This window comes from Bacillus sp. 1021 (assembly GCF_014534735.1).
Taxonomy (GTDB): domain Bacteria; phylum Bacillota; class Bacilli; order Bacillales; family Bacillaceae; genus Bacillus; species Bacillus siamensis.
On record NZ_JACVSR010000003.1, the window covers coordinates 57672 to 519044 of the forward strand.

General features: G+C 46.5%; 476 protein-coding genes, 3 tRNA genes, 1 other RNA gene, 10 pseudogenes, 2 riboswitches and 8 other annotated features (2 of these 500 running past the window's edge). Of the genes and pseudogenes, 100 read left to right on the plus strand and 390 right to left on the minus strand.

What is annotated here, in order from left to right:
* Nucleotides 1–144: the end of an alanine racemase gene (alr, locus tag ICW23_RS11870; protein WP_047475647.1), read on the plus strand. It extends 1038 nt beyond the left edge of the window; 144 of the gene's 1182 nt are visible here — the last part of the coding sequence; its start codon lies beyond the left edge, outside the window; the stop codon is at nt 142–144.
* A gap of 141 nt (nt 145–285) precedes the next feature.
* On the opposite strand, the gene spo0A is transcribed toward alr, so the two are convergent.
* The 26 genes from spo0A to ICW23_RS12000 all read right to left on the minus strand — a co-directional run bounded on the left by spo0A (nt 286) and on the right by ICW23_RS12000 (nt 22644).
* A complete protein-coding gene (gene spo0A / locus ICW23_RS11875; protein WP_003153177.1) occupies nt 286–1086 on the minus strand; it encodes a sporulation transcription factor Spo0A in 801 nt (266 codons plus the stop codon).
* A gap of 279 nt (nt 1087–1365) precedes the next feature.
* Nucleotides 1366–2646: a SpoIVB peptidase gene (gene spoIVB / locus ICW23_RS11880; RefSeq protein WP_016939008.1), complete on the minus strand. Its 1281-nt coding sequence runs from the start codon at nt 2644–2646 to the stop codon at nt 1366–1368.
* A 163-nt stretch (nt 2647–2809) separates the two neighbouring features.
* Nucleotides 2810–4540 (minus strand): DNA repair protein RecN, encoded by a 1731-nt coding sequence (recN, locus tag ICW23_RS11885; RefSeq protein WP_045926698.1) that lies wholly within the window; start codon nt 4538–4540, stop codon nt 2810–2812.
* A 31-nt stretch (nt 4541–4571) separates the two neighbouring features.
* Complete coding sequence (gene ahrC / locus ICW23_RS11890; protein WP_003153173.1) at nt 4572–5021, minus strand: transcriptional regulator AhrC/ArgR; 450 nt, start codon at nt 5019–5021, stop codon at nt 4572–4574.
* A 96-nt stretch (nt 5022–5117) separates the two neighbouring features.
* Entirely contained in the window at nt 5118–5963 is an 846-nt protein-coding gene (locus tag ICW23_RS11895; RefSeq protein ID WP_016939006.1) for a TlyA family RNA methyltransferase, read from the minus strand.
* On the minus strand, nt 5960–7861 hold the full coding sequence (gene dxs / locus ICW23_RS11900; protein ID WP_016939005.1) for a 1-deoxy-D-xylulose-5-phosphate synthase: 1902 nt from the start codon (nt 7859–7861) through the stop codon (nt 5960–5962). The genes ICW23_RS11895 and dxs overlap by 4 nt, the downstream gene beginning before the upstream one ends.
* A 142-nt stretch (nt 7862–8003) precedes the next feature.
* The gene (locus ICW23_RS11905; protein ID WP_045926700.1) at nt 8004–8894 is read right to left on the minus strand and encodes a polyprenyl synthetase family protein; all 891 of its coding nucleotides are present in this window, start codon (nt 8892–8894) and stop codon (nt 8004–8006) included.
* Nucleotides 8884–9138: an exodeoxyribonuclease VII small subunit gene (locus ICW23_RS11910; RefSeq protein ID WP_007408352.1), complete on the minus strand. Its 255-nt coding sequence runs from the start codon at nt 9136–9138 to the stop codon at nt 8884–8886. Before ICW23_RS11910 ends, ICW23_RS11905 begins: the two co-directional genes overlap by 11 nt.
* Nucleotides 9138–10481 carry an exodeoxyribonuclease VII large subunit gene (gene xseA, locus ICW23_RS11915; RefSeq protein WP_049627001.1) on the minus strand — a complete coding sequence of 448 codons (1344 nt, stop codon included), beginning with the start codon at nt 10479–10481 and terminating at the stop codon, nt 9138–9140. Before xseA ends, ICW23_RS11910 begins: the two co-directional genes overlap by 1 nt.
* Nucleotides 10482–10607: 126 nt before the next feature.
* A complete protein-coding gene (gene folD / locus ICW23_RS11920; RefSeq protein ID WP_016939002.1) occupies nt 10608–11459 on the minus strand; it encodes a bifunctional methylenetetrahydrofolate dehydrogenase/methenyltetrahydrofolate cyclohydrolase FolD in 852 nt (283 codons plus the stop codon).
* Nucleotides 11460–11470: 11 nt separating this feature from the next.
* Nucleotides 11471–11863, minus strand: coding sequence for a transcription antitermination factor NusB (gene nusB / locus ICW23_RS11925; protein ID WP_016939001.1), 393 nt, complete (start codon nt 11861–11863; stop codon nt 11471–11473).
* Between the two features lie 264 nt (nt 11864–12127).
* The gene (locus ICW23_RS11930; RefSeq protein ID WP_016938999.1) at nt 12128–12535 is read right to left on the minus strand and encodes an Asp23/Gls24 family envelope stress response protein; all 408 of its coding nucleotides are present in this window, start codon (nt 12533–12535) and stop codon (nt 12128–12130) included.
* Nucleotides 12536–12556: 21 nt separating this feature from the next.
* Complete coding sequence (accC, locus tag ICW23_RS11935; RefSeq protein WP_016938998.1) at nt 12557–13909, minus strand: acetyl-CoA carboxylase biotin carboxylase subunit; 1353 nt, start codon at nt 13907–13909, stop codon at nt 12557–12559.
* 14 nt (nt 13910–13923) lie between these two features.
* Nucleotides 13924–14403, minus strand: coding sequence for an acetyl-CoA carboxylase biotin carboxyl carrier protein (gene accB, locus ICW23_RS11940; protein WP_016938997.1), 480 nt, complete (start codon nt 14401–14403; stop codon nt 13924–13926).
* Between the two features lie 152 nt (nt 14404–14555).
* The gene (locus ICW23_RS11945; RefSeq protein WP_099744643.1) at nt 14556–15206 is read right to left on the minus strand and encodes a SpoIIIAH-like family protein; all 651 of its coding nucleotides are present in this window, start codon (nt 15204–15206) and stop codon (nt 14556–14558) included.
* Nucleotides 15207–15209: 3 nt separating this feature from the next.
* Nucleotides 15210–15902 carry a stage III sporulation protein AG gene (spoIIIAG, locus tag ICW23_RS11950; RefSeq protein WP_045926703.1) on the minus strand — a complete coding sequence of 231 codons (693 nt, stop codon included), beginning with the start codon at nt 15900–15902 and terminating at the stop codon, nt 15210–15212.
* A complete protein-coding gene (spoIIIAF, locus tag ICW23_RS11955; protein WP_099744644.1) occupies nt 15895–16515 on the minus strand; it encodes a stage III sporulation protein AF in 621 nt (206 codons plus the stop codon). The genes spoIIIAG and spoIIIAF overlap by 8 nt, the downstream gene beginning before the upstream one ends.
* A 16-nt stretch (nt 16516–16531) precedes the next feature.
* The gene (spoIIIAE, locus tag ICW23_RS11960; protein WP_064777768.1) at nt 16532–17743 is read right to left on the minus strand and encodes a stage III sporulation protein AE; all 1212 of its coding nucleotides are present in this window, start codon (nt 17741–17743) and stop codon (nt 16532–16534) included.
* A gap of 26 nt (nt 17744–17769) precedes the next feature.
* A complete protein-coding gene (gene spoIIIAD / locus ICW23_RS11965; protein ID WP_076982559.1) occupies nt 17770–18159 on the minus strand; it encodes a stage III sporulation protein AD in 390 nt (129 codons plus the stop codon).
* Between the two features lie 12 nt (nt 18160–18171).
* Nucleotides 18172–18378: a stage III sporulation protein AC gene (gene spoIIIAC, locus ICW23_RS11970; RefSeq protein ID WP_003153142.1), complete on the minus strand. Its 207-nt coding sequence runs from the start codon at nt 18376–18378 to the stop codon at nt 18172–18174.
* Nucleotides 18379–18400: 22 nt separating this feature from the next.
* The gene (gene spoIIIAB / locus ICW23_RS11975; protein ID WP_188154554.1) at nt 18401–18916 is read right to left on the minus strand and encodes a stage III sporulation protein SpoIIIAB; all 516 of its coding nucleotides are present in this window, start codon (nt 18914–18916) and stop codon (nt 18401–18403) included.
* Nucleotides 18910–19833 carry a stage III sporulation protein AA gene (gene spoIIIAA / locus ICW23_RS11980; protein WP_188154555.1) on the minus strand — a complete coding sequence of 308 codons (924 nt, stop codon included), beginning with the start codon at nt 19831–19833 and terminating at the stop codon, nt 18910–18912. Before spoIIIAA ends, spoIIIAB begins: the two co-directional genes overlap by 7 nt.
* 76 nt (nt 19834–19909) lie before the next feature.
* A complete protein-coding gene (locus ICW23_RS11985) occupies nt 19910–20191 on the minus strand; it encodes a YqhV family protein (protein ID WP_016938990.1) in 282 nt (93 codons plus the stop codon).
* A gap of 147 nt (nt 20192–20338) precedes the next feature.
* Nucleotides 20339–20896, minus strand: a complete 558-nt coding sequence (efp, locus tag ICW23_RS11990) for an elongation factor P (RefSeq protein WP_003153123.1) — start codon at nt 20894–20896, stop codon at nt 20339–20341.
* A 24-nt stretch (nt 20897–20920) separates the two neighbouring features.
* Complete coding sequence (locus ICW23_RS11995; RefSeq protein ID WP_016938989.1) at nt 20921–21982, minus strand: M24 family metallopeptidase; 1062 nt, start codon at nt 21980–21982, stop codon at nt 20921–20923.
* A 131-nt stretch (nt 21983–22113) separates the two neighbouring features.
* Nucleotides 22114–22644 (minus strand): YqhR family membrane protein, encoded by a 531-nt coding sequence (locus ICW23_RS12000; protein ID WP_016938988.1) that lies wholly within the window; start codon nt 22642–22644, stop codon nt 22114–22116.
* 221 nt (nt 22645–22865) lie between these two features.
* Here ICW23_RS12000 and ICW23_RS12005 point away from each other — a divergent pair, with 221 nt between their 5' ends.
* Together ICW23_RS12005 and ICW23_RS12010 are read left to right on the plus strand one after the other, a co-directional pair.
* Nucleotides 22866–23822 carry a DUF1385 domain-containing protein gene (locus tag ICW23_RS12005; protein WP_047475637.1) on the plus strand — a complete coding sequence of 319 codons (957 nt, stop codon included), beginning with the start codon at nt 22866–22868 and terminating at the stop codon, nt 23820–23822.
* A 36-nt stretch (nt 23823–23858) separates the two neighbouring features.
* Complete coding sequence (locus tag ICW23_RS12010; RefSeq protein ID WP_016938986.1) at nt 23859–24254, plus strand: SA1362 family protein; 396 nt, start codon at nt 23859–23861, stop codon at nt 24252–24254.
* Here the strand turns inward: ICW23_RS12010 and ICW23_RS12015 are convergent.
* The 3 genes from ICW23_RS12015 to ICW23_RS12025 all read right to left on the minus strand — a co-directional run bounded on the left by ICW23_RS12015 (nt 24251) and on the right by ICW23_RS12025 (nt 26604).
* Nucleotides 24251–25126 carry a patatin-like phospholipase family protein gene (locus tag ICW23_RS12015; protein ID WP_016938985.1) on the minus strand — a complete coding sequence of 292 codons (876 nt, stop codon included), beginning with the start codon at nt 25124–25126 and terminating at the stop codon, nt 24251–24253. The genes ICW23_RS12010 and ICW23_RS12015 overlap by 4 nt on opposite strands.
* Nucleotides 25127–25239: 113 nt before the next feature.
* Nucleotides 25240–25668 (minus strand): transcriptional regulator MntR, encoded by a 429-nt coding sequence (mntR, locus tag ICW23_RS12020; RefSeq protein WP_016938984.1) that lies wholly within the window; start codon nt 25666–25668, stop codon nt 25240–25242.
* Between the two features lie 99 nt (nt 25669–25767).
* Nucleotides 25768–26604: a lipoate--protein ligase family protein gene (locus ICW23_RS12025; protein WP_045926708.1), complete on the minus strand. Its 837-nt coding sequence runs from the start codon at nt 26602–26604 to the stop codon at nt 25768–25770.
* A gap of 193 nt (nt 26605–26797) precedes the next feature.
* Between ICW23_RS12025 and ICW23_RS12030 the strand changes: the two genes are divergently transcribed.
* Complete coding sequence (locus ICW23_RS12030) at nt 26798–27181, plus strand: rhodanese-like domain-containing protein (protein ID WP_013352854.1); 384 nt, start codon at nt 26798–26800, stop codon at nt 27179–27181.
* Nucleotides 27182–27219: 38 nt separating this feature from the next.
* Here ICW23_RS12030 and gcvPB read toward each other — a convergent pair whose 3' ends face one another.
* Genes gcvPB through gcvT form a run of 3 tightly spaced genes read right to left on the minus strand, consistent with a single transcriptional unit; the run spans nt 27220 to nt 31146 of the window.
* Nucleotides 27220–28692, minus strand: a complete 1473-nt coding sequence (gene gcvPB, locus ICW23_RS12035; protein WP_188154556.1) for an aminomethyl-transferring glycine dehydrogenase subunit GcvPB — start codon at nt 28690–28692, stop codon at nt 27220–27222.
* Nucleotides 28685–30031, minus strand: a complete 1347-nt coding sequence (gene gcvPA / locus ICW23_RS12040) for an aminomethyl-transferring glycine dehydrogenase subunit GcvPA (protein WP_188154557.1) — start codon at nt 30029–30031, stop codon at nt 28685–28687. Before gcvPA ends, gcvPB begins: the two co-directional genes overlap by 8 nt.
* Before the next feature lie 14 nt (nt 30032–30045).
* The gene (gcvT, locus tag ICW23_RS12045) at nt 30046–31146 is read right to left on the minus strand and encodes a glycine cleavage system aminomethyltransferase GcvT (RefSeq protein ID WP_016938980.1); all 1101 of its coding nucleotides are present in this window, start codon (nt 31144–31146) and stop codon (nt 30046–30048) included.
* A 178-nt stretch (nt 31147–31324) separates the two neighbouring features.
* Nucleotides 31325–31425: riboswitch (glycine riboswitch) on the minus strand.
* 145 nt (nt 31426–31570) lie between these two features.
* On the opposite strand from gcvT, the gene ICW23_RS12050 reads away from it, so the two are divergent.
* The 4 genes from ICW23_RS12050 (at nt 31571) to sinR (ending at nt 34776) form a co-directional block, all read left to right on the plus strand.
* The gene (locus ICW23_RS12050; RefSeq protein WP_045926712.1) at nt 31571–33241 is read left to right on the plus strand and encodes a DEAD/DEAH box helicase; all 1671 of its coding nucleotides are present in this window, start codon (nt 31571–31573) and stop codon (nt 33239–33241) included.
* 21 nt (nt 33242–33262) lie between these two features.
* Nucleotides 33263–34057 (plus strand): YqhG family protein, encoded by a 795-nt coding sequence (locus tag ICW23_RS12055; RefSeq protein WP_045926713.1) that lies wholly within the window; start codon nt 33263–33265, stop codon nt 34055–34057.
* Between the two features lie 176 nt (nt 34058–34233).
* Complete coding sequence (sinI, locus tag ICW23_RS12060) at nt 34234–34407, plus strand: anti-repressor SinI (RefSeq protein WP_016938977.1); 174 nt, start codon at nt 34234–34236, stop codon at nt 34405–34407.
* 33 nt (nt 34408–34440) lie between these two features.
* Nucleotides 34441–34776 carry a transcriptional regulator SinR gene (gene sinR / locus ICW23_RS12065; RefSeq protein WP_003226345.1) on the plus strand — a complete coding sequence of 112 codons (336 nt, stop codon included), beginning with the start codon at nt 34441–34443 and terminating at the stop codon, nt 34774–34776.
* Between the two features lie 47 nt (nt 34777–34823).
* Here sinR and tasA read toward each other — a convergent pair whose 3' ends face one another.
* The 3 genes from tasA to tapA all read right to left on the minus strand — a co-directional run bounded on the left by tasA (nt 34824) and on the right by tapA (nt 36900).
* Nucleotides 34824–35609, minus strand: a complete 786-nt coding sequence (gene tasA / locus ICW23_RS12070) for a biofilm matrix protein TasA (protein ID WP_045926714.1) — start codon at nt 35607–35609, stop codon at nt 34824–34826.
* Between the two features lie 63 nt (nt 35610–35672).
* A complete protein-coding gene (gene sipW, locus ICW23_RS12075; RefSeq protein WP_049627012.1) occupies nt 35673–36257 on the minus strand; it encodes a signal peptidase I SipW in 585 nt (194 codons plus the stop codon).
* Nucleotides 36229–36900, minus strand: a complete 672-nt coding sequence (gene tapA, locus ICW23_RS12080) for an amyloid fiber anchoring/assembly protein TapA (RefSeq protein WP_029575370.1) — start codon at nt 36898–36900, stop codon at nt 36229–36231. Before tapA ends, sipW begins: the two co-directional genes overlap by 29 nt.
* A gap of 258 nt (nt 36901–37158) precedes the next feature.
* On the opposite strand from tapA, the gene ICW23_RS12085 reads away from it, so the two are divergent.
* Entirely contained in the window at nt 37159–37488 is a 330-nt protein-coding gene (locus ICW23_RS12085; RefSeq protein WP_016938972.1) for a DUF3889 domain-containing protein, read from the plus strand.
* Between the two features lie 39 nt (nt 37489–37527).
* On the opposite strand, the gene ICW23_RS12090 is transcribed toward ICW23_RS12085, so the two are convergent.
* From ICW23_RS12090 to ICW23_RS12130, 9 genes are all read right to left on the minus strand, one after another.
* On the minus strand, nt 37528–37707 hold the full coding sequence (locus ICW23_RS12090; RefSeq protein ID WP_022552966.1) for a YqzE family protein: 180 nt from the start codon (nt 37705–37707) through the stop codon (nt 37528–37530).
* A gap of 56 nt (nt 37708–37763) precedes the next feature.
* Nucleotides 37764–38141 (minus strand): competence type IV pilus minor pilin ComGG, encoded by a 378-nt coding sequence (gene comGG, locus ICW23_RS12095; protein ID WP_188154558.1) that lies wholly within the window; start codon nt 38139–38141, stop codon nt 37764–37766.
* Nucleotides 38142–38639, minus strand: a complete 498-nt coding sequence (gene comGF, locus ICW23_RS12100; protein WP_316936475.1) for a competence type IV pilus minor pilin ComGF — start codon at nt 38637–38639, stop codon at nt 38142–38144. It abuts the gene before it with no gap.
* Nucleotides 38551–38865 carry a competence type IV pilus minor pilin ComGE gene (gene comGE, locus ICW23_RS12105; RefSeq protein ID WP_099744655.1) on the minus strand — a complete coding sequence of 105 codons (315 nt, stop codon included), beginning with the start codon at nt 38863–38865 and terminating at the stop codon, nt 38551–38553. Before comGE ends, comGF begins: the two co-directional genes overlap by 89 nt.
* Complete coding sequence (gene comGD, locus ICW23_RS12110; protein ID WP_045926719.1) at nt 38849–39286, minus strand: competence type IV pilus minor pilin ComGD; 438 nt, start codon at nt 39284–39286, stop codon at nt 38849–38851. The genes comGE and comGD overlap by 17 nt, the downstream gene beginning before the upstream one ends.
* The gene (gene comGC, locus ICW23_RS12115) at nt 39276–39584 is read right to left on the minus strand and encodes a competence type IV pilus major pilin ComGC (RefSeq protein ID WP_016938966.1); all 309 of its coding nucleotides are present in this window, start codon (nt 39582–39584) and stop codon (nt 39276–39278) included. Before comGC ends, comGD begins: the two co-directional genes overlap by 11 nt.
* 4 nt (nt 39585–39588) lie before the next feature.
* Nucleotides 39589–40626: a competence type IV pilus assembly protein ComGB gene (comGB, locus tag ICW23_RS12120; RefSeq protein ID WP_188154559.1), complete on the minus strand. Its 1038-nt coding sequence runs from the start codon at nt 40624–40626 to the stop codon at nt 39589–39591.
* The gene (comGA, locus tag ICW23_RS12125; RefSeq protein ID WP_188154560.1) at nt 40613–41683 is read right to left on the minus strand and encodes a competence type IV pilus ATPase ComGA; all 1071 of its coding nucleotides are present in this window, start codon (nt 41681–41683) and stop codon (nt 40613–40615) included. The genes comGB and comGA overlap by 14 nt, the downstream gene beginning before the upstream one ends.
* A 192-nt stretch (nt 41684–41875) precedes the next feature.
* Nucleotides 41876–42826, minus strand: a complete 951-nt coding sequence (locus ICW23_RS12130; RefSeq protein ID WP_047475625.1) for a magnesium transporter CorA family protein — start codon at nt 42824–42826, stop codon at nt 41876–41878.
* A 147-nt stretch (nt 42827–42973) separates the two neighbouring features.
* On the opposite strand from ICW23_RS12130, the gene ICW23_RS12135 reads away from it, so the two are divergent.
* Complete coding sequence (locus ICW23_RS12135; protein ID WP_188154561.1) at nt 42974–44275, plus strand: hemolysin family protein; 1302 nt, start codon at nt 42974–42976, stop codon at nt 44273–44275.
* A gap of 37 nt (nt 44276–44312) precedes the next feature.
* On the opposite strand, the gene ICW23_RS12140 is transcribed toward ICW23_RS12135, so the two are convergent.
* Nucleotides 44313–45143 (minus strand): STAS domain-containing protein, encoded by an 831-nt coding sequence (locus tag ICW23_RS12140; protein WP_188154562.1) that lies wholly within the window; start codon nt 45141–45143, stop codon nt 44313–44315.
* Between the two features lie 73 nt (nt 45144–45216).
* On the opposite strand from ICW23_RS12140, the gene ICW23_RS12145 reads away from it, so the two are divergent.
* Nucleotides 45217–45287: transfer RNA gene (locus ICW23_RS12145), tRNA-Gln, on the plus strand.
* A gap of 64 nt (nt 45288–45351) precedes the next feature.
* On the opposite strand, the gene ICW23_RS12150 is transcribed toward ICW23_RS12145, so the two are convergent.
* Complete coding sequence (locus ICW23_RS12150; protein ID WP_016938960.1) at nt 45352–45732, minus strand: Spx/MgsR family RNA polymerase-binding regulatory protein; 381 nt, start codon at nt 45730–45732, stop codon at nt 45352–45354.
* A gap of 236 nt (nt 45733–45968) precedes the next feature.
* Between ICW23_RS12150 and ICW23_RS12155 the strand changes: the two genes are divergently transcribed.
* Nucleotides 45969–46214 (plus strand): DUF2626 domain-containing protein, encoded by a 246-nt coding sequence (locus tag ICW23_RS12155; RefSeq protein ID WP_003153078.1) that lies wholly within the window; start codon nt 45969–45971, stop codon nt 46212–46214.
* 39 nt (nt 46215–46253) lie between these two features.
* Here ICW23_RS12155 and ICW23_RS12160 read toward each other — a convergent pair whose 3' ends face one another.
* On the minus strand, nt 46254–46892 hold the full coding sequence (locus tag ICW23_RS12160) for an MBL fold metallo-hydrolase (protein ID WP_016938959.1): 639 nt from the start codon (nt 46890–46892) through the stop codon (nt 46254–46256).
* A 154-nt stretch (nt 46893–47046) separates the two neighbouring features.
* Between ICW23_RS12160 and ICW23_RS12165 the strand changes: the two genes are divergently transcribed.
* The gene (locus ICW23_RS12165) at nt 47047–47220 is read left to right on the plus strand and encodes a DUF2759 domain-containing protein (protein ID WP_003153076.1); all 174 of its coding nucleotides are present in this window, start codon (nt 47047–47049) and stop codon (nt 47218–47220) included.
* 33 nt (nt 47221–47253) lie between these two features.
* Here ICW23_RS12165 and ICW23_RS12170 read toward each other — a convergent pair whose 3' ends face one another.
* The 5 genes from ICW23_RS12170 to ICW23_RS12190 form a co-directional block, all read right to left on the minus strand.
* Nucleotides 47254–47568, minus strand: coding sequence for an MTH1187 family thiamine-binding protein (locus ICW23_RS12170; protein WP_045926724.1), 315 nt, complete (start codon nt 47566–47568; stop codon nt 47254–47256).
* 5 nt (nt 47569–47573) lie between these two features.
* Nucleotides 47574–48611 carry a YqgU-like beta propeller domain-containing protein gene (locus ICW23_RS12175; protein WP_016938957.1) on the minus strand — a complete coding sequence of 346 codons (1038 nt, stop codon included), beginning with the start codon at nt 48609–48611 and terminating at the stop codon, nt 47574–47576.
* A 72-nt stretch (nt 48612–48683) separates the two neighbouring features.
* The gene (locus ICW23_RS12180; RefSeq protein ID WP_016938956.1) at nt 48684–49808 is read right to left on the minus strand and encodes a M14 family metallopeptidase; all 1125 of its coding nucleotides are present in this window, start codon (nt 49806–49808) and stop codon (nt 48684–48686) included.
* A gap of 81 nt (nt 49809–49889) precedes the next feature.
* On the minus strand, nt 49890–50852 hold the full coding sequence (gene glcK / locus ICW23_RS12185; protein WP_016938955.1) for a glucose kinase GlcK: 963 nt from the start codon (nt 50850–50852) through the stop codon (nt 49890–49892).
* A gap of 18 nt (nt 50853–50870) precedes the next feature.
* The gene (locus ICW23_RS12190) at nt 50871–51095 is read right to left on the minus strand and encodes a YqgQ family protein (protein WP_045926728.1); all 225 of its coding nucleotides are present in this window, start codon (nt 51093–51095) and stop codon (nt 50871–50873) included.
* A 197-nt stretch (nt 51096–51292) separates the two neighbouring features.
* On the opposite strand from ICW23_RS12190, the gene nhaC reads away from it, so the two are divergent.
* Nucleotides 51293–52657: a Na+/H+ antiporter NhaC gene (gene nhaC / locus ICW23_RS12195; RefSeq protein WP_188154563.1), complete on the plus strand. Its 1365-nt coding sequence runs from the start codon at nt 51293–51295 to the stop codon at nt 52655–52657.
* A 76-nt stretch (nt 52658–52733) separates the two neighbouring features.
* On the opposite strand, the gene ICW23_RS12200 is transcribed toward nhaC, so the two are convergent.
* The 3 genes from ICW23_RS12200 to rpmG form a co-directional block, all read right to left on the minus strand.
* On the minus strand, nt 52734–52907 hold the full coding sequence (locus ICW23_RS12200; protein WP_016938952.1) for a hypothetical protein: 174 nt from the start codon (nt 52905–52907) through the stop codon (nt 52734–52736).
* 62 nt (nt 52908–52969) lie between these two features.
* Nucleotides 52970–53524, minus strand: coding sequence for a 5-formyltetrahydrofolate cyclo-ligase (locus tag ICW23_RS12205; protein WP_016938951.1), 555 nt, complete (start codon nt 53522–53524; stop codon nt 52970–52972).
* Nucleotides 53525–53602: 78 nt separating this feature from the next.
* The gene (gene rpmG, locus ICW23_RS12210; protein WP_003153056.1) at nt 53603–53752 is read right to left on the minus strand and encodes a 50S ribosomal protein L33; all 150 of its coding nucleotides are present in this window, start codon (nt 53750–53752) and stop codon (nt 53603–53605) included.
* A gap of 347 nt (nt 53753–54099) precedes the next feature.
* On the opposite strand from rpmG, the gene ICW23_RS12215 reads away from it, so the two are divergent.
* Together ICW23_RS12215 and ICW23_RS12220 are read left to right on the plus strand one after the other, a co-directional pair.
* On the plus strand, nt 54100–54453 hold the full coding sequence (locus ICW23_RS12215) for a hypothetical protein (RefSeq protein ID WP_016938950.1): 354 nt from the start codon (nt 54100–54102) through the stop codon (nt 54451–54453).
* On the plus strand, nt 54450–54914 hold the full coding sequence (locus ICW23_RS12220; RefSeq protein ID WP_188154564.1) for an endolytic transglycosylase MltG: 465 nt from the start codon (nt 54450–54452) through the stop codon (nt 54912–54914). The genes ICW23_RS12215 and ICW23_RS12220 overlap by 4 nt, the downstream gene beginning before the upstream one ends.
* Nucleotides 54915–55009: 95 nt before the next feature.
* Here the strand turns inward: ICW23_RS12220 and pstB (ICW23_RS12225) are convergent, their stop codons facing one another.
* The 9 genes from pstB (ICW23_RS12225) to ICW23_RS12265 all read right to left on the minus strand — a co-directional run bounded on the left by pstB (ICW23_RS12225) (nt 55010) and on the right by ICW23_RS12265 (nt 64459).
* Entirely contained in the window at nt 55010–55792 is a 783-nt protein-coding gene (pstB, locus tag ICW23_RS12225; RefSeq protein WP_188154565.1) for a phosphate ABC transporter ATP-binding protein PstB, read from the minus strand.
* An 11-nt stretch (nt 55793–55803) separates the two neighbouring features.
* Nucleotides 55804–56610, minus strand: coding sequence for a phosphate ABC transporter ATP-binding protein PstB (gene pstB / locus ICW23_RS12230; protein WP_016938947.1), 807 nt, complete (start codon nt 56608–56610; stop codon nt 55804–55806).
* Nucleotides 56611–56628: 18 nt separating this feature from the next.
* Nucleotides 56629–57513, minus strand: a complete 885-nt coding sequence (pstA, locus tag ICW23_RS12235; protein ID WP_016938946.1) for a phosphate ABC transporter permease PstA — start codon at nt 57511–57513, stop codon at nt 56629–56631.
* A complete protein-coding gene (pstC, locus tag ICW23_RS12240; RefSeq protein WP_013352890.1) occupies nt 57513–58442 on the minus strand; it encodes a phosphate ABC transporter permease subunit PstC in 930 nt (309 codons plus the stop codon). The genes pstA and pstC overlap by 1 nt, the downstream gene beginning before the upstream one ends.
* A gap of 47 nt (nt 58443–58489) precedes the next feature.
* Nucleotides 58490–59392 carry a phosphate ABC transporter substrate-binding protein gene (locus ICW23_RS12245; protein WP_016938944.1) on the minus strand — a complete coding sequence of 301 codons (903 nt, stop codon included), beginning with the start codon at nt 59390–59392 and terminating at the stop codon, nt 58490–58492.
* 156 nt (nt 59393–59548) lie between these two features.
* Nucleotides 59549–61696, minus strand: coding sequence for a penicillin-binding protein 2A (pbpA, locus tag ICW23_RS12250; protein WP_016938943.1), 2148 nt, complete (start codon nt 61694–61696; stop codon nt 59549–59551).
* A gap of 101 nt (nt 61697–61797) precedes the next feature.
* Nucleotides 61798–63087 (minus strand): MFS transporter, encoded by a 1290-nt coding sequence (locus tag ICW23_RS12255; RefSeq protein ID WP_047475615.1) that lies wholly within the window; start codon nt 63085–63087, stop codon nt 61798–61800.
* A gap of 119 nt (nt 63088–63206) precedes the next feature.
* The gene (sodA, locus tag ICW23_RS12260) at nt 63207–63812 is read right to left on the minus strand and encodes a superoxide dismutase SodA (RefSeq protein ID WP_016938941.1); all 606 of its coding nucleotides are present in this window, start codon (nt 63810–63812) and stop codon (nt 63207–63209) included.
* Between the two features lie 164 nt (nt 63813–63976).
* The gene (locus ICW23_RS12265) at nt 63977–64459 is read right to left on the minus strand and encodes a DUF456 domain-containing protein (protein ID WP_045926733.1); all 483 of its coding nucleotides are present in this window, start codon (nt 64457–64459) and stop codon (nt 63977–63979) included.
* Nucleotides 64460–64616: 157 nt separating this feature from the next.
* Between ICW23_RS12265 and ICW23_RS12270 the strand changes: the two genes are divergently transcribed.
* The 3 genes from ICW23_RS12270 (at nt 64617) to ispG (ending at nt 67026) form a co-directional block, all read left to right on the plus strand.
* Entirely contained in the window at nt 64617–65381 is a 765-nt protein-coding gene (locus tag ICW23_RS12270; RefSeq protein ID WP_016938939.1) for a DUF1189 domain-containing protein, read from the plus strand.
* Between the two features lie 91 nt (nt 65382–65472).
* The gene (locus tag ICW23_RS12275) at nt 65473–65775 is read left to right on the plus strand and encodes a LysM peptidoglycan-binding domain-containing protein (RefSeq protein WP_016938938.1); all 303 of its coding nucleotides are present in this window, start codon (nt 65473–65475) and stop codon (nt 65773–65775) included.
* 132 nt (nt 65776–65907) lie between these two features.
* Complete coding sequence (ispG, locus tag ICW23_RS12280) at nt 65908–67026, plus strand: flavodoxin-dependent (E)-4-hydroxy-3-methylbut-2-enyl-diphosphate synthase (protein WP_173363136.1); 1119 nt, start codon at nt 65908–65910, stop codon at nt 67024–67026.
* Nucleotides 67027–67056: 30 nt separating this feature from the next.
* Here the strand turns inward: ispG and ICW23_RS12285 are convergent, their stop codons facing one another.
* The gene (locus tag ICW23_RS12285) at nt 67057–67434 is read right to left on the minus strand and encodes a DUF308 domain-containing protein (RefSeq protein ID WP_087920773.1); all 378 of its coding nucleotides are present in this window, start codon (nt 67432–67434) and stop codon (nt 67057–67059) included.
* Between the two features lie 133 nt (nt 67435–67567).
* Here ICW23_RS12285 and ICW23_RS12290 point away from each other — a divergent pair, with 133 nt between their 5' ends.
* Nucleotides 67568–68149 (plus strand): 5' nucleotidase, NT5C type, encoded by a 582-nt coding sequence (locus tag ICW23_RS12290; RefSeq protein WP_016938936.1) that lies wholly within the window; start codon nt 67568–67570, stop codon nt 68147–68149.
* A 29-nt stretch (nt 68150–68178) separates the two neighbouring features.
* On the opposite strand, the gene zur is transcribed toward ICW23_RS12290, so the two are convergent.
* Together zur and ICW23_RS12300 are read right to left on the minus strand one after the other, a co-directional pair.
* Nucleotides 68179–68589, minus strand: a complete 411-nt coding sequence (zur, locus tag ICW23_RS12295) for a zinc uptake transcriptional repressor Zur (RefSeq protein ID WP_007612627.1) — start codon at nt 68587–68589, stop codon at nt 68179–68181.
* Nucleotides 68590–68712: 123 nt separating this feature from the next.
* Nucleotides 68713–69594 (minus strand): YitT family protein, encoded by an 882-nt coding sequence (locus ICW23_RS12300; RefSeq protein ID WP_016938935.1) that lies wholly within the window; start codon nt 69592–69594, stop codon nt 68713–68715.
* A gap of 118 nt (nt 69595–69712) precedes the next feature.
* On the opposite strand from ICW23_RS12300, the gene ICW23_RS12305 reads away from it, so the two are divergent.
* Nucleotides 69713–69967 (plus strand): DUF2624 domain-containing protein, encoded by a 255-nt coding sequence (locus ICW23_RS12305; RefSeq protein ID WP_049627029.1) that lies wholly within the window; start codon nt 69713–69715, stop codon nt 69965–69967.
* 29 nt (nt 69968–69996) lie between these two features.
* On the opposite strand, the gene ICW23_RS12310 is transcribed toward ICW23_RS12305, so the two are convergent.
* Nucleotides 69997–70890 carry a deoxyribonuclease IV gene (locus ICW23_RS12310; RefSeq protein WP_016938933.1) on the minus strand — a complete coding sequence of 298 codons (894 nt, stop codon included), beginning with the start codon at nt 70888–70890 and terminating at the stop codon, nt 69997–69999.
* Between the two features lie 11 nt (nt 70891–70901).
* Entirely contained in the window at nt 70902–72218 is a 1317-nt protein-coding gene (locus ICW23_RS12315; RefSeq protein WP_016938932.1) for a DEAD/DEAH box helicase, read from the minus strand.
* Between the two features lie 165 nt (nt 72219–72383).
* On the opposite strand from ICW23_RS12315, the gene vrrA reads away from it, so the two are divergent.
* Complete coding sequence (vrrA, locus tag ICW23_RS12320; protein WP_049627032.1) at nt 72384–73091, plus strand: VrrA/YqfQ family protein; 708 nt, start codon at nt 72384–72386, stop codon at nt 73089–73091.
* A gap of 121 nt (nt 73092–73212) precedes the next feature.
* Complete coding sequence (locus tag ICW23_RS12325; RefSeq protein ID WP_060964738.1) at nt 73213–74157, plus strand: 4-hydroxy-3-methylbut-2-enyl diphosphate reductase; 945 nt, start codon at nt 73213–73215, stop codon at nt 74155–74157.
* Nucleotides 74158–74177: 20 nt separating this feature from the next.
* Here ICW23_RS12325 and ICW23_RS12330 read toward each other — a convergent pair whose 3' ends face one another.
* From ICW23_RS12330 to rpsU, 25 genes and pseudogenes are all read right to left on the minus strand, one after another.
* Nucleotides 74178–75299, minus strand: a complete 1122-nt coding sequence (locus ICW23_RS12330) for a Nif3-like dinuclear metal center hexameric protein (protein WP_016938929.1) — start codon at nt 75297–75299, stop codon at nt 74178–74180.
* Nucleotides 75292–75939 carry a tRNA (adenine(22)-N(1))-methyltransferase gene (locus ICW23_RS12335; protein ID WP_231937490.1) on the minus strand — a complete coding sequence of 216 codons (648 nt, stop codon included), beginning with the start codon at nt 75937–75939 and terminating at the stop codon, nt 75292–75294. Before ICW23_RS12335 ends, ICW23_RS12330 begins: the two co-directional genes overlap by 8 nt.
* A 182-nt stretch (nt 75940–76121) precedes the next feature.
* Complete coding sequence (gene cccA / locus ICW23_RS12340) at nt 76122–76484, minus strand: cytochrome c550 (RefSeq protein ID WP_016938927.1); 363 nt, start codon at nt 76482–76484, stop codon at nt 76122–76124.
* Nucleotides 76485–76832: 348 nt separating this feature from the next.
* On the minus strand, nt 76833–77954 hold the full coding sequence (gene rpoD, locus ICW23_RS12345; protein WP_016938926.1) for an RNA polymerase sigma factor RpoD: 1122 nt from the start codon (nt 77952–77954) through the stop codon (nt 76833–76835).
* Between the two features lie 192 nt (nt 77955–78146).
* Nucleotides 78147–79958, minus strand: a complete 1812-nt coding sequence (gene dnaG / locus ICW23_RS12350) for a DNA primase (RefSeq protein ID WP_188154566.1) — start codon at nt 79956–79958, stop codon at nt 78147–78149.
* Between the two features lie 21 nt (nt 79959–79979).
* Nucleotides 79980–80486 carry a YaiI/YqxD family protein gene (locus ICW23_RS12355; protein ID WP_045926739.1) on the minus strand — a complete coding sequence of 169 codons (507 nt, stop codon included), beginning with the start codon at nt 80484–80486 and terminating at the stop codon, nt 79980–79982.
* Between the two features lie 256 nt (nt 80487–80742).
* Nucleotides 80743–81555 carry a pyruvate, water dikinase regulatory protein gene (locus ICW23_RS12360; protein ID WP_016938923.1) on the minus strand — a complete coding sequence of 271 codons (813 nt, stop codon included), beginning with the start codon at nt 81553–81555 and terminating at the stop codon, nt 80743–80745.
* A gap of 25 nt (nt 81556–81580) precedes the next feature.
* Nucleotides 81581–82219 (minus strand): transcriptional regulator CcpN, encoded by a 639-nt coding sequence (ccpN, locus tag ICW23_RS12365; RefSeq protein WP_003152989.1) that lies wholly within the window; start codon nt 82217–82219, stop codon nt 81581–81583.
* Nucleotides 82220–82320: 101 nt separating this feature from the next.
* Nucleotides 82321–84360, minus strand: a complete 2040-nt coding sequence (glyS, locus tag ICW23_RS12370) for a glycine--tRNA ligase subunit beta (RefSeq protein WP_188154567.1) — start codon at nt 84358–84360, stop codon at nt 82321–82323.
* A complete protein-coding gene (gene glyQ / locus ICW23_RS12375) occupies nt 84353–85240 on the minus strand; it encodes a glycine--tRNA ligase subunit alpha (protein ID WP_016938921.1) in 888 nt (295 codons plus the stop codon). Before glyQ ends, glyS begins: the two co-directional genes overlap by 8 nt.
* A gap of 301 nt (nt 85241–85541) precedes the next feature.
* Nucleotides 85542–86309 carry a DNA repair protein RecO gene (recO, locus tag ICW23_RS12380; protein WP_016938920.1) on the minus strand — a complete coding sequence of 256 codons (768 nt, stop codon included), beginning with the start codon at nt 86307–86309 and terminating at the stop codon, nt 85542–85544.
* Nucleotides 86310–86345: 36 nt separating this feature from the next.
* Nucleotides 86346–86489, minus strand: a complete 144-nt coding sequence (locus tag ICW23_RS12385; protein ID WP_007408286.1) for a YqzL family protein — start codon at nt 86487–86489, stop codon at nt 86346–86348.
* 155 nt (nt 86490–86644) lie between these two features.
* Nucleotides 86645–87550, minus strand: coding sequence for a GTPase Era (gene era, locus ICW23_RS12390; protein WP_016938919.1), 906 nt, complete (start codon nt 87548–87550; stop codon nt 86645–86647).
* Complete coding sequence (locus tag ICW23_RS12395; RefSeq protein WP_016938918.1) at nt 87531–87941, minus strand: cytidine deaminase; 411 nt, start codon at nt 87939–87941, stop codon at nt 87531–87533. The genes era and ICW23_RS12395 overlap by 20 nt, the downstream gene beginning before the upstream one ends.
* Before the next feature lie 121 nt (nt 87942–88062).
* Nucleotides 88063–88437 carry a diacylglycerol kinase family protein gene (locus tag ICW23_RS12400; protein WP_016938917.1) on the minus strand — a complete coding sequence of 125 codons (375 nt, stop codon included), beginning with the start codon at nt 88435–88437 and terminating at the stop codon, nt 88063–88065.
* Nucleotides 88418–88891: an rRNA maturation RNase YbeY gene (ybeY, locus tag ICW23_RS12405; RefSeq protein ID WP_003152973.1), complete on the minus strand. Its 474-nt coding sequence runs from the start codon at nt 88889–88891 to the stop codon at nt 88418–88420. Before ybeY ends, ICW23_RS12400 begins: the two co-directional genes overlap by 20 nt.
* Complete coding sequence (locus ICW23_RS12410; RefSeq protein ID WP_099744668.1) at nt 88892–91024, minus strand: HD family phosphohydrolase; 2133 nt, start codon at nt 91022–91024, stop codon at nt 88892–88894.
* 80 nt (nt 91025–91104) lie between these two features.
* Complete coding sequence (locus ICW23_RS12415; RefSeq protein WP_045926742.1) at nt 91105–92064, minus strand: PhoH family protein; 960 nt, start codon at nt 92062–92064, stop codon at nt 91105–91107.
* Nucleotides 92028–93252, minus strand: a pseudogene (gene yqfD, locus ICW23_RS12420) (sporulation protein YqfD). Before yqfD ends, ICW23_RS12415 begins: the two are co-directional and overlap by 37 nt.
* A gap of 17 nt (nt 93253–93269) precedes the next feature.
* Nucleotides 93270–93551: a sporulation protein YqfC gene (yqfC, locus tag ICW23_RS12425; protein WP_003152966.1), complete on the minus strand. Its 282-nt coding sequence runs from the start codon at nt 93549–93551 to the stop codon at nt 93270–93272.
* 56 nt (nt 93552–93607) lie between these two features.
* A complete protein-coding gene (locus ICW23_RS12430; protein WP_016938913.1) occupies nt 93608–94042 on the minus strand; it encodes a hypothetical protein in 435 nt (144 codons plus the stop codon).
* A gap of 27 nt (nt 94043–94069) precedes the next feature.
* Nucleotides 94070–95062 carry a flotillin-like protein FloA gene (gene floA, locus ICW23_RS12435; RefSeq protein ID WP_016938912.1) on the minus strand — a complete coding sequence of 331 codons (993 nt, stop codon included), beginning with the start codon at nt 95060–95062 and terminating at the stop codon, nt 94070–94072.
* Between the two features lie 24 nt (nt 95063–95086).
* Nucleotides 95087–96403 carry an NfeD family protein gene (locus ICW23_RS12440; protein WP_188154569.1) on the minus strand — a complete coding sequence of 439 codons (1317 nt, stop codon included), beginning with the start codon at nt 96401–96403 and terminating at the stop codon, nt 95087–95089.
* A gap of 122 nt (nt 96404–96525) precedes the next feature.
* The gene (locus ICW23_RS12445; protein ID WP_007408278.1) at nt 96526–96972 is read right to left on the minus strand and encodes a GatB/YqeY domain-containing protein; all 447 of its coding nucleotides are present in this window, start codon (nt 96970–96972) and stop codon (nt 96526–96528) included.
* A 14-nt stretch (nt 96973–96986) separates the two neighbouring features.
* Entirely contained in the window at nt 96987–97160 is a 174-nt protein-coding gene (rpsU, locus tag ICW23_RS12450) for a 30S ribosomal protein S21 (protein ID WP_003152957.1), read from the minus strand.
* Nucleotides 97161–97331: 171 nt separating this feature from the next.
* Here rpsU and ICW23_RS12455 point away from each other — a divergent pair, with 171 nt between their 5' ends.
* The gene (locus ICW23_RS12455) at nt 97332–98258 is read left to right on the plus strand and encodes a Na/Pi symporter (RefSeq protein ID WP_188154570.1); all 927 of its coding nucleotides are present in this window, start codon (nt 97332–97334) and stop codon (nt 98256–98258) included.
* A gap of 35 nt (nt 98259–98293) precedes the next feature.
* Here the strand turns inward: ICW23_RS12455 and mtaB are convergent, their stop codons facing one another.
* From mtaB to gpr, 12 genes are all read right to left on the minus strand, one after another.
* A complete protein-coding gene (mtaB, locus tag ICW23_RS12460) occupies nt 98294–99649 on the minus strand; it encodes a tRNA (N(6)-L-threonylcarbamoyladenosine(37)-C(2))-methylthiotransferase MtaB (RefSeq protein WP_013352930.1) in 1356 nt (451 codons plus the stop codon).
* Nucleotides 99649–100419: a 16S rRNA (uracil(1498)-N(3))-methyltransferase gene (locus ICW23_RS12465; protein ID WP_188154571.1), complete on the minus strand. Its 771-nt coding sequence runs from the start codon at nt 100417–100419 to the stop codon at nt 99649–99651. The genes mtaB and ICW23_RS12465 overlap by 1 nt, the downstream gene beginning before the upstream one ends.
* 22 nt (nt 100420–100441) lie before the next feature.
* Complete coding sequence (gene prmA / locus ICW23_RS12470; protein WP_016938907.1) at nt 100442–101377, minus strand: 50S ribosomal protein L11 methyltransferase; 936 nt, start codon at nt 101375–101377, stop codon at nt 100442–100444.
* 23 nt (nt 101378–101400) lie between these two features.
* Entirely contained in the window at nt 101401–102528 is a 1128-nt protein-coding gene (dnaJ, locus tag ICW23_RS12475) for a molecular chaperone DnaJ (protein WP_016938906.1), read from the minus strand.
* A 179-nt stretch (nt 102529–102707) separates the two neighbouring features.
* Complete coding sequence (gene dnaK, locus ICW23_RS12480) at nt 102708–104546, minus strand: molecular chaperone DnaK (RefSeq protein ID WP_188154572.1); 1839 nt, start codon at nt 104544–104546, stop codon at nt 102708–102710.
* Between the two features lie 24 nt (nt 104547–104570).
* Nucleotides 104571–105146, minus strand: coding sequence for a nucleotide exchange factor GrpE (gene grpE, locus ICW23_RS12485; RefSeq protein ID WP_045926750.1), 576 nt, complete (start codon nt 105144–105146; stop codon nt 104571–104573).
* Between the two features lie 59 nt (nt 105147–105205).
* Nucleotides 105206–106237, minus strand: coding sequence for a heat-inducible transcriptional repressor HrcA (gene hrcA / locus ICW23_RS12490; RefSeq protein ID WP_188154573.1), 1032 nt, complete (start codon nt 106235–106237; stop codon nt 105206–105208).
* Nucleotides 106238–106317: 80 nt separating this feature from the next.
* Nucleotides 106318–107457, minus strand: coding sequence for a radical SAM family heme chaperone HemW (gene hemW / locus ICW23_RS12495; RefSeq protein WP_188154574.1), 1140 nt, complete (start codon nt 107455–107457; stop codon nt 106318–106320).
* Nucleotides 107458–107515: 58 nt separating this feature from the next.
* On the minus strand, nt 107516–109351 hold the full coding sequence (gene lepA / locus ICW23_RS12500; RefSeq protein WP_016938901.1) for a translation elongation factor 4: 1836 nt from the start codon (nt 109349–109351) through the stop codon (nt 107516–107518).
* A gap of 131 nt (nt 109352–109482) precedes the next feature.
* The gene (locus tag ICW23_RS12505; RefSeq protein ID WP_016938900.1) at nt 109483–109821 is read right to left on the minus strand and encodes a YqxA family protein; all 339 of its coding nucleotides are present in this window, start codon (nt 109819–109821) and stop codon (nt 109483–109485) included.
* Nucleotides 109822–109837: 16 nt separating this feature from the next.
* Complete coding sequence (gene spoIIP, locus ICW23_RS12510) at nt 109838–111031, minus strand: stage II sporulation protein P (protein ID WP_188154575.1); 1194 nt, start codon at nt 111029–111031, stop codon at nt 109838–109840.
* A 67-nt stretch (nt 111032–111098) separates the two neighbouring features.
* Entirely contained in the window at nt 111099–112205 is a 1107-nt protein-coding gene (gpr, locus tag ICW23_RS12515; protein WP_049627048.1) for a GPR endopeptidase, read from the minus strand.
* Nucleotides 112206–112407: 202 nt separating this feature from the next.
* On the opposite strand from gpr, the gene rpsT reads away from it, so the two are divergent.
* A complete protein-coding gene (gene rpsT, locus ICW23_RS12520) occupies nt 112408–112674 on the plus strand; it encodes a 30S ribosomal protein S20 (protein WP_003152876.1) in 267 nt (88 codons plus the stop codon).
* A 17-nt stretch (nt 112675–112691) separates the two neighbouring features.
* On the opposite strand, the pseudogene holA reads toward rpsT, so the two are convergent.
* Together holA and ICW23_RS12530 are read right to left on the minus strand one after the other, a co-directional pair.
* A pseudogene (gene holA, locus ICW23_RS12525) lies at nt 112692–113733 on the minus strand (DNA polymerase III subunit delta); the annotation flags it as partial.
* 39 nt (nt 113734–113772) lie between these two features.
* Nucleotides 113773–113927 (minus strand): annotated as a pseudogene (locus tag ICW23_RS12530) (hypothetical protein).
* A 40-nt stretch (nt 113928–113967) separates the two neighbouring features.
* Here ICW23_RS12530 and ICW23_RS12535 point away from each other — a divergent pair.
* Nucleotides 113968–114102 (plus strand): YqzM family protein, encoded by a 135-nt coding sequence (locus ICW23_RS12535; protein WP_003152870.1) that lies wholly within the window; start codon nt 113968–113970, stop codon nt 114100–114102.
* Nucleotides 114103–114120: 18 nt separating this feature from the next.
* Here ICW23_RS12535 and ICW23_RS12540 read toward each other — a convergent pair whose 3' ends face one another.
* The 3 genes from ICW23_RS12540 to ICW23_RS12550 form a co-directional block, all read right to left on the minus strand.
* Complete coding sequence (locus ICW23_RS12540) at nt 114121–116472, minus strand: DNA internalization-related competence protein ComEC/Rec2 (protein ID WP_188154576.1); 2352 nt, start codon at nt 116470–116472, stop codon at nt 114121–114123.
* Nucleotides 116473–117042 (minus strand): ComE operon protein 2, encoded by a 570-nt coding sequence (locus ICW23_RS12545; RefSeq protein ID WP_016938895.1) that lies wholly within the window; start codon nt 117040–117042, stop codon nt 116473–116475.
* Between the two features lie 65 nt (nt 117043–117107).
* The gene (locus tag ICW23_RS12550) at nt 117108–117722 is read right to left on the minus strand and encodes a helix-hairpin-helix domain-containing protein (protein WP_016938894.1); all 615 of its coding nucleotides are present in this window, start codon (nt 117720–117722) and stop codon (nt 117108–117110) included.
* Between the two features lie 57 nt (nt 117723–117779).
* Between ICW23_RS12550 and comER the strand changes: the two genes are divergently transcribed.
* Nucleotides 117780–118601: a late competence protein ComER gene (gene comER / locus ICW23_RS12555; RefSeq protein ID WP_016938893.1), complete on the plus strand. Its 822-nt coding sequence runs from the start codon at nt 117780–117782 to the stop codon at nt 118599–118601.
* Between the two features lie 68 nt (nt 118602–118669).
* On the opposite strand, the gene ICW23_RS12560 is transcribed toward comER, so the two are convergent.
* From ICW23_RS12560 to ICW23_RS12595, 8 genes are read right to left on the minus strand one after another with little or no spacing between them, the layout of a single operon-like run.
* A complete protein-coding gene (locus ICW23_RS12560; protein WP_016938892.1) occupies nt 118670–119407 on the minus strand; it encodes a class I SAM-dependent DNA methyltransferase in 738 nt (245 codons plus the stop codon).
* Nucleotides 119404–119760: a ribosome silencing factor gene (gene rsfS / locus ICW23_RS12565; protein ID WP_016938891.1), complete on the minus strand. Its 357-nt coding sequence runs from the start codon at nt 119758–119760 to the stop codon at nt 119404–119406. The genes ICW23_RS12560 and rsfS overlap by 4 nt, the downstream gene beginning before the upstream one ends.
* Before the next feature lie 16 nt (nt 119761–119776).
* Nucleotides 119777–120337, minus strand: coding sequence for a bis(5'-nucleosyl)-tetraphosphatase (symmetrical) YqeK (yqeK, locus tag ICW23_RS12570; protein WP_016938890.1), 561 nt, complete (start codon nt 120335–120337; stop codon nt 119777–119779).
* Nucleotides 120327–120896: a nicotinate-nucleotide adenylyltransferase gene (locus ICW23_RS12575; RefSeq protein ID WP_016938889.1), complete on the minus strand. Its 570-nt coding sequence runs from the start codon at nt 120894–120896 to the stop codon at nt 120327–120329. The genes yqeK and ICW23_RS12575 overlap by 11 nt, the downstream gene beginning before the upstream one ends.
* A 10-nt stretch (nt 120897–120906) precedes the next feature.
* The gene (gene yhbY / locus ICW23_RS12580) at nt 120907–121197 is read right to left on the minus strand and encodes a ribosome assembly RNA-binding protein YhbY (protein WP_064777737.1); all 291 of its coding nucleotides are present in this window, start codon (nt 121195–121197) and stop codon (nt 120907–120909) included.
* Entirely contained in the window at nt 121191–122033 is an 843-nt protein-coding gene (gene aroE / locus ICW23_RS12585; protein WP_188154577.1) for a shikimate dehydrogenase, read from the minus strand. The genes yhbY and aroE overlap by 7 nt, the downstream gene beginning before the upstream one ends.
* Before the next feature lie 19 nt (nt 122034–122052).
* Nucleotides 122053–123153: a ribosome biogenesis GTPase YqeH gene (gene yqeH, locus ICW23_RS12590; protein ID WP_016938887.1), complete on the minus strand. Its 1101-nt coding sequence runs from the start codon at nt 123151–123153 to the stop codon at nt 122053–122055.
* 2 nt (nt 123154–123155) lie between these two features.
* Complete coding sequence (locus tag ICW23_RS12595; protein WP_014470710.1) at nt 123156–123674, minus strand: YqeG family HAD IIIA-type phosphatase; 519 nt, start codon at nt 123672–123674, stop codon at nt 123156–123158.
* 359 nt (nt 123675–124033) lie between these two features.
* Here ICW23_RS12595 and sda point away from each other — a divergent pair, with 359 nt between their 5' ends.
* Nucleotides 124034–124174 (plus strand): sporulation histidine kinase inhibitor Sda, encoded by a 141-nt coding sequence (gene sda, locus ICW23_RS12600; protein ID WP_003152850.1) that lies wholly within the window; start codon nt 124034–124036, stop codon nt 124172–124174.
* A gap of 129 nt (nt 124175–124303) precedes the next feature.
* Here sda and ICW23_RS19105 read toward each other — a convergent pair whose 3' ends face one another.
* The 4 genes and pseudogenes from ICW23_RS19105 to ICW23_RS19275 all read right to left on the minus strand — a co-directional run.
* The gene (locus tag ICW23_RS19105) at nt 124304–124438 is read right to left on the minus strand and encodes a hypothetical protein (RefSeq protein WP_016938886.1); all 135 of its coding nucleotides are present in this window, start codon (nt 124436–124438) and stop codon (nt 124304–124306) included.
* Nucleotides 124439–124512: 74 nt separating this feature from the next.
* Nucleotides 124513–125244: an SGNH/GDSL hydrolase family protein gene (locus ICW23_RS12605; protein WP_188154578.1), complete on the minus strand. Its 732-nt coding sequence runs from the start codon at nt 125242–125244 to the stop codon at nt 124513–124515.
* A 71-nt stretch (nt 125245–125315) separates the two neighbouring features.
* Nucleotides 125316–126050: a polysaccharide deacetylase family protein gene (locus ICW23_RS12610; protein ID WP_095241585.1), complete on the minus strand. Its 735-nt coding sequence runs from the start codon at nt 126048–126050 to the stop codon at nt 125316–125318.
* Between the two features lie 110 nt (nt 126051–126160).
* Nucleotides 126161–126361: pseudogene (locus ICW23_RS19275) on the minus strand (peptidoglycan-binding domain-containing protein); the annotation flags it as partial.
* 333 nt (nt 126362–126694) lie between these two features.
* Here ICW23_RS19275 and ICW23_RS12620 point away from each other — a divergent pair.
* On the plus strand, nt 126695–127321 hold the full coding sequence (locus tag ICW23_RS12620; protein ID WP_188154579.1) for a TVP38/TMEM64 family protein: 627 nt from the start codon (nt 126695–126697) through the stop codon (nt 127319–127321).
* 15 nt (nt 127322–127336) lie between these two features.
* On the opposite strand, the gene ICW23_RS12625 is transcribed toward ICW23_RS12620, so the two are convergent.
* Both ICW23_RS12625 and ICW23_RS12630 read right to left on the minus strand, forming a co-directional pair.
* Nucleotides 127337–127807 (minus strand): GNAT family N-acetyltransferase, encoded by a 471-nt coding sequence (locus ICW23_RS12625; RefSeq protein WP_045926765.1) that lies wholly within the window; start codon nt 127805–127807, stop codon nt 127337–127339.
* Nucleotides 127773–129029 (minus strand): MFS transporter, encoded by a 1257-nt coding sequence (locus ICW23_RS12630; RefSeq protein WP_188154580.1) that lies wholly within the window; start codon nt 129027–129029, stop codon nt 127773–127775. The genes ICW23_RS12625 and ICW23_RS12630 overlap by 35 nt, the downstream gene beginning before the upstream one ends.
* Nucleotides 129030–129076: 47 nt before the next feature.
* Nucleotides 129077–129306: a binding site (T-box leader), on the minus strand.
* Nucleotides 129307–129485: 179 nt separating this feature from the next.
* Here ICW23_RS12630 and sigK point away from each other — a divergent pair.
* From sigK to gdh, 5 genes are all read left to right on the plus strand, one after another.
* Nucleotides 129486–130214: an RNA polymerase sporulation sigma factor SigK gene (sigK, locus tag ICW23_RS12635; RefSeq protein ID WP_016938880.1), complete on the plus strand. Its 729-nt coding sequence runs from the start codon at nt 129486–129488 to the stop codon at nt 130212–130214.
* Between the two features lie 534 nt (nt 130215–130748).
* Entirely contained in the window at nt 130749–131066 is a 318-nt protein-coding gene (locus tag ICW23_RS12640) for a winged helix-turn-helix transcriptional regulator (protein WP_016938879.1), read from the plus strand.
* Nucleotides 131067–131137: 71 nt separating this feature from the next.
* Nucleotides 131138–131773 carry an FMN-dependent NADH-azoreductase gene (locus ICW23_RS12645; protein WP_045926767.1) on the plus strand — a complete coding sequence of 212 codons (636 nt, stop codon included), beginning with the start codon at nt 131138–131140 and terminating at the stop codon, nt 131771–131773.
* A 515-nt stretch (nt 131774–132288) separates the two neighbouring features.
* Entirely contained in the window at nt 132289–133140 is an 852-nt protein-coding gene (locus ICW23_RS12650) for a RhaT/GlcU family sugar-proton symporter (RefSeq protein WP_049627063.1), read from the plus strand.
* 67 nt (nt 133141–133207) lie between these two features.
* Nucleotides 133208–133993 carry a glucose 1-dehydrogenase gene (gene gdh, locus ICW23_RS12655; RefSeq protein WP_016938876.1) on the plus strand — a complete coding sequence of 262 codons (786 nt, stop codon included), beginning with the start codon at nt 133208–133210 and terminating at the stop codon, nt 133991–133993.
* 372 nt (nt 133994–134365) lie between these two features.
* Here the strand turns inward: gdh and ICW23_RS12660 are convergent, their stop codons facing one another.
* Nucleotides 134366–135217, minus strand: a complete 852-nt coding sequence (locus tag ICW23_RS12660) for an aldo/keto reductase (RefSeq protein WP_095241582.1) — start codon at nt 135215–135217, stop codon at nt 134366–134368.
* 169 nt (nt 135218–135386) lie between these two features.
* On the opposite strand from ICW23_RS12660, the gene ICW23_RS12665 reads away from it, so the two are divergent.
* The gene (locus tag ICW23_RS12665; protein ID WP_099744680.1) at nt 135387–135836 is read left to right on the plus strand and encodes a MerR family transcriptional regulator; all 450 of its coding nucleotides are present in this window, start codon (nt 135387–135389) and stop codon (nt 135834–135836) included.
* A 104-nt stretch (nt 135837–135940) separates the two neighbouring features.
* Here ICW23_RS12665 and ICW23_RS12670 read toward each other — a convergent pair.
* Nucleotides 135941–136193: pseudogene (locus ICW23_RS12670) on the minus strand (phage major capsid protein); the annotation flags it as partial.
* A gap of 59 nt (nt 136194–136252) precedes the next feature.
* Nucleotides 136253–136619: pseudogene (locus ICW23_RS12675) on the minus strand (recombinase RecT); the annotation flags it as partial.
* A gap of 102 nt (nt 136620–136721) precedes the next feature.
* Between ICW23_RS12675 and ICW23_RS12680 the strand changes: the two are divergent.
* A complete protein-coding gene (locus ICW23_RS12680; protein WP_188154581.1) occupies nt 136722–137564 on the plus strand; it encodes a sialate O-acetylesterase in 843 nt (280 codons plus the stop codon).
* Nucleotides 137561–138088 carry a PadR family transcriptional regulator gene (locus ICW23_RS12685; protein ID WP_049627068.1) on the plus strand — a complete coding sequence of 176 codons (528 nt, stop codon included), beginning with the start codon at nt 137561–137563 and terminating at the stop codon, nt 138086–138088. The genes ICW23_RS12680 and ICW23_RS12685 overlap by 4 nt, the downstream gene beginning before the upstream one ends.
* A 434-nt stretch (nt 138089–138522) precedes the next feature.
* On the opposite strand, the gene ICW23_RS12690 is transcribed toward ICW23_RS12685, so the two are convergent.
* From ICW23_RS12690 to ICW23_RS12725, 9 genes and pseudogenes are all read right to left on the minus strand, one after another.
* Nucleotides 138523–139059, minus strand: coding sequence for an ATP-binding protein (locus tag ICW23_RS12690; RefSeq protein ID WP_188154582.1), 537 nt, complete (start codon nt 139057–139059; stop codon nt 138523–138525).
* 165 nt (nt 139060–139224) lie between these two features.
* Nucleotides 139225–139443: pseudogene (locus ICW23_RS18975) on the minus strand (hypothetical protein).
* A gap of 98 nt (nt 139444–139541) precedes the next feature.
* Nucleotides 139542–140918 carry a tetracycline efflux MFS transporter Tet(L) gene (gene tet(L) / locus ICW23_RS12695; RefSeq protein WP_188154583.1) on the minus strand — a complete coding sequence of 459 codons (1377 nt, stop codon included), beginning with the start codon at nt 140916–140918 and terminating at the stop codon, nt 139542–139544.
* Between the two features lie 33 nt (nt 140919–140951).
* Nucleotides 140952–141014, minus strand: a complete 63-nt coding sequence (locus tag ICW23_RS19280) for a tetracycline resistance efflux system leader peptide (protein ID WP_134816631.1) — start codon at nt 141012–141014, stop codon at nt 140952–140954.
* Nucleotides 141015–141147: 133 nt separating this feature from the next.
* A pseudogene (locus tag ICW23_RS12705) lies at nt 141148–141623 on the minus strand (GNAT family N-acetyltransferase); the annotation flags it as partial.
* Between the two features lie 156 nt (nt 141624–141779).
* Nucleotides 141780–142280, minus strand: a complete 501-nt coding sequence (locus ICW23_RS12710; RefSeq protein WP_188154584.1) for a DinB family protein — start codon at nt 142278–142280, stop codon at nt 141780–141782.
* A gap of 190 nt (nt 142281–142470) precedes the next feature.
* Nucleotides 142471–142731, minus strand: coding sequence for a DUF2651 family protein (locus ICW23_RS12715; protein ID WP_223152359.1), 261 nt, complete (start codon nt 142729–142731; stop codon nt 142471–142473).
* Between the two features lie 170 nt (nt 142732–142901).
* Nucleotides 142902–143726, minus strand: a complete 825-nt coding sequence (locus ICW23_RS12720) for a Cof-type HAD-IIB family hydrolase (protein ID WP_095241578.1) — start codon at nt 143724–143726, stop codon at nt 142902–142904.
* Nucleotides 143727–143758: 32 nt separating this feature from the next.
* Nucleotides 143759–144571 (minus strand): Cof-type HAD-IIB family hydrolase, encoded by an 813-nt coding sequence (locus ICW23_RS12725; RefSeq protein WP_188154585.1) that lies wholly within the window; start codon nt 144569–144571, stop codon nt 143759–143761.
* A gap of 220 nt (nt 144572–144791) precedes the next feature.
* Between ICW23_RS12725 and ICW23_RS12730 the strand changes: the two genes are divergently transcribed.
* A complete protein-coding gene (locus ICW23_RS12730; RefSeq protein ID WP_095241576.1) occupies nt 144792–145517 on the plus strand; it encodes a MurR/RpiR family transcriptional regulator in 726 nt (241 codons plus the stop codon).
* Nucleotides 145518–145665: 148 nt separating this feature from the next.
* On the opposite strand, the gene ICW23_RS12735 is transcribed toward ICW23_RS12730, so the two are convergent.
* Nucleotides 145666–146583: an MBL fold metallo-hydrolase gene (locus tag ICW23_RS12735; RefSeq protein ID WP_188154586.1), complete on the minus strand. Its 918-nt coding sequence runs from the start codon at nt 146581–146583 to the stop codon at nt 145666–145668.
* Between the two features lie 45 nt (nt 146584–146628).
* Entirely contained in the window at nt 146629–147111 is a 483-nt protein-coding gene (ybaK, locus tag ICW23_RS12740; RefSeq protein WP_049627077.1) for a Cys-tRNA(Pro) deacylase, read from the minus strand.
* A gap of 215 nt (nt 147112–147326) precedes the next feature.
* Here ybaK and ICW23_RS12745 point away from each other — a divergent pair, with 215 nt between their 5' ends.
* Nucleotides 147327–148535 (plus strand): MFS transporter, encoded by a 1209-nt coding sequence (locus tag ICW23_RS12745; RefSeq protein WP_016938853.1) that lies wholly within the window; start codon nt 147327–147329, stop codon nt 148533–148535.
* A gap of 149 nt (nt 148536–148684) precedes the next feature.
* On the opposite strand, the gene ICW23_RS12750 is transcribed toward ICW23_RS12745, so the two are convergent.
* From ICW23_RS12750 to ICW23_RS12780, 7 genes are all read right to left on the minus strand, one after another.
* Entirely contained in the window at nt 148685–151846 is a 3162-nt protein-coding gene (locus ICW23_RS12750) for a bifunctional cytochrome P450/NADPH--P450 reductase (RefSeq protein ID WP_188154587.1), read from the minus strand.
* A 27-nt stretch (nt 151847–151873) separates the two neighbouring features.
* Nucleotides 151874–152440 (minus strand): TetR/AcrR family transcriptional regulator, encoded by a 567-nt coding sequence (locus ICW23_RS12755; protein WP_016938851.1) that lies wholly within the window; start codon nt 152438–152440, stop codon nt 151874–151876.
* A 205-nt stretch (nt 152441–152645) separates the two neighbouring features.
* The gene (locus ICW23_RS12760; protein ID WP_016938850.1) at nt 152646–153185 is read right to left on the minus strand and encodes a class I SAM-dependent methyltransferase; all 540 of its coding nucleotides are present in this window, start codon (nt 153183–153185) and stop codon (nt 152646–152648) included.
* A gap of 171 nt (nt 153186–153356) precedes the next feature.
* Entirely contained in the window at nt 153357–153512 is a 156-nt protein-coding gene (locus tag ICW23_RS12765; RefSeq protein ID WP_162829238.1) for a hypothetical protein, read from the minus strand.
* A gap of 173 nt (nt 153513–153685) precedes the next feature.
* Complete coding sequence (locus ICW23_RS12770; protein ID WP_016938849.1) at nt 153686–153826, minus strand: YrzI family small protein; 141 nt, start codon at nt 153824–153826, stop codon at nt 153686–153688.
* 390 nt (nt 153827–154216) lie between these two features.
* Nucleotides 154217–155017 (minus strand): formate/nitrite transporter family protein, encoded by an 801-nt coding sequence (locus tag ICW23_RS12775; RefSeq protein WP_029575364.1) that lies wholly within the window; start codon nt 155015–155017, stop codon nt 154217–154219.
* A gap of 264 nt (nt 155018–155281) precedes the next feature.
* A complete protein-coding gene (locus ICW23_RS12780) occupies nt 155282–155650 on the minus strand; it encodes a Na-translocating system protein MpsC family protein (protein WP_016938847.1) in 369 nt (122 codons plus the stop codon).
* Between the two features lie 305 nt (nt 155651–155955).
* Between ICW23_RS12780 and fdhF the strand changes: the two genes are divergently transcribed.
* Both fdhF and ICW23_RS12790 read left to right on the plus strand, forming a co-directional pair.
* The gene (fdhF, locus tag ICW23_RS12785; protein WP_188154588.1) at nt 155956–158898 is read left to right on the plus strand and encodes a formate dehydrogenase subunit alpha; all 2943 of its coding nucleotides are present in this window, start codon (nt 155956–155958) and stop codon (nt 158896–158898) included.
* 17 nt (nt 158899–158915) lie between these two features.
* Nucleotides 158916–159407 carry a helical membrane plugin domain-containing protein gene (locus tag ICW23_RS12790; protein WP_016938845.1) on the plus strand — a complete coding sequence of 164 codons (492 nt, stop codon included), beginning with the start codon at nt 158916–158918 and terminating at the stop codon, nt 159405–159407.
* A gap of 38 nt (nt 159408–159445) precedes the next feature.
* Here the strand turns inward: ICW23_RS12790 and ICW23_RS12795 are convergent, their stop codons facing one another.
* The 5 genes from ICW23_RS12795 to ICW23_RS12815 all read right to left on the minus strand — a co-directional run bounded on the left by ICW23_RS12795 (nt 159446) and on the right by ICW23_RS12815 (nt 163231).
* On the minus strand, nt 159446–159676 hold the full coding sequence (locus tag ICW23_RS12795; RefSeq protein WP_188154589.1) for a YrhC family protein: 231 nt from the start codon (nt 159674–159676) through the stop codon (nt 159446–159448).
* Nucleotides 159677–159759: 83 nt separating this feature from the next.
* A complete protein-coding gene (locus tag ICW23_RS12800; RefSeq protein ID WP_188154590.1) occupies nt 159760–160902 on the minus strand; it encodes a bifunctional cystathionine gamma-lyase/homocysteine desulfhydrase in 1143 nt (380 codons plus the stop codon).
* A gap of 1 nt (nt 160903) precedes the next feature.
* Nucleotides 160904–161827, minus strand: coding sequence for an O-acetylserine dependent cystathionine beta-synthase (locus ICW23_RS12805; RefSeq protein WP_045926785.1), 924 nt, complete (start codon nt 161825–161827; stop codon nt 160904–160906).
* A 46-nt stretch (nt 161828–161873) separates the two neighbouring features.
* Nucleotides 161874–162569 (minus strand): 5'-methylthioadenosine/S-adenosylhomocysteine nucleosidase, encoded by a 696-nt coding sequence (mtnN, locus tag ICW23_RS12810; RefSeq protein WP_003152774.1) that lies wholly within the window; start codon nt 162567–162569, stop codon nt 161874–161876.
* A gap of 20 nt (nt 162570–162589) precedes the next feature.
* The gene (locus tag ICW23_RS12815; protein ID WP_016938841.1) at nt 162590–163231 is read right to left on the minus strand and encodes a class I SAM-dependent methyltransferase; all 642 of its coding nucleotides are present in this window, start codon (nt 163229–163231) and stop codon (nt 162590–162592) included.
* 183 nt (nt 163232–163414) lie between these two features.
* Between ICW23_RS12815 and ICW23_RS12820 the strand changes: the two genes are divergently transcribed.
* The gene (locus ICW23_RS12820; RefSeq protein WP_003152771.1) at nt 163415–163618 is read left to right on the plus strand and encodes a YrzA family protein; all 204 of its coding nucleotides are present in this window, start codon (nt 163415–163417) and stop codon (nt 163616–163618) included.
* 39 nt (nt 163619–163657) lie between these two features.
* On the opposite strand, the gene ICW23_RS12825 is transcribed toward ICW23_RS12820, so the two are convergent.
* From ICW23_RS12825 to ICW23_RS12885, 13 genes are all read right to left on the minus strand, one after another.
* Nucleotides 163658–164353: a YrrS family protein gene (locus tag ICW23_RS12825; RefSeq protein ID WP_047475564.1), complete on the minus strand. Its 696-nt coding sequence runs from the start codon at nt 164351–164353 to the stop codon at nt 163658–163660.
* 63 nt (nt 164354–164416) lie between these two features.
* Entirely contained in the window at nt 164417–166171 is a 1755-nt protein-coding gene (locus ICW23_RS12830; protein WP_188154591.1) for a peptidoglycan D,D-transpeptidase FtsI family protein, read from the minus strand.
* A gap of 52 nt (nt 166172–166223) precedes the next feature.
* On the minus strand, nt 166224–166697 hold the full coding sequence (gene greA / locus ICW23_RS12835; protein ID WP_014470754.1) for a transcription elongation factor GreA: 474 nt from the start codon (nt 166695–166697) through the stop codon (nt 166224–166226).
* Nucleotides 166698–166950: 253 nt separating this feature from the next.
* Nucleotides 166951–167586: a uridine kinase gene (gene udk, locus ICW23_RS12840; RefSeq protein WP_016938838.1), complete on the minus strand. Its 636-nt coding sequence runs from the start codon at nt 167584–167586 to the stop codon at nt 166951–166953.
* 5 nt (nt 167587–167591) lie between these two features.
* The gene (locus ICW23_RS12845) at nt 167592–168860 is read right to left on the minus strand and encodes a peptidase U32 family protein (protein ID WP_016938837.1); all 1269 of its coding nucleotides are present in this window, start codon (nt 168858–168860) and stop codon (nt 167592–167594) included.
* A 17-nt stretch (nt 168861–168877) separates the two neighbouring features.
* Nucleotides 168878–169807, minus strand: a complete 930-nt coding sequence (locus ICW23_RS12850; protein ID WP_188154592.1) for a peptidase U32 family protein — start codon at nt 169805–169807, stop codon at nt 168878–168880.
* A gap of 6 nt (nt 169808–169813) precedes the next feature.
* The gene (locus ICW23_RS12855; RefSeq protein WP_188154593.1) at nt 169814–170467 is read right to left on the minus strand and encodes an O-methyltransferase; all 654 of its coding nucleotides are present in this window, start codon (nt 170465–170467) and stop codon (nt 169814–169816) included.
* Nucleotides 170468–170617: 150 nt separating this feature from the next.
* A complete protein-coding gene (mltG, locus tag ICW23_RS12860) occupies nt 170618–171709 on the minus strand; it encodes an endolytic transglycosylase MltG (RefSeq protein WP_188154594.1) in 1092 nt (363 codons plus the stop codon).
* Nucleotides 171710–171819: 110 nt separating this feature from the next.
* Entirely contained in the window at nt 171820–172101 is a 282-nt protein-coding gene (locus ICW23_RS12865) for a DUF1292 domain-containing protein (RefSeq protein WP_003152751.1), read from the minus strand.
* A gap of 12 nt (nt 172102–172113) precedes the next feature.
* On the minus strand, nt 172114–172530 hold the full coding sequence (gene ruvX, locus ICW23_RS12870; protein WP_016938833.1) for a Holliday junction resolvase RuvX: 417 nt from the start codon (nt 172528–172530) through the stop codon (nt 172114–172116).
* A gap of 8 nt (nt 172531–172538) precedes the next feature.
* The gene (locus ICW23_RS12875) at nt 172539–172805 is read right to left on the minus strand and encodes an IreB family regulatory phosphoprotein (protein WP_003152749.1); all 267 of its coding nucleotides are present in this window, start codon (nt 172803–172805) and stop codon (nt 172539–172541) included.
* Between the two features lie 84 nt (nt 172806–172889).
* Nucleotides 172890–175526 carry an alanine--tRNA ligase gene (alaS, locus tag ICW23_RS12880; protein WP_188154595.1) on the minus strand — a complete coding sequence of 879 codons (2637 nt, stop codon included), beginning with the start codon at nt 175524–175526 and terminating at the stop codon, nt 172890–172892.
* A 331-nt stretch (nt 175527–175857) separates the two neighbouring features.
* Nucleotides 175858–176919, minus strand: a complete 1062-nt coding sequence (locus tag ICW23_RS12885) for an AI-2E family transporter (protein WP_045926790.1) — start codon at nt 176917–176919, stop codon at nt 175858–175860.
* A 218-nt stretch (nt 176920–177137) separates the two neighbouring features.
* On the opposite strand from ICW23_RS12885, the gene ICW23_RS12890 reads away from it, so the two are divergent.
* Genes ICW23_RS12890 through ICW23_RS12905 form a run of 4 tightly spaced genes read left to right on the plus strand, consistent with a single transcriptional unit; the run spans nt 177138 to nt 180096 of the window.
* Nucleotides 177138–177866: an amino acid ABC transporter ATP-binding protein gene (locus ICW23_RS12890; protein ID WP_188154596.1), complete on the plus strand. Its 729-nt coding sequence runs from the start codon at nt 177138–177140 to the stop codon at nt 177864–177866.
* A gap of 20 nt (nt 177867–177886) precedes the next feature.
* The gene (locus tag ICW23_RS12895; protein ID WP_099744686.1) at nt 177887–178714 is read left to right on the plus strand and encodes a transporter substrate-binding domain-containing protein; all 828 of its coding nucleotides are present in this window, start codon (nt 177887–177889) and stop codon (nt 178712–178714) included.
* A 56-nt stretch (nt 178715–178770) separates the two neighbouring features.
* Nucleotides 178771–179421: an amino acid ABC transporter permease gene (locus ICW23_RS12900; RefSeq protein ID WP_099744688.1), complete on the plus strand. Its 651-nt coding sequence runs from the start codon at nt 178771–178773 to the stop codon at nt 179419–179421.
* Nucleotides 179422–179439: 18 nt separating this feature from the next.
* The gene (locus ICW23_RS12905; protein WP_188154597.1) at nt 179440–180096 is read left to right on the plus strand and encodes an amino acid ABC transporter permease; all 657 of its coding nucleotides are present in this window, start codon (nt 179440–179442) and stop codon (nt 180094–180096) included.
* A gap of 35 nt (nt 180097–180131) precedes the next feature.
* On the opposite strand, the gene ICW23_RS12910 is transcribed toward ICW23_RS12905, so the two are convergent.
* The 8 genes from ICW23_RS12910 to cymR all read right to left on the minus strand — a co-directional run bounded on the left by ICW23_RS12910 (nt 180132) and on the right by cymR (nt 186897).
* Nucleotides 180132–180263, minus strand: a complete 132-nt coding sequence (locus ICW23_RS12910) for a YrzQ family protein (protein ID WP_003152741.1) — start codon at nt 180261–180263, stop codon at nt 180132–180134.
* A 21-nt stretch (nt 180264–180284) separates the two neighbouring features.
* Complete coding sequence (locus ICW23_RS12915) at nt 180285–180476, minus strand: hypothetical protein (protein ID WP_003152738.1); 192 nt, start codon at nt 180474–180476, stop codon at nt 180285–180287.
* Nucleotides 180477–180488: 12 nt separating this feature from the next.
* Nucleotides 180489–180947, minus strand: coding sequence for a PRC-barrel domain-containing protein (locus ICW23_RS12920; RefSeq protein WP_060964668.1), 459 nt, complete (start codon nt 180945–180947; stop codon nt 180489–180491).
* Between the two features lie 118 nt (nt 180948–181065).
* Complete coding sequence (gene recD2 / locus ICW23_RS12925) at nt 181066–183444, minus strand: SF1B family DNA helicase RecD2 (RefSeq protein ID WP_049627096.1); 2379 nt, start codon at nt 183442–183444, stop codon at nt 181066–181068.
* Between the two features lie 18 nt (nt 183445–183462).
* On the minus strand, nt 183463–184083 hold the full coding sequence (locus ICW23_RS12930) for a tetratricopeptide repeat protein (RefSeq protein ID WP_095532179.1): 621 nt from the start codon (nt 184081–184083) through the stop codon (nt 183463–183465).
* An 87-nt stretch (nt 184084–184170) separates the two neighbouring features.
* Nucleotides 184171–185286: a tRNA 2-thiouridine(34) synthase MnmA gene (mnmA, locus tag ICW23_RS12935; protein WP_016938823.1), complete on the minus strand. Its 1116-nt coding sequence runs from the start codon at nt 185284–185286 to the stop codon at nt 184171–184173.
* 35 nt (nt 185287–185321) lie between these two features.
* A complete protein-coding gene (locus ICW23_RS12940) occupies nt 185322–186461 on the minus strand; it encodes a cysteine desulfurase family protein (protein WP_016938822.1) in 1140 nt (379 codons plus the stop codon).
* A gap of 19 nt (nt 186462–186480) precedes the next feature.
* Nucleotides 186481–186897, minus strand: coding sequence for a cysteine metabolism transcriptional regulator CymR (gene cymR, locus ICW23_RS12945; RefSeq protein ID WP_003152730.1), 417 nt, complete (start codon nt 186895–186897; stop codon nt 186481–186483).
* A gap of 194 nt (nt 186898–187091) precedes the next feature.
* Between cymR and ICW23_RS12950 the strand changes: the two genes are divergently transcribed.
* Entirely contained in the window at nt 187092–188357 is a 1266-nt protein-coding gene (locus tag ICW23_RS12950) for a replication-associated recombination protein A (protein WP_188154598.1), read from the plus strand.
* A gap of 115 nt (nt 188358–188472) precedes the next feature.
* On the opposite strand, the gene ICW23_RS12955 is transcribed toward ICW23_RS12950, so the two are convergent.
* From ICW23_RS12955 to ICW23_RS12975, 5 genes are all read right to left on the minus strand, one after another.
* Nucleotides 188473–189237: a tRNA threonylcarbamoyladenosine dehydratase gene (locus ICW23_RS12955; protein WP_016938820.1), complete on the minus strand. Its 765-nt coding sequence runs from the start codon at nt 189235–189237 to the stop codon at nt 188473–188475.
* Nucleotides 189238–189308: 71 nt separating this feature from the next.
* Nucleotides 189309–189501, minus strand: a non-coding RNA gene (ssrS, locus tag ICW23_RS12960) — 6S RNA.
* A gap of 62 nt (nt 189502–189563) precedes the next feature.
* Entirely contained in the window at nt 189564–191342 is a 1779-nt protein-coding gene (aspS, locus tag ICW23_RS12965; protein ID WP_188154599.1) for an aspartate--tRNA ligase, read from the minus strand.
* A 14-nt stretch (nt 191343–191356) separates the two neighbouring features.
* Nucleotides 191357–192631 carry a histidine--tRNA ligase gene (gene hisS / locus ICW23_RS12970; RefSeq protein WP_045926800.1) on the minus strand — a complete coding sequence of 425 codons (1275 nt, stop codon included), beginning with the start codon at nt 192629–192631 and terminating at the stop codon, nt 191357–191359.
* A 63-nt stretch (nt 192632–192694) separates the two neighbouring features.
* Nucleotides 192695–192927: a binding site (T-box leader), on the minus strand.
* A gap of 60 nt (nt 192928–192987) precedes the next feature.
* On the minus strand, nt 192988–193158 hold the full coding sequence (locus tag ICW23_RS12975; protein ID WP_016938816.1) for a YrzK family protein: 171 nt from the start codon (nt 193156–193158) through the stop codon (nt 192988–192990).
* 130 nt (nt 193159–193288) lie between these two features.
* Between ICW23_RS12975 and ICW23_RS12980 the strand changes: the two genes are divergently transcribed.
* Entirely contained in the window at nt 193289–194851 is a 1563-nt protein-coding gene (locus ICW23_RS12980) for an N-acetylmuramoyl-L-alanine amidase family protein (RefSeq protein WP_188154600.1), read from the plus strand.
* A gap of 26 nt (nt 194852–194877) precedes the next feature.
* Here ICW23_RS12980 and dtd read toward each other — a convergent pair whose 3' ends face one another.
* The 8 genes from dtd to ICW23_RS13020 form a co-directional block, all read right to left on the minus strand.
* Nucleotides 194878–195321: a D-aminoacyl-tRNA deacylase gene (gene dtd / locus ICW23_RS12985; RefSeq protein WP_016938814.1), complete on the minus strand. Its 444-nt coding sequence runs from the start codon at nt 195319–195321 to the stop codon at nt 194878–194880.
* A gap of 12 nt (nt 195322–195333) precedes the next feature.
* Nucleotides 195334–197538, minus strand: coding sequence for a GTP diphosphokinase (gene relA, locus ICW23_RS12990; protein WP_016938813.1), 2205 nt, complete (start codon nt 197536–197538; stop codon nt 195334–195336).
* A 157-nt stretch (nt 197539–197695) separates the two neighbouring features.
* The gene (locus tag ICW23_RS12995; protein ID WP_003152714.1) at nt 197696–198208 is read right to left on the minus strand and encodes an adenine phosphoribosyltransferase; all 513 of its coding nucleotides are present in this window, start codon (nt 198206–198208) and stop codon (nt 197696–197698) included.
* 5 nt (nt 198209–198213) lie between these two features.
* Complete coding sequence (gene recJ / locus ICW23_RS13000) at nt 198214–200574, minus strand: single-stranded-DNA-specific exonuclease RecJ (protein ID WP_047475551.1); 2361 nt, start codon at nt 200572–200574, stop codon at nt 198214–198216.
* Nucleotides 200575–200629: 55 nt separating this feature from the next.
* Nucleotides 200630–200956, minus strand: coding sequence for a LapA family protein (locus ICW23_RS13005; protein WP_016938811.1), 327 nt, complete (start codon nt 200954–200956; stop codon nt 200630–200632).
* 63 nt (nt 200957–201019) lie between these two features.
* A complete protein-coding gene (locus ICW23_RS13010; protein ID WP_016938810.1) occupies nt 201020–201517 on the minus strand; it encodes a cation:proton antiporter regulatory subunit in 498 nt (165 codons plus the stop codon).
* Nucleotides 201518–201649: 132 nt separating this feature from the next.
* Nucleotides 201650–203869 (minus strand): protein translocase subunit SecDF, encoded by a 2220-nt coding sequence (secDF, locus tag ICW23_RS13015; RefSeq protein WP_016938809.1) that lies wholly within the window; start codon nt 203867–203869, stop codon nt 201650–201652.
* A 36-nt stretch (nt 203870–203905) separates the two neighbouring features.
* The gene (locus ICW23_RS13020) at nt 203906–204202 is read right to left on the minus strand and encodes a post-transcriptional regulator (RefSeq protein WP_016938808.1); all 297 of its coding nucleotides are present in this window, start codon (nt 204200–204202) and stop codon (nt 203906–203908) included.
* Between the two features lie 113 nt (nt 204203–204315).
* On the opposite strand from ICW23_RS13020, the gene spoVB reads away from it, so the two are divergent.
* Complete coding sequence (gene spoVB, locus ICW23_RS13025) at nt 204316–205872, plus strand: stage V sporulation protein B (protein ID WP_016938807.1); 1557 nt, start codon at nt 204316–204318, stop codon at nt 205870–205872.
* A 6-nt stretch (nt 205873–205878) separates the two neighbouring features.
* Here the strand turns inward: spoVB and ICW23_RS13030 are convergent, their stop codons facing one another.
* The gene (locus tag ICW23_RS13030; RefSeq protein WP_016938806.1) at nt 205879–206535 is read right to left on the minus strand and encodes a DUF421 domain-containing protein; all 657 of its coding nucleotides are present in this window, start codon (nt 206533–206535) and stop codon (nt 205879–205881) included.
* A gap of 166 nt (nt 206536–206701) precedes the next feature.
* Here ICW23_RS13030 and ICW23_RS13035 point away from each other — a divergent pair, with 166 nt between their 5' ends.
* Nucleotides 206702–207088, plus strand: coding sequence for a TIGR04086 family membrane protein (locus ICW23_RS13035; protein WP_016938805.1), 387 nt, complete (start codon nt 206702–206704; stop codon nt 207086–207088).
* A gap of 51 nt (nt 207089–207139) precedes the next feature.
* On the opposite strand, the gene yajC is transcribed toward ICW23_RS13035, so the two are convergent.
* The 13 genes from yajC to nadB form a co-directional block, all read right to left on the minus strand.
* On the minus strand, nt 207140–207400 hold the full coding sequence (gene yajC, locus ICW23_RS13040; RefSeq protein ID WP_012118091.1) for a preprotein translocase subunit YajC: 261 nt from the start codon (nt 207398–207400) through the stop codon (nt 207140–207142).
* 30 nt (nt 207401–207430) lie between these two features.
* Complete coding sequence (tgt, locus tag ICW23_RS13045) at nt 207431–208576, minus strand: tRNA guanosine(34) transglycosylase Tgt (protein WP_016938804.1); 1146 nt, start codon at nt 208574–208576, stop codon at nt 207431–207433.
* Nucleotides 208577–208603: 27 nt separating this feature from the next.
* Nucleotides 208604–209632: a tRNA preQ1(34) S-adenosylmethionine ribosyltransferase-isomerase QueA gene (queA, locus tag ICW23_RS13050; RefSeq protein WP_016938803.1), complete on the minus strand. Its 1029-nt coding sequence runs from the start codon at nt 209630–209632 to the stop codon at nt 208604–208606.
* A 25-nt stretch (nt 209633–209657) separates the two neighbouring features.
* Nucleotides 209658–209858 carry a DUF2905 domain-containing protein gene (locus ICW23_RS13055; protein ID WP_003152687.1) on the minus strand — a complete coding sequence of 67 codons (201 nt, stop codon included), beginning with the start codon at nt 209856–209858 and terminating at the stop codon, nt 209658–209660.
* Nucleotides 209851–210855, minus strand: a complete 1005-nt coding sequence (ruvB, locus tag ICW23_RS13060; protein ID WP_045926484.1) for a Holliday junction branch migration DNA helicase RuvB — start codon at nt 210853–210855, stop codon at nt 209851–209853. The genes ICW23_RS13055 and ruvB overlap by 8 nt, the downstream gene beginning before the upstream one ends.
* Before the next feature lie 10 nt (nt 210856–210865).
* The gene (gene ruvA, locus ICW23_RS13065; protein ID WP_003152683.1) at nt 210866–211471 is read right to left on the minus strand and encodes a Holliday junction branch migration protein RuvA; all 606 of its coding nucleotides are present in this window, start codon (nt 211469–211471) and stop codon (nt 210866–210868) included.
* Nucleotides 211472–211606: 135 nt separating this feature from the next.
* Entirely contained in the window at nt 211607–212083 is a 477-nt protein-coding gene (locus ICW23_RS13070) for an intercompartmental signaling factor BofC (protein ID WP_047475759.1), read from the minus strand.
* 165 nt (nt 212084–212248) lie between these two features.
* Complete coding sequence (locus ICW23_RS18980; RefSeq protein ID WP_223152361.1) at nt 212249–212368, minus strand: hypothetical protein; 120 nt, start codon at nt 212366–212368, stop codon at nt 212249–212251.
* Nucleotides 212369–212492: 124 nt separating this feature from the next.
* Nucleotides 212493–213086 carry a YhcN/YlaJ family sporulation lipoprotein gene (locus ICW23_RS13075; RefSeq protein WP_045926483.1) on the minus strand — a complete coding sequence of 198 codons (594 nt, stop codon included), beginning with the start codon at nt 213084–213086 and terminating at the stop codon, nt 212493–212495.
* Nucleotides 213087–213232: 146 nt separating this feature from the next.
* Nucleotides 213233–214453 carry a SafA/ExsA family spore coat assembly protein gene (gene safA, locus ICW23_RS13080; protein ID WP_188154601.1) on the minus strand — a complete coding sequence of 407 codons (1221 nt, stop codon included), beginning with the start codon at nt 214451–214453 and terminating at the stop codon, nt 213233–213235.
* Between the two features lie 126 nt (nt 214454–214579).
* On the minus strand, nt 214580–215683 hold the full coding sequence (gene nadA, locus ICW23_RS13085; RefSeq protein WP_188154602.1) for a quinolinate synthase NadA: 1104 nt from the start codon (nt 215681–215683) through the stop codon (nt 214580–214582).
* On the minus strand, nt 215683–216534 hold the full coding sequence (nadC, locus tag ICW23_RS13090; protein ID WP_188154603.1) for a carboxylating nicotinate-nucleotide diphosphorylase: 852 nt from the start codon (nt 216532–216534) through the stop codon (nt 215683–215685). Before nadC ends, nadA begins: the two co-directional genes overlap by 1 nt.
* On the minus strand, nt 216516–218081 hold the full coding sequence (nadB, locus tag ICW23_RS13095; protein ID WP_047475545.1) for an L-aspartate oxidase: 1566 nt from the start codon (nt 218079–218081) through the stop codon (nt 216516–216518). Before nadB ends, nadC begins: the two co-directional genes overlap by 19 nt.
* 104 nt (nt 218082–218185) lie before the next feature.
* Between nadB and ICW23_RS13100 the strand changes: the two genes are divergently transcribed.
* Both ICW23_RS13100 and ICW23_RS13105 read left to right on the plus strand, forming a co-directional pair.
* Nucleotides 218186–219337 carry an IscS subfamily cysteine desulfurase gene (locus ICW23_RS13100; protein ID WP_047475544.1) on the plus strand — a complete coding sequence of 384 codons (1152 nt, stop codon included), beginning with the start codon at nt 218186–218188 and terminating at the stop codon, nt 219335–219337.
* Nucleotides 219334–219876, plus strand: coding sequence for a transcription repressor NadR (locus ICW23_RS13105; RefSeq protein WP_047475543.1), 543 nt, complete (start codon nt 219334–219336; stop codon nt 219874–219876). The genes ICW23_RS13100 and ICW23_RS13105 overlap by 4 nt, the downstream gene beginning before the upstream one ends.
* 26 nt (nt 219877–219902) lie before the next feature.
* Here ICW23_RS13105 and pheA read toward each other — a convergent pair whose 3' ends face one another.
* From pheA to ICW23_RS13205, 20 genes are all read right to left on the minus strand, one after another.
* Nucleotides 219903–220760: a prephenate dehydratase gene (gene pheA / locus ICW23_RS13110; RefSeq protein WP_016938791.1), complete on the minus strand. Its 858-nt coding sequence runs from the start codon at nt 220758–220760 to the stop codon at nt 219903–219905.
* 15 nt (nt 220761–220775) lie between these two features.
* Nucleotides 220776–221219, minus strand: coding sequence for a transcriptional regulator ThrR (gene thrR, locus ICW23_RS13115; RefSeq protein ID WP_016938790.1), 444 nt, complete (start codon nt 221217–221219; stop codon nt 220776–220778).
* 53 nt (nt 221220–221272) lie between these two features.
* Entirely contained in the window at nt 221273–222559 is a 1287-nt protein-coding gene (gene obgE, locus ICW23_RS13120; protein ID WP_007408172.1) for a GTPase ObgE, read from the minus strand.
* 31 nt (nt 222560–222590) lie between these two features.
* Nucleotides 222591–223169 (minus strand): sporulation initiation phosphotransferase B, encoded by a 579-nt coding sequence (locus ICW23_RS13125; RefSeq protein ID WP_188154604.1) that lies wholly within the window; start codon nt 223167–223169, stop codon nt 222591–222593.
* Between the two features lie 317 nt (nt 223170–223486).
* Entirely contained in the window at nt 223487–223771 is a 285-nt protein-coding gene (rpmA, locus tag ICW23_RS13130; RefSeq protein WP_003152662.1) for a 50S ribosomal protein L27, read from the minus strand.
* A 12-nt stretch (nt 223772–223783) separates the two neighbouring features.
* The gene (locus tag ICW23_RS13135; RefSeq protein WP_012118103.1) at nt 223784–224125 is read right to left on the minus strand and encodes a ribosomal-processing cysteine protease Prp; all 342 of its coding nucleotides are present in this window, start codon (nt 224123–224125) and stop codon (nt 223784–223786) included.
* A 2-nt stretch (nt 224126–224127) separates the two neighbouring features.
* Nucleotides 224128–224436 carry a 50S ribosomal protein L21 gene (rplU, locus tag ICW23_RS13140; protein WP_016938787.1) on the minus strand — a complete coding sequence of 103 codons (309 nt, stop codon included), beginning with the start codon at nt 224434–224436 and terminating at the stop codon, nt 224128–224130.
* 13 nt (nt 224437–224449) lie between these two features.
* Nucleotides 224450–224523, minus strand: a sequence feature (ribosomal protein L21 leader region).
* 60 nt (nt 224524–224583) lie between these two features.
* Nucleotides 224584–225450, minus strand: a complete 867-nt coding sequence (locus ICW23_RS13145) for a M50 family metallopeptidase (protein ID WP_016938786.1) — start codon at nt 225448–225450, stop codon at nt 224584–224586.
* Nucleotides 225443–226246, minus strand: coding sequence for a M23 family metallopeptidase (locus ICW23_RS13150; protein ID WP_188154605.1), 804 nt, complete (start codon nt 226244–226246; stop codon nt 225443–225445). Before ICW23_RS13150 ends, ICW23_RS13145 begins: the two co-directional genes overlap by 8 nt.
* Before the next feature lie 128 nt (nt 226247–226374).
* Complete coding sequence (gene minD, locus ICW23_RS13155) at nt 226375–227178, minus strand: septum site-determining protein MinD (protein ID WP_016938784.1); 804 nt, start codon at nt 227176–227178, stop codon at nt 226375–226377.
* A 2-nt stretch (nt 227179–227180) separates the two neighbouring features.
* Nucleotides 227181–227861, minus strand: coding sequence for a septum site-determining protein MinC (gene minC, locus ICW23_RS13160; RefSeq protein WP_016938783.1), 681 nt, complete (start codon nt 227859–227861; stop codon nt 227181–227183).
* Nucleotides 227862–227914: 53 nt separating this feature from the next.
* Nucleotides 227915–228433, minus strand: a complete 519-nt coding sequence (gene mreD, locus ICW23_RS13165; protein WP_016938782.1) for a rod shape-determining protein MreD — start codon at nt 228431–228433, stop codon at nt 227915–227917.
* A complete protein-coding gene (gene mreC / locus ICW23_RS13170) occupies nt 228430–229293 on the minus strand; it encodes a rod shape-determining protein MreC (RefSeq protein ID WP_016938781.1) in 864 nt (287 codons plus the stop codon). The genes mreD and mreC overlap by 4 nt, the downstream gene beginning before the upstream one ends.
* Before the next feature lie 30 nt (nt 229294–229323).
* On the minus strand, nt 229324–230337 hold the full coding sequence (gene mreB / locus ICW23_RS13175) for a cell shape-determining protein MreB (protein ID WP_003152647.1): 1014 nt from the start codon (nt 230335–230337) through the stop codon (nt 229324–229326).
* Between the two features lie 91 nt (nt 230338–230428).
* Nucleotides 230429–231124 carry a RadC family protein gene (radC, locus tag ICW23_RS13180; protein WP_016938780.1) on the minus strand — a complete coding sequence of 232 codons (696 nt, stop codon included), beginning with the start codon at nt 231122–231124 and terminating at the stop codon, nt 230429–230431.
* A 31-nt stretch (nt 231125–231155) separates the two neighbouring features.
* Nucleotides 231156–231725 (minus strand): Maf family protein, encoded by a 570-nt coding sequence (locus ICW23_RS13185; RefSeq protein ID WP_016938779.1) that lies wholly within the window; start codon nt 231723–231725, stop codon nt 231156–231158.
* Between the two features lie 144 nt (nt 231726–231869).
* Nucleotides 231870–232871, minus strand: coding sequence for an SPOR domain-containing protein (locus tag ICW23_RS13190; RefSeq protein WP_188154606.1), 1002 nt, complete (start codon nt 232869–232871; stop codon nt 231870–231872).
* 126 nt (nt 232872–232997) lie between these two features.
* Nucleotides 232998–233750: a prepilin peptidase gene (locus ICW23_RS13195; protein ID WP_016938777.1), complete on the minus strand. Its 753-nt coding sequence runs from the start codon at nt 233748–233750 to the stop codon at nt 232998–233000.
* Between the two features lie 139 nt (nt 233751–233889).
* Nucleotides 233890–235182, minus strand: a complete 1293-nt coding sequence (locus ICW23_RS13200; protein WP_188154607.1) for a bifunctional folylpolyglutamate synthase/dihydrofolate synthase — start codon at nt 235180–235182, stop codon at nt 233890–233892.
* A gap of 58 nt (nt 235183–235240) precedes the next feature.
* Complete coding sequence (locus ICW23_RS13205) at nt 235241–237883, minus strand: valine--tRNA ligase (protein WP_188154608.1); 2643 nt, start codon at nt 237881–237883, stop codon at nt 235241–235243.
* A gap of 58 nt (nt 237884–237941) precedes the next feature.
* Nucleotides 237942–238163: a binding site (T-box leader), on the minus strand.
* Nucleotides 238164–238334: 171 nt separating this feature from the next.
* Here ICW23_RS13205 and ICW23_RS13210 point away from each other — a divergent pair.
* Nucleotides 238335–238526, plus strand: a complete 192-nt coding sequence (locus ICW23_RS13210) for a hypothetical protein (RefSeq protein ID WP_016938774.1) — start codon at nt 238335–238337, stop codon at nt 238524–238526.
* Between the two features lie 14 nt (nt 238527–238540).
* On the opposite strand, the gene ysxE is transcribed toward ICW23_RS13210, so the two are convergent.
* The 8 genes from ysxE to hemA form a co-directional block, all read right to left on the minus strand.
* Nucleotides 238541–239563 (minus strand): spore coat protein YsxE, encoded by a 1023-nt coding sequence (gene ysxE, locus ICW23_RS13215; protein WP_188154680.1) that lies wholly within the window; start codon nt 239561–239563, stop codon nt 238541–238543.
* A 33-nt stretch (nt 239564–239596) separates the two neighbouring features.
* A complete protein-coding gene (locus ICW23_RS13220) occupies nt 239597–241147 on the minus strand; it encodes a LysM peptidoglycan-binding domain-containing protein (protein ID WP_188154609.1) in 1551 nt (516 codons plus the stop codon).
* A gap of 132 nt (nt 241148–241279) precedes the next feature.
* Nucleotides 241280–242569 (minus strand): glutamate-1-semialdehyde 2,1-aminomutase, encoded by a 1290-nt coding sequence (hemL, locus tag ICW23_RS13225; protein WP_065522620.1) that lies wholly within the window; start codon nt 242567–242569, stop codon nt 241280–241282.
* A gap of 28 nt (nt 242570–242597) precedes the next feature.
* The gene (hemB, locus tag ICW23_RS13230; protein ID WP_029575360.1) at nt 242598–243572 is read right to left on the minus strand and encodes a porphobilinogen synthase; all 975 of its coding nucleotides are present in this window, start codon (nt 243570–243572) and stop codon (nt 242598–242600) included.
* Between the two features lie 2 nt (nt 243573–243574).
* Nucleotides 243575–244357 (minus strand): uroporphyrinogen-III synthase, encoded by a 783-nt coding sequence (locus ICW23_RS13235; RefSeq protein WP_188154610.1) that lies wholly within the window; start codon nt 244355–244357, stop codon nt 243575–243577.
* Entirely contained in the window at nt 244347–245288 is a 942-nt protein-coding gene (hemC, locus tag ICW23_RS13240; protein WP_188154611.1) for a hydroxymethylbilane synthase, read from the minus strand. Before hemC ends, ICW23_RS13235 begins: the two co-directional genes overlap by 11 nt.
* A gap of 35 nt (nt 245289–245323) precedes the next feature.
* Nucleotides 245324–246154: a cytochrome c biogenesis protein gene (locus ICW23_RS13245; protein WP_060964634.1), complete on the minus strand. Its 831-nt coding sequence runs from the start codon at nt 246152–246154 to the stop codon at nt 245324–245326.
* 7 nt (nt 246155–246161) lie between these two features.
* Nucleotides 246162–247529, minus strand: a complete 1368-nt coding sequence (hemA, locus tag ICW23_RS13250) for a glutamyl-tRNA reductase (RefSeq protein WP_016938766.1) — start codon at nt 247527–247529, stop codon at nt 246162–246164.
* A gap of 196 nt (nt 247530–247725) precedes the next feature.
* On the opposite strand from hemA, the gene ICW23_RS13255 reads away from it, so the two are divergent.
* Complete coding sequence (locus tag ICW23_RS13255; RefSeq protein WP_045926469.1) at nt 247726–248217, plus strand: hypothetical protein; 492 nt, start codon at nt 247726–247728, stop codon at nt 248215–248217.
* Nucleotides 248218–248249: 32 nt separating this feature from the next.
* On the opposite strand, the gene yihA is transcribed toward ICW23_RS13255, so the two are convergent.
* From yihA to ilvB, 13 genes are all read right to left on the minus strand, one after another.
* Nucleotides 248250–248837 (minus strand): ribosome biogenesis GTP-binding protein YihA/YsxC, encoded by a 588-nt coding sequence (yihA, locus tag ICW23_RS13260; protein WP_003152626.1) that lies wholly within the window; start codon nt 248835–248837, stop codon nt 248250–248252.
* Nucleotides 248834–251158: an endopeptidase La gene (lon, locus tag ICW23_RS13265; protein WP_016938763.1), complete on the minus strand. Its 2325-nt coding sequence runs from the start codon at nt 251156–251158 to the stop codon at nt 248834–248836. Before lon ends, yihA begins: the two co-directional genes overlap by 4 nt.
* A 198-nt stretch (nt 251159–251356) precedes the next feature.
* A complete protein-coding gene (lonB, locus tag ICW23_RS13270) occupies nt 251357–253015 on the minus strand; it encodes an ATP-dependent protease LonB (RefSeq protein ID WP_188154612.1) in 1659 nt (552 codons plus the stop codon).
* Nucleotides 253016–253162: 147 nt separating this feature from the next.
* The gene (gene clpX, locus ICW23_RS13275) at nt 253163–254425 is read right to left on the minus strand and encodes an ATP-dependent protease ATP-binding subunit ClpX (protein WP_188154613.1); all 1263 of its coding nucleotides are present in this window, start codon (nt 254423–254425) and stop codon (nt 253163–253165) included.
* A 271-nt stretch (nt 254426–254696) separates the two neighbouring features.
* Entirely contained in the window at nt 254697–255971 is a 1275-nt protein-coding gene (tig, locus tag ICW23_RS13280; protein ID WP_016938760.1) for a trigger factor, read from the minus strand.
* Between the two features lie 216 nt (nt 255972–256187).
* A complete protein-coding gene (gene ddcA, locus ICW23_RS13285) occupies nt 256188–257192 on the minus strand; it encodes a DNA damage checkpoint antagonist DdcA (RefSeq protein WP_095241533.1) in 1005 nt (334 codons plus the stop codon).
* Nucleotides 257193–257311: 119 nt separating this feature from the next.
* The gene (gene leuD / locus ICW23_RS13290) at nt 257312–257911 is read right to left on the minus strand and encodes a 3-isopropylmalate dehydratase small subunit (protein WP_016938757.1); all 600 of its coding nucleotides are present in this window, start codon (nt 257909–257911) and stop codon (nt 257312–257314) included.
* Nucleotides 257912–257926: 15 nt separating this feature from the next.
* A complete protein-coding gene (leuC, locus tag ICW23_RS13295; protein WP_045926466.1) occupies nt 257927–259345 on the minus strand; it encodes a 3-isopropylmalate dehydratase large subunit in 1419 nt (472 codons plus the stop codon).
* A gap of 49 nt (nt 259346–259394) precedes the next feature.
* The gene (gene leuB, locus ICW23_RS13300; protein ID WP_064777684.1) at nt 259395–260492 is read right to left on the minus strand and encodes a 3-isopropylmalate dehydrogenase; all 1098 of its coding nucleotides are present in this window, start codon (nt 260490–260492) and stop codon (nt 259395–259397) included.
* A gap of 20 nt (nt 260493–260512) precedes the next feature.
* On the minus strand, nt 260513–262069 hold the full coding sequence (locus tag ICW23_RS13305; RefSeq protein WP_188154614.1) for a 2-isopropylmalate synthase: 1557 nt from the start codon (nt 262067–262069) through the stop codon (nt 260513–260515).
* Complete coding sequence (gene ilvC, locus ICW23_RS13310; protein ID WP_007408142.1) at nt 262056–263084, minus strand: ketol-acid reductoisomerase; 1029 nt, start codon at nt 263082–263084, stop codon at nt 262056–262058. The genes ICW23_RS13305 and ilvC overlap by 14 nt, the downstream gene beginning before the upstream one ends.
* 22 nt (nt 263085–263106) lie before the next feature.
* Complete coding sequence (ilvN, locus tag ICW23_RS13315; RefSeq protein ID WP_016938753.1) at nt 263107–263625, minus strand: acetolactate synthase small subunit; 519 nt, start codon at nt 263623–263625, stop codon at nt 263107–263109.
* Nucleotides 263622–265346: an acetolactate synthase large subunit gene (gene ilvB / locus ICW23_RS13320; protein ID WP_029575359.1), complete on the minus strand. Its 1725-nt coding sequence runs from the start codon at nt 265344–265346 to the stop codon at nt 263622–263624. Before ilvB ends, ilvN begins: the two co-directional genes overlap by 4 nt.
* Nucleotides 265347–265465: 119 nt before the next feature.
* Nucleotides 265466–265718: a binding site (T-box leader), on the minus strand.
* A 425-nt stretch (nt 265719–266143) separates the two neighbouring features.
* Here ilvB and ICW23_RS13325 point away from each other — a divergent pair.
* Nucleotides 266144–266494, plus strand: a complete 351-nt coding sequence (locus ICW23_RS13325; protein WP_016938750.1) for a hypothetical protein — start codon at nt 266144–266146, stop codon at nt 266492–266494.
* A gap of 37 nt (nt 266495–266531) precedes the next feature.
* On the opposite strand, the gene ICW23_RS13330 is transcribed toward ICW23_RS13325, so the two are convergent.
* The 14 genes from ICW23_RS13330 to sdhC all read right to left on the minus strand — a co-directional run bounded on the left by ICW23_RS13330 (nt 266532) and on the right by sdhC (nt 275990).
* The gene (locus ICW23_RS13330; protein WP_047475517.1) at nt 266532–266717 is read right to left on the minus strand and encodes a hypothetical protein; all 186 of its coding nucleotides are present in this window, start codon (nt 266715–266717) and stop codon (nt 266532–266534) included.
* A gap of 253 nt (nt 266718–266970) precedes the next feature.
* A tRNA-Arg gene (locus tag ICW23_RS13335) sits at nt 266971–267044 on the minus strand.
* A gap of 124 nt (nt 267045–267168) precedes the next feature.
* Nucleotides 267169–267242, minus strand: a tRNA-Arg gene (locus tag ICW23_RS13340).
* A 113-nt stretch (nt 267243–267355) separates the two neighbouring features.
* Nucleotides 267356–267865, minus strand: a complete 510-nt coding sequence (locus ICW23_RS13345) for a YfcE family phosphodiesterase (RefSeq protein ID WP_047475511.1) — start codon at nt 267863–267865, stop codon at nt 267356–267358.
* A gap of 16 nt (nt 267866–267881) precedes the next feature.
* Complete coding sequence (locus tag ICW23_RS13350; RefSeq protein WP_095241532.1) at nt 267882–268478, minus strand: XTP/dITP diphosphatase; 597 nt, start codon at nt 268476–268478, stop codon at nt 267882–267884.
* A gap of 12 nt (nt 268479–268490) precedes the next feature.
* Nucleotides 268491–269228 (minus strand): ribonuclease PH, encoded by a 738-nt coding sequence (gene rph / locus ICW23_RS13355; protein WP_016938746.1) that lies wholly within the window; start codon nt 269226–269228, stop codon nt 268491–268493.
* A gap of 110 nt (nt 269229–269338) precedes the next feature.
* A complete protein-coding gene (locus ICW23_RS13360; RefSeq protein WP_049627125.1) occupies nt 269339–270424 on the minus strand; it encodes a GerMN domain-containing protein in 1086 nt (361 codons plus the stop codon).
* A 106-nt stretch (nt 270425–270530) separates the two neighbouring features.
* On the minus strand, nt 270531–271349 hold the full coding sequence (racE, locus tag ICW23_RS13365; RefSeq protein WP_095241530.1) for a glutamate racemase: 819 nt from the start codon (nt 271347–271349) through the stop codon (nt 270531–270533).
* A 7-nt stretch (nt 271350–271356) separates the two neighbouring features.
* A complete protein-coding gene (locus tag ICW23_RS13370) occupies nt 271357–271797 on the minus strand; it encodes a MarR family winged helix-turn-helix transcriptional regulator (protein WP_016938743.1) in 441 nt (146 codons plus the stop codon).
* Between the two features lie 188 nt (nt 271798–271985).
* Entirely contained in the window at nt 271986–272210 is a 225-nt protein-coding gene (gerE, locus tag ICW23_RS13375; protein ID WP_003152579.1) for a spore germination transcription factor GerE, read from the minus strand.
* Between the two features lie 120 nt (nt 272211–272330).
* Entirely contained in the window at nt 272331–272768 is a 438-nt protein-coding gene (locus tag ICW23_RS13380; protein ID WP_095241529.1) for an acyl-CoA thioesterase, read from the minus strand.
* A 58-nt stretch (nt 272769–272826) separates the two neighbouring features.
* Nucleotides 272827–273585, minus strand: a complete 759-nt coding sequence (gene sdhB, locus ICW23_RS13385) for a succinate dehydrogenase iron-sulfur subunit (protein WP_045925255.1) — start codon at nt 273583–273585, stop codon at nt 272827–272829.
* Between the two features lie 2 nt (nt 273586–273587).
* On the minus strand, nt 273588–275348 hold the full coding sequence (gene sdhA, locus ICW23_RS13390) for a succinate dehydrogenase flavoprotein subunit (RefSeq protein WP_016938664.1): 1761 nt from the start codon (nt 275346–275348) through the stop codon (nt 273588–273590).
* A 33-nt stretch (nt 275349–275381) separates the two neighbouring features.
* The gene (gene sdhC, locus ICW23_RS13395) at nt 275382–275990 is read right to left on the minus strand and encodes a succinate dehydrogenase cytochrome B558 (protein WP_003152571.1); all 609 of its coding nucleotides are present in this window, start codon (nt 275988–275990) and stop codon (nt 275382–275384) included.
* Nucleotides 275991–276286: 296 nt separating this feature from the next.
* Here sdhC and ICW23_RS13400 point away from each other — a divergent pair, with 296 nt between their 5' ends.
* Nucleotides 276287–276733, plus strand: a complete 447-nt coding sequence (locus tag ICW23_RS13400) for a YslB family protein (protein WP_016938662.1) — start codon at nt 276287–276289, stop codon at nt 276731–276733.
* 47 nt (nt 276734–276780) lie between these two features.
* Here ICW23_RS13400 and ICW23_RS13405 read toward each other — a convergent pair whose 3' ends face one another.
* The 9 genes from ICW23_RS13405 to ICW23_RS13445 all read right to left on the minus strand — a co-directional run bounded on the left by ICW23_RS13405 (nt 276781) and on the right by ICW23_RS13445 (nt 287422).
* Nucleotides 276781–278010, minus strand: a complete 1230-nt coding sequence (locus ICW23_RS13405; RefSeq protein WP_047475508.1) for an aspartate kinase — start codon at nt 278008–278010, stop codon at nt 276781–276783.
* A gap of 125 nt (nt 278011–278135) precedes the next feature.
* Nucleotides 278136–278314, minus strand: a riboswitch (Lysine riboswitch).
* A 61-nt stretch (nt 278315–278375) separates the two neighbouring features.
* A complete protein-coding gene (gene uvrC, locus ICW23_RS13410) occupies nt 278376–280148 on the minus strand; it encodes an excinuclease ABC subunit UvrC (RefSeq protein ID WP_016938660.1) in 1773 nt (590 codons plus the stop codon).
* A 147-nt stretch (nt 280149–280295) separates the two neighbouring features.
* Nucleotides 280296–280610 carry a thioredoxin gene (gene trxA, locus ICW23_RS13415; protein ID WP_003152560.1) on the minus strand — a complete coding sequence of 105 codons (315 nt, stop codon included), beginning with the start codon at nt 280608–280610 and terminating at the stop codon, nt 280296–280298.
* A 151-nt stretch (nt 280611–280761) separates the two neighbouring features.
* A complete protein-coding gene (locus ICW23_RS13420) occupies nt 280762–282252 on the minus strand; it encodes an alpha-N-arabinofuranosidase (RefSeq protein WP_188154615.1) in 1491 nt (496 codons plus the stop codon).
* 219 nt (nt 282253–282471) lie between these two features.
* A complete protein-coding gene (locus ICW23_RS13425; protein ID WP_016938658.1) occupies nt 282472–283449 on the minus strand; it encodes an electron transfer flavoprotein subunit alpha/FixB family protein in 978 nt (325 codons plus the stop codon).
* A gap of 31 nt (nt 283450–283480) precedes the next feature.
* Nucleotides 283481–284254, minus strand: a complete 774-nt coding sequence (locus ICW23_RS13430) for an electron transfer flavoprotein subunit beta/FixA family protein (RefSeq protein WP_016938657.1) — start codon at nt 284252–284254, stop codon at nt 283481–283483.
* 13 nt (nt 284255–284267) lie between these two features.
* Nucleotides 284268–285047: an enoyl-CoA hydratase gene (locus ICW23_RS13435; RefSeq protein ID WP_016938656.1), complete on the minus strand. Its 780-nt coding sequence runs from the start codon at nt 285045–285047 to the stop codon at nt 284268–284270.
* Nucleotides 285048–285060: 13 nt separating this feature from the next.
* The gene (locus tag ICW23_RS13440) at nt 285061–285645 is read right to left on the minus strand and encodes a fatty acid metabolism transcriptional regulator FadR (RefSeq protein WP_014470798.1); all 585 of its coding nucleotides are present in this window, start codon (nt 285643–285645) and stop codon (nt 285061–285063) included.
* Between the two features lie 88 nt (nt 285646–285733).
* A complete protein-coding gene (locus ICW23_RS13445) occupies nt 285734–287422 on the minus strand; it encodes an AMP-binding protein (protein ID WP_188154616.1) in 1689 nt (562 codons plus the stop codon).
* Nucleotides 287423–287526: 104 nt separating this feature from the next.
* Between ICW23_RS13445 and ICW23_RS13450 the strand changes: the two genes are divergently transcribed.
* Nucleotides 287527–288204, plus strand: coding sequence for a DUF2711 family protein (locus ICW23_RS13450; protein ID WP_188154617.1), 678 nt, complete (start codon nt 287527–287529; stop codon nt 288202–288204).
* Between the two features lie 138 nt (nt 288205–288342).
* Here the strand turns inward: ICW23_RS13450 and ICW23_RS13455 are convergent, their stop codons facing one another.
* From ICW23_RS13455 to zapA, 5 genes are all read right to left on the minus strand, one after another.
* A complete protein-coding gene (locus ICW23_RS13455; RefSeq protein WP_003152541.1) occupies nt 288343–288747 on the minus strand; it encodes a DUF350 domain-containing protein in 405 nt (134 codons plus the stop codon).
* A gap of 16 nt (nt 288748–288763) precedes the next feature.
* On the minus strand, nt 288764–291121 hold the full coding sequence (locus ICW23_RS13460) for an endonuclease MutS2 (protein WP_045925244.1): 2358 nt from the start codon (nt 291119–291121) through the stop codon (nt 288764–288766).
* A gap of 20 nt (nt 291122–291141) precedes the next feature.
* Entirely contained in the window at nt 291142–292854 is a 1713-nt protein-coding gene (gene polX / locus ICW23_RS13465) for a DNA polymerase/3'-5' exonuclease PolX (protein WP_188154618.1), read from the minus strand.
* A 105-nt stretch (nt 292855–292959) separates the two neighbouring features.
* Nucleotides 292960–293493 (minus strand): CvpA family protein, encoded by a 534-nt coding sequence (locus ICW23_RS13470; RefSeq protein ID WP_188154619.1) that lies wholly within the window; start codon nt 293491–293493, stop codon nt 292960–292962.
* A gap of 7 nt (nt 293494–293500) precedes the next feature.
* Nucleotides 293501–293758, minus strand: coding sequence for a cell division protein ZapA (zapA, locus tag ICW23_RS13475; RefSeq protein WP_016938650.1), 258 nt, complete (start codon nt 293756–293758; stop codon nt 293501–293503).
* A 133-nt stretch (nt 293759–293891) separates the two neighbouring features.
* On the opposite strand from zapA, the gene rnhC reads away from it, so the two are divergent.
* Nucleotides 293892–294833, plus strand: a complete 942-nt coding sequence (gene rnhC / locus ICW23_RS13480) for a ribonuclease HIII (protein ID WP_045925242.1) — start codon at nt 293892–293894, stop codon at nt 294831–294833.
* Between the two features lie 36 nt (nt 294834–294869).
* Here rnhC and pheT read toward each other — a convergent pair whose 3' ends face one another.
* The 3 genes from pheT to ICW23_RS13495 all read right to left on the minus strand — a co-directional run bounded on the left by pheT (nt 294870) and on the right by ICW23_RS13495 (nt 299440).
* Nucleotides 294870–297284: a phenylalanine--tRNA ligase subunit beta gene (pheT, locus tag ICW23_RS13485; protein ID WP_188154620.1), complete on the minus strand. Its 2415-nt coding sequence runs from the start codon at nt 297282–297284 to the stop codon at nt 294870–294872.
* A 13-nt stretch (nt 297285–297297) separates the two neighbouring features.
* Nucleotides 297298–298332, minus strand: coding sequence for a phenylalanine--tRNA ligase subunit alpha (gene pheS, locus ICW23_RS13490; protein ID WP_016938647.1), 1035 nt, complete (start codon nt 298330–298332; stop codon nt 297298–297300).
* A 361-nt stretch (nt 298333–298693) separates the two neighbouring features.
* Complete coding sequence (locus tag ICW23_RS13495; protein ID WP_016938646.1) at nt 298694–299440, minus strand: TrmH family RNA methyltransferase; 747 nt, start codon at nt 299438–299440, stop codon at nt 298694–298696.
* Between the two features lie 121 nt (nt 299441–299561).
* Here ICW23_RS13495 and sspI point away from each other — a divergent pair, with 121 nt between their 5' ends.
* The 4 genes from sspI (at nt 299562) to ICW23_RS13515 (ending at nt 303762) form a co-directional block, all read left to right on the plus strand.
* Complete coding sequence (sspI, locus tag ICW23_RS13500) at nt 299562–299777, plus strand: small acid-soluble spore protein SspI (protein ID WP_045925240.1); 216 nt, start codon at nt 299562–299564, stop codon at nt 299775–299777.
* A 63-nt stretch (nt 299778–299840) separates the two neighbouring features.
* Nucleotides 299841–300926, plus strand: a complete 1086-nt coding sequence (locus tag ICW23_RS13505; RefSeq protein WP_095241522.1) for a CdaR family transcriptional regulator — start codon at nt 299841–299843, stop codon at nt 300924–300926.
* Nucleotides 300927–301024: 98 nt separating this feature from the next.
* Nucleotides 301025–302437, plus strand: a complete 1413-nt coding sequence (gene glcD / locus ICW23_RS13510; RefSeq protein WP_188154621.1) for a glycolate oxidase subunit GlcD — start codon at nt 301025–301027, stop codon at nt 302435–302437.
* Nucleotides 302434–303762 carry a (Fe-S)-binding protein gene (locus tag ICW23_RS13515; protein ID WP_188154622.1) on the plus strand — a complete coding sequence of 443 codons (1329 nt, stop codon included), beginning with the start codon at nt 302434–302436 and terminating at the stop codon, nt 303760–303762. Before glcD ends, ICW23_RS13515 begins: the two co-directional genes overlap by 4 nt.
* A 71-nt stretch (nt 303763–303833) precedes the next feature.
* Here ICW23_RS13515 and cstA read toward each other — a convergent pair whose 3' ends face one another.
* From cstA to ICW23_RS13575, 12 genes are all read right to left on the minus strand, one after another.
* Entirely contained in the window at nt 303834–305630 is a 1797-nt protein-coding gene (gene cstA, locus ICW23_RS13520; RefSeq protein WP_188154623.1) for a carbon starvation protein CstA, read from the minus strand.
* A 109-nt stretch (nt 305631–305739) separates the two neighbouring features.
* Nucleotides 305740–307239, minus strand: a complete 1500-nt coding sequence (arfA, locus tag ICW23_RS13525) for an arabinosylfuranosidase ArfA (RefSeq protein WP_188154624.1) — start codon at nt 307237–307239, stop codon at nt 305740–305742.
* Nucleotides 307240–307257: 18 nt separating this feature from the next.
* A complete protein-coding gene (gene araQ, locus ICW23_RS13530) occupies nt 307258–308085 on the minus strand; it encodes an arabinooligosaccharides ABC transporter permease AraQ (protein WP_032864872.1) in 828 nt (275 codons plus the stop codon).
* An 18-nt stretch (nt 308086–308103) separates the two neighbouring features.
* Nucleotides 308104–309045 (minus strand): arabinooligosaccharides ABC transporter permease AraP, encoded by a 942-nt coding sequence (gene araP, locus ICW23_RS13535; RefSeq protein WP_099744748.1) that lies wholly within the window; start codon nt 309043–309045, stop codon nt 308104–308106.
* A 39-nt stretch (nt 309046–309084) separates the two neighbouring features.
* Nucleotides 309085–310380 (minus strand): arabinooligosaccharides ABC transporter substrate-binding protein AraN, encoded by a 1296-nt coding sequence (gene araN / locus ICW23_RS13540; protein WP_188154625.1) that lies wholly within the window; start codon nt 310378–310380, stop codon nt 309085–309087.
* Between the two features lie 4 nt (nt 310381–310384).
* Nucleotides 310385–311587, minus strand: a complete 1203-nt coding sequence (locus ICW23_RS13545; protein ID WP_188154626.1) for a sn-glycerol-1-phosphate dehydrogenase — start codon at nt 311585–311587, stop codon at nt 310385–310387.
* The gene (locus ICW23_RS13550) at nt 311584–312390 is read right to left on the minus strand and encodes a sugar-phosphatase AraL (RefSeq protein ID WP_395941086.1); all 807 of its coding nucleotides are present in this window, start codon (nt 312388–312390) and stop codon (nt 311584–311586) included. Before ICW23_RS13550 ends, ICW23_RS13545 begins: the two co-directional genes overlap by 4 nt.
* Nucleotides 312368–313057, minus strand: coding sequence for an L-ribulose-5-phosphate 4-epimerase (gene araD / locus ICW23_RS13555; protein WP_016938635.1), 690 nt, complete (start codon nt 313055–313057; stop codon nt 312368–312370). Before araD ends, ICW23_RS13550 begins: the two co-directional genes overlap by 23 nt.
* Nucleotides 313050–314735 carry a ribulokinase gene (gene araB, locus ICW23_RS13560; protein WP_188154627.1) on the minus strand — a complete coding sequence of 562 codons (1686 nt, stop codon included), beginning with the start codon at nt 314733–314735 and terminating at the stop codon, nt 313050–313052. The genes araD and araB overlap by 8 nt, the downstream gene beginning before the upstream one ends.
* 1 nt (nt 314736) lies before the next feature.
* The gene (gene araA / locus ICW23_RS13565) at nt 314737–316230 is read right to left on the minus strand and encodes an L-arabinose isomerase (protein ID WP_188154628.1); all 1494 of its coding nucleotides are present in this window, start codon (nt 316228–316230) and stop codon (nt 314737–314739) included.
* Between the two features lie 178 nt (nt 316231–316408).
* The gene (gene abnA, locus ICW23_RS13570) at nt 316409–317374 is read right to left on the minus strand and encodes an arabinan endo-1,5-alpha-L-arabinosidase AbnA (protein WP_188154629.1); all 966 of its coding nucleotides are present in this window, start codon (nt 317372–317374) and stop codon (nt 316409–316411) included.
* A 144-nt stretch (nt 317375–317518) separates the two neighbouring features.
* Nucleotides 317519–318604 carry a M42 family metallopeptidase gene (locus tag ICW23_RS13575; protein ID WP_064777656.1) on the minus strand — a complete coding sequence of 362 codons (1086 nt, stop codon included), beginning with the start codon at nt 318602–318604 and terminating at the stop codon, nt 317519–317521.
* Nucleotides 318605–318787: 183 nt separating this feature from the next.
* On the opposite strand from ICW23_RS13575, the gene ICW23_RS13580 reads away from it, so the two are divergent.
* Nucleotides 318788–319180, plus strand: a complete 393-nt coding sequence (locus tag ICW23_RS13580) for a hypothetical protein (protein WP_016938630.1) — start codon at nt 318788–318790, stop codon at nt 319178–319180.
* Nucleotides 319181–319193: 13 nt separating this feature from the next.
* Here the strand turns inward: ICW23_RS13580 and ICW23_RS13585 are convergent, their stop codons facing one another.
* From ICW23_RS13585 to ICW23_RS13620, 8 genes are all read right to left on the minus strand, one after another.
* Nucleotides 319194–319457 (minus strand): DUF1294 domain-containing protein, encoded by a 264-nt coding sequence (locus ICW23_RS13585; RefSeq protein ID WP_016938629.1) that lies wholly within the window; start codon nt 319455–319457, stop codon nt 319194–319196.
* Nucleotides 319458–319515: 58 nt separating this feature from the next.
* Nucleotides 319516–319875 (minus strand): 50S ribosomal protein L20, encoded by a 360-nt coding sequence (gene rplT / locus ICW23_RS13590; RefSeq protein WP_007613019.1) that lies wholly within the window; start codon nt 319873–319875, stop codon nt 319516–319518.
* A gap of 31 nt (nt 319876–319906) precedes the next feature.
* A complete protein-coding gene (gene rpmI / locus ICW23_RS13595) occupies nt 319907–320107 on the minus strand; it encodes a 50S ribosomal protein L35 (protein ID WP_003152493.1) in 201 nt (66 codons plus the stop codon).
* Between the two features lie 12 nt (nt 320108–320119).
* On the minus strand, nt 320120–320641 hold the full coding sequence (infC, locus tag ICW23_RS13600) for a translation initiation factor IF-3 (protein WP_071543361.1): 522 nt from the start codon (nt 320639–320641) through the stop codon (nt 320120–320122).
* A gap of 58 nt (nt 320642–320699) precedes the next feature.
* Nucleotides 320700–320830, minus strand: a sequence feature (ribosomal protein L20 leader region).
* A gap of 181 nt (nt 320831–321011) precedes the next feature.
* Entirely contained in the window at nt 321012–321695 is a 684-nt protein-coding gene (gene lrgB / locus ICW23_RS13605) for an antiholin-like protein LrgB (protein WP_016938628.1), read from the minus strand.
* A 12-nt stretch (nt 321696–321707) separates the two neighbouring features.
* Nucleotides 321708–322148 carry an antiholin-like murein hydrolase modulator LrgA gene (gene lrgA / locus ICW23_RS13610; protein WP_049627151.1) on the minus strand — a complete coding sequence of 147 codons (441 nt, stop codon included), beginning with the start codon at nt 322146–322148 and terminating at the stop codon, nt 321708–321710.
* 130 nt (nt 322149–322278) lie between these two features.
* A complete protein-coding gene (locus ICW23_RS13615; RefSeq protein ID WP_016938626.1) occupies nt 322279–323013 on the minus strand; it encodes a LytR/AlgR family response regulator transcription factor in 735 nt (244 codons plus the stop codon).
* Nucleotides 322991–324772 carry a sensor histidine kinase gene (locus ICW23_RS13620; RefSeq protein WP_016938625.1) on the minus strand — a complete coding sequence of 594 codons (1782 nt, stop codon included), beginning with the start codon at nt 324770–324772 and terminating at the stop codon, nt 322991–322993. The genes ICW23_RS13615 and ICW23_RS13620 overlap by 23 nt, the downstream gene beginning before the upstream one ends.
* A 187-nt stretch (nt 324773–324959) precedes the next feature.
* Between ICW23_RS13620 and ICW23_RS13625 the strand changes: the two genes are divergently transcribed.
* On the plus strand, nt 324960–325754 hold the full coding sequence (locus ICW23_RS13625; RefSeq protein ID WP_016938623.1) for an HAD family hydrolase: 795 nt from the start codon (nt 324960–324962) through the stop codon (nt 325752–325754).
* Nucleotides 325755–325796: 42 nt separating this feature from the next.
* On the opposite strand, the gene thrS is transcribed toward ICW23_RS13625, so the two are convergent.
* The 9 genes from thrS to ICW23_RS13670 form a co-directional block, all read right to left on the minus strand.
* A complete protein-coding gene (gene thrS / locus ICW23_RS13630) occupies nt 325797–327728 on the minus strand; it encodes a threonine--tRNA ligase (protein ID WP_029575353.1) in 1932 nt (643 codons plus the stop codon).
* Nucleotides 327729–328138: 410 nt separating this feature from the next.
* Nucleotides 328139–328969, minus strand: coding sequence for a putative sporulation protein YtxC (gene ytxC, locus ICW23_RS13635; RefSeq protein ID WP_016938621.1), 831 nt, complete (start codon nt 328967–328969; stop codon nt 328139–328141).
* A 65-nt stretch (nt 328970–329034) separates the two neighbouring features.
* Nucleotides 329035–329676, minus strand: coding sequence for a TVP38/TMEM64 family protein (locus ICW23_RS13640; RefSeq protein ID WP_029575352.1), 642 nt, complete (start codon nt 329674–329676; stop codon nt 329035–329037).
* A gap of 31 nt (nt 329677–329707) precedes the next feature.
* Nucleotides 329708–330643 carry a primosomal protein DnaI gene (gene dnaI, locus ICW23_RS13645; protein WP_016938619.1) on the minus strand — a complete coding sequence of 312 codons (936 nt, stop codon included), beginning with the start codon at nt 330641–330643 and terminating at the stop codon, nt 329708–329710.
* Between the two features lie 24 nt (nt 330644–330667).
* On the minus strand, nt 330668–332080 hold the full coding sequence (gene dnaB / locus ICW23_RS13650) for a replicative helicase loading/DNA remodeling protein DnaB (RefSeq protein ID WP_016938618.1): 1413 nt from the start codon (nt 332078–332080) through the stop codon (nt 330668–330670).
* A gap of 110 nt (nt 332081–332190) precedes the next feature.
* Complete coding sequence (nrdR, locus tag ICW23_RS13655; protein WP_003152473.1) at nt 332191–332649, minus strand: transcriptional regulator NrdR; 459 nt, start codon at nt 332647–332649, stop codon at nt 332191–332193.
* Between the two features lie 249 nt (nt 332650–332898).
* The gene (speD, locus tag ICW23_RS13660) at nt 332899–333279 is read right to left on the minus strand and encodes an adenosylmethionine decarboxylase (protein ID WP_003152471.1); all 381 of its coding nucleotides are present in this window, start codon (nt 333277–333279) and stop codon (nt 332899–332901) included.
* A 238-nt stretch (nt 333280–333517) separates the two neighbouring features.
* Nucleotides 333518–334540: a glyceraldehyde-3-phosphate dehydrogenase gene (locus ICW23_RS13665; RefSeq protein WP_045925223.1), complete on the minus strand. Its 1023-nt coding sequence runs from the start codon at nt 334538–334540 to the stop codon at nt 333518–333520.
* Between the two features lie 208 nt (nt 334541–334748).
* On the minus strand, nt 334749–335135 hold the full coding sequence (locus tag ICW23_RS13670; RefSeq protein WP_049627153.1) for a winged helix-turn-helix transcriptional regulator: 387 nt from the start codon (nt 335133–335135) through the stop codon (nt 334749–334751).
* A gap of 183 nt (nt 335136–335318) precedes the next feature.
* On the opposite strand from ICW23_RS13670, the gene ICW23_RS13675 reads away from it, so the two are divergent.
* Together ICW23_RS13675 and ICW23_RS13680 are read left to right on the plus strand one after the other, a co-directional pair.
* Entirely contained in the window at nt 335319–336518 is a 1200-nt protein-coding gene (locus ICW23_RS13675; protein ID WP_188154630.1) for an MFS transporter, read from the plus strand.
* A 58-nt stretch (nt 336519–336576) separates the two neighbouring features.
* A complete protein-coding gene (locus tag ICW23_RS13680) occupies nt 336577–337419 on the plus strand; it encodes an aldo/keto reductase (RefSeq protein WP_049627155.1) in 843 nt (280 codons plus the stop codon).
* Nucleotides 337420–337457: 38 nt separating this feature from the next.
* Here ICW23_RS13680 and coaE read toward each other — a convergent pair whose 3' ends face one another.
* The 14 genes and pseudogenes from coaE to ICW23_RS13750 all read right to left on the minus strand — a co-directional run bounded on the left by coaE (nt 337458) and on the right by ICW23_RS13750 (nt 351715).
* On the minus strand, nt 337458–338051 hold the full coding sequence (gene coaE, locus ICW23_RS13685) for a dephospho-CoA kinase (RefSeq protein ID WP_047476910.1): 594 nt from the start codon (nt 338049–338051) through the stop codon (nt 337458–337460).
* 15 nt (nt 338052–338066) lie between these two features.
* Entirely contained in the window at nt 338067–338699 is a 633-nt protein-coding gene (gene ytaF, locus ICW23_RS13690; RefSeq protein WP_016938612.1) for a sporulation membrane protein YtaF, read from the minus strand.
* Nucleotides 338700–338835: 136 nt separating this feature from the next.
* A complete protein-coding gene (mutM, locus tag ICW23_RS13695) occupies nt 338836–339666 on the minus strand; it encodes a DNA-formamidopyrimidine glycosylase (protein ID WP_016938611.1) in 831 nt (276 codons plus the stop codon).
* A 28-nt stretch (nt 339667–339694) separates the two neighbouring features.
* On the minus strand, nt 339695–342334 hold the full coding sequence (gene polA / locus ICW23_RS13700; protein WP_016938610.1) for a DNA polymerase I: 2640 nt from the start codon (nt 342332–342334) through the stop codon (nt 339695–339697).
* A 246-nt stretch (nt 342335–342580) separates the two neighbouring features.
* Nucleotides 342581–344320 (minus strand): two-component system histidine kinase PnpS, encoded by a 1740-nt coding sequence (gene pnpS / locus ICW23_RS13705; protein WP_188154631.1) that lies wholly within the window; start codon nt 344318–344320, stop codon nt 342581–342583.
* Nucleotides 344313–345032, minus strand: a complete 720-nt coding sequence (locus ICW23_RS13710; RefSeq protein WP_016938608.1) for a response regulator transcription factor — start codon at nt 345030–345032, stop codon at nt 344313–344315. The genes pnpS and ICW23_RS13710 overlap by 8 nt, the downstream gene beginning before the upstream one ends.
* Before the next feature lie 215 nt (nt 345033–345247).
* Nucleotides 345248–346186, minus strand: a complete 939-nt coding sequence (gene mdh, locus ICW23_RS13715; protein ID WP_003152455.1) for a malate dehydrogenase — start codon at nt 346184–346186, stop codon at nt 345248–345250.
* 45 nt (nt 346187–346231) lie between these two features.
* Nucleotides 346232–347503 carry an NADP-dependent isocitrate dehydrogenase gene (icd, locus tag ICW23_RS13720; RefSeq protein ID WP_016938607.1) on the minus strand — a complete coding sequence of 424 codons (1272 nt, stop codon included), beginning with the start codon at nt 347501–347503 and terminating at the stop codon, nt 346232–346234.
* 158 nt (nt 347504–347661) lie between these two features.
* On the minus strand, nt 347662–348780 hold the full coding sequence (gene citZ, locus ICW23_RS13725; protein WP_016938606.1) for a citrate synthase: 1119 nt from the start codon (nt 348778–348780) through the stop codon (nt 347662–347664).
* A 446-nt stretch (nt 348781–349226) separates the two neighbouring features.
* Entirely contained in the window at nt 349227–349367 is a 141-nt protein-coding gene (locus ICW23_RS13730) for a PhrK family phosphatase-inhibitory pheromone (RefSeq protein WP_223152392.1), read from the minus strand.
* Nucleotides 349368–349650: 283 nt separating this feature from the next.
* The gene (locus ICW23_RS13735; protein WP_188154632.1) at nt 349651–350070 is read right to left on the minus strand and encodes a hypothetical protein; all 420 of its coding nucleotides are present in this window, start codon (nt 350068–350070) and stop codon (nt 349651–349653) included.
* A 347-nt stretch (nt 350071–350417) separates the two neighbouring features.
* On the minus strand, nt 350418–350828 hold the full coding sequence (locus ICW23_RS13740) for a YjdF family protein (protein WP_188154633.1): 411 nt from the start codon (nt 350826–350828) through the stop codon (nt 350418–350420).
* Nucleotides 350829–350990: 162 nt separating this feature from the next.
* Nucleotides 350991–351127 (minus strand): annotated as a pseudogene (locus ICW23_RS13745) (peptidoglycan-binding domain-containing protein); the annotation flags it as partial.
* 123 nt (nt 351128–351250) lie between these two features.
* On the minus strand, nt 351251–351715 hold the full coding sequence (locus tag ICW23_RS13750) for a DUF441 domain-containing protein (protein WP_007408072.1): 465 nt from the start codon (nt 351713–351715) through the stop codon (nt 351251–351253).
* Between the two features lie 97 nt (nt 351716–351812).
* Between ICW23_RS13750 and ytvI the strand changes: the two genes are divergently transcribed.
* A complete protein-coding gene (ytvI, locus tag ICW23_RS13755) occupies nt 351813–352928 on the plus strand; it encodes a sporulation integral membrane protein YtvI (RefSeq protein WP_016938604.1) in 1116 nt (371 codons plus the stop codon).
* A 31-nt stretch (nt 352929–352959) separates the two neighbouring features.
* Here ytvI and ICW23_RS13760 read toward each other — a convergent pair whose 3' ends face one another.
* The 7 genes from ICW23_RS13760 to dnaE form a co-directional block, all read right to left on the minus strand.
* Nucleotides 352960–353343: an FxsA family protein gene (locus ICW23_RS13760; protein WP_016938603.1), complete on the minus strand. Its 384-nt coding sequence runs from the start codon at nt 353341–353343 to the stop codon at nt 352960–352962.
* 111 nt (nt 353344–353454) lie between these two features.
* On the minus strand, nt 353455–355212 hold the full coding sequence (gene pyk / locus ICW23_RS13765) for a pyruvate kinase (protein ID WP_016938602.1): 1758 nt from the start codon (nt 355210–355212) through the stop codon (nt 353455–353457).
* A 39-nt stretch (nt 355213–355251) separates the two neighbouring features.
* Nucleotides 355252–356211 carry a 6-phosphofructokinase gene (pfkA, locus tag ICW23_RS13770; protein ID WP_003152443.1) on the minus strand — a complete coding sequence of 320 codons (960 nt, stop codon included), beginning with the start codon at nt 356209–356211 and terminating at the stop codon, nt 355252–355254.
* 191 nt (nt 356212–356402) lie between these two features.
* Complete coding sequence (gene accA / locus ICW23_RS13775) at nt 356403–357380, minus strand: acetyl-CoA carboxylase carboxyl transferase subunit alpha (RefSeq protein WP_016938600.1); 978 nt, start codon at nt 357378–357380, stop codon at nt 356403–356405.
* Nucleotides 357365–358237 (minus strand): acetyl-CoA carboxylase, carboxyltransferase subunit beta, encoded by an 873-nt coding sequence (accD, locus tag ICW23_RS13780; RefSeq protein ID WP_016938599.1) that lies wholly within the window; start codon nt 358235–358237, stop codon nt 357365–357367. Before accD ends, accA begins: the two co-directional genes overlap by 16 nt.
* 326 nt (nt 358238–358563) lie before the next feature.
* Nucleotides 358564–359796, minus strand: coding sequence for an NADP-dependent malic enzyme (gene ystJ, locus ICW23_RS13785; protein ID WP_016938598.1), 1233 nt, complete (start codon nt 359794–359796; stop codon nt 358564–358566).
* A 139-nt stretch (nt 359797–359935) separates the two neighbouring features.
* Nucleotides 359936–363274: a DNA polymerase III subunit alpha gene (gene dnaE, locus ICW23_RS13790; protein ID WP_188154634.1), complete on the minus strand. Its 3339-nt coding sequence runs from the start codon at nt 363272–363274 to the stop codon at nt 359936–359938.
* Between the two features lie 143 nt (nt 363275–363417).
* Between dnaE and ytrH the strand changes: the two genes are divergently transcribed.
* The 3 genes from ytrH to ICW23_RS13805 all read left to right on the plus strand — a co-directional run bounded on the left by ytrH (nt 363418) and on the right by ICW23_RS13805 (nt 364556).
* Nucleotides 363418–363759 carry a sporulation membrane protein YtrH gene (gene ytrH / locus ICW23_RS13795; protein WP_016938596.1) on the plus strand — a complete coding sequence of 114 codons (342 nt, stop codon included), beginning with the start codon at nt 363418–363420 and terminating at the stop codon, nt 363757–363759.
* Complete coding sequence (ytrI, locus tag ICW23_RS13800) at nt 363756–364259, plus strand: sporulation membrane protein YtrI (protein WP_016938595.1); 504 nt, start codon at nt 363756–363758, stop codon at nt 364257–364259. Before ytrH ends, ytrI begins: the two co-directional genes overlap by 4 nt.
* 105 nt (nt 364260–364364) lie before the next feature.
* Nucleotides 364365–364556: a YtzJ family protein gene (locus ICW23_RS13805; RefSeq protein WP_095241500.1), complete on the plus strand. Its 192-nt coding sequence runs from the start codon at nt 364365–364367 to the stop codon at nt 364554–364556.
* Between the two features lie 17 nt (nt 364557–364573).
* On the opposite strand, the gene ICW23_RS13810 is transcribed toward ICW23_RS13805, so the two are convergent.
* Entirely contained in the window at nt 364574–365515 is a 942-nt protein-coding gene (locus ICW23_RS13810; protein WP_016938594.1) for a DHH family phosphoesterase, read from the minus strand.
* A gap of 115 nt (nt 365516–365630) precedes the next feature.
* Here ICW23_RS13810 and ICW23_RS13815 point away from each other — a divergent pair, with 115 nt between their 5' ends.
* The gene (locus tag ICW23_RS13815; protein WP_003152434.1) at nt 365631–365933 is read left to right on the plus strand and encodes a YtpI family protein; all 303 of its coding nucleotides are present in this window, start codon (nt 365631–365633) and stop codon (nt 365931–365933) included.
* Nucleotides 365934–365961: 28 nt separating this feature from the next.
* On the opposite strand, the gene ICW23_RS13820 is transcribed toward ICW23_RS13815, so the two are convergent.
* The 14 genes from ICW23_RS13820 to sppA form a co-directional block, all read right to left on the minus strand.
* Nucleotides 365962–367278 carry a CBS domain-containing protein gene (locus ICW23_RS13820; protein ID WP_045926836.1) on the minus strand — a complete coding sequence of 439 codons (1317 nt, stop codon included), beginning with the start codon at nt 367276–367278 and terminating at the stop codon, nt 365962–365964.
* Between the two features lie 138 nt (nt 367279–367416).
* Nucleotides 367417–368103: a metal-dependent hydrolase gene (locus ICW23_RS13825; RefSeq protein WP_016938592.1), complete on the minus strand. Its 687-nt coding sequence runs from the start codon at nt 368101–368103 to the stop codon at nt 367417–367419.
* Between the two features lie 60 nt (nt 368104–368163).
* The gene (locus tag ICW23_RS13830; protein WP_016938591.1) at nt 368164–368931 is read right to left on the minus strand and encodes an SDR family oxidoreductase; all 768 of its coding nucleotides are present in this window, start codon (nt 368929–368931) and stop codon (nt 368164–368166) included.
* A gap of 135 nt (nt 368932–369066) precedes the next feature.
* The gene (locus tag ICW23_RS19110; RefSeq protein WP_014470818.1) at nt 369067–369195 is read right to left on the minus strand and encodes a hypothetical protein; all 129 of its coding nucleotides are present in this window, start codon (nt 369193–369195) and stop codon (nt 369067–369069) included.
* A 73-nt stretch (nt 369196–369268) separates the two neighbouring features.
* Nucleotides 369269–370645 (minus strand): argininosuccinate lyase, encoded by a 1377-nt coding sequence (gene argH, locus ICW23_RS13835; RefSeq protein ID WP_188154635.1) that lies wholly within the window; start codon nt 370643–370645, stop codon nt 369269–369271.
* Nucleotides 370642–371853 carry an argininosuccinate synthase gene (locus ICW23_RS13840; RefSeq protein ID WP_016938589.1) on the minus strand — a complete coding sequence of 404 codons (1212 nt, stop codon included), beginning with the start codon at nt 371851–371853 and terminating at the stop codon, nt 370642–370644. The genes argH and ICW23_RS13840 overlap by 4 nt, the downstream gene beginning before the upstream one ends.
* A 151-nt stretch (nt 371854–372004) precedes the next feature.
* On the minus strand, nt 372005–372517 hold the full coding sequence (locus tag ICW23_RS13845; protein WP_016938588.1) for a MogA/MoaB family molybdenum cofactor biosynthesis protein: 513 nt from the start codon (nt 372515–372517) through the stop codon (nt 372005–372007).
* A gap of 101 nt (nt 372518–372618) precedes the next feature.
* The gene (locus tag ICW23_RS13850; protein ID WP_016938587.1) at nt 372619–373806 is read right to left on the minus strand and encodes an acetate kinase; all 1188 of its coding nucleotides are present in this window, start codon (nt 373804–373806) and stop codon (nt 372619–372621) included.
* Between the two features lie 312 nt (nt 373807–374118).
* Nucleotides 374119–375105 (minus strand): class I SAM-dependent methyltransferase, encoded by a 987-nt coding sequence (locus ICW23_RS13855; RefSeq protein ID WP_188154636.1) that lies wholly within the window; start codon nt 375103–375105, stop codon nt 374119–374121.
* Nucleotides 375106–375166: 61 nt separating this feature from the next.
* Nucleotides 375167–375670 carry a thiol peroxidase gene (gene tpx, locus ICW23_RS13860; RefSeq protein WP_007408050.1) on the minus strand — a complete coding sequence of 168 codons (504 nt, stop codon included), beginning with the start codon at nt 375668–375670 and terminating at the stop codon, nt 375167–375169.
* Nucleotides 375671–375784: 114 nt separating this feature from the next.
* On the minus strand, nt 375785–376225 hold the full coding sequence (gene ytfJ / locus ICW23_RS13865; RefSeq protein WP_016938584.1) for a GerW family sporulation protein: 441 nt from the start codon (nt 376223–376225) through the stop codon (nt 375785–375787).
* Between the two features lie 12 nt (nt 376226–376237).
* Nucleotides 376238–376927, minus strand: coding sequence for a DUF2953 domain-containing protein (locus ICW23_RS13870; protein ID WP_045926832.1), 690 nt, complete (start codon nt 376925–376927; stop codon nt 376238–376240).
* A gap of 76 nt (nt 376928–377003) precedes the next feature.
* Nucleotides 377004–377495, minus strand: a complete 492-nt coding sequence (locus ICW23_RS13875) for an RDD family protein (RefSeq protein WP_045926831.1) — start codon at nt 377493–377495, stop codon at nt 377004–377006.
* A 13-nt stretch (nt 377496–377508) separates the two neighbouring features.
* Nucleotides 377509–378516 carry a signal peptide peptidase SppA gene (gene sppA, locus ICW23_RS13880; protein ID WP_016938581.1) on the minus strand — a complete coding sequence of 336 codons (1008 nt, stop codon included), beginning with the start codon at nt 378514–378516 and terminating at the stop codon, nt 377509–377511.
* A gap of 182 nt (nt 378517–378698) precedes the next feature.
* Here sppA and ICW23_RS13885 point away from each other — a divergent pair, with 182 nt between their 5' ends.
* A complete protein-coding gene (locus ICW23_RS13885; protein ID WP_016938580.1) occupies nt 378699–379505 on the plus strand; it encodes an NAD kinase in 807 nt (268 codons plus the stop codon).
* Nucleotides 379506–379521: 16 nt separating this feature from the next.
* Here the strand turns inward: ICW23_RS13885 and ICW23_RS13890 are convergent, their stop codons facing one another.
* From ICW23_RS13890 to ICW23_RS13910, 5 genes are all read right to left on the minus strand, one after another.
* The gene (locus ICW23_RS13890; RefSeq protein ID WP_188154637.1) at nt 379522–381117 is read right to left on the minus strand and encodes an amidohydrolase; all 1596 of its coding nucleotides are present in this window, start codon (nt 381115–381117) and stop codon (nt 379522–379524) included.
* Nucleotides 381118–381139: 22 nt separating this feature from the next.
* A complete protein-coding gene (gene mbcS / locus ICW23_RS13895; RefSeq protein ID WP_188154638.1) occupies nt 381140–382726 on the minus strand; it encodes an acyl-CoA synthetase MbcS in 1587 nt (528 codons plus the stop codon).
* A gap of 148 nt (nt 382727–382874) precedes the next feature.
* Entirely contained in the window at nt 382875–383096 is a 222-nt protein-coding gene (locus ICW23_RS13900) for an alpha/beta-type small acid-soluble spore protein (protein WP_007408043.1), read from the minus strand.
* An 80-nt stretch (nt 383097–383176) separates the two neighbouring features.
* On the minus strand, nt 383177–384382 hold the full coding sequence (thiI, locus tag ICW23_RS13905) for a tRNA uracil 4-sulfurtransferase ThiI (protein ID WP_188154639.1): 1206 nt from the start codon (nt 384380–384382) through the stop codon (nt 383177–383179).
* Nucleotides 384383–384385: 3 nt separating this feature from the next.
* A complete protein-coding gene (locus ICW23_RS13910; protein WP_188154640.1) occupies nt 384386–385531 on the minus strand; it encodes a cysteine desulfurase family protein in 1146 nt (381 codons plus the stop codon).
* 193 nt (nt 385532–385724) lie between these two features.
* On the opposite strand from ICW23_RS13910, the gene brnQ reads away from it, so the two are divergent.
* A complete protein-coding gene (gene brnQ / locus ICW23_RS13915) occupies nt 385725–387065 on the plus strand; it encodes a branched-chain amino acid transport system II carrier protein (protein WP_016938575.1) in 1341 nt (446 codons plus the stop codon).
* A gap of 110 nt (nt 387066–387175) precedes the next feature.
* Here the strand turns inward: brnQ and ezrA are convergent, their stop codons facing one another.
* Nucleotides 387176–388867 carry a septation ring formation regulator EzrA gene (gene ezrA, locus ICW23_RS13920; protein ID WP_064777638.1) on the minus strand — a complete coding sequence of 564 codons (1692 nt, stop codon included), beginning with the start codon at nt 388865–388867 and terminating at the stop codon, nt 387176–387178.
* A gap of 195 nt (nt 388868–389062) precedes the next feature.
* On the opposite strand from ezrA, the gene hisJ reads away from it, so the two are divergent.
* On the plus strand, nt 389063–389875 hold the full coding sequence (gene hisJ, locus ICW23_RS13925) for a histidinol-phosphatase HisJ (protein WP_188154641.1): 813 nt from the start codon (nt 389063–389065) through the stop codon (nt 389873–389875).
* Here the strand turns inward: hisJ and refZ are convergent.
* The gene (gene refZ, locus ICW23_RS13930; RefSeq protein WP_016938572.1) at nt 389865–390488 is read right to left on the minus strand and encodes a forespore capture DNA-binding protein RefZ; all 624 of its coding nucleotides are present in this window, start codon (nt 390486–390488) and stop codon (nt 389865–389867) included. The two genes, hisJ and refZ, sit on opposite strands and share 11 nt — an antisense overlap.
* Nucleotides 390489–390614: 126 nt before the next feature.
* On the opposite strand from refZ, the gene ICW23_RS13935 reads away from it, so the two are divergent.
* A complete protein-coding gene (locus ICW23_RS13935; RefSeq protein ID WP_016938571.1) occupies nt 390615–391097 on the plus strand; it encodes a GAF domain-containing protein in 483 nt (160 codons plus the stop codon).
* Nucleotides 391098–391130: 33 nt separating this feature from the next.
* Here ICW23_RS13935 and ICW23_RS13940 read toward each other — a convergent pair whose 3' ends face one another.
* Nucleotides 391131–392879 (minus strand): sensor domain-containing diguanylate cyclase, encoded by a 1749-nt coding sequence (locus ICW23_RS13940; protein WP_045926823.1) that lies wholly within the window; start codon nt 392877–392879, stop codon nt 391131–391133.
* A gap of 290 nt (nt 392880–393169) precedes the next feature.
* On the opposite strand from ICW23_RS13940, the gene rpsD reads away from it, so the two are divergent.
* A complete protein-coding gene (gene rpsD, locus ICW23_RS13945) occupies nt 393170–393772 on the plus strand; it encodes a 30S ribosomal protein S4 (RefSeq protein WP_003152406.1) in 603 nt (200 codons plus the stop codon).
* Nucleotides 393773–393916: 144 nt separating this feature from the next.
* Here rpsD and ICW23_RS13950 read toward each other — a convergent pair whose 3' ends face one another.
* The 4 genes from ICW23_RS13950 to ICW23_RS13965 form a co-directional block, all read right to left on the minus strand.
* A complete protein-coding gene (locus ICW23_RS13950; protein WP_188154642.1) occupies nt 393917–394066 on the minus strand; it encodes a PhrK family phosphatase-inhibitory pheromone in 150 nt (49 codons plus the stop codon).
* 132 nt (nt 394067–394198) lie between these two features.
* Nucleotides 394199–394756: an SMI1/KNR4 family protein gene (locus ICW23_RS13955; protein ID WP_049627175.1), complete on the minus strand. Its 558-nt coding sequence runs from the start codon at nt 394754–394756 to the stop codon at nt 394199–394201.
* Nucleotides 394757–395630: 874 nt separating this feature from the next.
* Nucleotides 395631–395819, minus strand: coding sequence for a hypothetical protein (locus tag ICW23_RS13960; RefSeq protein WP_082197854.1), 189 nt, complete (start codon nt 395817–395819; stop codon nt 395631–395633).
* A gap of 216 nt (nt 395820–396035) precedes the next feature.
* Nucleotides 396036–396536, minus strand: coding sequence for a DUF4944 domain-containing protein (locus tag ICW23_RS13965; protein WP_049627178.1), 501 nt, complete (start codon nt 396534–396536; stop codon nt 396036–396038).
* Between the two features lie 85 nt (nt 396537–396621).
* On the opposite strand from ICW23_RS13965, the gene ICW23_RS13970 reads away from it, so the two are divergent.
* A complete protein-coding gene (locus ICW23_RS13970) occupies nt 396622–397671 on the plus strand; it encodes an amidase domain-containing protein (protein ID WP_049627179.1) in 1050 nt (349 codons plus the stop codon).
* Nucleotides 397672–398239: 568 nt separating this feature from the next.
* Here the strand turns inward: ICW23_RS13970 and hmpA are convergent.
* Complete coding sequence (gene hmpA / locus ICW23_RS13975) at nt 398240–399430, minus strand: NO-inducible flavohemoprotein (RefSeq protein ID WP_188154643.1); 1191 nt, start codon at nt 399428–399430, stop codon at nt 398240–398242.
* 231 nt (nt 399431–399661) lie between these two features.
* Here hmpA and ICW23_RS13980 point away from each other — a divergent pair, with 231 nt between their 5' ends.
* The 3 genes from ICW23_RS13980 to ICW23_RS19115 all read left to right on the plus strand — a co-directional run bounded on the left by ICW23_RS13980 (nt 399662) and on the right by ICW23_RS19115 (nt 400798).
* On the plus strand, nt 399662–399835 hold the full coding sequence (locus tag ICW23_RS13980; protein ID WP_176465401.1) for a hypothetical protein: 174 nt from the start codon (nt 399662–399664) through the stop codon (nt 399833–399835).
* Between the two features lie 178 nt (nt 399836–400013).
* Nucleotides 400014–400523 carry a type 1 glutamine amidotransferase domain-containing protein gene (locus ICW23_RS13985; RefSeq protein ID WP_016938563.1) on the plus strand — a complete coding sequence of 170 codons (510 nt, stop codon included), beginning with the start codon at nt 400014–400016 and terminating at the stop codon, nt 400521–400523.
* 146 nt (nt 400524–400669) lie between these two features.
* Nucleotides 400670–400798 (plus strand): hypothetical protein, encoded by a 129-nt coding sequence (locus ICW23_RS19115; protein WP_256076118.1) that lies wholly within the window; start codon nt 400670–400672, stop codon nt 400796–400798.
* 15 nt (nt 400799–400813) lie between these two features.
* On the opposite strand, the gene ICW23_RS13990 is transcribed toward ICW23_RS19115, so the two are convergent.
* The 3 genes from ICW23_RS13990 to ICW23_RS14000 form a co-directional block, all read right to left on the minus strand.
* Complete coding sequence (locus ICW23_RS13990; protein WP_045926819.1) at nt 400814–401569, minus strand: SGNH/GDSL hydrolase family protein; 756 nt, start codon at nt 401567–401569, stop codon at nt 400814–400816.
* A gap of 168 nt (nt 401570–401737) precedes the next feature.
* Complete coding sequence (locus tag ICW23_RS13995; protein WP_188154644.1) at nt 401738–402148, minus strand: CotG/ExsB N-terminal domain-containing protein; 411 nt, start codon at nt 402146–402148, stop codon at nt 401738–401740.
* 159 nt (nt 402149–402307) lie between these two features.
* On the minus strand, nt 402308–403180 hold the full coding sequence (locus ICW23_RS14000) for a cation diffusion facilitator family transporter (RefSeq protein ID WP_045926818.1): 873 nt from the start codon (nt 403178–403180) through the stop codon (nt 402308–402310).
* 219 nt (nt 403181–403399) lie between these two features.
* Here ICW23_RS14000 and ICW23_RS14005 point away from each other — a divergent pair, with 219 nt between their 5' ends.
* From ICW23_RS14005 to ICW23_RS14015, 3 genes are all read left to right on the plus strand, one after another.
* Entirely contained in the window at nt 403400–404206 is an 807-nt protein-coding gene (locus ICW23_RS14005; protein ID WP_016938558.1) for a TrmB family transcriptional regulator, read from the plus strand.
* A gap of 71 nt (nt 404207–404277) precedes the next feature.
* Complete coding sequence (locus ICW23_RS14010; RefSeq protein WP_016938557.1) at nt 404278–405009, plus strand: AzlC family ABC transporter permease; 732 nt, start codon at nt 404278–404280, stop codon at nt 405007–405009.
* Nucleotides 405006–405329 carry an AzlD domain-containing protein gene (locus tag ICW23_RS14015; protein ID WP_064777631.1) on the plus strand — a complete coding sequence of 108 codons (324 nt, stop codon included), beginning with the start codon at nt 405006–405008 and terminating at the stop codon, nt 405327–405329. Before ICW23_RS14010 ends, ICW23_RS14015 begins: the two co-directional genes overlap by 4 nt.
* A 41-nt stretch (nt 405330–405370) precedes the next feature.
* Here ICW23_RS14015 and sr7p read toward each other — a convergent pair whose 3' ends face one another.
* From sr7p to acsA, 3 genes are all read right to left on the minus strand, one after another.
* On the minus strand, nt 405371–405496 hold the full coding sequence (gene sr7p / locus ICW23_RS19120; RefSeq protein ID WP_262481964.1) for a small protein SR7P: 126 nt from the start codon (nt 405494–405496) through the stop codon (nt 405371–405373).
* Nucleotides 405497–405615: 119 nt separating this feature from the next.
* Entirely contained in the window at nt 405616–406881 is a 1266-nt protein-coding gene (gene tyrS, locus ICW23_RS14020) for a tyrosine--tRNA ligase (protein WP_016938554.1), read from the minus strand.
* Between the two features lie 50 nt (nt 406882–406931).
* Nucleotides 406932–407164 (minus strand) — a binding site (T-box leader).
* Between the two features lie 55 nt (nt 407165–407219).
* Entirely contained in the window at nt 407220–408938 is a 1719-nt protein-coding gene (gene acsA / locus ICW23_RS14025; RefSeq protein WP_016938553.1) for an acetate--CoA ligase, read from the minus strand.
* Between the two features lie 158 nt (nt 408939–409096).
* On the opposite strand from acsA, the gene ICW23_RS14030 reads away from it, so the two are divergent.
* From ICW23_RS14030 to ICW23_RS14040, 3 genes are read left to right on the plus strand one after another with little or no spacing between them, the layout of a single operon-like run.
* The gene (locus tag ICW23_RS14030; protein ID WP_188154645.1) at nt 409097–409729 is read left to right on the plus strand and encodes a GNAT family N-acetyltransferase; all 633 of its coding nucleotides are present in this window, start codon (nt 409097–409099) and stop codon (nt 409727–409729) included.
* Nucleotides 409730–409753: 24 nt separating this feature from the next.
* Complete coding sequence (locus tag ICW23_RS14035; RefSeq protein WP_188154646.1) at nt 409754–410398, plus strand: acetoin utilization AcuB family protein; 645 nt, start codon at nt 409754–409756, stop codon at nt 410396–410398.
* Entirely contained in the window at nt 410395–411561 is a 1167-nt protein-coding gene (locus tag ICW23_RS14040; RefSeq protein WP_188154647.1) for an acetoin utilization protein AcuC, read from the plus strand. Before ICW23_RS14035 ends, ICW23_RS14040 begins: the two co-directional genes overlap by 4 nt.
* 11 nt (nt 411562–411572) lie before the next feature.
* Here the strand turns inward: ICW23_RS14040 and motS are convergent, their stop codons facing one another.
* From motS to ICW23_RS14100, 12 genes are all read right to left on the minus strand, one after another.
* Nucleotides 411573–412262: a flagellar motor protein MotS gene (motS, locus tag ICW23_RS14045; RefSeq protein ID WP_188154648.1), complete on the minus strand. Its 690-nt coding sequence runs from the start codon at nt 412260–412262 to the stop codon at nt 411573–411575.
* Nucleotides 412252–413067 carry a flagellar motor protein MotP gene (motP, locus tag ICW23_RS14050; RefSeq protein ID WP_188154649.1) on the minus strand — a complete coding sequence of 272 codons (816 nt, stop codon included), beginning with the start codon at nt 413065–413067 and terminating at the stop codon, nt 412252–412254. The genes motS and motP overlap by 11 nt, the downstream gene beginning before the upstream one ends.
* Before the next feature lie 68 nt (nt 413068–413135).
* Nucleotides 413136–414140 carry a catabolite control protein A gene (gene ccpA / locus ICW23_RS14055; protein ID WP_016938547.1) on the minus strand — a complete coding sequence of 335 codons (1005 nt, stop codon included), beginning with the start codon at nt 414138–414140 and terminating at the stop codon, nt 413136–413138.
* Between the two features lie 278 nt (nt 414141–414418).
* Nucleotides 414419–415495 carry a bifunctional 3-deoxy-7-phosphoheptulonate synthase/chorismate mutase gene (locus tag ICW23_RS14060; protein ID WP_016938546.1) on the minus strand — a complete coding sequence of 359 codons (1077 nt, stop codon included), beginning with the start codon at nt 415493–415495 and terminating at the stop codon, nt 414419–414421.
* Nucleotides 415496–415732: 237 nt separating this feature from the next.
* Nucleotides 415733–416059, minus strand: coding sequence for a bacillithiol system redox-active protein YtxJ (gene ytxJ, locus ICW23_RS14065; RefSeq protein ID WP_045926809.1), 327 nt, complete (start codon nt 416057–416059; stop codon nt 415733–415735).
* A 25-nt stretch (nt 416060–416084) separates the two neighbouring features.
* Nucleotides 416085–416498 (minus strand): YtxH domain-containing protein, encoded by a 414-nt coding sequence (locus ICW23_RS14070; protein ID WP_188154650.1) that lies wholly within the window; start codon nt 416496–416498, stop codon nt 416085–416087.
* Nucleotides 416499–416530: 32 nt separating this feature from the next.
* Complete coding sequence (locus tag ICW23_RS14075) at nt 416531–416953, minus strand: DUF948 domain-containing protein (RefSeq protein ID WP_016938543.1); 423 nt, start codon at nt 416951–416953, stop codon at nt 416531–416533.
* A 157-nt stretch (nt 416954–417110) separates the two neighbouring features.
* Nucleotides 417111–418409 carry a UDP-N-acetylmuramate--L-alanine ligase gene (gene murC, locus ICW23_RS14080; protein ID WP_016938542.1) on the minus strand — a complete coding sequence of 433 codons (1299 nt, stop codon included), beginning with the start codon at nt 418407–418409 and terminating at the stop codon, nt 417111–417113.
* Nucleotides 418410–418648: 239 nt separating this feature from the next.
* Complete coding sequence (locus tag ICW23_RS14085) at nt 418649–421231, minus strand: DNA translocase FtsK (protein ID WP_188154651.1); 2583 nt, start codon at nt 421229–421231, stop codon at nt 418649–418651.
* A 167-nt stretch (nt 421232–421398) separates the two neighbouring features.
* Complete coding sequence (gene ytpR / locus ICW23_RS14090; RefSeq protein ID WP_016938540.1) at nt 421399–422004, minus strand: YtpR family tRNA-binding protein; 606 nt, start codon at nt 422002–422004, stop codon at nt 421399–421401.
* A 14-nt stretch (nt 422005–422018) separates the two neighbouring features.
* Nucleotides 422019–422828 carry a DUF1444 domain-containing protein gene (locus ICW23_RS14095; protein ID WP_188154652.1) on the minus strand — a complete coding sequence of 270 codons (810 nt, stop codon included), beginning with the start codon at nt 422826–422828 and terminating at the stop codon, nt 422019–422021.
* Nucleotides 422829–422843: 15 nt separating this feature from the next.
* Nucleotides 422844–423167 (minus strand): thioredoxin family protein, encoded by a 324-nt coding sequence (locus ICW23_RS14100; RefSeq protein ID WP_003152373.1) that lies wholly within the window; start codon nt 423165–423167, stop codon nt 422844–422846.
* A 197-nt stretch (nt 423168–423364) separates the two neighbouring features.
* Here ICW23_RS14100 and ICW23_RS14105 point away from each other — a divergent pair, with 197 nt between their 5' ends.
* Nucleotides 423365–423811, plus strand: a complete 447-nt coding sequence (locus ICW23_RS14105) for a YtoQ family protein (protein WP_016938538.1) — start codon at nt 423365–423367, stop codon at nt 423809–423811.
* A 32-nt stretch (nt 423812–423843) separates the two neighbouring features.
* Here ICW23_RS14105 and ICW23_RS14110 read toward each other — a convergent pair whose 3' ends face one another.
* A complete protein-coding gene (locus ICW23_RS14110; RefSeq protein ID WP_188154653.1) occupies nt 423844–424917 on the minus strand; it encodes a M42 family metallopeptidase in 1074 nt (357 codons plus the stop codon).
* Between the two features lie 158 nt (nt 424918–425075).
* Here ICW23_RS14110 and ICW23_RS14115 point away from each other — a divergent pair, with 158 nt between their 5' ends.
* Nucleotides 425076–425393, plus strand: coding sequence for a PepSY domain-containing protein (locus ICW23_RS14115; RefSeq protein ID WP_099744787.1), 318 nt, complete (start codon nt 425076–425078; stop codon nt 425391–425393).
* Nucleotides 425394–425448: 55 nt separating this feature from the next.
* Here the strand turns inward: ICW23_RS14115 and ICW23_RS14120 are convergent, their stop codons facing one another.
* The 3 genes from ICW23_RS14120 to trmB all read right to left on the minus strand — a co-directional run bounded on the left by ICW23_RS14120 (nt 425449) and on the right by trmB (nt 428783).
* On the minus strand, nt 425449–427146 hold the full coding sequence (locus ICW23_RS14120) for an NAD-dependent malic enzyme (protein ID WP_047476848.1): 1698 nt from the start codon (nt 427144–427146) through the stop codon (nt 425449–425451).
* 79 nt (nt 427147–427225) lie between these two features.
* Entirely contained in the window at nt 427226–428071 is an 846-nt protein-coding gene (locus ICW23_RS14125; RefSeq protein ID WP_188154654.1) for a YtnP family quorum-quenching lactonase, read from the minus strand.
* Between the two features lie 58 nt (nt 428072–428129).
* Nucleotides 428130–428783 (minus strand): tRNA (guanosine(46)-N7)-methyltransferase TrmB, encoded by a 654-nt coding sequence (gene trmB / locus ICW23_RS14130; protein WP_016938534.1) that lies wholly within the window; start codon nt 428781–428783, stop codon nt 428130–428132.
* 185 nt (nt 428784–428968) lie between these two features.
* Between trmB and ICW23_RS14135 the strand changes: the two genes are divergently transcribed.
* Nucleotides 428969–429247 (plus strand): YtzH-like family protein, encoded by a 279-nt coding sequence (locus ICW23_RS14135; RefSeq protein ID WP_003152357.1) that lies wholly within the window; start codon nt 428969–428971, stop codon nt 429245–429247.
* On the opposite strand, the gene ICW23_RS14140 is transcribed toward ICW23_RS14135, so the two are convergent.
* The 4 genes from ICW23_RS14140 to thpR all read right to left on the minus strand — a co-directional run bounded on the left by ICW23_RS14140 (nt 429248) and on the right by thpR (nt 432804).
* Nucleotides 429248–430045: a phosphotransferase family protein gene (locus tag ICW23_RS14140; RefSeq protein ID WP_029575350.1), complete on the minus strand. Its 798-nt coding sequence runs from the start codon at nt 430043–430045 to the stop codon at nt 429248–429250.
* A gap of 266 nt (nt 430046–430311) precedes the next feature.
* On the minus strand, nt 430312–431241 hold the full coding sequence (locus tag ICW23_RS14145; protein WP_099744789.1) for a YegS/Rv2252/BmrU family lipid kinase: 930 nt from the start codon (nt 431239–431241) through the stop codon (nt 430312–430314).
* Between the two features lie 52 nt (nt 431242–431293).
* Complete coding sequence (locus ICW23_RS14150; protein WP_047476842.1) at nt 431294–432226, minus strand: hypothetical protein; 933 nt, start codon at nt 432224–432226, stop codon at nt 431294–431296.
* A 26-nt stretch (nt 432227–432252) separates the two neighbouring features.
* Complete coding sequence (gene thpR, locus ICW23_RS14155; protein ID WP_188154655.1) at nt 432253–432804, minus strand: RNA 2',3'-cyclic phosphodiesterase; 552 nt, start codon at nt 432802–432804, stop codon at nt 432253–432255.
* A gap of 88 nt (nt 432805–432892) precedes the next feature.
* Here thpR and cysK point away from each other — a divergent pair, with 88 nt between their 5' ends.
* Nucleotides 432893–433864, plus strand: coding sequence for a cysteine synthase A (cysK, locus tag ICW23_RS14160; RefSeq protein WP_116746223.1), 972 nt, complete (start codon nt 432893–432895; stop codon nt 433862–433864).
* Between the two features lie 38 nt (nt 433865–433902).
* Here the strand turns inward: cysK and pepV are convergent, their stop codons facing one another.
* Nucleotides 433903–435294: a dipeptidase PepV gene (pepV, locus tag ICW23_RS14165; RefSeq protein ID WP_188154656.1), complete on the minus strand. Its 1392-nt coding sequence runs from the start codon at nt 435292–435294 to the stop codon at nt 433903–433905.
* A gap of 95 nt (nt 435295–435389) precedes the next feature.
* Between pepV and ICW23_RS14170 the strand changes: the two genes are divergently transcribed.
* Nucleotides 435390–436694, plus strand: a complete 1305-nt coding sequence (locus tag ICW23_RS14170; protein WP_188154657.1) for an NCS2 family permease — start codon at nt 435390–435392, stop codon at nt 436692–436694.
* A 33-nt stretch (nt 436695–436727) separates the two neighbouring features.
* Here ICW23_RS14170 and ICW23_RS14175 read toward each other — a convergent pair whose 3' ends face one another.
* Nucleotides 436728–437888 carry an ABC transporter permease gene (locus ICW23_RS14175; RefSeq protein WP_188154658.1) on the minus strand — a complete coding sequence of 387 codons (1161 nt, stop codon included), beginning with the start codon at nt 437886–437888 and terminating at the stop codon, nt 436728–436730.
* Nucleotides 437885–438589, minus strand: coding sequence for an ABC transporter ATP-binding protein (locus ICW23_RS14180; RefSeq protein WP_049627201.1), 705 nt, complete (start codon nt 438587–438589; stop codon nt 437885–437887). Before ICW23_RS14180 ends, ICW23_RS14175 begins: the two co-directional genes overlap by 4 nt.
* Before the next feature lie 281 nt (nt 438590–438870).
* Here ICW23_RS14180 and ICW23_RS14185 point away from each other — a divergent pair, with 281 nt between their 5' ends.
* A complete protein-coding gene (locus ICW23_RS14185) occupies nt 438871–439092 on the plus strand; it encodes a DeoR family transcriptional regulator (protein ID WP_003152337.1) in 222 nt (73 codons plus the stop codon).
* 136 nt (nt 439093–439228) lie between these two features.
* Here ICW23_RS14185 and ICW23_RS14190 read toward each other — a convergent pair whose 3' ends face one another.
* Nucleotides 439229–439948 (minus strand): pseudouridine synthase, encoded by a 720-nt coding sequence (locus ICW23_RS14190; protein ID WP_188154659.1) that lies wholly within the window; start codon nt 439946–439948, stop codon nt 439229–439231.
* A gap of 56 nt (nt 439949–440004) precedes the next feature.
* On the minus strand, nt 440005–441642 hold the full coding sequence (locus ICW23_RS14195; RefSeq protein WP_016938523.1) for a putative polysaccharide biosynthesis protein: 1638 nt from the start codon (nt 441640–441642) through the stop codon (nt 440005–440007).
* 205 nt (nt 441643–441847) lie between these two features.
* On the opposite strand from ICW23_RS14195, the gene ICW23_RS14200 reads away from it, so the two are divergent.
* Both ICW23_RS14200 and opuD read left to right on the plus strand, forming a co-directional pair.
* A complete protein-coding gene (locus ICW23_RS14200; protein ID WP_016938522.1) occupies nt 441848–443113 on the plus strand; it encodes a BaiN/RdsA family NAD(P)/FAD-dependent oxidoreductase in 1266 nt (421 codons plus the stop codon).
* Between the two features lie 167 nt (nt 443114–443280).
* Complete coding sequence (opuD, locus tag ICW23_RS14205) at nt 443281–444819, plus strand: glycine betaine transporter OpuD (RefSeq protein WP_016938521.1); 1539 nt, start codon at nt 443281–443283, stop codon at nt 444817–444819.
* Nucleotides 444820–444854: 35 nt separating this feature from the next.
* Here opuD and ICW23_RS14210 read toward each other — a convergent pair whose 3' ends face one another.
* Complete coding sequence (locus tag ICW23_RS14210) at nt 444855–445037, minus strand: sporulation protein Cse60 (RefSeq protein ID WP_013353238.1); 183 nt, start codon at nt 445035–445037, stop codon at nt 444855–444857.
* A gap of 202 nt (nt 445038–445239) precedes the next feature.
* Here ICW23_RS14210 and ICW23_RS14215 point away from each other — a divergent pair, with 202 nt between their 5' ends.
* The 5 genes from ICW23_RS14215 to melA are packed head-to-tail and all read left to right on the plus strand — an operon-like array spanning nt 445240 to nt 450634.
* Nucleotides 445240–446265: a LacI family DNA-binding transcriptional regulator gene (locus ICW23_RS14215; protein WP_188154660.1), complete on the plus strand. Its 1026-nt coding sequence runs from the start codon at nt 445240–445242 to the stop codon at nt 446263–446265.
* Between the two features lie 41 nt (nt 446266–446306).
* Nucleotides 446307–447584, plus strand: a complete 1278-nt coding sequence (locus tag ICW23_RS14220) for an ABC transporter substrate-binding protein (RefSeq protein WP_188154661.1) — start codon at nt 446307–446309, stop codon at nt 447582–447584.
* Entirely contained in the window at nt 447581–448495 is a 915-nt protein-coding gene (locus ICW23_RS14225) for a carbohydrate ABC transporter permease (protein WP_016938518.1), read from the plus strand. The genes ICW23_RS14220 and ICW23_RS14225 overlap by 4 nt, the downstream gene beginning before the upstream one ends.
* Entirely contained in the window at nt 448492–449313 is an 822-nt protein-coding gene (locus ICW23_RS14230; RefSeq protein ID WP_016938517.1) for a carbohydrate ABC transporter permease, read from the plus strand. Before ICW23_RS14225 ends, ICW23_RS14230 begins: the two co-directional genes overlap by 4 nt.
* A gap of 22 nt (nt 449314–449335) precedes the next feature.
* On the plus strand, nt 449336–450634 hold the full coding sequence (gene melA, locus ICW23_RS14235) for an alpha-galactosidase MelA (protein WP_064777617.1): 1299 nt from the start codon (nt 449336–449338) through the stop codon (nt 450632–450634).
* Between the two features lie 36 nt (nt 450635–450670).
* Here melA and ICW23_RS14240 read toward each other — a convergent pair whose 3' ends face one another.
* The 4 genes from ICW23_RS14240 to ICW23_RS14255 form a co-directional block, all read right to left on the minus strand.
* Nucleotides 450671–451159, minus strand: a complete 489-nt coding sequence (locus ICW23_RS14240; RefSeq protein ID WP_047476820.1) for a GNAT family N-acetyltransferase — start codon at nt 451157–451159, stop codon at nt 450671–450673.
* A 75-nt stretch (nt 451160–451234) separates the two neighbouring features.
* The gene (locus ICW23_RS14245) at nt 451235–451546 is read right to left on the minus strand and encodes a rhodanese-like domain-containing protein (protein ID WP_016938514.1); all 312 of its coding nucleotides are present in this window, start codon (nt 451544–451546) and stop codon (nt 451235–451237) included.
* Nucleotides 451547–451661: 115 nt separating this feature from the next.
* Complete coding sequence (leuS, locus tag ICW23_RS14250) at nt 451662–454076, minus strand: leucine--tRNA ligase (RefSeq protein WP_016938513.1); 2415 nt, start codon at nt 454074–454076, stop codon at nt 451662–451664.
* 109 nt (nt 454077–454185) lie between these two features.
* Nucleotides 454186–454399 (minus strand) — a binding site (T-box leader).
* Between the two features lie 102 nt (nt 454400–454501).
* Nucleotides 454502–454837: a DUF4257 domain-containing protein gene (locus ICW23_RS14255; protein ID WP_076982551.1), complete on the minus strand. Its 336-nt coding sequence runs from the start codon at nt 454835–454837 to the stop codon at nt 454502–454504.
* 389 nt (nt 454838–455226) lie between these two features.
* On the opposite strand from ICW23_RS14255, the gene ytvA reads away from it, so the two are divergent.
* A complete protein-coding gene (ytvA, locus tag ICW23_RS14260) occupies nt 455227–456012 on the plus strand; it encodes a YtvA family blue-light photoreceptor (protein ID WP_016938511.1) in 786 nt (261 codons plus the stop codon).
* Nucleotides 456013–456051: 39 nt separating this feature from the next.
* Here ytvA and ICW23_RS14265 read toward each other — a convergent pair whose 3' ends face one another.
* The 5 genes and pseudogenes from ICW23_RS14265 to ICW23_RS14285 all read right to left on the minus strand — a co-directional run.
* Nucleotides 456052–457236 (minus strand): MDR family MFS transporter, encoded by a 1185-nt coding sequence (locus ICW23_RS14265; protein WP_045926419.1) that lies wholly within the window; start codon nt 457234–457236, stop codon nt 456052–456054.
* Nucleotides 457237–457431: 195 nt separating this feature from the next.
* Nucleotides 457432–458151: a YwaF family protein gene (locus ICW23_RS14270; RefSeq protein WP_188154662.1), complete on the minus strand. Its 720-nt coding sequence runs from the start codon at nt 458149–458151 to the stop codon at nt 457432–457434.
* Between the two features lie 105 nt (nt 458152–458256).
* Complete coding sequence (locus tag ICW23_RS14275; protein ID WP_188154663.1) at nt 458257–460197, minus strand: ABC transporter permease; 1941 nt, start codon at nt 460195–460197, stop codon at nt 458257–458259.
* A pseudogene (locus ICW23_RS14280) lies at nt 460190–460946 on the minus strand (ABC transporter ATP-binding protein); the annotation flags it as partial. The gene ICW23_RS14275 and the pseudogene ICW23_RS14280, both read right to left, overlap by 8 nt.
* A gap of 105 nt (nt 460947–461051) precedes the next feature.
* Nucleotides 461052–461373, minus strand: the end of a protein-coding gene (locus ICW23_RS14285) for a sensor histidine kinase (protein WP_188154665.1). Its footprint extends 683 nt past the window's final position; only the last 322 of its 1005 coding nucleotides appear in the window; its start codon lies beyond the right edge, outside the window — the gene reads right to left on this strand; it ends in the stop codon at nt 461052–461054.

The window sequence follows — 461373 nt, forward strand, 5'->3', positions numbered from 1 at the left end:
GCCGAGATTTCCGTTGATGAAATTGCCGAAATGCTCGGTACGATTAACTACGAAGTCGTATCTGCGTTAAGCCGCCGCGTCCCCCGCTTTTATATCAGAGACGGCGAAATCATCAAAGTATCAGCTCCCGTGTTATATGTGTAGATGCCGTAAATCCCGCTTTTATGCAGCATTAAGATTCCTCGGGCCGGAGGGATCTTCGTCAGAAAAACTCAAAACGCCTTCTCTTCCGCATTCATGCACGGAAAAGAAGGCGTAAAACGTCATCTTGCAATAAAGCTTGCGTTACGAAGCTTTATGCTCCAATCTCAGCTTGTCAGCAACCATCGCGATGAATTCTGAGTTGGTTGGTTTTGCTTTTGTCATGCTTACGGTATACCCGAACAGCGAAGAAATGGAATCAATATTTCCCCTGCTCCAAGCGACTTCAATCGCGTGGCGGATGGCCCGTTCTACACGGCTTGCGGTCGTGTTGAATTTTTTGGCGATGTCGGGATAAAGGACTTTTGTGATGCTGCCGAGGAGTTCAATATCGTTGTACACCATGGAAATGGCTTCCCGCAAATAAAGATAGCCTTTAATATGGGCAGGCACACCGATCTCATGGATAATGCTTGTAATGCTGGCATCGAGATTTTTCCGTTTCGGCTCCGGCTGGCTGCGAATGATGCTGCTTTGTGCAGACGGCGCACGGTGTGTGACGCTGCTGACATTTCCGCTTACCTGGCGGATATGGCCGACAAGGTTTTCCATATCAAACGGCTTCAGGATGAAATAGGACGCTCCTAAATCGACGGCTTTTTTCGTAACGTCTTCCTGACCGAATGCCGTCAGCATGATAACGTTCGGCTGTTTCTCAAGCTCTGATTCACGGAGCCGCTCCAAAACCGCCAGTCCGTCCAGATGCGGCATAATAATATCTAAAACGAGCACATCGGGATTTTTATCTTTAAACAAAGAAAGACATTCCTGCCCGTTATAAGCAACGCCGATTACTTCCATATCATCCTGTCCCTCTATATATTCACTCAACAGGCTTACAAGCTCTCGATTATCATCAGCAACACAAACTTTAATTTTCTCCACGTTTCTTCCTCCCCCAATGTATTAACAGGACACAACCTATTTGACTGCTACATGTTACATTCGACAAAACCACTACTTCCCCTTTTAAAAAATCCATATTTACCAATAATAGTGGAATATCTTTGTTTTTCTAGCATTTTCTAGGTTTTTCGACTAAAAATTAAGTTTGACAAATCAGGAAACGTGAATTTGTCGAAAAATCTTCATGTCTTATTTTACATGAATCCTGGAAAGAAGTGAAGAACGCGCACATAAAAAAACTGCCGGATGATCCGGCAGTCAGCTTGCTTTGTCTTTTCCATAAACATCAACACCCGCTTCAGAAAGCATCCATTCGATATGAACGCCGTAGCCGCTTGTCGGATCATTGACAAACACGTGGGTTACGGCCCCGACGACCTTCCCGTTTTGGATGATCGGGCTTCCGCTCATTCCCTGAACGATTCCGCCGGTTTTTTTCAGCAGTTTCGGATCGGTCACTTTTAACACCATTCCTTTAGTTGCCGGGAATTTTTGCGGAGTAGTGCTGACGATTTCAATATCAAATTTCTCTACTTTATCGTTTTCAATAACCGTCAGCATTTGCGCCGGTCCTTTTTTCACTTCATTTGACAAAGCAATCGGAAGCGCTTTGTCTGAGATGTTGTTTTTAATCGGCTGATGCAGTTTCCCGAAAATGCCGAACGGACTGTTGCGGTTAATATCGCCGATCGTTTTCCGTTCTGACGAAAACCTTGCCAGTTTTTCGCCGGGATTGCCGCCTTTTCCTTTTTCAATTGATGTTACAGTTGAACGGACGATTTCGCCGTCTTCCACAACAATCGGTTTTTTCGTATCCATATCAGAAATGACGTGGCCCAATGCGCCGTATTTTTTTGTTTTCGGTTCAAAAAATGTCATCGTGCCGATGCCGGCTGCCGAATCACGGATATAAAGTCCGATTCGATATTTTCCCTCAGCTTCGTCCTTTGTCGGAATCAGCTTTGTCTTGATTTTTTGCTTATCGCGTTTCACCAATAAATCCAAAGATTCCCCGGTCTTACCCGCTTTTTGAATAAACGGGGCGATGTCGCTCATTTTTTCAATTTTATGTCCGTTCATTTTAATAATGATGTCGCCAGATTCAATTCCCGCTTGTTCTCCCGGAGACTTTTTCCCATCCTTTGTCATCACCTGGTGAAAGCCGACGACCAAAACACCGACTGAATGCAGTTTTACACCGATGGACTGTCCGCCCGGAATGACCTTCAATTCAGGAAGGACACGCACTTTCGTTTTTTTAATGGGAAACCCGGCAAGATCATATACTACTTCTGACCGGCCTTGTTTTTGCCCTGTTATGCTTGCATGACCGTGCTCTTCTTTCAGCGTAAAGGCTTCTGATAATTCGCCCTTTTCAGCGCTTATTGATGCATTGACCGGAACGGCTTGTGTCTGGTTTTCAAAGACGCTCATTTCTGACGGTATCAGTAAATATTCTTTAAATGGCTTAAAAAAGCCTACACTTAGTAAAGAAACAAGGAGAATTACACCTATTGCTTTCCTCATGTTATCGTGCATTCATTCCTTCACTCTCCTCGCTCCTATCCCACACCACTTTCTTTTTCTGCTACCTCTATACTTTTGCCTTCCTGCGCTTGATTTATAACCGGCATACGAAGAAAAACATTGGATACACTGTTAGAGAAATGGAACAAAAAAATAAGCTGCCTGTATCAGCAGCTTATCCTGTCGTTTTTACCTGTCCGGCCTGTTTTAAAAGCTCTTGCGCATGCCGTTTTGTCAGGTCGGTCACTTCAACACCCGCAATCATACGGCCGATTTCCGCTACCTTATCCTGCTTTGAAAGCGGCGTGACATGCGTTGTCGTCCGTCCGTCTTTGAATTCTTTTGCGATCAAAAGGTGCGTATCCGCCATAGCGGCAACCTGCGGCAGGTGTGTAATGCAGAGCACCTGTGAACCGGTCGATACTTTATGGATTTTTTCCGCGATGGCTTGGGCAACCCGCCCGCTTACGCCAGTGTCCACTTCATCAAAGATGATGGAGGTGACATCCTGCTGGGAAGAAAAAATACTCTTCAGCGCCAGCATCACCCTTGAAAGTTCGCCGCCGGATGCGACCTTTGACAGCGGTTTTAACGGCTCACCTGTGTTCGTTGAAATTAAAAATTTCACAAGGTCAATTCCCTTTTGGGTAAGCTGCACGGGCTGGCCGTTGACAACCGGCGCTTCACTGGCAGACGGATCGGTTTTCACGAGGAATTCCGTATCAAACGTTGATTTGCCCATATACAGGCTCTTTAATTCCTGATGAATTGCTTCCGCCAGTTTTTTCGCCCAGGCTTTTCTGATTTTTGATAAATTGGCGGCTTCTACGGCCACATCTTTGCCGACGGACTCCAGTTCCTTCTTCAGCGCTTCAAGGTGGCTGTCGCGGTTTTCGATTTGATCAATTTCCTCTTCTATTTTGGAGCCGTATTCCAGAATGTCTTCGACCGTCGCTCCGTATTTACGCTTCAGCTGTTTAATCTCGTTTAAACGGGTTTCAATAAAATTCAGCCGTTCCGGGTCATACTCCAGATCATCTAGCAGATTGCGCATTTGAAAGGTTGCATCCTCCAGCAGATAATAGGAACTTGACACACTTTCTGACAGCTTTTGCAGCGGTTCATTGATATCCGAAATGTCTTCAAGCTGGGCAGAGGCCATTCCTACCCAGTCAAGCCCCCCCTGTTCGCTGCGAAGCGCATTATAGGCGTTTTGCAATGATTCATAAATTTTTTCAAAGTTGGATATCTGCTTCCGCTCTTCTTGAAGAAGTTCGTCTTCATTCAATTCAAGCTTCGCTGATTCGATTTCTTCAAGCTGAAATTGGATCAGATCTAACCGATGCGCCATTTCCTGTTCGCTTTCCGACAGCTTCTTCACTTTTTTGAGCAGCTTCATATAACGGTCGTAGCCTTCTTGGTATGCCTGAAGCGCTGATTCGGCCTCAGCGCCCGCAAATTTATCCAAAAGCTCTAAATGTTTGTCATCTTCCATTAAAAGCTGGTTGTCATGCTGCCCGTGAATATCTAATAAAAGTCTGCCGATCTCCCTCAAAGCCGCAATCGTTACTAATTTTCCGTTGACACGGCAGACGCTTTTTCCCCCGGCATTAATGTCTCTTCTCATGACAATCATGTCGTCAGATGCGTCTATTCCCTGCTCTCGGCACACCTCAAAAACGGGATGGCCGCTGTCCAAAAGAAACAGTCCTTCAAGCTCGGCCTTTGTTTCACCGTAACGGACAAATTCAGACGACCCGCGGCCGCCGACTAACAGGGAAACGGCGTCTATAATAATTGACTTGCCGGCCCCTGTTTCTCCCGTCAGGACGGTGAGCCCCCGTTCAAACGAAATCGTCAGTTCCTCTATAATGGCAAAGTTTTTTATTGATAGTTCAGCTAACAAACAGCATTCCACCTTTTATCTGATAATTACGCTACAGCAGCTCCAAAAGACGGCTTTGAACGCCCTCCGTATCTTCAGGCGTCCTGCAGATGATTAAAATTGTGTCATCTCCGCAGATCGTGCCCATGATTTCTTCCCATTCGAGATTATCCATCAAAGCGCCGATTGCCTGCGCATTCCCCGGCATCGTTTTTAATACGATCATGTGGCTTGCTGAGTCAATTTTTACGAACGCATCCATTAATGAACGCTTCAGTTTTGACAGCGGGTTGAACCGCTGATCCGCCGGCAGGCTGTATTTGTAGGAACCGTTATTGGTCGGCACCTTTACGAGATGCAGTTCTTTAATGTCCCTGGAAACAGTCGCCTGGGTTACCTTATACCCTTCTTCTCTCAGCATGTCAACTAAGTCATCCTGCGTTTCAATCTCATGGCTTGTAATAAGCTCTCTGATTTTTATATGCCTTTGGCCTTTTGTCATGTAAGCACCTCTGTTTTCAAGCTGTTCTTGTCATTATGTTAACCGCTTCTTGATAAAAAGTACATGATGGCAGAAAAAAGGAATAATAGCCCCCTATTATTCCGGTACATCTGTCTTTTTGGCTTTTAATGTTTCATGTGCTTCGCGGACGGTACGGAGAATATCTTCTTCCGGCAGTTCAGCGCCGTTTCCGTCTTCTCCCTCCCACTTCAAATGAAGCAGAAACTCGATATTGCCGTCTCCCCCTGTAATCGGTGAGAAGGACAGTCCTTTCACTGTATATCCTTCAGAAGCGGCAAACTGATTCATACGGCGGAGAACGTCAGCATGAACGCCGGGATCTCTGACAATGCCTTTTTTTCCGACTGATTCACGTCCGGCTTCAAATTGCGGCTTCACCAGTGCGATACAATCGCTTCCCGGCACAAGCAGCGTTTTTAAAACCGGCAGAATAAGACGGAGTGAGATGAAAGAAACATCGATCGTCGCGAATTCCGGCAGACCCTCTGTGAAATCGGAAGGCTCGGAATAGCGGAAATTCGTCCGTTCCATGACGACGACCCTCTCGTCCTGTCTCAGCTTCCAAGCGAGCTGATTATAGCCGACATCTACTGCATAGGACCGTTCGGCGCCGTTTTGGAGGGCGCAATCTGTAAATCCTCCAGTAGACGAGCCGATATCAATCATTGTTTTGCCTTTTACTGAGACGGGAAACACCTCAAGAGCTTTCTCAAGCTTTAATCCGCCTCTGCTGACGTATTTAAGAGGGTTTCCTTTTACCGTTAACGGAAGATCCCGGGCGATTTTTTCACCCGGTTTGTCCAATCGGTTTTCATTTGAGTATACGATGCCCGCCATAATGGCGCGTTTCGCTTTTTCCCGCGTTTCCGCAAGGCCTTTTTCTACAAGAAGTACATCTAATCGTTCTTTTTTTGCTGTCATGATCCAATTCCTTTATGTGTCTTCGGCGGCATCAGCAGTTTAATCCGGTTCATAACCTCAGCCTTTGTGAGACCGATTTCTTCAAGCAGGGCGGTTACGCTTCCGTGCTCAATGAACCGGTCAGGAATGCCCATTCTGTCAATCGGCGTATGATACATGCCGAGGTCATGAGCGAATTCAAGAATCGTGCTTCCGAATCCGCCTTCAAGCACGGCTTCTTCAATCGTTAAAATCGGCAGACCTTCATTAAGAATCGCCTTCATCATTTGTTTATCAATCGGTTTTATGAAACGCGCATTGACGACACGCACGGACAGGCCTTCTTTTTGCAGTTCTTCAGCCGCTTCGAGCGCCATTTCAATGGTCGTTCCGAACGTTAAAATCACCGCGTCTTTTCCGGGACGGAGCACTTCCCATGTTCCGATCGGAATGGTTTTCAGCTCTTTATCCATCTTTACACCGAGCCCGTTTCCGCGCGGGAAGCGCATCGCGATCGGACCTTCCTCATAAGCAAGAGCTGTATTGACCATATGGCGGCCTTCATTTTCATCCTTCGGCATCATTAAAACGAGGTTCGGTATATGACGCAAAAAGGCAATGTCAAAGACGCCTTGATGGGTCTCCCCGTCAGCGCCGACCAAACCCGCGCGGTCAATACCGATAAATACATTCGCGTTTTGACGGCAGATGTCATGGACGACCTGATCATACGCCCGCTGCAGAAAGGTCGAATAGATCGCGAGAAACGGCTTCATGCCTTGAAGCGCCATTCCCGCGGCCATCGTCGCCGCATGCTGTTCTGCGATTCCGACATCAAACATGCGCTCTGGAAATTCTTTCGCAAACCCTTCCAGCTTAGAACCGACCGGCATGGCCGGTGTAATCGCGACAATTCTGTCATCCTCGCGCGCCAGCTCCTGCACGGTCCCGCTGACGAGTCCGCTCCATGAAGGCGCCGCGGCTTTCGGCTTGACGAAATCACCCGTATTGATTTTGTACGGACCCGTTCCGTGCCATGTCCCGATTGTGTCGGTCTCTGCCGGTTTATAGCCTTTGCCCTTTTTTGTGATGACATGTAAAAGGACAGGACCTTTTGTTTTTTTGGCGTATTGCAGGTTTTCAAACAGCTCGTGGTAGGAATGACCGTCTACCGGGCCTAAATACGTAAAACCCAGCTCTTCAAAAAACATGCCTGACACAAGCATATATTTTAAGCTGTCTTTTATCCGCTCAGCCGTGGCGGCCAATTTTCCGCCGACGGCCGGGATGCGCTTAAATAAATATTCAAGCTCGTCTTTTACCCATTGATACTTGCCGGCCGTGCGAAGCCGGCCGAGCATAGAATGAATCGCCCCGACATTCGGCGCAATGCTCATCTCATTATCATTCAGGATGACGATCATATCTTTTTTCTCATCACCGATATGGTTCAGTGCTTCAAGCGCCATTCCTCCGGTTAAAGCGCCATCCCCGATAATCGGGATGATATATTCTTTCGTCCCTTTAATATCGCGGGCGGCAGCCATTCCCATCGCGCCTGAGAGCGATGTTGAGCTGTGGCCTGTTTCCCATACGTCATGTTCGCTTTCGCTGCGTTTCGGGAAACCGCAAAGCCCTTTATATTGGCGCAAGGTTTCAAACTCCTTGCCGCGTCCGGTTAACAGTTTATGAACATAGGACTGATGTCCGACATCCCATAAAAATTTATCTTTCGGACTGTCAAATTCTTTGTGAAGCGCAATCGTCAGCTCGACAACCCCAAGGTTCGGCCCGATATGGCCGCCTGAGGCAGACAGCGATGTGATGAGAAAATTGCGGATTTCCTCACCCAGCTCTTCCAGCTGTTCAATTGACATCTTTTTAAGAAATGACGGGTCCTGTATTGATAAAAGATCCAAAGCGGATCAACTCACTTTCAGCATGAATTTCTGCAAATTAAACAGTGTCTTTTTGAAAAAAGAAAAAGACTCTCTTTTTATTTTCATCGAAACTGCTTACATTTTACCATAGGAGCGGCAGCCCCTTCAAATCAGGATCGTTTTAATGATCTCTCGCCGCTATTAAATCGCAGAGGTCATGCAGCAGTTCTTTCTGAAGAGATAGGCCGCTGATGATCCGTTTCGCCTCGCTGATATGATACGAAAGCTTCTCTTTCGCACCTTCAAGCGTTAAAAGCGACGGATACGTTGACTTTTCATTCGTCGTGTCTGAACCGACCGGTTTGCCGATCTTCTCCTCATGCCCTTCAATATCAAGGATGTCGTCTCTGATTTGAAATCCGATGCCGATATGGCTGCTGAACAGACGCAGCTTTTCGATTTCATCCTCCGGCGCATCTGCCAAAATGGCGCCTGCCGTCACGGAAAAGCCGAGGAGCTTGGCCGTTTTCCGCTCATGGATGGATTCCAGCTCCTCAAGCGTTACCTGCTTTTGTTCCGCTTCCATGTCGGCAGCCTGCCCGCCGACCATTCCTTCCGTTCCTGCCGCTTTGATCAGCTCCTCGACGAGGCGGAGCCGTTTTTCCGCTGAAACCGCGTCAGACACGTGAGATGTGATTAATTTAAAGCTTTCTGTCAGAAGCCCGTCTCCGGCCAATACGGCTGCCGCTTCTCCGAAGACTTTATGGTTTGTCGGCTTTCCCCGGCGCAAATCATCATCGTCCATGCAAGGCAGATCATCATGAATTAAGGAATACGTATGAATCATTTCAACAGCGCATCCGACCGGAATCCCGTCTTTTTCATCTTTTCCGTAAGCATTCAAAACGGCTAAGACAACGAGGGGGCGCAGCCTCTTTCCGCCCGCTTCCAAAGAATACAGCATAGATTTTTTGAGGGTTTCCGGCATGGCGAGCCGTTCTGTATACAAGGATAGATTCCGCTCAATCAGTTGTTTGCGCGATGCTAAAAATGCGTCCAGTTTATTTGTCACCTTCGTCTTCCTCCTGAACGCTGAAAGGTGCAAGTTCTCCGTTATCTTTTAAAATAAAGTCCATTTGTTTTTCGACATGCTGAAGCTTTTCATGGCACATTTTTGAAAGGGCCATTCCTTCCTGAAAATAATTAATCGCCTGCTCCAGCGGCACGTCTCCTTCTTCAAGCTTTGCGACAATGCCTTCAAGGCCTTTCATCGCCTCTTCAAATGTCAGCTCTTCACTTTTTTTGGTTTCTGTCATTATCGTTCGCCTCTCTTTTGCAATACTTCACATGTCAAAACGCCGTCTGTCATCTTTACTTCAAGCGTATCATGTTGTTCCACTTGATCAACGCTTTTGATCAGCTCTTTGTCTTTATAGGCCAGACTGTATCCTCTCTCCATAACTTGAAGGGGACTTAATGCATTCAGTTTACCAAGAACCGTCTGAAACTGCGAATGAAGCTGCTTCAGCTGGACATTCATGCTCCGCGTCAGCTGATTTGAGCGCTCTTCGTACCGTTTTTTCGCCTGTTTCAGCTGGGTTTCAGGGTGAAGCGCCGTTAATCTGTACGTATTCCGCTCCAGCTGCCTTTCTTTCCGCTCCGTAAGCCCTGTGAGCTGTGCTTGGAATTGCTGATACAAAAGATCAAACTGCTGTTCTTTTTGGGTATACAATCGTTTCGGAAAACGGAATGCGTAAGATGACTGGAGCGATTGAACCCGTTCTTTTTTCTTGCCGATATGCTGCTGCATCGCTCTTGTCAGGCGGACTTCCGCCGTTTTTGTCCGTTCCATTAAGTCCGTCGTGTGAGGAACGGCGATTTCTGCCGCTCCTGTAGGCGTTGCAGCCCGGATATCCGCGACGAAATCACTGATTGTAAAGTCTGTTTCATGCCCGACGGCCGATATAACCGGAATGGCGGAAGCAAAAATCGCCCGGGCGACGATTTCTTCGTTAAACGCCCACAATTCTTCGATCGAGCCCCCTCCCCTTCCGACGATCAGAACGTCACACATCTTTTGCGAATTGGCTTCTTCAATGCGCTTCACAATCGATCTGCTGGCGTTTTCACCCTGAACGAGCGCGGGAAGCACAATGACTTTCACCAGGGGATATCTTCTTTTGAGTGTGGTAATGACGTCTCTGACGGCCGCTCCCGTCGGTGAGGTGACAACCCCGATCGTGGCTGGAAAAGCGGGGATGGCCTGCTTATGCCGGTCATCAAACAACCCTTCGCCGGCAAGTTTTTTCTTTAATTCTTCATAGGCTAAGTAAAGCGCCCCAACACCGTCCGGCTGCATTTCTTTCGCGTACAGCTGATAGCTTCCGCTCGGTTCATAGACGGAGATGCCGCCTCTTACGATGACCTTCATTCCGTCCTCAGGCTTAAACGCAAGCCTTGAACTTTGCCTTTGAAACATGACGGCCTGCATGCGGGCATGCTCATCTTTTAAAGTAAAATAGATGTGGCCTCTTGTATGGATTTTAACGTTGGACAGCTCACCTTTAATCCAAATGTCTTCAAGATGAGGGTCTACATCGAATTTTCGTTTAATATATTTGGTCAGTGCGGAAACCGTGACATATGCCGCTTCACTCACATCCTGCACTCCTTTCATAAAGGCTTTTTGCCCTGAACTAAGAAAAAAACCCGCTCTGGCTGAAAGGAGCCTTAAGAAGCGGGTATCGTGCTCATTGTCACACTTTTTGTGACTGCCTCCGGTTATCTATGATAACGTACGTCTGGCAGATTTAACAGTATTATGCGCAAGCATCGTGATGGTCATCGGACCTACTCCGCCCGGGACCGGCGTAATGAAAGATGCTTTTTCTTTCGCTTCATCAAACTGAACATCTCCGCAGAGTTTTCCGCTTTCGAGGCGGTTGACACCGACATCAATGACAATGGCGCCCTCTTTGATTTGATCAGCTGTGATGAAGTTCGCTTTACCGACCGCAACCACAAGAATATCTGCTTTTTTCGTATGCTCAGACATATTTTTTGTACGGGAATGGCAATATGTGACGGTCGCATTTTCGTTCAGCAGCAGCTGGCCGACCGGTTTACCGACAATATTGCTTCGTCCGACTACAACAACTTCTTTGCCGGAAAGATCTACGTTCGTCTTTTTCAATAACTCGACAATTCCGTGCGGTGTGCAAGGAAGAAATGTATCTTCTCCAAGCAGCATTTTCCCGACGTTGAGAGGGTGGAAACCATCAACATCCTTATCAGGGGAGATCCGCTCGATGACGGCTTTTTCAGAAATATGATCCGGGAGCGGCAGCTGGACGAGAATGCCGTGAAATTCCGGATTTTGATTGTACTCGTCAATCACTGTTAAAAGCTCCGCTTCGGTTAAGCTTGAGTCAAAGCGGTCAAGCTTAAACTTCATTCCCATTGTTTCAGCGGCTTTTTTCTTGCCTGTCACATATGAAACAGAGGCGGGATCGTCACCGATTAAAATGACCGCCAAGCCCGGCACTACGCCTTGTGCTTTCAGCTCTTCTACTTCTTTTGCCAATTGTTCGCGTTTTTCTTTAGCCGTTTCTTTTCCGTCGATGATTGTTGCAGTCATTTTCTTTCCTCCTATGATTCAATATCAGTTTTGATGTTAGAAAGAACCCCGTTTACGAATTTTGCAGCTTTATCGTCGCCGAACCGTTTTGCCAGCTCGATGGCTTCGTTTAATGACACGTTAGCAGGAATGTCGTCAGTATAAACCATTTCATACACCGCCAGACGGAGGATCGCGCGGTCTACATTTGCAATCCGGTCAAGCTTCCAATTGACGAGATGGCCGGAAATCATTTCATCAAGCTGCACCTGATGTTCAAGCACTCCGTACACCAGCTGTTCAAAGAAGTCATCTGTTTTTCCGCCATCAAGCGCGTGCTCGATGGCCTCGTTCGGTGCAATATCGCTGACATCAATCTGAAAAAGTGCCTGCAAAGCTTTTTCTCTAGCTGTTCTTCTTTTCATTTTCTTTCTCCTTCAGATCCTCTTTATCCGCTTGTCGTTAAGCCTAAAGAGATCATAACATATTTTTTTCCCAATCGCATGTCGAAATTTAGGTTTTTTCACCCTAATACCGAATGTTTTTACAAACCCTTCGAATTTCATTCGGATTTCACAGCATGAAGAAACTCGGCTGCCGTTTGTAAGCCGGCTTTCTTCATGCCTGAAAAGAAGGGAAACGTATAAAAAACCAAAGGGCTGCCCATCCCCTTGGTTTTTATACGCTCATTACATTTCTTCGTCGATTTCGACTTCTTGGGCTTTCGTGTCAAATTGAATGCCGACGATATGAATATTGATTTCATTGATGGTCAGAGACGTCATATTTAATAAGGTTTGGCGGATATTCTCCTGAACGCTTGCCGCCACTTTCGGGATCGAAATCCCGAATTGAACGACGCAATAGACGTCAATGGTAATCCCGTCATCGGCTAAATCGACCTTTACGCCTTTGCCGTGATTGATTTTGCCGAAGCGTTCTACGACGCCCGTGGCGAAATTGCCGCGCATTTCAGCTATTCCTTCAACCTCGGAAGCGGCGATGCCGGCAATGACTTCAATGACTTCAGGAGCAATTTCAACTTTGCCTAAATGACCCTCATCATGATCCATTTTAAGCACACTGTTGTCTTCCATTCAATTCACCTCCCGCAAAAATTATGAGCCCATTACATCATATGTTTCTAAAAACTTTGTATTAAACTCTCCGCTGACAAATGTTTCATGTTCAAGCAGTTTCAGATGGAACGGAATCGTTGTTTCAATACCTTCAATCACAAATTCGCTCAGCGCGCGTTTCATCCGTGCGACCGCCTCATCACGCGTTGTTCCGTATGTGATGACTTTGGCAATCATGCTGTCATAGTACGGCGGGATCGAATAGCCCGGATATGCGGCTGAATCCACGCGCACGCCGAGTCCGCCCGGCGGCAGGTACATGTTAATCTTACCAGGTGAAGGCATGAAGTTTTTCGCAGGATTTTCAGCGTTGATGCGGCATTCAATCGCCCAGCCGTTAAATTCAACGTCTTCCTGTCTGAGCGAGAGCTCCTGTCCGGATGCCACTTTGATCTGTTCTTTGATCAGATCCGTTCCCGTCACCATTTCTGTGACAGGGTGCTCTACTTGAATACGCGTGTTCATCTCCATGAAGTAATAGCGCTGTTCTCTGTAGTCATAAATGAACTCTACTGTACCGGCTCCCGTGTAACCGACGGCCTTCGCTGCTTTTACCGCTGCTTCACCCATCTGCTCTCTGATTTCAGAATCAAGCGCAGGTGACGGCGACTCTTCAAGAAGTTTTTGCAGACGTCTTTGGATAGAACAGTCACGCTCTCCAAGATGGATCGTGTTTCCGTAATTATCGGCAAGCACCTGAATTTCAACATGGCGGAAATCTTCTATGTACTTCTCGATGTACACACCCGGATTTCCGAATGCCGTAGCGGCCTCCTGCTGGGTGATTTCGATGCCTTTAATCATCTCTTCTTCTGTGCGTGCGACCCGGATGCCTTTTCCGCCTCCGCCCGCAGTGGCTTTTATAATCACAGGATACCCAATTTCACCCGCAAGCGAAACCGCTTCTTCGGTATTTTTTATGATTCCTTTTGAACCGGGCACAATCGGCACGCCCGCCTGCTGCATCGTGTCACGTGCGATATCTTTTGTCCCCATCTTCGAAATGGCGTCAGCCGAAGGGCCGACAAACGTCACGTTTAATTCCTCGCACAGCTCGGCAAAATCGGCGTTTTCAGCTAAGAATCCGTATCCCGGATGAATCGCATCCGTACCGGTCAGCTTTGCGACGCTGACGATGTTCGTTACATTTAAATAGCTGTCTTTTGATGTTTTCGGCCCGATACAAAAAGCCTCATCGGCCATTTGAACATGCAGGGCCTCTTTATCTGCCTCAGAATAAACGGCTACAGTTTCAATGCCAAGCTCTTTGCAGGCCCGGATGATTCTGACGGCAATTTCTCCTCGGTTGGCGATCAATAGCTTTTTAATCATAATAGCAGGTCTCCTTACTCAGCTTTTACAAGAAATAGAGGTTGTCCGTATTCGACCAGCTGGCCGTTTTCAACTAACACTTCAACGATTTCTCCTTTTACTTCCGCTTCAATCTCGTTAAAGAGTTTCATTGCTTCTACGATACAAACCACTGTATTTTCGTTCACTTTTGAACCTTGGTTTACGTAAGGGCCGGCTTCCGGCGATGAAGAAGCATAAAACGTTCCGACCATCGGAGACGTAATTTTGTGCAGGTTTTCATCTTGTTTCGGCGCTTCCTGAACAGGATCGGCTTCGCGCGCTTCCGGTTTTGCAGCCTGCGGAGCAGGTGCGTAAGCGGCGGGAACAGCTGGAGCTTGTCCCGTTATATTCACTGCCGGCGCTTCATTTTTTTTCAGCTTCAGACTTACGCCTTCCATCTCGTAAACAAATTCGTCAATGGAAGATTCATCGATTCTTTTTATCAGTTCATGAATTTCGTTGATTTTTAACATCAGTTCCACTCCTATGTATAAAAAATAGAAATTTATGGGTTGCTACTAAAAGTACATACTATGTTTATCTTACAGGAGCGGTTGTGTAAATTCAACACTGATCTAAAATGACAGCAAAAAAGCCCGCAGCGGGTGCGGGCGGTTCAGGCATCTTATTTTGTCGGTTCAAACGTTACGGCGACGTCTTTCATATTCTTGATTTCTTTTTCCACCAGGTCAATGATGGCGGAAGCTTTTGCGTTTGAATGTTTGTCAGACATGACCGTAATGTTGATTTTGTCACCTTCAGCATCCACGAGCGCATCTTTGTAGCCTTGCGTTTTAATGAGCGTTTCCAGCTGTTTTTCTGTCCCTTCCGCATTGCTCAGCGCCGTCATTTTATCGTAGGCTTCGCTTTTTTCTTTTGCTGTCGCATCATCACTTGAGACGATGCTGTTTAACTGTTCTCTTTCTTTGCTTCTCGCGTCTTCAAGTTCCATACGGTATGCGGTAAATAAATTTTCATCAGCTGTTTCTGTGGCGACCGATCCGTCTTTTTCCGATGCTTCGGCTGACGTTTCTTTATCCTCTTTTGTGCCTTTAGAATCTTTCGTTCCTTTTGTTCCGTCTTCTTTTTCTGTGCCGCTTTCGCTCTTTTCTTCCGTTTTAGGAGCCGGCGTTTTTTCTGTGGCGATTTCCCCGCTGCTTTTTTCGGTTTTCATCTGCACGGCATTTTTGCTTTCCGGCGACATAATATAATAAACACTTAATACCACGACGAGACTGAGCATTGTTAAAAGCCAAACCGTTTGTTTTTTCAGCATGATTTATGAATCCTCCTTGATTTTTTTAGGGGCAACCGCTACACGGTAGCTCGGAACATCAAGCACCCTAGTGACGGCATCAATGATGGTTTTTTTTATTTGAACGTTGTCCACTCCTTGAGCGACAACGAGTACACCGCGGATATCGGGTTTTTTCGTCTGGACGACGACCGGGGTTTCCTGATCCCCGTTTCGAATCATGACAATTTGTTCTTCAGAGGTTTGATCGGTTACGCTTCTTTTGCCGCCTTCTTTATCGGTTTCTTCAGTGGTGGTGTCTTTTTTCGTTTTATTTTTCTCAAACACTTTTAAAGATGTGGCGTCTACGTTTACGACTATTGATACATCCTCCACGCCGATAATTGTTTCAAGGATCTCTTTCAGCTGGTTTTCATAGTCTCTCTCGTAATCATCAATCGTGTTTTTGGCGCTGCTGTCTTTTGATGCTTTAAAAACGGGTGCGCTTTTTTGCCCGCTCTTATCGTCCGTACGGCCGGACATCACGGTCTGCGCCGTTTCGCCCTTCCCGGTTTTTTCCGGTGAAGAGAACATCTGGCTGACCAGCATAAAAGATACGCCGAGCACAAACACGAACAGAAAGTAATGATATTTTGTCAGTTTTGGTTTTTCTCCGTCTTTCGCCTGTCCGATCATCAGCTGTTTTTTGAGTATGGTCCATAGTCCGTTTTTATTCATGGCCGTTTTTCTCCCCGCCTTCCATATAAACCGTAATTTTCTCACTGCCGATTTCCCATATATCCGCAAGTTTTTCTTTGATGTTTGCAGCCTCCTTTTTGCCGGATGCGCCTTCGGGTTCGTATTTGCGGTCTGTGCGGATGTCGATCGGTGCGACGGTTTGCACGGTTTTTTCAGAAGATGGGGCCATATACACGCTGATCGTTTTTACATCTTCTTCTGAACGAACCTGTTCTTCCGCTGTAAGGCGGATGTTGTCTATTTTGTATTCGTCATGACTGAACATCTCCTCCGCTTTCTTTTTTAGTTGGACAGCCATTTCTTCTAAAACATATGCGCGGTTTGATGCTTGTATTTCTTTTTTTTCTGATTTGATTTGATTTTTTATGTCCGCGGATTGAGATTGCTCTTGTTTTGTCAAATAATCGAAGATGATCTCCGGGTCTGTTTTGAAAAGTTTGAATATCGGGTTGAGCATGACAATGATTAACAGCAGGCTGACAACCATCTTTGCGTATTTTTGCATACTGGAGCTGGGCAGCAGCATGTCGATGACGATGGCAAATAAGATAAACAAAATAATGCTTGTCAGCCATTCTGTTAAAAAGCTCATATCCAATGGGCCTCCTTTATTTCATCATCATGGTGAGATTGCCTGCTGTAATAATGACTGTGATGCTGAGGAAAAACATGAGAGAGACAATGGCGAGCGCCGCGAAAATATAGAGCACGCTTCTGCTGATGACGCCGAGACACGTAATGACGGGCCCGCCTCCGAGCGGCTGCAGAATGGCAGCCGCGAGCTTATAAATAAAAGCGAGAGAAAGCACTTTGATTGCTGGAAATGCGGAGATGCAGATCAAAATTCCGACACCGAGGATTCCCACAGTGTTTTTTAATAAGAGTGAGGCGCTGATGACCGTATCGGTCGCATCCGTAAACATCCGGCCGAGCACGGGAATAAAATTGCCCGTTATAAATTTTGCAGTCCTGAGGGTGATCCCGTCTGTCACGGCAGCCGAAGCCCCCTGGACGGAGATGACACCGAGAAACACGGTGAGGAATACGGCAAGCGCGCCGATCGCGATATTTCTGAGGAGATTGGCAAGCTGTGTGACTTTATATTGATCTGTCATCGTGCTGACGATGCTTAAAATCGCTGACAGGAAAATAAGCGGCATGACGATATTTTGAATGAGCAGGCCGCTCGTATTCATCAGAAATAAAATAACGGGGTGAAAAAAGGCAGCGGAAACGGCTCCCCCGGAAGATGCCAAAAGCGCGAGCAAAAGCGGGATCAGTGCGAGAATGAAGCTTGTCATCGTCTGAATCGCTTCACTGGCATAATTGACGGCAACATGAAAGCTGTTTAAAGCGAGAATAATCAGTACCATATAAACAATCGCGTAAGCCACTTTGCTGACGGTGCTCTGCTGGAACGCATTTTGCAGAAGCTGCAGAATGACGCAAAAAATGGTGAGAAGGATCAAAGTTCCCAGAAGTTTTCCGTTTGCGAGCACTTCATGAAACAGATAGGAAAATAAGGCCTTCAGCCACGCCTCAGGCGAGAACGTTTTTTCTCCGTTAATAAAGTCGATGATGCTTCCCTTTTGGCTTTCCGGCAGAAGGCCGCCGTATTCTGTCATAATGTCGTCCCAGAACTTTCCGATGCCTTCTGTTTTCAGCGCTTCGGCCTGCTTTTTCGCCACTTCATCAGCCGTTTCTTGGTGAACTGCGGTTTCCTGCGCCGCACCGTCTGTTCCGGCAGCTTGTACACATTCAGTCTGAAAAATTAAGAGGAGGATGAACAAAAAAGCCCCCGCCCACCGAAAGCGCTTCATTTTTTGCGCCCCCTTTCCCTTTATGATTAAGAAGGAATAAGTCCGAGAATCGTTTCAATAATAACGGTCAGTATCGGCACGGCCATCACGAGGATCAAAATCTTCCCGGCCAGCTCTATTTTCGAAGCAATCGCTCCCTGGCCAGCATCTTTTGTCAGCTGTGCTCCGAATTCAGCGATGTAGGCGATGCCGATAATTTTTAAAATGGTTTCCACATAGACCATATTGACATTTGCATTGACGGCTATTTTTTCTATCATTCTGATAATGTCGTAAATCTGGTCGACGAGATAAAGAAAGATCACGCAGCCGCTGAAGACGACAATCATAAACGCGAAAGTCGGTTTCTGTTCTTTTACGATCAGGGAGAGAAACGTGGCAATCAGGCCTAAACCTACAATTTGAACAATCTCAATCTGTAAGCCCCCCTATCCTTGGAATAGAAACACAGCTTTGATCTTTTTGAACAGGTCATCGACAATCGTCGCCACCATAAATAAAATATAGATAAAGCCAAGCAGCGTCACCCATTGGGCGTATTCTTTTTTTCCCATTTGATCAAGTATGGTGTGCAGAAACGCAACCACGATACCGACTCCGGCGATTTGAAAAATGACATTTACGTCGACTCCCATTTTATGTTTGCTCCCCTCATGTTTACATCAATAGAAGAATGAGTAACAGTCCGGCTAAAAACCCTAAACTTTTCACCATTTTTTCATTTTTCGCCTGCGCCCGTCCGGCATCCGCTTCCGCCGCTTCCAAATGTGTAAGCGCAAGCTTGATATGTTTCTGCTGTGAAACGCGGTCATGGAGCCCGAGCGTCTCTCCGAATTGCCTCAGCACATCGTATTCGCTTTTTTTCATCGCCATGGAGGGCCAGTTATGTTTCAAGCTCTGTTCCCAGGCTGTTTTGGCGGAATCGCTTCCCTGCTCAAGCCTCCTGCTAAAAGCTTGAAACAATGACGATACAGGCTTGGAAAGCTGTGCGGCGATTTGTCCCGAAGCAATGTGCAGCGGCGTATGCCCGAACATAATTTCCGCTTCAAGCGATTGCAGCGCCGCGCGCAGCTGACGGATCTGTCTCGGCCTTTCAATATAGATTTTGGCGATCTCAAATCCCGTCCATGTCGTCGCCGTCAGAATGAACACGGCACCCAAAAGCTTCAGCATGTCATCACGCTTTCAGCATGCGGAACCGGTTCCCCGTCCTTTCCGTACATCCTGCTGATCGTTCCCGGACCGCGGCGTCGTGACAGCTCAACATACCGGTCAAACACTTTTTCCTCCCAAAGCATTTTCAGCGACGGCCTCTTGATCAAGTCTTTCATATTCCATCCGTGCGCGGATACGATAACGGTTACGCCGGCATGGAGCGCCTCCATCAGCGCTTTTGAGTCTTCCATTCTCCCGATCTCATCTGCGATCATGACATCGGGACTCATAGAGCGGATCATCATCATCAGCCCTTCCGCTTTCGGACAGGCGTCAAGAACATCCACTCTGCGGCCGAAACTGTGCTGGGGAATGCCCCGCAGGCAGCCGGCAATTTCCGACCGTTCATCTACGATAGCGGTCTTTTTCGCCGGAATGTGTTTCGATCCGGTGCTTGAAAGCCGGGCCAAATCACGAAGCAAGGTCGTTTTCCCCGTTTGCGGAGGGCCGATGATCAGCGTATTCAGCCAGTTTTCTTTCCATAAGAAAGGGATGAGCGGTTCTGCGATGCCAAGCTTCTCCCGGGCGATTCGAATATTAAAGGAAGTAATATCCCGGAGTCCTTTGACGGCTCCGTTTTCGACGATGACTCTTCCGGCGAGCCCCACACGGTGGCCTCCTCTGATTGTGATATATCCTTTTTTCAGCTCTTCTTCCAGCGTGTACATACTGTAATTGCTGAGCCGGCTGAGGATCAGCTGTGCGTCGCCGGCCGTACAGATATATGACAAAAACAAAGGTTGTCCTTTTCGGATCAGTTCAACCGGCCTGCCGACGCGGATTCTGATTTCCTCTGCATCCCGCCACGCTTCTTCAGACACGGCGGAGATCGCATGTCTCAATAATTCAGGGAGAACCTCTGTAATTTCATTCAATAGAGTCTCCTCCTTTTTTACCGATTGGCTTCTTTAAAATGTATGATCCGGGACAGACTTTATGACACCCGGACCCCTATTTGTGAACACCGGCTAGAATCAGCACAACCCCCGCGAAAATCAAAATCAATTTTGCATATGAAAGCTGTCCGGCAATCTGATAAATACCGATCGTCATCGTAATGATAAAAATCAGCGGGCCGACGATTGCCAAAATACTATTTACCACAACCGCTTTTCTGATGTCGTTTGTAACAAGCATGATAATGGCCGCCGATAATTCAATGAGAGAGGACAAAACTCGTAAACCGGCCATCGTTAAAACAGTAGAATTGATTGAACCAAACAAAAATTTCATTGCAATCCCCCAACTTCAAGCATTTTGTTACACTATATGCTCTAGCTGACGGAAGTAGTCTCACTATTTTCATATAGAAGAAAGATTCTGTTTCAGAACGCAAAAAAAGCCTGCCCCGTAAAAGGAGCAGACTTCGTATGTCTTTGACTATGCTCTTGACACGTAAGAGCCGTCTGATGTATTTACAACAAGCGTATCGCCTTCGTTCACGAAGAACGGTACGTTTACGACAAGACCTGTTTCCGTTTTGGCAGGTTTTGTGCCGCCTGACGCCGTGTCGCCTTTAATTCCCGGTTCTGTTTCAACTACTTTCAGTTCAACCGTGTTCGGCAGTTCAATACCGAGCGTTTCAGATTGATACATCATGATGTGCACAGACATATTTTCCAAAAGATATTTTAATTCTTCTTCGATTTGGTTTTCGTTCAATTCAAGCTGTTCATATGAGCTTGTATCCATGAACACGTGCTGATCTCCGTTGGCATAAAGATACTGCATCGTTTTTGTTTCGATTTGCGCTTTCGCCACTTTTTCACCAGCACGGAATGTTTTCTCCTGAATAGCGCCCGTGCGCAGATTGCGCAGTTTAGAACGGACAAATGCCGCGCCTTTTCCCGGCTTTACGTGCTGGAAGTCAACGACGCGCCAAATGCCGCCGTCTACTTCAATCGTTAATCCTGTACGAAAATCGTTAACTGAAATCATGTTTGATGTCCTCCTATATTCCAATCACAAAATAATTAATTCTTTAGGGGAATGCGTAATTGTCCGGTTGCCGTCCTCTGTGATGATGATATCATCTTCGATTCTTGCGCCCCCAACTTCCGGTATGTATATGCCCGGCTCAACCGTTACCGCCATGCCCGGCTCAAGAACGGCCGATGACCTGAAAGACAGCCCCGGTGATTCATGGACCTCCATTCCGAATCCGTGTCCTGTTGAATGGCCGAAATACTGTCCGTAGCCTTTCGCGGTGATGTGATCCCTCGTCAGGGCATCCGCTTCTTTTCCCGTCATGCCGGGTTTAATATGCAAAACGCCAAGCGCCTGGGCATCGTATACGACCTGATAAATTTCTTTCAGTTTATCACTAGGCTCTCCGACCGCGACGGTGCGTGTGATATCAGAACAATAGCCTTTATAATACGCGCCGAAATCGAGCGTGACCAAGTCTCCCTTTTCAATCAATTTGCCGCTTGCCACTCCGTGCGGAAGGCTGGATCTCACTCCCGAGGCGACGATCATATCAAAGGAAGAACCGTCTGCTCCCTGACGTCTCATATAAAATTCAAGCTCATTCGCAACTGAAATCTCTGAGATGCCCGGTTTGATAAACGTCAGAATATGTTCAAACGCATCATCCGCAATCTTCGCAGCTTCCTCTAATATCTTAATCTCTTCACTTGACTTAATCAAGCGCAACTTTTCAACGGAATCCGCGACGGGAACCATCTCCGCTTCCTGCAGCACCGCTTGGTAGGATGCATATGTTCCGTACGTCATGCTGTTTTGTTCAAAGCCGAGTTTTTTAATGCCGTACTCAAGAATCGTATCCGCAGCGGTTTGGATTAAGCTTCCGCCGTGCTCGATAATATCAAAGCCCTTCACTTGCGCCTTCGCCTGCTCGGTGTAACGGAAATCCGTGATAAATGCCGCGCGTTCTTTCGATATGACCGCAAGACCTGACGAACCCGTAAATCCCGTCATATACTGCAGATTGGCGGAGCTTGTCACCAACATTCCGTCTATATCCAGCTGACCGAACAGATTTCGCAATTTCTCAAGTTTCATTCCTTTTCTCCTCCTCGCCGATTCTTGACTGCCGCCTGACACCGCGGGAGCATCCCCATCCGGTTTTCAGCATAAAAAATGTTCACTTCTCGTGAACATTTTACCATACCGGACAGGGATTATACACTTATTCACTTGTTGCCGAGCGCCCTTGCAAGCTTGTCTGACGTAAGCTCATTGTAGTTGAAAGAAATCGAGTAGCCGACAAACAAACCATACAGAATGTAAAGGCAAATCGTCGTCACGATTGTATCTGATTTCAATTCAGTGACAGATTTCACGTCTTCGAAAATCGGATTGAATAAGAAAAAAACCGCACACCATAAAATGACACCGTATACCATCCCCGGCCACATCGTTTTAAAACGCTTCAGACAGACGAAATATATAAATGCCCCGGCAATCGAAATGAATCCGATGACAACGATGCTGACCATCGTGCCGAGCCATTGTTTTTTCCATTCTCCGATCATAAACGGCTGAAGAATCATGTTGGGACTGATCTCTGAAAAATGAAAGATATATCCGAGATAGCCGATCAAACTCCAAAATACACCGCCGGCAAATCCGATACCGCAAATTCTGCCGGTAAATGAAACAGGCTGCTGATCATCACCCTGCTTCTTTTTTTCTTCCTGTTCTGAATGTTTTTCGCTGGTCATCATGGCACCTCCAGTCATAGAATGCCCCAAAATTGAAAAGTCATAAAAAGTTCCGCCATATTTTCATTTAATGAGTAAATTCTAAGGAAACCGGGTATACTGCTTGTAGAAAAAGCATTGATTTTCCGGCTGTCAAACTAGAGGTTTACCGCTGTTTCCTGTACAATAGAGTGAAAGGAAATGGTTAGTAAATCCTAAGAAAACAGGCAGGTTGATAAACAATGTCCAAACACAAAACGCCGCCCGCATACGGCGGTCAGGCTGTCGTTGAAGGGGTAATGTTCGGCGGCAGAAAAAATTATGTTACCGCCATCCGCAGGAATGACGGAAGCATTGATTTTTTCAAGCTTCCGAGAGTGCCGAACCCCAAGCTTTCGGTTTTAAAAAAGATTCCTTTTTTGCGGGGAATCGTCGCAATTATCGAGGCAAGCGCCAACGGCACAAAGCATTTAAACTTCTCCAGCGAACGTTACGGGCTTGACCCCCAAGATGACGCCAAGCTGGAACAGGAAGATAAGAAGGGTTCGGGATTATCGATGTTTTTCAGCCTGGCGGTGATCGGCGTTCTATCGTTTTTGTTCAGCAAATTCGTTTTTACGCTCGTCCCGGTCTTTTTAGCTGAGCTTGTAAGGCCCGTTTTTTCCTCAGACGCAGCGCAGATCGGCATCGAAAGCCTGTTTAAGCTTATCCTGCTTCTCGGCTACATTTATTTTTTATCAATGACGCCGTTAATTAAAAGAGTGTTTCAATATCATGGAGCCGAACATAAGGTCATAAACTGTTATGAACAGAATTTACCAATTACGATAGAAAATGTTCAGAAACAGTCGCGGCTGCATTACCGATGCGGTTCAAGCTTTATCTTATTTACGATCATTGTCGGCATGTTTGTCTATTTACTCGTTCCGACAGATCCGCTTTGGGTGCGGATTTTAGACAGGATTGCGCTTATACCGGCCGTCCTCGGCATCTCCTTTGAAGTGCTCCAGCTGACGAACAGGGTTCGGAATATCCCCGTTTTGAAGGTGCTCGGTTATCCCGGCCTGTGGCTGCAGCTTTTAACGACAAAGGAACCGGAAGATGACCAAGTCGAGGTTGCCATAGAAAGCTTTAACGAGCTTCTCAGACTGGAAGACATTTCAGAACAGAGCGAAAAGCCGTCTCACAACGCAATCTGAACCGTTACCTGTTATTATTTTCGGAGGTGGGCAGTTATGAATCATCGTGTACAACCTTTTTTTGCTGTATTAATAGCGCTTGGCGCATTCGGTTTCATTTATGCGGCGGTCACAAACCCCGGACAGATGATCTCAAGAGCGATCACCGTCATTATCGCAGGCATCATTATTTATTTTATCGTGAGATCGGTCCTGAACCGCCGCGCCGGACGTGACGGAACCGCTTTCAGAAAAGCGGCCAAACAATCGCGGCTCCGAATGAAGGAGCAAAAAGCGAAGCACCGCGCCGGCCACAGAGGGCGGGTCAGCCATTTGCGGAGCGTGCCGAGCAGCAGCAGACCGAAGCCGATGATTCTGAAGAAAAAAAGCCAGACCCAGCTTACCGTCATAGAAGGTAAAAAGAATAAAAAGAAAAACAGAGCGCTTTTTTAATAGCTCCATTGCTTCAAAAATTGCTCTGTTTTGCTTTTTCCTAGCTCAATGAGAGCTAGTTTTTTTTGCGGTGTGAGGTGAAACTCCGTCGCCATCACATGTTCCACCGGAATAAAAATAATATTTTGTTCGTACTTTGTCGCGATATGTCTGGCATCATGAGCGTCTTTCATCGTTTCAAACAAAGCGCCGAACAGCTCGAAAGCGTTCCGGATTGATTTCTTCGGACGCTCTTTTTCATTAGGGGAAAGTGAAATTCCGATGACCGGCCGTTTGCGCTCTTTTGAAAACAGCCAAATCGGAAAATTGCTTAACACGCCGCCGTCAACAACTGTTGAAATGCCTTTTTCGGTCTTTAATTTAATCGGTTCAAAAAAATAAGGGATGCTGCAGCTCATTCTGACAGCTCTGGCAACCGGGAACACCTCCGGATTTAATCCGTAGCGGGGAAGGTCGTCGGGAAGCACGATCATCGTTCCGTTCGTCAGATCTGAAGCGATCAGACGGAGCGATCCTTTTTTCATATCGCCGAACGCGATGATGCCCTTCGCTTTTAATTTATCCGCAATCCACTTTTCCAGCACATCGCCTCTGTATAATCCGAGGCGCCAATATATCGACACCCACTGCAGGATTTTCAGCGGGAGGAATGAGCATCTCTGATCAAGCAATTGCCTTCCGTCGACATCATCGATGATCGCATGAACCTCTCTGCTCGTGTAGCCCGCAGCGATCAATGCGGCAATAATCGCGCCGGCGCTTGTTCCGGCGAGCCTTTCAAAGCGAAAGCCCTTTTCTTCCAACGCTTCATAAGCGCCGGCAAGCGCCACCCCTTTTATTCCCCCGCCCGAAAATACGCCGTCAATCTGCATAGCGCGCCCTCTCCCTTCCATCCAAGGTGTATTATTATTTTAAGAAACGGCTTGGGGAAATAGACCAAAGAATGAAGACATTAAAAAAAGGGCGCCCTATTTGGGCCGCCCTTTTATTCACCGGGAGTTTCGGTTTTTTTCTGTACGGATTTCAATTCTTTTTTCCGGCTGTCGTCATCTTCAAAATACTGGACGAGATCGCCGATGCGGTCAATGCTGTTCCAGCTCAGATGATGTTCGATTCCTTCTACATCATTGTAAATCTTCTCTTCATCAACACCAATGATTCGTAAAAACTGCTCAAGCAATTCGTGTCTGTATACGAGCCGTTTGCCGATCTTTTTGCCTTTTGACGTCAATACGAGCCCGCGATATTTTTCATAAATCAAATACTCGTCTTTATCTAGTTTTTGAACCATTTTCGTTACAGAGGAGGGATGGACTGCCAAAGCTTCCGCGATATCAGAAACCCGCGCATATCCTTTTTCTTCTATCAGCATATAAATCTGTTCAATATAATCTTCCATACTTGGTGTTGTCATCGTACCCCTCCCAAAAAGCACCTTAACTTAATAAACCATTACAAGTTTACACTAACGGTTATGAAAAAACAAGGATGCTTCCGGCCTGTCAAGCCTTAATCAGCGCTTATAATTCCATTCGTCAGACGCGTATTTCGTCTCGGCCAGCTCATTGACAAACGCAAGCTCTTCAGGAGTGAGCGTGTAAGGTTCAAGATGAATGTTCAGGCCTTCCTCAAAACCGGCTTTAAAAGCGGTTCTGGCTTCATCCATCGTTACCGGTTTTTGGGCTAAGGCGTTGATGGCTACCGCTTTGTTTTTGAAATTCCGCTGCATGCGCTCACGGACTCTGTCGCTCGGATATAAAAACAGATCAAACAGCTTGTCCTCATCAATGTCAAGCAGGATGGAGCCGTGCTGAAGAATAACGCCTTTTTGGCGTGTCTGGGCGCTTCCCGCAACTTTGCGTCCTTCGACGACCAGCTCATACCACGAAGGCGCATCAAAGCAAACGGACGAGCGCGGATTTTTCAGGCTTTCTTTTTCTTTCTCCGTGCGCGGAATCGCAAAGCAGGCATCAAGCCCAAGGTTTCTGAATCCCTGCAGAATGCCTTCTGAAATGACCCGGTACGCCTCTGTCACCGTGGCCGGCATTTCCGGGTGATCCTCTGAAACGATGACGCTGTATGTCAATTCTTTATCATGCAGAACACCCCGTCCGCCTGTCGGTCTTCTGACAAACCCGAGACCGTGTTTATGTACTGCGTCAAAGTTAATTTCCTTCTTAATATTTTGAAAATATCCGACAGACAATGTTGCCGGATTCCACCCGTAAAAACGGATCACCGGGGGAATTTTCTTTTGGCTGTGCCAATATAAAAGCGCTTCATCCAGCGCCATGTTAAATGCCGGGCTTTCGTTCCCTGAGTCAATAAACCGCCATGTTTCTTTTTCCATACACTGAACCCTTCTTTATCATTTTAATAAAATCAGTTTATCAAACTGCCGTAAAAATGAAAAATATTTCGTTTCATTAAGGATGACAATCGCTCCATGCTTTACTATAATAGTATTTGTCCCAAAACGTCCGGTAAGCCTTGTTTTCAGGAAGCAGGGTTTTGATTTTATAAGCTAAAGGAGTAGAATCGCATTGTCTAATATGATTGCTTTAATTATTGTTGCGGCGTTTATCGTTTATATGATCGTGTCGTATTTTTACCAACAACGTTTAATGAAAACACTTACGGAAGAGGAATTCCGCGCGGGCTACAGAAAAGCGCAGCTGATTGACGTCCGTGAACCGAATGAATTTGAAGGCGGCCATATTCTCGGCGCGCGCAACATTCCGCTTTCACAGCTGAAACAGCGCAAAAGCGAAATCCGTCCTGATAAACCCGTTTATCTGTACTGCCAAAACAATGTCCGCAGCGGCCGCGCGGCACAGACGCTCCGCAAACACGGCTGCAAGGATATTTACAACCTGAAAGGCGGATTTAAAAAATGGGGCGGAAAAATTAAAGCAAAGAACCAATAATGAAAAAGAGCTTTCCGTTTATACGGAAGCTCTTTTTTTTATACCCCGTCAGATGTATGTTCGTATTTTAAAACCGGCTTTCTTGCGGCCTTGGTTTCATCCATTCTTTTGACTACCGTGGTATGCGGCGCCTCCTGAACGATTTCAGGCGATTCCTCTGCTTCCCGCGCAATTTGAATCATCGCATCTATAAACGCATCAAGCGTTTCCTTGGATTCCGTTTCCGTCGGTTCGATCATGATGCTTTCTTCAACATTCAGCGGGAAATACACAGTCGGCGGGTGATAACCGAAATCTAAAAGCCGTTTGGCGATATCAAGCGTTCTTACGCCGAGCTTTTTCTGCCTTCTTCCCGATAACACAAATTCATGCTTGCAATGACGATCATACGGGAGATCATAATAAGGCGCGAGTCTTCTCATCATATAATTTGCATTTAAAACCGCGTTTTCGGTCACAGCTTTTAAGCCGTCAGGCCCCATGGAGCGGATATACGTGTAGGCTCTGACATTAATGCCGAAGTTGCCGTAATAAGGCTTTACGCGCCCGATCGATTGCGGGCGGTCATCGTCAAAAGTCAAACGGCCCTCTTTTTTCGTGAGAACGGGTTTCGGCAGATACGGAATGAATTCTTTTTTTACTCCGACCGGTCCCGAACCCGGTCCTCCCCCGCCGTGCGGCCCGGTAAATGTTTTATGCAGATTAAGGTGAACGACGTCAAATCCCATATCTCCCGGTCTTGCTTTACTTAAAACGGCATTTAAATTCGCTCCGTCATAGTAAAGTTTTCCGCCGGCCTGATGGACGATTTCAGCCATTTCCGTAATGTTTTCCTCAAATAATCCGAGGGTGTTCGGATTCGTCAGCATCAGCGCCGCTGTTTCTTCATTTACCGCTCTTTTCAGATCTTCAATGTCAACCAGTCCGTGTTCATTCGACTTGACGGTAATTGTTTCAAAACCGGCGACCGTAGCGGATGCCGGATTCGTGCCGTGAGCTGAATCAGGGACAATGACCTTCGTCCGTCCGAAGTCCCCGCGCGCTTCATGATAGGCGCGGATCATCATCAGGCCGGTCCATTCGCCGTGAGCGCCCGCGGCAGGCTGCAGCGTCACCTCGTCCATGCCGGTAATTTCCTCCAAATGTCCGCTTAAATCGTATAAAAGCTCAAGCGCCCCCTGAACCGTGTCCTCGTCCTGAAGCGGGTGAATGGCGGAAAAGCCAGGGAACCGGGCAATTTTTTCATTTAATTTCGGATTGTATTTCATCGTACAGGAGCCGAGAGGATAAAAACCTGAATCAACTCCGTGGTTTCTTCTGGAAAGAGCGGTATAATGCCGCATTATATCAAGCTCTGATACTTCCGGCAGCTTTGCGTCTTCATCGCGGATGTAGTCACCGGGAAGAAGGCTTTCAAGCTCTGTTTCCGGCACATCAAGCTCCGGAAGGCTGTAACCGATACGCCCTTCGCGGGACATTTCAAAAATAAGCGCCTGATCTTGATTATTCATGTTGATCCCCCAATCCCGCAATAAGCGAATCGATCTCTTCTTTTGTTCTCAGCTCTGTGACGGCAATGAGCATATGCTGATTCAATTCCGGATACGCAAGGCCTAAGTCATATCCGCCGATGATGCCGTCATTGAGGAGCCGCCGGTTTGCTTCCTTGACGGGGAGGTTCAGCCTGACGGCAAATTCATTAAACATCGGGCCGTCGAATGCTACGTGCAAGCCGGCTTTTTTCGCTTGGCGTCTCGCGTAATCGGCTTTCAGTATATTTTGGCGGGCCATGTCTTTGACGCCGTTTTTTCCGAGCGCCGTCATCGCGACTGAAGCTGCTAACGCATTCAGCGCCTGGTTTGAGCAGATGTTAGAGGTGGCTTTGTCTCTTCTGATATGCTGCTCGCGCGCCTGAAGGGTGAGAACAAAACCTCTCCGCCCGTTTTCATCCTCCGTTTGGCCGACAAGCCGGCCCGGCACCTTTCTCATCAGTTTTTTCGTTACTGCAAAATAGCCGCAGTGCGGGCCGCCGAACGCCGCAGGTATGCCGAAAGGCTGCGCGTCCCCGACGACGATATCAGCTCCGTATGCTCCGGGCGGAGTCAAAATACCGAGGGCGAGCGGGTTAGAAGAAACAATCAGCTGGCTGTTCCCTTTATGTGCGAGCGGCTCAATGTCCTTTAACGGCTCAATTTGTCCGAAGAAGTTCGGATACTGAACGATCACGGCGGCCGTCTCATCACAAACGGCATGTTCCAATGCTTCAAGATCTGTGACGCCGTTTTTCGCGGGCACCTCTACAACCTCAATATATTGGCCCTTTGCGTATGTTTTCAGAACATCCCGTGATTCCGGATGAACGGCTGCGGAAATGACGATTTTTTTCTTTTTCGTATGTCCCGATGCAAGCATCGCCGCTTCTGCCAGCGCCGTTCCCCCGTCGTACATGGAGGAGTTTGCAATATCCATACCTGTTAACTCGCAAATCATCGTTTGAAATTCAAAAATCGCCTGCAGCTCTCCTTGTGAAATTTCAGGCTGGTAAGGCGTATATGCCGTGTAGAACTCTGACCGGGAAATCACATGATCGACGATAACCGGCTGATAGTGATCGTACACTCCCGCCCCCAGAAAAGATGCATATGTAACAGCGTCCTTATTTTTCGCCGCAAGCTTTGTCAGCTCTCTCGTCAGCTCTGTTTCTGATTTTGCTTTTTTAATTTGGTAGTCTTTTTGAAACCTCACATCTTCCGGAATATCGGCAAACAGTTCATCAATTGAATCTGCGCCGATGGCTTTCAGCATTTCTTTTTTATCCTGTTCTGTCGCGGGCAAATATCGATGCTTCATATGACTCTCCTTTTTCAGCTCTGTTTTGGGCGTTTATAAAACGGCGTGCGGACAATCTTTGCTTTTACCGTTTTTTTGCGGATTTCCACTTCGACTTCCGTTCCAATTCCACTGAATTCCGTTTTGATTAAGGCAAGGCCGATATTTTTCTTTAACGTCGGGGATTGTGTGCCTGTCGTGACTTCCCCGATCAGGGCACCGTCTTTTTTCACGGCGTATCCGTGTCTCGGAATCCCCTTTTCAATCATCTCAAGCCCGACCAGCTTACGCGGAGCTCCTTTTTCTTTCTGTTCACTCAATACAGACTTCCCAAAAAAATCAGAATCTTTCTTGTGTTTTACGGCAAATCCGATCCCGGCTTCAATCGGTGTAATGTCTTTCGTCAATTCCTGACCGTATAAAGCGAGCTTCGCTTCAAATCTCAGCGTATCACGCGCGCCGAGGCCGCACGGAACGATTCCTTCATTCTCTCCCGCTGTAAGAATCTCCTTAAATAGATGCACCGCATCTTCATTTCGGCAATAGAGTTCAAACCCGTCTTCACCGGTATAGCCTGTTCTTGAAAGCAGAACTTGGCGGCCGGCAACGTCCGCTCCATCAATAAACGTAAACGGTTTTAAGGAAGACAAATCACGTTCAGTCAGCTTCGCAAGAACCGCCTGAGCATTCGGCCCCTGAACGGCTAGCAGTGAAATCCCGTCAGACTGATTCATCAGCGTGACATCCCCTTCCGCGTGTTCTGTCAGCCAAGCGATGTCTTTTTCAATATTGGACGCGTTAATCACAAGCAGATAGCAGCTCTCGCTTTTCTGATAGATCAGCAAATCATCGACCGTACCGCCGTCAGGATAACACATGGCGGTATAGAGGGCGCTTCCCGGATTTAAATCGGCAACGTCATTTGTCATCATTTTTTGCAGAAAAGACAGGGCGTCTTTACCGGAGACTTCGACTTCTCCCATATGGGATACATCAAACAGACCCGCCTTTGTGCGGACGGCTTCATGCTCCTCTTTAATAGAAGAAAATTGAACCGGCAGCTCCCATCCTCCAAAATCAATCGTTTTTCCGCCGTATTCTTTATACACGTCATAAAGCGGTGTTCGTTTCAGCATCATCTTCCCCCTTCAGTCATTGGCGCATTGTAAAGACATATAAAAAAGGACAGAGAAACACCTCATGAAAATGAAGGTTTCTCTGTCCCGGCACCTGAAAGTTTACTTTATGAAAACATCATAAAGACGTCCCCTTTGGTGGTCTGCTGCTTCAAATCGCAGACACTCTCCAGAGTTGCGTCGAGCAAGAGTTCTTTTGCCTGAGAGATTCACTCCGCAGTTTGCTCCTTCGGCGCCCGGATGCACATTTTTCGTCCGAGTCTCTCCCCTTGCTGTCATTCGCTCATATTTACCAATTGTTATGGACATACTAAAGCAATATCTTTTAGTGAAATGATTACTTATATCCTACCACCCTCACTTACGTCCGGCAACAAAAATGATGATAAATCAGTTTTTTAAAAGAAAGGCGGTTTTGTTACATATGACAGCAGAGATCATATTTGATGCAAACTGGCCGGGAGAGTTTTCTGAGCGGCTGAAAACCGACGGCCCCTGGTCAAATTGGGAGATGTACAAACTGTCGGCTGAAGTCCAGCAGACCCTTGCCATTCCTGAATTCGAAGGGTTAAGGGCTCCTTTATACCTGCCTGATTTCACTCCGCTTCCCCATCAGCTTGAAGTCGCGCAGAAAGTCGTTGAAAAAATGAACGGCAAAGCGATTTTGGCTGATGAAGTGGGGCTCGGAAAAACGGTCGAAGCGGGACTGATTTTAAAAGAATACATGATTCGCGGGCTGGCCAAAAAAATCCTGATTCTTGTGCCGGCATCACTCGTGTCCCAGTGGGTGAAAGAGCTTCAGGAGAAGTTTTTAATACCCGCTGTTGAACAGAAAAAAAGCTATGTGTGGGAACAGTGCGATATCGTCGTTTCTTCTATTGATACGGCCAAGCGTTCGCCTCACAAGGAGATTGTGCTTTCGATTCCGTATGATCTCGTCATTATTGACGAAGCGCATAAGCTCAAAAACAGCAAAACGAAAAATTATGAATTTGCGAGAAGTCTTGTGAAGAAATACTGCCTGCTTCTGACGGCGACTCCGATTCAAAACCGGATCGAAGAAATTTTCAATTTAGTGTCACTGTTAAAACCCGGCCACTTAGGAAATGAAAGCGGATTTCAAGAAACGTTCAATCAAAAGGACGGGATTGACGCTCATGAGCATTTGAAAGAGCTCGTCAATAAAGTGATGATCCGCAACACACGGAGCGACACAGGGCTTACATGGACGAAGCGACACGTGGAAACAGTGCCGATCACCTTTTCACCGACGGAACAGGCGCTCTACGATGACATTAACGCACTGAAAAACGGCACAGAAAAGCCCGCAAGCGCATTTTCCATTATGACGCTGCAACGGGAGTGCTGTTCAAGCAGGGAAGCCGTGTATATGACGCTTAAAAAAATGCTTGATCAAAAAGACAAACAAGCGCCCGCTTTCGATGAACAGACGATCGCCAATTTAATGGACCGCATCAATCAAGTCACGCAAAACTCAAAAGCGATTCAAGTTGTTGACTTAATTAAAAAGATTAATGACAAGGTCATTATTTTTACTGAGTATCGGGCGACACAGATTTATCTACAATGGTTCCTCCAGCAGAACGGCATAAGCTCCGTTCCGTTCAGAGGCGGATTTAAGCGCGGGAAAAAAGACTGGATGAAGGATCTCTTCCGCGGCAAAGTGCAGGTCCTGATCGCTACAGAAGCCGGAGGGGAAGGGATCAACCTGCAATTTTGCAACCATATTATCAACTATGACCTTCCGTGGAACCCGATGCGGCTTGAACAAAGAATCGGAAGGATTCACAGACTCGGTCAGGAAAGAGATGTCCACATCTACAATATGGCGACAAAACATACGGTGGAAGAGCATATCTTAAAACTCTTGTATGACAAAATTCATTTATTTGAAAATGTCGTCGGAGAACTAGATGACATTTTAACAAAAATCAAAGTGAGCAATTTTGAAGATCATTTACATGATATTTTATGCCACTCGCTGACAGAGGAAGAAATGCGGATCAAAATGGACAACCTTACCTCTTTCTTATCGTATGGTACGGAAAAACCCGCCAGAAAAAAAGGCTCTTAATCTAAAAGGAGGAAGCGCGACATGAGACAGCAGGAAGTTCACCAATTTTTACTGCGCTTTTTTGAAGCGAACCACTGCCCGATTACTGAACACGGGCCGGGTTTTATGACGGTTCAGTTGACGGTCGAGATGGACAAACAAATTATGAACCGCCCGTTTTATTGGCATTGGCGTGAAAAAACGGGCGGCGAACCGAACCCGATGAAGATTACGTTCATCACTGATAAAGAAACGGCTCCGGAGGATATGGACGGCGAGTTTATTTACTTTGGAGCCCCGCGCCTCTTTCAAATCTTTCAAGCAGTTAAACAAAATGGGAGATTTACAAGAATATATGAGAAAATTGTATCAGCCGGAGCCAGAGTGCCGCTTCAGCCCTGGCTTGGATTAAATGTAGTGATTTCATACCAATCCGACATGAAAAAAGACAGACTTTTGTCTTTAGGCCTGCATCTTGTTTCTGGAACAATCGTTGAGGGATTTCAGCAGAAGCTTGCACCTCTGCCGATGACATCACAAATATCAGACTATTGCTTTACCATATCGCCGATGATTAAGCCGGAAAGCGGAATTAAAAGGATGGAGCATTACTTAAAAGACGCTGCCGCCAAAGAGCCGTCAGACTGGGCCGACAGCGCGATCGCCAGATGGAAAAAGGACCTCAGGCTGCTCGATCAGTTTTATGAGCAGACAGAAGAAAAACCTGAGGAATACCATTTGGAAAAACAAGCGCTGAAAGCCTTATATCAGCCGAAAATTCATATTCAGATTGAAAACGGCGGTTTATTTTTCCTGCAAAGTAATTTTTCTGGATAAGCGTTATCCATTCGACACCTTTCCCGTTTTTTCTGGAAATTCTATATTATAATAAAAGTATATAGAAAAAATTTCTGGCGTTTCGCATGCGATGAATCACTTCCAGACATGTAAAGATAAGGTCATGGGCGGATTGGCTGAAATACATAAACAAGTATTTTAGGAGGAGAAAATGCATGAAAAATGCAAAAATGGAATTTTCGCAATTAGATAAGGAATGGGTTGAGCTGATATTAGAAGCTCAAAAAGCAAATATCAGCCTGGAAGAAATACGCAAATACCTGCATTCGCATAAAAAGTCTTCTCAACATATCCAGGCCGCCAGAAGTCATACCGTAAATCCTTTCTGAATGTGCTATAATATCACAAGGAAGGTGATGACATTGATTGGCCAGCGTATTAAACAATACCGAAAAGAAAAAGGCTACTCACTATCAGAACTAGCTGAAAAAGCTGGGGTAGCGAAGTCTTATTTAAGCTCAATAGAACGAAATTTACAGACGAACCCCTCCATTCAATTTCTAGAAAAAGTCTCCGCTGTTCTGGACGTCTCGGTTCATACTTTACTTGATGAAAAACATGAAACCGAATACGATGGTCAATTAGATAGTGAATGGGAGAAATTAGTTCGTGATGCGATGACATCCGGGGTATCAAAAAAACAATTTCGTGAATTTTTAGATTATCAAAAATGGAGAAAATCGCAAAAAGAGGAGTAGTGCCGCCATATGTGCACAACTCCTCTTTTATCTGCCCGACGTTCGGATTAGTTTTTATCCTCACTGTGAGCCTTTTCGTTTTCCTTCACGTAACCGTCTTTATCCGTATGATCTTTTGTAATGGTCAAGCCGTTCCATTGCGTCGCTTCAAAAGAGAATTGAAGAGAAATCGCATTGCCTTGGAATTTGTTTTGGACACTCAGTCCGTCCGCACCTTTTGCAGTATCATTTTTAAATTGGATTTCCATCCGCACCTGATCATAATCAACAGGCGTTTTCGGAACTCCGTCATACTCAGGCGCTGTCTTGCCGTTAATGGTTGCCACATTGACTTTTCCGCTTGTACTCAAGAATTTCGGATCAATGTGTTTGCTGATCGCTTCGGCAGCTGCTTTATCCTGTTTTGTTGACATTAAGTATAAGTCTTTCAGGCTGGCTGCCTTCAAAATGATATTTTTAGGATAGCCGTTGCCGCCTTCTTTGCCGACTGTCAGAACCGTAATTTCAAACTGGCTGAGGAAATCTTCCGCAGATTCGTTTCCTTTTTTCGCTCCTTTGAAGTCAGTAAAATTCAAAGCCATCAGCACTTCTTTAATGGCAAGCGAACCATTATTTCTGAATTCAAAATCTTTCGTCAATTTATCACCTGGTTTTAGGTTTGACAAATTGACATTGGCTGATTGTTCTTTAGCTGATAAATCAAGCGTTCCTGACGCAAATGTGGCGTCCGTCGACTTCACATCATTAAATGCGGCCCATGTGCCTCCTCCCACTAATGCTAAACCGAGTGCGGCTGAGGCAACGCCCAAGCTTAATTTCTTTTTCATACCCATGTTTGTATTCCCCCTATTTTTTCTTTTTTGTTATCAAATCCTGTCGCCAGGTTGCAACCGTATTCATGTGGACATCGTCCCGTTTTTCGCATGTTCTTCCAACGCTTTCGTCTTCCGCTCGATATCGCGGAGAGCGCTGACAATAACTGTGATTGAGTAAATCAAAAGCATGACGCCGGGAACGATTAGCAGAATCGCCGTTCCGATCGGCTGGCTTGCCAAATGTATGACATATCCCGCATACGGAAGCTGATATCCCGTATACTGAGCCACCACGTTTTCAGCTTGAACAGGAGCGGCATCCGGAGCGGCATTATGGTCTCCTTTTGTCTCAAACATCAGGTGCCCGCCCTTTTTTGTGATCCCGATAATTCTGTGTGTTACGGCTGATCCGTCATTTTGTGTAAAAGTGATGACATCGCCTTTTTTTAAATCATTCACGTCAGAAATTTTCTTTACCGCTATGAGCGAACCCGTCTTAAATTCCGGGTCCATTGAACCCGACAGCACGGATTTCAGCGTATAGCCGAAGATGGCCGGCTCACCGCCGGAAGCCCGGGTCGAGATCACCGTTAAAGTCAGCACAATAATCAAACTGAAAATGACGGCATACAAAATATTACTGATCAGTTTCAGCGTTCTTTTCATGTTCTTCCCCGCTTTCTTTTACCGGCTCAGCCGGTTGTTTTTCTGTTTTCTTCTGATCGGAAGCCGTCGCCTTTTCCTGGCATTTGACAAGCTTCATCGGTTTTGACCACTCATACTTTTCATCATTCGCAGGATACCCTTCAGGCTTGTAAACCTTGAATGCGTATATGCCTGGCTGCAGGGCCCGCTTTGACTCAATTTTATAAATCGTTTTGCTTTTTTTATCAGTAATAAGCCCTTTATCCACAACATTTCCGTTTTGCAGAGGCTGTTGCTGAGAGGCGATTTTATGGAGTTCCCATTTCCAGTCAGAAACAGTCCGCTCTTTTCCCCTATTCTCCAGCTCGGCATAGAGTCGAAGCGGCGCACACACGGCGCCCGACGTATCAGTTTGATTTGTTATATGTAAATCACTTTGATCCCAGCGTTCGTCATAACGGCAATTGTCATCTGAATATCGAAAATCTCCGCACGTTTGAACCGGAAGACTGAAGCTTTTCACATCATTAAAGGAGGAACTCGTGTCACCCGTAAACTGAGCACATATCGTCACGGACAGGCAGAAAATGAACGTAAGCCGCAAAAACAGCATTATCCTCCATCTCCCCTTACCCCTTTTCTCCATTCGCCACAATCGGAACATGCCTTACCCCCTGTAAAACTGTTAATAAATATAACAATCGTTCTTTTTAAAGAACTGCACAAACAAAGTATAATCAAGGTTTATCGTCTTGAAAAATGTCAAAAACGGTCAAATTGTTCGTTTTTAAGAATATAATCTTTTAAAAACATCGTTTTGCTCCAAATTACACACCTTTTTGGAATTTTTTCTAATAAAATGTGAGAAAATAATGAAGTGTTCAGAACAAATTGGAAATCATATACAGCGAAAGGACGAAGAATGATGATCAAACAAAGTCTGATTTGCCTTTCTCTTCTTGTTTTCGGGGTTTCAGGAATGGATCAGGCGGAAGCGGCGCCTTACTATGCTGTTCACCATAAATCAAAATGGGAAAAAATCGCGGAAAAAGAAGCTAAAAAAAGATATCCGCTCGCTCAAACGTTATTTATTCAAAAGGTGTGGGACCGTAAAAGAACAGATGAAGCGGTAAAACAATACCACCTGACATTGCGGGAAGGCGCTAAAGAATTTGGTGTGTTTGTTACGATTTCTTTTAATCCCTACAGCCAAAAAGTAAATAAAATTGCCGTCATTGAGGAATACCAATAAAGGCCCTCCTGTATCAGGAGGACCTTCGTGTGTTACACTTTATTTTTTCCGCTGCATCCACAGCTTAAAACTATACGGCAATATTCCGAACCAGTGCTGGGAAGCCGGCACTTTCTTTTCTTTCCGCACTTCTTTTCGCTCTTTCCGTTCCTGTTTCGGCGTATCGAAATATTTAACGAATTGCTCAGTCATATATTTTACATAATCGTTTGTTTTCACGGCTCTCACCTCATATTGCTGTCTTTACTATGAAGTGTTGTCCCGCCGCCTCTTTTTTATACTTCTGTCCATTGAATCAGCTGTTTCTTCTTCTGATTGAACAAAAGGTGAACCTCCCGTCTCGTCCCCGACGCTGTTTCCGCCTGAATTGTAACCTGAACCGCTTCCGGGTTATCGCTTTCGGTGATCTGAAAGGAAACGGTTCCGTACGGAAAACGATGTGTACCGGTTCGGTCCTTTTGTCCCTGTATCACATGACGGCTTGACAGCAGCGCGCCGTTTTGAAGCAGGTTCTCACCGATCCAGTACTCCCCGGCCTCTTTTGCAAAGGTTTTTCGGGTGATGAAATCAGATGAAGTATAGCTGATGACAAGTAAAACCGCGGCAGAAACAAACAGAACCGCTGGATATATAAACCCGTCAGATTTGTACATTTAATCACCTTTTAAAGAGCTGTAAATCGGAATGGCCGCCTGGTTCTTTTTACCTGTAACGTTTGAGATCTCTAATAAAAGCAGGCCGTTTTTCACACCAGCCGTTAAAGATGCCGCATGATGCAGGATCGGCACGTGGCCTTTTCCGTTTACTCTTTTCCTTATCATCGTATGGTAGATTTCAAAACGCACTTCTTCGCCTCCTGTTTTCCGGCAGCTTAATGCCCGTCCGCCGTCCGCCGGCTTTACAGTCTCGGCCTGTTTACATTCATTCATGATCTGCTGAACGGCAATATGATATTCCCGGCTGTCTATTCCGCCGTTATCGTTTTGGCCTGATAAAAACAAATGTAAAACCGGGCTCAGGGTGCTTGATAAGAAGAGACAGACTGCCAAGGAAAACAAAACATTAAGAAGCGTAAAGCCAGTCTGTTTTGAGAATGCTGAGACACATTTCTTTTTCGCCGCGGACAGCCGCACAGACTTTGTAATAATCACCTTCCTCCTTCCACGTCACACCGGGAGACGGCTGCTTTTTTCCGGACATCATATAAGCGCTGATACATTCCTGGAGAAGCTGGCGCGCTTTTTGACGTTCCTCTGTTTTCAGATTATCCGTCAGCATGTCCGTCCAGACCGGAACGATAGAAATCATAAGAAACAGCCAAATGGCCATTGCTGATAGTGTTTCAATAGTAGAGAACCCTTTATTTCCGTTCTGCATGGACATTTCCGCTCCCTAGGTAAACTGTTATTTCATAAGTGACCCCTGCGTGCTTCAATTGAATCTTTCCGCCGGAATTCGGATGGCCTTTTTCATTAAATTCAAGGCTCTCCGGCAAGGTCATAAGTGTAATATGAAGCGAATCAAATGAACGCTCGACAGCCTTTCCGGCTGACTGGAACTTGTATTTATGCTCTTTTGGGAGAAAAATGATTTTTGTTCTTTTATGCTCTGCGACAGCCGTTTCCTGTACAAGCTGAATATCTTTTTGGAGCTGTTCCGTTTTTTGCCGAACGGCCAGATGGGTATAAACCGGCGGAAGCGCCGTGAACAAGACCGTCAGCAGAACGGACGCCAGGCTTAACACAATCAGGCTTTCAAGAAGGGTGAATCCGCTTTCTGTCAGCCTGTTATTGTTCAACTGTAACTTCCCCGCCGCTAATTAAAATCTGTTTTCCATTCGGACAGGCTGTATTCTTTTTAATATATCCCTCTGACTGTAGGTCTTTCATATCCGGCATTTTTCCTTCATGGTCGATTTCGTACGCCGTCACTTGGGCTTTCACCATATTCTGCAGTCCTTCACAGCCTTTATGCTGTATGCTTTGATTATGTTTTGTAACGTTAGGAATCGTTATTAAAAGCAGAATTGAAACGATAAATAACACGATCAGCATTTCAATTAAAGTAAATCCATCTTGGTTTTTCAGACGAAGCACTCCCTTACATTTGGTTCATCATCTGGTACATCGGCATCAGCATTGACATATAGACAATCAGAATCATACCGGCCACAACGCCGTAAATGACAGGCTGGAGAATGCCTGTATACTTCTCCGCGTTTTGTTCAAGGCGCTCCATCATAAACTGACTGTACGTATAAAGCTCGCGATGAAGCCTGCCGTTTGCCTGTCCGTGGCTGACTGCAGCCGCTAGATCTTTTTCATAACACGGATGCCCGGAAAGAGCGGATTCTATTGTCTCACCTGCTTTCAAACGTGTAATGAGCATATCCGCTTCTTCACGATAAAAAGGCAGAAAAGATTGTTCCTTAAAAGCCGTTAAGCTGTCATAGATAGAAAGACCGGATTTCAGAAGACTGCTGAGCTGTAAAGAGAAAAAATAGCTGTTAAAAAGAACGGCTACTTTTCCTATTAAGGGGATTTTCACAACAATAAGCATTTTGTCTTGCGGGGATTTTTTCTTACATAAAAACCAAACGAACAAAAACAAGCTGAGAGCGGCTGACAGCACCAGTGCGCAAGCTTCGTGAAAATGCTGAAAAAACGAAAAAATGAAACTGACGCAACCGGAAGTATTCATATTCATTGATTGATAAATCCCTGAAAATTGCGGGATGATCATACTTTGCAGAATATAAAACATGACAAAGACGGAGCAGATTAAAAACATCGGATACCGGAGCATTTTTTTGACTTGATTCGTCTGCATGAGCTTTCTCTGTAACAATTCGCCGCTTTGTTTCATCGCCCCGGGCAATTCTCCGTGTTTTTCCGCGAAATAGCAGATAGAGACGGCTTCTTTATGAAAAGACAATGCCTCAAGCACTTCGTAAAACGCATCGCCTTCCCTCAGCCGGCGGATTCCGTCCGTCAGCTCTGCAAGCTGGCGTTTATGAAGCTGGAGTTTCAGCAGTCTGAGCCCTTCGATCAGACTGTACCCTTTTTCGGTCATTTCGCCGAGCCTTTTCAAAAAAGCCGCTTGATCCTTCAACGGCCAGGTTCTTTTAATCCGCTTCATGATACACCCACCGATCGTAGTTGTCAGTCGTGACATAGCCGAGCGCGATTCCTTTTCGGATCAGCCTGCGGAGCGTCTGATATTGAAAATTGGCGTGCTCTCCTTTTGCTTCCTGAAAGCATTGGGTGAGATTTTTCCCGTAAAGCAGTTCATAGATTCCCGCACGGCGCGTCTCCCTGTACAGCCAGCAGTACACGGAGCAGTTTTCCGCTTTGCAAAACGGACACGTTAAATCAACCAGACGCTGAGCGGCAATGGCAATAACGGTTTGTTCAATTTCCGTCATGTTCACCCCAAACTCCAGAAGCCTGTATATAGCGCCCTTAGCATCTCTTGTATGCAGGCTTGAAAGAACGAGGTGCCCCGTCATAGCCGCGCGGACTGCGATTTCAGCCGTCTCGGCATCCCTGATTTCCCCTAAGATGATCATATCGGGGTCATGTCTTAAAATCGCTTTTAAACCGGCGGAATATGTGACTCCGGCTTTTTCATTCACCTGAACTTGTAAAACATCTTCATCTCTCGTTTCTACGGGATCTTCAAGCGTGACAATCCGCCGGTTAAAATGACGTTTTGCATAATTGACAAGCGAGTAGAGAGTGGTCGTTTTTCCAGATCCGGTCGGACCGGTAAAAAGAATCAGGCCGTGGGAATGCTTCAGAAAGGACAATAGTGCGGCGCCTGCCCCCGGAAATAAGGACAGTTTATCCAGAGGGGGAATCTGCCGCTTAGGCAAAAGCCTGATGACAAGACTTTCATCATTCATTGTCGGTAAGGTTGACATCCTTAAATGAACGGTTTCGGATGGAAGCGGCAGAGACAATGATCCGTTTTGCGGCTTTCGTCTTTCTCCTATATCCATCGCCGATAAAAACTTAAAATGAGAAATAAGCCTTACGCATTCCTCTTTTTTTAAAACTCTTTTTTTCACAAGAGCATGACCAATGCGAAAATGAATGAAAGCATCCCTTTCACGCGGCACAATGTGTATATCTGAAGCTCTTGCCGTATAGGCCTCGTTTATAATGTTCCTGCTGTATGTTTCAATATTCTCCATAAGACTTCCCTCCTTCCGACACGTATTGTAAATCAAATAGACAAGAGCCGGCAAAAGAGAAATAATGCTTTTTACACAGTGTAAAACGTAAAAAAATCAAAAATCAGCTGTATGATATTGATTTACTGAATGAAATCCGGCACCATTCAGTCATTTTCGGCCGCCAAAAAAGCAGGCATGTGCCTGCTCTCCTTAGCGTTTCTTCTCTTTCCGCAAATATTTCTTTTGATTCTCCCGCAGAATATCCCCTGTCCAGCCCTTCTGCCGCAGATAAATGTAAATCAGCAGGGTGGATACGATAATAAGCACGATGGAACAAATATACGAATATTTCCAATGAAGCTCCGGCATATTATCAAAGTTCATCCCCCAGAGAGCGCCAAGTGCCGTCATCGGTGTAAAGAGAGTTGTAAAGATCGTCAATGCTTTTACAATTTCATTTCCTCTTTGAGAGGTGATGACTTCCTCGGCATGCAGCAGATTGCTCAGCTCCTGATCGAACTCATTGATATATGTAATCCCTCTCTCCATCTTTTGATGAGCCCTGAGGTAATCTTTCTGCCTGTCATTTTTCGGAAGAAACGCTTCTTTTAAAGCCATTTCCACTTTTTTAGCCCCCAGTGTAAGGCCTTTCCAAATGAACAGCTCATGGCGCAGCTTATGCACGTTTTCCAAGATTCCTTTGCTGTTGTCATCATGAATCTGCCATTTGAGCGTCCGCTGCTTGACTTCAAATTCATCCAGTCCGATCAGATAGGAATTCATCAGCTCTCCCAGCAGAACAAAAAAGCCTTCAATCGGATTTTCACAGGTTTGAATCTGCTGTGTGGCATGCTTTTCTTTTACACCGCGCAGCAGCGAAAAATCAAAATTAATCGTAAAAAAGAAGTCTCTCGTAATATAAAAGTGAAATACGGTATGGTTTTTTTCATCATCTAATCCTTGATGATAGATTAAAGATCCGAAAACCGCTTCATTATTTTGATCATTTGTATCTGCACGCAGAAAGTTTATATGATTTTCATGTTCAAACCACTTTTCGCATTGCGGCCAGTGATTGTGGTGGATCATTTTTTTTGCTTCCGCTTTTTCATGCGGACCGAGCTGGTACCAAAACCAGTCCGTCCCCGAATGTATCTTCATCTCTTGTCAGCCTCCAGTTTCGCTTTCTTGTTTTTAATTACCGTAAATGAAGCAGGCTAAACCAGGTTTGATGTTTGAGCAGCTTTCCAGAGTGGTATTATTCCGAAAAAAGGGAGGTGCAAGCCTTCCTTCGCGGAAGGCGTTACATTGTATATCATCAAACTGACTGCCATCGTATTATTTATTTTATTAACGGCGTGTTTTGTCGCCATAGAGTTTTCAATCGTTAAAGCAAGGCGCTCCCGCATCAATCAGCTCATTCAGGATGGTGTGAAAGGGGCAAAAGCAGCCAAGCATGTCATTACACACCTTGATGAATATTTATCGGCATGCCAATTGGGCATCACCGTCACCGCTTTGGGAATCGGCTGGCTTGGTGAACCGACAGTCAAAGCAATGCTTCAGCCGTTATTTTTAAAAACCGGAGTTCACGAAGCGGTTGCCCAAGTACTGTCATTGATCATCGCCTTTCTGCTGGTTACATATGTGAATGTCGTCATCGGCGAACTCGCCCCGAAAAGTTTTGCTATCCAAAAAGCCGAGCGGATTACACTTTTGTCTGCCAGACCAATCATTTTGTTTTATAAGTTAATGTTTCCGTTCATCTGGCTGCTTAACCATTCCGCCCGCCTGATTACAGCCCTGTTCGGCTTGAAGCCGGCTTCAGAACATGAAATGGCTTATACGGAAGAAGAATTGCGGGTGCTGCTTGCCGAAAGCTACCGAAGCGGCATGATTAAAAAAAGCGAGCTGCATTACGTAAATAACATTTTCACATTTGATAAGCGCACTGCGAAAGAAATCATGGTGCCCCGGAATGAAATGGTGAGCCTGCCGTTAGACAGCGGATCAGGACATATGCTCCGCGACATTATCAAAACAAATAAATATACCCGGTATCCTGTCGTAAAGGGAGATAAAGATCATGTTGTCGGCATCATCAATATAAAAGAAGTTTTATTCAGATTCCTGTCTGAAGGGGCATCGTTTACTAAACACGAGCTCAGCCCTTACATTCAGCCGGCCATCCACGTGATTGAGACGATCCCGATTTATCAATTGTTCGTTAAAATGCAGCGGGAACACGCCCATATGGCCATTCTCATTGATGAGTACGGCGGAACCGCGGGATTAGTAACCGTGGAAGACATCATTGAAGAGATCGTCGGCGAGATCCGGGACGAATTTGATACGGATGAGACACCTTCCGTTCAAAAGCTTGGAGACAGCCGTTATCTTCTGAACGCCAAATTGCTGATCAGTGACGTCAATGACGTACTCGGAACTGAGATTACGGCCGATCAAGTCGATACACTCGGGGGCTGGTTCCTTACTCAGCATATTGATGCAAAACCCGGAAGCACCATTGATTTTGAAGGGTACACATTTACAGTAAAAGAAATCGACAGCCATCATATCATTACGATTGAAGCTGACAAAGCTGAATAGCTGAGGGGGGAATCCCTCTCGGCCATTCAGCTTTATATCATCTTAATGATTCTTTTACGACAAAACCGTTTTTTGCCAGCGCCTTCGCCAGACTCTGCTCTGTTTTCACCTGAGAAAAGTCGATGCCGAGCTTCACGACGGTTTGCGCGATTTCCGGCCGAATGCCTGAGATTGTCGTTTCTATGCCAAGAAGTTTTGTGCTGTCAATCACTTTAAAAATTTGATAAGCGACCATCGTATCCACAATCGGCACACCTGATATATCTAGAAATAAATAAGAAAGCCGGAGCGAAGAACATTGGTCAAGCACCGATTCCAAAATCATTTTTGCCCGGTAAGTGTCAATTTCGCCGACAAGCGGCAAAATTCCAATACCGTCGGCAATCGGCATAATCGGCGCACTTAGTTCGTTAATCATTTCTTTTTGGGCGTTTAATTGCGTTATCGTCACTTTATGATATTCCTCTGTAAATACTTCAATCATATGGTCAATTGCTTGGTTCAGCTTCTCTCCCCATGTAAATACCGCATTTGTATCAGGCTTTTCAGACATCGTTTCACTGCATGTCTGTATGCGGTTCCAGACCAATCTCCGGAACTCCTTAAAGCTTGCGACGCTTTCATAGACCGGGACTTCATGCACGGCCCTGTCTCTTGCGAACTGCAGCGCCCACTTTGTCAGCTCCTCTTCTTCGCCGTCTTTCCCCGATAAAATGCCGGCAACGATTTCAATTAACAGGCGGTGCTGCGTTTCCGCTTTCCGCTCATCTGAAGGCCGCCCCGGTTCGTGGATGAGCAGCCATTCACGTATGATTTCGCCTGATTCTTCCATTAATACTTGAGATAATACTTCATTTAAATGTTTCACGGGTTTCCTCCATTCAAATCTGACTTGTATGTATAAACCGGCGCCGGATGCACATACTGTAATTAGCATTCGATGGGCTATAGCCAAGCGGTAAGGCAATGGACTTTGACTCCGTGATCGTTGGTTCGAATCCAGCTAGCCCAGTCCTGGAACCGCAAAAAACGAAGATTAGCTGATAATGTTTGATCAGCGGATCTTCGTTTTTTTCTTATGATACAGATTGATGTACCGTTTTTTTCTTCGTCAGCTTCATCAATTCTCCTGGATTATATCCGACAACAAGCTTTTTGCGATCGATCAGGATCGGACGCCGCAGCAGCTTCGGCTTTTCAATCAAAAGCTTCAGCACTTCATTTACAGTCATTTCTTCAATGTTCAGGTTGAGGTTTTTAAATGTTTGGCTCCTCGTCGCTAATATTTCATCAATTCCTTCGGTTGTTAAGGATAAGATTTGCTTCAATTCATCAATTGACGGTGTCTCCCTGAATAGGTGGCGCTCTTGAAAGTCAATATTGTGGGCTTTTAACCAATGTTTCGTTTTTCGGCATGATGTGCAGCTCGGGTATGAATAAAAAATAAGATCTTTCATTTTTAAAAATTCCTCCCTCGGATTATCCGTCTCTTTGTTAACATAAGTACCCTGAACTTTTTTTCGCTAAACGTATTTCAAAAAGATTTTTCGGATCTTTTTTAGAGAACGGCATAAGATATAAAACACAGGGAAAGACATAAATTCCACAATAAATATAATCATGAAAATGTTTACATTTTAACTGCCGATCTATTATAATAAACTTCAGATAGACTCTCGGGAGGGGATAAGGAATGAATCGCATGTTCCGGGTGTTAGGATTTTGGACGGGGATTTTTGCAGTCATGTTTTTTTTAGGCGGCATGAAAGACGCATCTCTTTTGTTTTTTGGACAGACGATCTTTTTTGTATTTCTTTCTTATTTGAATCTGACTGAGCGGATGTATATTTATATTTTCGGAGCGTACTTAACCGTATTTTTCGCCGGATTTACATATTACTCTATTTTTATTATGACACCGGGCGGCGGAACCCACTGACTGAAAAAGACAGACCGATTACGGTCTGTCTTTTTTCGTTTACAATGAAAATCCATTAATAAACGGATTTCGCTCCTGCTCTGTCTGGATGTCCGTTTCCGCGCCATGACCGCTTAACACAAGTGTATGTCCGGGAAGCGTGAGCAGTTTTTGATGGATGGAATCAAGCAATACGTCCTGATTTCCTCCATGTAAATCCGTCCGGCCGATGCCTCCCTGAAAGAGCACATCGCCTGAAATCACCAAATCAGCGTCCTTCACATAATAAGAAACGCTTCCAGGTGAATGTCCCGGCGTAAACAGCGTCTCCAAATGGAAAGGGCCGATGTCCAATATGCCGTCGCCTTCAATCAGCCGATCGGCGGGCCGTGCCGTGACAGCGATGCCGCGCAATATGCCTGATCCGTTTAAGGAAGAGTCCTCCAGCCACTTTTCTTCATTTTTGTGAAGATATACGGGAACATCCCATCTGTCTCTTACCTCGTCAAGCGCGCCGATATGGTCAAAATGGGCGTGCGTCAGCAAGATCGCAAGCGGCTTCAAATTGTTTTCTTTTATGTAATTGTTGAGTTTGTCCGCTTCCCCGCCCGGATCGAAAATTAGACAAGATTGATCCTCGCTGACGAGAAAATAGGCGTTTGCCTGAATCGGACCGGCCGGCATTCGTCTCCATTTCACTTTTATCACCTCTTTATGTATATGCCCTTATTATGAAGGTTTTCTGCCGAAGATTCAATGAATGCGGCTGGGAAAACACTATCGACAAACAAAATGAAAACGGTTAAAATAAAATGGAAAGATTTTCAGGTTCCAATGACAAAGGGGGAGCATGATGTTACTTGTTGTAATCTTCGGCCTTGTCGCATTATTAGCTGTGTTAGGAGTCCTGCGGGCTGTCAGACAGAGAAATATCCTGGGATTTTTGTTAGCCGCCGCCACACTGGGCGTGTTCGGCTGGTTTACCGTAATGACCGTTGTTACAAGCGGATATCCGACTGCACATTAAAAGCCTGTATCCATTAGGATACAGGCTTATTTTTTATTGCTGCAAATGTTTGCTGACACTTTTGATTTTGCTCTCCAGCGTCGTTTCTTTATCACGCCTGTCATCAATGCGGATATTGGTCGCCACTCTGTGCAGCCCTTTTTGGAACGGGGCTTCGTGGATCTCCTGAATGACCGCGAACAAGTCGCTCAGCTCCCCTTCAATCAAAGTGTTCATCGGTGTGAGCTGAAATTTGATTTTGCCGGCTGCTTTGTAGCCTTCCAAAATCTTTTGCACGTCCGCTACATACTCACTGACGCTCGGTGTTTTTGTTCCGATCGGAATAATTGTCACATCTGCGATTGCCATTTGATTCAAACTCCTTTTTCATTTGTTATGATTGGTTCTGTCAGTCCTGTTTTCAGTGAAATCAGACGATCATACGTAAAGCCGTATAAAGCGTATTCCCCGTTCGGAGAGATCTGAATCGGTTCCATTTCCGTATTGTTAAGCACCGTCCGCTCCCGTTTGTCCCCCAAGTCAAAGCTGATCAGCCTGTATAACCGGCCCTCCGGCTTAAACGTGTAAAACCGCTTGTGGGTCTGATCGTAATCATATTCCATCGGCGCAAAGCTCTCATACTTTTTTTGAAGAGGAAAGCGGTGTGTCACAGATGCCGGCTTTTGGAAAAGGAACTCGCCGTTGCCGTCCGGTTTATCCGTTTGTCTGACGGCAAGCATCATACCCGGGCGGGAATCTGCCCAGATGACATGTTGTAGCACTCTTTTTTCTTTTGCCGTCTCCAGATCATAAGAATATAAAGGGCCCTCTTCCTCCGTTTTTCCTTGCTTAATATATTGAAATTCATCGGAGGACGTCCAATGGACAAAAGGGGCCTGAACGGGACTCATTTTTAAAATGCCGCGTTTCATATCGGCCGTATAGGCTGTGAAGTCCCATGTTTCAGAAAAAACGGTAATCATCATTTGGTACGGGTCATATGGATTCCAAGCCGTCTCCAGCTCATAAGAGTTAAAGGCTTTGTGATAAAGTCTTTTCCCCTGCTTGTTCATGAGCACAAGCTCAGTCTGTCCGCTGTTTGTCACCTGAACGAGAATCAGCTTTTTTTTCAGGCTGATCTTTACATTGACAATATGGCCCTTTGTTTCGCAGAGCGGTTCGGATTTTCCGCTGAAAAGGTCATATTTCATCAGCTGATTATGTGCTGTATACAGAATGGTCCTGTTATCCAGCCATCCTTCCGTTTTCTCCGCTTCATTTTTACTGAGCGGAACGATTTTTTGTTCTGCTGCTTTTGCTGAGACGTCTGTGTCAGGCTGCTGATGAGATGGTTCACAGGCCGCTAAACACAGAACGAACGCGGACAGCAGAACACAACACAAGTATCTCACCAGCCTTCCCCCCATTCTTTTCTATTGTCCCATATTTGTTAATATAAACAAATGAGAAATTTCACAGATGTCTCAAAAAACAAGCGCCCTCCACAATATTCCTTCCGTCGCTTGATAAATATCCGAAAACTGATGAAAAGGCAAAGGATTTTTCCCCTTCCCGAGCTCAACGGTATAGCCCTCTTTTCCGTATTGCTGTATAAACCAATCCCTGAAACCGGCATGGCTGTCAATGGTTTTTACACCTTGATAGCGGTTTCCGCTTATCGCTTCGAACTCCCGGATGACCTCACATGATTGCTCCGGTTCACATCCTTCGTACCCCCAATAAATCTCTTCTCCCTGTGTATGAAGCGCGATCAGCCTGTCAGGCGGCTGCTCCGTTATCAGCCGGTGCATCGCCTGCGCCTCCGGTTCAGTGAGCGGCGCCGTGCCCGGAAAATCACGGTACGAGGGAGCCTTCGGTTTGCGCCTCTGTTCAATCTCCCAATTCGATGGGAAATGTTTATTTAAATCAACGCCGTTTATATTCGCCTTCCATTCGCGGAAATCCGGGCGGTGCTCATTTAATTCATTGAGAAATTCATTTTTTTCTGATAAATCTTCACATCCGTAAAGTACGAGATCCACACCGTCAGGATTTACGAGCGGAACGAATGATAAGGATGTCCGGCTGAATATATCAATAGCGGAAAGTCCGAAAACCGTTTTATTTTCGCATAATGCCGCGCAATATTCTTTGCACCATTTAATCGCAACCGACGTGGTAATCCATTCATTGGCATGAAAAGAGGCGTTTACATGCACGTTTCTCTCGGCCGTATCCGCGCCTATTCTCAGCTCATAGAGCGGTTTTCCCAAAACGGAACTGCCGATTTTACGGCACGTGACAAACGGAAAGACATCCGTTATTTTCTCAATTTCTTCATAAACCGATTGAGAGCCGTACACCTTTTCTTCCTTCACCCATTGATCAGCGGAAAGAATGCTTTCACAGTGCCGGATGTATTGCGAAAGCCCGCTAAGCGTTTCTATCGGACATTCTGGCTGACTGCTCACGAGGAAGCCGGGACAAAATAATTCATCGCTTTCCGCCGTTTTATTGGCGTCTTCCAACAGTTTTTTATCAATTGAAAGCACCTGTGCAACATCTTTCATATGCCGTTTTATTTCAGGTTTGACACGAATTCCCGCCATGTTCATCCCCCTTTTTTAAAACTATATGACAGGGGAGATAAAAAAAGAAAGCCGCCCGCTATATGGGCAGGCAGACTTTCTCTAGCAGTTTTGATATTTAAGCCATTCATTTTTGGCAATCCATGCTCCGCCGATGACTCCGGCGTCATTTCCCAGTGCCGCAATCGAAATATCGGCTGCTTCCGCAGAACGCGGGAACGCGGTGATTTTGAAGGTCTCTTCCACTTTTGACCGCAGTATTTCGCCTGCTTTAGACACGCCTCCGCCGAGCACGATTTTCGTCGGGTTCATGGCGCTTGCCAGATTTCCGAGCACGAGGCCTAAATGTTTTGCGACATAATCAACGACTTCAAGCGCTGTCTTATCCTGCTGTTTTGCCGCATCGAACACGTCACGTGCCGTCAGATCACGCACTTGCAATAGCGAAGAGTCGGAAACCGACGCAAGTTTTTCTTTTGCGATGCGGACGATGCCGGTTGCGGACGCAATCGTTTCGATACAGCCGGATTTTCCGCAGTTGCACGGAGCTCCCCCTTCCGGAATGCTGCAAATATGACCGATTTCTCCGCCGGCCCCGTTTTTACCGTGAACGATTTCGCCGTTGACGATGATGCCTCCGCCGACACCGGTTCCGAGCGTCACCAAAATGACATCTTTGGCTCCGTCACCTGCGCCTTTCCACATTTCTCCGAGCGCCGCGATATTGGCATCGTTTTCAATAACGGCCGGAATACCCGTTTCCGCCTCGAGATGGTCTTTCAAAGGATAGTTTTTCCACCCCATATTAGTCGTCTCATAAACCATCCCCGTCGCTATTTCCACGGGTCCGGGCGCTCCCATGCCGATCCATTTCAAGATTCGTTTCGGCTTGTTCAATTCTTCCAGCTTCTGGTCAAGCGCTTTTGCAATCGTGACCGTTATAGTGTTTCCTGTCTTATCGGTCGGAACCTCCCATTTATGCTGGATTTCACCGTACATATTGATAAAGGCCAGCTTGATAGTTGTTCCGCCAAGATCAATCCCCGCAAACCATGTCTCTTCCATAATGATCTCCTTTTCTTATTAAATCCTGCTGTTGTCTCTTCTTTTGATCCTCTCAGATTCCTGCTGTAGAACTCCGGAGGCCTTCAGCCATATGTCTCTTTCAATCACGTTTGACAAGTACATTTCCTTTAATTCATCTTTCATAAAGTCAATTTCAGCTTGTCTGTCACCGAAATACACGATATGTCCGAATGACTTAAACAGCTGCTGTACGTCATAAAATGAATTCATCTTCTTCACCATTTCTTTTCTTCTCAGTATAAGCGTATTTCATCTCTAAAGCAGGCGTCAAGTAAAAAACAATTGGATAAAATTCACTTGTGTCTTTTTGGTAAAATCCATATTCATAATTGTAAAAAAACACTCATTTATGCGTTTTTCTGTTACAATACTTTCGTGCCCAAAAGCACAAAAGGATTAAAGTTTGATGGGGTGTTGTTTTGAAACAAGAAAAAAGGCTGACGTTCATTTCAGCCATCGGTTTATTTGTTTTAATGTTAGCAGTCATTATTTCCTGCCTGTTTTTCTTTCATACGGAGCCGCATATGCCGCTGTTTTTTTGTGTCATTATTCTGTCTCTGGCAGGTTTGCGGCTCGGTTTCTCGTGGGGCAGTCTTGAAAAAGGAATTGTCAGCGGATTGAAAAACGGTGTACAGCCGATTATCGTGCTGGCTTTGATCGGTGTGCTGATCGGTGCTTGGATGTACAGCGGGGCCATTCCCGCCGTCACCGTTTACGCTTTATCGATTATACAGCCGAGTCAGCTGCTATTGACCGCATTATTTTCATGCATGATCATCAGCACACTTGTCGGCTCAAGTCTGACAACTGTCAGTACAATCGGCGTCGCGCTGTTAGGGGTGGCAAGCGCGGCGGGAGTTCCGCTCGAATGGACGGCGGGAGCAGTCATTTGCGGGGCCTGTTTCGGTGATAAAATGTCACCGATGTCCGACACGACGAATTTTGCCGCCGGTATCGGCGAAATTCCGATTTTTAAGCATATCCGCCATATGATGGGCACGACCGTTCCGGCACTTTTGATCACAATCGTTCTTTTTTATATTCTCGGTTCATCCGTTTCAATAAATGCCGCTTCAACACAAAATATTGAGGCAGTCATTTCCGGAATTAAAGAGGCCGTGCACGTTACGCCTTGGTCGCTTCTTTCACCTCTTTTGGTAATCATTTTGGCGGTCAGACGGGTTTCCGTTATTCCGGTGCTTACCGCCGGTATTATTTCCGCAGGGCTTCTGACTGCCGTTTTTATTCCTGACAGCAGCATTCAAGGATTTATATCCGCCCTGCAAAGCGGCACGGCTTTTAAAACCGGCGACCAGGCTGTAGCCAGCATTATCAACAGAGGCGGACTCCAATCCATGATGGGGTCAGTCTCTCTGATCATGATCGCCTTTGCGCTCGGCGGCCTGATGGAAAAAACAGGCCTGATCGCAGCGCTGCTTCAAGGATTGATAAAAGGCGTGCATACGAAAGGACGTCTTGTCATGGCGACCGTCTTCTCAAGCATTGGCGTAAACCTTGCGACAGGCGAGCAATACTTGTCGATCTTAATTCCGGGTCAGTCTTATAAACCTTTATATGACAAGCTCAGCATTAAGCGGCTTCACCTTGCACGATCGATTGAGGACGGCGGAACATTGATCAATCCGCTGATTCCTTGGGGAGTAAGCGGCGCTTTCATGGCAAGCGCATTAGGGGTTTCTGTCATCGATTACCTGCCGTTTACCTTTTTCCTGTACATTTCACCGATCATTTCAATCCTTCTCGGTTTCCTGAAAAAAAACTGATATTACGAGAAAAACCTGCCGTCATTACAGGCAGGTTTTTTCATGCAAAAAATCCCGCTGAAAAAACGGGATTTGTTTAAAAGGCCTGCTGAATGAACTTATTTCTGATAAACGGTATTTTTAAAAAGAGATGAATAAACGACCGTCTGATCCCCGGCTGGCTGAGCACGGTGTTCATCAGACGGTAGCGGTTTTGGTAAACGGCAAAAACAGAGACGGCGCATAATGAGTAGATCAACAATTTTTTCATTTTATCCCTCCTGCCCCTATCGTTTGTCAAACAGCGAGAATTATTCGGATGCAAGAAGTTTTTTATGCGATGGTTTCAGATTCAGTCACGATCATATCGACCGGAATATCGTGGGGCATGCGGGGAATGCGGTCTGTCAGCTGGCAGTCGAAGAGAAGCGACACGGTACGGCCTTCATAACCGGTCAGAAACCGATCATAATATCCGCCGCCGTATCCGATTCTGAAGCCTTCCCGGTCAAAAGCCACACCCGGCACAATAACAAGATCAATGTCTTTTTGAGCCGCTTTTTCAGTCAGGCTTTCGATCGGTTCACTGAGACCGGCATATACGGTTTCCAGCTGATCATCAGCAGAAAATGTACGGAATTCCATCGCTCCCGTCTGGGGGAAGCATTTCGGGATACAGACTTGTTTTCCCTCTTTCCAAGCCTGTTCAATAATCGGCCGTGTCGGAATTTCCAAGCGTTTCGAGATGGTGACGGCAATCATGCGGGCTTGTTTCCATTCTTTTAAAGAAAACAGCGTTTTGTACATGCTGCGGCTTTTTGCCTCCCATTCACTTTCTGTTATGCCGGAAAGCTTTGCTTTTATATCGGTTCTGATTTGTGCTTTCACGTTTCTCAAACCTCCCTGAAAGACAAAAAAGCCAGAACTTTATTGAAAGCTCCAGCTTTTTTCGCCGTTTAAAACAGCTTATTTTGTTTCACGGTGTAACGTAGATTTTTTATCACGTGGGCAATATTTTTTAAATTCAACGCGGTCCGGATTGTTGCGTTTGTTCTTTTTAGAAATATAGTTACGCTCACCACATTCAGTGCAAGCCAAAGTAATATTAACGCGCATTATTTTCCCTCCAAACTAAATATCATTTACTTATTCAGACTTATACATAATACCACTATAATGCACGGAATGCTAGAGCTGATTTACATGAAATGTTGTTTAAGTGCAGAAAACATCAGTTTATGTTTCTGATCCTCTGATTGACCTTGCACAAGACGCATACAAAAAATGACGAAACAGGACAAAAAAGGGCTTTCATATGCGAAATCTATAGAGAAATATCCGTTTGCCCCCCGAATAAAAAAGATTTTCCGACAAAATTCTGTTTTTTTCTCTATTTCCTTTAGAATGGCGGCGTTTTATGGTATAAAAAAGAAGGGCAAATTAATAATAGAAGGTGATGAAACGTGGAAATTGCTATTATTGCGTTGTTTATCGTCAGTATAGCGCTTATTGCATTCTCATATTCTCAAAGAGATCCGATGAAAGACGTGGAACAGGAGCTTGAAACGCTTCAGCTTTCCGCCATGCAGGAAATTTACAAGTTAAAGAAGAAAATGACGGTGCTTGAAGAAGAATTGCTGGAAACCAACCTCGTCATCCGCAAAACCAAAAGCAGCGGCATTAACCAAAAAATCGCCAAACAAATCATTTCAAAATATAACAACGGGATGTCTGCCGAAGCCATCGCAAAAGCGGAACACGTGTCTGTCGAGGACGTCAATACCATTATTAAAGATAATGAGAAGGTGCTCGTATGACAAAACGGGGCATTCAGGCTTTTGCAGCAGGCATGATGTTAGCGACGGCCGTCCTCGCCGCTGTCTTCTATTTGACTGACCATGACCAGGCAGCTGCCGTTAAAACTGAAAAAACAGCATTGACAGAAAAAGAAGTAAACAGCTACCTCGACTCTCAGCAAAAAGTCTCCGTCAAACGGGATGACTATCAAAAACTGCTTGACGCTAAGGAAAAATCGTTAAACAACGATCAAAACACGGACGCCAAAAAGAAAAAGGTCACATACAAACTTACGATCAAAGACGGAATGAGCACTGCTGATGTGTCATCCATCCTTGAAAAAGAAGGAATTATTCCTTCAGCGAAGGACTTTAATGATTACGTCATCGACGCAGGCTACCACAAAGAAATCCGCGCCGGCCATTTCAAAGTCGATTCAGATATGAGCTTCAAAAAAATCGTCAAAACATTAACCCGCTAAAAAAGCTTGCAGGCATCGTCCATTCATGGATACGGCCGGCAGGCTTTTTTAATAGGCAATTTAAAACGGGCCCGGTCAATGGCCGGGCCGTTTTTTCATCCGAATTTTCCGGTGATATAATCATGTGTTTTTTGATGATCCGGCTTGGAAAAGATTTTGCCCGTATCGCCGCGCTCTACAAGTTCACCCATATAGAAAAACGCGGTTTGATCAGAAACTCTCGCAGCCTGCTGCATGTTGTGCGTCACAATGACAATGGTATACTTCTCTTTTAAGGCCAGAATCAGCTCTTCTATTTTCCGGGTGGACACGGGATCAAGAGCAGACGTCGGTTCATCCATCAATAGGACATCCGGTTTTGTGGCGAGCGCCCTTGCGATGCACAGCCGCTGCTGCTGTCCGCCTGACAGGGAAAGCGCCTGCTGATGGAGACGATCCTTCACTTCATCCCAGAGCGCTGCTGCCTTTAATGATTCTTCGGCGATTTCATGCAGTTTCTTTTTATTTTTTTCGCCATGTATTCTCGGTCCGTACACGACATTTTCAAATATGGACTGCGGAAACGGATTGCCTTTTTGAAACACCATACCGATCTGCTTTCTTAATTCTGCCGCATCCGTCTTTTCCTTCAGCAGATTGCGCCCGTTATAAATCATATCGCCTGTCACTTTGACATTCGGAGCCATTTGCAGCATTAAGTTTAATGTTTTAATAAACGTGGATTTCCCGCAGCCGGACGGACCGATGATGGCAGTTACCTTCCGCTCCTCAAACCCGATCGTAATATTTTTCAAGGCCTGATGAGCTCCATACCATACGTTCATGCCTTGAATATCAAATAGATTCTGTGTGTGCACCGCTTCTTTTACAACGCTCACGGTCCTTCCCCCTATCCGAACTTTCCGTTAATATAGTCATCCGTCTTTTTCTCTTTAGGACTAGTAAAAATCTGTTCTGTCTGTCCGTACTCCACCACTTCTCCGTTTAAAAAGAAAGCCGTGCGGTCAGACACCCTCAGCGCCTGCTGCATGTTATGCGTAACGATAACAATCGAATAATCTTTTTTCAGTTCTGTCAAAAGCGTCTCGATTCTGGCGTTTGAGATGGGATCCAGAGCTGAGGCCGGTTCATCTAAAAGAAGTACGGCAGGTTTCATCGCAAGCGTCCGGGCGATGCAAAGGCGCTGCTGCTGGCCGCCTGATAATGAAAGAGCCGATGAATGAAGACGGTCTTTGACTTCATCCCAAAGCGCAGCTTTCGTTAAGCTTTCCTCTACCGCTTCGTCCAAAACGGCTTTTCTTCGTTCACCCGCATACTTCAGCGCATGTGTGATGTTATTGTAAATGGATTTGGGGAACGGATTCGGTTTTTGAAACACCATACCGATCTCCCGTCTGAGAGACACGACATTAATCTCTTCCCCCAAAATATTCAGTCCTTCATAAAGGATTTCCCCCTCGCTTCTTGCAGAAGGGATGGCATCGTTCATTCTGTTGATCTGCCTCAGAAATGTTGATTTCCCGCAGCCGGACGGGCCGATCAGAGCCGTCACCGCATGTTTTTCAATATCCATATTCACACGCTTAACCGCTTGTTTGTCTCCGTAGTAAATGGACAAATGATTCACTTCCAAAATCGACGACTCCGGCGAGCGCTCTGTCTGTTCCGCTTGTTCCCTGACGATGTGATCAATCATGTTTTCGCCTCTTTCCGATTAATTTGCCGTAAGCTTTTTATAAATGGCAGATCCGAGCCATCTTGCACAAAGATTAAACAAGAGCACTGAAATCACCAGCACTGCCGAGCCGCCGTTTGCTATTGCTTCTGCATCGGGAATGATCCCCTGGGTATTGACGCTCCATATATGAACCGCCAGCGTCTCAGCCGGCCTGAAAATATTTAATGGAGATGCTTCAGAAAACGGGTTTAAATCGGTAAAATTCAGCCGCGGCGTTGTCAGCCCCGCTGTAAATAACAATGCCGCCGCTTCTCCGAACACTCTTCCTGATGCCAAAATGGCTCCGGTTAAAATCGAAGGAATCGCGCTCGGAATCAGCACCGTTTTGACGGTATGCCATCTCGATACGCCTAAAGCGAGAGAAGCTTCTTTCAGTTCTTTAGGAACTGCAGTGAGCGCGCCTTCTGTCACCCGGACCATTACGGGAAGGTTAAAGACCGTTAAGGCGAGTGCGCCCCCGATAATCGTGTATCCCCACCCCGTCAGGTTCACAAACATCAGCATGCCGAACATCCCGATGACAATCGACGGAAGCGACGACAGAACTTCAATACATGTTCTGATAAAATCAGTGATTTTATTTTGCGGCGCATATTCAGCCATAAAGACGCCGCCCCCCACACCAAGCGGTATCGTGATCAGCATGGTGATGAACAGAATGTAAAAGGAGTTAAAAAGCTGATCCCGTATCCCGCCGCCTGATGCGATAGCACTTGATTTTGACGTAAGAAAATGCAATGTGATTTCTGAGACGCCATGAATCAGAATATACAAAAACAATCCTGCTAAAATCGCCGCAATCACAGCGGCGCATAAACCGAATACACCGGTGGCCAATTTATCCGTTATTTTCCGGTTCATTATACTTTCCTCCTAGATGACAAGTAGCGTATGAGCAGTATAAACAGAAACGACATGATAAGAAGAACAAGACCCATCGACCACAGCGTATTATTTTCGATACTTCCGTATGTGGTATGGCCCATGTTTAACGTGATAATCGTCGTTAATGTCCCCGCTGTATCAAGCAGGCTTTCCGGGAGAAGCTTTGTATTTCCGATAACCATCTGTACGGCGAGAGCTTCTCCGAATGCTCTTGCCATTCCAAGCACGACAGCGGTCAGCAATGTCGGAAACGCCGCCGGGATAAGCACCTTCCTGATTGTCTGCCATCTCGTCGCACCGAGCGCATATGAACCGTCACGAAGGTGTTTCGGTAATGACGCAAGCGCATCAGCGGAAATCGACGTAATAGTCGGCAGAATCATCACCGAAAGTACGATCGTTCCCGCCAGAAGACTGTGACCCGTTCCACTTGATTTAAAAGATCCGATAAACGGAACCAATACTGTAAGACCTATGAATCCATAAACGACGGACGGAATGCCGACAAGCAGCTCGATTACCGGCTGCAGCACTTTTTTTCCCCAAGTCGGCGCAATTTCCGTCATAAACACGGCACCCGCAATCCCGAGAGGCGCTGCGATCAGAGCGGAAAGAACCGTGACTGCGAATGATCCGAAAATAAAAGGCAGCGCGCCGAACTCAGGCTTTGCCTGGGTTGGATTCCAATTCAGACTTGTTAAGAATTCAATCGGGCTTACACCATTTACAAAAAAAGATTGCAGCCCCTTTATGCCGAGAAAGATGGTGATTGCCGCTGATGCCGCAATGATAATCGCCGCACATACAGACACAATCACTCTTCCGCGGACTTCATCCAATTGCCTGTTTTGTTTTGAGCTTATTAAGCGTTCGCTTACAGACTCTTTTTCTCTGTGATTTATCATTTGTTTACACTCCTATAAAGAAGAAGGACGGGGAGCCCGCCCTCCCCTCAGCTTTGCTTGCCTTTTGCGTCACGTGTGACTTTCATATCAGAGATCGGAATGTAGCCCTGATCTTTTACGATACTTTTCTGTACTTCATCGCTGTTCAAATAGTCAAGAAATGTTTTGGTAAGGCCAGATGCTTCACCTTTCGTATAAGAGTGCTCGTAAGCCCAAATCGGATATTCCCCTGTTACAACATTTTTCTCTTCGGGTTTGATGCCGCCGATTGATAAAGGCGTTACTTTGTCATCGTTTATATAAGAGAAAGCCAGATAACCGATTGCTCCCGGTGTTTCCGCAATGATTTTTTTGACTGTATTGGAGGAATCCTCTGTGATGCCCTCTGCAGGTTCCGCTCCGTCAAGCGCGTATTTGACGAACGTAGCGCGTGTGCCTGATGAATCAGGACGGTTGACGAGTGTAATCTTTTGATCTTTGCCGCCAAGCTCTTTCCAGTTTTTGATTTTGCCTGTAAAGACGTCTGCCAGCTGTTTTTTGGTTATATCCTTTACGCCCGCACCCGGGTTGACCGCAGCCGCCATCGCAACTACCGCTACACGGTGATCATTCAGGGCTTTCGCATCAATGCCTTCCTTTTCTTCAGCAAAGACGTCTGAGTTGCCGATTTGCACTGCGCCTTCAGACACTTGTGAAAGACCTGTTCCTGAACCTCCCGCTTGCACCTGCACATCAGCATCCGGATGTTTTTCCATAAACTTTTCCGCCGCTGCCAGTACTAACGGCTGCATGGCTGATGAACCAGAAATGGTTAAAGAACCTGATGCTTTTTTATCCTCACTTGCAGATTGGCCGTCCGTCTTGCCGCTTTCCTTTGCATTTCCGCATGCTGCAGCGACGATCATAACAGCAGCCATCAGAAGCATAAGCATCCATTTGTTTTTTTTCATTTCCTGAATTCCCCCTGCGTTTAATGTGTAATTTGTCCTACACGTATAGAGTAAAGGGTTCGTGTAAAATGCGTATAAATCGAATGTTAAGGTTTTGTAAATCCGGATGTTTTTTTGTATAAAAAAAACGCCCACAGACTGTGAGCGTTTCTTCTATCAGTTATTTGTATTGCCGTTAGCAGCGTCTTCCTGAATTTTATCTTCGTTTTTCTGCTTCGTATTATTATCTTCTTGTTTCTTTTTCAGCTCGAAGTATTTGTCCAAAGCTGCTCTTCCTATTTCATTCGTAATCGAATATCGATCGCTGTAATCAATATAGGCCCAAGGAACGACTACAGAAATAGCCACTTCCGGATTATCAGCAGGTGCATAAGCGACAAGAGTCGTATTATACGTTCCTTCACCCGTCTCTGATTTATCCGGACCGTCATAGAAAGATTGCGCCGTACCCGTTTTACCGGCAGGACGGTATTTCGCCGTCGCAAAATCAGTTGCGGCTGTCCCTTTTGTCATGACGCGTCTGAAGCCTGCCTGCACTTCTTTAATGTCAGCATTATTCATATCAATCTTGTTCAGTACTTGAGGCTGAACAGACTCTACAACGGCTCCGATTCCTTTTTTCGAATCAGGCTGTCTGACCTCTTTTACAAGCTGAGGTTTCAAACGATAGCCTCCATTGGCGATTGTTGATACATACTGTGCCATTTGCAGCGGTGTGAACGTATCATACTGTCCGATGGCAAAGTCTAACAGAAGACCGGAAATCCGCTGTGTCCCTTGATACCCGGTCGCTTCATTCGGGAGATCAATTCCCGTCTTCACTCCTAGACCGAACTGACTGAAGTAGTATCTGAAAGTATCAAATGCCTTCATATCAAGCGGCAGGGACTGGCCTTTTTTGTATTCCCCTTTACCGACGGCGATCGCCGTTTTAAACATGAACACGTTTGATGACTCCTGAAGCGCTTTTTGGATATCAACAGGACCTAAATTCGTCCATGATTTTTTCGGGTTTTTACTACCTTTGAAATACAAAGGCTCATCCTGAAAAACGGTGTTCAAATTAATCGCGCCCGTCTGGAGTCCCGTCAATACCGTCGCTCCTTTGACCGCCGATCCCATTGCATAGGAGGACGTCATTGCGCCAAGGGCGTAATCATTAATTTTGTACTTTCCATGGTCATTCGTAATCTGTTTGCCGGCCATCGTCAGCACTTCGCCGTTTTTCGGGTTCATCATGACGACAAAGGCCCGATCAAGAAGCTTCGTGCTCGGTCTCGCTTTGGCCGCTCTTAAATTTTTCTCAATGATTTTTTCAACGGACTTCTGCAGGTCCATATCAATGGATAACACAAGGTCTTTGCCTGCCTGTCCTTTTGAAATCACTTTGCTGCCCGTGACATTTCCGGATGAGTCAGTTAAGTTCTGCACTTTCTCTTTTTGCCCCTGCAGCAGGCTTTCATATTGATATTCTAAATAGCTTTTTCCGACCCTGTCATTCCGGCTGTATCCAAGTGACAGATAGTGATCCAGCAGGTTGGACGGAAGACCTTCGTTCGAACTGGATACACTGCCGAGCAATGTCCGGATCAGACTTTTGTAAGGATAAGACCGCTCCCAGTCAGACGTCACGTCAACCCCCGGCAGCTCATCTAAATGTTCGCTGACGACGGCCATTTCTTTTGCTGACACTCCTTCATTTTTGATGTATTGAGGCGTCAGTGAGTAGCCTGAATCCATCTGCCTTTTGATCGCGAGGATCTGCATATCTTTTGAAGTGAGTTCATTCAGCTGTTTGTCCGTAATGCGTTTCAGCTGGAGCTGGTATAAATCATCATCAGACAGTTTTTTGTCTTCAGCTTTTTGCTTTTCTTTGGCCGTAATCAGTTTTTTCGCTTCATCAGGCCTCGTTAACATCCAATAGTCTTTTTTATCGCGTTCAGTCACCTTTTTGGTGCTTACCTTAATCATACCCGACAGTTTTTTTGCGATTTTTAAACGCTGTGCCTGGGTGGTTGAGGCTGAACGTGTATATGTAATCGCATTTAATGCTTTATTCGTTACGATGGGATTAAGGTTCCGGTCGTATATTTTCCCTCTCGGAACAGCTGTGCTGACATCAGACTCTTCTTGCTTATTGGCGGCGTTTTTATAGTCATCACCCTGAACGATCTGCTTGATGCCAAGCTCGACGATAATCCACGTGAAAATAAGAAACGCGGCCAAAAACAAAAAATTAAGCCGGATCGGCAATGATTTTTTCTTTTCTTTGCTTACTGCTATTTTCTTTTTATTTCTCCTCATGACATCACCTTTTCTTATTTACAGAAAGAAATGACACCTTTTGTTCAGGTGCCATTTTTCATTCTAAAGGTTTTTTCGATATTTTTCTACAGATAACCCTTTTATCTTTCTCCTTTTATAAAATTCGGTTCACCCGCCTGTTTTTGTCGGTCCTCTTCCACTGTTTCATCAGAAGTTTCCGTATCCAGTTTAACGTCTTTGATAAAGTAATAAATCAGCGGATGACCGGCTCCGAGCAGCACGAGCGCCGCCGGTATTCCCACTTTTTCCTTCAGCAATGTTACGATCAAAAGGAAGCACAGGATGGAAACGATCCGGCCTGCATTTAAAAACAATTCCCTGAGCACGATGTACTCAATTCTGGCCTTCCTGGCAAGCCGCGCCCGGCCTATTACATCATATGTAAGCGAGACATACGGCACGAGCAGAACAGGATAGCCGATCGCAATAAACACTCCGTATATAAGAAGCGTCGTAAAGCTCATATGAAAAATAATGAGAAACAGGGCGCCGTACACAATCAATCCGCCGATAAGAATCGCCTTTTTACGCGATCTTTTTTTGATGAGCCTTGATGCAAAATAGTAAGCAAAAAAAGAAACAGCGGAATTGACAAGACCGAATGTCCCGAGCGCCAGCTCACTGTTTGTCGCAATGAACACAAATACGCTGATTAAAAAAACAAAAATCCCTTCTCTCAAGCCTTGAAAAAAGTGCGCGTTTGTAATCCGGCGCCAATTCAGATTCGTGTGACGCTCATCATAAACTTTTTTCAGCATAAACCGGCCTTTCGACTCTCTCCGCTTGAGAAAAAAGCTCATGACCACGGCAAGGGCAAATAAGCCGAGCGACAGGCTGAAAATGACTGTATAACCCGTATTGTTTTGAAGTCTTGAGATGACAAACCCGGCCACAATCGGACCGATCATCCCTGCCGACGAAGATAAAATGCCTAAAAATCCGTTGAAAAAATCTCTCGTTTCAGGTTCCGTAATTTCGAAAGTCAGCACATTAAAGGCCAGCCAGTAAAAACCGTATCCCACTCCGAGCACGGCACCGATCAAAATGAGGCGGGAAGCCGCATTTTCCCCGGCAAGGAGCACACTTAAATAAAAAGCCGCCAAAAAGATAACACCGAACCTGAGAATAAACACCCTGTCAATTTTTTTAGCCAGCCGGCCCGCCAGAAGAAAGGTAATCGGCTGCATCGTCACGACCGATAAATTGTATATGGCCAAATCAATGAATTTCCCTGACTGTTTCCATAAATACACATTGACAAATGTATTTGACAGCGCGATGCCTAATGAGTAAAGGCCGCCAATCGTCAATAACAGCAGCAGACCTTTATTTACTTCAATGTCGCCGATAATTTTTTTTATTTTGCTCATCATTGACTCCCCTTTACTACACATTAGTCTGTCTCACTCAAACTGAGATATGTAAAAAGGAATCAAAGTCAATAAAAAAACAAGGCCTCCCTCGGGAGACCTTGTTTGATCAGAACGATTTATTTTGCTTCGCTGTAAAGACGGGCAACTTCATCCCAATTTACAACATTCCAGAAAGCTGAAATGTAATCAGGACGGCGGTTTTGGTAGTTCAGGTAGTAAGCGTGCTCCCAAACATCAAGACCGAGGATAGGCGTTTTACCCTCTGAAAGCGGTGAATCTTGGTTTGGCGTGCTTGTAATTTCAAGTTTGCCGTTGTTTACAACAAGCCAAGCCCAGCCGGAACCGAAACGGCCGGCAGCCGCTGCAGCGAATTTTTCTTTAAATTGATCGAAGCTTCCGAACGTGCTTTTGATCTCTTCAGCAAGCTCACCAGTCGGTTCGCCTCCGCCGTTTGGAGATAAAAGAGTCCAGAATAAAGAGTGGTTTGCATGTCCGCCGCCATTGTTGCGGACAGCTGTGCGGATATCCTCCGGCACTGCGTTTAAATCTGCGACAAGCTCTTCTACAGATTTCTCTGCAAGAGCTGATCCTTCGATCGCTTTGTTCAGGTTTGTAACGTATGTGTTATGGTGCTTCGTGTGGTGAATCGTCATTGTTTCCTTATCGATATGCGGTTCTAAAGCATCATAAGCGTAAGGCAGTTCTGGAAGTTTGTAAGCCATAATTTTTTCCTCCTTTAAATATATGTACTGAAATGCCGCTTTTAGCGAACTTTTCTAATCTCAATGTAACAAAAGAAAGCATGGTAATCAATGAAAAAGCTCACAATCCGACGATTCCAGCAGACATATTACACTTTATCCGTTCACGGCCGAAATTAAACCTTCTAAAGCACCGTCCATAAGAAGTATCCAATCATAAAGAGCTGAATGACTCCTTTGGCCGCGACGCTTGTTAAAAAGCCGATTAACGAGCCCAGTCCCACTTTTGCCGCAGACTTGATATCCTTTTGATGAACAAATATCTCAGCGCAGACAGCACCGATAAACGGGCCTAATATAATGCCTGCCACGGGAATAACGAAGGGCCCGATCAATAATCCGATCGTGCTCCCCCAGATCGCCGCCCTGCTTCCTCCGTACCTTTTGATGCCAAGTAAGTTTGACACATAGTCAGCTGCGAATAAAACGGCCGCAAATACCGCCTCAATGAGCCAAAAGAGGTAAGAATAAGGACTGAAAGAAAACAGAAATCCGTAGAGGAGAAAACCGGCCACGATAAATATAACGCTTGGGATCACCGGATAGACAAGACCGATGAAAGCAATGACGAAGACCGCAATAATAATCAGCCAATACAAAACACTCATGATTTAAACACCCTCCTTTGTTTTACGGAGCATTACTGCTTCCGTTTTGTCTTAATATGTATGATTCCTTACCGCCGCTTTAAATACTCTCACTTGTGTTCATCTCCGGTGAACGATACAATAAGCAACATATACCAGTTTAGGCTAGGAAGTGAAGATGTTGAACATATTTACGGCTTTATTGAAAAGTACATACTCTCCGGCAGATATTGCAAAAACACGGTTTCAGGGGATAGGAAAAGCGATCCTTTATGTATTTTTGCTGTCTGTCCTTTTTACGCTGCCGAGCGCTTATTACCTTTGCTCAGGCACCGTAAACTCAATGAACGGTTTCAAAACCGTGTTAGAAAAAGATTTCCCTGATTTCAAAATTTCAAACGGTGAATTGCAGACGAAAGCTTCCGCCTCTAAGGAAACGGAAGCGAACGGTTTTGTCATCGTGTTTGATCCCACTGATGCGTACGGCGCTAAACAAATAGCGGCGAAACAAAATGCGATCGGCATTTTGAAGAATAAAATGGTGCTTGCAGTAGACGGACAGGCGACAGAAATGAATTATTCATTAATGCCTGCTGATATCACTAAAAGTGAAATCATATCAGCTTTAAACCAAAATAAAACGATGATCGTCACCGTCCTTTCCGTTTTGCTGTTCATTATGACGGCGGCCGGCAAATTCATTGAAGTCTCATTTCTCGCCGTCATCGGCCTGATTATAAAAAATGCGCAAAGAAAGACATTGAATTATCAGCAGCTTTGGAAGCTTTCAGCTTATTCCATTACGCTCTCCACCATATTCTTTACGATTATGCGCGCGCTTGTCATTACGGTGCCGAGCGAATTTTTAGTGAATTGGTTTGTAAACTTTATCATCCTTTTCCTCGTCTTAAAAGAGATACCGCCAAGAAAGACTGCTGTGTAACAAAGACCGCCCCGGCGGTCTTCTTTTTTTGTCATGAACAAAATGGGACAAGCATACAATGAAGTAAACATGTATGCGGGAGGCGGTTGGAATGAAGCGGCTTACTTTTGTATTCGGCAGTTTATTTGTGATATTTATTATCTTTTATGATCTTAAAATCGGCACGATCCCTTCTCAAGGCCTTCCTGCATACGCTGCGGCGGCTCAGCCTGCAAATCAGGAAACATCATACAGAACGGTTACGGTCAAAAAAGGTGATACGGTAATGTCGATCGTCGGCGCACATAAAGCGCCGGATGATATTGTACAAGATTTTGAAGCGCTGAATCCGAATGTGAAAGCAAACGCCATTCAGGCGGGCACCGCTTATAAATTCCCCGTCTACCGTAATTAAACGTTAATTTCTTGTCAGTTCGGCAAATACACTGTTACAATATAATATGTAAATAGAAGTTGCCTGACATGTAAAAGGCTCAGCCTGCAGAAGCGGTAACTACAATTAAGGAGCGATTGACAAGTGAGTGAAATCACACATCGTACAAAAACGCGTCCCGTCAAAGTGGGACCTTTAACAATAGGCGGAAATAACGAAGTCGTCATCCAAAGTATGACGACGACCAAAACACACGACGTAGAAGCAACAGTGGCGGAAATCAACCGTTTAGCCGAAGCCGGCTGCCAAATTGTCCGGGTGGCATGCCCTGACGAACGCGCGGCGAACGCAATTGCCGACATCAAAAAACGAATTTCCATCCCTCTCGTTGTCGATATTCATTTTGATTACAAGCTCGCATTAAAAGCAATTGAGGGCGGCGCCGACAAAATCAGAATCAACCCCGGTAATATCGGCCGCCGTGAAAAAGTGGAAGCGGTCGTAAAAGCGGCTAAAGAAAAAGGAATTCCAATTCGGATCGGCGTAAACGCGGGATCATTGGAAAAACGAATTCTTGAAAAGTACGGCTATCCGACTGCTGACGGCATGGTTGAGAGTGCGCTTCATCATATAAAAATTCTGGAAGACCTTGATTTTCATGACATCATCGTCAGCATGAAAGCGTCTGACGTCAATCTCGCCATAGAAGCATATGAAAAAGCGTCAAAAGCATTTGATTATCCGCTCCACCTTGGAATTACAGAATCAGGCACGCTGTTTGCAGGAACGGTAAAAAGCGCGGCCGGACTCGGAGCGATATTAAGCAAAGGAATCGGAAACACGCTCCGGATCTCCCTGAGCGCCGACCCTGTTGAAGAAGTAAAAGTAGCCAGAGAGCTGCTGAAATCATTCGGTCTCGCTTCAAACGCAGCTACGCTTATTTCTTGCCCGACATGCGGACGGATCGAAATTGATCTCATCAGCATCGCAAATGAAGTCGAAGAATACATTTCTAAAGTCAAAGCGCCGATTAAAGTAGCCGTTCTCGGGTGCGCCGTTAACGGACCGGGCGAAGCAAGAGAAGCCGATATCGGTATTGCCGGCGCCCGCGGCGAAGGACTTCTTTTCCGCAAAGGCCAAATCGTCCGCAAAGTCCCTGAAGAAACAATGGTCGAAGAGCTGAAAAAAGAAATCGACAAGCTGGCAGAAGAACACTACGCAAAGCTTGAAGCAGAAAAAGCAAAAGCAGAACAAGAAACACAAAAAGCTTGACGGATAATCCGCCAAGCTTTTTTTTGCGTGTTAGAAAAACGGTGTAATGAAGATGCCCAGCACAAGGGAAACAATACCGATTCCCATCGCCCAGCCGCCTAGAGCGCCCGCTCCTCTTCTTCTGGCGATATAGCCGACGATAATGCCGCATGCCCCTAATAAAACTGGGAGCACGAACAGGGAGATGATAGAAATAGCCAATGCTGCATACCCTATACCCCGGCCTTCGCTTACTCCGTCCCGGTTATCATCGCGGTCTGCTGCCCGGTCAGAAGCACGATATGGCTCTGAAATTTCGGCCGCTGTCTCTTCTGAATAAACATCACGCGTGATATCCGTTCCTTCCGATCCATGATCCACATAGTAGTCGTTGCCTTTTCGATTTTCGTAATCGTATGCCACCTTCAATTCCCCCTTTTTCTTTTATGAAAGGAGCTTTTTTAGTTTCCGCGTTTTTCACGGAATCATGTTTGCTAAACTTTGCTGGTATTGTCAATTGTTTATGTTACACTTGAAGGGATGAAAATATAGGAGTGTGGACATGTTACGGTTAGGTATAGATATTGACGGCACGGTTACGGCACAGGATACATTTGTCCCTTATTTAAACCGCTCATTTCATCTTTCCATTACCTTGGATGATATGACTGATTATGATCTGACCAAGCTTTTGAACATTACAGCTGAGGAATTTTGGGAATGGATGAATGTTCATGAAGCAGCCATATATAAAGAAGCGCAGCTCGCGGAATTTGCGAAGCAGGCGCTGGACGGACTGAAAGAAGAGCATCGCCTCATTTACATTACGGCAAGACGCAGCCACTTAGAAGATGTCACGCTGGACTGGTTTGCAAACCGGGACGTTCATTACGATCACATTGAGCTTGTCGGGAGTCATCACAAAGTGGAGGCCGTCAAAAAACACGGCATTGACCTGTTTTTCGAAGATCACCACGGCAACGCGACAATGATCGCAAAAGAAGCAGGCATTCCGGTTATCCTTTTTGATTCCCCTTATAACCAGCTCCCCACCGATTCCAATATTATCAGGGTGCAGAATTGGCTTGAAGCCGTCGCCTGGATCAATAAAAACAAACACAGCCTTCAGCATGTCAGAAGCTGAAAAAACCTCCTGCTTATACAGGAGGTTTTTTATCGGCACGCCGGACAGGTGCCGTAAATTTCAAATTTATGACCGCTGATGTCATACCCTTCCAAATCATCGTGAAGCTTATCCATCGGACAGGACTCAATTTCCTTCGTTTTCCCGCAGGTTAAACAGATAAAATGGTGGTGGTGATGGGTATAAGAGCATGTAAAACGGAACAGTTTTTCCCCGGACAGCTCCGTCGTTTCTAAAATACCGAGTTCTTCATATAACGAAAGATTTCTGTATATGGTATCAAAGCTCAAACCCGGATAGTCGTCGTTTAATGCGGCAAGCACGTTTTTGGCCGTCAGATATTTATCAGAATCAGCAAAAAGCTGCAGCATGTCTTCTCGCTTACTCGTATATTTATACCCTTTTTCTTTCAGCAGGTTCAACGCTTCTTGGACGTTCATGAGGACCTCCCCTTTACAACACGGTATCGCTCCAAAAAGAAAATGGCAGCTGACTGAACAGCAGGCCATTTTCTTATGCTGTATAAAATTATACCTATAAAATGACGAAAAGTAAACGAAAGCCTAGTGAATCGCGGTTTTGAACTTACCGCCCCTCGTTTCATGGGTATTCATGATCGTAATAAATGCGTTTTTATCAATTTCAAACACAATGGATTTCAATTTAGTCACTTCAAGCCTTGTCACGACCGCGTAAATGACTTCTTTGGTTTCATCCGTATATCCGCCTTTTCCCTGAAGCTTGGTGGTTCCCCTTCCAAGCCGGTGCAAGATCGCGTCTGAAATTTCCGCATACTGGTCTGCCACGATAATGACCGCTTTTGTTTCATCGAGACCCTGAATGACGGCGTCAATCGTTTTCATGGCAATATAATAAGTCATGAAAGAATACATTGCCTGCTCCGGACCGAACACAAAACCGGCCCAAATAAAAATAAACACATTGATGAGCATAACGAATTCTCCGACTGAAAAGGGCAGCTTTTTTGTGAGAAGGATACCGAGTATTTCAGTACCGTCCATCGAGCCTCCGTTTCGGATGACAAGGCCTACCCCGAAACCGAGCAAAAGCCCGCCGAATACCGTCGCCAAAATAGGCTGGGTCGTAAAGGCCTCCACATGGTGCAAGGAGGATTCAATCAGCGCTAAACCGACGATTCCGATAACCGTAGAGATGAGAAATGTTTTTCCGATATATTTATATCCGAAAATCATAAATGGAATGTTGAGTAACACAACGAATAAGGCGAAATTGAGGAGGGGATTGGACATAAAGAGGTGGTCTAAAATTAATGAAACACCGATAATGCCTCCGTCGATAAAATTATTAGGGACCAGAAACAATTCAATACTTACGGCGGCTGAACCCGCCCCGATCAGAATCATGATGACCCTGAAGATAAAGTGTAAAAATGATTCTTTTTTGTGCTGTTTATTTGGGGTCATAAAATCTCCTTTCCTGTAATAACTATTTTAAACAGTAAGCAACTTCATTTTACCATTAAAAGCTGTAACATTTTAATAATTTGCTCAATACATTATGTCTAAAGAGGTGAAAGTATCGATGATTTTAATACAAAGAATCATTTTGCAGCGGCTCAATCAAGCCACTGCGGACGACCTGCTGAAATATTCAAAGCAATACGGAATCAGCATTACGAGAAGTCAAGCGGCTGAGGTAGCGGCTCTGATGCACGGAAAAAACATCAATATTTTTGATGAACAGGAGCGGCTTCGCCTGCTGAAAAAAGTGGAAACGATTACTTCAAAAGAAACGGCTCGGAAAGTTAACGAACTTTTCAATCAATTTTCAGGGTAAAAAAAGGAGGGGCAATTCCCCCTCCTTTTTTATTGAGCTGATATTTTTTCAAGAAGCTCCTTGTCAAACTGCTTTTCTTTCAGCATTTCGATTTCAAAACGGTACGGCGGCTTCTTATTTTTCTTGTCTTCGCCTACATACGGTGTTTCGAGGATTTTCGGAATATCGGCAAGCTGCTCGTGATGAACAATGTACTGCAGAGCGTCAAAACCGATCTCTCCGAACCCGATGTTTTCATGACGGTCTTTACGGGCTCCCCTGATATTTTTGCTGTCATTCACATGAAGGACTTTTATCCGGTCGATGCCGACGATTTTATCAAACTCATTAAGAACGCCGTCAAAATCATTGGCAACATCATATCCTGCATCATGGGTGTGACAAGTGTCAAAGCAGACGGAAAGATGTTCATTATGTGTGACGCCCGCAATGATCTCGGCAAGCTCTTCAAAACTTCTTCCGCATTCTGACCCCTTGCCCGCCATTGTCTCCAGCGCAATCTGGACGCTTTGGCCCGGATCAATCACTTCGTTTAATCCTTCAATGATCTTTTTGATGCCCGTTTCAGCACCGGCTCCGACATGCGCTCCTGGATGAAGCACGATCTGTTTCGCGCCGATCGCTGCCGTTCTTTCAATTTCAGAACGCAGAAAATCAACGCCCAGCTCAAACGTTGCCGGGTTTGTCGTATTTCCGATGTTAATGATGTACGGCGCATGCACGACAATGTCACCGATGCCGTTTTCCTTCATATGGGCGCGGCCCGCTTCAATATTCAAGTCTTCAATTTTTTTGCGGCGCGTATTTTGGGGAGCGCCCGTATATATCATAAATGTGTTCGCCCCGTATGAAACGGCTTCCTTGCTTGCGGCAAGGAGCATATGTTTTCCGCTCATTGAGACGTGTGAACCTATTTTCAGCAACCCGATTCCCCCTACTTTCCTCTGTTAGATTGGTTTCTTCTCTGCTTCTTTCTGATTTTTTCCATTTCGTAGCTCATTTTCTTTTTATAGCCCGGCTTTACTTTTTTCGGCTTTTTCACAAGACGTTTCGCCATTTGGTCAGCCTCATTTGCCGTCTTTTTGCGATTTTTACGGCGGTGGCGGTCATCGCCTTTCTTCCATTCCCCGTTTACAAGCTCCGCATAGTCAAACACAATGCCCATCTTTTCGAGTCTTGCGAGCGCATCTTCGTCAGAAAGCTCGTATATAGTCAGTGCTTGGCCTGATGAACCGGCGCGTGCGGTTCTTCCGACGCGGTGAACATAAAAATCCAGATCGTCCGGAAGCTCGTAGTTGATGACATGGCTTACGCCTTTAATGTCAATTCCTCTTGCCGCAAGATCTGTCGCAATGACATAAGTGAATTCCAGATCATTAATCTGCTTCATTACCTTTTTGCGTTCACGCGGTGTTAATCCCCCGTGCAGAAGGCCGACTCTCATGCCTTTTTCGGTCAGGTATTTCGCAATATGGTCAGCCGTGTTTTTCGTATTGGCAAACACGATGCCCAGATAAGGATTCAGATTCGACATCATATCAAAAAGCAGTTTGTCTTTATCACGCTGTTTAGAAGGAACCAAAACATGTTCAATCTTTTCGGCTGTGATCCTTTTCGGCTCAACATGAGCGTATTTCGGATTTTCCATATACTTTTTCAAAAACGGCTTCAGCTTTTCCGGAATCGTAGCTGAGAAAACAAGCATCTGCAGTTGTTCCGGCATACGGGATCCGATGTAATCAACGTCTTCTAAAAAGCCCATATCAAGCATCAGATCAGCTTCGTCAATGACGAGAGACTGCGCTTTATAGACGTTCAATGCCTGCGCTTTAATCAGATCCGCAATCCGGCCCGGCGTTCCGACGACGAGATGTGGCTGTGTTTTCAGCTTATCAATTGATTTTTGCTTGTCCGTTCCGCCGATAAAGCATTTTGTCCGGATCGGCCCGTCCTCGGCACCCTGTGTGATTTTGAGCGCTTCCTGATAAATCTGATTGGCAAGCTCTCTCGTCGGCGCCGTGATAACAGCCTGCACCGTATCAGAATCCGAATCAATCCGATTCAGAATAGGCAATAAATAGGCGTGGGTTTTTCCCGTCCCCGTCTGGGACTGCCCGATCACGCTTTCGTTTTTCAATACAGCAGGTATCAGCCGCTTTTGAATATCTGTCGGTTCATAAAAACCAAGGCGGTGAACTGCATCTATAATAAACGGTTTTAAGTTGTATCCATCAAATTTAGTTTCTTTCATTTTTCCCAGCTCCTTAAAGCGGCACATTCTGTGTCCATCATCACATTATAACCGATTTTACTTAAAAACACCATGTCTTGGGGGAAGCCTGTTTTCTGGACAGAAAAGCAAATGCCCCCTCCGATGCATATTGTAATAGCAGAGAGACAGAAAGGAGGTACAAGTATGTTTCCACAGCAGCCGATGAGAAATATGGCGCAGCAGGGCCGGCCGTTGATGAACCCGCGGATGATGATGAGAGGCAGACCGTCATTGCCGGGCCGGCAGATGATGCAGCAGGGCCGGCAGTTTTTCCCTCAGCAGCAGATGGCCGGAGCAGGTTTGAGAAACGCAGGCACAGGCGGAGGAGGCTTAAAAGGAATGCTTTCCCGTTTTTTACCCGGATCAGGAGGAAGCGCTGCCGGGTCCGCACCGGCAGCGGCCAGCGGAGGAGCAGGCGCAGGCCTGCAGGGATTGCAGGGAATTCAGAGTCTGGCAAGTCCGGCATCACTGTCGAGCATGCTCGGCAACGTTCAGAAGGTGCTCGGCGTGGCGCAGCAGGTTACGCCGATGATCCAGCAGTACGGCCCTTTAGTACGGAATCTGCCCGCCATGATGAAGCTTTACAGTCAATTAAGCAGCAGCGATGATGAGAATGAAGATAGTGAATCCGGCGAGACAAAAGAAACAGCCGAACAGGACAAAAAGGATGAAGATGAAAAAACGGACGAAACTGAAGGTGAAAACAAATCAGATGCCTCATCTAAAACATCAAAGAAGACATCTGAAAAAGCATCCGCTTCACAAGAAAAAGACGAAACTGAAGCAACATCAGCGGAACAGCCGCGTCCAAAAAGAACATCGGGCAGATCAAAGCCGAAATTATATATTTAACATTCTTTGATATCTCACGAAAGATTAGCTATAATGAGATCAGAAGAATGCAAGATTTGAGCCGTTTAACTACGGCTTTTTATATTGCCTCTACACTCACTTTTGATAGGAGGACATCTAATTGGACGTTATCAAAATCTCGCCGCGCGGCTATTGTTACGGCGTTGTTGATGCCATGGTCATAGCCAAAAACGCGGCACTCGATAAAAGTTTGCCAAGACCTATATATATACTCGGAATGATCGTTCATAATAAGCATGTCACAGATGCGTTTGAAGAAGACGGAATTTACACGCTTGACGGCACTAACCGTCTGGAGATTTTAAAGCAGGTGGAAAAAGGAACCGTTATTTTCACCGCACACGGAGTATCTCCGGAAGTAAGAAAAGCCGCTGAGGAAAAAGGACTTGTTGCGATTGACGCCACATGCCCGGACGTCACGAAAACACATGACTTAATCCGAAAAGTAAAAGCAGAAGGCTACCACGTCATTTATATCGGCAAAAAAGGCCACCCCGAACCAGAAGGAGCCGTCGGCGTCGCCCCTGAAATCGTTCATCTCGTTGAAACAGAGGAAGACGTGAGAAACCTCGATATTCAGGCTGAGAAATTAATCGTTACAAACCAAACGACCATGTCCCAGTGGGACGTCCATGATATTATGGAATCAGTCCAAGAAAAGTACCCGCACGTGGAATATCATCAGGAAATCTGCCTGGCTACACAGGTTCGTCAAGAAGCTGTCTCAGAGCAGGCAAAGAAAGCGGACTTAACCATTGTTGTCGGCGATCCGAAAAGCAATAACTCCAACAGGCTGGCTCAAGTGTCAGAAGAAATCGCCGGAACAAAAGCCTACCGCATCGGAGACATCAGTGAATTGAAGCTCGAATGGCTCAAAGACGTCAATACCGTCGCCGTTACCGCGGGCGCTTCAACACCGACACCGATTACAAAGGAAGTCATCCGGTTTTTAGAGCAGTTTGACCATAACGATGAATCCACATGGCAGCTTGAGCACAATGTGCCGCTCAAAAAAATCCTTCCGAAAGTAAAAATAAAAAACTGAGGCCCCGGGCCTCAGTTTTTTTATAGGAAGGTAAATGGATTTGTGTCTGTTTCGGAAGCGAAAATACGCACGTCGTAATTTTTCTCCCCGGCCATTGCCGTAAGCTTCTCAGCAGTTCCTTTTCTCATGATCTTTTCAGCATAATGCCCCGGGTCCACGACGTTTAACCCCATCATCATCGCATCATGCGCTACATGGAAATAAAGGTCGCCTGTCACGTAAACATCTGCACCCTTCCTCTTAGCCTGGTAAATATATTTATTTCCGTCACCGCCAAGCACTGCGACTTTTTTCACCTTGCTGGTTCGCTCTCCGACCATCCGGACTCCGTTAACGTCAAATTTTTCTTTCACAAACAGCGCAAACTCTTCAAGCGTCATGTCTTGCTGAAGTTTTCCAATGCGGCCGAGTCCTTTTTCAAGCGGGGACTGCTCCACCGGATAAATATCATACGCCACCTCTTCATACGGATGGCTTTTTTTCAGCGCTTTTATGATGGTTTTCTCCATACTGGCCGGATAAACGGTCTCAAGTCTCACTTCATGGACGAGTTCCAGCTCTCCCGTCTGTCCGATAAACGGGTCTGCCCCCTCCAGCGGTTTAAAGCTGCCGATTCCCTCAGAAGAGAATGCGCAATGGCTGTAATTGCCGATATGTCCCGCTCCGGCATTGCCGAGTGCGGTTCTTACAGCTTCTTCATAGTCTTTCGGCACATACACGGCAAGCTTTTTCAGCGGGTCCGAATATGTCGGAACGAGCACTTCTGTGTCTGTCAGGCCGAGAGCTTCCGCAAGCAGATCGTTAACACCGCCGTCCGCCACATCAAGATTCGTATGAGCCGCATATACGGCAATATCATGCTTTATACATTTCTCAATCAGTCTTCCGCCAGGCTGATCAGTGGTGATCTGTTTAAGCGGCCGAAAAATCGGCGGATGGTGAGCGATAATTAAGTCAACCTTTTTTTCAATGGCTTCATCCACCGTCTGTTCCAAAACATCCAGCGTGACCATGACGTTTTTCACCGGCTTATTCAATGTGCCGATCTGCAGGCCGATTTTGTCTCCTTCCACCGCAAAAGCCTTCGGTGAAAATTGTTCAAACAGCTGGATGATTTCCTGTCCGTTCACATGTTTAGGCATGTCCGATTACCTCCTTCAGCAGTAAGATCCGCTCTTTCAGTTCAACTAATTTTTCCTGGTTTTCATTCTTTGCGCTGCGGCTGATCTGTTCATAAATTTGTTCAGTATGCTTAAGTTCCTGGGTCCATTTCCGAAGAAACACTTCACTCTTTTCTTTTAACAAAAACGGACCGGCAAGCATTCCGGCAGCCATCGTGGTGTCCCGGTACGGCGCATCACGGTCGCCGGTTTCCGCGACGAGTATTTCATAACACTTTCCGTCTTCTTCGAGAATCACTTCGTCAATCAGTTCATAGCCTTCCTGATAAAGCCACTCTCTTATATGAACGGCATGAATATTCGGCTGCAGAATCAGCCGTTCACGCCCCGTCAGTTTTGTTTTTCCGGACTCCAAAATATGAGCGATCAGCGCTCCGCCCATGCCGGCGATTGTGATGGCGTCCGCTTCCCCCTTTTCAAGGACGCTCAGCCCGTCACCTTTCCTTACGGAGATAAGAGCGCTTAAGTCCAGTTTTTCCACCTGCTGTTTGGCGGATAGAAACGGCCCGTCTGTAATTTCACCGGCGATTGCGCGGCTTGCCAGATGATTCAAAACGGCATAGCAGGGGAGATACGCATGGTCTGACCCGATATCAGCCACCAGGGCACCCGGAGGGATATATTCCGCTACAGACTGCAATCTTTTAGATAACTTCATTTCATTCACAATATCACAACTTTTCTCAGGTTCTTTTTCCTTTACTATCATATAAAAAAACCGCCCGGAATCCAAGCGGCGGATAGAGTTTTTCATATGTCTTTTATATAGGGACAGGTAAAGCTTTATTTAATCTCAGAAACCCATTTTGCCATGTCATCCAGCTTTTCGGCCGGGACAAGGCCGGCTGGCATCCCGTTGCCGCCTTTTTCAATTCTCGTTTTAATCGCAGCGACATCTTTTCTTTTGCCGACGCCTTTTAAGCTCGGACCTGAGACACCTTCATAGTTTTCCCCGTGACAGGTGATGCAGTTCGCTTTATAAATCTCTTCAGGTGAAGCGTTTGCAGTTTCCTTTTCGGCATTTTTGCTTTCACCGCCGCTTGCGATCTGATGTGCATCTCCATTTCCTTTTACTGACAGAAAGAAAGTCAGCCCTATTCCCAGAACTGCGATGAGCAAAAAAGGAATCAGCGGATTCCACTTCATATCTCCATCCCCCTTTTTCATTCTCCCCCTATGTAAACACTTCTAATTCTAACTTATTTTTACAAAATGTAAATGGTCTCATTAAGCAAATTCATTGATTTCACAATTTATACATAAACAAAAATAACTGTTTTGTTTACCCAAAATTGTCTTTATTCTATTGTATAATGAATTGTATACGCTTACAATAAGGAATATAAATTAACTTATCCCGCTTTCCCTCTATTCAGGACATGCCGCATTTTTTCCGAACCCATTTGCAAAACACATGCTTATCCAGTAAAATAAAGGTATATTATCCATATATCTTATACGTAAAAAAGAACGGATCAACAGACCCGTTCCATTCTATTCGAGAAAATCCTTCAGACGTTTGCTTCTGCTTGGATGTCTCAATTTACGAAGCGCTTTTGCTTCAATTTGGCGAATACGCTCTCTCGTTACTCCAAACACTTTGCCGACTTCTTCAAGCGTTCTTGTGCGTCCGTCATCCAGACCGAAACGGAGACGCAGCACGTTTTCTTCACGATCCGTCAACGTATCCAGCACATCTTCCAGCTGTTCTTTCAAAAGCTCATATGCCGCATGATCCGACGGAGACGTCGCTTCCTGGTCTTCAATGAAATCACCGAGATGTGAATCATCTTCTTCACCGATCGGCGTTTCTAAAGAAACAGGCTCTTGGGCAATTTTTAATATTTCACGAACTTTTTCAGGCGTAAGATCCATGTCTTCAGCAATCTCTTCCGGTGACGGCTCTCTGCCCAGATCCTGGAGAAGCTGACGCTGCACACGGATTAATTTGTTGATCGTTTCCACCATGTGAACCGGGATACGGATCGTTCTCGCCTGGTCAGCGATGGCGCGTGTAATCGCCTGTCTGATCCACCAAGTCGCATACGTACTGAATTTATATCCTTTACGGTAGTCAAACTTTTCGACGGCTTTCATGAGACCCATGTTTCCTTCTTGAATCAAGTCTAAGAAAAGCATGCCGCGGCCGACATACCGTTTAGCAATGCTGACAACTAAACGAAGGTTTGCTTCAGCCAATCTGCGTTTAGATTCTTCGTCACCTTCTTCAATTTTTTGAGCATAGGTGATTTCTTCTTTAGCAGAAAGAAGATTTACCCGTCCGATTTCCTTAAGGTACATGCGGACTGGATCATTGATCTTTACGCCAGGCGGTACGCTGAGGTCATTAAGGTCAAATTCTTCTTCGGCTTTGGCAAGCTGTTGAATATTAGGATCTTCCGTTTCTTCATTTTCACTAATTAATTCAACACCTTGTTCTCCTAAAAATTCATAATACTCATCCATTTGGTCTGATTCAATTTCAAAGCTGGACATGCGTTCAGCAATTTCTTCATATGTTAAAACGCCACGTTTTTTTCCGGTTTCAGTAAGCTGGTCTTTTACCTGATCCAGTGTAAGTTCTGTTTCTGTCTCGTGGGTTTGTTTATCAGCCATTATGGATCCCTCCTTCCAAAGCTTGCAACGAATTCTAAAAGCGGTATGTTTCTTATCCGTCCCGGGAGCCTTCTCTCTTTTTCAGCATGCAGGGCAGCGGATAATAAGTGACAATTCATGATGAGGTTAAGCGATCTATTTGCTCCTCCGCAAGGAATCATTGCCAAGAGAACGCAAGCCTCTTTTTTGATGTTATTTTAATGATCGGTTCAATGCGACAATTTCTTGAGCCAGAGACGCAGCTTTCACAAAGTCTTTCTGCCTCTCTGCATCCGCTCGTTCTGCTTCTTTTTCCTTTATCATTGACCATTTTCGGTGATCCAACACTTTTTTTACGTAATCGGATAACTCGGCCTCTGAGAGCTCCTCGTTTATTTGGAGCATCCCTATATCTGAAAGCAGCTGGCTGATTTCATCATCCTGCATTCTCGCCATAAGATGCTGCGGCGTCATTTCAGCGCCCTCTTCATAAACAGCGTACAGATATGCTGCCAGCGCACGATGTCCGTCAATGTTAAATTCAAAGCCGACACGCTCAATCACTTTCTTTATGACGTTTCGGTCTCTCAGCATATGAGCGAGAAGAAGTCTTTCCGCATTCTCATAGGCGGGACGGAGACGGCGCCGTTTCGCTTTTGTCGTCACCCGGGCCCGTCTTGGCTGTGGTTCGGCGTTTTTGCCGCCAGGGGCGTTTTGGGCGGCATAGATGGAAAGCTGTTCAGTCAAAGATTCTACCGAAAGAGAAAATTCGGAGGCGAGCTGCTTCACATACATTTCCTGCTCAAGCGACCCCGAAAGAGCGCTGATTTCTTTCAGCACTTCTTTCATGTAAGCGAGCCGGTCTCCTTCGTCAGATAAGTTTTTCCCTTTGCGGAAATATTGCATTTTAAAAGCCATGACCGTAACGCTTGCATCAATGATATCTGTCTTGAACTTTTCTCCGCCCCGGGTTCTGACATAGTCATCAGGATCAAGACCGTCAGGCATCATGCTTACTCTTACCTTACAATCAGCTTTCTGAAGCAGGTCGGCCGCTTTCAGCGTAGCTTCGTACCCGGCTTTATCCGAATCGTAGCAGAGAATGACCTCCTGAACATTTCTTCTCAGGATTTTCACATGCTCTTCGGTGAGCGACGTCCCCATTGTGGCGATACTTTCTTTTACGCCTGAGCTGACGGCGGAAATGACATCCGCAAAGCCTTCAAACAGAACGGCTCTCTCCTCTTTCCTGATCGGCAGGCGGGCCTTATGGAAGTTGTACAGCAGCTTAGATTTATGAAACAGCGGCGTTTCCGGACTGTTCATATATTTCGGCTGCTGGCTTCCGAGCGCCCTTCCTGAAAAAGCCGCCACGGCTCCGTGATGATCATGAATGGGAAACATGATTCTGTTTCTGAAACGGTCAAAATATCCGCTACCGTCTTCCCTTCTGATCAGCAGACCCGCTTTCTCCATCAGTTCTTCCTCAAAACCGCGCTTTTTCAAGAATTTCGTCATGAAATCCCAGGAATCCAGCGCGTAGCCGATTTCAAACTCATCTATGAGCTCTTTCGTAAAACCCCTTGATAAAAGGTAATCTAACGCTTCCTGGCCTTCCTTTGTATTCATTAGCAAATGATGGTAAAATTTCTTCAGAAGCTCGTGAGCTTCCGCCATCTTCTGGTCTCCGGAAGATTCCGGCCTGGATGCAGAGTGAATCGTTATATCATCAGGGAAATCAATCTGATATTTATCAGCAAGGTGAGAAACAGCTTCCGTAAATGAATAGCCTTCCATCTGCCGTAAGAAAGAGAAAACGTTCCCGCCCGCTCCGCATCCGAAGCAATGAAAGATCTGCTTATCACTGGAGACGGAAAACGAGGGCGTGTTTTCACCGTGAAACGGACAGAGCCCAAAGTAGTTGCGGCCTTGCTTTTTCAATTGGACATAATCACCTATGACTTCAACAATGTCTGCTGACTGCTGCACCTGATTAACTACTTCATCTGGTATGCGGTTTCCCATCTTATAACACTCCGTCGTACATTATTCGATGTTTTGATTTGAAATCCCTTCATCATTCGACAGGATTTTTTTAAGCAGGGTAACAAATCGATTCCGATCTTCTTTATTTAATTTTTTAGGTCCTTTGGAATAGATGCCGCTTCTTCTCATTTTGCCCGACATATGACGGCTCATCAGAGCGAAGTCAATCGTGTCTTCAGTATAAGAACGGCCCCTTTCCGATAAGACGGCGATATTTCTGTTCAGCAGAAGAGATGCTAAACCGATATCCTGCGTGACTACGACGTCTCCCGATCTCACATGGTTTGCGATGTATAAATCTGCCGCTTCTTTATGAGGATCAACGTATATCCAGTTCTCGTCTTTGCTTCTGGAAAGCTGGTAGTGTTCAAATGATGCGACGAAAATAACACGAACGCTGAATTGCGATGCAATGAGCAAGATTTCCTCTTTTACGGGGCATGCGTCTGCATCGACAAAAATCGTCTTTTCTTTTTCATTTAGAAGACTAATTCTCCATCCCTCCATCAATCTCCTGCATAAAAACAAGCGAAATCGCATATGCTCCATGACTGCGGATCTATTTTGAGTCTTTGTCGAAAAATTTCCGGGAGTTATTCTTGACATCTTACCCGTAATAGTTTATTCGTATCACACTAAGCTTAAACCTAAAAATAAACATTTTATCACAATTTTTTATTATAATACAAACTTCGCGAAGATGCCATCCTTTTTGTTTATTCCCTATTTGCATACCCAAAAACCCAGGATAAAGCGTCCTGAGTTATCGGCCCTTTGTTTTCAGATGATGAATGATGTTCGCTGTTTCCTCGACCGCTTTGTTCGAAACGTCAACGACTTGGCAGCCGATCCGATCCACGATTTTCTCAAAATACTCCAGCTCTTCTTTAATTCTGTTGATGTTAGCGTAAATGGCTTTGTCATTTAAGCCGAGAGATTTTAACCGTTCTTTTCGAATATGGTTCAGTTTATCAGGGCTGATTTTTAACCCGATGCATTTTTTCGGATCAACGCTGAACAGTTCTTCCGGCGGATCGACTTCAGGTACGATCGGCACGTTGGCCACTTTCAGGCGCTTATGGGCAAGATATTGGGATAATGGGGTTTTAGACGTTCTTGATACGCCAAGCAGGATGATATCGGCTTTTAAAATGCCTCTTGGGTCCCTGCCGTCGTCATATTTAACGGCAAACTCGATCGCCTCGACCTTTTTGAAATAATCTTCATCAAGCTGGCGGACGCGGCCCGGTTCATATTTCGCCGTCAGACCGTAGGCTGTTTCCATTTTGTCGATGAGCGGACCGATAATATCGTAGTACATCACATTCGCTTTTTCCGCTTGTTCAACTAAGTATTTGCGCATTTCAGGAACAACGAGCGTAAAACAGATAATGCCGCCGTCCGCTTTGGCGAGAGACACGACTTCATTAATGGTGCCGATATCTTCCACATAAGGTATTCTTCTGATATGCGTATCATCGGCTGAGCCGTTAAACTGGCTGAGCGAGGCTTTTACAACGAGTTCGGCGGTTTCTCCGACTGAGTCTGATACTACATAAATGATGCGATTGTCCATGTTATCCCCCCGTTAGTTTTCAAGCTTATATGATTTCATTCTCTGATAAACTGACAAGTATCTTGGTCATATTCGTTTTGGTAAAGCGGCCGATGACCTCAAAGCCTTTATCCGTATCTTTAATAACGGGCAGGGCATCGATCTGTTTCTCAATCAAATATTTGGCGATGTCCATCACATAATCGTCACGCCGGCAGACGGCGATATTCGGCATTCTGGTCATAATAATATGAACCGGTATTGAGGCAAGTTCCTGCTGGCCGATGCTCGCCCGCAGCAAATCTTTGCGTGACAGCACACCGACTAAGACAGCATCACGATCTACGACAAATAACGTGCCGACATCTTCTAAAAACATGGTGCAGATGGCATCATACACCGAGACGTTTTCATTGATGACGACAGGGATCGATTGAAAATCTTTCACTTGCAGCTTTTTCAGTTTATCCGCAAGCAGCTGATTTCCCGTTTTTCCGGTATAAAAATAACCGACCCGCGGACGGGCCTCTAAGAAGCCTGACATGGTGAGTATGGCCAAGTCCGGCCGTAGCGTGGCTCTTGTTAAATTGAGCTGTTCTGCAATATGCTCTCCGGTAATCGGGCCGTTTTCCTTTACAATTTGTAAAATTTGTTCTTGCCGTTTATTTAATTCGATCGTACTCACCACCTTTATGGAAGGGTTTCTTTATCTATGTTTTTCATTCTGTGATGTTTATGTAAAAGGGGAAAAGACGATTGCCGATCACACAGCAACCGTCTTTTTCTTTATTTTACAATAAGATGATTCATATTAGCAAAAGACTTGATCACATCTGCAAGTGCAGTCATTTGCGCTAAACGGTTGGTTTTTAATGCTTCATTGTCCGCATTGACCATCGTGTAATTAAAGTAATCTTCGATCGGCTCCTTTAATCCGCTGAGCGCGGCCAGCGCCTGTTCATAGTTTTTAGAGGCAAAGCTTTCCGCGACGCTGTCTTTTGTTTTTTGATAAGCGTCAAACAGCTTTTTCTCCTGTTCATTTTCAAACAGATCCGGCTTGATATCACGGCTCTCGCCTTTTTTACTGATGGAGATGACCCGGCCCAGTGATTCAGCCGTTTCTTTAAATCCAGGTGTGCCGAGGTGTTTCTCAAGCACTTTTGCTTTAGAAACAGCTGCATACGGCTCAAGCTCCGTGCTGTCCAGAACGGCTTCAATCACGTCATGACGGATGTCTTCAGCGTTTAAGACGTATTTCAGACGCTGTGTAAAGAAATCAAGGAGCTCATTTTCTTTTTCCGTTTCTGTCAATGACAGCAGTTCTTTAAAAGAGATGCCCCAGTTGCGGTCGATCAGAATGGAAACGATGCCGCTTGCCTGACGGCGCAATCCGTACGGATCCTGAGAACCTGTCGGGATCACGTCAATGCTGAAGAAGGAAGCAATCGTGTCCAATTTATCGGCTAATGCCACAACCGCACCGGTAAAGGTTGAAGGCACCTCTCCCCCGGCCGCTCTCGGCATGTAGTGCTCATTTACCGCGGCAGCGACGGCTTCATCTTCACCGAGCATGCGCGCATATTTTTCTCCCATGACGCCTTGAAGCTCAGGGAACTCATAGATCATATGTGTAACAAGGTCAAATTTAGAAATCTCTGCGGCGCGCTTCACATGTTTCTGCGTTTGTTCATCAGCCTTCAGACGGACGGCTAGTTTACCCGCAATGGTGACCACTCTTCTTACTTTATCCCCAAGGGAACCGAGCTCTTCATGGAAAACGATATTTTCCAGTTTCTTCACATTTTCATCAATGTTCAGCTTTTGGTCTTCCTTGTAGAAGAACGCAGCATCTGAAAGTCTTGCTCTCAGCACTTTCTCGTTTCCGCGGGCAACATTTTCAAGGGCATGGCTGTTCCCGTTTCTTACCGTAATAAAATGAGGCAGCAGATTCCCGTTTTCATCTTTTACCGGGAAGTAGCGCTGATGCTCTTTCATGGTTGTCACAAGCACTTCTTCAGGTAAAGAAAGAAACTCGGGTTCAAAAGAGCCGTATAGCGCTGTCGGATATTCCACCAGATGATTGACTTCGTTCAGCAGATCTTCATCTATCGGAATATTCCATTTCTTTTCGTTTGCAAGCGCGTCCAGCTGCACCTGAATCATTTGTTTGCGCACTTTCGGGTCGGCAATGACGTGCTGTTCTTTCAGCAGCTCTTCGTATGATGACGGTGCATCAACAGATACTTCTCGGCCGAGAAAACGATGTCCCTGTGTGTTCCGGCCCGTCTCTACGTTCGTGATGTCAAATGGAATGACGTCTTTTCCGAAGAGAGCGGCAATCCATTTGATCGGACGGATATAACGCAGATCCTGTGTGCCCCAGCGCATGTTTTTCGGGAAATGCATTCCGGTAATCAAGTTTTCCAGCTGCGGTAAAAGTGTTTTCGTCTCTTGTCCCGCCTGGAATTTTTGGACGAAAACATATTCCGTGCCATTTACATCTTTAATATACAGGTCATCCACTCCGGCGCCTTGGCCTTTGGAAAAACCGATAGCGGCTTTTGTCCAGTTTCCGTCAGCATCCAGAGCGATTTTTTTCGCCGGTCCTTTTGCTTCTTCCTGAATATCAGCCTGTTTTTCTGCTACGTCTTTTATATATACTGCCAGACGTCTCGGTGTATTAAAAAGTTTCACTTCACCGTGGGCAATATTTTTTTCAGCCAGCCAGCCGGTCAGTTTGTCACCGAGCTGCACCATGCTGTCATGTAAAAAACGCGCCGGCATTTCCTCGAGTCCGATCTCTAAAAGCAAATCTTGTTTACTCATGGGAAGAGCCCTCCTCTTTAAGCATTGGGAACCCTAATTTTTCCCGTTCTTCATAATACGTTTTTGCTACTTTTCTCGCTAAGTTGCGGACCCGTCCGATATAACCCGTCCGCTCTGTCACTGAGATTGCGCCTTTTGCGTCAAGCAGGTTAAATGTGTGAGAGCATTTCAGCACATAATCATAGGCCGGATGCACAAGGCCGTTATCCATTTGTCTGATCGCTTCTTTTTCGTAAGTGCTGAACAAATGGAAAAGCATATCCACATCTGATGTTTCAAATGTATAAACGGAATGTTCATATTCAGCCATCATAAACAAATCTTTCACTGTGAATCCTGATGTCCATTCCAGATCAAAGACGTTTTCTTTATCCTGAATATAAGACGCAAGACGCTCAATGCCGTACGTAATCTCAACAGACACCGGTTTACATTCAATTCCGCCCACCTGCTGGAAGTACGTAAACTGGGTGATTTCCATACCGTCAAGCCATACTTCCCAGCCAAGGCCTGCACAGCCTAAAGACGGGTTTTCCCAGTTGTCTTCTACGAAACGAATATCATGCTCGAGCGGATCAATACCGAGCGCGCGCAATGAATCTAGGTAAAGCTCCTGGATGTTATCAGGCGACGGCTTGATAATGACTTGGAATTGGTGATGCTGATAAAGTCTGTTCGGGTTTTCTCCGTACCGTCCGTCCGCAGGCCGTCTGGAAGGCTCAACGTAAGCCACTTTCCACGGCTCGGGTCCGATGCTTCGTAAAAATGTATACGGGCTCATTGTGCCTGCGCCTTTCTCCACATCATACGACTGCATGAGCACACAGCCTTCATTAGACCAGTGCTTCTGCAAGGTTAAAATCATATCTTGAATGTTCATTTCAAGCACCTCCACTTTCTCCATTCTTTTACAAGTGCGGCGGCAATCAAAAAACTCCCGTCTCTATGCTTGCCAGCCGCAAACATAGGGACGAGAGTTCTCCCGCGGTTCCACCCTAGTTGCTGAGGATGTGAATCGCTCAGCCTCTTTTTAAAGAGTTGCTCAAGAATGCCTTTCGTTGCGCGCTCATCCCTAGCTTACACTGTCCTAAGGTCGCTTATATGAGTTGGACGCAAGTACTTCTTTCTGTCACTGCAACATATTTTATAATAAATCATCATATAAAAAGATGGGCAGAATGTCAACTTTTGTTTTCATCCAAAAGGTTCTTCATGCTTTCCATCTGATCTAAAAACCGCTTTGACTTTAAATAAAGCCCTGAATATTCCTCGTAATACAGATCAATGACCCGTTTTATTTCATTTTTGGTTTCGTGCTTTAACGAGACGCTGCCGAGCCTTCCGATATCAAAGTAATAAAAAAGCCTTAGCAGCCTTGCCGTTTGCGGCGAAATCGGAACTTTGTACGGATCCTTTTCAAAGCAGCGGTGGCAGATAAAACCGTTATCTCTTATGGAAAAATGAAACGTCCCGTCCCGGCTTTTACAGTGGACACAATGATTCAGCTCCGGATACAGCCCCATGACGCCAAGCATTTTCATCTGAACGATAAAGGTGATCACGTCCGGGTCAGTCCCCTCATTCAGCCTCTTAAAGGATTCGAGAATCAATTCGAATAAATAGGGGTTCGGTTTCTTCTCTTCCGTTCCTTTGTCAGTGAGTTCAGCGATAAAAGCGGCATATGCCGTCAAAAACAAGTCTTCTCTGATCGTTCTCATGCTGAGAATCATTTCACCCTGCTGGAGCGTGCCGAGTCCGGATGTTCTTTGCATTAAAAATGACCCGTACAAAAAAGGCTGGCTGACTGCTGACAGCCGGCTGGCTGACTTCCTGGCACCCCTTGCCATGACGCCGATTTTGCCGTGTTCCCTCGTCAGCAATGTCACGATTTTATTCGTCTCTCCGTAGTCATTCGTACGAAGCACGATTCCTTCACATTTTGTCAGCATTTCCGCACCTTCCAACAACGGGAGGGGCCAAGAGGTTTACAAAATTGGAAAATCAATACGGGCTAGCTCATCTTCCGGTTCTTCGGGTCTTTCCAGGTTCTCTTTTTCCAGTTCTTTAAAAAGAAGGTACGTATCAACACTTCCTGTTTGAGAAAATACGTTCCAGGTAAAATTCAACACAAAAAACCCACCTTTCATCATTAAACTAGCTTGCCAATCCAAATTCTTACCCTTATCTTGACCTGATGTCCTCCTTTTCATGTTAAACAAATTTTGCTAACGAATCCCTGTTTCTGTGAGGTAATCCCACACATCAGGCATGCGCCTCAGATGACTTAATATTCATCCTCTTTGAAGCCGAAATCACGCAGCTGAGACATTTTATTCCGCCAGTCCTTCTGCACTTTCACCCATAATTCGAGGTAAACGCGTGAACCCAGCAGCGCTTCAATATCAGCCCGCGCTCTTTTGCCGACTTCTTTCAGAAGCGCTCCTTTTTTCCCGATGACGATTCCTTTTTGAGAATCCCGCTCGACCACGATGGTGGCGGCGACATGGACGGAGCCGTTCTCCTGCCCTTTAATGGACTCGATAGCGACAGCGATGCTGTGCGGCACTTCTTCCCTTGTAAGATGGAGCACCTTTTCCCTGATCAGTTCAGAAATAATAAACCGCTCAGGATGGTCAGTCACCTGATCGCTCGGATAGAACTGAGGCCCTTCCGGTAAATACGCTTCAATCTGCGTGAGCAGGGTCTCGACGTTGTTTCCTTCCAAAGCTGAGATCGGCACGATTTCCTTAAACGGATAGCGCGAACGGTACTCATCAATTAAAAGAAGGAGCTGATCAGGGTGGATCTTATCAATTTTGTTTACGATCAAAAAGACCGGCGTGGACGTCTGTCCAAGCTTTTCAATGATAAACTCGTCGCCCTTTCCGTATCCTTCCTCGGCGTTAATCATAAATAACACCAAGTCAACTTCTTTCAGCGTGTTCTGCGCCACTTTCATCATAAAATCGCCAAGCTTGTGCTTCGGTTTGTGAATGCCCGGTGTATCAATAAAAATGGTCTGCGATGTGCCTGTTGTCAGCACCCCTTGGACTTTATTTCTCGTTGTCTGGGGTTTGTCGCTCATGATGGCGATCTTTTGACCGATGACCCTGTTTAAAAAGGTCGACTTTCCAACATTCGGTCTTCCGATGATTGATACAAATCCTGATTTAAAGCTTTCGTTCGTCATGTAAATCCTCCGATGAAAATGCGCCCGGCAATAATTCTTCCGCAGTCATTTCTTTTATTTGTCCTTGTAAGTTGGTCAGAATAACAAGCATATCCTTTGAGCACAGCTCGGAAATTACTTGTCTGCAGGCTCCGCACGGTGAAACCGGTCCCGGAGTGTCCGCAGCCACGGCGAGCATCGCAAATTCCGTATCCCCCTCGGAAACAGCTTTGAATATCGCCGTGCGTTCAGCACAGTTGCACATGCTGTATGCCGCATTCTCAATGTTGCAGCCTCTGTACACTTTTCCGTCTTTGGTAAGAAGAGCGGCTCCCACTCTGAAGTTTGAATACGGCACATACGCTGTATCCCGTGCTGTTAATGCTTCTTGAATCAATTCTTGTCTGTTCATGTGTACTTTTCCTCTCTTACCTTAATCCTGAATGATACCGCTGTCACTTTTATTTTACATAATTATGATTGGTTTTTCACGCCCATTTTTGGCAATGTAAAATAATTGTAAGAATCTTCTGCTAACATATCTTCGGCAAGAAGATGAGTAAACCAATAATACACGAAATCACGGCAAAGACGCAAACGGCTCCGGCGGCCGCATCCTTTGCCGCTTTTGCGAGCGGATGATACTGATCGGTAACTAAATCAACAACATGCTCTATCGCCGTATTTACAAGCTCAAGAGCAAGCATTCCGCCGATCAGGATCAAAATAACGGCCCATTCGGCCGTACTGAGCCCGGTGAGAAAACCGCAAAGGATAACGGCGCAGGCCGCGATAATATGAAATTGAAAATTCCGCTCTGACCGCGCCGTTTTCCAGATTCCCCTCCATGCATGGACAAAGCTTTTCAGGAATCTGCTCCACTCGTTTTTATGATCTCGTGAGTCCATACTCATCCAGCAAATCCTTTTGCTTTGAAAACATTTCTTCCTCTTCTTCTTTTGTCATGTGATCATAGCCCAGCAGATGCAAAAAGCCGTGGACGGCCAGAAAGCCGAGCTCTCTCATAAACGAATGGCCGTACTCTTCAGCCTGCTCCTTCGTTCTGTCGGCACTGATGATAATATCTCCTAAAACAGGCGGCATGTCAGCGCCCACGATTTCAACCTCGTCTTCTCCTTCTTCCTCAAGCGCAAACGAAATGACGTCAGTCGGGGTGTCTTTTCCCCGGTAGTCTCTGTTGATTTCTCTGATTTCCTCGTTTGTCACAATCGTAACCGATACTTCAGCCTGATCCTGAACGCCTTCTTTTTCCGCCGCAAATTGAAGCAGCTTCTCTACTTCTTGAAGCGCATCGGCTGAGACGCTGTTTGTTTCATCAACAATATCTATGAGTAAACCCATTTATTTCACCTTCTTCGTAGCCTCCGGATATTCAATCCGGGAGTGGAAAATTCCTTTTAAAGTCGCACATAGTGTTTTTGCAATCGTATCCAGCTCTCGGAACGTGAGATCACATTCTGAGAACTGCCCGTCCTGAAGCTTGTCGGATATAATTCCCCGCACCAGTTTTTCAATCCGTTCGGGATTGGGATTATGCATGGAACGGACGGCAGCTTCGACGCTGTCGGCCACTGAAATGATTGCAGCTTCTTTTGATTGCGGCTTCGGCCCGGGGTATCGGAACTCTTGCTCTGTAATCTGGTCGCCCTTTTCCTTCGCTTTATAATAAAAGAATTTTAAAAGAGACGTTCCGTGATGCTGCTCCGCGATATCCACGAGCTCTTTCGGAAACTTATAGCTTCTGAGCATATTCGCACCGTCTGTCGTATGCGCGATGATAATATTTTTGCTGAGCTGAGGAGACAGCTTGTCATGCGGATTATCCATATTCATCTGATTTTCAATAAAATATTGCGGGCGTTTCGTTTTGCCGAGATCGTGATAATACGCTCCGACCCTTGCCAAAAGACCGTTTGCCCCTACAGCTTCACAGGCCGCTTCCGACAAATTCGCCACCATGACGCTGTGATGATATGTACCGGGTGTTTCCGTTAAAATCTTCCGAAGCAGGGGATGGTTCGGATTAGACAGCTCAATCAGCCTCATCGTAGAAAGAATGCCGAATCCCGTCTCAAAAAACGGCATCAGACCGATAATCAAAACGGATGAAGCCAGTCCCGAGACGACCCCCATCAGCATCAGCGTTCCGATTTCAACAGGCGACAGCGCCGTGTTTTGGATTAATAAAAGCGACAGCACGATAATCATATTAATAAATGAGACGAACAATCCCGCCTGCAATATTTTAGATCTCGCGTTATGTTTCCCCAAAAACAGGATGCCTGAAATGCTGCTGATTAAATAGTAGATACCGATCACATAATTAAATGTGCCCGTCACACCCTGATTAAACATCATACTGCCGCAGATCGCCAGAATGATGCTTCCTAAAATGGCAAGCCTTTCATTGAGCAGCAGCCTGATCAAAATCGCGCCGGCGGCGATCGGAACCAGATACCCGATGTTGGTGTATTCAATCTTCTGAAAGAGACTGACGACTTCCATTATGACGAGAATAAGCGTTGTAATGATAGAAAACAGCAATAGGGATTTATTTTTCAGCTTAAGCTCCTGCTGCTGTTTCTCGAAATAGTAGACAAGCGTGGCAATAAACAGCCCGATCATCAGAAGAAGACCGCTGATCGGCTTTAATAGGTTGGAATTATTCAAAAGCCCCGTCAGTTCGAGCTTTCTGTATACTTCCCGGTCGATCAGGTCATTCTCTTCCACGAGAACCTGTCCTTGTTTGATCTGCACCGGCTGAACGCTGTCTGACGCTTCCTGACGTTTTTCATCGGTCGCTTTCGGATCAAATACGTAATTCGGGATTACCGCATATTTTCCGATTTCAGTCGCAGCCGCTAAATATTTTGACGGCACGGAGGCGCTTTTCAGCTCTTTGGCGACCTTATCCTTCGCTTCGGCAAGCTTTTCAGAAGGAATTTCACTGCTCATCACCGTGTTCACCGCGGTTATGACAGAATCCCTCACAAATGAAAAATCTTCATTGTTCGCATGGAGAAGCGATTTAAGTGCATCTTCCGAGATGGATTCATTGACATCCTGTGTCAGCTTGCTTTTCACCGATTTGACCAGCGATTTTTCTGAAGGTGACTTTTTGTCTTTATCCGCATCTGTTTTCACTTCGCCGATGCTGTCAAATATGGAAGTGATCAGGTCAAGCCGGTTGTCGGTATAGCCTTTTTTCAGAGTGTATTGATCTTCTACTGCATCTTCGGCCGCTTGTTTCTTCGCTTCCGTCGCCTGCTGATCTTCCACTGTGGCGGGCGCGTAAATCGTCTTATCACTGACTGAGAACAAATCCAAATTAAGTGATTCAGGTTTTACATGAATAAAGAGCAAACCAAACATGATCGCTGAAAGCAGCAGATACAGCAGCACATGGGCTGAGCGGGCATGTCTGAAAGTGCGGAACCGTTCCCGGGCGCTTTTACCCTTTCCCTTCTTTTTCAAAACAAGAACCTCCTCCCTGAAACATCAGGAACACATCATATAAAAATGACCCGATAACGGGAGATCGGGTCATTTTTGCATTACTTTTGCTTATCATAAGCTTCAATAATCTTTGCAACAAGCGGATGTCTGACCACATCTGTCTGGTCAAGTTCAATCACGGAAATGCCGTTTATGTCATTCAGCATATCCCTCGCTACTGCAAGTCCCGATGTGACGCCTTTCGGCAGGTCAATTTGGCTTACGTCGCCCGTAATGATCATTTTAGAGCCAAAACCCAATCTCGTCAAAAACATTTTCATTTGAGCGGGAGTGGTATTCTGGGCTTCATCAAGAATCACATACGCGTCGTCAAGCGTCCGCCCTCTCATATAGGCAAGCGGGGCGATTTCGATAACCCCTCTTTCCATCAGACGCTCCGTATGGTCGCTTCCGAGCACATCGTGGAGCGCGTCATACAGCGGGCGCAGATAAGGATCTACTTTTTCCTTTAAGTCTCCGGGCAGAAAACCGAGGCTTTCGCCGGCTTCCACAGCGGGTCTTGTTAAAATGATTTTTTTAATGTGGCCGTTTTTTAAAGCATGCACCGCTTTTACGACCGCCAAATATGTTTTGCCGGTTCCCGCCGGCCCGATGCCGAACACCATGTCGTTTTTCTTCATCGCCGCGACATATTCTCTCTGGCCGATGGTTTTGACACGGATCGGTTTGCCTTTTGCCGTTTTCGTTATTTCCTCTTCATACATGCTTTCAAAATAGTCCAGTTCATCTTTCTTTGCCATTTTCACGGCATACAGCACATCACGTTCCGAAATCTCGATCCCCTTGCGGATTAAAGTAAGGAGCGAACCCAATAATCTGTCAGCAATCTCAAAAGACTCATCATTGCCGGAAACGTAAATGGTTTCACCGCGTGTGATGATGCTTACGCCCAGATCCTTCTCCATTAAATGTAAAAAGGCATCTTGGCTGCCGAACAAAGAAAGTGCTTCATCCGGGCTTTTCAGTTTGTGATTAATCGCAAGTAAATGTTCTGCCATTCTTTAGTCTCCCTGAACAATAGGTGTGGTTTGCACGATATCTTCTATAACTTGGTAGAGAATAATCAACTTTACTTTACCATTCTCAACGGATTGGTGCAAAACTTTTTCACTTTCCACCTCTCCGCTGCCGCTTAATCGCTTCTCTACGTCTTGTCTGCCCATTTTGATGCCGGCCTGAACCGCTTCGTCCTTCGTATAAGTCCGCACGGATGTTTCACTTTCTCTTGTCTGTTCTTTGACGTAAGATACCGGAAGCTTCAGCCCCAGAAATTGAAACGGATGCTTTTCTTCCTCTGTTTTCGGATGTTTCAGCGGCTCCTCATTCAACCCGAAGCCCCAAAAAGGCACGCCCCATGATCCGAAAGACAGCTTGTGCTTCGTCCTTACTTTACCCGTATATAGCGTAAATGATGTTTCAAGCGGCACGGTTACTTCTGACTTGTACCATGTTTCTCCGTAAATTTCCGCTTTTGAGGCGACTTTCCGGTCTTCATTTCCGATCAGTCCTGAGACGAGGAGCTGTCCTTTGTCAACATGATCGTTCACAAAAGCCATCGGCTGCCCCTTTTGCACGAACATCCTTTTGATGACCGCCTTCTTTTTGGCAACGATATGACGGGGGCTCACGTACTTTTCTTTTGTCGGTTCATTTTTTTCAACCACTTTCATATGAAGGGCTGTCCCGTTCAATTCCACACCGACCCACGTAATATTATCGATGCCGTTTGTTAATGATTTTTGAATTTTCTCCGGCGTCATCATCAAAAATTGCAAACGACCTTTTTTAACACCAATTTCTTCCAGGTGCTTCATCATCTGATGCTCGGTTTCAGGCTTGGCCCCTTTAATATCAATGTCCCAAATCATGTTGGACAAAAGAAACAATATAACGAAAAACATCACAAATCCCGCAGTGAAGCCCAGGTTTAATTTTGATTTGAGAAGCAGAAAGGGCAGGCCCTTTCTTTTCGTAAAGCTTGCTTTGCATTCATGTTTTCTGATGACTCTTCTGAAAGCATGTACATCTTGAAGCTGAATCATCAGCAGAACACAGTCTTGCTTTTTTTTCACCGCAAAGATGGCGATTCCGTTTCTCGTGCATTCATTAAGCAGCCGTTCAATCCCTTTTCCTTTGACTTCCATTTGGACTTTACCCGAAAAAAATGACAGCCATTTGTTTTTCACATTATTTCCCCCCGGCTTTATGAATCGACATATCTTACGTGATCTATCGTGCCCTCCAAAAGGATTTCCTCAGGAAGGATTGCCTTAATGACCAAGTTTTTTCCTGATATGATACATTGCCCCTGCTTGAGCATCAGCCTGACTTCTTCTTCGCTGAACAGCAAGAGGCCTCTGTGATTCTCTATGTAGATATGAAGTCTGCCGACCATCGTAATGCGAGGCAGATCCATCATAACGTCCGGGGGAATTTCCAATGCTCTAGTCAGCCACGCCTTTACACGATTCTTTCTTTGCCCCATAAAAAAAGAACCCCCTTTCATCTCATATGTATGATTTGAAAAGGGGTTCTAACACTTTAATTTTTACCGATGCTCCGCATGGTCCGGTGCGGTTTTTTTGCACGGGGCGGACCTAAAATCTCACTGAATATGATGCCCTGCACTGCAGTTTCTTTCTTAATCTTGAGGGCTGATTTCTTCAGAGACGCATTTCGTGCGCGTTGAGATGTCAGCTTATGATCAAGCCCATTGAACATCTTCTCTGTCTCTGCAAGGCGCTTTTCAGCTTCCCTTCTTTTTTGCTCAAAAGGGTTCTCTTTGGAAACGGCAGGCATTTCTTCCGCTACCGGCTTATGCTCTTGCGGCGGCTGTGTGTGATCCTGCTTTTTTTTCTGATCTGCGGGACGTCTATTCGGCGGGCGTTTTTCATCTTTGTTTTTCTTGCCGAATATTGCCGATATAATGCCGATGACGGCGGCAATGACGAGCGGATTTGTCAGAATCTCGTGCATATAGCGGCTCCCTCCTTAATAGAGAGGTTATTGTTGGTCTTCATCTTGCTGGTCATTCGTCAGCTTGCCGATAGAATCCCTCATGTCCGTGTCAGCGTCGATATTTTTTATGTTCATATAATCCATGACACCGATGTTTCCTTCACGTAAGGCTTCAGCCATCGCAAGCGGCACTTCCGCTTCAGCTTCCACGACTTTCGCACGCATTTCTTCTACTCGCGCACGCATTTCCTGCTCTTGGGCGACGGCCATGGCGCGGCGTTCTTCGGCTTTGGCCTGTGCAATGTTTTTGTCTGCTTCCGCCTGGTCTGTCTGCAGAATCGCTCCGATGTTTTTGCCGATATCCACGTCGGCGATGTCAATCGAGAGAATTTCAAATGCGGTGCCTGAATCCAGCCCTTTGCCAAGTACGGTCTGCGAAATCATATCAGGGTTTTCAAGCACTTTTTTATGATTATGTGAAGAACCGATTGTTGAGACAATCCCTTCTCCGACACGGGCGACAACCGTCTCTTCTCCCGCTCCTCCGACAAGGCGCTCGATATTGGCTCTTACCGTGATTCTGGCTTTTGCTTTCACTTCAATTCCGTCCATGGCGACACCTGCGATAAACGGTGTTTCAATGACCTTCGGATTGACACTCATCTGTACGGCTTCCAATACATCACGCCCGGCCAGGTCAATGGCTGCGCAGCGTTCAAATGTCAGCTCAATATTGGCGCGCTGTGCCGCAATCAGGGCATTGACCACCCTGTCGACATTACCTCCGGCCAGGTAATGGCTTTCGAGCTGATTTGTTGTTGCGGACAGGCCGGCTTTGTGCGCCTTAATTAACGGGTTGACAACGCGGCTTGGAATGACGCGGCGCAACCTCATCCCGACCAAAGTGAAAATGCTGATTCTGACTCCTGCTGCAAGTGCCGAAATCCATAGCATCACCGGTACAAAGGTGAAGAATATGGCTAACACAATTATGGCAGCTGCAACTATTGCTAAAATCGCCAAACTTGACAATTCCATCTAATTCCTCCTCAAGATTATCATCTATATTTCTCTCACGACAATGCGTGAGCCTTCCGCTTTCACCACTTTCACCTGTCTGTCTTTTTCAGTGAATGATCCTTCTGAAACGACATCAAGGCGTTCATCATCAATAATAACGGTGCCTGACGGTCTGAGGGCTGTAGCGGTAACACCGATTTTCCCCAACAGCTCCGTCCGGTTCTGATTTGAAACATAACCGTTCTCCGTGCTTGTTGAATCAGTTAATATCAATTTCTTAAAGAATTTCATTCGTTTCCCCAACACCCTTGTTAATATGATAAAGGCAGCAATAGACACACTAAAGGCGATCAAGAGAGAAACCGCCATTACAGTAAAGCTGCCCGCAGCGAGAAAGAGGCTCGCGATGACGCCTGCAACACCGATAAGACCAATTATGCCTCCGGGCAGAAATATCTCTAAAAGGATAAAAACCAAGCCCGCGCAAAACAAGAATACACTGTCATAACCGGCGAATCCGGCAGCGATATGCCCGGTGAAAAACAGCAGCATGGCCGTCAGTCCGACGGCGCCCGGTATGCCGAGGCCCGGCGAGAACAATTCAATGGTCAAACCAAGCAAAGCGAGCGTTAATAAGACGGGGACAACAAACGGGTTTGTCAGCCATCTTCCCAATTTTCCGACAAAACCCTCTTTTGCATGGTGAACATCGGCTTTGTCAAAACCGAGCTTTGTATATAAAGCATCGAGGTTTGAAACCGTTCCCTCCGAATATCCGACTTCCTTCGCTTTTTCAGCTGTCAGTGTCAGCAGTTTTCCCTTTGGAGCGCCCGCTTCTTTTGCATTAATGGCGGGGTCTGCCATGGCCAGGGCGTATTTCGGGTTTCGGTTGTTTTTAGCCGCTGCGTCCTCCATTTCTGCATGCCATAGTGATTGGGCCTTTTTGTCTGCCGCGTTTCCTTTGCCGTCGATGATGGCTGCGGCACCCATTTTTCCGCCCGGCGCCATATAAATGTCATCCGCCTGAAGCGCTATATATGCCCCGGCAGAAAGCGCCCGTTTGTTCACGTAAGCGGTAACAGGCACATCCGCGCCGCCGATGACATCTGCAATATCCAAAGCTGATTGAACGGCGCCTCCCGGTGTATTTATGTCAAGAATAATGTGTGACGCGCCGGATTCCTTCGCTTCTTTGAAAGAACGCGTTAAAAAAGCGGCAAGCCCATGTTCGACATTTTTCTCAACCGGGATGACATAAACCGATGGACGATCAGCTTTTGCGTTCAATTGAACTCCTAATAAAGATAATACAAACAAGCCCAATAGAGCAACAGCAATTCCGGTTTTTTTTCGGAACAAGGCAGATATACCCTCCTTCCCGTTTCATTCTTCTTTATATACGTAACAAATGTACTTTAGTTTCATTTTTTTATGTATAAAAAAAGACATCTCTCGAGGAAAGATGTCTTTTTCTTCGTCAATTAAGATAATTGACTGCTGACAAGCCTGTTAATCACGCTGCCGTCAGCTTTACCTTTTACTTTAGGCATAATAGCACTCATCACTTTGCCCATGTCCGCTTTCGAGCTCGCACCGACTTCAGCAATGGTTTCATTTACGATTGTCTGCAGCTCTTCTTCAGAAAGCTGCTTCGGTAAATAAACTTCTAAAATGTCCAGCTCTTTTTGAACTTTATCTACTAAATCTAAACGATTAGCGTTTGAAAATTCATGGAGGGAGTCTTTACGTTGCTTAAGTTCACGAGATAGGACAGTAAGTTCCTCATCCTCGGTCAAACTGTCTTTCTTAAGCTTAATTGCTTCGTTTTGAAGTGAAGCTTTCACCATTCGAACGACAGTCAGTTTGTCTTTCTCACGGCTTTTCATATACAGCTTCATATCTTGGTTAAGTCGCTCAAGAAGACTCATAAATCCACCCTCTTTTAGAATTTGCGTTTTCTAGCAGCTTCTGACTTTTTCTTGCGCTTTACGCTAGGTTTTTCATAAAATTCGCGCTTTCTTGCTTCTTGCAAAGTACCTGTCTTTGATACACTGCGTTTGAAGCGACGAAGAGCATCTTCAAGCGATTCGTTTTTTCTAACGACCGTTTTTGACATTCTCTTTCCCTCCCTCCGAATACACCAATCGACTACCTTTAAAAAGATACACATATAAACATGTACTTTGACATTATAATATAAGCCATGAGTCAGGTCAACTAAGTGAGTTCACTTTTCCGTCATGAATAACGCGGCTTGTCTATATAATGATGGAAAGGGGTGTTTCGTTTGCTGATACTGATTCTCTTTACCGCACTTATCCTGGTTTTTTTACTCGGAATGAGCCTGCTCAGACAGGGGCTGATCGCTTTAACGTATTCAAAAATTGAGAAGAGCCTCCTCTTGTTTACCGACCACCCTTTGAAAGCTTTTCTCATCAGCATTGTATTCACGGGTTTTCTTCAGAGCAGCTCAGCTTTTATGGTTATTGTGATCGGCTTTGTCAGTGCAGGCGCTTTACCTTTTAAACGGACCATTCCGATGATTCTCGGCACGAATGTCGGCTCCACATTTACGACGGAGTTTTTGGCCATAAAGATGGATGTGCTCATCTGGGTGCTTTTGATCGGCGGCCTTGTGTTTATTCTTATCCGGAAATATCCGTTCAAGCAGATCGGCATAAGCTTTCTCGGTCTCGGCATCATCTTTTTTTGCATCACGTGCTTCAGCCGTCTTGCCGTTCCGCTGACAGAAATGAAGGCGGGAGCGGAAGTTTTGCGCCATGTAAATGATTCAAGCTGGTCCGCTCTTTTGATCGGCATGATATTGACGGCCATCATTCATTCAAGTTCCGTCTGCATCGGCATTTTAATGAGCTTTATGAACGAAGGGATGATCGGCATTGAACAGGCGGTCAGCGTCGTTCTCGGATCTAATATCGGGACATGCGTCACGGCCGTCATGGCTGCTGTTTCAGGGGGTTATGCCGCGAGACAGACCGCCGGCGCTCACGTTGTCTTTAATATTCTCGGCGTACTTCTTGTCTTTCCCTTCCTGTCCGCAGCAGCAGGTTTTACAGAGCGGCTGTCTGACGATCCCGCGCAAATGATCGCGCATTTCAGCCTTTTGTTTAATGTTGTCACCGCGTTATTATTTCTGCCGTTCACGCATTTATTTTATCGGCTGATTGACAGGCTGATCCCTCCGAAACCGTAAAAAACCGATGCGTGAAAGCATCGGTTTTTTATCTGTTACGAAGACATGCGCATGTTCTGAGTCATTTCTTCTTCAACAACGCGGACGAATTGTCCTTCATTGTACGGATAGCCCGCTTTTTGAATTTTGACTTTGACAAGTTTGCCGATTAAATCTTCCGTGCCTTTGAAGACGACTTTCATGTAATTGTCTGTATAGCCGACGAACATACCGTCTTCATCAGACTCTTTAAACGTCTCTTCCGGAATGATTTCAAGAACCTCTCCTTCATAATCGGAGGCGTATTCTTTGGCAAGCTGGTCAGACAGAGCAATCAGCTTGTGCACCCGTTCATTTTTCACATTCTCGTCAACCTGGTCTTCCATTCTGGCCGCAGGCGTTCCGGTGCGTTTGCTGTAAGGGAACACATGAAGCTCAGAAAATTTATGTTCTTTAATGAACCGATATGTTTCCATAAATTCTTCTTCCGTTTCACCCGGGAAACCGACGATAACATCAGATGTGACAGCAAGACCCGGCAGCGCTTCTTTCAGCTTATTTAACCGGTCCGCGAAAAATTCCATCGTATATTTGCGTCTCATCCGTTTCAGAACGGTGTTTGATCCTGACTGAATCGGGATGTGAAGGTGGCGGACAATTTTATCAGACGCATCCAGCACTTCAATCACTTCATCAGTGATTTGGCTTGCTTCAATAGATGAAATTCTGATCCTTTTCAGTCCCTCTACACGTGTATCCAATTCACGGAGAAGCTTGGCGAAATTATAATCTTTCATATCTTCGCCGTAGCCGCCCGTATGAATCCCCGTCAGAACGATTTCTTTATAACCGGCATCCACCAGCTGCTGCGCCTGTTTAATGACTTCTTCAGGATCGCGGGAACGAAGCAGGCCGCGCGCCCAAGGGATGATGCAGAACGTACAGAAGTTGTTGCAGCCTTCTTGGATTTTCAATGACGCTCTTGTCCGGTCAGTAAAAGCGGGAACATCCAGCTCTTCAAACACACGTGCTTTCATAATGTTGCCGACGCCGTTGATCGGCTGGCGCTCTTCTCTGTACTGCTCAATGTAACCGAGCATTTTTTCGCGATCCTGCGTGCCGACCACGATGTCAACGCCCGGGATGGCCATAATTTCTGCCGGAGATGTTTGCGCATAGCACCCTGTTACGCAGATGACGCCGTCAGGATTTTGGCGGATCGCCCGTCTGATGACTTGACGGCTTTTTTTATCTCCCGTGTTTGTTACCGTACATGTATTAATGACATATACATCTGCTGTCTGCTCGAATTCTTTTCGTTCATAACCCGCATCTTTAAACAGCTGCCAGATTGCTTCTGTTTCATAATGATTGACCTTGCAGCCAAGGGTATGAAAAGCAACAGTTGCCATTACTGATCACCTCTTAATAACTCTGTATGATAGGAAACTGCGCTTAACGCATAAAGCGGCGCAGTTTCAGTCCGTAAAATTCTTGGTCCGAGGCCGCATAAGACGGCGCCTTTTTCTGAAAGCTGCTGAACTTCAGACTCAGTCAGACCGCCTTCAGGGCCGAATACGATGAGAAGAGACGAACCTTTCGGAAGGCTTTTGAGCTCCCCAGCGAAAGCGCCCGTTTCTCCCTGTTTTGATGACTCCTCGTATGCAACGACACATTTATCGACATTCTCCGCCATTTCAAGCAGCTGCCGGAACGTATGAACGGTTTTCACTTCGGGAATTTCATTGCGGTACGATTGCTCCGCCGCCTCCTTCGCGATTTTCGCCCATCTTTCCCGCTTCTTCTTTGCCTTTTTGTCGTCAAGCTTAACGACGGATCTGGCGCCTTGAAAGGGGATGAACATACTTGCCCCGAGCTCGGTCCCTTTTTGAATAATCCATTCAAGCTTATCGCCTTTCGGAAGGCCGCTGGCGATCCTGATTTTTAACGGCAGCTCACGGTTTTCACCCGTCCATTCAGCAATGCTGCATGATATATGATCTTTAGAAACCTCTTTGAGCAGGCATAACGCTTCATGGCCGTCTTTCGAACAGCAGATTATCCGGTCTCCTGCACTCATTCTCATGACGTTTGCAATGTGGTGGACGTCTTCTCCCGTAATTTGAAAATCGGGGGTTTCGTCCATCTCCTGCTTCGTGAGCTCGATAAAATATCGTTGCATACGCTGTGACACCTACTAACTGTTATTTTTTCGCGATGATGCTGACCCAATCTTCCATAGACAGAATTTCTGTAATGGTAAAACCGGCTTTTTCCAACGCTTCTTTTACTTCCTGTTTTTTCTGGCCGATAATGCCTGAAGTAATAAAGTGACCCCCGTTTTTGAGCAGGTCGTACGCCTGCGATGTAAAGCGGAGAATCACTTCCGCCAAAATATTCGCGACAATGACATCGTGTTCGCCTGTGATGCCGTCTAACAAATTGTTCTGTTTCACTTCGGCCGTATCGCTTACTTTGTTCAATTTCACATTCAGACGCGCGCTTTCGACAGCGACCGGGTCAAGATCATACGCATGAACCGATTCAGCCTCAAGCATGGCGGCTGCAATGCTCAAAATTCCTGAACCGGTGCCGACATCAATGACACGGTCGCCTTTTTGAACGATACGCTCAAGCGCCTGAATGCACAGAACGGTTGTCGGATGCGTTCCCGTACCGAATGCCATGCCCGGATCCATTTCGATAATCAGTTCATCGGTATTCACGGGTGTGTACGTTTCCCATGTGGGTACGATCGTGAATTTTTCAGAAATTTTCACTGGATGATAATACTTTTTCCAAGCTGTCGCCCATTCCTCTTCATTAACTTCAGAAATGGTGATTGTGTTTCTGCCTAAATCAATGTCATACAAAAGTAAATTATTAATCGTCTCTTTAATGCCGTCGACCGTTTCGCCGAGGAAACTGTTAATCGGCAGATACGCTTTGACAATGACACCCTCATCGGGGTAATCATTGGGGTCGAGCTGGTAGATTTCCCCGTAAACATTCTCACGCTCTTTTATTAAATCAAGCGGATCTTCGATGACAACCCCGCTCGCACCAGCTTCATGCAAAATATTTGAGATGGGTTCAACCGCTTCATGTGTTGTGTGAATGCTGATTTCGGACCATTTCAAAACTACCAACTCCTATCCAATCATTACTCGCCTTTAAATGCGCGTTTTACTTTGTCAAAGAAACTCATTTCTTGTTCATCCGGCAGGTTGCCGCTGACTTCAGCGAACTCACGGATGATGTCTTTTTGTTTATCTGTCAGATTCGTCGGCGTAACGACGCGGACGACAATGTGCTGGTCGCCTTGTCCGTAGCCGCGGACATTCTGCACGCCTTTGCCTCTTAATCTGAATTTTGTGCCGGTTTGTGTGCCGGCAGGAATTTTTAATTTCACTTTTCCGTGAAGCGTCGGCACTTCAACTTCGTCTCCGAGTGCCGCTTGGGCAAACGTTAACGGCATTTCACAGTAAATATCATCTCCGTCACGCTCAAAGAACTCGTGGGCGCGCACATGGAATACGACAAACAGATCTCCCGGAGGGCCTCCGTTTACACCTGGTTCACCTTGACCCGGAACGCGGAGCTGCTGTCCGTCATCCACACCGGCAGGGATCGTAACGTTGATTTTTTTCCGTTTTTTCACTTTGCCCGTGCCGCCGCAGTCAGAGCACTTGTTTTTGATGATTTTTCCTGTTCCTTCACAGTGGTGGCAGACTCTTCGGTTAACCACTTTGCCAAACGGCGTGTTCTGTTCGACATTCAGCTGGCCTGAACCGCCGCAGTGCGAGCACGTTTCCGGCTTTGTCCCCGGCTTCGCGCCTGAGCCTTTGCATGTTTCACAATTCTCTTCGCGAGGAATTTCAATGATCGTCTCTTTTCCGAAAGCCGCATCTTCAAATGACAGTGTCATTGTATACTGCAGATCCGCGCCCTGCCGCGGCGCGTTCGGATCACGGCGTCTCGTGCCGCCGCCGAAGATGCTTGAGAAGATGTCATCGAAACCGAAGCCGCCGAAGTCTCCTCCGCCGCCGAAACCGCCGCCAAAGCCCTGATTAGGATCAGTATGGCCGAATTGATCATATTGAGCCCGTTTTTGGTCATCTGAAAGCGCTTCGTATGCTTCTTTTACCTCTTTGAATTTTTCATCTGCTCCGGATTCTTTATTGATATCAGGATGATATTTTTTTGAAAGCTTCCGATAGGCTTTTTTGATTTCATCCTTTGAAGCGCTCTTACTTACTCCAAGCACTTCATAGTAATCACGCTTACTCATCTCGCTTCACTCTCCCGAATTTCTCACATAAATTAGATTGTATCATTTTGAATTATGTTTTTTCAATTCCTTTTATCCCGGGCAAGAAAAAAAGTCAAAGCCAAGAGATGCCTGACTTTGACTTTCTGTCTGTTGAATCAGAATATGCTGTGTGTTCTTCCGCGTTCTGCGGAAAGAACTTATTTTTTCGTTTCGTCGTCTTTTACTTCTTCGTATTCCGCATCGACAACGTTATCATCCGCTTTTTTGCCTTCAGCGTTTGCTGCGCCTTCAGCCTGCTGCGCTTTTGCCGCTTCTTCATAAAGCTTCATGGAAAGCTCTTGAACGATGGTTTGAAGCTCATCTTTTTTCGCTTTGATCTCTTCAATTTCGTTTTTCTCGATAGCTGCTTTCAGCGCGTCTTTCGCGTCGTTTGCTTTTTTCACTTGCTCTTCATCCACTTTGCCTTCCAGGTCTTTTAATGTTTTTTCCGTTTGGAACACAAGCTGGTCAGCTTCGTTGCGGACTTCGATTTCTTCTTTTTTCTTCGCATCAGCGTCAGCGTTTTCTTCCGCTTCTTTCACCATGCGTTCGATTTCGTCATCAGAAAGACCTGAAGAAGATTTGATTGTAATGTTTTGTTCTTTGCCTGTGCCTAAGTCTTTCGCTCTTACGTTTACGATACCGTTTTTGTCAATATCGAAAGAAACTTCGATTTGAGGCACGCCGCGCGGTGCAGGCGGGATGTCAGTAAGCTGGAAGCGGCCGAGTGTTTTGTTGTCGGCAGACATCGGGCGCTCACCTTGAAGCACGTGAATGTCAACGGCTGTTTGGTTATCAGCAGCAGTTGAGAACACCTGTGATTTGCTTGTCGGAATTGTCGTATTGCGGTCGATCAGTTTCGTGAATACGCCGCCCATTGTTTCAATACCGAGTGACAGCGGTGTAACGTCAAGAAGAACAACGTCTTTTACGTCTCCTGTGATGACGCCGCCTTGAATTGCAGCACCCAGCGCTACAACTTCATCAGGGTTTACGCCTTTATGCGCTTCTTTGCCTGTTTCTTTTTTGATTGCTTCCTGTACGGCAGGAATACGTGTAGATCCGCCGACAAGGATAACTTTGTCGATTTCGCTTGCAGAAAGATCCGCATCTTGAAGAGCCTGACGGACAGGAGCCATTGTGCGCTCAACGAGATGAGCGGAAAGCTCTTCGAATTTAGCGCGGGTCAGTGTCAGCTCAAGGTGAAGAGGACCTGCATCTCCCGCTGTAATAAACGGTAAAGAAATTTGCGTAGATGATACGCCGGAAAGATCTTTTTTCGCTTTCTCAGCCGCATCTTTCAAACGCTGAAGCGCCATTTTGTCTTTTGACAGATCAATGCCGTTTTCTTTTTTGAATTCTGCTACGAGATGGTCGATGATGACTTGGTCAAAGTCGTCGCCGCCAAGACGGTTGTCACCGGCAGTTGAACGGACTTCAAACACGCCGTCGCCAAGTTCAAGCACAGATACGTCAAACGTACCGCCGCCAAGGTCGTAAACAAGAATCGTTTGGTCTTCGTCCGTTTTATCAAGTCCGTATGCAAGCGCTGCTGCAGTCGGCTCGTTGATAATACGCTCTACTTCAAGACCGGCAATTTTACCGGCATCTTTTGTCGCTTGGCGTTCTGCATCGTTGAAGTATGCAGGAACCGTGATAACAGCTTTAGAAACTGTTTCGCCAAGATAGCTTTCAGCGTATGCTTTCAGATGCTGAAGGATAATGGCTGACACTTCTTGAGGCGTGTAGTCTTTTCCTTCGATTTCTACTTTATATTCAGTACCCATATGGCGTTTGATAGACATGATTGTGTTAGGGTTTGTGATAGATTGGCGTTTTGCCACTTCCCCTACTTGGCGCTCGCCGTTTTTAAATGCAACGACTGACGGAGTAGTACGGTTACCCTCAGCGTTGGCGATAACTGTCGGCTCGCCGCCTTCAAGCACTGCCACACATGAGTTTGTCGTACCCAAGTCAATTCCGATTACTTTACTCACTTTGAATTACCTCCTGCTATGTAGTTATTGATTCACTTTAACCATTGAAGGACGGATGACGCGGTCCTTCAGTTTGTAGCCTTTTTGCAGTTCTTCGATAACAATATTGCTGCCGAAGTTTTCATCTTCCACCTGCATGACGGCTTGGTGAAGGTTCGGATCAAATTCCTGACCGACAGCTTCGATGGCTTCAACGCCTTCTCTTTCAAGAGCGTCCATCAGCTGGCGGCGGACCATTTCCATACCTTGCAGCAAGCTTTTTGTCTGCTCGCTTTCAGCTTCTACCTGTAAGGCCCGTTCAAAGTTGTCGAGAGCCGGAAGGATTTCCGTTACGACGTTTTGAGAACGGTATTTCTGAGCAGCTTCCATTTCAAGGCGGCTGCGTCGTTTATAGTTTTCAAAGTCTGCTTGAACACGCAAAAGCTTATTTTCTTTTTCATCAAGCAAACCCTGCAATTCATCAATTTGGTGCTGAAGGGCTTCCTCCTGACCTGCCGATTCTTCATGCTGTTCTTGTGAAGCGGCTTGTTCTGCCTGTTCTGTCGTTTCTTCTTGTTCTGCTGCTTCAACCTGTTCTGCGGTTTGTTTTTCTTCTGACATTGTGTTCACCTCCCTCAAATGCTGTAAAAAGATGACTGAAAATGATTGCCAAAATTCCCTTATTCATCATACAAACTTGCGAATGCTTTTGACAAGTCCGAAGTCACATGCTGCAGCAGGCTGACGACTCTTGAATAATTCATGCGCGTCGGCCCGATAATGGCGATTGATCCGATCTGCTTCGTGTCAACCGTATAGGTGGCCGTGATCAGGCTGCAGTTTTCCATTTCTTCGTAGTCGTTTTCTTTTCCGATTTTAATTGAAATCCCGGCTTTTGACGACTGAAACAGCTTCAGGACATCCTGCTCTTTTTCAATTAAGGATAAGAGCGAGCGGACCCGTTCAATATCATGGAACTCCGGCTGATTCAGCATATTGATTTTTCCGCCGAAAAATAATTTCTCAACATGGCCCGCCGGATGGAATGTGGAGCGGAGCGATTCGAGAATGCTGTCATAGTTGGCGATATGCTGCCTTAAATATGTGACAACCTCTTTAAAAATACGCTCATTCAGTTCGTCCATCGGAACGCCCGCTAATCGGTCGTTCAATATATTGACCAGTTTTTCAATATCGGCCAAATCCACTTTAGCCGGGAAATTGATCGTGCGGTTTTCGACATGCCCCGTATTCGTAACGAGGATGGCGACCGCCTTATCCGGCTGGATCGGAACGATTTGAATCTGCTTAAGATAATTCTCGCTCAGCGTCGGCCCGAGAACAATCGATGTGTAGTTTGTCAGTTCGGACAGGATCTGCGCTGATTTTTGGACTGTTTTTTCAAGCTCGAAGATTTTTTCTTTAAATATCGAGTGAATTAAATCCAGATCGGTTTTTGTCAGCTTGACGGGTGACAGCAAATGATCGACATAATACCTGTACCCTTTTTCCGACGGAATCCGTCCTGAGGATGAATGGGTTTTTTCAATAAAGCCCAATTCCTCCAAGTCAGCCATCTCGTTTCTGATCGTTGCAGAGCTGAATGTAATCTCGTCTTTTTTTGAAAGAGTTCTTGATCCTACAGGCTGCGCTGATTGTATAAAATCATTAATAATCACTTGCAGGATCAACAGCTGACGATTTGTTAACATCATCATCACCCCTGTTAGCACTCAAGGTCAGCGAGTGCTAATTCTATATCAAAAGTAACAAACGAAAAGAAAAATGTCAATTATAACTCACCCAAAAAAGCGCCAAAAACCTCATTTCCTAATAATTTGCCTTCATGCGTTAATGCTACCGATTTTTCCGTGTCACAGATCAGGCCTTTTTCAGTTAAATCTTTGAGAATATCAGGAAACAGTTCATCGACTGAACGTCCGAATTTATCCAAGAAAGCTTTTTTTTGCACGCCTGACATTTTTCTGAGACCGAGGAACATTTCTTCCTCAATCTGCTCTTCACGTGTCACCTCGTGCGTGTCCCGGTAAGGCAGCCCTTTTTCTTCGATGAGCTGAATATAATGTTTCACGGGACCGGCGTTGACGGTGCGGGTGCCGCTGATATATCCGTGAGCCCCTGCGCCAAAACCGAAATACTCTTCATTGCTCCAATAGGTCAGATTATGCTGCGACTCGTACCCAGGCTTTGCAAAGTTGCTGATTTCGTATTGGCGGATGCCCGCTTCACTCATTTGCCTCATGACCGTTTCATACATCTCAGCCTCTTGTTCTTGCGCCGGGAGATGCAGGCGGCCTTTTTGCATTAAATTATAAAACACCGTTTTCGGCTCGACGATCAGCGAGTAAACGGAATAGTGCTCCGCATCCAGCGACAAAGCCGTTTTAACAGAATTGTCAAGGTCAGCCAGCGTCTGAGCCGGCAGGCCGAACATTAAATCGAGACTGATGTTGTCAAAACCGAGCGCCCTCGCCCGTTCAAAGGAGCTGAACACGTCCTTTTGTTTATGCACCCTGCCGATTTTCTGCAAAAGCGCGTCTTCGAAAGTTTGAACACCGAAGCTCAGCCGATTGACACCAGCATTTTTCAAGATTTTTAATTTTTCCGAGGACAAGTCATCCGGATTCGCTTCCGCGGCAAATTCAATGAGTCCGTCAGAAGGCTTCAGCACGCGGTGAATGGAATCCATCAGTTTTTCAAGCTGGGCGGGTGAGAGCGATGTCGGCGTGCCTCCCCCGATAAAAATCGTGCGGAGATCAGGGCGGCCCGTACGTTCTATCGTATTTATCATTTCCTTTTCGAGTGAGTTTAAGTACTCATCGACAGGCTGGCTCTGAATAAAATATTTATTGAAATCGCAATAGTGGCAGATATGCTCACAAAACGGAATATGAATATAAGCTGATTTCATTTGAAACACCTTCTTCTTTACAGAAAGAAGCCGCAGTGCGGGACTGCGGCGGCTTCCGTTATTTTTTCGGGCTGTCATCCATTTTAAGGACGGCCATAAACGCTTCCTGCGGCACTTCGACTGAGCCGACCTGCTTCATCCGGCGTTTTCCTTCTTTTTGTTTTTCAAGAAGCTTCCGTTTCCGCGAGATGTCTCCGCCGTAACATTTTGCAAGAACGTTTTTCCTCATGGCTTTAATGGTTGAGCGCGCCACGATTTTCTGTCCGATTGCCGCCTGCACCGGCACTTCGAATTGCTGGCGCGGGATCAGCTCTTTTAATTTTTCGACGATGACTTTTCCGCGCTCGTATGCGTAATCGCGGTGGACGATAAATGACAGCGCATCAATTTTTTCCGCATTCAGCATAATGTCCATTTTGACGAGTTTAGACGGCTTGTAGCCGATCAGCTCGTAATCGAAAGAGGCGTACCCTTTCGTACTGGACTTCAGCTGATCAAAAAATTCATAAACAATTTCCGCAAGAGGCATCTCGTATACAATGCTGACCCGGTTGGCGTCTAAGTACTGCATATCGATAAAGTTGCCCCGTTTCCCCTGACAAAGCTCCATAACCGCTCCGACATAATCGTTCGGAACCATCATCGTCGCTTTGACATAAGGTTCTTCCACCCGTTCTATTTTTTGCGGGTCAGGCATGTTTGACGGGTTATCGACGACGATCTTTTCACCGTCCGTCATATATACGTCATAAATAACGCTCGGCGCGGTCGTGATGAGATCAATTTTAAATTCCCGTTCAATCCGCTCTTGAATGATCTCCATGTGAAGCATTCCTAAAAAGCCGCAGCGGAAGCCGAAGCCGAGGGCTTGTGACGTCTCCGCCTCGTATTGAAGGGAGGAGTCATTCAATTCAAGTTTTTCCAGAGCCTCGCGCAAGTCATTATATTTGGCTGTGTCAATCGGATAAAGTCCGCAATAGACCATCGGATTGAGTTTGCGGTAGCCCGGAAGCGCTTCTGCCGCAGGTTTAACCGCGCTTGTAATCGTATCACCGACTCGGGTGTCGCCGACATTTTTAATTGCGGCTGTCAAATAGCCTACATCACCGACTGTCAATTCGTCAGCGGGCTGTGCTTTCGGCGTGAAGACGCCGACTTCGATGACTTCAAACTCTTTTCCGGTCGCCATCATTTTAATTTTCTGGCCAGGTTTTACCGTTCCTTCTACGACTCTGATATACGCGACGACTCCGCGGTACGCGTCATAAAGGGAGTCAAAGATGAGCGCTTTCAGCGGAGCTTCCGGATCTCCTGAGGGAGCAGGCACTTTTTCTACGATCTGCTCTAAAATGTCTTCGATGCCGATACCCGCTTTCGCTGAAGCGAGGACGGCGTCTGAAGCGTCAAGGCCGATAACGTCCTCAACTTCTTGACGCACACGTTCCGGCTCTGCGCTCGGGAGATCGATTTTATTAATGACAGGAAGAATCTCAAGGTCATTATCAAGCGCCAGATAGACGTTCGCCAATGTCTGCGCTTCAATTCCCTGGGCCGCATCAACAACGAGAATCGCGCCTTCACAAGCAGCCAGGCTTCGTGATACTTCATATGTAAAGTCGACGTGTCCGGGCGTGTCGATGAGATGGAATATATATTCTTCTCCGTCTTTTGCTTTGTATTTCAGCTGAACGGAATTTAATTTTATGGTAATTCCCCGTTCGCGTTCAAGGTCCATTGAATCAAGCAATTGTTCTTTCATTTCCCGCTGGGTAATCGCCGATGTTTTTTCTAAAATCCGATCCGCCAAGGTCGATTTGCCGTGGTCTATATGGGCGATGATCGAGAAATTCCGGATTCTTGACTGCCTCTCTAAACGCTTTTCTTTATCTGTCACAATCTATCACTCCTACTATTAAACGCAAAATACACTAGCTTAGATTATATCAATAGGATTGTAAACATTCAATTAAAACAAGAAAGAGAAAAGCTTCCTGTTTGGAATCGTCCGCTTTTCTCCTTAAAATGCTATCGGTTCAGTTTCGAAACCCACTCGTACATCGCCTGGGCTGAGTCCGTCACGGTATTTGAAAGGGTTTCCCCGGCTTTTGAAAACAGGTTGAAGGTTTCCGCCTGTTCCAGCTGTTTTTGTTTTTCTTCCAGATCTTTCGCCGTAACGGTTTGGCCCAAAATGGATGCCTCTTTTTCCTGACCCTCTCCGCCGCTAAGCGTGAATGCACCTTTTAAGGAGGGGTCTTTGTATCCTTTCATATCAAGCATTCCGCTGTTTGCCTGCTGCATGCCGAACAAAACGCCGACAAACATGACGATGGCGATCAGCAGGCATTTGCCGGTAAATCGGATCATTTGCATCACCTGATTTCTATTGTTTTTTCTTCTCTCCTGATTGCGAGCTGACTTTTTCAGCATCCCAGTACAGTTCGCTGAATACATCGGCTACGGCATCTGATGCGCGTCTCAGTTCTTCAAGGTTGTTATCCACGCCTCCGAATTCCAGCAGAAGCGACCGGTCGTTTAAATCCTGGTTATATACTCCATTATCTCCCGGAGAGCCTTTTGATAAAACACCGACGCTTAAGCCGGGGTATTTTTTCTCCATGAGCTTATGAAGTTCACTTGCGAGTTTATAGTTTTCTTCAAAATTGGCGCTTTTTTTGCCGACGACGATGGCGACTCTGGCATAGCTTTTTCCTTTAATATCGGCTGTCGTGTTTTTCTTGCGGCGGGAATCCCGGTGAATATCTATGGTATATTGCAGATTTTTATTTTTGGCGAGCGCACTTTTTACAACCGGTCTTGATTCGTCATAGCTTCGCGCATAATTTAAACCGTCTTTGTTCAGGCGGCCCTGAATGTCGGTTTTATCTACGTCCGCTCCTACGCCTTGCGCTTCCAGCGCTTTTCCGAACATATCTCCGACAAGCGTGACATTGGCCTTCGAATGGCGGGCGTTATCCGGATTTGTTTCCCCTTTTAACAGAGGGAGATAGGATTCGGTATTGTGAGTGTGATAAATAAAGACGACTTTTTTGCTGCCGGTCGAATGCTTCGGCGGCGCCGTTTCTTCTTTTTTCGTTTTGTTTTCGATTTCTGCAAGATTCACTTCTTTTTCTTTTTCCATCACCTTTGACGGCGGCGGAGATTCAGCCGGCATATTCGTATAATCCGTCCCCTGCCCCGCCAACAGGATCTCCGTATCGTATTGGGCAAATCCCGGCAGCTCGCGTCCCAAGAAGCTCCGCGGGTCTTCCAGGTTAATGCTTGTCGCCAGTTTTAAGGAAAGCCGTGACAGCTGAAATGAGTCTCTTTCAGGAAGCTCTGATGCGAAATAATGATTTTCCATGCCAAGGAGGTGTGCAAACGCGTCACCCGGAAGCTCTCCGGCAATTCCGTGAAGAGAATCGGAAGAAAGCCTCAGTTCAGGGCGAAGCGATGTGAGCACACCGGATAATACGAAAATAACGATAAGGCTTGTCATAAACAAAAACATGCCCTTGAGCGCATTTCCACCGTTTACTGTAACGACAATTTGACGGTTTCTGCGTTTTTTTCTCATGATTTGAATCCCTCCAGCGCTTGTCTAGTAATTACTCTATGAACAAGCTAGAGGAGGTAGAACCATTTTAATGATTATAAGAACCTTTGTTATCTTGTGAGACCTTTTCATGAAGGGCGGTGTTTAGCCCGTTTGCTAGCACGTTCGCCATATCATCAATAAAGGTGTCAATCTCCTTCGGCGTGACCATCAGATTATGGCCGAGCGGAGAAAGCACTTCATGAATCAGCTGGCGTTTTTCGTTTTCGTCCAGCGTGCCGACAATACCTAAAAAGGATTGGCGCTCTTTTTCTCCGGGAAGATCTTCGTCTGTCAGCACCTTCTTTTTGCCGAAGTTCATTCCGGCGGGCACCAAAGACCTCGACGGGCTGTCATCTTTCATTTCTCTGCCGAAATGCTTTAATATGTAGTCCACTGTATCGCTTGCGATCGTCACCGCATCAACGACAGTCGGTACACCGATCGCGATGACTGGGATGCCGAGCGTCTCTTTGCTTAATTCTTTTCTCTTATTGCCGACGCCTGATCCCGGGTGAATGCCCGTATCAGAAAATTGGATGGTCGTGTTCACCCTTTCAACAGCTCTTGCCGCAAGAGCGTCTACAGCAATCACAAAATCCGGCTTCGATTCTTTGATCACGCCTTGAATAATATCGCTCGTTTCAATTCCCGTTAATCCCATCACACCGGGAGCAAGCGCGCTGACCGGCCTGTACCCTTCCTGCACATTTTCCGGCTGAAGCTTGAACAAATGCCGCGTCACAAGCAGATTTTCGGTCACGAGAGGGCCGAGTGCATCCGGCGTCACATTCCAGTTGCCGAGACCGACGATCAAACAGCTTGCATCCTTTGGAATGTTTAATGCCGACAGATAAGCGGAAAATTCCTCGGCAAACACTTCCGTTACTTTTTCCTGCATTTCAGAGTCGTGCTCCCTCACACCCTGCGCTTCGATCGTGACATAGCGCCCCTGCTTTTTGCCCGATAGCTCGGCGCCTTCTTTTGTAATATCCACCGTTCTGACTTTAATGCCGCCCTTGTCGCGTTCTTTTTCAATAAACCCGTTTATTTCTTTTTTCTGACCGGCTTGTCTGTCTTTTACCGCCTGTTTTGTTTCTACTGCTAAATCCGTCCGTATCAGAAATTGATTGACATCCAGTTCGTTATTTTTCACGGGGAAGACCTCCTTCAATCATCGTGGTACATAGTGTGGCCATTTGTAAAACGAATCATGCGAATTTACCCATCAACGAAAAATACTTTACATTTATATTGCAATCTAAAGTTCTGTTTGATAGAATACAATTTGTTCTATTGTGAAGAAGATTTAACCTTAAGACACTGTGCTACAGGTTGTATCTTAGGAGGTGAAACACATGCCAAACATTAAATCAGCGATTAAACGTACAAAAACAAACAACGAACGCCGCGCTCATAACGCGACAATCAAATCTGCTATGCGTACTGCAATCAAACAAGTAGAAGCTTCTGTTGCCAACAACGAAGCGGATAAAGCGAAAACTGCTCTTTCTGAAGCAGCGAAACGCATTGATAAAGCAGTGAAAACAGGTCTTGTACACAAAAATGCCGCAGCTCGATACAAATCTAGACTTGCGAAACAAGTGAACGGACTTTCTGCATAATACAAAAACGATCCCTGGTAACGGGGATCGTTTTTTTCATTCGGTCCGGAGAAGTTCAAGAAGAAAGAGCTCCAGCAAGAGCTGCTTGTCCTTTTTCCCGGTTTTCATTTCGTAATCCATCACTGCGAGTTTCTCTATAATACGCCTGAGCTCTTCTTCAGAAAAAAGCCTCGCCTGGTCCATCGCCAGCTTTACCCGGAAAGGGTGAACCTTTAAATTGGATGCGATTTGCTTTTGACCGTATCCTTGTTCGGCAAAATACTTCGTCTGCATAATGAGACGGAACTGGTTGGCGATCAGCGCCATGATTTTGATCGGTTCTTCGTTTTGTTTTAAAAGATCATAAAATATTTGAAGGCTTTCCGTCCGTTTTCGGTTCACGATTTTGTTGATCAGCTCAAAAATATTCTGCTCCAAACTTCTCGCGACAAGCTCCCGGACATCTTCAAGCGTAATCTCATGTCTGTCTCCGGTGTAGGCGGAGAGTTTTTGTATTTCCTGGTATATGGAGGACAGGTGGCCGTTTGCAAGCAGAACCAAATGCTCGGCGGCTTCTGTGTCGATCGTTTTATTTTCGGATTTTGCCAGATTAATCGTAAAGTCAGTCGTCTCCTTTGCATTCAGCTCCTTCGCTTCAATCATCAGAGCTTGCTGCTTCAGCGCCTTCGTCAGTTTTTTCCGCTCATCCAGCTTCTCATACGGAGCCACAATCACAAAAACCGTATAAGGCGCAGGCTCCTTCAGATAAGTCTCAAGAGCGCCTGTATTGTGCTCTATTTTTTCTTTCTTTTTTTCCCCTGTTAAAAAAGACGGGTTTTTCACAATGACCAGCCGCTTCTCCCCCATAAACGGAAACGTTTCCGCATCGGTTATCGCCTGGTCAAGCGGATCCTCTTCAAGATCAAAAACAGACAGGTTAAAATCTTTTGTCCCCTCATCAACGACAGCTTGTCTGATCCGGCTGACAGTCTCTTGGAGAAGATACGTTTCTTTTCCGTATAAACAATAAACGGAGCGGACATCCCCTTTTTTCAGGGCTTTCCAAACATCAAATACCATGATCGTATGACTTCCTCTCTTTCTTGATCCCCTTCTATCCTAAATTGAGTCAGGCAAATAGTAAAGAGGAAGCTTTAAAAAGGCCAGCTTCCTCATTTATAATAAACGCCTGATTCACAAGCTCCCGGGGCTGCTTGTAAAAAGGCGATAATCACAAGAACAGAAAACGTTACCATCACTTCTAGATTTTTCAAAACAATTCCAGTATACTTAGGGAAGTCAGGAGGGATGAAATTGAATGATTTTGAAAAAAACGTTCAAAGCAAACGAAATGATGCTGTTGACTCAGCTGTCGGTTTTGTCGTGTCCTTCGGATTTTTCGCCTTTTTGTTCGTGATGGCAACAGCCATCCATCTTATCGGCTCTTAGCCGCATTCCGGGCTGCTGTCAATCGGCAGTCTTTTTTACTTCCTGCGCCCTGGTTTCTTCTATATCATATGGAGGAAAGACAGAAAACGTTCCGGCGCCTTTTTTAAATCTGTATTGAATCGTCCCGCTGAGATCGGTGCGAAGCAAATTGACAGAGTACGCTTTCAAACGATCCAGCACCTCTTCATGCGGATGATGGTAACGATTATCTTCACCTGCTGAAATCAGTGCTGCTTCCGGCCGAAGCTGTTTCAAAAAAGCTTCACTCGTAGAGCTTTTGCTCCCGTGATGACCGGCCTTCAATACATCAGCCTTCAGATTCGGATACGCTTTCAGCACTTCCGTTTCGCCGTCCGATTCTAAATCTCCCGTCAAAAGCCAGCTCACTCCGCCTAAAACCGTCCAAAGCACCAGTGACGAATCATTTTTACTCTTTACGTCAGATGACTCCGGGGACAGCACCTGAAATTGAAGATTACCGGCTGTAATGGTGTCGCCCCGCTTTGCTTCGACAACGGGAATGTTGTTTTCTTTCGCCATCTTCAATATGTCCTGATCCTTCGGTTCCTTCACGAACCCCACGGGAACAATCAACCGGCTGACCCTATGTTTTTTGATTAATACTCCGGCTTCCCCGATATGATCCTGATCCGCATGGGTTAAAATCAGCGCATCCAGCTTTTTCACCCCTTTTCCGTTCAAAAACGGAATCAAAACCTTCTCACCGATAGAATACGGGTGGCGTTTTTCTTTCCATGATTCTTCCGGATAAGCCACCACTCCCCCTGTATCAACCATTACGGTTCCTTTGCGGTGCGGCGCACTTATAAACAGCGAGTCTCCCTGCCCGATATCAAGCATATCCGCTTCTCCCCATGGACTGAAATAAGGACGGAACATTAAATAAACCAAAACCGCGCAGAAAAAAAGAGGCGATTTCCTGAGTTTCAAAAAACCTCCCTTTTCCAAAGCTGCAAAAAGCGTAAACACGGAAACCGCAAGCAGAAGAAGGGAAAGAAAGTCAGGCTTTGACACAATCATTGTAAATAAATCAACGGATGCCGCATATGTCATGAAATCATGCACAGGCCTCATCACAAGGTCAAACATATAAAACAAACATTCCCCCATCTGCCTTGAAAGTAAGAGAAGAAGGAAACCGATGACCGAAAACGGAATGACAAATAACGTATAAAAAGGCACCATCACCATATTCATCGGAAAACTGACAAGCGAAATCTGCTGAAAATGATAGAGAAGAAACGGAAGCGAACTGAGCTCCGCAATGAATGAGGCCATCGCAAGCCCGGCAAGTCTTCTTTTCCCTGCTTTCTTTAAAATGGAGGATGACAGAATTAAAGCGGCGCTTACCGCAAAAGAAAGCTGGAAGCCCGCCTGCCAAAGGAGGTAAGGATTAAACATGAGGAGCAGCAGATAAGACACGGACAATGCAGCCGAAGAATGAATACTGCGTTTAAAAAGAGTTCCGGCGATATAAAAACCCAGCATGAGGGATGCGCGCAATACGGATGGGGCCGCACCGCTTAACAGCGTATACACCGGTAAAAAAAACAGCAGTAAAATCCCCGCCTTTTCTCTTGTCAGCCCGATTCTGATCAGAACATAAAATATTCCCGCCGTAATCAGGCCGACATGCATTCCGGAAATGGCCATTAAATGAACGACTCCCAGATTTTGATAAGCGTTCAGTATATCGTCCTCTATAGAAAATCTTTCACCCAAGGTCAGCGCTTCGACAATTCCGGCAGAGGATTCAGGCACGTGATTTTGAATGATCGAAATCAAATTCTTTCTGATGTTCAGCAGTTTATACAGCGGTATGCCGGATTTTTCACACTGCTGAATGGAAGTCACGGAAAATAACCAGTGAATATGCTGAGAATTAAGATATTCCTTATAATCAAAACCTCCGGGAATCGTCGCATGTCCGGGCTGTTCCAAAGAGCCGGTAAACACGCAGCGCATCCCCGGTTCCAGCTGTTCAATGAGACTTTTTTCTTCAAGAGACCGGATTTTGTATGAAGCGGCCCATTTTTCTTTGTCATGAGTTCGGATAACAGCTGACATTTTCGCCCCGTCAACCTTCGGAATATTTGTGATGACGGCCTGTTCAGTATAGTTCCCGGCCTGATACCGGGATACATTCGCCGCGTCATAAACCGTATACAGAAAGAAATAAAGACAAAAAGAAACGAGGCTGACGATAAACGGTGTGTACTGCTTTGTTTTTACAAAAATAAAGAGAAGATACAGAAGGAAAAAGAATAGAACCCAGAAGAAATTTGCGGCGGCAATTCCCGCGGTTGCAGAAACCGCCGCCAGAGGCAGAAGAAGGTATTTATATTTCATTTATACGTAACTGGTAAACAGCTCATTGGCCTGTTCATGAATTTTTTTCAGTTCATCCGCCTTAACTCCCGCATCAGATAATTGCTGAATCAGACCGGCTACAAAAGACAATTTTTCGCGGTTTTTCAGATCAATGATCATTTCATCAAGTTCAACCTGCTCCACCTTAACTCCGGCTTGGGTGAACAGCTCTTTTGCGTATGGCTGTGTTTTGTAATCTTCGGCATAATAGACCGTTTTGATGCCCGCCTGAATAATTGATTTACAGCATTGAATACAAGGATAATGCGTCACATAAATTTCGGCGCCCTCGGTCGGCACACCGAACTTAGAACATTGCAGAATTGCATTCATCTCTGCATGTATGGTCCGCTGGCAGTGATTATCAATTAAAAGACATCCTTCATCTGCACAATGGACGCCGCCGGCAATTGAACCGTTGTACCCGCCGGCAATCATCCGCTTGTCTCTGACAACGGTTGCTCCGACTGACAGTCTCGGACATGTGCTTCTCAGCGCCAGCAAATGGCTTTGCGCCATAAAATATTGATTCCATGAGATTCGTTCCACAAGTGTTCCCTCCAAAAGTCTTGTTGCTTTTCTAAGTTTACATAGTTTTGAGCAAAACCGTCAATTCACTTTACCGTAATGGAAGTTTTTATCCGCTCAAATGACTTTTCTCCAAAACCTGATACCTTCATCAAATCGTCAGCAGTCTGAAACCGTCCGTTTTCTTCCCGGTAGGCGATAATCGCTTCCGCTTTTTTCTGTCCCACACCGGAAATCGCCTGAAGTTCGTCCAGAGTTGCCGTATTGATATTGACAGGGGCATCTTCCTTTTCACCTGCTGCAGTTTTCGGGCGATTCTCCTCTTCGCCTTTACTCGGAATATAAACGACCGTCCCATCTTGCAGCTGCTCTGCTAAATTAACATTCAGTTCATCTGCCTTTTCCTTCAGGCCGCCGGCTTTCTCAATGGCTTGTGTCACTCTGTCTCCCGCCTTCATTTCATACACGCCGGGATTTCGGACCGCGCCTTTCATATCAATCATAATCTTATCGTCTGCGGTGTCTGTTTTGTCCGTGCCGGATGCTGAGGCTGTTTGGCCGAGCACGGACTGCTGTTTGACCGGTTCTTCTTTTTCAGGACGAAACAGCCAAATGCAGATAAAAATCGCTCCTGCCGCAAGACAAACACCCAGAATTTTCAGGTTCCGCCGCATCTGCTCCGTCATCATTGCTTTCGTCATATTGCATTGCCTCCCCGCATAAGGTTTAGAGGATTAAGGGAAAAGGAGGGGAATTCATTGAAAATAGGCTTTATCGGCACCGGAAACATGGGAACGATCCTGATTGAATCGTTAATTGAATCAAACGCTGCCGATCCCTCACATATCACCATCACAAACAGAACAATCGAAAAAGCATTAAAACTAAAAGAGCGTTTCAGCGGCATCCAAGTCACCGAGGATCAGGAAAAGCTCGTACAGGAAAATGAAATGATATTCATTTGTGTAAAACCGCTGGATATATATCCTTTGCTGAAGAAGCTCACACCTCATTTACGAAAAGATCACATTTTAATCTCCATTACCAGCCCTGTTCAAACGGAACAGATTGAACATATGGTTCCGTGCCAGACGGCCCGTGTCATTCCGAGCATCACAAACCGCGCCTTTGCCGGCGTCTCGCTTGTTACATTCGGCAATAGCTGCAGTGAGGCTGCAAAAGCGGATATCCAAACGCTGATCACTCATATTTCAAAGCCTGTAGAAATCAACAGCGGCATAACAAGGGCGGCGTCAGACATTGTCAGCTGCGGCCCTGCTTTTATGAGTTATCTCGTTCAGCGTTTTATTGACGCGGCAGTGGAAGAAACGGACATTACCAAAGAAGAAGCCGTAATTATGTCGACGGAAATGCTTGTCGGTCTCGGAAAGCTTCTGGAAACAGGGCATTACACCCTTCCCGCCTTGCAGGAAAAAGTATGCGTAAAAGGCGGCGTCACCGGAGAAGGACTGAAGGCGCTTGAAAGCGGTGTACAGGATATGTTCAACCGTGTCTTTCAGCGTACACATGACAAATACGATGAAGATATATCTTTAGTGAAGAAGCAATTTCACGTGTAAATGAGTATGCCATAAAACGCTATAACGCGCCAATCGGCAAAAATGCATTTTAAAAACCATCGTTTTGTTTAAACGATGGTTTTTGGTTTGCCTGCCGTAAAGAAAAGACGCTCGGACTCTGTTGAAGGAGGCCGGTCTGTAAAATCAGCCGTCACTTTCTTCAGTTCAAATCCTGTCTCTGCAAGCATTTGTTCATATTCTTCAATGTAAAATGTTTTTTGCTCATGCGTCTCGTCATAGCGGTCATAAGTTTGTCCGTTCCATACGAAAAAGGACATATCATGGATGACAGAAAGCTCTTCATCGCCGGCAAAGCTTTGCCAAATATAGCTGATCTGCTCATCCTGGTCCGCATGGGTGCTGTCCGGAAAAAGCTCCGTCATTTTATATGGGGAATGGACGTCAAACAGAAGCAGGCCGCCCTCCTTCAAAACTTGAAAAACACTTTTGAAGGTGCTCAAGACATCATTTTTCGTTTTTAAGTAATTGAGGGAATCACAGCAGATGACTACGGCATCAAACTGTTCTTCAAAACCGGAAAGCTCCCTCATATCCTGCTGGAGAAAAAGAATCGGCTTTCCCGTTTTTTTCTGCTGGGCACAGCTCAGCATGTCTTCACTCAAATCAATCCCCGTGACTTCGCAGCCTTTTTCGGCAAGCCTGATGGATATTTCTCCGGTTCCGCAGGCAAGATCAAGCACCCTTCCCTTTTCCGGAAGAGAGGCTTCGATCCAGCCCGCCCATTCATCATACGGCGCATGGGACATTAACTCGTCATATACGCCGGCGAAGCCTTGGTAAATCATGAGTTCAAGCCGAGTTCAAGCTCTGCGAGCGGCGCGTCGCCCCATAGCTTTTCAAGATTGTAGTAGCTTCTTTCATCTTTATGGAAAACGTGAACAATGACATCGCCGAGATCAACTAAAATCCAACGGGCCTCATCAAACCCTTCCATCTTTTTGACATCAATGCCGTTTTCTTCTGCCTGATCTTTAATTTCACGTGCAATTGCCTGAACCTGTTTATCAGAATTCCCGTGGCAGATTAAAAAGTAATCCGCTACAAGTGAGATTCCTTCCATGTCGAGCGCTAAAATATCCTCTGCACGTTTATCGTCGCATGCTTTTGCTGCGATTTTTAATACGGAAGCTTGATCCATTTCCATATTCCTCCTGTCAATTTTGAGACACCAGCCAGTTATAGGTTGCAAATGTCTCCGGGAAGACCGGCTGGTTTTTTTTCATCAGAAATATCATTGTATTTTTCAGCGCTTGTATAAGCGCTTCGTTCAGATCCTTTTCTGCCAGGCGGCGCACATCTTCCACTCCGGGGAAATGGCGGCCGGGTTCAATGTAATCCGCCACGTAAATGACTTTGTCTAAAAGGGTCATACCGGGACGCCCTGACGTGTGATAGCGGATCGCGTCTAAGATCTCGGGGTCAGTGATCCCCGCTTCCTTCTCAGCCAGATACGCCCCCGCAGGAGCATGCCACAGCTCGGCATTGTAATCCAAAAGCTCAGCCGGCATTTTTTCCCGCACGATGATCTGCTTCATTTCTTCTTTCGGCCGGAATTTGGCGTAATCATGAAAAATAGCCGCCATTTCCGCTTTTTTTGGATCTGCTCCGAACCGGCCTGCGAGAATAACCGCCGTATCTGTCACGCCGATTGTGTGGATGTAGCGATGCTCGGTCAGCTGTTCTTTGACGCAGGCAAGTGCTTCCTCACGATTCATATAAATCATTCTCCTCTATATACTGCCTCACTTTATCCGGCATTAAGTATTGCGTCGTTTTTTTTGCTTTGAGACGTTCTCTCAGCATCGTTGACGAAACATCAAATTCCGGAACGTCAGCAAAAAGCAGCGGATACGGGGTCTCAATATGATACCCCGGGCGCCGCACTCCGATAAATTGAATGAGTGTAAGCAGTTCGTCCAGTTTGTACCATTTTGGCAGATATTCAATCATATCCGCCCCGATAATAAAGAAAAGCTTGTCGTTCGGGTGCCGCTCCTTCAGTAAACGGACAGTATCATAGGTATAAGAAGGACCTTTCCGCTCCATTTCCGCCAGCTCAAGCTTAAAACCGGGATTTGAGCTGATGGCAAGCTTCAGCATCTCAACCCGGTGCCGGCTGTCGGTAAAGTCTTCATTCTGCTTATGCGGGGGAATTTTATTCGGCATAAACCAAATCTCATCGAGCTCCGCCTGATGAAGGACTTCATTAGCCATCAGAAGATGACCGTTATGCGGAGGGTCAAATGTGCCCCCGAATATTCCGATTTTCTTCATGTCAACCACCTTACGGAAGCTCGATTTGTTTATTTTCCTTTGATTCCTTATACAATACGATCGTATTTCCGATCGTCTGCACCAATTGTGAACGGCTGCCTTTCACAAGGGCTTCTGCGACATCGTTTTTATCGTCTTCGCAGTTTTGAAGCACGCTGACTTTAATCAGCTCTCTTACCTCTAAAGCCTCGGCAATCTGTTTCACCATGTTTTCGTTGACTCCGCCCTTTCCCACTTGAAAAATAGGCGTTAAATGATGCGCTTTTGAACGCAAAAACCGTTTTTGTTTTCCTGTTAACATTGTGTTCCTCCTAGTTTTCCTTCAACAATTGCTCTCATCAGACCGCTGTCAGGCTCCTGTTCCGTCCACAGCTTGAAGGACAGTGCGGCCTGTTCTACAAACATGCCGATGCCGTCAAGGGTAGTCAAACCTCTTTTTTCAGCTTCTTTTAATAACGCCGTTTGAATCGGGTTGTATACGATATCACAAACGATGGCGCCCGTTTTGGCCCGTTCCAATGAGAGCGGCACGGCATCCGTGTTCGGATACATGCCGACAGATGTTGTATGAATAATGACGTCATATTGCTCAAGCTGATTTTCAGCTTCTTCTAATGTAAGAGCGCGTTTCTGCTGAAAAGAGGGAGCGGCCGCAATCAGACTTTCTGCTTTTTCCGGCGTGCGGTTGCAAACGTCAAACTGTTTCGGCTCTTTGCGGACGATCGTCGTAAAAATCGCTCTTGCCGCCCCTCCCGCTCCTATCATTAGAATGGAGAGCTCTGATATCGGTTTGTCCAAAACTTTGACTAAGGATTTATAAAATCCGTCTCCGTCAGTATTATACCCGATGAGCCTGTCTCCCTCTCTTTTGACGGTATTTACGGCTCCGAGTACTTTTGCGCTTTCATGTATTTCATCCAGATGCTCCATGATCGCGACTTTATGCGGGACTGTAACGTTAATTCCGCAGATGCCCAGTGCTTTAATTCCGTTAACGGCGTCCTTGAGGTTGTGAGGTTCCACCTGAAACGCAAAATACTGCCCGTTGATGTTCTTATCTTTCAAAGCCGCGTTATGAATATCGGGTGACATTGAATGCCCGATCGGATTTCCGATTACTCCGTACAATTGTTTCATGCTCCCTCTCCCCTTCTCTCTATATTAATGAACGGCGGACAAATACGTGTACGCCTTTCGGAGCGTATGCCGTTATTTTTTTATCTGCTTGCTGCACCGTGACCCAGCCGAGACCGGAAAAAACGATATCCGTCTTTCCTTCTTTAATCGTAAACGTGTGAGCCGTAAGCTCCGGAAATTCATCCAAATGATCTTTCCCGGGCGGGGTGAGCAGTTCACCCGCATGCTTTTCGTATAAGGCGTCAGCATTTTCAAGCTTTGTTCTGTGAATCATCAATTCATTCGGCATATAGCAGACAAACGCCGATTTATCGCCTGAAACATAATCAAACCGGGCAAGCCCGCCGAAGTAAAGCGTTTGTTTCTCATTCAGCTGGAAAGTGCGCGGCTTCAGTTCTTTTTTCGGTGTCAGCACCTTTAAGTCACGCTTGTCGACGTAATGCGCCATCTGGTGATGGTTAATGATTCCCGGGGTATCATAAAGCGCGGACCCGTCATCAAGCGGGATTTCAATTGCATCAAGCGTCGTGCCCGGAAATTGAGAAGTGGTAATGATATTCTCTTCCCCTGAGACCTCTTTAATAATCCGGTTGATAAACGTTGATTTGCCGACATTCGTACAGCCCACCACATACACATCGCGGCCTTCGCGGTAATGTTCAATGGCGTCAATGACTTCTTTCATCCCTTGTCCGCGTGAAGCGCTGATTAAAAAGACATCAAGAGGTTTTAAGCCGTATTCTTTCGCTTCGCGTTTCATCCATTGAACGAGCCGTTCCCGTTTTACGGATTTCGGAAGGATATCAGCCTTATTACCGACAAGAATGATCGGATTTCCGCCTACAAAGCGGTTCAGTCCGTTTATCCAGCTTCCGTTAAAATCAAAAATATCAACGACTTTGACAATAAGAGAGTCAGTATCGCCGATTGTGTGCAAGATATTTAAAAAGTCATCGTCCGTTAATGAAACATCTTGAATTTCATTGTAGTTTTTCAGTCTGAAGCAGCGCTGACAGATGACATTCTCTTTTGTGAGCGATGCCTTCGGCGCATACCCGAGACCTTGTTTATCCTCGGTCTGGATCGTTACTCCGCAGCCGATGCAAACAACCTTTTCCATTTCTAATCCTCCCACTGAATATGGCCTTTACGTTTCAAAGAACTCAATATTCTCCGTTCAATCCGGCGGTTAAAGCGCGTCATGACCCCGTCAGAGGAAGCGACAGGCACGACAAGGATCGTATGATACCCGTGTCTGTTTCCGCCGAGAACATCAGTAAGCAGCTGATCGCCGATGACCACACAGTCTTCTTTTTTCAGATCCATGCTGCTGACGGCTCTTTTAAAGGCGCGTCCCATCGGTTTTCTTGCCTTATAAATAAACGGTATGCCAAGCGGCTCCGAGAATAATTTCACTCTTCGTTCATTATTATTGGAGACGATCGTGACTTTAATGCCGTGCTCCTTCATTTCTTCAAACCACTCGATTAATCGAGGTGTCGCACTCGGTCTGTCCCACTCCACAAGCGTATTGTCAAGGTCTGTAATAATCCCTTTCACATTGCGCTCCTTGAGCTTTTCCGGTGTGATATGAAATATATTTTTCACAAATTCGTCAGGTAAAAAAAACTTTTTTAACAAAACCCGCACCCTTCCTTTTTCTTTCTATCATCTATATGTCGAAACCTGTCGGATTTAAAAACAAAGTCGGACTCAGCAAAAAAATTTCGACAAAAATTGGGTTTCTTCACCAGTTGTGGATAAAATTACACACATTATCCACTCTTATTACATCCGGATTTATCCAGATTATAAACAAGATACTAACAAGTTATCCACTTATGAGTGTGGATAACAGAACGATTGTTCTTATTTGTATTTCATGGTAGATTAAAGATAACCTCACCATGATTGAAACGCAACCTTCCATCATATGCTCGCGTCTGATGATTGATTACAACTGTTAAGGAGGTGCCACTCCCATTAATTGGGTCCCCGGCATGAGAAAGCTTTCTGATGAATTACTAATAGAATCTTATTTCAAAGCCAATGAAATGAATTTGAGCCGTGAATTTATCGAGTTAATTGAAAACGAAATCAAAAGAAGATCGCTCGGACACATTATTTCCGTTTCTTCTTAAACAGAAAAATTTTCCGGGCGAATTTCCTTTTTTTACTCAGATGACTGATATTATATCACTTCGGTTATACGCTTTACTACCACTTTCAACAAAAAACACCCCTTACAGAGGTGTTTAAGAGGACGGCTGTTAAATTTTGAACCAATACAGGCCGCCCAGAACGAGAAAAACGACGAGCAGCACAACAAAAAATGCGTACCAGTACCCCGCATTCACCCGAGGAGGCGGGCATACAGGATATGGCGGAGGGAAACCGCGGTTCATAGCAATCGCCTCCAAAAAGATGTTTTTCTACAGCCTATGATGCACGAGCAAAACGGCTTAGGCAGCTGACGGCGTCAGCGTTCCAAAATCCGCCCATTTTTTATGCCTTCAATTAAGATTCTGGCCCCTTTTGGCGTCATGTGATTTCCGGAAGGATCTATCAGTCCGGATTGGATGAGCGCCCGGTCTGTATCTTTGCCGCCGTCCGCGCGTATAAAGCGCTTCCAATTATCCACCAGAGGCACTTTTAACTCTTTTGCAACCTGCCTTGTAATACCGTTATAGGAATTATGCCATTTTCTCGCTCCGCCTTTTTCTTTAAAGGCTGAAGCTTTATATCTTGAATAGTAATAGAGATGATGTGTTCCGTTTCCTTCTATAACTGGAATGCACGTCATTAAAACCGGCTTTATGCGGTGCTTTCGGCTTTCGTTTACAAAATAAGTCAGGTTTTCTTTAAACCGTTTCTTTGATACTCGCGGCTGATGTCCCGTCAAAATGCCCGCATCATTTGTTCCGAACATGATAAATAAATATTGAGGCTTGCGGTCAAGCACGTCGCTTTGAAATCGCAGGCGCGCATCCTCAGTCGTCTGACCGCCTATTCCCGCATTTATAACCGTAAGACGGCCGCGTTCCGTTGTTTTTAACATGTTTACCCACTGCTGCGCCTTTGGATAATCACGATAATCCCAATTGGAACCGCGCGTATTGCTGTCACCGAAAGCGACAGCGCTTTTCTCTTTGCCCGCGGCGCATCCTGATAACAGACAGGCTATCGTAATAAAAAGAACAGCAAACTTCATTTTTTCTCCCCCCAAACCTTACATCCTATATGGTACACGTCTCTTTTGCGGCTTTCAACGCGGCGCTCTCTTTACTGGATATGAAAAGGGCCGGCATCCTCTCCGATCAAATCCGAAACCTTAACAAACGTGTAGCCCTTCTTTTTCAGCTGGGGAATAATTTCTTTCAAAGCCTCAACCGTCTGGCGCCGGTTGCCTCCGCCGTCATGCAGAAGAATAATATCTCCATCTCTGGCATGTGAAACAACGTGTCTGACGATTTTTCCTTTTCCGGGCCTTCTCCAGTCCCTCGGATCTTGGTTCCAAGACCACATAATGATATGATAGCCCTCTTTTAAGATGCTTTTGAAAGCCGTACGATTCAGCGATCCTCCCGGCGGGCGGAATAACTTGTCCCCTTCCGGCTGAAGCGATGTGATATGATGCGCTGAGCTGTGAAGCTCTTTTAAAATGTCTTTGCGTTTCAGACGGTGAAAATAAACATGGTTCATCGTATGGTTGCCGATTTCATGTCCTTCTTCAATAATGCGCTTTGCCGTTATAGGGTAATTGTCTATACGGCTTCCGATACAAAAAAAAGTCGCTTTAACATTGTACTGTTTCAGCACGTCTAACACAGCCTCTGTATAGACAGGGTGGGGGCCGTCATCGAAGGTTAAAGACAGTTTCTTTTTTTCAGACCTTATATCCCAATACACGTTTCCCGTCTTCTCCATGTCACTTCTTTTTAATGATTTCGCATCGGCGGACACGGCAGTGAGACTCGTGAGGACGCATATCATAATGATCAGATGAAAGCATCTCAACGTTTACACCTCCAGTAAACACTACTGTTAACGTGTCCCCTTTTTTAAAAATCATTCTCGCGCAAATAATGCATCACCCGCTTCTTCTGTGAGAAACAGGTAATGCTGAATTATGACAGCACTGCTTCCAGCTTGTCTTTCGTTTTCGGACCGTAAATCCTGTCAGCCTGCAAGCTGTTCATGATTTGGAACCACTTTATGGCATTGGCGGTTTTGGGTCCGTATATTCCGTCAACTCCATGATTTTCCGTATTTTTATCAGGGCAAAAATAAGCGGCGGCAAGGACTCTTTGCACTTGAGTCGCCTTTTCGACCTGGCTTCCCAGCTGTTCAGCAGCCTGCCGGGGCAATTTTTTATGGGGAACGACGCGATCAAGAGGTATATTATAATCTTTCATGAGCTTTTTGCGCGCATCTTCGCGTCTGCGCCGTCCGTGTTGGATGTATGATGGACGGTAATATAATCCGGGTCCATTGCATATCTCGGCCAGTTGCCGTTTGATTTCGGTATCAGGTCTTTTTTATGGATATCATTTTATCCCTCTCCTATTAAACAATGCAAAAGCACGCTTATCGGACACCCTTTTTTAATAGAAGGAGATAGATTTGTACTGTATACTATTTGAAAAGAGGTGAACGTACAGATGATAAAAAAAGGATTCAGTCTTGCCGTCATCATTGCTGTTGTGATGATCGGTTTTATGCAAAAAGACGTCTGGCTCGGCATGATTCGGGCGGGCGGAATGTACGCCGTGCTCATGAGTATCCTGCTGGTCGCAGCTGACGTATTTTTCCCGATTGTTCCATTCGCCATTATCGCGGCCTTAAACGGAGCGGTCTTCGGGATTGTAAACGGGGTGTGGATTACATTGTCAGGCGCGATGCTCGGGACAATGGCCTTGTTTTTTCTCGTCCGGTACGGATTCAGAGACTGGGCCAGAAAAAAGCTGCTGTCTTACCCGGCCGCGGCCCAATATGAAGATTCATTTCATCAGCACGCGTTTACGGCGGTGCTTTTCGGGCGGCTGATTCCGATTATACCGTCGCTTGCCATGAATACCGTATGCGGGCTGAGCAACATACGATGGCCAATCTTTTTTACCGCATCGACGCTCGGCAAAATTCCGAACATTGTGATCGTGACAGTCGCAGGCGCTTCATTTACAAGCAACAAACTGCTGTCTTTCGGAATTTACGGAATGTATATGCTCGTGTTAATGGCGGTCATTTATAAAAAGTTTCCCGGCCTTTTAAAAACGACGAAAAAATGAAGCGCGTACCGCCCTCTATACCGGCGGTACGGCTCCTCTCATTCTGAGAACCTTTCCGTTTAATTCTGAACCGAGCACTTTCAGGTTTTGCTTTTTGTAAAATGACAGGGCCGCTTTATTGTCCGGAGAAACTCTAAGATGATATTCCGAAACACCATTCGTTCTGAAAAACTGATTCGCGTATTGATGGAGCTTCGTCCCGTACCCCATTCCCCTCTGCCGCTCAGTAATATAGTAAAGGTGCACATAACCGATTTTTTGATCGCGATAAGGTTTAATGGAGGCTTCAAGCTGTCCGATCGGCTGCCCGTTATGAAAAAGCAGCACAAAACCGTCGGGAAAGCTCTTGATTTGAGATGACAGCCATCTGAGATACTCATCCTTATTAAAATGATCCGCCGTACCAAAGCTGACGAGAAACGAATCTTTGCGGAATGAAACGGCCGTCTCTTTATGTTTGTTTAAATTGATTCGCTTGAAATCCATCAAGTGTCCTCCTTTTTGCGGCCGCAAGTAAGAATGAGCATAAAACGGCTGCCAACATCAGCATAACGGCTGCGCCTGTGATGACGATATGGCGGACGGAAGAACTGACTGCCGCCGCTCCGAAAACCGCCGTTATCAATATAATGAAGACGGCTTCAACTAATGAATAAAAGCTGCCCACCCTCCCCATAATGTCCACCGGAACATTTTTTTGATAAAACGTCTGAAATCCCGTATTGGCAAATGCCAAGAAAAAAGCCAGAATGAAAAACCCGCAAGCAGCCGTCCAAAAAACGTGAGAAAACGCATAAATCATATATCCCGCCGCTGTGAAAAAAGAGCCCATTCCCATCAATAAAGAAGCCGGCATTTTTTTATTAAAGAACACATTGGCAAGCGCCCCCGCTATAACCCCTGCCCCTGACACACTGACGAGAAAACCGTAATCAGCATCAGTCAGCTGAAGAACCTCTTTTGAAAAAGCGACTTCAAGCGAATCAAGTGCAGACAACATCACGGTCATGACCAGACTGAATAAAAAATAAATGATCATGACGTTTCGCGCCGTTCGGCTGAAGCGATAGACGAGCTTCCAATCTTCTTTGCACACTGCCAAAGAAAGCTTCTGTCTGGGAGAATGTACGTAAGGCTCATTTTCAAGATTCGGCAGCATCATCGTGATGAAACCGGACAGCATTAAAGCAGCCGCATTCACCCAAATCGCAAAAATCGGCGTGCCGACGATAAAAAGCAGCCCGGTCGCAGCCGGCCCGAGGAGAAAAGCCCCTGATTCCGGCAAAGCCCTTAGTGAATTGAATCGTTTTCTCCTTTCAGCCGGGATAAGCATCGTCACATACGCCATGGAACACGGATGAAACATCGCATTAGCCATATGAATCAAAAACACGATACAATAAACGGAAAATAGAGACCCTGCAGTAAACATCAGCGGCAGAACGGCAATGAACCCAGCCCGGATGAAATCAAGCGACATCATCATACTCCGTTTGTTACACCTGTCGATGATGCTGCCCGCCCACCCATTTGTCATCAAAACAGCCGCAGGCCTGATTAAATAAAGAATGGAAACTGCAAAAGCAGACCCCGTTTCTTTTAAGACAATAAGATTAAGAGACAAAAAATAAATCCATTCACCAATATTCGCTACCCCGATTCCGGTTAACAAAAGCACCGGGTGCCGCCAAGACTTCCAGTTTTTCATCTTATCCCTCCCTCAGAAAATAAAAAACGCCCTCAAGACAATGAAGTCTTGAGGACGGGAAACAGCCCGCTATGCCACCTCAATTCGGTTTGGCGCCGGCCTTGCCGGTACAAAGCTTACTCGGTAACAGGAGTATCCGCCGCATCATCCTCGTTTTGCATGATTCCGATGCGAAGCTAAGAGGTTTGTTTCAACACATCCATTCATACTCCTTCCCAGCTCCCGGAGCTCTCTGTCATGAATGATATCTGTCTACTCTTCTCTTCAGCGCTTTTCACGTTATATTCTTTTCGCCCTTACTTTTTTTAACAATATACAGGCTCAATCAGAAAAAATCAAGAGGCTGTAAGAAATAAAACTTGCCTTTGATTAATTTCCCTGTACAGACACAAACAGCCTGACTGCCACATACAGTTACATATAGGCTTTTGCCTACATAACTTTGTGGAGGTGAGGATGGTGACAGGTGTTTTTGCAGCGCTCGGGTTTATTGTGAAAGAACTCGTGTTTTTAGTATCATACGTGAAGAATAATGCCTTTCCACAACCGCTCTCAAATAGTGAGGAGAAAAAATACTTAGACCTTATGGCCGAAGGAGATGAACACGCCCGCAATATGCTGATCGAACATAATCTCCGTTTAGTCGCCCATATTGTAAAAAAATTCGAAAACACGGGAGAAGACGCAGAAGATCTGATCTCCATCGGTACAATCGGTCTGATTAAAGGCATCGAAAGCTATTCAGCCGGAAAAGGCACGAAGCTTGCGACATATGCCGCACGATGTATTGAGAACGAGATTTTAATGCATCTGCGCGCCTTGAAAAAAACGAAAAAAGACGTTTCCCTTCATGATCCGATCGGCCAAGATAAAGAAGGGAATGAAATAAGCCTGATCGATGTGCTCAAGTCGGAAAGCGAAGATGTGATTGACACCATTCAGCTCAACATGGAGCTTGAAAAGGTCAAAAAATATATCGACATTTTAGACGACCGCGAAAAAGAAGTGATCGTCGGCCGCTTCGGCCTTGATTTAAAAAAAGAAAAGACGCAGCGCGAGATCGCGAAAGAGCTCGGCATTTCAAGGAGCTATGTATCCCGGATTGAAAAACGGGCGCTGATGAAGATGTTTCATGAGTTTTACCGGGCGGAGAAAGAGAAGCGGAAGAAGTCGAAGGGAAAGTAAGCGAAAAGCCGGATCTGACATCCCGGCTTTTTCTGTTTTATCTTTTTCAATACAGTCAGAATATATGAAAAATCGTTCCTTACATATACTCTATCAACCTGGATCAAAAAGCTGAATATCCCCCTGTTTATTCACCTCCACATGCAGCTTAATATCTCATCAATTATATGTTCATTCAGGTATAACGAACGCGGCATGATCAATACAACATAAGATGTATTTCATTTCCCTCTTAGAGTTAATTTATTTAACCATTATAAATACTCATATATACTTAAGTTATTGAATTATTTCCCTTTAATATCCGCACATTGTTATCAATAAAATATATTTCATTTCACAATCATGATTTGATTATTTTAGAAATTCTGCTCATTCACCTGATACTAAAAGGAACTAAAGTGACAAAAAGTAACTAAAAAAAGAGATATCAACCTTTTTAATTCAAAGTGCCCAAATACATTTCCATTATTTTTGTTACAATAAATGCATAAGTTATTTTTCATCCATATTTATTGAAGGAGGACATATAATATGGGCGAGTCGAAAGATTTACAACCTAAAGTAGAAAAAAGTTTCGAGATAATTGGGAAAAAGTGGACAGGATTAATTATTTATGTGCTAATGAGCGGTCCTAAGCGCTTTAGTGAGTTAAGCGAGAGCATGCCTTCCTTAAGCAGAAGGATATTAACGGAACGGATTAAAGAATTAGAAGAACAGGGAATTGTTGTCCGAAATGTAATCCCCGATCGTCCGATACGTTCTGAGTACTCTTTAACTCAAAAAGGAACAGAATTAGGAAAAATATTAGGACCGATTAGTCAATGGGCGGAAAGCTGGGTCAAGGATTGACAGTTCTTTTAGTATCTATGCCAATAAACACAGCGCTGTTTTTCATTATCTAATAAGGAAGGAAGATCTCCATGTCTAATGTTCTCTATATCACAGCACATCCTCTGCCTGAAGATGAATCACTCAGCATGACCGTAGGAAAAGAATTCATTGAAAGCTACAAACAAACACATCCTGAAGATGATGTTGTCCATTTAGATTTATATAAAGCTGATATTCCTTATCTAGACGCAGATGTATTTAATGGTTGGAAAAAACTTCGCTCTCAAGCTTCACTTCAAGATTTATCAGTAGATGAACGGTTAAAAGTCGCCCGTTTAGCTGAATTAGGCGGACAGTTTTTGTTAGCTGATAAATATATTTTTGTAACACCTATGTGGAATTTTTCCGTTCCGGCCATCATGAAGACCTATATTGATGCAATCGCAGTGTCAGGTAAAACCTTCAAATATACTAAAGAAGGTTCAAAAGGATTACTAAAAGGAAAAAAAGCTCTCCATATACAATCGCGGGGAGACATCTACTCACATGGTCCTGAAATGGAAAGAGAGATGGGCAATCGATACTTAGAAGCGGTTATGGATTTCTTTGGTATCAAATCGTTTGAAAGTATTATTATTGAAGGGCAAATGAAGTTTCCGGAACAAGCTTCTCAAATTAAAGATAAAGCAATGCAGCAAGCCAAAGAGATGGCTAAACAATTTTAATCCAACACATCATAAGGCCTTGAACCTTATCAAGGCCCTTCATTTTTGTTTTATACATCTTCCTATACTGATTCCTCTTTTTCTTTAAACATAAATAGCTGCCGCACACCCCAACCTGCATGATTTATACGACTGTGCCCTCAATAAACACTTTCCCAGCAGATATTAATGTTTCTGCCACTTGAGTTTCACCTTTCTTTTTATGTTAGTTAACAAACCACTCATACCTATGCGATAAACTAACCTAAGTAACCAATAGTAACTTAGGTTAGTTTTTTTCGTTGCGACTGATTTTTTCTTTTGAAATCAGATTTCTTATAAATGAACCATTTTTATTATTCCAGACCCGAAACATCAAGAAAGGTCTAATTGAAGAACTAATCAGAAAAAAAGAAATGCAAGATGAAATCATTGACTATTTTAGTTACCTAGGTTACTATTAGTAACGTAAAGTGACGAAACAAAACTAGCCACTTTCAATACATCAAGGGTTTGGGAAAGAAGGTTTGCATCAAATGGATATTTTCTTAGCCATTCTTCCTGCAATATTTTGGGGAAGTATCGTCCTCTTCAATGTCAAGTTAGGCGGAGGACCTTATAGTCAAACACTTGGAACAACGATTGGAGCACTGATCTTTTCAGCTGTTATCTATCTCGTTATCCATCCTGTATTGACGCCTTTTATCTTTATTGTAGGAATCGTTTCTGGGTTGTTTTGGGCTGTTGGACAAAGTAATCAGTTAAAAACCATTGAATATATTGGTGTTTCTAAAACGATGCCGATTTCAACAGGTATGCAGCTCGTATCAACAGCTTTGTTTGGGGTGATTGTTTTTCATGAGTGGTCAACAGTCACTACAGTTCTATTGGGAATACTAGCCCTCATTTTTATCGTGATTGGGATTGTATTAACCTCTCTTGAAAGCAAAAAAAATAAAGAGCAATCTGGGCAATTTAAAAAGGGCATTATCACACTCATCATATCTACGATTGGATATTTAGTATATGTGGTCGTTGCACGTTTGTTTAACGTTGATGGCTGGGTGGCTTTATTCCCTCAAGCTATCGGTATGTTTATCGGCGGACTCATCCTCACTTATAAACATAAGCCTTTTAATAAATACACAATTCGCAACATTATTCCCGGTCTTATATGGGCTGCGGGTAATATGTTCTTATTTATTTCCCAACCTAAGGTAGGGGTAGCGACAAGTTTTTCACTATCACAAATGGGAATCGTCGTTTCAACGCTTGGAGGTATCTTCTTACTAGGCGAAAAGAAAACAAACCGTCAGCTTATTTCGATTTCAATTGGCATTGTGCTCATTATTTTGGGCGGAGTGCTGCTGGGAATAGCAAAAAGTTAAAATACATTAACCTAAACAGTAAGAATATCTATTAAAAAATAATCGTTAGAACCAGGAGGAACTTATCATGTATAAAGATTTAAAAGATAAAGTAGTCGTAATCACAGGCGGAGCTACAGGCCTGGGACGGGCAATGGCTGTTCGCTTCGGTCAAGAACAAGCAAAAGTGGTCATTAACTATCGTAATAATGAAAATGAAGCATTAGAAGCTAAAAAAGAAGTGGAAGAAGCAGGCGGACAAGCTATTATTGTACCTGGTGATGTAACAGTAGAAGGAGATGTCATCAACCTTGTACAAACAGCTGTAAAAGAATTTGGCACATTGAATGTAATGATTAACAATGCTGGTGTTGAAAACCCTGTACCGTCTCATGAACTTTCTTTAGACAATTGGAACAAGGTAATCGACACAAACTTAACAGGAGCATTCCTTGGCAGCCGTGAAGCGATCAAATACTTTGTAGAAAATGATATTAAAGGGAATGTCATAAACATGTCCAGTGTACATGAAATGATTCCTTGGCCGCTATTTGTTCACTATGCAGCTAGTAAAGGCGGTATGAAGCTAATGACAGAAACATTGGCACTCGAATATGCACCAAAAGGAATTCGCGTGAACAATATTGGACCAGGAGCAATGAACACACCAATCAATGCTGAAAAATTTGCAGATCCGGTACAACGTGCAGATGTTGAAAGCATGATTCCGATGGGTTACATCGGTAAACCGGAAGAAGTAGCCTCTGTAGCAGCATTCTTAGCATCTTCTGAAGCAAGTTATGTAACGGGTATTACACTCTTTGCAGATGGCGGTATGACGAAATATCCTTCTTTCCAAGCTGGAAGAGGTTAATAAGAATAAGGCTTTAGAGAAATAAAAAATAGAAGTCTGCGGACACTGAACTTATAGCACTGGTGCTGTTGGTTTGGTGTCCTTTTTTATATACTTTCAAAGCAGCTGATTATATTGAACAAATAGGTTCATTTTATCCACTTGTGTGTTTTTTTATATTTGGCCAGAAAAAGGGCACTGTTTTCAGTCCGTCCAAGTAAAAAAGGAAGGGTCCTTCCCTTCCTTTAGCCCTAACTTGATCTCCTTCAATTTTAAAACCAACATTTAAAGCTGGATCGCGCTTTATTGACAGAATTTTCACAACAAACTTAGTACAATTCTGCTATTATGATAGCAAATAAATAGATGATCAATTTACGGTTCAATCAAAAGCTACAGATCGAATTTCATGGCGCCTATCGATCTTACAATTTTCGGATCTTGGTGCGATCCGAAAAGACTTTCTCCTTTATCAAGGGCGGAAATTTTTTCGATATCCTCTAAGCTCAACTCAAAATCGAAAATGTCAAAGTTTTCGACAATCCGTTCTTTGCGCACCGATTTTGGAATCGTAACGACTTCACGCTGAACAAGCCAACGCAGCACGACCTGGGCGACGGATTTATTGTGTTTTTCGGCAATGGAAGTCAACACTTCGTTGCTGAACATGTTATTGCGTCCTTCAGCGAACGGTGCCCACGACTCGTGTTGTACTCCCTGCTCTTTCATAAAAGCAGCACTTTCTTTTTGCTGATAGAATGGATGTGTTTCGACTTGATTGACGGCTGGCACGACTTCATTATGCATGATGAGATCCATAAGACGGTCGGGATAGAAGTTGCTGACTCCGATTGCTCTGATTTTTCCTTCGCGGTACAGGTCCTCCATCGCACGCCAAGCGCCGTAGTAATCGCCGTATGGTTGGTGAATAAGGTATAAATCAAGATAATCCAGCTGCAGCTTACTCAATGATTTGGAAAAGGCTATTTTGGCGCTTTCATAGCCGGCATCCTGAATCCAGAGCTTGGTCGTAATGAATAGCTCCTCACGCGGTACGCCGCTCCGCTTAATTGCACGTCCGACTGCTTCCTCGTTTAGGTAACCGGAAGCGGTGTCAATCAGGCGGTAACCGGCCATCAGCGCTTCATATACTGCGTTTTCACATTCTTGAGCATCGGGGACTTGGTACACACCGAAGCCGATAATTGGCATTTTCACTCCATTGTTTAATGTTACGGTTTGCATTGTAATTCCTCCTATTGTTCAAATGTAGAACGACAAACGGCACGCATCCCGAAAATCGGGCACTGCAGAATGAATTCCGCTGCGGCTGGTTTGCGTTATAATAAGCTTATTATCTTCGTGTAACACGAAGGCAAGCACTTTTTTAAAAATGTTTAAAGGAGGATTACACATGCATACAGTCAAAGAAGCAGCGATGATAACCGGACTCACCGAGCATGCGGTGCGCTTTTACACGGATAAAGGCCTGGTGCCGAGCGTACGACGCAATAAAAACAATATTCGTTTGTTCGACGAAGAATCAATTAACTGGCTGTTTGGCGTCAAATGCCTCAGGCAATCCGGAATGCCGATTGAAGTCATTAAAACGTACGTGAATCTCTGTCTTGAAGGAGATTCGACCATTCCACAACGGTACACACTCATGATGGAACATAAAGAAGATGCGCTCGCCCAGCTCGAAGAAGCCAAACAGCACATTGCCCATTTGGAACAAAAAACCGCCCTATATCAGGCCATTATGGAGCACCGCTCTTTTGATACAACCAATCCCGCCAACTGGGAAAAAATACAGCATATGCATAGTGACGTATTTTACTCGCCGGATGCTCGGAAAGTGTGAGAGATACTTATGAGCACATCAATGGCTCTGTCCATAGGGCTGCAAATCCTTAAATTTTTTCTTACGGTTACTTTCTATTGATAGAAGTCGCATCTGTATGCGACTTCTTGTTCGATGTTGTTTTCAAGTGTGTCATAGGTAATGTTAAACTTCAGCAATTACTTCTTTTGTGCTTAAGTTAACTGTGCTGGTTGATGGAACTGATTTTTGATCCTTAGTCAGCGCAACTTCCTCTTGGGCTGCTCTTAAAATACACTGACCAAAACCGATCTTCTCGATTTTCTGTGTGTCATGATCCATTTGGATAACTCGCGCATCTCATAAAATCGTTGGCGTATCTTGAACCATTCGAATAAATCATTAATAACTAACTGCTTTTTAGAAAGAATCCCCCACTTGCTCAAAACTGCTTTTCATACAGTCTTAAGAGCCATCGCATCCCAGTCATTTTTGCATCCAACATCAGACTTACTGAATTTCTTTTTGTGCTTTTCTGCTTGTGACTTTGTCCAGTACACTGTTTTTCGGAAGCCATTTATCAACTCAAAATAAGCTGCATAACCAATTACCGCATCTTATTCTCGTTTTTCAAAATCAATCTCTATCTCCTCGGTCAGCGGATTCCACTTCTGCAATTCGCCTTCATGAATCGGTATGCAATTGATGGACGTTGCAAAGCAAGCTGTATGTACCCTTTGTATCCAAGCTGGAATTGATCCTTTCCAGGCATAACCCTAAGTTTTTATGTATAGGCAGGTTGAGTGTAGCTGCCACAGGAGCGCTTATCATACATACTAATAAAACCTTGTTAAAACTTTACAAGACAAACTGAATTGACTATAGTCTAATTAGACCAAATATTGATGTAAAGAAGTGAAAAATTAGATGATAAAGTCTTTTTTGATGTTGGGGCAGTCGAATATGGCGGGCCGTGGATTTTTGAATGAAGTAGATCCTATCTATAATGAAAAAATAAAAATGTTGCGCAATGGACAGTGGCAGATGATGACAGAGCCGATTAATTACGACCGTCCGGTTTCCGGCGTTGGCCTGGCGGCATCTTTTGCAGATGCATGGTCAAAAGCTCATCCCGATGAAGAAATTGGCTTAATCCCTTGTGCGGAAGGTGGCAGTTCATTGAATGACTGGCATCCGGAAGGTATCCTTTTTCAGCATGCTTTGTCCGAAGCCCGCTTCGCTCTCCGGTCCAGTCAAATTTGCGGAATCCTTTGGCACCAAGGTGAGAGTGACAGTTATCGTTCGCTGCATGAAACTTATTACGAGAAATTAACCCTTATCATCGAGACGCTAAGAAACGAGTTGAAACTTGATGAGGTACCGTTGATGATTGGAGGGCTTGGTGACTTTCTTGGGAAGACCGGTTTTGGACAGCATGCGACCGAATTTCGACAGGTTAATGAACAATTGCTGCGTTTCGCTAATGAACAACCGAATTGTTATTTTGTTACGGCAACAGGTTTGACTGCGAATCCTGATGGCATTCATTTAGACGCAGCTTCACAACGCAAATTCGGTTACCGCTATTTCGAGGCTTTTTCGAAAAAGTGCCATATCCTGAAACCTATTTCGGGAGAGGAGCAATCACTGAAAGTGAAGGGTGGCTATTCTAAAACAGAACAGATTTACCTTCATAGTATGGATTTGGCTTCGGGCAAAATCACGTACGCGGAATTTGAGGCGCGGATGGCGAAGGTGATGAAACCATAATTCCCTTACTTATCCTTGGCCTGCTCATCCAAAACCCCGGCGCTCACGGCTATGAACTTCTGGCCTTAATGGAAAAACGTCATTACAAATACATTGTTAACTTCACGAAAGGTTCATTTTATTACAATCTGCAGCAACTTGAAGAAAAGTGTTTTATCGAACAGATTCATCAGAAACCCTCAACCAGCGGGCGTGAAATCCGTAACTTTAACGTCACAGAATCGGGAAGGGCAGAATTCGAGAAATTAATGATCAAATACGGCACCAAATCGGAATATGTGAACCTGCAATTTTATGGGGCGTTACTCTTTGCCGATGAATTCGACAAAAATAAATTACTGGATCTGATCCAATCACAAATCAATCAGACTAAAACTCGAATCGAGCTCCTTGATGAATACCTGTCCATCACTCAAGAAATTCCCGGCACAATCAATTACTTTCGCCGTATGAACGAAAATTCCCGTTCACATCACTTGGTTAATTTAGAATGGTTCGAAAAATTGAAAGCAGAAATAGAATGAACGATTGCATAATAAAAAAATGCAATGTGAAATATATAAGAGTTACCTAAGTATAAAACCTGTGTCGCAGATATCTCGTAACATCATTGATACAGGTTTTATACTCCTTCTTTAATTAAACCAGTAATCGGGTTGTCAACACTTGCCCCCCCCCCCAACAAGAGCAAGTGAATCTGCTGCGTGTTCTTTTTTTCAATCCTTCGTATTAATAACCTCTTTTTACACCATTTAGTATTCTGATTTTTCTCCTTCTTCCGCAAAACTGCTGCTTTAGTCGAATAAGCAAAAGTGATCTCCCTTAAGGAAGAATCACTTCCTCTAATTGAACAAGCAGTGAAGGTGAACATCGTTCTCAACATAAACTAAAATTTTTTATATACCTCTGCGAAAGCTACTTTCAATTGAATTTCTCTTATGCAGTTATCTCCGTTAGTTTAATTAGAATTCAGATAATCCAAGACACGGTCAACTCTTTCAGTGACTGAGTAATCTCCTTCAATTCTTAACACTGGACAAGATAAATCTGCCATCCAATGTTCGTGTAAAGCTTTACTTCTAACTTCCATTCCAGCATGATCATATAAAGATGCCCACTCTAAAAATGTTTTTGATTGTTCATATTTACTGCCGCCGGCTAACACTTCGTTTCCATAACGTTGAAATTCCCTATGCCTTAATCTTTCAAGCCGGATATCTTGCGGAATCCATAAGTAGATGACAAGGTCAAAATCACTTTTTAGATTATCGCCCCAGCGGCACACTGCGCCGGAAAGAATCCATTTCTCATTTATTGTTAAGTCTTTTTCAAGCAGCTTTCTTCTTTCAGGAATTTCTCTTTTTTTAGTGAATTTATCTGTCCAATAGTAATCATCAGTATCAAGATGCGTATGAGGCAAATGCTTTGATAATGCAGCACCCAATGTTGAAGTGCCGACTCCAGAGGCTCCCAGTATGTGAATATTATTTTTCATAGTTCCCCCCTCCTTATGAAGCAACGAAACTCCCTGTCCGCTGCATAGGGTTCTTACTTTTATTTTAACATAAATCCCCAAAACCTTTGCTTTGCTGGGGGAATCCAGATGCGTGTTAAGACCATAATACTTACGAACTTCATGGTCCTTTTTCAAACAGAATGATTAACTTTCTCTCCGGCCTATTTTAATATCCTCATACACTTTTTCAAAAGTCTCGATTGGCAATGAAAACTTAGTTGTTTTCTCGTTACGGTAATTGATCACGATCTAAATTTGATTATTTTGTTGTTCAAACTCAATAAGTGCATTCTCCCATTTATCTCTGATTGAAATGATACAATTTCCATTTTTCTTTTCCTTTTTCTTATAAATGTAATTCACCTTAACTCTCCTTTCATTGATCGACAAAAGGTTTCGGAATAAGGAAGCTCCTCAAAAAAAGGATCAAAACTTTTATCAAGTTTGATCCTTTTCCCTTTTTAGTCATTTCTCCGCGAACGTTTATAGACATTCAGGGTTACCAGCCAGCTCATAACGATGATTCCTGCAAATAGGATCAGCATATTACTGTACAAATAAGCGGAATGATCAGCGTTAACAGGCAGCAGCCTTTGATCCAGCAAGCGGATCGATAATAAACCGCCTGCAATCGCAATGCCCGTTCCCTCTGATAGAAAGCTCGTAAAATTAAGCAAACTCATTCCGGCCCCGGCTTCCTTTTGTTTTAAACTGCCAGACACAATTGTAGATATAACCGTTTTTGTGAAGGAGAGCCCCCCAAAAACAAAAACGATTATAACGGTCATGAGCCAAGGTGTCGCATCTATAAAAAAGGCAGCGATTAAAAAGCTGGAAGACATCAATACAATCCCGATGGTGAGCACATATAAAGAACCTTTCCGATCAACAAGCAATCCTCCAATGTAACCGAAGATGATGACGCTCATCGTCCCGGGGAACATAATCCCGCTTCCAATTGCCGCAGTACTTAAATGGTGAACATCTTTCATCATATAAGGAACCATAGACATAAATCCTGCAGCAGTGCCGAATATCAGGCCTCCGCAAAGGACGCCCATCATAAACAAGACATTTTTCCCCAGTGCAGGGTCAACAAAGGGATCTTGAGTTTTCCTAATATGTTTCACAAATATCAGGAAAGCTAGAATACTGATGGTCAGAAAAGACATTCTATATGACGTTGTAAACAGCAGAAAAAATACGATGCCTGCAGACATTAATATAATCCCCGCCATATCAAAGCGCCCGCTGATTCTTTCTTCCTTTTCAAGCAGTTTTATCAGGAATGGAACAGTGATAACTGTTGCTGTTGGAATAAGCAGCAAATATGACCAGTGAATATAATGAGCGATCATTCCGCCAATAGCCGGTCCGACACCTTCCCCCATTGCCACCAGCGACCCGATCAGACCAAATGCTTTACCCCTGTTTTCTTTCGGAATATAGCGTACGACTGCAACCATTACAAGTGCCGGGAATGCGGCAGCACCAGCCCCTTGAATAAATCGGGCCAGAATGAGTAAAGGAAAGAAAGAGTGTCCGACAAATCCAATGATTGATCCGAAGCCATTGACCATAATCCCAAACAGGAGCAGCTTTTTGATGCCCAGTTGATCTGATAACTTCCCATACAGAGCAGTTCCGATGGAAAAGGTGAGCATAAAGGCTGTGTTCACCCAGTTTGCACTCGCTGGCAGTTTATGAAAATCGTTGGCGATATCAGGTAACGAGACGTTCAAAACCATTTCATTTAATACGCTGAAAAATGACAGAACACAAAGCCAAATGAACACTTGGTTGTGCCGTAAAGTTGATTGTGAATAAGGCGTATTCACAATTTCCCCTCCATTAATGAGGGCAGACGCAGTTTATAGGGCCATTGATACGCTTCCCTCTTTTAATTGTACCCTGTTCATTTTTTTGCACTTCATACTTAACTCCCCCTGCATAGATTGATATATCTTATTATATACAGATTAAGGTATACAACAATAAGGCTCGATGCAAAAAAAGAAAAATCCTCAATCCGATATTATGAATACATTGCGACACACACCCGCTATATGCTGTTGAAAAATTGGAATACGCATTGTATCGGCCGCTCCTATGACAAAGTTATTTTCGGCATAAAAATGACAAGCTGAAACGTTAATATCTTGTGTTTCAAGCATGAGACCGCATAAATGATTCTCCTTTGTCCACTCAATCGCTTTATGTAATAAAGCCGTCCCGACACCATTTTTTCTATTTGCAACGTCAATGTCTTCAATCAGTGCGTATCCATTCCAATTAGAACGAAGCTTACTCCGGCCGACACAGTGGTTCTCTGCGTAATAAAAAAGACAACTTTATCCTCTTCTTCAATATAACTGACATCAATTTCTTCATCGTCATATTTTTTGACATAAGGTTCAGCAAATATCTCTTCTGTATATGTCCACACATTTTTCAAATGAAGGGATGATTCTCCCTGAAACAACGAAAGGTTCGTTTGGTTTATTGAAGTCTTTCATATTGAATCGAGTCATTTTAGTTATCATTAATCACCTTTCTGCATTTATTCACCTTGCTTTACGTCTTTTTAACTGTGATTCGTGGCATTTCATGGTCCCGGTTTAATAACTCTAAGACTAAAACAAAAAAGATACCAACATTGATTGGTATTATCTATTCATTCGAGCTCCTACAACAACATCCTATTCCGGAGCTTCCAACCCAAACTTTGTCCATTCCTCTTTTGCCGGGCCATAAATACCCGGAACAGGTAAACCCGCCTGTCTCATAAGAACGGTCATTTGTCCCCGGTGATGACTTTGATGTTGAATTAAAAACAGTAAAAGTGAACCATTGGGCAGCTGCTGACCCATAAAGTTGATACGTTCTTCAAGTGTATCGTCAGTCCATTGCGTTTTTAACGCCTGCACGAACGCATTGCTTGCTTGATGATAGCCGTCAGCTATCAACTGGGCCGAAGAGGGAACAGGATAATCTTCAGCTGGGCCGCGAAACGTTAAATCTGTGTTTGATGTGATGATGCGAATAGCAGCAACAGTATGCCAAGCAATACGGCCTAAAGTCCAGTTCTGTGAAGTGATTTCTTGTTTTAGTGATTTATCAGTCAGAGTATTTAATAGTTTCTGTGTCGCATCGGCTTCGAACTCCCAAGATTTCAAAAAATGATCTAAGGTTTGAAACATAAAAATCCTCCTTTTTTCCATGCGCCCGAGTTCAATAATCATGCTCCGTTAAGTAAAAAGAACAAAACTTTAAACAGACATGTCTAATGACATTCTTAACAGAAAGCCCGATCTGACAATAACATACAAAATAAGAATCCAACAGATAATCGATAAAAAGAAGTATAGCTGTTCAAACAGGATTCTTCTATTAGTTTCGCTTTGCAAAAGTCCATATCGTCTTAGTGATTGAACCGGAGATAAAACAGCTCCCCGTCATCATAGCCACCCAAATGAAAAATGTCGGCTCGGCACCTATTACAATAAACATAAATATCAAGGACAAAATGAAAACAATACCAACCATCATCCATACTTTTTTGAAGATGAAATATCCTAAAATCCCCAACAGAAAAGAAGTTCCCGGAAGAATGATGAGAATGATATACGCAGGACTCAACAGCGGACTCATACAAACACCTCCTTATTATTAAGTTATATTCCATTTATTACACATTACACTGATACACTCAATCATTTATAGATATTTATTCATTTTTGCAGAAAAAAAGCAGCCTTCGGATAGTCTGCTTTTTTTCGTCCCCTAGTAAGTCCTTGCGCACCGACTTCAGCACACGCGATTTACCCATGTGATGTCTTCATGTTCTGTTCCTGCAGCGCTAATATTCTCATAATCGTATGCATGACGCCGCTTTCCTCATTTGATTTAATGACAAAATGCGCCGCATCTTTTATTTCGTCAATGGCGTTTTTGACCGCAAAGCTGTAGGATGCCGCTTCCATCAATTCTTTGTCATTGCGTCCGTCTCCGAACGCCATTGTTTCATCAGGCGAAACCCCTAACAATCGCTGCAGTTCCTGTACGGTTGTTCCTTTGTGTATTCCGATATTTGATATGTCCATCCAGGTGTCTTCTGATGCTACGATATATAATTGATGAAAAAATTCATGCAGCTTTTCTCTCGTTTCCTGGCAGTTGGCGTCGGGGTCATGAACCGTAATCTTGATAAAGTCGTCTTTTATCTCAGTGAAATCAGCTATTTTTGTTACATGAGCATAAGAGGCATTCACAAATTTCATTTCACTTTCAGACAGGTTCTCTTTCACCATCGCGCCTTTTTTTGTGCACGCAATAATGCTGTGCCCGCAGCTGATTTTTTCCAAAACCTTTATAATTGATAGTCCCGCTTCATTGCTGATCAAAGATTCATATATGAATTTGCCGTTTTTTTTCATACGTGTGGCACTGTCTCCTAAAATCCAAAAATCCTTAGCATCTTCTCCGAATAAAGCCTCCACCCTTTCACACTGCTTTCCGGTACAGAGGGCGAAAGCGACATGCTGTTCCGCCATTACTCGTTTAGTCTCTTCAAATAATGTTCGGTCAAAATCGCCTTGATTATTTAAAAATGTGCCGTCTAAATCCGTAATCACTAATTTAATCATCGTTCAGCACCTCCGCAGTTAAAACGTCTTTTTCAGACAAACGGTTTTTCATCTTTGAGAATGGCATCAATCGCGTTTAAGACCCCTTCTTCATTGTTGGATTGCGTGATATGCGAGGCAGCCTGTTTAATGCTTTCATGCGCATTGTCCATGGCGACTCCGTATTTCACGGCGGACACCATCTCCAAATCATTCCCGCTGTCTCCGAAGGCCGCGCATTCTTCATCATTTATCCCCCATTGTTTCTGGAGAAGCTTCATCCCGCTTGCTTTATGAAGCCCCGGTATAATCAGATCTATGTCACCGTGCCCGCTTGATACAGGCGTCACGAAAGATCCGATGTCGTTTTTCAAATGGCTCAGAAGTGCGGAACAATGTTCGGCGGGGAAACTGATGGAAAATTTTAAAATGTCATCATCAATGTTTTCAAAATGCGGCACCCTTTTTAACACATGATAATACTTACCGGCATGCAGATATTCATCTTCACCGGCATTTTCATGAATATACGCGCTTTTTTTTCCGCAGACAATGACGTTTTTCACATCATACCGCTCTAAAGCATCGAATACCGCTTGAATTGTATCTTCAGACATTTTACCCGCGAATAATTCTTCTCCGGCATTCACGACGAAGGCGCCATTCTCAGCAACGAAAGCGATTTCACTTTCGATTTCCGGAAAGAAAGATTTCAGCTGGGCATATTGGTTGCCGCTTGCTACGGCAAATTTAATTCCCCGCGCTTTTAATTCACGATACTGATTCATAAAACGCTCTTTGTTATATGCCATTTCATCATTCAGAAACGTCCCGTCCATATCAACGGCTATCAGCTTAACACCCATATTGTCCTCCTTTTTTCAGACCCTTGAAGAATTGATTCGAATAGCGTATGAACGAATTATATCCGCAGTTTATTCGTCCCGTAAATCATCGGGTGACGTCTTGTTCTGAATGACACAATAAGTGATTTGTCACGTACATATAACGCTATGTTTCTTATAAAATGATATGTTACGATTAGATGTACATTCACCATTCTCATGAAAAGGAGAATCCCCCTGCATGTTCACACACGAAATGATTGCTTCATTTAACGAGCTTGAAACTTCTTTATACAACTACATCTCTCAAAACAGCGAGAAAGTCGTCTATATGCGGATCCGTGAGCTGGCAGATGAAACCCATGTATCTACGGCTTCTATTTTACGTTTCTGCAAAAAAATAAACTGTGAAGGGTTTTCGGAATTTAAGGTCAAGCTGAAAATGCATGCGGAGGCAAATAAAAAAACAAATGTAAAAAGTCCCCATCATTCCGTTGCCGAATTTTTTGAGAGGACAATGAGCAGGGGGATGGAAGAAAAGCTGAAGAAAGCCGCAGCCCTTGCGGCCGATGCAGAAAGCGTCATTTTTATCGGAGTGGGAAGTTCGGGAATTCTTGCCGAATACGGGGCCAGATATTTTTCATGCTTAGGGAAACTCTCCATGTACATTAAAGATCCTTACTTTCCGGTCCATTCCCATTTCCGCCAAAACAGCATAACAATCGCTCTGTCGGTTTCAGGTGAAGGCCACTCTACGGTCACTCATCTGAATCAGCTGAAACAAGAAGGCAGCCGGGTCATCAGTATTACAAACCATAAACACTCGACCATCGCCAAAATGTCCGATGTAAACCTTTCATATTACGTGACGGAAGAATGGGTTGAAAATGCGAATATCACCACCCAAATCCCCGCCATGTACATACTTGAATCCATGGCACGGGAAGTATACAAGCTGAGAGAATAAACACTCATGCAAAATACCCCCAGCAAGAGAACTGGGGGGCAGGAAAATCGATATGTTAAACAGCTTAGGCTGAACCAGAAACTTTAAACAGCCGAACAGCGGTTTTTCGTCCCGGAATTGGCTTCTTCTATTCTGAAAAGGCCAGCCGTTACAGCCAAAATGTTTCTCCGAGCGCTAATGCTTTCAGTTTTTCCCGAGGTAATGCAAGTCGGTCCCATTCGCTGTGCAGTCTGCTTAATGCTTCCGGGCCTGTATCATCAGCAAGCCGGAATGCCCCGTAATGCATGGGAATGAAGCTGTCAGCCTTCAGCTCCAAAAACGCTTTCACGGCATCTTCCGGATTGATATGTGACACTTTCATAAACCATTCCGGTTCGTACGCGCCTATCGGCATCAGAGCCGCCTTAATATGAAACCTTTCTCCGATTTCTTTGAAGCCTTCAAAATAGCCTGTATCTCCTGCAAAATAGATGGATTCACCGTTTTCGCTTTCTATGACCCAGCCTCCCCAGTGAGAGGTATCGGTATCCCAAAGCGTTCTCCGTGTCCAGTGCTGGGCAGGCACAAATGATATGTTCACTCCCCGCATCTCAAAACGATCCCACCAATTCATTTCAAATACCTTTTTGCAGCCTTTTTTGATGAACAGCTTTTTCAGTCCTGCAGGCACGTAAAAATCCGGATTTCCTCTCAGTTTTTTTATACTCGGAAAATCAAGATGGTCATAATGCCCGTGTGAAATGAGCACGGCATCAATCTCAGGCAGTTCGCTCAATTCGTATCCGGGATCTGTCAGCCTTTTTTGAAAGCCCATCCGCCGCGCCCATACAGGGTCGGTGATCATGTTAAGCCCTTGTATTTGGATCAGAAATGAAGAATGGCCGATCCATGTAATGGCCGTTTTTGTCCGATTGACGGCAACACCATGAACATCCCTGCCGGCCGCTTTCGGAATGTTCTCGCTTAAGTCTTTACTTTTCTCTCTTCGTTCCTTCATCCATTTCCACATGTCCCTGAATCCATGTTCATTCTTCACGCCATTCAAGTTTTCGTATCTTTTTCTCATATCATTCTCCCTTGAAACGTGTATTTCGTTCGATTCATTGGACATTTATACAATGTCTGTAAAGGATGCCCGGCTTACTGCGGCTAAATCTTGAGGCGCTAATTTCACCTGCAATCCGATTTTCCCCGCACTGACAATCATAAACTCCAGTGTTTCGGCGGATTTATCAATAAAAGTCGGAAACCATTTTTTCATGCCGATCGGAGAACAGCCTCCGCGCATATAGCCGGTGATTCTCAAAAGGTCCTTCATGGCAATCATTTCTATTTTCTTCTCACCTGCTGCCTTTGCAGCCTTTTTCAGATTCAGTTCCTTTGCAACGGGAACAACAAAAACGTAATAACGCTCTGTTCCTGCCGATGTTACTAGCGTTTTATAGACATTTTCGGCGGGATATCCGATTTTCTCCGAAACGGAAAGGCCGTCTGCAGGCTGTCCCCCATCTGTTTTGTAACTTAATAGCTCATAGGAAATGTTTTGCTGTTCAATGATACGGACGGCATTTGTTTTAACTGTTTTTTTCGCCATGACGCTCCTCCGTTACCTGTATTTCTTTCTGTTTTATATGATCTATTTTAGCCGCTGCAATGAAGCTGTCAATTTGATGATGAAAGTTCATTTTCGGCTTCTCTCCTTCCTTCATAACCTATACGCATTAATTCCATAGTTATTATAAATTAGACACATTGAAATGAAAAGCGTACGATACATATATAAGCAACAGTGAGAAAAGAGGGACATTCATGACGTTTATTCAGCCTCATACAAAGGCGTACAGAAAGGCCAGCTTGGCTCTGTTTATCAGCGGATTTGTGACATTTGCCACGCTTTACACGACACAGCCGCTTTTGCCTTTGTTTTCGGAAGAGTTTCATATTTCTGCTGCGGCTGCCAGCTTAACTTTATCCATCTCAACAGCCGTTTTGGCATTTTCATTATTGGCAGCCGCTTCGTTATCTGACGGATTCGGAAGAAAAAAATTGATGGTGCTGTCGCTAACCGCCACTTCTGTTTTAGGTCTATTAACAGCGTTCAGTCCGGCTTTTCCGGCGCTTTTGGCGATGAGAGGTCTGCTCGGTATTTTTTTGGCAGGCGTTCCGGCTGTCGCTATGACATATGTAGGCGAGGAGTTTGATCCGAAGGGCCTCGGGAAAATGATGGGCCTGTATATCAGCGGCACAAGCATCGGGGGAATGAGCGGGAGGCTGTTAACTGGGCTTCTGACCGATTTATTCGGCTGGCGGCCGGCGCTTGCCATCATCGGTATTCTTTCTATAATATTAAGCTATTTGTTTTGGCGTTTTCTTCCGGCTCCGCGCCACTCATCTCAGCGGCATGCTGGCGTAAAAGCGGCATTTAAAGAATATGGAGCGGTCATACACCGCAAGCGGCTGCTTTTATTAATTTCTCTGGGGTTTATATTAATGGGGAGTTTTGTCACTTTATATAACTATATCGGTTTTCATCTAATGGCTGCTCCTTATCATTTGTCGCAGACTGTGATCGGCTTTATTTTCATCGTCTATCTCGCGGGAACGTTCAGCTCTGTCTATATGGGGAAAAAAGCGGACCTTTTCGGAAGCTCAAAAATGATTAAGATTGCGATTTTGATTATGCTGGCCGGTGCAGCGGTGACACTTTTGCCCCAGCTTGCCCTTAAAATTGCAGGCATTGCCTTGTTTACCTTCGGCTTCTTCGGCGCACATTCAATCGCAAGCGCCTGGGTCGGCCGGGCAGCCGGTGATCATCGCGCGCAAGCTTCTTCATTATATCTGCTTGCATATTATATCGGTTCAAGTGCGGCTGGGTCTTGCGGCGGTTTCTTTTGGACGCATTTTCATTGGATCGGCATCATTTCTTTTATTTCGGCTTTGCTGGTATTGTCTTATCCGATTTTATTTATGGCGGAATTCAAAAAAAGAAAACATAGCCGCCTGCATATAAATCAATAAAAACATTAAAGGTTTGTGTCTTTTGTCCGATAATAAAAATAAGGCCGGCACGATACTCCCTATAACTATTCCTTTTGATTCAGTAGATTTCAAATATCGTGCCGGCTTTCTTCAATTAAATAACATTCTTCATTTGCCTCACGCTTCTGTTACACACCTGCCCAAACATCTTTTGCATATCTTCCTTCCGCTTGCAGCTGTTCAAGCCAATTTAAGGAAACTTTTGAATCAGTGTTATGCACATTTTCATACGCCTGAAGCAGTACGTTTTCCACAGCCGGAGCCATTTTGCTTCCGTCACCGCATATATAGAGATGGCCGCCTTGGTCAAGAAGCGCAATAATCTGTGCAGCCTCGCGAAGCAGGACATCCTGTACATATACTTTACAATCCTGATCTAACCTGGAATACGCCCGATGCACGGTCACAAGGCCGTTTTTCTCCGCCTGGTCGAATTCATCTTTGTACAGATCGTCTTCTTCAGGATGCCTGCAGCCGAAGTATAAATGAGCTTCGCCCAGGCTGTGACCGGACATTTTTTCGGCAGCCCGCGCCTGGATAAATCCCCTGAACGGCGCAATTCCGGTGCCCGCCCCGACCATAATGAGAGGTGTTTTCGTATTTTCAGGCAGTGAAAAACCGGACTGCGGTGAGCGGATGAAACATACGGCATGATCGCCATTCTGTAATCCGGCTAAATAGTTCGAAGCCACGCCCCGGTATTCTCCACGGCCGCTCCACGCCGGAGCCGTCACAACGCCGACTGTGATACTGAGCTCTCCGCTTTTTGCCTTCGGTGAGCTTGAGATTGAATAATAGCGCGCCTTCAATGACGGCAGAAGTTCTAAAAAGCGTGCAAACGGCAGTTCACAAGCCGGATATTCTTCCAGCAGATCCAGCATGGTCATTCGTTTTTTCAGCACGTTTTCTTTATATGCCGCGTCATCAGAATAAAGATGCTCCAATTCTTTTTGGTGCGGCGGGCATACGGTATGAGCCGCGAGTTCGCGAAGCTGGGCTCTCGTTGCCGGTTCCTGCAGCTCTACATATGACGCCAAAATCTCCGGCGCATTAACTGCCCGGTCCATTGGGAGATGAGGCAACTGCCGCCCCTTGATCTTAAAGGGCTGATTCGGATCAAGACCGAACCGGCGAATAACACGGCTGATCAGTTTCCCGCTGTTTTGCGGAAGCACCCCAAGATGGTCTCCTTCCTGATAAGTTTCTGTTTCCGGAAGACGCAGCTCAATATGCCGGACTGAGCGCTTGCTGCTTTCGGTATGAAGCTCTTTGTTTGTAATCACTTCCGCCTCAAATGCTTTATACGTTTTGGCAATCGGCGTTTCAGCTGCTTCACTTACGTATTCTATTGATAACTGTGATTTATTCTGCTGTTTTGGAGCGGCTTCTATATGAAAAGCCTTGATGATGTCCTGCCAGAATGAGTCTTCCCAAGCTTCCTGACTGTACTCAAAATCATCGGCATTGTCGCCCTCTCCGAGAGAGGTCAGCCGTGCTGCCCCTTTTTCTTCAAGCACTTTGTCTATAAGGCGTGGGATCCTCTGGTAAGTGGCGGCCCAGTTGCGGTCTCCGCAGCCGAAGACGGCGTAAGAAACACCCTTTAATTCCTGGTCTTCAAGGGTTTCCATCCATTTCACAAAACCCGCCGCATTATCAGGCGGCGCTCCGTTGTAAGAAGCCGTAACAATAACGACAGCGCCTTTTACAGGCAATTTCCCGGCATAATCATCGAGCGGGCCGGTTTCAGTTGAAAAACCTTTGCTTCTGCCGATGTCAGCCAGCTCTTCCGCGATTCCTTCCGCAGTTCCTAAATTTGATCCGTAAAGAATGAGAAGCGGAGTTCCGTGTGACGGTATTTCTTCCGTTTCTTCTTTGTGACCGCTGTCTTCAGCTTTATGGTTCTGTGCGGGCTGCTGATTGGACACGTCCTTGTTTTTCACACGGATTTTAAAATCACCGGGCTTAATGGTTAAAGCTTCTTTAATCGTAAGCTCATAATCCGTGTGATCAATCAGTTCAAAGTGTTTAAGGACAAGCCCGAGCACCATTGTCGCTTCCTGAAGGGCAAACTGCATCCCGATGCATGCGCGCTGTCCGTTTCCGAACGGCTTATACGCATCGGCCGGAATTGCCGCGGGATCACTGAACCTTTCCGGGCGGAATAACTCGGCATCTTCTCCCCACGCGCTTTTATCCCGGTGCAGCTGCGGAGTCAGAATCGTCACCGGCTGTCCTTTCTCAATCGGATATTTTCCGCCGAGAACCGTATCTTCCTTCGCGTACAGGGAAAATGCCGGGGCAGTCGGATAAAGCCGCAATGTTTCGTTTAACACCATGCGGATATATGTCAGCTGCTGAATCTGCTTATATTCAGGTGTCTCTCCCGTCAGCACCCGTTCGGCTTCCTCAACGGCTTTTTCCAATTTATCTTTATTTTTCAGCAGGCAGTAAATCGCGAATGAAAGCAGTCCGCTTGTGGTTTCATGCCCAGCGATCAAAAAAGTAATGATTTGATAGCGGATATTTTCATCATCCAGCCTTTCACCCGTTACAGGATCTTTCGCTTCAAGCATCAATGATAAAAGGTCAGACAGATTCTCATCCGGATTTTCCCTCCGCTCAGCAATAATCCGGTCTACGAGTTCATTCATCACTTCAATATCCTGCTGGAACTGATGCCTCGTTTTGATCATCAGCTTGTCCTGCAGACTGTGTCTTTGTGATTGGCGCATTGCCTCCTGCAGCGCACGAAGCATGCTCGTGATAAAAGGGTGCTGTGTATCGCGGTAAAAGCTGTTAAAGCGGTAATGAAATCCGCACAGACCGATTGTATCCAGCGTCAGGCGCGTCATATCTTCAGCGACGTCAATTTCTTCGTTCGGATTTAATCTGCTCCACTTCTGCACGAGCTGCATGGCAATATCAAGCATCATTGAGTGATAGCCTTTCATTGCTTTCTGGCTGAAACTCGGCAGTAAAATCCGATGCGCTTTCTGCCAATTCTTTTCGTTTGTCCAGCTCGTAAATAATCCGTCACCGCCAAATTCACGGACTTTGAGCAAGGCTTTGCTGAGGTTTTTGTCAAATCGCTTTTCATCACAGACTTCTGCCGCAAGCTCACGGCCTGATACAAAAACCCCGACAGAGCTCGGAAATTCAAAACGAAAGATCGGGCCGTATTCTTCGGCAATTTTCCAAAGCGATTGTGAAAGTTTTTCTTTTTCCAAGTGAGGGAGGTTTTTCAGTGGTCCGTATGTTTTCGGCTGCGGTATAGCGTTTAGCTGTTTCATATCGATCTTCCTTCCTTCGGCGAATAATTAATGAGTTCGGATGGCGTCCCAAGAACATTGCTCCAATTCTTTCAGAAACGGTTTTGTGATTTCAACGCTTCCCGTCCGGACAAGCTGATAGAGTTTGAGATATGCCCCCAGCAAAATCGCCATCAGCACATCGGACGGCAGATTCCGGAGCACGCCTTCAGACTTGCCGCGCTGAAAAAAGACGTCAAGCATCTGTGTGATTTCATCAAGAAGCTTACGGCTCGTTTCATTCAGAAAGTAGGCGTCCTTATTCGTTTCAAGAAAAAACAATGCATACTCGCTTTCCTTTGTAAAATCAATCAGGCAATAAAAAAGGTGATGGAACCCTTCTCTTACAGATATTTTCGAAAAATCAGTTTTGACTTTTTTCATAAAACGCTGCGCACTTTCCTGATACAGCACATTAACAAGCGTTTCTTTACTGTCAAAGTAACGGTAAATTGTGCCGGTTCCGACATCCGCCTGAGCGGCAATCATCGGGATCGTCGTTGCGTCAAATCCTCTCTCTGTAAACAAAGTAAGCGACGCTTTCATAATGAGTTCAACTTTGTTTGAAGCTGTCATCTAATCCCCCTTTTAAATACGGAATGAATATTCATTCCGTTTGTTCAAAATTTTTAATGTACGGTCATCTGATCATTATTGTATAAGAAAAAAACTTTTTTTAATATAAAACATGTGTGAAATAGCCAAAAATAAGGAAATATGCCCAAATTATAAAAAAGAGCTGCCATGACTTAAGCAGCTCTTTTATTTCCCAAGAAATATTCTATTTAATGGCAGTAATAAAATGGAATGCATCTCTGCTGACTACTGAAATGTCTCTGAAATGCTGATCACGCAGCACCTGAATTACATCATTTTCGCTCATTCGTGAAGGCTTCAAAACCATATAAAAGGACCCGTCAATTTGAAGCACGCGGTACACTTCTTTACATGCTGTCCGGTAATCGCTGACCGTTTCAGCAGTATGTAACGAGAAGACTTTATGAAAGCTGCGGTCGTCGAACGGAATGCTTTCAGGCCGCCCATGCTGAATGTTTCCGAGTCCGGCTTTTATGGCCGAACGGTTTGCGCGCTGTGTTTTCCGTATTTTACGTTTTGATGTTTCTATACTTTTAAGACTGCCCTTTTCAAGCTGTCCGATGATTTGTTTAAACATTGAGCCGTTTCCGGTTCCAATTTCCAGAATGCGGTCGTATTCCTGTATATCCATCATAATTTGCCGAATGACTGGTTGTGCCGGTTCTGATGTAGCAAAGTATTTCGCGCGCATTCGTTTTAATGCTGAAGATGTATGTTGCAACATTGTATAACACCCGCTTTTCTATTTCTGAGATTTATTATTCAGAAATAATATTACCTCCTATTAGTACGAGGTGCTAATTAGACGCACTTCTCTTCATAAATGTTTCGATTTAATTGAAATTTATATCAGTTTTCATAAAAAAAGACGGAAAACATAGGTTTTCCGCCTGCTCTAGTACCAATAATACGGTGTTATATATCTTGTCTGCCGGGAAAGCGCCGCCATTCTCTGACGGCGATACGGGTTGCCGTAGCCGTGTTTAAATGAATGGGGCATTGACGCATACCCGTGTCCGATAGATGGAATTTTGTTCTGTCCGCTCTGCATGCTATCACCCGCTTACCGATTTATCTTTCTTTACCATGGTATGCAGGCCGTCTGCGCGGTGACAGCAAAATTCCAGCTAAACCTGGTCCTTCTCCATTGTGTAATGATTCAGCAGTTCAATTCTGAACATGATGATCTCCTCCTTCTTCCCCATTTTGGCTCTTTTTGTTCACTCAGTTCATATAAAAATGTTTCATCTGGCGTTCTTTCGCTTCATTGTAAAACTCTTCGACCTGCTGTTCTCGTTCATATTCTTCAGCACTTTTAAAACGCTTTGAAATGGTCAGTGTCAAAAAGAAGAGATTAATGGTCATTATCGCTCACCCCCTTTCAATATCCGCACAGGCGAAAATAACCCGCAGCAAACTTCATATGCGCTGCGGGCAGACAAAATCCGCAGACAAAAGAAGCAGGTGCTTCTTTCCCTGCGGGGAGCTGCGAATGTCCTGATACTCCGAAATTAACGTGCTTGACAGGCAGAGGTTAAGGAAGGACACGAACTCTTCCACAGGCTGAATCGGTTCAATTTTCGGTTTTGCTTGCCGTTTAACGTTGTCATGTGACTCAACCTCCCTTTGCTTTTTTTCTTACTTTGTAAGTATATCCACCGTCTTCCAATTTGTAAACATTATTTTCAAGATTTGGACGGAAAATGTGCTGGAATTCCGCTTCAATTGTCCATGTTTTCCGGCATCTTTCTTACCTCAGGAAACTCTTTTCATCCCTTGTTTATTCTGTTCCTTTTTTGAATATGCAATAAAATAAATAAGGCCGACAAACACTGCGCCGCCGATCACATTCCCGATAAAAGCCGGAATGAGATTAAGAATCAGATCCCCCCATGAAAAAGAGCCTGCAAAAATCGCAGCCGGGATGATAAACATATTGGCGACAACGTGCTGAAAACCGATTGCGACAAACGCCATAATCGGAAACCATATACCCGCGATTTTACCGGCTCCGTCTTCTGCCCCGAAAGAAAGCCAGACGGCTAAACAGACAAGCCAGTTGCAGCCGATCGCCGACACAATGACTTTTCCAAACGGCATATCCAATTTGCCTTGTGCGACCGCAATCGTTTTTTCCAAATACGGCCCCGTTTCAGTTAATCCGACAACATGTCCGAAAAAGTAAGCGACAAACAGCGCGCCGACAAGATTCATTAACGTCACGATCATCCAATTTTTCACTAAAGAACCGGCGGATATTCTTCTGGAAAACAGCGCCATGGATACTGACATCATATTTCCCGTAATCAGCTCCGCGCCGGCAAGAACGACAAGCACCAGTCCGACGGGAAACACAGCCGCGCCGATCAAACTTGACAGGCTGCCCCATTCTTTCGGAAGATCTCCGATAACACGGATATCAAGCAAATAACCGAGTGCGATAAACGCTCCTCCTAAAAATCCTAATACGATCAGTGCTGAAAGCGGTGATTGCACCTTTTTTACCCCTGATTCGACCGCAAGCTCCGCTATTTCGTCCGGTTTACGAAAAGCCATCATTAAACCCCTCCATTATCAATTCATCCGGCAGTTTTCAAAAGGAACTTAATAAAAAAGGCAGCATTCAAACAGCCCGTCTGAAACGGGTGTGAATGCTGCCTAACTTGTATGCATACCCATACAACAATATCAAGCAGAATGAAAATGTTAGCTATAGAACATGTACAGCTCATGCACACATTCCATAAAAAATCGTCCTTAAGCCACTGCTGGCAGTTCATATCATATCAAATGTGACAATTTCGTGTCAATTGAATTTTTTCAGCTTTTGATTTCTTCACGGCGCTCTTCAATTGTTCGGTCAAATACAAATACAGACACCGCAATATTCTCTTCGATCTTGATGTCTGAAAACAGATGCACGAGTTTTGCCCCGATGAGCTCTTCCATTCCTTCAGGCGTTTGTTTGGAATACAGCTCCTGAATTAAGCTGGTCCGCGCCGCGTGAACCATTTCCCTTCCTTCAGGGGTGCGTGCGATAAACTGCTCACTTGCGCTTAAATTGCCGTAAAGCGTAGATACCGCCATGTTATCCACAAAAACGGTGTGAATTCGTTCCGGCCCTTTTCCAAATAATTCTTTGCGCAATTTCCGGATAATATCGTTAAATTCATGAATTTTTTTAGACATATTGTCCCCTCCGATTTCAGCCGATGAAAGACATTCCCGGTTCCCCTTTGCAGCATTTCACCTGGTTAAAGTTTTCCTTTCGTATTGTATTATAATAAATATCACCTTATAATAAAAGCAGTGAAGATGGATTCGTAATAGGAAACGTGTTATGAGTCTATCGTTTTATACAGATAGGATTGGTCTGTTAGTAAGACTTGCTAGTGAACTATTCCGCCATGCGTATTTATATCGATCTCCGGACAGGAGGCCGGTATCTATGTGCATGGCTTTTTTCGATTTTAAAAGATGGAGGGGAATTGGAAGTGACAGACGTTCAGTCTATCCGTGTCACAATCGACGGCACGGAGTATGAAGCACCAGAGGGGACTAAAATTTTAGATATTTTAAATCAAAACGGAATTGAGATTCCGCAAATATGCCATGTACCGGAAGTGGATCCGATTCAAACATGCGACACCTGTATTGTTGAAGTAAACGGAAAATTGCAGCGCTCTTGTTCCACTGCAGCAGAAAATGGAATGTCAATCTCGCTTACGTCGGGAAGGGTAAAAGAGGCTCAGACAGAGGCCATGGACCGCCTGCTCGAGAATCATCTGCTTTACTGCACAGTATGCGATAACAACAACGGAAACTGCACGCTGCATAATACAGCGGAAATGATGGGAATTGAGCACCAGAAATATCCGTATACGCCGAAAGACGATTCAAAGTGCGCGGTGGATATGTCTCACCCGTTTTACCGCTATGATCCGAATCAATGTATCGCCTGCGGCCAATGTGTGGAAGTGTGCCAAAACCTTCAGGTGAATGAGACCCTTTCCATTGATTGGGAGCGCGACCGCCCGCGGGTCATTTGGGACGAAGGCGTCGCCATTAATGAATCTTCCTGTGTCAGCTGCGGCCAGTGTGTCACTGTCTGCCCTTGTAACGCACTGATGGAAAAATCAATGCTTGGCCAGGCCGGATTTATGACCGGCATCAAAGAAGATGTCATGGAGCCGATGATTGATTTAGTCAAAAATGTGGAACCCGACTATACAAGCATCTTCGCCGTGTCAGAAGTGGAAGCGGCTATGCGCGATAAACGGACGAAAAAAACAAAAACAGTCTGCACGTTCTGCGGTGTCGGCTGCTCTTTTGAAGTATGGACAAAAGGACGTGACATCCTGAAAATTCAGCCTGTTTCCGATGCTCCGGTTAATGCGATTTCCACTTGTGTCAAAGGGAAATTCGGCTGGGACTTCGTGAATTCGGAAGAACGGATTACAAAACCGCTCATCCGGAAAAACGGCGCATTTGTTGAATCGTCATGGGAAGAAGCCCTTGATCTTGTCGCTTCAAGACTCGGTTCGATCAAGGCGGAGCACGGCAGCGGTTCTGTCGGTTTTATTTCTTCTTCTAAAATTACGAATGAAGACAACTACGTCATCCAAAAATTAGCGCGCCAAGTATTTGAAACCAACAACGTGGATAACTGCTCACGCTACTGCCAGTCACCGGCAACGGACGGCTTATTCCGCACCGTCGGTATGGGCGGAGACGCCGGCACAATTAAAGATATTGCAAAAGCGGGCCTCGTGCTCATCGTCGGCGCCAATCCGGCGGAAGGACATCCCGTTCTGGCCACACGCGTGAAACGCGCGCATAAACTGCACGGTCAAAAATTAATTGTTGCCGATCTGCGCAGAAATGAAATGGCTGAACGGTCCGACCTCTTTATCAGCCCGAAACAAGGGACTGACCAAGTATGGCTCATGGCAGTGACGAAATATATGATTGACCAGGGCTGGCACGATCAAGCGTTTATTGATGAGAATGTCAACTACTTTGAAGATTATAAAGAAACGCTGAAAAAGTATACATTAGAATATGCGGAGCGCATCACCGGACTTTCTCAGGATACGATCATCCGCATTGCCGAAATGATTCGTGATGCAGACGGCACTTGTGTTCTTTGGGGCATGGGCGTTACTCAAAATACAGGCGGCTCTGATACATCAGCGGCGATTTCCAATCTGCTGCTTGCCACAGGGAACTACCGCCGCCCGGGTGCCGGAGCTTATCCGCTGCGGGGACATAACAACGTTCAAGGCGCTTGCGATATGGGAACTCTCCCGGGCTGGCTTCCGGGATATCAGCATATTACCGATGATGCGGCCCGTGCTAAATTCGAAAAAGCTTACGGTGTCGAGATTGACGGCAAGCCGGGTCTTGATAATATTGAAATGCTCCATGCGATTGAAGAAGGAAAGATGAAGGCGATGTATCTTGTCGGTGAAGACATGGCGCTCGTCGATTCAAACGCCAACCATGTTCATGACATTTTATCCAGCCTTGATTTCTTTGTTGTGCAGGATATTTTCCTTTCAAGAACGGCGCAATACGCGGATGTCATCCTGCCTGCGGTTCCTTCTCTTGAAAAAGACGGAACATTTACAAATACAGAGCGGCGTGTGCAAAGATTGTATCAGGCGCTTCCGACGCTTGGTGATGCAAAACCGGACTGGTGGATTATTCAGGAAGTCGCCAACCGTTTAGGCGCTGATTGGAATTACACGCATCCAAGCGATATTTTCTCAGAAATGGCGAGCCTTTCTCCGCTGTTCGGAAAAGCCAGCTATGACGTACTTACCGGCTGGAACAGCTTCCTGTGGGGAAGCTTTACGGGAGAAAGCACTCCGCTTCTTTATGAAGACGGCTTTAACTTCCCTGACAAAAAAGCCCGTTTTGCCCTTAGCGATTGGGTGGAGCCTGCCGTATTCCCTGAAGAATATGACTTGCACATTAATAACGGGCGGATGCTTGAACATTTCCACGAAGGAAATATGACAAACAAATCGAAAGGCATTCAGTCTAAAGTGCCGGACGTATTTGTTGAAGTATCGCCGGAGCTCGCGGCTGAACGCGGAATTTGCGACGGAACAATGATCCGCCTCGTCTCTCCTTTTGGAGCGGTTAAATTGAACGCGCTTGTAACAGACCGCGTCCGCGCAAATGAGCTTTATCTGCCGATGAACTCTACAGATAAAGATTCGGCGATTAATTTCCTGACCGGGCCAGCGTATGATTCACGGACACATACGCCTGCCTATAAGCAGACAAAAGTCCGCATGGAAGTGCTCGGTTCCTGTGATACTCCGCCGCTTCCGAACACGAATCCGCGGAACAAAAAACGTCATCCGCAAAATGGTGTGGAAGCTCAGCGAAAATGGAACCGTCCGGGCTATGTGCACTTAACTGATTAAGGAAAGGAGGAAGCATTATGGCAAGCCCAATTACTGAAATTCAAAAAGAAACGAAAACGGAGGAACAGCTGAAAGCAGAAAAGCTGGAAGAGCTGAAGACGCTTCTCGCAGAAAATGAAGAAGCCGTCGCAAAAACGATGTCTATTATGGCGGAGCTGAATGGCTTGGGCATTTTTGATGCCGCCGGCTATATGCTCCAGGCGAAAGAGGAAATTGCCAAAATCGCGCTCGGACAGATTTCCCGGGAACCTGTCACAAATCTCCTGAATACGATGATGGCAGCGGGAGGCGCGCTGTCAAAAGCTGATCCTGAATTTATGGGCAGACTTTTAGAGAGCGTCATGGCCGGAACGGATCAGGCGCAAAGCTTTTTAAAAGAAGACCGGAAAGTCAGTATGTTTGAACTGATGAAAGCCGCCGGTGATCCCGATATTAACCGCGCGCTCGGCTTCGGTCTGCAGTTTTTAAAAGGAATGGGAAAAGAATTACGAGAAACGCCGTCTGAGTAAGCAACGAAAAAGCCATTGTCTTTTGACAATGGCTTTTTTTATTCCTCGGCTTCTTCCAGCCTCTTTTTATAAATAAGTGAACGGTCAACGCAGAAATAAGCGCCCGCTAAAAATACACAATCCGTTACAAACATCAGCATTTTCTGGCCCGAAGTCAGCCCTTGTCCGGGAAGAACCGCGCCGATATAAATGAAGGTGCTGACTGCAAGCAGAATAAATGCGTAATGCTTAAAATCTTCTATTAATGATTTCAGTCTTTTCTTCTCCATATAAGGTCACCTGCCAGTTTTATAGTCTAACAACATTATAATATAAGCTGGCAGCCGACAGAGAATGTAAATCTATCCAATCTTTATAAAAGTGAATCAAGCGCCTGTTTCACATCCGCCGTTAAATCCTCAGTATCCTCAATACCGACTGAGATCCGGACGAGCCCGTCAGTTATGCCAAGTGCAAGCCGGCGGTCGCGCGGGATTGAAGCATGCGTCATTCTGGACGGCACGGAGATTAAGCTTTCAACCGCTCCTAAGCTTTCCGCGATCGTAAACAGGTTCAATTTTTCTAAAAATGCGTCGACGCGTTCGCTGCTGCCGATATCAAAGGAAATCATTCCTCCGAAACCGGAGCTTTGCGCTTTTGTCAGCTCATGGCCCGGATGCTTCGCTGATCCCGGATAGTAGAGCGTCTGAACGGCATCATGCGCTTCAAGCAGCTCGGCGATTTTTCCGGCGCTGTGATTGATGGCATCCATTCTGAGTCCCAGTGTTTTAATGCCTCTCATTAAAAGCCATGAATCCTGCGGTCCTAAAACGCCGCCTGTTGAGTTTTGCACGTAATGAAGCTTTTCACCGAGCTCTTTATCAGCCGTCACGACTAAGCCGCCGACGACATCGCTGTGGCCGCCGAGATATTTTGTCGCGCTGTGCAGCACGATGTCAGCGCCGAAGCTGAGCGGCTGCTGGAAATACGGCGTGTAAAACGTATTATCGACGATAAGCAATATGCCCGCTTCTTTTGCGATGTCAGACATCAGTTTGAGGTCAGTCACTTTCAAAAGCGGGTTTGTCGGCGTTTCGATATAAATCGCTTTCGTATTCGGACGGATGGCTTTTTGGACTTTTTCTTTGCTGCTCGTATCGACAAAGTCCGCTTCAATGCCGAAGCGGTTCAGCACACCTGTCATCACCCGGTAAGTGCCGCCGTATACATCATCCGTCAAAATAACATGATCGCCGCTGTCAAACAGCATCATGACGGCTGTAATCGCAGCCATACCAGAACCGAATGCATATCCCGCCGCGCCGCCTTCAAGCTCCGTAATTAAACTTTCAAGAGCCGTCCGCGTCGGATTGGCCGTTCTTGAATATTCATAGCCCGTGTGCTCGCCCGCTTTCGGCTGCTGGTACGTGCTTACTTGATAAATAGGTACGGAAACAGCTCCGGTCTTTTCATCTCCCGTAATTCCTCCATGCACCATCAGCGTTTTTTTCTTCATCTTACTGACCTCCTTGGAAAATGTTTTTGCTTATATAACGATCGCTGCCGTCTGGGAAAATGGTGACGATATTTGAGCCGGCGGGCGCTTTTTTCGCTTCTTCCAGCGCCGCATATAGAGCCGCCCCTGATGAGCTTCCGATTAAAAGGCCTTCTTTCTCGGCCGCTTCTCTGACAAATGAAAACGCCTTATCGTCTTCCACCGTGTAAATGGCGTCAAAATGGCTCTCGTCCATATAATCCGGGATAAACTCCATACCGATGCCTTCCGTTTTATGGGCATGCGGTTCTCCGCCGTTCAGGATGGAGCCTTCCGGTTCAACGATCACCGTTTTGACGGCAGGATTTTTTTCTTTTAAATAAGCTGCCGTGCCGGCAAAAGTCCCGCCGGAACCCGCTCCGGCGACAAAGGTGTGGATATTGCCGCCGAGCGCGTTCCAAATTTCGGGACCGAGTTTTTTATAGTAAGTCAATGGATTTACTCGGTTTTTAAATTGCAGAACGGCATAAGAATTATTAATCTCTCTCTCCAGCTCAAGCGCTTTTCGGATGGCTCCCTGCATGCCTTCTTCTCTCGGCGTATGCACAATCTCCGCTCCGAGCGCTTTCATAATCTGCTGCTTTTCTCTGCTGAAATGCTCCGGGACGCAAAAAACGGCGCGAAGCCGGTGCTTTCTGGCGCACAGAGCGAGTCCGATTCCGGTGTTCCCGGCTGTCGCTTCAATGATAACGCCGCCCGGTTTCACCTTGCCCGTGTGAAGCGCATCTTCAATGAGCATCTCGCCCAGCCTGTCTTTAATGCTGCCGCCCGGATTCATCATCTCAAGCTTAGCATAAACCGCTGTTCCCTCCGGTATATCAAAATGCTTGAGACGGAGCAGCGGTGTATGTCCGATCAGTTCTGTAATATCTGTTATCACGTTCAATATTGTGTCCTCCCCCTGAAAGCGGGGGAGAACGAGAATCCCCCGCTTAGTGAATTCGTTTGATGACATTCAGGACAAGTTCAGTTGAATGAACGGCTGCCTGTTCTAAAAATTTATCAAATGAAACGTCAGATTCTTTTCCGGCAATATCAGATAGAGCTCTGATGACAACAAAAGGCGTTTTGAACTGGTGGCACACCTGTGCGACAGCTGCAGCTTCCATCTCAACCGCGTACAAATCCGCAAACTTGGCGCGTACGTCTTCAACCCGCTTCGGATCATTCATAAAAGAATCTCCAGTAGCGATTGTGCCTTTTGCGACTTGAATGCCGTTCAGTTCAGAAACCGCTTCCTCGGTAATGCTGATCAGCTTTTCATCAGCCTTGTATGCTGCCGGAAGACCCGGCACCTGTCCGTATTCATAGTCAAACGCCGTCACGTCCACGTCATGATGGCGGACATCTGTTGAGATGACGACGTCTCCTACATTCAATGTATGATGAAATCCGCCCGCTGAGCCTGTGTTAATCACATAATCAGGTTTGAAACGGTCAAGCAGAAGCGTCGTGCTGATCGCCGCGTTGACTTTTCCGATGCCTGATTTCAGCAAGATAACTTCGACGCCTTCATAGCTTCCCGTCGTAAACTCACAGTGAGCGATCATTTCTTGTTTTGCGTCTTTCAGTTTGCTTCTTAAAATCGTAACTTCTTCTTCCATTGCTCCGATGACTGCCAGTTTCATTTATACACAATCCCTTCGATTTACCGTTTAATCGCCTCCATTATCCAGACAAAGTCGTTTTGCTGCGTAAATCTTGCGGCAAATCCCTCAGCTGAAAAGATGTTTTTCATTGTCCCGAGTGTCGGATAATGTTCCGTCTTTAAATCGTCCGCTAATTGGTGATAGCCGTTTCGGTTTGCTTTTCTGACGGCTTCCCCGTATGCTTCATGATCTTTAAAGACGGTATCGGCAAACACTATTTTATCATGCTTCTGAAGGATTGTGCCATATTGCTTTACAGCCGCTTGCTTTTCTTCATCGGTTAAATGATGAAATGCGTACGAGCTGACGATGGTATCTATTTGGAAAGGCGGAGCGGGAAACTCCAGAAAATCCCCGTCACTGAACACAGCTCTGTCAGAAAGCTTGTCAGCTGCCAGTTTTCTCATTGACGGAGACGGTTCTACACCAAACACTTTTTTGTTCGCGGCGGCTAATTTCGCCGTTAAATTCCCTGTGCCCGGTCCGAACTCTAAAACGTTAGAACCCGAAAGTGCGACGATGCTGTCAAGAATATTGTCATACCCTTTAAAAACATCAGCATATTGTTCGTCAGCTCCGTGCACCGTGGCGTCATAAGTCGCTGCCCAATCTTCAAATAAAGGAATAAATTCACGGCCCATATTTTTCACTCTCCATAATTTATAATTCCTATGAGTATAGTATGGATTAATCATGGAACAGTTCCTATCCTATCACAAAAAAGAGCGAAAGGGTACTAAAATACTTTGGGATTATTGCGCAATTACAGCAGAAAGGCTTATACTTTCATTGACTCAGAAGAAAAATCAGGAGGATCTATACTGATGAATTTTCAATTGGATTTAATAAAAGATAAAGTAGAATTTTTTGAAGCGGCATCTTTGCAGGAGCTGGAAAAGAAAATAAACGTACAGATTGAAAACAACCAGGCGATTATGCTTCGCGTCCGTTCTGTATCCCATCAGGTGACGGCCGTTGACGGCAGAATCCTTTACAGCGCGTCGGTGCATTTTTCAGCTGACGTATGACAGAAAAAAGCAGCTGAAGAATCAGCTGCTTTTTTGCGGTTATTTTAAGGTTTCTACTTTTGTCGGCTTCCAGCCTTTTTTGTCTTCCCAAGTGATGGTGACCTGATACTTTTTGCCGTTCGTTTTGTCTAAAACTTTACCCTTCGCATCTTGCGGGCTTCCATTGTTTCCGAGCCACAGCACTGTCATGTGATCTTTTGACACGCCGGTTGCGTAAGAGATAGCGTCAAGCATTTCGGACCAGTCTTCAGAGCTCGAGTCATACGTCGCCGCATGTTCTCCCGTCTGCTTTGTGCCGACTGGTTTCCATTTTGAGTTAACAATTGTTTTATCGACATCGCTGGATGAGCCGCCCTCTGTTATTTTTGCTCCTTTAAAAGGGTCGCTTGAATCAGAGGCTTTTTTGCTGTCATCACTTTTTGATGAATCATCGGCTTTTTTGCTGTCAGAGTCTGAAGATGAATCGGATTTGTCCTTATCCTGTTTATCTTTTTTGTCATCGTCTGAGGCCGTATCTTTTTTGCTGTCTTTTATGTCCTCATCTGAGGTCTGCTTCGTCTTGCCTGATGCAGGGGTTTCCTGCTTCTGGCTCACGTCGCTGGACGGACTGTTGATGAAGAGGCTGACTGCAACGACGACAATAAGAATAGATACGATAGCAATTAAAATGTTAAGCACTAAATTTGCTTTTCTGCGCTTATCACGGTTTTCAAAACGAGATTGTTTATTGCTCAATCATTCTGCACTCCTTTATCCCTCTTGCTCAGCATATATTTTAACATGGGCTGAGCGGTTGTTCTATGTCTGATTTGTTTCATTTTCATGTACCTTTTTAACAATATCATAAAACACTGTATTTGTCAGAGCCTTATCTCCCGGCGTGTCCATGTGCAGCACAACGAGAGCGTATTTCGGCTTGTCCGCGGGAAAGTATCCCGCAAACCATTTGTTGTAAAGCGTCTGTTTATCTTTTGTAAACATTCCCGTCTGGGCCGTTCCGGATTTTCCCGCCACCGCATACGGCAGATCCTGAAATCTCCTGCCGGTTCCTTTCGGTGAAGTGACGACTTCTCTGAGAATTTTTTGAAGCTGCTGGGCCGTATATTTATCGATCGTTTTCCCCTTTAACGGCTGATCTTTGAATGACGCCATCGTCGTTCCGTTTTTGTATTCGATTTTGTCCGCGATTTTGACTTGTTTTTTTTCGCCGCCGCGCGCGATCGTCGCCATCATATTGGCGACTTCAAGCGGGGTGGCTTTCACGTTTTTCTGTCCGATCGCCGTCTGGGCTACTGCTCTTTTGACGGTTTTGTCTTTGGCATCTCCCCAAATGACACCGCTTTTTTCATTATACAGCTGCCTGAATCCGTCTTCCCGGTACAGCTTGCCTTCCCAGCCCGCCCGCTGTGTGAGACCGAGTTTTTCCGCCATGTTTTCAATAGCGGAGTCATCTTTTTTGACCAATTTTTCCGCAAGACTTGTAAACGTATAATTGCAGCTTTGGGCAAAGCTTTCTCCAAAATTGAGCGTGCCTTTGTCGTCACCCGGCTCTCCGTACAGGTTGAGACTGCAGTTAAAGGATGTGCCCGGCTTCACTTCATTTTGTTCAATTGCGGCTGCGGCGACCACCGTTTTAAACACAGATCCCGGATAAATCGGCGTCAGCATGTAATTTTGCAGTGTCTGCTGCTTTGACATGTCGGCGTCAGGCTTTGATACCATTCCGAGCACACTGCTTTTTTCAATGTCTAAAAGGACGGCTCCCCCCTTTTTTAACCCGCGGTCTTTCAATACATCTTCCATTGCTTTTTGAATATTGCGGTCGATGGAGGTTTTGACTTGCAGCGGATAAAACGCGTTTGCTTCAGCCGTATATTTGACGTCCATTCCGAATAAAGGGTTTCCCCTTCCGTCGACATGATACAAAAGTTTTGTGTCCTGATCCGCCAGCAAAAACTCATCAAACGTCCGTTCCATCCCGCTTGTCCCGATTTTTGCCGTGATCGGCAGTTCCTTACGGCCGGGATATTTCTTTTTCAAAAGCTCCGGGTCCTGATTTGTCGCGCCCAACAGATGAGCGGCTATGTTTGTTTCTTTGCTGTCTTTCATATATACGCCGTAAATGCCCGGATATTTCAAAGAATTGATATTTGACACGGATTGTTTCGTCAGATGTTTTATTTTTCTGCTGTTTAGGATCACTGGTTTTTTCGCTTCCGTGAGAAGCTGCCCGAGCTCATCCTGTTTCATCCCGAGAATGGCGGATACCCGGTCAATCGGCCAATCCTGCGTCACGAGAAAGGGAAACAGAACGACGGCAGGCTGCTTTTTTCCGGTCAGCTCTTTGCCGTTCCGATCAAGAAAAGAGCCGCGTCCGTCTGAAATAAGGACTTCTTCAGTCCGCTGCTTGACGCTTTCCTGAATCAGATTAATATTAGATTTTGAAAAAGATTCTGTAAAAAACAGCTGAATTTCAGCCAGCCTGGCAAGCAAAAAGAAAAACACGAGCAGAAAACAAATCACGGCCGTTTTCAGCCTTTTTGATACGATCATAAAAAACACCTCATCCATATTTTGGACGAGGTGTTTCATTGTTAAACGGATCTTATGAAATTTTCACAATTTTCACGAGCATTTCTCCGCCCGGCGTCTGAACAGTAACTTCTTCGTCCACTTTTCTGCCGAGCAGGCTTTTGGCAATCGGCGAGTCGTTTGAGATTTTCCCTTCAAACGGATCAGCTTCAGCGCTTCCGACGATCGTGTAAGATTCTTCTTCACCGTCAGGCAATTCGATGAATGATACAGTTTTTCCCAAACCGACAACATTTGAACCGCCGTCGTCCTCGATGATTTTCGCATTGCGGATCATATTTTCAAGCGTCGTGATGCGCCCTTCCACAAATGCCTGTTCTTCTTTTGCAGAATCATACTCAGAGTTCTCTGACAGATCTCCGAAGCTTCTTGCGATTTTGATGCGTTCTACTACTTCTTTACGTTTAACCGTTTTCAATTGCTCTAATTCTTGTTCAAGTTTTTGTTTTCCTTCTTGAGTCATTGGAAAAACTTTTTCTTGTGCCATGTTCCTTCACTCCTTGGTGGTTGTCCCTCAACAATAACGTGTGATTATGTATGAGAGCATAAACGAAAAAATCAAGAATGAGAACACAGGGCAGTCCTCGTTCTTCTCTCCCATATAGGTACTGTTTATCTTAAACTGAATGTGTGTTTTCTGCAAATGTTTCGGTTTATAAACAGGGAAAGAAGGGAACTGTCTCATTCCCTTCCAGCCTATACATAATATGGTCTGAGTTATTTATGTCTATGCTATGGTATTACAAAATTGCATTTTGTTCAAGGATCGTTTGAATCTTCGTGACCATCAGATCAATCGCGACGTGGTTTTGGCCGCCTTCCGGAATAATGATGTCCGCGTAGCGTTTCGTCGGTTCAACAAACTGATTGTGCATCGGTCTGACGACGGATACATACTGCTCAATGACAGAATCAATAGAACGGCCTCTTTCGTTAATATCTCTCATAATCCGTCTGATGATACGGAGATCCGCGTCCGTGTCGACATAAAGTTTTATGTCCATGAGGTCGCGAAGCCTTTTATCTTCAAGAACGAGAATGCCTTCCAAAATAATGACATCCTTCGGCTCAACCGGAATGGTTTCCTCAGAACGCGTATGGAGTTTATAATCATAAATCGGCTTTTCTATCGGCCGGTAATTCAAAAGCTCTTGAATATGCTCGATTAAATAGTCATTATCAAATGCGAGCGGATGATCATAGTTTGTGTTGAGCCTTTCTTCAAACGGAAGATGGCTTTGGTCTTTATAATAAAGGTCTTGCTGGATCATTAAAATCGAGTGTCCTTTAAACTGTTCGTATATGGAACGGGTGACGCTTGTTTTTCCTGATCCGGAACCTCCGGCGATGCCTATAACTACAGGACTCTTACCCATTGGGATTACTTCCCCTTTCTCATCATGTTGCTCGGATAAATCTTTTTGTCTACTTTAAATGTAACGATTTGCAGGGGATGGCGGGCAGCATCAAGCTCGTTTCCGTCTTCGTCCCAAATAGTGCCGATGGTGAATGTGAAATTGTCAATTTCAGGACCGAAAAATTCAACTTCGTCACCTTGTTTAAAGAAATTGCGCTGCTGGAGCGTCACCATTTGAGTTTCCTCGTTATATGCGAGCACGAGACCGGCAAAATCAAATGTTGTTTTCTTTCCGTGTTCGCCGAACATCTGCTCCTCAAAACCGGGCGTGCCTTCAAAGAAAGCAGGCGCGGTATCCCGGTTTGCACATTTGTCCAGCTCATCCAGCCATTCTTTTTGAATGACAAAGTTTTCAGGATCAGCGCAGTATGCGTCGATGACTTTGCGATACACGCTGACAACCGTCGCAACGTAATGAATCGATTTCATCCGGCCTTCAATTTTTAGACTGTCGATACCCATCTCGATCATTTGCGGTATGGATTCAATCAATTTTAAATCTTTCGGGCTCATCGCAAACGGAGCGTCTTCTTCGTCATAGAGCGCGACCGCGTTTGCACCGTCTGTCTGATACAGGTCATAATCCCAGCGGCACGACTGACAGCAGCCGCCGCGGTTGGAATCACGGGCCGTCATGTGATTGCTCAGCACGCAGCGGCCTGAATAAGCGATACACATGGCGCCATGGATAAAGGTTTCGATTTCAATATCCACCTTTTCCTTCATTTCTTTAATTTCCAGTCCGCTCGTTTCACGGGCAAGCACCACACGGTCAAGACCTTCTTCTTTCCAGAACTGCACCGCTTTCCAGTTGGAAAGGGACTGCTGTGTGCTGAGATGAATCTCTACGTCCGGGGCGACTCTCCGGCATGTTTCAATAATCAGCGGATCAGCGACGATAATTCCGGCAACTTTTGCGTCTCCTAACGCTTTTAAGTATTCTTCCAGACCGTCCATATTTTCATTATGAGCGAAAATGTTTGTTGTCACATATATTTTCGCCCCGTATTTTTTGGCAAATTCTACGCCCTCTGCAATTTCTTCTATAGAAAAGTTATCCGCATTAGAGCGGAGCCCGTATTCCTGTCCTCCGATAAAAACCGCGTCCGCTCCGTAGTGAACGGCAATTTTTAATTTTTCAAGGTTTCCTGCCGGAGCAAGAAGTTCAGGTTTTTTCGTAATGACGCGTTTTCCGTTTACGACTTTGGAAATGGTTTGATTTACGGCTGTCATCCGTTGCACCCTCCTTTTTAATAGACCGTTTCTTTAAAGAAGAATCCTGTGTCGATGCTTCTGTTCACAGGCTGAATGCTTTCAATCCGCTCTATCCAGCTCTCTTTTTTCTCTTCGTATGTCTCGCGGCTTTCGATGCACAAATCGATTGCCTCTCTGTACATGCGTGTCACTTCGGTTAAGTATTCAGGAGACTTCAACACTCCGTCGATTTTGAAAGAATCAATGCCGGCGTCTATCAGATCCTCTAATTCATCAATCATGCACACATCGTTCGGACTCATGATGTGCGTGCCGTTTTCGTCTTCAAAAATCGGGTATTTATTGCCCCGTTCTTTGTCATGCAGAAACATGCCCGCTTCTTTTTTCTTCTGTTCGATGTCCATGACTTTTCCTTGGTATTCGAAGTAATGGCCCACTAATGAACGCTTAGATTGGAACATGCACGTCATACCGTGGATTTGAATTTCAATTTCCACTTCGGCGTTTTCTTTTATGTCAATGACGCTGTCCATATTTAATTCTTTAGCCAGCACTGCGCGCCGTGCGCCTTTGCGTCCCCAGTAATTGCAGGAATAGTAGTTGGTTCCCGTTGTTTCCGTGCTCCAGTGCAGTTTGAGCCCGGGAGCCGCTTCACGCGCCGCCATTAAAACGGCCGGATCACCGAAAACAGCCGCATCCACGCCGGCTTCCTGCAAAAAGGCAAGATAGCCGTTCAGCTCGTCCACTTTTTCGTTGTGAAAAATAGCATTGACGGCAGCGTACACTTTCGCGCCTTGTTGATGAGCTGTTTTTACGGCTTCTTTAATATCTTCTCTTGAAAATTCCCCGGCCAGTCTCAGGCCGTATCTTTGTTCTCCGACTAACAGCGCCGTTGCCCCCGCTTGAATGAGCGGAAGAATATCCTGTACGGAAGTCGGAGTCACCAAAAGTTCAGGTTTTTTCATGATCATTCACCTCTTCTTTTTACTGATGGCGATGCCGTCTCCGACCGGCAGTATGACCGTTTGATAGTCAGGCCGGTTCATCAGCCATTGGTTATATTGATCAATTTTTTCAACAAGCTTCCGTCTTCTTTTCGGCTCAATTTCCGAGTGATCTTGTGCCACCAGCCCTTTAAACAGAACATTGTCTGTGAAAATGACCCCATCCGGCGCAAGCATCGGTTCATAGAGCTCAAAAAAGTTCGTGTACTGGCCTTTTGCCGCATCGATAAAAATGGCATCATAAGGAGCCGTGACACGGACAGACTCAGAAAGTTCAAGCGCATCCCCGTGCATTACGTGAATCCGATTTTCCATTTCAAAGTCTTTTATATTGCTCACAGCTTCTTCATAGCGTTTGTCGTCCCGTTCAATCGTGTAAATATTCGCATCCGGAAGTTCAAGCGCCATCCGTATAGCCGAATATCCGATTGCCGTGCCGATTTCCAAGATGTTTTTCGCCTGTTGAATCGACAGCATTTGAAGCAGCACTTCAATGCCTGCTTCTTCCATAATCGGAACATGGTGCTCTTTTGCATAGGCTTCAAGCTTTTTCACTTTATCAGGCCGAGGCTTCAGCATCGCGTTTATATACTCGTTTATTTGTTCATACCGATCATTCACGGCAAACAGCCTCCGTTCTAAAAAGGAGTGCCCCTGACGAATCCGCGGGGACACTCTCTTAAGACACTTCTTTATCCATAAGTAAACAACCCGATATATTTTATCATAAAACCTTTCAGAATGGAATAAAAGGAGAGCTTTTGCCCTCCTTTATTCACTGTCTTTTTTGGAAATATACTTTTCCTTCGCTTTATTATGATCTTTTAATGTTTTCGTGAATACGACCTCACCGTTTGATTTTGCCAGGAAATAGAGATAATCCGTTTTGTCAGGGTTAAGAGCCGCTTCCCACGATGAATCCCCGGCGTTTGCAATCGGTCCCGGCGGCAGCCCCTTATGTTTATACGTGTTAAACGGCGAATCAATTTTCAGGTCTTTGTAGAAGACCCGGCTCTTATGCCTTCCGGCCGCATATAATACCGTCGGGTCAGTCTGCAGCGGCATTTTTTCTGCAAGTCTGTTGTAAAAGACGCTTGCGATTTTGTGACGGTCGGCTTTGGCGGTGGCTTCCTCTTCGATAAGCGATGCCATCGTCAGCGCGTTATGGACAGAAAGTTTCTTTTTTTCCAGTTCAGATTTATATGTTTCGATACGGGTGTTTGTTTCCTGAATCATTGCCGTCAAAATCTTATCAAGCGATGCATCCGGATCATTAAACGGATATGTGGCCGGATATAAATAGCCTTCGAGCGGATGCTTAAGCTTCTTGTTTGAAAGAGAGTCCGTTATTGTATCAGGAAACTGTTTTTTCAGTTTGTCGATAAATGTTTTGTCGTCCAGTTTTGCCATGATCTCTTCTTTAGAATATGATGTTTCTTTTGCGATCGCGTCGGCAATCTGTGTCAGCTGTTTTCCTTCGGGAACGGTGATCTGAAAGGCATACCCCGCAGATCCCGCGGTCAGTTTTTTGATAATCGCATCCGCGTCCATTCCTTTATTCAGATGGTAAAATCCCGCCTGAAATCCGGAAGCGCCTTTATACTTCACATACAGCTGGAATGCTTTTTTGCTTTTGATGACATGCTGATCCTCAAGAATTCCGGCGATTGCCGAAACCGAAGAACCGCTCGGAATATTAATATTGACTGTCGTTTTGCTGCCTTTGTCAACCGGGGACAGCAGAGATTTTCCATAGAAAAAAGCACCGCAAATGATGATGATCAGAGCGATCACGGAGGACAGTATTATCGTCGTTTTTTTGTTTTTGCGCAGAAATGAATTTTTAGTCTGATTGATATTCATACAAGTATTTTCCTCCCAACAGCTCTTATACTACATGATTCGCGGGCATTCGGCAATTTATTACAAAAAAAGCCGAAGCGGCATATGCGCTCCGGCTTTTTCTGTTCATTTTATTCTTCGTCTTCTTCCGCTAAAAACGTATTCAGCGTTTCTTCGATCATTTCCCACTCTTCATCCGTTTCAATCGGCATGAGTTCGCCGTCTTCGCCGTTTTCGTTCGGCTCGAAGCTTGAAGCGTGAATTTCGATTTCATCATCGTCTTGAGCATCAATCGGATAATAAAGAACGTAAGATTTGTTGAATGTGTCGTTTTCAAATGTAAACAGCACTTCGCAAAGCTGTTCGTTGCCTTGATCATCGACAATTGTAATGTGTTTTTCGCCGTGTTCCATTTCTTTCACCTCTTAGTTTAAACTGTCCAGATATCCTTGAAGGATCATGACAGCCGCCATTTTATCAATGACTTTTTTTCGTTTTTGCCTGCTGACGTCAGCCGCGATCAGCATTTTTTCAGCCGCCATCGTCGTCAGACGCTCGTCCCACAGCACAACAGGGACATTGTACGCTGTTTCAAGCAGTTTCGCAAATGTTTGGCTGGCTTCGCCTCTCGGACCGATCGTCCCGTTCATGTTTTTCGGAAAACCGAGTACGACCTTCTCTACATTATAGTCTTTCATCAGCTCGGATAAACGGTCCAGACCGTAATCTCCTTCAGCTTCGTTTATTTTTATCGTCTCAATGCCCTGAGCGGTCCAGCCCATCTCATCGCTTAAAGCGACGCCGAGTGTTTTCGTTCCCAGATCAAGTCCCAATATTCTCATGAGTGTATTTACGCCTCTTTATGCTGTTCTAGATAGGATTTTACCAATTCCTCAATTAATTCGTCACGTTCCAGTTTGCGAATTAAGTTCCGGGCGTCGCGATGCCTAGGAATGTATGCAGGGTCTCCAGACAGCAAGTATCCGACAATCTGGTTGATAGGATTGTACCCCTTTTCCTGAAGCGCATCATATACTGTAATCAGCACTTCTTCGACGTTTGTTTCAGCAGAATCATCGGAGAAATTAAATTTCATCGTTTTATCAAACGAGCTCACCGTTTTGCACCTCTTTCCCAAATTCGCAGGCAAAGTTCAGCCTGAGGTCCTCATCTTATCATCATTCTACACTAGTTGAAAGGATTATAAAACGGATTTTATCCAATCTTCCGCAGATGCGAGCGCCTCTTCCAATTTCTCAGGCTGCTTTCCGCCGGCCTGCGCCATGTCCGGACGGCCTCCGCCTCCGCCTCCGCAGACTTCTGCCGCTTGTTTGACCATTTTTCCGGCATGAAGGCCTTTTTCGATCAGATCTTTTGTTACGCCCGCTGACAGGTTGACTTTGTCATTTTGCACGGCGCCGAGAATGATGACCGCAGAACCGAGCTTCGCCTTCAGGTCATCCACCATTGTGCGAAGGTGGTTCATGTCTTTCGCGTTTACTTTTTCAGCCAGCACTTTTACGCCGCCGATGTCTTTTACTTTAGACAAAATGGCTCCGGCTTCCACATTGCCGAGTTTGCTGAGCAATGATTCATTTTCTCTTTGCGCTTCTTTCAGTTCCGCTTGAAGAGACTGGATTCGCTTCGGCACGTCTTTTACGTTTGATTTCAGCTCGTCCGCAGCGTGCTGCAGGAGGCTGAGCTGGCTGTTCATTTCCTGATAAGCGCCTTTTCCTGTCACGGCTTCAATTCTTCGCGTACCTGCGCCGATCCCTGATTCGGATACGATTTTAAACAGGCCGATTTCAGCCGTATTCGTGACATGGCATCCGCCGCAAAGCTCCAGGCTGTAATCGCCGACTTGTACGACGCGTACAATATCGCCATATTTCTCGCCGAACAGGGCCATTGCGCCCATTTCTTTTGCTTCATTGATCGGTTTCAGATCAATCGCTACCGGAATGCTCTCCCAGATTTTTTCGTTGACGATTCCTTCAATGCGTTCAAGTTCTTCTTTCGTTACTTGACCGAAGTGAGAGAAGTCAAAACGCAGACGGTTTTCGGTAACGAGTGAGCCGGCTTGGTTGACATGTGTGCCGAGTACGTCTTTCAGCGCCTGATGCAGAAGGTGGGTTGCCGTATGGTTTTTCACCACGCCGCTTCTCATTTGGTCCTCCACTTCAGCCGTGACGCTTGCGCCTTTTTGAAGCGTGCCGCTATCCACTGTGCCTTCGTGTACATGCTGGCCGTTCGGAGCTTTTTTCACGTCTTTAATGGTTACGACAGCCTGTGCGCTTCTCAGCACTCCTCTGTCACCGATCTGTCCGCCGCTTTCAGCATAGAAAGGCGTTTCATCAAGAAGAATCTGAACGGTATCCCCTTCATGCGCCTCGCTGATTAATTGCCCGTCATGAAGAAGCTCGATCACCTTCGCTTCAGTTTTTACGGAACTGTAGCCGACAAACGTGCTTTCTGCAGTAATGTCGCGCAATGCGCCGCCCTGCACCTGCATGCTTCCTACATCTTGACGCGCATTTCTCGCCCGTTCACGCTGTTTTTCCATTTCGGCTTCAAAGCCTTTATGGTCAACCTTCATTTGCTCATCTTCCGCGTATTCCTCCGTCAATTCAACCGGGAATCCGTACGTATCGTACAGTTTGAATACGTCTTTTCCGGAGATGATGCCGCTGCCTTTTTCCTTTTCTTTCTTTATCACGTCAGATAAAATGGCAAGGCCTTCGTTCAATGTTTCATGGAAGCGCTCTTCCTCCGTTTTGATGACTTTGGCGATAAACTCTTGCTTTTCTTTCACCTCCGGATAGAAAGCGTCCATAATTCCTGCAACAGTCGGTACCAGCTCGTACATAAACGGACGGCTGATACCGATTGTTTTCGCGTATCGTACAGCCCGGCGAAGGAGGCGTCTCAGAACATACCCGCGCCCTTCGTTTGACGGCAGAGCTCCGTCGCTTACCGCAAATGCGACCGTTCTGATATGATCGGCAATTACTTTAAAGGCTGTGTCCTTCACTGCATCCTTTCCGTAAGCACCTCCGGAAATACGCTCTGCCGCTTCAATAATCGGCATAAACAAATCAGTGTCAAAGTTTGTCGGAACGTCTTGAATAACGGAGACCATCCGTTCAAGCCCCATGCCCGTATCAATGTTTTTCTTCGGAAGCGGTGTGTACGTGCCGTCCGGATTGTGGTTGAACTCTGAAAATACCAGGTTCCACACTTCAAGATAACGATCATTTTCGCCGCCCGGATACAATTCAGAATCTGACGGGTCATTGCCGTATTTCTCGCCGCGGTCATAGAAAATTTCCGTATTCGGTCCGCTCGGGCCTTCGCCGATATCCCAGAAGTTTCCTTCCAGGCGGATGATTCTTTCTTCCGGAACGCCGATTTTTTCCGCCCATAGCGTATAAGCTTCTTCATCCTCAGGATGAACCGTTACAGACAGCAGCTCCGGATCAAAGCCGATCCACTTTTCGCTCGTTAAAAACTCCCATGCCCACGTGATGGCTTCTTCTTTAAAATAATCGCCGATGGAAAAGTTTCCGAGCATCTCAAAGAACGTATGGTGGCGCGCCGTTTTCCCCACATTTTCAATATCATTTGTACGGATTGATTTTTGCGCGTTCACAATTCTCGGATTCTCCGGCACAACGCGGCCGTCAAAGTATTTTTTCAGCGTCGCAACGCCGCTGTTGATCCACAATAAAGACGGATCTTCATGCGGAACCAATGAGGCGCTCGGTTCAACGGCATGGCCTTTTTCTTTAAAAAAATCTAAAAACATTTGACGCACTTCAGCAGAAGTTAAGTGTTTCATCTATATTCCTCCTTATCACTACCCGAAATTCTCTTTCGCGACAGCAAAAAAGCCCTCTCCCTATGCAAACCATGCGTTCACACAGGGACGAGAGCTGTCTCGCGGTACCACCCTGATTACAGGCCGAAAAAGGCCCGTCACCTTTCATCCCGTAACGCAGGACTGCGGCAGCCTTTAACTGCACTCAGGATTAGCTTCGGCCGATCTTCTGCTGAAGCTCCTTTCAGCGTATCGGAGCTTCTCTCTTAAACAGGGCTTCGGCGTACTCATATCCGTCACTCGAGATTCGTATGTATTCTACTCGAAATTATAGACAAGCAGAACCCGAATGTCAATGTTCCGTCCTGATCCGCAAAAAGTGAATGGCCGTCACTTTTAAAACAGCTGCTGCAGGAACAGCGAGAATCATACCGGGAATGCCCGCAAGCTCTCCTCCGGCAAGAAGTGCAAGCATAATCACGACGGGATGCATTCTGAGACTTCGCCCGACAATAAGCGGGCTCAAAATGTTTCCTTCTATAAATTGAAGAATAAAAATCGTGACGATTACGATGATCACAACCTTGGAAGAAATCGCCAGCGAAAGGAGCAGCGCCGGCACAGCGCCGATAAACGGACCGAAATACGGGATGACATTCGTAATCCCGATGGCAAGGCCCAAAATCAGCGGGTAAGGAATCCCGAACAGCCAAAATGAAACGCCGGCTATTAACCCGAGCAAAAAACAAACGAGAAGCTGCCCGCGGATATAATCACCGAGAGAGTCGTCCACATCCCGCAGAAATTCACTCCCCCTTTTCCTCCAAGACTTCGGCGTCAAATACCAGACCGTCTTTTTCATGACGTCTATATCCTTCACCATATAGAAAACGAGAAAAGGAATCGTTGCCGCGATCAGGATATAATCAAGCACGAAACGGATGCTTCTGATCGTGCTCTCAATCGTGCCGGCAAGAAACGTTTCTGTCTGCTGAATCATTTTATCCATCCGATGGTGCATGCCGTCAGGCCAATGATCTGTATGATTATGCAGGTGTCTCAGCATGCTGTTGTAGTTTTCGGCAAGACCGGGAATGCTCTCAGACAGATCCTGCAGCTGTTCAATTAAAACAGGAACCCCTTTATAAGCCCCCCAGCCGATTCCGCCGAAAAACAGGCAATAAATCAGAAGCAGGCTTAAAGTTCTAGGCATTCCTTTCTTATGAAGCCATTCAGTAATCGGAAGCAAAAGATAAGCAATAAATACTGCAATGAATATAGGAATAAAGAGAGATTTTATAACAAGCCATATGGGTGACCATAACATATCGAGCATACAAAAGACATACACTGTTAACAAAACGAGCAGACATACAGCCGTCCACATTAAGAGCTGCAGCGGTTTTTGAAGCATGATGTTTCACCTCTTGCTTTATCTTTTGACAGAAAGCCGGAATTATTCCCGTTTCCTAAAGTCAGCCTTATGTCGCAGACCTCATGGCGGAATTAATTATCTGAAATTACAAAAAAGTTTGAATATATTTTCCGGAAATTTGTATAATCATCGTAACGTTAAAGAAATTTCCATAACTGTTAGTCAATATGACGCATGTTTTTCTAAGGAGGATGACCATGATCTCATTTCAGGATGTAAATAAGCACTACGGACAGTTCCACGTGCTGAAGAACATTAATCTGCACATTAAAAAAGGGGAAGTTCTCGTTGTCATCGGACCATCAGGATCGGGAAAAAGCACGCTTCTCCGCTGCATTAATCAGCTGGAAACAGTTGATGGAGGCGTTTTAACGGTAAACGGCGCCTCCATCCATGACAAAAAAACGGATATGAATAAAGTCCGCCGCAATATCGGCATGGTGTTTCAGCATTTTCATCTGTATCCGCATAAAACCGTTCTGCAAAACATTATGCTCGCGCCGATCAAAGTGCTCAAGCAATCAAAAGAAGAAGCAAAAGAAACGGCCTTATATTACTTGAAAAAAGTCGGCATACCCGACAAAGCGGACGCTTACCCTTCACAGCTTTCAGGCGGCCAGCAGCAGCGCGTCGCCATCGCCAGAGGGCTTGCGATGAAGCCCGAAGTGATGCTGTTTGATGAACCGACATCCGCGCTTGATCCGGAAATGATCGGAGAAGTGCTGGATGTCATGAAAACACTCGCAAAGGAAGGCATGACCATGGTAGTCGTCACACATGAAATGGGATTCGCCAAAGAAGTGGCGGACCGCATCGTGTTTATCGACAGCGGCTCCATCTTAGAGGAAGCTGCACCGGCTGAGTTTTACGAAAGCCCGCGGGAAGAGAGGGCGCGTTTATTCTTAAGCCGTATTTTAAATCACTGAAAAGAAACGGGGGAACGCTTATGTCACGCGTAACAAAATGGTTATCTTTCGGATTGATCTCACTGCTGGCCGTCTTGATGCTGGCCGCCTGCGGAGGGAAAGAAACGTCCGGGGGTTCAAAGGGCACGGGAAAAGACACGTTAGCTTCTATTAAAGACAGAGACAAAATCATCTTCGGCGTTAAAACCGATACAAGATTATTCGGACTGAAAAACCCAAGCTCCGGGGATATCGAAGGTTTTGATATTGATATCGCCAAACAGATTGCAAAAGATATTCTGGGAGATGAGAAAAAAGCGGAGTTTAAAGAAGTGACCTCAAAAACGAGAATTCCGATGCTGCAAAACGGCGATATCGACGCCATCACGGCCACAATGACGATAACGGATGAGCGGAAAAAAGAAGTTGATTTCTCAGACGTTTATTTTGAAGCCGGGCAGTCCCTGCTCGTCAAAAAAGGAAGCCGGATCAAAAGCACCGAGGACCTGGGAAAAGGCTCAAAAGTATTGGCGGTAAAAGGCTCCACATCCTCACAGAACATCAGGGAAAAAGCGCCCGACGCCTCAGTGCTGGAATTTGAAAATTACGCCGAAGCGTTCACTGCGCTTAAAGCGGGACAGGGAGATGCGCTCACAACGGATAATGCGATTTTATACGGCATGGCGGATGAAAATAAACATTATCAGCTGACAGGCGGCACATTCACCGATGAACCTTATGGAATCGCCGTTAAAAAAGGCCAATCCGGGCTCGTCAAAGAAATCAACGCCTCTTTGAAAAAAATGAAAGCCGACGGCAGGTACGGAAAAATCTATAAAAAATGGATTAAAGAAGAACCGGCAAAATAGAATCGACCGCGGGATGAGCAGACATGCTCATCCCCGTTTTATAAGGAGTGAAAAACATGAACTTTACAATCTTAACGGAAAACTACGATATGTATCTGGACGGTTTCCTGCACACACTGCTTGCGAGCTTCATCGCGCTGGCCGGCAGCTTCGCTCTTGGCGTTCTGATCGCAGTCATGAGAATCACGACGTTCAAACCGCTCCAATGGATCGGCACTGCGTATGTGGAATTTATCCGGAACATCCCGCTTCTCCTCATCACATTCGTTTTTTATTTCGGACTTCCGAACGCCGGATTGAGACTGGACGGCTTTCAGGCGGGAACGATCGCACTGACGATTTACACGTCCGCCTTTATCGCAGAAGCCATCAGAGCCGGAATTCAGACTGTCTCCAAGGGACAGATGGAAGCGGCCAGATCGTCAGGCTTCACCTACAGTCAGGCAATGAGATACGTGATTCTCCCTCAGGCTGTTAAAATCGTGATTCCCCCGCTCGGAAACCAATTTCTCAACCTTGTCAAAAACTCATCAATTCTCGGCGTGGTGGCGGGACTGGATTTGATGTATCAGGCCGATCTCGTTTCTTCAAGCACTCTCGTCGTGTTTGATGTTTATATCTTTGTCGCGCTTTTTTATTTGATTTTAACGATACCGCTCAGCATCGGGGTTCATTATTTGGAAAGACGACTCGGAAAAAGTTATTAAAGAAGGAGAGTGAACAACATGGATTTTAGCGGCGCCTATACACCTGACCATCTGCTGTTTTTATGGAACGGCTTTTTGATCACGCTTTATGTTGCGCTTATTTCCATTGTCCTGAGTTTTATTTTCGGGCTTGCCGCCGGCACTTTGCGCTATGCGAAAATCCCTGCCGTCTCTGGCATAATAGCCGCCATTGTCGAAACCATCCGCAACCTGCCGCTGTTATTAATCATTTTCTTTACGTTTTTTGCCCTTCCGGAAATCGGCATCAAACTGGAAATTACCGCAGCCGCCATCACAGCGCTGACGATTTTTGAATCAGCCATGCTGTCAGAAATCATCAGAAGCGGTTTGCAATCCGTTGAGAAAGGGCAGATTGAAGCGGCGCGTTCTTCAGGACTGACCTACACGCAGACTCTTTTTCTCGTCGTCATGCCGCAGGCGCTCAGGCGTATGGTTCCTCCGATTGTGAGCCAATTTATTTCTTTATTAAAGGATACGTCACTTGCGGTGGTCATCGCTCTGCCCGAGCTGATTCATAATGCTCAGATTTTAAACGGACAAAGCGCTGACGGGGGTTATTTTTTTCCGGTTTTTCTGCTGGCGGCCCTGATGTATTTTGCGGTCAATTACAGCTTATCTCTTCTAGCCCGGCGGCTGGAAGAGAGACAAATGTAAAAAGGATACTTCCGAAGAAGTATCCTTTTTTCTGCTTAGAACATTTTCATAACTCGTCTTCTCATCCGTTTCATACCTTTTTTATTCAGCATATCGGACTGAGAAGCCATACGATACATAACGGCTCCAGCTCCTAAAGCCAATAGAGAGGTCATTGTTCTGCCCATCGCGCGTATCTCCTTTCAACATTAAAAATTGATACTGCGTTCGTCTTCAGAAAACAAATCATCAAGACTGCTTAACGTGCCGTCTTCCTCTACTTGATGTGTCGCAATTTTGCCTTTGGCCACCGTCAGCTCTATGAAGCAGCCCCAGCAATAGTATTGGTTTACGCCGATTTTGCCGATATCTTTACTTTTGCAGTTCGGACATACAAGCACAGACTACACCTCTTATCCGTTCAGGACGATGCCGTCTTTCCCCGCTTCAATAAGCGTATCGGCAGCGCGCCGCACTTGGCGTCTGCCTGCCAGATCTGAAAAGAAGCCGTCCGAGAGTTCATATGCTACGATTATGCCCTTGTCCAAACAAAAGTATACATCTTCCAGCAAACCGAACATTTCACCATCAGGCGATTTCACCGGCTGCATCTTAATCTGTTCAAAGGTGAAACAGCTCTTCGGCAAAGGCTGCAAGTGAGCTTCGGCGGCAGCTACGGCTTCTTGTTCCATCTCTTTTATATCACTGGCTGCTAAAAAAAGATGGCGGTTGTGAAACAGGCGTTTCTGCTCAAGCACGAAACCGAGAAACCGGCCGTCAAGAGAGAAACACACATCCGATATCATCCCCAGGCTGCGCCGGGTGTGTTCGTCATATACGGTTCGTCCTTCAGCTGCATGGCATGTTCTCAAAGTGTGATCAACCACCTTTTGTTGAACACGTATAGGTTTTGCCAAGAAGCCGGGCGCCATACTTTGAAATGACTTCCACAGGCGAAAACCCGGCGCATGAACATACGCCGGGTTTTATTTACGCTTTTTCTTCCATAAAGTCAAAAGGCGTGATGCCTTCCATTCCGATATTCGCATCGTATACACTGAACGGCAGCTCTTTTTGCAGGGCGGCCAGTTCTGCATCCATCTCTTCAGTCTGCTCTGTGAGCCTGTTTTTAAGTGACGTCTGTCTGACGGTGGCATCATTGTTTTTGACGCCCCATTCAAGCGCTTCTTCTTCTCCGCAAAGAATCAGAAATTTTTTGGCTCTTGTAATGGCGGTATAAAGGAGATTTCTCCTGAGCATTCGATAATAGCCTTTGACGACAGGCAGGACGACAATGGGAAATTCGCTGCCCTGCGACTTATGAATGGAACAGCAGTAAGCATGGGTAAACTGGCTGAAATCCTTTTTCGTAAAGGTGATTTCGTTCCCGTCAAACGATACGACGACCATGTCTTCTTTTTCCGTATTTTCTTTGGCATAAAAGATAGACACGATTTCGCCGATATCTCCGTTAAACACATTGTTTTCCGGCTGGTTGACAAGCTGTAATATTTTATCGCCCGTCCTGTAGACGACATCTCCGAATTTCAGCTCCCGCCTTTTTTCTTTCGGCGGATTCATGATGTCTTGAAGAAGCACGTTCAGTTCGTTAATTCCCGCTTTTCCCCTGTACATCGGCGCGAGCACTTGAATGTCTTTGGACGTATATCCCTTTTTCAGCGCGTTTGAGACGACTTGATCCACGACTTCTTTAATTTGTGAAGAATTACAGCGGATAAACGAGCGGTCCTTTGTCGGCGCGGTCAGCCCCTTGGGAAGCAGTCCCTTTTTCATATCATGCGCAAGTTCAACGATGGATGACCCTTCCGCCTGACGGTAAATATCTGTCAGACGCACGGTCGGCAGCACCTCAGAAGCCAAAAGGTCTCTCAGCACCTGCCCGGGCCCTACGGAAGGAAGCTGGTCTTCATCACCGACGACGATAAGCTGAATGTGCTTAGGGAGCGCCTTAAACAAATGGCTGGCGAGCCAAATATCGAGCATACTCGCTTCGTCTATAATAATCAGTTTCCCTTCAATCGGCTGATCTTCATTGTAGGTAAAGCCTTCAGCGCCATTCCAGCCGAGCAGCCTGTGAATCGTAACAGCCGGCAGACCCGTAGATTCGCTCATCCGTTTTGCGGCTCTTCCGGTCGGCGCGGCAAGCAGCACCGGAAAGGCTTCATCTTTTTTATAATCACCAGGGTCAAGCGATACTCCGTGCAGTTCACTGTACAATTCCACGATGCCTTTGATCACGGTCGTTTTTCCCGTGCCCGGTCCCCCGGTCAGTAAAAGCATCGGCGAGGACAGCGCTTTTTGAATCGCATCCTTTTGACTCGGAGCGTATTGAACGTTCATCCGTTCTTCCAGTTCACCGAGCGCAAGAAGAAATTCCGATTCAGGAAACTGATCGGCATACTCCGTCTGGGCCGCAATGTCGAGGACGCGTTTTGCGACGTTTTGTTCCGCGTAAAACAAGGACGGAAAATAGCAGCGTTCTCCTTCTATGACGATGTCCTTACTCTCCCCGAGGGCGATGATGCCGTCGGCCGCATCCATTTCCGTGACGCGGCCGCCTTCAGCTGACTGATTCAGAAGCGTTTGCGTATTGATAATCAGCTGCTTTGTCTCTATGTACGTATGGCCTTCTGAAAGACAGGTTGATTCGATCGTATATAAGATAGCCGCTTTGACCCGCTCCGGGTGGTTTCCTGACAGCCCCATTTTCCCGCCCAGCTCGTCGGCTTTCACAAAACCGATGCCTTCCACGTCCTTTACAAGCTGATAAGGATTTTCCTGAATTTTCTCCAAGGTTTCCGTTTCGTAAGCCTGATAAATTTTCATGGATAGCTGGGGCCCGAAACCGTATTGGTTCAGAGAAATCATAATCTGTTCAAGCCCCTGATGCCGCTGCAGCTCTCCCGCCAGTTTGTCCGCTTTCTTTTTCGACATTTTCGGCACATCATAAAGCACCGATGCATCAGCCAGAATTTTATTGAGCGCGCCGTCTCCAAGCTTTTTGACGATTTCTTCCGCCGTTTTTTTCCCGATTCCTTCAAACAGATCACTTGATAAATAGTGAATGATCCCTTCTTTTGTGGTCGGAATTTCTTTTTTAAAGTGTTCAGCCTGAAATTGCAGGCCGAACTTGGGGTGTGTGGCGGTTTTTCCGTAAAATGTGTAAGTCTCATCTTCTTGCAGCAGAGGGAAGTAGCCCGTTACGGATACGACCTTGTCTTCGATCGCCTCAGACGTTTCTGCAACCTTGACTTTCAGCACTGTATACAGGTTGGTGTCATTGTGGTAAATGACCGTATGAATGACGCCTTTTACATACGGCTGTTCCTCGATGTTCAGCTGATCCACGAGCCTTCCCTCCTTTTGTTATGACTGAGTGATAAGCTGTTTCGCATGAAGCGCGAGCATATGATCAGGCTGTATGCCGATTGCGCCTTCTAGCATCTCAAGCGCCTTTTCACGATTTTCTTTGTAAGCGTAAGCGACTCCGGCATTATAAAATGCGTCCGCATGGCTTGGGTCCTGTTCAATCACCGTCTCAAACTGCGCCAATGCTTCATCCAGCATTTCTTCGTTTGCGAGACACATTCCGAACTGGAAGCGCGCTTCCGTGTCATTTTCGTTTAATTCAACGGCCCGCTGCAAATACGGCAGCGCAAGCTTCGGCTGCTCTAATTTGACGAGAACGGTGCCGAGCATATAAAACAAGTCTCCGTTTTCCATTCCGGAGCGAAGCGCTTTTTCAAACATATCCTTCGCCTCGGAAAACGATTCCTTCATCACGTATACGTTTCCCGCTCCGTAATAAGCGGCTGCCGCTGAATTGTCTAATTCAAGCGCTCTGTTGTAAAATGCAAGCGCGCGTTCAAGTTCGTTCACTGAAGAAAGCAGATTTGCGAAGTTGATGTACGGCACCGGATCTTGGCCGTTTTCCTCAATCGCTTTCGTAAAAGCCTCTGCCGCTTTTTCAAAATCGCCCTCCTGCATGGCATCAATTCCGATTTTATTATAATCCATTTTTAACTTCCTTTCGCTAAAAAACCCCAACATGCGAGTTGAGGTTTTTTACATGTGTTATACGTACCACAATTTTGTTCCGTCTTTATAAACGTCATCTATCGTTCCGCCGCCGAGGCACTCTTCTCCGTCATAAAAAACAACGGCTTGTCCCGGCGTTACGGCGCGGACCTGCCCGTCGAAAATGATTTCCGCTTCATCGGCACCCGTCATTTTCACCGTTACTTTGTGATCTTCCTGACGATAGCGGAATTTCGCCGTGCATGTCATTTCGCCGCCGTCCATCAGACCGGGACGCGTCCAGCTGATATTTGTCGCCGTGATTTTATCGGAATACAGAAGCGGATTGTGGAATCCCTGATCGACATACAGAATGTTTTTCTCGAGATCTTTGCCGACGGCGAACCACGGCTCGCCGCTTCCGCCGATTCCAAGACCGTGGCGCTGTCCGATCGTATAATACATCAGTCCGTCATGACGCCCTTTTACTTCTCCGTCCATTGTCATCATATCGCCCGGCTGAGCAGGGAGATATTGGCTGAGAAACGTTTTGAAGTTGCGTTCGCCGATAAAGCAGATTCCCGTGCTGTCTTTTTTCGCAGCTGTCGCAAGTTCCGCTTCTTTGGCGATTTCCCGCACGCGGCTTTTCTGCAGATCACCGATCGGGAACATGACTTTGCTGAGCTGTTCCTGATTGAGCTGATTCAGAAAATAAGTCTGGTCCTTGTTTTCATCCAGACCGCGAAGCATGCGCACTGTACCTGCGCTTCTGTCCACGCGGGCGTAATGGCCCGTCGCAAGGTAATCCGCGCCGAGTGATAAAGCATGATCCAAGAAAGCCTTAAACTTAATTTCTTTATTGCACATGACATCCGGATTAGGGGTTCTTCCGGCTTTATATTCATCAAGGAAATACTGAAATACCTTTTCCCAATATTGCTTTTCAAAATTGACGGCATAATACGGAATTCCGATTTGGTTGCAGACCCGGATGACGTCTTCATAATCTTCAGTCGCCGTGCAAAAACCGTTTTCGTCCGTATCATCCCAGTTTTTCATAAAAATTCCGATTACATCGTAGCCCTGCTCCTTCAGCAGAAGGGCCGCCACAGAAGAGTCCACTCCGCCGGACATGCCGACTACGACTCTTGTATTCTCCGGCCGTTTTTCCATTTGCATTCACTCCATTAAAACGTAAGTCCGCCGTTTTAAGCAAGCCGTTTAACGACGTCGGCAAGCTTTTCGGCAGCTGTTTCGATTTGTTCCGCCGTATTGCCGAGGCCGAAGCTGAGACGGATTGACGAGGTCAGTCTGCCGCTTTCACTTCCGAACATGGCCGTAAGCACATGGGACGGAAGAACGGATCCCGCCGTACACGCGGATCCGCTGGAGACAGCAACGCCCTCCATGTCAAGATTGACCAGCAGCGCTTCCACCGGCACACCGGGAAAGTAAAGATTTAAAATATGAGGCAGGCAGTTCTCGGCATCTCCGTTCACCTCCGCTGTCACGCCGGCTTTTTCCAGCGTGCTCATGATGATGTTTTTAAACTCCTTAAACTTCGCTGTTTTCTCTTCCCGCTCACGGTTTGAAAGAACGACCGCTTCTTTTAAGCCGGCGATGCCCGGTACATTTTCCGTCCCCGCGCGGCGCTTTCGTTCCTGCTCTCCCCCGAAAAGAATCGGTGACAGCTTCACCTCTTGATTTACATATAAAAAGCCTGTCCCTTTTGGCCCGTTAAGCTTGTGACCGGAAACAGACAGCATGTCAATTCTGCTTTTTTTCACGTCAATCGGCATATAACCGAATGCCTGGACGGCATCTGTGTGAAAATAGGCCTGATGCCCGCTTAACAGCTCTCCGATTTCGTCAATCGGCTGAATGGTTCCGACTTCGTTATTGCCATACATGACGGTAACAAGGATTGTATCATCACGGAGCGCTTCTTTCACCTGATTTGCACTGATCCGTCCTGATGGGCCGGGGTTGAGGTATGTCACCTCAAAACCGTCTTCTTCCAGCTTTTCGCAAGCGTGCAGTACGGCATGATGCTCAACAGCGGTCGTAATGATATGCTTCCCTTCATTCTTCCGCGCAGCAGCCGTTCCGAAAATCGCTAAATTATCAGCCTCCGTGCCGCCGCTTGTGAAAATGATTTCCTGTTCTTTCGCACTGATTTCACGGGCGATGTCCGCTCTCGCTTCGTCGACCCATTTCCGGGACTCTCTTCCGAATGAATGGATGCTTGACGGGTTGCCGAAGCTGCCGAAGAAATGCGGCTTCATTTTTTCAAGCACACGCTCATCCATCGGGGAAGTCGCGGCGTGATCTAAATAAATCCGTTCCATTGTTTTTTACACCTCTGGTTTAAATATAGAACATATAAGCTTCCTGCTCGCCGTCCGTGTAGCTCGCAAGGTCTTCTAACGTCGTGCTGTCCAGCACGTCTTTTACGGCGTCGCGGATGCGGATCCATAGCTCCCGCTTGGCAGGCTCTTCATCCTCAAGAACTTCCACCGGGCTGATCGGTCCTTCCAGCACTCTGATAATATCTCCGGCCGTGATCTCTTCAGGCTGCCCGCCGAGCACATAACCCCCGTAAGCGCCTCTGATGCTTTTTACGAGTCCGGCGTTTCTGAGCGGTGATACAAGCTGTTCCAAGTAATGCTCAGAAAGGCTGTTTGTTTGGGCGATGCTTTTGAGCGACGTCGGACCGTCTCCGTGCTTTTTCGCCAATTCGATCATAATGGTGAGCCCGTATCTTCCCTTTGTCGATATTTTCAATATGAACACCCCAGTCAATTCTAATTGTTAATTTATACAAGTAAATGGATATGAATAATCTGTTTAGTATCTTATAGACCAACTGTTATTATAACATAACTTATCCTAATTTTCATTGAAACACGGGGCCTGCCGCAATTCGCTTTTCTAATCGTCCGTTTTCCGTTACCCTGTATATGTAAGGAGAGATGTTCATGAAACCACTGGCGTATCGGATGCGGCCTGCCAATATCGAAGACATTATCGGCCAGGAACACCTGGTCAAAGAAGATAAAATCATCGGCAGAATGGTGCGTGCAAAGCACTTATCCTCCATGATCCTGTACGGTCCGCCGGGCATCGGAAAAACGTCCATCGCCACGGCGATCGCAGGATCGACAAGCATCGCATTCAGGAAATTGAATGCCGTCATTCATAATAAAAAAGACATGGAGATTGTCGTACAGGAAGCGAAAATGTCAGGCCAGGTCATTTTAATCCTTGATGAAGTGCACAGGCTTGATAAGGGGAAACAGGATTTTCTGCTGCCCTATTTAGAAAACGGCATGATTATTTTAATCGGCGCGACGACTGCCAATCCTTATCATGCCATTAACCCGGCCATCAGAAGCCGGACCCAGATATTCGAGCTCGAACCGTTAACACCCGATTTGATCAAGCAGGCATTGAAAAGAGCGCTTACAGATGAACACCGCGGACTCGGTTCCTACAGCGTTTCGGTGGACGACGACGCGATGGATCATTTCGCGCAAGGGTGCGGAGGAGACGTCCGCTCCGCTTTGAACGCGCTGGAGCTTGCCGTGCTCTCTACAAAGGAATCAAGCGACGGCACAATCCGGATTACACGGGAAACAGCGGAGGAATGTCTGCAGAAAAAAAGCTATACCCATGATAAAGACGGAGATGCGCATTATGACGTCTTATCCGCGTTCCAAAAATCAATCCGGGGCTCTGACGCAAACGCTGCCCTTCATTATTTGGCCCGTCTGATCGAAGCCGGCGACCTTGAAAGCATATCAAGAAGACTTCTCGTGATCGCCTATGAGGATATCGGCCTTGCAAGCCCGCAGGCAGGCCCCAGGGTGCTGAGCGCGATTCAGACCGCAGAACGGATCGGCTTTCCGGAAGCGAGAATTCCGCTGGCCAATGCGGTCATCGAATTATGCCTCTCGCCAAAATCAAACTCCGCCATCTCAGCCGTTGATGAGGCGCTTAATGATATCAGAGCGGGTAAAATCGGTGATGTGCCGAAACATTTAAAAGACGCCCACTATAAAGGGGCCCAAGAACTCGGACGCGGGATCGGCTATCAATATCCTCACGATTTCGAGAACGGATGGGTCGAACAGCAATACTTGCCCGATCCGTTAAAAAACAAACAATACTATAAACCGAAACAAACGGGGAAATTTGAAGCCGCCATAAAGCAAGTATATGAAAAACTGATGAAGAAAAAATAACCGGGCAAGGACACCCCATGTGTTCTTGTCTTTTTTGTTTGATACATGCCAAACCTCGTACAAGCGGCGGATTCAAATAAAAAACAGCCTTTCTTAAAGAAGGCTGTTTTTCTTTTTATTTATCTTTAACCCGTTTAATCTTGATGTCCTTTAAGAGCTCCATCACGACATGTCCGCCCATAATCAGACCGGCCACTGACGGAACCCAGGCGTTGGAAGACGGCGGCATTTGCGCTTTGCGGATTTTCGCTTCATCATTCCCGACTTCTTTTCTGACGTCTTCACGGATGACGATCGGGCTTTCATCAGAAAAAATGACCTGTACGCCTTTTTTGATGCCCTCTTTACGAAGCCTTGTGCGGACGACTTTGGCAATCGGATCAGTATGGGTTTTTGAAATATCAGCAATCTGAAAGCGTGTCGGGTCTGTTTTATTCGCCGCTCCCATGCTCGAAATCAGCGGAACATCCCTTTTCAGACATTCTTTCATCAGATGAATTTTATAATGAATCGTATCCGACGCGTCAATGACGTAATCGAGCGGATACTCAAAGAACTGCTCATATGTCTCTTCTGTATAAAACATTTTTAAGGCGACGACATCGCAATCCGGATTAATATCCGCGATCCGCGCTTTCATCAAGTCCGTTTTCGGCTGTCCCACCGTCGACAAGAGCGCATGCAGCTGGCGGTTTACGTTTGTAATGTCAACATCATCTTTATCGACAAGGACGATCCGTCCCACTCCGGACCTCGCCAGTGCTTCGGCTGCGAATGAACCGACTCCGCCGACGCCGAGAACGGCCACCGTGCTGTTTTTTAACGTGTCCAGCCCTTCTTTTCCAATCGCTAGCTCATTTCTGGAAAACTGATGTAACAAGAACCTCACTCCACATTCTGGTTTTATAAACTCGGCTTGTCAAAAAGCCGCTGGTTTCAGCGCACAAAAAATAAAGTCCCAATTGTGCCGTTGCAGCTTTCCTTCGTTTTGAACCCGCTCTCAGCAGGTGGGTGCCCTTTTTCAAATCTTGTAAGTCCTCTTTACCGAATGAAAAGAGGCATGTACGCCATTTAAAAATACGGGCTCCCAAAGCAAAAAAATGTTCGGTCAAAACTAGGTGTACAACTAACACATCAGGACTTTATTTAACTTGTCAAAATCATATCACAGCAGATTTTGATTTTCAAGAAACAAACTGCTGATCTTTACTGTTTCACTTTTCTTTTGACAGAAAGGTGAAGTTCTTCAAGCTGGGCGTCGCTCACTTCGCCGGGCGCTTCCGTAAGAAGGCAGCTTGCGCTTGCCGTTTTCGGGAAAGCGATCGTATCTCTTAAGTTTGTACGGCCTGCAAGAAGCATAACGATACGGTCCAGACCGAGCGCGATTCCGCCGTGCGGAGGAGCGCCGTATTCAAAGGCTTCAAGAAGGTATCCGAACTCCGCCTCCGCTTCTTCTTGTGTAAAGCCGAGAAGCCCGAACATTTTTTCCTGAACGTCTTTTTCAAAAATCCGGATGGAGCCTCCGCCGAGTTCATAACCGTTTAAGACGAGGTCGTAAGCCTGCGCTTTCATATCTTCAGGCGCTGTTTCAATCAGATCAAGGTCTTCACGGACAGGCATAGTAAACGGATGGTGAGCCGCATAGAAACGGCCTTCTTCCTCGTCATGCTCCAATAACGGCCAGTCCACAACCCACAGGAAGTTGAAGAGGCTTTCGTCAATCAGGCCGCGTTCTTTACCGAGCTTTAAGCGCAGCGCACCGAGGGATTGAGCCACAACGTCAAACTTATCAGCGCCGAACAAGAGCAGATCGCCTTCAGAAGCATCCAGCGCTTCAGCCAGTTTTGCCTGCTTCTCATCATCAAAGAATTTCGCAATCGGGCCTTTTATGCCGCCAGCTTCAACTTTGACCCAAGCGAGACCTTTCGCGCCGTAATTTCCGGCAAAAACGCCGAGCGCATCAATATCTTTTCTGGAGTAGTCGCCGGCAGCGCCTTTAACATTGATCGCTTTTACAACACCGCCGTTGGCTACAGCTGATGAGAACACCTTAAATTCAGTATCTTTCACAATGTCTGATACGTCCGTCAGCAGCATGCCGAAGCGGGTGTCAGGCTTGTCGGAACCGTAGCTGTTCATCGCTTCTTCATATGTCATTCGCGGAAGCGGCAGCGATACTTCGACGCCTTTTGTTTCGAGCACGACTTTCGCCATCATCTTTTCCGCCAGAGCCATGATGTCTTCTTGACTCATAAAGGACATTTCGATATCAATCTGCGTAAATTCCGGCTGGCGGTCGGCACGCAGGTCTTCATCGCGGAAACAGCGGGCCACTTGATAATACCGTTCAAAACCAGATACCATCAGAAGCTGTTTAAAAATCTGCGGCGATTGCGGAAGAGCGTAAAATTCCCCTTCATGCACCCGGCTCGGCACCAAGTAATCACGGGCGCCTTCCGGAGAGCTTTTCGTTAAAATCGGGGTTTCAATATCAAGAAATCCGTTTTCATCCAAGAAATGGCGGATGGATTTTGTGACTTGATGGCGCATTTGCAATGTTTGAAACATCGCCGGGCGGCGCAAATCCAAATAGCGGTGTTTTAACCGGACGTCTTCAGAAACGTCAGCCGCCTGGTCACTGATCGGAAACGGCGGCGTTTTCGCCGTGCTGAGCACCGTCACTGCTTCGGCTTTAATTTCAATTTTACCGGTTTTCAGGTTAGGGTTCACCGTGCCTTCTTCACGGGCAGAAACCGTGCCTTCGATATCAAGCACATATTCGTTTCTGATTGCTTCTGCCGCGGCAAGGGCTTCTTTCGAGACGTCAGGATTGAACACGACTTGCACAATACCCGAACGGTCGCGCAAATCAATGAAAATCAAACCGCCGAGATCGCGCCGTTTCTGCACCCATCCTTTCAGTTTGACAGTTTCGCCAATCGCTTTTTCAGTTATCTCGCCACAATAATATGTTCTTCCAAACATAGCGTTCCTCTCCTTCACTGCTTTTGATCTGCCTTTAACACTTGTATCAGCTCGTCTAACACCACTTCACGCTGCTCGCCTGTTTCCGCATCTTTTACATTGATTTTATTTTGGGCAAGTTCATCTTCCCCTAAAATCGCAATAAAGCGTGCGCCGAGACGGTCAGCCGTTTTGAATTGGCCTTTCATTTTTTTGTTTTCATAATCAATTTCACTTGAGATGCCCGCTTCTCTCAGTTTGTACACGAGGGATACGGAATAATCCTTCGCTTTTTCTCCTAGCGTCACGATATAGCAGTCAATCCCCTGGTTGACGGGAAGCTCTGCTTTCTCAGCGTCAATGGCTGCCAGCAGACGTTCGATGCTCATCGCAAATCCGATACCCGGCGCTTCAGGTCCGCCGATCTGTTCAACAAGCCCGTCATAGCGGCCCCCTCCGGCAAGTGTTGTAATCGCTCCGAAACCTTCCGCGTTGCTCATGATTTCAAAAGCGGTATGATTGTAGTAGTCAAGTCCTCTGACAAGGTTCGGATCAATTTCAAACGGGATGCCGAGACCGTTTAAGTATTGTTTGACTTTCTCAAAATAAGCGGCTGATTCTTCATTTAAGTAATCAAGAATGGACGGTGCCGATTTCATCAGTTCATGTTCTCTGTCTTTCTTGCAATCAAGAATTCTGAGCGGATTTGTGTGCAGGCGCGACTGGCAGTCTGAGCAAAATTCTCCGATGCGCGGTTCAAAATGTTTGACGAGTGCTTCACGGTAGGCTTTGCGGCTCTCCTGGTCACCGAGGCTGTTCAGCACAAGCTTGACATTTTTCAAACCGGCTTTACGGTAAATGCTCATCGCAAGCGCAATGACTTCAGCATCCACAGCCGGATCTTTGGAGCCGATCGCTTCAATTCCGAATTGATAGAATTGGCGGAAGCGTCCCGTCTGCGGACGTTCATAACGGAACATCGGTCCGACATAATACAGCTTCGTCGGCTGCACCGGGTTCGCAAATAATTTATTTTCATTGAACGCGCGGACTGCGGCGGCTGTTCCTTCCGGCCGAAGCGTCAGGCTTCTCCCTTTACGGTCTTCAAACGTGTACATTTCTTTCTGCACGATATCTGTAGATTCACCGACGCCTCTTGCGAACAATTCCGTATGCTCGAAAATCGGCGTGCGGATTTCTTTATATTGATAAGTGCGGCATGTCTCTCTCATAATTTGTTCGACGAACTGCCATCTGTCTGATTCACCCGGCAGTATATCCTGTGTGCCTCTTGGAATGTGATATGCCATGTAACAGGCCTCCTTAATGTCTTTCTTCAAATAAAAAAACTCCCGCTCCTACTATACATGTATAGTAGGGACGAGAGTTATACCCGTGGTGCCACCCTAGTTGGAATGCTGAAGCATCCCCGCTCTGACCGTTAACGCAGGTTCACGTCCGCTGCCTAATGACTCGCAAAAGCGTTCAGCAGGGAACCTCCGGAGTGTTGTTTCGAGAAAGATGCAGTGCGGATCCGCTTTCAGCCCGGGACGGTTCCTCTCTTCTCCATGCATTCTGACCTACTCTTCTCCATTATCGGTTCAAAATCGTTATTTTGACTTATGTACATCAATTTCTATTATAATAATGGGATTGCACTCCCCTGTCAAGTTTTATTCCGTCTGTTTTTCCTTGCGACTGCATCTTTCGATAAAAGACCGAACTCCGTCGCCGTCTCTTCAAGAAAACCCGCCTTCTCTTTATCGCTCTGATCACTGAAGTGCAGATTTCCTTCCGCATCATGCAGCGCGCGTCCCATTTTTGGTTGATATTTCATGATTTGCACACCTTTTCGCTGTATTTACAACTAGTATAAACAAACCATTTTATTTTTATTTAACATTCAACAAGGAAAATACGATATTATACAAGAATGTATTTTAGTTAGTTCAGAAAGGAGGACAGCCATGAATAAGAAAACTCTTGCTCTTATTTTATGCGGCGTCATCATCACGGCACTTCTTCCGTCATTTCATACCGCAATCGCCGCTGAGGGAGAAGCGGTTATCGCGACAGACAAGATCAATGTCAGAGGCGGTCCCGGCCTGAGCTATGGAATAAAGGCTGAAGTGAAAAAAGGGGAAAGATACCCGATCACAAAAGAAGAGGGAGACTGGGTACAGCTCCAGCTGAGTCCCGGTAAGACCGGATGGGTCGTTTCCTGGCTGATATCAAAAACAGCCGGAGGAGCAGACCATTCATCCGCAACAAGCGGAACGGTCACTTCCAACGACCCTGATCTTCGCATCAGAAAAGGCCCGGGGACATCATATGAAGTCATCGGCAAACTTCCGCAAGGCGCACATGCTTCTGTGCTGGACAAGAACAGCGGCTGGGTGAATATTTCTTATCAAGGCACAAGCGGGTGGGTTTCTTCCGAATACGTCACCGCAGACAGCGGCAGATCGGATACGAAAGCAACTTCATCCCAAAACGGTTCAAAGAACGGGACGGTAGGCGTTTCGTCATTGAATGTCAGAAGTGCAGCGTCACATGATTCAGCGATTATCACTAAATTATCACGCGGAGCAAAGGTTTCCATCTTAAGCGAAGACCACGGCTGGCTGAAAATTGAAGCAAACGGGCAAAAAGGCTGGGCAGCAAGCCACTACATCATAAAGGATTCCGACTCATCGGACACCCCGACCGAATCGGGAGACGGCTCTGAGGGCTCAGGTTCCTCGAAAAAAGCGTATATCGTTTACGGCGGCACCAACCTAAGGAGCTCAGCCTCGACTTCCGCTTCTATCGTAAAAAGAGCGGATAAAGGCTCAGCCTATCCGATTGTCGGTTCAAGCGGCAAGTGGTATGAAGTCCGGCTGGAAAACGGCCAAACGGCATATGTGGCAAACTGGGTCGTGCAAACGTCAAAAAGCGGTGAAGAAACAGGAGAAGCACCTTCTCCCAACACGTCAGGCGGCAGCGGATCGCTCAAAAACAAAACGATCGTCGTTGATCCCGGACACGGAGGAAAAGACAGCGGAACGATCGGCTACTCCGGGAAGTTTGAAAAAAACGTAACGATTAAAACAGCTAAGCTGTTAGCCGGAAAATTGAGAGCCGCCGGGGCAAACGTGTATATCACAAGGCAGGATGATACATTTATCAGCCTGCAGGCCAGGGTTTCAACGTCCCATTACCGGAATGCGGATGCCTTTATCAGCATCCACTATGACAGCTATGCCGATACGTCAACAAGAGGAAGCACGGCTTATTATTACAGTCCGTCTAAGGACCGTCAGCTTGCCTCAGACGTCCATTCTGAAGTAGCGAAGCGTTCACCTATTCCTGATCGCGGCGTTCTGTTTGGAGATTATTACGTCCTGAGGGAAAATAAACGGCCTGCCCTGCTGTATGAGCTCGGCTATCTCAGTCAACCGCAAGAAGAAACAATCATACATAGCGGCTCTTACCAGGAAAAAGTGACAGACGGAATTGAAAGCGGATTGGAACATTATTTTCAATCATAAAAAAAGCTGCCGAACGGCAGCTTTTTTTATTGTTTAGAATCCATAATCAATGTAACGGGCCCGGAATTCGTCAGCTGAACATCCATCATGGCCCCGAATATTCCCGTTTCAACTTTGACTCCTTTTTCCCGAAGAAGTTCGTTCCACTTTTCATAAAGGAGCAGAGCCTGATCCGGTTTGGCCGCATTCATAAAATTCGGGCGTCTCCCTTTCTTTGTTTCGCCGTAAAGCGTAAACTGGGAAACTGATAAAATCTCTCCGCCCGTATCTAAAAGCGATAAATTCATCTTGCCGCTTTCGTCCTCAAAAATCCGGAGATTCACGATTTTATCCGCCAAGTAAGCGGCATCTTCCTCTGTATCTTCATGAGTGACGCCGACAAGCGCCATAATACCGGGTCCGATCCGGCCGGCGACAGCGCCGTCAACCGTCACACTCGCTTCTGTTACACGCTGAACAACTAATTTCATAGCAAGCTCCTTTTAGTTCATAACCCGTCGGACTGAATAGATGTCTCTGATCTGCTTAATCCGCTCGACCACTTTATGCAGATGATTGATGTTTTGAATAAAAATCGCCATATGAATCGTAGCGACTTTATTGCGGTCGGATTTGCCGGATACAGACGAAATGTTGGTTTTCGTTTCATTTACGGCCTGGAGTACTTCATTTAACAGCCCGAGACGGTCATACCCCAAAATCTCAATCTCAACGTTATATTCTTTGCGTCTTTGAACCTGTGATTCATGTTCCCATTCAACAGGGATCAGACGTTCCTGCGCTTCATTCGTTTTTACATTCGGACAGTCATCACGGTGAACGGATACACCGCGGCCTTTTGTAATAAAACCGACAATATGGTCTCCGGGCACGGGATTGCAGCATTTCGACAAACGGACGAGAAGGTTGTCGATGCCTTTCACGCGCACACCCGCTTCCCGTTTTCTTCCTTGCGGATACTGTTTCGGCTCGGAAGCGACTTCCTGAACGATTTTTTCCTGCTCTTCCTGATCACGCTGCTTCCGTTCTTTTTCAGTGAGCCTGTTGGCCACCTGCAAAGCGGTAATGCCGTTATACCCGACAGCCGCGTACATATCCTCTTCATTTGAGAAATTAAACTTGTCGGCAACCTTTTGAAGGTTTTCGAGCGTTAAAACATCCTTCACTTCAAAATCAAGATTTTTAATTTCTTTCTCGACAAGTTCACGGCCTTTTTCGACGTTTTCTTCACGGCGCTGTTTCTTAAAGAACTGGCGGATTTTGTGTTTGGCCTGCGACGTCTGAGCGAGTTTGACCCAGTCTTGGCTCGGTCCGTACGAATGCTTGGACGTCAGGATTTCAACGATGTCGCCCGTCCGGAGCTTATGGTCAAGCGTCACCATTTTCCCGTTCACTTTCGCTCCGATTGTTTTATTGCCGATTTCCGAGTGAATCCTGTAGGAAAAATCAATCGGCACAGAGCCTGACGGCAGTTCAATGACATCGCCTTTTGGCGTAAATACGTATACCATGTCAGAAAACAGATCGATTTTCAGCGATTCCATAAATTCTTCCGCGTCGGTAGACTCGTTTTGGAATTCCAGAATTTCGCGGAACCAGGACAGTTTTTTCTCAAATGTCGCTTCTTCGTTTGCAGCCTTGCCTTCTTTATATGCCCAGTGCGCGGCTACCCCGTATTCAGCGATCTCATGCATCTCAAATGTTCTGATCTGCACTTCCAGCGGATCACCCTTAGGCCCGATTACGGTCGTATGCAGGGACTGATACATATTCGGCTTAGGCATCGCAATATAATCCTTGAATCTGCCCGGCATCGGCTTCCAGCACGTATGAATAATGCCGAGTACGGCGTAGCAGTCTTTAATGCTTCCGACAAGAATACGGACGGCGAGCAGATCATATATTTCATTGAACTGTTTATTTTGCAGCGCCATCTTGCGGTAAATACTGTAGATATGCTTCGGACGGCCTGAAAAGTCCGCTTTGATATTCACTTCTTCGACGCGTTTTTTGACTTCATTGACAACCTCTTCGACATAAAGTTCGCGTTCCGCGCGCTTTTTCTTCATGAGGTTGACGATTCTGTAGTATTGCTGAGGATTCAAATAACGGAGAGCGGTATCTTCAAGCTCCCATTTAATTTTCGAAATCCCGAGCCGATGTGCCAGCGGAGCGAAAATTTCCAGCGTCTCATTTGAAATTCTCCGCTGCTTTTCCTGCGGAAGATGCTTTAACGTCCGCATATTATGAAGGCGATCCGCCAGCTTGATCAATATGACTCTGATATCCTGAGCCATAGCGACAAACATTTTTCGGTGGTTTTCCGCCTGCTGCTCTTCTTGAGATTTATACTTAATTTTACCGAGCTTCGTTACACCGTCGACAAGCATCGCCACTTCTTCAGAGAATGCTTCCTTCAGGTCATCGAGGGTGACATCCGTGTCTTCCACCACATCATGCAGAAAACCGCCCGCAATCGTGGAAGGGTCCATTTCCAGATCGACGAGGATTCCCGCCACCTGAATCGGATGAATGATGTACGGCTCACCTGATTTGCGGTACTGTTCGCGATGCGCGTCTTGCGCATACAGGTAAGCTTTCTCAACAAACGCAATCTGCTCCTCCGGCAGATACGTGCGCGCTTTATCTATTACTTGCTCGGCAGTCAATACTTGTTCGTTCGCCATGGAATCACCTTTTTTAAATGTAAACTGTATTAGTTTATTATCAAGAAAAAAACGAGAGATGTAAAGGGCAGAAGTTCAAAACACCTAAAGAATCTGTCAGGATGATGAAATAATAGGAAAAAAGCACCCTGACACGAGTGCTTTTTTCCATATGCGGTTAATATTTCATTAATGTTAAAATATCGTAATCGTCAAGCTTGTCTCTGCCGTCAAGGTAAGAAAGCTCGATTAAAAACGCAATACCGGCTACGACGCCGCCCAGTTCTTCGACAAGCTTAATCGTTGCTTCGATCGTGCCGCCTGTTGCAAGCAAGTCATCAGTAATCAGCACGCGCTGTCCCGGCAGGATCGCATCTTTATGAATCGTCAGTACGTCTTTTCCGTACTCCAAACCGTAATCGACTTTAATGACTTCACGCGGAAGTTTTCCTTCTTTCCGAACCGGCGCAAAACCGACTCCGAGAGCGTATGCAACCGGACAGCCGATAATAAAGCCGCGCGCTTCAGGCCCGACAACTAAGTCAATTTCTTTTTCTTTTGCATATTCAACAATTTGGTCAGTGGCGTAACGGTATACGTCGCCTTTGTCCATCAATGTCGTAATATCTTTAAATTGTACCCCTTCTTTCGGGTAATCGGGCACAATTGTTACATATTTTTTAAGATCCATCTGTTCTATGTCCTCCTCGTACTTTCATAAGCCTCTGAACCTTGGTTCATCAGCTTATTCAGCCATTCCTTCAGCTCATGAGCCGCGGAATAATTGAGCTTCTGGTCTAATTCCATCAGCTGCTGTTTTACCTGGTAGGTTTGCGAATCTGCAAGGTCGCGTTTTTTCGCGCCGCTCACGACAGACAGCACACCATCTTCTATTTTAACAAAACCGAGATCAAAAAACACCTTTGTCATGAAATTGATTGTGTCAATTGACCATCCTTTGTGTCTCGCAAGCTCCGAACCATGCTTACTTAAGTCAAAATTGCCCCTTTTCAAGAGAAATGCGTAAAACCACTTGAAATCACTCCGCGATGGAAATGAGGACAGAAAATGTTCTTCATGATTGATAAAAACAAAATAAATCCGTTCCGGCTTCTTCCCGTCAAGCAAACGCTTGAGCCGCTCCTCTGACGGCGGCACATCCAGAAAGACGGCATACTTTCCGTCAAGCGGAAGAGCCTCCGCCTCGGATTCCGACGTGATCTGAACCAGCTCGTCCGGCAGCTCTTCGCCACGAAGTTTTCGCACAGTTTTTTCGTTAAAACTGATGAGCACCCGTTTTTCCTTCGGCAGCGCAGCAACCGTATCTTCCCACGTCCGCTTGCCTCTGATATCAAAAAGCTGCCATTCCAGCACCGCAGCGTCTTTAATCATCAGCTGGGGTTTCTTTCTGTTGTTCCATTCATTAATGGACATTTCGCCGACAATGGAAATCGCTGATCCGGGGACAATTCCGGCTTCCAGCTCTCCTTTGTTAAAGCCGACGCAGTCGAGAACGGCGGCATCATTTTTCACCGTCATTTTCACGTGATTTTTATTCGCTCCGATCAGGCGCACTTCATCAAGCACGGCGTTTTCCACCATGACATGCGGTTTAGGGTTAAGCATGCCGAACGGCGAGAGCATATTCAATTCTGTAATGCTTTCAACGGTTATGTCTTCGACGCCGCAGACAAGATCAACCTCCTGAATCGGGATAAAATCCTCTTCCGTAAGGGTTTCTTCAGCCAATTGATTCAGCCTGTCTCTTAAATCCGGCACATCTTCAGACTTTAACGTCATTCCTGCGGCCATCGGATGCCCGCCGAAATGAGGAAGAATGTCTCTGCACTGTGAAAGGCTCGTAAAAAGGTTGAAACCCCTGATGCTTCGCGCCGATCCTTTGGCGATTCCCTGCTCCTCATCTATCCCCAGCACGACAGCGGGGCGATAAAAACGTTCAGCGAGCTTCGATGCGACAATACCGACAACCCCCGGGTTCCAGCCGGCTTTTGCCACTACAATGGCAGACGGGTTTCCGTCTTGCTGCTGAACCATTTCAACAGCCTCTTCGGTCATGGTTTTCACCATTTTCTGGCGTTCCTTATTCAGCCGGTCAATATCCGAAGCCAATTCCTCCGCTTCAAACTGGTCTTCGGTCATCAGCAGATGCACGGCGGGATCAGCCTGTTCTATTCTTCCGACGGCATTCAGCCTCGGTGCAACCTGAAACCCGATCGTTTCCTCATCAGCTTGTCCGATATCCCCGCCGGAAAGCTTAATCAGAGCTTTGAGGCCCGGCCGATTTGTCGTCCGAAGCTTTTCGATTCCAAGTGACGCAATTAATCTGTTTTCATCATGCAGCGGCACCAGATCCGCAACCGTACCGATTGCCGCTAAGTCCAGCATAGCTTCCGGCAAAGAACCCGTAAGCGCGTGGGCAAGCTTAAACGCCACACCGACGCCGGCCAATTCTTTAAACGGATAGCTGCAGCCCGGCTGCTTCGGGTGGATGATCGCAAATACGTCGGGAAGCTCGGGTCCCGGCTCATGGTGGTCGGTAATAATGACGTCTAGGCCCAGCTCTTTTGCGACTTCAGCTTCATGAACGGCGGCGATTCCCGTATCCACTGTAATGATAAGCGAAAAACCCCGCTCTTTTATGGAGCGGAAAGCTTGTTCATTCGGGCCGTAGCCTTCTGTGAAACGGTCGGGAATATAAAAATCAACGTTTGCTGACAGCTGTCTGAGTGCCGTCAGCATCACTGATGTGCTTGTAACGCCGTCTGCATCGTAATCTCCGTAAATCATAATCGGTTCCCCTTGAGAAACCGCCAGCTTTATCCGATCAACTGCTTCCCGCATTCCTTTTAATTCATACGGGTCATAAAAGTCTGCATCCTTTGTATGTAAAAAATGCCTTGCGCTTTCGGCAGTATCAAAACCTCTTTTTACAAGCAGCGATGCCACAAGAGGTGTTATGTCCAATTGTTCTGTGAGTGATTTGACCTTTTCCTGATCCGGCTGCTGGATTTCCCAGCGCATTTTTGACGCTAACATAAATTCACCCCTCAACCACCCTATTATACTAGAGCGGACTGAGGGGTTTCAAATGTTATTCTGATCCTTTTTTCTCTTCCAGTATTTCTTCCGGCGGTGCGGCCGGTTTTCTGCCGTCCGGATCAGCCGGCAATTCAGCGGCGGATCTGTTTTCTTTCCGCAGCATTTTAATTTCCCGCTTCAGCTTCATCACTTGAAATATACCGGCTGAAAATACGATCAGCGCTCCCATTAACACAGAGCCTAAAATGACTAAAATCAGCGGCCATTCAGCGGTGCCGAACAGATAATCAACCTCAACCGCCCGCACGTTAATGACAGCAAAAATGGCGACAATCAGAGTAAATAGTAAAGCGAATATAATAGTCCATTGTTTATTCATACGTCAGCCCCCAATTATTAATTCTTATCTTTTCCCTCATTTTCCAGGGATTAAACTCCGGTCTCAGGAAATCCGGGCCGTTAACTGCTCACGGACCAGCCTTTTCAATCCGCTTCTTTCCCCGGATAAGACGAGGGTGTCCCCTTCTTCAATTACAGTATCAATGCCGGGACTCAGCTGTTTTTGCCGGTTTTTCTTTACGATCGCAATAATCTGGACGTTGTAATGCTTCTTGATATCCAAATCTCCGATTGTGCGGCTGACAGCCGGTGCGCGGGATTCGGCTTTAAACCACTCAATAACGAGATCATCAAGTGCAACTTCCACAGATTCCAACGCTTTCGGCTTATACGTCATCCCGCCTAAAATAGCGGAAATCTGCCTTGCCTCTTCATCGTTAAATTCAACGGATGCCAAGCATTCGTCATGGTCTTTCTCATCGAAGTAATAGAGCTCTCTTCTGCCGTCATCATGGAGAATAATACTGATTTTATCATGATTTTTCGTAATGATTTCGACTTTCTGGCCGATGCCCGGAAGTTCCGACTCACGAACATTCATAAGAACCCTCCTACATGTTTTTACAATGATGATTGATTATGTAAGCGTATGTCATTATAGCAAATGCAGGTTTTAAGTTCAACGCAGCCTAAAAAAACAGGCTGCCTTCTGCAAGACAGCCTGTTCCCCATTTTACTCTTCGATTGATTTTTTCCCTTTAAATTCTTTTCCTTTCCATACAAGCCACAGCTGTGAAGCGATGTAAAGAGAAGAATAAACACCCGTCAATAAACCGACCAATAAGGCGACTGAGAAGTTCGTAATTGACGATGAGCCTAAAATAAGCAGCACGACGACTACAATCACAACGGTCAAGACCGTATTAATCGAGCGTGTAAAGGTTTGCTGCAAACTCAGATTCACGATGTGTTCCAGATCGGCAAATGACTTCGGCTTGCGTTTTTTCATCTGCTCGCGGATCCGGTCAAATGTAACGATCGTATCATTTATCGAGTAACCGATTATGGTAAGAATAGCGGCGATAAAGGTGACGTCGACCTCCAGCCTTGTAATGCTGAAAAACGCGATGATAAAGAAAGCGTCATACAGCAGGGATACAATTGCGGCGACAGCCATTCTATACTCAAAACGTATTGATACGTAAATAATGATGCCAATTGATGCAATCGCCACGGCATATAAGGCATTACGGGCCAGTTCTTTTCCGACTGTCGGCGATACCGTGCTGACATTCGGTTCAGCTCCGTATTTATCCTTAAAGTACGTTTTGATTTCAGCGATCTTTTCTTTAGATGGCTCTCCGACAAACCGGGCTGCGGCAACATGGTTCTCTTTACCCGAGAGCACGATGTTTTCCGGATCCATGCCGAGAGAGTCAAAGTCTTTTTCAACCTGCTGTGCCGTCAAGGCATGATTGCTCTGCACGTCAATCCGCGCGCCGCTTGCAAAATCGATTCCCAGGTTGAGCTTAAAGATCAGCAAGATGATAATTCCCGCAACGGTTACAACGCTTGAGAAAATAAAGAAGTATTTTCGTTTGCTCGTGAAATCCCATTTCTGGAATGCCGTATGCGGTTCAGTATTTTCGTCGGTCTTCTGAATATCCATAATGTGTTTTTTCTTGACGCCGAACCAGCCTTTTTTCCGGTCAAGCCATCTGCTTTCCACAAGAAGGGCGAGCAGGAATCTTGAAAGGAAGACAGCTGTAATAAAGCTTGTCAGTATTGACAAGATCAGCATCGTCGCAAACCCTTTTACAGAGCTTGTCCCGAAAATAAAGAGCACGACCGCTGCGATGATCGTTGTGATATTCGCATCGAAAATCGTCGCAAATGACCGTCTGTTCCCTGAACGGAAAGCCGAGCGGACGGATTTGCCGAGTTTCAGCTCTTCTTTTATCCGTTCATAGGTGATAATGTTGGCGTCAACCGCCATCCCGACACCCAAAATGAGCGCCGCGATACCCGGCAAAGTCAGCACAGCCTGCATCCAGTCAAACACTTGCAGCGTAATATACACGTATACAGAAAGCGTAATGACCGCTATTAGTCCCGGCAGTCTGTAATAAAGCAGCATAAATAAGAAAACAATTGCAATCCCGATGATGCCGGCCTCGACCGTATCATGTAAAGCCTGCTGTCCGAATTGCGCCCCTACTGAAGTAGAGTATTTTTCGGTCAGTTTCACAGGCAGTGCGCCCGCGTTTAAAATATTGGCCAAGTCCTTTGCTTTTTGAACGGTGAACTGGCCTTCAATCGTGACATCCTTTGTATTTAATTCCTGACTCACATTCGGAGCGGATACATATTTCGGATGTTTTTTGCCGACTTCTTTTTTAAATGAATCGCCTTTTTGATAATCGAGCCAGATGACGAGCTGATTATTAGGCGCCATTTTCTTGACCCTTTTCGTCACTTCTCCGAACTTGTCCGCATCCTTCAGTTTCACGCTGACAATCGGTTCGTTCGTTGTCGGATCAAAAGTTTGCTTCGCGCCGTTTTCCACGAGGTCAGAGCCGTTTAAAAGCTCTTTATCATTCGTGTCCCTGAATGAGAGCTGCGCTTCCGTTGAGAGAATTTCGCGCGCCCTGTTCTGATTCGTGACGCCCGCCAGCTGTACGCGGATGCGGTTGTTCCCTTCAATCTGAATGTTCGGCTCGCTTACGCCGAGAACGTTAGCCCGGCGGTTCAGCGCCTGCACCGTGCTGACGAGCACGTCTTTTGTGATTTTATCGCCTTTTTTGACGGGCTGCACGTCGTACAGTACTTCAAACCCGCCGCGTAAATCCAATCCTAACGTAATATTATTGGCAGCCGGTTTTGTAAAATACCCCAGCCCTGTGCCGATTAATAATACGATCAGGAAAAACGCAATCAAGCGTCCTTTTTTCATTATGTATTTCCTCCTTAAACCTATGCCGTCAAATCATTATCTCAGCAGTTCATCCAAAGCTTCCTGACCTTCATCGCTTTCCAGCCAATTAGACGACTTAAAAGCTTCAACGGTTGCATAGTTCATAAAATCGCCAATTTTAACTGATAAAATATCGCCGGCCAATTCATACAGCGGCATTTCCTTTTTCTGTTTCCACTTTTTATGTATTAGGTATGACCATAAACTCTCGTGTTCAACATCATCGTATCCAAGAATTTTGAACTCTTCAAGTTTACTGTACAAAAAAGGCCGCAAATGATCCTTATACATTTCGGCGGGATGCTTCTCCATGGGCGCTCGCTCCTTTTTCCCTTTTTCTCGAAGACTTGTCATGCTCGGACGACATCGGCGCATATCTTTATTGTATATGATTCCAGGTAGTTTGAGAAGGCAGGGGTTATAAAATGGCAAAACAGACTTTTTTAAGGGGCACTCTTATTCTCATCGCAGCGGGGATGATTACAAGAATGCTCGGCTTTGTCAATCGGGTGGTCATCGCCCGGTTTATCGGTGAAGAGGGGGTCGGATTGTACATGATGGCTGCCCCGACATTTTTCTTGGCCACCACTTTGACCCAATTCGGCCTCCCTGTTGCCATCAGCAAGCTTGTCGCTGAAGCAAGCGCCCGGGGGGACCGGCAGAAAATGAAACACATTTTAGTGATGTCGCTTACCATCACCGGGATATTAAGTCTCATCTTCACGCCGCTGTTTTTATGCTTTGCGCCGATTATGGCGGAAACGATGCTGACTGATCAACGCACGGTTTACCCGCTTCTGGCGATTACGCCCGTCGTGCCTATTATCGCAATCTCCAGCGTGCTGCGCGGTTATTTTCAGGGCAGGCAGAATATGAACCCGCTGGCATTTTCCCAAGTGCTTGAGCAGATTGTGCGGATTTCACTTGTCGCGGTCTGCACGACAGTGTTTCTGCCGTACGGGATTGAATATGCCGCAGCCGGAGCCATGATTTCGTCTGTCATCGGAGAGCTCGCCTCTCTTATTTATTTATTCATTTGTTTCAAAGCTAAAAAAACAATCAGAATCAGAAAACAATTTTTCAAATCGATTGCAAATGGAAAAGAGACCTTCCGTCAGCTGATGAGCGTATCGCTCCCGACAACCGGAAGCCGATTCATCGGAAACTTGTCTTGGTTTTTTGAGCCTATTGTCGTCGCGCAGAGCCTTGCAATTGCAGGAGTCGCCACCGCTGCTGCCACCAGCCAGTACGGGGAGCTGACCGGATTTGCCATGACGGTTTTGACGCTGCCCAGCTTTATAACCTATTCTCTGTCAACGGCCCTTGTTCCTGCGATCAGTGAAGGAATGGAGCAAAAAAAGCTGCAGGTTGTCGAATACCGTCTGGAACAGGCGATGAGGCTGTGTCTTTTAAGCGGGGGCATTTCGGTGGTTATTTTATTCTCTTTCGCTGATGAGCTGATGTCCGTCATGTACGGATCGACTAATGCGGCGGTTTTTATTAAAGTCATGGCGCCGTTTTTTCTGCTCTATTATTTTCAGGGGCCCCTTCAAGCGGTGCTGCAGGCGCTTAATTTAGCCGGAGCCGCCATGATGAACAGTTTTATCGGTGCCGCTGTTAAAACAGGCCTTATTTTTGTGCTGGCGACCAGGCCTTCTTTGGGCATTATGGGCGCGGCATTGGCGATTGTGACGGGAATGGTGCTCGTCACCCTTCTCCATGCAGCCACCGTAAGCAAAGTGCTTCCGATCAGCATCAAAATAAAAGAATACGCGCTCTGTTTTGCAGTCATATTCATCTGCGGTTATGTGAGCCGATTCATAAAGCGCGCCGTTCATTTTTCAGGGTCAGAGGCCGTTAATCTTACAGGCTGGATTGCCATGACCGTCATACTATATATTGTGCTTCTGCTGTTATTCAGGCTGATTAAAAGGGAGGAGCTGATCCGGATTCCGGTCATCGGACGGTTTGTGACGCGGTGAAACCGATTAAGGCTCTCCTTTTTCATCTTTAAGATCAATAAAAAAAGCGCCGTCCGTAAACGTGCAGAATGATATTTCCGAAAGATCCTGATATCCTCTTTTCGCTAAGTTTTTTTCGAGCCAGTGTTTATCTTTCCCGATTCTGTCCAGATGCTCGTTCTGAATGACCCCGTCAACGATAAGCGATGTTTCCATCTGCTTCTCCTTATTGTTTTTCTTTTTGACGATTGACAGTTTGCCCGAAGACTCCAGAATGGCATATGATACGTCAGAAATCCTTTCGACGTTATTTTCCCTCAGCTGCATAAGAAGATCGTCAAAATTGTAGCGCTGCGATCTCATCGCCCGTTCGTCAATTTTCCCCTGTTTTATAATAATGGTGGGTTTTCCGTCAAGCAGCTGCCGTATTTTTTGGCTTTTGAGCGAGACAAAAGCAAGGCTTACTTGAATAATCATTAAAATGACAATCGGCACAATGGTATGCAAAAGCTTATCTTCTACATTTTCAATTGCCAATACGGCAATCTCGGCAATCATAATGGACACGACAAGGTCTAAAATGCTCAGTTCTCCGATTTCCCGTTTTCCCATCAGTCTGAAAATCACAAGAATGATAAAATAAAGCACAATCGTACGAAACGTAATAATGAAAATATCTCCCATATCGCACCTCCAACGGTCATAGCATTTGCGATCCGCTCTGTTTTATGTAAGAAATGAACTGAACATGATGCTTTTACGTCTAATCCGAACATTCAGAGAATACATTTAGAAAAAGACGGGCTCCGGCTTGTCATATGTCAGGCCGCAGGGCGGAGAGGAGATTAAAATGGAAGAAACGAAACAAGTGGGTAAAGGCGTCTTGTACGGCTTAGTGGCTATCTTTGCAGTGATGCTTCTTACGAGTCTGGCGATTTCACTGCTGCTGACGGTTACGTCAATGGAAGAGTCATCTTTCAGCTGGCTGGTCACCGCGCTTTCTTTTCTTTCTTTATTTGCCGGCGGTTTTATTTCCGGCGGCAAAGCAAAAGAAAAAGGCTGGATGATCGGAGCGTTAACCGCCGTTTGTTTCTCATTAATCATCTTGCTTTTTCAATATTTAGGGTTCGGAAAATCATTTACATCCGGTCAGCTTTTGTTTCATCTCGGCTTTTTGGGAGTCAGTATGCTGGGCGGGATTTTCGGAGTGAATTTGAAGGGAAGCAGATCAGCGTAATAAAAAAAGAGCGGATTCTCCGCTCTTTTTTAGTATGTATGAGCTTCGCTGTTATTCAGCAGAAGCTTCTCTGATTGCGCGGCGGTCAAATGTTAAACGGGTGTTATCACCGGTTTTAATAACGACCTTGCTTTCATCAATTGATTCAACAGTGCCGTGCAATCCTCCGATTGTCACCACTGAATCTCCTTTTTTCAGCTCTTCCTGCATCTGGCGTACGGCCTTCTGCTGCTTTTGCTGCGGACGGATGAGCAGGAAATAAAGCACTGCAAACATCAAAATAATAGGAACGATTGTGCCTAAAGTACCCATCTGTTTCCCTCCTTTCAAAAATGGTTTTATTTAGAAGCTTTTCGCATTTGGCTTATTATAGCCGTAACGCTCAAAGAACTCTTCTCGGAAATCACCAAGACGATCCTCCCGGATAGCTTGTCTGACCTGCTCCATTAAGTGTAACAGAAAATGAAGGTTATGGTAAGTTGTTAATCGAATTCCAAACGTTTCATTGCAGCGGATCAAATGTCTGATGTAAGCACGGGAGTAATTTTTGCATGTATGACAGCTGCACTCTTCGTCAATCGGTCGGAAATCGCGCTCATATTTGGCGTTTTTCATGTTCAGACGCCCTTCATTCGTAAACACCGTACCGTTTCGGGCGATCCGGGTCGGCAGCACGCAGTCAAACATATCAACGCCGCGGATGGCGCCGTCAATTAAGGCATCCGGAGAACCCACACCCATTAAATATCTCGGCTTGTCCTTCGGTAAAAGCGGAGTTGTAAACTCAAGCACTCTGTTCATGACGTGCTTCGGCTCGCCGACAGATAATCCGCCTATGGCATAACCCGGAAAATCAAGTGAAACCAGGTCTTTGGCACTTTGTGTCCGCAAGTCTTCATACTCTCCGCCCTGTACGATTCCGAACAGCCCCTGCTCATCAGAGCGCCCGTGCGCCTCCAGGCAGCGTTCCGCCCAGCGGCTGGTCCGTTCCACAGAGCGTTTCATGTAATCATACTCTGCCGGATACGGAGGACATTCATCAAACGCCATCATGATATCAGAACCGAGGGCGTTTTGAATTTCCATCGCTTTTTCCGGAGATAAAAACAGCTTGTCTCCGTTTAAATGATTGCGGAAATGTACGCCTTCTTCTTCTATATTACGAAACTTGCTCAATGAAAAGACCTGAAAACCGCCGGAATCCGTTAAAATCGCGCGGTCCCAGTTCATAAACTGATGAAGCCCGCCAGCTTCTTTTACAATGTCATGTCCGGGGCGGAGCCATAAATGGTACGTATTGCTTAAAATAATACCCGCATCCATAGATTTCAGCTCGTCCGGAGACATCGTCTTTACCGTAGCAAGCGTGCCGACCGGCATAAATACAGGCGTCTCAAAGGAGCCGTGGGGCGTATGAACTCTGCCCAGGCGCGCTCCCGTTTGTTTGCATTCCTTTATAAATTCATAACGTATCGGTTGTTCAGCCACTTTGTATGAGGCCTCCTGTCATTCAAATTAGATAATCAGCATGGCGTCGCCAAAGCTGAAGAAACGATATTCCTCTTCTACCGCATGACGGTAGGCGGAAAGAACATGCTCTCTCCCGGCAAGCGCAGAAACAAGCATGATAAGCGAAGATTTCGGCAGGTGAAAATTGGTGATCATGCCGTCAATCGCTTTAAATTCATATCCCGGATAAATGAAGATCGACGTCCAGCCGCTTGAAGCGGTAAATACGCCGTCATGCTCGCCGGCAATGGTTTCAAGGGTGCGCGTGGATGTCGTCCCGACCGACACGATGCGCCCTCCCGACTTTCTGACCTCGTTTAAAGAGGCGGCGGTTTCTTCCGTCATTTCATAAAATTCCGCGTGCATGTTATGCTCTTCCACATCATCCGCACTGACTGGGCGGAATGTGCCGAGTCCCACGTGCAGGGTGATAAATTCAATCCGCACACCCTTTTGCTTCAGCTCGTCCAGAATCTCTTCCGTAAAATGAAGTCCGGCAGTCGGGGCTGCGGCGGACCCGATTTCTTTTGAAAAGACGGTCTGATACCGTTCTTTATCATCAAGCTGCTCTTTAATGTAAGGAGGAAGCGGCATTTCACCGAGCGATTCAAGCACTTCGTAAAAAATCCCGTCATACCGGAATTCTATTTTCCGGCCGCCGTGATCAAGTTCCTCCGTGCAGACCGCTGTCAGCCGGCCGTCCCCAAATGTCAGGACCGTTCCTTTTTTTACGCGTTTCGCCGGCTTTACAAGCGTTTCCCATGTGTCATTCTCTTCCTGTTTTAACAACAGGAGCTCCACTTTCGCTCCCGTATCTTCTTTTGTGCCGAATAATCTGGCAGGGAGCACACGGGTATTGTTCAAGACGAGACAATCCCCTTCTTTAAAAAAGCTGACAATCTCTTTAAATGAACTGTCTGTCAGCCCGCCCGTCTGTTTGTCAAGCACCATCAGCCGCGATGCGTCACGCTCTTTCAGCGGCACTTGGGCAATGAGGCGTTCAGGCAGTTCAAAATCAAATAAATCGACTTTCATCATTTCACCTTTATTCTGTCTATTGTTATTTCATTCTGCCGAAAAAATTGAGCAGGATGGATAGTATCACACTGATTACAATACAAGTAACAACGGGAAAGAAAAATGTGACATTTCCCTTTTTAACGAAAATATCTCCGGGCAGCCGTCCGACAAAGTGCCAGACTGCGCCGGCAATAAGCAAAACAGCACCGAGAACCATGAGAACCTTCGGAAAATCAGTCACAGGCAGGCGCCTCCAATCGAAAATGCTCATATACAGCCGGGGTCACGACCCGTCCCCTCGGCGTTCTCTGAAGAAATCCGATCTGCAGCAGATACGGTTCGTACACATCCTCTATTGTATGCGGTTCTTCGCCGATTGTCGCGGAAATCGTATCAAGGCCGACCGGACCGCCGCTGAATTTTTCAATCATGCCCATCAGCAGCTTATGGTCAATATGATCAAGGCCGAGCGCATCGACTTGAAGACGTTCGAGCGCGTCGTGAGCGATTTCTTCAGTGATGCGGCTGTCGCCAAGCACCTGGGCAAAATCTCTCACTCTTCTGAGAAGCCGGTTTGCAACCCGCGGCGTTCCCCTTGACCGTCTGGCGATTTCCAGAGCCGGCGCTTCTTCGATATCCACTTCAAATACTTCAGCCGTTCGTGACACGATATCTGTCAGCTCTTCCTGCGTATAGTATTCAAGGCGCGACAGCACCCCGAACCGGTCTCTGAGCGGTGCGGTCAATAATCCCACCCTGGTCGTCGCTCCTACCAGCGTAAAAGGCGGAAGGTCAAGACGGACGGAGCGGGCGGACGGGCCTTTACCAATGACGATATCAAGGCAGAAATCCTCCATCGCCGGGTACAGCACTTCTTCAATTGAACGGTTCAGCCTGTGAATTTCGTCTATAAACAGCACATCACCGGGTTCGAGCGCCGTCAGAATGGCTGCCAAGTCTCCCGGCCTTTCAATGGCCGGCCCTGACGTTGTCCGCATCTCCACACCCATCTCATTGGCCACGATCGACGCAAGCGTTGTTTTTCCGAGACCCGGAGGCCCGTATAAAAGAACGTGGTCAAGCGTTTCCTGCCTCATTTTCGCCGCATCGATAAACACGCGCAGATTTTCTTTCACCTTCTTTTGGCCGATGTACTGGGCGAGATTCTGCGGCCTGAGGCTTTGCTCGATTATTGATTCATGGCTGTCTGCTTCACTTGAAACGAGCCGTTCATCCATGAACATCACCTTACTTTAATAATTTTTGCAATGCTTTTTTCACATATTGATCTGTTGAAAGCGCCGTTTCCTCTTTTAAGTGAGGAAGCACTTTTTTAATTTCTTTTTCGGCGTAGCCGAGAACCCTGAGCGCTTCAAGCGCCTCGTCAAGCGCCGTTTCAGCCTCTTGTTTTTCAATGCGCGCTTCATGATTGAACAGGTTGTCAATCATTTCAGGCACGACATCGGCCAGTTTGCCTTTTAAATCAAGAATAATCTGCCGCGCCGTCTTTTTGCCCACACCCGGAAATTTCACCAAAAAGGCTTCATCTTCCTGTTCAATCGCTTCGATGACGGCTCCCGGATCACCGGAACCGAGAATGGCGAGCGCCCCTTTCGGCCCGATGCCGGTGACGTTCAGCAGCTTTGTGAAAAGCGCTTTTTCTTCCCTGGTTGAAAAGCCGTACAGAGAAAAGGCGTCTTCTTTTATATGATGATACGTAAAAATGGTCTCTTGATTGCTTACCTTATAAATAAACGGATTCGGCGTGAAGACCTGATAGCCGATTCCGCCGTTTTCAATCACGATGTATTGGGGAGATACGTAATCAATCGTCCCCTTCACGAATTCAATCACACCTATTCACCTCTTTGACTGCTTATCATTGTAACACAAAAACAGCCAAAGTCTTATAGAAAAGTTAACGTATGTTCGCTTTGCCACCTTCCGTTCAGAAAAAAAAAGACATGTGTCACATGTCTTGCGTCAAAGTCAGCCGCTGTAAGTCTTAATATGATCGATCACACTCTCAAACTCCGCTTTTGTCCTGTACGGTATACCGTGTTCCAAATGCTTTTGCAATCGGCTTTCCAACCGCTCTAAATCAATTTGAAAGAAAGACTGGATCGGCTCCGACAGCGATCCGGGACGGCCGTGAAAAGTGGAAATCACCCCTCCGTCCGTGACACCGATATAACCGTTTACCTTACTGAGCGGAGAAATATCATCAACATGCTTACGGAAAAGGACGAAACCTTTTTTCTGCTCAACGAGCGTCCAGCCGGCGTATGCGGCCCAAAAGTCTTCCATCGCCAAAACGGTTTCATCCGTATGTTCGATGCCGACATCACCGTCAAGATAAACCTTTTCCAGCTGGACGTGCACCCGAAGCGGCCCGTAATGCTCGACCTCTGCCCCGTATGCACCATTTCCTCCGCAAATCAGGACTGCAGCTGATAAGATAAGCATAAATAAAAGACGCCCACCGCAAATTCGTTTCACCAATAACACCTCTTTATTCAATCAAACTCTTGATGCTAGTTTGACCAAAGATGCCGGTGCTTAACCGTTTTCTTTCTTTTGACGGTTTCGCCGAAAAAAAAGCAGCCCTCCTATAAAGGCTGCCCCGATGTATTATGCCCGGCCGGCTGATATCAGTTTCATCTGTCCGGGCGTCAGTTTGAGTCGGTATCCTCTTACAGTCAAATACACAGTTTTTGTCCCGCAGCTTTTGTCGCGCTCCGTTTTTTTCATCCCGGCTCCTCCGTTACATTTTATTTTGCTTTTATGTTAACAGCGCAATATAAAGAGCGTTTTAAGAATATGTAAAGAAATGATGAAAAAAATACTGCCGGATGAAATCATCCGGCAGTCCCGTCTAACGGCTGTTTTTGTTCATGTCTTGAAGCTTTGTAAAAGTGGCGTTATCAGTAAATACTTGAATTGCGCGGCCGTCCGCGAATTTTTTGGCTGCATGTTTGACATGTTTATCATCATTTTTCGTAAAAGGATGATTTGTTCTGACGGCAATGACGACTCTCGTGTCAGTCACGACGACCTGACTATCCTGTACGCCTTTTACTTTCTTCACGCGGTTTGCAATTTTTGCCGCCATTCTGATGTTTTGGGCATTGTCATACCCATTATAAGACATAGCGGCCGGCGGCGTATTGGCGTTGCGGCCGTTATATGTGCCGTCCGTTGTTAACGGAACCCCGTTATTCGGCGCGTTTCGGTAAGACACGTTTGTCGTATCCCGGCGGCCGTTTCGGTTTTCCATCATTTCGGAAACAGGTCCTTGATGGTCCATTCCGTACTGGCGTCTGCCGTTATCATTGTCATTTGAATAATACCCGACCGGACGTGTTGTCTGATTGTAGCGTCCGTCATTCATGGCATTATTTGCTCCGCATGCCGTTAAACTTGCAGTCACGGCTAAAACGCCTGCGATTGTCATCAGTTTTTTGCCCAATGGAAAAACCCCCCGTGGATTCATCGCTGTGTGAGCGTTTTCCGCTCATGTTTAGGATGTGCGGCCGGCGGCGGGTTTAAGCTTGTCAGTTATGTCCATTCTTCTTCGGACATAAAAAAAGGAACGACATACATCGTCCCGACAGATTAGTCTTCATCTTCCTCCGGCCGTCCGAATACTTGATTTGGACTCGGCTGATTCGGCGCGGCATTGGGATTTGCTCCGCCGTAAGGCATAAAATATCCGGCATTTGCGCCCATATTCGGATATGGCTGCACAGGCATATTGGCGTGATGGTGATGTGAACCATGATGATGTGAACCGTGGTGGTGATGATGGTGATGATGCGAATCATTGCAGCCGCAATCATCGTCCTTAAATTTTCCATCGTGATGCGGCTCGTTTGCGTAATGTGATGAATAGCCGCCGTAATACGGCATATGTCCGTATGGAGCACCGCCGAAACCAGATGTAAAACCATCAAAATGCTCTGCATTTTCATGGGCCTGGTTTTCATATTCACCGTAACCCGCTTGCGGCCCAAATCCCGGATGATGGAATCCGTGATGATGGAATCCGTACGGTAACGGCATCGGCATTACCGGAAAGCCTCCATAACCTCCTCCAAAACCGCCGAAACCTCCGCCTACCGGGAAGCACGGATGGCATAATCCCGAACCCGGCAGCATCGGTGTCACCGGAACCGGACAAGGACAAGGCATGCACGGAATCGGATAATGCATAAAAGGCGGTTCAACGGCCGGCATATTCGGAAACGGGACATTCGGGATGTTTGGCATGTTCGGCAGATGATAAGCTGCGTTTTCTTCTTCCATCTTTCCGGCTTCAGGCGCCTTTGGCATATTCGGGTAATTCGCGTTTTCCATGTTGATCATTTCCTCCTGTTGTGGAATGTTATTGTCATGCTCTTTTTCTTTCGGCTCGACAAAATGTGTCACCGGTTCCTCCGGCTTAGGAGGCGACCACGGCTGAAACAGCTGATTGGTCGGATAATACTGATTCATATCAGCTTCCGGCAGCACATTTTCATGCTTTTCAGGGATCGGCGGCACATACGGAATTGACGGCTTTGGTTCTTCCGGTATGGTGTCTTCAATGTCCACAACTGATTTCGGTTTTTCTTTGGCATATGGATGCTCATGCTTATGCGCAGACGTTCCGAAGTTTGCCTTTGGTTCTTTTCTGACCGGAACGGCTTCTGAAGGCACCTTTATCTTCATTCCAGGCATAATTAAGTCTGGATTGCTCAGCTGATTATTCAATTTCTTTAATTCTTCAAAATCAACTCCGTATTTTTCAGCTATTTTCCAGAGCGAATCGCCTTTTTGAACGATATGAATTTTCAACGTTTTCCCCTCCTATGCACAAAACGTGAACGGTACATTTGTCATTACAATACGTTTCTTCACACTATATGCAGGCGAGCTGGGCATGATGATAAAAAATTTGGAAAGGAGGGGAGTTTTTTATTTTTACGTATGGCTCAGCATTCTGTTCAACGCACGAAGCGCTTCTGTCCGAACCGCTTCCGGAACCTTAATGACACCCTTCAGCTCGCCTTTTTCAAGCTGCTCAAGCGACCACAATAAATGCGGAAGGTCGATTCTGTTCATTGTCAGACACGGACACATATCCGGATTCAGTGATTCAATCTGTTTATCCGGGTGCGATTGAATGAGGCGCTGCACAAGATTCATTTCCGTGCCGACAGCCCACTTGCTTCCCGGCTCAGCCTGTTCAATCGTATCAATAATGTATTTGGTAGATCCGCTGTCATCACTTAGCGAGACCACTTCCCGCGAACATTCCGGGTGAACGATAATGCGGATGTCAGAATCCCGCTGTCGCAGCTGAGAAATATTTTCCGCTGTGAATTTTTCGTGTACGGAGCAATGTCCTTTCCAAAGGATGACCTTAATGTTTTCCGGGTGGTCTGTAAGCAATCGGTTCTGAGCCGGATCCCATACAGCCATTTCTGTCAGCGGAATGCCGAGGTCATATGCTGTATTTCTGCCTAAATGCTGATCCGGCAAAAATAAAATTCTTTCCTTTTGTTTAAAAGCCCATTCCAGCACGCTCCGGGCATTCGAAGAAGTGACGGTCGCTCCGCCGTGCCGCCCGACGAATGCTTTAATTTCCGCCGTCGAGTTAACATATGTTAACGGAATGATGGTGTTACCGTACAGCTCTTGAAGCTCTTGCCATGCTTTATCTGTCTGCTGTATATCAGCCATATCAGCCATCGAACAGCCGGCACGCATATCGGGCAAAATGACGGTTTGGTTATCATCAGTCAACATATCAGCCGTTTCCGCCATAAAATGCACGCCGCAAAACACAATATATTCCGCCTCTTTATTTTTTTCGGCTGCTTGGGCAAGCTGCAGGGAGTCACCGGCAGTATCGGCGAATTGTATCACTTCATCTTTTTGATAGTGATGTCCCGGGATGAACAGACGTTTTCCGAAGGACCGTTTAATCGCGGCGACCCGCTCCTCCATTTCTTCGGTACTCAAGTTTTTATAATGGCTCGGCATCATGTCAGCTGATGCAGTTAACACGTCAAAGATAGACATTATGAAAAATCCTCCTGTTCCGCCGCCGCAACATCCATGCTGATATCGGCGCTTTTTACTGAATGAGTCAGAAATCCGAGTGAAATATATTGTACGCCTGTTCCTCTATAAGCAGGCAATGTGTCGAGCGTTATGCCTCCGGATGCTTCCGTTTTGATATGGGCCGGTGTCATGGCTGCAAAACGCCGGACGGTCTCAGGCGGACAGTTGTCAAACATAATAACGTCTGCGTCCGCTTCTATTGCCTCCAGCAGCTGCTCTTCGGATTCGATTTCGACTTCTGCCGCAAGCATTTGCCCCGCCGCTTTTCTCGCCCGCTCCATTGCCGCCTTTATCGATCCGCAGGCGGCAATGTGATTATCTTTAATCATGATGCCGTCGTATAGGCCGAAGCGGTGATTACAGCCGCCGCCGATCCGGACGGCGTATTTTTCCAGCATTCTGAGCCCCGGTGTCGTTTTTCTCGTATCGCAAAGCTTAATGGACGGATCATCAAGACGCCTTTTGGCCTCATCCGTCATTGTCGCAATGCCTGACATTCTTTGTATAAGGTTCAGGATGACACGCTCCCCCGTAAGAAGAGCCGCCGCCGGGCCTTCCATTTCAGCAAGCACGTCCCCTTTTTTCATCCGTTCTCCGTCTTTTTTCAGAGAGCGGACGCGGATATCGTTGTTTAAAAGCTTCCACCCTTCACGGATAACGGCTTCTCCTGCAAACACACCGTCTGTTTTTGCGATAATCTCCGCCTTACATTGCTGATCCGAAAAAATTGCTTGTGACGTTACGTCACCCGTTCCGATATCTTCCTGAAAAAAATGTGTCAGCATTTGCTTCAGCTGCAGAATGTCCATATTTCCCCAATCCCTTCGTTTTTTCTGATAACTGTTCCTGATGTTGAATGAATGATTTGTTTTCCATGCCACTCTTTCTCTGTCCCGGGAAAATCAGCGCGAAAATGGGCGCCTCTGCTTTCCTCCCGGATAAGAGCAGAAGATACGGCGAGTTGTGCGGTCTGCCATAAGCAGGACAGCTCCGCTTGTTCCGTTGTGATATTCTTCACATTCATATGATGAACAGGTACTTTGTTAAGCCAGGATGCCAGCGCCTGCATGTTTTCTTTATCTCTGACGATGCCCGCTCCGGCTGTCATTTTGGCTTGGAGCATGTGAAGCGTTGTGTCCGGCACTTGTAAGATGACGTCAGATTTTTTCGAAGCTTTTTTATATCTTCCGTTTAACGGCGTTTGAATGATATGTTCCGCACACCTTTGTCCGCTTGCCAAAGCTTCCAGCAGCGAGTTGCTCGCAAGCCGGTTTGCCCCGTGCAGGCCTGTGCAGGCGGTCTCGCCTATGGCGTAGAGATCAGACACAGACGTTTTCCCCCATGTATCGGTTTTTACTCCGCCCATTAAAAAATGCATCCCCGGGGCTACGGGAATTCCGCTTTCAATATCAACGCCGGCTGTTTTACAAATTTCTGTTATGGTCGGAAAACGTTTGTTAAAATCGGCGATTCGGCTGCAATTCATGTAAACTGGATTTTCTTTCATTATTTCTTCGAAAATCGCCCGTGAAACGACATCCCTCGGCGCCAAATCTTCAAGCGCGTGTCTGCCCGTCATGATTCTGCGGCCTGAACGATCCGTTAAATATCCGCCTTCCCCTCTCACAGCTTCAGAAATCAGCCCGTACACAGTCCCGTTTTTCACAAGGAGGGTCGGATGAAACTGGGTGAACTCCATATCCGTGATCTCTGCTCCCGCACGTAAGGCAAGAGCGATGCCGTCTCCCGTTATGGCGGAATCATTTGTATGATACTGATACAGACTGCCGCAGCCGCCTGATGCAAGCACTACGCAATCCGCTCTTCTGTAAGAAACGGAGCCTGAAGCATCCTTTACGGCAACGCCCGCGCACCGTCCGTGTTCAATCAGAAGCTCAACAGCCGTTACGTGTTCAATGATCCGTATGCCGTCCCTCAGCTGCCGAAGCAGATACTCAACCAAAATCCGCCCGGTCGCATCTCCCCCGGCATGCAGAATTCGTCTTTTGGAATGAGCGCCTTCCCTGCCGAGACAAAATGTTCCGTCTGATTTCGTATCAAATGGAAATTGACTTTCTATCAGCCTGTTTATCATGCTTTGTCCGCTTTGCAGCAAATCCCGCACGGCTGTCACGTCATTATGGCCGCAGCCCGCATACAGTGTATCGTTCACATGGGAGTCAATAGAGTCATCTTCTGCATATGAAACAGCAATCCCGCCTTGAGCATAATGCGAATTGCTGTTTGTTACGTTTCTTTTCGTTATGACGGTCACTTGGTATGACGGAGGAAATGCAGAAGCACAGGCAAGGGCCGCCGTCCCCGAACCAATGATGATAATTGTTTTTCCAGACATAATCACCCTCCTGTTATATTTACACCTGTCTTGACACCTATATTTACACAAGGATAAAATAAACTCAAGCTTTTTTTAACATAAACGGATAGGAGACGGCTTGTATGATTTATCTTGATTATGCGGCGGGAGCGCCTTTAAGCCAAAAAGCCGCGGAAGTCTTTCAGCATCTCAGTACAGAAGTTTTCGGAAATGCAAGCAGCCTTCATGATGCCGGAGGGAGAGCGGCGGATGTGCTGGAATATTGCAGACAGTCTGCAGGAAAATTGATCGGCGGAGCGTCAGACGGCATTTATTTTACAAGCGGCGGCACGGAAGCGAACATTCTGGCCGTCCAATCATTGCTGCATGGTCTTCCCTCTCACAAAAAACATTTTATTACGACCGCAATGGAACACCATTCGATCCATAATGCCGCGGCGTTTTTAACTGATCAGGGAATTGAAGTCACTGTCATTTACCCCGACAGAAACGGCCTTATAACCGAGGACATATTGGCGGCTCATATCCGTCCTGATACAGGGCTTGTTTCTATACAGCACGCCAATTCAGAAATCGGTCTCATCCAGCCATTGGATCGCCTGGCCGCTTTTCTTCACCATCGAAACATTTTGCTTCATTGCGATTGTGTTCAAAGTTTCGGCAAACTGCCGATTGATGCAGATCAGACGGGAATCGATGCCCTTTCCGTCTCCGGTCATAAAGTATACGGCCCGAAAGGCACCGGGGCTGTTTACATTCGGCCCGGCGTCAGCTGGAATCCGGTTTATCCGCATACCGTGCATGAAAACGGGTTCAGGCCCGGTACCGTGAATGTACCGGCCATCGGCGCTTTTACCGCTGCTGCGGAGTATGCAGTGAAACACATGGCGGAACACCATGAGCATGCAGAGAAGCTGAGGAAATATTTTTATGAACAAATTCGGCTTCAGGGCCTCCCTATTACATTTTCAGAGGAAGAAACCGGCGGTGAATGCCTGCCCCACATTGTCGGGTGTTTTTTTCACTCCTTTGAAGGACAATATGTTATGTTAGAATGTAATCGTAATGATATTTGCATCTCAACCGGGAGCGCATGTTCCGCCGGCAGTCACGGCCCTTCTTCAGCTATGAAGGCGCTGAGAAAAACCGAACGGGAAGCGCGGCAGTTTTTCCGGATCTCATTCGGAAATGAAACAACATGTGAACAGCTCGATATGCTGATACATACATTTACGGCGCTATGGGAGCAAAAGAAAGGAGAATCAGCAATTTGACAGAAGGAACGAAGCTTACGGGGGCGAAAAGACGCGACATGCTGCTTCAATGGCTGAAAGAAGCCGGCTCACCATTAACAGGGGGCGAATTGGCCAAAAAAGCAAATGTCTCAAGACAGGTGATCGTGCAGGATATATCACTCTTGAAAGCAAAAAGCGAACCGATTATCGCAACGAGCCAAGGCTATTTATATATCAGCATGAATGCCGGCGGCGAAAAAAACGCCGAACGGATTGTCGCCTGCCTGCACGGCCCGGAGCGGACGGAAGAAGAGCTTGAACTCATCGTCGATGAAGGGGTCACCATAAAGGACGTCATCATTGAACACCCCGTATACGGCGATTTAACCGCTGCCATAAGAGTCAGCACACGGAAAGAAGTCAAACAATTCATGGATCACATTAACTCGACAAATGCCGCTTACCTTTCACAACTGACAGGAGGCGTGCATCTTCATACATTAAGCGCGCCGACGAAAGAGCGGATTGATCAAGCCTGCCAAGCCTTAGACGAGGCGGGTATATTAATAAAAGATTAAAAAAAAAGCCCCCAGAAGGGCTTTTTTTATATCGAATAGGATTGATATGTTCCCAGAAGCTTGACCCGGCAGCCGAGGGCTTCCATCTCTTGAACGGCTCCGGGAATGAGCACCTGATCCATCGCCTGTTCAATATCAATGATAAAGAAATAGTTGCCGAGACCCGTTTTTGTCGGGCGCGATTCGATCTTTGATAAATTCAGGTTTCTCCATGAAAAAGCGGACAGCACCCTGTGCAGTGCGCCTGATTGGTCATCTTGGGGAAGCGTCACCATCATCGTCGTTTTCGATCTTGATGACAGTTTTGCATTCACTTCAAATGAGACGTCTTTTTCAGGCGAAAGAATGACGAATCTCGTGTGGTTATCCTGATAATCCTGAATATCCCGTTTCACGATGCTCAATCCGTATGTAGCAGCCGCCATTTCATTCGCAATCACGCCGATCGGAAGTTCCGGATGCTCACTCACATACTTAGCAGCCGCACCTGTTGACTTCGCATACTCATAAGGAACAGACGAAAAATGCCGATGAAGAAATTTGTGGCATTGCGCAATCGCATGTGAATGAGAAAAAATTTTCTCAAGCTTTTTCCACTCATTTTCTCTCGAAGGGTGAACGAGCAGGTGCTGGTAAATCGGCAGCGTCATTTCCCCCACAATCGCAAGAGGCTGCTCATGAATCAAATAGTCAATCGTTAAGTTAACCGATCCCTCCAGCGCGTTTTCCAAAGGAACAAACGCAAGATCCACTTCTCCCGCAACCGCCGCATCCATGCACGCCGGTATTGTATGATAAGGTGCTTGTGTCACGCTGTTTTGAAAGCAGGAACTGACTGCTAGATGTGTAAATGTGGCTTCTGGCCCTAAATAACCGACTCTCATGTTTCTCTTCTCTCCTTACGCGCCTGACCCTAAGATCTCAACTTTTTCTATAAAATCAAATTTTCTCAGTTTATTCATTAACGTATGAATGTTTTCTTCCATTGCGGATGTGCTGATTGAGAGCGTGACATTCGCCCTGCCCTGAAGCGGAATCGACTGGTGAATGGAAAGCACGTTGCTTCCTGAGTCAGCCACCGCCTGCAAAAGCTGGGACAACGCGCCTGACCGATCCTCTAAATGAAAGAAAAGTGTGATTATTTGTTCTTTAACCATCGTGTAAAAAGGGAAAACCGCATCTCGGTATTTGTAAAAAGCGCTTCTGCTTAAATCAACTTTCTGCACGGCATCTGCAACCGATTCAGCCTTTTTTCTGTCCAGCAGTTTTTTGACTTCAAGGGTTTTCCGCATCGCATCAGGCAGAACGTCTTCACGCACTAAATAAAATGTCTCTTCTTTCACCTGCACCCCTCCCTCTTACATCAGAGAGCCTGCATCGCAAGCTCTCCGTCTTTTTAATCAATAAATTCAAATTCAAATTCCAGAAGCCGGATGATATCGCCATCTTTAGCCCCGCGTTCTCTGAGCGCTTCATCAACGCCCATTCCGCGCATCTGTCTTGCAAAACGCTTGACGGATTCGTCACGGGAGAAGTCAGTCATTTTAAAGAGGCGTTCCAGACTGTCACCTGAAAGCACAAACGCACCGTCCGGATCACGGGTAATGTTAAATGGAATTTCTTCATCTTCCATCGTGTACATCACGCGGTTTTCCGCCAATTCTTCTTCATCATACAGCGGGAATTCAGGCGTTGTTTCCAGCTGGTTGGCGACTTCAAACAGAAGATCGCGGAGCCCTTCTCTCGTCACCGCGCTGATCGGGAAGACAGGATGGTCATCCTGAAGCTTTTCCTTAAACGCTTTAAGATTTTCAGCCGCTTCTGGCATGTCCATTTTATTCGCAACGATAATTTGCGGACGCTCCGTCAGCCGCAGATTGTATTCACTGAGCTCCTGATTAATGGTCACATAATCCTCATACGGATCACGGCCTTCCATCGCTGACATGTCAATGACATGAACGATGACGCGCGTCCGTTCGATATGGCGGAGAAATTGGTGGCCTAAGCCGACTCCTTCGTGCGCTCCTTCAATCAGGCCGGGCAGATCCGCCATGACGAAGCTTCTTCCGTCATCCGTTTCCACCATGCCCAGATTCGGAACAAGCGTTGTAAAATGATAATCGGCGATTTTCGGCTTTGCCGATGAAACGACAGACAGAAGCGTAGATTTTCCGACGCTCGGGAAGCCGACGAGACCTACATCTGCAAGCACCTTCAGTTCAAGCACGATATAGCGCTCTTTTCCGGGCTCTCCGTGCTCTGACAGCTGCGGTGCCGGGTTAGCCGGTGTCGCAAAACGAGTATTCCCGCGTCCGCCGCGTCCGCCTTTTGCGATGACGGCGCGCTGTCCGTGTTCAGTCAGATCGGCAATGACCTGTTTTGTATCGTCATCCGTAACGACTGTGCCGGGCGGAACTTTAACAACCATATCGTCCGCGTTTCTGCCGTGCTGGTTTTTAGACATGCCGTGCTCGCCGCGTATCGCTTTGAAATGGCGCTGGTACCGGAAGTCCATAAGCGTGCGCAATCCTTCATCAACCTCAAAGACGACGTCGCCTCCATTCCCTCCGTCACCGCCGGCAGGACCGCCTTTCGGCACATATTTTTCACGGCGGAACGCAACCATTCCGTTACCGCCGTCGCCGCCTTTTACATATACTTTCACCTGATCTACAAACATAATATCCTCCGTTCTAAACCGTAAAAAACCGCTAGTTCATTCCAATTTCGGCCACACATTCATGGCCGGTCAGCTCAAATTGCATGACATCAAAGTCCTCATACCGCGATTTGCGAAATTCATCAAACACATCTGCATTCGCAATCGTTCCATGAAAATCGAGATATACAATAAGCTGTCTGTCAGGGTGATCCGTCTGCAGCGATACGGTCAGATGATTTTCACTTTCATTGCTTACCGCCAGACCGAACAGATGAAACAGTTTTCTCATCAGGTTCGACAGCTTTTGATCATATGCCGATAAATCTTTAATTTCTCCGAGCACTTCGTATTCGAGCCTCATATAACGGGACTTCCAATTAAATGTAAGAAAGTCAAACGCCAAGTGCGGGATTTTCAGGTTTGAGAGCTTTGACTCGTGCTTTGCATCTATGACCATTTCGTCGATTATTTCAACGACCCTGTCATACTTCTGCAAACTTAAGTTTCCTTTTATCAGCTGCAGCTTATTCATCCAATCATGACGGAAATGGCCCATTAATTGGATCAGCTCATTAATCAGAGCCGCATCGCTTACAGGTTCTTCTTGTTTCTTCGATACATCCTTCATTTTCGCACTCCCAATCGTTTAATTTCTTTTTAGGAGTCTTGATAAGTGTGTACTATGAATTATAACAGAGAAGGCTTTGTTAAAAAAACACTTGTTTTTCCTGGTTCATCATGTTCCTTTTTCGGATCGCATGCACTGCGGATGCCAGGCAGAAACATTTTTGGTATCACTGCTTGGGGAACATATCCAGTGGGTATGAGGAGCTGATGTCCTCATTCAAGGCGGGGTTCACTCACGCATCCTCTGCTTTTCATTCTTGATGTTACTCCGCTTACTGCAAAAAAAACTCCAGTCAACGACCGGAGTTTTTTGTGTCATTATTGAGCTACAGGATATACGCTCACTTTTTTGCGGTCACGGCCGAAACGTTCGAATTTAACAGTTCCGTCGATTTTAGCAAAAAGAGTGTCATCTCCTCCGCGGCCCACGTTTTCACCTGGGTAGATTTTCGTTCCGCGTTGACGGTAAAGGATAGATCCGCCTGTTACGAATTGACCGTCTGCACGTTTAGCGCCTAAACGTTTAGATTCAGAGTCACGTCCGTTCTTTGTAGAACCTACACCTTTTTTAGAAGCGAAAAACTGAAGATCTAATCTAAGCATGTAACTCACCTCCTATATTTGGTTTGCAGTCAACCGTAAGTGTTCACTGTAATCCCGCTCGATCGTTTCAAGAGAAACAATCATGCCTTCAATCAGCAGCTGCGCTTTTTGCAAAGCTTCCTGATCAGCGGCTTCAGGGAATTCAAAGTAGAAATAACCCCCGTCCTCGCCTATATCAAGAATCGGTTCGAGAGGAGCCAGCGCGATAACCGCATTGACCGCCCCGAAAACGACAGCCGTAACCCCGGCGCAAACGAGATCTCGTCCATGTTCAGCAAAATCGGCATGTCCCGTCATTTCAAAGGACAAAATGCCCCCGTCATTTCGGGATCTTCGAATTGTTGCCTCAATCATGCTTACGCGTTGATTTTTTCGATTGTCAATTTAGTATAAGGCTGACGATGACCTTGTTTTTTATGAACATTTTTCTTTGCCTTGTAACGGAAAACAGTGATTTTTTTCGCACGGCCTTGTTTTTCAACTTTAGCTGTAACTGTCGCGCCTGCAACTGTTGGGTTGCCGACTTTCACGCTGTCTCCGCCAACAAACAATACGTCTTCAAACGTCACTGTTTCACCTGCTTCAGCAGCAAGTTTTTCGATGTAAACAGTTTGACCTTCTTCAACTTTGATTTGTTTTCCGCCTGTTTTAATGATTGCGTACATTCTCTGCACCTCCTATTAGACTAAGACTCGCCAGCAACAGGGGGCTTTAAAGCTCTTATCACCTGTCCCGAGCGGTTGTAGCATTGGTGCTACATATCCATAACATTAAAAAATATATCAGACCTAAAGAGATATGTCAATCTATTTCTAGTAAGGCAGCAGCAGGTCTTCCATGGAGGAATCTGTCCGTTTATCGGCAAAATATGCATGAAGCACTTCATTTTCATCAAGCTGGCTGAGCTTCTCGCCGGCTTTTTCAATGATAATGGGATGCTTGCAGCCCCGTTTAAATTCGGCCATGACATGCTTTACTTTGGCATCGGCTGCGACAGTCAAAGGATGCAGCATGGCGACATCGCGGTTTTTACCGTAATATCTCTCTAAAAGAAACCTCAGCTGAATATAATGCCGCTTGCGGTATTCATCCCATAAAGAAGCGGCGAGAAAGACGAACAGCACCCATGCGCTGACCTGGAGGGGGACGGCCAGAACAATCCAGCAGCAGAGCAAAAGCGCAAAAACGGCTGATGTCTGCAGGCTGAGGAGATGCGCTTTTTGAAAAGCCATTTGTTTAGAGAAGTATAAAAACACAAACTTTCCGCCGTCAAGCGGCCAGATCGGCAAAAGGTTGATGAAAAGAATGGAGAGATTATAAAAGGTAAACATCTCAAATGTCTGCTGACTTGTAAAGCCGGACATAAAAAGGAGCCAGGCTGCCGCCTGAAGCCACACATGCTGGAGCGGGCCCGCCAGAATGACCGCGAATTCCTCTTTAAGCGGCCGGTTTCCGTGCTCCTCCACCTCAACCGTCCCGCCGAAAGGGAGCAGAAAGACGCGTTTAATGCGCCACGAAAAAAACACAGCCAGAGCAGCATGCCCCAGCTCATGAACGGATACGACCAGCAAAAGACACAGCAGCGCTTTAATGTGCCCCGTCAGAAGACCAAGCCCCATGATAATCCAAAGAAAAGGATGGACATGAATTTTGAAGAGAAGGCTGAGCCATTTATTCATCAAATGTGATCACCTGAATCGGATCTATGAATTTATCGCCATCCTGAATCGCGAAATAATACTGTCCTTTACTTTTATCGTTAAGCTTGATCGAACCGATCTTTTTTCCTTTATCGACAAAGTCATACAATGATACGTCAACATCTTTGAGCCGACCGTAAATGCTGCTTGTATTGTCGGCATGCTGCACCTTCACAGTCAGCCCTGTTTTTTCATCTTTGCTCACTTCCGTAATGTAGCCTTCTTTTACGCTGTCAATGGCTTCACTGGCCGTTTCAACAACGACGCCTTCTCCGTTATTCTGAAAGTTCTGCTGGATTTTCCCCGCGGCGGGAACGGCCATATCCTGGCTGACCGCTACCTGACCGTCCTTCTTTTTCGTTCCCGGGGTGAGAAAAGCGAGCGGGTTTCCGAATGAGGATACAAACCAATGATTCACGGCAGCAAACTGAAATTCTTTTTGAAAGGTTTGTGCAATCGCCGGTTTAATCTGACTCAGCGGCAGTTTGTCAGTTTTATAGGCGATAGCGGAAATCAGTACGAGACAGGCGGCCAGCAGGCATTTCAAAATTATAGAATGAGCGCTGATCAGCGGATGCCGTCCGTTAAATTCGGGCGGATGTTCCGTTTGATATTCATAGTCCGGAAGGAGCCTGTGCTTTTCCTGCTCCTTGACCGTCTGCCATGCGGGAGGCTTCTGCGGTCGGGCATTTTGAACGAAAGTCCGTTTTGGTTCAGGGCGCGGTTTTCTCCTTTTGGCCAGTCTTTTTCTAATTTCATCAGCTCTGTGACTCATCGCCATCATCCTTTGCAATCGTTGGGTTTGTACATCCTATGCCTTGTCCATTGCAAATATGCGCCCTGTTGAACAACAAAAAAGACCTGATAAGCTGGGCTTTATCAGATCTTTGTATTCGAGTATATTTATGAACGCACGCCGAAAAACGACTTGATTTTCGCCATCATCCCTTTTTGCTGCTCTTCAAGCACCTGCAAAGGAACGGATTCTCCTAAAATACGCCGGGCGATATTGCGGTAAGCAATGCTGGCGCGGTTTTTAGAATTCATGGCAATCGGTTCGCCGATATTTGAAGCTCTGATCACTTCATCATCGTCAGCAACGATTCCGAGGAGATCAATAGACAGATGATGAACAACCTCATCCACATCCATCGTGTCACCGTTTTTCATGAGGTGATTTCTGATGCGGTTCACGATGAGGCGCGGCGGTTCAATATCTTCCTGCTCCAAAAGTCCGATAATGCGGTCAGCGTCCCGAACGGCTGATATTTCCGGCGTCGTCACCACAATCGCCTTATCAGCTCCGGAAACGGCATTTTTATAGCCTTGTTCAATTCCGGCCGGACAATCGATAATGACATAATCAAATTCCTGCTTGAGCTCCTGCACAAGCGATTTGATCTGCTCAGGGACAACAGCCGTTTTGTCGCTTGTCTGGGCAGCCGGCATTAAATGAAGCAGATCATCAAAACGTTTGTCCTTGACAAGCGCCTGATGCGTCTTGCATCTGCCTTCAATTACATCTACTAAGTCGTAAATAATTCTGTTTTCAAGACCCATTACGACATCAAGGTTGCGCAGTCCGATATCTGTGTCTACCAGACAGACGCGCTTCCCTAAAATGGCTAAGGCGGTACCGAGGTTTGCAGATGTTGTTGTTTTACCTACTCCGCCTTTTCCCGAAGTTATTACGATAGCCTCACCCAATTTCACATTCCTCCCTCAAGCCTTGTTAGATCAGGTCTTAAATGAGCCAATTGTTGAAGACGTTCAATGACCATATTTCCGTCAGTATCTAAATAAGCACATTCCATGTCGTTCCCTTTTTGAATGTGGTCTGGGGAGCGATTTAACACATGATTGATCCTCAATTGTGTCGGCATCATTTCGGATGCGGCGATCACAGCCCGGTTATTTCCGTTATAACCCGCATGGGCAATCCCTTTTAATGAACCGAGAACAAATATATTTCCTCCGGCTCTGATCGTACCGCCGGGATTCACATCTCCGATTAAAAGCAAATCTCCCGTTACGTGAAGCACCTGACCTGAACGGATGATTTTAGAAACAGAAACAATTTCCTGCTCCTCTTTCATCCGCTGCGCTTCTTCTTTGGCGATGACTTCACTGTCAATTGAATGCACGACTAAATCTTTCTTTGACGCGATCAGATCAGTCAGCTGCTCTGCCTGTTCCTGATACAGATACCGATGCCCGAGTTTGATATGAACACTGATTTTTTGGCCTTTGCCATCAGTATATTGTTCAATCGACAGCATATTTTGAAGACCATCGAGAAGCTCATCAAAAGAACACGCATCATCCAGATGCAATGTTAAGCCGTTTTTTGTTCCTTTTATTGTTACATATTGCTGCTTTTTGGTCTTCATCAATGTTCACCTCAACAACATACTCTTTTCGTCAAAAAAAGATAAAATCCTTTTTACTCATCTCTTAATTCTTTCTTCAGACTTATATAAAACAGCCTAAAGGGCAGGACTAATATAATGGCTCCCGCAATATTCAGCACAGCGGTCGGCAAAAACCGCTGAATGACAAAGTCGTTAAACGTCATTGTGCCGCTGCGGATTAACGTCTGAATGCCGTAAACGTAAAATTCAAGCACACATACGCTCAGCACAGCGACCAGAATGACCATCAGGGCATTTGTCTGCAGCACTTTAAACGCTTTGGCCGCCAGGTAGCATAAACCGGCAAAACCAAACATATAAACGCCTAAAACACCCGTATAATTGATGTCATAAAGAAGTCCGAAAATGAGACCGTAGATCACCGCATGCTTTTGGTTGATATAAGCGGACATAAAAATCAGCGCAAGCAAAAGAAAATGCGGAACGACCTGCTGCTCGTCGGAAACGAAAGGAAAATGCACCAGATCTGTATAGATGCTTTCCGCACAAAAGACCAAAATCATAATCAAAGGGAGAAGGAAACGTTTCACGATCCTTCCTCCCCTGTTGCTACGCTTCGATTGACAACGATGACATGGTCAAGATCATACAAGTTGGCAGCCGGTTTAACGTAAGCGATTTTCGTCAGGCCGTAAGCATCTGATTCGACATCGGTTACTTCGCCGACCGTCAGCCCTTGAGGAAATACGCCGCCCGTTCCGGAGGTCTCCACAAGGTCGCCTTTTTTCACTTCGCGTTTTTCATCCGGTTCAAGGATGGTCATTTTCAGGGTCTGTTTCTTTTTATCATACCCCTCAATTAAACCGTAGCCTTTGCTTCCCTTTTTGCCGGAGATTTTGGTGGCCACTCTGTTATTGCGGTCAACATCGCTCAGCAGCTGAACGGCTGATGTGAAACTGTTGAGTCCGCTGCTTTTGATCTTCCCGACAAGCGCACCCTTTTCGTTTGTGACCGCCATGTCCTTGGCCACTTTCTGCTTTGTTCCTTTATTGATCATGATCTGCTTGTACCATTGATCAGGATTTCTGGCGATAACGGTCGCTAAAATCGGATCATAGTCGGAAATCGATTTGACATGTCCGAGTTCATCACGCAGCTTCTTGTTTTCATCTTTGAGTTCTTGGAGCTTCGCTTCATATTGTGTCTGTCCGTCCAGCTTTTGCCTTAAGCGTTCGTTTTCTTTGTACGTGTTTTTCAGGTCTTTTATGTCCCCGAAGAACCCTGCAAAATATTCGGCAGGCGTGTGAAAAATATTTTGAAATACTCCCGTCGTATCACCGATCAGCTTTTCAGGCCAGGTGGTATTACGGCCGTTCTTCAGCGAGAATCCAATCATAGCCACCAATATGATAATACACAGAAGTAATAGCATTAACCGTTTGTTCGGCATCGTGATACACCTCTTCTATTTAACTCCTGATTATCTTGTTTTTCCTTTGAAAAGATGGATGTGCTCCAGTGCTTTTCCAGTGCCGATCGCAACACAATCCAGCGGATCTTCAGCGATAAGTACAGGCATTTTCGTTTCGTCGCTGATGACTTTGTCGAGATTGCGGAGCAGGGCGCCTCCCCCGGTTAACACAATACCTCTGTCCATAATGTCAGCGGCCAGCTCAGGCGGTGTTTTTTCAAGTGTGCTCTTCACCGCGTCAACGATTGAAAGAACTGTATCACGCAGGGCATTTGCAATTTCCGTTCCCGTAATTTCGATCGTTTTCGGCAGACCTGTCAGAAGGTCGCGGCCGCGGATTTCCATTGACGCGTTTTCTTCACCGGTTTCTGCTGAACCGATTTCCATTTTAATGGCTTCCGCCGTACGGTCACCGATCATCAGATTATATGTTTTTCTGATATAGCTGATGATTGAGTCGTCCATTTCGTCACCGGCTACGCGGATTGACTGAGACGTGACAATGCCTCCTAATGAAATGATCGCCACTTCAGTTGTTCCGCCGCCGATATCAACGACCATGCTGCCCGTAGGCTCCCATACAGGAAGATTCGCGCCGATTGCTGCCGCAAACGGTTCTTCAATCGGATAAGCGTCGCGTGCGCCCGCTTGTCTTGTCGCGTCAATGACCGCCCGTTCTTCAACGGCAGTAATACCTGACGGCACACACACCATAACGTACGGCTTTCTCGCAAATAATCCTTTATTTTTCACAGCCTGATTAATGTAATATTTCATCATTGTCGCAGTTGTTTCATAATCAGCGATAACACCGTCTTTCATCGGACGGAGCGCAACCACGTTGCCCGGAGTTCTTCCGATCATGTTTTTCGCATCGTTACCGACCGCAACGATCGATTTCGTATCCGTTTGCAGAGCAACGACTGACGGCTCTCTCACAACAATTCCTTTACCTTTAACAAACACAAGCGTATTCGCAGTTCCCAAATCTATACCAAGGTCTCTTGTACCAATTCCGAACATATGTATGTATCTTCCTTTCTTAAAGCAAAAATACCCTAAAGGGAAAAACTCATAAAATCTATTATATCTTAAATCAACGAAAAAAAAAGTGTTACAAATATCCTTTTTCCTTTAAACTCACAAATTTTTTGTCACCAATGACCAAATGATCGAGCAGCTCGATGCCGATTAAATTTCCGCACTCAAAAAGCCGCCTGGTTACCTCTATATCTTCCCTGCTCGGTGTAGGATCTCCTGAAGGATGATTGTGAACGCAAATGAAGGATGCGGCGGATCGTTTGAAAGCTTCTTTAAACACCTCCCGCGGGTGGACAATAGATGAATTCAGACTTCCGATAAAAACGGTGCGTTTATGAATGACTTGATTTTTAGTATTTAAATATAAACAGACAAAATGCTCCTGGGATAAAAAGCGCATATCCTCCATCACATACTTCGCCCCGTCTTCGGGAGAACGGATGACCCGGTGCTCCCCGGCGGCAGTCTTATGAATACGGCTGCCCAGCTCAATTGCGGCAAGAATCTGAACGGCCTTCACCGTGCCGATTCCGGGAATGCTGGAAAGCTCCTGAGCAGAAGCGCCTTTTAACAGGCGCAGCCCGTCAAACGTCCGCAGCAGCCGGTGAGAGAGGTTCATGACGGACTCGTGTTTCGTTCCCGTCCGCAGCAGGATGGCAAGCAGTTCATTGTTAGACAGATGTTCGGCTCCGAAGTGCAGAAGCCGCTCTCTCGGTTTTTCATTTTCGGGGAAATCTCTTAATTTTAACGGCAGATCACGGATGATCAACCCCTCCTTGTTCCCCTTCCCGGTTTGAACATCAAGCTTTTATATTAAATTCTTTCAGGGCTCTCATTGTTTTAGCGACAGGAAGCCCGACGACAGAATAGAAATCACCGTCTATTTTTTTCACTAAAAGCGCGCCTTTTCCTTGGATGCCGTATGCACCTGCTTTATCCATCGGTTCTTTAGTTTCAATGTAGAGCTGTATTTCATCTTCACTGAGCGGCCAAAACGTCACTTCCGTCGTGTCACAGAACGTTTCTTTCCGGTCATGCGTCTGAATGCTGACCGCTGTAATGACTTGATGACTTCGGCCGGAAAGCCTCCGCAGCATGTGTGCCGCTTCTTCTCTGTCACGCGGTTTGCCGAGGCACTCGCCGTCTATGCACACCATCGTGTCAGCGCCGATAACGGCTGCATCGGGATTTTCGGCCAATACAGCACCGGCTTTTTGCTCGGCCAAACATTGGACGTTTTCTTCCGGCGAAAGGTTTCGATTTAATTTTTCATCTGTGCGGCTCGCAATAATGCTGTAAGGAATCTGAAGAAGATTAAGGAGTTCTTTTCTTCGCGGAGATTGTGATGCGAGTATTAAGCGTTTCGTCATGATTGTCATCCTTTCAGGGTTTGCTTAAGAAAAAAAAGATACTTGTCTATCCTACCAAATCAAACGGGCAACCACAATTTCAGAAAAATAACTTTTTGATGACAAAATAAAAAATCCCGCCGGATGACGGGAATTGAGAGATTATTATTTCACAACACTTAAAAGCTGTTTTTGAGCTTTCCAGCCGGATTCGGAACCGGACGTTTCCAGTTCTTTCAGCGCTTGAAGCACGGCCTCTTTCTGCTTTTTGTCAGTTGCGTCTGCGCCGTCTGCGGCTTTGGCTGCTTCAGCCACATCCGTTTTTGAAATGTCTTTGCCGGTAATCGCTTTGGCCGAGAGCTCAGATGCTTGTTTAAAAGAGCCTTCCAATCCTGAATCGACCGCAAAGCTGAGCTCTTTTCCGCCCCAAGCCTCAAAATCATGGTCTATCAGCGTCTGGCCCAATTGCTGTGATAAGCTTTTTTCCGCTGCAAGACCCGCGATCACGTATGTGTACCCGTCTTCTTTTGCCAGAGAGACAGCCGAGTATCCTTTTTCAGTCAGCTGGTCAACAAGCGTTTGCGCTCCTTTTTCTGATGAAAATTTTCCGGCCTGCACCGCAAATGTTTTATAGTTTCCGTCTGACTGTTCCGCTTTTCCTGTGCCGCTTGTTTCTGATGTGTCTTTTGAAACGTCTCCCGCTTTCACCGTCTGTCCTTGTGAACCTTTGTCAGCGGAGGCGGGGGCGGAGGCTTCTTTACTTCCCGACATATTTAAGGCGACAAGGCCGAGGCCGGTGCCTAAAACAGCCGCAACGGCAATTGTCGTGACCGCTTTTTTAACTGGAGATGACGGCTGCTTCTTTTTCGGAAAATGAGGACCCGTGTTTTTCTTCTGGTATGGCGGGACGACTTTCGGATCGTCTTCAAATACCTCTTGATTCTTCTCATCATCCCAATTGAAATCTTCTTCTTTCGGATCTTCATGAGATGCTGCAATCTCCTGCTCCGCCTTCTTTGTTTCTTCCCAATTTGAAAATGTGACGGTTTTCTCCCCGCCTGCATTCACACCTTCTTGTCCATACATCGTTTCTTCTTTTCCGTTAATTGTTACTTTAAGGGCATTGTTTTTGGCTTTGCTGTTCTTTTTGCTTTTCCTTTTTTTCAACGTCCCTTCCCCCTTGCATTCGTCTTGGCCGTACCTTGAACTGATCATGGTTCACACTTTAGCATAGGCGTAAAAAAAAAGAACAAGACTTTTGTCGTCTTGTCCAAAAAACGTTCGCCAAATTTTTCAAGCACCGCCTGAAGCGAGTGTGATGTAAAACGCGAACAGCTCTTCACCGTATAAGTAACTCACAGCGCTCCCGGCTGCGATGGCCGGCGCAAACGGGTAAGGCTGCTTTTTACCAATCCTGCCTCCCGCTGCGGCGCACATACCGTATACGGCTCCGATTATAACGGAAAGAAAGAATGCAATAAGGACGAGCTTCACACCGAGCGCAAGCCCGATCACTCCAAACAGCTTCACATCACCTGCGCCGATGCCTCCTTTACTGACAAACATGATAAAAACAAGCAGAGCAAATCCGCAAACAGCTCCGGCAAACCCCGCATACCATGAATCCAGCGGAGAAAAAATACGGCCGGCGATAAAAAGCGGAAGAAAAAACAGCAGAACCTTGTCAGGAATCAGCATATATTGCAGATCCGTCACAGTAACAATCATCAGCAGAGACAAAAATAACAGCGCGATTAGCAGCTCTTTTGAGAAACCGAAATGGATACCGGCAGCCGTGAATAAACATGCCGTCCAGCATTCCGCTGCCGGATACATCACTGACAGCTTCGCACGGCAGTTTCTGCACCTTCCTCTTTGCAGGATATAGGAAACAACGGGCACAAGCTCCCCCCAGGAGAGCGGCAAGCCGCAGAACGAACAGGATGAACGCGGCGAAATAACCGAGATTCGAAGCGGAATACGGCATGCGACTGTATAAAAAAAAGAACCGAAAATCAGACCGAGAACAAACAGAATGAAAAGCACTCAGATCACACCTTTTCTATCAATCTGGCTCAGATTGTAGCATAGAAAAATATCATGCCTGAAATGGCTGAAAATGTGTTTTCCTCATAAAAACACCCGGCAAAACCGTAAAATGGCTTGCCGGGTGTTCCAGGGGCTGTCAGATCAGCCGCTTTCTCATTTCTGAAATAAAATATAAGGAACCGGTAATGATGATGACATCATCCGCTCCGTCTTTTTGTTCTATCCACTCTTTCACACTGTCCGGGTTCTCATCAAAGCTCTTATCCGCAAGACCGCTTGCATTGTAAAGGTCTTCGGCGCTTGCGGCACGCGGAAAGTCAAATGACGCAAAATGAATGGAATCTGCTTCGGTTTCAAGCTTTTTAATCATTTCCTGATACGGTTTGTCTTTTAATGCGCTGAATACGACATGGACGCTTTTATCGGCAAATCGCTGCCTGATCGTTTCTGTCAGCGTATCAACGCCTTCTTCATTATGGGCGCCGTCCGCAAACACTAAAGGGCGGCTTTGAAGCTGTTCAAACCGGCCCGGCCATGAAGCTTTTTTCAGACCGTTTCGCAATGCTTCTTCAGAAATGGCAGTGATTTTCAGGCGATTCAGCCATTCAGCGGCCAATATCGCCAAGGCCGCATTCTGCCTTTGATGAATGCCGATCAGCGACGTTTGAACGTCCTCATAACATTTCGTTTCCGTTTCCAGCGAAAAGCTTTCGCCGGACGGAAGCGCCGCACCATTAAACAGTCTGCATGTTTTATATAGCGACTGGCACGGAGCCTGCTTTTCTTCGGCCTCCGCTTCAATAACGCCGAGTGCTTCCGGCTGATTGACACCTGTAATGACCGGAGTGGCATTTTTAATAATACCGGCTTTCTGCCCGGCGATATCCTCGATGGTATTTCCTAAAATCGCCATATGGTCATGTCCGATGCTTGTAATGACCGACAAAAGCGGTTTCACAATATTGGTTGAATCAAATGTGCCGCCGAGCCCCGCTTCAAAAATGACAAAATCGATATCATCCCGCTTCGCAAAATATAAAAATGAACACGCTGTAATGATTTCAAATTCTGTCACCGTTCCGGCATCGGTTTTATCAATCTCATCGACTATCGGTTTGATTTCATTAACGAGCGCTCTCCATTCCTCATCAGAAATCGGCGTGCCGTTTACGCTGATACGCTCATTGAACGTAATGATGTAGGGAGATGTGAATGTGCCGACCGTATAACCGGCTTCTTGAAGCACGGAACGGATAAAAGAGACGGTGGAGCCTTTGCCGTTTGTGCCCGCCACATGAATGGCGCGGATATTCTTTTCCGGATGTTCCAATTTTTCCATCAGCCTTTCCATACGGAGAAGGCCCGGCTTAACGCCGAACTTAAGTCTGCCGTGAATCCAACTGATCGCTTCTTTGTACGTATTAAACAATGAAATCCCCTCTTTTATACAACAAGGCGGTTTCATAGGAAACCGCCCCGCTGTTTTATCAGCCTTTCAGCTCTGCGATCCGCTGCCGGACAGCTTCGCGTTTTGCCGTGTAGTCTTTCTCTTTTGCGCGTTCTTCTTCAATGACTTGCTCAGGAGCTTTTTTGATGAATCCTTCGTTGCCGAGTTTTTTCTGAACGCGTTCGACTTCTTTTGTCAGCTTGTCGAATTCTTTTTGCAGACGGGCGATTTCCTCATCGATGTTAATCAGCCCTTCAAGCGGCAGAATCACTTCCGCTCCGGTGACGACCGCTGTCATCGCTTTGTCTGCCGCGGTGATATCCGTCCCGATTTTCAGCGTGCTCGGATTTGTGAAACGCTCAACGTAAGAACGGTTCTTCTCAAGGCGTCCGGCAATATCTTCCGTAGATGTTTTAATGTAAAGTTCAACCTGCTTGCTCATCGGCGTGTTAACTTCACTTCGGATATTGCGGACAGAACGGATTAATTCAACAAGCAGTTTCATATCCGCCGCTGCCTCTTTGTCCGTATGTTCCGGAACCGGAACAGGCCAAGAGCTGATCGTGATTGACTCGCCTTCATGAGGAAGGTGCTGCCAGATTTCCTCTGTTAAGAACGGCATAAACGGGTGCAGAAGACGCATCGTCTGGTCAAGCACGTAAGCAAGAACAGAGCGGGTTGTTTTCTTCGCCGCTTCATCTTCCCCGTACAGCGGAAGCTTCGCCATTTCGATATACCAGTCGCACACATCGTCCCAGATAAAGTTGTACAGATGGCGTCCGACTTCACCGAATTCATAACGATCCGCAAGCTGGGTAACGTCTTCAATCGTTTCATTCAGTCTTGTAAGAATCCACTTATCAGCAACTGATTTTTCACCGGACAGATCAAGTTCGTCATACGTCATGCCGTCCATGTTCATTAAAGCAAAACGGGAGGCGTTCCAAATTTTATTTGCGAAATTCCATGTGGATTCCACTTTTTCATAGCTGAAACGGAGATCCTGTCCAGGTGAGCTTCCGGTTGCCAGGAAGTAGCGCAGTGAATCCGCTCCGTACTTGTCGATGACATCCATCGGATCAACGCCGTTCCCAAGGGATTTACTCATTTTTCTGCCCTGCTCGTCACGGATTAAGCCGTGGATCAGCACGTCTTTGAACGGGCGCTCACCTGTAAACTCAAGACCTTGGAAAATCATCCGGGATACCCAGAAGAAGATGATGTCATACCCTGTCACAAGCACATCGGTTGAGTAATAACGCTTAAAGTCTTCAGCATTTCCATCAGGCCAGCCCATTGTAGAAAACGGCCACAGCGCGGAGCTGAACCATGTATCAAGCACGTCTGAATCCTGTTCCCAATTTTCGCTGTCCTCAGGCGCTTCAAGGCCGACATACACTTCTTTTGTTTCTTTATGATACCAAGCCGGGATGCGGTGGCCCCACCAAAGCTGACGGGAAATACACCAGTCACGGATGTTTTCCATCCAGTGCAGGTACGTTTTCTCGAAACGGTCAGGAACGAAGTGAACTTTCTCTTCTTTCGACTGAAGGTCAATCGCCGCATCGGCCAGCGGCTGCATTTTGACAAACCATTGTGTGGACAGATACGGCTCAACAACGGCGCCGCTTCTCTCACTGTGTCCGACTGAATGCATATGGTCTTCGATTTTAAAGAGAACGCCTGTCTCCTGAAGGTCTTTGACGAGTTTTTTGCGGCATTCAAACCGGTCCATTCCGTTATATTGCAGCGCTTTTTCATTCATTGTTCCGTCTTCATTCATGACGAGAATCCGTTCTAAATTGTGGCGGTTTCCGAGTTCAAAGTCATTCGGGTCATGGGCAGGCGTGATTTTAACGGCTCCTGATCCGAATTCCATGTCTACGTAATCATCGCCGACGATCGGAATTTCGCGGTTTGTAATCGGCAGAATCACCGTTTTGCCGATTAAGTGCTTGTAGCGCTCATCTTCAGGATGAACCGCGACAGCCGTGTCGCCAAGCATCGTTTCCGGACGGGTGGTCGCGATTTCAATTGAGCCTGAACCGTCTGCTAACGGATAGCGCAAATGATAAAACGCGCCCTGTACGTCTTTGTAAATCACTTCAATATCGGACAAAGCCGTTTTTGTGGCAGGGTCCCAGTTGATGATATATTCGCCTCTGTAAATCAAACCTTTTTCGTACAATTTGACGAATACTTCACGCACGGCTTTGTTCAGCCCTTCATCAAGAGTGAAACGTTCGCGCGAATAATCGAGCCCGAGTCCCATTTTGGCCCATTGGCTGCGGATGAAATCAGCGTACTCTTCCTTCCACTTCCACGTTTCTTCAAGAAACTTTTCGCGACCAAGGTCATAGCGGCTTGTACCCTGTTCGCGGAGTTTCGCTTCGACTTTTGCCTGAGTGGCAATCCCGGCGTGATCCATACCCGGAAGCCAGAGCACGTCATAGCCCTGCATGCGTTTCATACGCGTAACGATATCTTGCAGCGTCGTATCCCACGCATGACCGAGGTGCAGCCTGCCCGTCACGTTCGGCGGCGGAATGACGACAGAATACGGCTGTTTCGTTTGATCGCCGCCCGCTTCAAAATATTTTCCTTTCAGCCAAAAATCATAGCGGCCTTTTTCAATCGCAGACGGATCATATTTTGTCGGCATTGTTTGTTCGTTTGTATCCATGATAACCCTCCAGCATGTTTAGAAATGGCTGAGCAACTAAAAAAGAGCCTTCATCCTGATAAAGGACGAAAAGCTCTTTCGCGGTACCACCTTTTTTCATGAACAGATTTGTTCATGCACTTAAACGGATAACGGGTGCGGCCCGAATTTCTCTACTGTATGTTCAAGAAATTATGCTCCCGGGCGACCTTCCAATGAGACGGCATAAGAAGCCTTTCAGCACAGTAGCTTCTCTCTCTTCATGCGTCTTTCTTGTACTCTTCCCGTTCAAAGCAGGTGTATTTATATCAGCTCATGATCTTATTTATTATGTTCTTTATTATAGTAAAAGTGTTTTTGTTTCGTCAATCATCTTTTCCAAAAACCGCTGCCGTCATACATAAATGGGCATGCACCCCGCCCGTTCCCTCACATACGATACAAAGAAAGGCGAATGTAAGGAGGAATTGCCGTGCGAAAAAAATTCAATTCTTATTCGCTCCCCCCGTGGGCCAGACAGGTCCGCCTTGTATCAGCGCAAGTCATTGTACCGATTACGATCTTTCAGGGGATCAGGACGATTTTCTTTCCGACGACTTTTGACGTCCTGCTGCTTGCCATCCTGCTGTTTTTAGCATGCGCCCTGCATTTGGAATGGATATAAAAAAACGAGTCCCGCTATGAAGAGGACTCGTTTTCCGCCTTTCTTTTTTTCTCCTGCTCAATCTGATACACCTTCATGAGAAAAGGTTCAACATTTTTCATCTGCCAAAACGCTCTTAATAACTGCGTGCACTCTTCTTTCTCAGAACCCCTTTGGCCGGTTTGATACCGTTTCAGCACTTTGTACATGCCGCTCGGATAAGCCATATAGCTGAGAAACAGGCTGATTTCCGCTTCACGGAGGGGAAATGATTTGTGATACGTATAAAACCATTCAAGGCACTCCGGACACGCTTTCGGATAGCTTCTGAACATTCTGGAGTAAAAGCCGAGCAGATCATTTTGCGGAGGTCCGAGCCCGGCTTTCTCGAAATTTGTAAAAAAGCCCGTTCCCACATCATTATATAGAAAATGGCGGCTCGATAAGCTGCCGTGATTGATCACCGCTCTCGTTTTGTCATGATCCTTTGCCGCGTCAAACCATTCTTCCAGACGTTCAAGAGCAAAATTAACGGCTGAAACCGTTTCTGTAAGATACGTAACAGCCTGCAATTCAAAAGGAGAAAGGTACCACTCTTTTTCCGCCCGGTCGGCAAATTGTTCATAGACGAGCTTATCATTTTCCCAATCTCTTTTCGTCAGTTCATAAAAGCCGCTGATATCTTCAGTCCGGATTTGGATGTCCCGCACGGTCGCGGAATGGAGCTTCGCCACCTCTTTAAAAAGGTAAACATGTTTTTGATCCCGTTCTTCTTCCTGATCGTACTGAAGCCAGGGCATTAAATAATAAGACGCCTCCGTCCGGCTTCCCGCAAAAAAATCGCCTGCATGCGTGCGGTAGATCGGAACAAATGAACGGTAGCCTTTCTCCTCAATCTCAATCATATAGTCCGTAAATTCACTGCTGCGGGCCGGCTTGAGCTGTTTCAAAGCAAAAATGCCGTGGTTTGAGTAGACTTTCCATACATGCGGGCTGACAGGCTCAATATATTCGGCCGCCAGCCCGTATTCCTGAAGCACTGATTGGACTGCTTCCATTCCATTCACCACATTTTTACGGCCTCTTTGTGCTTACGCATGGCTGTTATTATATTCAGGTATATACAGAAGCTGACCTTCTTCCAGCTCGTCATCAAACGATAAAGCATTCGTTCTGATGAGCTGCTGGGATGTGATGTCATATCGTTCACACACCCGGTCGATTGTATCTTGCTGCTGTACGATGCAGATTTTCATTCTTGAAAACTTTTCTTCTTCTCTGGTAAATAATTTCGTCAAATAATGAGAGTTGTCATTTTCCCTCTGCTCCGTTTTCGGTGCCGCTTCTTGATTCTCTCTTGCTTTAAGCGGCTCAGACGGCTCAGATGCCGCCGGTTCCTCAGGAGGCAGTTTGGAAAACTGAAAGGACAAATCAAGAGGCTCCCCGGTTTCCTCCTCCGGCTGCGCCATCTTCCTCACCTCAACTTCAAATCCTTCATCAGCCTGAGCTTCTTCCTCAAGAAACTTTGGTGCACTGTAAAATTCCTCTTCCCGCGGTTCCGGAACGAACTCGCGATAAGCGGGCGCCTGCTCTTCTTCAAAAACCTCAGGCTCATCTTCGGCTTCTTCCGCCTCCTCTTGATCACTCTGACGGAAAAGCGGTTCAGCCTCAGGCTCCTCTTCTTTTTGAAGGACGGGCAGTTCCTCAATCTCTGCTTTATCGGCATGCGGGGTCAGAGTAAAAGCAGGGGAAAACGGTTCAACATCATCTGCTGTTTCTTCAAGCATTTCCGCTGAATCATCCTCAGATACAGGTTCATTCCTCTCAGCCGCCATGATTGCAGGCTCCTCAAGCTCCTCAGCCTCTTCCGGCTCTTCTTCCTCCAGAATGGCAGCGGGAGGGGGAGGCTCAGTATATGAGACAGGTTCCGGCGCCTCTTCCAGCCTCAGAACAGGGGCAGTTTCTTCAGTTTCCTCAGCCTCCTCTTCTTCCTCCTGCCTGAATATAGGCGGAGTCTCTTCCTCATTCTCCACGGCTTCTTGTGCCGCTTCTTCTGATACAGCCAAGGGTTCTTCAGCTTCAGGCAGAGGTTCTTCATGCCTCTGGCGTATCACTAATTCAGGTTCGTTTTCTTCCTCAGAGCGATGGTCAGCAAGGTTGATCATTTCTTCTCTGGCAAATTCAGGCGCCACATACAGAGGGATTTCCGGCTCTTTTGGCTCGGATTCCTCAAGCAGCCCTTCAATTGCCAAATCAGCCTGAATGGTTAAGATCCTTGAATCCGTTAACTGATAATCAAAGGCATCAATAAAAACGAAAACGTCATTGAGGTGGCTCACTTTATTTTTCGGAATCGTGATGTCCACCGGGAAGCAATGAAGGAGCTCAGCTGTGCCATCCTCCCTCGCCCTCACTTCCTCTACATGTCTCAGCTCTCTTCCAAGCTCTTCGAATTGACTGCTGTGATCTATGTTGTACTCGCCAGTAAGTTCTAATGATCCTTTAATTGAGACATAATCATTTACTTCCTGCACCCTGATATCAGGGTCTAATGAAATCGAAAGTAATTCAGAAACTTCCTGTCCTTTTTGGAAACAGATTGATTCTTCAACAGAAAATTGCAACCGGTGATTATGCGGCAAGTTCATATCCTCCTTTCATCTAATCCTTACAATTAGATGTCACTAAAGGTGTATGCCGCAATATGGATAAATATGATAAAGGAGGCATTGAAAAAAGCCGATACAAGACTTGCTTGCATCGGCTTTTCGGTATCAGCGGCTGATCGCCTGGAACACTTTCTCAGCGGCTTGAATGGTTTTTTCGATATCCTCCATTGTATGCGCAGTGGAGAGAAACAATCCTTCAAATTGAGACGGCGGCAGAAATACGCCTGCGTCAGCCATCCCTTTATAATATTTGGCGAACAGCTTTAAATCAGATGATTTGGCTGTTTCATAGTTAATGACAGGCTCGTTTGTGAAAAAGAATCCGATCATTGAACCCGCACGGTTAAAGGTGTGCGGAATCCCATGTGCTTCAGCGGCTTTTGAAATGCCTTCTTCAAGCATATCGCCTTTTTTCACAAATTCTTGATAAGATTCAGGTGTGAGCTGCTGTAACGTCTCAAGTCCCGCTGTCATGGCAAGCGGATTTCCTGACAAGGTTCCCGCTTGGTAGATCGGACCGCTCGGAGCGATTCTTTCCATGATTTCGGCTTTGCCGCCATACGCACCGACAGGAAGACCGCCGCCGATAACTTTGCCGAGACAAGTTAAATCAGGCGTCACGCCGAAATATCCTTGCGCACAGTTATAGTCCACGCGAAAACCGGTCATAACCTCATCAAAAATGAGCAGCGCGCCATTTTGTTCCGTAATGTCACGAAGCCCTTGTAAAAACCCTTCCTGCGGCGGAACAACGCCCATATTGCCGGCTACCGGCTCAACAATGACTCCGGCGATATCTTCACCGTACTCCCGGAATGCGAGTGCAACGCTTTCCAAGTCGTTGTACGGAACGGTAATCGTATTCATCGCAATCCCTTCAGGTACGCCCGGGCTGTCCGGAAGACCGAGTGTCGCCACTCCGGATCCCGCTTTGATCAGCAGTGAATCACCGTGGCCGTGGTAACAGCCTTCGAATTTTAAAATTTTGTTGCGGCCGGTATATCCTCTTGCCAGACGAAGGGCGCTCATTGTCGCCTCTGTGCCGGAGCTGACCATCCGCACGATTTCAACAGACGGCACACGGTCAATGACCAATTTGGCCAGTTCGTTTTCCACTTCAGTGGATGCCCCGAAACTTGTCCCGTTTTCCGCTACTTTTTTCAGGCTTTCAACGACGCGGTCATTGGTGTGGCCCAAAATGAGCGGCCCCCAGCTCAGCACATAGTCAATATATTCATTGCCGTCAATATCAAAAATTTTCGATCCTTTGCCGCGCTGCATAAAAATCGGATCCATATCAACTGATTTAAACGCGCGCACCGGACTGTTCACTCCGCCCGGCATCAGTTTCTGCGCTTCTTTAAAAGCGGCTTTTGATTTTTCATAGCTTCTCATCTGCCTCAGCTCCCGTCAAATGAAATCGTTACTCAGCAAGCCATTTTGCTGCGTCTTTTGCATGATACGTCATAATCAGATCAGCGCCTGCACGTTTCATGCTCGTTAAAATTTCAAGCACCATTTCTTTTTCTTTAATCCAGCCGTTCTGGGCTGCAGCTTTCACCATGGAATACTCCCCGCTCACATTATAAGCGACCAGCGGCAGGTGATGGCGGTTTTTCACATCACGCATAATATCTAAGTATGACATAGACGGTTTGACGATTAAAAAGTCAGCGCCTTCTGCGGCGTCTGATTCTGCCTCACGAAGCGCTTCCAGGCGGTTGGCCGGATCCATCTGATAAGTTTTTCGGTCGCCGAACTGCGGCGTGCTGTCAGCCGCGTCGCGGAACGGACCGTAAAATTCACTTGAATATTTCACTGCATAAGACATGATCGGAATATTTGTAAACCCTTCTTTGTCAAGCGCTTCTCTGATTACTGTGACGAAACCGTCCATCATATTTGAAGGAGCGATGATGTCAGCGCCTGCTTTGGCCTGGCTGACGGCTGTCTGAGCCAGCAGTTCAAGCGACTCGTCATTGAGGATTTCTCCGTCTTTGACGACACCGCAATGGCCGTGGTCTGTGTATTCACAGAGGCATGTATCAGCGATGACGATCATTTCAGGATAATGCTTTTTAATTTCAGCAATCCCTTTTTGCACAATGCCGTGATCGTGAAAAGCCTGGGTTCCGCAGGCGTCTTTTTCTTCAGGCACGCCGAAAACGATGACCGATTTAATGCCGAGTGATATCAGCTCAGCCATCTCATCCTTCAATAAATCAAGGGATACATGGTAAACCCCCGGCATGGAAGAAACTTCTTTTTTTCCTTCAAGCCCTTCAACGACAAATAGAGGGTAAATAAAATCTGAAGGGTGAAGACGTGTTTCTCTTACTAAATCTCTCATCGCAGCGTTCGCGCGCAAACGGCGGTGTCTGTTAAATGTTTGATTCATCATTATCTATCCTTTCCCGACATGCTGCACATGACGTCAAGCATGCCTTCAATCGTATAAGTGTCAGGCACATGGGATGAGATCCCGTATTCCAATAGCGCTTTCTCTGTCAAAGGGCCGATGCTGATATAGCTCGCACCGCTGTTTTTCCACGCTTTTTCTCCGTTTCCGACCGCATGCATAAACGTATGCACCGCGGATGAACTGGTAAACGTAATAAAATCAAAATGAGAGCGGGATGCAGCCTGTCTCAGCTCGTCCATGCCTTTTTCATCCTGAATGGTATTGTATAACACCCATTCCCTTATTTGATAGCCAAGCGGCTCAAGCTCCGCTTTTATGACATCGCGTGATAAATTGCCCTTTATCACTGAAATGGGTTCGGCAGCTGATGCATGCCGTTTTAATGTATCAGCCAGACATTCGGCCACATACTCGTCAGGCATCGCATCCGTCCCGGCTCCCCGCTCTTTCAAGGCTCGCGCAGTCTTTTCACCGACGGCTGCGATTTTTTTTCGTCCGGAAAGCGCAAGACCGTGCCGATCAAGGTAGGAAAAAAAGAACCGGACGCCGTTTACGCTTGTAAACACAAGCCATCCCGGCTCAGAAAGGTCTTCCCGGAGACTGTCCGCGCATTCATCCGGGAGCGCTTCCTGAAAAGCGATCAGCGAAGCGGAAACAGCCGTTCCGCCGAGCGCCTCCACTTTTTTTCGAAACGGAGCGGCCTGTCTTTTGTTCCGGGTGACAAGCACGGTCTTTCCTTGTAAAGGAAGGTCATTTGCCATCCTGATCGAGCTCCTGTTTCACGCTGTCGATTAAGTCTTTCGCTCCTTTTTCAGACATCATCGCCGCACAGCGTTTCCCGATTTCTTCCGGATCATGTCCCGCCGCTGTTTCTTTATAAATCGTCTTTCCGTCCGGAGATGCAACCAGACCGACCAGCTCAACTTCATCCCTGTCATTGACGGACGCATACCCGGCAATCGGCACCTGGCAGCCGCCTTCCATCGCGTGTAAGAAAGCCCGTTCGGCTGCCACCGTGCGCTGCGTATACTCATCGGTGAATTGCGCAAACAGCTTCAAAAGCTCCTCATCCGACTCTCTGCATTCAATGGCAAGAGCGCCTTGGCCGACCGCAGGCAGACAGCGGTCCGGTTCGAGGAATTCAGATACGACGTCATCTTTCCAGCCCATTCTTGAAAGACCCGCAGCAGCTAAAATAATCGCATCGTAATCCTCCGTCTCAAGCTTTTGAAGTCTCGTATCTATGTTTCCTCTGATCCACTTAATAGTAAGATCAGGACGCTCAGCAAGAATCTGGGCGCTTCTTCTTAAACTGCTGGTGCCGATAATGCCGCCTTCTTTTATGTCCTCCAGCTTTTGATGCCCTTTCGAAATCAGCGCATCACGCGGATCCTCACGTTTCGGTATGCAGCCGATGACAAGACCCTCAGGCAAAACAGCGGGCATGTCTTTCATGCTGTGGACCGCCATATCAATCTCCTGATGCAGCAGCGCCTGTTCAATCTCTTTGACAAACAAACCTTTGCCGCCCACTTTTGACAGTGTGACATCGAGGATGCGGTCGCCTTTTGTGACAATCTCCCGGATTTCAAAGTTATAGGAAGGATTCAATTCCTTCAGTTTGTTAATCACCCATTTTGTTTGGGTCATAGCCAGCTTGCTCCGTCTGGAACCTACCTTAATCGTTCTCATTTTCTTTCCTCCCGAATCTGTTTGGGCGCGTGACGTTAACTGAACCAATGGAATTGCGACAGGCTTCCGAGCAGGAAGTAATTAATCATCAGCACGAGAAAACATGCTGAATTCCATAACGCCGCCACTTTTCCCTGCAGTTCCTTAATCATTCTGATATATAAATAGTAGCTGTATAAAAGCAGCACAATAAACGAGCCGAGCACTTTTGAATCAAACCAGTACAGCGTTTCCAGAGACACATACGCCCAGATCACGCCTAATATCAGGCTTAACAGCAGCATCGGGACTCCGATGACATTTAAAACGTAAGCCATATAATCAAGTTTTGACAAATCTTCAATTCTCAACAGCCATTTTCCCCATTTTTTCTTCTTTAATAAAGAATATTGAAACTGATAAAGAAGCGAAAAGACAAAAGAAAGGGAAAATGCGCCGTATGAGAGAATCGCCATTGTAATATGAATGACCAAAAGCTCTGAGACCAGCTGGCCGGAAAAGGCGGCCGAATGCTGATCCGTCGGTGAAAATGTATGGATCGCAATCATCGAGAAACCGATGACATTCGTGAAAAACACGATAAAATCAACCCGCAGGATCTGCGTGACAACAAGTGAGAGCGTAACAAGCACCCACGCATAAAAGTAAAGGGCCTCTGTAATATTTAAGACCGGAAATCTGCCCGTCTGCCACATAAAGTAAGAAAGATAGACGGTTTGCAGAGTCCAGACAATAGAAAGCAACCAGAAGGCCATTTTCCCAGCCTTCCGGTTGTGTTGAAGAAAATCTATAAAGTAAAAAAGGACGCTTATTGCGTAAATCACAATTGTCGCTTCATTAAGCCTTGCCATTGCTGTATCAATCATACAGCGCTCACTCACTTACAAGCGGACGCAAGCCCGTTTTTGTTTCTGCCTTTTGAAGCGAATGAACCGTCTGGCGGTTATCCAGGCTTTTGTCCAGCTGACGTCCTGCTTCATCCTCAATATCGAAAATCTGCATAAACAGCTTCAGCTTTTCCTCAGAATCCGCTTCAGCCGCAAGCTCTTTCGCTTTCAGAATCGGATCGCGCAGCATTTGGTTAATGATGCTCTTCGTATGTTTGCTGAGAAGCTTTTTCTCTCTTACCGTCAGATGAGGCAGCTTGCGCTCAATGCTCTGCATCGTATCGGACTGGATAGACAGCGCCTTTTCACGAAGCGCCGAAATGACCGGCACAACGCCGAGCGTATTAAGCCACTGCTTAAACTCAACAATTGCCGCTTCAATGAACAGCTCGACTTTTTCAGCAGTTTCACGGCGTTCTTGTAAGTTGGCTTCAACGATTCCTTCAAGGTCGTCAATATCGTACAGAAAAACACCTTCAAGATCGTTCAGCGCAGGGTCAAGGTCTCTCGGAACAGCGATATCCACCATAAATAACGGGCGGCCCTTCCGCTGTCTGCCCGCTCTCTCCATCATATCTTTAGACACGACAAAATCACTTGCGCCTGTCGAGCTGATTAAAATATCAGCTTCAGCAAGTGCATGTTCAAGCTGGTTTAAGCTGCGCGCTTCTCCGGAAAAACGGTCAGCAAGTTCTTTTGCCTTTAAAAACGTTCTGTTGATGACCGTTACTTTCCCTATGCCCTGGCCGTGCAGGTTTTCTGCGGCAAGCTCGCCCATTTTTCCCGCACCGATAATCAAAATGTGCTTATTTGACAGAGAGCCGAAGATTTTTTTCGCGAGTTCCACGGCTGCGTAACTGACGGATACGGCATTGGCGCCGATATCGGTTTCAGCATGCGTGCGTTTACCGACGGTCACCGCCTGTTTAAACAGCTCATTGAAAATGGTGCCGATTGTCTTTTCTGTCTGCGCTGTTTTAAAGCTCGAACGGACCTGGCCGAGGATTTGCGTTTCTCCGATGACCATGGAATCCAAACCGCACGCCACTCGGAATAAATGCTCAATCGCCGCGTCGCTCTCATAAAATTTCAGAAACGGAGACAGCTCTTCTTTCGGCAGAGAAAACCATTCGGATAAAAATGTCTTTATATAATAACGGCCGGTATGAAGCTGGTCGACCACCGCATAAATTTCAGTGCGGTTGCAGGTTGACACGATAATGTTTTCAAGAACGCTTTTTTCTTCTTTTAAACGGAGCATCGCTTCTGCAAGCTCATCCGGCTGAAAACTTATTTTTTCGCGTATTTCAATAGGGGCGGATTTATAATCTACTCCCACAACAAGAATATGCATAGCCTTTCATGCACCCCCGTACATCGCATTTTATTTATAATCATTCTAACATAGAATTTATTATTTATAATGATTATAACATAGTTTCTTCGTGAAAATGTGAACAGATTTCAAACATGTTATGCTATAGTATAAAAAGCTTCGTTTCCTCTGTAATCATCATACTAAAAATCCTTTACTGCGGGTAGGTGACAGGATGAAAAAAACATCAATTTTATTACCGGGACTTCTGCTTGCCGCTTCGTTATTCGCTTGGCTTCAGAGCGGACAGGTTCACCTGTTTGCAAATCAGGGAGAATGGCCGGTGCTCCTTATGCTTTTGGGCGCCGTACTCTTGTATCAGGGCAAAAAGGAAGCGGCGGGATCTCACGTCCTAATCGGCATGCTTCTGTTCGGTATAGGTTTGCATTTTTTCGCCAAACCTGAACTCTCATGGTGGCCGGGAGATTTTGAAATGCTGCTCTTTATATTCGGGTTCTCCTTATTTGCGGCTGCCAGAAAAGAATATGTATACGAAGCGGCTGCCATGATTGGTTTTTCCCTCTTTTTATACTTCTTTAAACAAATTACGGCGTGGCTGGAATCCGTCCACATTCCGACCGAACATTTCAAAACATACTGGCCGTATGTTTTCATCGGAATCAGCCTTTTATTATTGTTTATTAAGCGGAACAAAACTATACGATAAAACCCAAAACGCACTGCGTTTTGGGTTTTTCATTACCGGCTGATCATTTTTTTAATGGCTCCCCATGCCTCATCTTTGCCTTTTTTTGTTTCAGAGGAAAATAAAATCAGCTCATCTTCAGGGTCCATATCAAGCGTCTGCTTGACAACCTTTAAGTGCTTGTCCCATTTTCCTTTTGGAATTTTATCCGCTTTTGTCGCAATGACGATGACGGGAATGCCGTAATACTTCAGGAATTCATACATGTTCACGTCTTCAGCAGACGGCGCGTGCCTGAGGTCGACAATCTGCACGCAGGCTTTCAGCTCTTCACGGGTCGTCATATAAGTTTCAATCATTCTCCCCCATGCTTCCCGCTCGCTTTTAGAAACTTTCGCAAACCCGTACCCGGGAACGTCGACAAAATGCAATTCATCATTGATGATGTAAAAGTTTAAGGTCTGTGTTTTCCCCGGTTTTGATGACGTTCTGGCCAGGTTTTTCCGATTGATTAATGAATTGATAAAAGATGACTTTCCTACATTTGATCTTCCCGCCAGCGCGATTTCCGGAAGCCCCCCATCTGGGTACTGCTCAGGTTTGACCGCGCTGATCACGATTTCTGACTTTGTGACTTTCATTTCTTCTCTCCTACTAAGGCATGTTCCAACACGTCATCGAGATGAGACACAAATATAAATTTCAGCCCTTCTCTGACGCTTTCAGGAATATCCTCTATATCTTTTTCGTTATCTTTAGGCGCAATAATCGTGGTCAGGCCCGCTCTGTGCGCGCCGAGCGCCTTTTCTTTCAGTCCGCCGATCGGAAGCACGCGGCCCCGCAGCGTGATTTCCCCGGTCATACCGACTTCGCGTTTTACCGCACGGTCCGTTAATGCCGATACGAGCGCAGTAGCCATCGTAATTCCCGCAGAAGGGCCGTCTTTCGGCACCGCTCCTTCAGGGACATGGATATGAATGTCATACTTCTCATGGAATTTCGGGTCGATTCCGAGCTGCTCCGTTTTCGAGCGGACATAACTGAAAGCGGCCTGCGCGGATTCCCTCATGACATCTCCGAGCTTCCCGGTCAGAATCAGCTTTCCTTTTCCCGGTGACAGTGACACTTCGATTGAAAGCGTATCTCCGCCGACCGTCGTGTACGCCAGACCCGTGACAACTCCGACTTGATCCTCGGTTTCCGCCTGTCCGTATCTGAATATCCGTTTTCCGAGATAGTCGGCCAGATTTTTCTCTGTAACGGTAATGCGTTTTCTCTCTTCAGAAACAATGGCCTTTGCAGCCTTTCGGCAAATGGCCGCAATCTGGCGTTCAAGCGTTCTCACGCCGGCTTCCCTCGTATAGTAGCGGATGATGTCAGTAATGGCCTGATCCCGAATCTGCAGGCTGCTCTTTGTGAGCCCGTGCTCTTTAATCTGTTTCGGAAGCAGGTGATCCTTTACGATCTCCAGCTTTTCGTTCTCAGTATAACCTGACAGGCTGATAATCTCCATTCTGTCTCTGAGAGGGCCCGGTATGGAACCTAGGTTATTCGCAGTCGCGATAAAAAGCACTTTCGATAAATCGAACGTCTCTTCAATATAGTGGTCGCTGAATGTGCTGTTTTGTTCCGGATCCAGCACCTCAAGCATCGCCGAAGACGGATCGCCTCTGAAATCAGATGACATTTTATCAATCTCATCGAGGAGAAAGACCGGATTTTGTTTGCCGGCTTTTTTCATTCCCTGGATAATCCGGCCCGGCATCGCTCCGACGTATGTACGCCGATGGCCGCGGATTTCAGATTCATCGCGCACTCCGCCCAGTGAAATTCTCACAAACCGGCGTCCCATGCTCGTACTGATTGATTTTGCAAGAGATGTTTTTCCGACTCCCGGCGGTCCGGCCAGACAAAGAATCGGCCCTTTCAGCGTTTTCGTCAGCTGTTTCACGGCCAGGTACTCCAGAATCCGTTCTTTCACTTTCTCTAAACCGTGATGCTCTTTGTCTAAGATTTCCCCGGCTTTTTTAATATCCAGTTTATCTTCTGTTTCATCCGACCACGGCAGGGCGATGAGCCAGTCAATATAGTTGCGGATAACAGAGCTTTCCGCTGAGCTTGAAGGCACTTTTTCGTAACGGCTCAATTCCTTAAGCGCCGTTTCTTTGACACGCTCAGGCATGCCCGCTTCTTCTATCTTTTCCGTGAGCGACTGAACTTCACCGGTTTTACCTTCTTTGTCGCCAAGTTCCTTTTGAATGGCTTTCATCTGTTCACGCAAGTAGTATTCTTTTTGGGTGCGCTCCATCGAACGTTTGACTCGCTGACCGATTTTTTTCTCAATCTCCAGCACTTCTTTTTCATTATTAATCGAACGGATGACCTTATTCAGACGTTCTTTAATATCCGCCGTTTCTAAAATGTCCTGCTTGTCCTTTAATTTCAGCGGGAGATGAGAAGCGACGATGTCCGCCATTCTGCCGGGCTCTTCAATATCAGTTACAGCCGCATACGTTTCTGCGGAGATTTTTTTAGAAATTTTTATGTACTGGTCAAAATGGTCCAGCAGCGTCCGCATAAGCGCCTCATCTTCGACGTCTTTCGAATCGTCCTCATGCATCAGCTGTATATCGACCGAAGTATAATCTTCTAGTTCGGTGTATTCAAGGATCTGCGCCCGCTGAATACCTTCTACAAGCACTCTGATCGTACCGTTGGGCAGCTTCAGCATCTGTTTGATTTTTGTATAAGTGCCGACGGTGAAAATGTCGTCTTCACCCGGTTCGTCTATCGAAATATCCTGCTGAGTGGCTAAAAAAATCATATGATCATGCATCATTGCCTGTTCAAGAGCCTGAACCGACTTGTCCCGGCCTACATCTAAATGTAAAACCATCGTCGGGTATACCAATAAACCTCTTAAAGGGAGGAGCGGGATGCTGCGTTTTGTATCTTCTGCCATATGACTGACACCTCCGTGACTTTAGTATGAACCATTATAATACAACTTTTTCATCGTTGTACAATTCCGGGATCGGGTATAATCGGCTTACCGCCTGCCCCTGTATATAAAACAGTCTCTTCGTAGTATACCCTTTCTTTCTGTTCTGAAAAAGGAAAAGATGTCCTCCATAAAAAAACCCCATTATAAAAATGGGGTTTATACGGATTCTTTATTCATTTGGATATCAAACGGTTTTTGTTCTGAAGGCGGATCAACCAATATGACGTCAAGTACTTCCTGGAACGTTTTTACCGCTTTAATGGTGATTCCGTCTATTCGTTTCAGAATGGACTGCTGATTTTCGTAAGGAATAATAACGGTTTTAGCTCCGGCCTGTTTCGCGGCTTTAATTTTCGGAATGACGCCGCCGATCGGTTTGACAAGGCCCGTCAGGCTGATCTCTCCCGTCATCGCCACCGTATGGTCGATAGGGATGCGGTGAATCGCGGAAAAAATCCCCGCGGCCATCGCGATACCAGCTGACGGTCCGTCAATCGGGCCTCCGCCCGGAAAATTGACATGAATGTCATAGTCCGAAGGTTTGATGCCCATTGTGCGGAGAACCGTCAGAACGTTTTCCACCGATCCCTTCGCCATGCTTTTGCGGCGGATCGACTTTGATTGGCTGCCGATGCTCTCTTCCTCTGCAATCCCCGTAATATTCAGGCTTCCTTTGTCCTGTGCAGGCGTGACATTCACTTCGATTTCCAGCAATGCGCCGCTGTTCGGCCCGTATACGGCAAGTCCGTTCACGATGCCGACTTGCGGTTCATCGGCGATTTTCTGCTCATTTTTAGGTGTGAGCTGACTGGAATGAACAACCCATTCTATATCTTCTGTCGTAATTTCTTTTCTGTCTTCGGTTACCGCCATGCCGGCAGCAATCTGGATCATATTAACGGCTTCACGACCGTTTCTCGTATATGCGGTCAGTACACCGAGAGCCTCATCAGAAATCTCTTTCTGAATTTTGTCGGCCGCTTTTTTCGCTACGGTTTTAAGCTCATCCTTTTCCAGCTCACGGAAAAACACTTCAAGGCAGCGCGAACGGATGGCGGGCGGAATTTCAGTCGGCATTCTCGTCGTCGCTCCGATCAAGCGGAAATCCGCGGGAAGCCCATTTTGAAAAATATCATGAATATGATTCGGGATTTGCGTATTTTCCTCACTGTAATACGCACTGTCTAAAAAGACTTTCCGATCTTCAAGCACCTTCAGCATTTTATTCATCTGAATCGGGTGAAGCTCACCGATTTCATCAATAAATAGGACGCCGCCGTGCGCATGAGTCACAGCCCCCTGCTTCGGCTGCGGAATGCCCGCCTGACCCATCGCTCCCGCTCCCTGATAAATCGGATCATGCACCGAACCGATAAGCGGATCGGCAATCCCCCGTTCATCAAATCGCGCGGTCGTCGCATCAAGCTCAACAAAAACGGCCTGATTTTGAAATGGTGACTGTTTATGCTTTTTCGCTTCTTCCAATACCAGACGCGCCGCAGCCGTTTTGCCGACTCCGGGAGGCCCGTAAATAATCACATGCTGCGGATTCGGACCGCAAAGCGCAGCTTTTAACGCTTTAATCCCATCCTCCTGGCCGACAATATCCTGAAAGCTTTTCGGCCGCACCTTTTCTGATAAAGGTTCTGATAAACTGATGGCGCGCATTTTGCGAAGCTGTTCCATTTCTTTTTTTGATTCTTTATCTATCGTCACTTTTTGTGTACGCTGGTTTTTGAGCAGATTCCAAAAATATAATCCGATGACTATCCCGAAAAACAGCTGTACAAATAATGCGATCCCTGTCCAACTCATGCTGGTCCCTCCTGAAAACAATTTATGTATCCAATTCATTCCTCTGTCCGCTAGTATCTCCCAGCAAAGCCCGGAATAAACATTTTCAGAAGGGTCAGGAAAAGAAAAAAACCTCCTGATCAATTCGAGTCAGGAGGTTTTGTCATGTTATGCTGATGTTTTATCTTGGCCGACAACTGTGCCGTCTTTTAATACAAGACGAGGCGCTTCACCGTCTGCGACTGTCGATCCGGTAATGACACATTTTTCAATATCATCACGGGACGGCAGATCAAACATAACGTCAAGCATGATGCCTTCAATGATAGAACGCAGGCCGCGTGCGCCTGTTTTACGCTCGATCGCTTTTTTCGCAATTTCAGATAATGCCTCGTCTTCAAAATCAAGCTCGACATCATCTAGTTCTAACATTTTCTTGTATTGTTTGACGAGTGCGTTTTTAGGTTTAGTCAGAATTTCAACCAGTGCCGTTTCGTCAAGCTGCTCAAGGCTTGCAATGACAGGAAGACGGCCGATGAATTCAGGAATCAGACCGAAACGAAGCAAGTCTTCCGGAAGAACTTTAGAAAGCAGTTCTTCTTTTTCCAGGTCTGCCGCTTTATTATCTGAGCCGAAACCGATGACTTTTTGCCCGAGACGGCGTTTGATGATTTGTTCAATGCCGTCAAATGCACCGCCGCAAATGAACAGAATGTTCGTCGTATCGATCTGAATGAATTCCTGATGAGGATGTTTGCGTCCTCCTTGAGGCGGCACGCTTGCAACCGTTCCTTCAAGAATTTTCAGCAGCGCCTGCTGAACGCCTTCGCCTGATACGTCGCGTGTAATGGACGGGTTTTCAGATTTTCGCGCTACTTTATCGATTTCATCGATGTAAATAATGCCTTTTTCTGCTTTTTCCACATCATAGTCTGCAGCCTGAATCAGCTTGAGGAGGATGTTTTCTACGTCCTCACCGACATATCCGGCTTCAGTCAGAGATGTAGCGTCCGCGATCGCAAACGGAACGTTCAGAATACGCGCAAGCGTCTGAGCGAGAAGTGTTTTCCCGCTTCCAGTCGGCCCGATTAATGAAATATTACTTTTAGAAAGCTCGACATCATCCACTTTACTGTTGGAGTTGATGCGTTTGTAATGGTTGTATACCGCAACCGCAAGTGATTTCTTCGCCTGATCCTGTCCGATGACATATTCATTCAGAATCTCACGGATTTCCTGCGGCTTCGGAACGTCTTTAAATTCGACTTCTTCTTCTGTACCAAGCTCTTCCTCTACGATTTCTGTACAGAGCTCGATGCATTCGTCGCATATATATACACCCGGTCCTGCAACCAGCTTACGAACCTGATCTTGCGTTTTTCCGCAGAACGAGCATTTTAATTGTCCTTTTTCCTCGTTGAATTTAAACATTCTTTCACCCCTTAATCTTGTCTCACTTTTTCTTTTACCTGAAGGGCAAAAGAAAACGGTTCTTGCTACGATCGAGTATGTATTGCATTTTACCATACTTTCCAGTAAGACGGTAACAATGTGTTTCGCGCTTGCACATTCTATATGTATGACAAAAAACAGCCCGGCAATGACTATCTTGCCCCAAGAAAAAGAGTTATATCATAATTGTACAAAACAAGGCACGAAATAATCGCGCCCTGTTTCATTATGTCTATTATTATGAACCATATTAACGGTTTTCTACAAGAAAATCAATTGCTTTTCGAACTTTTAAATCTTCTTTCATCGCGTCAGTTGAACCGATTGCCTGCTTGATGTTTTCAACCGGCATGTTGTAAGCTTCAGCCATTTTAGTGAGCTCAGCTTCAACTTCTTCGTCAGTCACTTCAAGGTTTTCGGCTTGAGCGATCGCTTCAAGAGTCAGGTTTGATTTTACGCGTTTCGCGGCATCTTCTTTCATTTGCTCTTTTAACGCGTTTTCATCTTGACCTGAGAATTGAGTGTAAAGCTCAAGGTTCATGCCTTGCATTTGCAGACGCTGTTCGAATTCTTTCAGCATGCGGTCAAGCTCAGTATCGATCATCGCTTGAGGAACATCAGCTTCAGCGTTTTCAGATGCTTTCAGCACAAGCTCTTCACGCAATTTAGCGTCAGCTTCGTTTTCTTTCGCTTCTTCAAGGCGTTTTTTTGTTTTCTCAGTTAATTCAGCAAGCGTTTCAACTTCTTCGTCAATGTCTTTTGCGAATTCGTCGTTAAGCTCAGGAAGCTCTTTCGCTTTGATTTCATGAATTTTCACTTTGAAAACAGCTGGTTTACCTGCAAGATCTTCAGCGTGGTACTCTTCAGGGAATGTTACTTCAACATCCTTTTCAGCTCCTGCTTCAAGACCAGTCAGCTGCTCTTCGAAGCCCGGGATGAATGAACCTGATCCTACTTCAAGTGAGTAGTTCTCAGCTTTTCCGCCTTCAAATGCTTCTCCGTCAACGAAACCTTCGAAGTCAAGAACGACTGTATCGCCGTTTTCAACAGCGCCTTCTTCTTTTACGACAAGCTCAGCCTGACGCTCCTGAAGCGCTTTAAGTTCGTTTTGTACGTCTTCGTCAGTAACGGCAGTGTCATCTTTTTCGATTCCTAAGCCTTTGTAGTCGCCAAGTTTCACTTCCGGTTTTACAGTCACTTTTGCAGTGAAAATTAAGCTTTCGCCTTTTTCGATTTTTTCAACATCGATTTCAGGACGGTCTACAGGCTCAATGCCGGCTTCTTCAACCGCTTTAGGGTATTCTACAGGAAGTAAAATATCTAAAGCATCCTGGTAAAGAGCTTCAACGCCGAAACGCTGTTCGAATAAACCGCGCGGAACTTTCCCTTTGCGGAATCCAGGAATAGAAACCTGTTTTACTACTTTTTTAAATGCATCATCAAGAGCTGTTTTGAACGTTTCCGCATCAACTTCAACCGTTAATACGCCTTCGTTGCCTTCTTGTTTTTCCCATTTTACAGACATGTATTTCCCTCCAAAAATCTATTCAGGTTGTGTCGGTCTTCCATTCTAAAGCAATCCGCGGCTTTGTCAAAGAAAAAACCGCTTTGAATCAGAATCATTATGTAATGAACTGGCAGCCTGTCCAACCGTAATTCTCATTTCAGTTAAACCGCTATACATAAATACAACCACTATATTATAACATAACGCCTATCGCTTTCAACTATATGGCGTGATTTACAAATAAGAAATTTCTTCAATATCCTTAATCATCGTGCAGGCTTCTTCGAGTTCGCGGCTGTCAAACTCGTACATCATATGAAGTTCCTCCGGCTCAATGTCAATGCCGTGCATCTCGTAACCGACCTTATGAAGCGCCGCTGCCCATAAATCAGCGTTCAAAAGCTTCGGCATAAAAGGGTGCAGGACGTACAGATGCCTTCTCCACAGTTCCTCAACGGCGGCGTATAATGTAGGGTTTTCATTGCCCAGCGTTTCATCAAGCACCCGGAGAACGCGGTGCAAAATCGGCGCCGCATCAGGCTGAATTGTTTCACTCGGTATCGCGCTCATTGAATCGCCGAATTTTGTAATATGGACCGGCTTGCTGTAATCGTGCTCCGCCATCAGCGTCAAAATCATCGTCTTGATAAGCGGATGTGCGCCCGGATCTTGCAGAATCGTTTTTAAAAGACCCGTGTATTTCGCAATATTGCGGTCTTTGAGAGAATGGATCAGGTTCATTTGTTCAGCGGGGCTGTTCAGCACTTTTTCCGCATCAAGAACGTCTTCATATTCCTCCTCCCACACCTCGTCCTGCTGATCGGGATCGGTCATTTTGCGGCTGAATTCGAGCAGCCGGTAGAATTGCTCCGCACTTTCTGCAGGGAGCTGGTTTTCTTCCAGCACAGCTTCAATTGTGCTTTTGACTTCTTCATATTGTTTCAGCTGAATCAAAATGGTCATGTACACCTGCAGCACGGTAAAATAATGGCCGTACCCTTCGTTCAGCATTTTCTCGCAAACTTGTTTTGCTTCTTCCAATTCCCCGAGCTCCAGAAAACAAATCGCCATGCCTAAATGTACGTCGGACTCGGTATCACCGTGGCTTACCGCCTCTGAAAACAGTTCGAGGGCCTCCTGGTACTGTTTATCCTTCATGGCGGCCATCCCTTTATCAACCAAGCGTTCTTTCAGACGGGGGAAAGGAATGATATCAGCTTTTTTCTTGTCATGCGTCATACTCTATTTCCTTTCAGGCGCTTATTTTGTTCAAGTGTATCAACACGCGTCATGAAACACAAGAAAGGATGACACACATGGCAAAAAAAGCCGCCGGATAAATCCCGGGCGGCTTTTTTTCAGGCTTGAAGCCAAGAACTTCTTTTCGATTCAAACTGCTGAATGTCGTCCTCCAGCAGGAGCGTTAATGAAATTTCATCATAGCCGTTAATCAGCATTTCCTTCCAGTGCGGATCGACTTCAAATGAAATTTCTCTTCCTTCACTGTCATGGATGAGCTGGTTTTCCAAATCAACCGTCATATTAAGAGACTGATTTTCATATTGACCGGCGAGTTTTTTCCATTGATCATACGGCATACGGATAGGAAGCATTCCGTTTTTAAAACAGTTTTGATGAAAAATATCGGCAAATGACGGAGCAATGATGATTTTGAATCCGTAATCATCCAGCGCCCAAGGAGCATGCTCACGGGATGATCCGCAGCCGAAATTCTCTCCGGCAATTAATATGGACGCGCCCTCATAGACTTTGCGGTTTAATTCAAATTCAGGATCAGGCTCACCGTTCTCAAGGTATCTCCAATCAAAAAACGCGAATCTGCCGTATCCGGTTCTTTCAATTCTTTTCAGAAACTGTTTCGGAATAATCTGGTCAGTGTCAACGTTGATCCGGTTTAAGACGGCCGCTTTTCCGGTATGCGTTTTTAAAGGTTCCATCTTTTCGCACACTCCTTACACAACTGTTTTTTCTTGATAAAACTTTCTTACATCGACGAAATGCCCGTGAATGGCTGCCATTGCCGCCATAGCAGGACTGACAAGGTGTGTTCTCGCGCCTTTTCCCTGTCTGCCTTCGAAGTTGCGGTTGGAAGTGGAAGCGCATCGCTCCCCTTCAGGCACGACATCATTGTTCATACTGAGGCACATGCTGCAGCCTGATTCTCTCCATTCAAAGCCCGCTTCAAGAAACACACGGTGCAGCCCTTCTTCCTCCGCCTGCTGTTTCACGCTTTGAGAGCCCGGCACCACAATGGCTCTGACGCTGTCGGCGACTTTTCGGCCTTTGATCATATCAGCAGCCTGGCGAAGGTCGGTCATCCGCGAATTTGTACAGGAGCCGATAAACACATGCTCGACTTTAATCTCTTCAATTTTTTGATTCGGTTCAATCCCCATGTATTCGTAGGCACGGATGGCCTCTTTTTTATCGTCTTCAGAATCAATGGTTTCCGGCGCAGGTATTTGGGCATCGACCGGAAGAACCATGCCTGGGTTGATGCCCCAAGTTACCATTGGAGAAATCTCGCTGCCGTCTAACACGATGGAATGATCGTATACGGCGCCCGGATCGGTTTTTAACGCTTTCCATTCTGCGGCGGCTTTTTCAAATTCCTCGCCTTTTGGCGCGTATTTACGGTTTTTACAGTATTCAATCGTCGTTTCATCAGGAGCGATCAGTCCCGCACGGGCTCCCGCTTCTATTGACATATTGCAGACCGTCATGCGTTCGTCCATAGACATGTTTCTGAATACTTCCCCGGTGTATTCAATGACATATCCGGTACCGAATTTCACCCCGTATTTTCCGATGACCGACAAGATGACATCCTTCGCGGTCACTCCTTTTTGGAGCGTTCCGTCAACGCGGATTTCTAGCGTTTTCGGCCGCTGCTGCCATAGTGTCTGTGTGGAGAGAACATGCTCCACCTCACTTGTGCCGATACCGAAGGCAAGCGCCCCGAATGCGCCGTGAGTCGATGTATGACTGTCTCCGCAAACGATCGTTTTCCCCGGAAGTGTCAGACCAAGCTCAGGTCCGACTACGTGAACGATCCCCTGGTCTGCGCTGTGAAGATCCGCAAGACGGACGCCGAACTCCTCGCAATTTCTTTCAAGCGCGGTTACTTGGCGCTTTGCGACTTCATCTTTAATGTCAAAACGGTTGACGGTCGGAATATTGTGATCCATCGTCGCGAATGTATTCTGCGGCCGTCTGACTTTTCTTCCCTTCTGCCTTAATCCTTCAAACGCCTGAGGAGACGTCACCTCATGAATTAAGTGCAGATCAATATAGAGAAGGTCGGGTTTTCCTTCACCGCTTTTTACAACATGCCGATCCCAAATCTTTTCGATGATTGTTCGAGGCATCATCTTTGTTTCCTCCCTCTACCTATGAACTAAGACCGCTTTCTTTAAAGCGTCACACTATAGATTTTGTATTCGCGCCGGCTATTGCGGCTTTTACTTTTTCAGTAATGTCATGCGTTCCGGCATATTGGCCGTCCCGGGCGATATCACGTGTACGGCTGCCGTCTGCAAGCACCTTTGCAACCGCCTTTTCTACCGCCTGCGCTTCGTTTTCAAGCCCGAAAGATGTTCTCAAAAGCATCGCCGCTGATAAAATCGCCGCAAACGGATTGGCCATCCCTTTACCGGCAATGTCAGGCGCAGATCCATGCACCGGTTCAAACAAGTGAAGACCTGAACTTGATAGACTGGCTGACGGCAGCATGCCGAGCGAACCTGTCAGCATGGAGGCTTCATCACTTAATATATCGCCGAACATGTTTTCAGTTACGATGACGTCAAACTGGTTCGGAGCATAGATGAGCTGCATCGCAGCATTATCGACAAGCATATGTTCAAGCGTCACATCAGGAAATTCTTTTGCGATTTCATCTGCCGTTTCACGCCACAGCCTGCTTGAGGAAAGCACATTCGCCTTATCAACTGACGTCACTTTTCCTTTTCTGCCGGCTGCCATTTTAAAGGCTTCTCTGACAACGCGTTCGATTTCTTCTTTCTTATAAAAGAGGGTATCGACCGCTTCTTTTTCTCCCGCTTCATTGACATACTGTCTGCTCGGCTCTCCGAAGTAGAGGCCGCCCGTCAGTTCCCTGACGATTACAAAGTCAACGCCGCTGATATATTCTTTTTTCAGCGGAGATGCCTCAGACAGGCTTTCAAATACGGTCACCGGACGCAGATTGGCAAACAGGCCGAGTTTTTTTCTGATGCCGAGCAGGCCTTTTTCCGGTCTGAGCTCCGGAGGATTTTGGTCCCATTTCGGTCCGCCGACTGCACCGAGCAGGATCGCGTCAGACCTCTCGCAAAGAGCCACCGTCTCCTCAGGAAGGGGGTTTTGATGGGCGTCAATAGCCGCTCCCCCGATCAGCCCGTTTTCAAATTCAAATTCATGTCCGAATTGTTCGGCAACGCTTTTCAATACATCTGCCGCTGATTCCGCCACTTCCGGTCCGATCCCGTCACCGGGAAGCAAAGCAATGCGTTTTTTCAAATCAAACGTTCTCCTTTCTATTACGAGCCGACCGCAGTCTGTCTCTTTAATCCGTCTATATTGCAATCCAGCACCAATTGCCGGTTCACAGCATTCAAATATGCTTTTGCAGAAGCTTCCAGAACATCCTGCGCAATTCCCCGTCCTGATGATTCTTTTCCGTTCACGGTCACTCTGACGTAAACCTGAGCCAGCGCGTCTTCGCCTTTTCGGTTGGATTGAATGCGGTAATCTATCAGTTCAATATCTTTATCAATACAGCGCCCGAGCGTGTTATAAACGGCTTCTACGCTGCCTGCCCCTGTTGCCGCCTCTTGCATCAGCTGTTCGTTTTCCTGATTTTTCAAAGAGACTGTTGCAGTGGGCACCTGAGACGTCCCGTAATGCACTTGCAGAGACAAAAATTCATAGCCGATTTTTTTGTCCGTCACTTTTTCTTCTAAAATAAGAGAAATCAAGTCATCATCGGTGATTTCTTTTTTCTTTTCGGTCAGTTCTTTAAACATCGTAAAATATTTATTGATCTCATCGCTATCAAACTGGAATCCAAGCGTATTCAGGCGGTCTTTGAACGCATGGCGTCCGGAATGCTTTCCGAGCACGAGCGCATCCGCTGTCACACCGACAAGTTCCGGTGAAATAATTTCATATGTTGATTTTTCTTTCAGGAAACCGTCTTGGTGAATACCCGACTCATGGGCGAAAGCGTTATCTCCGACGATCGCTTTATTGCGGGGAACGGCCATGCCCGTCAGTTTGCTGACAAGATCACTCGTCCGCTTCAATTCATGAAGAGTGAGAGATGAATCAGCTTGATACGCGTCATTTCTGACATGAAGCGCAACGGCGATTTCTTCAAGCGCGGCGTTCCCGGCTCTTTCTCCTATGCCGTTAATGGCGCATTCAATTTGATCAGCGCCGTTCTCAATTGCCGAAAGTGAGTTGGCAACCGCCATTCCGAGATCATCGTGGCAATGAGCTGAGAGCTTTATCCGGCTGATATTCGGAACGTGTTCCTTCATATATTTAAAGATGTTTCCGTATTCCGCCGGCGTCAGGTAGCCTACAGTGTCCGGCAGGTTGATGACGCTCGCGCCGGCATCAATCACTTCTTCTACGATTTCAGCCAAAAACGGAAGTTCGGTGCGGCATGCGTCTTCTGCTGACCATTGAACGACCGGGAAGCGTTCTTTTGCATACTTCACCATTTCAACCGCTTTTTCCTTAACCTCTTCCCGCGTCATTTTCAGCTTATGCTTCAGATGAATGTCTGAGGTGGCGATAAAGATGTGAATCCGCGGGCTGGCCCCGTCTTTCAGCGCTTCCCAGGCTGCGTCGATGTCACCTTTGACAGAACGGGCAAGCCCTGTTACCGAACAATTTTTAATCGTTCTTGCGATTTCCTGCACGGCTAAAAAATCACCTCGGGATGAAGCGGGAAATCCCGCTTCAATAATGTCCACCCCGAGTCTTTCAAGCTGCTTGGCTATCGCCAGTTTCTCCCGCGCATTAAGGTTGACCCCGGGAGATTGTTCACCGTCACGAAGGGTCGTGTCGAAAACGTTAATTTTGCGCAACGGAGACCACCGCTTCCTTCTTTTTGCCTTGTTTGACAAACGGCATCATTTCACGAAGCTGTCTGCCGACCTTTTCAATCTGATGCTCGTTTTCACTTGCATTGATCGCATTGAAGCGAGGACGGTTCACTTGGTTTTCCACGATCCATTCTTTTGCGAATGTACCGTTTTGAATATCCGTTAATACTTGTTTCATCGATTCTTTTACTTTCGCATCGACTACGCGCGGTCCTGATACAAAATCTCCCCATTGAGCCGTATCGGAGATAGAGTATCTCATGCCCGCCAAGCCTTCTTCATACATTAAGTCTACGATCAATTTCAGTTCGTGCAGACACTCAAAGTATGCGAGTTCAGGCTGGTATCCGGCTTCTGTCAGCGTTTCAAAACCTGCTTTGACAAGCGCTGTTAAACCTCCGCAGAGAACAGCCTGCTCACCGAACAGATCCGTTTCCGTTTCTTCCTTAAATGTTGTTTCAAGAACTCCGGCACGCGCCCCGCCAATTCCTTTTGCGTAAGCAAGAGCCGTGTCTTTCGCTTCGCCTGATACATCCTGATAGATGGCAAACAATGCCGGTACGCCTGCGCCTTGTTCATATGTTCTTCTGACAAGGTGTCCCGGTCCTTTAGGGGCGACAAGGAAGACATCTACATCAGCAGGAGGCACGATCTGATGGAAATGGACGTTAAATCCGTGTGCGAATACCAATGATTTGCCCGCCGTCAATTCATCTTTGATTTCAGCTTCATATACTTTTTGCTGCTGTTCATCCGGAAGAAGAACCATAATGATGTCAGCCTGGGCAGCCGCTTCTCTTACAGAAAATACTTGATGGCCGTCTTCTTGGGCCTGTGTAAATGATTTGCCTTGTCTGACGCCGACAATGACATCAATTCCGCTTTCTTTTAAGTTCAGCGCATGTGCGTGACCCTGTGAACCGTAACCGATAATCGCTACTTTTTTACCTGCCAATACGTTCTCTTTGATATCACCGTTATAATATACTTTTACCATTTTAATCTCTCCCTTTTTTGTGTTATACAATAGAAATTGTTTTATTGGATGACGCCTTTTGCTGGGTTCCCCTCGCAAAAGCCGTTGTGCCTGTTCTCGCGATTTCTTTAATGCCGTAAGGTTTGAGAAGCTCTATAAGGGCTTCGATTTTATCAGACTCGCCAGTGACCTGAACGACGATGCTGTCCTTTGAGACATCAACGACGGAAGCTCTGAACGGCTCAATGATTCCATTGATTTCCGTTCTGGTCGGCGGTGCAGAAACAACTTTAATCAGTGCAAGCTCACGCTGTACAATTGATTGGTTTGTAATATCCGTCACTTTCAGGACGTCAATTTGTTTGTTAAGCTGCTTTGTCAGCTGCTCAACGTCGTTTTCGCCTTCCACATGGACGACAAATGTAATCCTTGAAACACCGCTTGTTTCCGTGTGGCCTACAGTGATGCTTTCGATATTATAGTGTCTTTTTGTAAACAGGCCGGTGATCCGGTTTAATACCCCCGAGCGGTTGACCACCGTTAATGTGATAATGCGTTTCAAGGTTTCACCCCCACCATTTCATGAAGTCCTTTACCCGGCGCAATCATCGGGAATACTTTTTCGCTTTTGGCGACCCGGACGTCAATAACGGCCGGCTCTTTTGATGAAAGCGCCTTTTTCAGCTCTTCTTCCGCCTCTTCTTCTGATGTAATCCGGATGCCTTTAATGCCGTAGGCTTCTGACAATTTGACAAAGTCAGGCTGCGCCGAGAATTTGGATTCAGAGTAGCGTTCTTCATAGAAGATTTCCTGCCACTGTCTGACCATGCCCAGACATTCATTGTTCAAAATAATCACTTTGACCGGAAGATTCAGCTGCCGGATGACATCTAACTCCTGCAGGGTCATCTGAAAACCGCCGTCTCCGAGGATGGCAACGACCGTGGCGTTACGATCAGCCAGCTGCGCTCCGATAGCCGCCGGAAGGCCGAAGCCCATTGTGCCGAGCCCTCCCGAGGTCACCCACTTATCAGCCTTTCGGAAAGGATAAAACTGAGCCGCCCACATCTGGTGCTGACCGACATCCGTCGCCACAATCGCCTCTCCGTTTGTGAATTGGTGAATATACTCAATCAGCTTTTGGGGTTTTAAGCCCTCTTCACTGTCGTCTGTATACCAGAGCGGATATTCTTCTTTCCATTCAGAAAGCTGCTGTTTCCATTCAGCTGACTGTCCCTGTTTTCCGTTTTGCTTCAATAGTTCCTGAAGGACGATTTTACTGTCGCCGACCACCGGGATCTGCGTTTCGATAATTTTTCCGATTTCAGCCGGATCAATATCGATGTGCGCCACTTTGGCCGATTTTGCAAAATGCTTCAGATTTCCGGTCACACGATCATCGAACCGAGCTCCGATGCTGATCAGCAAGTCACAGTGGTAAAGCGCCATATTCGCTGTGTATGTGCCGTGCATTCCCGCCATTCCCAGAAAGAGAGGATGATCTGCCGGGAAACCGCCCAGACCGAGAAGCGTGTGGGCTACCGGTATTTGCTGCTGTTCGGCATAATTTTTTAAATCTTCTGAAGCTTTACCGTGCAAAACACCCGCTCCGGCTAAAATAACCGGCTTTTTCGCACTGCTGACAGCTTCTACGAGCTTTCGGATCTGCAGATAGTTAGGCTCTTTTACCGGCTGATAACCCGGAAGATTGATTTCATGATCATATCTGAATTCCCCTTCAAATGCTGCGACATCCTTCGGAATATCAATTAATACCGGACCCGGTCTTCCCGTCGTGGCGATATGGAAAGCCTCTTTGATCACACCGGGAAGATCTTCCGGACGGCGGACCTGATAGCTGTGTTTCGTAATCGGCATCGTAATTCCTAAAATGTCGGCTTCCTGGAAAGCGTCGCTGCCGATGACTGAAGTGGCCACCTGGCCGGTAAACACTACGAGCGGCAGTGAATCAATCATCGCGTCCGCAAGACCGGTCACTAAATTTGTCGCTCCGGGTCCTGAAGTAGCGATGACAACCCCCGGCTTCCCCGAGACTCTCGCATACCCTTCGGCCGCATGAATCGCGCCTTGCTCGTGCCGGGGCAGGATGTGAACCAATCCTGATTGATAAAGCTTATCGTAAATCGGAAGAACGGCTCCCCCCGGATATCCGAAGATCATTTCGACTTTTTCTTTCTTTAATGATTCAATCAGCATCAGAGCCCCGTTCATTGTCTTTGTACAATCGGCAGACGCAGTATCCGCCTGTACATTTGTGCCCATTTTCAGTTCCTCCTTTTCAATGTTCCCTTCTAAAATCAAATTCATAAAACGCAGCGCCGGCTGACGCAAATAAAAAAGCCTTCCCACCCACATTCAGCCAAGCATTTCATGCGATAGCCAAAAGGGGCGAAAAGGCTTTGCTTTCCGCGGTACCACCCTTGTTTACGGTCATATGAAGACCGTCTCATGGATAATTACTATCCGTTTTGATAACGAGTAAACGTTGCGTTCACTCGGCCGAGTCCTACTCTTCACATTTCAGACCGGCACTCTGAGGTGAGTTCACTTTGCTTTGTTTTTGCCGGCTCTCAGCGTTACCGGCTCTCTGTAAAAAACTTCTGCAAAGCTACTTATCCTCTTCTGCGCTTTTTATTATGGCGGCTCTTTTATTTAAAAAAAGAACCCTCATTTGTTTGTTTTTCAGTGTTTTATGATTTTTCTTTTTAGTGTGAATCATTTATTTATTTTTGTTTGAACTCATATTACGCCCGTTTGCAGACAGTGTCAACAGCATTTTTATAATTATTAGACAATTTAGATTAATCAATCTACTTTGTATACGCTTTCATTACTGGTACAAAGGGATCTGTAAATGTTAAAAGTTTTTATCATTTTTTTGTTAATCTCTCAAGATTACATGAAATTTTTCCGTTCTTATACGATTATGTCACATTTTATTACACAATTTTTCATGTTCTTTTCGGTCTGTTTGTCAGATATTCCGTTCAGATTGAACAGGCTCTTTATACAGACATACGCATACACTGTTCTTATCTCGTGAAGAAATGAGTGATGTCATGAATAAGATGTTATCAGGCATGCAAGGCCTGCCTCCCGGATTTCCGCCTTTACCGGTTCTGCCGCCGCAGTCTTATTATCCTCCGGCACCAATGCATACAGCTCCGTTTCAGGGCGGCCCTTCTTTTCAGCAGGGATTTCCATCATACGGATACGGACAGCAGACCCCGCAGAGCTCGCTGTCATTCGCCGGGCAGCAATTCGTCCCATACCCTTATACAAGCGGGTACTACGGTCAAACCTTCAGTGATGTCGGCGGAAGCCTCGGCGCAGGGTCCCATCTCGGCGCGCTCGGGGGCGGTTTCAGCGGCCATGCTGGGGGCTTCAGCGCTCCGAGCGGATTCAGATGATATAAAAACCGGTCTCCCACGGCCGGTTTTTTCTTACTTACAATGTATAACGGTCATTCCATTGATTCATTTCCTGCTCCGTATCGTAATCAGCCTTTGAAACCTCAACAATGATTAAACCGCATTGAGTCATTAAAAATTGTTTCAGTTCCTCAAACAGCTCGTCTTTTCCGCAAAAGATCGTTTCTATCCTGTCATTTTTATATGCAAATGCGTACTTCAAAAGCTAATTCCTCCCGCTGTCTTTCTATCAACTATTAACAAAATAAATAATAGAAATCAGATATTTTATCACTCAAGGGCGCCTTAAGTATCTTTATACATATATTTCTTACGGTAAATATTTCATTAAGTTTCATTTATATTAAAATTTCTTTACAATTTTCATTAAATACAGGACTTTTATTTCATAAAACAAAAAAACAAATACAAAAAAACCTCAAACCCATTGTCAGGGCTTGAGGTTTTTTATTATACGTCCCAGGAGAGATTCGAACTCCCGACCGACGGCTTAGAAGGCCGTTGCTCTATCCGGCTGAGCTACTGGGACATGAAAATCAAATCGTTCTGCTGATCATTTTACCATGATGTCAGCGAATTGACAATATGGTCATCCGATAAAAAAGGCCAGCGTCATCAGTTTTCACTCTGATGTCACCAGCTCTTTTTTTGTACGTCCCAGGAGAGATTCGAACTCCCGACCGACGGCTTAGAAGGCCGTTGCTCTATCCAGCTGAGCTACTGGGACAGGTTTTGCTTTATGTATCAGCGACAAGATTTATTATATACAGGTTCATATCATAAGTCAATATTTTTTTAGAAACTTTTGATGGGGAAGAAAGAAATCTCCCCCATCAAATGTTAAAAGCTGATTGTATTCCCCAAGTCCTTCAATTCCTGACCCGTTTCGTCGTAAAACGTCACAGTGCCTTCACTTTCTGTAAGAGTAAGAATGGCATAGCTTTTCACATTGCGGACTCTCGGAAGGCGAATGCTGCCAGGGTTAATCAAAAGCTTGCCCCGAAGCACTTCACTCCCGGCAATATGCGAGTGGCCGAAGCAGACGATATCCGCCCCAAGCTCTTCCGCCCGGTAAAAAACTGTTAAAAGTGACTGTTTAATGCCGTGAAGATGTCCGTGTACGGCTAGGATTTTCTTTGAACCGGCGTCCAGCAGGAGCTCCTCCTGAAACCCGCCGCCAAAGTCGCAATTTCCTTTCACCGTGTGATACGGCACAAGCGCGGGATGTGCGGCATCAAGCTCTGAATCACCGCAATGAATCATCAGATCCGCTTCGGCTTCGTGCCGCTTTGAGATCGTCTCCAATTCGTCTTCGAGGCCGTGACTGTCACTTATTATCAGCACTTTCATTGCATTACGCTCCCCCTTACGCGTCAAGCAGCTTTGACAGTTTCTTGAGCGCCTCCGCCCTGTGGCTGATTTTGTTTTTCTCAGCGCTTGTCAGCTGAGCCATTGTTTTATCTTTATCCTTTACAATAAAAATGGGATCATAGCCGAACCCGTTATCTCCTTCGGGTTCTTCTGCTATATATCCTTCAACATGACCTTCGACCGTTCTTGTTTCCTGCCCCGGCATGCTGACGGCAAGGGCGCAGCGGAAACGGGCCGTACGCTGCTCTTTTTCGATGCCTTTTAATTCTGACAGCACCTTGTCCATATTCGCCTTATCATCTTTTGCTTCGCCGGCATAACGGGCTGAATAAACGCCCGGTCTGCCTCCAAGGTTGTCTACTGATAAACCGGAGTCGTCTGCAATGACCATTTTGTTGACGGCTTTTGCCACGGCTTCCGCTTTTAAGATGGCGTTTTCTTCAAAGGTATGCCCGGTTTCCTCAATTTCTTCCGTAAATCCGATTTCCGCCAAAGAAGAGACGCTGTAGCCTTTCGGTTCGAGTATTTCCTTAAATTCTTTTACTTTTCCCGGATTGTGTGTCGCAATAATAGCTTCTTTCACGCTGATCAGGCCTCTCTTTCTTTATTTCAGTTCAGGCAATGTTTCTCCCAGCACTTCTTTTTGCTTTTGAATAAGCGTCTGGATTCCTTTTTCGGCAAGGCTTAACAGTCCGTTTAAATCTTCACGGGAGAATGTGGCTTCTTCGCCCGTCCCTTGAAGCTCTACAAAACGTCCGCTTCCCGTCATGATGATATTCATGTCGACTTCAGCCGTTGAATCCTCTTCATAATTCAGATCCAAAAGCAGACCTTCTTCTTTATCCATCCCGACAGAAATGGCCGCAAGATAATCTGTCACGGGAGAAGTTTTGATAACGCCGCTTTTTACGAGTTTTCCTGCCGCAATAGCCATTGCCAAGAAGGCGCCGGTAATGGAAGCCGTTCTTGTTCCGCCGTCCGCCTGAATGACGTCACAGTCGATCCAGATCGTCCGTTCGCCGAGCTTTTCCAAATCAACGACGGCCCGAAGCGCACGCCCGATCAGACGCTGGATTTCCATCGTTCTGCCGGAGACCTTTCCTTTTGAAGATTCTCTTATCGTTCTTTGATTCGTGGCGCGGGGAAGCATGCTGTATTCCGCTGTGATCCAGCCTTTTCCTCCTCCGCGCAAAAATGGCGGCACCCGGTCTTCCACAGATGCATTACAGATAACCTTTGTATTTCCCGCTGTAATTAAAACAGAGCCCTCCGGGTGAGTGATAAAATCCAAATCAAATGTGATAGGGCGCAGCTCATCGTGCTGTCTTCCGTCGTGTCTCATATTTTACCTCCGATTATATGTACATAAACCTTTTGTTCCGGATTGTGAATAAAGAAAGAGGCAGCCCGGATCGCTAACCTCTTTTTTACTAGTATATCAAAAATCACAAATTAAAAACTACCCGTATTCACTTGTGACGGTCTCGAAACGGGTTTTGAAAGGGATTCACCCTTTTCATTCACCAGTTCTGATTTTCCGTTTACTTTTATAGAAACACTTTTTATCGACGGCTGTTCGGTTAATGTGAGAACGATGCTGTCCAGCACGCCCGATGATACCATTTTTGTTTTTTCATCGGCGCTTCCGTAAATAGAGCTGTTAAAGTCAAGTGTAACCCGGCCGTCTTTTACTTCCGGCTTGCTGAGCAGCTTAACATCGTTATTAAAGTCCGTCAAAAGCCCGCTTGCTTTGCCCGGCCCGTCGGCGAGCTGTTCAACGGCAGCGGTGATGTCATTTGTTTCCGAATTGTCAATCCGCTTGGTGACAGGCACGTAATATTCGCTCGTCTCTGTTTCCGCCAGATAGTATACAGTCAGCGGATGGGTGTCTGTCAGATCATTCACTCCGGCGGTTTCAATATTAATTCCGTCTTTTCTGCTTAAGTCGCCCGTAATCGGCGTGCCGCCTACAGGCATTTCTTTCAGTTCATGCCCGTTCATTCTGATTTTGACTTTATCTATGGAGCTGAATTGGGTAAGCGTCCATGTAATCGATTGCAGGATTTTTTGTTCGTCTTCTTTTTTATAGTTTTTAAATTCCTTCGAAAAATCAGCGACGGCGGTACCGTCTTTTTTAATGTCAACATTTACCGTCGTATCCGCAGGAAGCACCGCTCTGAATCCGTTCGGCAGGATTTCTGAGACAGGCCCCCCCTGAACCAAATACTCAAGGGCCTGCTTTGCGGTTCCCTCACTGTTCGGAAGAGGCAGTGTCTGTGCTGCGACATAGCCGTTTTTATCAATCAGATACAGCTCTCTCATGACTGTATTGGCCGGCTGGTCGGCTTTTGACGTGCCGTTTTTTTCTGATTGCTTTGATTTTGCCTGTATCCCCGCTTCACCCTTTACATATGAAATGTCTTGAGGCGGGTCAATTTCCCCGGCTGTTTTATCGGATTGAAACAAACCGCATCCTGATAATACAAAAGCCGAAGTAAGACATGTTGCAGCAATGACTGCAGGTCCTTTTTTCAGCATACTTTTCCCTCCTAAGGCTGTTTGTACTATGATGTATACGAGCCCTGTCCGGGAAATAGACCGGGATGCGCAAAAAAACCCGCCGTAAACAGCGGGTTTTTTTGATTTATTTTCTGATCGGCTCTTGAAGGGAGATGCTCTCGACATGGCCGATTTCATGGCCAAACCAGTCTTCGGCAATTTTTGCGAAGCCGTTCCGCTCTCCCGTTGTAAGAAACTGATACTCCGGTGCACGATTCGATTGGTTTAACAAACCTTTATAAGACAAGATGGTGCTCACTTCTCTCGCCGTCTCGTCACCGGAGGAAATGATTTTCACATGATCTCCCATATAGTCCTGAATCGGTTCTTTCAAAATCGGATAATGCGTGCATCCCAGAATCAAGGTATCAATTGCTGTACCTTTTAAAGGCTCAAGCGATGCTTCGACCGCTTCCTCCGCCGATTCCTGCAGAAAACGTCCGCTTTCCACAAACGGCACCAGCAGCGGACAAGCCGTGTTCTCGACTTGAAGGTCTGCATTTAATCCGAGCAGCGCCTGCTCATACGCTCTGCTTTTAATGGTATTTATCGTGCCGATGACGCCGATATGCTGGTTTTTCGTCACCTTTATCGCCGTTCTCGCACCCGGCTGAATGACGCCGACAACCGGAATATCCGTTTTGCGCTGAATATCCTCCAAGGCAATGGCTGTGGCAGTATTACAAGCGATCACGAGCATTTTGATATGGTGGTTTTCCAGCAGGTAATCGGTCATTTCCCATGTGTATTGAAGAACTTCTTCTTCAGGACGCGGGCCGTACGGGCAGCGTTTTGTATCTCCCACATAGATGATATTTTCCTTCGGTAGCTGTCTCATGATTTCCTTAGCAACGGTTAACCCGCCAACCCCGGAATCAATGACTCCTATCGGCTGTTCCAACAAAATCGCCTCATTTTCTTTTCATTTCATGCTGCAGTTTCAATAATGATTTTTCGAAGACGGCTGTTTCTTCTTCGGAAAATGTCTCAAACATATCCCGCAAATATGCCTGCCTTTTTAAAATCACTTCCTGAATAATGCGCTCTCCTTCAGCGAGAAGATGAATTCTGACGACCCGTCTGTCAGCAGGGTCTTTCACCCGTTCGACAAGCTTATTTTTTTCCATGCGGTCTATCAGATCCGTCGTCGTGCTGCAAGCCAAATACATTTTGCCTGATAATTCGCCTATTGTCATATCCCCCAATTCATAAAGCCATTGAAGGCCTACGAATTGCGGCGGTGTAATTGCATATTGGTTAAGGATTTCTCGTCCTTTTTGTTTAATGATCGCAGCGATATGGCGGAGTGATTTTTCGATATCCGCAACATGCTCTACAGATTTTGATGTCATTTGTCCATCCCTCACTCAAGGATCTTTCTGGGCTATTCACGCTCCGTGTCTATTTTCCTTCTTTTTTTAAGAAAATGCAAGACTGACGGAGAAAAAGGAAAAGCCGGGATTTTCATCGCATGCCTATCACCCCGGGCGCCAACACAAATAACCGGCTCCTTCTCGTAAAGAAGGAAAACCGGCAAGAATCAGAGCTCTAGCTCACCCATTCTAAGAAGCTCGACAACAGCTTGCGAACGCCCTTTCACACCTAACTTCTGCATGGCATTTGAAATGTGATTCCGTACAGTTTTTTCACTGATAAATAGCTCGCTTGCAATTTCTTTTGTTGTCTTGTCTTGAACGAGCAATTCGAATACTTCTCTTTCTCTTTTGGTCAGCAGCGGCTTTGATTGAAAATCTTTCTCCTTCAAGTATTGTAACCCTCCTTGCTAAGGTGAGAGCGAATCTGAAACGAATGGGTTTATATAGTCAAGATATCATATGTAAAAGCCGCTTCGGAGGTGACGTCACTTAAAGAAATAGTTATCCGTTCAGGCGAGCAGAATGCCTTTCTCCCGCTCCGTCCAGCTGACCGCTTTTCCGCTTGTCTTTGATACTTGTACCATAACGACGGAACCGGTAAAGCACGGCAGGCCTGACTCGTTTTCTCCAAGGTAATGAAGGGTGACGGACGCATTTCCGACAGAGCTTGCTTTGACATAAATCCGCAGATTTTCATACGGCATCACCTGACGCATATAGTCACACTGCTGGCTTGCGACGACTGTCATCCTTTCCGCATTTTCCGCTTCCATGCCGCGCTGCTTAAAGTAGGCGATCCGGGCTTCTTCAAAATAGATGAAAGGGGTTACATTATTCATATGGCCGAACATATCCGTTTCTGAAAAGCGAACCGACACTTCAGTAAAGAAAGAAAACGACTGTCTCCATTCTTCAAACGGGATGTCAATGTATTGCGGTTGTTTCATCACCTTCAGCTCCTTATAAAAAACCTCTCCCGTGCGGAAGAGGCTCTTTTTCTTTATCTTATACTCTGTCGCTTCCGAAGAAATTGCGGAATGCTTGTAAGTTGGTATCTCTGTTCAAAGCAGCGATTGAAGTCGTGAGCGGAATGCCTTTCGGGCAGGATTGAACACAGTTTTGTGAATTCCCGCAATCTCCGAGACCGCCGTCTGTCATTAAAGCTTCTAAACGTTCGGACTTGTTCATCGCGCCCGTCGGGTGGGCGTTAAACAGACGCACTTGCGACATCGGGGCAGGCCCCATGAATTTCGATTTGCTGTTGACATTCGGGCAGGCTTCAAGGCAGACGCCGCAGGTCATGCATTTAGACAACTCATATGCCCACTGGCGGCGTTTTTCCGGCATTCTCGGTCCCGGTCCCAAATCGTAAGTCCCGTCAATCGGCACCCATGCTTTCACTTTTTTCAGTGAATCAAACATTCTGCTGCGGTCAACCTGAAGGTCACGGACAACCGGGAATGTTTTCATCGGCTTTAGACGGATCGGCTGTTCCAGCTTATCAATCAGCGCCGTACATGACTGGCGCGGTCTGCCGTTGATGACCATGGAGCAGGCGCCGCATACTTCCTCGAGACAGTTCATGTCCCATGCGACAGGAGTTGTTTTCTCACCTTTTGCATTCACGGGATTTCTGCGGATTTCCATCAGGGCGGAAATCACGTTCAGATTCGGGCGGTAATTGATTTCAAATTCTTCATCGTATGGCGCGCTTTCGGGCGTATCCTGGCGTGTAATGATAAACCGTATCTTTTTCTCACTCATGATTATTTCGCCACCTTCTTCTTCGAGTAGTCGCGTTTACGGGGCGCAATCAGTGATACATCGACATCCTGATATTCAAATTCCGGAGCTTCAAACGGACCGGCATGTTTAGCCATTGTCGTTTTGAGCCACTCATCGTCATTTCTTTCAGGGAAATCCGGTTTATAGTGCGCTCCCCGGCTTTCATTTCGGTTGTATGCGCCGAGCGTGATGACTCTGGCAAGCTGAAGCATATTGGAGAACTGGCGGGTGAACATCGCCCCTTGGTTGCTCCATTTTGTCGTATCATTAATATTGATTTTCTTAAAGCGTTCCATCAGCTCTTGGATTTTATCATCCGTTTTCAAAAGCTTGTCATTGTGGCGGACCACTGTTACGTTGGCCGTCATCCATTCTCCGAGTTCACGGTGAAGCACGTAGGCATTTTCATCGCCGTCCATCTTCATGATGTCTGCCCATTTTTCTTCTTCTTTTTTCACGTAGGAATCAAATAATGAAGAAGACAGATCTTCAGCCGATGTTTCAAGTCCGGCAACATATTTCACTGCATTCGGACCGGCAACCATTCCTCCGTAAATGGCGGAAAGCAGAGAGTTTGCCCCTAAACGGTTTCCTCCGTGCATTGAATAATCACATTCACCCGCCGCGAACAGTCCGCGGATGCTTGTCATCTGATCATAATCAACCCACAGGCCGCCCATTGAATAGTGAACGGCAGGGAAAATTTTCATCGGAAGCTTGCGCGGGTCATCACCCATGAATTTTTCATAGATTTCGATAATGCCGCCGAGCTTAACGTCAAGCTCTTTCGGATCTTTGTGCGAAAGATCGAGATACACCATGTTTTCTCCATTGATGCCGAGCTTCTGGTTCACGCACACGTCAAAGATTTCGCGTGTCGCAATATCCCGCGGCACGAGGTTTCCGTAAGCCGGATATTTTTCCTCGAGGAAGTACCAAGGTTTTCCGTCTTTGTACGTCCAGACTCTTCCGCCCTCGCCGCGCGCCGATTCACTCATCAGACGCAGTTTATCGTCTCCGGGAATGGCTGTCGGGTGAATTTGAATAAATTCGCCGTTAGCGTAGTAAGCGCCCTGCTGATAAACGATTGATGCGGCAGATCCCGTGTTGATCATGCTGTTTGTTGATTTGCCGAATACGATTCCGGGTCCTCCTGTCGCCATAATAACGGCGTCAGAACGGAATGACTCGATTTGCATATTGGTCAGATTTTGGGCTACGATACCGCGGCACGTGCGCTCATCGTCAAGAACGGCGCCGAGGAATTCCCAGCCTTCGTATTTTGTGACGAGACCCGCCACTTCATATCTGCGCACCTGCTCGTCCAGTGCGTAAAGAAGCTGCTGACCCGTCGTCGCTCCCGCGTATGCGGTTCTGTGATGCTGTGTACCCCCGAAACGGCGGAAGTCCAAGAGCCCTTCCGGCGTTCTGTTAAACATAACCCCCATGCGGTCCAATAAGTGGATAATGGACGGCGCCGCTTCACACATCGCTTTTACAGGCGGCTGGTTTGCTAAAAAGTCGCCTCCGTAAACCGTGTCATCAAAATGCTCAAACGGAGAGTCTCCTTCTCCTTTTGTGTTGACAGCTCCGTTTATCCCGCCCTGCGCGCAGACCGAGTGAGAGCGTTTGACCGGAACGATGGAAAACAATTTAACGGCCGTGCCTGATTCCGCTGCTTTAATTGTCGCCATGAGGCCGGCAAGACCCCCGCCGACTACGATAATGCTTGATTGACTCATGATAGCCCCTCTCCCTCTAGTAATCTAGTTCTCTTACACAAACGCAAAAATCGCTTTTAGACCCACGTATGAAAGCGCTAAAAATATAATCAGCGTCACGTAAGTCGAAATTCTTTGAGAACGCGGCGTGACCGTGATCCCCCATGTGACCGCAAAAGACCATAAGCCGTTTGAAAAGTGAAAAATGACTGATAAAACGCCTACAATATAAAATCCGAGCATAAACGGCGAGCTCAGAATATTCGCCATCATATCGAAGTTGACTTCAGCGCCCATCTGTGCGGCAATCCGCGTCTGCCACACATGCCAGCTGACGAAAATAAGGGTGAGAATACCGGTGACACGCTGAAGCACAAACATCCAGTTTCTGAAATAGCTGTAGTGGCCAGCGTTGTTTTTCGCAGTAAATGCTATGTACACACCGTAAACCGCATGATAAATTAAAGGTAAGAAAATAATAAAAATTTCTAACGCATACCTGAACGGCAGACTGTCCATAAAGCCGGCCGCCTTGTTAAACGCATCCGCTCCCCTTGCGGCAAATTGGTTGACGACTAAATGCTGGATCAAAAAGATGCCGACCGGAATCACACCGAGCAAGGAATGCAATCTTCGAAAATAAAACTCTCTGTTCCCAGACATTACTTTACCCCCTGTTTGATTTAAGTGCGAAATGTGCTAAAATCTCTGCCCCCACTTCGTTTCAATTGTAAGCACTTTATTAAAATTTATTGACAATTTCATTTTACTCCTCCCTCAAAAGGGCGTCAAGAAAACGTGTACATAAATTATAATTTTCGGAATTGATTATTTGACGTGAAAATTTTATTTTCCTGCAATACCTTTCTCACTTTTTTTCACGTGTTTTATAGGATCATCCTGTAATCCTCCCCCCTGTTTAAGCTATAATAAACGAAGGAGAGAGGGGAATACATAATATGAAGAATAATTATGAAGCAGCTTTAGAACCTTTAACTGAACTCGGCGTCAGCGCTTACGGCTACGAATTAATCCGGGAAATTGTGCTTCCGGATATCCTCGGCCCGGAGCATTCATCCATGATGTATTGGGCGGGGAAACGCCTCGCCCGCAAATTTCCTCTTCAATCATGGGAAGAAATCCCCGCCTTTTTTGAAAAAGCCGGCTGGGGAACTTTGACAAACACAGGATCAAAAAAGCAAGAGCTGGAATTTGAGCTGGAAGGACCGCTCGTATCCAGCAGGCTCAAACACCAGAAAGAGCCGTGTTTTCAGCTTGAAGCCGGTTTTATAGCCGAACAGATTCAATTGATGAACGATCAGATTGCAGAATCTTATGAACAGGTCAAAAAGAGAGCGGATAAAGTCGTCCTGACCGTGAAATGGGATATGAAGGACCCTGTATAATTGAAAAAAGGCGGTGACTCAAAAGTCCCGCCTTTTTGCCTGCCCGTTTATACGGCAGACGGCTGTTTAGAAAGCTCAAACGCATCATGAAGCGCTTCGACGGCTTTCACCATATCATTGTCACTGACCACCGCTGATACTTTTATTTCAGATGTGCTGACCATTTTGACTTGTACATTTTTTTCCGCCAGTACGGCAAACATGTCCGCGGCGACGCCGGGATTAGAGACCATGCCTGATCCGACAATGGATACTTTCGCCAGCTTTCTTTCAGTTTCGATTTTTTCATAGTCAAGCGCGTTTTTATATTCTTCAAGCACAGCGACCGTTTGCGCGGAATCTTCCGTTTTCACTGAGAAAGAAATGTCTGCTTCCCCATTGTCCGCTTGTGTCTGAATAATGATGTCGACGTTGATGTTTCGTTTCGCCAGCGCGGTGAAGATCGTTGAAAGTGTTGTCAGCCCGCTTGTCAGGCCCGTGACGGACACCCTTGTAATCTGGTCTTCAAATGCAATTCCTCTGACGATTAAATTTTGCTCCATTGATGATTCCTCCTCAATTAATGTTCCAGCTTCATGTTCCGTGCTTGACCGCACTTCCAAAGGCACTTGATAGTTTTTCGCGAACTCAACCGCCCGCGGATGAAGAACACCCGCTCCGAGATTTGCAAGCTCCAGCATTTCATCATAAGAAATTCCCGCCAGTTTTCTCGCTGACCGGACGTACCGCGGATCTGTCGTAAACACGCCCGGAACGTCCGTGTAAATGTCGCATTTATCCGCTTTTAAAGCTGCGGCAAGAGCGACCGCCGTCGTATCGGAACCGCCCCGCCCGAGCGTCGTGATGCCGCCGTCTTCGGTAACTCCCTGGAAACCGGCGACAACTGTAATCCTGCCTTCTGCAAGCTGCGCCTGAATTGCGGTGATATCAATATCCGTAATTCTCGCATTGCCGTGGACGGCCTCCGTGCGGACACCCGCCTGCCAGCCCGTATAAGAGACGGCGTCATATCCTTTTTCCTGAAGCGCCATGGCCAAAAGCGAAATCGTGACCTGCTCTCCCGTAGACAGAAGCATATCCATCTCGCGTCTGCTTGGCTCAGATGTAATTTCCGCCGCCAGATTGACGAGCGCGTCGGTTGATTTTCCCATTGCCGAAACGACGACAACGACGTCATGTCCTTTTTTCTTTTCAGCAATGGCGCGATTTGCGGCATTTTGAATTTTTTCGGCAGAGCCGACGGAAGTGCCTCCGAATTTTTGTACGATAAGACCCATACTAGACCACCCTTTACATTTTGGTTCGTGCGGGTGAGGAGAAAAGAGCGTTGTGTCCACAATAAAAAAAGCAATGAGAGGAATAGCTCTCATTGCTTTTTCATATCATTACGATTGATTATGAACAACGAGATAGCCCTCCAAGAAAATGAATTCTTGACAGCTTTACATTTATTTAATGCAAAGCCAGCAAAGCACACCGATGGGATGTGTTTCACTTCGGCGAACTCCCCTTTCAGCCTTTTTCGCAGAATCCATCATTCTCCAAAGGCATACTATTGAAGTTCGCACCTCTATCTTCACCATATAACACGATCTTATGAAATTAGTTCACATTCTAGCAGACTTTTCAGAAAAGCACAATACTATTTTTTCAATTTTTCAAACAGCAGCTGAGCGGCCGCAGCCGGCACACCGGCTTTTTTGATATCATCAAGACTTGCTTCCTTCATCTTTTTGACAGAACCGAAATGCTTTAAGAGCATTTTTTTGCGTTTTTCGCCGATCCCCGGGATATCATCCAATACGGATTGAAAGGCGCTTTTTCCCCGGATCTGTCTGTGAAAGCTGATCGCAAAACGGTGAACTTCATCCTGAATGCGCTGAAGCAGGTAAAATTCCTGGCTGTTCCGCTCCAGAAATACCGGTTCAAGCGGGTCGCCGATCAGAAGGTTGGATGTTCGGTGTTTATCATCTTTCGCCAATCCCGCTACCGGGACATCAAGGCCGAGCTCATTCTCGAGCACGTCGCGCGCCGCGTTAATCTGCCCTTTTCCGCCGTCAATGATGATTAAATCCGGCAGCGGAAGATTTTCGCGGAGCACCCTCGAATATCTTCTTCTGACGACTTCTCTCATTGATCCGTAATCGTCAGGCCCTGTTACGGTTTTGATTTTATATTTGCGGTATTCCTTTTTATTCGGTTTTCCGTCAATAAAGACAATCATGGCTGATACAGGGTTTGTGCCTTGAATATTGGAGTTGTCAAACGCTTCAATCCGGTGCGGCGTGTAAATGTTCAATGCTTCGCCGAGCCGTTCGGCTGCTCCGATTGACCGTTCCTCATCCCGCTCGATTAATGAGAACTTTTCCCGCAGGGCGATTTTCGCATTTTTGTGAGCAAGCAGAAGCAGTTCTTTTTTCGGGCCTTTTTTCGGCTGATGCACGGCGGTTTCCAAAAGCTCGCTGATCATGTCTCTGTCAACGCTGTCAGGCACCAGAATTTCCTTAGGCAGAAAGTGATTGTTTTTCGAATAGAACTGGCCGATGAAGGTCAGAAATTCTTCATCCGCTTCCTGGTACATTGGAAACATGCTGACATCGCGTTCGATCAGCTTTCCTTGGCGTATGAAAAAGACTTGGACGCACATCCAGCCTTTATCGTACGCATAAGCGAACACATCGCGGTCCAGAAGGTCATTCATGGTCATTTTCTGCTTTTCCATCGTCGATTCGATGTAAGCAAGCTGATCGCGGAATTCTTTAGCCCGTTCAAATTCAAGCTTTTCCGCCGCCTCTGCCATTTTCTCTTCAAGCTCTTTTTTGACCTCGTTATGCCCTCCCTTTAAAAAGCGGGTGATGTCTTCCACAAGCTCGCGGTTTGTCTCCTCGGAAATATCCTTTACACATGGAGCGAGGCATTGTCCGAGATGGTAATAGAGACAGACACGGTCCGGAAGATTCGAGCACTTCCTGAGCGGATAAAGGCGGTCCAGCAGTTTTTTCGTTTCCCGCGCCGCCTGTACATTCGGGTACGGGCCGAAATAGCGCCCTTTGTCTTTTTTGACATTGCGGGTGACAATAAGCCGCGGATGGCGTTCATGGGTGATTTTAATAAAGGGATAGGTTTTATCATCTTTCAGCATGACATTGTATTTCGGATCGTATTTTTTAATCAGATTCATTTCCAAAATAAGCGCTTCAAGATTGGAGGAAGTCACGATATATTCAAAGTCCTCAATCTCCGTCACAAGCCTTTGGGTTTTTGCATCATGAGAACCGGTGAAATAGGATCTCACCCTGTTTTTCAGCACTTTCGCTTTCCCCACGTAGATGACTGTTTTCTGACGGTCTTTCATTAAATAACAGCCCGGCTGATCGGGAAGGAGGGCCAGCTTTTCTTTCAGTTGTTTATTCATACGTTACCCTTCCTTACATTCATTTCTTGTGTCCATTCAGTGTATCACGAACATTTGTTTTTCTCCATTCTCAGCTTTTGGAAGATCAAAAAAGGCGATCCCTTTTAAAGGAATCGCCCTGCCGTAGCCGTAACGGAAACTTTCGGCTTACAGATGTTTGTTTACAAGCTCTTCAAGGGCTTCTTTCGGTTTGAAGCCGACAGATGTTTCAACCACTTCTCCGTCTTTTAACACAAGAAGTGTCGGGATGCTCATGACGCCGTATTTACCGGCAGTTTCTTGGTTTTCATCCACGTCGATTTTGACGATTTTCAGTTTGTCTCCCATTTCTTGATCAAGCTCTTCAAGAACGGGCGCGATCATTTTACAAGGTCCGCACCAAGGAGCCCAGAAATCAGCTAATACGACACCTTCACTTGTTTCAGCTGAGAACGATTGATCAGTTGCTTTTACGATAGCCATTTGTTATTCCTCCAATGTCAAATGATGATTTTTAGTATAGCATCTCCCATTCGTTCATGCTAATTTAATGCTTATATTATTTTCTCCCGAACCCGCCGAAAATAATCTTATTTATAGAATGTATGATAACCGGTCAGCAGGCGTTCAAAACTTAAGATGGACCCGCCGGCAGCGTGATTAATACAACCGCCATCGGAGGAAGCTCCGCCTCCAGGTTTCCGCCCTTCTGCGTAAACCCGGAAAACGGCTTCGGTTTGACGTTTTCCGGGCTGCTGAATGTATTGCGGGCATTCATTTTTTCAGCATGCAGAATCGTCGCGGAAGGCTTCCCTGTCTTTTTCATGCCCCGCAGTTCAATCTTCACGTCAGCTTTGTGCAAATGATCGATATTGCAAATGCTGATATGTATGCCGCCGTTTTTCTGTTTGGACGCCGAAATGCTGACTTGCGGGAGCCGGCCGTCTTTCCATTCGTATTCGGCCGCTTTTGTTTCTGCGGCCAAAAGAGAAGCGTCCTGATGAACCTTAAACATATCAAACACATGATATGTCGGCGTCAGCAGCATATTTTTCCCTTCTGTCAGGATCATTGCCTGAAGGACGTTGACGGTTTGCGCGATATTGGCCATCTGCACACGGTCTGCGTGCTGATGAAAAATGTGAAAATGTGTGGCGGCGACAAGCGCGTCGCGGATCGTATTTTGCTGATACAAAAAGCCCGGATTCGTGCCAGGCTCAGGATCAAGCCATGTGCCCCATTCATCAATGATCAGACCGACTCTTTTTTCCGGATCGTACTGATCCATAATGGCGCTGTGCCTTGTAATCAATTCATCCATATGAGCCGCTTTTTTCATCGTGATGAACCATTCATCTTCCGTAAATTCGGTCGCTGACCCTTTTCCCTTCCAGAAGTCGCCCGGTATTGTGTAATAATGCAGGCTCAGCCCGTCCATGAGATCAGCGGCTTTTTTCATTAAGGTTTCTGTCCAGCGGTAATCATCGACATTCGCACCGCCGGCAATTTTATAGATTTCATTCCCGCTGTAATTGCGGACATAGGTTTGAAAGTGCCGGTAAAGATCGGCATAATACTCAGGATGCATGTTTCCGCCGCAGCCCCAGTTCTCATTTCCTATACCGAAATATTTCAGCTTCCACGGTTTTTCCCGCCCGTTTTCCTTTCTCCAGTCGGACATCGGCGTGCCCGCTTCAAACGTCATGTATTCAATCCAATCAGCCAGCTCCTTAACCGTTCCGCTGCCGACGTTTCCGGCGATGTACGGTTCGCAGCCGAGCAGTTCACAAAGCATCATAAATTCGTGCGTGCCGAATTCATTGGAATCAATCGTTCCGCCCCAATGGGTATTCAGCATGGTTTTTCGTTCCCCTACGCCGTTTGCCCAATGATATTCATCAGCAAAACAGCCGCCGGGCCATCTGAGAACGGGAATCTGGAGCTGTTTGAGGGCGGAGGCGACATCCGCCCTGATTCCGCCGGTATTCGGAATATCGGAATCTTTTCCGACCCAGATGCCCTCATATATGCCTCTTCCTAAGTGTTCCGCGAAATGTCCGTATATGTTTTTGTTAATGGTTCCCCGTGTGATATCCGTTTGAATGACTGCCGTATTGTGAGACATACTTGATCATTCCTTTCCCCTTAATAAGAATGAAAGCACTACAGCCAATCTATGTATCTGGGATGTATGTATGCTGAAAGGATAAGTTTGTAAGCGCTTTACAGAAAGCTTATTATATTGGTTCGTACATGTCAATCTGTTATTTTACCAATACATAATTTGTACGAATCAATCATCACAAGCCAAAACCCTCTGACAAATGAAGCCAGAGGGTTTTGGTTATGAATGAATATTGGCCTTTTTAAATTCCTGAGTCAGGAGCGGAACCACTTCGAACAAATCGCCGACAATTCCGTAGTCCGCTATTTTGAATATTTCCGCTTCCGGGTCTTTGTTGATGGCAACGATCACTTTACTGTTTGACATCCCCGCCAAGTGCTGAATCGCTCCGGAAATCCCGCAGGCAATATACAAATCCGGTGTAACGACTTTCCCCGTTTGGCCGATTTGAAGAGAATAGTCGCAATAATCCGCGTCACACGCGCCGCGCGAAGCGCCCACCGCTGCTCCCAGCACTTCGGCAAGTTCTTTTAACGGTTCAAACCCATCTTTACTTTTTACCCCGCGACCGCCCGCAACGATGATTTTCGCTTCTGATAAATCCACGCCGTCCGCTGTTTTTTTAACTACTTCTTCAATGACCGTCCGCAAATCTGCCGGCGGGACCGCAAGCTCTTCAATATCACCCGTGCGGCTTGCATCTCTTTCTAATGCCTGAATGTTATTCGGACGGATTGTCGCCAAGATGAAAGGATCGGTTGAAATCACCTGTTCAAAGGCTTTGCCGGAATAGATCGGTCTTGTAAATACGATGTTGTCTCCGGTAACGCTTACATCCGTGCTGTCTGAAATCAATCCCGTTTCAAATCGTGCCGCAAGCTTCGGTGACAAATCTTTTCCCATAGAAGTATGGCCGAAAATAACCGTATCGGGCTTTTCATTTTCGATCAGATCTCCGAGGACCGCGGCATATCCGTCTGCCGTATACTGAGAAAGTCCCGCTGCATCGGCCGTAAATACTTTATCGGCGCCGTACTGAATGAGTTCTGATGCTGCATCAGCCGCGCCTTTTCCCAACAGCACCCCGATGACATCTCCTCCGCCGGAAATGGTTTTGCCTGCGGCTATGGCTTCAAAGGTGACGTTCCGTAAGGCGCCGTCACGAATTTCTCCGAGTACGATCACTTTTTTTCCCATTCTGACATCCCCCAGTTTCTTTAATATCGGTTTATACGACTTTGGCTTCTTTTCTCAGCAGTGAGACAAGCTCCTTCGCCTGCTGAGCGGCTTCTCCTTCGATCAGTTTGCCCGCTTCTTTTTGCGGCGGGAGAAAACGTTCGATCGTTTTGAGTTTCGGTGCAGCATCATCTTCATCAATGTCGAGGTCATCGAGCTCAAGCTCTTCCAGCGGTTTTTTCTTCGCCTTCATAATGCCCGGAAGCGACGGATAGCGCGGCTCGTTTAAGCCTTGCTGTGCCGTGATGACTAAAGGAAGTGAGGTTTTAATGACTTCGGTATCCCCTTCGTTGTCTTTCTCTGCCACAGCTTCATCGCCGCTGATTGTCAGTTTTGTAATCGTTGTGACGCAAGGAATGTTCAACAGTTCGGCAAGCCTTGGCGCCACTTGGCCGGAACCGCCGTCAATCGCGACATTTCCGCCGAGAATCAGATCATATTCCCGGTCCTTGAAATAGTGATATAAGATCGTGGAAATGGAGTATTGGTCGGGATCGCTCAGGTCATCCTCAATATTGATTAATACCGCCTGGTCGCACCCCATCGCAAGAGCGGTGCGGAGTTCTTTCTCCGCATCTTCTCCGCCGACGGTTACGGCGGTAACAGTTCCGCCATGCTCTTCTTTCAGCTGAATCGCTTCTTCAATGGCGTATTCATCATACGGATTAATGATAAACTCGGCTCCGTCTTCCTGAATCTTTCCTGCTTCAATGACGATTTTCTCTTCTGTGTCAAACGTCCGTTTCATCAGTACAAATAGATTCATATTCTTATCCCCTTTATCTTCGCCCACCGAATTGAGGCTTTCTTTTTTCGAGAAATGCCTGAATGCCTTCTTTTGCGTCTTCTGATGCAAATGCTTCCCCAAAGCGCTTTGCTTCGAGCTTTAAGCCGCCGTCATAAGAATAGACTTTGTTTGAATAAAGAAGCTCAAGCAGGGAAGCCATCGACTGCGGGCTTTTTTCCGCAAACTTGCCCGCTAGCGTTTTCGCCTTTTCCAGCAGCTCCTCTTCATTTTCGGCGCCTATTGTGACAAGCCCGAGGCTGAGCGCTTCTTCTCCGGTCACAGGTTCTGAAGTGCCGATCATCTCAAGCGCTTTCGCCGTGCCGACGTACCGGGGCAGGCGCTGCGTCCCGGCAAAGCCCGGAATAATGCCGAGATTCAGCTCGGGCAGGCCGAGCTTTGCATCCAATGTGGCGATTCTGATATGGCAGGCCATGGCAAGCTCCAGACCGCCGCCGAGCGCAGCGCCGTGAATCGCCGCGATAACGGGCTTCGGAAACCCTTCAATTCTTTCCATCAGCTGCTGGCCTTTATCCGCCATGGCAGAGGATTGCTCAAGATCATCAAGCGACGTAAATTCCTTTATATCGGCGCCCGCCGAAAAAAATTTTCCCTCACCGCGAATGATGATGCTTCTGACGCTGTCATCTGTTTCACACCGGTCGAACAGACCGGATAATTCAGCTAAAACCGCACCGGACAGCGCGTTGGCCGGCTGATGATTGATGGTGATCACCGCGACAGATTGTTCAACCGCCACTGAAAGGCTGTTCATCCGTCAACCCCCTTTAGTTTTGATGAATCCCTGACACCAACAGTTCCAATACCTTGTCTGACAAATCCGGAAGATCATATTTCTGATCGTTCATCACCCATGTTGTCACTGTTTCATCTATCGTCCCGAATATCATCTGCCGGGCGAGGCGGACGTCGAGATTGTCTTTCCATTCGCCCGACTCGATTCCTTCGGTCAAAATGGTGTCCAGCATGTTTAAATAACCTTTTAAAATATCATTGATTTTCAGGCGCAGCTTGATATTCGACTGTCTGAGCTCAAGCTGGGTCACAATCGCGAGGTGGCGGTCATTGCCGAGCAGTGTGAAGTGCTGCTTAATGACGAGAGCGAGTTTTTCTTTTGCCGTCGTTTTTTCTTTTACTTCTTCTTCCATGCGTTCAATGAACTGGCCCATCTTTTCTTTAAAAAGAGAAATGAGTATATCCTCTTTGTTTTTGAAATATAAATAGATGGTGCCGTCCGCAACGCCGGCCTGCTTGGCGATTTTGGACACCTGTGATTGGTGATAGCCGTTTTCCGCTATGACTTCTACTGCTGCATCAATAATCTGCATATACTTTGGCCGTTTTTGGTTCAATGTCATCGTTCCTTCCTTCAATAAATGAATGACTATTCATTCATAACTTCATGATAAAAAGGATTCCCGGTTTTGTCAAGTTTTTCTTTTAAGGCACCTTGTTTTCATGAGCAGCATCTTCCTCTTCGACGAGACGCCTTCTTAATATCTTTCCGACGGCCGTTTTCGGAAGCTCTTTTCTGAATTCGTACAGCTTCGGGACTTTGTACGGCGCAAGCCGCTCTCTGGCAAACGCATCAAGCTCATCGGCATCCGCTTCGGCGCCTTTTTTCAAAACGACAAATGCTTTCACCGTCTCCCCTCTGTAGGAATCAGGCACGCCCGCTACGACGATTTCCTGAACGGCTTCATGCTCATACAGCGCCTCTTCCACCTCACGAGGGTAAATGTTGTATCCCCCGGCAATGATGATGTCTTTTTTTCTGTCGGCGATGTAGAAAAATCCTTCCTCATCCATATATCCCATGTCCCCGGTAAACAGCCAGCCGTCTCTGATGACACGGGCCGTCTCCTCCTGCTTGTTCCAATAGCCTTTCATAACCTGCGGGCCTTTTACGATCAGCTCGCCGTGTTCATACGGCTCCGCAAGCCCGCCTTTTTCTTCTGAATAGATTCCGGCGTCGGTATTGGGCCAGGGACAGCCAATGCTGCCGGGCTTATTTTTTCCCCAGATGAAATTTGAATGGGTCACCGGTGATGCTTCGGATAATCCGTAGCCTTCCACAAGCTTTCCGCCGGTCACTTTTTCAAATTTCTGTTTGACTTCGACCGGGAGCGCCGCTGAACCGCTCGGACAGCTTTTTATGGAGGACAAATCATATTGATTCAGTTCCGGATGATGCAAAAGCCCGATGTAAATCGTCGGAGCTCCCGGAAAAACTGTCGGCTTTTGCCTGTCGATTGTTTTCAGGGTATCCAAAGGATTGAATTTAGGAAGCAGAATCATTTCACACCCCTGCATGATGGAGAAATTCAGCACGGCGGTTAATCCGTACACATGAAAAAAAGGTACGATGCCGAGCACTTTTTCGGCTCCCTTTTTCATTTTGTACATCCAGGCGGCGCCCATTTCTGTATTGGCCTGAATGTTTTTGTGCGTGAGCATGACGCCTTTCGGATAGCCGGTTGTTCCGCCCGTGTATTGAAGCACGGCGATGTCATGCTCAGGATCAATATCAAATTCCTCCGCCTTCTCCGCTTTTTCATGTTTTAAAATGTCCGCTAAGCTGTGAATCTGTTCATGTCCGTCATAATCGATATGCACTTGTTTTTTTTGCGTGAGTGTATAAAGCATATTTTTCGGAAACGGCAAAAAGTCTTTGATACTGGTTGTAATAATGCGTTCAACAATTGACAACGTTTTCATTTTTATCACCTTCGGAAACAGCATATCGAGGGTGATGATCACGCGCGGCGAACTGTCTTGCAGCTGATACTCAAGCTCGTGTTCCGTGTAGAGAGGATTGGTCTGAACGACTATGCCCCCGGCAAACAATACGCCGTAAAATGCGATGACCGACTGCGGACAATTGGGCAGCATAATGGCGGCTCTGTCGCCTTTTTTCAGGCCTGTTTTGCGTAAAAAAGCGGCTAGCTTTAATGAATCTGTGAGAACGTCTTGGAATGTGAGTTTTTTTCCGAGAAAATAAATGGCGGTATGGTTCGGGAATTGAGCTGCGGAGTTTGTCAGATTGGATGGCAGGGTTTGACCGGTAAATTCAAGCTCATGCGGAATCTCTTCGGGATATTGAGAAAGCCATGGCTTTTCAGACTGCATAAAACCTCTCCCTTCTGTTTTCCTATACGCTATTATTATAGCAGAAGGCTGATTGGAATTGGAAAGCGTTTCATGTGATTTTTCGAGTTCAGGAGGTGTTGAGTTTGCTGGAAACACTGTATTTTGAAGAGGGAGTTCCTATCCTGCGCCAGCTGCCGAAGCCGTTTACTTCAGCCGCCTTTTTGCTTCATCCCTTTGTCCGAATGCCGGATGGGTGGGAAGCGCAAAAGCGCAAGCGGCCTTTTGAGCATATCTATCCGAGTGATGAAGAAATCCTTTCGATGGGCAGACCCGTTTCCTGGAAAACCGTCATGACCATTTGCGGACTGCGCTCTGAAAAAGAGATGGCGCTTGCGCTTATGACTGCTGTCACGGCACTGCGGGATGAATATGCCCGGCCTGAATCCGCCGAGCTGTTAAATCGGCTTCATCATCCCGATCTGTACTTGCCGAGCGATGATGTCACTTCGCCATTTTTGATACCGGGACTCTTGGACGTGTTTCGTTCAAAAGGCATTGAGCGCTGCACTTTTTATGAGCCGATCGAAGCGGAAGGCCTATTTTCGCTCAAGCAAATGTCGCCTTCGGATGTATGCGGACTGCTGCAGGCTGACATGATGATTGCCGAGGTAAAGCGGCGCGCTGCTTTTATGAGTGTGTACGATTCTTTCACAACACTCTTTCTCATGGAGGATCAAGACATGCTGTCTGTTATCCGCGCCATGAATTGGGAAGCCGTCATTTGCTCTGATACGATGTGCATCAATTGGTATTCTCAATAAAAAAGACTGCCGATTTCAATTCGGCAGCCCTTTTTCAGTATTAAGATGTCATGACCAGATAAATAAGTCCGATGAACAGAAAAATTCCCGCTGCCGACAGCAGCACTTTCGCAAGCTTCTCCATTTTTCCCCGTCCCCTTAAATCCCGGCGGCCACCACAAATGACAGGCCGACTGAGATGACAAATGAAATAAAGCCGACAGCTCTGTTATCTTTTTCAATTTCTTTATCAATTTTAAACCGGGGCGTCAGAAATTCAAAGATAAAATAGCTGATTAAAAGCATAATAAATCCGTATACGCCCCAGCCGATCATTTGCAAAAGCGAATTATGCTGGGCGATGCTGTGCTGAAAGACATTCGCGATACCGAGAATTTTCCCTCCGGTCGCCATTGCCACCGCAAGATTGCCTTTTTGGATTTCCACCCAGTTTTTATAGGATGTCACCAATTCAAACACGGTCAGAAAAATGACGAGACACAAGACGGCCACACTGTAATAAGCCGCGATTTCAACAAGCTCATTTTCCCAAAAAGCATTCATGACGTTTTCTCCCTTTTTATTTTAGTTCGACAATCGTTACGCCTGATCCTCCTTCTCCCGCTTCCCCGAACCGCGCGCTTTTCACGCTGCGGTGGTTTTTCAGAAGATCCTGCACCCCTTTGCGAAGGGCGCCCGTGCCTTTTCCGTGAATGATGGACACTCTCGGGTAGCCGGCAAGCACCGCGTCATCTAAATATTTTTCGACGCGGCTGAGGGCATTTTCGTAACGCTCTCCCCTGAGGTCAAGTTCAAGGGATACGTGATAATCCTTCCCTTTTACGGCGGTGATTGCTTTTTCTTTTTTCGGTTCAGGAGCCGATTTGAGAAACTCGAGATCTTTTTCCTTCACCTTCATTTTGAGGATGCCGATTTGGACGTTCCATTCTTTCTCGCCGGTTTTTTCAAGCAGCGCCCCTTTTTGTCCGAATGTGAGCACCTTTACTTCGTCGCCCGGCTTCAGCTCGCGTTTTTTCTCTGTTTTTCTTTCCGGCTGCTTTGATTTTTCAAAAGCCGGCATCGCGTCTCCGAGACGTTTTTTGGCATCAATCAGCTCGTGTTCCTTAAAGGATCTGTGTTCTTGCTTGATGGACCGGAGCTCGCGGATGATCTGTTCGGCTTCATTTGCGGCGGCTTCCAGTTTTTCCGCCGCTTTTTGTTCGGCTTCTTCCATCATTTTATCTTTTTGGGCGTTCAGCTCAATGATTTGCTGCTGAAGCTCTTTATGCAGTTTTTCTGCTTCTTTTCTGATTGATTCGGTTTCAGAAAGCTCTTCATCCGCTCTTTTTTTGCTTTTTTCAAGCGATGCGATCATCAGATCGACTTCGTTGTGTTCGGCGGTCATTTCTGACTTCGCCTGGCCGATGATATGCTCCGGCAGGCCGAGGCGTCTTGAAATTTCAAATGCGTTGCTTCGGCCTGGTACTCCGATCAGGAGCTTATAGGTAGGCGAAAGTGTTTCAATGTCAAATTCAACGCTGGCGTTCATGACGCCTTGCCGGTTATATCCGTATGCTTTCAGTTCCGGATAATGGGTTGTCGCAAGCACTCTGGCGTTTGTCCGGTGGACTTCGTCAAGAATGCTCATGGCAAGCGCCGCCCCTTCCTGCGGGTCTGTTCCGGCACCGAGTTCATCAAACAGCACAAGGCTGTTTTCAGACACTTCTTTTAAAATACTGACGATATTGACCATGTGGGATGAGAACGTACTCAGACTTTGTTCGATCGACTGTTCATCTCCGATATCGGCAAACACATTGTCAAATACGGCGGCTTCTGATCCCTCATCAGCCGGTATGTGCAATCCTGCCTGCGCCATTATCGTCAGCAGCCCGAGTGTTTTTAACGTAACGGTTTTACCGCCCGTATTCGGGCCCGTGATGACGATCGTTGAATAATCTCCGCCCAGTTCAATATCATTGGCAACGACTTGATCTTGGGGCAGCAGCGGATGGCGCGCTTTTTTGAGACGGATAAAGCCGTCTCCGTTCATGAATGGTTTTGTCGCCTTCATCGCTTTTGCGTACCTCGCTTTAGCGAAGATGAAATCCAATGTCTGCAGCACTTCTACATTTTTAGCGATTTCATGTGTGTGTTCAGCCGTATGCTCCGTCAGCATCCGGAGAATCCGTTCGATTTCCTGTTTTTCTTTTACCTTCGCCTGCTGAAGCGAGTTGTTCATATCTACGATCGCCTGCGGTTCAATAAAAAGTGTCGCACCGGATGAAGATGTATCGTGAACAATTCCGCCGTAGCTTGATCTGTATTCTTGTTTGACCGGAATGACAAAGCGGTCATTCCGGATCGTAACGATGGTGTCAGACAGCATTTTTGAAGCGGAAGATGAACGCAGCATCGATTCAAGACGGTCTCTCACTCTTGATTCAAGCGTCCTGAGCTGCGTCCGGATTCCTCTTAGGGCGGGGGATGCATGATCAAGCACTTCGCCGTGATCATCAATGCAGGAGTTAATCTCCCTTTCCAAATCGCCCAATGTAATCAGTTCTTCTGCATGGGCCTGTATCAGCGGAATGCTGACGCCGTCTTCTGTCATTTGGCTGATAAAGTGCTTCATTTGTTTAACGGCATACAGCAGCCCGGACAATTCGGTAAATTCCGCCGGAGTCAGCACACTGCCGATTTCCGCCCGCCGCAAAGCCGACCTTATATCGGTCAGCCCGCCGAACGGAGCATGGCCTCTTAAGCGCATGACCGCGGATGCTTCTTCGACTTCATCCAGCTGTTTTTGGATGTCGGCGAGATCCGTCAAAGGCTTCAGCTGCAGAAGCTTTTCCCGGCCGAGCGATGAGGCGGCATGTGCGGTAATCTGTTCTTTTACTTTATGAAATTCAAGTGATGATAACACTTTTTGCTGCACGGTTTTATGGTCCTCCTTACTTAATCATTGCGCGTCAGAAATGCTTTGACCTCATGTAACGGCCGGGCGTTTAACACATGCTTTGTTTCAGTCCAGCCTTTGCGCGCAGCGGTCACGCCCGTTTTCATGTCATCGAGCATCTCTATATTATGGGCATCCGTATTAATGACCAAAGTCACGCCTTTTTCGTTTGCTTTGATCAGATGCTCAGTCCGTAAATCGAGACGCGCGGGGTTTGCATTCAGCTCAAGCGCCGTATTTGTTTTTGCTGCGAGCTCAATCAGCATGTCGATGTCGACTTCATAGCCGGCCCGTCTGCCGATCAGGCGGCCCGTCGGGTGGGCGATAATGTCCACGTGCTTATTCGTCAGCGCCTGTTCAAGCCGTTTCATAATGACATGCTCCGGCTGGCTGAAGCTTGAATGAATAGATGCGATGACAAGATCCATTTCAGACAGAACACTGTCATCATAATCAAGCGAACCGTCGGGGAGAATGTCCATTTCTACGCCTTTAAAAATATGAAAGTTTTCAAACTCAGCGTTTAACGCGTCAATTTCTTCCGCTTGTTTTCTGAGCCGTTCGGCCGTTAACCCGTTGGCTACCTTTAAATATTGGGAATGGTCGGTGATCGCCATGTACTGATAGCCTTTTGCCATACACGCTTCTGCCATTTCCCTGATGGAAAAAGCGCCGTCACTCCAGGCTGAGTGCATGTGGAGATCGCCTTTTATCGCTTTATGCTCCACAAGGTCCGTTTCTTCCTGATACGTGTCGACCTCCTGCCCGCTTTCTCTGAGCTCCGGAGGAATAAACGGCAGACCGAAGTGGGCGTAAAAGGCTTCTTCACTCGGAAACGTTTTGACTTCTCCCGTTTCTATGGTTTCTACCCCGTATTCGCTTATCCGTTCGCCTCGCTCTTTCGCCAGCTGGCGCATCTTAATGTTGTGATCTTTAGAGCCGGTAAAATGGTGCAGTGTGGTCGCAAACTGCTCCTCTGTCACAAGCCGGAAATCCACACTCGTCTCATATTCAAAGGTCAGGATAACAGATACTTTTGTATCCCCGCTAGCTATCACGTCTTTTACGTTCGGCAGGGACAGAAGCTGATCTCTGACAGCCTCCGGATGATCTGTAGCGATAATGTAATCGAGATCTTTAACAGTCTCCCGCGCTCTTCTGAGACTGCCGGCCCGGGAATATTTCTGAATATCCGTCAGCCGGTCCAAATGTTCTTCAATTACTGAAGCAATGCCGAGCGCATAGCCGATCGGAAAACGTTCCGGCTGTTTTCCGGCTTCTCCGAGAGCTTGAAGGATTTTCTCCTCCGTTTTTTTTCCGAAACCGGCGAGCCCTTGCACCTTTTGCTGCTCGCATGCTTCTTTCAGCGATTCCGCGTCATGAACGCCAAGCTCCTGATACAGTTTGGCGATTTTTTTGCCGCCTAGGCCCGGAAGCTTCAAAAGAGGAACCAAGCCTTCCGGGACTTCTTTCTGCAATTGGAGAAGCGTGCTGGACACACCTTCCTGCATATATTCACGAATGACGCCGTAGGTGCCTTTTCCGATTCCGGATAAAGACATCATGTCGTCGATTTCCGACAGGCTGCGGTCATCCTGCTCAAGCGCCGCTGCCGCTTTTCGGAAGGCTGATATTTTAAACGGGTTGTCCCCTTTCAGTTCCATATAGACCGCAATCGTTTCAAGCAGCCTGATGATATCTTTTTTATGCATACTGTTAACCCCCAGTCGTTTCCTGCTTTTCATCATACAAATTTTTCTTCTCCGGCACAACTGACGCAGAGCTTGAAAAAAACTTCTCCGGTCAAGAGAAGTTTTTTATGCCCCGTACTGGGCCCACAGTTCTTGCAGGAGCCCAGACAGATACGGCGTATGATGCGTGATGATATTTGCAAGCGTCGATTGTGCGAGCATATCCTGAAGCGCGCTTACCGGCAGTACGGATGCGACGTATAACAGGATAAACGCAAATAAATAGACTTCCAGAAACCCGAGCACCCCGCCAAGCAGTTTGTTGATCTGTTTAATGACCGGAATGCTTGCGATGATATTAAGCGCCGCTCCGATAATCCGAAGCAGAACCTTTGCAATGATAAACAAAATGACAAACGCGATCGCGTTGTAATAAGCCGTCTCTACGTTTCCTTTAATAAAAGAAAGAGCCGTCTGCCCGCCGGAAAAATCAGGCGCGGGTATAAAACTTAAATGCGGGGCCAGATTTTTGTAAAAAAGCGCCGCAAACGCAATCGAGAGGATGAAACTCGTTAAATATATAAATTGGAGGATAAATCCTCTTTTCAATCCAAGCAATGTGCCCATCAAGAGCAAAACTAAGATGATGATATCTATCATATGGTGTTCATTCCTTTTCTTTAAGCTGCCGCTCCAGTAATTCATATTTTTCTTGCAGTTTCATATAATCATGCACGACATTGACCGCAGTCAAAACAGCGAGCTTATTTATATCAAGATATGGATTTTTCTCATTGATTTCTCTCATTTTATCATCAACCATTCCGGCCACATGACGCATGTGCGCTTTGCTTTCTTCCCCGATAATGGTGAAGTGCTGGCCGTAAATGTTTACTGTCGTTTTGGTTTTTTTGCCGTCAGACAACGTTTCTCCTCCATTCCGCGAGAATCCTAGTTCCTATCATACCACGATTATCGATTGAATGGAAAGACGAGCCTCAGGCTGTTATGATACACTGGTATATACAGTGAAAAGTGCCAAAAAAGGAGATTATATCGTGTCCCATTCTGTTATAAAAGTATCCGCTTCCGCTATAGAACAAATGAAACAATCCTATGCCGGCTCCCTTACTCCGGCCGTTCCGCAGGGCGCCGTCTTCCAGGCTAAGCCGCCGGGCTGTACCATTACAGCCTACCGTTCGGGCAAGGTTCTCTTTCAAGGAAAAAACGCCGGCACAGAAGCGGCCCGCTGGGGAACGGCTGAGGCGCCGAAAGCAAAGAAAACCGTCAAAAAAGCGGCCGACCCGCTCTACGCTCCCCCGGCGGGCATTGCGTCCATGTCGGTAATCGGCTCAGATGAGGTCGGAACAGGCGATTACTTCGGACCGATAACGGTTGCCTGCGCCTATGCCGACAAAACAAAGCTTTCTTTAATGAAAGAACTGGGCGTGAAGGATTCAAAAGATTTAAAAGATCCGCAGATTATTGAAATCGCCAAACTTTTAATTAAAACCATTCCTTACAGCCTGCTTGTGTTAAAAAATGAAAAATACAATCAGATGCAGGAAAAAGGCATGAGCCAGGGGAAAATGAAGGCGCTCCTTCATAATCAGGCGATTTCCAATCTGCTGAGGAAAATGAACGGCGTCAAACCGGAAGCGATTCTGATTGACCAATTTGCAGAGCCCGGCATTTATTTTAAGCATCTTTCCGGGCGGGATATCGTAAAAGAAAAAACGTTTTTCAGCACGAAGGCGGAAGGCATACATCTTTCCGTCGCCGCAGCCTCTATCATCGCGCGGTATTCTTTCTTAATTGAAATGGATAAGCTTTCCCGGGAAGCCGGGATGACGATTCCAAAAGGCGCGGGGCCGCACGTCGATGAAGCTGCCGCCAAACTGATCATCAATAAAGGAGAAGATGCGCTCAGGACGTTCACTAAACTGCATTTTGCCAATACGCAAAAAGCAAAACGCCTTGCAGAACGGAAAAGGTCATAACAAAAAAGCTTGCAGAGTGATCTGCAAGCTTTTTCTTTATCCTCTTAATACGGCCTGATACGTTTCTTCCAGCGCTTTCAGCACGTTTTCGTGGACTTTTGTCACTTCTTCTTCTGTCAATGTTTGTTCAGGGTTGACATATTGGAGCGAGAAGGCGACGGATTTTTTGCCCTCTTCCATATGCTCACCTTCGTACACATCAAATACGGTGACTTCTTTCAATAGCGCGCCGCCGGCTTCTTTGATCACGGCTTCGAGCTGTCCGCTTGTGACGGTTTTATCTGCAACAAGCGCAATGTCGCGTGTGACGGACGGGTACTTCGGAATCGCCGTATACACGACAGGTTCTGTTTCCTCGGTCAGAAGCGCGTGAAGATCAAGCTCGAACACATACGTTTCTTTGATATCCAGCTCTTTTTCCATTGCCGGGTGCACCTGTCCGATAAATCCGGCAAGTGAGCCGTTCAAAAGAATGTTTGCGGTCCGGCCGGGATGCATGTTTTTGCGTTCTGACTGGACAAATTCAATCCGGTCTGACACATTCAATTGATGCAGCAGGCCTTCAACGATTCCTTTGACGACGAAGAAATCAACCGGCTTTTTCTCACCCTGCCATAGGTTTTTGCGCCATAATCCGGTTACGGCTCCGGCAACCCGTTCTTTTTCAACCGGTTTTGTGTTTTCTTCCTTCGTCAGAAATACAGAACCCGTTTCGTATAAAGCAACGGAATCAGTCTGTCTGGCCAGATTGTATGAAACGGCTTCAAGCAGATTCGGCACGAGGCTGTGTCTGAGAATGCTTCTTTCTTCGCTCATCGGCAGAGCAAGCATCGTATTGAATGATTTTTCGATCGCAAAAGCGGCCGCTTTTTTATCATTCGTCAATGAATATGTGGTCGCTTGTGAAAGACCCGCTCCTTCAAGGAAACGTCTCACTTTCCGGCGTTTTGCCTGATACGGTGTTAAGCCGCCTGTCGTGCCGGCCGTTTCCGGAAGCGTGGACGGAATATTGTCATACCCGTACAGTCTTGCCGCTTCTTCAATCAGGTCCTCTTCGATTTTAATATCTCCGCGGCGTGACGGCACCGTTACGACCAGAACGTCTTTTGCTTCACCGACTGCAAAACCGAGGCGCTTGTAAATGCTGATGATTTCTTCTTTAGCGATTGTCATGCCGAGCACGGCGTTCACTTTGTCAACAGATACATGAATGTTGTTCGCTTCGATTTCCAGATGGTTTTCTTCGACCGTGCCTGAGAGCACTTCTCCGCCGGCATACGCCTGAATGAGGCTGCAGGCCCGTTCAGCCGCCAGCAGAACGCGTGCCGGGTCAATGCCTTTTTCATATCTGGCGCTCGCTTCGCTTCTCAGCCCGAGGTCTCTCGACGCTTTGCGGACGGTCTGTCCGTCGAAATAAGCGGCTTCCAGTAAAATCGCGGTGGTGTCTTCACGGACTTCAGATTCTGCTCCGCCCATGACTCCCGCAACGGCTTGCGCTTTTTCTCCGTTCGTGATGACCAAATGGCTGCTTGACAGCTTGCGCTCCTGTTCATCCAGCGTCACGATGGTTTCGTTTTCCGCCGCTTTTCTGACGACGACTTCTTTTGAACCGAACCGGTCGTAATCGAAAGCGTGAAGCGGCTGGCCGTACTCAAGCAGGACGAAGTTTGTGATGTCCACAACGTTATTGTGCGGGCGGATGCCTGCATTCATCAGCTTCGTCTGCATCCAAAGCGGAGACGGGCCGATTTTGACGTTTTTAATGATTTTTGCGGCGTAATGCGGATTGGCCTGCGTATCTTCAATCTTGACGGAAACAGCATCCGCCGCTTTTTCTGCTGCTTTTTCATATGAAGTCTCCGGAAGCTTCACCTCGGTGCCGAGAATAGCCGCAACTTCATAAGCCACGCCAAGCATGTTCATTGCGTCGGCGCGGTTCGGCGTTAAGCCCAATTCTAAAATCGCATCATCAAGCTGAAGGGCTGCCATTGCGTCAGCTCCCGTTTCAGCATCATTCGGAAACACGAAAATGCCTTCCGCATATTCTTTCGCCACGAGCTTGCTTTCAATGCCGAGCTCCTGGAGAGAACAGATCATGCCGTGAGACGCTTCGCCGCGCAGCTTGGCTTTTTTAATTTTGAAATTGCCGGGAAGAACGGCACCGACTGTTGCAACGGCAACCTTCTGTCCTTTATCAACATTCGGGGCGCCGCAGATAATCTGAACAGGTTCCTCCGCACCGATATCGACAAGGCATTTGTTGAGTTTGTCGGCATTCGGGTGCTGTTCACGCTCAAGCACGTGTCCGATGACAACGCCTTTTACGCCTTCCCCTTTATACTCGATACCCTCAACTTCAATACCGGCTCTCGTAATTTTTTCTGCAAGCACGGCCGGGTCGATTCCCTGCAAGTCAACGTAATCTTCTAACCATTTATATGAAACAAACATGTGTATCCTCCTCTTACGCCTGTTTAAACTGCGAAATGAATCTGACATCATTGGTATAGAAATGGCGGATATCTTCAATGCCGTATTTCAGCATTGCGATCCGTTCCACACCCATTCCGAAAGCAAAGCCCTGGTATTCCTCAGGATTGAATCCGGCCATTTTCAGCACGTTCGGGTGAATCATGCCGGCGCCGAGAATTTCGATCCAGCCCGTTTTTTTGCAGACGGAACAGCCTTGTCCGCCGCATTTAAAGCAGGTCACATCCACCTCGACAGAAGGTTCAGTGAATGGGAAAAAGCTCGGACGGAGCCTGATTTCACGGTCTTGGCCGAACATTTTTTTGGCGACCAATTCAAGCGTGCCTTTCAGATCGCTCATGCTGATTTTGCGATCCACGACGAGACCCTCAATCTGCATGAACTGGTGGGAATGTGTCGCGTCATCGTTGTCGCGGCGATACACTTTTCCGGGACAAATGATTTTGACGGGGCCTTTGCCTTTATGCTTTTCCATCGTGCGCGTCTGCACCGGTGACGTCTGCGTTCTCATCAGCATTTCTTCTGTAATGTAAAAGCTGTCCTGCATGTCGCGGGCCGGGTGCTCCTTCGGCAGATTCAGCGCCTCAAAGTTGTAATAATCCGTTTCCACTTCAGGACCTTCTTCGATGGTATACCCCATGCCGATAAATAAATCTTCAATTTCTTCAATAACGACCGTCAGCGGATGGCGCCCGCCGATGTTTACCTGACTGCCCGGCAATGTGACGTCAATCGTCTGGCTGCTGAGTTTTTTATTCATTTCTTCTTGTTCAAGCTGTTCATTTTTCGCCGTAATGGCTGCTGCAATGCGCTCTCTCACTTCATTGGCGAGCGCTCCCATTTTCGGGCGTTCTTCGGCGGACAGTTTGCCCATGCCGCGGAGAACTTCTGTAATCGGCCCTTTTTTTCCGAGATATTGCACCCGAATGTCGTTAACTTCTTTTAATGAACCTGCCGCTTCTACTTTTTCTGCAGCTTCCAGTTCGAGCTGTTTAAGCTTCTCTTCCATCATGCATCCTCCTTTTATGTAAACCAAACCGTTCTATGCCTTTTTCAGAAAACAAAAAAACCCGCCCCTTGAGAGAAGGGACGAGTTGTGGCCGCGGTACCACCCTTTTTAAGGCAGACTTCATCTGCCGACAGCTTCATTGACATAACGGAAACGATCGTTCCGGTTCACCTTTACGCGCGTTTGGCGCGGTCCCGGTGACAACTCGAGAGGTGAAAATCAATTTCTGTGCTGCGATAAAAATGCTTTCAGTCGGCGGCATTTTCTCCCTGGAAGGCAGCTTGTGAAAAAATTGACGTCCTCTGTCACGGTTTTTACATTATTGCTATCTATTATAGTGAAATTCGCGGCTTTGCGCAACCTATCCTCTGAGATGATAGACGAGGATGGCAGCCGCCACCGCCACATTCAGCGACTCCGCCTGTCCGTACAGCGGAACGTACAGGTTGAGATCCGTTTTTTGCAGAAGGCCGGCGTCCACTCCCGCCCCCTCGTTCCCGACGATTAACGCGAACGATTCTTCAGGCTTCACGCTTTGATAAGCCGCACCGTTTTCAAGCGCCGTGCCGTAGATTGCGACGCCTTGCGATTTCAGCTCATCGGTAAACTCATCGAGCGGACGTTTCAAAATGGGAATATGAAAGTGAGATCCTTGAGCTGAACGCAGCGTTTTTCCGTTGTATGGATCTGCCGTTCCCTCACCAAGGACAACGGCGTCGATCCCCGCCGCATCTGCCGTTCTGATCATTGTTCCTAAATTCCCCGGATCCTGCACGGCATCAAGCAGAAGCAGCCGCTTCAGCCGATCAGGCTTCTCGTCCGGCATATGGCAGACTGCGGCGATCTGCTGCGGCGTTTCCGTTTCCGTCACGGCTGAAAACGCATCTTCGCTCAGCACATAGCACGGAATGCTCATGTCCAGATCGGCCGGGATGGCGCTCTCATCTTTTACGAGAATTTCTTTTACCGTTCCCTTTGACTTGAGCGCTTCTTCTGCCAGATGCTCTCCTTCTATCAGAAATGTATTCGTTTTATGTCTCTCTTTTTTTGTGTGAAGTTTTTTCCAGTCCTTCACTTTTTGGTTTTTTGCCGAGTCAATTCGTTTCACTTTATTTCTGCGCTCTCCTTTTTTCATGCATGTTGTTATTATATCTCAAGAACAGCACATAATAAACCGCGTGCGCGGTAAGAATATGCGTATCACATTCAGGAAAAAAGGAGCGGTTGTAATGGATCTTAATTTACGCAACGCCGTTATTGCCAATGTGACCGGCAATAACCAGGATCAGCTGGAGCATACTATCGTTGACGCCATCCAAAGCGGTGAAGAAAAAATGCTTCCGGGTCTCGGCGTCTTATTCGAAGTGCTTTGGCAGCATGCGTCAGACTCAGAAAAAAATGAAATGCTCAAAACACTTGAAGGCGGATTAAAACCTGCGCACTAAGCATGAAACCGGGTGATGGCACACCCGGTTTTTTTTGTATAATAATGGCGAGGGGGATCGCCAATGCAGTTACAGCCGGAACTGGCAAAAAAATTGATTGCCGAAGTCAAACATATGTACAGCCGCGAAGTGATTATTGCCGATACAAAAGGAATGATCATCGCGGGCACCAACGCTGCGCGCGCCGGATGTTTTCATGAAGGAGCTCTGATCTGCGCGCGGGAAAAACGGAATGTCATCATTACGAAAGAAGATGAAAAACGGCTCGAGGGCGTAAAAGCAGGATTGAACCTCCCCGTTTTTTCGGGGCATGAGGTGATCGGAGTATTCGGTCTGACAGGAAACCCTGACGATATCCTGCCTTTCGGGGAATTGCTCAGAAAAATGACGGAACTTTTTATAAAAGAAACGCGCCACCTGGAAGAAGTGCAATGGCGTGAGAGAATGCTTGAATCCTTTATGGTGGATTGGCTGCAGTTAAAAGAATGGTCGCCGGGTTTTTTAGAAAAAGCAAAGCTCCTTGCAGCAGACCTTCATGCGCAACGCCGAATCATACTCATTCAAGGCCGTTTTGAGCAATATGAAGCAGAAGAGCTCGGGCGCCTCTGGCAAAGTGAATACCCTGAAGACCTGTTTGTCCGCTGGGGAAATGAACGTATTCTCATTAATCATGAAACAAACTCGGATTCTAAGGAGAAGCTCGTCAAAAGAATGAACACTGTTTTTGGGCAGCCTGTCACGGCCGGCATTGGACGGATCGTTCCGGGAGAACGCCTGACGGAATCATACGGACAGGCGGAGAAAGCTCTTTCGGCGGGCGCTATTGACAAGCAGGCCGTCTTTGAAGAAGATTTAAAACTGGATATGTGTCTTGCCGATATTGCGCCCGGCACACGGTCTGAATTTTCACGGCGGGTTCTCGAGCATGTGCTCGGCCGTGAAGAACTTCTGGATACGCTGCGCGCCTTTTTCGACCGGCAGTTATCGTTAAAGCGCACCGCTGGTGACATGCATATTCATATTAATACGCTGCGCTACCGTCTTTCCAAACTGGAATCGCTGACAAATATGAAGCTTGACCGCCCTGAAGACATAACGGCTTTTTATTTGGCGCTTCGCTTTTTAGATCAACATACAAAAAACACGTGATATCACCATCATTTTTCATCTATTTCTCCATAGTTTACGAAATCATTTTTCTTTACAATTAAATGAAAACGCTTTTCTAATCGGGAGGTTGGGAGAATATGATTTCACGAGAGGCAAAGGAACAGTTCATCCGGGCGGTCGGGAAGGAGAATTATGATGATTCTGCGGCTGGCCGTCTTGTGTATTCGTACGATGCGGCCCCTCAGCTGCAAGCCATGCCGGATGCCGTAATCGCCCCCCGCTGTACGGATGACGTGTCCCGTATATTAACGATTTGCAGCAGGCATGACATTCCGATCGTGCCGAGGGGTTCAGGCACAAACTTATGCGGCGGCACATGTCCGTCTGAGGGCGGTCTTGTTCTTTTATTCAAACATATGAACCGAATTCTTGAAATTGATGAAGAAAATTTGACGGCAACCGTCCAGCCGGGCGTGATCACGCAAGATATGATTCATGCAGTTGAACGGAAAGGGTTATTTTATCCGCCTGATCCGAGCAGCATGAAAATATCGACGATCGGCGGAAATATTAATGAAAATTCCGGCGGACTGCGCGGCCTGAAGTACGGTGTCACCCGGGATTATGTCCTCGGCCTTGAAGCCGTCTTGGCTTCAGGCGATATCATCCGCACAGGAGGAAAGCTGACAAAGGATGTCGCCGGTTATGATCTGACCCGGCTTTTCGTCGGATCAGAGGGGACGCTCGGTGTTGTGACGGAAGCGACTTTAAAGCTTGTTCCGAAGCCGGAAACGAAAAAAACGCTGCTCGCACTCTATGAACATATTGAAGCGGCTGCAGAATCGGTTTCTGCCATCATCGCTGAAAAAATCATTCCGGCGACACTCGAATTTCTGGATCAGCCGACACTGCAGGTCATTGAAGATTACGCCAAGATCGGGCTTCCGACAGACGCAAAAGCCGTACTGCTGATCGAACAGGACGGTGACAGCGACACGGTCAGACGCGATATGGAAAAAATCGAAGCCATCTGTAAAAACGGAGCCGCCGTATCCGTCCAAACGGCTGAAACCGAGGAGGAAGCATTCGCCCTTACAGAGGCCAGACGGTCCGCACTATCAGCTCTCGCCAGACTGAAACCGACGACGATTCTGGAAGATGCCACCGTGCCGAGATCACAAATTGCCAATATGGTCAGAGCCATTAACGAGATTGCAGAAACATACGGCTTGTCCATCTGTACATTCGGCCATGCAGGCGACGGCAACCTCCATCCGACGTGCACCACCGATATCCGAAATACAGAGGAGATGGAACGTGTCGAAAAAGCCTTTGCCGCCATTTTTGAGAAAGCGATTGAGCTGGGAGGAACGATAACGGGTGAACATGGGGTCGGCATCGTAAAAGCGCCGTATTTAGAAATGAAGCTGAAAACAGAAGGCATCACCGCCATGAAAGCGATCAAACAAGCGCTCGATCCCCAAAACCTGCTGAACCCGGGGAAAATATTCGCCAATTCGTCAAGGAAACGCGTGGTGGTGATGAAATGACAACGGCTAAAGAGCAGAAACAAATACAAACAGAATTCAAAAACCGCATGGATGAAGGTGAATTGCTGAACTGCATGCGCTGCGGCTTCTGCCTTCCTTCCTGTCCGACCTATATCGAATCGGGATTTCAAGAATCCCATTCGCCGCGCGGCCGGATCGCCCTGATGAAAGCCGTCACAGACGGACTGATCGAGCCGGATGAAGATGTCGAGCGCTCACTTTCGCTGTGTCTCGGATGCAGGGCATGCGAGCCCGTTTGTCCGGCAGGAGTCAATTACGGACAGCTGCTTGAAGAAGCAAGGGATATCATTCATCAAAATAAAAAACATAAGCCGGGCGTGCGCCTCTTGCGGAAAGCGGCATTTACCGGGCTTTTTCCCCATCAAAACCGCATGCAGACAGCGGCGAATCTTCTTGGGATATACCAAAGATCGGGGCTGCAGACCGCCGTCAGAAAAACCGGTATGCTGCGCGTTTTGCCTGAGCATCTGCGTACAATGGAACAAGTGCTCCCGCCCGTCCCGAAACGGAAAGACATGAAAGAACGGCCGCGTTTTCTTCCCGCCTCGGGTCCCGTTCAAAAACGGGCCGCTTTTTTCTCGGGCTGTTTAATGGATACAATGTTTTTAGCAACAAATCATGCGACAACGGCGCTTTTACAGGCGGCCGGATGTGAGATCGCCGTTCCGGAAGGTCAGGCGTGCTGCGGCGCGCTACACGGGCACAGCGGAGAAAAAGAGATGGGAAAAGAACTGGCCAAGCGGAATATCGCGGCTTTTGAGGCGCTTGACGCAGATTATATCATTACAAACGCCGGCGGATGCGGCGCCTTTCTTCAGGAATATCCGCATTTGCTGAAGGATGAACCTGAATGGGCGGATCGTGCCGAACAATTCGTCAGGAAGCTCAAAGACTTTTCATCCGTACTGGTTGAATTGAAGTTCCATCAAAGGAACCTTCAAGCGCAATCCCCTCATATCGTCACATATCAGGACTCCTGCCATCTCCGCAATGTGATGCATACGTCAGAGGCACCGCGCATGCTTTTGAAAAGCATTAAAGGGGCCGAGTACAGAGAAATGGAAAAGGCCGACAGCTGCTGCGGGTCGGCGGGAATTTATAATATAACAGAATCAGAGATGTCTATGAAAATATTAGACAGCAAGATGAAAGCCGCCGGAAAAACGGAAGCAACCGTCATCGTGACAGCCAATCCCGGATGCCTTTTGCAAATGCAGCTCGGCATTTTGCGCGAAGGATTAACAGACCGTGTCCGCGCGGTACATTTGGCGGATTACCTTTTGAAAGCGGCGGATTTGTCATAAACGGAAAAAGCAGAGAGACCGAACGGCTCTCTGCTTTTTTGATGCTGCAAGTTTTACAGTTCGGGGCGGATTTATCCGGGTATTGAAGCTTCCAATCTGGCACTCGGATCACGCCAAATGTTTGCCCATTTTTTCACAGCCGCCATGATAATCACAAACCCGAGAATGAGCATGATAATAGATAAAACGCCATTCAGCACATTGTATCCGACCGCTTCGGGATTCAAATACACATACCGCACCATCCAATAACCCGCATAGTTGACGGTCACGTACAAATAAGCGAGAGGAATCAGGCATGTCAGCATATAACGCCGCTTATCGGCTATCTTCAATACGACAGTCGCACCGATGATTAATCCGACGGACGCCATAAGCTGATTGGACACGCCGAACAGCGCCCAAATGGAGCTGATGTCGCCCGAATACAGAAGATAGCCCCACAGCAGGCAGGCGAGCGCGCTTGAGAAAATCGAGCCCGGCAGCCAGTCTGTTTTTTTCAGAGGCTTATACACCTCTCCGAAAAACTCCTGGATCAAGTAGCGGGCGACACGGGTTCCCGCATCAATCGCCGTTAAAATAAACACCGCTTCAAACATAATGACAAATTGAAAAAAGTATGAAGCCAAATGACTGAAAAACGGAATCTCCGTAAAGATATACGTCATTCCGACGGCAAGCGTAACAGCGCCGCCCGTTCTTCCTTCCAGACTGAGACCGATTTCTTTGCTCAATTCAGGCAGATGGACGACATTCATCCCAAGGGCGCGGAAAATTTCCGGCGTGCTGTTAATGGCAAAATAATCGGCTGGCTCAAGTGCGACGGCAGCTATGAGCGCCATAATCCCGACAAGACATTCAACAAGCATCGCTCCGAAAGCAACCGGCTTGATATCACTCCATTTATCCAGCATTTTCGGCGTTGTGCCGGAACCGACAAACGCATGAAAGCCTGAAATGGCGCCGCAGGCAATCGTTATTGAAATAAACGGCCAGACAGGTCCTGCGATCACCGGTCCGCCGCCGTGAATGAACTCCGTTACGGCCGGGAATTTAACGGCGGGATTGACGAAAAAGACGCCTGCGATCAAAGCGGCAAAAATCCCGATTTTCATAAAACTGCTTAAATAGTCACGCGGGGCAAGCAAAAGCCAAACCGGAAGCGCCGCGGCGAAAAAAGCATAGACGGGAAGCGCCACCGCGAGTGTCTTCGCATCCAACGTCAGCATGTCGCCGAGAGCCGTTGTCTGCAGCCGCGGCCCGATCACAACACCGGCCATTAACAAAAGAAAACCGACAGTGGATGCGAGTTTGAGATTGCCCGTTTTTTTATAGTAGACGCCGACCCCCATCGCGATCGGAATCGTAATCCCCACCGCAAACGTCCCCCACGGGTTTTTCTCAAGTGCGTGCAGCACAACCATGGACAGCCCCGCCATCGTGATCGTAATGATAAACAGCATCGAAAGACCCGTGCAAAAGCCCGCCACCGGGCCGAGCTCTTCTTTGGCGACTTCAGAAAGCGTTTTCCCGTTTTTCCGCATAGATGCAAACAATACGACAATATCGTGCACGGCTCCCCCGATCACCGCCCCGATTAACAGCCATAACAGCCCGGGCAGATAGCCGAACTGAGCTGCGAGAATCGGTCCGACAAGCGGGCCGGCAGCGGCGATTGCCGCGAAATGGTGGCCGAATGACACCCATTTATTCGTCGGCACATAATCTTTCCCATCCTCAAGCACATGGGCCGGAGTCGGTGTCTGATCATTGATTTTTAATACTTTGACCATCATAAAGGTACCGTAAAGCCGATAGGCGATCGCCAAAATGCATATAGACGCTATGACGATTGTAATCGCATTCATTTAATCCCAGCCCCTTTTCTCTTTTTCTAAATATTATCACAATTATCAGATAACGAGAGATGATTTTTGCGTAAAAAAAGCCGGCGGCGCAGCCCGGCTTTTCGGAACATTATTTTCCTGATAAACGGATGACATTCCAGGACAGCGGCGTAAAATGGGCCGTTATCCCTTCAGCGTTTGCGGAAGACGTTCCGTTTGAGTGAGGCATAACTTCTTTTCTGTTTTTTTGATTGGTCGCTTTCATATTCTGATGCTCCAGCACGATATGCTCAATGATGCGGTAATCTTCAAACCCTCTCAGTTTGATCTCCGTTTCTATCGGTTCCTTGCTTTTGTTGACCGCAAAAATGGTCAGGGCTTCATCCTCTTCACGGTAAACGGCTGCGGCATCAACATACGGCACATCCGTAAAATCCGCTGAGTCGTATTTCGGGGAGGTAATCAGCAGCTTCATCGAAGTCCCTCTCCCGTAGACAGAGGCGTGCATGTAAGGATAAAAGATCGGCTGCCTCCATGCTTCTCCGCCCTTTTCAGTCATGATAGGCGCAATCACGTTGACAAGCTGGGCGAGACAGGCGATCTTTAGTCTGTCCGCATGCTGCAGCATCGTAATCAGCAATGAACCGATCAACAGCGCATCTTCAAAATTGTAGATGTCTTCCAGAATCGGCCGGGCCGTAATCCACGGCTCCACTTTTTTATCCGCTTCATTTGAGTGATACCATACATTCCACTCATCTAAAGAAAGGTGAATCGTTTTTTTGCTCCGTTTTTTCGCTTTCATATAATCACATACGGCTGTGACGGATTTGATAAAATGGTCTAAATCCATCGACTTCGCCAAATAGTTTTCAAGATCATTTTCATGGTTGCCGTAATACGTATGCAGTGAGATGTAATCCACATGCTCGTACGTATGCTCAAGCACCTCCGCCTCCCATTCGATGAAGGTCGGCATGCCGCTGTTTGAGCTTCCGCAGGCCACCAATTCGATCGTCGGGTCCGTCCATTTCATCACTTTTGCCGTTTCAGCGGCGAGCCGTCCGTATTCATGCGCCGTTTTGTGCCCGATCTGCCAAGGGCCGTCCATCTCATTTCCTAAGCACCACGTTTTTATGCCGTAAGGTTTTTCATACCCGTGCGATTTTCGCAAGTCGCTCCAGTATGCCCCTTCAGGATGGTTGCAGTACTCGACGAGGTTCCGGGCGGCATCAATTCCTCTCGTCCCGAGATTGACCGCCATATTCACTTCGGCGTTCACTTTTTTTGCCCACGTTAAAAATTCATTCGTCCCGACTTCGTTCGTTTCTGTCGTCTGCCATGCCAGATCAAGCCTCCGCGGTCTGTCCTTCACCGGTCCGACGCCGTCTTCCCAATTGTAGCCGGAGAGAAAATTCCCTCCCGGATAGCGGATGAACGGCACCTGTAATTCTCTGATCAGCTCCTGCACGTCTGTTCTGAACCCGTCCTTGTCGGCTTTCGGGTGTCCTGGCTCATAAATGCCTTCATACACCGCCCGGCCCATATGTTCTATAAATGATCCGTACATCCGTTTGTCCACTTCACCGATGATATATTCTTTATCTGCTGTAATTCCCGCTTTTTTCATTATGTTTCCTCCCTCTCTCTATCCCTTCACTCCGCCGACTGTCAGGCCGGAAATAAAGTATTTTTGGAAAAACAAGAATATGATAATCACCGGCAGTATCGCAAAAACGGAACCGGAGATCAGCATGTCATAGTTGTTGCCGTACGGACTCAGCAGCCCTGACAGTCCGATTGGAAGCGTAAACATTTCTTTCGACCGAAGCACGATCAGCGGCCATAAAAAGTTATTCCAGCTGTTTAAAGATTGGAGAATGATCATTGCTCCGAATGCCGGTTTCATGAGGGGCGCCATAATTCTGAAGAAAATTCCGAATTCCGTGCAGCCATCCATTCTCGCTGAATCGAGCAGATCCCTCGGGAGGCCGAGCGCATATTGCCTGAAAAAGAACACGGCGACAGGCGACACAATAAACGGCAGAATCACCCCCGTATAAGAATCAATCAAATGAAGCCCCACCGTCAGTTTAAATAACGGAAGCATCATCACTTCCAGAGGCACCATCATAATGATCAGCACAAGAACGAAAATAACATTTCGGCCTTTAAACTCGTATACACCGAGTCCGTAGCCGATCATAGAGGAAAAAAACAGTGTGAGAACCGTGGTGAGAACGCCGAGCAGCAGGCTGTTAAAAAACCACTTAAAATAAATGCTTCCCCCGTTGAACAAATACGTGTAGTTATCAAAGCTCATCACATCCGGATCAAGACGCAGATTCAGTCCGATGCGCATCAGCTCAGATGACGGCTTTAATGAACCGAGCAATAGGCAGATCATCGGAAAGATATACAGCAGGCTCAGCATGATAAAAAACAAGGTAAACGCGACTCTGTACACGGAAAACATGTGATTGTTACGCACCACCTATCCCTCCCCTTTAAACGAACCGGACAGTTTCAGCGACACAAGGCTGACAAGTAAGATGACAAGCAAAAGGACAATTCCGATGGCGGCCCCGTACCCCATTTCGTTGTACGCAAGCCCCTGCTGATATAAATAACCGACAAGCGTGAGGCCGATATTGCCCGGGGAATTATTCTGCCAAAGCACATAGCTTTCCTCAAACATTCTGAAACCGCCGATAATACTGATCGTTAACACATAAACCGATACCGGCTTTAAAAACGGGAGGGTAATATGCCGGAACTTTTTCCACGTACTCGCCCCGTCAATTTCAGCCGCCTCATATAATTCTTTCGGCACGTTTTGCAATCCGGCCAGAAAATAAAGAATGTTAATGCCCATCCATCTCCATGACGCAAGCAGCACCATTAAAAACATACCGGTTCCTTTGTTATTGAGCCAGTTTTGAGGCGATACGCCAAGCTTCATCATCAGCTCGTTTGCCAGCGACGTATTCATTTCTCCGAACATCAGCCGGAATATAATCCCCGCGACGATCGTCGATGTCAAAGCCGGTACGAACAGTGCCGATTTAAACACATTTCTGAATCTGACGAGCTTCGAATTTAGAATCACCGCCAAAAGAAGCGGCACCGGGATCAGCACGATCAGCGTCCAGAAGGTATATTCCAATGTATTAAACAGTGCGGTGTAAAAGGTTGGATTAAGAAGAGAGGAGTAATTGGAAAAACCGACAAATGCAGCTTCTCCCGGCAGTATCCGCTGAAAGCTCATGATACACACGCTGATGATCGGATACAAAAAGAAAACGAGAAACGAAATGATAAAAGGCGCCGTAAAAAGATAAGGCGCCGCTTTTTTGGAATACAGCACATTGCGCCGGCGCGGCTTCTTCCGGGCTGCGGAAACGGTTTGCGCTGTCTCTGTCTTTACAGGTATCATAAAAGCTCCCCCGCTTTCTCCGTTAAAATGGGCGGCTGCTTATTTTTCCAATTGCTGTGCCGCCTCGTCCAAGGCTTCCTTAGGTGTTTTTTCCTGCGTCTTCAGCGCATCGAACAGCACCTGTCTGACGACGAGATCAGCCGCTTTAGAGAAGTCTTCATGCAAATAAATCGGATTGATCTCATCTTTTACTTCAAGGAGCGTGGAAAAAATGGATGTACCGTTCCGGAAGAAATCCGTGTACTTATTTTTCTCCTTCAATTCTTTTGAATCCCACACGTCCCAGCGGAGCGGATCAAAGCCGAGCACCGTCCACAGCTTAATATTTCCTTCCTTTGAACCTTTCGCAAATCCGAGAAATTCTTTCGCGAGCTTCAGATGTTCGGCCTGTTTCGGTACGACGGTGGCTGTTCCGCCCAAGCCCGCTGATCTGTCGCCGCCTTTTTTCCAAGCCGGCATAGGGTAAATCGCCATTTTTCCTTTTAAATCAGGCATATAATCGATAAACCGTCCCATGTACCAGATGGGCATCAGTACTGACGCTGCCCCGCCCTGATTCATAAAACCGTAGTATTCTTCACTGTGATGGCCGCCGCCGGGAGCCGGCAGAAGGGTTTTATCATTTATCATGTCCTTTAAGTCATTCAATGTGTCTATATTCGTTTTATTGTTCAGAATCAACTTTCCGTTTTTGCTGAAGTAGCCTGATCCTTGCTGTGAAATCATGGAAAGAAATGTGGCGGAATCATTTGTTTCAACCGTTCCCATCGGTTTCCCCGCGATTTCGCGCACTTTTTTCCCCGCCAGCCGGTAGTCCTCCCATGTCTTAATCGATGCGGGATCAACGCCCGCCTTTTTCATAATATCCATGTTGTAAAACATCACGGTCGTCCCTACATGTGTGTCAAGGCCGTACAGTTTGCCGTTTTTGCTGTATAAGGCCAGGCGCGCTTCCACAAACTTATCGCGATCTTTTTCAATCAGCGGAGTCAGATCGGCAAGCGGGATATCCTTCCCCTTCAGAAAATTCGAGAACCGGCTTAATTCCACGTCGGCAATATCAGGAAGCCCTTCCCCCGCGATCAGGGAAACGGATAGATTATCATGCATTTGTCCATAAGGATAAACAACGGTATTCAGCTTAATTTTGCGGTCCGGGTATTTCTGATTCCATTCTTTGGCCATTTCCTGATAAAACTGTTCGTGCAGTCCGTTAAACGTCCAAAATGTCAGCTCCGTTTCTCCCGCCCTGCCGGCAGTCCGTTCTTGTGAACAGCCGGCGGTAAATAATAAGAACATCATCAGCGCCAAACATACAGCGGTCGTTTTTTTCATGTCATTACCCCTTCCGCTTCAGGCCGTGCGGCGAATGATGTGCAAAGAGCGCTGCATTTTCATTTATGATGGTTAAGCCGGTATAACGGTCTCGCAGTGTGTGTGCATGCTTAAGGGCGTCGCTGACAAGGTCCTGTTTTACACCGATTTCATCAAAACTGGCGGGACCTCCGGCAGATGTGAGCCACCCGGCAATTGTTTTGCCGTCAGGAAGCCCTTCATATGCTGATTGAACCGCCTCGCGAAAGTGCGGCGGAAGTTCTGCAAGCTTTTCGTGACATGCCAGATCTTTGTAAATATCACTTAGCACCGCGCACGCGCAGCCCACCTTCGCACCGTGGAGAATCGGAGGCTGTTTCGTCTTCAGCAGTTCCATTTCAATCCAATGCGAGATGTGATGCTCTCCTCCTGAGGCGGGACGGGAGTGATCAAGAGCAAGCATGACAAGACCCGATACGATCAGCGCTTCCATCAGGATGCGAATGCCGGCCTCTGTTCCCATGGCAATGTCAGCGCGGTGATCAATGCACTGCCAAAGCGCGTCTTTCACAAGTTTCGCCCCGGCTTCTGAGTACGGCTCATCCGCAAGCCTGCGGGAGATCTCCCAATCTGCCAGCGAAGTTATTTTTCCGAGCATGTCGCCGAAGCCCGCGGCTGTCATTGCGCGCGGCGCTTCTTTTAATAGATTCGTATCCGCAAATAAGGCGATCGGCGCTTTCGTCTGAATCGTCGTTTTGATACCGTTTAATATGAGCGGCGCTCCCGCTGATGTAAATCCGTCAACTGAAGGAGCGGTGGGGAATGAGATAAACGGCAAACCGCGCTGGCAGGCGGCAAACCGCGTAATGTCGTGAATCGTTCCTGACCCGGCCGCAATGATGACATCCGTCTCTTCCGCGATATTGATCAGCGTATAGATCAGTGTCCTTTCATCAGCCGCTGCGGTTCCTGCTTCGTGCTCCGGAATGATGATCTTTGCCGCTTTAATTCCGCCGGCCTTCAATTCGTCCGCAAGCATCCCTCCCGCCGCTTCGTCAGTGTTCCGGTCACAGACGATCGCCGGATGTTTCCAGCATTTTTTTTGAAGAAATCTGAAAAGCTCTTCTTTTGCATCCGCTCCGATGATGATGTCTTCTATTTGAATAGGAGAGCGGCTGCCTCCTTCCTTATTAAACTCGGATTGAATGTCCGCCGGAGAAAGTTTCATAAAAGGATTCCCTCCTTCGCTAATTCTGTCAGGTCTTTAATAGAGTCGAGCACGATGTCAGGCTCATAGAGACGGGTCTCCCCAAGTTTTGCCGATCCCGTCAGAACCAACACGCTTTTCATCCCGTACAGCCTTCCCATTGCGATATCTGATTCGAGGCTGTCCCCGATTATTGCGCATTCTCCCGGAGAAAGCCCGAGCGCTTCACATGCTGCCTCAGCCATCAGCCAAGACGGTTTGCCGACGACAAGCTCCGTTTTTACTCCGGCAGATGCCTCAATGGCCCCGATCATTCCCGCGACGTCCATAGCATGGCCGCCTTCATTCGGAAACGAGCGGTCCCGGTTCGTGGCGATGATGCGCGCGCCGGAGGAAGCTGCCTGAAAAGCGAGATTCAGATCCTCATAGGTGACAGTTTCATGCAAAGAGATAACAAGCCAGTCTGCCGCCTCCGGTTTTTGCGCCATGGTGACACCCGCTAAAGCGAGTTCATCAGTCAGCCCTTTCTCTCCTAACACCCATACCTTTGACAAAGGATAATGCTTCTTTAAAAATGATGCCGTCACACTGGAGGACAGCACGATGCTCCGTTCATCCGTGCGGATACCGGCACCAAGCAGTTTCTTTTGGCACATGGCTCTTGATAGATTGCCGCGGTTGCTTAAAAAGACAACGGCTTTGCCTAGGGACTGAAGGGTATGAATGGCTTCTGTTGCGCCGTCAATCAGCTCCTGCCCCCTGAATACGGTTCCGTCTAAATCAATCAGAAACCCGGATGCGTCAAGTTTGGCCATAATAAGCATTCGCCCCGTGTTTTCTGTAAAAATGCTTATCATGCAGCACTCTGTCTATCGGGCTGAGCTGTTTGTTCAGCATAAGCGAATGGTAGGCCATTTCCGCCACGGTTTCGAGCACTACAGCGTTATGCACGGCATTCAGCGCGTCCGTTCCCCAGCAGAATGGACCGTGGCTGTGGACAAGAACACCCGGATTTTGTTCATACGATTCATTTTGAAAAGTTTCCGCTATGACTTTGCCTGTATGATATTCGTAATCTTTCACAATTTCTTCTTCATACATTTCCCTCGTACAGGGTATAGCGCTTTCAAAATAATCTGCGTGGGTCGTTCCGAGCGCGGGAATGTCTCTGCCTGACTGCGCCCAGCTCGTCGCCCAGCGGGAATGCGTATGAACGATTCCGCCGATAGCGGGAAAGGCTTTATACAGATAAAGATGGGTCGGCGTGTCAGAGGACGGCTTCAGCGAGCCTTCCAGAATCTCTCCGTCCTCATTCAGGACGACCAGTTTGTCTGCGGTCAGCTCACTGTAATCGACACCGCTCGGTTTAATGACGATTCTCCCGCTTTCTCTGTCAATGCCGCTGACATTTCCCCATGTAAACGTGACAAGATTATGTTCCTCAAGCTTCAGGTTGGCGGCGAGCACTTCTTCTTTTAACGCTTCAAGCATGGCGGCTCTCCCCTTTCGCGAACTCACGGTTTTTAATGGCTTTCAGGCGTTTCATGACATTGTTTTCTTTGCCGAAGTAGTGAACGAGCTCTTTGTATTCCGCATATAGGCTGTCATAAATCTCAGCTCTTCCCCGATTCGGGACATAAGAGCCGTCTTTTAATTTCCCCATATGTGCGCAAGCCTCAGCAATATTGGAGAAACCCCCGTTTTCCCGACCCGCAGCGAGCGCTCCGAAAATCGCGGAGCCCAGTGCCGGCGCCTGCGGAGACCCGGATAATTTAATGTCCATATTTGTGACGTCTGCATAAATTTGCATGATAAATGGATTTTTCTCAGCGATTCCTCCGGCTGCATAAAGCTCCTCGACCGGAACGCCGTTTTCGCGGAATGTTTCGATAATCATCCTCGTTCCGAACGCCGTCGCTTCAATCAATGCCCTGTAGATTTCTTCCGGTTTCGTGTGCAGCGTCATGCCGAGCATCATGCCCGTCAAATCGGCGTCCACCAAGGTTGACCGGTTTCCGTTCCACCAGTCAAGCGCGAGAAGACCGCTTTCCCCCGGAGCAAGCTCTGCTGCTTTTTCGCTTAAAAGCTCGTGAATATCGATCTGTTTTTCCTCGGCTTCCTTCTCATAGTCTTTCGGAACGCACGTTTTAACAAACCATTCAAAATGGTCGCCGACACAGGACTGCCCCGCTTCATATCCCGCATATCCAGGTAAGATGCCGTTATTGACAACTCCGCACATACCGGGGACGATATGTTCTTCCTCACCGAGCAGCACATGACAGGTGGACGTTCCCATGATCATCAGCATTTTCCCCGGCTCTGTAATGCCGACCGCTGGCACTGACACGTGAGCGTCAACATTGGCGACGGCAACGGCCGTCCCCGGCAAAAGCCCGGTCAGCTCCGCCATTTTTTCGGTCAGTCCTCCTGCCTTTTCTCCGACTGAATAAATGGTTCCGCTTAATTTATCATTTGTAATCGTTTTCATTAACGGGTTGAGCCTTTCGAAAAAATGATTAGGCGGATATCCCGTCTCCTCATTCCAAATTGCTTTGTAGCCGGCCGTGCAGTTGCTCCGCTTCAATGAACCGCACAATTGATAGACGATCCAGTCTGCCGCTTCCACAATCCGATCTGCCGCCTCGTATATATGCGGCGCTTCTTCCGCAATTTGCATGATTTTCGGGATCATCCATTCGGAAGAAATTTTACCGCCGTATCTTTTGAGAAATTCTTCTTTTGTATCTTCGGCAATCGCGTTCAAACGGTCTGCATGCTTTTGAGCCGCATGATGCTTCCACAGCTTCACATAACTGTGCGGCTCCCGTTCAAATTCCGGAAGCATACAAAGCGGCTGTCCCGCGCCGTCTACCGGCAAAATGGTGCAGGCCGTAAAATCAATTCCTATGCCGATCACATCTGTTGGATCAGCGCCCGACTGCTGAAGCAGGCTCGGAATCGCCGTTTCCAAAACTTCAATATAATCGGCGGGATCTTGAAGCGCCCAGTCACGAGGGAGCTTTTCCCCCGTTTTCGGCAGCGTACGGTCGATCACGGCATGAGTATATTCTTTGACCGCGGATGCGATTTCTTCTCCTGTCCGGACATTGACAAGCACCGCCCTGCCGGACAATGTGCCGAAATCTACACCAATTGTATAAGCCATATCAATTCCCTCCCAGCCGGTATAATGCGTCATTCCACTTCAGCTCTTTTTTCAGCTCGCGTATTTCGGTATTGCGGGAAATAAAGATGCTTTCAATGCCTGCCATTTCAGCCCAGTCAAGCATCTGTTCAGCCGTAAGCCGGAAGGACATACAGGTATGATGGGCGCCTCCCGCTAAAATCCATGCTTCCGAAGCTGTTTTCAGTGATGGCTCAGGCTTCCACAGCACCCGCGCCACAGGCAGATTCGGCATGTCATGTTCAATTTCCCTGCCTTCCGCTTCATTCATAATGAGACGGAACCGCCCTCCGATGTCAATGATACTTGCGATGATGGCTGAACCGCCGATTCCGTTAAAGACCAATCGGGCGGGATCTTCCTTTCCCCCGATTGAGAGAGGATGGACTTCGATTTTCGGCCGATCAAGGGCAATTGTCGGACATACTTCAAGCATATGTGATCCGAGAATCATCGCACGCCCCGGCTCAAAATGATACGTGTAATCTTCCATGAAGGAGGTTTGTTCTCCGTCCGCCATTATTTTCATCATTCGCACAAGGGCAGCCGTTTTCCAATCGCCTTCGCCGGCAAATCCGTACCCTTTTTCCATGAGACGCTGAACGGCAAGACCCGGAAGCTGCTTCATTCCGTGCAAAACTTCAAAGGAGGTCGAAAACGCTGTATATCCGCCCCGTTCGAGAAAGGCCGTTAATCCGAGTTCGATTTTCGCCTGTTCTTTAATGGAAGAAACTTTTGCTTCATCCCGTTTCGTTTCATCGCTGATGATATACAATTTGTCGTATTCTTCATAAAGCGCTTCAATTTCTGCATCGGTGACATTGTTCATCACCTCGGTAAGATCACCGATTCCGTACCCGTCAACCTGCCAGCCGAATTGAATGTGGGCGCCGACTTTGTCTCCGTCAGTAACGGCTACATTCCGCATGTTGTCGCCGAACCGGGCTACTTTAATATGCCTACTTTCATTCCAAGCGGCAGCAGTATTCATCCATTGTGAAATGTCACGTTTAACTTCTTCATCATCCCAATAGCCTGCAATGACTTTTCTCGTCTGCCCCATTCTTGACTGGATATATCCGTATTCCCGGTCTCCGTGGGCGGATTGGTTGCTGTTCATAAAATCCATATCAATCGTTTCCCACGGAATGTCGCGATGATATTGGGTATGCAGATGAAGCATCGGCTTTTGAAAGGCGGAAAGACCTTCAATCCACATTTTCGCCGGAGAAAATGTATGCATCCACGTGATGATCCCGGCGCAGTTTTCTTGATATTGCGCTTCCCGCAAAACCTCTCTGATTGTTTCAGATGACGTAACAACCGCTTTATGCCTGATCTTGTATCTTGATGACACCCCGCTGAGACCGTCACATATCCCTTTTGCGTGTTGATCGACAAGCTGAAGCGTTTCCTCTCCGTATAAGTGCTGGCTTCCCGTCACAAACCAAAATTCATAATCTTTGTTCTGAAGCACATTCATTTCCCCTTCCTGTCAAAATAAAGCGCTTGCATTTAAAAATATACGTATAAATTAAAATATTAAACTTTTAACTTTTTATTTGTACGAACAATTTTATTATAGTTAAGGAGGAATCAAACTGTCAATCTTTTATTGCAAGTAAAAAGCCGGACACACATGCCCGGCTGCTCAATTAATAGGATGGCCACCCTGAACTCCAATCGATATCATTGATGAGCATCTTCGGGATTCCGCTGTTTTCGGCATCATACGCATGACGCACTAAAATATTTCCGTTCACAATGTCTTGGCCGCCCGGGCCTTTCCAGCGGTCATTGCCGGAATCAAGAATCGTCCCTCCGCCTTCTGACATGCTTTTCCCGCTTTTATCGAGATATGGACCGGTGATGCTTTTGGATCTTCCATAAGCGATTTTGTACGTACTATTCACGCCTGAACAGCATTTATCAAACGACACCATTAAGTAATAGTAGCCGTTCTGGTAGGTGATGGCCGGCGCTTCCAAAGCTCCGCCGTTATTCGGTCTGGCAGCGATGGAATACAGTGATCCCGTCGGTTTCATTGTATTTTTATCAAGCTTTGTCAGCTTAATGCCGCTCCAAAAAGAACCGAAGGCAAGCCAAGGGTTTCCGTCTTTATCAATTGTAAGCTCCGGATCAATTGCATTGTAATGATCGGCGCTTGTTGAACGGATGACGAGCCCTTCGTCCTTCCAGTTTCCTGAACTGAGGTTTGCTGATGAAGCGAGACCGATCGCGGAAGTATTTTTGCCGAATGAAGAAACGGCATAGTAAAGCCAATACTTTCCGTTATAAAATTGAACATCGGGGGCCCATTGATTCAGCCCGTAATTCGGCACGTAATTGCCCCACCAAGACAGCGGGGAAGTAAAAATTGATTTCTGAACGGTCCACACGCCGCCGCTGCCCGCCTTTAAGACACGAAGCCCCCTCTCACCTTCCAAACCGGTTCCGAACGCGTACCACGTGTTTCCTTCTTTCGCCATTGTCGGATCGTGCAGCAATTCATTCGACGCACCCCAAAACGCGGCAGATGCCGGAGACGAAGACAACAGCAGCAGCCCGGCTGTGACGGCTGCGCACGAAAAGCGGATCATGCGTTTGAATCTGTTTTTCATTTCATAACCCCTCCCCTTTTTTAAAGCGCTTACAAAAATCTTCTGTAAGATTTTTCTATATCTTTTCTTATTGTAGTCATCGTGATCATATTTGTACAGACAAAAAAAAAGAATCTGCTTGAAAAAGCAGATTCTTCCGTATCTTTATTGATATGTAATACGGTCAACTGTCTCCCGGTCTAATTTTTTAATTACTTCTGTGATCAATTTTACCGTATTCTCATAATCATCCCGATGCAAAATAGCGGCATGAGTGTGAATGTAGCGCGTTGCGATCGTAATAGACAGCGCCGGCACTCCGTTTGCGGTTAAATGAATGGAACCTGAATCCGTCCCGCCCCCGGCAATGGAATCGAATTGATACGGAATTCCCGCTTCTTCCGCCGTGTTTACGACAAGGTCGCGCAGCCCTTTGTGAGAGACCATAGATGCGTCATACAGAATAATTTGCGGCCCTTCGCCGATTTTACTTTGCGCTTCTTTTTCAGAAATTCCCGGTGTATCTCCGGCAATTCCGACATCCACACCGAACGCGATATCAGGCTGGATGGTATGCGCCGCTGTTTTCGCCCCGCGCAGCCCGACTTCTTCCTGAACCGTTCCCACCCCGTATACTTCATTCGGATGATCGCTGTTTTCCAGATTTTTTAATACATCGATGGCAATCGCACAGCCGATACGGTTGTCCCATGCTTTCGCCAATAAATGTTTTTCATTGTTCATCACTGTAAATTCAAAATACGGCACAACCTGGTCACCCGGAAGAACGCCCCATTCCATTGCTTCTTCACGGCTGGACGCCCCGATATCGATGAACATCTCTTTGATATCGGCGGCTTTTTTTCTGGCGTCAGGCGGTAAAATATGCGGCGGCTTCGAACCGATGATTCCCGTGATGTCTCCTTTTTTTGTCACGACGGTGACGCGCTGGGCCAGCATCACCTGAGACCACCAGCCGCCGACGGTTTGGAAGCGGAGAAAGCCTTTATCAGTGATTTGCGTCACCATAAAACCGACTTCGTCTAAATGGCCTGAGATCATGATTTTCGGACCGTTTTCTTCTCCCGTTTTTTTAGCGATTAAGCTTCCCAGCCGGTCGGTTGTGACCTCATCGGCAAATGGTTCTATGTATGATTTCATCACTTGTCTGACTTCTCTCTCATTTCCCGGTATCCCTTTTGCGTCCGTTAACGCTTTCAGCATGGTGAGCGTTTCATCTAATTTTGTCATCAATAAACCTCCTTTTTTTCACTACCCTTCTTATTATACAGAACCGATGCAGAAGCATACGATTAATTCGCCTGAAAAACGGGTAAATGTTTTTATCTATTTCTTTTAAAAAAATGAAACCTTTTGTTTCGTTTTTCGTATTACATCAGATCATGACAAAGGTGAGGAGGTGCCTTCACACAGATGGCCATTACAGTATTCAGGATTGTCTTGCTTGCACTTCTTATTTATTTTATTTACATGGCGGTCAAATTCTACGCAAACCCGAAGAGAAGGCTCAGACTGGCACAATCAAAAGAAAATTTTTATTTTATTGATGAACAGAAAAACACGCGAAAAAATCTCCAGCTTACTTATAAAGGAGTGCTCTTTGAAGGAGAGAAGCATATCCCTTCCAAAGACCATCCGCTGTTTATTCATACGATATTTGTATGGACTGAGACTCCGGAAAAGCTGAGCAGCTTTTCTGCAGATGATTTCGAAGAAGTTGAGAAAAAGGTATTGGAGCGGTACCCGAATTGCAAGATTGATTGGGACCAGCCCATTAAAAAAGCAAAAAAAGCAGGCGGGCGCTGAGCCCTCCTGCTTTTTATTTATCATTCAAATAGATCACCACAAGGGCGGCTTCAACGAGAAAAAGCAGCGGCACCCCGTATAAAAAAGCTTTGTGCTTTGTCTTATGCCTGAAGGTGCGCATGCCGAGCCATACGCCGAGTGAGCCGAACATGGCGGCTGTGAGCCATATCCGTTTCTCTGATATTCTCCATCTGTGCGCTTTCGCTCTTCTTTTATCAGCGCCCATGATCCAAAAGCCGTATCCGTTTATCAATACGGCATAAATGAAGAGAGCCATTAATTGTCACCCTTTACGTAAAAAAACCGCTCCCGGAAAGAGAGCGGCTTTTTTCAACTTACTTGTCTAACTGAGCTTTAGCAGCATCAGCAAGCTGATTGAAAGCAGTAAGATCGTTTACAGCAAGATCAGCAAGCATTTTGCGGTTTACTTCGATGCCTGAAAGCTTAAGACCGTGCATTAAACGGCTGTAAGAAAGACCGTTCATACGAGCAGCTGCGTTGATACGAGTGATCCAAAGCTTACGGAAGTCACGTTTTTTCTGACGACGGTCACGGAAAGCGTAGTTTCCAGATTTCATGACCTGCTGGTTTGCTACTTTGTATAATCTATGTTTTGAACCGAAATAACCTTTTGCTAATTTAAGAACCTTTTTACGACGCTGACGCGACACAGTTCCGCCTTTTACTCTTGGCATTATATTTCCCTCCTAATTGTTCCTTGTCCGATTACTTGATGTTAGCAAGCTGTTGTTTGATACGTTTGAAGTCTCCTGCGCTTACAATAGCACCCTTGCGAAGCTTACGCTTTTGCTTTTGGGATTTGTTGGCGAATAAGTGACTTGTATATGCATGAGAACGTTTTAACTTCCCAGAACCTGTCTTTTTAAAACGTTTAGCAGATCCGCGGTGAGTTTTCATTTTTGGCATGGGATTTCCTCCTTATTGCTTTTCGTTTTTCGGCGCGAGCATTAAGAACATGCTGCGGCCGTCCATTTTTGGTTTTGTTTCGACTGTCGCAACTTCCGCACATGCTTCAGAGAAACGGTCCAATACGCGCTGGCCGATTTCTTTATGAGTGATTGCGCGCCCTTTAAAGCGGATAGAAGCTTTCACTTTATCGCCTTTTTCAAGGAATTTAATCGCATTGCGCAATTTCGTGTTAAAGTCATGCTCATCGATTGTCGGACTTAATCTAACTTCTTTTAAGTTAATGATTTTTTGATTTTTGCGTGCTTCTTTGTCCTTTTTCTGCTGCTCGAATCTGAACTTACCGTAGTCCATGATGCGGCATACAGGCGGTTTTGCATTTGCTGCAACTAACACAAGGTCAAGATTTGCGCGGCCGGCGATTTCAAGTGCTTCCTGACGGGACTTGATGCCGAGCTGATCGCCATTTTGTCCGATCAGACGAACTTCACGTGCACGGATACCCTCATTAACCAATTGATCTTTGCTAATAATGAGCCACCTCCATAGTTTCTTCGAATTGATTCACAACGCGTTTTGACTGCATTCTGCAGGCAAACAAAAAGTGCGGGCATGACAACACACCCACACTACGAACATCTGCATAAATAAAAATGTACGGTCAACCTGCCAACTACATGAATGTGTCAATCAGGTGAGAAGCGGGTGCCTCTGCTTGTGATTTATATTCAATTCAATAACTATTCTACACAATACCGGAACGTTAGTCAAGAATGACTTATCCGGATCAACTTTTTCATTCTAACACGGCACCAGAGGAAGCGCAAGGAAAAATGTGAAATTTCGTTCTTTGCCGCCCGCGGATGGGCCGGACAATAAAAAAACCCGGATTTATGATCCGGGTTTATCCACCAATGAGCTGAACGAATACCGGGATGACCAGCACCGTCACCACTCCTACGACGACAACCGCGATACTTGCCATTGCCGCTTCTACTTCTCCCATCTCAATACCGACCGCAACACCGAGTGCGTGTCCGGATGTGCCGAGAGCCAGTCCTTTAGAGATCGGATGTTTCACTTTAAACAGTTTTAAGAATAAAGCCCCGAGAGCATAGACAATGACGGCGTTGAAAATGACGGCGAAAGCAGTGATGTCGGTGATGCCGCCGATCCCTTTTGACAGCGGAAGGGCAATTGCCGTTGTCGCCGCCTGCGGAAGCATGCTTTTCATAACGGCCGCGTCAAGATGAATGCCTTTTGCGATCAGATAGACAATCGTGACTGAGCAGATAGAGCCGGCAATGATAGAAGACATGATCTGCCACCAGTATTTTTTCAGCTTGTCACGCTGTTTGTATAAAGGAATGGCAAAAGCAATCGTCGCGGGCTCCAGGAAGAACTTAATAATGTCTCCGCCGCTTTTATAATCTTCATATGAAAAACCGCCGAGCTTCAGAAAAAGGATGCCAAGCACCATCGCGACAAACAGCGGGGTGAAGAGGAAAAATCCTTTCGTTTTTTTAAATAAATACGTGCCGATGCCAAAGGCCGCAAGCGAAACGACAATACCGAAATATGGACTCATCCGATTTCCCTCCTAATGCTGCACAAGTTCATTTTCTTGATTGGAACGGCGCACCGTTTGTTTATCAGCCGGAGCTGCCTTCTGACGTTTTTGGCTGACTGACAGAATCAGCTGAGAAAAAAGGCCCGTCGCCCCTAACAGAATGATGGTGGCGAGTAAGATGACGAGTGCGATCTGCACGCCGTACTGCTGCATGACGCCAAGTGAATTCATCACGGAGATGCCCGACGGGACAAATAAAAATCCGATCAGTGACGTTAATGATGTTCCCAGCGTTTCTACTTGTTCAAGTTTTATCACTTTCAGGCATAAAAGGACAAATAATAGCACCAAACCTACTACGGAAGCGGGTATAGGAATGGGGACAACCGCTGCAATCCCATTAGATATGAGCATAATGCCGGCAAAAATAAATGCTTGTGTCAGAAATCCGTACACTTTCTTCGCACTCATTTTCTTCACCTCTTTCTCTAAGTTAGGTCCATTATAAAAGAGAAACCGGCTTATTAAGCGCTTTCATCACAAACGGCAGAATATTCAATCTGAAATGCAAAAAACGGCTGCTGAAATGCAGAAAGCCGCCTCATATAATATGAAGCAGCTTTTTTAAGTCCTTTGCGTATGTACGGCTGACGGGAATTTTAGAGCCGTCTTTTAAGATCAGATTGTAGGTCGAATTAAACCACGGATGAATTTCCGTAATATGCTCCGTATTCACGATGAACGCGCGGTGCACTCTCAAGAAGCCCGTCTCAGGCAGCTTTTTCTCAATAACAGCTAAGGTTTCATGAACGGAATAAGACGCGGCAAACGTTTTGACGGAAACGTGCCCGTCCTCCATGCCCGCAAAAATAATATCTTTCGTATCTAAAATGACAATGGATTCGCCGGCTGATACCGCAAGCTTATGCGCTCCGGCTGCGGTTTGCTGTTCTGAGACGGCTTCTGCCCTGTCCTGCTTCACTCTTTTAAACTTTCTGATTGTCTGGCGGACTCTTTCTTCATCAAAAGGCTTTGTTAAATAATCGAGCGCATCGACTTCAAAGGCCTTTAAAGCAAATTGGTCATACGCTGTCGCAAAAACGACAGCCGGCGGATTTTTCATGTTTTTCAGCCGCTTGGCAATGTCAAATCCGTTTTCTCCTGACAAATCAACATCCAAAAACAGCAGATCCGGTTTTTGATCCATCATGCTGTCAAAAGCGGATTCAATATTTTCCGCCTCGTTTATGTCATCTACTTCATTCGTCCGTTTCAGCAAATAAGCTAATTCATCCCTTGCCAGCATTTCATCATCAACGATTAACACCTTCAGCATGTTCTTCTCCTTTAGTCATCAGTTTCAAAGGCAGCTCAAATGATACGTCCGTACCTTTTTGGGGCTCACTTTCCAATCGCAGAGCGGCTTCAGGGCCGAACAGCCCGATCAGCCGCTGATTTAAATTGTAAAGCGCGGTTCCCGTTCCTTCTTTAGACGGCAGCGGACGGTTTCCGAGCACGGACAGCAATTCCGGATCAATTCCCCGTCCATTGTCCCTCACCCGCATTAAAACCGACGGGCCGGCGGATACCACGCTGACATTGACGGCACAGCTGTCCTGCTTTCTTGAAAATGCATGGCGGAGCGCATTTTCGACGAGGATCTGCAGCACAAAAGGAGGAATTTCGATGTCCTCCAAACCGTTTTCAATTTCAAGACTGATTTTATATTTCCCGGGAAAACGGGCCTGCTCCAATGACAAATATGCCTGCAGATGGTTCAGTTCTTTAGAAAGCGGGATGAGCAGCTGCCTTGCCCCCTGCAGGTTGGAACGGAAATAGACGCTGAGCTGCAGCAGAAGCTTTCGGGTTTTTTCCACATCCGTACGGCAAAGAGCAGAAATCGTATTGATTGCATTAAACAGAAAATGCGGATTGACCTGTGCCTGAAGCGCCTTTATTTCTGCATCTTTCAGCAATTTGCTCTGCAGTTCCGCCTCGCCGAGTTCAAGCTGGGTGGAAAACAGCATGGCGAGACCCTCTGCGAGCTCTTCTTCAACCCGGCTTAAACCGGACGGGCTTTTAAAGTACATTTTCAGCGTCCCGATTGTTTTGCCGTTTGACGTCAGCGGCAATACGATCGCCGCATGCAGCGGACAGGGATCGTGCGTGCATTCAATTTCTTCCTTTGATGTCGCTTTCATAATATGCCCCGTTTTAATGACGCGTTTTGACAATCCGGTGATCAGGCTTTCAGACGGAATATGATGGTCGGCACCCGCTCCGACGTGCGCTAAAATCTTTTCATTATCCGTAAGCGATACCGCGTCCGTTCCTGTTTGCCTGTGGATGATGGCAGCGACGCTTTTGCATGAGCTTTCATTCAGCCCCTGACGGAAAAACGGAAGCGTCTGGTCGGCAATCATCAGCACCCTGTGGGTTTCAAGAGCTCTTGCCCGTTCTTCCTTCCGGATCATCGATTGAATGATCGAAAGAAAAATAAAAGTCCCTGACCCGTTCACCAATATCATCGGGATGCCGATGATGCTCACTAGGGTCCAAGCGTCAGAAAACGGCTTGGCCATTAAAAGAATGAGCAGCATTTGCAATGATTCCATCCCGAGTCCGACCAGCGCGGCCACTCGCGGTGTCGGCATCGCATAGCGCTTTCTGAAATACCGCCCGATCCAGCCGGATAAAATCCCCGCTAAAACGGATGAGACGGCACAGCTGACTGCGGTCGCGCCGCCTAGTGATAAACGATGCAGGCCGGACAGTATGCCGACACCGATCCCTACATACGGGCCGCCCAAGAGTCCGCCGATTTCAACACCCATAATCCGCGTGTTGGCAATTGAACCGGACGGATTAATTTGAAACACCCAGTCATTATTCATAATTGTATTCTGCTGAATTTCTATTCCCGTATAGTTGCTGATAATACTGAACAGCGAGAAAATTGAAATCAGCACCGCTTTGCCTTTATAGCTCTCAGGCTGCTGGAGCGCCTGTCTGAACAATCTGGTATGAGCCAGAACAAAGCCCAATATGACGATTATTCCGACTCTTTCCAGCATCATAATGATCAAATGCAGCATGCTTTTTCACCTGTTCTTTCAAATTTTATTTTATCACGTTTTAACGCTTGAGACAGAATATGACACAAATCTGCCTGTTTTTTTCAAATCATCTGAAAACAAATCTTTCGCAGTCTATGTATCTATTGTAGAATAAACGGGAGCCTTGCGGCAGAGAGTTTCAGAATATAACAAAGAGGAGAAGATCATGAAAGCCGTATTTTTTGATTTGGACGATACACTGTTATGGGATGAAAAAAGCGTCAGAACAACATTCAGGGAAACATGTTTACAAGCGGAAAAAAAATATGGCCTTGACCCGCACACTTTTGAAGAAGCGGTTCGGAAAGCGGCACGGGAATTGTATATGTCATACGAAACCTATCCTTATACGGTCATGATCGGCATTAATCCGTTTGAAGGGTTGTGGGCGAATTTCTCCGAGCCGGTCAGCGAAGGATTTAAACAGCTGAATCAGATTGCGCCGGAATACAGACGAAACGCCTGGACGAACGGCTTAAAAAGTGTCGGCATAGACGATGCGGCTTACGGCGAATATTTGGCGGAGTTTTTCGCGGCGGAACGCAGACAGCGCCCGTATGTGTATGATGAAACATTTGCGGTGCTTGATAAGCTGAAAGGTGTTTATGAACTGCTTCTGCTGACAAACGGCGATCCCAGCCTGCAAAAAGAAAAACTTGCCGGCGTTCCTGAGCTTGCGCCTTATTTTAATGAAATCGTCATCTCAGGCGCTTTCGGAAAAGGGAAACCCGACGCCTCTATATTTGAACATTGCCTCAGCCTCCTGAAGCTGAAAAAAGAAGATGCCATAATGGTCGGAGATAATCTCAACACTGATATTTTGGGAGCGAAACGGGCAGGCATCACGACGGTGTGGGTAAACCGGACGAATAAGAAAAATGAAACAGACATTACGCCTGATTATGTGATCAGCAATCTTCACGAACTGTTTGCGATTATAGACAAGCAGAAACAAAGATAAAAAAAACCCCATTCATTTAGAATGGGGTTTTTGTGTGTCTGTTTATTTTTTCGCTTCGGCTACAGCCTTTTTCACAAAATCGTCCAATGAAACGGTTTCGGATTTCTGCTCGCCGTATTTCCGGACGTTTACCGCGCCGTTTTCAGCTTCTTGGTCACCGACCACAAGCATGTACGGGATTTTTTGCATTTGCGCTTCACGGATTTTATAGCCGATTTTCTCATCCCGGCTGTCAAGCTCGACACGCAGGCCTTCGCGCTGCAGGCGCTCCTGCACTTTTTTCGCGTAGTCAAGATGCACAGACGGTGATACAGGAATGACTTGGAATTGCACAGGCGCAAGCCATGTCGGAAGGGCGCCTTTGTGCTCTTCGATTAAGAAAGCAACAAAGCGTTCCATCGTTGACACGACGCCTCGGTGAATAACGACTGGACGGTGCTGTTTGCCGTCTTCTCCGACGTAAGTGAGATCAAAGCGTTCCGGAAGAAGGAAGTCAAGCTGCACGGTTGACAATGTCTCTTCTTTGCCGATCGCCGTTTTCACCTGCACGTCAAGCTTAGGGCCGTAAAACGCCGCTTCGCCTTCCGCTTCATAGTAATCATGGCCGATTTCATCCATTGCCGCCTTCAGCATGGATTGCGCTTTATTCCACATCTCATCATCATCAAAATATTTTTCCGTATCTTCAGGATCGCGGTAAGACAGGCGGAATGTGTAATCACTCAGGCCGAAGTCTTCGTATACGTCTTGAATCAAGCGGACCGTGCGGATGAATTCTTCTTTAATCTGATCCGGGCGGACGAAAATGTGTGCGTCATTTAACGTCATGCCGCGTACGCGCTGAAGACCTGAAAGCGCTCCTGACATTTCATAGCGGTGCATCGTTCCGAGCTCGGCGATGCGGATCGGTAGCTCCCGGTAGCTGTGAATGTCCTGTTTGTAAATCATCATATGGTGAGGACAGTTCATCGGACGGAGCACAAGCGTTTCATTGTCCATTTCCATCGGCGGGAACATGCCGTCCTGATAATGTTCCCAGTGACCTGATGTTTCGTACAGGTCTTTGCTTCCGAGAACAGGCGTATACACGTGTTCATAGCCGAGGCTCAGCTCTTTATCCACAATGTAGCGCTCAATCACGCGGCGGATGGTCGCGCCTTTCGGCAGCCAGAGCGGCAGGCCTTGTCCGACTTTTTGAGAGTTGGCGAACAATTTTAGTTCTTTGCCCAGTTTTCTGTGGTCGCGTTCTTTCGCTTCTTCAAGCATGCGCAAATGCTCTTTCAGGTCATCCTTTTTAAAGAAAGCCGTGCCGTAAATGCGCTGAAGCATTTGGTTTTTGCTGTCTCCGCGCCAGTATGCGCCTGCAAGGCTGAGCAGCTTAAATTCTTTAATTTTTCCTGTAGACGGCACGTGCACGCCGCGGCAGAGGTCAAAAAATTCACCCTGCTCATAAATGGAGACCGTTTCTCCTTCTGGGATGGCATCCAGCAGTTCAAGCTTCAGATTATCGCCGATTTCCGCAAACATGGCTTTTGCTTCCTCACGGCTCACTTCTTTTCGGATGATCGGCAGATTTTCACCGACGATGCGTTTCATTTCTTTTTCAATCTTCGGAAGATCATCCGGCGTCAGCGCCTGCTCCATTTCAACGTCATAATAGAACCCGTTTTCAATGACGGGGCCGACTCCGAATTTCACATCTTTATAAATGCGTTTAATCGCCTGAGCCAATAAATGCGCCGTGCTGTGACGCATGATATTCAGGCCTTCTTCTGTGCCTTCTGTAATAATTTCTACGGCACCGTCCTCTTGAATCGGCGTTCTTAAATCAATTTCCTGTCCGTTCAGTTTTCCGGCTAAAGACTTTTTCTTTAATCCCGGACTGATGGATGCCGCGATATCTTCTGTTGTTGTTCCTTTCGGAAATTCCTTTACCGCTCCGTCCGGAAATGTGATGTTGATCATATCTGACATCTTCGTCACTCCTTTTTTTATGCAAATCAAAAACCCCGCCCCCTATGAAAGGGACGAGGTTAAATAAACGGAATCGTGGTTCCACCCTTTTTTCCGCGCGGCCTGTTTTTTTCGGCACCTGCGGCTCTAAACTCTGTAACGGGAGTTCCCGTCAGCTATTACTGGCGCTTATTCCGGCGTTCACAGCTGAAGTTCAAAGGCGGTAAAGACAATGATCCATAGCTGGAAAGCTTTCAGCCTGGGCTCTCCTCTCTTATAAAGCCGGTATCAATGCTTCATGTCCTTATCAATACGTGTAGCAATCATTAATCTGTTATGTATTATAAAATGTCTGTGAGAAAAATGCAACTCGGTTTTCCGTCTGATTTCGCACAGACAGCCCCGCTGCTGCCGCAAGGCCGTCTGTGCAGCTATCCTTCCGTCTTTTCCGCCGCAAACGCGCCTAACGGAAAAAGACGCACCCGCTCCTGAAACACGTTTTGAATCGTTCTGGACATCATATGCTCCGGTTTGTCCGTATACAGTTCTACCGTCTCAGGCGCGATGGAGATCAGCGGCGCAAGCAGGTGGGAATCTATATACATCGGGTGCTCCCGCACAAACCGTCTGTCTATGTATTTTTTCTGTTCCCGTTCTGACACGTAGCGCAGCTCCCACAGTGTAAAAGCCCGGTCATGTACGATATGGACTTTCTTCATCCGCGGCGGATTGGATGTCACGTAATCTCTCAAAGACTGGATAAAGTTTTGATATTCCTGTTCCATCCGGTATTCATCTATCGCAGCCTCGGTATATTCCCTGAGCCGCTCATAATACCTGCCGAGCCGGAACGTCTGAAACGAACGCACGGAAAAAACACCCGCATCAAGTGAAATCGTCCGGAGCGCTTCTGAAATAAACTGTGTGCGCGGCTCTTTCTTCGGCTCAAACGGATGATCATCAAGCTCCCCTTCCATAATGCTGTGTGCAAGCTGAAGGATTTGCTGCTGTTCATCCTGATCGGTGAAGCAGTATTCGTCTTCAATAAGCGAAAGCATATGCTCGTCTTCTTTACATTCTAAAAAAAATCTGACCAGGATCGGCTCAATAAAGCGCTGAACGCAAAAAGCCGATTCAGACCTTGCGATTCCGACTTTTTTTATGCCTTCACGGACAATAAAATGTCTCCGGTCGTCCGATTGCTGAATGAGATGTAAAAAAGCGGCGGTATCGTGGTCATCTTCAAAGATCACTTCAAGCATATTTGTCCCCCCTTACGGCATCTGTTACAAGTATATGGGGGATGTTTTTAAAATAGACGTAAAGGTTAGCTTTCACCGCCGAACAAATGGCGGACCTTCTTCTTAAAGATGAGGGGAAGCGATAAAAACACGATGTAAAGACAGATGACTCCGAGCATGTTCAGCACATTTCCGGACATAAAGCTCGCGCCAAGCACATTCAGAACGATCGTCCCCGGAATGATGCCCGCTGCGGTCGCCAAAAAATATGTCATCGGCCTGACTTTCGAAAGACCCGCGGCATAGCTGATCACATCAAAATTTACAGGCAGAATGCGAAGGATAAAAATATAAAAGAAGCCATTGGTTTTCATCTGCTTTTGAATGGCTTCCATTTTTCCGTGACGGCTTTTTTCTTTAAAGGCAAACAGCCCGGCCGCAAAAAAAGACGCGGCCGCAGCGCCCATTGAGCCCGCCAGCGTATACACGGTGCCGAAAAACGGTCCGAACGCCAATCCTCCGGCGACGGAAACGATTGATACGGGAAACAGCACAAAAGGCCTGACGATGGAAATTCCGATAAACACAAGCGGCGCAAAGACACCGAACGATAACACCCAAAGACGGATCTCCTTAGGCGACAGATTCAGATATTTGCGGTTTGCCCACAACAAAAGGCCCGCTCCCGCCGCAGCCGCAGCCCATGTGACAGCCTTCTTATTCCTCATTCCCTCAAATCCTTCCCTTTGGACGCCGGCATTATGGACGGCGGCGGTTTTCCCCGTCAAGACGGACAGGCGAAGCCAAATATAAAATCCGCTCCATCAATCTTGCCGCTTTTACCTCTTCCTTTTCTCCCCGCTGTGAATACGTAAAATGATGCTTCAGCTCGTCAGGTGAAAAATTAGACGAGAAAAACGTGGGAAGCTGCTGGCTCATTCTGTGCTGAAGCACGGTGCCGATGACCTCATCCCTGACCCAGCTTGTCATTGACTCCGCTCCGATGTCATCAAGCATCAGGACGGGCGTCGTTTTGACCATATTCAGTTTCTCCTCCAGCGACTGATCCTGGAGAGAGTTTTTCAGCTCTCTGACAAATTCGGGAACATATACGATCATTGATGAATATTCTTTTTCCGCCAGCTCATTGGCGATGGCGGCTAGAATAAATGTCTTTCCGATTCCGAATTTTCCGTACAGATACAGCCCTTTGCCTTTGCCCGTTTCATTATAGCTCTTCAGAAAATCCGTCACATGCTGGAAGATGCCAAGTCTGCTCGGATCTGTAATGTCGATCTGCTGAAACGTCGCGCCGAGAAGATCCCGCTGGATATACATGCTCTTCATCAGGGACTTTTGTCTTTTCTGGCGGTCGAGCTTTCTCTTTTCCGGACATTCGTAATATTCAATATCAATAGAACGTCCGTTGATCACAAGCTTCGGATGATAGCCTTCAAGCAGGCTGTTCGTCTCGTTGTCTTTTGAACAGAAGGCGCACTGCTTGCTTTGCTGAACGTATTCGTACAGTTTATTTAACCCTCTGTCAATCATGCTTTGATTAATTGCATCTTTCTGTTCCTTCAAAAAAGCCTGGACGTCTTTGTCGGCCATGACTTGCTGCTGCATTCGTTCCAGGCGTTTTTGAAAGTCAGGTCTCTTCGTCACGCCTTCTAAGGATCGGCTGATCGGTTCCATTCAGTATCACCCCGCTTCTCTGTCTCAGTAGGCAGAGTATTTTTTCAGTTTTTTCATTTCTTCCATCATTTTTTTCTTCTGTTCTTCGAGATCCTCCGCGGAAAGAGCCGGCTGCTGTTCAGACTTCTTCCCGGTTTCTTCTTCTTTCATCCAATCAGGGCGCTTTTCTTCCCGGACGGTTTTTTTGCCGCGCGCAGCGCCGTTTGTTTTGCCGTCCGCCCAATCAAGATACTGCCTGTGCTCTTCTATTGCGAGCTTCATTGCTTCCCGGACCGTTTTTACTTTCTTTCTGGCCCAGTGAGCGGCGATTTTTTGAATATAGTTTTTGGACAGCTTCATATCCGTTTTCAGCATGACATAATAAATCAGCACATTGGTGACACCGGGCTCAAGCTTCTGTTCGAACATAATATCAGCGATAATCTGCAAGTCTGCTTTGGACGGCTCGGTCCCGTCCGCAATGTCCTGAAGAAGCTTTCTCGGTGATATGGTCTCAAGCTGTGCAATGAGTTCGGCATTCAATGAATCGTCCTTTTCCGTCTTGTTTTCCCGCAGGCGGACAGGCTGTGTTTTATCAATCAGTTCCGGAAGCTTCCCGCTTCTTTCAATTTGGTACCAGTCGCTGGCCGCTTTCCTCAGCGCTTCGGCCGTTATCGTATCCTGTTCATTAATAGCGGTCATGACGACGTGCTGCATGGAGATAGGATCTATTCCGTATAAATATGAAAGCTTTTTAATGCTCTCCCGCACGTCCTGCGTGATTGATTTGCGCGGTATCATCGTTTCTGACAGTCCCGCCATGAAAAGCTCAAAATCAAACACTTCCTCCGTCACCGTATAGGAAGGCGCTTGTCCGACAGACGCCGTCTCATAGTCCTCGGGGAGCTTCATCGCTTCTTCCATATCCGGCGTCATTTTCCATTCGCTCGGCTGAAAAGAGGCAAAGGCGTGATTAAACGGACGCGTAATTTCCCTTGCGTCCGCGCCGACGGAAGGATGCGTGTAAAATTGTCTCAGCTGCTGGTATTTCGTTTTACCGACTCTGTTATAAAGAAAGACATTCAGCATGCCGTCTTCAAAAAAATCATTCGGTCTGAGCGGGGGCAGCAGCTCATAAATAAACATCCGTTCCTTTTGCTCGGACTCCCGGATATACACTTTCAGCAGCCCGATTCCTTCAAGCTTTCCCTGTTCATGATGAATCTTTTTTAAATTTGCCTGCATCATGCCCATCAGCTGTCTGTGCGTGGATTCAGCTCCCCACAAACGGTTCTGCTCAAGCTCCCCCCATAAAGTCATATACAGAGAGAATGCAAATGAACCGATCAGCGGCTGGTACAGATGTGTCAAAACCTGTCTGTCGACATCCTGAAGAAGCGAACGGCTTTTGACCGTATAAGGATCTACAGGCAATACGTCATTCCAATAGTCAGCCATGATTCTCAAACCTTCCGATATGTTTCTACTCTCATTTTACACCGTTTCCGTCATCTATCAAATGCCAATTTTGCTCATGAGAAAAGAGCCAGACATCATCTCTTAGCTCTTTAGCGCTCTTTCTTTATTAAATCTTTCAATTCATCAATAAACACGTTTATATCTTTAAACTGCCGGTAGACCGAGGCAAAGCGGACATAAGACACCTCATCTATTTTCGCCAGCCGGTCCATCACCATTTCTCCGACAAGTTCGCTTTTGACTTCAGATACGCCTTGATTTCGCAGCTCTTTTTCAATGTCAAAGCACATGTCTTCAAGTGTTTTTAAAGGAACGGGCCTTTTTTCACAGGCTTTAATTAATCCGCGCAGCATTTTTTCACGGCTGAATTCTTCCCGGACGCCTTCTTTTTTCACGACGATCAGAGGCATCTCTTCAAACTTCTCAAATGTAGTGAAGCGGTAATGGCAGGCTTCGCACTCCCGCCTTCTGCGGATTGATTTCCCTTCGTCCGCAGGCCGTGAATCAAGTACGCGGGAACCGTTATGCTGGCATGAAGGACATTTCAATTGGATCAGCTCCCATCTGTTTCATTGCTGTAATGCGGTTCGCAAGCTTCCGGTAAATGCCCGCCAACGTATCTAGGATGAGCCTATTGTGTTGGGAGAGCCGATAGACCGGCCTTATCTTCTTCTATTTTACAAAAAAATTGCTTAAAGAAAAAGCAATGCTGTTTTTTTACATAAGAAAAGGAGCATCAGCTTCAAAGCGCGTAATGGCTTTTTCAGCTTAGCTCCCTTGTGTTTGCGTTTTGAAAATTACAGTACTTTCGCTTGTGCCTGTTTAATCTGTACAGGCCCCATTCCTCTCGGTATTTCAATGTTTTCTCTTGTATCTGCATGTAATGCGTCCGCAATGTAATCAGCAGCCACATTAGGATCCAGGTCTCCACAAGTATAAACATCAATGCTTGCATATCCGTGTTCAGGAAAACTGTGAATCGTTAAATGTGACTCAGAAATAATAACGACTCCGCTTACGCCTTGCGGTGCAAATTTGTGAAATGCGACCTCGCGCACTTCAGCTCCTGATTTCAAAGCAGCATTTACAAACGTTTTTTCAATAAAATCCATGTCATTGAGCTTATCAAAATCGCATCCCCACAGCTCGGAGATGACGTGACGCCCCATTGTTTCCATAATCATGGACCCCCCTTAACAAGAATTAAAAAAGTGAATTTCCGAGAACTGACCCGGCCATTTACCACGGGGGAAAGTTAGTCCGGAGAGGTCCTAACCCTTTAAGTAATTCCGAAGCAGTCACGAGCAAGAAGTTCACGAAAGATAGTATACTGTGTTTAAGTTTATTTTGCAAGGAGTGTTTTTTTGCAAATATGCCGTTAAGGGTTTTTTCTAACAAATGTCCATGATCTTTATTCTACACAGCTGACGGGTGTTTCATTCGCGCGGCGACGTGGCGGATAAGATCAACGACCCGGCAGGAATATCCCCATTCATTGTCATACCAGGCGAGCACCTTTACTTTTCGGTCTTCCATCACCATTGTCGTCAGCCCGTCAATGATCGCCGAGTGTGAATTCGTATTATAATCCGAAGAAACGAGCGGTTCATCCGAATAATCAAGTATTCCGTACATTGACGTCTTTGCGGCTCGTTGGAACGCGGCGTTCACTTGCTCGGCCGACACATCTGTTTTCAGGTCACAGACAAGGTCCACTAAGGACACGTTGGGAACGGGAACCCGCAAAGCCAGGCCGTGCAGTTTTCCTTTCAGATGAGGCAGCACGAGCGACAGCGCTTTAGCCGCGCCTGTAGAAGTCGGAATGATGGATTCTCCGCACGCTCTCGCCCTCCGCAGATCTTTATGCGGATTGTCGATATTTTTTTGGTCATTCGTGTAAGCGTGAACGGTCGTCATCAGGCCGCTCTCAATCCCGAATTCCTGATCAAGCACTTTGACGACCGGTGCAAGACAGTTTGTCGTGCAGGATGCATTTGAAATAATTACATGTTCATCCGGATTGAACTTTTCTTCATTCACTCCCATGACAATGGTAACGTCTTCATTTTTACCCGGAGCCGTTAAAATAACCTTTTTCGCCCCTGCTTCAATATGGCTCATCGCTTTTTCTTTTGAATTAAATTTTCCCGTTGCCTCTATAACGATGTCTATTCCGCACTCTTTCCACGGAAGCTCTCTCGGATCCCGCCGATTGAACAGCATAATATGTTTTCCGTTGACGATCAGACTGTCTTCGGCGGCTTCGACTTCTTGACCGTATTTGCCGTGAATTGTGTCATACTTTATCAAATGAGCAAGCGTTTCCGGGGGATAGCTTGCATTAATGGCTGTTATTTGAATTTGATCATCTTCCATCGCTTTTCTGAACACCATTCTTCCGATTCTTCCAAACCCGTTGATTGCTACTTTTACCTTCATGCCCAGGTCACCCCTTTTTAATATGCCACTCTAATTTAATTTTAATTATATATAGTATAACACATTAAAAGAAATCCGCCAGTACAACTTAATAAAAATCCGCCCTTATACCGATCAATATGTTGTTCAATCGGTTTTTTTGCATATAAAATGCTCTTTTTTCCATAAAAAAAAGCAGGATCAGCATCTCTGGCTGCCTGCTTTTTTCTTATATTTGTTCCGGATCTTTAAATTTGTCATTTAAAATGCTGTCCTCTAATACGGATGACACCTCGCCGTACCGTTTAGAAATATGCATCGCGCCCCAGTCGCACAGCGCGTTTAAAATTCTTTCCAGGCTGTGGCCGTATTCACTCAATTCGTATTCCACTTTCGGCGGCACCTGATTGTACACGATCCGGTTGATGACGCCGTCAGCTTCCAATTCCCGCAATTGCTGTGTCAGCATCTTTTGGGTAATGTCCGGCATAAGCCGCTTCAATTCGCTTGTCCGCTTTTTTCCGCGCATCAGGTGGCAGAGGATCACACACTTCCATTTTCCGCCGATCACTTCTAGCGTCGCCTCTACAGATATATTGTATTTTTTCTTCAGCAACGGTAATTCCTCCTCATCTATAGGAACTAAAAAGTGCCTATGGCACTTAAAAGTACGTTCTTTTCAATGACTCATCTATCGATCATAATGACATTTGCCGGCTGAAAAGGAATGTACTCTTATACTTATATCGTTTACCCGGCATCATTTCAACCATACATTTTCGTTCAAGGAGGAAAACAGATGTCTTCACATCGCCAAAGCTATTTACCAGCACTGCTGGCATTAGCCGTCAGTGCTTTTGCGATCGGCACAACCGAATTTATCAGCGTCGGACTGCTGCCGCTTATATCTCATGATCTGCATATACCTGTGACAACGGCGGGACTTACCGTTTCCATGTATGCTCTGGGCGTGACATTCGGCGCCCCGGTTTTAACTTCTCTTACATCAGGCATGTCGCGGAAAACGCTGCTGCTCTGGGTAATGCTGATTTTTATCGCCGGAAATACACTTGCAGCGAGCGCTTCCTCAATCGGCGTCTTACTGGCGGCGCGGGTCATTTCGGCTTTTTCCCACGGCATTTTCATGTCAATCGGGGCAACAATCGCCGCCAATATCGTGCCGGAGCATAAAAGAGCAAGCGCGATTTCCATTATGTTCACGGGGCTGACGGTGGCTACAGTGACCGGTGTTCCGTTCGGGACCTATCTCGGCCAGCAATTCGGGTGGAGAATCGCATTTGCCGTCATCGTCGCGGTAGGAATCATTGCATTTCTCACAAATGCGCTTCTCGTTCCGTCAAATTTGCGCAAAGGAACGAAAACCGCATTTTCCGAACAGATAAAACTCGTCAAAAACGGCCGGCTGCTGCTTTTATTTATTATTACAGCGTTAGGCTACGGCGGAACGTTTGTCGTGTTTACGTATTTATCTCCGCTTCTTCAGGAAGTAACCGGTTTTCAGAAAGAAACCGTCGCGGCCATCCTGCTTGTTTACGGAATTGCGATTGCGATCGGAAACATGATCGGCGGCCGGTTATCAAATCGGAATCCGCTGAGAGCATTGTTTTACATGTTCATTGTCCAGGCGGCTGTGCTGTTTGTCTTGACTTTTACCGCGCCGTTTAAAACAGCCGGACTGATCACCATTATTTTTATGGGGCTGTTGGCGTTTATGAATGTGCCGGGGCTTCAGGTATATGTCGTGATGCTGAGTGAACGTTTTGCGCCAAGCGCCGTTGATACAGCATCAGCTTTAAACATCGCGGCATTTAATGCCGGAATCGCAATCGGTTCTTTTGCCGGCGGGATTATAACAGATTCAATCGGGATTATTCATACCGCTTGGATCGGGGCGTTAATGGTGCTCAGCGCGGTCATGTTAACCGGATGGAGCAGAAAGCTTGAAAAGCGGGATCGCACTGTCCTTGAAAGGAGGTGAGTTTTTCTTCAGCGCATTTTGATTTTTTTAACAAACAAACAATAGGAGGAACATATACATGACAACACATTTACAAGCAAAAGCGACATTGCATAACGGCGTAAAGATGCCTTGGTTCGGTATCGGAGTATTTAAAGTAGAGGAAGGCGCGGAGCTCGTCAATGCGGTGAAAACGGCACTGGCGCACGGCTATCGCAGTGTTGATACCGCCGCGATTTACGGAAATGAAGAGGGTGTCGGCGAAGGCATCCGCCAAGGATTGCAAGAAGCGGGATTAAAGCGTGAAGACATTTTTGTCACGTCAAAAGTGTGGAATGCCGATTTAGGGTATGAAGAAACGTTAAAAGCGTTTGACACAAGTTTAGAAAAACTCGGTTTAGACTATTTAGATTTATATTTGATCCATTGGCCTGTCGAAGGAAAGTACATCGATGCGTGGCGGGCGCTCGAAACCCTCTACCGGGATGGACGCATTAAGGCGATCGGGGTCAGCAATTTCCAAATTCACCATCTGAAACATCTCATGAAAGAAACGGAAATCAAGCCGATGATTAACCAGGTGGAGTACCACCCCCGTCTGACTCAGAAAGAACTGCACGCTTTCTGCGCCGAACAAAATATTCAGCTTGAAGCATGGTCGCCATTGATGCAAGGCCAGCTGCTTGATCATCCCGTCTTACAGGAAATCGCTGAGAAATACGGCAAATCAGCCGCTCAAGTGATTTTGCGCTGGGATTTGCAAAACGGCGTCATCACCATTCCGAAATCAACTAAAAAACACCGTATTGAAGAAAATGCAAATGTCTTTGATTTCGAACTGTCAGCTGACGATATGAAGCGGATTGATGATCTGAACGAAAATCTCCGTGTCGGCCCGGACCCTGACAATTTTGATTTTTAACCAGAAAAACACCGTTCGGTTTTCCGAACGGTGTTTATTTATGTCCAGCTGCTCAATATTTCCTCCAGCTGATGCTTCGTATAGTCAAGACTGCCGCTGTTATCAATGACGGCGTCAGCTTTTTTTGTTTTGTCTGCTAAAGGCATTTGCGACGTTATCCGGCTCATCGCTTCTTCTTCTGTAAGTGAATTCCGCTTCATCAGCCGTTTGAGCTGAATGTCTGCCGGTACGGTGACGACGAGCACTTTGCCGACCAGATAGTCAAGCCCGCTTTCATACAAAAGCGGGATATCCAAAACGACGAACCGCTCTTTTCGCGCAACGGCTTCATCCCGCTGTTTCATCATTTCCGCACGCACTGCCGGATGAACGATCTGATTCAGCATCAGACGCTTCTGTTCGTCCGTAAAAACGATAGAACCGAGTTTTTTTCTGTCAATGCCGCCGTTTTCCAGCAGGATGTCTTTTCCGAACGCTTCAACGATCTGTCCGTAAGCCGGCATTCCTTTTTCCACCGCCTGCTTAGCGATGACATCCGCATCAATGACTGTTATTTTTTTGTCGATCAGCATGCGCGCTACCGTGCTTTTGCCGCTGGCGATGCCTCCCGTTAAACCGATGACCAAGCTCAAAAAGCCCACTCCTTCTTACATTTTCCAAATCCCGATGATAATCAGCAGGATCCCCGGCAAAAATGTCATTTTATCTATCCAATTCCACCTTGAAAGAAAATGCCCGGCGTTGATGCCGAATGACACAAACAGCGAGCTCATCACCCCGACGGTCACGCTCATCATAACCGGAGAAAAACCGAGAATGGCCGCTCCCATGCCTGCGCCAAAGGCGTCAATAGATAAGGCGATACCGAGCAGAAGCGCTTCGACTCCATTAATGGTTCCGGATTGATCAATATCGGCGCTGGTCGGCTTTTTCAAAATGTGAATCACGATGCCGAGCGATTTCACTTCAAGGTTTAGCAGCGTTTTTTCGTGTAATAAGTAATCCGGCTCTTTCGCCGGTTTAAAAAATTGATAGATGACCCATGCCCCGATTCCGATTAAGATCAGCCCGCCCAGTTTCTCCGTGACGGATACAGGGAAAATCTTTGTCAGAAAATGGCCGATCAGCATGGATATAAACATCACAGAGGCTGAACAGCAAGCGATCACGGCAATCGCTTTGAACGGGATTTTCATTTTTCTCAATCCATACGTAAACCCGACTGAAAAACTGTCCAAGCTGACAGCAAAAGCCAAAAGCAGCAAAGAAACAATCTCCATATCCGTTTCTCCCTTTCTCTTGATCGGCAATTGTGACATATGCCTATTGGGTGAATCACAATATATATATGGAGAAAGGTCATCAACTGTGTTAGAAAAAAGTCATTCTGCTGCCGCCTGCTTGAACAGCTTCAGTTTATGATTTTTTTTGGCATCGGGCGCAGAAATGCGTACCCCTTCCGCCGACTACGATTTTAGAAATCATCGTGCCGCACGTTTTGCACGGCTCATCCTTTTTGCCGTATACGTAATGTTTGAGCTGAAACATTCCGATTTCCCCTTGAGAATTGATATAAGACCGGACGGTGCTCCCGCCCGCGTCAATCGCTTCCTGAAGGGTGTCTTTAATTTCTGTATGAAGCGTTTTTATCTGTCCGTCAGACAGGCTGTTCGCTTTTGTCTCAGGGTGAATCCGCGCCCGGAATAAAGCTTCATCGACATAAATGTTGCCGAGGCCGACGACTGCTTTTTGATCGAGCAGGGCGGTTTTCACCGCGCGGTTCGTTTTTGCCAGCCGCTCTTTTAAATAGGCGGCGGTAAAGGCTTCATCATCTGGTTCGGGTCCGAGCTGTGAAAGCGGTAATGCATTCAGTTCCTCTCCCGGCGCAAATAAATGCATCGTGCCGAATTTCCGGACATCCCGGTAGCGGAGCTCTGTTCCGTCCGTCATGCGAAACACGACGTGAACATGTTTGTCGTCAGGCTCATCGGCCTGATAAAGACCGTATTTCCCCTCCATCCGGAGATGGGACACCATGACATAATGATCCAGATGGAAAAGCAAAAACTTTCCCCTTCTTCCGATGGATCGGATGGTTTCTCCTGCAATCTGCCGCGCGAATTCCTCCGGCTCGGCGGGTTTTTTGATGATATTCGGCCATCTGATGTCCGCCGATTCAATCGTTTTCCCCTTCACAAGACCGGTCAGAGTGCGCCGGACCGTTTCAACTTCTGGTAATTCCGGCACAATCATCACTTCCTTTTTCTCTGTTTATTTATTTTGCATCGTACCAAGACGGTCCTGAAGCATAATCCGCCTTTAACGGCACGTCTAATGCCAAAGCATGCTCCATCACTTCAGGAACCAGCTTCTCTAATATTTCAATTTCTTCCTTAGGCGCTTCAAAAATCAATTCATCGTGCACCTGAAGCAGCAGTCTTGCCTTCAGTTTTTTCTCCTTCAGCTCAGCTGCCATATCAATCATGGCTTTTTTAATAATATCAGCGGCGCTGCCCTGAATCGGCGTATTCATGGCCGTCCGTTCCGCAAAGCTCCGCAGGTTGAAGTTGCGGCTTGTCAGCTCAGGGATGTAGCGGCGGCGCTGCATAAGAGTCGTCACATATCCTTTTTGTTTCGCTTCCTGCACCGATTCTTCCATATACGCCTTGACGCCCGGAAAGCTTTCCAAGTAGCGGTCAATAAAAGCGCCCGCTTCTTTCCGGGTGATGCCGAGGTTTTGCGACAGCCCGTAATCACTGATGCCGTAAACGATCCCGAAATTGACGGCCTTTGCCTGACGGCGCATCGCCTGTGTCACTTCATCCTCGCTGACATGAAACACATCCATTGCGGTTTTTGTGTGAATGTCCATATCATTCGTAAACGCCTCAATCAGATTTTCATCTTTTGAAATATGCGCAAGCACCCTTAACTCAATTTGTGAATAATCAGCGGCGAAAATTAGCCAGTCCGGTTCTGACGGAACGAAAGCCTGACGGATTTTCCGTCCTTCCTCCAGCCTGATCGGAATGTTTTGCAGGTTCGGATCAGTTGAACTGAGGCGCCCGGTTTGAGTCAATGCCTGATTGAATCGCGTATGCACCTTATGAGAATCCTTGCGTGTGACTTTCAGCAGCCCTTCAATATAAGTTGATTGGAGTTTGCCGATTTGTCTATATTGCAGAATGTAGGCGACGATATCATGTTTGTCTGCGAGCTTCTCCAGCACATCGGCTGAAGTGGAATAGCCTGTTTTTGTTTTCTTTACTGGCGGCAGGCCGAGCTTTTCAAACAGAATGACGCCGAGCTGTTTTGGTGAATTGATGTTAAACGGTTCACCGGCGATGTCATGGATTTTTTCTTCATATTCTTTCAGCTTCGCGCCGAGCTCTTCGCCCATTCGCTTCAGTCTATCAACATCCACTTTGACGCCCATTGATTCCATTTCTCCGAGAATAAGCGCAAGCGGGAGTTCGAGATCTTCATATAATTCAAGCTGATTATTTTCTTCCAGCGCGTGCAGCAGTTTGTCCCGGAGGCTGTTAACGGCAGACGCTTTTCGCGCGAGATGATCGGCAAGCTCTTTTTCAGCCGGAACGGCGCGCTTTGCGCCTTTTCCGTAAACCGCTTCATCTTTTGAAACGATATTCAGGCCGTATTCTTTCGCTACGCTCGCGACATCGTCGTACGAATTGCCCGGGTTTATAATGTAGGCAGCAAGAAGCGCATCAAATTCCGTTCCCTTCAGCTCAATTCCCTGCCAGCGCAAAGCGACAACGGAGCGTTTGCTGTCAAACACCCACTTTTTCTTCGACTCATCTTCAGCCCAGGATTTAAACGCTTCGGACTGGATGGCGGTTTCTTTCGGAATATAATAAAGGCCTGTTTCATTCACGATGGAAAAGCCGAGTATCGGTTCTTCGTGATAGTTATCCCCGATTTGTTCGACGACTAAAGCGGACGGCGAAACGAGCATAGCTTCGGTGATTTCTTCGGCCGTTTCAACATTGATGTCCTCAAAATCTTCTTCCGCCGTTTCTCCGCTATCTTCACCGAGCCGCTCCAGCAGCGTGTTAAAACCGAGGTCTTTAAAAATGGCAACGACTTGTTCACGGTCGAACCCTTGATAATCTAAATCGTCAAGCTTGACTTCAATCGGCGCATTTGTCATAATCGTCGCCAGCTCTTTGCTCATCAGGGCTTGTTCTTTATATTCTTCGAGCTTTTCTTTTAATTTTTTCCCGCTGACTTCATCAATTGAATCAAGCAGTTTCTCAACCGAATGGAACTGCTTCAAGAGTTTAATTGCCGTTTTTTCGCCGACGCCGGGAACGCCCGGGATGTTATCGGAGGAATCCCCCATTAATCCCTTCATATCAATGATTTGCAAAGGGGTCAGACCGTACTTTTCTTCGACGTGTTCCGGCGTGTAATCTTCCACGTCGGTAATGCCTTTTCTCGTAATAGCAACGGTCGTTTTCCCGGTTGCAAGCTGCGTTAAGTCTTTGTCTCCGGAAAATACCTTTACTTCAAAGCCGTCTTTCTCAGCAGATACGGCAAGTGTGCCGATAATATCATCCGCTTCGTATTCAGGAAGCTCATAGCGGCTGATGTTATAAGCATCGAGGAGCTCACGGATGAACGGCATCTGTTCAGAAAGCTCCGGCGGCGTTTTTTGCCTTCCGCCTTTATATTCTTTAAACGTGCTGTGGCGGAAAGTCGTTTTTCCCGCATCAAAAGCCACCAGCATGTGGGTCGGTTTTTCATCCTCCAGCATTTTCATTAAAATCATCGCAAACCCGTATACGGCATTTGTATGAATGCCTTTTTCATTGCTTAGAAGCGGTAATGCAAAAAACGCCCGGTACGCCAGACTGTTTCCGTCGACAAGCACTAATTTTTTTCGTTCCGTCATTCAATATCCTCCTAAGAGCAAAAGCTCGTCATTCCTCTGTTTTTTAATCTCACAGCTTCTCTTATTTTAACAAAGTTCAATTTGAAAGGAAAATGAGCGGACCCCGTGAAAACGCAAAAAAGGACGGGAACAAGAAAACACGTTCCCGCCGTCAAAATTGGCTCCTTGGATGAAGGGGTTCTGTTACATCCTAACAAGATAGGTTTAACAGGTCATGAAGAAATTGTTAATCCTTTGTAAAGCTGATCACGCTGCCGGCGGCCGCTTCAGCGTCACAGTGAACACAGTTCCCTGTCCCGGCTCGCTTGTGACTTCGATTTTGCCTTCATGGGCTTCTATTAAGTGCTTTACGATGGCAAGACCGAGCCCGGTTCCTCCCGAGTTGCGGCTTCTGTCTTTATCCACGCGGTAAAATCTCTCAAATATCCGCGGAATCTCTTCCTTCTGAATACCGATTCCCGTATCGGACACTTTGATATCAACAGCGGTTTCTTTCACATTTACCGAAATCGCCACCGTCCCTTTTTCAGGCGTGTAGGTTAAAGCGTTGTTCGCCAGATTCAGGAATACCTGCTTCAGCCTGTGCACATCACCCATCACAAAAATCGGCTCCTCCGGAAGATCGAGCTGAAAACTGATGCCTTTTTCCTCAGCCTTATGCTGTAAAAGGGCTTCGATTTCATGGAGGATTTTTGCGGCGTCAAAGGATTCTACTCGCATCGTAAAGTTTTGCTGCTCCATTTTGGATAAATCCAATAAGTCCTGTACGAGGGATTGGAGCCGCTCACTTTCTTTCAGAATGATAGACAGAAAGTCTGAAAGCGCCTTTTCATCTTTCATCGCCCCGTCTAACAGCGTTTCCGTAAAGCCTTTAATCGAAGTGATCGGCGTTTTCAGTTCGTGGGAAACATTGGCGACGAAGTCCTTCCTCATCTGCTCCAATTTTTTAATTTCCGTTATATCGTGAAAAACGAGAACAATGCCCTTCCATTCATCATCAGGACCCATGATCGGAACGCCGTCAACTTCAAAGTAGCGCCGCTCAATGTTGATGGGAAGTCTCAGCAGCTGGCATTTTTTCGTCTCCGTCATAAAAATATCTTCGACGAGCCGAATGATTTCCTCATGCTCAAGCGCATCATGGTAAAGGCGGCGAAGCAGACGTTCAGGCTTTGTATGAAACTGCTTCGTGTACGATCGGTTCACGAGATTAATAAAACCTCTCCCGTCTATTAAAATCAAACCTGAACCGATATTTTCAATGACGGTTAACAGACGGTCGCGCTGCATATCCTGCGTTCTCGTCATTTCCATCAAATCGACCGCCAGACTGTTCATCGCACGCCCGAGGCGGTCAGACCGCCTTGCGTAACCGCTGTAGGAGCGGGCGTCATAATTGCCTTTGGACAGCTCCGTCGCCACCTTCGTCGCGGCGTCGATTGATTTTTTGTAACGGGACGTCATGTTTGTATAAAAGAAAACGATAATGATAAAAGCGGTACAAAGACTTGCTGCCAGCATGCCCCACATTTCTCCGGTAATACTTGAACCGCCGCTGATTTCCGAGGAAACGAGCACATATCCCGCCGTTCGGCCGGCGTCATTTTTTACGGCAGCGCCGCGGATCACTTTGTTACCCGCCTGTATGGCTGCCTCATTTTTATTGTGAGAAATGAACTCCTTTACGGCTGCATCATCAGCATGCCTGCCGGAATGATAAACGGCGTCACCCTTCTCATTGAGAACAGAGACGTTTATACCGAGGGTGCGGCTGGCGTCGCGGACCACCGTTTCATTGTTTTTATTGCCGATTCGGCCGGTGTCAAGAAGGCCCGCTATGTATACCGATTCCTTTTTCAGCTGATCCGCCGTTCTGTCTTTAGCGGCTGAAGAAATAAGCTGCTGTAAAAAAAGGCCGAGAACACTGAAAACCAATATGATACATACAACGAGTAAAGCGAACAGACGCACACGGACTTTATTCATTCATTTTTGGCTCCTCCAGTTTATACCCCAAACCTCTGATTGTTTTAATATAGATGGGTTTTTTGGTATTTGATTCGATTTTGTCGCGCAGATGGCTGATATGAACGTCAACAATCCGGGTGTCCCCGGCAAAATCATAGTTCCAGACTGCGCTCAGCAGAAGATCTCTCGTCAGCACTCTTCCCTTGTGTTTTCCCAAATACAGAAGCAGTTCAAATTCTTTAGGCGTCAATTCCAGCTGTTCTGACTTGAAGTACGCTTCGTAATGCTCCGGAAGAATTTTCAGCTCGCCGATAAGGATCTGCCCGTCCTTTTCCTCTTCTCTGCTTTGTGACAGCGAAGAAATGTCAGCCCTTCTTAAAATGGCTTTCACCCGCGCAGTCACTTCCCTCGGACTGAACGGCTTTGTCATGTAATCATCCGCTCCGAGCTCCAGTCCCAGCACCTTATCAAACTCTTCATCTTTTGCTGTCAGCATCAAGATCGGAACCATCATTTTCTGCTGTCTGAGCTGTTTACAGACGTCGATTCCGTCCACTTTCGGCAGCATGACATCCAGTACGATTAAATCCGGATTTTCCTTCTCTGCCTGCTCCAGAGCCTCTTCGCCGTCTGATGCGGTAATGACATCATAGCCGGACCGTTCCAGATTGTACTGTAAAAGAGTAACGATAGATTGTTCATCATCTACAACTAAAATTTTTTTGTTCATGCTGCGCCCTCCGCTGTCTATTTTCCCCGACATCCAATTTTCTCTATTTTATGTGTTGCATATCACTTTATGATTTCATTTTATCCAATACTGCCCGTTCAGACAATTCGCCTTTTTGATCATTTTCAGAGAAAGGATCGTTCAGGGAAAAAGAAAACGCTTTCATTAATTGTAAAAAGAGGAAGGCTTCTGATTCGGAAGCCTTCCCTTTTTTCTTATGACAATACTTTCATCACGTTTTTGACAGATTCAACTGATTTACTCAGCTGTGCTTTTTCATAGTCTGTCAGTTCAAGCTCAATGATTTGCTCTAGGCCGTTTCCTCCGATAATCGTCGGTACGCCTAAGTAAATGCCCTCATGACCGTATTCGCCTTCTAAATAAGCGATAGTCGGAAGCACGCGGCGCTGATCTTTCAAAATGGCTTCTACCATTTCTGTCAGTGATGCAGCAGGCGCATAGTAGGCGCTTCCGTTGCCGAGAAGGTTGACGATTTCCCCGCCGCCTTTTCTTGTGCGCTCTACAATCGCATCAAGACGGTCTTTCGGGATAAGTGTTTCGAGCGGAATGCCGCCCGCATAGGAATAACGGACGAGAGGAACCATGTCGTCACCGTGTCCGCCAAGAACAAAACCGGTTACGTCTTTTACTGACAGGTTTAATTCTTCAGCGACGAATGTTCTGAACCGCGCAGTGTCAAGCACTCCGGATTGTCCGATAACGCGTTCTTTCGGGAAGCCTGATTCTTTGTACACCGCATATGTCATCGCATCAACAGGGTTTGTTAACACGACGATAATGCAGTCAGGAGAATATTTCACGATCTCACGTGTGACGCTTCTCATGATTTTTTCGTTTGTAGATACGAGATCATCACGGCTCATGCCTGGTTTTCTCGCAATTCCGGCCGTGATGACGACGATATCAGAACCGGCTGTGTCCTCGTAGTTGGACGTGCCTGTGATTTTCGCGTCAAATCCTTGAACCGGACTTGCTTCGAGCATGTCAAGCGCTTTTCCTTTAGTCGGGTTTTCTAATTGAGGAATATCAACGAGCACAACATCCGCAAGCTCTTTTTGAGCTGTAAGGAAGGCTGTTGTCGCTCCCGTAAATCCTGCTCCGATAACAGAAACTTTACTGCGTGTTTTTCCCATGATTCTCTTCTCCTTTTTTGGCTTCATTAGAAGTCTGCTTTAGGTTCAGTCCATGTTTTTGATAAGCTCTTCACCGAACTCTGAACATTTCACTTCAGTTGCACCGTCCATTAATCTTGCAAAATCGTAAGTTACTACTTTTGAAGCAATCGTTTTTTCCATAGCTTTAATGACTAGGTCAGCCGCCTCATTCCAGTTCAGGTGTTCAAGAAGAAGCACTCCTGAAAGGATAACGGATGACGGGTTGACTTTGTCAAGGCCGGCATATTTAGGAGCCGTTCCGTGCGTCGCTTCAAAAATCGCATGCCCTGTTTCATAGTTGATGTTCGCTCCCGGTGCGATTCCGATTCCGCCTACCTGAGCGGCAAGCGCATCAGAGATATAGTCTCCGTTTAAGTTCATCGTCGCTACGACGTCGAATTCGCTCGGACGGGTTAAGATCTGCTGAAGGAAAATATCAGCGATGCTGTCTTTGACGATGATTTTTCCTGCTGCTTCCGCTTCGCTCTGCGCTTTATCAGCCGCTTCTTTTCCGTCTTTTTCGACGATGCGGTCATATTCGGCCCAAGTGAATACTTTATCTCCGTATTCTCTTTCGGCAAGCTCGTAGCCCCAGTTTTTAAATGCCCCTTCAGTGAACTTCATGATGTTTCCTTTGTGGACAAGCGTGACAGACTTACGGCCGTTTTCGATCGCATACTCAATGGCAGCTCTGACTAAGCGGCTTGTTCCTTCTTCAGAAACAGGCTTGATGCCGATTCCTGATGTTTCAGGGAAACGGATTTTGTTAACGCCCATTTCATTTTGCAGGAAGCTGATCAGTTTTTCAACTTCTTCAGAACCTTTCGCATACTCAATTCCGGCATAAATATCTTCCGTGTTTTCACGGAAAATGACCATATCCGTATCTTCAGGACGTTTGACCGGAGAAGGCACTCCAGTGAAATATCTGACAGGGCGCAGGCACGTAAACAAATCAAGTTCCTGTCTCAGCGCCACGTTCAGAGAACGGATACCGCCGCCGACCGGTGTCGTCAGAGGTCCTTTGATAGCGATGAAGTACTCTCTGATGTCTTCCAGCGTTTCGGCAGGAAGCCACTCACCTGTTTTATTATAAGCCTTTTCACCGGCATAAACTTCTTTCCACGTGATTTTTTTCTCGCCTTTATATGCTTTTTCAACAGCGGCTTCCAATACTTTAGAAGCGGCGTTCCAAATATCAGGGCCTGTGCCGTCACCTTCAATAAACGGGATAATCGGATTATTTGGTACGTTTAATACTCCATTAGAGACTGTAATTTTTTCACCTTGTGACACAATATTACCTCCCAGTATGTAATTCATATTTAGAAAACATTTTATTTTTCTTATAGAAAATAAAATGATTTTTCTCAAGATTCTATCAAAATTGTAAACCAACTTGGGCTTGATTAACAAGAGGCTAACGACATGAAAATCACCAGCCTCCCGTTTGATCAGGCTCTTTCGTCAATCGGAACAAAAGTCTGCTTATCCGGACCCGTGTATTCAGCGCGCGGGCGGATGAGGCGGTTGTTATCGTATTGCTCAAGAATATGCGCGATCCATCCGGACATTCTGCTGACCGCAAAGATCGGCGTGAACAGATCGTGGTCAATGCCGAGACTGTGGTACACAGATGCGGAATAGAAATCAACGTTAGGCGGAAGTTTTTTCTCCGACGTCACAATTTCTTCGACACGGATTGACATGTCGTACCATTTGCTTTCACCCGTCAGATTCGTCAGGCGTTTGCTCATTTCTTTTAAATGTTTGGCGCGCGGATCCCCATGCTTATACACGCGGTGTCCGAAGCCCATCACTTTTTCCTTTTTCTCCATTTTGCTGCGGATATAAGGCTCGGCATTTTCCACTTCGCCGATCTCTGTCAGCATTTTCATGACGGCTTCATTGGCTCCGCCGTGAAGCGGCCCTTTTAATGCGCCGATGGCTGCCGTGATGCCTGAGTAAATATCGGATAAGGTGGCGACACATACTCTCGCCGTAAATGTTGATGCATTCAGCTCATGATCCGCATGAAGAATGAGCGCTTTGTTAAACGCTTCCACTTCGATCGGAGAAGGATCTTCACCGTTTAAGGTGTAAAGGAAGTTCTCCGCAATACCGTACTCTTCCTTCGGTTCAACAGGATCAAGTCCTTTGCGGATTCTTGAGAAAGCGGCGACAATGCCCGGCACCTTCGCCTGCAGACGGATGGCTTTTCTGTAGTTCGCTTCCGGATTCATGACATCGGCTTCACTGTCAGTCAGACCGAGTAATGAAATTGCCGTCCGGAGCGCAGCCATTGGATGTACGTTATTGAGGGGATAGGATTTGAAGTGCTCAATGATTTCTTGTGGAACGGCAGCTTCTTTCGCAAGCTGTTTTTTCAGTTCAGCAAGCTCTGTTTTATTCGGCAGGCGCAGATGCCACAGCAAATAAATGATTTCTTCAAAACTTGCATTCTCTGTCAAGTCGTCAATATCGTACCCTACATATGTAAGGGTATCGTCGATAATAGAGCTTACAGATGATGTTGTTGCTACAACCCCTTCAAGACCGCGTGTTGCTGTCATATTCAACCTCTCCTTTTCAATCAAAATTCCCCTTTAAAGAGTACATAAAACATACGGCTTACTTAAAATGAATCATGTAAACACTCCCTTTCCCCTTTAAGAAAATGCTTACATTTCATTGATTGCGGTTACATAACCGATATGCTTATAGAGGAACATAACAAATTCTTATAAGCTTATTTAAGTTTAAGCCTATTCTTATTATAAACAATAATCTGATTAATTTGTAGACTTTTAACTAAAAATGTTTTAAAAGCCCTATATATCAAGGTTTTGCGTTGATAAATTTAATCGCTTGCTTTCAGGCGCTTTGTAAAATCATGTATTCTCATGTTTTCATTTGGGGGAGCTTTGGGAGTTTAAAAGGACAACGCACCACTACCCGGGTTATTCACAAATGAACGCCAGAAAGAGCGCAAAAAAAAAAGCCCTGTCCGTGGCTTTTTTTATGTGCCTACTGGCCGCTCTGCTAATTTTAGAGTACCCACCGGGCGCTCTGTTATCTTAACATCCGATGATGCATGATTAATTTTGACTACAGCTAAACCACTTAATGTAACAAAGATTAGGGTTGCACAAAGAATCATTTTTTTCAATTATAATCCCTTCAGGTGCCTCATTTTCTCCTCAGCTAAAATAGCATGCTTAGAAAATCCAAGCGCCTCTTTATAGAGTCCATGCTTCTCACAGTGTTCTGAAATAACCAAAGAAAGGATCAAAGACGCTATCAAGGTCATTTACTTCATATAAGTAAAAAATACCACCTCGACAAGTTTCAATGCTTTTCCTCTGATCCTGCTGCAGAAGTCCGTAAATAATATTTATTTTAGCCTCATAAAGAGGATATCCTATGTAGAGTATCCTGTTTTATCAATTTTGCCTTGTGGAGTTGTGATGCTTTAAATGCAGGAATGTAACTGCTGAATTTCTGTCCCTTGAACCAGAACCCAGAAGGAAGGGGTCTACTCTGAAAGTCAATGTATCGGTTCCTGAAATCTTGCCTTTTGTACCCGGAAGCTTTGAATGAGGGATAATTATGAACTTCACTATATACCTGCCTTCTTTTTCTTCGGATAATTTAACGCCTCCTTTAATGGTAACAGAGAGTGTGTCATCCTTATAGAATTCACGGGCACTGTCTAATATATTTTTACAGAAAAGCTCATGCATAAAAACACCAAATAGCTCCTGAGAAACTTTTGGGTTCTGGCCATGTTCTTGTTTAGCATCAGCCACTGTGATAGAGCTTAACGAAAAACATAAGATCACCAATACAATTATTTTTTTCATAGTAATCATCTCCCTTCACTTTAACATTTGCATTCCTTTATTTTTTATTACATCTTGAATATCTAATAACTTCGAAAAATCTTCTCCCTTCATAAAAGAGAGAGCTTATTATTACTTCAGCTAAGACAAGATTTTCGCTTTTGTACTCAGCCCGTAAATATCCTCATCAAACCGTTCATCAATTGAAACTGACTCATTTACTGATGTAAGTGAAGTTAAATAAATTGCAGAAAAACCCTCCTCATCTCGAGAAGGGCTCGATTTCTACTTCTTTTTTCTAAATCAGTCCGAAGAAAAAACTGATGCCGCTCAACTTTTCAATCGAAGGGCTTCATCGGGTTCTCCAACTATTTGCCCCTATGCTTTTCTTTTACTTTTTGTTTTCTGATTAAATATTTTTGTTCCTTTATTTTTTCTCTTTGTTTTCTGTTCAGTTGTTTTTTCTTTTCTTTTCTTGCTTCAAGCTCCTGTTTTATCGCTTTTTGCGCCTTAGTTGATATCCCGATATTTTTCATCTCTTTAGAAGCTTGCCGTTGTAATCTTTTTGGGTTTAACTTCTTAGATTTTGCTTTAACACAAACCCCTTCTTGTTCAGTGCGGGAGAGAGTCTGTAAAAGTTGATTATTAACAAAATGCATGATTTCTGAATCCTTGGGCTCTTGTCCAAACAAATGACGAATTGCTCTTAATTTCCCATCATTCACAACTTCAATTACTCCTACCCAAAACTGACCATCGTAGTAAACCGTTAATTTCATAACGATTCCCTCCTCCTAAAGTTACTGAAGAATGATGGACATCCCGAGGAGGGGAAGGTTACTGACATTTTAAATAATGCATCCGGACTACCAACCGAATTGTGTTTTTTCATTCTCACTATAAATTTAACAAACTTTCAAATTGAAGGAAAGGGTCTCCGCTTATTTTAACAACACTTCAAGTTTTGATTTGGTTCAAGTGCATAAATTCCATCAGCTTTTAATCCATTCATCAATTGGAACCGCCTTACTGCATCTTCAGTCTTCGTGCCATATGCGCCGTCGATTCCGAGGTTCTTTGTTACATGGTAAGCCACTTCATTCCTCGGAATAATGCAAATGGCATTTGTCTGAACTACAAAATGCGCTGCAAACTCTTATTTTCACCCGCAAAAAAAGCAGCTTTAAGCCGCTTTTTTACTTTACGAAGTGAATATTTTTACGATCTGCATGGCCAGATAGGCAATTCCGGCGCCGATTAACGGACCGACGGCAACGCCGCCGAAAAGCGCGACGGCAAGTATCGTGCCGATCACCAGCGCCGTTGTAATATGAGGATCGTTTTCCAATAAGGTGAGACCGTTTTTGGCGATTAAGGCTACGGCGATTCCGGCGCCGAGAGCGATCCACGCATAATATGATTTCATCGCTTCTCCGAGCTGTTTAAAACCGATATCACCTGTGGCAATCGGCACTAAAACGGCGATTGTAATGACGGTGACCCCCCAGTTGATTCCTTTTGACTGAATCACCGGGAACAATTTCTGGTCAAGACCGACAGCTTTTATCACAATAAGAAAGCCGACGGCAAAAAGCAATGACTGGTTTTTGGCTATCAATGCGATGGCCAGCAATAATAGTAAAAATAAATTCGCCTGTGTAAACATCCTGAAAGCACCATCCTTCATCATAACTGTATTCATATCCTTTTTTTTGACGAATAAACTAATGTAATAGGACGTGCCGACCGAGAGGAGGATCGATGTGAATCCGCACTATGCAACTGTTTTTTTCCGCGCGCTGTTTGTACTAGCTGCGGCCGGCGGCGCTTTAGCGGCCGGTTACGCCTCATTTTCGTTAACTTATCCGTTTCTGATCGCCCTTATTCTGTCGTCGGCGATCATTCCCGTGGTTGACTGGCTGGACAAACTGACGGGGCTGCCCCGATCAGTCAATACAGTCATTGTCCTGGCCTTCTTTTTGCTGATTCTTCTTGGCGCGGCGACTTTTCTCGTTGCGGAAATCATCTCGGGAACCGCCTATCTGGCCAAAACGCTCCCTCCCCATATCAGCGCCTTTATAACGTATTGCGAGGAGTTCTTCACTTCCCGCATTCAGCCATTGTACCACGAGCTGACTGTCTTATTTAACGGGCTGGAAACCAATCAGCAGGCATCCATCGTGACGCATATCCAGACCCTCGGTGATACAGCCGCTAAAAATGCGGGGCTGATGCTTTCACATCTTTTAGAGCTGGTGCCGAAATGGATTGCCTTCCTTCCCAATACGGCTGCTGTCTTCGTATTCGCAATGCTGGCGACTTTTTTTATGACTAAGGACTGGCACAAGCTGAAAGCGATGCTTTATTCCATTCTTCCGGAACGCGTTTCGGCAAACGCCAAGGCTGTGTCGGGAGAACTGAAAAAAGCGATGGCCGGTTTCATTAAGGCGCAGGCCGTGCTCATCCTTTTTACGATGATCATTGTCTTTATCGGACTGTTTCTTTTAGGAATTGAGCATGCGGCGACCATTGCCTTTTTTATCGGCCTGGTGGATCTTCTCCCGTATCTCGGCGCCGGATCGGTATTTGTTCCTTGGATTATGTATTTGGCCATTGCCGGTCAGCTTCCCCAAGCGATCGGTCTCGGTATTTTATATATTGTGGTTCTCATTCAGCGCCAGCTGACGGAGCCGAAGATTTTAAGCAAGTCAATCGGGCTTGATCCGCTTGCGACCTTAATCGCCCTGTTTGCCGGCTTTAAGCTGTTCGGAATTTTAGGACTGGCTGCGGGGCCTGCGCTGCTCGTTTTCATTCAGGCCTTTATCACAACGGGCGCTTTAAAAGAAATATGGGCCTATATTACTGTTCAGTCCAAATAAAAACGGCAGCCCTGCAAAAAGGCTGCCGTTTTTATTTGATAATGATCCGCTTGTTTTTTGACATTCCTCTCAGCCATTTGAACAAAAGCGGCTTCATGCGGTTCCGAGTGAACGGAATCAGAAGACAGGCCCCTGCAATATCGGACAAAAAACCCGGAAGCATCAAAAGCAGGCCTCCGATAAAGACGCATATTCCGTCAAGAAGCGCGTCCCCCGGCATGCTGCCGTGCTGCAGGTCGCGCATCACCCGATGATATACATCAATTCCCTGTCTTTTTGCCACCAAGGCGCCCAGCACGCCTGTCAAAATGATGAGAAGGACGGTCGGAAAAACGCCGAGCCATTTTCCCGCCAGCAGAAACAAGCCGATTTCAATTGCCGGACACACGATAAACAGTAAGAATAAAACTCTCATTTTTCTGCCCTCCTGTCCTTCTAAAAGCGCGTCACCGTCCGCATGGGAATAGGAAAATCAACCTAAAGACAAAAGAGAAGGGAGAACCCCCCCTCTCTTTTTTAAAGCTGTTTAAAGAACGCTTGCGCGGCCTTCATACACAGCGCCGCGGGCAGCGTCAACTGTGATAACCTGTCCGTCTGTTAAAACTGAAGTTGCGTTCTCCAGACCAACGATAACCGGAATGCCCAAGCTTAAACCGACTACTGCGGCATGGCTTGTCAGACCGCCTTCTTCCGTGATGAGTGCTGATGCTTTTTCAAGCGAAGCGATCATGTCACGGTCAGTGCTTGAAGCAACCAATACTGCGCCGTCTGTCATTTTTTGTTCAGCTTCCTTCGCATTTTTTGCAACAACAACCGGACCGAATGCTGATTTGCGTCCGATGCCTTGTCCTTTTGCGATTACGCTGCCGACAGTGTGGACTTTCATCAGATTCGTCGTGCCTGATTCACCGACAGAACCGGCTGTAATGACAATCAGATCACCGTGTTTCACGAGTCCGCTGTCAAGTGATTTTTGAACTGCATCTTCAAGCATTTCATCTGTAGAATTCGCGTTTTGGCCGCTTGCCGGGAAGACACCGAATACAAGGCCGAGTTTGCGTGATACAGACTCATTCACTGTAACGGCTACAATCGGAGCCTGCGGACGGTATTTCGCGATCATACGCGCCGTATGGCCGCTTTCTGTAGGCGTAACGATAGCTGCCGCGTTCAGATTGATCGCCGTGTGTGCAACGGATTGGCCGATTGCATCGGTAATTGTCATGCCGACCTGATCTCTGCGTTTAGACAGAATTTCTTTGTAGTTCAGAGATTCTTCCGTGCGTGTGGCGATGTTAAACATTGTTTGAACCGCCTCAACAGGATATTGTCCCGCAGCCGTTTCACCGGAAAGCATGATCGCATCTGTGCCGTCGAAAATAGCGTTGGCAACGTCACTTGCTTCAGCGCGTGTCGGACGTGGGTTGCGCTGCATGCTGTCGAGCATTTGAGTCGCGGTAATAACCGGTTTGCCGAGCGCGTTGCATTTTTTGATCATTTCTTTTTGCACGAGCGGCACTTCTTCAGCCGGAATCTCTACGCCGAGGTCTCCGCGCGCTACCATTAAGCCGTCAGATACTTCCAGGATCGCATCCAGATTGTCTACGCCTTCCTGGTTCTCAATTTTAGGGATGATTTGAATGTCAGACGCGTTATGCTCTTCAAGCAATTCGCGGATTTCCAGAACATCCGTAGAGCGGCGTACAAATGACGCAGCGATGAAATCAACGCCTTGCTCGATACCGAAGACGATGTCTTTAGCGTCTTTTTCAGTAATTCCCGGAAGGTTGACGCTGACGCCGGGAACGTTTACGCCTTTTTTATTTTTCAGCGTGCCGCTGTTTAAGATTTTTGTTTTGATTTCTTGTTTTTCCGGATTTGATTCAATCACTTCCAATCCGATTAAACCGTCATCCAGCAGGATGATAGACCCTGCTGACACGTCGTCTGCCAGGCCTTCATAAGAAACTGAGAATTTTTCAAGCGTTCCCAGCACCTGTTTTGTAGAAACGATAATTTCATTTCCCGCCTGAAGCTCAAGCGCGCCGTTTTCCATATCGTGCGTGCGGATTTCCGGGCCTTTCGTATCGAGGAGAATCCCCACGTTTTTGCCGAGCTTTTTGCTTGCTTCTCTGATGTTTTTGATTCTTGCGCCGTGCTCTTCGAAATCACCGTGTGAAAAATTCAGACGGGCAACGTTCATACCCGCTTCCATCAATTTTGTCAGCATTTCTACACTTTCACTGGCCGGACCGATTGTACAAACGATTTTTGTTTTTTTCAACTCGTTCACTTCCTTCTGAAATCTTCAGCTTCTTCCGTCTTAAATAGACAGTTCTTTTGAAAGCTGATACATGTTTGGTTCAACAGTATGTTTTGATTCTAAAATTTCTATAATATCATGGTCTACAAGCTTGTTGTTTTGTATACCTACGCAGCGTCCGCCTTTTCCTTTAAGCAGAAGCTCAACCGCGTAAGCGCCGAGGCGGCTTGCAAGAACCCGGTCAGAAGCGCTTGGAGATCCGCCGCGCTGGATGTGCCCTAAAACGGATACCCGTGTTTCAAGGTTTGTTTCTTCTTCGATGCGTTTTCCGAATTCAACCCCGCTGCCTACCCCCTCAGCAACGATGATGATACTGTGTTTTTTGCCGCGGTCATGCCCTCTCTTCAAACGGCCGATAATTTCCTCCATATCGTAGTCCGCTTCAGGGATTAAAATGGATTCCGCTCCGCCTGCAAGACCTGCCCATAAAGCAATGTCGCCTGCATGGCGTCCCATCACTTCAATAACGTATGTACGCTCATGCGACGTAGCTGTATCACGGATTTTATCAATCGCATCAATTACGGTGTTTAACGCCGTATCAAATCCGATCGTAAAATCAGTTCCCGGGATGTCATTATCTATCGTACCCGGTACACCTACACACGGAAACCCGTGTTCCGTTAATTTTTTCGCACCCATGTATGAACCGTCTCCGCCGATGACGACAAGACCTTCAATGCCGAGTTTCTTTAAATTTTCGATTCCTTTTTCACGGCCTTCAACTGTTTTGAATTCAGGACATCTGGCTGTATACAGCTTTGTCCCTCCGCGGTGGATGATGTCACCGACCGAACCCAGTTCCAGTTTCTCTATTTTTCCGCTGATTAATCCTGAATAACCGTTATAAATTCCGTAAACTTCTACATCGTGATAGATAGCTTTACGCACAACCGCTCGCACCGCTGCGTTCATCCCCGGGGAATCCCCGCCGCTCGTTAATACTCCTATACGCTTCATTTCCTATTCACCTCAGCAACATATATATGTTAAACATATCATGATCATTGCCCTAAAACAATGAAAAGGGACGCCTGAGCTCCCATGAAACCTTACCTATTATACAATTAAATAAACTGTTTTTAAATAAAATTTAAGGAATATCACAAAAAACACAAAAAATAAACGTGAGCCATAGGCTTCACGTCTATTCAGTTTGCCCCGATATATTGATCCTCAACCGAAACTTTTCCGATGGCTTTGTATTTTTCGTAGCGCTGTGAGATCAATTCTTCGGCGTTCAATGGGAGAAGAGATTTTAATGTTTCTTTTAGGATGCCGTCAATGTAGCCCGCCTGCTGCTTGATGTCATGGTGAGCTCCGCCCTTCACTTCTTTAATCATATTATCTATAATTCCTAATTCTAATAAATCGGGCGCAGTAATCTTCATGGTTTCAGCCGCTTTTTTGGCAAGGCTGGAATCTTTCCACAAAATGGACGCGGCTCCTTCAGGAGAAATAACGGAATACGTCGAGTTCTCCAGCATCAGCATGCGGTTGCCCACACCTAATGCAAGCGCCCCTCCGCTGCCGCCTTCGCCGATGACGATACAAACGACAGGCACTGTCAGGCCGGCCATTTCGAACAGGTTCTTAGCAATGGCTTCACTTTGTCCCCGTTCCTCCGCCGCTTTGCCCGGATACGCTCCCTTCGTGTCGATGAAGCAGATAATCGGGCGGTTAAACTTATCCGCCTGCTTCATGAGGCGAAGCGCTTTACGGTAGCCTTCAGGGTGAGGCATTCCGAAATTGCGGACAAGGTTTTCTTTCGTGTCTTTTCCGCGCTGATGACCGATGACGGTGACCGGCATGCCGTGATATTTGGCAACTCCGCCGACAATCGCAGCATCGTCTCCGTATGTTCTGTCTCCGTGGCACTCAAAAAAGTCGGTAAACAGGTATTGAATGTAATCAAGGGTCGTCGGCCGTTCGGGAAGGCGTGCGATCTGCACTCTGTCCCAAGGCTTCAGGTTTTTATAAATTTCATCCTGGAGCTTGCTGAGCCGGTCTTCAAGCCTTGCGATTTCAGCGCTTAAATCCATCTCCGAATCTTGGGTGAATTTTTTCAGTTCGGCGATTTTTGTCTGCAGTTCAATCACCGGTTTTTCAAATTCTAATCTTGCAGCCACTCATGCTCACCTCCTGTTTGGTGCATGTCCAGCAGAAATGCGAGTTTGTCTTTCATGTCGTTTCTGTGAATCACCGCATCAAGCTGGCCGTGCTTTAATAAAAATTCCGCCGTCTGGAAATCTTCCGGCAGTTTTTCTCCGATCGTCTGTTCAATAATACGTCTTCCGGCAAATCCGATCAAGGCGCCCGGTTCAGCGAAATTATAATCACCGAGAGACGCGAAACTGGCCGATACGCCGCCAGTCGTAGGGTGGGTCATAACCGAAATAATCAGCCCCTGCTCTTCACTGAACAGTTTCAATGCAGAGCTTGTCTTCGCCATCTGCATAAGGCTTAAGACCCCTTCCTGCATACGTGCGCCGCCGGAAGCGGTAAAGATGATGAACGGGACTTTTTCCTCTTTCGCTTTTTCAATTGCCAGCGTGATTTTTTCGCCGACAACCGAGCCCATGCTGCCCATGCGGAATGTCGAATCCATGATCGCGATCACGGCAGGGAATCCGCTGATGGTCCCTTTTCCGGTAACAACCGCTTCATTCTGCGATGTTTTCTCACGGTCTTTTTCGATTTTTTCTAAGTATCCCGGGAAACCGAGCGGGTTTTCAGATATCATTCCCTGGTTGAATTCTTCGAATGAATTTTCATCCAGGAGGATTTCAATGCGCTGCTTTGCATTCATCGGGAAATGATGCCCGCAGTTCATGCAGACGCGCAGGTTTTTATCTAACTCTTTTGTGAGCATGATTTTTTTACATTTGGGGCACTTTGTCATAATGCCTTCCGGAACATCATGTTTTGCCTGCTCTGACGGCACGGAAGCATATTTTTTCTTTTTTGTGAATATATCCTTTAACAAATGATTACCTCCCTTTTGTGAAGGGTTCTCTTCACTGCATGTCTTCCGATTAGATAGACTTAATAATAACTTTACCGAAACTATTGTACTTTTTTTGTCAAACGGTGTCATCCTCCATTCGACATTTTTTGCTGAAAAGCAGGCGGAAACGGACGGATGACAGACCTTTAAAAGCGTTGCTCAGCCTTATCTGTCAGCGTTTTCAAAAGAAATAAGGATTCTGCTGAAATTTTTTTAAGACCTGCCCTTAAAAAAATGCCAGCAGTCCGTATATTGAACAGCAGCGCGTTGTTTTTCCCAACGCGCTGCCAATTCTTTTTGTGTTATTATTCGCCGATGACCGTAAGCTGTCTTGTTTTTTCAGCCACTTCCTCAGGGTCGACCGTAATTCTGGCGACGCCCGTTTCCATCGCCGCTTTCGCAACGGCTTTCGCAACGGCAGGAGCCACGCGTTTGTCAAATGGAGCCGGGATGACATACTCCGCGCTTAATTCATCCTCTGAAACGAGAGAAGCGATCGCTTCAACCGCAGCTATTTTCATTTCTTCGTTGATATGAGTCGCGCGAACGTCAAGCGCTCCGCGGAAGATTCCAGGGAATGCAAGTACGTTGTTGACCTGGTTCGGGAAGTCAGAACGGCCTGTTCCGATTACGCTTGCGCCGGCTGCGCGCGCGTCTTCAGGCATGATTTCCGGATTCGGGTTGGCCATTGCGAAAATAATCGGATCTTTCGCCATGCTTTCCACCATTTCTTTTGTCAAAGCGCCTTCGACTGATACGCCGATAAAGACGTCTGCATCTTTAATGACATCCTGCAGCGAACCGTCATTGCGGTCTTGGTTTGTAAACTTGGCCACTTCGTTTTTCACCGCATTCATGCCGGCAGGACGCCCTTCGTAAATGGCTCCTTTAGAGTCGCACATCACGATATCGCGAACGCCGAAATGGTAAAGAAGCTTGATGATCGCGATGCCTGCCGCTCCCGCTCCGTTTGCCACAACTTTAATGGATGACATGGATTTTCCTGATAATTTCAGCGCGTTTACAAGTCCGGCTACGGTTACGATGGCAGTACCATGCTGATCATCGTGGAAAACCGGAATGTTTGTTTCTTTTTTCAGGCGCTCTTCAATGATAAAACAGTTCGGCGCTGCGATATCTTCAAGATTGACACCGCCGAATGTCGGTTCAAGCAGCTTCACCGTGTCGATGATTTTGTCCACGTCGTTTGTGTTGAGCGCGATCGGGAATGCATCCACGCCCGCGAAGCTTTTGAACAGAACCGCTTTTCCTTCCATAACCGGAAGTGAAGCTTCAGGCCCGATATTACCGAGACCGAGAACCGCTGATCCGTCTGTTACGACTGCTACCATGTTCCCCTTCATTGTATAATCATATACTTTATTTTTATCGTCATAAATCTCTTTACAAGGCTCAGCTACCCCCGGAGAGTAGGCAAGGCTTAAATCGTCCGCATTTCTGACTTCCACCTTTGCTTTTGATTCAAGCTTTCCTTGGTTTACTTTGTGTAAATGTAACGCTTCTTCTCTTAATGACATGCTAAACACTCCTTTTAAGTACTTTGTTACATATTCTGCCGCATAGACTGGTACAATCTCTGGAGGTGAAAAATTTCAGAATCTTTAAATAAGATAGCACAATTGTTTCAATTGTATAACAAAACCATTGTTGTTACCACTATTTTAACACGACGTTTTCGCGGCCCAGCAGCTCTTTTAAACGGTATAACGCCTGATGGTCCGCCTGAATATGAAAGGTGTCGGGCAGCCTGATGGTCTGCTTGTCTTTTTCATAATACAGATAAACGCCGGTTTCCCCTTTATGCTCCAGTAAAATACGCTTCATCTTTTCCAAAAACTCCTGATTGTGCCGGCTGCCTTCGATTTTGATGTAAACAGACGGCGCTCTGTCTGTCTCCGTCTCCTCAAGGAGAGAGGCGGATGACATGATGAATTGGGTCTTCTCCTGCCGCTCTTCCATTTTTCCGGCGGCGAATAAAAGCGCGCCTTCTTTTAACAGCGGAGACAGCCTTCTGTATTGGTCAGGAAACACGACGGCTTCCATTTCTCCCGTTTCGTCGCTTAATGTGAGAAACGCCATATGCTGACCTGTCTTTGTCCGAATCGTTTTGATGCCTGCGAGTAAAGCGCCGATCGACAGCTGCCCCTTAGGCGCCTGACGCGCTTTTGCGATCGCTTGCGCACCCCGTTTTTTCAAGAGATCCCTGAAAGCGGACAAAGGATGGCTTGAGAAATAAACACCGAGAGCTTCTTTTTCAAACCGAAGCTTGTCCACGAGCGGAAATTCCTCAGCCTCGACATATTTTGGCTTAATGGAAAACGATTCTTCCAAAAACAATCCCATTTGGTCATCGTCTGCACGAAAAAGTTCAGCGTGCTCTAAAGCGACATCAACGGAGGCCAGCAAGGAGGCGCGGTTTTGATTGAATTCGTCCATGGCGCCAGAAAATATAAGGGCTTCAATTGTTTTCCGATTCACGCTTTTTGCAGGTACGCGAAAGCAGAAATCGAAAAGATCCTCGAACGGTTTATGTGTTCTTGCTTTATAAATATCTTTCACTGCCGAGACGCCTACGTTTTTCACGGCCCGCAAACTGTATCTGACGGCTCCGTTTTCCGGCGCAAACGGAAAACCGCTCTTGTTTATTGACGGCGGAAGAACTTGGATCCCGCTCCCCTTCGCTTCATGCAGATATTGCGATATTTTGTCCTCATTGCCGATGACGCTCGTCAAAAGACCGCACATAAAATATAAAGGATAGTGCGCTTTTAAATAGGCGAGCTGATAGCCGATCATGCTGTATGCGACAGCATGGCTTCTGTTAAATCCGTAGTTGGCGAATTTGACAATCAGATCGTAGACCTCGTTTGCAGTGACTACAGAATACTCCTTTTTTAAGCACCCTTCAACAAAATGGCTTCGCTCTCTGTCCAGAATGTCCTTTTGCTTTTTACTGACAGCCCGTCTGAGCAGATCCGCTTCACCTAATGAAAACCCTGCCATCCGCGAAGCGATCATCATAATCTGCTCCTGATAGACGATGACGCCATACGTATCACTGAGAATATTTCTTACATCCTCATGCGGCACTTCCACACGCGCCCGCCCGTGCTTCCGATCGATAAATAATGGAATATTTTCCATCGGCCCCGGTCTGTAAAGCGCATTCACCGCGACAATGTCTTCAAGCCTCGACGGCTTCAAACGCTTCAGCACGCTCCTCATCCCTGATGATTCCAGCTGAAAAATGCCCGTCGTATCGCCGTCTGACAACAGGGAGAACGTTTTTTCATCCTGGTAAGAAATCTCGGAAAAATCAATTTTCGTATTCGTCTCTTTTTCAATCATCGTTTTAATGGATTCAATAAGCGTCAGGTTGCGCAAACCTAAAAAGTCCATTTTCAAAAGACCCAAATCTTCCAAGTGATCCATCGCATACTGCGTTAAATACACGCCGTCATGCCCTTCTTGAAGAGGGACAACTTCAGAAAGCGGATCTTTACTGAGAACAACGCCGGCCGCGTGTGTTGACGTATGCCTCGGAAGACCTTCAATTTTCCTGGCGACCTGAAACACTTTATGAAGAACGGCGGATTCAGACAGCCGCCTGTTCAGCTGAGCGGACTGCCGCCTCGCTTCCTCAAGCGTCATTCCCGGCTTTGACGGAATCAGGCGGGCAAGCTGGTCAGCTTCTTTCGGACTGATTCCGAACACTCTCCCGGTGTCTCTTAACGCCGCCTTTGCGGCCAATGTTCCGAAGGTGATAATCTGAGCGACGTGCATGGCCCCGTACTTATTTTGTACATACTGAATGACCTCATCCCTTCTCGTATCTGGGAAATCGATATCAATATCGGGCATGCTGATCCTCTCCGGATTAAGAAACCTTTCAAACAGCAGAGAATGTTTCAGCGGATCCACGTCTGTAATGAAAAGAGAGTAAGCGACAAGCGAGCCTGCCGCAGATCCTCTTCCCGGGCCTGTCACAATGCCCTTTTCATGCGCGTACTTCATAAAGTCCCATACGATGAGAAAATAATCACTGAATTTCATGCGTCTGATGACGTCCAGCTCATATTCAAGCCGGCGGACGGCGCGCTCATCAGGAGTGCCGAAACGGAGACGCAGCCCCTCGTGACAGACTTCCGCCAAATAATCATCGGCTGATTTGCCGTCCGGCGCCGGAAAAGACGGAAGGCGTGTCTGTCCGAGGCTGACATCGACCCGGCATTGCCCGGCAATACGTGCGGATGCTTCAATCGCTTCCGGATGCTGCGTGTAAAGCTCCGCCATCTCTTCAGGCGGCCTCAAGTGTAAATCCGGCAGATTCCCGTTCTGATCCTCCCATTTCTCACCGGCTTTAATGGCGCACAGACAGCGGTACGCATCTTGATCTTCTTTCTTGATATAACGGACATCCCCCGCAGCGCAGACTGGGATTTCCGTCTCGGCTGACAGGCGGAGAATATCTTCCGATAACGTCTCATGACCTTTGAACGGCTGGTATCCTAAATAAAAACGGCCTTCTCCGAACAGTTCCCGGAATCCTTCGGCAGCTTTGACCGCTTCTTCAAATTTCCCGGCTTGCAGCAGACTTTCAATGTACCCGTTTTCACCGGGTGTAATGGCGATCAGCCCCTCATGATAGCTCTTCATCCATTTTCGCTTCATGCCGCCCTTTGCTATGGATTGCAGCGCACTTGAGATTTTCAGTAGGTTCTGATAACCGGTGTTTGTCTCCGCCAAAAGAACAAGCGGGCGTGCTTCAAGTTCCGTTTCGTCCGTGTATATAGAAGCCGTCAGACCGATAATCGGCTTTATTCCGTTTGACTTGCATGCTTTATAAAACTCAATGGCGCCGTACAGCACATTTTCGTCCGTCAGCGCCAATGAAGAATAACCGAGCTCCTTCGCTTGTGTAACAAGATCTTTTACAGAAGCGGCGCTGTTTAACAGGCTGTAGCCGCTATGTACTTGCAGATGAACAAAAGACAATGCCGCCACTCCTTTCCATATACGTTCATTTTGCCTTTCTACATTATAAGACGGGTTTTCTTAAGAAACAAATGTTCTTTTTTGACTCATCATCATACTTGTCCGCTTTGCTCAATATGATAGAAAAGTGAGGTGGTGTATATATGGATCAGGAAGCCGGCTTTATGGCGAATTTTATCAGCAGTTATTTTATCGCCCTCGGCGTTTTGCTCGGCGGAGCGCTCATCGGCGGCGTCGGAGCTTATTTATCAGGCGAGCCTCCGCTTACGGCGATTACAAAATTGGCGAACAGGCTGAAGATCTGGGCGCTTGTCGCGGCCATCGGAGGAACATTTGACGCCGTATACAGTTTTGAGCGGGGGCTGTTTGAAGGCAACACGCGCGACATCTTCAAACAGCTTCTATTAATTATTTCAGCGATGGGCGGCGCGCAGACCGGCTGGCTGATTGTGTCATGGCTGGCTCAGGAGAATATGCCTTCATGAGAATTCCCGAGTATTATAAAAAACCGGGATGGCAGCGTTTTTTTGCGGGAATGATGTGCGGAGCCATCGTCAGCTGGCTGTTCTTTCTGTTTACATACGGAACGTTTCAGGAAGAACAGGTGACGTTAATTGAAAAACAGCGGGAGCACGCACGGGATTTGAAAAACCAGATCTCCATCTATCAGAAAGATCTTCATAAATTAAATGAGGATAATAAACAAAGACTGCTTATCCAAAGTGTTGATGTGAAGCTGATCAATGGGGAAAAATACAGAATCGCCCAGCCTGATAAGATGAAATTTGAAGAACAGGTGAAAGATGATATTTCTGAAGTCATCACAAAGGATATTGAGAGCGTGTATAAAACAAAGGAGCTTTTAAAACGGACGATTGAAAACAAGGTGTACACCATAAATGAAAAGGAATATAAAGCTCAAGTAAAGGAACTGACGATTTATACGAGATTGTCTGTCGAAATTCATATTTCTTTTGCGACGTAATTATGTCATTTTTAAAAAATTTCCATAGATCTGTCGCTTTTTTCTCCGCTTTTTTATAAACTGTAAATGAGACATTTTCAATGATTCTGAAGGGAGGAAGGGAAAATGGAGGTTTTTAGTGAACGCCGCCTGGCAAAAGATCATGCAGACCGAATCAGAAAAGGCTATTCCGCATATGCAGAAACAGACACACTCGCTTCCCTCATAAAAAAAGAACTCCAAATCGCTAATCTCCGCGTCTACGAAGACCTGACTGAATTCGGCTGCTGGTTCATCCCCGTGACAGATGAACACTAAGAAAGAGGGTCTCCCCTCTACTTGTGTTCGTTACATATCTCTTCAAGATCAGCAAGAATCGGACCGGTTTCATCCCAGCTGAAGATGGATGCGCCGGCTGCAAGCGGATGTCCGCCGCCATTGTATTTCCGGGCAATTCCGTTGATAACCGGGCCTTTTGAACGGAACCGGACTCTGATTTGGTCGTCTTCTTCTACGAAAAACACCCAAGCGCGAATACCGGAAATGTTTCCGAGTGTTCCGACGAGCTGCGACGCTTCAGAAGCGGTGGTTCCATATGTCTCCAAAATGTCTTTTTTAATGAAAACGGAAGCGACGCCGTTTTCAGACAATGACACATTTTGATAAATAAAGCCATTCAGCTTCACCACATTTAATTTCGTTTCATACAATTGATTAAACAGCTCTGACGATGAAAATGGGAACTCAATGAGCTCTCCCGCGTATTTTAATGTCTTTTTTGTGGTGTTCGGGAATAAGAAGCGTCCCGTATCACCGACGATACCCGCGTAGATCAGCTCAGCTGCTTTCGTATTCAGCTTCCAGCCGTGCTGCTTTCCTTCCAGGTACAGCTCATAGATCATTTCGCTTACGGAGCTTGCATTCGTATCGACCCATAACAGATCGCCATACGGATCTTCATTTGGATGGTGGTCTATTTTCATGAGCTTTGCGCCGGAATGGTAGCGCTGATCGTCGATCCGTGCTTGGTTTGCGGTGTCGCACACGATGACAAGAGCATCTTTGTAGGTTTCGTCACCCACCTCATCGAGGGAATATAAGAAAGACAGGGACGGCTCAGGCTGTCCGACGGCAAAAATATTTTTTTCGGGATACGTTTCCCGCAGGATTTCCGTAAGGCCGCACTGTGATCCGTAAGCGTCTGGGTCAGGCCTCACATGTCTATGTAAGATAATGGTGTCATATAATGATATGGTTCTGATCAATTCGGATTTCATCGTTTTCTCCTTTTGTTTTTATTCATTTAATCATACTCTTTATCCATGGAAAAGGAAAATCTTTCAGCAACGGTATAAACGGTTTTGCAAACTCATATAATGGAGGATTTCATTTATGCTGGTTTTTGTTTTTCTCATCGGGCTTTCTGCCTGCTTTTACGTGTATTACAAAGTAAAAGGCATCCAGACGAAACGGGCGCTGGAGAAGGAATGTTTTTCGGCTAAATCAAGTATGGCGTTAGGCGCGCTGGTGCTTTTGTACGGAGTAAACCAAATGATTCTGTTTCACTCCGTCCTGACCCTCGTCATCGGCGGCGTCTTCATTTTAATCGGAGCAGGCAGCGCATGGGCCGGGTATAAAGCCTATAAGCATTATGAACCCATCCATGCAAAAGAAGCGGAGAGAGACCACGCATAATGAATGTCAAGGGACCGAGATGCGTCCCTTAACTTCTCTCCATCAGCTGCACCATGAGCATCGCTTTTGAAACGATGCCGCTTTGGCTTGACACTTCCACTTCCATTTTTCCGAATTTCCGGCCCGCTTCTAAAATGCGCGGCTTCACTTCAATGACCGATTCCATCTGAACGGGCTTTAAGAAGAAAATCGTAATGCTTTCAATGACCAGCTCGCCGCGTTTGCGGGACCGTAAAAATCGGCTGGCGGCCTGAGTTAAAATCGTCGTAAACACCCCGTAAGAAATCGTCCCGAGCTGATTGGTCATCTGCGGCGTGACTTCATATTGATAGACGGCCGGCGTTTTGTCATCTTCCTCTTCTTTAAATCCCCTTGAAACGATATCATCAAGCTTTTCCCCGACCTGAGGCTGCTTTTGAATCATTTGCAGCGCTTTTAAGACGTCCTGACGGCTGATCATGCCGATCAGTCTGTGGTTCCCGTCTGTCACCGGGAGCACTTCAATTCCTTCCCAAACCATCATTTGAGCCGCTGAGGCGACAGACGTTTTCCCGATGACCGTGACAGGGTTTTTGGTCATTACTTTTTCAATCGGGACTGACCGGTCATGTCCGGCGATATCTTTCGGTGTGAGAATCCCGTGGATTTTCATTTGCCCGTCAATGACAGGAAAGCGGCCGTGTCCGGTTTCATCGTTTTTTTCGTACCATTTCTCCAGCTTATCTTTAGGAGACAGCGTCACTGTCCGATCGGCGGGAGTCAAAATGTCCTCCACGAGCACAATCTCTTTTTTTATGAGCTGATCATAGATCGCCCGGTTGATCATCGCGGCTACCGTAAAGGTATCATAGCTTGTGGAGAGAATCGGAAGCTCAAGCATATCGGCCAGCTCGATAATGCTGTCGTCGGTATTAAATCCTCCGGTTACCAAAACAGCCGCGCCCGCTTCAAGCGCCTGGCGGTGGGCATTGATTCTGTTTCCGACGATTAACAGGTTCCCAGCCGCCGTATAACGCATCATCGCGTCAAGCTCCATCGCGCCGATCACAAACTTATTCAGCGTTTTATGCAGACCGGCTTTTCCGCCGAGCACCTGGCCGTCTATCACATTGACAACCTCGGCGTATGTCAGCTTTTCGATATTTTCCTTTTTCTTCTGTTCAATCCGGATGGTTCCCACACGTTCAATAGTGGAAACGAACCCTTTATTTTCGGCTTCCTTAATGGCTCTGTAAGCCGTTCCCTCACTGACTTTCATTTCTTTCGCAATTCTTCTGACCGAAATTTTTTCACCGACAGGAAGCGAATCTATGTACGATAGGATTTGTTCATGCTTTGTTGCCAAGCGTTTCACCTCTAAGGACAGTCTTCTGCTTTTATTATAAGGGCACGGGGGATTCATTCGCAATGAGACGCCCGAAAAAAGGCGTCATCACAAAAAGACCTTCTGAACGTTTGGTTCAGAAGGTCTTTGACACATATGTCAGGCAAGCTCAATGGTCTCGCCGACCGCCATGACTTTACCGACGCCTCCGGGCAGACTTTCAGCGAAAGCGTCAGGGTCCTGTTCAATGACAGGGAATGTATTGTAATGAACGGGAACGACCTGTTTCGCTCTCAGCCATTCAGCCGCGAGTTTTGCATCTTCAGGCCCCATGGTGAAGTTATCACCGATCGGCAGAAACGCCAGGTCAATGTGATTCAGTTCCCCGATCAGTTTCATATCTGAGAACAGCGCCGTGTCGCCGGCGTGGAAAATCGTTTTGCCGTCAATCGTTAATAAAATCCCGGCCGGCATCCCCGTGTATGTGATGGTTTTGTTTTCTTCATCAGTGACCGCCGATCCGTGGAACGCCTGTGTCAGTTTCACTTTGCCGAAATCAAATTGGCGCGCCCCGCCGATATGCATCGGGTGGACGTTTAACCCTTTAAAGCCGAGATAAACGGCCAGCTCGTTCGGCGCAATAACGAGTGCGTCGTTTTGTTTGGCGATCTGCTCTGTATCTCCGACATGGTCATTGTGTCCGTGAGTAAGCAGAATGACGTCCGCTTTCACTTCTTCCGGCTTCAGATTGGTCAGACTGTTTCCGGTTAGGAACGGATCGAAAATAATGTTATGGGTTTTCGTTTCCACTTGAATGACAGAATGTCCGTGATAAGTCACTTTCATCGTTTTCACCTCATAAAAAATTAATATTTATCAAGTTCCCTTTTTGACAAACGAAAAAACTTACAGGGATTGATGCCTGTTAATCACATTCAGCCCGCCTGTTGCTTCTATGACCGTTCCGGTGACAAGATCGGAATCCTCTTCACATAAGAAGGCGATGATTCTTGCAATGTCTTCTCCGGTTCCGGACCTCCCGATCGGCGTGTTTTCTTTCCCGATTTTCCGTCTTGCTTCTTCTATAGACGCTTCTTTCATATCTCCTACGATATCACCCGGGCAGACCATGTTGGCCGTAATGCCTGATTCGGCTTCTTCAATCGCGATTGTTTTCGTTAACGAAGCCAATCCGACTTTAGCCGCTCCGAAAGCGGAACGGTGAAGCCAGCCGGGGGCATGATCTGCGCCTTGGAAGCCGTATGTAATAATCCGGCCGAAGCGCTGCTGTCTCATTACCGGGATAACCGCTTTAAACAGATGGAAAACGGCGCTTAAATTGCCTTCAAGCATGCCATACCATTCGTCATCAGAGTAATCGGCAAGCTTTTTGCGCTCAAATATGTACGGCCCGGCGTTGTTAATCAGTATGTCAATTCTTCCAAACCGCTGAAGGGCTGCATCGGCGATCCGCATGAGATCTTCTTTTCGGGTTACATCGCCCTTAACGAATTGCAATCTGTCATGACACCGGGGATAATCAGCCTTCAGACAAGCGACGGCTTCTTCGTCCTGTCTGTAATTCACTGTGACCGAAAAGCCTTTTTCCAGCAGCATTTCAGTCACTTTTCGGCCCAATCCCTTCGTGCCGGCAGTGATTAGAGCATGTCGCACATTGAATACCCTCCCCAAGCAACGTTGCCGCTTCAATAAAATAAAGTCGTTTCTCCCTCTACTTTACTATAAACAAGCGGCAATATCACTTTTTTGCACTTCATCCGCACGAAAAAAGCCGCCTTTACAGACAGCTTAATTTTCCGAAGGGGCTGAGGCTTCCTCCAGACCGACATAACCGCTTTGGTATGCCTCTGAGATGAGCCGGGCCGTTTCTTCACTTTCTTTTTCATCATAGATGTAACGGTCTTGTTCTTTGCGCATTCCTTCTACCTCCCATCATTATAGATGTAGCGTGTCTGATATGACGGGAAAATATGAAGGAAATTTTAGCAAATTAAACGCCGGCGCAGGCTTTTGCTTTTACGAGCGCCTGTTTTACCTGCTGAAAGCCCGTTCCGCCGGCGCTCATTCTTTTTTCAACCGCATGATGCGGATCAAGCACGGTATAAATATCTTCTTCAAAGAGACTGCTGGCTTGAAGGAATTCTTCAAATGGCATATCACTTAAATAGATTCCTTTTTCAATACAGCTGTACACAAGCTTGCCGACCACTTCGTGCGCTTCTCTGAACGGCATGCCTTTTTTGGCTAAATAATCGGCAAGTTCCGTCGCGTTTGAAAAATCTTGTTTTGTCGCCTGTTTCATAATGTCTTTGTTTACGGTCATTGTTTCAATCATGCCCGTAAAAATCTGAAGGCTTCCTTCAACGGTTTTCACCGTGTCAAACATACCTTCTTTATCTTCCTGAAGGTCTTTGTTGTATGCGAGCGGGAGCCCTTTCATAATCGTGAAAAGCCCCATCATATCACCGTATACGCGTCCGGTTTTTCCGCGGATCAGCTCCGCCATGTCCGGGTTTTTCTTCTGCGGCATCATGCTGCTTCCCGTTGCGTACGTATCATCCAATTCAATGAATCTGAACTCCTGCGAGCACCATAGAATGATTTCTTCTGAGAAACGCGAAAGGTGCATCATCAGCATGCTGCTGCTGCTTAAAAACTCGAGAATAAAATCTCTGTCGCTGACCCCGTCAAGACTGTTCTCATAAATGGAGTCAAAACCGAGCAGCTCCGCCGAATAGCTGCGGTCTATCGGAAACGTCGTTCCGGCAAGCGCCCCGCATCCGAGAGGCGATATGTTAATCCGCTTCAGCGCGTCACGGAAACGCTCTTTATCCCGTTCAAGCATCCAAAAATAGGCGAGCAGATGGTGGGCGAAAGAAATCGGCTGGGCCCGCTGCAAATGGGTGTACCCCGGCAGAATGGTCTCGACATTGGCCTCTGCTTTTTCGATCAGCGCTTTTTGGAACTGTTCAATCAGCCCGATGATATGGGAGACATGATCTTTCAAATATAGATGCATGTCTGTCGCCACTTGGTCGTTCCGGCTTCTGCCTGTATGGAGCTTTCCGCCGAGCGGTCCGATTTCTTCAATCAGCATTTTTTCAATGTTCAAATGAATATCTTCATAATCAACAGAGAATTCAAGCGTTCCTTCCTCAGCTTTTTGCAGGAGGGTCTGCAGCCCTTGACGGATGGCGCCTTCTTCTTCCTCCGTCAGAATGCCGCATTTTTTCAGCATTGCCGCATGAGCGAGAGACCCTGTAATATCCTCTTTGACTAAGTTTTGGTCGAATGTGATGGATGCGCCGAACTCATCGACCCACTTTTCCGGTGTTTTTTGAAAACGGCCTCCCCAAAGCTTCTTCATGCTTCAATCTGCTCCTTCTTTTTCACAATGCTGTTTACTTTTGTCGGCAGTCCCCAAAGCTCGATAAAGCCGATTGCCGCATGATGGTCAAACGCATCGTCTTTTGTATATGTCGCAAGTTTTTCATCGTAGAGAGAATATTCCGACTTGCGTCCTTCTACAATGGCATGGCCTTTAAACAGCTTGACGCGCACAACGCCGGTGACGTGCTTTTGGGTTTCTTTCAGGAATGCAAGCAGCGCGTCTTTTAACGGTGAGAACCATAAACCGTTATAAATGATTTCAGACAGTTTTTGTTCAATTGCCGGCTTGAAGTGAGCCACTTCTTTCACTAAAGTCAGATCCTCAAGCTCTTTGTGAGCCGTAATCAAAGTCATTGCGCCCGGGCATTCATAAACTTCACGGGACTTAATGCCGACCAGGCGGTTTTCGACATGGTCAATCCGGCCGATGCCGTGTTTTCCGGCAGTCTCGTTCAGCTTGAGAATCAAATCAGCAAGCGGGTAGGATACACCGTCGATTGAAACCGGCACACCGGCTTCAAATGCGATTTCGATGATTTCAGGAACGTCCGGCGTATTTTCTAGAGATGCTGTCAGGTCATATGCCCCTTCAGGCGGCGCCGCCCACGGGTCTTCTAATATACCGCATTCATTGGCGCGGCCCCACAGATTCTGGTCGATGGAATAAGGGCTGTCAAGATTGATCGGAATCGGTATGCCGCGGCTTGCAGCGTATTCAATTTCTTCTTCACGCGACCATTGCCACTCACGGACCGGAGCGATGACCTCCAGATCAGGGTTTAATGATTTAATGGATACTTCAAAACGAACCTGATCATTGCCTTTTCCTGTACAGCCGTGCGCCACGGCCACTGCGTTTTCCTTTTCCGCGACTTCAACGAGTTTTTTCGCGATTAACGGACGGGACAGTGCAGATACGAGCGGATACTTGCCTTCATACATTGTATGAGCCTGCATAGAAATAAGCGCGTACTCTTGGGCGAATTCTTCTTTTGCATCAATCACGTACGAATTTACAGCGCCTACTTCCAGCGCTTTTTGCTGAACGAATGCCAAATCCTTTCCTTCCCCTACGTCTAAGCAGCATGCAATAACATCGTATCCCTGTTCTTGCAGCCATTTTATCGCTACAGAAGTATCAAGACCTCCTGAGTATGCCAATACAACCTTTTTCTGTTCTGCCATGTTAAAAGCTCCTTTTGTATAAAAATTAGTTTTAATTAATAAAAATGCATTTTGTATGTATACACTGTAACAAGTAAATTTTGTTTTTTCAAGCTTTTTATAAAAAAAACTCCACCCATTTTTTTGAGCGGAGCAAAGCCTTTTTATACATTTATAAGTCTTTTCGGATCTCCCGGAGCACATGGGGCAGTTCAGGAATAATCAGTTTCTTCATGGCAAGCTTGACGGCGCCTGAGGAGCCCGGCGTGCAGAAGACTGCGGTATTTTGGATCACGCCCGCTGCCGCTCTGGACAAAATGGCCGCGGAACCGATGTCCTCCGTATAGCTCAGCATGCGGAACAGCTCGCCGAATCCCGGGAGCTCTTTTGAAAACAGCGGCGTGACCGCTTCAATGGTGACATCCCTTTCGGCAATGCCCGTCCCTCCGTTTAACAGCACCGCATCTGTATATTCATCCATACAGCCGGATAAAACGGCTTTCTGCAATTCACCTTTCTCATCTTTTACGATGTCATAAGCGATCGTCTCAAATCCCGCTTCCCTGATGAAATCCATCATGACGCGCCCGCTTTTATCGGTTTCTTTCGTTCTCGTGTCGCTGACTGTGATCACTTTGCAGCGCACCGCTGACGGGGCCTCCTGTTTATGTTCATGCACACTCATTGTTTCACCTCATCATTTATGTACTAAGCATATCGTAACGTTTGGCGCTTCGGCATTCAATAGAAAAGCACATCCTTTAAGGATGTGCTTTTTGTCGATCATTATTGTGCAAGGCGGACAACGTCGCGCGCGATCATGACCTCTTCATCAGTCGGAATAATGATGACTTTGACAGGAGAGTGCGGGTAGCTGATAAACGCTTCCTCGCCGCGCACGTTGTTCAGCGCAGGGTCCCAATAAACGCCCATGAATTCTAAGCCGCGAAGCACGCGTTCTCTGACTTCAACGCTGTTTTCACCGATACCGGCAGTGAAAATAATCGCGTCAACCCCGCTCATTCTCGCAGCGTAAGAACCGATGTATTTATGGATTCTGCTTGCGAACACTTCAAGCGCCGTTTCCGCTCTTTCGTTGCCTTCTTTTGAAGCTTCCACGATATCGCGAAGGTCACTTGAGAAACCGGATATGCCAAGCAGTCCGCTCTTTTTATTTAATGTATTTAATACTTCATCAGCCGTCTGATTCGTTTTTTCCATAATGTACGGAATCAAGGCAGGGTCGATGTTCCCTGAACGCGTTCCCATCGCAACACCCGCAAGCGGTGTGAAGCCCATTGACGTATCAATTGATTTTCCGCCTTCGACTGCTGCGATACTTGCTCCGTTACCCAGGTGGCAGGAAATCAGGCGCAAGTCTTCAAGCGGACGGCCGAGAAGCTCAGCTGCGCGCTGTGTCACGTATTTATGAGATGTGCCGTGGAAACCGTATTTGCGGATGCCGTATTTCTCGTAGTATTCATACGGAAGGCTGTACAAGTAAGATTGCTCAGGCATCGTTTGGTGGAACGCCGAATCAAATACTGCAACCGCAGGTACATCCGGAAGCACTTCTTTAAAGGCTTTAATGCCGACGATGTGAGCCGGGTTGTGAAGCGGCGCAAGTTCTGAAATCTCTTCAATCTCACGGATTGTTTCATCCGTAAGCAAAACAGAATCGCTGAATTTTTCTCCGCCGTGAACAACACGGTGGCCGATTCCGTCAATTTCATTTAAATCCTTTATAATACCGAATTCAGTCAGCTTGTGAAGCAGCATCTTCACCGCGACCGCATGATCCGGAATATCTGTCACTTCTGTATTTTTTTCGCCGTTAACAGAGATTGTGAAAACGCTGTCGGCAATACCGATTCGTTCTACTAAACCTTTTGTTAGCACCTTTTCTGAAGGCATTTCGAATAGCTGAAATTTTAAAGATGAGCTTCCTGCGTTAATTGCAATAATTTTAGACATAAATGACGCTCCTATCAAAATTCTTCTTCGTTTGTTTCGTTCTTTTTTCCCAGACCGTAACTGCAGTCCAAAAAATATCTGACTTTTTCATTTAAACATTGTCAACTCAGCATTTCAAGTCAACATCCATATTGGTACCGCTTACAAAATGAAGTCGTTATTTTCTGATAAATCCGCACTGTGCCAAATGGACGGCTCGGTCTTACGGAATGTTATGTTCTTTCCTTAAGTTGTGTCAGCACCCTGATATCCATTCATTTTCAAAAGCAAAAAGCAGTGCGGGATTTTGCGTCCCACCCTGCTTTTTCGCCATTATTTTTCTTTTTGAATCCATTGATCCAATTTTGCCATCATCTCACGCATCGCCTGCTGGTTCGCGAAGGAAGGAAGGTTGGCCAGAAGCGTTTGTTTCGGCGGCTTTGCGCCTTCACCTTTTTTCTGCAAAATTAAAATGCTCTTTGCCTGCGCTTCGTCTTTAAACAGAGTAGCCGGCAGCTGAAGAAGGGCGTTGATATACACTTTTTCCGCAAAAAACCGCTTCAGTTTATCGCTTTGGGCGCTGTCAAACAGATGGTTCGGAATCATAAAAAACAAGTATCCGCCCGGTTTTGTATGCTTGACGCTCTGCTCAATGAATAAGTGGTGGGCAAATGAGTGGCCTTCATCCGCTTTCAGCTCAAACGCTTCTGCGCCTTCGTCATTCGGATAATAGCCGACCGGCAAATCGCAGAGGACCGCATCAGCCGGTTCGATAAATAACGGCTGAAGACTGTCCTGGCAGAACAGCTCCATTTCTTTTTCCTGCAGATTCGCCTGGGCATAAGCGATCTTCAGAAGGACATCATCGATTTCAATGCCGAAGCTTTTTGCCGCTTTGTCAGAAAGCTGGTTTGCCGCGGTCAATAGAAGGTTTCCGGTGCCGCAGGCGGGGTCCAGCAATGTCAGGCCTTTTCGGCCGCCCGTAAATGTATTCACGAGGTAACTGATGAAAAGGCCGATCGTATCAGGCGTCATCTGTCTGTTCGGATGGGATTTATCTTTCAATCCTTTTAAAATGGCGAGCTGGAACGCCTTGCGGATCCATTCAGGCTCCCATTGTTTGAAGTCTGCTTTCGCAAGCAGGCTGTTAAGCTGTTCGGTTTGTTTTTCCTGAAGCCGAAGCTGTTCGGCCGTTTCGAGAAAATACATCTCTCCCGCTTCCGCAAGCCCCTCAATATAAGACAGCTGAAGGCCTTCTGCTATTACTTGGGCGGCTTCATCTAAAAGTTCATAAATCTGACCGACATGGTCGTGTTGCATGCTGTTTCCTCCTTGCCATGAAAAGAGCTCCGCGGCAGCACCCGGAGCTCTTTTTCTCTCTTTACTTGATTAACGCTTTTGCAGCTTCGATAGGCTTTTCATAATTCGGGTGGTTTGTCGCTTCGCTTACGTATTCCGCATAAACGACTTTTCCGTCCTGATCAAGAACGAATACGGAACGCGCCAAAAGACGAAGTTCTTTGATGTAAACACCGAATGCTTCACCAAATGACATCTCTTTATGATCCGATAATGTTTCAACTTTGTCGATTCCGTTCGCTCCGCACCAGCGCGCTTGTGCAAACGGGAGGTCGGCGCTGATTGTATAAACGTTCACATCGCCGAGTTTTGCTGCTTCTTCGTTGAAGCGGCGCGTCTGCGCGTCACATACGCCTGTGTCAATGGAAGGAATAACGGATATGATCGTTACTTTCCCTTTCATATCTGCTAATGTCTTCTCTTCTAATCCGTTTGTCAAAACCGTGAAGTCAGGAGCTTGGTCACCCGGTTTCACTTCTTGTCCGATCAGCGTCACGGCTCCGCCTTTAAATGTAATCTCAGCCATTCTGATTCCTCCCTTATCTATGTATAGCTCTATCATAGTCGAGTTTTATGCAAACTGCAAAGGTTATGCCGCATCGTAAAAAAAGCTAACTGCGGGCGGCAGTTAACTTTTCTGTTATAAATCAATATCCGTTCTTTTTTGGTTCCGGCCTTTTTCATTTTTTTTAAACATATGCTGGATGCGTTCAATCGTTTGAGGCGCGGAGTCTAACAGTTTATCAATCAAATGGGTGTTCTCGTCTAAATGAAGCATACGCACGCCGTTTGTTCCGACAATCAGAAACGCAATCGGCGTAATGGATACTCCGCCGCCGCTTCCGCCGCCGAACGGGAGCTTCTGCTCTTTTCTTTCGTCGTCCTCGGTTCTTTTTTCAGCCGGTTTTGCTCCAAACTCGCTTCCGCCCGCCGCAAATCCGAAGCCGACCTTTGAAACCGTTAAGATTACGCTGCCGTCAGGCGTTTCAACCGGATCACCGATGATTGTATTCACGTCGATCATTTCTTTCAAATTTTCCATAGCGGTTTTCATTAAACCTTGAATGGGATGGTCTGCCATGTGCGCTCCTCCTTAAACTGATGAATCATTCTTTGAAGCAACCGGAACCGGCTGTTTCTTTCGTATGATAGAAAGTCCGTTCCGCCCGTATTTGAGCAATTTGAAAGCTGCACCTATAAGATGTCCAAAACGAAAAAAGAATATACACTGCAAATGCGTCTTGGATGCAGGCACTTGAAAAGACGGAATGACTTCGCACACCGGTTTATGTATAAAACGCAGATGGTCATACAGCAACGCCGTAATGCCTCCCTTTACGGCCCACAAGCCGCCGGCGGCGATTCCCGTAACGGCGGCGTCCTTTATTCCGATAACCGTCACCCATTCGAACTTCGTCACGCGGACTCCCGCAAGAAATGAGGCGCCGATTTGACGCATTCTGACGACCTGATGCAGAATCATTTCTATTCTGTGAATGGTCTGTTTGACATCTTCATATGTGATTTTTTTCTTCTCTTTTTGCTGACCCTTTATTTTAGATTTTGTGTCTTGCTTGACATCAATTGACGCATCTTCGCTGTTTACTTTAATAACGGGCAGCGTTTTTTTAAAACGGATCAGCCCGTATAAGGCAGAGAGTTTAAACGTCATTTTGTCGTTATCTTTATCATGCAGATATTCGAAAGTCAGATGGATTTTCATCCTCATGAGCAGCCAGAACAAAATGAGAATGAGAATAACAGCTGCTGCGGCATATCCCATAAGCTTCACTTCCTTAGCTGCATTATCGCCAAAACCAAAAAAAATAAACCCGGATGTTTATCCGGGTTTATTGCTTTTATTTGCGGTACAGTGCTTCGTGAATCACCGTTGTGTCGGCGATAAGATCATGAATTCCCTGCTTCTTAGGCGTAAACGCAATGACAATATAAAGAATCCAGATTTTATCAATATAACGCCCCACTGCTTCCCTGAAAATGACGGTGCCCCATGTCAGCGGTTTTCCGGGCGTCAAAGAAGTGACTTTTAACCCGAAGACCATTTTGCCGAGTGTCTGATGAAACCATTTTGTCATGAACACAAAATAGGCAAGGTAGACGATCAAAGTTGTGACGGAATAGGCTGAGATTGTAAACATTCCGCTTGTTTTCGGTAAATTCATCAGCGTGAACACCGGTGAAACGATGAGATGGTTAAGCCCCCAGATCACCAGCCAATCGAGAAGAAACGCCCAAAACCGGATCCAAAAGCCCGCGTAAGCCGGGTCGAGCGTCCCCTGTTGTTCGGCTTCCTCTTCTTTGCCGTGAAAGCCTTCGTAAGTTGCGTCCATTCTTTCTTCCCCCCTACTTTGCATAGAGATACATCATCCGCGGCGAACCGGATTGCGAAATAAGCTCTTTCATATTCAGAAAATCAATTTCGCTTTTAAACATTTTCGCTGCGCTCATGGAAAAGAGCGAGCCTAATCCGAATCCTTCCTCATACGTGATGACTGAAGCGTTTTTCATATTTTTATGGTCCTTTTTCATCGCGCTGATCGTATCATCGTAAAAACCGAGATCATCAACGAGGCCGATTTTTTTCGCTTGTCTGCCGTCGTAAACACGGCCGTCGGCAATTTTTTTCACATCTGCTTTTGACATGTGCCGGCCTTTTGAAATGACATTGACAAACCCTTCATACGAATCATTGACCATCGTCTGCATGATCTTTCTTTCTTCTTTCGTCATGTCGCGGGTCGGTGACATGATGTCTTTATGCGCGCCGCTTTTGATGGTTTCAAACTTGATGCCGAGTTCATCAGCGAGCTTAGAATAATTGACGCTTTCCATGATGACGCCGAGTGAGCCGGTGAGCGTTTCCGGTGAAGCATAGATTTTATCAGCGGCCGTTGAGATGTAGTAGCCTCCCGATGCCGCCATGGAGCCCATGGATACATAAATCGGTTTCTTCGTTTCTTTCTTTAGTTCTTCCAGTTTTTTATGTATTTCCGCGCTTTCGTATACGCCTCCGCCTGGGGAATTGATTTTCAGGACAATCCCTTTGACGCTTTTATCTTCTTTCGCACGCTCTATTTGTTTTAAAAATGATCTGTGATCATACCCGCCTGAGCTGAGCAGGCCTGCGGACTCCCCGTTATCCTCAATCGTGCCGTCCACTTCAAGCACGGCGATTTTACTGCCGGGACTTCCCTTATCAAGCGTCACTTCCTCTGTGTCATCTGTCAGGGATGCAAAGTCAGACCCTGTATCTCCGACATTTTTCAGCACCCCGACAGTCACACTTGCAATGACTGATACGCCGAAAATGCCGATAGCGATGACGAGCGCAATCCATCTTTTTGCATTCATTTGTTCTGCCTCCTTTTCTGTCACTATTCGTACGTTCTCCTGGAAAAAAAGATTCACTTTTTTCATGAAGCGCTTTCACTTAACGGATAAACAGGAAACATGTTACACTATTGCCACAGGTATTTTAACACAATATCTGATGGGAGAAAAACGTAAATATGACAGCAAAGGGGAATGGAGATATGACCGATCTTCGCCGCAATGTTTATTTTTTTCACAAACAAGACAACGAAACAAAAGAACAAGTCAGCTCTCTGAAGCAGCTTGCCAAATCGCACGGTTTTACAGTTGCGGCCCAACCGGAGGATGCCGGGATTATCGCCAGCATCGGCAGCGACGGCTCATTTCTGCAGGCCGTCAGAAAAACCGGATTCCGTGATGACTGCCTGTATGTCGGCATCGCTAAAAAAGGAAAAGCCCATTTGTACTGTGATTTTCACAGCGATGAGCCTGAAAAAATGGCGGACAGCATGACCGCGGAACAGCTTGAGGTCAGAAAATACCCGCTCATTCACGTAACAGTGGACGGCAGCAATCATTTTCACTGTTTAAACGAGGTTTCCATCCGTTCAAGCATTATTAAAACGTTTGTGATGGATGTGTTAATCGATGATCTTCACTTCGAGACCTTCAGGGGCGACGGCATGATCATTTCCACCCCGACAGGCAGCACCGCCTACAATAAATCCGTTTCAGGCGCTGTTGTTGACCCTTTGATTTCCTGCATGCAGGTATCCGAACTGGCCTCTTTGAATAACAACACATACCGCACCCTCGGATCTTCGTTTATTTTAAGCGCGGACCGGAAGCTGACACTGCAGGTGGTGCAGGACGGCAATGAGCATCCGATTATCGGACTTGATAATGAAGCGCTCAGCACGAGAAATGTCAAAAAGGTTGAGATTACACTATCCGATAAAAAAATCAAAACGGTCAAACTGAAAGACAACTCTTTCTGGGAAAAAGTAAAGCGCTCATTTTTATCATAAAAAAAGAGGACGGGCATTAACGCCTGTCCTCTTTTTCATATACGATACGGCCGCCGACGACGGTTTTGACAGCTTCCAATTCATGAAGCTTTTTCGGGTCCGTTTTAAACGGATCGCCGCTGAGAACGGTAAAGTCGGCATCATAGCCGGAAGCTATCCGTCCGCGGCTATGTTCTTTATGGATGATTGCCGCGCTTCCCTCCGTGTAAAGCTGAATAGCTTCGTACACGGTCAGGCACTCTTTTTCATAATAGGCCGGACCTTCCGGGTGCTGCTTGCTTGTACGGAGCACAGCCGATTGAATGCCCAGAATGGGATCTGCCGGTTCTATCGGGGCATCTGAACCTCCGGCGCACAGCAGCCCTTTCGACAGCAGGGTTTTCCAGGCAAAAGCGGTTTTCATCCGCTCTTCTCCGAGCCGGTCAATCACCCACGGAAAATCACTGGCCACAAAATGCGGCTGAAGATCAAGGCCGATCGGAAGCCGGGCAGCTCTTTCCATCAAACCGTGATCTAATACTTGCGCATGAATGAGCCTGTCTAGCTGTCCGGGCTTTGCCGGGTATCTTTCGATCACATCGAGCACCTTTTCAAATGCAAGGTCGCCAATCGCGTGCACGGCGATCTCCATCCCTTTCTCTCTCGCTTTATAAACAAGAGCGGCAAGGGTTTCGTCATCGTGCACCTGAACGCCGGAAACAGACGGATCATCATGATAAGGCTTTTTCAACAGGGCCGTTCTGCCGCCGAGCGCGCCGTCTGCGAAGATTTTCATCGCTCCGTATTCCAGATAAGGCCCTGTCCTTTTGTCCAGAGCGCTCCACCTGTCGACGGCTTCGTGATGAACAAGCAGATGTGCCCGAAAAGGGAACAGGCCGCTGCCTGTTAACGACTCATACGCGGCAACGGGAACGGACACGTCTCCGTAGTATGCCAGATCCTCTGAATGCCCGCCGGTCAGGCCTTTTGACCAGCAGTCCGTGATTGCCGTTTGAAGAGCGCGTTTGACATAGTGAAGCGAGACGGGCGGAAGAGCCTGAGTCACAAGCTCTTGGGCTTTATCCAGCAGAAGGCCTGTCGGACCGGCACTGTCCCGGACGATAATCCCGCCGTTTGGATCAGGTGTATCGTTTGTAATCCCCGCCGCGCGCAATGCGGCCGAATTGACTGCAGCAGCGTGCCTGCATACCCGTTTCAGCAGGACGGGGCGATCGGGAAAGAGCGGGTCAAGGTCATGCTTCGTTACGTAAACCGGCTGTTTAAACAGATTTTCATCCCAGCCTTCACCGATCAGCCATTCGCCATCTTCCAATTCACGCTCTGCTTCTTTTGCAGCCTGAAGTATCGCTTCTTTTGACGTCAGCTGTGACAAATCAAGGCGGAGCTGTTTTTCACCGTGTCCGATCAAATGCATGTGACTGTCTGTAAAACCGGGAAACATGACAGCCCCATGTAAGTCGATTTCCTCCGTATCAGGCAAACCGTATGTCTCGCGGAGCTCCTGAAAGCTGCCCGTCTGTCTGATGATGCCGTCTTCGGTATAGACAGCTTCAGTGACATGGTTCTCGTCAAGCATTGTATAGATGGTGCCGCCGTGCCAAATCGCTTTCATCCCCGCTCACCCTTTTTCTGTATTAAGCTTTTTTATCCGCCTTCAGCCGTTCTTCACGCTGTCTCAGCTCTACCCGTCTGATTTTTGCGGATGCCGTTTTCGGCAGGCTTTCGACAAATTCAATTTCTCTCGGATATTTATAAGGCGCCGTAATCGTTTTTACGTGGTTTTGCAGTTCTTTAACAAGTTCGTCACTGCGCTTCTCATCGTTTTGTAAAACGACATATGCTTTTACGATTGAACCTCTGATTTCATCCGGGCTCGCCACGACGGCGCATTCTTTCACTTCCGGATGCTTCACGAGCGCGTCTTCCACTTCAAAAGGCCCGATTGTATATCCGGAGCTGACGATAATGTCATCATTGCGGCTTTCAAACCAAAAGTAGCCGTCCTCGTCTTTTTTCGCGCGGTCGCCTGTCAGAAAGTAATCTCCGCGAATCTGCTTCTTCGTTCTTTCAGGGTCTTTATAATATTCCTTGAATAGGGCCGGTGTGCTCAAGTGCACGGCGATATCGCCCGTTTCGCCTATTTCACATATTTCGCCTTCATTGTTTATAATTTCTACTTGATTTCCCGGTGTCGGTTTCCCCATGCTTCCGGGCTTAATGTCCATATTCTTCAGGACGCCGACTAACAGAGTGCTCTCCGTTTGGCCGTAGCCGTCTCTCACTTTAATGCCGAAATGTTTCCGGAAGATGTCAATGACTTCCCGGTTTAAAGGTTCACCCGCAGAAACTGCGCTGTGAAGGGCAGAAAGGTCATACTTGTCCAATTCCTCCACCTTGGCCATCAGGCGGTATTCAGTCGGCGTACAGCAGAAGACATTGATCTGATGGCGCTCAAGCATCTCCAGATACGTCTTGGCGTCGAATCTGCCGTGATAAATAAATCCTGTTGCGCCGCTTCCCAGAACGGCAAGCAGCGGGCTCCACACCCATTTCTGCCAGCCGGGCGCCGCGGTGGCCCAGACTGTATCGTCTTCAGAAATATCCAGCCATGCACCGGCGGATGTTTTTAAATGGGCAAAAGCCCAGCCATGTGTATGTACAACGCCTTTAGGCTGGCCGGTCGTTCCTGAAGTATAGGATAAAAACGCCATGTCCTCTCTAGTTGTATCAGCGGTTTGAAAACTGTCTCCGTCCGCTTCAATCGTTAAGAGGTTTTTCCAGCCGGCATCATTTTCACCAATGGCCAATGTCACGAGCTGATCGGTTTTCACCTCATCAAACGCGTTTATAAATGAAGGATAAACGATAACGCCTTTCACTTCGGCGTGTTTAATGCGGTAGTCCAAATCTTTGGCGCGAAGCATCTCCGAGCAAGGAATGACGACCATCCCCGCTTTTAAGATCGCTAAATACACAGCATACGCTTCAAGCACTCTCGGAACCATGACAATCAGCTTATCGCCTTTTTCAAATCCGAGACCTTTCAGGCGGGCTCCGATTTTATTCGTTTCTTCCATCAGTTTTTCATATGTCCAGACTTTCTTACTGCCTGTTTGATCTTCCCAAATAAGCGCGTTCTTCTCTTTGGAACGGCTGAACTTTTCGATTTCATTTACTAGGTTATAGTTCTTTGGGGCGATTAAATCTTCTCGTTTTAACACGAACAACTCCTCACTTTCTTTCCCTATTATACATAAACATAGGACGTAACAATAAAGATATGCATAAATTGCTTCATGCCTTCTAGCTTTATTCATGAAAAAAGAGCGGGGAATTCCCCGCTCTCTTAGCCATTATGTGAAGTTGTGATTAAAACTGCTGCTGGCTGCTTCCGCCCATGCTTTGCTGAGCAAAAGAAACAAGACGTTTTGTGATTTCTCCACCGACAGAACCGTTGGCGCGAGAAGTTGTTTCCGGTCCAAGGTTTACACCGAATTCAGAAGCGATTTCATACTTCATTTGGTCGATAGCTTGTGCAGCTCCTGGCACTAAAAGCTGGTTGCTGTTTCCGCTGTTTGATTGTTGTGACATGTGTATCACCTCCTTGTGAGTATAGAATGTGATAAAACACATGTCCTCATTCAAAAAAACTTTGGTAATTGTATACAGTTCTAAAACAGGCCGGCAAATTTATCGTGAGCTTCTTGTTCTGAGTAAACAGTAATAGTTTCAATACCGGCTGCCGCCTCTGCAATCAGCGGTTCAAAATCAACAAAGCTTTCGAAATGCTCGATTTTTTCTTTTTTCGGGCGTGTTTTCGGACTTGGCGGCGTAAAGATGGTGCAGCAGTCCTCAAACGGCTGAATGCTTGTTTCATAAGTGCCGATTTCTTTTGATTTCTCGATGATTTCTGTTTTGTCCATTCCGATCAGAGGACGCAAAATCGGCGTTGCCGTTACGGCATTGATCGCATACATGCTCTCAAGCGTCTGGCTTGCCACTTGGCCGAGGCTTTCCCCCGTAATGATCGCGAGAGCTTTTCGTTCTTCTCTGATTCTGTCCGCGATCTGCAGCATGAGACGCCGCGTCGCCGTCATCGTATAGTTTTCCGGAATTTGTTTTTGGATGAGCTCCTGCGTCTTTGTAAACGGTACGATATGAAGCGTCATACTGCCTCCGAACTTTGCGAGGCATCCCGCGAGGTCCATAACTTTTTGCTTTGCCCGTTCGCTCGTATACGGCGGACTGAAGAAATGCACGGCCTCCACTGATAATCCCCGTTTCATCGCGTAAAATCCGGCGACCGGACTGTCAAAACCGCCGGAAAGCATCAGCATCGCTTTCCCCGCGGAACCGACAGGAAGACCTCCGGCGCCTTTTTCGTTACGGATGGTCAGGAATGTCGCTTCCTCCCTGATTTCAATCCGAAGCGGAATATCGGGATTTTTCACATCGACGGTTAATCCATCCGTGTTTTTCAAAATATGGCCGCCGATCTCAGCGTTCATCGCGTTCGTATCTAATTCAAACTGCTTGTAAGCCCGTTTGGTCTCGACCTTAAACGTATTCCCCGGCTTATATTGGCCTTCCATCGCGGCTAATGCCGTTTTTTTAATGTCTTCAAGCTTGCTTTCGCATTTAATGGCGAGACTGAAGCTCTGAATGCCGAATATATTCTTTAATAAGGAACAAATTTCCTCCGGGTTTTCTCCATTAAGTGTAATTGACATCCGATCCCGGTTTGAAAAGTATTTTACCTTTTTATAATCCTTTAATACCAGGCGGATATTCTGTTTTAATCTCTCAATAAAACTGCGTCTGTTTTTTCCTTTTGTGGATATTTCACCAAAACGGATTAAAATATGATCGTAATTCATTTGCTACCTCATCATTTTTTTTAGTTTTTGAACAGCCGGCGCCAGCGCGGCCATAAACGGCTCTGTAATATCAGCCGTATGGCTGAAGTTCAGGCTGACTCTGATGCTGCTTGATGCAATCTGTTCGCCTTTATTCATTTGCAGAAGAACACGGCTCGGCTTGTGCTCTCTTGCCGAACATGCCGCGGTTGTGGAGACATATATTCCTTTTTCCTCAAGCATGTGCAGCAGCACTTCCGCCTTGACGCCCGGAACGGAAAAATTAATGATATGCGGGGCGCTGTTTTTTACGGGAGTGTTGATGACGATCCCCTCCGTCCCGCTCAGCCTTTCCATCAGCGCATTCTTAGCCGCCTCCATAGAAGAAAGCCGCTCATTCATGTCACGTGCAGAAAGATTGACCGCTTTCGCAAGGGAAACGGCGCCTGATGTATGTTCTGTCCCGGCACGGATGCCTTTTTGCTGGGAGCCGCCCGTCATAAGCGGAATGAGCCGCGTTCCCTTTTTGACGATAAGCGCCCCGGTTCCTTTTAAGCCGTGAAATTTATGCCCTGAAATGGTGCAAAGGTCGATACCCGCTTCTTCTATAGACAGCGGGACTTTATGAATGCCCTGTACATGATCAACATGAAACAGAATATTCCGGTGCTGTTTTAACAGCCCTCCGATTTCTTTTACGGGCTGAATGGAGCCGACTTCATTATTAACATGCATAACACTGACGAGTATTGTGTCCGGCCTGATGGCCGCTTTTACATCTTCTAAAGAAACGATGCCGTCTTGGTCGGCCGGAAGATATGTGACCTCAAAGCCAAACAGATCTGTCAGCTGATCAAGCGTTTCCGTCACGGAAGGATGCTCAATCGCTGAAGCAATGATATGTTTTCCTTTACTCATGTTTGCCCAGGCGGCTCCCTTTAACGCAGCGTTGTTCGCTTCAGTCGCGCCTGATGTAAATACAATATCATAATTTTTCAAACGCAAGGTTTTTTTTATTTGCTGAGCGGCCGCTTCAAGGAGCTGTTCCGTCTCAGTTCCTAATCGGTGCAGGGACGAAGGATTGCCGAAATACCGGCTGCTCGTCTGTTTGTACACATCCAATACCTCTTCATACGGCTCGGTCGTTGAGCTGTTGTCTAAATATATCATTTTTTTTACTCCTTTTATGAAAACGGTACATCGTATGATATTTATGCTACCATAACAAAAGTAAATATAAATTCGCAATAAATCGAGTATTGACTTCTCTGTACATTGCCATATAATAAGTAATGTTCGTTTTGTTATATTGTCTGACAATTAATTGACAGAATATTTCAACATAGTATTTAGGAGGACTTTTATGAAACACTCACTACCTGTCAAAGATACCGTTATTATCGGTTTCATGCTTTTCGCACTTTTTTTCGGGGCAGGAAATATGATATATCCGCCGGAGCTTGGACAAGCGGCTGGGCATAATGTCTGGAAAGCGATGGGCGGTTTCTTACTGACCGGCGTTGGTCTGCCGCTTTTGGGTATCATCGCCATCGCATTAACGGGTAAAGATGCAAAAGGGCTTGCCGATAAAGCTCATCCGGTATTCGGCACTATTTTCACCGTTGTGCTTTATTTATCAATCGGACCGCTTTTTGCGATTCCGAGAACCGGAACCGTTTCATATGAAATCGGTGCAGTTCCGTTTTTGCATGGTGTTCCCGAAAGACTGTCGTTATTTGTTTTCACGCTAATCTTTTTTTCCATTACGTATTATTTAGCTCTTAATCCTTCCAAAATCGTGGACAGAGTCGGAAAGATTTTGACTCCTATTAAATTCGGTATTATTTTAATCATCGTCGTAAAAGCCATTGTCACTCCGATGGGCGGACTGGGCGCCGTACATCAGGCATATTCCGGAACACCGGTATTCAAAGGATTTTTGGAAGGCTATAAAACAATGGATGCGCTCGCTTCGATCGTCTTCGGTGTTGTTGTCGTCAACGCTGTTAAAAGCAGGGGCGTCACCCAGCGTAAAGCGCTCGCGGCCGCTTGTATTAAAGCGGGTCTTATAGCAGCGGCAGGTTTGACATTCATTTATTTATCTTTGGCCTATTTGGGAGCGACAAGCACGGACGCTGTAGGGCCGCTCGGCGAAGGCGCAAAGATTTTATCAGCTTCATCTGATTACCTGTTCGGTTCACTGGGCAACATCGTTCTCGGCTCTGCCATCACCGTTGCGTGTTTAACGACAAGCATCGGGCTTGTTACATCTTGCGGCGAATATTTTTCAAAATTGATTCCCGCTTTATCATACAAAATGGTGGTTACGATTGTCACGCTCTTCAGCCTGGCGATTTCAAATTTCGGGCTTGCTGAGATCATTGCATTTTCAGTTCCTATTTTATCAGCCATTTACCCGCTGGCGATTGTCATTATCGTCCTTTCCTTTATTGATAAAATCTTTAAGGAAAGACGGGAAGTTTATATCGCCTGCCTGATCGGAACCGGGCTCTTCAGCATTCTGGACGGCTTGAAGGCAGCCGGCATTCCGCTCGGATCATTAGATTCATTCTTAAACGCAAATCTTCCGCTTTACAACATGGGAATCGGCTGGGTGCTTCCCGGGATCGCCGGAGCGCTCATCGGCTGCATTATCACGCTTTTTACCAGCCCTCCTATCGAATTAAATAAAGTGAAATCGTAACATTCAGCGTCTGCGGCTTGACGATATCAGCCGCAGGCGCTTTTTATATTCCGTGAGAAACAAAAAAACTGCCCCTGATGTACATCAGGGTGCAGTTTTTGCTTGTACGGCTATGAAGCGGATTGATCAGCTTTAATTTTTTTTACGGCGCCGGGAGCTGCTTTTTCAACAGCTTCTGCCGCCATCTCATAAGCTTCATTATAGCTGTAAGCGTAAAACAGCCGTTCAGCTTCTTTCAGCTGTTCAGATAAAATGTGATTCTGGCTTCGGAAGCGATTGCCGTACTGAATGATCCGCTCAATAAGCTTCACCTGAATGACAAGTTCCTTCGCCTCTTCGCTTACTTCTTCAACCATCTTTTCAGCTTCGGTAAGGTGTTTGGCGGCTTCCTCCATGTTCAGCGGCAGCTCTTCCAATTGGCTGACGGTTTCTTCTATATGATGATTTGCCGTCTCCAGCTTGTCCTTGACCTGCTCGGGAATCCCCGGCACATTGCTTTTTTGCAGCATTCTGGCCGTATCAGAAATGGTTTTCCGAAGATACGTCAGCGTTTCCCGCGCCTGCAGTTCTTCTTTTCTGAGCGCCTGCAGATTTTCACGGTATTCGGCATGTTCTTTCTGAGCCTCTTCCAGCTGTTTTTCAATGGCTTCGACTTCCTCAATCAGCAGTGAGTAAGCGACATGCTCACCGTCGAGTTTTTCTCTCGCCTGCTCAAGAAGCCGGCCGATTGTTTCCATCTGTTTTTCGAACGCGTTCTGTCTGCCGATTTCTCCCGCCGTCAGCTGATAGCTTTCCTTGACGAGCTCTGTTTCGGTTTTTGTGCGCTCTTTTTCGTCCTCAAGCTTCTCATACGCGATGATCAGTTCAGGCATTTTGCTTAAGACGGACTGACCGGCTTCCACTTCGCCTTCCAGCTGTTCATACATCGATTGAATGGTTTCATCAATCAGCTGAAGAATGGCGGATGCTTCGTCGACATCCAATTCTTCCAAAAGCGCGTTTTCGGCCCGTTTCACTTGATTTGTGAGTGTTTCCAGCTCTTTTTCGATTTGAATATGCTCCAGTTTGTAACCTTTTTCCGTCATTTCCCGGTAGCCGTCTTTCAGCTTGGCAATTTGGTTCGGCACGGTCTGTTTACAGTCCGCGAGCAATTTGGGAACGTCATTTATGTATGTTTGAAGCTGATCCAGCCTGCGGTCCTGTTCAAGCAGCACTTTTCTCGCTTTGATGTAATTGCCGCCTTCCGTCTCTTCTTCAAACTCTTTTATGCCGCTCCAAATTTCATCGAGATCAGTCTCCAGGCTGTTATAAAGCTCACCGTAAAGATGGCTGTACGCCAGAAGGTTTTTCCGCGCTTTTGAATACCGCTCACGCACCTGTTCAATCTCTCCGCGGCTTTTTTCCTCGCTCGTCACAAGGTCGCTGATCCCACGCAGTATGCCTTCTATATTTGATTCAGCGGCGGTGAGGAGGTCGTCGATGTGGACAAGCACCTGATTCGCTTTTTTAAACCGGTATTTGTCGGCGTTCTCTTCGGCATCATAAAGGAGCTCTTCTACTTTCGGCAGATGGGCTGTGACGATTTCATCCCACTCTTCGCGCCATCTTTCAAAGAACTCTTCCGTCTCTCCGGTCATTTTCAGATGTTTGATCTTGGACATTTCTTCCACTATCGAACGGTTTAAAATTTCAATCTTCCATGACTCCAGCCGGTCAATTTCCGTATAAATTTTTTTCCTGAAAAAGTAGCCCGCCGCAAAGAGCGCGAGCAGTATAACCAATAATCCGATGACTAACTCCATAATGAGCCCCCTTGTTGTTCTCTTAATCTGTCAGGGTGTTTTATGTATTCAGAAAGATTTCAATATATGTATTGAGAAAATCTGTCGTTTTCATTGTTATTATGATACCATGTAACCAACATTTTTTGACCAGAAATCAAAAACTTTTTGCATAATTTCGGCAGGATTCTGCAATTTTTTAATGGAGTGACACAAATGGAAAAACGAGACGCTCATATCCACACGCCTTTTTGCCCTCACGGCTCGAAAGACACGCTGAAACAATATGTCGAAAAAGCCCTGGAAAAAGGCTTTGACTCGATCACATTTACAGAGCATGCCCCCCTTCCCCCGTCTTTTCAAGATCCTGTACCGCTTCAAGACAGCGCAATGGATCTCAGACAGCTGGAGATTTATTTGGAGCGGCTGTCACAGCTGAAAAAGGAATACAAGGGGCAGATCAGCATTCTGACTGGGCTTGAAACCGATTTTATCACAGGGTATGAAGAAGAAACCGTTGCGTTTCTTAACACATACGGCCCCTCACTGGATGACGGCATTTTATCCGTTCATTTTTTGAAGGCCGGTCCGTCTTATATATGCCTTGATTTTGATGAGCATGCGTTTCAGCAGCTGGCCGCGCACTTCGGCAGCGTTGAAGCCGTATATGAGCAATACTACAAAACTGTGTATTCTTCCATTGTAACACCGCTCGGACCATTTAAGCCAAAACGGGTCGGCCATATCACGCTCGTCAAAAAATTCACGCGCCTTTTCCCTTACAGCATGTCATCTCAAATAAGAGAGCTTGCGGCCCGCTGTCTTGACGCCGTGAAAGAGCATGGAATGGAGCTGGATGTGAATACATCCGGACTCAGAAAGAAGTTTGCCGGGGAAGTATATATAGAGGATTGGATGGCTGAGACGGCGAAGCAAAAAAAAATCCCGCTCATATTCGGGTCGGATGCCCATCAAGCGGAAGATGTCGGCAGTTCCTATGAAACGTACAAAAGCATCGTCACTTCATAAGCGCCGCATCGGGACGGCGGAACACGCTTTCGATCCAAATCTTCACCTCTTCAAAATACCTTTTATAAAAGTACGGCTCATGAGGCTGCATATAGAGCACCTCCGTAATATATTGAGGCTGGAGATACGGCATCATCAAGAGGGATTTCAATTGCAGAATAAAATGCGGCACGGGCAGCGTCAGCCGTTTGTGGCGTGACTGCCCTTCTTCAATCACCAGCTGGAAAATATATTTTTCTTTCATTAAGTAAGTAGACATAATTTCCCTGATAAGCACGGAATCAATCGTCACTTCCCGATACACAAAACGTGTTAATTGACGATGATCGTGCTGATAGGATAAAATATCGAAAATCACCCGCAGGATGCGTTCCTGCGCGTCTTCACCGTTCACACTGCCGGCGGCTTTTTCCAGCGCTTCAGTATAGCCTTCGTAAAACTCGGAAACTAAATGTTCCATTAATCCGCCTTTCCCTTTAAAATAGTAGGAGATGTGCGCAACATTTACATCAGCTGACTTTGCGATTTCACGGACGGACGTGCCGGAATAGCCTTTTTGGTTAAACAGCAGGACAGCGGCGTTAATAATTTTGTCTTTGGTGCTTACTTTCATACGGCTCACCCCTTTATGTGTTTACAATTCAAGCAGAAAGGCGCCGTTCCTGTAAGAACTTCTCGACAAATGCCGGCAGAACGGCCGGAACTTTGTTTGATATTATAGAAAAAGTGAGGGTTTTCCATGTTTCATGTCGAAAAACAGTCCGGAGATAAAGAAAAAAGTTATCAGCTTCTGCTTAAACAGCTCGAAGCCATGACAGAAGATGAAACGGATGCGATCGCAAATTACGCGAATGCGTCAGCGCTTTTATACCATTCATTACATGAGGTCAATTGGGCGGGGTTTTACTTCGCTAAAGAGGGCGAGCTTGTACTCGGACCGTTTCAAGGACTTCCTGCCTGTGTGCGCATTCCGTTCGGCAAAGGCGTATGCGGCACTGCCTACTCCAACGGCGCCGTGCAGCGGATTGCCGATGTGAATGCGTTCCCGGGACACATTGCCTGTGACGCGGCTTCCCAGTCAGAAATCGTACTCCCGATCCGCGTAAACGGAGAAGTGATCGGTGTGCTGGACATTGACAGCCCCGTGAAAAACCGTTTTGATGAAACGGACGAAACCTATTTAGCAAAGTTTGTTGAAACGCTTGAAAAACGATTAGGATAAAAAAGGAGTTCGGCCCGCAGGCCGGCTCCTTTTTTACGTCGCCGTGCTGTTTTGATGGATGATCAGCCGGTTTTTACCGCTCCGTTTGGCGATATAAAGCGCCTCGTCCGCTTGCTGAACGAGCATTTTCAACGGCTTAGGGCCAGTCTTTGACCAGCAGGAAACGCCGCAGGAAATCGTTACGCGCGGCTCGGTGTTTTCCCGGATGGCGCGGACGAGCCTTTTGGCAATGCGCTCTCCGGATGACACGTTGATGTTCGGCAGATAGACAGCCAGCTCTTCGCCTCCCCATCTCGCGGCAACATCGTGCTCCCGGATATGGTTTTTCATAACGGAGGCCACCTGAATGAGGATCGAATCTCCCGTTTGATGTCCGTATGTATCATTAATGTGTTTGAAATTATCGATATCAACGAGGATAAATACACCCCGTTTATGGATTTTCATGCTGTATTGAATCTTCTCATCTAAATAGGTTCTTGAATACAGCTCCGTCAGCTGGTCTGTCTGAACAAGATGCTCAAGCCTGTCGCGCAGCATGGAGTTCGTTACAGCCAATGTCGCATGGTGAATGAGCGCCTGAAAAAGCTTATACATTTCAAACGTAAAAGCATACAAATCCTTTTTCAATAAAATCGCGAAACCGAAGACGGTGTCATTTTCGATCATCGGCACCGCCATCAGCGAACCGTAGCCATTTTCGCCGAATACGGTCTTTCCGCTGCCGATAAACACACCCTTTTCTCCCTCGAACAGCTTTTCTTTCACGATGCTGATATATGGGTTGGCGCGTTCTGTCTTAAAAAAGGCGGTATGTCCGGGAAGCAGATTTTGCGTCTCAAAATGATCAATATGAAAAAAAGCCACTTCTTCGGCGTAAAACGATTGGGTCATGATGGCGGCGAGCTCCCGCATCGTATCAGTGAGCCTGAGACGCTGATTCAGCTGGCGCGATGTTTCATTAATGAGCTCCAGATTCGCAATGCTTTTTTTCGATTGCTCATACAGCTGCGCATTTTCAAATGCTTTTCCCGCTGCGCCTGTAAGCAGCAGCATTTCACTCAGCGTGCTGCACGAAAGCGCGGCGTCCTGCATTCCCTCCGTCTTCAGAACCCCGTAAGTCCCCTGCTGGCCTTTGATCGGCAGGTAAGCAGATGACCTGCCTTTCCTGAGCATTCTGCCTGATAAAAACACCTGCAGGGCAAACTGATCGGCGTCTTCTCCGTCCATATGCAATTCTTTTGCGGGGAGCTGTCTGTCCGTATCCTGGTCCTGCGAGATGAACAGTGAAAAACGGAAAGACTGGAAAGCCTTCCTCAAACTCGCCTGCAGCTTTTCCAATACTTCATCCTGATCTAAAAGCGAATGGAACATTTCTGTCATTCTGTGGATTTTCCGCTGATGCTTTGTTTTGTCAAACAGCCCGCTCTGTCTCACAGATTGATTGATAAATTGAGTAACGAGCTCAGGCAATGATTCCGGGATCGGCAGCCCGCCTTCCGTGCGCAGATAAAAGGATCTGCCGGACGTCTGATTCCTGATCATAAAACGGCCGTCACTCTCTTTCAGCGGAGCATAATTCGGTTCCTCTTCTGTTTTTATGGTGAAACGTGCTGATTCAGCCGGTGAAAGGGTCAATGAAAGAGATGTAAAGCAGGATTCTAGAGCTGAGGCCAGCCATAACAGCGAGTCGGATAATGAGACGGATTCAGATTTCGTTAAGAAAAAAGAAAGCATTTTCTGGTGAAAGGCCGTCACTTCATCGATTGTTTGTTTTTTCATTTTTATCACCTAAACATGTACTACTCATTTTTGTACATTATATCATAAACCGGCAGTCTTCATGGAGAAATGGTTGACGGCGGCGGAGAAAAATCATATAATGTTCTTTGTGTGAAATATTGCAGCCTTTTTGTTCAGCTTCTGTGTTTGCATTTTGTTCCTTAGCTGTAAGGTGTATCGTGTAACTCTCTGCTGCTGGAGCGAGGATACATGAAAACAAAATGTGCACGGTCGGATCGAACAGACGGTTTTTATTTTCCACAAAATAAAACCAAAGGAGGAGTCACATTATGGCTCGCTATACAGGTCCATCATGGAAACTGTCCCGCCGCTTAGGAATCTCTCTTAGCGGTACAGGTAAAGAATTAGAAAAACGCCCTTACGCACCAGGTCCCCACGGTCCGGGACAGCGTAAAAAACTATCAGAATACGGTTTGCAATTGCAAGAAAAGCAAAAACTTCGTCACATGTACGGTGTAAACGAACGTCAATTCCGCACATTGTTTGACAAAGCTGCAAAAATGACTGGTAAACACGGCGAAAACTTCATGATTCTTTTAGATGCACGTCTTGATAACGTTGTGTACAAGCTTGGTCTTGCGCGCACTCGCCGTCAGGCACGCCAATTAGTTAACCACGGTCACATCCTTGTTGACGGAAGCCGCGTTGACATTCCGTCTTACCAAGTAAAACCTGGTCAAACAATCGGTGTTCGCGAAAAATCAAGAAACCTTTCTATCATCAAAGAATCTGTAGAAGTAAACAACTTCGTTCCTGAGTACCTTACTTTCGACGCTGAAAAGCTTGAAGGTACATTCACTCGTCTTCCAGAGCGCTCTGAGCTTGCTCCGGAAATTAACGAAGCGCTTATCGTTGAGTTCTACTCTCGTTAAGTAAAATGCTCTTTAAAGAGCATTGGATTAAACCCCGGACATGTTGTCAGTGACAATGTTTCCGGGGTTTTTCTTTTGGGCTGTCAGAATGGTGGACAGATGCTCCCTCTCTTTATTAAAAAAAGCCCCTGTCCAGGGCTTTTTTTATGTGCCAACTGGCCGCTCTGCTAATTTTAGAGTACCGACCGGGCGCTCTATTATTTTAACATCTGATGATTCTTGATTAATCTTAACTGCAGCTAAACCACTTAACGTAACGAAGGTTAGGGCTGTACAAAGAATCAATTTTTTCAAATATAATCCCTCCAGGTGCCTCATTTTCTCCTCGGCTAAAATAGCATGTTTAGGAAATTCAATACTTCTTTTATAAGGCATTATTTCCTGCTGGTTATTTTGATGGGCTGAAATCGGCCGTATACGGATGATTTAAAGCTCATCACTCTGGTGAGTTCTGTAATAATTCTCAGCAGTATAGATATTCCATTCCCAAAAACTTGATCCCTGAGATAAAATATACCTATCTAAGAATATCTCAAAATTAAGTTGCATTGGTTCATACTCAATAAATCCGCGGAACCATAAATAGTTTGGATCTGTGGAAATTTTGGTTTTGTCAATTAACAAATAACATCCGTCTAACAGATGTGCGACAGGAATAAACTGAGGCTCTAAAAAACCATTTTGCATATACTTTTCAATCTCTTCTAAATTAAGAATATGCAAACCCCCACCCACATTCTCACCGTAAATCAACAAATCAAATATTCTGGCTCCGTTATGCAATTTTAAAAAGGTTTTATAATCTTCAGGAAGTGAGACTTTTATTTTCTTCTCAAAACTCTCAATCTCCAGATCTGTTGCGCCTTTAGAGAAAGTACATTCTGTTTCTAAAAGCGTTCCTTCATTCCCTAAAATTTTCAAGCGGCCTTTTTCATCAATTAATTCTTTTAGACCTTGGAGCGTTTTTTCAACAAAAACTGCCATTGAGCCACCTCTTACTATTAGAGCAATGCTATTTTATTCGCAAGAGCAGGAGCCAACATTCAAGTGGAATCATCTGGAAGTGAAGCTTTCCAGCCGGCTACCGAAGTATGTTGGGACATAAAAAACTTTGTCTTTTTAGGGTAATACGACTTTAAATATGTTTTACCTGCTTTAATATCCTTCCCTAAAAATTCTCTATTATGGAGAAAAACCCTTCCATATTTTCCGCTATAAGTGTTACTTACATATAATCGTTTATTCCTCCTCCCCACCACTTATTTCCAGGTGCCTCCTGTTGTGGCACTTTAAACAGATCGTTTTATGATTATCAAGATTAAATGCCACGCTTGGATCATCTCTTAATGTGTTGGTATTTGCCTCCGTTATTAATCCACGACAACGTCCTCACAACACAAATAGCCGTCCCTACTCAGAACGACTTTTCTTACTCGCTTCCAGCGTGCTGTATTATAAATTTTGTCTAATTCGTCACGTTGCCTTGCCATGCTTATTCCTTTTCTGATTTACCTGAACAGACTACACACGATAAGCAGAAGCACGTGAGCGAAATAAACCATGACGTCTCAAAAATGGGTGCGCATAAATTGTTTCCACGCTCTATCTCCTTTACTCAACATAATAAAAGCTTCTGTGGAAAGCGGCTTGGGCGTTGGCATTCTTTCAGCTGCACATCTCATATTCTTTCCTCATTCCTCAAAGGCTTGACTAATTGTTTTCATATACTCCCTCCAATCATATTCTTTCTAAACTTCTCCCGTACTCGGACTGTTAACAGCCAGTAGTCTATCCTGAGATTTACCGGACGCAGTTTACAGAGAACATAAAAAGCCCTCCCGAAGGAGCGCAATTCAAACTAATAATTATTTTTTAATGTTGCCGTTCCTCTACCGAAATCGTATTTTTCATTACATTGCTTACAGTAACAATCAATCTCGATACTTCTGAAACTAGGAATATTTTCTTTTCCATAAACTACTTGCCCACTTCCACAAGGGCATTTATATTCTTCTCTTATCACATCGCCGATCCCGGCACGTTTCATCCTTTGCCAACCCCATTTCCCCGCCTTTTAGGAAATGAACCCTACGCATTTATATGAGCATTTCTTTGCCGCTTTCGGAAAACAAAAAACGGACACCAATCAGAGCACAGTAAATCTGTACAATGATCAGTGTCCGCAGGCTTTCCGTCTTGGACTTATTTAATTAAATCTTCTCCCAGTTCAGATTAAGAACTGGTTAGAATAAACTCAATAAATTTAGTGATTAAATATAGTTTTCTTTGAAAGAACGAACTTTTCCGTACTGAATGATTGGTTATCTTGTTTCCATTTCACTTGAACCGTTATCTTAGATCCTTTTAGATCAGATTCTTCTAAGCGTTCTAAAAATGAAAATGATTTTTCTTTAGCTGATCCATCGCTAGAGGTACCACCTGAATAATCTTTCAAAGGGATATCGCTGTTAAAATCTGAAGAATCAAGAAGTGTTTTATTACCTTTCATTATTGTTATGGATTCTATATAAGTTTTATCAGTTTTATCTTTATCGCCAATCCAAAGGATCTCCCCACTGAACTCCTTTGGAGCATCTTCATTCTTTTTAAAGACTACCTCCCAGTTATGATCCTTACTTTTACCCTCCCAGTTAGGATATTCGAGATTGTAATGGTTATAGATTTTTAATGAAAAAAACACTAGGAAAATGATCACCAAAGCAGAAACTGTAAATAAAACGGGCCTTTTATACTCGTTCTTCATAAACAACCTCCAAAAAATGTATTGATTTTCCCTTTAAAAGTAATTACTATATAATAGTACCATAAATACAAAAAAGGAGAAACAAATGAAAAAAGTTGCATTGAGTCTTTTAGTAACATCAGTTTTGAGTTTTACTTTTCTTAATAATGCCCAAGCAGTTAAAGCTACAAATGAGAATTTAACAGTTAAGCAAGGGGAAACCGAAGTACAAAAGTACTTAAAATCACAACATTTGAATTATAACATTAATTCTCAGGATTACATTAATTTTCTTCAAAGAATTAATGAAAAAGCTGATGAAATAACAAAATCAGGCTACAATTTTTCTTTAATGGAAGTCTACTCTGATACTTACTTAGAGGAATTGGCTAAATACGCTGCCAAGGAAGAAAAAAAGGATGAGAATGGTGAAGTAGATCTTGAAAACTTTGACCTTTCTAAAAAAGTGGAAAATGAAACTGTTAAACAAGTACAACAAGAGAATATAAAAAAAGACAAGCAAGCTGAAGAAAAAGTTGAAGAAATCAAAGAGGAATCAGAACAAATTCCTATTGACTACATTGCGAGTACCAACTCCAATTCATTTTTGGTTTCACTCTTAAGCTCTAGCTATAATAGATCAGCGGCCAAAAAATATATGGTTAATAATTGGAATAAGAAGACGAGTAAATATGGATACTATGGGGAAAGTAGTGGTGGAGGAGATTGTACCAACTATGCTTCACAAGTAGTTTTAGCTGGTGGTATGCCTATGAATACCACAGGATTCAGTTTTAATCGGGGTCACCATAAAACAACTAAAGGTTGGTACAATCAATCAGTACCTAAAAGCTCAGCTAGAACGTATTCAACTTCATGGACTGTGGTTTCAGATTTCTATTCATATTGGGCAGGAACTAAAAAACACAAAGTCTACAATTTAACGAGCCCCAAGGCTGTTTCCAAATATGTGAAAACAGGTGACGTTATTCAAATGTATTCTAAGTCATCAAAAAAGTGGAAGCATACAGCAGTTATCTATGATGTATATAAAGGATATCCAAGATACTCTGCACATTCAAGTGCACACTTGTATGCACATTTAGAGTTAGACTGGAAACCAAAGTATTATAAATATAGAGTTATCAAATTCTAATCCTAACAAAAATTGAACTAGTTGCTGATGTACGACTGGTTCTTTTTGTAAAAAAACAAATTAGAGATGAATTATTGAATACTATCTATTATGATGTAAAAAGAAGAATATTCTGTGTATAAGTGTTCTTTTTGGTGCTTTCTACCCAGTCTGTTTAAACGAAATTTAACGGATAGTATGCTGCAATCCAAATTAATTATCATTCGTATAGTACTTGCCATTGGCGAGATAGTGATTTTATATTATGAAATCACGAAGAAATAGAGAAAGCAGGGACTCATCCTGCTTTCCCTATTTCTTCTATTGCATACTGCACATAGCTTTTTTTCTGCTGATAAGACGCTCCCTATTTTCACGCTATTTCCTCCTCAGCGCCAACAGGCTTTCCGTCTTGGACTTATATTCAATAAGACAATTCACCTCCATCCCATTTAGTGCGGGTGACCTTACCCTGATTTGTATCTTTGTTTCCCTGTATGTGGGCAGCGGAACCTTCCTTGCAAGAGAATAAAAAAAGCACCCAATCCGGGTGCTTCATCCATTAAAATCATCGTCCTTCCTTCTTCAATCACACCATACTCAGCTGCGGTTCGAATAATTCATAGTGAATCGATTCCGGCGGTGCATTGAATTCGGAAATCAGCTTTTTCATTGCCTTAATGAATGACGGTGATCCGCACAGATAAAAATCAGCATCTTTTTCTGTCATCACTTCTTCTAACAGCTGTTTGTCAATCCGGCCTTCCCGAAAGCGAATGTTTTCTGAACGGTCTTGTTCGGACGGCTCGCTGTAAATAAAGACGGTGTCAACGGATGAGTGTTCCGCGGCTTCTTCAGCTTCATGCCGCAGCGCATGATACTCTCCGCTCCTTGCCGCATGGATAAAGAGAACGTTTCGCTGCGGCTGGGTTTTGGCAACTGTCTTTAACATGCTGATCATCGGCGTGATTCCGACACCGGCACTGATGAGAACGAGATTCTTTTTGGAATCAGGGTCTAATACGAAGTCACCGGCCGGAGCGCTGATCTCAATTGAATCTTTTTCATGTAATTGGTCATGCAGATAAGAGGAAACAACCCCTTCTTTTTTAACGGAAATCCGGTAATAATCCTTACCGGACACATCGGATAAGCTGTACTGGCGGATATGTGTATAACCCGTAACCGGAATGTATACTTTTACACTGATATATTGTCCCGCTTTGAATTCGGGGAGAACTTGTCCGTCTTCCGGTTTTAAATAAAAAGACATGATCTCTTTGCTTTCTTTTACTTTTTTATCAATTTTAAACGCCTTATAGTCTTTCCAGCCGCCTTTTTGTGTTTCCGCTTGTTCATACATCTCCTTCTCAATACCGATAAATGCGTCTGCAATGACGCCGTATGCTTTTTCCCATGCCTGAATGACCTGAGGAGAAGCCCCGTCTTTTAACACATCCTTTATCGCGATTAACAAGTACTTGCCAACGATTGGATAATGCTCGGGCTTAACTCCGATACTCCGGTGTTTTTGGCTGATTTGTTTCACGACGGGAACGATGTTTTCCAAGCGGTCAATATTGGCGGCGGCCGCGATCACAGCATTCGACAAAGCTGTACGCTGGGTTTTTTTCTTTTGATTCGTCTGATTAAAGACATTCAGCAGCTCAGGGTGATGCTGAAACAGCAGGTCATAAAATCGTCCTGTGATTTCTTCACCATGCTCTTTTAAGACCGGCACTGTGCTTTTAACGATTTCAATTGTTTTTTCATCGAGCATTCAGAAATCCCTCCAAAGATGTCAGCATCTCGTTGAACTGAGAAAAGAATTATGTTGAATTCTTTTTTATAAATTTCCCTGATTAAAAAGCGTTAACCATCCCAATTTGAAGCGAATTCAGGAAAAACCATACAGATACTATCCGCCCCTTATGGCAAACTTCAAAATGTGGACTTGCCGTGGTGTACTTGTCCGTTGTCAGCATTTAATAAAGTACGGGAGGTGAGATGAATGGGTAAAAAATCGAAAGTATATTACTGTGACCCTAAGTATATTGTGACTGACACGTATACTGACAAAGAAGTGGTTTACGTATATCAGGAAGAAACAATTCATGAGGTTATTGATCCGGGCGATCCCGGGAAATGCGGATGTAAAAAGCATAAAAAAAGACACAAAAAGTAATTGGTTCGATTTCTTGCCTTATCTCAGGTTAAACACGCAAGTTTCAGCAGACCTCCGTACCTTTTGGCTCCTCTTTTTCAGAGGGGTCTTTTTTATGCTTATCTTCAAGCAAATACGTTGAGAGAGAGCGATTTGCCTGATATCCTTGTCATATACAAACTACACAGGAGGCATGATGATGAGCAAAAAAATCGCAGTTCTGATAACAGACCAATTCGAGGATATTGAATATACAAGCCCGGCAGAAGCATTTAAAAAAGCAGGCCACAGTGTGGTGACCATAGATTTGGAAGCAGGAAAAGAAGTGACCGGCAAGCACGGTGAAAAAGTAAAGATCGATCAAGCGATCTCAGACGCAGACGCCGTTGAATTCGATGCGTTATTAATTCCTGGAGGCTTTTCACCGGATCTGCTTCGCGGAGATGACCGCCCGGGTGAATTTACTAAAGCATTCGTGGAAAATCAGAAACCCGTTTTTGCGATCTGCCACGGCCCGCAGCTGCTGATTGATACCGACCTTCTGAAAGGAAAAGATATCACGGGATACCGCAGCATCCGCAAAGACTTAATCAATGCCGGCGCAAATTATAAAGATGAAGAAGTCGTTGTCAGCCATAACATTGTAACAAGCAGAACACCTGACGATTTGGAAGCCTTTAATCGCGAATCATTGAATCTGCTGAAATAAGCGAATAAAAATGCACAGACCAGTTCAGTCTGTGCATTTTTTTATGGATTTATAAAGAAACACCAATAGTTAGACCTATTCTCTCCCTCATCCATAATAAGTAAAATAAAGAGTGGGTTTTTCAACACTCGACGGGAGGTTCGCTTATGTGGATAATCATTTTTCTGCTTATCATTTTAATCGGTTTTACCGGAAATATCGTCTCGCTTTTAAGAGCGCAACGGCGTGCATCTCAAAGAATGATTGAGCTTTTAGAAGAGAAAAGCCGAAAATAACCTTTCAGTGCTGTTTCATCCGTAGTAATAATAAAAATTTCGGCAGATTTCCTGAAAGATAATTTGATGCCCTGTCTCGTTCGGATGAAGGCCTTCTGACATGCACATTTTACGGAAAGCGGGATTATACGGGTCGATGAGATCTGTATCAAATAGGTCGGCATACGGTACAGAAAGCAGGGTGCAGGCTTCTTTCTGGGCTTTCACATAGTCAGCCAGCTTCAAACCCAGTTTATTTTTATCAGTATCACGGCGGACGATTTTTCCGTTTGACATTTTCGCCTGTTTCGTCGGGGTCACTGCAATGATGCTCGCGCCTTTATTTCTGCTGCGGAGCTGCTGAATGACTTGGCAGAAACCTCCGTAAAATGAAGTGATATCTTTTTCATCTGTGCCGATGGGGATGTGGCCGCACCAATCATCATCTGTTCCCTGCACGATAATGACATCTTGTCCCGACGTTTTAAGCGATTGCTGATAAATGTTATCGTTTCCGTTGTTACTCATATTGACGCCGCTGACAGACAGATTGGTGATTTCGGCGTTTGTCCGGTCTTTCAGAATGTCACCAAAGCTGTATTTCGCACGCAGCCCCCGGGCGACGCTGTCACCTAAGATCGCGATTTTCGAAGCTTTCCGCAGCCTGCTTATGCTGATGAAGTCAACGCTGATATGCCCGCTGTCCGTAATATGCAAAAGCTTGCTGCTGATATCCTGCGAATAGATTGTTTCTCCTTCAGAGTCTTGATACATTTCCTCATTCAGCTTCATTCGGCGTCATCCCTTCCTGTTTTATCCTTCGGCATGTTGTTCAAAAATCAAAAACGGACACGAACAAACAGCGTCATGTTGTCAGTTCAGTGTCCGCAGGTGATACTGGAGTTTTTATCCAATCCCTTTATTGCCATTATAGCAGATCATATATCATCGTTTCTACAGTCAGCATTTAAAACAGCGTTTGCGGGAAGAGCGGCGTTTCTGATGGGACCGTCTTGTGCGATGTGTCCGTTTTTTGCTGCGTGAACGATGTGTCCGGTGCGTCCGTTTTTGGCTGCGTGAACGGTGTGTCCGGTGCGTCCGTTTTCTGCTGCGCGAACGGTGTGTCCGGTGCGTCCGTTTTCTGCTGCGCGAACGGTGTGTCCGGTGCGTCCGTTTTTGGCTGCGTGAACGGTGTGTCCGGTGTGTCCGTTTTTGGCTGCGCGAACGGTGTGTCCGGTGCGTCCGTTTTTGGCTGCGTGAACGGCGCTTGCTTTTTCTGGAAACCGGTTCTTGGTGCAAATACTCCCCTAACCCTTCTCTATGAGCAACGGCGACTCCATGTTCAATTTCTTTAACAGAAATAGCGTTCAATCGTATTCACCTCCCTTTTTCTTTACACCATAACGTATGAAATGAACGCCTCTCTTGTATAAGCTTCTCTCTCAATCCGTGATAGAAATAGTCATTTACATAACAAAAAGACCCGTGTAAACGGGCCTCTCTGTTAAAATGCAAAATACAAGAACTGATTTATTTCTTCCTTTCACTCTCCGGCTCGGGATGAATCATCACTTGTGCTTGTTTAAATTCATCCGTAATATCCCTTTCAATGCGGTCACACAAGTCGTGCACGTCTTTAATCGTCACGTGAGACGCCACGACCATGTGAAAATCAATATACTCCTGCGGGCCGGACCGCCTTGTGCGAAAATCGTGAATTTCAATAAATTCGTGATGGAATGTTTCGATAATCTCTAAAATTGTTTTTTCTTCCTCCTCTGACAAACGGGTGTCAATCAGCGGCGGAAATGCTTCTTTCATTAATTTAAACGCTTCATATATGATATACACCGCCAGCACCATACCTATAATCGGATCAAGTATGTACCACTTCGTTAATGTAACGACCAAAAGGCTTGCCGCTACGCCTAATGATGTGTACACGTCAGTCAGTAAGTGCAGGGCATTTGATTTCATTGCCACGGAATTAACCTTTACAGCTTCTCTTTTTACTAATTTCGAGACGATCAAATTAATAAGAGCTCCTGCAAGCATCACAACGATTCCCAATACCGGCAGATGAACAGGCTCCGGGTTTACCAGTTTTTGAACGCATTCATATATCATCCAAATCCCCGCCGCAAAAATCAGCATTGTTTCGATCGTTCCGGACAGATTCTCGACCTTTCCATGGCCGTACGGATGCCCTGTATCAGCCGGCTTTTTTGAAATCCTGACGGAAATAAACGCGATGAAGGCGGCGATCAGATCTAAAAAAGAATGAATGGCTTCGGAAAGTATTGCGACAGACCCGGTTACCATGCCTACCGCTATTTTGAGCATGACGACCAGAGAATTGCTTATCACTGATAAAAAAGCGATTTTAGAGGTGTTTTCCACCATGATCCTCCTCTTTTTGACTTCTTGGGTTTATCGTATCAAACGGCATCCGTGTGGGTCTACGGCAACGTTTTTCACAAGAGCCATACAAGTAACTCTCCCCAAAATAAGTTGGAAAGCGACAACACAAGCGAATCGTTCTTTCAGCACTCAAGTCCCATTGACAAAATACAACCGCTTACATTATAGTAGTTTCATGAATAACCACTATGGAGGATGTTTATGGAGGATGTTCTGAAAGAACTGCAGAAATTCGGATTTTCTCAATACGAATGCAAAGCATATATCGGCTTGTTGAAACACTCGCCTGTTACCGGATATGAAATCAGTAAAAGGTCAGGCGTCCCCCGCTCAATGATCTATGAAGTATTGGGAAAATTAGTTGATAAAGGCGCTGTCCATATTGTGCCGTCTGATCCGGTTACATATGCCCCGCTGGCCGGAAAGGAATTAATCGACCGGCTGCGGCATGACTTCGAGAGCTCCTTCGGCTATCTTGAAGAGAAATTATTGGCGCTTGAAAGCGAGCAGGAGATGAATGTTATCCGCCGCATCAGCACAAATGATCATGTCATCAATGAATTGAAGGATATGATTGAAAAAGCCGAGGAAGAGTTATGGCTGTCTGTCTGGGAACAGCAGATTCCCTTTATTCAAGAGGCCGTTAACAAACGCGCCGCCGAAAAATTACCCGTCTTTTCGATTGTGTTCGGCCCTCCGGAAGTGAAGCTCGGAAATACGACACATCATAATATGTCTCCTGAAGTGGCGGAAAAACGCATGGGCGGAAGATTAACGATAGCAGCACGGGATAATAAAGAAGTCTTAATCGCCAATTTTTCCCCGCAGACGAATGCCTGGGCCATTAAAACAGAAGATCCCGCTCTCGTTCTCGTGGCCATGGAATATATGAGGCATGACCTGATGTTTGCGGAGCTTGTGAAAGAAGTCGGAGCTGAAAAAGTTGAAGGTCTGATGAAACAAAACCATTCTTTATTTCATGTCGTCACCGGAAATCGGTTCATTTAAATGTGAACCGTATTTTCTTTGATTTTTTCATTAGTCGTTATCATTATAATCTCTAAGGAAGGAGTATAAAAATGATTCAGACAGAAGTGCAAAAAACAGCCGTTTCCCGGGAAATGAACGATACGTTTTTACAGGGGGTGCGGGATTGTGTGCCTACACTGCTGGGCTATATGAGTGTCGGTTTTGCTTTTGGCATTGTTGGCGTTGCCTCACACCTCAGTATTCTTGAAATTTGTTTGTTATCCTTGTTGGTCTATGCCGGCGCCGCCCAATTTATTATTTGCTCACTCCTTGTTTCCGGGAGTCCGATTTCTGCCATTATTTTAACGACGTTCATCGTCAATCTGCGGCACCTGCTCCTGAGCCTGACCATCGCGCCTTATTTCACAAAATACTCTTTGGTGAAGAATATCGGCTTCGGTGCTTTGCTTACTGACGAATCTTTCGGGGTAGCAGTGAACAAGGCGGTGCAGAACGGCAGGCTGTACGATAAGTGGATGAATGGCCTCAATATAACCGCCTATGCGTGCTGGGTTATTTCTTGTGTGATGGGCGGGCTTCTCGGACAATGGATATCTGATCCTTACGCCCTCGGTCTGGACTTTGCTTTGCCCGCTATGTTTGCGGCGCTTTTGGTGCTGCAATTGCAGTCGTCCGCGTCGGAAAAGCTGAAACACAGCCTCTCCCTTATTCTCTATATGATCATTTTTATGATCTTGTTATCGTATTTCGTCCCGTCACACATCGCAGTCATCGTCTCAACCGTAATTGTGGCAACAATCGGGGTGGTGACGGACAAATGAGCATCAGCACGCAAATGATCTGGATTATACTCGGCTGCATGATTGTTACGCTTGTACCGCGCATTGTTCCGTTTATATTTGTCCGGAACATTCAGATGCCGGAATTGTCTTTAAAGTGGCTCTCCTTTATTCCGCTTTGCATTTTGACCGCCTTGGTAACGGAAAGCATGATCGTAAAAACAAACAGCACTTTGACCTTTGATTGGAAAGCAATGATCGTCCTCATCCCGACATTGCTTTGCGCAATGCGGACGAAAAGCTTATCCATCACGGTTATTACAGGTGTCGTACTGATGGCCGCCGTCAGACTGATATGGTGACAAACAAAAGCCTCCATCCCTTGGGAATGGAGGCTTTTGTTTTATGAGGTCGGATTTTCTTCTTCCGCCTCAGGTTCTTCGGCTTTGACTTCGGCGTTCATGCTTTGCTGCTGTTCCCATTGATCCCGCTGCAATCTTTCTTTCGCAATGGTAAACATGAAATTCATGGCGCAGCGCCCCTTCCCTGTTTTGCTTATACTACGTACTGTACTCATTTCCCGGTGCAGTATTCGCAAAACATAAAAAAGCAGCCTGCCGCATTGAGCGGCCGGACTGCTCTTTATTTTCAGTATGTGATCAGGAAGTATTTTTTCTTTCCGCGGCGCAGTACGGTAAATTGATCTTCGATGCGGTCTTCCGCCGTCAGCAGATGACCGATATCCGTCTGGCGCTCTCCGTTAATGTAAACAGCCCCGTTTTGAATGTCTTCGCGGGCCTGCCGTTTTGAAGGCGACAGCTTAGATTCCACAAGCACGTCTACTAAAGACAGTTCTTCAGAGCGGTCTTTTTCAAGTGAAGGCACGTCTTTAAAACCTACCTTGACGTCTTGAGCGGAAAGCTCTTTAATATTGCCGCTGAACAGCGCCTGAGAAATATGAACTGCCTGCTCAAACGCTTCACGGCCGTGTACAAGTACAGTCACTTCTTCAGCAAGGCGTTTCTGCGCTTCCCTTTTCTCTGGAGCCGTCTCCGCTTTTTCAGCATAAGCTTCAATTTCCTCTTTTGATAAGAAAGTAAAGTATTTTAAATATTTGACGACGTCACGGTCATCTGTATTGATCCAGAATTGGTAGAATTCATACGGCGATGTCTTTTCTTTATCAAGCCAAATCGCGCCGCCTTCTGTTTTGCCGAATTTCGTGCCGTCTGCTTTTGTGACGAGCGGAATGGTAAGGCCGAACGCTTTCGCCCCTTCTTCTTCCGATTTTCTGATCAGTTCAAGACCTGCCGTGATGTTGCCCCACTGGTCACTGCCTCCGATTTGGAGTTTGCAGTTCTTTTCTCTGTACAGATTCAGAAAATCGTAGGATTGCAGGATCATGTAGCTGAATTCCGTGTAAGAAATTCCGGTTTCAATTCTTGAGCTTACAGTATCTTTCGCAAGCATGTAGTTGATTCCGAAGTTCTTTCCGACGTCGCGGAGAAAATCAATGATGCTCATTTTTCCGATCCAGTCAAAGTTGTTCGCTATGACAGCTGGGTTTTCTCCTGCATCGAAATCTAAAAATCGGGAAAGCTGGTTTTTAATTTTTTGCGACCATTCGACAACGATATCCTGAGTATTTAACGTGCGCTCTGCTTTTTTACCGCTCGGATCGCCGATCAGCCCCGTCGCTCCGCCTACAAGCGCAATCGGATGGTGGCCTGCAAGCTGGAAACGGCGCAGTGTCAATATCGGCAGAAGGTGTCCGATGTGCAGGCTGTCCGCCGTCGGGTCGAAACCTGAGTATAAACGGATTTTTTCTTCGTTGAGCTGTTTATTCAGTCCTTCCTCATCCGTCATTTGCTGGATTAAGCCGCGGAAGGATAAATCTTCTAATAAGTTAGTCATTTTGTCTGCTCCTTTTTTTATGGAAATAAAAAACGCCCCTTCGTTTAAAACGAAGGGACGATATAATCGCGGTACCACCCTACTAATAAAAGCATAAAAAAGCTTTTATCACTCTTTTTGATAACGGACCGTGTCCGTTCTTCCACTACTGAAAGCCTTGGAAGGGCTTTGTTCGCAAAAGCGGTTCATGAGTGTATTCGGCATATCTTATGTGCTGATTTTCACCGGCCATCAGCTCTCTGGAACAATCAGATATCCTACTTGTCTCAATCAAAACCTTTTCGTATGAAGCTTACTCATTTTTAACATAAATAAGATGTGATGTCAACGCCGTCTCTTTAATCTTCCATTGTGGACAGGTCGCCTGCCGGCAGGTTCAGCTCCCACGCCTTCAGCACACGCCTCATGATTTTTCCGCTCCGTGTTTTCGGAAGTTTATCTTTGAATTCAATTTCCCGCGGTGCGGCATGGGCAGCCAGCCCTTGTTTTACAAAAAGACGAATGTCCTCCTTCAGCTGATCGGATGGCTCATGCCCTTCTCTGAGCGCGATAAATGCTTTAATAATTTCTCCCCGGACAGGATCCGGCTTTCCGATGACACCGGCTTCGGCAATCGCCGGATGTTCAACAAGTTTGCTTTCGACTTCAAACGGGCCGACGCGCTCGCCGGATGTCATAATGACGTCATCGACTCTGCCTTGGAACCAAAAATAACCGTCTTCATCCATATAAGCTGAATCTCCGGAAACATACCAGCCGCCCGGCATGAAATAAGATTCATATTTTTCTTTGTTATTCCAAATGGAATCCATCATGGACGGCCAGCCCTTTTTAATGGCGAGGTTCCCCATTCGGTACGGCGGAAGCTCATTCCCTTGATTGTCAACGATCGCCGCTTCCACTCCCGGAATGGGTTTCCCCATTGAACCCGGCTTGATCTCCATGCACGGATAATTGCAGATAAGCTGCCCGCCTGTTTCCGTCATCCACCACGTATCGTGGATGCGCTTGCCGAATACTTTATGTCCCCACTTAATGACCTCCGGGTTTAAAGGTTCTCCGACACTCAGGACGTGACGAAGTGAAGTCAGATCAAATTTGGACGCCATTTCATCTCCGGCGCCCATAAGCATTCTGAAAGCGGTCGGAGCGCTGTACCAGACGCTCACACCGAGCTTTTCAATCGTGCCGTACCAGTTTTCCGGACTAAATCTGCCCCCGACGATCACATTCGCCGCTCCGTTCAGCCACGGCGCAAAAATCCCGTACACCGTCCCGGTCACCCAGCCCGGGTCCGCCGTGCACCAATATATATCGTCCTCTTTAAGATCTAGCACCCACTTGCCGGTCTGGTATTGCTGAATCATGGCTTCATGAACGTGAAGCACGCCTTTAGGTGTTCCTGTTGACCCTGATGTATAGTGAAGCAGGTAGCCGTCTCTTCTGTCCATCCATTCAATATCAAGTCTCGTGCTTTCTCCTTCAGCCGCTTTATCATAATGAATGATTTTATCTCCGGCTTCTTTGCTGCCGCCGACAATGAAGATATGCTCCAGGTCGGGCAGGCTGTCCGCCGGAATCCGTTCAGCCAGTTCAGGTGTTGTCACGACAACCTTGGCCTGGCTGTTCAACAGGCGGTCTTTCACGGCGCCTTCCATAAATGCTTCAAATAAAGGGCCGGCAATCGCACCGATTTTAATTGCGCCGAGCATGATAAAATAAAGCTCCGGCGAACGCGGCATGAAAATGAAAACGCGGTCCCCTTTTTCAACGTTTCCATACCGTCTCAGCACATTTCCCGCCCGATTCGATTCCTCCATCATTTCTTTAAACGTGTATTTTTCTTCCCGGTTTGCGTCCTTGTAATACAGCGCTACTTTGTTTTTGCGAAATGATTCGGCATGACGGTCAATCGCTTCGTACGCGGCATTCAACTTTCCGGTCTGATGCCAGGAAAACTCCGTCTCGACTTCTTTCCAATCGAAGCTGCGGTATGTTTCCTCATAATTTTGCAGATGATAATTCCCCTTTTCCGCTGGCAACGTTTTCAAATTCATGCAACATCCCCCTTTGCTTATCTATAGACTAATTATAGTAGATGTTCACAGTTTTCTCAATTTTTAAAATATAAATTGCCGTACTATTGAAAACGCTTTATATTTTGTTATGCTTAAAGGAGATGTGTTTTTATTAAGAACCGACAGGCGGTGAATCAGTGAAACATCATAAAACGTACCATTATTCATCCATTCAGACAGCAGCCGGCCCTCTTTTAGTAGAAGGGCCCGTTCCTCCAGAGAACTTAGCACAGTATGAGTTTCATGAAGGCCTGACAGCCTTTCGCCTTCCTCATGAACAGCACAAAGCGTTAGTCGAAATAGGCGGGCTTCCCGAAGGGCGGATCATCATCGCCAGGGACGAAGAGACAATTATCGGCTATGTGACGTATTTATATCCTGATCCGCTTGAACGGTGGTCTGACGGAAATATGGAAGATCTCCTTGAACTCGGGGCGATCGAGGTCGCTCCCGGCTACAGAGGCTGTTCTGTCGGAAAAACTTTGCTGACTGTCAGCATGATGGATGAACAGATGGAACGGTACATCATCATGACGACAGAATATTACTGGCATTGGGATTTAAAAGGGATGAAAAAAGACGTGTGGGAGTACAGAAAGATCATGGAAAAGATGATGAATGCCGGAGGTCTTGTCTGGTTTGCAACGGATGAACCGGAAATCAGCTCTCATCCGGCCAATTGTCTGATGGCCCGCATCGGCAGGCACGTCAGTCAGGAGTCAATTGAACAGTTCGACAGACTTCGTTTTTATCAGCGATTTATGTATTGACTGACATACAAAGGGGATAAAAAGATGATTGCAGAACAAATCATGAAACGGGACGTCATCACCGTCACAAAAAACGACTCCATAGAAACAGCCGTACATAAAATGAAGGCATATCATATCCGCCATCTCCCTGTCATCGACGAAGAACTGCACGTTGCCGGCATCGTCACAGACAGAGACATTAAACAGGCAGGCCCGGGCAGCTTTAAACAAGAAGACCGCGTCGTGTTTCTGACAAACAAAGTGGAAACCATTATGAAACGGAATGTCATCTGCGCCCATCCGCTTGATTTCGTAGAGGAAATATCGGCTTCTTTCTATGAGCATGGCATCGGATGTCTGCCGATTACGGTAAATCATAAGCTGACGGGCATTTTAACCAAAACCGATGTACTCCGGACCTTTGTCAGCCTGACAGGCGCAGCCCAGCCGGGATCACAGGTGGAAATTTTGGTGACGGATATGACCAAAAGCCTTGCTGATCTCAGCTGCATGTGCCGCGATCTTCAGCTGCAAATCTTGAGCGTGCTCGTCTATCCTCATGATTCCGCCGGGTCAAATATACTCGTCTTCCGGGTGAAGACGATGAATCCGCTCCCTTTTATCCGCAGCGTTCATGAAGCCGGGTACAATATCCTGTGGCCGAAACAATTGAGGGATCAGTCATGAGAGACAGCGTTTTTGTTTACTCGCCTTCTTATCAGACGTATCAATTTCACCAGGATCACCCGTTCAATCAGCAGCGCGTGCTTTTGACATACGAGCTGCTTCAGGCGGCGGACGCGTTTGAAGAGGGAGATATCGCCGCTCCGCGCATGGCCTCTAAAGAAGAGCTGGCACTCGTTCATACAGAGGATTACATACAGGCGGTTGAACTAGCGGGGGCGGGCCGGCTCCCTGCCGCAGAAGGAGAAAGCTACGGGCTCGGAACGGAAGACACCCCCGTTTTTGCCGGCATGCATGAAGCCGCGTCGCTTCTGGTGGGCGGCACCTTAACAGCGGCTGATTATGTCATGACGGGACAGGCGAGGCATGCCTGCAATTTAGGCGGGGGCCTTCACCACGGCTTCCGCGGCAGGGCATCGGGCTTTTGTATTTATAATGACAGCGCCGTGGCCATCCAATACATTCAGAAAAACTACGGAGCAAAGGTGTTATACATTGATACCGACGCTCATCACGGCGACGGCGTTCAATTTACGTTTTACGACAGGTCAGATGTCTGCACAGTTTCATTTCACGAAACCGGGCGTTATTTATTTCCCGGGACGGGACAAGTGCTGGAAAAAGGAAGCGGGCAAGGCTACGGCTATTCTTTTAACATTCCGCTGGACGCTTTCACAGAGGACGATTCCTTTCTTCACGCTTACAAAACGGCCGCTTCAGAAATCGCGGCTTTTTTTAAGCCGGATGTAATCCTGACCCAGAACGGAGCGGACGCCCATTATTACGACCCATTGACACACCTGTCCACTACCATCTCCATTTATCAGGCAATCCCCCGGCTCGCTCACTCATTAGCCCATCAACATTGCAGCGGCAGATGGATCGCGGTCGGCGGAGGCGGATACGATATTTGGCGAGTCGTCCCGAGAGCATGGAGCCGTATATGGCTTGAGATGAAAGGGATTGATCCCGGGGAGCGCATACCGCAGGAGTGGATTCATAAATGGCAGAAACACTCGCCCTATACCCTGCCCGCGTTTTGGAGTGACCCTGAACAATTATATCCTCCGATTCCCCGAAAAGAAGAAATATCAGAAAAAAACGCCCAAACCGTGGAAAAAGCGCTTTTTGCCATCCGGTCTGAACAGCGGTATAAAACAAAATAAAAAAACGACCCTTACGAGGAGGTCGTTTTTTTTATGACAATTTCCACACGGCGGTTTTCATTCATATGACCGAGGCTTTTGTTGTCCTTCACAGGTTTTGTATCCGCGTATCCGACTGAAATAAACCGATTGGCGGAAAAGTCTTCTTTCGCGGTAAAATACCGGATCACACTCGCCGCTCTTGCAGACGACAGCTCCCAATTCGACGGGAATTGATAGGTGGAAATCCGGCGGCTGTCCGTATGGCCTTCCACCTGAATGTCATTCGGAATTGTTTTCAAAAGCACTGCGATCTGATGCAGGACTGGCTCGGCGTTTTTCAGCACATCCGCTTTTCCTGTGTGAAACAGAACGGCCTCCTGCAGCACAAGAACCACTCCGCGCTCATCGCGCTTCGCCGTTAATTTGGAACTCAAATGGTGCGATTTTATGTATGTTTTCACGTTCTGCAGCAGCAAATCCTGTTCTTTATTTTCGTTTGCTTTGTCTGATGACGCCGAAACACCCCCGCTGCCGTTTGTATGAATCGATGAAACGGCTGATTGAAATTTTTCCGCGTCTATTTGCGACATCGAAAAAAGCAATATAAAGAACACGAGAATGAGCGTGATCAAGTCAGCGAACGTTACCATCCATCTTGGTGAACCGCCGGAATTTTCCGGTTTGTTTCTTCTTTCAAAACGCTCTCTTCTAAGCTTCATGGACAGCGCCCTTTTTCTTGTTCGCAGGCTGCTCTTTACGCCAGTCTTCTCTTGAGCTGAAAACGACGAGCTGACTTTCGAGGTTGCGGGGATTTTTTCCCGATTGGATGCCGACAACCCCTTCGATCATGACCTGTTTGATGAAAATTTCACTTTCCGTTTTTTCTTCAAGCTTTGCCGCGATAGGGATAAACACGAGATTGGCAAGCAGTGCGCCGTACAGCGTCGTCAATAGCGCAACAGCCATGTTCGGCCCGAGGGTATGCGGGTCATTTAAATTTTTAAGCATGAGCACCAGTCCGACAAGCGTCCCGATCATTCCCCAGGCGGGCGCGAAATCACCGGCTTTTTCAAAAACGCGTCTTCCTTTTCTGTGTCGTTCTTCCATCGCGGCGATCTCAGAATCCATCACCAGCCGGATCGTTTCTTCGTCCCAGCCGTCAATCGCAAGCAAAAGCCCTTTTTTCAAAAACGGATCCTTGATCTCACGCGCCTGGTCCTCCAGAGACAGCAGCCCCTGTCTTCGCGCCTGCTCCGCAAGGCTGACGAATACTCTGACAAGGTCCTTTACATTGTCATCCTGACGGGAAAATACCTGTTTTAAAACAGAAGGGGTTTTCTTTAAATCCCGAGGCGGAAAGCTGATAAAGACCGCCGCGGCAAGGCCGCCTGTGACGATTAAAAAAGAAGTCAGATCTAAAAATGAACTGATTCCCGCAAGTCCCGTTCCTGAGAGAATTCCGATTGCGACAATAATACATCCTAACATAAATCCAACGGGTGTCAGATAATCAAAACGTTTCATATCTTCTCCTTACTCAAGTAAAAAAGCAAGATTCCACTCCTCAGAGTGAAGCTTGCTTTTCCGTTTTTTTATGACTTTGTTGATTGTCTTAATTCGATGCGGTGAGGCAGCTCGACGATATGCTCTTCAACCGGCTCTTTGTTCATCAGTTTTGTCAAAAGCCTCATCGCCACGGCTCCGATATCGTAAGTAGGCTGCACGACTGTGGAAAGCTGAGGGCGGACCATCAGGCTCAATCTCGTATTGTCAAAACCGATAATATCAAGATCGTCAGGAATCGACAGACCTTGATCCTGAGCCGCATGAATAATGCCGAGCGCCATTTCATCCGTTGCAGAAAGGATTGCCGTCGGCTTCCGCTCAAGGCCCATTAAGCTTTGAAGCGCCTCCATTCCGGAATCATAGGTGTAATCGCCTTCCGCTACGAACTGCTCATTAAACGGGATGCCCGCTTCTTCAAGCGCCCGTCTGTACCCTTGCAGTTTTTTCGAGCGGTTGATCGGCTCTGCCATCGGTCCGGAGACAAATGCGATATCGCGATGCCCTTTCTCAATGAAAAGCTTAACGGCATCATAAATCGCCTGTTCATAATCAATGGCGACAGAAGGCGTCTCTGCCTGTTCTTCCACTGATGCCGCCAATACGATCGGCACAGGAGAGCGCTTAAATTCTTCGACATGCTCGTCCGTAATGTTGCCGCCCATAAATACGATACCGTCCACTTGTTTGCCGAGCATCGTGTTTAACAGGTGCAGTTCCTTCTCGAGGTTTTGGTCCGAGTTGCTTAAAATAATATTATATTTGTACATCGTCGCGATATCTTCAATTCCCCGGGCAAGTTCCGAGTAGAAAATGCTTGAGATATCAGGGATGATGACGCCGACCGTTGTCGTTTTTTTGCTTGCCAGTCCTCTTGCCACCGCGTTCGGGCGGTAGCCGAGCCGGTCAATGGCTTCCAATACTTTTTTTCTGGTCGTCGGTTTTACATTCGGATTGCCGTTTACGACGCGGGAAACAGTCGCCATGCTGACATTTGCTTCTCTGGCCACATCGTATATCGTAATGTTGCTCACTGAAACCACTCCTTTTACTGGATACACTTATCCTTATCTATAGCATAAACACTTTATGTAAAGAAATGTCGTGCGTTTTCGCATTCTGTCGTTTATGGTTGTAAGCGTAAGTCAGTAGTGTACATTATTTTTCATTATTCATCAAATTTAAATACTTCTCATGAAATTATACACGTTTTTCCCAGTGATGAAAACGTTCACTTCCATTTTATAATTAAATAAAATGAAGAAACGAAAAAGGGCCGCACGAGGCGGCCCTTAAAGAACGGAACACTTTATTATGCTTTTACTTTCACCATCGGCTTTAATTCGTTCAGCCATTTCTCGAATTCAGGTATATCCATCTGCTGCGCAGAGTCTGAAAGGGCAACGGAAGGATCAGGGTGAACTTCGGCCATCACGCCGTCAGCGCCGATCGCAAGCGCCGCTTTTGCTGTCGGAAGCAGGAGATCGCGGCGGCCTGTTGAATGTGTGACGTCAACAAACACCGGCAAGTGAGTTTCCTGTTTCAAAATCGGCACGGCAGAAATGTCAAGCGTGTTTCTCGTTGCTGTTTCGTACGTTCTGATTCCGCGCTCACAAAGAATGATTTGGTCGTTTCCTTGTGACATGATGTATTCAGCTGCATTGATGAATTCTGAAATCGTTGCGGCAAGACCGCGTTTTAACAATACCGGCTTTTTAACCGAACCGGCGGCTTTCAGCAATTCAAAGTTTTGCATGTTACGTGCGCCGATCTGAATGACGTCAATGTAATCAATCGCTTGCTCAATGTGGGCAGGCGTAACAATTTCACTGATCACCGCGAGGTCATATTCATCAGCGACGCGTTTGAGGATCTGCAGGCCTTCTACGCCGAGACCTTGGAAATCATACGGGCTTGTGCGGGGTTTGAATGCACCTCCGCGCAGGATTTTAATGCCTTGTTTTTTCGCAGCGGCCGCTACTTCCGCAACCTGCTCATAGCTTTCTACGGCACAAGGACCGACGATGAATCTCTGATCGCCGTCACCGACTTTTTCGCCTTTAATGTCAACGATCGTATCTTCTGCTTTTTTCTTCCGGGAGACGAGCAACGCTTTGCTGTGATCCTCTTCTTGAAGCTCAAGGCCGGCTTTGAAAATTTCTTTGAAAATATGCTGGATTGTTGAGTTTTCAAACGGGCCGTCATTGCTTTCAATAATGCGGTTAAGCATTGTACGCTCTCTGACGGGGTCAAATCGGTTGACACCCTGTGCTTCTTTGGCTTTACCGATTTCTTTTACAACGGCTCCGCGTTCATTGATTAATTTAAGGATTTGTAAGTTTAGTGCGTCTGCCTGCTGTCTTAGGCTCTCTAATTCCTTGTTGCTCATCTTTTTCATCCCTTCTATGCTATGTTTTATTTTAATGGTTAACATGCATCTTACTACAGTTATGCGAAAATAGGAATATGAAACAATAAATTTTTTCGCAATTTTACTTTATCACCAAAACGCTTTTAAGCTTTTATGCGTTGAAGTAACGTATATTGTTATCCTACATGATATGGCTGAAATGATCAATAGTTTTTTTTTTAAAAAAAACCGCCGGTATCATCGGCGGTCAGTAAATTATGAAAGGTGCTGCTCTATTGCGTTTTTTGTGATTTGGGAATGAGACGCGTGCCATTTCACTTCGCCGTTTGTAATGACGAATACTTGCGGGCTTTCATGTTTCACGCCGTATGTCTCGGCGATATAGTTTGAAAGCGGCCGGCTGTCCTGCACCTGCAGGTAATAAGAAGGCACTTCTGAATGCTCCGATGCAAAGGCGTCAAACTCCTGAAACGCCGCTTGGCTGATCGGGCAGGTTGTGCTGTGTTTCAAAAACACGAACGTGCTTTCTTTCTCAGCGGCATTTTTGAACTCTTCTTCTGACGATATCAGCTGCTTTGTCATGTCTGTTATCTCTCCTTATTGAAGATCAGCGATTTACCTGACCGGCTTTTTCCCCTGCATCTTCCGCTTCGGCTTTGATGCTTTGGGTCGTGTCCTGCATTTCGCTTCTCGTCTCTTCGGCTTTCTCGGTTAGTGTGCTCTTAGAACGGTCTTTTAAATCCTTCACTTTATTCATAATCTGGCCTGACTGATCAGCTACCAGCTGGGTGATGTTAGATGTTTTGTCCTTGGCGATGCTGACATATTGAGAGCCTTTTTCTTTCGCGTCGGCCGTCATTCTGTCCGTCTTATCCTTCAATGCGGAAGCCTGGCTGCCGAGATCGTCGCGCAGCTCCTTGCCTGATTTAGGCGCCAGAAACAAAGCCGTTGTCGCGCCGATAATTCCCCCGATCAGCGTTCCGATTAAAAAATCCTTACTATTGATTCCATCTTTGCTCATTATGATTCCTCCTTAGTGGATTTTTCTTATGATTAAAGCGATGTTTTTTTCTTTTGCTTCCACTTGTCCCATATTTCCATAGCGGCCTGGCTCCAGGTGACAACCTGACTGATCTTATCCTGGTTCTCTCTGACAGAGGCCGAAACGGAACCGGCTGCCTGCTTTATGGATGTATTAAACTGCTGGACGGAAGTTCCCACTTCCTGCACAGCATGGACAACCGTATTTAATTTCTCTGATTTTTCCTGAATGTCTTCCGCGAGACGGTTTGTCTTATGTAACAGCTCGGTTGTCTCTGCGGTGATGCCCTTCATCTGCCCTTCAAGGCCGTCTAAAGTCGACGCTACGTTTGTTAAGGTCATCTGCACGGACTTTAATGTTTTTGACAGATAAATGACGAGGATGAGAAATGCTACGGCAATGAGTGCGACGCTTAAGTAAAGAATGATAATCATCTAATACCTCCTTATTGCAGGATATAATGGTATATACCCAATTATTAAAATGATAAACATATATGAAAGGGGCTGTATGTATACTATTTCTCCGTTTATCGGTAAATCCCTTTGCAGCACGCGCAAAAAAGCAGTGAGAGCCCCACTGCTTTTTTTGTTACGCTATGACGTTTTCATAGGCCCTCATATATTTTTGAATGTCTCCGGCGCCCATAAAGATCAGCACTGCGTCTTTATGCGCTTTTAACACGGATGTGTCATTCTCTTCAATGAGTTCTGCGTTATCGATTTTTTCCTGCAGATCCGTGATGGTGAGTTTGCCGACGTTCTCGCGGGCAGAGCCGAAAATGTCGCATAGATACACGCGATCGGCCGCGCTCAAGCTTTCTGCAAATTCATCAAGGAATGATTGCGTCCGTGTAAACGTATGCGGCTGGAATACCGCGATGATTTCACGTTCTGGATATTTTTGGCGCGCCGCCTCAATGGTGACTTTAATTTCAGTCGGATGGTGGGCGTAGTCGTCTATCAGCACCTGGCTGCCGATCACTTTTTCATTGAATCTGCGTTTGACGCCGCCGAATGATTCAAGTCCGCGCTTAATCATGTTCACGTCTATCTCTTCATAGTGGCAGAGCGCAATGACCGCTAAGGAATTGAGGACATTGTGATGTCCGTATGCCGGGATGTAGAACGTATCGTAAAACGTATTGCGGACAAAGACGTCAAATGTCGTGCCTTCCGTATTTTTCACGATGTTTCTCGCTTGAAAATCGTTTTCTTCTCCCGTTCCGTAATAAACGACAGGCACATTGGCGTGAATTTTCGGCAGATACTCGTCATCACCGCAGGCAATGATGCCTTTGTTGACTTGAAGCGCCATGTTTTGGAAAGCATCAAACACATCGTCAATGTTGGCGAAATAATCAGGGTGGTCAAAATCAATATTCGTCATAATCGCATAATCAGGCTGATAGCTTAAGAAATGACGGCGGTACTCGCAAGCTTCAAATACAAAGTATTCGCTGCTTTCATTTCCTCTGCCCGTCCCGTCTCCGATAAGAAACGAAGTCGGCTTCGCCTGCTGCATCACGTGTGCCAAGAGACCCGTAGTGGACGTCTTGCCGTGTGCGCCTGTAACCGCGACACTTGTGTATTTTTTCATATATTCAGCTAAAAATTTATGATATCTGATAACAGGAATTCCTTCAGCGAGCGCCTTTGCGATTTCCGGATGAGAATCAGGGAATGCGTTTCCGGCGATTACCGTTAAGCCCGGTTTGATGTTATCGGGGCTGAACGGATAGATCGGGATATTTCTTTTTTCAAGGGCAGCCTGAGTAAAAATCTGCTTCTCGATATCCGATCCCTGCACCTGATACCCTGTATCATGCAGGATTTGAGCAAGCGGGCTCATACCTGTCCCTTTTATTCCAACAAAATGATAAACAGTCATAATCGTACCTCCAACAAACGTCTATCTGTTCCCCAGTATATGACGCTCATTTCATTTTGCGACCGCCGCGGGCGAAAAGCCCGCACAGCGGCGCTTCCATTTATTTTTACGTTATCGTCAGTATCTGTAACTTTCTTTTTGATTAAACCTGCCGCATGATATTTCAGCGCGTGACAGTGATGCTGTTTGATGGTCCATCCATTATCATACCATGTTTGTGAGAAAAATGAACGATATTCTTATTCTTGAGTAATGTCAGCAGCCGTAATCAGCACTTCGCGGGGTTTGCTGCCCTTTGCTTCTGAGATCATGCCTTCAGCTTCCATCATGTCAATCAGCCTCGCCGCACGGTTATAGCCGATCCTGAACCTTCTTTGAAGGCTGGAGGTGCTGGCGCTGTTTTGCTCCACGACAAATTGGCACGCCTCAGGAAACAGCTCGTCCTCTTCCTTGAGGGCAGTTCCCTGCCTGATCAGTTCTTCCTGTTCAAACAAATAAGAAGGCGGGAGCTGCTTTCTGACATGAGAGACGACGCGGTCGATCTCGCTGTCTGACACAAAGTTGCCCTGCAGACGCACCGGTTTTCCGGTACCGTTTTCCCAGTAAAGCATGTCGCCTTTTCCGAGCAGCTTTTCCGCCCCCGCCATGTCGATAATCGTTCTGGAATCGACCTGACTTGAGACGGAGAATGCGATCCTCGTCGGGATGTTCGCCTTGATCATGCCGGTAATGACATCGACAGACGGACGCTGTGTCGCGACGAGGAGATGAATGCCGCAGGCTCTCGCTTTCTGCGCGATTCTGGCAATGCTTTCTTCCACATCGTTCGGCGCGACCATCATTAAATCGGCAAGCTCATCAATAACCACTACGAGGTACGGGAGCTTTTCGCCTGTATTATGATCAGCCGTTAATTCATTAAAGCGGCCGATATCTCTCACACCTGAATGAGCAAACAGTTCATACCGCCGTTCCATCTCTTCCACAACCCATTTTAACGCCGCGGTTGCGGCTTTGGCGTCCGTGATGACGGGGCTGACTAAATGCGGAATTTGGTTATAAGGCGCAAGCTCGACCATTTTCGGATCAATCAAAAGCATTTTGACATCGCTCGGATCTGCCTTATAAAGCAGACTGACCAAAATGGTATTGATGCAGACGCTTTTTCCCGATCCTGTCGCACCCGCAATCAAGCCGTGCGGCATTTTTTTCAAATCAATGACGACCGGGTTACCGGAAATATCGACACCGAGCGCGGCTGTAAGCGGAGACGGATTCGTCCTGAAAGCGGCGCTTCTGATCATCTGCCGTAAATCAACGACCTTGCTTACGCGGTTCGGAACTTCAATGCCGATCGTGTTTTTGCCGGGGATCGGCGCCTCAATCCGAATATCCTTGGCAGATAAACTCAGCTTTATATCATCTGCTAAGTTTGTAATTTTGTTTACTTTCACTCCCGGCTCAGGATGCACTTCAAATCTTGTGACGGACGGGCCTTGTGTGACATGAACGACTTGGGCGCGCACATTAAAGTTTTTCAGCGTGACGTTTAAAAGCTCGCGCTGTTCTTCAATCCATGATTGGTCGTCATGTCTCTGCGCCGGCGGTACGTCCAGAAGCGACAGATTCGGGAAAACATAGCCCGCACCGCCCTCTGGCGTCTTCGCCTGCTTGTGTTTATCGCTTTTAAGCATCATGACGTTAAATGGAACACTGCGCTCTTTCGGCCGCTCCGCCGTTTTCACGGGCTGTTCGTGATTCTTCGTTTTTTCTTCGGCAGGCGGGGCCGGGGCTTCGGGCGGCTCGATGACTGCAGATTCAGGCTCCGGTTCAGAATGCTGAGGGGCTTCGTTGAACTCAGGCTGTTCATCTGCTTTTTGTTCCGCGTCAGCCTCAGGCGATTCAGACTGCGGCTGAACTTCCTCTTCATTCCCCGGTTCTGAGTATGTATATACCGGTTCCCCAGCGGTTTCAAAAGCTTGAGCGGCTTCCGTCTCAGACTGCTGATACTCCTCCTGCTGCGGCGCTTGTTCTTCCGTGTGTTCAGACGGCCGGGACGCTTCATACTCAGTCTCATTTAAAGGCTGCGGCTCGGTTTGTTCCAGCTCTTGTTGATCTGTATAGCCGGCAGGTTCCGTGCTTTCCGGCTGCTGCAGGTCTTTAGCCTGGCGCGGTTCTGATGCACTGTACACTTGCTCTTTTGCATTCTCAGCCTCAGTGTGCGGCTGCTCTTTTTTGGCGGCCTGGAATTCTTCCGGTTTCACAGACGGTTCCGGCCGGGTGTCCGTCTGTTTTGTTATGCCGGATGCTGTAAATGCGGGCGCTTTTTCCGTTTCCTGACCGGACTTTGGCGGAACAAATTGCTCCTCTGACAGCAATGTCACGCTCTCTTCACACTGTTTTTGCGGATTAGGCGCTTTTTTAATGCTGTGCTGAGATTGAAAACCGTAGACCGGTGAAGGAATGGAGGACGGTTTAAAGGGCTTTTTCACCGGCTCCGGCTCTTCATATGTATGCTGTTTCCGCTCCCGCTCCGTATGCTCCGTCGCGGCGGCATATCCCCGGGACGGCTGGCGGCGGCGTTCATGCCTTTCCTTCTGTCTTTGTTCCGTGCGCTTATAGCCGTCCGGAACGACAGGAAAGCGGAAATTCCCTTTCGGATATTCGTAATATATTTTAGGATCTTCCATGCGCGTTAATTTGCCTTCTGGCTGATCCGGTATCTGCTGTTTCGGGATTTGGGCATGTGTGTTCGGTTCATGTTCATGCTCTTCTTCTTTTTCACCTAAAAATAAGTCAAAAAATTTATTCAGCCAACTCATGTTTAATCACTCTCTAACTCCCTTATTAGTAGTCTGGGACGATATTTAGTATACCACTGCCGGGCCGCTCAGAAAAGATTAAGCTCCCAACTGAAGAAAGCCGTTAAGCAGGCCTGCTTAACGGCTTTCTCTCACATCATTCGATTCTGTGCACTTATTTATGGGAGTTAGAATTGAAATGCTTCGCCGGCCTCGCGGCTGTCTTCAAGAACGAGAATGCCTTTTTCCGACGGTGCATCCGGCAAAGCGAGTTCTTTCGCGGAACAGATCATGCCGCTTGACGGAACGCCTCTTAATTCAGCGTCTTTAATGACAAGTCCGCTCGGCATCACTGCGCCGACTTTAGCGACGACGACTTTTTGTCCTTTGTCTACGTTCGGCGCGCCGCAAACGATTTGAAGGGTTTCCTCTCCCACATTCACTTGGCAGATATTCAGTTTATCCGCATTCGGATGTTTTTCTTTCGATTCAACATGACCGACAACAAATTTCGGAGAAAGGTCAACTGTCAGCGTTTCTGAAACACCGTTTCTGTTCAGTATTTCATTCACGTCCTGAACGAATGTCTCAGACAATGCGACAGGGCCGTTGTCCTCAATCTGTAAATAAGAAGATACGTTAAAAATATTAAAGCCCGTCGTTTCTTTTGTTTCTTTGTTAAAGATTCGGACGACATCGCCTTCTCTTTCATAGCCGATTTCTTCACGTGCTGCATCTTTAAGAGAGATCAGAAGCGTATCTCCCACACCTTCTTTATTGTAAAAAGCGTTCATAAGAAAAATCCTTTCTAATCCTTTTTCGGCCGGCTTTTCGCCATGATAAACACAGGTTCCAGTCTGCCTTCATTATAGAGAAATGAAAGGGCCGTAATCGGCACCGTGCCGCTTGCAAAGAAGCTCATGGACATTTGCCCTAAAATATCATAACCCGATTCATTTCGAATGTCAGCAAGTATTAATACATCCTGATGCGGGACAGAAATCGCTAATTCGCCTTCAGCGGCCTGTTTGTATTCATGAAGAATCGAATCATTGAGAATCCGGCTGGCGTCATAGCCGTCATTCGCTCTGAAAAAATAAAAATAATTGCCCGCAACCGTATCCTGTTTCACGACCGAAGGGAGCGAGCGGAGATTGAATGATGCCGTTTCCCTGATCCGTTCTTTTGTCCAGTTTTCTTTCTCAAGCATCCGGCTATCAATTAAGCGGTACGTCTTGCCGAGGTCAAGCGCGTAGTAGATTCTGGTTTCGGCGGTATGGTCATCATACACGAGCGGAATGCCGTCGCCCGTTTGATCAGGAAATGACGTGGAGCGGATCACCGGATAAATTCCGGCTTCCTTTCCGGACATCTCCTGTCCGCTTCCTCCCATCGCCTCCATCGCTTCTGACACATAGTAGACGATCTCGTCGATCGCTTCTTCTTTTTGCGTCTCCCACTTGGCGATGATCGGCGGAAGTTCTAATGTGATGCCTTTTTTGGTCGTTTGATCCTCAACACGGAGGGTGTCTTTTTCTCTGTCAAAAAAGAAGGATCGGTTCTCGTGCTGCAGGCGCTGTTTTAATAGATCCGACAGCTTCCTCGACGTCATCTTCAAAGCCCGTGGCCTCCTTTATGCTTTAGCAAGGGAATCGGTTAAAAATTGCTCGATTTCTTCTTTCGTTTTGCGGTCTTTGCTGACGAAGCGGTTTACTTCTTTTCCTCCGTTAAATACCACAAAACTCGGAATGCCGTAGATTTCCCATTCCGCACATGTATCGATAAATTGATCGCGGTCTACGTAGTAATAAGTGAATTCAGGAAAATCCGCTTCCAGCTCAGGGAGAAACGGCTCCACAAAGCGGCAGTCCGGGCACCAATCCGCAGAAAACATAAATACCGCCCAATCGTCCTGTACCGCTTTTTGCAATTCTTCCGTGCTTTCAATCTTTTTCATTGTCATTCCTCCATCTGGATTTTGAGTTTTTTTGTATGCTGATGTTTGTCCAATTGGATCATACCAGACTGTTTACAGCAAGACCAACTATATGCAATATCATTATCATATTTCATTTGCATTATCAAGCAAGTTTCGTTTACCATTTGGCTTATAGCCGTACGAAAATCTGAATATGGAATAAGGAGGAGCAAAAGATGCAGTTTGTCGTATATTTAGCCGGTGAAATCCACAGCGATTGGCGGAACGAGATCAAGAACAAAGCAAAAGCGCTGCACCTGCCGATTACGTTTGTCGGACCGATGGAAAACCATGAGCGCTCAGACAATATCGGAGAAGAGATTATGGGCGAGCAGCCTGATTCTGTTTTAAAGGACGCCAGAGCTTCTGATATCAACAATTTCCGTACAGAGGTGCTGATGGAAAAAGCCGATTTTGTGATCGCCCTGTTTGGCGAGAAATATAAACAGTGGAATACCGCGATGGATGCTTCTTATGCCATCGCAAAAGGCAAGCCGCTCATTCTCATCCGTCCGAAAGAGCTGCATCATCCGCTGAAAGAGCTTTCCGGCAAAGCGAATATTACGGTGGAAACCGTCAATCAAGCGATGAAAGCACTCTCTTATTTATTTGAAACAGAATAAGCAGGCCGCCTTATGCGGGCCTGCTTATTTTTTCACACATTTTCTCTGATCGTTTCAACCGTCTGCTTGTCACTCGCCATGACCAGCTTAATGAGCATTTCTTTCGCCGCGGCATAATCATCGACATGGATGATGGCGGCATTTGTATGAATGTATCTTGAACAAATGCCGATGACGGCTGACGGAACCCCGCTGTTTGATATGTGAACCCGCCCGGCATCCGTTCCTCCGCCGGAAGCGAAATATTGATAAGGGATATTGTGCGTTTCCGCCATATCAAGGACGAACTCTCTCATCCCGCGGTGCATGACCATCGTTCTGTCGAGAATGCGGAGCAGCACTCCCTCGCCGAGACGGCCGAACAGCTCCTTATCGCCGCTCATATCATTTGCCGGGCTGGCATCAAGCGCGAAGAAGAGATCAGGCTGAATCATGTTGGCCGCTGTCTGCGCCCCTCTCAGGCCGACTTCCTCCTGAACGGTGGCCCCGGCGTACAGGTTGTTCGGCAGCTCTTTTCCGTGCAGCTCTTTTAATAATTCAATGCTTAATCCGCATCCGTAGCGGTTATCCCACGCTTTGGACAATATTTTCTTCTCGTTTGCCATCGGGGTGAACGGGCAGACCGGCACGACCTGCTGACCCGGTCTGATCCCCATTTTGACCGCGTCCTCTCTGTCATCTGCACCGATATCAATCATCATATTTTTGATCTCCATCGGCTTGGCGCGCTGGGCATCCGTTAAAATGTGGGGCGGGATGCTTGAGATGACGCCGATGACAGGTCCGTTATCCGTCTGAACCTCGACGCGCTGGGCCAGAAGCACCTGACTCCACCAGCCGCCGAGCGTCTGAAATCTCAGCATGCCGTTATCCGTAATCTGCGTTACCATAAATCCGACTTCATCCATATGGCCTGCTACCATAACAGTAGGCGCATCTTCAGCACCGCGCCTTACGCCGAAAACACTTCCGAGTCTGTCCTGCACGATATCATCCGCATATTTCGCAAGCTCCCGTTTCATAAAGGAGCGGACCTGATGTTCATTTCCCGGTGCGCCGGGAAGCTGCGTCAGCGTCCGGAAAAGCGTTTTCGTTTCCTCATTCATATTTTCCCCTCATTTCTATGTAATGCTTTTATTTTATTAGAAAAACAACTGTTTTCCAAGCGGTCAGATTGAATGGGCTGCAAAACCGCCGCTTTACTTAACACCGTCTGGCATCTTCTGTATAATAAAAACTACGACATAATTGGAGGTGCTTCATATTGAAATTACGTCATTTTCTCTTAGGTGCAGGAGTCGGATTATTCGCTGCCATCGCAGTGAAAAAGTATGCGATGAAACCTTATATCTCTTCAGAAAAAGCGCTCCGTATCGTGAAAGCGGCTTTTAAACAGCGCGGACCGATAGACGGATCGTGGATTTACACAGAGCCTGAGCCTTACCAGGTAAACGGAGAAACCATCCATGTATACAAAACCGGTGTGACACGTTCGGCTTTCGGCGAGCTGGAGCAATATGAAGTCATGGTCAATGCAAAAACAGGCCAGATTGTCGATGTCATTGATTCTGTCGCCTCATAATTCGGACAAGCAAAAAATAAAGCCCAAAACCATCAGCGTTTTGGGCTTTATTCGGTTACATCGGCCGAATCCGTTTGTATACAGGGTGCCACATCTCGTCCTGCACCGTTTGGATCAGATCCTCGGGCTCCGTTTCCGCTACACCGTCCTGGATGGCCGCTTTCGCTACGGCTACCGCTACAGTTGCCGATACCGTCCTGAGATCTTCCACTTTCGGGAGCATCGGCGCCCCAGGCTTGCCGACATCCACCATACCGGCGATGGCATTCGCGCAGGCGACGAACATATTGTCCGTAATGAGCCTTGCCTTTGTCACAATCGTGCCGAGTCCGAGTCCCGGAAATACGAGCGCGTTGTTCGCCTGGCCGATATGATACGTCACGCCGTTATACTCAACAGGCGGGAACGGACTGCCCGTCGTGACAAGCGCGCGGCCCTCCGTCCATTTAATTAAGTCTTCCGGTTTTGCTTCTGATAATGTGGTCGGATTTGACATCGGCAAAATAGCGGGCCGTTTGACATGTGAGGCCATTTCTTTGACGATTTCTTCCGTAAATGCGCCTGATACAGTAGATGTGCCGATCAGAATCGTCGGCTTGGCCTGACGGACCGTCTCCGCCAGATCAATTGATCCGCCTTCACCGCTGCGGCTGTACTCTTTCACTTCATCGGCAGGCCGGGCGTACGGAACCTGAAAATCACGCAAGTCTTTCATGTCATCCGTTAACAGTCCGTTTCTGTCGATACACCAAAAGCGGCTGTATGATTCTTCTTCGCTTAATCCGGCATGCACCATTGCTTCACGCAGCTGCTCAGCAATTCCGATACCGGCCGTTCCCGCGCCGAAGACGACGACTTTATGTTCTTTTAAAGGCACTTTTGATGCTTTCGCGCAGGCTAAAACAGCTGCAAGCGACACCGCGCCGGTTCCTTGAATGTCATCGTTAAACGTACAGACTTTATCTTTATACCGTTTCAATATGCCGCGGGCGTTAGCCGTGCCGAAATCCTCCCAATGAAGCAGCGCATTCGGGAATGTTTCCCGGGCAAGCGAGACATACTCATCAATAAAGCGGTCATATTTCTCGCCGCGCACTCTTGAATGCTGGTTTCCGACGTAAAACGGATCATTTAAGAGGCTTTCCTGATTCGTCCCCGCGTCCAATACGACCGCAAGCACTCGTGACGGGTCAATTCCGGCCGCTGCCGTATACACCGCAAGTTTTCCGACAGAAATGGCGATGCCGCCGACGCCCCAATCACCGATTCCCAGAATGCCCTCGGCATCTGTCGCAACGATTAAATCAATGTTTTCATTTTTTCCGAACTGCTGAAATGCGGCGCGCATTCCCTCAGGATCATCTATCGACAAATACAGACCGCGGGGTTTTCTGTACTCATGGCTGTAACGCTGGATCGCGGTGCCGACTGTCGGCGTATATACGATCGGCAGCATTTCGCCTAAATGATCATTTAACAGCCTGTAAAATAATGTTTCATTCCGGTCATGGAGAGCAGTCAAGTACACATTTTTGCTCAGCTCGTCAGGCTGCGAACTGAACTGTTCGTAAGCCCGCTTCACCTGCTCTTCGATTGTCAGTACCTTCGGCGGCAGAAATCCCTCGAGTCCGAGTTCCTTTCTTTCCTCTTGTGTAAAGGCCACCCCTTTATTTAAAAAAGGAGTAGAAAGAACTTCTAATCCGCGCAGAGTTGTTTTGATTTCTCCATCTGTTGTCACTTGAAATTGATTCACCTGTCTCTTCCTTTCAAAGCAATTTGTCTTAGGTTTGCTTTTATTCCCGAAATTCATACAGGTAAATCATTTGATCCGCTTATTTTTTCTCCCGTTTGACAGACGCCGCCACTTCGCCGTCTTCGCCCCATTTTACGGCTCTGTAAATCGTGTCGTGATAGAAAATCAGCCAGGCGTCTTTCTCTGCCGCGAACGCCTGCCATTTTTGCTTTTGCGGAATGGAGGTCATCGGATAGTCATCATATGCCAGCACCCATAACGGATTTTTATGGGCGTTTGTCGGCATCAGGTCGGCAAAATGCACAGCCGTTTCCCCTCCGTCTTCTAACACAATGACACTGTGTCCGTCACTGTGGCCGCCGGTGTGGTGCATCGTAATGCCTTCTGTGAGCTCATACACGTTCTCAAAAGTTTCGACCTGATCTTGTACAGCCTCCCAATTTTCTCTCCAATATGTATTTTTCGATCTGATATTAGGGTTTCTCATTTCTTGCCACTCTGTCGCAGAAGTGACAATGCGGGCGTTCGGGAAAACAGAGACAAGCTCCTCTCCGCGGTATTCCGTCAGGCCGCATGCATGGTCAAAATGAAGATGGGTCATTGCCGCAATATGAATGTCTTCACAGGAAAGCCCGAGTTCACTCAGAGATTTTTTCAGATTGGATTCCTGCGTTACACCGTAATTCCTTTTCTGCTTATCGGAGAATTTCCCTCTGCCGATCCCCGCGTCAACCAATATATTCAGGCCGTTTTTTCTGATCAGAATCGGGTCTGTTCTTAATTCAATCTGGTTTTTGTCGTTTACAGGGTATTTTCTCGACCATAAAGGCTTCGGGACAACGCCGAACATCGCTCCTCCGTCCATATGCGTTACACCGCCGTCCAGCCATGTTAATGAAATATTGCCAATATTCAATGTCTCCATCTTGATCCCTCCTGATGTAATGGTAGCAAATGGAGGCATAAAAAAACAGACTCCCGCATCAGAGTCTGTCTTTTGTTCTCCATTCAACTTCAGCCCGGTAAATCGGCTGGCCGAGCGCGGAGAATTTTTCTTCGTATTCTGTCATAATATTGCCTTTCGGATCGCTGTTGTGCAGATCGAGACTGACTTCCTTCAGGAGCAGGCCGTATTCGGAAAAACTTTTCAAAGAGTATTCAAACAACCCGCGGTTATCGGTTTTGAAATGAATCTCACCCGTTTCGCCCATGACTTCTTCGTATTTTTTCAAGAACGCTTTAAAGGTTAAACGGCGTTTTTCGTGACGGTTTTTCGGCCAAGGGTCAGAAAAGTTTAAATATACGCGCTTGATTTCTCCCCGTTCAAATACGTCATTCAGTGTTTCCGCGTCTATATTTAACAAACGGACATTGTGAGCCCCGCTGTCCTTTACTTTTTGGACGGCAGTGACGATGACACTTTTAAACAGCTCAATTCCGATATAGTTGATATCCGGATTTTGCTTGGCCATTCCTGAAATGAACTGCCCTTTTCCCGTACCGACTTCAATATGGATCGGGTTGTCATTGCCAAAGACCGTGTTCCACCGCCCTTTATACTGAGCCGGATCACTGATGGCGATGTCAGCGTTTTCTGCCAGAAAATCATTCGCCCAAGGTTTATGGCGCATTCTCATATGATTGACACCTCTATCTATAATTTCGAGTAACAACATACCATGAAACAAAAAGAGCCGCAAGCGCCTTTTAAAGGCTCCGGCTGCATAAAAAAAGAGGCTCCCCGGTCCGGAACACTCATGTGATGCATAAAACCGCACCGCTTTGCACAATGTATGACACAGAAAGGATGTGTATATGAATCATGGGCTTAACAAGCGAACATCAGGTCCGGTTATTAAAGGACATACTGGCCGACCACCAGTTGGATTGCTGCGGCACGGTTGCCGAGTATGAACAGCTCGAGCGCGTCATCAAATCACTGATGGCCAACACCGGGCTTGATTCAAATATAAAAAACGTGCTCGAGGATGTATACCGCTACAGCCAGTCAGGCATCACGGCCGATTCCATCGACACGCATATTCAGGAGCACCAAAACCATTTGTCCCAATGGGTGGAGCAGATGGATTCGTACTCCTGACTACTTGACAATCCGCTTCATCAGGGCATGAAGCTCTTCCATGGCATCATGATACGCTTTGTCATTCCCTTTTGATTTGTGCCAGGCGATGAAGGTGATGGTCTCTGATAACATGTACCACGCCATCCGCAGCCGAAGCCCTTCCGTGAGCTTCATGCCGTACATCCCAAGCCAGCTGTCCCACGCTGGCTCTTCGACGTAATGATACAATAAAGGGCCAAGATCCATGGCCGGATCAGCTATCATCGCGCCGTCCCAATCTATTAAATACAGCTGGTCGTTTTCAGACAAAAGCCAGTTATTATGATTCACATCACAATGGCAAACGACTTTTTCACCGAATTGCACCTGATCCACATGAGCTTCCAAATAAGCAAGGCCTTCCTGAATAAGCGGCGAAAATTGCCGCACAGCAAAGACGGCCTGCTTCAGCTGCGACAAAAGAGCGCCCGGATCGAGCGGTTCTTTCCCCAATCTTTTCAGCATGTCAAGCAAGGCTTTAGATGTGTGGATTTTGCGGAGCAGCTCAGCCACCGGGCGTCCGCTCATATCCTTCGGCTTCAGCTCTCTGCCCGTCATCCAATGCTGAGCCGTAATAACGTCTCCGTTTTCCATCCGTTTCGTCCAAACCAGCTTCGGAACAATGCCTTCGGCGGATAACACGGCTAAAAAGGGCGAGCTATTACGTTTTAAAAAAAGCTGTTGGCCGTTATGTTTCGCATAATATGCATCTCCTGTAGCTCCTCCGGCGGGGAAGATCTCCCAATCGCTACCTAGTAATTGTCCCAACCAGTTCATATCAATGTTCAACCCATCATTTCTTAAAATATTTTAGAATAGGCCTCCAGCCTTTCTCTTTCGGCGGAGCAGCCTGTCATAAACAATTTCTTGAGAATAAAAAAGACAGCTATTGAGAGTCTCATATGCTAATCAATAGCCGTCTTATAAATTTTAGCGCTACAGCACAAACTTCGTCAAGCAAAACTAGCAAGAACACCTGTGAATTCTGAAGATTTATGCCGCAAACCGTTCTTTGCCGAGAAAGATTTGACAGGTTTTTTTTATTATGTTTTTATTTTTAACGGCGCTCCGCCCGGCATCAGCCGAAACGGCGTCGTTCCGACCAGTTCGCCGTCAGCGTGAAACGGAATTTTCCCATCTGTTTCAAAAATGAATTCCTTCCCCTTTATCACCGTCACTCCGTCCATTTTGATATGCCGGCCAAAGCTCATCGCCCATAAAAAACGATACAGCGAGAAAAAGGACAGGTTTTCCGCAATGACAATATCAAAATCGTTTTGGCGGGGATTTGCAGAAGGCGCCGCTTTCATACCGCCTCCGTAATAAGGATGATTAGCCGCAATGACAAACCAGACATTGCGGAATTCATGCCTTTGGCCGTCTGCCGTGCATGCAAACCGGAACGGCTGAAATCCCGAGGCCGTATGTATATGCGCAAGCGGGTAAATCACAAAGCCGAGACGCAGAAACCGAAGAACACGCGAAAACGGAAACTCCGCGGCTGCCTTCGAAACCGAGGCGTCAAACCCTACAGACAGGTGGTTAATAAAATAAAGAGATTGTGCTTTGTCATGAAAAAAGTTGATGCTTCCCCCGAAAAATTTCCGTGTGAGCGGGCGGTGCAGACCTTTGATTTCATGGAGGAGCGCCGACTTCTTAACACCGAGGCCTTTGGAAAAGTCATTGTACGAACCGGCGGGCACAAAGGTCAGTTCAATCTGATCCATTCCTTTCAGTCCGTTAATGACTTCATGCATCGTGCCGTCACCGCCGATGACAAAAAGCCGCTTCAGCTTATGATCCTGCATCGTTGAAATCTGTCTCGCCAGCACCTCCGCATGCCCGGGATGTCCGGTCAGAAAGGAGCGGTGGCTGACACCGCGTCTGGTCAGCTCTTTTTGAACCGATTTCCAGACACGCCGCCCCCTCCCGCCTCCTGAGACCGGATTAATAATAAAAAACCATTGACTCATCGTTTGTTTTCACCTGCTTCATAGAAGAAGAGACAGCCTCCAAACGTCCGTTTTAATCAAGCCATTCCTGTCTCCGGCTTGAATCGCTTAAGCCGTAAGACAAAAGTGCCTTCGCCGCCTTCAGCTGATGGTGCTTGATCGGCGCCGTATTTTTCCGCTGCTTTTCCAGCCACTCTGCGGCGGTCCGTTTATCGGCTATATCCAGCCCGAATGGCGGCTCCGGGTAATCAAAATAAGACGTTCTGCTGAGCAAAAGCTTCCTGACGGGAATGTCGGCCTGCTTTTCTTTTACGATTTGCGAAACGACCGAGCCCGTGCGGTTCAGGCTGAGAGACGGATTTAATACTTGGCGCGTGCTGCCGGAACCCCTCTCTTCCCAAAAACGATGTTTTGATCCGATATATACGCTGTCCTCTTCAGCTTCCATAAAAGCAGCGCAGAAAATCTCCAGCGGGGAGATGATGATGATGCTCAGCTCGACGGACGCCTGCTGGATTTGAAGAACCGGATGATACATCACAAAATAGGAATCGGGCAGCTTTTGAGCCAGCATTTTTAATATCCTGTCCCTCTTGACCGCCTGCGAAAGCTCAGACTTTTGAGAAAGCGTGGAGCTTGCCCATTTTAATTGAAAGTCATACAGCTGTTCTTTGAAAAAAGACGCGAGCTCAGACTTTTGAGACGGAAGATGTCCGAACAGCGCCTCTTCTTCCTCCGGCTCATCAAACCATTGGTGCCTCTTTTCATTTATATCGGCCGTTTTTTCTTCTTTTCTCTTTTTTAAGAAAAATTTTTTTCGGGCCGGCGTTTGGCCGGTTTCACCGCCTTGAGCCGTTTCTGTTTCTTTTTCTTCCGTTTTCCGGTCAAACGCTTCAAGGAGAGCCTCCCAGCGTTCTTTCTTCAGCCGGATAAACTGGTTCATATAATGATATGGATCAAGCTCATATCTTGAAATGCAATCGTGTATTTTGATGATCTGTGCCATGTGATTTCCCCACTCCGAATATTTGTTTATGTCAATTGAAACTGTGCGATTTCTTCGTATTTTGGCGACCGGTCAAGGTGGGTCTGAAACAGGGAAAACCGGCTGACGGCGCTTTGCACCCTGCCGCTTTCAAACGGCACATCGTCCGGAAACGGCCGGTCTCCCGCCCACTTCCGCGCCATCGTCATATGAGGATGATACGGCCGTTTTTCCACTTGAAAACCGGCTTTTAAAACAGCCTGTTTTATGTTTTCCCGCAAATCAAAGAGCCGTTCATTCCGTTCAGGTTCTAGGTGAAGCACTCTCGGCTGTCTGCGGTCGCCGAAAACATCCAGATGCTGAAACTGTACGGTAAACGGCTGCGCTTTCGACGCAGCATCTGCGAGCAAAGGCAATAGTTTCGCAAGCCGGGCTTCATCCGCGGCCCCGAGAAAAATGAGTGTAATATGATAGTCATGCGGATGCACCCATTTTTTGAATGTTAACGCCGGCTCCTTTCTGGCTGCTTCCCAAATCGGTTCAGCAATGTCATCAGGAATCGGAATGCCGATAAAATAATGCGGCAATGAAGCTTTCATATGAGGATCTCCCCTCTTTTGTTATGGTGTTATTATAAAACGGATACGCGGAGAGGAGAACCCTGTCCGCTTATTATGATAGGATATTATGTACCGAACGTTTTATACAGAAAGGAATGAGCCGGTCTTGAAAATCGCAAACAGCACGGCGGAGCTGATCGGCGGCACACCGATCGTAAAGCTCAATCGCCTTCAGCCAGAACATGCAGCTCAAGTCTATTTAAAATTAGAATCATTTAACCCAAGCGGCAGTGTCAAAGACAGAGCGGCTTACAATATGATCATTGAAGCGGAAAAAAGCGGGCATTTAAAACCCGGCTCTGTCATCATCGAACCGACAAGCGGCAATACAGGCATCGGTCTGGCGATGAACGCGGCGGCCCGCGGCTACAGAGCAATCCTCGTCATGCCTGACACGATGACGAAAGAACGCATCAACCTGCTTAAAGCGTACGGCGCCGAGGTGGTATTAACGCCGGGGGCTGAAAGAATGCCCGGCAGCATCAAAAAAGCGAAAGAACTCGCCAAACAGATTCCGGGAAGTTTTATCCCGATGCAATTCGATAACGGCGCAAATCCGGACGCCCACCGAAAAACGACCGCGATTGAAATCTATCAGGCCGTTCAGCAGCTCAACAGGCCGCTCGGTGCTTTTGTTGCAACGGCGGGAACAGGCGGAACTATTACCGGAACCGGAGAAACGCTGAAGGAGCTTTTCCCTGATATGATTGTTCATGTCGCCGAACCCGCGGGATCGCCGGTACTGTCCGGCGGAAAACCCGGCGCTCATAAGCTGGTCGGGACAAGCCCCGGATTTATTCCCGGCATATTGAATCAGGACGTTTACGATGAAATCATGAAAATCTCTGATGAAGATGCGTATACGACAACCCGGCGCCTGGCCCGGGAAGAAGGAATACTCGTCGGCCCGTCTTCAGGCGCCGCCTGCTTTGCGGCCATTGAAACCGCAAAACGCCTCCCTTCCGAACAGATCGTCATCTGTATGACGGCCGATACGGGAGAACGTTATTTATCAACGGATTTATGGTCATTTGAATGATAAAAAAGGGATGCCGCTTTCGGCGTCCCTTTTTGTGATCACTTGGCAAGCTCATAAATGGCTTCGGCGTATAAAGCGGTTGACCGGAGAAGGTCATCAATTTCGATGTACTCATCCTTTTGATGCGCGCTGTCAGGCCGGCCGGGAAACAGCGGTCCGAACGCCACGCCCGCCGCAAGGGATCTCGCATACGTTCCTCCGCCGATTGAAATCAAATCCGCTTTCTTTCCCGTCTGTCCTTCGTAAACCTTTTGAAGCGTCTTTACGAGCGGGTGATCGGCAGATACGTGGTGCGGTTTGCTGTCTTTAAATTCTTCAAGCCGAAATTCAGCAGCGGACATAAAGGCATCACGAATCACTTGGCTGTCCGAAGTGACGGGATAACGGATGTTGATGCCGAGTTCTCCGCCCTCACCCTTTCTGTATGTAAAGGTGCCGACATTCAATGTAAGCTCTCCGCTGATGTCATCCCTGCAATCAATTTTCAGCTTTTTGCCCCGTGTATCATTTGAAAAATAGTCACTGACGGTTTTGACAAAGTGTTTTCCGGCTTCATCCAGTTCCGTTCCGTTAAGGCATTCAGCAAGCTTTAAGCCGGCATTGACACCATTATTCGGTTCCATCGCGTGGCATGATTTTCCGAACACCCGAAGCGTCAGTTTTCCGTTTTCCGAAACCGCTTCACCTTGTGTTTTTGACTGCTCCAGCCAGTTGCTGAAATATGCGTGCACGGCATCCAGGCCGGCCCCTTCAATGACCGCTTCAGCCGCATCCGGCACCATGTTCAAGCGCAGTCCTGAACGGAATGACAGAAGCCCGTATTTTGCGTTTTTGTCAGAAGTTCTTTTTGCAATACGCAGTGTGGCATCTATCATTCCTTTTTCCGCGTTAATGATCGGAAAATCGGCGTCAGGGGCAAATCCGATGTCAGGCATTTTTTCGTGTTTGAAATAGTGGTCCACGCATCTCCAATCACTCTCTTCATCTGTTCCGATGATGATTCTCACGCGTTTGGATAAAGGCAGCTGCATGTCTTTGACGATTTTCAGCGCGTAAAACGCCGCCATTGTCGGCCCTTTATCATCAATGGCGCCTCTGGCATATATCCGGCCGTTCCTGATTTCGGCTGAAAACGGATCGCTTGTCCAGCCGTCTCCGGGCGGAACGACATCGACGTGGCACAGAACGCCGACAATTTCGTCACCCGTCCCCCACTCAATATGGCCCGCATAGCCGTCAAGATTTTTGACGGTGAAGCCTTCTTTTTCACCGAATTCCAGCAGTGAAGTCAGGCTGGCATTGACGCCTTCCCCAAACGGCCGGCCGGGGCCGGCTGTTGATTCGTCCATTACGCTGTTGATCTGTAAAAATTTCTGCGTGTCTCGGATGAGATCTTCTTTGTTTCGGATAACTTCAACTTCCCAGTTCATCACAAATCCCCTTTCTTGATAAAGACTTGCAAAATGTTCATAAAACGAATAATATAGATGATGTTTTGAAAAAATGTTCGTCATTGGAGGTACTTATGTTTCATCTCGACAAGCATCAAACGACAATAAAAAGAGAAATTACCGCGGGACTGACCACCTTCTTTACAATGGTGTATATCATTGTCGTCAACCCGGTGATCCTTTCAAATGCGGGAATTCCGTTTGACCAGGTGTTCACCGCCACGATTATCGCTTCCATTGTCGGAACTTTATGGATGGCTCTCGCTGCGAATTTTCCGATTGCCATTGCCCCCGGCATGGGCTTAAACGCGTATCTCGCCTTTCATGTCGTCGGCGCAGGCAGCGGAATCTCGTATCAGACGGCTTTCAGCGCCGTATTTATCGCAGGAGTCATCTTTATCATTTTATCGTTAACGCCTTTAAGAAAACAACTAATAGAAGCCATTCCGGGCAATTTAAAATACGGCATTACGACCGGCATCGGCTTATTTATCGCATTTATCGGTTTGCGCCAATCCGGTATCATCACGGCTGATAAATCTAATTTAGTCGCACTCGGCGACCTTCATTCGCCTGCCGTCATTTTAACGCTTATCGGGCTTATCATCAGTATCGTGCTGATGGTGCTGAATGTAAACGGAGCTCTGTTCATCGGTATGGCGCTGACCGCTGTCATTGCCTTTTTGACCGGTCAGATTCACTTTACAAAAGGGTTCATGTCCTTCCCGCACCTGCCTGAGGGGCTTTTAATAACAAATCCGTTCGAAGCCCTCGGGGATGTCGTGCACCACGGTCTGTACGCCGTTGTGTTTTCTTTTCTTCTCGTTACGATTTTTGACACGACCGGCACCATGATCGGTGTCGCCGAACAGGCAGGATTGATCAAAAACAATCAGCTGCCGAATGCGAGAAGAGCGCTTTTGGCTGATTCGACCGCTACGACGGTCGGAAGCATTTTCGGCACCAGCCCGACGACCGCGTTCGTTGAATCTTCAGCAGGGGTGGCCGCCGGCGGAAGAACGGGCCTGACGGCGCTGACGATTGCCGTTATGTTTGCCGTTTCCATGTTTTTCAGTCCGCTTGTCAGCGTCTTATCAGAAGTGTCCGCCATTACGTCACCGGCTCTGATTATTGTCGGCAGCCTGATGATGGGAGCGGTGTCGAATATCCGCTGGAATGAGCTTGATGAAGCATTCCCTGCCTTTCTCGTCATTTTGGCGATGCCTTTAACATCCAGTATTTCAACCGGAATCGCGCTAGGCTTCATTTCATACCCGCTTGTGAAGCTCGCTAAGAAAAAATGGCGCGAAATCCATCCTTTAGTCATCATCTTTGCGGTGCTGTTTTTTATTCAGCTTTTTATTTTGAACGGACATTAAAAAAATCCCTTTCCTTTTTCGGAAAGGGATTTTTCACATATAAAGGGCGGAAAAAAACGCCGCAATAAGGCACCATCCGGAACAGATGATTTGAATGAGGGTTAATACGCTGTTTCTCGCCCGGAAATAGTCATCACTGTCTCTTTTGATACCGCTTAAAACCGGTTTTTCCGTGATCCGGTCAAAGAGAAGCGACGCGGCATATCGGATGACCAGTGTAAATAAAATGAGGGCTGCCGGCTTCAGCAAAAGCGGAAGAACGAGAATAAGAGCCGTAAAAGCCGCGGTTAAAAGGTAAAGCTGCCGGAGATACCCGCCGTTTCGGATCAGCACTTTAAAAAACAATTCTTTCCACGCCGTATACGCCGACCGTTTTGTAAAGATGTGCTTTGAGCCGGGATATAAAAACGGCTTGCTCCGCCCTTTCTTTTTTACATTCGGCAGCTGTACATCATGGCTGAGCATCAAAACAGAGGCGGCGAATGAAAGCTTGCACCTGTTCTCCTCAAGCACTTCTTCCTCAAAAGCTGATAAGGACTCCGCTTCTTTCCAAGTAAAAAGAACGGAGCAGATGAACAATATACATCCTGCCGGCCAAAGCCAGTACCACTCGGCGGCAAACCGGATCATGAAACAAGCGCCCGCCAACAGAACCGCCGCTTTCAGCCAGCCTGCCGCCTGATGTCCGAATGTCTGCCGTCTGATTTTTCTTTGCCGATGCACTGCCAATATCGCAGCATGAAAGCCGGACAGACAGCAAAAAATGCCTGAATATGCCGAGAAGGTGCAGTCACCGTACTGGCGCCATAAGGGAAATAACAGCACGGCAAGCACGCCCCATTTGATAAGTGAAAGGAACATCGAATACAAAAGCGCGTACCGTTTCAGCTTTTTCATCAGATATTTTGCATGCACCAAAAACACATGATCCGCTTCCAGCAAAAAGGTATGAATAAAACCGGTGCATAACAGCAGGACACTGAAGACATACAGCCAGCCCCAGCCTAATACTCCGGCAGCTCTATCAAGAAGCCCCCTGCCGTTCAGCCATTCAGCATATTGATAAACGGCCAATGCGGCAGCAGGAAGAACGATATACAGCGCGACCGTCCAATCAATGACCGTCTGAAACACCTTCCATTGATACCGCCAAAAATGAAACATCCTTTGAAAAAACAAAGCCCGCCCGGTCATCGCTGACTGCTCCGAACCGCTGAATAAAAGCAATCTAACAATGAACGGCTCCCCGTTTTTTCTTGAAGCTCCGCTAACGTGCCTTGAAGAAGCAGAGCGCCCTGATCCAGCAAATAAAATCGGTCGCAGATTTTTTCGGCGGTATCCAGAACATGGGTGCACATTAGAATACCCGCGCCCCTTTCCTTCTCAGCAATCAGCATGTCGGTAAACAGCTTCGTTGAGATCGGATCAAGTCCGATAAACGGCTCATCAATGATGTAAATATCCGGCTTCGCCAAAAACGCCTGTATGAGCATCAATTTTTGCTGCATCCCTTTTGAAAAACCGGAAGGCAATTCATGTTTTACCGCTGTCAATGAAAATTCATCAAGCAGCCGCCCGGCCCGCTCACGGCACTCTCCGGCTTCTATCCCCCGCAATGACCCTGTGAGTTCAAGATGCTCCCAAAGCGTCAGTTCTTCATAAAAACTCGGACGCTCCGGTATGTAAGCATAGGATGAATCATTCCATTCAATACCGCCTTCTATATCCCTGCACAGCCCGAGAATCGCCTTAATCACCGTACTTTTCCCCGCCCCGTTTGCCCCGATTAACCCGGCAATTTCCCCCGCGCTGACCGACAGAGATACATTTGAGATCACCTTCGGCCTGTCAGCATAACCGGCGCAGACGATGTTTACATTCAATAAGTCTCCCAAGCTTTCTCCCTCCCCCGTTTTCATACGGACACGTATAAAAAAAGTTTCAGTTTCCATAATAATAAAAGCGGGCCGGGCATAGTAATGCACCAAGGCGGCGCTCAATTGGTAAAAATTATCTGCGCTTATTCCTAGATTCATGTCCGCCATATCGTGTATAATGGAGGCAGTTAAAAGAGAAAAAACAGAATGTCTGCCTTTGTTGCTTATTCGTACGAAGTTTTAGAGTCGAAAGTTGTGGTATATCAAGTCCATCCGATCTTATGATAGGGAGTGGTTTTTTGAAACCTTCAACAAATCGTATGCTGACTCGGATTAAATCAGTTTACATGTTCATCCAGGAAAAAGGTCTTGTGACGACACAGGAACTGGTTGATGAATTCGGCATTACACCTAGAACCATTCAGCGAGACTTAAATGTGTTAGCATACAATGATCTTGTTCATAGTCCTAGCCGAGGCAAGTGGGAGACAACACGAAAAAAAGTAAAAATTACATCTTAAGCGAACAATTACATAAGGCCCTTTTCGTTTTCGGCCTGACATGCTGCAAGGCAAAGCAGCGTCTTTGCCTTGTTGTTTTTTGTTCCTCTATATAAAAAGCCCAAAACAAATCTGTTTTGGGCTTTTCTGATATCGATTACACTTCAGTATCTTTCAGCGCTGCGAGCTCTTCTTCAGTCAGCTCGCGAAATTCTCCCGGCTTAAGCTCCGGATCAAGAGAAACAGCCCCCATCGAAAGCCGTTTTAAATAAGACACTTCATTTCCGACAGCCTTTGCCATCAGCTTCACCTGATGATACTTGCCTTCTGTAATCGTCAAATGAATGACCGTTTCATCCGGGCTTTCAGTGATAGTTTCAACAGCTGCCGGCTTCGTCTTATAGCCACCTTCAATGACGACGCCTTTTTCCAGATTGATGATGTCTTCCGGTGACAGAGGTGAGGCTAACCGGACCTCATATGTTTTAGGCACGTGCTTTTTCGGAGAAAGAAGACGATGAGCGAGCTGCCCGTCATTGGTCAGAAGCAGAAATCCTTCGGTATCCTTATCAAGACGCCCCGCCGGAAACGGTTCGAATCTCTGTTCTTCGGGCGTCAGCAGATCAACCACCGTTTGCTGGCGGCTGTCTTCTGTAGCGGACAGCACTCCTTGCGGCTTATTCATCATGACATAAATAAATTCCCGGTAGTCTGCCGGCTCTCCGTATACCGTGATGTCCTGTTTATCCGGATCGACATGGGTTTTCACATCTTTCGCCGGCTCTCCGTCAATCATGACAGCCCCTGCCTTGACGATTTTTTTCACATCTTTTCTTGAGCCGAATCCGCTATTTGAAAGCAGCTTATCAAGTCTCATCCTGATCCTCTCCTTTAAAAAGAAAAGTCCGCAATAAGCGGACTGTTCATTATTCCTCAATGAGCGGAATGCCTGCCTCTTCTTAAAACCCGCGGCAGACGGTTTCCAAACATTTTCTGCAAAAATCCGATTCGGTACGCGGCAAACATGTACACCGCACCGCCGACAGCGGCACAGACAAAGACGACAATTGCCGCATGCAGCTGGCCGCTTTGGTACGTTACGAAGAAACTGAGCAGCCATTGAGTCAGCTTGACCGCGACTCCCATTACAACGGATAAGACCGCAATTAAAATGACCCGCTTCATAAGCACCGTATACGAATAGCCCGCATGGCGCTTAATCATAATAAAACCGTACAGAAGAGAAGCGATATAACCGAGCGCCGTTGCCAATATGGCGCCGTCTCCCTGAAACAGTTTGATCAGCGGCACGTTCAGCACCACTTTTATAATGACGCCGATGAAAAGGCTCACGACCGCAAATTTCTGCTTATTAATCCCTTGCAGGATCGCGGCGTTTACTGTAAACAGAGAAAACAAAATCGCGACAGGCGCGTACCAGAACAAAATATCCTGTCCGATATCCGGACGAAGGCTTTCAGAACCGTAGAAGAACGTATAGGCCGGCCCTGATAACACCGACATCCCGACAACGGCGGGGATAACCAGAAACAGAATGATCTGCATCGTCTGGTTAATCTGCTGGTTCAAAAGCTTATAATTCCTGCTCGTAAATGATTCGGTTATCGTCGGGATCAGCGTCAGACCGAAAGCGGTCGCCAGAGAAACCGGAATCATGACAAGCTTCGGCACATAAAGGGTGACAATCGCCAGCATGTCCTGGCTGATGTCCTTATGGCCCGCCGCAATCATCGCTTTATTAAACGTATTCGTATCGATATAAGAATACAAAGGAATCGCCAGTCCGACAAAAACGTAAGGAGCGGCATAGCTGAAAAGCTCAATAAACATTTTTTTATAGCTTAAGTTCGCTGACGGGACGAGGTTCGGCTTCATCGCCAGAAGATCGCCCTTCCGCTTATTCCAGTAAATATAAAGGACGACAAGCCCTCCGAATGATCCGATCAGCGCTGCGAAAGTCGCATATCCGACTGCGATGACAAGGCCGCCGTTAATCACTCTTAAAATTAAATATGTTGCGCCCAATAAGAAGATGATCCGGGCAAGCTGCTCCACAACCTGAGAAACGGCTGTCGGCCCCATCATCTGATGGCCTTGGAAAAAACCGCGTACAAGACTCATAATCGGCACAACCAAAAGTGCCAGACTGACCATCCGGATGACATAAACGACGTGGTCAATCGTAAGTCCGTTGTTACTTGCGCCGCCGAGAGATGTTTCCGCAAAAAACGGCGCCGAAATGTAAAGAATCGAAAAAGCGATCATCCCGGTAACGAGCATAACCGACATTCCCGCTCTCAGCATCCGCCTGCTCGTCTCATAGTCTCCTTTGGAATTATATTTCGAGACAAACTTTGAAACCGCGGCGGGAAATCCCATCGTGGCAATGTTTAAAAACAGTGTATATTGATTATATCCGTATTGAAACAAAGCTCCGCCCGTCGCTCCGACCATCGCTCCGAACGGGATCAGATAAATCATCCCTAAAATCCGCGATATATAGGTGCCGAGCGTCAGCACGAACGTGCCCCTTAACAATTTGCTTGACATGTTTCCTCATCACCATTTTCTACGAAGATTCAACTTTTCTATTTTAACACAACTGGGCAAATAGACGGTAATAATTACAGCGGGAAACTTTTTGGGAAGCCCTAAAAAAACAAAACACGTTTAAGGATTCCCTTTCTTTCGCTATAATAGCAGGAAGCGGACATTTCCGCCTATTATACGCGAAAAAGAAAGTTGTTGATGAAATATGAAACATTATGACGTGATTGTGATCGGCGGCGGCCCGTCCGGTTTAATGGCTGCCATTGCCGCAGGTGAAGAAGGGGCAGATGTTCTATTAATTGATAAAGGAAACAAGCTGGGACGGAAGCTGGCGATTTCCGGCGGCGGGCGCTGCAACGTGACCAACCGCCTCCCTGTTGAAGAGATTATCAAACACATTCCCGGCAACGGCCGCTTTTTATACAGCGCATTTTCCGAATTTAATAATGAAGATATCATCGCCTTTTTTGAAAATCTCGGCATTCAGCTGAAAGAAGAAGACCACGGGCGCATGTTCCCGGTGACGGACAAAGCACAAAGCGTTGTCGATGCGCTTTTGAACCGTTTAAAAGAACTGAATGTCACCATCCGCACAAATGAAAAAATCAAAGAAGTGCGGTACGAGAATGGCAGAACAGCGGGCATTACGACAAACAATGACGAACACATTAACGCACGCGCCGTCATTATCGCGGTCGGCGGAAAATCAGTCCCCCATACCGGCAGCACCGGAGACGGCTATGCATGGGCGGAAGCGGCCGGGCACACCGTGACTGAACTCTTTCCGACAGAAGTGCCGGTTACATCGTCAGAGCCGTTTATTAAGCAAAAAACCCTTCAGGGGCTGTCTCTTAGAAACACGGCCGTCAGCGTCCTGAATAAAAAAGGCAAACCTGTCGTCACACATGTGATGGACATGCTGTTTACCCATTTCGGCTTGTCAGGCCCGGCCATTCTCCGCTGCAGCCAGTTTGTCGTCAAAGAACTGAAAAAGCAGCCAGAGGTCAAGCTCCGCATCGATCTGTTTCCCGGCATCACCGAGGAAGAGTTATTTCAGCGGATGCACAAGGAGCTGAAAGACGCGCCGAAAAAAGCGCTCAAAAACGCGCTCAGACCATGGATGCAGGAACGGTACCTGCTTTTCCTTCTGGAGCGGAACGGCCTTGATCCTCAGATCAGCTTTACGGAGCTGCCGAAGGATCAATTCAGGGCGTTTGTCAAAGACTGCAAACAATTTACGGTTTCAGCAGACGGAACGCTTTCTTTGGACAAAGCGTTTGTCACGGGCGGCGGTGTTTCTGTCAAAGAGATTGAACCGAAACAAATGGCGTCTAAAAAAATGGAGGGCTTATACTTTTGCGGGGAAATCCTTGACATTCACGGCTACACCGGAGGCTATAATATCACGTCAGCCCTTGTTACGGGCCGTCTCGCCGGCTTGAATGCAGGACGTTACTCACACTCGCTGTAAAATGGTTTTAAGCACATTAACGTGAGCGTCCCCACCAAAAACATGATAGAGTTTTCTGCGTTTTGTTTCACCTGATTGAGGGAATAGGAAGAAAGGAATGACCTGCAATCGTACGATCATACTAAAGCAAATGGCGTATTGAAAAAATAGTCAGAGGGTGAGAACGTTTGAAGAAAAAGAATATCTCCAGTGTTTTTTGGATTGTGATCGTTATCACAGCCGCTGCGGTTTTATGGGGAGTTATTTCACCTGACAGCCTGCAGCAAGTTACAGATACGGCACAACGTTTTGTTACGGATTCTTTCGGCTGGTATTATCTGCTGGCCGTTTCAATATTTGTCGGTTTCTGTCTCTTTCTCATCGTGAGTCCGATCGGCAAAATAAAACTCGGAAAACCCGGGGAAAAACCGGAATTCGGCTTATTATCATGGTTTGCCATGCTATTCAGCGCAGGCATGGGAATCGGCCTGGTATTTTACGGGGCTGCGGAACCGATCAGCCATTACGCGATCAGCTCTCCCTCAGGTGAAACAGAAACGCCCCAAGCTTTTCGTGATGCGCTCCGGTATACGTTTTTCCATTGGGGGCTGCACGCTTGGGCCATATACGCCGTCGTCGCTTTATGTATCGCATATTTTCAATTCAGAAAAGATGCCCCCGGTTTGATCAGCAGCACACTGACACCGATTTTAGGCGATAAAGTGAACGGTCCGATCGGCAAGACGATTGACTGTATCGCCGTATTTGCAACGGTTGTCGGTGTGGCGACAAGCTTGGGGCTCGGCGCGACTCAGATTAACGGCGGTCTGCATTATTTATTCGGCATTCCGAAGACATTTTCCATTCAGCTGATCTTGATCGTTGTCGTGACCGTGCTTTTCTTAATTTCTGCGTGGAGCGGAATCGGCAAGGGAATTAAATACTTAAGCAATACCAACATGGTACTCGCGGGTATATTAATGCTTTTCATGCTCATTGTAGGCCCGACGGTGCTGATTATGAACTCATTTACCGATTCTATCGGCCAGTACATCCAAAATATCGTGCAGATGAGCTTCCGCTTGTCACCGAATGATCCCCAAAAACGCGAATGGATTAACAGCTGGACCATTTTCTATTGGGCCTGGTGGATTTCCTGGTCTCCGTTTGTCGGCATTTTTATCGCCCGTGTATCAAGGGGCCGGACCATCCGGGAATTTTTAATCGGTGTGTTAGTGACACCTTGTATATTGGCCTTTTTATGGTTTGCGATTTTCGGCGTATCTGCAATGGATCTTCAGCAGAAAGGCGTCTTCAATGTCGCCGGATTGTCGACGGATACGATGCTGTTCGGCGCTCTCAGCCACTACCCGCTCACAATGGTGACATCCGTGTTGACGCTTGTTCTGATCGCTGTATTTTTTATTACATCAGCCGATTCAGCGACATTTGTGCTTGGAATGCAGACGACTTACGGCTCGTTGGACCCTTCAAACCGGGTGAAAGTCACATGGGGCATTATCCAGTCTGCCGTGGCAGCGGTTTTATTATATTCCGGCGGCCTTGCCGCACTGCAAAACACGGCCATTCTCGCTGCGGTTCCGTTTTCAGTCGTAATCCTTCTGATGATCGTGTCTCTGTACAAATCATTAGCGAGCGAAAGAAAAGGAATCAAACAAGCGGAGAAATACCAAAAGCCGAGAAGTCCCCGCGTCAAAAAAGCATAATGCACAGTGAAGCCCGGCCATTCGTCCGGGCTTCTTTATTTCCGATATAAAATGAGAGCGGAAAAACAATAAAGCTGCTCCCCTTCCGGATCACAAGCTGCCGCTACCGTATATTTGATATCAACGAGCTGTTCTTCAGAAATCCCCTTTAAAAATGAATTGACTTCAGTCTGCAAATCCTTTTCATGCTCCTCATCAAACACAGCTATCTTCAGCACGTCATCCTCTCCTTTCCCTATCAATTTATTCCGGTAGAAATGAATTATGATAGAGAATAAACAAGTTTTTCTTTTTTACTGATCTTTACTAAAAATAACTGAAAATCGTTATTGAAAACGCTTACTAACATGTGATAATATCACTTTAACCATAACCAGTTCATTTCTATTTAGAAAATTTTTAGTAAAAAGGAGATGCAAAATGGTCCGTCTCAAAGATATTGCCTTACAAGCATCTGTATCCAGTGCGACAGTATCAAGAATTTTGAACAGAGATGACTCTTTGGCCGTGACTGAAGAAACAAGAGAAAAAGTCCTGCGGATCGCCGATGAGCTCGGCTATCAGCCGGCGGCAAAAAAACGAAAGAACCGCAGCCGCAGCGATTCAGCGCCTCTGATCGGCGTTGTCAGCTGTCTGTCACCGGAGGAAGAACGGCAGGATCCTTATTTCTCAGCGATCAGAAAAGGCATTGAAGAAGAATGTTTTGAACAAAAAATCTTTATCACTTCTTCTATCCATCTCGGTTCTTTCCAAGAGCAATTATTTCACGATTTGGACGGTGTGATCGTAATCGGCAGCCTCCAAGACGAGGCGCTTACGAATATCTGCGCCGCTTTCAGGCACGCCGTATTTGTCAACGGCACACCCGATCCCTCTCGCTACGACTCCGTCAGCGTGGATTTTTATGCCGCAGCGCAAAAGGCGATAGAACATCTGCTGTCACTCGGCTATCAGCGGCTTGGCTATATTGGCGGCCGTGAACGGGAGCATACCGTCATAAATGGTGTAAACAGCAATCAAACGATTGAAGATAAGCGTCTGACCGCTTTTTTACAAATGGCCGGCGCCGAGCCGGAGCATGTGCTGGTAGGCGAATACAGCATGCACGAAGGTTTCCGGCTGATGAAGGAAGCCATCAAAAGCGGGAGTCTGCCTGACGCTTTCTTTATCGCAAGTGATTCAATGGCCGTTGGCGCTTTAAAAGCCTTGCAAGAAGCCGGCCTTCAAGTTCCCCGTGATACAGCGATTGTCAGCTTCAATGGCATTGATGAAGCAGAATACGCCAGCACGCCGTTATCAACGGTAAAAGTATACACGGAAGAGATGGGCCGGACGGGCGTCAAACTGCTTCTCGACCGTTTAAATGGCAGAACCGTCCCGCTGGCCGTGACGCTTCCCACTTCACTGATTGTCAGACAAAGCTGCGGTTCACAAGAAAGGAGGTGACGTTTCCCGCAGCGTTTATATCATATTTAAAGGAGGAAAAGATGAAACGCTTACTGGTTTTGTTTCTTTCTTTTACTTGTATGGTACTTACCGGCTGCTCGGCAAAAGAGAGCAGCTCAGGAGAAAAGCAGAAAACCTTGACAGTCTATTCCACCATTTCCTCAGACAGCGAACGCACCGTATTCAGAAAATTGGCTGATGCATTCCAAAAAGAACATCCGGACATTCAAGTAAACGTTCATTTCCCAGGCAATGACTACGAAAATATGATGAGGGTCCGAATGGCGGCCGATGACATGCCTGATCTTTTCGACACGCACGGCTGGGCCAAACTCCGCTACGGAGAATATACAGCCGATCTCAGCGGGATGTCTTGGACGAAGCGGCTCGATCCGAATTTAAACAGCATGCTTAAGGACGCCAAAGGCAGAATATACGCCTTCCCTCTGAATCAGGCAAAGGACGGACTGGCCTACAACCGTACGTTGTTGGAAAAGTACGGCATTAAACCGCCGGAAACGATGGATGATTTGATGAAGGCACTGAGACAGGTTAAAGAAAAAAGCGGCGGAACAGTCACCCCCTTCTGGTTTGCCGGTTATGAAAAAAGTTCATTTGCCCAATATTACGATCAATTCGCCGCACCGCTTCTCATTACAGATCCCGCTCACCGTCACAAAAAACAGCTGTTAAACGGAACCTTCCGCTGGACACACTTCACCTATTTATCTGACAGACTGAAAGAGATGCAAAAGGAAAATCTGCTTAATATAGATGTCGTGACGGCAAAACGGTCCCAGCTCATCGAACTGATGGCGCAAAACAAAATCGCCTTTACGCTGCAGGGCGGCACCCTCGGCCAAGACGTCGCTCAAATCAATCCGAAGGTAAAAGTCGGCATTATACCGACCCCGGCCGTCCACAAGGGAGACGCACCGGTATGGATCGGGGGCGAACGTTATACGCTTGCGGCATCCAAAGATTCCCCGCGGCTTGAAGAAGCGAAACAGTTTATCGCGTTTATGGCCCGTCCCGAAAACGCAAAGTCAATTGCCGAAGCGACCTCGCTCCCGGCCGGATTAGTGAATGTGCAAACGGACATTTTCTATGCAAATGACTATAAGCGCTATCAGCATATTAAGGTACAGCCTTATTTCGACCGCCATTATTTGCCGAACGGAATGTGGGATGTGATGGGAACAGCCGGACAGGAGCTGATGGCTGATATTTTAACTCCTGCTGAAATTTCGGCGAAACTCGGCAGAGAATATAAACGGCTCCGTCTTCAGTCTGATTCACAAGGAGCTGAAAAAGAATGAGTAATCTTGCAAGAGAAACCGCCGGATATCAAAATAAGAAACCTGTAAAACCCGCGTCACTATGGTGGATGTACGTCCCTGCTCTTGCCACGGTTTTTATTTTTATGATTTTTCCGTTTGTCAAAGGCGCTTTTATCACATTTACAAACTGGAACGGTTTTTCGCAGACGTATCAGTGGGTGGGTATCACTCAATATAAAAGGCTTTTTACAGACCCGGACACGTGGCTCGTTGTGAAAAACACTTTGCTTTACGGACTCGGAAGCACTTTTTTTCAGAATATGCTCGGACTTTTATATGCTTTGCTTTTGAATCAGAGCTTAAAAATGAAGGCGATCACAAGAACGATCGTCTACCTGCCCGTCATTATCAGTCCGCTGATTATGGGATACATTTGGTATTTTATTTTCTCATATGACGGGGGCGCGCTGAATGATGTGCTTGGCGCGCTGGGGGCCGGTTCTGTCAATGCCTTGGCAAGTCCGTCGGCGAACCCTTGGATTATCGTCATGATTAACACCTATCAATACGCAGGCATTGCGATGATTGTGTATTTGGCGGGGCTGCAAAGCATTCCGAAAGATTATTACGAAGCGGCAAAAATGGATGGCGCGGGCGGTCTTCAGCCGTTTTTCACCATTACCCTGCCTTTACTGATGCCGGCTGTCACCATCAATATGGTCATCAATATCATCGGGGGGCTGAAACTGTTTGATGTTATTTTCGCCCTGACTGCAGGCGGGCCGGGCAATTCTTCTCAATCAATGTCGACGTTTATGTATGATTTATATTTTAAACGGCAGGATGCGGGATATGCCGCCGCCCAAGGTGTGTTTATGTCCGTTATTATTCTCGTCATCAGCTTTACCGCTCTCGTGTATTTCAAGCGAAAGGAGACGGAAATGTCATGAAAACAGCCCGAATGCAGATCTTTACCCTGTTGGCTGCCGTCATCTCATGCGTTCATATTGTCCCCTTTTACATTCTGCTGACCACGTCCTTAAAAGCAAAAGGAGACTACAGTTCAAAATGGTCGCTGCCTTCCGCTTTTTCTTTTCAGAATTTTCGTGAAGCATGGGAGCGGGCCTCTCTTGGGCAATCCTTTCTGAACACGATCATCATTACGGCCGTTTCCGCCGCTTTGTTAATTTTTATGGGTTCGCTTGCCGCATATCCGCTTGCAAGAAGAAATACGAAGCTGAATAAAATCGTCTTCGGCCTTTTGATTTCAATCATGATTATCCCGCCTTTGACTTCCATGGTTCCTTTATACAAGATGGTCGCTGATGCGGGGCTGATCAATACGCATGCCGCAGCCATTCTCATTAATACGGCTGCATATATGCCGCTGACCGTTTTCTTATATTCAGGATTTATCCGCTCTTCCATTCCGAAAGAGCTTGAGGAAGCGGCCCGGATGGACGGCGCGGGATTGATCAGGACTTTCTATACGATCGTGTTTCCCTTGTTGAAACCGATTACCGCAACAGTCTGCATCATTTCCTGCGTGTTTATCTGGAACGATTACCAATTTGCGATTTTCTTTTTACAAGATCAAAAGGTGCAGACATTGACCGTGGCTATGGCGGGATTTTTCGGCGAAAATGCGAACAATCTCCACTTAGTCGCCGCAGCCGCGATTATGGCGATGCTGCCGATGGTCGTTTTGTTTTTGGCGCTTCAAAAATATTTTATCGCAGGGCTGTCCTCCGGGGCGGTTAAAGGCTGAAAAGAAAAGGGAGGAATTTCTGTTGAAGAAAATTACGTTTATCGGAGCCGGAAGCACGATTTTCGCAAAAAATGTGCTGGGAGACTGTTTACTGACTGAAGCTTTAAACGGATTTGAATTCGCGCTTTACGATATTGATGCTGTGCGGCTGAAAGAATCCCAGCTCATGCTTGAAAATATGAGAGACCGATATAATACAAGCGTTTCTATCATCTCTTACGATGACCGAAAACAGGCGCTTAAACACGCCGGCTATGTGATAAATGCCATTCAGGTCGGCGGCTATAAACCCGCAACGGTCATCGACTTTGACATTCCGAAGCGGTACGGCCTCCGCCAGACGATCGCCGATACTGTCGGAATAGGCGGCATTTTCCGCTCCCTCCGCACCATCCCCGTTTTATTTGATATCGCAAAAGACATGGAGGAAGTCTGTCCGGATGCATGGCTGTTAAACTATACAAATCCGATGGCTTCTCTGACCGGCGCGATGCTCAGACATACAAATGTGCAAACGGTCGGCCTGTGCCACAGCGTGCAGGTCTGTACGAAAGATCTGTTTGACTCACTCGGCATGGATCACGAAGGTACGGAAGAACGCATTGCCGGCATCAACCACATGGCTTGGCTCTTGGAGATCAAAAAAGACGGAATTGATCTATATCCGGAAATTAAAAGACGTGCCCGCGAAAAACAAAAGACGAAACATAAAGACATGGTTCGATTTGAGCTGATGGATAAGTTCGGCTGCTATGTCACGGAATCATCTGAGCATAATGCCGAATATCACCCGTATTTTATAAAAAGCCGATATCCGGAGTTGATAGACGAACTCCAAATTCCGCTTGATGAATATCCGAGGAGATGCGCAGAACAAATCAAAAATTGGGAAACGATGAGAGACGGCATCATCAACAATCAAAACCTGACGCATGAACGCTCGAAAGAATACGGTTCGAGAATTATAGAAGCGATGGAGACAGGGCATCCGTTTATGTTCGGCGGCAATGTGCTGAATACGGGGCTGATACCGAATCTGCCGGCGAAAGCGATCGTAGAAGTGCCGTGCGCCGCCGTCAAAAATCAAATGATGCCGTGCTATTCAGGCGAACTTCCGGAACAGCTCGCGGCGCTCAACAGAACGAACATCAACACACAGCTTTTAACCATTGAAGCGGCCGTCACTTTAAAAAAGGAAGCCGTCTATCAGGCGGCGATGCTTGATCCGCATACGAGCGCCGAGCTTTCCATGAATGACATCATATCTTTGTGCGATGACTTATTTGAAGCGCACAAAGACTGGCTTCCGGCTTATCACTGATCATTCGCGATCCGGCCCTTGAGGGGGCCGGACGCTTTATATGTTCAGCACCAGTTTGACCGTCTGTAAGGTGTGTCCTTTAAAGTCTTCTTCAAATTCACATACCCATTGAAATCCTTTAGCCTGATAAAAGGACAGGGCGGGGCGGTTCTCTTTTTCTGCATGGACATAAAGCTCTTTTATCCCGCCGGACTGTCTGATGCATTCTTTAAGAAGTGCCGTGCCTATCCCGCTTCCCTGACAATCCGGATCAATATAAATGGCGGCGAGCTCCGCTTTCCCGTCTTTTTGAACCGGGGTGGCATTTGCAAAACCGAGATGTTTTCCCTCTTTTTCTTCTGCCACAAGGAACAGTGAATGACGAAGCCGGCGTTCCATCATCTCATCCTGATAGGCGGATTCGAGAAACTGATCCTGAATGTGTCTGGGGATAATCCCTTCATACGTATGATGCCAGCTTCGTTCCGCGATTTGCCGGACCTGTTTGATATCACTTGCTTTCATAGCGCGTATGACCGGTTTCACCTGATCGCCTCCCGTTTTTTTCTATAAAAAAAGAAGAAAAGACGTGCATCCCTTTTCTTCTTTCACTTCAAAACGTTATTTCTTCGGCTTTGTTTCGCCTTCCCATTCCAGCATTCCGCCTTCAACATTAACCGTACGGAAGCCTTGCTCATGTAAATACATACAAACGTTCATGCTTCTTTTTCCGGAACGGCAGATAAATACATATTCCTTGTCCTTGTCAAACGCATCCATCTTTTCTGGGATGTCCCCCATGCGGATATGAACAGCCTGCGGAATCATTCCTTCGGCGACTTCTTCATCTTCTCTGACATCAATCAGATACAGCTCTTCTCCCGCTTTTAATTTTTCTTCAAGTGCGGCTGTGCTGATTTCATTTATTTTCAATATGTGACACTCCCATTCATCTTTATGGTGTAAGTATACCAAAGCCCGCGGTGCGATTTCTATGATAGAGGCCTGATAAAAAATCCCCTCTCTGTAGGAGAGGGGATTCGTCCGGTCAGTTTGCGACGATATTGACAAGCTTGCCCGGTACGGCAATGATTTTTCGGATCGTTTTTCCTTCAAGCTGCTCTTTTACTTTTTCGTCAGCTTGTGCGAGCTGTTCTAATGCTGCTTTATCAGCATCAGCCGGAACCATTAATTTCGCTTTTACTTTTCCGTTCAGCTGGACGACGATTTCCACTTCATCATCCACCAGTTTTGATTCGTCATAAGCAGGCCAGGCTTCGTATGCAATCGAACCTTCGTGGCCGAGCTTTTCCCACAGTTCTTCCGCCAAATGCGGCGCAACAGGAGAAAGCAGCTTCACAAAGCCTTCGACATATTCTCTCGGCAGTTCATTCGCTTTGTAGGCTTCATTAATGAAGACCATCAGCTGAGAGATGCCCGTATTAAAGCGAAGAGCTTCGTAGTTTTCTGTCACTTTCATAACCGTTTCATGATAGACGCGCTCAAGAGTTTCGCCCGCGCCTTCTGTCACTTTGCCCGTCAGCTCGCCGTTTTCTTCGATAAACAAACGCCATACACGGTCAAGGAAGCGGCGCGCTCCGTCAAGACCTGATTCAGACCAGGCGATAGATGCGTCAAGAGGCCCCATAAACATTTCGTACAGGCGGAGCGTATCTGCTCCGTGAGACGCCACAATTTCATCCGGATTAACGACGTTTCCGCGGGATTTACTCATTTTTTCATTATTTTCCCCGAGAATCATTCCTTGGTTATACAGCTTTTGGAACGGTTCTTTCGTCGGTACGACACCGATATCATAGAGGAATTTATGCCAGAAACGCGCGTACAGAAGGTGAAGCACGGCATGCTCCGCTCCTCCGATGTAAATATCGACAGGCAGCCATTTATCCAGTTTCTCAGGTGAAGCGAGCTGATCCGGATTTTTCGGGTCGATAAAGCGAAGGAAATACCAGCAGCTTCCTGCCCATTGCGGCATCGTGTTCGTTTCTCTTCTGCCTTTTCTGCCCGTTTCAGGATCAGTGACCTCTACCCACTCTTTAATGTTGGCAAGCGGTGATTCACCTGTTCCGCTCGGTTTGATCTCATCGGTTTTCGGCAGAATCAGCGGCAGCTCTTCTGCCGGAACGGCTGTTGAAGTGCCGTCTTCCCAATGAATGACCGGAATCGGCTCGCCCCAATAGCGCTGGCGGCTGAACAGCCAATCACGCAGACGGTATGTCACTTTTTTCTCACCGTTTTTCGTTTCTTCAAGCCATGCGATCATTTTTTCAATCGCTTCCGCTTTATTCAGTCCGTTCAGAAAGCCGGAATTGATATGTTCTCCGTCTCCCGTGTACGCTTCCTCTTCCGTGTTTCCGCCTTTTACGACTTCTTTGACAGGCAGGCTGAACACTTTGGCGAATTCAAAATCGCGTTCATCATGCGCCGGCACGGCCATTACAGCGCCCGTTCCATAAGAGGCGAGGACATAATCAGCTATCCAGATCGGCAGCTTTTCCCCGTTTGCCGGGTTTACCGCATATGCGCCCGTGAAGACGCCTGTTTTTGTTTTCGCAAGATCCGTCCGTTCCAGGTCACTTTTCGCCTGAACTTCTTTAATATAAGCGTCTACCGCTTCTCTTTGTTCAGCCGTCGTGATGGCCTCCACAAGCTCATGCTCTGGAGCCAGCACGGCATAAGCCGCGCCGAACAGCGTGTCCGGTCTTGTCGTAAACACCGTGAATGTGTCGTCAGTGCCGTCGATCGCGAAATGGACGTTTGCGCCTTCTGAGCGTCCGATCCAGTTGCGCTGCATGTCTTTAATGCTTTCAGGCCAGTCAAGCTCTTCTAAATCTTCAAGAAGCCTGTCCGCATAAGCAGTGATTTTCAGCATCCATTGTCTCATCGGGCGGCGTTCAACCGGATGGCCGCCCCGCTCGCTTTTGCCGTCAATGACTTCTTCGTTCGCAAGCACCGTTCCGAGTGCCGGGCACCAGTTGACCGGCACTTCGTCTACATAAGCGAGACCTTTTTCATACAGCTTGGTGAAGATCCACTGCGTCCACTTGTAGTAGTCAGGATCAGTCGTATTGATTTCACGATCCCAATCATATGAAAAACCGAGCGATTGGATCTGGCGGCGGAAATTATCGATATTGTGTTTCGTAAACTCAGCCGGATCATTCCCCGTGTCAAGCGCGTATTGCTCGGCGGGAAGCCCGAACGCGTCCCATCCCATCGGATGAAGCACGTTGTACCCTTGCATGCGTCTCATGCGTGAAAGAATGTCGGTTGCCGTATAGCCTTCCGGATGCCCGACATGAAGGCCGGCTCCTGAAGGATACGGGAACATGTCAAGCGCGTAAAACTTCGGCTTGTCACTCTCTTCGCTGACGGCGAACGTTTTATGCTCCAACCAGTAATTCTGCCATTTCTTTTCTATTTTTTCGTGCTGAAAACTCAACGCAAAAACCTCCTTCTGATTGAATACGGCGTATGTAGTCCAAGTATTGACGGGATAAGGAAGATGATATTCAGATTATTCTAAAACTAAAAAAAACTCCCTCATCCCAAAAAGGGACGAGAGATTTTTGTTTCCCGCGGTACCACCCTCGTTAGCGCGGTTTTAAGCCGCACTCACTTGATACTTTTAACGCAGTTATGCGTCAGCGGTTTTGCCGCTGCAACTCTGAGGCGAGTTCGGAAACAGACTTGATTGACTTGCACCGGCCGTCAACTCTCTGACTGCAAAATCTGCTTCTTACTGCTCCTCTTCACTGTTCTTATCGCTACCGTAATCTTACCTGTATTTTATAGAATTCTGTTCATAAGTGCAAGCAGGTTTGTATACAATGGGAATGTACCCAGAACGGGTCATGAGCGGGGATATTATTTTGATGGAGGATTTTTTTGCTGGTGTGGTTTTGCTTCGGCCGAATCACTGTTTTGTTCCCTGACAAAATCAAAGCTCCTGAGAACAGCTTCTCCGCCGTAGCCTGCGATTATGGATAAGATGACGAGTTGAATTCCTGAATCGGGGTTAGCGGATAAGACAAGTAAGATGGAAGCAGCCATTCCGATAAAACCATCTTCCAAAAAACCGAGATAGATAAACCGCTTTGTCATTCTGGGTTTCTCCAGCCTGCCTCTCTTTTTCACATGACCGAGAACCCCCATGATTCCTCCAATTACACAAGCAATAATTACCTGATGCAGCATCTTCATCACCTTCCTAAAGCCCTTATTTAGTAAAGCGACTTCAGGCCATCCAGCCCCCTTACGAATACGATGATTTTCGATATCTACATACCGGCGAATGAGCAGGAAAGTAAAAAGCTTGTTTCTTCCATTATATGTGAACACATGATCGGTAAGCTTGATGCATTAGATTCATTTTTCACCCAGTGACAATGACCTAGTCACTTACTTAGCGATGATGTGCCTTCCCCTTATATATTCAGTGTATATGAGGACAAGCCCGAATGACAAATTGCAAACTGCGGCTGCTTGAAACAGAACATGTGTTATGCTACGGTTACTGTAGATTCATTTAAAAAGGGGAGAAACAATGGCTGAAAAAAGTGCGCAGCTTTACGGCCAAAAGGGGGTTTTATATGGCTGACTCAAATGTACTCGGAAATCTGGAGCAGCTGGAGCTTATCAAAAAGGCGCTTGATCACGCACGCATCGGCGTGGTGATTACAGACCCCTCTCTTGAGGACAATCCCATCATTTATACGAATCAGGGATTTATGGATATGACAGGCTATTCTTCCGAAGAGATATTAGGTAAGAACTGCAGATTTCTGCAAGGAAAAGAAACCGACCGAAAACAAGTCGCGAAAATAAGAAAAGGCCTAAAACATAAAGAAAAGATCACGGTGCGGCTGAAAAATGTCAAAAAAGACGGCACCCCGTTTTGGAATGAACTCAATATTGATCCTCTTTATGTTGAAGACAAGCTCTATTTTGTCGGATTTCAAAAAGACATCACAGAGCAGAAAGAGTACGAAAAGCTTCTTGAGGATTCCCTCGGAGAAATTGCGACGCTGTCAACGCCGATCGTTCCGATTCGAAACGGGATTTCCGCCATGCCGTTAGTGGGGAATTTAACAGAAGAACGATTTGATTCCATTGTGACAACTTTGACAGACATATTAACCGCATCTAAAGATGATTACTTAATTATAGACTTATCAGGTTTGGCTGAGGTAAACGAACAGACCGCAGACCGGATTTTCAAATTGCATCATCTGCTTAATTTAATTGGCACAGAATTGATCATCACCGGTATCAAGCCTTCCCTTGCCATGAAAATGAATCAGCTTGATGCCAGCTTTACTTCATTAAAGACGTATTTAAATGTTAAGGACGCCGTCAACGTGCTTCCGCTCTTATAATCAAAAAATCCCGCCGAAACAGCGGGATTTTTTATGTCGTCATCGCACTTGGACGTTTTGTTTATTAACGGTTTTCAGACGTTTGTCATACAGCACCGTCGCTAGGATGCTGACGACAAGAAGCGCCATCAGGAACAAAAGCAGCACGCTCATGCCGTATTGATCAACCAGCACGCCTCCAAGGAGCGGCCCGATCATTCTGCCGCCCGTCGCCGCACTGTTGACGAACCCTTGGTAAAACCCTTCTTTCCCCTTAGGCGCAAGCTGATTGGCAATAGTAGGCACGGCAGGCCAGACAAGCATTTCTCCGATCGTTAAAATCACCATCGCGGTAAGGTACATCGGAAAGTGCTTGGCGCCAAGGAGCACGCCGAACGAGACGATAAAAATACAAAAGCCGATGACCATCTGCGTTTTTAACGCCCCGGACCATTTTTTCAGAACAGCACCTATAAGCGGCTGTCCGGCGACAATCAGTATTCCGTTTACGGTCCAGAGCACACTGTATAATGAAAGCGGCATACCGATGCTTTGAGTATGTGACGCAACGGTTGTGGACCACTGCGAATAGGCAATCCACCCGAGAACATACCCCCCGCTCAGTATAAGAAGCGCCGTAAATTTCGTTCTGCTGCTGACCGGCTCGTAGTCCAGTACAGAGACCTGGCCCGCATTTCCGGTTTTAATATTTCGAAACCCGAAAAATACGATAAGGAAAAACAGCACATACAGCAAAGCATTGGCTAAAAATACGTACGTAAACGAGTACGCCGCAACCATTCCGCCGAGTGCTGAACCGACCGCGACACCTGCATTCTGAGCTACATAAATCGCATTAAAAGCTCTCCGTCCGCCCTCTTTCCAGACCGCTCCCGCCATGGCGTAGCTGGCCGGAAACACGATGCCGGAACCGAACCCGACAATGACGAGCAGCCAAATATAAACGGGCCATTGGTGAAACAGAACGAGTCCGAGAAGACTTGCCAAGGTGATGATAATACCCAGCATAATGGATTTGAATCCGCCGATTTTATCAAACAAAAATCCGCCGCATAAATTCCCCGCCACACTGGCTCCGGAATTCAGCATCAGAACAACCCCCGCGACAGTCAGCGATTTCCCTAAATGATTATGAATATAGATCGTATTCAGCGGCCACAAAAAAGATGCGCCCGTCACATTGATAAACATTCCGATAATTAATATCTTCAAAGCGCGCGGCATACCGATCCCCCTTTCTCTATAAAAAAACCCATGAAAAAACGGAAACCGCAAGCTGCAGCTCCGTATCGATCACGTTATCATAGCAGATTCATTTTATCGCCGCGGACGCCTTTTTACAACATCAGAATCTGAAAAAAATAATGCCGGAATGTTGAAAAAATTACAAATGATCGGCTTCACAAACATAAACGGGATTCATGCTCTTTTTCTCAGCAGCCAAAACGGAATATACAGAATGAAAAAGCTCAGCATCACCGCAGCTTCCATTGAAAGAAGATACCACGGCCAAGGGCCGAGAACATTCAGAAGCGAAGCGGTCTTCGGTTTTTTCATTAAATAGAGGTAGTTTGCATTCAGCACATGGTCAATCAAAAAGACACACGCCCCGTACAGATTTACGGTCAGCAATGACACCCAGAGCGCGCGCACCGACGGCCTGTACTTTTGGGCACCGGCCATAAACAGACAGGCTAGAAACACACAGCCGTGCGAGATGAAAAATACGATGTACCGAAAATGAGGGAAAGAATACGCCCCTAAATCAGGTGTGGCCATCGCTTGTATGGCGCTGCCCAAGCCGGCAAAATAGAGAAAGGCGAACAGCTTTTTGCTTTTTGTCATGACCATCAGCATCGCCAAATAGACGGAAAGGTCGCTCAGCTGCAGCGGCAGAGATGTTTTCAGCGACCAGGCATGATGCCATAGCAGCCATATATGATAGCTGATCTGCGACACGGCTAGAAGAATGAACAGCACATATCGGAAAACGCGATTCGGCCGGCCGTGATGGAGCGTTTTCCGGAATACGATCACGCCCGCCCCCAGCAATCCGATGATCAAAAGCGTGAAAATGTGCTCCATGGAAAAAAGATGAAAAGCCCCTGTTTCAGATTTCAATTGAAAATACTTCTGCATAAGGCTCCCCCGCGCGAAAAAATGACGTATGTCTATTCTTTTAAAAATCGCTTTTTTCTATTCATGCAGAAAAAAGCCCCGCACAGCGGGGCTCCTCAACCTGTTTTACAATGCGGACCGAATGACCTTTTTATAATAAAGCACCGACAGCATGCCGAAAATGGAGTACAGCAGCGTATACAGCGCCATGACGATAATCATCGGCGTCCATACTTCCGTTCCGAATAAAAACCACCCTGACTGAACGGCAAAATAGCTGTGGAACAGCCCGAGAACGAGCGGAATGCCGAAATGATACGCCTGCTTCCGACGGATGCCTTTCAGCAGATCTCCCGTTGTGAAGCCGAGCTTCCGCAATATCGTGTAATCAGCCTTCTCATCCTCACACTCACCCATTTGTTTAAAATAAAGGATACAGCCCGAAGTGATCAGAAAGGTTAAGCCTAAAAATCCGACAATAAACATGATCAGCCCCATATTTTTCTTTTGGGTGTCAGCCGTTTCAAACTGTGAAAGGGCGCCGTCTGAATAATGCTGCGCCTGAAACAAGTCATCAGCTTTTTGGATGTCCTCTTCATGTTTGAGTGTAATGCCGAAAAACCGATTTGATTTTCCCTGAATGGACGGGTCGATATCTTTCTCGATCCTGTCAAATACGTGCTGCGTGACGATAACGGTCGGCAGCCCTCCGCTTGTAAATGTATATGACAGGAGGAAGTCGTTCTTCAAGCCCTTATACGCCAGCGGTATTTTATCCGTTTTGCCGTTTATATCAATGGAACCCGACATTTTCAAGTCGAGAAATCTTTTCATCATATCATTATATCCGGTAAACACGGCTTCTCCGTCAGAAAGCTCCGTCCCTTCTGCGTCTTTCTCGCTTATAATCGGCAGCGCCAAGCTGGACGGGTCTTGTTTGAAGCTTTTCATATCGCCGTTTACGATATTCTTCATATTGACACCGGCTTGAATGGTCTTGATTGTTTTTACTTTGTGTTCAATTCCGTTTTTCTTCAATAAAGCGGTAAATGAGTCAGTCTCCTTTTGGTTATCAAACGCAAAGTCCGCGGCTGTATTTTGCTCAGCCGATTTTTCCGCGGAGTAGTACGAGATATAGCTTAAAGACAGTAAACCGATTGCCAGCGCCGAAAGAGTCGTAATAATAGTCAGCAGCACGGCGTTTGACTTCATCCGGAACATGATGGATGACAAAGACAGCACTTCACTGACATTCAGATACCCGCCTTTTGATTTCCGGATGAGATTTGCCAGAAAGCTGACCGAACCTTTATAAAACAGATAGGTTCCGATAATGACCGAGCCGAGAATAAACACCATTGCCGAAAACAGTTCATTCATGGTTGTAAAACTGCCTCCGAATAAATCTGCGGACACGGCATAGCCGGCGATAATGGCCGCGATACCGATGACGCCGATTGTCATCTGCACCCAAGAGAGCCGTCTTATATTGCTTTCTGACGATGACGCGGTTTTAAATAAAGACAAAATGCTTTGCCGTTTAATAAATAAGTAATTCATCATCATAATCAGCACATAAATTGCCCCGAACACAATTAACGTCTGAACGAGCGCCTTGCTTGAAAAAAACAGTGAGACAGAAGCTTTTACACCGACTGTATGAAACAGCATCATCATACATAATTTCGAGAGAGAAAAGCCGGCAAAAATACCGATCCATATCGATCCGAAATACAAAATGAAGTTTTCTGTGCTGAGTATGCGGAAAATGTGCATTTTCGTCATGCCGATTAATCGGAATAAGCCGATTTCCCGGCCGCGGCGTTTGATAAAAATGGTGTTGGCGTATAAAAGAAATACCGACACGATCGCCACAAGCAGTATGGAGGCGGCCCGGATTGCCGCCGCTCCTTTTATGGAGCTTTTCATTTCATCAAGCGCCGGATCGTATTGCATCGTGACAAACGCGAAATAAAGGGCGGCGCTGAACACCAGCGCAAAAACGTAAAGGTAATAGTTTTTCATATTCTTTTTCAGATTCTGGAAGATCAAATGATAAATGCTCATGCCTGAATCCCGCCCAATACACCTTGCGTTTTCATAATATCCTGAAAAAAGTCCGGTCTGTCCTGGCCGCCTTTATTCAGCTGTGTATACACGCGGCCGTCTTTAATGAAAACCACACGGCCGGAATAGCTGGCGGCAACCGGATCATGCGTCACCATCACAATGGTAGCGCGGCGTTTTTGATTCAGGCGGCTGAGTTTATTCAGCAAGTCGGAGGCGGCTTTAGAATCAAGCGCTCCCGTCGGCTCATCAGCAAAAATAATGCCCGGCTCGTGAATAACAGCTCTCGCGGCAGACGTCCGCTGTTTTTGTCCGCCGGAAATTTCACTCGGATACTTATCTCTCAACTCATAGATGCCAAGCTCCTCTGCCGTCTCGGCAAATCGCCGGTCCGCCTCTTTTTTAGGCATTTTCGTAATGGATAACGGCAGGAGTATGTTTTCTTTCACGGTCAGCGTATCCAATAAATTATAATCCTGAAAGATAAAACCGAGGTGCCGTTTTCTGAATTCGGCAAGCTGTTTTTCTTTCATGGATGTGATCTCCGTCTCATTCAGTCTGATCGTGCCCGCGCTCACTTTATCAATAGAAGAAAGCACATTCAAAAGAGTGGTTTTCCCTGATCCTGACGGACCCATAATGCTGACGAATTCCCCTTTTCGGATCTGAAGATCAATTCCTTTCAGCACCTCCTGCTTATTCAGCTTATTTCCGTAGTTTTTTCGAATATTGCCTGCTTCTAAAATCATCTCGTTACGATTCTCCTTTTACATTGGTTATCTTCATTTTAAAAACAAAAGCCGTTTTTTTCGTTTGATTAAGCGAACAAAAGAGAAAAGCATGTGACACTTTTGTCACACGCTGAACATGCTGACGGCGTCGTTTTGTTTCGGAAATACCAAGGTGAAAACCGTGCCTTGTTTTGGCTCTGATCGCACGCTGATCTGGATGTGAAGCGGAGCCGCGGCTTTTTGAGCCAAATACAGGCCCATTCCCGTTGACGCGTGATCACGGCTCATCCGCGTGGAGGTAAACCCCTTTTCAAAAATGCGCGGAAGATCTTTAGGCTTGATGCCGATGCCGCGGTCTTTGATATCCACATGCACCCGGCCGTTTAGTTCATAGCTTTTTACGGTTATATCATCCGCTTCACTGTATTTGACGGCATTGCTTAAC

What these genes read in the sequence shown, in the direction of transcription:
- rpsD (WP_003152406.1), top strand. Translation starts at nt 393,170, where the DNA reads ATGGCTCGCTATACAGGTCCATCATGGAAACTGTCCCGCCGCTTAGGA.
- ICW23_RS12865 (WP_003152751.1), bottom strand. Translation starts at nt 172,101, where the DNA reads ATGGAACACGGCGAAAAACACATTACAATTGTCGATGATCAAGGCAAC.
- nadB (WP_047475545.1), bottom strand. Translation starts at nt 218,081, where the DNA reads ATGTCTGGAAAAACAATTATCATCATTGGTTCGGGGACGGCGGCCCTT.
- floA (WP_016938912.1), bottom strand. Translation starts at nt 95,062, where the DNA reads ATGGAATTGTCAAGTTTGGCGATTTTAGCAATAGTTGCAGCTGCCATA.
- ICW23_RS14105 (WP_016938538.1), top strand. Translation starts at nt 423,365, where the DNA reads ATGCAGTTTGTCGTATATTTAGCCGGTGAAATCCACAGCGATTGGCGG.
- tyrS (WP_016938554.1), bottom strand. Translation starts at nt 406,881, where the DNA reads ATGACTAACTTATTAGAAGATTTATCCTTCCGCGGCTTAATCCAGCAA.
- ICW23_RS12170 (WP_045926724.1), bottom strand. Translation starts at nt 47,568, where the DNA reads ATGGCAATCGCAGATGTGACAATTATTCCGATCGGAACAAAAACACCG.
- ICW23_RS13145 (WP_016938786.1), bottom strand. Translation starts at nt 225,450, where the DNA reads ATGAATAAATGGCTCAGCCTTCTCTTCAAAATTCATGTCCATCCTTTT.
- ICW23_RS13435 (WP_016938656.1), bottom strand. Translation starts at nt 285,047, where the DNA reads ATGAACAGCCTTTCAGTGGCGGTTGAACAATCTGTCGCGGTGATCACC.
- sipW (WP_049627012.1), bottom strand. Translation starts at nt 36,257, where the DNA reads ATGAAAAGAACGCTGAAACTGATCAGTAATATTTTGTATGCCGTCATT.
- nadC (WP_188154603.1), bottom strand. Translation starts at nt 216,534, where the DNA reads ATGGACATTCTGCAGCTGAAGCAAATGCTGACACATTTTTTTCAGGAA.
- pnpS (WP_188154631.1), bottom strand. Translation starts at nt 344,320, where the DNA reads ATGAATAAAGTCCGTGTGCGTCTGTTCGCTTTACTCGTTGTATGTATC.
- ICW23_RS14010 (WP_016938557.1), top strand. Translation starts at nt 404,278, where the DNA reads ATGATTCAGACAGAAGTGCAAAAAACAGCCGTTTCCCGGGAAATGAAC.
- rpsU (WP_003152957.1), bottom strand. Translation starts at nt 97,160, where the DNA reads ATGTCAAAAACGGTCGTTAGAAAAAACGAATCGCTTGAAGATGCTCTT.
- yhbY (WP_064777737.1), bottom strand. Translation starts at nt 121,197, where the DNA reads ATGTTAACAGGAAAACAAAAACGGTTTTTGCGTTCAAAAGCGCATCAT.
- murC (WP_016938542.1), bottom strand. Translation starts at nt 418,409, where the DNA reads ATGACTGTTTATCATTTTGTTGGAATAAAAGGGACAGGTATGAGCCCG.
- argH (WP_188154635.1), bottom strand. Translation starts at nt 370,645, where the DNA reads ATGAAGAAGCTTTGGGGAGGCCGTTTTCAAAAAACACCGGAAAAGTGG.
- ICW23_RS12765 (WP_162829238.1), bottom strand. Translation starts at nt 153,512, where the DNA reads ATGCAGAGCGGACAGAACAAAATTCCATCTATCGGACACGGGTATGCG.
- ICW23_RS12770 (WP_016938849.1), bottom strand. Translation starts at nt 153,826, where the DNA reads ATGACCATTAATCTCTTCTTTTTGACACTGACCATTTCAAAGCGTTTT.
- dnaG (WP_188154566.1), bottom strand. Translation starts at nt 79,958, where the DNA reads ATGGGAAACCGCATACCAGATGAAGTAGTTAATCAGGTGCAGCAGTCA.
- ICW23_RS13425 (WP_016938658.1), bottom strand. Translation starts at nt 283,449, where the DNA reads ATGGGAAAAAAAGTGATCGTACTCGGAGAAATTCGTGACGGCGCCTTA.
- ICW23_RS14005 (WP_016938558.1), top strand. Translation starts at nt 403,400, where the DNA reads ATGGAGGATGTTCTGAAAGAACTGCAGAAATTCGGATTTTCTCAATAC.
- relA (WP_016938813.1), bottom strand. Translation starts at nt 197,538, where the DNA reads ATGGCGAACGAACAAGTATTGACTGCCGAGCAAGTAATAGATAAAGCG.
- ICW23_RS12775 (WP_029575364.1), bottom strand. Translation starts at nt 155,017, where the DNA reads ATGGCTTTTCGTAAACCGGACGAAATAGCGGAGCTTGCGGTCGAATCA.
- pfkA (WP_003152443.1), bottom strand. Translation starts at nt 356,211, where the DNA reads ATGAAGCGTATAGGAGTATTAACGAGCGGCGGGGATTCCCCGGGGATG.
- ezrA (WP_064777638.1), bottom strand. Translation starts at nt 388,867, where the DNA reads ATGGAGTTAGTCATCGGATTATTGGTTATACTGCTCGCGCTCTTTGCG.
- mltG (WP_188154594.1), bottom strand. Translation starts at nt 171,709, where the DNA reads ATGAATATCAATCAGACTAAAAATTCATTTCTGCGCAAAAACAAAAAA.
- ICW23_RS14230 (WP_016938517.1), top strand. Translation starts at nt 448,492, where the DNA reads ATGAAAACAGCCCGAATGCAGATCTTTACCCTGTTGGCTGCCGTCATC.
- nusB (WP_016939001.1), bottom strand. Translation starts at nt 11,863, where the DNA reads ATGAAAAGAAGAACAGCTAGAGAAAAAGCTTTGCAGGCACTTTTTCAG.
- glcK (WP_016938955.1), bottom strand. Translation starts at nt 50,852, where the DNA reads ATGGAAGAGACATGGTTTGCGGGGATTGATCTTGGCGGAACAACTATC.
- ICW23_RS14190 (WP_188154659.1), bottom strand. Translation starts at nt 439,948, where the DNA reads ATGAGACTTGATAAGCTGCTTTCAAATAGCGGATTCGGCTCAAGAAAA.
- pheA (WP_016938791.1), bottom strand. Translation starts at nt 220,760, where the DNA reads ATGAGAGTCGGTTATTTAGGGCCAGAAGCCACATTTACACATCTAGCA.
- ddcA (WP_095241533.1), bottom strand. Translation starts at nt 257,192, where the DNA reads ATGACGCATGACAAGAAAAAAGCTGATATCATTCCTTTCCCCCGTCTG.
- ytrI (WP_016938595.1), top strand. Translation starts at nt 363,756, where the DNA reads ATGAGAATTCCCGAGTATTATAAAAAACCGGGATGGCAGCGTTTTTTT.
- ICW23_RS13010 (WP_016938810.1), bottom strand. Translation starts at nt 201,517, where the DNA reads ATGAATGTTCGTGAGTCGGAACTTCCGGGCATCGGCCAGAAAGTCGAA.
- thrS (WP_029575353.1), bottom strand. Translation starts at nt 327,728, where the DNA reads ATGTCAGATATGATCAACATCACATTTCCGGACGGAGCGGTAAAGGAA.
- araN (WP_188154625.1), bottom strand. Translation starts at nt 310,380, where the DNA reads ATGAAAAAAACGACCGCTGTATGTTTGGCGCTGATGATGTTCTTATTA.
- ICW23_RS13885 (WP_016938580.1), top strand. Translation starts at nt 378,699, where the DNA reads ATGACCGATCTTCGCCGCAATGTTTATTTTTTTCACAAACAAGACAAC.
- ICW23_RS14140 (WP_029575350.1), bottom strand. Translation starts at nt 430,045, where the DNA reads ATGAACTGGTTGGGACAATTACTAGGTAGCGATTGGGAGATCTTCCCC.
- araQ (WP_032864872.1), bottom strand. Translation starts at nt 308,085, where the DNA reads ATGTTTTCCGTGTACAGAGTCGCGTTTACCTTGTTTTTTATCATGCTG.
- rpsT (WP_003152876.1), top strand. Translation starts at nt 112,408, where the DNA reads ATGCCAAACATTAAATCAGCGATTAAACGTACAAAAACAAACAACGAA.
- accC (WP_016938998.1), bottom strand. Translation starts at nt 13,909, where the DNA reads ATGATTAAAAAGCTATTGATCGCCAACCGAGGAGAAATTGCCGTCAGA.
- ICW23_RS11895 (WP_016939006.1), bottom strand. Translation starts at nt 5,963, where the DNA reads ATGACAGCAAAAAAAGAACGATTAGATGTACTTCTTGTAGAAAAAGGC.
- ICW23_RS18980 (WP_223152361.1), bottom strand. Translation starts at nt 212,368, where the DNA reads ATGAAAAAAACGGAGCGCGACAAAAGCTGCGGGACAAAAACTGTGTAT.
- acsA (WP_016938553.1), bottom strand. Translation starts at nt 408,938, where the DNA reads ATGAATTTGAAAACGTTGCCAGCGGAAAAGGGGAATTATCATCTGCAA.
- ICW23_RS12505 (WP_016938900.1), bottom strand. Translation starts at nt 109,821, where the DNA reads ATGATCCGATTTACCGGCAAATGCCTGCTGATCGCCATCGTCATGTTT.
- ICW23_RS13070 (WP_047475759.1), bottom strand. Translation starts at nt 212,083, where the DNA reads ATGCTTATCTTATCAGCTGCAGTCCTGATTTGCGGAGGAAATGGTGCA.
- grpE (WP_045926750.1), bottom strand. Translation starts at nt 105,146, where the DNA reads ATGTCAGAAGAAAAACAAACCGCAGAACAGGTTGAAGCAGCAGAACAA.
- spoIIIAB (WP_188154554.1), bottom strand. Translation starts at nt 18,916, where the DNA reads ATGCTGAAGCTTTTGGGTGCCGTGTTCATTCTGACGGCGACGACATGG.
- leuC (WP_045926466.1), bottom strand. Translation starts at nt 259,345, where the DNA reads ATGATGCCTCGAACAATCATCGAAAAGATTTGGGATCGGCATGTTGTA.
- ICW23_RS12690 (WP_188154582.1), bottom strand. Translation starts at nt 139,059, where the DNA reads ATGAAAAATAATATTCACATACTGGGAGCCTCTGGAGTCGGCACTTCA.
- ICW23_RS13035 (WP_016938805.1), top strand. Translation starts at nt 206,702, where the DNA reads ATGGAAGAAACGAAACAAGTGGGTAAAGGCGTCTTGTACGGCTTAGTG.
- pepV (WP_188154656.1), bottom strand. Translation starts at nt 435,294, where the DNA reads ATGAACTGGGAAGTTGAAGTTATCCGAAACAAAGAAGATCTCATCCGA.
- ICW23_RS12550 (WP_016938894.1), bottom strand. Translation starts at nt 117,722, where the DNA reads ATGACGAAAGCAATGATGACGGAGCAGATGCGGCGGAACCTGAAAATT.
- ICW23_RS13430 (WP_016938657.1), bottom strand. Translation starts at nt 284,254, where the DNA reads ATGAATCTATTTGTACTGATGAAACGGACGTTTGACACAGAAGAGAAA.
- spoIIIAF (WP_099744644.1), bottom strand. Translation starts at nt 16,515, where the DNA reads ATGAGCTTTTTAACAGAATGGCTGACAAGCATTATTTTGTTTATCTTA.
- ICW23_RS12710 (WP_188154584.1), bottom strand. Translation starts at nt 142,280, where the DNA reads ATGTTTCAAACCTTAGATCATTTTTTGAAATCTTGGGAGTTCGAAGCC.
- ICW23_RS13135 (WP_012118103.1), bottom strand. Translation starts at nt 224,125, where the DNA reads ATGATTGAGGCAACAATTCGAAGATCCCGAAATGACGGGGGCATTTTG.
- ICW23_RS13370 (WP_016938743.1), bottom strand. Translation starts at nt 271,797, where the DNA reads ATGACATCAAAATCTGTAGAGCATGTTGCGGATATCGAAAAATCACTC.
- ICW23_RS12850 (WP_188154592.1), bottom strand. Translation starts at nt 169,807, where the DNA reads ATGAAAAAACCTGAACTTTTGGTGACTCCGACTTCCGTACAGGATATT.
- ICW23_RS12745 (WP_016938853.1), top strand. Translation starts at nt 147,327, where the DNA reads ATGACGTTTATTCAGCCTCATACAAAGGCGTACAGAAAGGCCAGCTTG.
- ICW23_RS12130 (WP_047475625.1), bottom strand. Translation starts at nt 42,826, where the DNA reads ATGAAGATACATTCGGGGACGGACTGGTTTTGGTACCAGCTCGGTCCG.
- ICW23_RS13615 (WP_016938626.1), bottom strand. Translation starts at nt 323,013, where the DNA reads ATGCTGAAGGTGTTAATCGTTGATGATGAAATGCTGGCAAGGGATGAA.
- ICW23_RS12180 (WP_016938956.1), bottom strand. Translation starts at nt 49,808, where the DNA reads ATGGCGGGAATTCGTGTCAAACCTGAAATAAAACGGCATATGAAAGAT.
- ICW23_RS12055 (WP_045926713.1), top strand. Translation starts at nt 33,263, where the DNA reads ATGAGACAGCAGGAAGTTCACCAATTTTTACTGCGCTTTTTTGAAGCG.
- ICW23_RS12015 (WP_016938985.1), bottom strand. Translation starts at nt 25,126, where the DNA reads ATGCAGATTGACGGCGTATTTTCGGGCGGGGGAATAAAAGGGGTGGCG.
- ICW23_RS12750 (WP_188154587.1), bottom strand. Translation starts at nt 151,846, where the DNA reads ATGAAACAGCTAAACGCTATACCGCAGCCGAAAACATACGGACCACTG.
- sdhC (WP_003152571.1), bottom strand. Translation starts at nt 275,990, where the DNA reads ATGTCTGGGAACAGAGAGTTTTATTTTCGAAGATTGCATTCCTTGCTC.
- recJ (WP_047475551.1), bottom strand. Translation starts at nt 200,574, where the DNA reads ATGTTAGCGTCAAAAATGCGCTGGGAAATCCAGCAGCCGGATCAGGAA.
- mreC (WP_016938781.1), bottom strand. Translation starts at nt 229,293, where the DNA reads ATGCCGAACAAACGGTTAATGCTATTACTTCTGTGTATTATCATATTG.
- spoIIIAC (WP_003153142.1), bottom strand. Translation starts at nt 18,378, where the DNA reads ATGGGAGTCGACGTAAATGTCATTTTTCAAATCGCCGGAGTCGGTATC.
- ICW23_RS12010 (WP_016938986.1), top strand. Translation starts at nt 23,859, where the DNA reads ATGAATCATCGTGTACAACCTTTTTTTGCTGTATTAATAGCGCTTGGC.
- ICW23_RS12730 (WP_095241576.1), top strand. Translation starts at nt 144,792, where the DNA reads ATGTTCACACACGAAATGATTGCTTCATTTAACGAGCTTGAAACTTCT.
- polA (WP_016938610.1), bottom strand. Translation starts at nt 342,334, where the DNA reads ATGACGGAACGAAAAAAATTAGTGCTTGTCGACGGAAACAGTCTGGCG.
- ICW23_RS14275 (WP_188154663.1), bottom strand. Translation starts at nt 460,197, where the DNA reads ATGAGCATTTATCATTTGATCTTCCAGAATCTGAAAAAGAATATGAAA.
- ICW23_RS13360 (WP_049627125.1), bottom strand. Translation starts at nt 270,424, where the DNA reads ATGCTGAAAAAAGGACCTGCAGTCATTGCTGCAACATGTCTTACTTCG.
- ICW23_RS13255 (WP_045926469.1), top strand. Translation starts at nt 247,726, where the DNA reads ATGAAAAAAACATCAATTTTATTACCGGGACTTCTGCTTGCCGCTTCG.
- ICW23_RS13515 (WP_188154622.1), top strand. Translation starts at nt 302,434, where the DNA reads ATGACAACGGCTAAAGAGCAGAAACAAATACAAACAGAATTCAAAAAC.
- ytxC (WP_016938621.1), bottom strand. Translation starts at nt 328,969, where the DNA reads ATGCTTGAAGTGATCTTTGAAGATGACCACGATACCGCCGCTTTTTTA.
- ICW23_RS12940 (WP_016938822.1), bottom strand. Translation starts at nt 186,461, where the DNA reads ATGGAACGGATTTATTTAGATCACGCCGCGACTTCCCCGATGGATGAG.
- ICW23_RS12360 (WP_016938923.1), bottom strand. Translation starts at nt 81,555, where the DNA reads ATGGACAATCGCATCATTTATGTAGTATCAGACTCAGTCGGAGAAACC.
- accB (WP_016938997.1), bottom strand. Translation starts at nt 14,403, where the DNA reads ATGTTAAAAATCAACGAAATTCATGAACTGATAAAAAGAATCGATGAA.
- ICW23_RS14195 (WP_016938523.1), bottom strand. Translation starts at nt 441,642, where the DNA reads ATGTCAAGCAAATTGTTAAGGGGCACGTTCGTGCTGACGCTCGGCACC.
- ICW23_RS14135 (WP_003152357.1), top strand. Translation starts at nt 428,969, where the DNA reads ATGGGCTTAACAAGCGAACATCAGGTCCGGTTATTAAAGGACATACTG.
- ICW23_RS14255 (WP_076982551.1), bottom strand. Translation starts at nt 454,837, where the DNA reads ATGAAGATGCTGCATCAGGTAATTATTGCTTGTGTAATTGGAGGAATC.
- ICW23_RS13445 (WP_188154616.1), bottom strand. Translation starts at nt 287,422, where the DNA reads ATGCAGTCTGAAAAGCCATGGCTTTCTCAATATCCCGAAGAGATTCCG.
- era (WP_016938919.1), bottom strand. Translation starts at nt 87,550, where the DNA reads ATGACGAACGAAAGCTTTAAATCAGGATTTGTATCAATCATCGGAAGA.
- lonB (WP_188154612.1), bottom strand. Translation starts at nt 253,015, where the DNA reads ATGAGTTGGACAGGGATCGCATTATTTGTACAGCTGTTTTTCGGGATA.
- ICW23_RS13730 (WP_223152392.1), bottom strand. Translation starts at nt 349,367, where the DNA reads ATGATTCTTTGTGCAACCCTAATCTTTGTTACATTAAGTGGTTTAGCT.
- abnA (WP_188154629.1), bottom strand. Translation starts at nt 317,374, where the DNA reads ATGAAAAACAGATTCAAACGCATGATCCGCTTTTCGTGCGCAGCCGTC.
- spoIIIAE (WP_064777768.1), bottom strand. Translation starts at nt 17,743, where the DNA reads ATGAAGCGCTTTCGGTGGGCGGGGGCTTTTTTGTTCATCCTCCTCTTA.
- lrgB (WP_016938628.1), bottom strand. Translation starts at nt 321,695, where the DNA reads ATGAGTCCATATTTCGGTATTGTCGTTTCGCTTGCGGCCTTTGGCATC.
- mdh (WP_003152455.1), bottom strand. Translation starts at nt 346,186, where the DNA reads ATGGGAAAAACACGCAGTAAAGTTTCTGTTATCGGAGCAGGATTTACG.
- ICW23_RS13665 (WP_045925223.1), bottom strand. Translation starts at nt 334,540, where the DNA reads ATGAAGGTAAAAGTAGCAATCAACGGGTTTGGAAGAATCGGAAGAATG.
- ICW23_RS13810 (WP_016938594.1), bottom strand. Translation starts at nt 365,515, where the DNA reads ATGAAATCCGAATTGATCAGAACCATATCATTATATGACACCATTATC.
- ICW23_RS12950 (WP_188154598.1), top strand. Translation starts at nt 187,092, where the DNA reads ATGAAACCACTGGCGTATCGGATGCGGCCTGCCAATATCGAAGACATT.
- ICW23_RS13850 (WP_016938587.1), bottom strand. Translation starts at nt 373,806, where the DNA reads ATGTCTAAAATTATTGCAATTAACGCAGGAAGCTCATCTTTAAAATTT.
- ICW23_RS12630 (WP_188154580.1), bottom strand. Translation starts at nt 129,029, where the DNA reads ATGAAAAACTGGAAGTCTTGGCGGCACCCGGTGCTTTTGTTAACCGGA.
- ICW23_RS13575 (WP_064777656.1), bottom strand. Translation starts at nt 318,604, where the DNA reads ATGACAAAATTAGATGAAACGCTCACCATGCTGAAAGCGTTAACGGAC.
- hemC (WP_188154611.1), bottom strand. Translation starts at nt 245,288, where the DNA reads ATGAGAACGATTAAGGTAGGTTCCAGACGGAGCAAGCTGGCTATGACC.
- ICW23_RS14100 (WP_003152373.1), bottom strand. Translation starts at nt 423,167, where the DNA reads ATGAAAAAGATTGAAAGCACGGAAGAATTGCAAAAAGCGGTACAGGAC.
- ICW23_RS12220 (WP_188154564.1), top strand. Translation starts at nt 54,450, where the DNA reads ATGACAAAACGGGGCATTCAGGCTTTTGCAGCAGGCATGATGTTAGCG.
- ICW23_RS13740 (WP_188154633.1), bottom strand. Translation starts at nt 350,828, where the DNA reads ATGAAATTAACGGTTTACTACGATGGTCAGTTTTGGGTAGGAGTAATT.
- ICW23_RS12755 (WP_016938851.1), bottom strand. Translation starts at nt 152,440, where the DNA reads ATGACAGCTTCAAACAAAGTTGAACTCATTATGAAAGCGTCGCTTACT.
- ICW23_RS13325 (WP_016938750.1), top strand. Translation starts at nt 266,144, where the DNA reads ATGAATAAGATGTTATCAGGCATGCAAGGCCTGCCTCCCGGATTTCCG.
- sdhB (WP_045925255.1), bottom strand. Translation starts at nt 273,585, where the DNA reads ATGAGTGAGAAAAAGATACGGTTTATCATTACACGCCAGGATACGCCC.
- ICW23_RS13760 (WP_016938603.1), bottom strand. Translation starts at nt 353,343, where the DNA reads ATGAGAGTTTTATTCTTACTGTTTATCGTGTGTCCGGCAATTGAAATC.
- ICW23_RS12605 (WP_188154578.1), bottom strand. Translation starts at nt 125,244, where the DNA reads ATGAAGTTTGCTGTTCTTTTTATTACGATAGCCTGTCTGTTATCAGGA.
- ICW23_RS11995 (WP_016938989.1), bottom strand. Translation starts at nt 21,982, where the DNA reads ATGAAACTTGAGAAATTGCGAAATCTGTTCGGTCAGCTGGATATAGAC.
- ytfJ (WP_016938584.1), bottom strand. Translation starts at nt 376,225, where the DNA reads ATGGCAGACCATCCCATTCAAGGTTTAATGAAAACCGCTATGGAAAAT.
- ytxJ (WP_045926809.1), bottom strand. Translation starts at nt 416,059, where the DNA reads ATGACAAAGCAGCTGATATCGTCAGAAGAAGAGTTCAAAAATGCCGCT.
- ICW23_RS12200 (WP_016938952.1), bottom strand. Translation starts at nt 52,907, where the DNA reads ATGAAAAAATTGTTGATCTACTCATTATGCGCCGTCTCTGTTTTTGCC.
- yqfC (WP_003152966.1), bottom strand. Translation starts at nt 93,551, where the DNA reads ATGGGGCAAAGAAAGAATCGTGTAAAGGCGTGGCTGACTAGAGCATTG.
- gdh (WP_016938876.1), top strand. Translation starts at nt 133,208, where the DNA reads ATGTATAAAGATTTAAAAGATAAAGTAGTCGTAATCACAGGCGGAGCT.
- ICW23_RS14150 (WP_047476842.1), bottom strand. Translation starts at nt 432,226, where the DNA reads ATGGCACAGATCATCAAAATACACGATTGCATTTCAAGATATGAGCTT.
- ICW23_RS12720 (WP_095241578.1), bottom strand. Translation starts at nt 143,726, where the DNA reads ATGATTAAATTAGTGATTACGGATTTAGACGGCACATTTTTAAATAAT.
- cstA (WP_188154623.1), bottom strand. Translation starts at nt 305,630, where the DNA reads ATGAATGCGATTACAATCGTCATAGCGTCTATATGCATTTTGGCGATC.
- ICW23_RS13910 (WP_188154640.1), bottom strand. Translation starts at nt 385,531, where the DNA reads ATGATATATTTAGACAACAGCTCAACGACCGAGCCGTATGAAGAGGTA.
- ICW23_RS13840 (WP_016938589.1), bottom strand. Translation starts at nt 371,853, where the DNA reads ATGGCAGAACAGAAAAAGGTTGTATTGGCATACTCAGGAGGTCTTGAT.
- ysxE (WP_188154680.1), bottom strand. Translation starts at nt 239,563, where the DNA reads ATGGAAGCAGTCCAATCAGTGCTTCAGGAATACGGGCTGGCGGCCGAA.
- hrcA (WP_188154573.1), bottom strand. Translation starts at nt 106,237, where the DNA reads ATGTTAACAAATCGTCAGCTGTTGATCCTGCAAGTGATTATTAATGAT.
- hemW (WP_188154574.1), bottom strand. Translation starts at nt 107,457, where the DNA reads ATGAAATCAGCTTATATTCATATTCCGTTTTGTGAGCATATCTGCCAC.
- yajC (WP_012118091.1), bottom strand. Translation starts at nt 207,400, where the DNA reads ATGGGTACTTTAGGCACAATCGTTCCTATTATTTTGATGTTTGCAGTG.
- ruvX (WP_016938833.1), bottom strand. Translation starts at nt 172,530, where the DNA reads ATGAGAATATTGGGACTTGATCTGGGAACGAAAACACTCGGCGTCGCT.
- ICW23_RS13965 (WP_049627178.1), bottom strand. Translation starts at nt 396,536, where the DNA reads ATGAAGAACGAGTATAAAAGGCCCGTTTTATTTACAGTTTCTGCTTTG.
- ICW23_RS12275 (WP_016938938.1), top strand. Translation starts at nt 65,473, where the DNA reads ATGAAGCGGCTTACTTTTGTATTCGGCAGTTTATTTGTGATATTTATT.
- hisS (WP_045926800.1), bottom strand. Translation starts at nt 192,631, where the DNA reads ATGGCATATCACATTCCAAGAGGCACACAGGATATACTGCCGGGTGAA.
- aspS (WP_188154599.1), bottom strand. Translation starts at nt 191,342, where the DNA reads ATGTTTGGAAGAACATATTATTGTGGCGAGATAACTGAAAAAGCGATT.
- ICW23_RS13020 (WP_016938808.1), bottom strand. Translation starts at nt 204,202, where the DNA reads ATGGAGAAGCATCCCGCCGAAATGTATAAGGATCATTTGCGGCCTTTT.
- ICW23_RS12905 (WP_188154597.1), top strand. Translation starts at nt 179,440, where the DNA reads ATGGATTTTAGCGGCGCCTATACACCTGACCATCTGCTGTTTTTATGG.
- ICW23_RS13960 (WP_082197854.1), bottom strand. Translation starts at nt 395,819, where the DNA reads ATGAAACGTGCCGGGATCGGCGATGTGATAAGAGAAGAATATAAATGC.
- obgE (WP_007408172.1), bottom strand. Translation starts at nt 222,559, where the DNA reads ATGTTTGTAGATCAGGTGAAAGTATATGTAAAAGGCGGCGACGGCGGT.
- gcvPB (WP_188154556.1), bottom strand. Translation starts at nt 28,692, where the DNA reads ATGAATAATCAAGATCAGGCGCTTATTTTTGAAATGTCCCGCGAAGGG.
- ICW23_RS13125 (WP_188154604.1), bottom strand. Translation starts at nt 223,169, where the DNA reads ATGAAGGATGTATCGAAGAAACAAGAAGAACCTGTAAGCGATGCGGCT.
- dnaJ (WP_016938906.1), bottom strand. Translation starts at nt 102,528, where the DNA reads ATGAGTAAGCGTGATTACTATGAAGTGCTTGGAGTAAGTAAGAGCGCT.
- ICW23_RS12795 (WP_188154589.1), bottom strand. Translation starts at nt 159,676, where the DNA reads ATGGAGAAGAAAAGACTGAAATCATTAATAGAAGATTTTAAGCATTAC.
- ICW23_RS19110 (WP_014470818.1), bottom strand. Translation starts at nt 369,195, where the DNA reads ATGCGCAAAGAACAAGACCGTTACATCTATGATGAAAAAGAAAGTGAA.
- ilvB (WP_029575359.1), bottom strand. Translation starts at nt 265,346, where the DNA reads ATGGGCACAAATGTACAGGCGGATACTGCGTCTGCCGATTGTACAAAG.
- ICW23_RS14035 (WP_188154646.1), top strand. Translation starts at nt 409,754, where the DNA reads ATGATTGCAGAACAAATCATGAAACGGGACGTCATCACCGTCACAAAA.
- dtd (WP_016938814.1), bottom strand. Translation starts at nt 195,321, where the DNA reads ATGAAATTAGTTGTTCAGCGTGTAACAGAAGCGAGTGTGACGGTTGAC.
- brnQ (WP_016938575.1), top strand. Translation starts at nt 385,725, where the DNA reads ATGAAACACTCACTACCTGTCAAAGATACCGTTATTATCGGTTTCATG.
- ICW23_RS13900 (WP_007408043.1), bottom strand. Translation starts at nt 383,096, where the DNA reads ATGTCACAACAATCAAACAGCGGAAACAGCAACCAGCTTTTAGTGCCA.
- ICW23_RS13805 (WP_095241500.1), top strand. Translation starts at nt 364,365, where the DNA reads ATGGAGGTTTTTAGTGAACGCCGCCTGGCAAAAGATCATGCAGACCGA.
- ahrC (WP_003153173.1), bottom strand. Translation starts at nt 5,021, where the DNA reads ATGACAAAAGGCCAAAGGCATATAAAAATCAGAGAGCTTATTACAAGC.
- ytaF (WP_016938612.1), bottom strand. Translation starts at nt 338,699, where the DNA reads ATGGAGATTGTTTCTTTGCTGCTTTTGGCTTTTGCTGTCAGCTTGGAC.
- speD (WP_003152471.1), bottom strand. Translation starts at nt 333,279, where the DNA reads ATGGAAACAATGGGGCGTCACGTCATCTCCGAGCTGTGGGGATGCGAT.
- pheT (WP_188154620.1), bottom strand. Translation starts at nt 297,284, where the DNA reads ATGTTTGTTTCATATAAATGGTTAGAAGATTACGTTGACTTGCAGGGA.
- ICW23_RS13030 (WP_016938806.1), bottom strand. Translation starts at nt 206,535, where the DNA reads ATGGGAGATATTTTCATTATTACGTTTCGTACGATTGTGCTTTATTTT.
- citZ (WP_016938606.1), bottom strand. Translation starts at nt 348,780, where the DNA reads ATGACAGCAACACGCGGTCTTGAAGGGGTTGTAGCAACAACATCATCT.
- araB (WP_188154627.1), bottom strand. Translation starts at nt 314,735, where the DNA reads ATGGCTTATACAATTGGTGTAGATTTCGGCACATTGTCCGGCAGGGCG.
- ICW23_RS13235 (WP_188154610.1), bottom strand. Translation starts at nt 244,357, where the DNA reads ATGGCAAATGACCTTCCTTTACAAGGAAAGACCGTGCTTGTCACCCGG.
- ICW23_RS12300 (WP_016938935.1), bottom strand. Translation starts at nt 69,594, where the DNA reads ATGACCCCAAATAAACAGCACAAAAAAGAATCATTTTTACACTTTATC.
- mnmA (WP_016938823.1), bottom strand. Translation starts at nt 185,286, where the DNA reads ATGGAAAAACGGCCGGAGAATACAAGAGTCGTAGTCGGCATGTCCGGC.
- ICW23_RS12900 (WP_099744688.1), top strand. Translation starts at nt 178,771, where the DNA reads ATGAACTTTACAATCTTAACGGAAAACTACGATATGTATCTGGACGGT.
- ICW23_RS12540 (WP_188154576.1), bottom strand. Translation starts at nt 116,472, where the DNA reads ATGAAATATAAATACCTTCTTCTGCCTCTGGCGGCGGTTTCTGCAACC.
- sodA (WP_016938941.1), bottom strand. Translation starts at nt 63,812, where the DNA reads ATGGCTTACAAACTTCCAGAACTGCCTTACGCTTATGATGCTTTAGAA.
- ICW23_RS13955 (WP_049627175.1), bottom strand. Translation starts at nt 394,756, where the DNA reads ATGGCAGTTTTTGTTGAAAAAACGCTCCAAGGTCTAAAAGAATTAATT.
- rplU (WP_016938787.1), bottom strand. Translation starts at nt 224,436, where the DNA reads ATGTACGCAATCATTAAAACAGGCGGAAAACAAATCAAAGTTGAAGAA.
- queA (WP_016938803.1), bottom strand. Translation starts at nt 209,632, where the DNA reads ATGAAAGTCGATTTATTTGATTTTGAACTGCCTGAACGCCTCATTGCC.
- ICW23_RS12620 (WP_188154579.1), top strand. Translation starts at nt 126,695, where the DNA reads ATGATAAAAAAAGGATTCAGTCTTGCCGTCATCATTGCTGTTGTGATG.
- leuD (WP_016938757.1), bottom strand. Translation starts at nt 257,911, where the DNA reads ATGGAACCTTTAAAAACGCATACCGGAAAAGCGGCCGTCTTAAACCGG.
- ICW23_RS14085 (WP_188154651.1), bottom strand. Translation starts at nt 421,231, where the DNA reads ATGAGTTGGCTGAATAAATTTTTTGACTTATTTTTAGGTGAAAAAGAA.
- ruvB (WP_045926484.1), bottom strand. Translation starts at nt 210,855, where the DNA reads ATGGATGAACGGCTCGTTTCAAGTGAAGCAGACAGCCATGAATCAATA.
- ICW23_RS13890 (WP_188154637.1), bottom strand. Translation starts at nt 381,117, where the DNA reads ATGAAAGCGATTTGGCACGGCGGCACCATCTATACAATGCTTGACGAG.
- comGE (WP_099744655.1), bottom strand. Translation starts at nt 38,865, where the DNA reads ATGCAGAACGGAAATAAAGGGTTCTCTACTATTGAAACACTATCAGCA.
- hmpA (WP_188154643.1), bottom strand. Translation starts at nt 399,430, where the DNA reads ATGCTCGATGAAAAAACAATTGAAATCGTTAAAAGCACAGTGCCGGTC.
- ICW23_RS13455 (WP_003152541.1), bottom strand. Translation starts at nt 288,747, where the DNA reads ATGAATGCTTTTTGGGAAAATGAGCTTGTTGAAATCGCGGCTTATTAC.
- ICW23_RS12165 (WP_003153076.1), top strand. Translation starts at nt 47,047, where the DNA reads ATGTTACTTGTTGTAATCTTCGGCCTTGTCGCATTATTAGCTGTGTTA.
- rpmA (WP_003152662.1), bottom strand. Translation starts at nt 223,771, where the DNA reads ATGCTTAGATTAGATCTTCAGTTTTTCGCTTCTAAAAAAGGTGTAGGT.
- alaS (WP_188154595.1), bottom strand. Translation starts at nt 175,526, where the DNA reads ATGAAACACTTAACTTCTGCTGAAGTGCGTCAAATGTTTTTAGATTTT.
- ICW23_RS12330 (WP_016938929.1), bottom strand. Translation starts at nt 75,299, where the DNA reads ATGCCTAAACATGTGAACGGACAGGAAATCATCCAGCTGTTTGAACAA.
- ICW23_RS14060 (WP_016938546.1), bottom strand. Translation starts at nt 415,495, where the DNA reads ATGAGCAACAAGGAATTAGAGAGCCTAAGACAGCAGGCAGACGCACTA.
- ICW23_RS12305 (WP_049627029.1), top strand. Translation starts at nt 69,713, where the DNA reads ATGATTTTAATACAAAGAATCATTTTGCAGCGGCTCAATCAAGCCACT.
- ICW23_RS14000 (WP_045926818.1), bottom strand. Translation starts at nt 403,180, where the DNA reads ATGGTGGAAAACACCTCTAAAATCGCTTTTTTATCAGTGATAAGCAAT.
- ICW23_RS13100 (WP_047475544.1), top strand. Translation starts at nt 218,186, where the DNA reads ATGATTTATCTTGATTATGCGGCGGGAGCGCCTTTAAGCCAAAAAGCC.
- rpmI (WP_003152493.1), bottom strand. Translation starts at nt 320,107, where the DNA reads ATGCCAAAAATGAAAACTCACCGCGGATCTGCTAAACGTTTTAAAAAG.
- ybaK (WP_049627077.1), bottom strand. Translation starts at nt 147,111, where the DNA reads ATGGCGAAAAAAACAGTTAAAACAAATGCCGTCCGTATCATTGAACAG.
- ICW23_RS11985 (WP_016938990.1), bottom strand. Translation starts at nt 20,191, where the DNA reads ATGAAATTTTTGTTTGGTTCAATCAATTCTACTGTTTTAACGATGGCC.
- thpR (WP_188154655.1), bottom strand. Translation starts at nt 432,804, where the DNA reads ATGAAAGCTTCATTGCCGCATTATTTTATCGGCATTCCGATTCCTGAT.
- ICW23_RS13245 (WP_060964634.1), bottom strand. Translation starts at nt 246,154, where the DNA reads ATGATTGATACAGCAATGGCAAGGCTTAATGAAGCGACAATTGTGATT.
- ICW23_RS12560 (WP_016938892.1), bottom strand. Translation starts at nt 119,407, where the DNA reads ATGATTTACCAAGGCTTCGCCGGCGTATATGACGAGTTAATGTCCCAT.
- ICW23_RS13710 (WP_016938608.1), bottom strand. Translation starts at nt 345,032, where the DNA reads ATGAACAAAAAAATTTTAGTTGTAGATGATGAACAATCTATCGTTACT.
- dnaB (WP_016938618.1), bottom strand. Translation starts at nt 332,080, where the DNA reads ATGGCTGACTATTGGAATGACGTATTGCCTGTAGATCCTTATACGGTC.
- polX (WP_188154618.1), bottom strand. Translation starts at nt 292,854, where the DNA reads ATGCATAAAAAAGATATCATCAGGCTGCTTGAAACGATTGCGGTCTAT.
- ICW23_RS14015 (WP_064777631.1), top strand. Translation starts at nt 405,006, where the DNA reads ATGAGCATCAGCACGCAAATGATCTGGATTATACTCGGCTGCATGATT.
- yqeH (WP_016938887.1), bottom strand. Translation starts at nt 123,153, where the DNA reads ATGGAAAAGGTTGTTTGCATCGGCTGCGGAGTAACGATCCAGACCGAG.
- rsfS (WP_016938891.1), bottom strand. Translation starts at nt 119,760, where the DNA reads ATGGATCAAGCTTCCGTATTAAAAATCGCAGCAAAAGCATGCGACGAT.
- ICW23_RS13990 (WP_045926819.1), bottom strand. Translation starts at nt 401,569, where the DNA reads ATGAAGCTGAATGAGGAAATGTATCAAGACTCTGAAGGAGAAACAATC.
- hemB (WP_029575360.1), bottom strand. Translation starts at nt 243,572, where the DNA reads ATGAATCAAACATTTAACAGACACCGCCGTTTGCGCGCGAACGCTGCG.
- ICW23_RS13470 (WP_188154619.1), bottom strand. Translation starts at nt 293,493, where the DNA reads ATGATAGATATCATCATCTTAGTTTTGCTCTTGATGGGCACATTGCTT.
- pstB (WP_016938947.1), bottom strand. Translation starts at nt 56,610, where the DNA reads ATGATTGATCACATCGTCAGGGAACAAGCGGAACAGACAGAGCGCTCG.
- ICW23_RS13550 (WP_395941086.1), bottom strand. Translation starts at nt 312,390, where the DNA reads ATGCTTATTATGGCCAAACTTGACGCATCCGGGTTTCTGATTGATTTA.
- ybeY (WP_003152973.1), bottom strand. Translation starts at nt 88,891, where the DNA reads ATGGGTTTACTCATAGATATTGTTGATGAAACAAACAGCGTCTCAGCC.
- sppA (WP_016938581.1), bottom strand. Translation starts at nt 378,516, where the DNA reads ATGAATGCAAAAAGATGGATTGCGCTCGTCATCGCTATCGGCATTTTC.
- ICW23_RS13875 (WP_045926831.1), bottom strand. Translation starts at nt 377,495, where the DNA reads ATGGACGCAACTTACGAAGGCTTTCACGGCAAAGAAGAGGAAGCCGAA.
- ICW23_RS11930 (WP_016938999.1), bottom strand. Translation starts at nt 12,535, where the DNA reads ATGGAAGACAACAGTGTGCTTAAAATGGATCATGATGAGGGTCATTTA.
- secDF (WP_016938809.1), bottom strand. Translation starts at nt 203,869, where the DNA reads ATGAAAAAAGGACGCTTGATTGCGTTTTTCCTGATCGTATTATTAATC.
- ICW23_RS12735 (WP_188154586.1), bottom strand. Translation starts at nt 146,583, where the DNA reads ATGAGAAAAAGATACGAAAACTTGAATGGCGTGAAGAATGAACATGGA.
- refZ (WP_016938572.1), bottom strand. Translation starts at nt 390,488, where the DNA reads ATGAAAGTAAGCACCAAAGACAAAATTATTAACGCCGCTGTCCTGCTG.
- araP (WP_099744748.1), bottom strand. Translation starts at nt 309,045, where the DNA reads ATGATACCTGTAAAGACAGAGACAGCGCAAACCGTTTCCGCAGCCCGG.
- araD (WP_016938635.1), bottom strand. Translation starts at nt 313,057, where the DNA reads ATGCTTGAAGCGTTAAAAGAAGAAGTGCTCGCCGCCAACCTGAAGCTT.
- ICW23_RS12645 (WP_045926767.1), top strand. Translation starts at nt 131,138, where the DNA reads ATGTCTAATGTTCTCTATATCACAGCACATCCTCTGCCTGAAGATGAA.
- ICW23_RS13845 (WP_016938588.1), bottom strand. Translation starts at nt 372,517, where the DNA reads ATGAGTGTGCATGAACATAAACAGGAGGCCCCGTCAGCGGTGCGCTGC.
- ICW23_RS13935 (WP_016938571.1), top strand. Translation starts at nt 390,615, where the DNA reads ATGTTTCATGTCGAAAAACAGTCCGGAGATAAAGAAAAAAGTTATCAG.
- ICW23_RS12890 (WP_188154596.1), top strand. Translation starts at nt 177,138, where the DNA reads ATGATCTCATTTCAGGATGTAAATAAGCACTACGGACAGTTCCACGTG.
- spoIVB (WP_016939008.1), bottom strand. Translation starts at nt 2,646, where the DNA reads ATGCACGATAACATGAGGAAAGCAATAGGTGTAATTCTCCTTGTTTCT.
- ICW23_RS13940 (WP_045926823.1), bottom strand. Translation starts at nt 392,879, where the DNA reads ATGAAAAAACAAACAATCGATGAAGTGACGGCCTTTCACCAGAAAATG.
- ICW23_RS13420 (WP_188154615.1), bottom strand. Translation starts at nt 282,252, where the DNA reads ATGTCTCACAATACGGCAGTCATTCAAACGGATATCACACGGGGAACC.
- recO (WP_016938920.1), bottom strand. Translation starts at nt 86,309, where the DNA reads ATGCTGACAAAATGTGAAGGAATCGTGCTTCGTACGAATGACTACGGA.
- ICW23_RS12355 (WP_045926739.1), bottom strand. Translation starts at nt 80,486, where the DNA reads ATGGAGGGATGGAGAATTAGTCTTCTAAATGAAAAAGAAAAGACGATT.
- ICW23_RS12895 (WP_099744686.1), top strand. Translation starts at nt 177,887, where the DNA reads ATGTCACGCGTAACAAAATGGTTATCTTTCGGATTGATCTCACTGCTG.
- hemA (WP_016938766.1), bottom strand. Translation starts at nt 247,529, where the DNA reads ATGCATATTCTTGTTGTGGGAGTAGATTATAAATCCGCCCCTATTGAA.
- ICW23_RS12265 (WP_045926733.1), bottom strand. Translation starts at nt 64,459, where the DNA reads ATGAGTGTTTTGTATTGGCTGATTATTATTGCGGTCTTCGTCATTGCT.
- glcD (WP_188154621.1), top strand. Translation starts at nt 301,025, where the DNA reads ATGATTTCACGAGAGGCAAAGGAACAGTTCATCCGGGCGGTCGGGAAG.
- ICW23_RS14145 (WP_099744789.1), bottom strand. Translation starts at nt 431,241, where the DNA reads ATGAGTCAATGGTTTTTTATTATTAATCCGGTCTCAGGAGGCGGGAGG.
- yihA (WP_003152626.1), bottom strand. Translation starts at nt 248,837, where the DNA reads ATGAAAGTCACAAAGTCAGAAATCGTGATCAGCGCGGTCAAACCTGAG.
- ICW23_RS12640 (WP_016938879.1), top strand. Translation starts at nt 130,749, where the DNA reads ATGGGCGAGTCGAAAGATTTACAACCTAAAGTAGAAAAAAGTTTCGAG.
- mtnN (WP_003152774.1), bottom strand. Translation starts at nt 162,569, where the DNA reads ATGAAACTGGCAGTCATCGGAGCAATGGAAGAAGAAGTTACGATTTTA.
- ICW23_RS11945 (WP_099744643.1), bottom strand. Translation starts at nt 15,206, where the DNA reads ATGCTGAAAAAACAAACGGTTTGGCTTTTAACAATGCTCAGTCTCGTC.
- ICW23_RS12025 (WP_045926708.1), bottom strand. Translation starts at nt 26,604, where the DNA reads ATGGAAAAAGAAACATGGCGGTTTATTGACTCAGGGAACGAAAGCCCG.
- ICW23_RS12245 (WP_016938944.1), bottom strand. Translation starts at nt 59,392, where the DNA reads ATGAAAAAAAACAAATGGATGCTTATGCTTCTGATGGCTGCTGTTATG.
- ICW23_RS12845 (WP_016938837.1), bottom strand. Translation starts at nt 168,860, where the DNA reads ATGACAGCCGTAAATCAAACCATTTCCAAAGTCGTAAACGGAAAACGC.
- ICW23_RS14215 (WP_188154660.1), top strand. Translation starts at nt 445,240, where the DNA reads ATGGTCCGTCTCAAAGATATTGCCTTACAAGCATCTGTATCCAGTGCG.
- ICW23_RS12430 (WP_016938913.1), bottom strand. Translation starts at nt 94,042, where the DNA reads ATGCACGAGATTCTGACAAATCCGCTCGTCATTGCCGCCGTCATCGGC.
- spoIIP (WP_188154575.1), bottom strand. Translation starts at nt 111,031, where the DNA reads ATGAGAAAAAAACGCAGAAACCGTCAAATTGTCGTTACAGTAAACGGT.
- ICW23_RS12885 (WP_045926790.1), bottom strand. Translation starts at nt 176,919, where the DNA reads ATGCTTCAAAAACCGCTGCAGCTCTTAATGTGGACGGCTGTATGTCTG.
- ytpR (WP_016938540.1), bottom strand. Translation starts at nt 422,004, where the DNA reads ATGAACGCTTTTTACAATAAAGAAGGTGTGGGAGATACGCTTCTGATC.
- ICW23_RS14125 (WP_188154654.1), bottom strand. Translation starts at nt 428,071, where the DNA reads ATGGAGACATTGAATATTGGCAATATTTCATTAACATGGCTGGACGGC.
- motP (WP_188154649.1), bottom strand. Translation starts at nt 413,067, where the DNA reads ATGAAACGTTTTGATTATCTGACACCCGTTGGATTTATGTTAGGATGT.
- rph (WP_016938746.1), bottom strand. Translation starts at nt 269,228, where the DNA reads ATGAGACACGACGGAAGACAGCACGATGAGCTGCGCCCTATCACATTT.
- yqeK (WP_016938890.1), bottom strand. Translation starts at nt 120,337, where the DNA reads ATGAATCGTGAGGAAGCACTTGCCTGCGTCAAAGAACAGCTGACCGAG.
- pheS (WP_016938647.1), bottom strand. Translation starts at nt 298,332, where the DNA reads ATGGAAGAGAAGCTTAAACAGCTCGAACTGGAAGCTGCAGAAAAAGTA.
- ICW23_RS13815 (WP_003152434.1), top strand. Translation starts at nt 365,631, where the DNA reads ATGCTGGTTTTTGTTTTTCTCATCGGGCTTTCTGCCTGCTTTTACGTG.
- ICW23_RS14110 (WP_188154653.1), bottom strand. Translation starts at nt 424,917, where the DNA reads ATGAATGAGGAAACGAAAACGCTTTTCCGGACGCTGACGCAGCTTCCC.
- aroE (WP_188154577.1), bottom strand. Translation starts at nt 122,033, where the DNA reads ATGAAACAATTGTACGGAGTAATCGGAAATCCGATCGGGCATTCAATG.
- mtaB (WP_013352930.1), bottom strand. Translation starts at nt 99,649, where the DNA reads ATGGCAACTGTTGCTTTTCATACCCTTGGCTGCAAGGTCAATCATTAT.
- ICW23_RS14220 (WP_188154661.1), top strand. Translation starts at nt 446,307, where the DNA reads ATGAAACGCTTACTGGTTTTGTTTCTTTCTTTTACTTGTATGGTACTT.
- comGA (WP_188154560.1), bottom strand. Translation starts at nt 41,683, where the DNA reads ATGGAGAATATTGAAACATACAGCAGGAACATTATAAACGAGGCCTAT.
- ICW23_RS12085 (WP_016938972.1), top strand. Translation starts at nt 37,159, where the DNA reads ATGATGATCAAACAAAGTCTGATTTGCCTTTCTCTTCTTGTTTTCGGG.
- mreB (WP_003152647.1), bottom strand. Translation starts at nt 230,337, where the DNA reads ATGTTCGGAATTGGTACAAGAGACCTTGGTATAGATTTGGGAACTGCG.
- ICW23_RS13185 (WP_016938779.1), bottom strand. Translation starts at nt 231,725, where the DNA reads ATGACGAAACGCTTAATACTCGCATCACAATCTCCGCGAAGAAAAGAA.
- ICW23_RS12155 (WP_003153078.1), top strand. Translation starts at nt 45,969, where the DNA reads ATGAATCGCATGTTCCGGGTGTTAGGATTTTGGACGGGGATTTTTGCA.
- ICW23_RS12400 (WP_016938917.1), bottom strand. Translation starts at nt 88,437, where the DNA reads ATGGACTCACGAGATCATAAAAACGAGTGGAGCAGATTCCTGAAAAGC.
- tapA (WP_029575370.1), bottom strand. Translation starts at nt 36,900, where the DNA reads ATGTTCCGATTGTGGCGAATGGAGAAAAGGGGTAAGGGGAGATGGAGG.
- ICW23_RS12790 (WP_016938845.1), top strand. Translation starts at nt 158,916, where the DNA reads ATGGCAAGCCCAATTACTGAAATTCAAAAAGAAACGAAAACGGAGGAA.
- ICW23_RS12650 (WP_049627063.1), top strand. Translation starts at nt 132,289, where the DNA reads ATGGATATTTTCTTAGCCATTCTTCCTGCAATATTTTGGGGAAGTATC.
- sinI (WP_016938977.1), top strand. Translation starts at nt 34,234, where the DNA reads ATGAAAAATGCAAAAATGGAATTTTCGCAATTAGATAAGGAATGGGTT.
- tig (WP_016938760.1), bottom strand. Translation starts at nt 255,971, where the DNA reads ATGTCTGTAAAATGGGAAAAACAAGAAGGCAACGAAGGCGTATTAACG.
- ICW23_RS12665 (WP_099744680.1), top strand. Translation starts at nt 135,387, where the DNA reads ATGCATACAGTCAAAGAAGCAGCGATGATAACCGGACTCACCGAGCAT.
- ICW23_RS12625 (WP_045926765.1), bottom strand. Translation starts at nt 127,807, where the DNA reads ATGGATTTCAAGCGAATCAATTTAAACAAACATAAAGAGACGGCCGTT.
- cccA (WP_016938927.1), bottom strand. Translation starts at nt 76,484, where the DNA reads ATGAAGTGGAATCCGCTGATTCCTTTTTTGCTCATCGCAGTTCTGGGA.
- vrrA (WP_049627032.1), top strand. Translation starts at nt 72,384, where the DNA reads ATGTTTCCACAGCAGCCGATGAGAAATATGGCGCAGCAGGGCCGGCCG.
- ICW23_RS13680 (WP_049627155.1), top strand. Translation starts at nt 336,577, where the DNA reads ATGACAACACATTTACAAGCAAAAGCGACATTGCATAACGGCGTAAAG.
- ICW23_RS13640 (WP_029575352.1), bottom strand. Translation starts at nt 329,676, where the DNA reads ATGAGGAATAAGAAGGCTGTCACATGGGCTGCGGCTGCGGCGGGAGCG.
- ICW23_RS14175 (WP_188154658.1), bottom strand. Translation starts at nt 437,888, where the DNA reads ATGACCGGGCGGGCTTTGTTTTTTCAAAGGATGTTTCATTTTTGGCGG.
- ICW23_RS12255 (WP_047475615.1), bottom strand. Translation starts at nt 63,087, where the DNA reads ATGAGCAAAATAAAAAAAATTATCGGCGACATTGAAGTAAATAAAGGT.
- ICW23_RS11910 (WP_007408352.1), bottom strand. Translation starts at nt 9,138, where the DNA reads ATGACAGAAACCAAAAAAAGTGAAGAGCTGACATTTGAAGAGGCGATG.
- uvrC (WP_016938660.1), bottom strand. Translation starts at nt 280,148, where the DNA reads ATGAATAAACAACTGAAAGAAAAGCTGGCCCTCCTTCCCGATCAGCCG.
- ICW23_RS13405 (WP_047475508.1), bottom strand. Translation starts at nt 278,010, where the DNA reads ATGGGTCTTATCGTACAAAAATTCGGAGGCACTTCCGTCGGCTCTGCC.
- gcvPA (WP_188154557.1), bottom strand. Translation starts at nt 30,031, where the DNA reads ATGAAGCATCGATATTTGCCCGCGACAGAACAGGATAAAAAAGAAATG.
- ICW23_RS12980 (WP_188154600.1), top strand. Translation starts at nt 193,289, where the DNA reads ATGAATAAGAAAACTCTTGCTCTTATTTTATGCGGCGTCATCATCACG.
- rpmG (WP_003153056.1), bottom strand. Translation starts at nt 53,752, where the DNA reads ATGCGCGTTAATATTACTTTGGCTTGCACTGAATGTGGTGAGCGTAAC.
- ICW23_RS12780 (WP_016938847.1), bottom strand. Translation starts at nt 155,650, where the DNA reads ATGTCTAAAAAAATTCATGAATTTAACGATATTATCCGGAAATTGCGC.
- sr7p (WP_262481964.1), bottom strand. Translation starts at nt 405,496, where the DNA reads ATGAATTTCATGTTTACCATTGCGAAAGAAAGATTGCAGCGGGATCAA.
- rplT (WP_007613019.1), bottom strand. Translation starts at nt 319,875, where the DNA reads ATGCCAAGAGTAAAAGGCGGAACTGTGTCGCGTCAGCGTCGTAAAAAG.
- ytvA (WP_016938511.1), top strand. Translation starts at nt 455,227, where the DNA reads ATGGCTGACTCAAATGTACTCGGAAATCTGGAGCAGCTGGAGCTTATC.
- glyS (WP_188154567.1), bottom strand. Translation starts at nt 84,360, where the DNA reads ATGAGTAAACAAGATTTGCTTTTAGAGATCGGACTCGAGGAAATGCCG.
- ICW23_RS12930 (WP_095532179.1), bottom strand. Translation starts at nt 184,083, where the DNA reads ATGCAGGAGGGCGATTTTGAAAAAGCGGCAGAGGCTTTTACGAAAGCG.
- ICW23_RS13970 (WP_049627179.1), top strand. Translation starts at nt 396,622, where the DNA reads ATGAAAAAAGTTGCATTGAGTCTTTTAGTAACATCAGTTTTGAGTTTT.
- ICW23_RS14270 (WP_188154662.1), bottom strand. Translation starts at nt 458,151, where the DNA reads ATGCAGAAGTATTTTCAATTGAAATCTGAAACAGGGGCTTTTCATCTT.
- ICW23_RS13380 (WP_095241529.1), bottom strand. Translation starts at nt 272,768, where the DNA reads ATGAAACAACCGCAATACATTGACATCCCGTTTGAAGAATGGAGACAG.
- ICW23_RS12830 (WP_188154591.1), bottom strand. Translation starts at nt 166,171, where the DNA reads ATGATCGTATCAAAAAGGCTGAAAACGGCCGTGATTTGTTTTCTGCTC.
- ytrH (WP_016938596.1), top strand. Translation starts at nt 363,418, where the DNA reads ATGGATCAGGAAGCCGGCTTTATGGCGAATTTTATCAGCAGTTATTTT.
- pbpA (WP_016938943.1), bottom strand. Translation starts at nt 61,696, where the DNA reads ATGAGGAGAAATAAAAAGAAAATAGCAGTAAGCAAAGAAAAGAAAAAA.
- ICW23_RS13625 (WP_016938623.1), top strand. Translation starts at nt 324,960, where the DNA reads ATGAAAGCCGTATTTTTTGATTTGGACGATACACTGTTATGGGATGAA.
- arfA (WP_188154624.1), bottom strand. Translation starts at nt 307,239, where the DNA reads ATGAAAAAAGCGGGAATTACAGCAGATAAAGAATATATCATCGGTGAA.
- ICW23_RS12575 (WP_016938889.1), bottom strand. Translation starts at nt 120,896, where the DNA reads ATGAAGAAAATCGGAATATTCGGGGGCACATTTGACCCTCCGCATAAC.
- ICW23_RS13870 (WP_045926832.1), bottom strand. Translation starts at nt 376,927, where the DNA reads ATGGGATATGCCGCAGCAGCTGTTATTCTCATTCTCATTTTGTTCTGG.
- ICW23_RS12715 (WP_223152359.1), bottom strand. Translation starts at nt 142,731, where the DNA reads ATGAGTCCGCTGTTGAGTCCTGCGTATATCATTCTCATCATTCTTCCG.
- folD (WP_016939002.1), bottom strand. Translation starts at nt 11,459, where the DNA reads ATGACTGCAACAATCATCGACGGAAAAGAAACGGCTAAAGAAAAACGC.
- ICW23_RS13985 (WP_016938563.1), top strand. Translation starts at nt 400,014, where the DNA reads ATGAGCAAAAAAATCGCAGTTCTGATAACAGACCAATTCGAGGATATT.
- ICW23_RS13750 (WP_007408072.1), bottom strand. Translation starts at nt 351,715, where the DNA reads ATGTTTACACAGGCGAATTTATTTTTACTATTATTGCTGGCCATCGCA.
- spoVB (WP_016938807.1), top strand. Translation starts at nt 204,316, where the DNA reads ATGGCAAAACAGACTTTTTTAAGGGGCACTCTTATTCTCATCGCAGCG.
- ICW23_RS12150 (WP_016938960.1), bottom strand. Translation starts at nt 45,732, where the DNA reads ATGAAAGATCTTATTTTTTATTCATACCCGAGCTGCACATCATGCCGA.
- minC (WP_016938783.1), bottom strand. Translation starts at nt 227,861, where the DNA reads ATGAAGACCAAAAAGCAGCAATATGTAACAATAAAAGGAACAAAAAAC.
- ICW23_RS13585 (WP_016938629.1), bottom strand. Translation starts at nt 319,457, where the DNA reads ATGGCTCTCTTCATTTATGCCGTATTGATAAACGGATACGGCTTTTGG.
- ICW23_RS13505 (WP_095241522.1), top strand. Translation starts at nt 299,841, where the DNA reads ATGCAGTTACAGCCGGAACTGGCAAAAAAATTGATTGCCGAAGTCAAA.
- greA (WP_014470754.1), bottom strand. Translation starts at nt 166,697, where the DNA reads ATGGCACAAGAAAAAGTTTTTCCAATGACTCAAGAAGGAAAACAAAAA.
- ICW23_RS12910 (WP_003152741.1), bottom strand. Translation starts at nt 180,263, where the DNA reads ATGGGCAGAACAATGACCTCTCTATTGGCTTTAGGAGCTGGAGCCGTT.
- ICW23_RS13980 (WP_176465401.1), top strand. Translation starts at nt 399,662, where the DNA reads ATGGGTAAAAAATCGAAAGTATATTACTGTGACCCTAAGTATATTGTG.
- ICW23_RS12190 (WP_045926728.1), bottom strand. Translation starts at nt 51,095, where the DNA reads ATGGTGAAGAAGATGAATTCATTTTATGACGTACAGCAGCTGTTTAAG.
- ICW23_RS13205 (WP_188154608.1), bottom strand. Translation starts at nt 237,883, where the DNA reads ATGGATACAAACGAACAAACAATGCCGACAAAATATGATCCGTCTGCG.
- gcvT (WP_016938980.1), bottom strand. Translation starts at nt 31,146, where the DNA reads ATGCTGAAACGAACACCGCTTTATGACGTGTATAAAGAATACGGCGGA.
- pstC (WP_013352890.1), bottom strand. Translation starts at nt 58,442, where the DNA reads ATGATAAATCACAGAGAAAAAGAGTCTGTAAGCGAACGCTTAATAAGC.
- mntR (WP_016938984.1), bottom strand. Translation starts at nt 25,668, where the DNA reads ATGACAACACCAAGTATGGAAGATTATATTGAACAGATTTATATGCTG.
- ICW23_RS19105 (WP_016938886.1), bottom strand. Translation starts at nt 124,438, where the DNA reads ATGAACCGCGGTTTCCCTCCGCCATATCCTGTATGCCCGCCTCCTCGG.
- tasA (WP_045926714.1), bottom strand. Translation starts at nt 35,609, where the DNA reads ATGGGTATGAAAAAGAAATTAAGCTTGGGCGTTGCCTCAGCCGCACTC.
- hemL (WP_065522620.1), bottom strand. Translation starts at nt 242,569, where the DNA reads ATGAGAAGCTATGAAAAATCAAAAGCCGCTTTTAAAGAAGCGCAGAAA.
- ICW23_RS13345 (WP_047475511.1), bottom strand. Translation starts at nt 267,865, where the DNA reads ATGAAAGTGCTGATAATAAGTGACAGTCACGGCCTCGAAGACGAATTG.
- ICW23_RS13400 (WP_016938662.1), top strand. Translation starts at nt 276,287, where the DNA reads ATGAAGAATAATTATGAAGCAGCTTTAGAACCTTTAACTGAACTCGGC.
- ICW23_RS12000 (WP_016938988.1), bottom strand. Translation starts at nt 22,644, where the DNA reads ATGACCAGCGAAAAACATTCAGAACAGGAAGAAAAAAAGAAGCAGGGT.
- tpx (WP_007408050.1), bottom strand. Translation starts at nt 375,670, where the DNA reads ATGGCTGAGATTACATTTAAAGGCGGAGCCGTGACGCTGATCGGACAA.
- comGG (WP_188154558.1), bottom strand. Translation starts at nt 38,141, where the DNA reads ATGTACAAATCTGACGGGTTTATATATCCAGCGGTTCTGTTTGTTTCT.
- ICW23_RS13735 (WP_188154632.1), bottom strand. Translation starts at nt 350,070, where the DNA reads ATGAAAAAAATAATTGTATTGGTGATCTTATGTTTTTCGTTAAGCTCT.
- clpX (WP_188154613.1), bottom strand. Translation starts at nt 254,425, where the DNA reads ATGTTTAAATTCAACGAGGAAAAAGGACAATTAAAATGCTCGTTCTGC.
- ICW23_RS12800 (WP_188154590.1), bottom strand. Translation starts at nt 160,902, where the DNA reads ATGAAGAAAAAAACGCTGATGGTGCATGGAGGAATTACGGGAGATGAA.
- glyQ (WP_016938921.1), bottom strand. Translation starts at nt 85,240, where the DNA reads ATGAACATTCAAGATATGATTTTAACCTTGCAGAAGCACTGGTCTAAT.
- sdhA (WP_016938664.1), bottom strand. Translation starts at nt 275,348, where the DNA reads ATGAGTCAATCAAGCATTATCGTAGTCGGCGGGGGTCTTGCCGGCCTC.
- ICW23_RS13545 (WP_188154626.1), bottom strand. Translation starts at nt 311,587, where the DNA reads ATGAAACTTTCTCCGGCGGACATTCAATCCGAGTTTAATAAGGAAGGA.
- ICW23_RS12445 (WP_007408278.1), bottom strand. Translation starts at nt 96,972, where the DNA reads ATGAGTCTTCTTGAGCGACTTAACCAAGATATGAAGCTGTATATGAAA.
- ICW23_RS13005 (WP_016938811.1), bottom strand. Translation starts at nt 200,956, where the DNA reads ATGAATAAACAATGGACTATTATATTCGCTTTACTATTTACTCTGATT.
- ICW23_RS14070 (WP_188154650.1), bottom strand. Translation starts at nt 416,498, where the DNA reads ATGAGCAAAGATGGAATCAATAGTAAGGATTTTTTAATCGGAACGCTG.
- hisJ (WP_188154641.1), top strand. Translation starts at nt 389,063, where the DNA reads ATGGAAAAACGAGACGCTCATATCCACACGCCTTTTTGCCCTCACGGC.
- zur (WP_007612627.1), bottom strand. Translation starts at nt 68,589, where the DNA reads ATGAACGTCCAAGAAGCGTTGAACCTGCTGAAAGAAAAAGGGTATAAA.
- rpoD (WP_016938926.1), bottom strand. Translation starts at nt 77,954, where the DNA reads ATGGCTGATAAACAAACCCACGAGACAGAAACAGAACTTACACTGGAT.
- ICW23_RS14225 (WP_016938518.1), top strand. Translation starts at nt 447,581, where the DNA reads ATGAGTAATCTTGCAAGAGAAACCGCCGGATATCAAAATAAGAAACCT.
- ICW23_RS12050 (WP_045926712.1), top strand. Translation starts at nt 31,571, where the DNA reads ATGACAGCAGAGATCATATTTGATGCAAACTGGCCGGGAGAGTTTTCT.
- cysK (WP_116746223.1), top strand. Translation starts at nt 432,893, where the DNA reads ATGTACCGAACGTTTTATACAGAAAGGAATGAGCCGGTCTTGAAAATC.
- ICW23_RS12270 (WP_016938939.1), top strand. Translation starts at nt 64,617, where the DNA reads ATGTTGAACATATTTACGGCTTTATTGAAAAGTACATACTCTCCGGCA.
- ICW23_RS12290 (WP_016938936.1), top strand. Translation starts at nt 67,568, where the DNA reads ATGTTACGGTTAGGTATAGATATTGACGGCACGGTTACGGCACAGGAT.
- ICW23_RS12005 (WP_047475637.1), top strand. Translation starts at nt 22,866, where the DNA reads ATGTCCAAACACAAAACGCCGCCCGCATACGGCGGTCAGGCTGTCGTT.
- comGB (WP_188154559.1), bottom strand. Translation starts at nt 40,626, where the DNA reads ATGAAGCGGATTAAAAGAACCTGGCCGTTGAAGGATCAAGCGGCTTTT.
- ICW23_RS14200 (WP_016938522.1), top strand. Translation starts at nt 441,848, where the DNA reads ATGAAACATTATGACGTGATTGTGATCGGCGGCGGCCCGTCCGGTTTA.
- thiI (WP_188154639.1), bottom strand. Translation starts at nt 384,382, where the DNA reads ATGAATTACGATCATATTTTAATCCGTTTTGGTGAAATATCCACAAAA.
- ICW23_RS12760 (WP_016938850.1), bottom strand. Translation starts at nt 153,185, where the DNA reads ATGTTGCAACATACATCTTCAGCATTAAAACGAATGCGCGCGAAATAC.
- ICW23_RS14075 (WP_016938543.1), bottom strand. Translation starts at nt 416,953, where the DNA reads ATGATTATCATTCTTTACTTAAGCGTCGCACTCATTGCCGTAGCATTT.
- ICW23_RS12995 (WP_003152714.1), bottom strand. Translation starts at nt 198,208, where the DNA reads ATGGATCTTAAAAAATATGTAACAATTGTGCCCGATTACCCGAAAGAA.
- spoIIIAG (WP_045926703.1), bottom strand. Translation starts at nt 15,902, where the DNA reads ATGAATAAAAACGGACTATGGACCATACTCAAAAAACAGCTGATGATC.
- ICW23_RS14170 (WP_188154657.1), top strand. Translation starts at nt 435,390, where the DNA reads ATGTTTCATCTCGACAAGCATCAAACGACAATAAAAAGAGAAATTACC.
- lrgA (WP_049627151.1), bottom strand. Translation starts at nt 322,148, where the DNA reads ATGAGTGCGAAGAAAGTGTACGGATTTCTGACACAAGCATTTATTTTT.
- ICW23_RS12975 (WP_016938816.1), bottom strand. Translation starts at nt 193,158, where the DNA reads ATGAAATATCAACCAAAAATGGGACGCGCGCTGCATGATGCGGAAGGA.
- trxA (WP_003152560.1), bottom strand. Translation starts at nt 280,610, where the DNA reads ATGGCTATCGTAAAAGCAACTGATCAATCGTTCTCAGCTGAAACAAGT.
- efp (WP_003153123.1), bottom strand. Translation starts at nt 20,896, where the DNA reads ATGATTTCAGTTAACGATTTTCGTACAGGATTAACGATTGAAGTAGAC.
- nadA (WP_188154602.1), bottom strand. Translation starts at nt 215,683, where the DNA reads ATGTCTATCTTTGACGTGTTAACTGCATCAGCTGACATGATGCCGAGC.
- ICW23_RS13675 (WP_188154630.1), top strand. Translation starts at nt 335,319, where the DNA reads ATGTCTTCACATCGCCAAAGCTATTTACCAGCACTGCTGGCATTAGCC.
- sigK (WP_016938880.1), top strand. Translation starts at nt 129,486, where the DNA reads ATGGTGACAGGTGTTTTTGCAGCGCTCGGGTTTATTGTGAAAGAACTC.
- sspI (WP_045925240.1), top strand. Translation starts at nt 299,562, where the DNA reads ATGGATCTTAATTTACGCAACGCCGTTATTGCCAATGTGACCGGCAAT.
- ICW23_RS12815 (WP_016938841.1), bottom strand. Translation starts at nt 163,231, where the DNA reads ATGGGCCGTGAATTTATTCCTTTATTTGAAGATTGGGCAGCGACTTAT.
- trmB (WP_016938534.1), bottom strand. Translation starts at nt 428,783, where the DNA reads ATGAGAATGCGCCATAAACCTTGGGCGAATGATTTTCTGGCAGAAAAC.
- ICW23_RS14040 (WP_188154647.1), top strand. Translation starts at nt 410,395, where the DNA reads ATGAGAGACAGCGTTTTTGTTTACTCGCCTTCTTATCAGACGTATCAA.
- ICW23_RS12680 (WP_188154581.1), top strand. Translation starts at nt 136,722, where the DNA reads ATGATAAAGTCTTTTTTGATGTTGGGGCAGTCGAATATGGCGGGCCGT.
- ICW23_RS12415 (WP_045926742.1), bottom strand. Translation starts at nt 92,064, where the DNA reads ATGGCAGAACATTTACTTGCGATTAATCACAAACTGAAAAGCCCGGAT.
- sda (WP_003152850.1), top strand. Translation starts at nt 124,034, where the DNA reads ATGAGAAAGCTTTCTGATGAATTACTAATAGAATCTTATTTCAAAGCC.
- pstA (WP_016938946.1), bottom strand. Translation starts at nt 57,513, where the DNA reads ATGAACCGGAAAATAACGGATAAATTGGCCACCGGTGTATTCGGTTTA.
- ICW23_RS12660 (WP_095241582.1), bottom strand. Translation starts at nt 135,217, where the DNA reads ATGCAAACCGTAACATTAAACAATGGAGTGAAAATGCCAATTATCGGC.
- ICW23_RS12725 (WP_188154585.1), bottom strand. Translation starts at nt 144,571, where the DNA reads ATGGGTGTTAAGCTGATAGCCGTTGATATGGACGGGACGTTTCTGAAT.
- ICW23_RS12465 (WP_188154571.1), bottom strand. Translation starts at nt 100,419, where the DNA reads ATGCAACGATATTTTATCGAGCTCACGAAGCAGGAGATGGACGAAACC.
- ICW23_RS13150 (WP_188154605.1), bottom strand. Translation starts at nt 226,246, where the DNA reads ATGAGTCACAGAGCTGATGAAATTAGAAAAAGACTGGCCAAAAGGAGA.
- ICW23_RS19115 (WP_256076118.1), top strand. Translation starts at nt 400,670, where the DNA reads ATGTGGATAATCATTTTTCTGCTTATCATTTTAATCGGTTTTACCGGA.
- ICW23_RS12820 (WP_003152771.1), top strand. Translation starts at nt 163,415, where the DNA reads ATGAATTTTCAATTGGATTTAATAAAAGATAAAGTAGAATTTTTTGAA.
- ICW23_RS13825 (WP_016938592.1), bottom strand. Translation starts at nt 368,103, where the DNA reads ATGAAAGTGACTTATCACGGACATTCTGTCATTCAAGTGGAAACGAAA.
- ICW23_RS12315 (WP_016938932.1), bottom strand. Translation starts at nt 72,218, where the DNA reads ATGAAAGAAACTAAATTTGATGGATACAACTTAAAACCGTTTATTATA.
- udk (WP_016938838.1), bottom strand. Translation starts at nt 167,586, where the DNA reads ATGGGTAAGAGTCCTGTAGTTATAGGCATCGCCGGAGGTTCCGGATCA.
- ICW23_RS14265 (WP_045926419.1), bottom strand. Translation starts at nt 457,236, where the DNA reads ATGCCGCGCGCTTTGAAGATATTAATTATCGGAATGTTTATCAATGTG.
- ICW23_RS13620 (WP_016938625.1), bottom strand. Translation starts at nt 324,772, where the DNA reads ATGCTGCATTTGATCATTATGATGCTGGAAAGAGTCGGAATAATCGTC.
- ICW23_RS12395 (WP_016938918.1), bottom strand. Translation starts at nt 87,941, where the DNA reads ATGAACAGACAAGAATTGATTCAAGAAGCATTAACAGCACGGGATACA.
- motS (WP_188154648.1), bottom strand. Translation starts at nt 412,262, where the DNA reads ATGAAGCTTAGAAGAGAGCGTTTTGAAAGAAGAAACAAACCGGAAAAT.
- ystJ (WP_016938598.1), bottom strand. Translation starts at nt 359,796, where the DNA reads ATGTCATTAAGAGAAGAAGCGTTACATTTACACAAAGTAAACCAAGGA.
- dnaI (WP_016938619.1), bottom strand. Translation starts at nt 330,643, where the DNA reads ATGGAACCGATCAGCCGATCCTTAGAAGGCGTGACGAAGAGACCTGAC.
- lon (WP_016938763.1), bottom strand. Translation starts at nt 251,158, where the DNA reads ATGGCAGAAGATACAAAACGCAGCATCCCGCTCCTCCCTTTAAGAGGT.
- ICW23_RS13855 (WP_188154636.1), bottom strand. Translation starts at nt 375,105, where the DNA reads ATGCAACACGACCATGTCGGTCAGATTTATGAACTTTTAGATGAAGCC.
- ilvC (WP_007408142.1), bottom strand. Translation starts at nt 263,084, where the DNA reads ATGGTAAAAGTATATTATAACGGTGATATCAAAGAGAACGTATTGGCA.
- ICW23_RS13580 (WP_016938630.1), top strand. Translation starts at nt 318,788, where the DNA reads ATGGCCATTACAGTATTCAGGATTGTCTTGCTTGCACTTCTTATTTAT.